At 72.4% G+C, this 459343-nt stretch carries 376 protein-coding genes, 7 tRNA genes, 9 rRNA genes, 1 other RNA gene, 4 pseudogenes and 1 riboswitch (1 of these 398 only partly in view); of the genes and pseudogenes, 143 read left to right on the top strand and 254 right to left on the bottom strand.

Annotated features, from left to right (window positions below; genetic code table 11):
• Positions 1–65: 65 nt before the first annotated feature.
• From ACYP53_RS14545 to eccD, 13 genes are all read right to left on the bottom strand, one after another.
• Positions 66–2663, bottom strand: a complete 2598-nt coding sequence (locus tag ACYP53_RS14545) for an ATP-binding protein (RefSeq protein ID WP_459647615.1) — start codon at positions 2661–2663, stop codon at positions 66–68.
• A 241-nt stretch (positions 2664–2904) separates the two neighbouring features.
• A 5S ribosomal RNA gene (gene rrf, locus ACYP53_RS14540) occupies positions 2905–3021 on the bottom strand.
• 81 nt (positions 3022–3102) lie between these two features.
• A 23S ribosomal RNA gene (locus ACYP53_RS14535) occupies positions 3103–6223 on the bottom strand.
• Positions 6224–6491: 268 nt separating this feature from the next.
• A 16S ribosomal RNA gene (locus ACYP53_RS14530) occupies positions 6492–8015 on the bottom strand.
• Together the 16S, 23S and 5S rRNA genes form the textbook arrangement of a ribosomal RNA operon.
• A 501-nt stretch (positions 8016–8516) precedes the next feature.
• On the bottom strand, positions 8517–10202 hold the full coding sequence (locus tag ACYP53_RS14525; protein ID WP_189924749.1) for a ribonuclease J: 1686 nt from the start codon (positions 10200–10202) through the stop codon (positions 8517–8519).
• A 169-nt stretch (positions 10203–10371) separates the two neighbouring features.
• The gene (dapA, locus tag ACYP53_RS14520; protein WP_189924747.1) at positions 10372–11271 is read right to left on the bottom strand and encodes a 4-hydroxy-tetrahydrodipicolinate synthase; all 900 of its coding nucleotides are present in this window, start codon (positions 11269–11271) and stop codon (positions 10372–10374) included.
• A 227-nt stretch (positions 11272–11498) separates the two neighbouring features.
• A complete protein-coding gene (gene thyX / locus ACYP53_RS14515) occupies positions 11499–12230 on the bottom strand; it encodes an FAD-dependent thymidylate synthase (protein ID WP_189924745.1) in 732 nt (243 codons plus the stop codon).
• Complete coding sequence (locus ACYP53_RS14510) at positions 12227–12685, bottom strand: hypothetical protein (protein ID WP_459647614.1); 459 nt, start codon at positions 12683–12685, stop codon at positions 12227–12229. Before ACYP53_RS14510 ends, thyX begins: the two co-directional genes overlap by 4 nt.
• Positions 12686–12692: 7 nt before the next feature.
• Positions 12693–13439 (bottom strand): 4-hydroxy-tetrahydrodipicolinate reductase, encoded by a 747-nt coding sequence (gene dapB, locus ACYP53_RS14505; protein WP_189924741.1) that lies wholly within the window; start codon positions 13437–13439, stop codon positions 12693–12695.
• Between the two features lie 13 nt (positions 13440–13452).
• Positions 13453–14805, bottom strand: coding sequence for a M16 family metallopeptidase (locus ACYP53_RS14500; protein ID WP_229929167.1), 1353 nt, complete (start codon positions 14803–14805; stop codon positions 13453–13455).
• Between the two features lie 121 nt (positions 14806–14926).
• A complete protein-coding gene (locus tag ACYP53_RS14495) occupies positions 14927–17134 on the bottom strand; it encodes a polyribonucleotide nucleotidyltransferase (RefSeq protein WP_189924739.1) in 2208 nt (735 codons plus the stop codon).
• A gap of 459 nt (positions 17135–17593) precedes the next feature.
• Positions 17594–17884 carry a 30S ribosomal protein S15 gene (rpsO, locus tag ACYP53_RS14490; protein ID WP_189924737.1) on the bottom strand — a complete coding sequence of 97 codons (291 nt, stop codon included), beginning with the start codon at positions 17882–17884 and terminating at the stop codon, positions 17594–17596.
• A 236-nt stretch (positions 17885–18120) separates the two neighbouring features.
• Positions 18121–19632, bottom strand: coding sequence for a type VII secretion integral membrane protein EccD (gene eccD / locus ACYP53_RS14485; RefSeq protein ID WP_189924728.1), 1512 nt, complete (start codon positions 19630–19632; stop codon positions 18121–18123).
• A 343-nt stretch (positions 19633–19975) separates the two neighbouring features.
• On the opposite strand from eccD, the gene eccCa reads away from it, so the two are divergent.
• Positions 19976–23917 carry a type VII secretion protein EccCa gene (eccCa, locus tag ACYP53_RS14480; protein ID WP_459647613.1) on the top strand — a complete coding sequence of 1314 codons (3942 nt, stop codon included), beginning with the start codon at positions 19976–19978 and terminating at the stop codon, positions 23915–23917.
• A gap of 468 nt (positions 23918–24385) precedes the next feature.
• Entirely contained in the window at positions 24386–25789 is a 1404-nt protein-coding gene (locus tag ACYP53_RS14475; RefSeq protein WP_459647612.1) for an APC family permease, read from the top strand.
• 105 nt (positions 25790–25894) lie between these two features.
• Here ACYP53_RS14475 and ACYP53_RS14470 read toward each other — a convergent pair whose 3' ends face one another.
• The 4 genes from ACYP53_RS14470 to ACYP53_RS14455 all read right to left on the bottom strand — a co-directional run bounded on the left by ACYP53_RS14470 (position 25895) and on the right by ACYP53_RS14455 (position 29847).
• A complete protein-coding gene (locus ACYP53_RS14470) occupies positions 25895–27181 on the bottom strand; it encodes a S8 family serine peptidase (protein ID WP_459647611.1) in 1287 nt (428 codons plus the stop codon).
• 85 nt (positions 27182–27266) lie between these two features.
• Entirely contained in the window at positions 27267–27560 is a 294-nt protein-coding gene (locus ACYP53_RS14465; RefSeq protein ID WP_189924720.1) for a WXG100 family type VII secretion target, read from the bottom strand.
• 102 nt (positions 27561–27662) lie between these two features.
• On the bottom strand, positions 27663–27968 hold the full coding sequence (locus tag ACYP53_RS14460; protein ID WP_189924718.1) for a WXG100 family type VII secretion target: 306 nt from the start codon (positions 27966–27968) through the stop codon (positions 27663–27665).
• 184 nt (positions 27969–28152) lie between these two features.
• Entirely contained in the window at positions 28153–29847 is a 1695-nt protein-coding gene (locus ACYP53_RS14455; protein WP_459647610.1) for a type VII secretion protein EccB, read from the bottom strand.
• Between the two features lie 333 nt (positions 29848–30180).
• Between ACYP53_RS14455 and eccE the strand changes: the two genes are divergently transcribed.
• The 3 genes from eccE (at position 30181) to ACYP53_RS14440 (ending at position 34698) form a co-directional block, all read left to right on the top strand.
• Complete coding sequence (gene eccE / locus ACYP53_RS14450) at positions 30181–31440, top strand: type VII secretion protein EccE (protein WP_459647609.1); 1260 nt, start codon at positions 30181–30183, stop codon at positions 31438–31440.
• Positions 31440–32207 carry a hypothetical protein gene (locus ACYP53_RS14445; RefSeq protein WP_459647608.1) on the top strand — a complete coding sequence of 256 codons (768 nt, stop codon included), beginning with the start codon at positions 31440–31442 and terminating at the stop codon, positions 32205–32207. Before eccE ends, ACYP53_RS14445 begins: the two co-directional genes overlap by 1 nt.
• Before the next feature lie 196 nt (positions 32208–32403).
• Positions 32404–34698 (top strand): MinD/ParA family ATP-binding protein, encoded by a 2295-nt coding sequence (locus ACYP53_RS14440; RefSeq protein WP_459647607.1) that lies wholly within the window; start codon positions 32404–32406, stop codon positions 34696–34698.
• A gap of 87 nt (positions 34699–34785) precedes the next feature.
• Here ACYP53_RS14440 and ACYP53_RS14435 read toward each other — a convergent pair whose 3' ends face one another.
• From ACYP53_RS14435 to rimP, 10 genes are all read right to left on the bottom strand, one after another.
• A complete protein-coding gene (locus ACYP53_RS14435) occupies positions 34786–35730 on the bottom strand; it encodes a bifunctional riboflavin kinase/FAD synthetase (RefSeq protein ID WP_189924704.1) in 945 nt (314 codons plus the stop codon).
• 65 nt (positions 35731–35795) lie between these two features.
• Positions 35796–39422, bottom strand: coding sequence for a serine protease (locus ACYP53_RS14430; RefSeq protein ID WP_459647606.1), 3627 nt, complete (start codon positions 39420–39422; stop codon positions 35796–35798).
• A 206-nt stretch (positions 39423–39628) separates the two neighbouring features.
• Positions 39629–40558, bottom strand: coding sequence for a tRNA pseudouridine(55) synthase TruB (gene truB, locus ACYP53_RS14425; protein ID WP_189924700.1), 930 nt, complete (start codon positions 40556–40558; stop codon positions 39629–39631).
• Positions 40559–40618: 60 nt separating this feature from the next.
• A complete protein-coding gene (locus tag ACYP53_RS14420) occupies positions 40619–41722 on the bottom strand; it encodes a DHH family phosphoesterase (RefSeq protein ID WP_189924698.1) in 1104 nt (367 codons plus the stop codon).
• Between the two features lie 2 nt (positions 41723–41724).
• Entirely contained in the window at positions 41725–42165 is a 441-nt protein-coding gene (rbfA, locus tag ACYP53_RS14415) for a 30S ribosome-binding factor RbfA (RefSeq protein WP_189924696.1), read from the bottom strand.
• 153 nt (positions 42166–42318) lie between these two features.
• The gene (locus ACYP53_RS14410; RefSeq protein ID WP_030289887.1) at positions 42319–42615 is read right to left on the bottom strand and encodes a DUF503 domain-containing protein; all 297 of its coding nucleotides are present in this window, start codon (positions 42613–42615) and stop codon (positions 42319–42321) included.
• 156 nt (positions 42616–42771) lie between these two features.
• Entirely contained in the window at positions 42772–45924 is a 3153-nt protein-coding gene (infB, locus tag ACYP53_RS14405) for a translation initiation factor IF-2 (RefSeq protein WP_459647605.1), read from the bottom strand.
• A gap of 228 nt (positions 45925–46152) precedes the next feature.
• Complete coding sequence (locus tag ACYP53_RS14400) at positions 46153–46395, bottom strand: YlxR family protein (RefSeq protein WP_229929164.1); 243 nt, start codon at positions 46393–46395, stop codon at positions 46153–46155.
• Positions 46396–46522: 127 nt separating this feature from the next.
• Positions 46523–47536, bottom strand: coding sequence for a transcription termination factor NusA (gene nusA, locus ACYP53_RS14395; protein WP_189924690.1), 1014 nt, complete (start codon positions 47534–47536; stop codon positions 46523–46525).
• A 55-nt stretch (positions 47537–47591) separates the two neighbouring features.
• Complete coding sequence (gene rimP / locus ACYP53_RS14390; RefSeq protein WP_189924687.1) at positions 47592–48131, bottom strand: ribosome maturation factor RimP; 540 nt, start codon at positions 48129–48131, stop codon at positions 47592–47594.
• A gap of 293 nt (positions 48132–48424) precedes the next feature.
• On the opposite strand from rimP, the gene ACYP53_RS14385 reads away from it, so the two are divergent.
• Together ACYP53_RS14385 and ACYP53_RS14380 are read left to right on the top strand one after the other, a co-directional pair.
• A complete protein-coding gene (locus ACYP53_RS14385) occupies positions 48425–49459 on the top strand; it encodes a ferritin-like domain-containing protein (RefSeq protein WP_459647983.1) in 1035 nt (344 codons plus the stop codon).
• Positions 49460–49533: 74 nt separating this feature from the next.
• Complete coding sequence (locus ACYP53_RS14380) at positions 49534–50457, top strand: aminoglycoside phosphotransferase family protein (RefSeq protein WP_459647604.1); 924 nt, start codon at positions 49534–49536, stop codon at positions 50455–50457.
• Between the two features lie 41 nt (positions 50458–50498).
• Here the strand turns inward: ACYP53_RS14380 and ACYP53_RS14375 are convergent, their stop codons facing one another.
• The 5 genes from ACYP53_RS14375 to dxr form a co-directional block, all read right to left on the bottom strand.
• A complete protein-coding gene (locus tag ACYP53_RS14375) occupies positions 50499–51047 on the bottom strand; it encodes a GNAT family N-acetyltransferase (protein ID WP_459647603.1) in 549 nt (182 codons plus the stop codon).
• Between the two features lie 99 nt (positions 51048–51146).
• On the bottom strand, positions 51147–52022 hold the full coding sequence (locus ACYP53_RS14370) for a GNAT family N-acetyltransferase (RefSeq protein WP_459647982.1): 876 nt from the start codon (positions 52020–52022) through the stop codon (positions 51147–51149).
• A 169-nt stretch (positions 52023–52191) separates the two neighbouring features.
• Complete coding sequence (gene ispG, locus ACYP53_RS14365) at positions 52192–53352, bottom strand: flavodoxin-dependent (E)-4-hydroxy-3-methylbut-2-enyl-diphosphate synthase (RefSeq protein WP_189924679.1); 1161 nt, start codon at positions 53350–53352, stop codon at positions 52192–52194.
• A gap of 144 nt (positions 53353–53496) precedes the next feature.
• A complete protein-coding gene (locus ACYP53_RS14360; protein WP_459647602.1) occupies positions 53497–54801 on the bottom strand; it encodes a M50 family metallopeptidase in 1305 nt (434 codons plus the stop codon).
• Positions 54802–54870: 69 nt separating this feature from the next.
• Entirely contained in the window at positions 54871–56100 is a 1230-nt protein-coding gene (gene dxr / locus ACYP53_RS14355) for a 1-deoxy-D-xylulose-5-phosphate reductoisomerase (protein ID WP_459647601.1), read from the bottom strand.
• 140 nt (positions 56101–56240) lie between these two features.
• On the opposite strand from dxr, the gene ACYP53_RS14350 reads away from it, so the two are divergent.
• On the top strand, positions 56241–56909 hold the full coding sequence (locus tag ACYP53_RS14350; RefSeq protein ID WP_189924673.1) for an NAD(P)H-binding protein: 669 nt from the start codon (positions 56241–56243) through the stop codon (positions 56907–56909).
• Between the two features lie 88 nt (positions 56910–56997).
• On the opposite strand, the gene ACYP53_RS14345 is transcribed toward ACYP53_RS14350, so the two are convergent.
• The 3 genes from ACYP53_RS14345 to ACYP53_RS14335 form a co-directional block, all read right to left on the bottom strand.
• Complete coding sequence (locus ACYP53_RS14345; protein ID WP_459647600.1) at positions 56998–58440, bottom strand: aldehyde dehydrogenase family protein; 1443 nt, start codon at positions 58438–58440, stop codon at positions 56998–57000.
• Positions 58441–58669: 229 nt separating this feature from the next.
• On the bottom strand, positions 58670–60238 hold the full coding sequence (locus tag ACYP53_RS14340) for a PucR family transcriptional regulator (protein ID WP_189924668.1): 1569 nt from the start codon (positions 60236–60238) through the stop codon (positions 58670–58672).
• A 177-nt stretch (positions 60239–60415) separates the two neighbouring features.
• Positions 60416–62491, bottom strand: coding sequence for an ATP-binding protein (locus tag ACYP53_RS14335; RefSeq protein WP_459647599.1), 2076 nt, complete (start codon positions 62489–62491; stop codon positions 60416–60418).
• Positions 62492–62732: 241 nt separating this feature from the next.
• Here ACYP53_RS14335 and gabT point away from each other — a divergent pair, with 241 nt between their 5' ends.
• Positions 62733–64088, top strand: coding sequence for a 4-aminobutyrate--2-oxoglutarate transaminase (gene gabT, locus ACYP53_RS14330; RefSeq protein ID WP_189924666.1), 1356 nt, complete (start codon positions 62733–62735; stop codon positions 64086–64088).
• Positions 64089–64564: 476 nt separating this feature from the next.
• Complete coding sequence (locus ACYP53_RS14325; protein WP_459647598.1) at positions 64565–65227, top strand: phosphatase PAP2 family protein; 663 nt, start codon at positions 64565–64567, stop codon at positions 65225–65227.
• On the opposite strand, the gene ACYP53_RS14320 is transcribed toward ACYP53_RS14325, so the two are convergent.
• Positions 65200–65532 carry a DUF2218 domain-containing protein gene (locus ACYP53_RS14320; protein ID WP_459647597.1) on the bottom strand — a complete coding sequence of 111 codons (333 nt, stop codon included), beginning with the start codon at positions 65530–65532 and terminating at the stop codon, positions 65200–65202. The two genes, ACYP53_RS14325 and ACYP53_RS14320, sit on opposite strands and share 28 nt — an antisense overlap.
• A gap of 166 nt (positions 65533–65698) precedes the next feature.
• On the opposite strand from ACYP53_RS14320, the gene ACYP53_RS14315 reads away from it, so the two are divergent.
• Positions 65699–66280, top strand: coding sequence for a MarR family winged helix-turn-helix transcriptional regulator (locus tag ACYP53_RS14315; protein WP_459647596.1), 582 nt, complete (start codon positions 65699–65701; stop codon positions 66278–66280).
• Here ACYP53_RS14315 and ACYP53_RS14310 read toward each other — a convergent pair.
• Positions 66171–67112 (bottom strand): EamA family transporter, encoded by a 942-nt coding sequence (locus ACYP53_RS14310; RefSeq protein ID WP_459647981.1) that lies wholly within the window; start codon positions 67110–67112, stop codon positions 66171–66173. The genes ACYP53_RS14315 and ACYP53_RS14310 overlap by 110 nt on opposite strands.
• 172 nt (positions 67113–67284) lie before the next feature.
• Here ACYP53_RS14310 and ACYP53_RS14305 point away from each other — a divergent pair, with 172 nt between their 5' ends.
• On the top strand, positions 67285–68184 hold the full coding sequence (locus ACYP53_RS14305; RefSeq protein ID WP_189924660.1) for a LysR family transcriptional regulator: 900 nt from the start codon (positions 67285–67287) through the stop codon (positions 68182–68184).
• A 26-nt stretch (positions 68185–68210) separates the two neighbouring features.
• On the opposite strand, the gene ACYP53_RS14300 is transcribed toward ACYP53_RS14305, so the two are convergent.
• From ACYP53_RS14300 to ACYP53_RS14225, 16 genes are all read right to left on the bottom strand, one after another.
• Positions 68211–68978: a ZIP family metal transporter gene (locus ACYP53_RS14300; RefSeq protein ID WP_189924658.1), complete on the bottom strand. Its 768-nt coding sequence runs from the start codon at positions 68976–68978 to the stop codon at positions 68211–68213.
• A gap of 305 nt (positions 68979–69283) precedes the next feature.
• Complete coding sequence (locus tag ACYP53_RS14295; protein WP_459647595.1) at positions 69284–71110, bottom strand: restriction endonuclease; 1827 nt, start codon at positions 71108–71110, stop codon at positions 69284–69286.
• A gap of 115 nt (positions 71111–71225) precedes the next feature.
• Entirely contained in the window at positions 71226–73082 is a 1857-nt protein-coding gene (locus ACYP53_RS14290; protein ID WP_459647594.1) for a hypothetical protein, read from the bottom strand.
• Positions 73083–73436: 354 nt separating this feature from the next.
• Positions 73437–73751: a cupin domain-containing protein gene (locus ACYP53_RS14285; protein ID WP_189924652.1), complete on the bottom strand. Its 315-nt coding sequence runs from the start codon at positions 73749–73751 to the stop codon at positions 73437–73439.
• Between the two features lie 234 nt (positions 73752–73985).
• Positions 73986–74642, bottom strand: a complete 657-nt coding sequence (locus ACYP53_RS14280) for a YigZ family protein (RefSeq protein WP_459647593.1) — start codon at positions 74640–74642, stop codon at positions 73986–73988.
• Positions 74643–74846: 204 nt separating this feature from the next.
• Positions 74847–76136, bottom strand: coding sequence for a DUF6986 family protein (locus ACYP53_RS14275; RefSeq protein ID WP_189924647.1), 1290 nt, complete (start codon positions 76134–76136; stop codon positions 74847–74849).
• Positions 76137–76265: 129 nt separating this feature from the next.
• Entirely contained in the window at positions 76266–77903 is a 1638-nt protein-coding gene (locus ACYP53_RS14270; RefSeq protein ID WP_459647592.1) for a DUF2637 domain-containing protein, read from the bottom strand.
• A 222-nt stretch (positions 77904–78125) separates the two neighbouring features.
• Positions 78126–78791, bottom strand: a complete 666-nt coding sequence (locus ACYP53_RS14265; RefSeq protein ID WP_189924645.1) for a response regulator transcription factor — start codon at positions 78789–78791, stop codon at positions 78126–78128.
• Positions 78743–80152 carry a sensor histidine kinase gene (locus tag ACYP53_RS14260; RefSeq protein WP_459647591.1) on the bottom strand — a complete coding sequence of 470 codons (1410 nt, stop codon included), beginning with the start codon at positions 80150–80152 and terminating at the stop codon, positions 78743–78745. Before ACYP53_RS14260 ends, ACYP53_RS14265 begins: the two co-directional genes overlap by 49 nt.
• 201 nt (positions 80153–80353) lie before the next feature.
• Positions 80354–80470 (bottom strand): 5S ribosomal RNA (rrf, locus tag ACYP53_RS14255).
• An 81-nt stretch (positions 80471–80551) separates the two neighbouring features.
• A 23S ribosomal RNA gene (locus ACYP53_RS14250) occupies positions 80552–83671 on the bottom strand.
• A 270-nt stretch (positions 83672–83941) separates the two neighbouring features.
• Positions 83942–85465 (bottom strand): 16S ribosomal RNA (locus tag ACYP53_RS14245).
• 540 nt (positions 85466–86005) lie between these two features.
• Positions 86006–86698, bottom strand: coding sequence for a nucleoside/nucleotide kinase family protein (locus tag ACYP53_RS14240; protein ID WP_459647590.1), 693 nt, complete (start codon positions 86696–86698; stop codon positions 86006–86008).
• A 104-nt stretch (positions 86699–86802) separates the two neighbouring features.
• Positions 86803–87762, bottom strand: a complete 960-nt coding sequence (locus ACYP53_RS14235) for a S66 peptidase family protein (protein WP_459647589.1) — start codon at positions 87760–87762, stop codon at positions 86803–86805.
• A gap of 151 nt (positions 87763–87913) precedes the next feature.
• On the bottom strand, positions 87914–88978 hold the full coding sequence (trpS, locus tag ACYP53_RS14230; RefSeq protein ID WP_459647588.1) for a tryptophan--tRNA ligase: 1065 nt from the start codon (positions 88976–88978) through the stop codon (positions 87914–87916).
• A gap of 200 nt (positions 88979–89178) precedes the next feature.
• Positions 89179–90642, bottom strand: a complete 1464-nt coding sequence (locus tag ACYP53_RS14225; RefSeq protein WP_459647587.1) for an APC family permease — start codon at positions 90640–90642, stop codon at positions 89179–89181.
• Positions 90643–91006: 364 nt separating this feature from the next.
• Here ACYP53_RS14225 and ACYP53_RS14220 point away from each other — a divergent pair, with 364 nt between their 5' ends.
• Both ACYP53_RS14220 and ACYP53_RS14215 read left to right on the top strand, forming a co-directional pair.
• Entirely contained in the window at positions 91007–92122 is a 1116-nt protein-coding gene (locus ACYP53_RS14220) for an ABC transporter substrate-binding protein (protein ID WP_459647586.1), read from the top strand.
• 225 nt (positions 92123–92347) lie between these two features.
• On the top strand, positions 92348–93553 hold the full coding sequence (locus ACYP53_RS14215; RefSeq protein WP_459647585.1) for a hypothetical protein: 1206 nt from the start codon (positions 92348–92350) through the stop codon (positions 93551–93553).
• 121 nt (positions 93554–93674) lie between these two features.
• On the opposite strand, the gene ACYP53_RS14210 is transcribed toward ACYP53_RS14215, so the two are convergent.
• Entirely contained in the window at positions 93675–94232 is a 558-nt protein-coding gene (locus ACYP53_RS14210; RefSeq protein WP_459647584.1) for an NUDIX hydrolase, read from the bottom strand.
• A 103-nt stretch (positions 94233–94335) separates the two neighbouring features.
• On the opposite strand from ACYP53_RS14210, the gene ACYP53_RS14205 reads away from it, so the two are divergent.
• Positions 94336–95334, top strand: a complete 999-nt coding sequence (locus ACYP53_RS14205) for an ATP-grasp domain-containing protein (RefSeq protein ID WP_459647583.1) — start codon at positions 94336–94338, stop codon at positions 95332–95334.
• Positions 95335–95424: 90 nt separating this feature from the next.
• Here ACYP53_RS14205 and ACYP53_RS14200 read toward each other — a convergent pair whose 3' ends face one another.
• Both ACYP53_RS14200 and ACYP53_RS14195 read right to left on the bottom strand, forming a co-directional pair.
• A complete protein-coding gene (locus tag ACYP53_RS14200; protein ID WP_459647582.1) occupies positions 95425–99549 on the bottom strand; it encodes an ABC transporter ATP-binding protein in 4125 nt (1374 codons plus the stop codon).
• A gap of 302 nt (positions 99550–99851) precedes the next feature.
• On the bottom strand, positions 99852–100613 hold the full coding sequence (locus tag ACYP53_RS14195) for a TetR/AcrR family transcriptional regulator (RefSeq protein ID WP_189919429.1): 762 nt from the start codon (positions 100611–100613) through the stop codon (positions 99852–99854).
• A 133-nt stretch (positions 100614–100746) separates the two neighbouring features.
• On the opposite strand from ACYP53_RS14195, the gene ACYP53_RS14190 reads away from it, so the two are divergent.
• From ACYP53_RS14190 to ACYP53_RS14175, 4 genes are all read left to right on the top strand, one after another.
• The gene (locus tag ACYP53_RS14190; protein ID WP_229928818.1) at positions 100747–102459 is read left to right on the top strand and encodes a carboxyl transferase domain-containing protein; all 1713 of its coding nucleotides are present in this window, start codon (positions 100747–100749) and stop codon (positions 102457–102459) included.
• A gap of 153 nt (positions 102460–102612) precedes the next feature.
• Positions 102613–104895 carry an acetyl/propionyl/methylcrotonyl-CoA carboxylase subunit alpha gene (locus tag ACYP53_RS14185; protein WP_459647581.1) on the top strand — a complete coding sequence of 761 codons (2283 nt, stop codon included), beginning with the start codon at positions 102613–102615 and terminating at the stop codon, positions 104893–104895.
• Positions 104892–105896: a hydroxymethylglutaryl-CoA lyase gene (locus ACYP53_RS14180; RefSeq protein WP_459647580.1), complete on the top strand. Its 1005-nt coding sequence runs from the start codon at positions 104892–104894 to the stop codon at positions 105894–105896. The genes ACYP53_RS14185 and ACYP53_RS14180 overlap by 4 nt, the downstream gene beginning before the upstream one ends.
• 181 nt (positions 105897–106077) lie before the next feature.
• Positions 106078–107268 carry an acyl-CoA dehydrogenase family protein gene (locus tag ACYP53_RS14175; protein ID WP_189919424.1) on the top strand — a complete coding sequence of 397 codons (1191 nt, stop codon included), beginning with the start codon at positions 106078–106080 and terminating at the stop codon, positions 107266–107268.
• Positions 107269–107455: 187 nt separating this feature from the next.
• Here ACYP53_RS14175 and ACYP53_RS14170 read toward each other — a convergent pair whose 3' ends face one another.
• Positions 107456–107995 (bottom strand): universal stress protein, encoded by a 540-nt coding sequence (locus tag ACYP53_RS14170; RefSeq protein ID WP_373313796.1) that lies wholly within the window; start codon positions 107993–107995, stop codon positions 107456–107458.
• 1085 nt (positions 107996–109080) lie between these two features.
• On the opposite strand from ACYP53_RS14170, the gene ACYP53_RS14165 reads away from it, so the two are divergent.
• Positions 109081–110214 (top strand): HAD family hydrolase, encoded by a 1134-nt coding sequence (locus tag ACYP53_RS14165; RefSeq protein ID WP_229928817.1) that lies wholly within the window; start codon positions 109081–109083, stop codon positions 110212–110214.
• A 369-nt stretch (positions 110215–110583) separates the two neighbouring features.
• Here the strand turns inward: ACYP53_RS14165 and ACYP53_RS14160 are convergent, their stop codons facing one another.
• On the bottom strand, positions 110584–111384 hold the full coding sequence (locus ACYP53_RS14160) for a GNAT family N-acetyltransferase (RefSeq protein WP_459647579.1): 801 nt from the start codon (positions 111382–111384) through the stop codon (positions 110584–110586).
• A gap of 1094 nt (positions 111385–112478) precedes the next feature.
• Here ACYP53_RS14160 and ACYP53_RS14155 point away from each other — a divergent pair.
• From ACYP53_RS14155 to ACYP53_RS14135, 5 genes and pseudogenes are all read left to right on the top strand, one after another.
• Positions 112479–113484, top strand: a pseudogene (locus tag ACYP53_RS14155) (helix-turn-helix domain-containing protein); the annotation flags it as partial.
• Positions 113485–114346: 862 nt separating this feature from the next.
• Positions 114347–114949: an oligoribonuclease gene (gene orn / locus ACYP53_RS14150; protein WP_189919421.1), complete on the top strand. Its 603-nt coding sequence runs from the start codon at positions 114347–114349 to the stop codon at positions 114947–114949.
• Positions 114950–115172: 223 nt separating this feature from the next.
• A tRNA-His gene (locus ACYP53_RS14145) sits at positions 115173–115248 on the top strand.
• A gap of 157 nt (positions 115249–115405) precedes the next feature.
• Positions 115406–115852 carry a DUF4442 domain-containing protein gene (locus ACYP53_RS14140; protein WP_189919419.1) on the top strand — a complete coding sequence of 149 codons (447 nt, stop codon included), beginning with the start codon at positions 115406–115408 and terminating at the stop codon, positions 115850–115852.
• A gap of 109 nt (positions 115853–115961) precedes the next feature.
• Positions 115962–116846: a hypothetical protein gene (locus ACYP53_RS14135; RefSeq protein ID WP_189919417.1), complete on the top strand. Its 885-nt coding sequence runs from the start codon at positions 115962–115964 to the stop codon at positions 116844–116846.
• 117 nt (positions 116847–116963) lie between these two features.
• Here ACYP53_RS14135 and ACYP53_RS14130 read toward each other — a convergent pair whose 3' ends face one another.
• The 3 genes from ACYP53_RS14130 to ACYP53_RS14120 all read right to left on the bottom strand — a co-directional run bounded on the left by ACYP53_RS14130 (position 116964) and on the right by ACYP53_RS14120 (position 119128).
• Entirely contained in the window at positions 116964–117425 is a 462-nt protein-coding gene (locus ACYP53_RS14130) for a GNAT family N-acetyltransferase (RefSeq protein WP_459647578.1), read from the bottom strand.
• 107 nt (positions 117426–117532) lie between these two features.
• On the bottom strand, positions 117533–118441 hold the full coding sequence (locus ACYP53_RS14125) for a spermidine synthase (RefSeq protein ID WP_459647577.1): 909 nt from the start codon (positions 118439–118441) through the stop codon (positions 117533–117535).
• Positions 118442–118615: 174 nt separating this feature from the next.
• Positions 118616–119128, bottom strand: a complete 513-nt coding sequence (locus tag ACYP53_RS14120; protein ID WP_229928815.1) for a hypothetical protein — start codon at positions 119126–119128, stop codon at positions 118616–118618.
• 264 nt (positions 119129–119392) lie between these two features.
• On the opposite strand from ACYP53_RS14120, the gene ACYP53_RS14115 reads away from it, so the two are divergent.
• A complete protein-coding gene (locus ACYP53_RS14115) occupies positions 119393–121015 on the top strand; it encodes a tetratricopeptide repeat protein (RefSeq protein ID WP_189919412.1) in 1623 nt (540 codons plus the stop codon).
• A gap of 51 nt (positions 121016–121066) precedes the next feature.
• On the opposite strand, the gene ACYP53_RS14110 is transcribed toward ACYP53_RS14115, so the two are convergent.
• A complete protein-coding gene (locus ACYP53_RS14110) occupies positions 121067–121723 on the bottom strand; it encodes a histidine phosphatase family protein (protein WP_189919410.1) in 657 nt (218 codons plus the stop codon).
• Between the two features lie 278 nt (positions 121724–122001).
• On the opposite strand from ACYP53_RS14110, the gene ACYP53_RS14105 reads away from it, so the two are divergent.
• The 3 genes from ACYP53_RS14105 (at position 122002) to ACYP53_RS14095 (ending at position 126381) form a co-directional block, all read left to right on the top strand.
• Complete coding sequence (locus tag ACYP53_RS14105; RefSeq protein ID WP_459647576.1) at positions 122002–123231, top strand: hypothetical protein; 1230 nt, start codon at positions 122002–122004, stop codon at positions 123229–123231.
• A 91-nt stretch (positions 123232–123322) separates the two neighbouring features.
• On the top strand, positions 123323–124948 hold the full coding sequence (locus ACYP53_RS14100; RefSeq protein WP_459647575.1) for a hypothetical protein: 1626 nt from the start codon (positions 123323–123325) through the stop codon (positions 124946–124948).
• Positions 124948–126381: an AAA family ATPase gene (locus ACYP53_RS14095; RefSeq protein ID WP_459647574.1), complete on the top strand. Its 1434-nt coding sequence runs from the start codon at positions 124948–124950 to the stop codon at positions 126379–126381. Before ACYP53_RS14100 ends, ACYP53_RS14095 begins: the two co-directional genes overlap by 1 nt.
• 13 nt (positions 126382–126394) lie before the next feature.
• On the opposite strand, the gene ACYP53_RS14090 is transcribed toward ACYP53_RS14095, so the two are convergent.
• Positions 126395–126703: a hypothetical protein gene (locus ACYP53_RS14090; RefSeq protein ID WP_189919403.1), complete on the bottom strand. Its 309-nt coding sequence runs from the start codon at positions 126701–126703 to the stop codon at positions 126395–126397.
• Between the two features lie 258 nt (positions 126704–126961).
• On the opposite strand from ACYP53_RS14090, the gene ACYP53_RS14085 reads away from it, so the two are divergent.
• The 3 genes from ACYP53_RS14085 (at position 126962) to ACYP53_RS14075 (ending at position 128132) form a co-directional block, all read left to right on the top strand.
• The gene (locus ACYP53_RS14085; protein ID WP_189919401.1) at positions 126962–127318 is read left to right on the top strand and encodes a hypothetical protein; all 357 of its coding nucleotides are present in this window, start codon (positions 126962–126964) and stop codon (positions 127316–127318) included.
• Between the two features lie 114 nt (positions 127319–127432).
• Entirely contained in the window at positions 127433–127990 is a 558-nt protein-coding gene (locus tag ACYP53_RS14080) for a bifunctional DNA primase/polymerase (protein WP_373313795.1), read from the top strand.
• Between the two features lie 68 nt (positions 127991–128058).
• A tRNA-Lys gene (locus ACYP53_RS14075) sits at positions 128059–128132 on the top strand.
• A 413-nt stretch (positions 128133–128545) separates the two neighbouring features.
• Here ACYP53_RS14075 and ACYP53_RS14070 read toward each other — a convergent pair.
• Positions 128546–129826, bottom strand: a pseudogene (locus tag ACYP53_RS14070) (tyrosine-type recombinase/integrase); the annotation flags it as partial.
• On the bottom strand, positions 129807–130535 hold the full coding sequence (locus tag ACYP53_RS14065) for a hypothetical protein (protein WP_459647573.1): 729 nt from the start codon (positions 130533–130535) through the stop codon (positions 129807–129809). The gene ACYP53_RS14065 and the pseudogene ACYP53_RS14070, both read right to left, overlap by 20 nt.
• Before the next feature lie 143 nt (positions 130536–130678).
• Here ACYP53_RS14065 and ACYP53_RS14060 point away from each other — a divergent pair, with 143 nt between their 5' ends.
• The 3 genes from ACYP53_RS14060 to ACYP53_RS14050 all read left to right on the top strand — a co-directional run bounded on the left by ACYP53_RS14060 (position 130679) and on the right by ACYP53_RS14050 (position 132255).
• Complete coding sequence (locus ACYP53_RS14060; RefSeq protein WP_459647980.1) at positions 130679–130867, top strand: hypothetical protein; 189 nt, start codon at positions 130679–130681, stop codon at positions 130865–130867.
• Between the two features lie 120 nt (positions 130868–130987).
• Positions 130988–131605, top strand: coding sequence for a hypothetical protein (locus tag ACYP53_RS14055; protein ID WP_459647572.1), 618 nt, complete (start codon positions 130988–130990; stop codon positions 131603–131605).
• Positions 131602–132255 carry a hypothetical protein gene (locus ACYP53_RS14050; RefSeq protein ID WP_459647571.1) on the top strand — a complete coding sequence of 218 codons (654 nt, stop codon included), beginning with the start codon at positions 131602–131604 and terminating at the stop codon, positions 132253–132255. Before ACYP53_RS14055 ends, ACYP53_RS14050 begins: the two co-directional genes overlap by 4 nt.
• A gap of 781 nt (positions 132256–133036) precedes the next feature.
• Here the strand turns inward: ACYP53_RS14050 and ACYP53_RS14045 are convergent.
• Both ACYP53_RS14045 and ACYP53_RS14040 read right to left on the bottom strand, forming a co-directional pair.
• Positions 133037–133777, bottom strand: coding sequence for a RibD family protein (locus tag ACYP53_RS14045; protein ID WP_459647570.1), 741 nt, complete (start codon positions 133775–133777; stop codon positions 133037–133039).
• Positions 133767–135179 (bottom strand): helix-turn-helix transcriptional regulator, encoded by a 1413-nt coding sequence (locus ACYP53_RS14040; RefSeq protein ID WP_459647569.1) that lies wholly within the window; start codon positions 135177–135179, stop codon positions 133767–133769. The genes ACYP53_RS14045 and ACYP53_RS14040 overlap by 11 nt, the downstream gene beginning before the upstream one ends.
• Before the next feature lie 248 nt (positions 135180–135427).
• Between ACYP53_RS14040 and ACYP53_RS14035 the strand changes: the two genes are divergently transcribed.
• The 5 genes from ACYP53_RS14035 to ACYP53_RS14015 all read left to right on the top strand — a co-directional run bounded on the left by ACYP53_RS14035 (position 135428) and on the right by ACYP53_RS14015 (position 139270).
• The gene (locus tag ACYP53_RS14035) at positions 135428–135988 is read left to right on the top strand and encodes an ATP-binding protein (RefSeq protein WP_459647568.1); all 561 of its coding nucleotides are present in this window, start codon (positions 135428–135430) and stop codon (positions 135986–135988) included.
• Between the two features lie 211 nt (positions 135989–136199).
• Positions 136200–136337, top strand: a complete 138-nt coding sequence (locus ACYP53_RS14030; protein ID WP_459647567.1) for a hypothetical protein — start codon at positions 136200–136202, stop codon at positions 136335–136337.
• Between the two features lie 14 nt (positions 136338–136351).
• Complete coding sequence (locus tag ACYP53_RS14025) at positions 136352–137542, top strand: cupin domain-containing protein (RefSeq protein WP_459647566.1); 1191 nt, start codon at positions 136352–136354, stop codon at positions 137540–137542.
• A 29-nt stretch (positions 137543–137571) separates the two neighbouring features.
• A complete protein-coding gene (locus ACYP53_RS14020; protein ID WP_459647565.1) occupies positions 137572–138438 on the top strand; it encodes an aldo/keto reductase in 867 nt (288 codons plus the stop codon).
• Positions 138419–139270 (top strand): hypothetical protein, encoded by an 852-nt coding sequence (locus ACYP53_RS14015; RefSeq protein WP_459647564.1) that lies wholly within the window; start codon positions 138419–138421, stop codon positions 139268–139270. The genes ACYP53_RS14020 and ACYP53_RS14015 overlap by 20 nt, the downstream gene beginning before the upstream one ends.
• Before the next feature lie 150 nt (positions 139271–139420).
• On the opposite strand, the gene ACYP53_RS14010 is transcribed toward ACYP53_RS14015, so the two are convergent.
• The gene (locus tag ACYP53_RS14010) at positions 139421–139759 is read right to left on the bottom strand and encodes a hypothetical protein (RefSeq protein ID WP_459647563.1); all 339 of its coding nucleotides are present in this window, start codon (positions 139757–139759) and stop codon (positions 139421–139423) included.
• A gap of 416 nt (positions 139760–140175) precedes the next feature.
• Here ACYP53_RS14010 and ACYP53_RS14005 point away from each other — a divergent pair, with 416 nt between their 5' ends.
• Complete coding sequence (locus tag ACYP53_RS14005; RefSeq protein ID WP_459647562.1) at positions 140176–140763, top strand: hypothetical protein; 588 nt, start codon at positions 140176–140178, stop codon at positions 140761–140763.
• A 357-nt stretch (positions 140764–141120) separates the two neighbouring features.
• Here ACYP53_RS14005 and ACYP53_RS14000 read toward each other — a convergent pair whose 3' ends face one another.
• The 11 genes from ACYP53_RS14000 to ACYP53_RS13950 all read right to left on the bottom strand — a co-directional run bounded on the left by ACYP53_RS14000 (position 141121) and on the right by ACYP53_RS13950 (position 150568).
• Entirely contained in the window at positions 141121–142692 is a 1572-nt protein-coding gene (locus tag ACYP53_RS14000; RefSeq protein WP_459647561.1) for a recombinase family protein, read from the bottom strand.
• A 106-nt stretch (positions 142693–142798) separates the two neighbouring features.
• Positions 142799–142999, bottom strand: coding sequence for a hypothetical protein (locus ACYP53_RS13995; protein ID WP_459647560.1), 201 nt, complete (start codon positions 142997–142999; stop codon positions 142799–142801).
• Between the two features lie 81 nt (positions 143000–143080).
• Positions 143081–144064: a DUF932 domain-containing protein gene (locus tag ACYP53_RS13990; protein ID WP_459647559.1), complete on the bottom strand. Its 984-nt coding sequence runs from the start codon at positions 144062–144064 to the stop codon at positions 143081–143083.
• 87 nt (positions 144065–144151) lie between these two features.
• Positions 144152–144337, bottom strand: coding sequence for a hypothetical protein (locus ACYP53_RS13985; protein WP_459647558.1), 186 nt, complete (start codon positions 144335–144337; stop codon positions 144152–144154).
• A gap of 81 nt (positions 144338–144418) precedes the next feature.
• Positions 144419–145006 (bottom strand): hypothetical protein, encoded by a 588-nt coding sequence (locus ACYP53_RS13980; RefSeq protein WP_459647557.1) that lies wholly within the window; start codon positions 145004–145006, stop codon positions 144419–144421.
• Positions 145007–145192: 186 nt separating this feature from the next.
• Positions 145193–145462 carry a hypothetical protein gene (locus ACYP53_RS13975; RefSeq protein WP_459647556.1) on the bottom strand — a complete coding sequence of 90 codons (270 nt, stop codon included), beginning with the start codon at positions 145460–145462 and terminating at the stop codon, positions 145193–145195.
• Between the two features lie 120 nt (positions 145463–145582).
• Positions 145583–146470 carry a replication-relaxation family protein gene (locus tag ACYP53_RS13970; protein ID WP_459647555.1) on the bottom strand — a complete coding sequence of 296 codons (888 nt, stop codon included), beginning with the start codon at positions 146468–146470 and terminating at the stop codon, positions 145583–145585.
• A 28-nt stretch (positions 146471–146498) separates the two neighbouring features.
• Positions 146499–147350 carry a replication-relaxation family protein gene (locus ACYP53_RS13965; protein WP_459647554.1) on the bottom strand — a complete coding sequence of 284 codons (852 nt, stop codon included), beginning with the start codon at positions 147348–147350 and terminating at the stop codon, positions 146499–146501.
• Positions 147351–147499: 149 nt separating this feature from the next.
• Positions 147500–149782: a type IV secretory system conjugative DNA transfer family protein gene (locus ACYP53_RS13960; protein WP_459647553.1), complete on the bottom strand. Its 2283-nt coding sequence runs from the start codon at positions 149780–149782 to the stop codon at positions 147500–147502.
• A gap of 361 nt (positions 149783–150143) precedes the next feature.
• Positions 150144–150293 (bottom strand): hypothetical protein, encoded by a 150-nt coding sequence (locus ACYP53_RS13955; RefSeq protein WP_459647552.1) that lies wholly within the window; start codon positions 150291–150293, stop codon positions 150144–150146.
• On the bottom strand, positions 150290–150568 hold the full coding sequence (locus tag ACYP53_RS13950) for a hypothetical protein (RefSeq protein WP_459647551.1): 279 nt from the start codon (positions 150566–150568) through the stop codon (positions 150290–150292). Before ACYP53_RS13950 ends, ACYP53_RS13955 begins: the two co-directional genes overlap by 4 nt.
• A gap of 264 nt (positions 150569–150832) precedes the next feature.
• Here ACYP53_RS13950 and ACYP53_RS13945 point away from each other — a divergent pair, with 264 nt between their 5' ends.
• On the top strand, positions 150833–151588 hold the full coding sequence (locus tag ACYP53_RS13945) for a response regulator transcription factor (protein ID WP_459647550.1): 756 nt from the start codon (positions 150833–150835) through the stop codon (positions 151586–151588).
• A gap of 399 nt (positions 151589–151987) precedes the next feature.
• On the top strand, positions 151988–153520 hold the full coding sequence (locus ACYP53_RS13940; RefSeq protein WP_459647549.1) for a cutinase family protein: 1533 nt from the start codon (positions 151988–151990) through the stop codon (positions 153518–153520).
• Positions 153521–153870: 350 nt separating this feature from the next.
• Here the strand turns inward: ACYP53_RS13940 and ACYP53_RS13935 are convergent, their stop codons facing one another.
• The 3 genes from ACYP53_RS13935 to ACYP53_RS13925 form a co-directional block, all read right to left on the bottom strand.
• Positions 153871–155727, bottom strand: coding sequence for an outer membrane protein assembly factor BamB family protein (locus ACYP53_RS13935; protein WP_459647548.1), 1857 nt, complete (start codon positions 155725–155727; stop codon positions 153871–153873).
• A gap of 363 nt (positions 155728–156090) precedes the next feature.
• Positions 156091–157752, bottom strand: coding sequence for a glucose-6-phosphate isomerase (gene pgi / locus ACYP53_RS13930; protein ID WP_189919397.1), 1662 nt, complete (start codon positions 157750–157752; stop codon positions 156091–156093).
• Positions 157753–157942: 190 nt separating this feature from the next.
• A complete protein-coding gene (locus ACYP53_RS13925) occupies positions 157943–159526 on the bottom strand; it encodes a Na+/H+ antiporter (protein WP_189919395.1) in 1584 nt (527 codons plus the stop codon).
• Positions 159527–159713: 187 nt separating this feature from the next.
• Here ACYP53_RS13925 and ACYP53_RS13920 point away from each other — a divergent pair, with 187 nt between their 5' ends.
• The 3 genes from ACYP53_RS13920 (at position 159714) to ACYP53_RS13910 (ending at position 161624) form a co-directional block, all read left to right on the top strand.
• The gene (locus tag ACYP53_RS13920; protein WP_189919393.1) at positions 159714–160622 is read left to right on the top strand and encodes an NADP-dependent oxidoreductase; all 909 of its coding nucleotides are present in this window, start codon (positions 159714–159716) and stop codon (positions 160620–160622) included.
• A 101-nt stretch (positions 160623–160723) separates the two neighbouring features.
• Positions 160724–160797: transfer RNA gene (locus ACYP53_RS13915), tRNA-Lys, on the top strand.
• A gap of 164 nt (positions 160798–160961) precedes the next feature.
• The gene (locus ACYP53_RS13910) at positions 160962–161624 is read left to right on the top strand and encodes a DJ-1/PfpI family protein (protein WP_459647547.1); all 663 of its coding nucleotides are present in this window, start codon (positions 160962–160964) and stop codon (positions 161622–161624) included.
• A gap of 47 nt (positions 161625–161671) precedes the next feature.
• On the opposite strand, the gene ACYP53_RS13905 is transcribed toward ACYP53_RS13910, so the two are convergent.
• Both ACYP53_RS13905 and ACYP53_RS13900 read right to left on the bottom strand, forming a co-directional pair.
• Positions 161672–162862 carry an MFS transporter gene (locus ACYP53_RS13905; protein WP_459647546.1) on the bottom strand — a complete coding sequence of 397 codons (1191 nt, stop codon included), beginning with the start codon at positions 162860–162862 and terminating at the stop codon, positions 161672–161674.
• A gap of 95 nt (positions 162863–162957) precedes the next feature.
• A complete protein-coding gene (locus tag ACYP53_RS13900; protein ID WP_459647545.1) occupies positions 162958–164637 on the bottom strand; it encodes a chitinase in 1680 nt (559 codons plus the stop codon).
• Between the two features lie 212 nt (positions 164638–164849).
• Here ACYP53_RS13900 and ACYP53_RS13895 point away from each other — a divergent pair, with 212 nt between their 5' ends.
• On the top strand, positions 164850–168119 hold the full coding sequence (locus ACYP53_RS13895) for a S41 family peptidase (RefSeq protein ID WP_459647544.1): 3270 nt from the start codon (positions 164850–164852) through the stop codon (positions 168117–168119).
• A gap of 67 nt (positions 168120–168186) precedes the next feature.
• Here the strand turns inward: ACYP53_RS13895 and ACYP53_RS13890 are convergent, their stop codons facing one another.
• Positions 168187–168417 (bottom strand): hypothetical protein, encoded by a 231-nt coding sequence (locus tag ACYP53_RS13890; protein WP_189919377.1) that lies wholly within the window; start codon positions 168415–168417, stop codon positions 168187–168189.
• 150 nt (positions 168418–168567) lie between these two features.
• Between ACYP53_RS13890 and ACYP53_RS13885 the strand changes: the two genes are divergently transcribed.
• Together ACYP53_RS13885 and ACYP53_RS13880 are read left to right on the top strand one after the other, a co-directional pair.
• Positions 168568–169347 carry a phosphoribosyl-dephospho-CoA transferase MdcG domain-containing protein gene (locus ACYP53_RS13885; protein WP_459647543.1) on the top strand — a complete coding sequence of 260 codons (780 nt, stop codon included), beginning with the start codon at positions 168568–168570 and terminating at the stop codon, positions 169345–169347.
• Positions 169348–169480: 133 nt separating this feature from the next.
• Positions 169481–170125, top strand: coding sequence for a dihydrofolate reductase family protein (locus tag ACYP53_RS13880; RefSeq protein WP_189919373.1), 645 nt, complete (start codon positions 169481–169483; stop codon positions 170123–170125).
• 89 nt (positions 170126–170214) lie between these two features.
• Here ACYP53_RS13880 and ACYP53_RS13875 read toward each other — a convergent pair whose 3' ends face one another.
• The 4 genes from ACYP53_RS13875 to snpA (ACYP53_RS13860) form a co-directional block, all read right to left on the bottom strand.
• Positions 170215–172296, bottom strand: a complete 2082-nt coding sequence (locus ACYP53_RS13875) for a phosphocholine-specific phospholipase C (RefSeq protein ID WP_459647542.1) — start codon at positions 172294–172296, stop codon at positions 170215–170217.
• Between the two features lie 211 nt (positions 172297–172507).
• The gene (locus tag ACYP53_RS13870; RefSeq protein ID WP_189919369.1) at positions 172508–173167 is read right to left on the bottom strand and encodes a pentapeptide repeat-containing protein; all 660 of its coding nucleotides are present in this window, start codon (positions 173165–173167) and stop codon (positions 172508–172510) included.
• Between the two features lie 134 nt (positions 173168–173301).
• Positions 173302–173925, bottom strand: coding sequence for a snapalysin (gene snpA / locus ACYP53_RS13865; protein WP_189919367.1), 624 nt, complete (start codon positions 173923–173925; stop codon positions 173302–173304).
• 365 nt (positions 173926–174290) lie between these two features.
• Complete coding sequence (gene snpA, locus ACYP53_RS13860; RefSeq protein WP_459647541.1) at positions 174291–174941, bottom strand: snapalysin; 651 nt, start codon at positions 174939–174941, stop codon at positions 174291–174293.
• A 225-nt stretch (positions 174942–175166) separates the two neighbouring features.
• Between snpA (ACYP53_RS13860) and ACYP53_RS13855 the strand changes: the two genes are divergently transcribed.
• Entirely contained in the window at positions 175167–176183 is a 1017-nt protein-coding gene (locus ACYP53_RS13855; RefSeq protein WP_189919363.1) for a LysR family transcriptional regulator, read from the top strand.
• Here ACYP53_RS13855 and ACYP53_RS13850 read toward each other — a convergent pair.
• Together ACYP53_RS13850 and ACYP53_RS13845 are read right to left on the bottom strand one after the other, a co-directional pair.
• Positions 176180–177394: a low temperature requirement protein A gene (locus ACYP53_RS13850; protein WP_459647540.1), complete on the bottom strand. Its 1215-nt coding sequence runs from the start codon at positions 177392–177394 to the stop codon at positions 176180–176182. The two genes, ACYP53_RS13855 and ACYP53_RS13850, sit on opposite strands and share 4 nt — an antisense overlap.
• Before the next feature lie 497 nt (positions 177395–177891).
• Positions 177892–179595 carry an ABC transporter family substrate-binding protein gene (locus ACYP53_RS13845; protein WP_459647539.1) on the bottom strand — a complete coding sequence of 568 codons (1704 nt, stop codon included), beginning with the start codon at positions 179593–179595 and terminating at the stop codon, positions 177892–177894.
• A gap of 337 nt (positions 179596–179932) precedes the next feature.
• On the opposite strand from ACYP53_RS13845, the gene ACYP53_RS13840 reads away from it, so the two are divergent.
• The 5 genes from ACYP53_RS13840 (at position 179933) to ACYP53_RS13820 (ending at position 184868) form a co-directional block, all read left to right on the top strand.
• Positions 179933–180913 carry an ABC transporter permease gene (locus ACYP53_RS13840; protein ID WP_189919356.1) on the top strand — a complete coding sequence of 327 codons (981 nt, stop codon included), beginning with the start codon at positions 179933–179935 and terminating at the stop codon, positions 180911–180913.
• A gap of 16 nt (positions 180914–180929) precedes the next feature.
• Positions 180930–181856 carry an ABC transporter permease gene (locus ACYP53_RS13835; RefSeq protein WP_459647538.1) on the top strand — a complete coding sequence of 309 codons (927 nt, stop codon included), beginning with the start codon at positions 180930–180932 and terminating at the stop codon, positions 181854–181856.
• Positions 181853–183997, top strand: coding sequence for a dipeptide ABC transporter ATP-binding protein (locus ACYP53_RS13830; RefSeq protein WP_459647537.1), 2145 nt, complete (start codon positions 181853–181855; stop codon positions 183995–183997). Before ACYP53_RS13835 ends, ACYP53_RS13830 begins: the two co-directional genes overlap by 4 nt.
• A gap of 60 nt (positions 183998–184057) precedes the next feature.
• A tRNA-Lys gene (locus ACYP53_RS13825) sits at positions 184058–184131 on the top strand.
• Positions 184132–184223: 92 nt separating this feature from the next.
• Positions 184224–184868, top strand: a complete 645-nt coding sequence (locus tag ACYP53_RS13820) for a GOLPH3/VPS74 family protein (protein WP_189919343.1) — start codon at positions 184224–184226, stop codon at positions 184866–184868.
• Between the two features lie 31 nt (positions 184869–184899).
• Here ACYP53_RS13820 and ACYP53_RS13815 read toward each other — a convergent pair whose 3' ends face one another.
• Positions 184900–185835, bottom strand: coding sequence for an alpha/beta fold hydrolase (locus ACYP53_RS13815; protein WP_459647536.1), 936 nt, complete (start codon positions 185833–185835; stop codon positions 184900–184902).
• Positions 185832–186650, bottom strand: coding sequence for a DUF998 domain-containing protein (locus ACYP53_RS13810; RefSeq protein ID WP_459647535.1), 819 nt, complete (start codon positions 186648–186650; stop codon positions 185832–185834). The genes ACYP53_RS13815 and ACYP53_RS13810 overlap by 4 nt, the downstream gene beginning before the upstream one ends.
• Before the next feature lie 123 nt (positions 186651–186773).
• Between ACYP53_RS13810 and ACYP53_RS13805 the strand changes: the two genes are divergently transcribed.
• From ACYP53_RS13805 to ACYP53_RS13795, 3 genes are all read left to right on the top strand, one after another.
• Positions 186774–186847: transfer RNA gene (locus ACYP53_RS13805), tRNA-Lys, on the top strand.
• A gap of 226 nt (positions 186848–187073) precedes the next feature.
• Entirely contained in the window at positions 187074–189491 is a 2418-nt protein-coding gene (locus ACYP53_RS13800) for a transglycosylase domain-containing protein (RefSeq protein WP_459647534.1), read from the top strand.
• A gap of 103 nt (positions 189492–189594) precedes the next feature.
• Positions 189595–190611 (top strand): EamA family transporter, encoded by a 1017-nt coding sequence (locus tag ACYP53_RS13795; RefSeq protein WP_459647533.1) that lies wholly within the window; start codon positions 189595–189597, stop codon positions 190609–190611.
• Between the two features lie 70 nt (positions 190612–190681).
• Here the strand turns inward: ACYP53_RS13795 and lepB are convergent, their stop codons facing one another.
• Together lepB and ACYP53_RS13785 are read right to left on the bottom strand one after the other, a co-directional pair.
• Positions 190682–191476 carry a signal peptidase I gene (lepB, locus tag ACYP53_RS13790; RefSeq protein ID WP_189919335.1) on the bottom strand — a complete coding sequence of 265 codons (795 nt, stop codon included), beginning with the start codon at positions 191474–191476 and terminating at the stop codon, positions 190682–190684.
• Between the two features lie 266 nt (positions 191477–191742).
• Positions 191743–192078: a chorismate mutase gene (locus ACYP53_RS13785; RefSeq protein ID WP_189919333.1), complete on the bottom strand. Its 336-nt coding sequence runs from the start codon at positions 192076–192078 to the stop codon at positions 191743–191745.
• 316 nt (positions 192079–192394) lie between these two features.
• On the opposite strand from ACYP53_RS13785, the gene ACYP53_RS13780 reads away from it, so the two are divergent.
• Together ACYP53_RS13780 and ACYP53_RS13775 are read left to right on the top strand one after the other, a co-directional pair.
• On the top strand, positions 192395–192820 hold the full coding sequence (locus ACYP53_RS13780) for an OsmC family protein (protein WP_391554537.1): 426 nt from the start codon (positions 192395–192397) through the stop codon (positions 192818–192820).
• Between the two features lie 647 nt (positions 192821–193467).
• Positions 193468–195354, top strand: coding sequence for a putative bifunctional diguanylate cyclase/phosphodiesterase (locus ACYP53_RS13775; protein ID WP_459647532.1), 1887 nt, complete (start codon positions 193468–193470; stop codon positions 195352–195354).
• A 136-nt stretch (positions 195355–195490) separates the two neighbouring features.
• On the opposite strand, the gene ACYP53_RS13770 is transcribed toward ACYP53_RS13775, so the two are convergent.
• Complete coding sequence (locus tag ACYP53_RS13770; protein WP_189919328.1) at positions 195491–196582, bottom strand: LLM class flavin-dependent oxidoreductase; 1092 nt, start codon at positions 196580–196582, stop codon at positions 195491–195493.
• A 635-nt stretch (positions 196583–197217) separates the two neighbouring features.
• Here ACYP53_RS13770 and ACYP53_RS13765 point away from each other — a divergent pair.
• Positions 197218–197805 carry a DedA family protein gene (locus tag ACYP53_RS13765; protein WP_459647979.1) on the top strand — a complete coding sequence of 196 codons (588 nt, stop codon included), beginning with the start codon at positions 197218–197220 and terminating at the stop codon, positions 197803–197805.
• A 467-nt stretch (positions 197806–198272) separates the two neighbouring features.
• Positions 198273–199556, top strand: a complete 1284-nt coding sequence (locus ACYP53_RS13760) for a polysaccharide deacetylase family protein (protein WP_459647531.1) — start codon at positions 198273–198275, stop codon at positions 199554–199556.
• A 92-nt stretch (positions 199557–199648) separates the two neighbouring features.
• Here ACYP53_RS13760 and ACYP53_RS13755 read toward each other — a convergent pair whose 3' ends face one another.
• The 6 genes from ACYP53_RS13755 to ACYP53_RS13730 all read right to left on the bottom strand — a co-directional run bounded on the left by ACYP53_RS13755 (position 199649) and on the right by ACYP53_RS13730 (position 205733).
• On the bottom strand, positions 199649–200569 hold the full coding sequence (locus tag ACYP53_RS13755) for an alpha/beta fold hydrolase (RefSeq protein WP_459647530.1): 921 nt from the start codon (positions 200567–200569) through the stop codon (positions 199649–199651).
• Complete coding sequence (locus ACYP53_RS13750) at positions 200566–201651, bottom strand: branched-chain amino acid ABC transporter permease (RefSeq protein WP_459647529.1); 1086 nt, start codon at positions 201649–201651, stop codon at positions 200566–200568. Before ACYP53_RS13750 ends, ACYP53_RS13755 begins: the two co-directional genes overlap by 4 nt.
• 248 nt (positions 201652–201899) lie before the next feature.
• Complete coding sequence (locus tag ACYP53_RS13745) at positions 201900–202766, bottom strand: branched-chain amino acid ABC transporter permease (RefSeq protein WP_459647528.1); 867 nt, start codon at positions 202764–202766, stop codon at positions 201900–201902.
• The gene (locus ACYP53_RS13740; RefSeq protein ID WP_459647527.1) at positions 202766–203524 is read right to left on the bottom strand and encodes an ABC transporter ATP-binding protein; all 759 of its coding nucleotides are present in this window, start codon (positions 203522–203524) and stop codon (positions 202766–202768) included. The genes ACYP53_RS13745 and ACYP53_RS13740 overlap by 1 nt, the downstream gene beginning before the upstream one ends.
• Before the next feature lie 95 nt (positions 203525–203619).
• A complete protein-coding gene (locus ACYP53_RS13735; RefSeq protein WP_229928808.1) occupies positions 203620–204360 on the bottom strand; it encodes an ABC transporter ATP-binding protein in 741 nt (246 codons plus the stop codon).
• 101 nt (positions 204361–204461) lie between these two features.
• Complete coding sequence (locus ACYP53_RS13730) at positions 204462–205733, bottom strand: substrate-binding domain-containing protein (RefSeq protein WP_459647526.1); 1272 nt, start codon at positions 205731–205733, stop codon at positions 204462–204464.
• Positions 205734–206158: 425 nt separating this feature from the next.
• On the opposite strand from ACYP53_RS13730, the gene ACYP53_RS13725 reads away from it, so the two are divergent.
• The 4 genes from ACYP53_RS13725 (at position 206159) to glxA (ending at position 212255) form a co-directional block, all read left to right on the top strand.
• Positions 206159–206920, top strand: a complete 762-nt coding sequence (locus ACYP53_RS13725; protein WP_459647525.1) for a CoA transferase subunit A — start codon at positions 206159–206161, stop codon at positions 206918–206920.
• Between the two features lie 4 nt (positions 206921–206924).
• The gene (locus tag ACYP53_RS13720) at positions 206925–207635 is read left to right on the top strand and encodes a 3-oxoacid CoA-transferase subunit B (protein WP_459647524.1); all 711 of its coding nucleotides are present in this window, start codon (positions 206925–206927) and stop codon (positions 207633–207635) included.
• A 476-nt stretch (positions 207636–208111) separates the two neighbouring features.
• Entirely contained in the window at positions 208112–210310 is a 2199-nt protein-coding gene (locus ACYP53_RS13715; RefSeq protein WP_459647523.1) for a glycosyltransferase family 2 protein, read from the top strand.
• Between the two features lie 13 nt (positions 210311–210323).
• Entirely contained in the window at positions 210324–212255 is a 1932-nt protein-coding gene (gene glxA, locus ACYP53_RS13710) for a radical copper oxidase GlxA (RefSeq protein WP_459647522.1), read from the top strand.
• A gap of 94 nt (positions 212256–212349) precedes the next feature.
• Here the strand turns inward: glxA and ACYP53_RS13705 are convergent, their stop codons facing one another.
• The 5 genes from ACYP53_RS13705 to ACYP53_RS13685 all read right to left on the bottom strand — a co-directional run bounded on the left by ACYP53_RS13705 (position 212350) and on the right by ACYP53_RS13685 (position 217459).
• The gene (locus tag ACYP53_RS13705) at positions 212350–213507 is read right to left on the bottom strand and encodes a glycoside hydrolase family 6 protein (protein ID WP_459647521.1); all 1158 of its coding nucleotides are present in this window, start codon (positions 213505–213507) and stop codon (positions 212350–212352) included.
• Positions 213508–213686: 179 nt separating this feature from the next.
• Positions 213687–214415: a uracil-DNA glycosylase gene (locus ACYP53_RS13700; RefSeq protein WP_459647520.1), complete on the bottom strand. Its 729-nt coding sequence runs from the start codon at positions 214413–214415 to the stop codon at positions 213687–213689.
• A gap of 78 nt (positions 214416–214493) precedes the next feature.
• Positions 214494–215792, bottom strand: a complete 1299-nt coding sequence (locus ACYP53_RS13695; RefSeq protein ID WP_459647519.1) for a low temperature requirement protein A — start codon at positions 215790–215792, stop codon at positions 214494–214496.
• A gap of 92 nt (positions 215793–215884) precedes the next feature.
• Positions 215885–216664: an HAD-IIA family hydrolase gene (locus ACYP53_RS13690; protein WP_189919306.1), complete on the bottom strand. Its 780-nt coding sequence runs from the start codon at positions 216662–216664 to the stop codon at positions 215885–215887.
• 177 nt (positions 216665–216841) lie between these two features.
• Entirely contained in the window at positions 216842–217459 is a 618-nt protein-coding gene (locus ACYP53_RS13685) for a carboxymuconolactone decarboxylase family protein (protein WP_459647518.1), read from the bottom strand.
• A 160-nt stretch (positions 217460–217619) separates the two neighbouring features.
• On the opposite strand from ACYP53_RS13685, the gene ACYP53_RS13680 reads away from it, so the two are divergent.
• Positions 217620–218282: a MarR family winged helix-turn-helix transcriptional regulator gene (locus ACYP53_RS13680; protein ID WP_459647517.1), complete on the top strand. Its 663-nt coding sequence runs from the start codon at positions 217620–217622 to the stop codon at positions 218280–218282.
• A 102-nt stretch (positions 218283–218384) separates the two neighbouring features.
• Positions 218385–219473 (top strand): Gfo/Idh/MocA family oxidoreductase, encoded by a 1089-nt coding sequence (locus ACYP53_RS13675; RefSeq protein WP_459647516.1) that lies wholly within the window; start codon positions 218385–218387, stop codon positions 219471–219473.
• 157 nt (positions 219474–219630) lie between these two features.
• On the opposite strand, the gene ACYP53_RS13670 is transcribed toward ACYP53_RS13675, so the two are convergent.
• The gene (locus ACYP53_RS13670) at positions 219631–220053 is read right to left on the bottom strand and encodes a type II toxin-antitoxin system VapC family toxin (RefSeq protein WP_229928803.1); all 423 of its coding nucleotides are present in this window, start codon (positions 220051–220053) and stop codon (positions 219631–219633) included.
• Positions 220046–220330: a type II toxin-antitoxin system Phd/YefM family antitoxin gene (locus ACYP53_RS13665; protein WP_189919298.1), complete on the bottom strand. Its 285-nt coding sequence runs from the start codon at positions 220328–220330 to the stop codon at positions 220046–220048. Before ACYP53_RS13665 ends, ACYP53_RS13670 begins: the two co-directional genes overlap by 8 nt.
• A 169-nt stretch (positions 220331–220499) precedes the next feature.
• Between ACYP53_RS13665 and ACYP53_RS13660 the strand changes: the two genes are divergently transcribed.
• The gene (locus ACYP53_RS13660; RefSeq protein WP_229928802.1) at positions 220500–220793 is read left to right on the top strand and encodes a DUF6412 domain-containing protein; all 294 of its coding nucleotides are present in this window, start codon (positions 220500–220502) and stop codon (positions 220791–220793) included.
• Between the two features lie 108 nt (positions 220794–220901).
• Complete coding sequence (locus ACYP53_RS13655; protein WP_189919296.1) at positions 220902–221594, top strand: YidC/Oxa1 family membrane protein insertase; 693 nt, start codon at positions 220902–220904, stop codon at positions 221592–221594.
• 7 nt (positions 221595–221601) lie between these two features.
• Here ACYP53_RS13655 and ACYP53_RS13650 read toward each other — a convergent pair whose 3' ends face one another.
• Together ACYP53_RS13650 and ACYP53_RS13645 are read right to left on the bottom strand one after the other, a co-directional pair.
• Positions 221602–222285 (bottom strand): HAD family hydrolase, encoded by a 684-nt coding sequence (locus ACYP53_RS13650; protein WP_189919294.1) that lies wholly within the window; start codon positions 222283–222285, stop codon positions 221602–221604.
• Between the two features lie 57 nt (positions 222286–222342).
• A complete protein-coding gene (locus tag ACYP53_RS13645) occupies positions 222343–222918 on the bottom strand; it encodes an NUDIX hydrolase (protein WP_189919292.1) in 576 nt (191 codons plus the stop codon).
• A gap of 316 nt (positions 222919–223234) precedes the next feature.
• On the opposite strand from ACYP53_RS13645, the gene ACYP53_RS13640 reads away from it, so the two are divergent.
• Both ACYP53_RS13640 and ACYP53_RS13635 read left to right on the top strand, forming a co-directional pair.
• Positions 223235–224002 (top strand): CDP-alcohol phosphatidyltransferase family protein, encoded by a 768-nt coding sequence (locus ACYP53_RS13640; protein ID WP_459647515.1) that lies wholly within the window; start codon positions 223235–223237, stop codon positions 224000–224002.
• A 521-nt stretch (positions 224003–224523) separates the two neighbouring features.
• On the top strand, positions 224524–228507 hold the full coding sequence (locus ACYP53_RS13635; RefSeq protein WP_459647514.1) for a hypothetical protein: 3984 nt from the start codon (positions 224524–224526) through the stop codon (positions 228505–228507).
• A 61-nt stretch (positions 228508–228568) separates the two neighbouring features.
• Here ACYP53_RS13635 and ACYP53_RS13630 read toward each other — a convergent pair whose 3' ends face one another.
• A complete protein-coding gene (locus tag ACYP53_RS13630; protein ID WP_459647513.1) occupies positions 228569–229009 on the bottom strand; it encodes an ArsR/SmtB family transcription factor in 441 nt (146 codons plus the stop codon).
• A gap of 109 nt (positions 229010–229118) precedes the next feature.
• Here ACYP53_RS13630 and ACYP53_RS13625 point away from each other — a divergent pair, with 109 nt between their 5' ends.
• Complete coding sequence (locus ACYP53_RS13625) at positions 229119–230102, top strand: quinone oxidoreductase family protein (protein ID WP_459647512.1); 984 nt, start codon at positions 229119–229121, stop codon at positions 230100–230102.
• A 30-nt stretch (positions 230103–230132) separates the two neighbouring features.
• Here ACYP53_RS13625 and ACYP53_RS13620 read toward each other — a convergent pair whose 3' ends face one another.
• Complete coding sequence (locus tag ACYP53_RS13620; RefSeq protein ID WP_459647511.1) at positions 230133–230903, bottom strand: MBL fold metallo-hydrolase; 771 nt, start codon at positions 230901–230903, stop codon at positions 230133–230135.
• Positions 230904–231007: 104 nt separating this feature from the next.
• Between ACYP53_RS13620 and ACYP53_RS13615 the strand changes: the two genes are divergently transcribed.
• Together ACYP53_RS13615 and ACYP53_RS13610 are read left to right on the top strand one after the other, a co-directional pair.
• The gene (locus ACYP53_RS13615) at positions 231008–231595 is read left to right on the top strand and encodes a hypothetical protein (protein ID WP_459647510.1); all 588 of its coding nucleotides are present in this window, start codon (positions 231008–231010) and stop codon (positions 231593–231595) included.
• A gap of 95 nt (positions 231596–231690) precedes the next feature.
• Complete coding sequence (locus ACYP53_RS13610; RefSeq protein WP_459647509.1) at positions 231691–232527, top strand: SDR family oxidoreductase; 837 nt, start codon at positions 231691–231693, stop codon at positions 232525–232527.
• A gap of 232 nt (positions 232528–232759) precedes the next feature.
• On the opposite strand, the gene ACYP53_RS13605 is transcribed toward ACYP53_RS13610, so the two are convergent.
• Entirely contained in the window at positions 232760–233359 is a 600-nt protein-coding gene (locus tag ACYP53_RS13605; RefSeq protein WP_459647508.1) for a TetR/AcrR family transcriptional regulator, read from the bottom strand.
• Between the two features lie 85 nt (positions 233360–233444).
• Here ACYP53_RS13605 and ACYP53_RS13600 point away from each other — a divergent pair, with 85 nt between their 5' ends.
• The 3 genes from ACYP53_RS13600 (at position 233445) to ACYP53_RS13590 (ending at position 235789) form a co-directional block, all read left to right on the top strand.
• Entirely contained in the window at positions 233445–234290 is an 846-nt protein-coding gene (locus ACYP53_RS13600; protein WP_459647507.1) for an SDR family oxidoreductase, read from the top strand.
• Between the two features lie 137 nt (positions 234291–234427).
• Positions 234428–235264 carry an NAD(P)H-binding protein gene (locus tag ACYP53_RS13595; RefSeq protein WP_459647506.1) on the top strand — a complete coding sequence of 279 codons (837 nt, stop codon included), beginning with the start codon at positions 234428–234430 and terminating at the stop codon, positions 235262–235264.
• Between the two features lie 144 nt (positions 235265–235408).
• The gene (locus ACYP53_RS13590) at positions 235409–235789 is read left to right on the top strand and encodes a DUF4260 family protein (protein ID WP_459647505.1); all 381 of its coding nucleotides are present in this window, start codon (positions 235409–235411) and stop codon (positions 235787–235789) included.
• Between the two features lie 69 nt (positions 235790–235858).
• Here ACYP53_RS13590 and ACYP53_RS13585 read toward each other — a convergent pair.
• Both ACYP53_RS13585 and ACYP53_RS13580 read right to left on the bottom strand, forming a co-directional pair.
• Positions 235859–236014, bottom strand: a pseudogene (locus ACYP53_RS13585) (IS5/IS1182 family transposase); the annotation flags it as partial.
• Positions 236015–236489: 475 nt separating this feature from the next.
• Positions 236490–236852, bottom strand: coding sequence for an ATP-binding protein (locus ACYP53_RS13580; RefSeq protein WP_459647504.1), 363 nt, complete (start codon positions 236850–236852; stop codon positions 236490–236492).
• Positions 236853–237081: 229 nt separating this feature from the next.
• On the opposite strand from ACYP53_RS13580, the gene ACYP53_RS13575 reads away from it, so the two are divergent.
• A complete protein-coding gene (locus ACYP53_RS13575) occupies positions 237082–237927 on the top strand; it encodes a helix-turn-helix domain-containing protein (RefSeq protein ID WP_459647503.1) in 846 nt (281 codons plus the stop codon).
• A gap of 11 nt (positions 237928–237938) precedes the next feature.
• Positions 237939–238124: a DUF397 domain-containing protein gene (locus tag ACYP53_RS13570; RefSeq protein WP_459647502.1), complete on the top strand. Its 186-nt coding sequence runs from the start codon at positions 237939–237941 to the stop codon at positions 238122–238124.
• A gap of 90 nt (positions 238125–238214) precedes the next feature.
• Here the strand turns inward: ACYP53_RS13570 and ACYP53_RS13565 are convergent, their stop codons facing one another.
• Positions 238215–238724, bottom strand: a complete 510-nt coding sequence (locus tag ACYP53_RS13565) for an Imm63 family immunity protein (RefSeq protein WP_459647501.1) — start codon at positions 238722–238724, stop codon at positions 238215–238217.
• 77 nt (positions 238725–238801) lie between these two features.
• Here ACYP53_RS13565 and ACYP53_RS13560 point away from each other — a divergent pair, with 77 nt between their 5' ends.
• Complete coding sequence (locus ACYP53_RS13560) at positions 238802–239194, top strand: PadR family transcriptional regulator (protein WP_189919242.1); 393 nt, start codon at positions 238802–238804, stop codon at positions 239192–239194.
• Positions 239191–239793 (top strand): HAAS signaling domain-containing protein, encoded by a 603-nt coding sequence (locus tag ACYP53_RS13555; protein WP_459647500.1) that lies wholly within the window; start codon positions 239191–239193, stop codon positions 239791–239793. The genes ACYP53_RS13560 and ACYP53_RS13555 overlap by 4 nt, the downstream gene beginning before the upstream one ends.
• Positions 239794–240029: 236 nt before the next feature.
• On the opposite strand, the gene ACYP53_RS13550 is transcribed toward ACYP53_RS13555, so the two are convergent.
• A complete protein-coding gene (locus tag ACYP53_RS13550) occupies positions 240030–240323 on the bottom strand; it encodes a hypothetical protein (RefSeq protein WP_229928798.1) in 294 nt (97 codons plus the stop codon).
• Between the two features lie 26 nt (positions 240324–240349).
• Positions 240350–241093, bottom strand: a complete 744-nt coding sequence (locus ACYP53_RS13545; RefSeq protein WP_459647499.1) for a DUF6193 family natural product biosynthesis protein — start codon at positions 241091–241093, stop codon at positions 240350–240352.
• 192 nt (positions 241094–241285) lie between these two features.
• On the opposite strand from ACYP53_RS13545, the gene ACYP53_RS13540 reads away from it, so the two are divergent.
• Positions 241286–241678 (top strand): hypothetical protein, encoded by a 393-nt coding sequence (locus tag ACYP53_RS13540; RefSeq protein WP_189919237.1) that lies wholly within the window; start codon positions 241286–241288, stop codon positions 241676–241678.
• 73 nt (positions 241679–241751) lie between these two features.
• Here the strand turns inward: ACYP53_RS13540 and ACYP53_RS13535 are convergent, their stop codons facing one another.
• From ACYP53_RS13535 to ACYP53_RS13475, 13 genes are all read right to left on the bottom strand, one after another.
• Positions 241752–242231, bottom strand: coding sequence for a hypothetical protein (locus ACYP53_RS13535; RefSeq protein ID WP_189919235.1), 480 nt, complete (start codon positions 242229–242231; stop codon positions 241752–241754).
• Between the two features lie 38 nt (positions 242232–242269).
• Positions 242270–242857, bottom strand: coding sequence for a hypothetical protein (locus tag ACYP53_RS13530; RefSeq protein ID WP_189919233.1), 588 nt, complete (start codon positions 242855–242857; stop codon positions 242270–242272).
• A gap of 134 nt (positions 242858–242991) precedes the next feature.
• Positions 242992–243774 (bottom strand): ABC transporter permease, encoded by a 783-nt coding sequence (locus ACYP53_RS13525; protein WP_459647498.1) that lies wholly within the window; start codon positions 243772–243774, stop codon positions 242992–242994.
• Positions 243771–244697, bottom strand: coding sequence for an ATP-binding cassette domain-containing protein (locus ACYP53_RS13520; protein ID WP_189919229.1), 927 nt, complete (start codon positions 244695–244697; stop codon positions 243771–243773). Before ACYP53_RS13520 ends, ACYP53_RS13525 begins: the two co-directional genes overlap by 4 nt.
• Positions 244697–245536 carry a DUF4097 family beta strand repeat-containing protein gene (locus ACYP53_RS13515; protein ID WP_459647497.1) on the bottom strand — a complete coding sequence of 280 codons (840 nt, stop codon included), beginning with the start codon at positions 245534–245536 and terminating at the stop codon, positions 244697–244699. The genes ACYP53_RS13520 and ACYP53_RS13515 overlap by 1 nt, the downstream gene beginning before the upstream one ends.
• 130 nt (positions 245537–245666) lie before the next feature.
• Positions 245667–246257 carry a toxin-antitoxin system HicB family antitoxin gene (locus tag ACYP53_RS13510; RefSeq protein WP_189919220.1) on the bottom strand — a complete coding sequence of 197 codons (591 nt, stop codon included), beginning with the start codon at positions 246255–246257 and terminating at the stop codon, positions 245667–245669.
• A 167-nt stretch (positions 246258–246424) separates the two neighbouring features.
• The gene (locus tag ACYP53_RS13505) at positions 246425–247582 is read right to left on the bottom strand and encodes an adenosine deaminase (protein WP_459647496.1); all 1158 of its coding nucleotides are present in this window, start codon (positions 247580–247582) and stop codon (positions 246425–246427) included.
• Between the two features lie 15 nt (positions 247583–247597).
• Positions 247598–248893 (bottom strand): DUF445 domain-containing protein, encoded by a 1296-nt coding sequence (locus tag ACYP53_RS13500; protein WP_229928797.1) that lies wholly within the window; start codon positions 248891–248893, stop codon positions 247598–247600.
• A 140-nt stretch (positions 248894–249033) separates the two neighbouring features.
• A complete protein-coding gene (locus tag ACYP53_RS13495) occupies positions 249034–250335 on the bottom strand; it encodes a nucleotide sugar dehydrogenase (RefSeq protein ID WP_459647495.1) in 1302 nt (433 codons plus the stop codon).
• Complete coding sequence (locus ACYP53_RS13490) at positions 250332–251576, bottom strand: glycosyltransferase family 2 protein (RefSeq protein ID WP_459647494.1); 1245 nt, start codon at positions 251574–251576, stop codon at positions 250332–250334. Before ACYP53_RS13490 ends, ACYP53_RS13495 begins: the two co-directional genes overlap by 4 nt.
• Before the next feature lie 186 nt (positions 251577–251762).
• The gene (locus ACYP53_RS13485; RefSeq protein ID WP_459647493.1) at positions 251763–252722 is read right to left on the bottom strand and encodes an ABC transporter ATP-binding protein; all 960 of its coding nucleotides are present in this window, start codon (positions 252720–252722) and stop codon (positions 251763–251765) included.
• A 67-nt stretch (positions 252723–252789) separates the two neighbouring features.
• Positions 252790–253701, bottom strand: coding sequence for an ABC transporter permease (locus tag ACYP53_RS13480; RefSeq protein ID WP_459647492.1), 912 nt, complete (start codon positions 253699–253701; stop codon positions 252790–252792).
• On the bottom strand, positions 253694–254557 hold the full coding sequence (locus tag ACYP53_RS13475; protein WP_459647491.1) for an ABC transporter permease: 864 nt from the start codon (positions 254555–254557) through the stop codon (positions 253694–253696). Before ACYP53_RS13475 ends, ACYP53_RS13480 begins: the two co-directional genes overlap by 8 nt.
• A 343-nt stretch (positions 254558–254900) precedes the next feature.
• Here ACYP53_RS13475 and ACYP53_RS13470 point away from each other — a divergent pair, with 343 nt between their 5' ends.
• A complete protein-coding gene (locus ACYP53_RS13470; RefSeq protein WP_459647490.1) occupies positions 254901–257243 on the top strand; it encodes a transglycosylase domain-containing protein in 2343 nt (780 codons plus the stop codon).
• A gap of 59 nt (positions 257244–257302) precedes the next feature.
• On the opposite strand, the gene ACYP53_RS13465 is transcribed toward ACYP53_RS13470, so the two are convergent.
• On the bottom strand, positions 257303–258484 hold the full coding sequence (locus ACYP53_RS13465) for a winged helix DNA-binding domain-containing protein (protein ID WP_459647489.1): 1182 nt from the start codon (positions 258482–258484) through the stop codon (positions 257303–257305).
• 9 nt (positions 258485–258493) lie between these two features.
• Positions 258494–259498, bottom strand: coding sequence for a LysR family transcriptional regulator (locus ACYP53_RS13460; protein ID WP_459647488.1), 1005 nt, complete (start codon positions 259496–259498; stop codon positions 258494–258496).
• A gap of 201 nt (positions 259499–259699) precedes the next feature.
• Between ACYP53_RS13460 and ACYP53_RS13455 the strand changes: the two genes are divergently transcribed.
• Complete coding sequence (locus tag ACYP53_RS13455; protein ID WP_189919180.1) at positions 259700–260419, top strand: SDR family oxidoreductase; 720 nt, start codon at positions 259700–259702, stop codon at positions 260417–260419.
• A 22-nt stretch (positions 260420–260441) separates the two neighbouring features.
• Here the strand turns inward: ACYP53_RS13455 and ACYP53_RS13450 are convergent, their stop codons facing one another.
• The 3 genes from ACYP53_RS13450 to ACYP53_RS13440 all read right to left on the bottom strand — a co-directional run bounded on the left by ACYP53_RS13450 (position 260442) and on the right by ACYP53_RS13440 (position 261677).
• The gene (locus tag ACYP53_RS13450) at positions 260442–260762 is read right to left on the bottom strand and encodes a hypothetical protein (RefSeq protein ID WP_459647487.1); all 321 of its coding nucleotides are present in this window, start codon (positions 260760–260762) and stop codon (positions 260442–260444) included.
• On the bottom strand, positions 260759–261061 hold the full coding sequence (locus ACYP53_RS13445; RefSeq protein ID WP_079136310.1) for a GroES family chaperonin: 303 nt from the start codon (positions 261059–261061) through the stop codon (positions 260759–260761). The genes ACYP53_RS13450 and ACYP53_RS13445 overlap by 4 nt, the downstream gene beginning before the upstream one ends.
• A gap of 274 nt (positions 261062–261335) precedes the next feature.
• Entirely contained in the window at positions 261336–261677 is a 342-nt protein-coding gene (locus tag ACYP53_RS13440; RefSeq protein ID WP_189919176.1) for a DUF3618 domain-containing protein, read from the bottom strand.
• Positions 261678–261850: 173 nt separating this feature from the next.
• Between ACYP53_RS13440 and bcp the strand changes: the two genes are divergently transcribed.
• Positions 261851–262324, top strand: coding sequence for a thioredoxin-dependent thiol peroxidase (gene bcp / locus ACYP53_RS13435; RefSeq protein WP_391554595.1), 474 nt, complete (start codon positions 261851–261853; stop codon positions 262322–262324).
• Between the two features lie 104 nt (positions 262325–262428).
• Here bcp and ACYP53_RS13430 read toward each other — a convergent pair whose 3' ends face one another.
• Positions 262429–264789, bottom strand: coding sequence for a chitinase C-terminal domain-containing protein (locus ACYP53_RS13430; protein ID WP_229928827.1), 2361 nt, complete (start codon positions 264787–264789; stop codon positions 262429–262431).
• 324 nt (positions 264790–265113) lie between these two features.
• Between ACYP53_RS13430 and ACYP53_RS13425 the strand changes: the two genes are divergently transcribed.
• Positions 265114–265974, top strand: a complete 861-nt coding sequence (locus ACYP53_RS13425) for an HNH endonuclease signature motif containing protein (protein WP_189919170.1) — start codon at positions 265114–265116, stop codon at positions 265972–265974.
• Between the two features lie 63 nt (positions 265975–266037).
• Positions 266038–266112, top strand: a tRNA-Leu gene (locus tag ACYP53_RS13420).
• Between the two features lie 66 nt (positions 266113–266178).
• Here ACYP53_RS13420 and rdgB read toward each other — a convergent pair.
• The 4 genes from rdgB to ACYP53_RS13400 all read right to left on the bottom strand — a co-directional run bounded on the left by rdgB (position 266179) and on the right by ACYP53_RS13400 (position 268561).
• Positions 266179–266784 (bottom strand): RdgB/HAM1 family non-canonical purine NTP pyrophosphatase, encoded by a 606-nt coding sequence (gene rdgB, locus ACYP53_RS13415; protein ID WP_189919167.1) that lies wholly within the window; start codon positions 266782–266784, stop codon positions 266179–266181.
• Between the two features lie 31 nt (positions 266785–266815).
• A complete protein-coding gene (locus ACYP53_RS13410) occupies positions 266816–267205 on the bottom strand; it encodes a hypothetical protein (protein ID WP_189919157.1) in 390 nt (129 codons plus the stop codon).
• Positions 267206–267375: 170 nt separating this feature from the next.
• Complete coding sequence (gene rph, locus ACYP53_RS13405) at positions 267376–268101, bottom strand: ribonuclease PH (RefSeq protein WP_189919155.1); 726 nt, start codon at positions 268099–268101, stop codon at positions 267376–267378.
• A gap of 226 nt (positions 268102–268327) precedes the next feature.
• Positions 268328–268561: a glucose PTS transporter subunit EIIB gene (locus ACYP53_RS13400; RefSeq protein WP_030060521.1), complete on the bottom strand. Its 234-nt coding sequence runs from the start codon at positions 268559–268561 to the stop codon at positions 268328–268330.
• 402 nt (positions 268562–268963) lie between these two features.
• Here ACYP53_RS13400 and ACYP53_RS13395 point away from each other — a divergent pair, with 402 nt between their 5' ends.
• The 4 genes from ACYP53_RS13395 to ACYP53_RS13380 all read left to right on the top strand — a co-directional run bounded on the left by ACYP53_RS13395 (position 268964) and on the right by ACYP53_RS13380 (position 274851).
• A complete protein-coding gene (locus ACYP53_RS13395) occupies positions 268964–270265 on the top strand; it encodes a PTS transporter subunit EIIC (RefSeq protein WP_459647486.1) in 1302 nt (433 codons plus the stop codon).
• 534 nt (positions 270266–270799) lie between these two features.
• Positions 270800–272071, top strand: coding sequence for a PTS transporter subunit EIIC (locus ACYP53_RS13390; protein WP_189919151.1), 1272 nt, complete (start codon positions 270800–270802; stop codon positions 272069–272071).
• A 420-nt stretch (positions 272072–272491) separates the two neighbouring features.
• Positions 272492–273562: an LLM class flavin-dependent oxidoreductase gene (locus tag ACYP53_RS13385; protein WP_459647485.1), complete on the top strand. Its 1071-nt coding sequence runs from the start codon at positions 272492–272494 to the stop codon at positions 273560–273562.
• The gene (locus tag ACYP53_RS13380) at positions 273559–274851 is read left to right on the top strand and encodes an LLM class flavin-dependent oxidoreductase (protein ID WP_189919147.1); all 1293 of its coding nucleotides are present in this window, start codon (positions 273559–273561) and stop codon (positions 274849–274851) included. The genes ACYP53_RS13385 and ACYP53_RS13380 overlap by 4 nt, the downstream gene beginning before the upstream one ends.
• Before the next feature lie 83 nt (positions 274852–274934).
• Here the strand turns inward: ACYP53_RS13380 and ACYP53_RS13375 are convergent, their stop codons facing one another.
• The 3 genes from ACYP53_RS13375 to ACYP53_RS13365 form a co-directional block, all read right to left on the bottom strand.
• Positions 274935–276251 (bottom strand): hypothetical protein, encoded by a 1317-nt coding sequence (locus ACYP53_RS13375; protein WP_459647484.1) that lies wholly within the window; start codon positions 276249–276251, stop codon positions 274935–274937.
• A 215-nt stretch (positions 276252–276466) separates the two neighbouring features.
• Entirely contained in the window at positions 276467–277213 is a 747-nt protein-coding gene (locus tag ACYP53_RS13370; RefSeq protein WP_189919145.1) for an MBL fold metallo-hydrolase, read from the bottom strand.
• A 232-nt stretch (positions 277214–277445) separates the two neighbouring features.
• Entirely contained in the window at positions 277446–277634 is a 189-nt protein-coding gene (locus ACYP53_RS13365; protein ID WP_189919143.1) for a MerR family transcriptional regulator, read from the bottom strand.
• 194 nt (positions 277635–277828) lie between these two features.
• Here ACYP53_RS13365 and ACYP53_RS13360 point away from each other — a divergent pair, with 194 nt between their 5' ends.
• Positions 277829–278278 carry a type II toxin-antitoxin system PemK/MazF family toxin gene (locus ACYP53_RS13360; protein ID WP_189919457.1) on the top strand — a complete coding sequence of 150 codons (450 nt, stop codon included), beginning with the start codon at positions 277829–277831 and terminating at the stop codon, positions 278276–278278.
• Between the two features lie 13 nt (positions 278279–278291).
• Here the strand turns inward: ACYP53_RS13360 and ACYP53_RS13355 are convergent, their stop codons facing one another.
• From ACYP53_RS13355 to clpS, 7 genes are all read right to left on the bottom strand, one after another.
• Positions 278292–279260 carry a PLP-dependent cysteine synthase family protein gene (locus tag ACYP53_RS13355; RefSeq protein ID WP_459647483.1) on the bottom strand — a complete coding sequence of 323 codons (969 nt, stop codon included), beginning with the start codon at positions 279258–279260 and terminating at the stop codon, positions 278292–278294.
• A gap of 110 nt (positions 279261–279370) precedes the next feature.
• The gene (locus ACYP53_RS13350; RefSeq protein ID WP_189919139.1) at positions 279371–279649 is read right to left on the bottom strand and encodes a MoaD/ThiS family protein; all 279 of its coding nucleotides are present in this window, start codon (positions 279647–279649) and stop codon (positions 279371–279373) included.
• 124 nt (positions 279650–279773) lie between these two features.
• On the bottom strand, positions 279774–279893 hold the full coding sequence (locus ACYP53_RS13345) for a putative leader peptide (RefSeq protein WP_380415855.1): 120 nt from the start codon (positions 279891–279893) through the stop codon (positions 279774–279776).
• A 138-nt stretch (positions 279894–280031) separates the two neighbouring features.
• Positions 280032–280463 (bottom strand): M67 family metallopeptidase, encoded by a 432-nt coding sequence (locus ACYP53_RS13340; RefSeq protein ID WP_189919136.1) that lies wholly within the window; start codon positions 280461–280463, stop codon positions 280032–280034.
• Between the two features lie 168 nt (positions 280464–280631).
• Complete coding sequence (locus ACYP53_RS13335; protein WP_189919134.1) at positions 280632–282098, bottom strand: amino acid permease; 1467 nt, start codon at positions 282096–282098, stop codon at positions 280632–280634.
• Between the two features lie 284 nt (positions 282099–282382).
• On the bottom strand, positions 282383–282955 hold the full coding sequence (locus tag ACYP53_RS13330) for a DUF2017 domain-containing protein (protein WP_459647482.1): 573 nt from the start codon (positions 282953–282955) through the stop codon (positions 282383–282385).
• Between the two features lie 55 nt (positions 282956–283010).
• Entirely contained in the window at positions 283011–283304 is a 294-nt protein-coding gene (gene clpS / locus ACYP53_RS13325; RefSeq protein ID WP_189919130.1) for an ATP-dependent Clp protease adapter ClpS, read from the bottom strand.
• 140 nt (positions 283305–283444) lie between these two features.
• Between clpS and ACYP53_RS13320 the strand changes: the two genes are divergently transcribed.
• Positions 283445–284779, top strand: coding sequence for a nicotinate phosphoribosyltransferase (locus ACYP53_RS13320; RefSeq protein ID WP_189919128.1), 1335 nt, complete (start codon positions 283445–283447; stop codon positions 284777–284779).
• 319 nt (positions 284780–285098) lie between these two features.
• On the top strand, positions 285099–285689 hold the full coding sequence (locus tag ACYP53_RS13315) for an isochorismatase family protein (RefSeq protein ID WP_189919118.1): 591 nt from the start codon (positions 285099–285101) through the stop codon (positions 285687–285689).
• Positions 285690–285743: 54 nt separating this feature from the next.
• On the opposite strand, the gene ACYP53_RS13310 is transcribed toward ACYP53_RS13315, so the two are convergent.
• Positions 285744–286748, bottom strand: a complete 1005-nt coding sequence (locus ACYP53_RS13310) for a hypothetical protein (protein ID WP_459647481.1) — start codon at positions 286746–286748, stop codon at positions 285744–285746.
• A gap of 256 nt (positions 286749–287004) precedes the next feature.
• On the opposite strand from ACYP53_RS13310, the gene ACYP53_RS13305 reads away from it, so the two are divergent.
• Positions 287005–287661, top strand: coding sequence for a hypothetical protein (locus ACYP53_RS13305; protein ID WP_459647480.1), 657 nt, complete (start codon positions 287005–287007; stop codon positions 287659–287661).
• An 833-nt stretch (positions 287662–288494) separates the two neighbouring features.
• Positions 288495–288935 (top strand): RNA polymerase sigma factor, encoded by a 441-nt coding sequence (locus tag ACYP53_RS13300; RefSeq protein ID WP_189919106.1) that lies wholly within the window; start codon positions 288495–288497, stop codon positions 288933–288935.
• A gap of 107 nt (positions 288936–289042) precedes the next feature.
• On the opposite strand, the gene ACYP53_RS13295 is transcribed toward ACYP53_RS13300, so the two are convergent.
• The 6 genes from ACYP53_RS13295 to ACYP53_RS13270 form a co-directional block, all read right to left on the bottom strand.
• On the bottom strand, positions 289043–289624 hold the full coding sequence (locus tag ACYP53_RS13295; RefSeq protein WP_189919097.1) for a DinB family protein: 582 nt from the start codon (positions 289622–289624) through the stop codon (positions 289043–289045).
• A 102-nt stretch (positions 289625–289726) separates the two neighbouring features.
• On the bottom strand, positions 289727–290128 hold the full coding sequence (locus ACYP53_RS13290) for a winged helix-turn-helix transcriptional regulator (RefSeq protein ID WP_459647479.1): 402 nt from the start codon (positions 290126–290128) through the stop codon (positions 289727–289729).
• A 258-nt stretch (positions 290129–290386) separates the two neighbouring features.
• The gene (mycP, locus tag ACYP53_RS13285; protein ID WP_459647478.1) at positions 290387–291571 is read right to left on the bottom strand and encodes a type VII secretion-associated serine protease mycosin; all 1185 of its coding nucleotides are present in this window, start codon (positions 291569–291571) and stop codon (positions 290387–290389) included.
• A gap of 103 nt (positions 291572–291674) precedes the next feature.
• On the bottom strand, positions 291675–293105 hold the full coding sequence (locus ACYP53_RS13280; protein WP_459647477.1) for a WXG100 family type VII secretion target: 1431 nt from the start codon (positions 293103–293105) through the stop codon (positions 291675–291677).
• Between the two features lie 44 nt (positions 293106–293149).
• Positions 293150–293614 (bottom strand): hypothetical protein, encoded by a 465-nt coding sequence (locus tag ACYP53_RS13275; RefSeq protein ID WP_189919071.1) that lies wholly within the window; start codon positions 293612–293614, stop codon positions 293150–293152.
• A gap of 93 nt (positions 293615–293707) precedes the next feature.
• Positions 293708–294412, bottom strand: coding sequence for an endonuclease V (locus ACYP53_RS13270; RefSeq protein WP_189919069.1), 705 nt, complete (start codon positions 294410–294412; stop codon positions 293708–293710).
• A gap of 249 nt (positions 294413–294661) precedes the next feature.
• On the opposite strand from ACYP53_RS13270, the gene ACYP53_RS13265 reads away from it, so the two are divergent.
• Positions 294662–294964 carry a hypothetical protein gene (locus tag ACYP53_RS13265; RefSeq protein WP_459647476.1) on the top strand — a complete coding sequence of 101 codons (303 nt, stop codon included), beginning with the start codon at positions 294662–294664 and terminating at the stop codon, positions 294962–294964.
• 36 nt (positions 294965–295000) lie between these two features.
• On the opposite strand, the gene ACYP53_RS13260 is transcribed toward ACYP53_RS13265, so the two are convergent.
• Positions 295001–295765, bottom strand: coding sequence for an RDD family protein (locus ACYP53_RS13260; protein ID WP_459647475.1), 765 nt, complete (start codon positions 295763–295765; stop codon positions 295001–295003).
• Positions 295766–295893: 128 nt separating this feature from the next.
• Positions 295894–296475 carry an RDD family protein gene (locus ACYP53_RS13255; RefSeq protein ID WP_459647978.1) on the bottom strand — a complete coding sequence of 194 codons (582 nt, stop codon included), beginning with the start codon at positions 296473–296475 and terminating at the stop codon, positions 295894–295896.
• Between ACYP53_RS13255 and ACYP53_RS13250 the strand changes: the two genes are divergently transcribed.
• Positions 296465–297292: a hypothetical protein gene (locus tag ACYP53_RS13250; RefSeq protein WP_459647999.1), complete on the top strand. Its 828-nt coding sequence runs from the start codon at positions 296465–296467 to the stop codon at positions 297290–297292. The two genes, ACYP53_RS13255 and ACYP53_RS13250, sit on opposite strands and share 11 nt — an antisense overlap.
• A gap of 35 nt (positions 297293–297327) precedes the next feature.
• Here the strand turns inward: ACYP53_RS13250 and ACYP53_RS13245 are convergent.
• A pseudogene (locus ACYP53_RS13245) lies at positions 297328–297462 on the bottom strand (DUF2510 domain-containing protein); the annotation flags it as partial.
• A gap of 432 nt (positions 297463–297894) precedes the next feature.
• Between ACYP53_RS13245 and ACYP53_RS13240 the strand changes: the two are divergent.
• Positions 297895–298311 carry an SsgA family sporulation/cell division regulator gene (locus ACYP53_RS13240; protein ID WP_189919061.1) on the top strand — a complete coding sequence of 139 codons (417 nt, stop codon included), beginning with the start codon at positions 297895–297897 and terminating at the stop codon, positions 298309–298311.
• Between the two features lie 137 nt (positions 298312–298448).
• Here the strand turns inward: ACYP53_RS13240 and ACYP53_RS13235 are convergent, their stop codons facing one another.
• The 4 genes from ACYP53_RS13235 to ACYP53_RS13220 all read right to left on the bottom strand — a co-directional run bounded on the left by ACYP53_RS13235 (position 298449) and on the right by ACYP53_RS13220 (position 304073).
• Positions 298449–299840, bottom strand: a complete 1392-nt coding sequence (locus tag ACYP53_RS13235) for a glycosyltransferase 87 family protein (RefSeq protein WP_459647474.1) — start codon at positions 299838–299840, stop codon at positions 298449–298451.
• Between the two features lie 173 nt (positions 299841–300013).
• Entirely contained in the window at positions 300014–301594 is a 1581-nt protein-coding gene (locus ACYP53_RS13230) for a glycoside hydrolase family 18 protein (RefSeq protein ID WP_459647473.1), read from the bottom strand.
• A 341-nt stretch (positions 301595–301935) separates the two neighbouring features.
• The gene (locus ACYP53_RS13225; RefSeq protein ID WP_459647977.1) at positions 301936–303351 is read right to left on the bottom strand and encodes a sensor histidine kinase; all 1416 of its coding nucleotides are present in this window, start codon (positions 303349–303351) and stop codon (positions 301936–301938) included.
• Positions 303352–303368: 17 nt separating this feature from the next.
• Positions 303369–304073, bottom strand: coding sequence for a response regulator transcription factor (locus ACYP53_RS13220; protein WP_189919048.1), 705 nt, complete (start codon positions 304071–304073; stop codon positions 303369–303371).
• 157 nt (positions 304074–304230) lie between these two features.
• Here ACYP53_RS13220 and ACYP53_RS13215 point away from each other — a divergent pair, with 157 nt between their 5' ends.
• Positions 304231–304767 carry a hypothetical protein gene (locus tag ACYP53_RS13215; protein ID WP_189919045.1) on the top strand — a complete coding sequence of 179 codons (537 nt, stop codon included), beginning with the start codon at positions 304231–304233 and terminating at the stop codon, positions 304765–304767.
• 64 nt (positions 304768–304831) lie between these two features.
• Here ACYP53_RS13215 and ACYP53_RS13210 read toward each other — a convergent pair whose 3' ends face one another.
• Positions 304832–305374 carry a VOC family protein gene (locus tag ACYP53_RS13210; protein WP_459647472.1) on the bottom strand — a complete coding sequence of 181 codons (543 nt, stop codon included), beginning with the start codon at positions 305372–305374 and terminating at the stop codon, positions 304832–304834.
• A gap of 271 nt (positions 305375–305645) precedes the next feature.
• On the opposite strand from ACYP53_RS13210, the gene ACYP53_RS13205 reads away from it, so the two are divergent.
• Positions 305646–306137 carry an Lrp/AsnC family transcriptional regulator gene (locus ACYP53_RS13205; RefSeq protein ID WP_459647471.1) on the top strand — a complete coding sequence of 164 codons (492 nt, stop codon included), beginning with the start codon at positions 305646–305648 and terminating at the stop codon, positions 306135–306137.
• 40 nt (positions 306138–306177) lie between these two features.
• Here the strand turns inward: ACYP53_RS13205 and ACYP53_RS13200 are convergent, their stop codons facing one another.
• From ACYP53_RS13200 to ACYP53_RS13190, 3 genes are all read right to left on the bottom strand, one after another.
• On the bottom strand, positions 306178–306984 hold the full coding sequence (locus ACYP53_RS13200; protein ID WP_189919041.1) for a S16 family serine protease: 807 nt from the start codon (positions 306982–306984) through the stop codon (positions 306178–306180).
• A gap of 208 nt (positions 306985–307192) precedes the next feature.
• Positions 307193–307843: an IclR family transcriptional regulator gene (locus ACYP53_RS13195; protein ID WP_189919039.1), complete on the bottom strand. Its 651-nt coding sequence runs from the start codon at positions 307841–307843 to the stop codon at positions 307193–307195.
• 394 nt (positions 307844–308237) lie between these two features.
• The gene (locus ACYP53_RS13190) at positions 308238–310070 is read right to left on the bottom strand and encodes a DEAD/DEAH box helicase (RefSeq protein WP_229928823.1); all 1833 of its coding nucleotides are present in this window, start codon (positions 310068–310070) and stop codon (positions 308238–308240) included.
• A 304-nt stretch (positions 310071–310374) separates the two neighbouring features.
• Here ACYP53_RS13190 and ACYP53_RS13185 point away from each other — a divergent pair, with 304 nt between their 5' ends.
• Entirely contained in the window at positions 310375–310800 is a 426-nt protein-coding gene (locus tag ACYP53_RS13185) for an SsgA family sporulation/cell division regulator (RefSeq protein ID WP_459647470.1), read from the top strand.
• Positions 310801–310938: 138 nt separating this feature from the next.
• Here the strand turns inward: ACYP53_RS13185 and ACYP53_RS13180 are convergent, their stop codons facing one another.
• From ACYP53_RS13180 to ACYP53_RS13170, 3 genes are read right to left on the bottom strand one after another with little or no spacing between them, the layout of a single operon-like run.
• Entirely contained in the window at positions 310939–313545 is a 2607-nt protein-coding gene (locus ACYP53_RS13180) for a rhomboid family intramembrane serine protease (RefSeq protein WP_459647469.1), read from the bottom strand.
• Entirely contained in the window at positions 313512–314834 is a 1323-nt protein-coding gene (locus ACYP53_RS13175; protein WP_459647468.1) for an alpha/beta hydrolase, read from the bottom strand. Before ACYP53_RS13175 ends, ACYP53_RS13180 begins: the two co-directional genes overlap by 34 nt.
• Complete coding sequence (locus tag ACYP53_RS13170; protein ID WP_459647467.1) at positions 314831–315475, bottom strand: class F sortase; 645 nt, start codon at positions 315473–315475, stop codon at positions 314831–314833. Before ACYP53_RS13170 ends, ACYP53_RS13175 begins: the two co-directional genes overlap by 4 nt.
• Before the next feature lie 429 nt (positions 315476–315904).
• Here ACYP53_RS13170 and ACYP53_RS13165 point away from each other — a divergent pair, with 429 nt between their 5' ends.
• Positions 315905–317209, top strand: a complete 1305-nt coding sequence (locus ACYP53_RS13165) for a polysaccharide deacetylase family protein (RefSeq protein WP_459647466.1) — start codon at positions 315905–315907, stop codon at positions 317207–317209.
• Positions 317210–317213: 4 nt separating this feature from the next.
• On the opposite strand, the gene ACYP53_RS13160 is transcribed toward ACYP53_RS13165, so the two are convergent.
• On the bottom strand, positions 317214–318653 hold the full coding sequence (locus ACYP53_RS13160; RefSeq protein WP_459647465.1) for an MFS transporter: 1440 nt from the start codon (positions 318651–318653) through the stop codon (positions 317214–317216).
• A gap of 82 nt (positions 318654–318735) precedes the next feature.
• Positions 318736–319050: a DMT family transporter gene (locus ACYP53_RS13155; protein ID WP_189919018.1), complete on the bottom strand. Its 315-nt coding sequence runs from the start codon at positions 319048–319050 to the stop codon at positions 318736–318738.
• Between the two features lie 43 nt (positions 319051–319093).
• Positions 319094–319159, bottom strand: a riboswitch (guanidine-III (ykkC-III) riboswitch).
• A gap of 85 nt (positions 319160–319244) precedes the next feature.
• On the opposite strand from ACYP53_RS13155, the gene ACYP53_RS13150 reads away from it, so the two are divergent.
• Positions 319245–319316 (top strand) — tRNA-Cys (locus ACYP53_RS13150).
• A 67-nt stretch (positions 319317–319383) separates the two neighbouring features.
• Here ACYP53_RS13150 and ACYP53_RS13145 read toward each other — a convergent pair.
• The 6 genes from ACYP53_RS13145 to ACYP53_RS13120 all read right to left on the bottom strand — a co-directional run bounded on the left by ACYP53_RS13145 (position 319384) and on the right by ACYP53_RS13120 (position 326849).
• Complete coding sequence (locus tag ACYP53_RS13145) at positions 319384–321711, bottom strand: xanthine dehydrogenase family protein molybdopterin-binding subunit (RefSeq protein WP_189919016.1); 2328 nt, start codon at positions 321709–321711, stop codon at positions 319384–319386.
• The gene (locus ACYP53_RS13140) at positions 321708–323000 is read right to left on the bottom strand and encodes a (2Fe-2S)-binding protein (RefSeq protein WP_459647464.1); all 1293 of its coding nucleotides are present in this window, start codon (positions 322998–323000) and stop codon (positions 321708–321710) included. The genes ACYP53_RS13145 and ACYP53_RS13140 overlap by 4 nt, the downstream gene beginning before the upstream one ends.
• Positions 322997–323863: an FAD binding domain-containing protein gene (locus ACYP53_RS13135; RefSeq protein WP_229928822.1), complete on the bottom strand. Its 867-nt coding sequence runs from the start codon at positions 323861–323863 to the stop codon at positions 322997–322999. The genes ACYP53_RS13140 and ACYP53_RS13135 overlap by 4 nt, the downstream gene beginning before the upstream one ends.
• Positions 323864–324219: 356 nt before the next feature.
• Positions 324220–325830 (bottom strand): beta-N-acetylhexosaminidase, encoded by a 1611-nt coding sequence (locus tag ACYP53_RS13130; protein WP_189919014.1) that lies wholly within the window; start codon positions 325828–325830, stop codon positions 324220–324222.
• 88 nt (positions 325831–325918) lie between these two features.
• Positions 325919–326194, bottom strand: coding sequence for a DUF3039 domain-containing protein (locus ACYP53_RS13125; protein WP_030242972.1), 276 nt, complete (start codon positions 326192–326194; stop codon positions 325919–325921).
• Between the two features lie 61 nt (positions 326195–326255).
• Entirely contained in the window at positions 326256–326849 is a 594-nt protein-coding gene (locus ACYP53_RS13120; protein ID WP_373313789.1) for a YqgE/AlgH family protein, read from the bottom strand.
• A 293-nt stretch (positions 326850–327142) separates the two neighbouring features.
• Here ACYP53_RS13120 and murA point away from each other — a divergent pair, with 293 nt between their 5' ends.
• Positions 327143–328483, top strand: coding sequence for a UDP-N-acetylglucosamine 1-carboxyvinyltransferase (murA, locus tag ACYP53_RS13115; protein ID WP_189919010.1), 1341 nt, complete (start codon positions 327143–327145; stop codon positions 328481–328483).
• A gap of 72 nt (positions 328484–328555) precedes the next feature.
• Here the strand turns inward: murA and ACYP53_RS13110 are convergent, their stop codons facing one another.
• From ACYP53_RS13110 to ftsE, 8 genes are all read right to left on the bottom strand, one after another.
• A complete protein-coding gene (locus tag ACYP53_RS13110; protein ID WP_030242980.1) occupies positions 328556–328840 on the bottom strand; it encodes an HU family DNA-binding protein in 285 nt (94 codons plus the stop codon).
• A 508-nt stretch (positions 328841–329348) separates the two neighbouring features.
• Positions 329349–330821 carry an NAD-dependent malic enzyme gene (locus ACYP53_RS13105; protein ID WP_189919008.1) on the bottom strand — a complete coding sequence of 491 codons (1473 nt, stop codon included), beginning with the start codon at positions 330819–330821 and terminating at the stop codon, positions 329349–329351.
• Between the two features lie 389 nt (positions 330822–331210).
• Positions 331211–333514 (bottom strand): HelD family protein, encoded by a 2304-nt coding sequence (locus ACYP53_RS13100; RefSeq protein WP_459647463.1) that lies wholly within the window; start codon positions 333512–333514, stop codon positions 331211–331213.
• Positions 333515–333664: 150 nt separating this feature from the next.
• Positions 333665–334046: a transfer-messenger RNA gene (gene ssrA, locus ACYP53_RS13095) on the bottom strand.
• Positions 334047–334132: 86 nt separating this feature from the next.
• On the bottom strand, positions 334133–334609 hold the full coding sequence (smpB, locus tag ACYP53_RS13090; RefSeq protein WP_189919004.1) for an SsrA-binding protein SmpB: 477 nt from the start codon (positions 334607–334609) through the stop codon (positions 334133–334135).
• Positions 334610–334721: 112 nt separating this feature from the next.
• Positions 334722–335861 (bottom strand): S41 family peptidase, encoded by a 1140-nt coding sequence (locus tag ACYP53_RS13085; protein WP_459647462.1) that lies wholly within the window; start codon positions 335859–335861, stop codon positions 334722–334724.
• Positions 335862–335974: 113 nt separating this feature from the next.
• Entirely contained in the window at positions 335975–336886 is a 912-nt protein-coding gene (gene ftsX / locus ACYP53_RS13080) for a permease-like cell division protein FtsX (RefSeq protein ID WP_189918988.1), read from the bottom strand.
• Positions 336887–336962: 76 nt separating this feature from the next.
• Positions 336963–337652 carry a cell division ATP-binding protein FtsE gene (ftsE, locus tag ACYP53_RS13075; RefSeq protein WP_189918986.1) on the bottom strand — a complete coding sequence of 230 codons (690 nt, stop codon included), beginning with the start codon at positions 337650–337652 and terminating at the stop codon, positions 336963–336965.
• A 350-nt stretch (positions 337653–338002) separates the two neighbouring features.
• Here ftsE and ACYP53_RS13070 point away from each other — a divergent pair, with 350 nt between their 5' ends.
• Positions 338003–338197 (top strand): hypothetical protein, encoded by a 195-nt coding sequence (locus tag ACYP53_RS13070; protein WP_030059729.1) that lies wholly within the window; start codon positions 338003–338005, stop codon positions 338195–338197.
• 104 nt (positions 338198–338301) lie between these two features.
• On the opposite strand, the gene prfB is transcribed toward ACYP53_RS13070, so the two are convergent.
• From prfB to ACYP53_RS13055, 3 genes are all read right to left on the bottom strand, one after another.
• On the bottom strand, positions 338302–339414 hold the full coding sequence (gene prfB / locus ACYP53_RS13065) for a peptide chain release factor 2 (RefSeq protein ID WP_189918984.1): 1113 nt from the start codon (positions 339412–339414) through the stop codon (positions 338302–338304).
• A gap of 103 nt (positions 339415–339517) precedes the next feature.
• Positions 339518–340771 carry a serine/threonine-protein kinase gene (locus ACYP53_RS13060; protein WP_189918982.1) on the bottom strand — a complete coding sequence of 418 codons (1254 nt, stop codon included), beginning with the start codon at positions 340769–340771 and terminating at the stop codon, positions 339518–339520.
• Positions 340772–341069: 298 nt separating this feature from the next.
• Positions 341070–342989, bottom strand: coding sequence for a serine/threonine-protein kinase (locus ACYP53_RS13055; RefSeq protein ID WP_459647461.1), 1920 nt, complete (start codon positions 342987–342989; stop codon positions 341070–341072).
• 410 nt (positions 342990–343399) lie between these two features.
• On the opposite strand from ACYP53_RS13055, the gene ACYP53_RS13050 reads away from it, so the two are divergent.
• The gene (locus ACYP53_RS13050; RefSeq protein ID WP_459647460.1) at positions 343400–346261 is read left to right on the top strand and encodes an FtsK/SpoIIIE domain-containing protein; all 2862 of its coding nucleotides are present in this window, start codon (positions 343400–343402) and stop codon (positions 346259–346261) included.
• Between the two features lie 666 nt (positions 346262–346927).
• A complete protein-coding gene (locus ACYP53_RS13045; RefSeq protein WP_459647459.1) occupies positions 346928–348097 on the top strand; it encodes a UDP-N-acetylglucosamine--N-acetylmuramyl-(pentapeptide) pyrophosphoryl-undecaprenol N-acetylglucosamine transferase in 1170 nt (389 codons plus the stop codon).
• Positions 348098–348168: 71 nt separating this feature from the next.
• On the opposite strand, the gene ACYP53_RS13040 is transcribed toward ACYP53_RS13045, so the two are convergent.
• Genes ACYP53_RS13040 through ACYP53_RS13030 form a run of 3 tightly spaced genes read right to left on the bottom strand, consistent with a single transcriptional unit; the run spans position 348169 to position 351543 of the window.
• Entirely contained in the window at positions 348169–349302 is a 1134-nt protein-coding gene (locus ACYP53_RS13040) for a DegT/DnrJ/EryC1/StrS family aminotransferase (RefSeq protein ID WP_459647458.1), read from the bottom strand.
• Positions 349299–350528, bottom strand: a complete 1230-nt coding sequence (locus tag ACYP53_RS13035) for an ATP-grasp domain-containing protein (protein WP_459647457.1) — start codon at positions 350526–350528, stop codon at positions 349299–349301. The genes ACYP53_RS13040 and ACYP53_RS13035 overlap by 4 nt, the downstream gene beginning before the upstream one ends.
• Positions 350518–351543, bottom strand: a complete 1026-nt coding sequence (locus tag ACYP53_RS13030; RefSeq protein ID WP_459647456.1) for a dTDP-glucose 4,6-dehydratase — start codon at positions 351541–351543, stop codon at positions 350518–350520. The genes ACYP53_RS13035 and ACYP53_RS13030 overlap by 11 nt, the downstream gene beginning before the upstream one ends.
• Before the next feature lie 194 nt (positions 351544–351737).
• Here ACYP53_RS13030 and ACYP53_RS13025 point away from each other — a divergent pair, with 194 nt between their 5' ends.
• Both ACYP53_RS13025 and ACYP53_RS13020 read left to right on the top strand, forming a co-directional pair.
• A complete protein-coding gene (locus ACYP53_RS13025) occupies positions 351738–353120 on the top strand; it encodes a sporulation protein (RefSeq protein ID WP_459647455.1) in 1383 nt (460 codons plus the stop codon).
• A 435-nt stretch (positions 353121–353555) separates the two neighbouring features.
• Positions 353556–354269 carry a hypothetical protein gene (locus ACYP53_RS13020; RefSeq protein WP_459647454.1) on the top strand — a complete coding sequence of 238 codons (714 nt, stop codon included), beginning with the start codon at positions 353556–353558 and terminating at the stop codon, positions 354267–354269.
• 101 nt (positions 354270–354370) lie between these two features.
• Here the strand turns inward: ACYP53_RS13020 and ACYP53_RS13015 are convergent, their stop codons facing one another.
• The 6 genes from ACYP53_RS13015 to ACYP53_RS12990 form a co-directional block, all read right to left on the bottom strand.
• Positions 354371–355216: a hypothetical protein gene (locus tag ACYP53_RS13015; protein WP_459647453.1), complete on the bottom strand. Its 846-nt coding sequence runs from the start codon at positions 355214–355216 to the stop codon at positions 354371–354373.
• A gap of 146 nt (positions 355217–355362) precedes the next feature.
• Positions 355363–360309, bottom strand: coding sequence for an NAD-glutamate dehydrogenase (locus tag ACYP53_RS13010; protein ID WP_189926439.1), 4947 nt, complete (start codon positions 360307–360309; stop codon positions 355363–355365).
• Positions 360310–360595: 286 nt separating this feature from the next.
• Positions 360596–362221 carry an L-glutamate gamma-semialdehyde dehydrogenase gene (pruA, locus tag ACYP53_RS13005; RefSeq protein WP_459647976.1) on the bottom strand — a complete coding sequence of 542 codons (1626 nt, stop codon included), beginning with the start codon at positions 362219–362221 and terminating at the stop codon, positions 360596–360598.
• A 186-nt stretch (positions 362222–362407) separates the two neighbouring features.
• Positions 362408–363064, bottom strand: a complete 657-nt coding sequence (locus ACYP53_RS13000) for an HAD family hydrolase (protein WP_268256669.1) — start codon at positions 363062–363064, stop codon at positions 362408–362410.
• Positions 363065–363166: 102 nt separating this feature from the next.
• A complete protein-coding gene (locus ACYP53_RS12995) occupies positions 363167–363676 on the bottom strand; it encodes a DUF6912 family protein (protein ID WP_189926437.1) in 510 nt (169 codons plus the stop codon).
• A gap of 118 nt (positions 363677–363794) precedes the next feature.
• Positions 363795–364991: a patatin-like phospholipase family protein gene (locus ACYP53_RS12990; protein WP_459647452.1), complete on the bottom strand. Its 1197-nt coding sequence runs from the start codon at positions 364989–364991 to the stop codon at positions 363795–363797.
• A 343-nt stretch (positions 364992–365334) separates the two neighbouring features.
• Between ACYP53_RS12990 and ACYP53_RS12985 the strand changes: the two genes are divergently transcribed.
• The gene (locus ACYP53_RS12985) at positions 365335–365814 is read left to right on the top strand and encodes an Rv3235 family protein (RefSeq protein ID WP_459647451.1); all 480 of its coding nucleotides are present in this window, start codon (positions 365335–365337) and stop codon (positions 365812–365814) included.
• 185 nt (positions 365815–365999) lie between these two features.
• Here the strand turns inward: ACYP53_RS12985 and secA are convergent, their stop codons facing one another.
• Entirely contained in the window at positions 366000–368762 is a 2763-nt protein-coding gene (gene secA, locus ACYP53_RS12980; RefSeq protein WP_189926431.1) for a preprotein translocase subunit SecA, read from the bottom strand.
• Positions 368763–369004: 242 nt separating this feature from the next.
• Between secA and ACYP53_RS12975 the strand changes: the two genes are divergently transcribed.
• Entirely contained in the window at positions 369005–369562 is a 558-nt protein-coding gene (locus ACYP53_RS12975) for a GNAT family N-acetyltransferase (protein ID WP_459647450.1), read from the top strand.
• Between the two features lie 117 nt (positions 369563–369679).
• Positions 369680–370873 (top strand): winged helix-turn-helix domain-containing protein, encoded by a 1194-nt coding sequence (locus ACYP53_RS12970; RefSeq protein ID WP_459647449.1) that lies wholly within the window; start codon positions 369680–369682, stop codon positions 370871–370873.
• A gap of 50 nt (positions 370874–370923) precedes the next feature.
• Here ACYP53_RS12970 and ACYP53_RS12965 read toward each other — a convergent pair whose 3' ends face one another.
• Complete coding sequence (locus ACYP53_RS12965; protein ID WP_229929286.1) at positions 370924–371676, bottom strand: response regulator; 753 nt, start codon at positions 371674–371676, stop codon at positions 370924–370926.
• Between the two features lie 274 nt (positions 371677–371950).
• Positions 371951–372646, bottom strand: a complete 696-nt coding sequence (gene hpf / locus ACYP53_RS12960; RefSeq protein ID WP_459647448.1) for a ribosome hibernation-promoting factor, HPF/YfiA family — start codon at positions 372644–372646, stop codon at positions 371951–371953.
• Between the two features lie 368 nt (positions 372647–373014).
• Here hpf and ACYP53_RS12955 point away from each other — a divergent pair, with 368 nt between their 5' ends.
• Entirely contained in the window at positions 373015–373749 is a 735-nt protein-coding gene (locus ACYP53_RS12955; protein WP_459647447.1) for a ComF family protein, read from the top strand.
• Positions 373750–373879: 130 nt separating this feature from the next.
• Here ACYP53_RS12955 and ACYP53_RS12950 read toward each other — a convergent pair whose 3' ends face one another.
• Genes ACYP53_RS12950 through mtrA form a run of 3 tightly spaced genes read right to left on the bottom strand, consistent with a single transcriptional unit; the run spans position 373880 to position 378537 of the window.
• Positions 373880–375775 carry an LpqB family beta-propeller domain-containing protein gene (locus tag ACYP53_RS12950; RefSeq protein WP_189926417.1) on the bottom strand — a complete coding sequence of 632 codons (1896 nt, stop codon included), beginning with the start codon at positions 375773–375775 and terminating at the stop codon, positions 373880–373882.
• Positions 375750–377858 (bottom strand): MtrAB system histidine kinase MtrB, encoded by a 2109-nt coding sequence (mtrB, locus tag ACYP53_RS12945; RefSeq protein WP_189926416.1) that lies wholly within the window; start codon positions 377856–377858, stop codon positions 375750–375752. The genes ACYP53_RS12950 and mtrB overlap by 26 nt, the downstream gene beginning before the upstream one ends.
• Before the next feature lies 1 nt (position 377859).
• Entirely contained in the window at positions 377860–378537 is a 678-nt protein-coding gene (mtrA, locus tag ACYP53_RS12940; RefSeq protein ID WP_030061806.1) for an MtrAB system response regulator MtrA, read from the bottom strand.
• A gap of 286 nt (positions 378538–378823) precedes the next feature.
• On the opposite strand from mtrA, the gene ACYP53_RS12935 reads away from it, so the two are divergent.
• The 5 genes from ACYP53_RS12935 (at position 378824) to ACYP53_RS12915 (ending at position 384377) form a co-directional block, all read left to right on the top strand.
• Positions 378824–379987 carry a hypothetical protein gene (locus ACYP53_RS12935; protein ID WP_459647446.1) on the top strand — a complete coding sequence of 388 codons (1164 nt, stop codon included), beginning with the start codon at positions 378824–378826 and terminating at the stop codon, positions 379985–379987.
• A gap of 5 nt (positions 379988–379992) precedes the next feature.
• Positions 379993–380733 carry a DUF4129 domain-containing protein gene (locus ACYP53_RS12930; RefSeq protein WP_459647445.1) on the top strand — a complete coding sequence of 247 codons (741 nt, stop codon included), beginning with the start codon at positions 379993–379995 and terminating at the stop codon, positions 380731–380733.
• The gene (locus tag ACYP53_RS12925; RefSeq protein WP_459647444.1) at positions 380730–381950 is read left to right on the top strand and encodes a DUF4350 domain-containing protein; all 1221 of its coding nucleotides are present in this window, start codon (positions 380730–380732) and stop codon (positions 381948–381950) included. Before ACYP53_RS12930 ends, ACYP53_RS12925 begins: the two co-directional genes overlap by 4 nt.
• Before the next feature lie 83 nt (positions 381951–382033).
• The gene (locus tag ACYP53_RS12920) at positions 382034–382963 is read left to right on the top strand and encodes an AAA family ATPase (RefSeq protein ID WP_229929289.1); all 930 of its coding nucleotides are present in this window, start codon (positions 382034–382036) and stop codon (positions 382961–382963) included.
• Between the two features lie 103 nt (positions 382964–383066).
• Complete coding sequence (locus ACYP53_RS12915; protein ID WP_189926408.1) at positions 383067–384377, top strand: DUF58 domain-containing protein; 1311 nt, start codon at positions 383067–383069, stop codon at positions 384375–384377.
• Between the two features lie 15 nt (positions 384378–384392).
• Here ACYP53_RS12915 and ACYP53_RS12910 read toward each other — a convergent pair whose 3' ends face one another.
• The 6 genes from ACYP53_RS12910 to ACYP53_RS12885 all read right to left on the bottom strand — a co-directional run bounded on the left by ACYP53_RS12910 (position 384393) and on the right by ACYP53_RS12885 (position 392833).
• Positions 384393–385550, bottom strand: coding sequence for an RNA polymerase sigma factor (locus ACYP53_RS12910; protein ID WP_459647975.1), 1158 nt, complete (start codon positions 385548–385550; stop codon positions 384393–384395).
• A gap of 8 nt (positions 385551–385558) precedes the next feature.
• Positions 385559–385966 carry a YciI family protein gene (locus ACYP53_RS12905; RefSeq protein ID WP_189926406.1) on the bottom strand — a complete coding sequence of 136 codons (408 nt, stop codon included), beginning with the start codon at positions 385964–385966 and terminating at the stop codon, positions 385559–385561.
• Positions 385967–386146: 180 nt separating this feature from the next.
• Positions 386147–386263, bottom strand: a 5S ribosomal RNA gene (rrf, locus tag ACYP53_RS12900).
• A gap of 82 nt (positions 386264–386345) precedes the next feature.
• Positions 386346–389460, bottom strand: a 23S ribosomal RNA gene (locus ACYP53_RS12895).
• 270 nt (positions 389461–389730) lie between these two features.
• Positions 389731–391254: ribosomal RNA gene (locus tag ACYP53_RS12890) — 16S ribosomal RNA — on the bottom strand.
• 574 nt (positions 391255–391828) lie between these two features.
• Positions 391829–392833: a stage II sporulation protein M gene (locus tag ACYP53_RS12885; protein ID WP_189926224.1), complete on the bottom strand. Its 1005-nt coding sequence runs from the start codon at positions 392831–392833 to the stop codon at positions 391829–391831.
• Between the two features lie 292 nt (positions 392834–393125).
• Here ACYP53_RS12885 and ACYP53_RS12880 point away from each other — a divergent pair, with 292 nt between their 5' ends.
• Entirely contained in the window at positions 393126–394181 is a 1056-nt protein-coding gene (locus ACYP53_RS12880; protein ID WP_459647443.1) for an RDD family protein, read from the top strand.
• A gap of 23 nt (positions 394182–394204) precedes the next feature.
• On the opposite strand, the gene ACYP53_RS12875 is transcribed toward ACYP53_RS12880, so the two are convergent.
• A complete protein-coding gene (locus tag ACYP53_RS12875) occupies positions 394205–394840 on the bottom strand; it encodes a hypothetical protein (RefSeq protein WP_189926220.1) in 636 nt (211 codons plus the stop codon).
• 109 nt (positions 394841–394949) lie between these two features.
• Here ACYP53_RS12875 and ACYP53_RS12870 point away from each other — a divergent pair, with 109 nt between their 5' ends.
• Entirely contained in the window at positions 394950–395462 is a 513-nt protein-coding gene (locus ACYP53_RS12870; RefSeq protein ID WP_459647442.1) for a SigE family RNA polymerase sigma factor, read from the top strand.
• Positions 395459–396505 carry a hypothetical protein gene (locus ACYP53_RS12865; protein WP_459647441.1) on the top strand — a complete coding sequence of 349 codons (1047 nt, stop codon included), beginning with the start codon at positions 395459–395461 and terminating at the stop codon, positions 396503–396505. The genes ACYP53_RS12870 and ACYP53_RS12865 overlap by 4 nt, the downstream gene beginning before the upstream one ends.
• Positions 396506–396586: 81 nt before the next feature.
• Here the strand turns inward: ACYP53_RS12865 and ahcY are convergent, their stop codons facing one another.
• The 6 genes from ahcY to ACYP53_RS12835 form a co-directional block, all read right to left on the bottom strand.
• On the bottom strand, positions 396587–398035 hold the full coding sequence (gene ahcY / locus ACYP53_RS12860; protein WP_189926214.1) for an adenosylhomocysteinase: 1449 nt from the start codon (positions 398033–398035) through the stop codon (positions 396587–396589).
• 356 nt (positions 398036–398391) lie between these two features.
• Positions 398392–399369 (bottom strand): cation diffusion facilitator family transporter, encoded by a 978-nt coding sequence (locus tag ACYP53_RS12855; RefSeq protein ID WP_189926212.1) that lies wholly within the window; start codon positions 399367–399369, stop codon positions 398392–398394.
• Between the two features lie 80 nt (positions 399370–399449).
• Positions 399450–400694 carry an SIS domain-containing protein gene (locus ACYP53_RS12850; RefSeq protein WP_459647440.1) on the bottom strand — a complete coding sequence of 415 codons (1245 nt, stop codon included), beginning with the start codon at positions 400692–400694 and terminating at the stop codon, positions 399450–399452.
• Between the two features lie 111 nt (positions 400695–400805).
• Complete coding sequence (locus ACYP53_RS12845; protein WP_189926208.1) at positions 400806–400988, bottom strand: Trm112 family protein; 183 nt, start codon at positions 400986–400988, stop codon at positions 400806–400808.
• Positions 400989–401141: 153 nt separating this feature from the next.
• Positions 401142–402527: a phosphomannomutase/phosphoglucomutase gene (locus tag ACYP53_RS12840; RefSeq protein WP_459647439.1), complete on the bottom strand. Its 1386-nt coding sequence runs from the start codon at positions 402525–402527 to the stop codon at positions 401142–401144.
• A 128-nt stretch (positions 402528–402655) separates the two neighbouring features.
• On the bottom strand, positions 402656–403021 hold the full coding sequence (locus ACYP53_RS12835) for a DUF3499 domain-containing protein (RefSeq protein WP_229929271.1): 366 nt from the start codon (positions 403019–403021) through the stop codon (positions 402656–402658).
• Positions 403022–403185: 164 nt separating this feature from the next.
• Between ACYP53_RS12835 and ACYP53_RS12830 the strand changes: the two genes are divergently transcribed.
• Positions 403186–403638, top strand: coding sequence for a metallopeptidase family protein (locus ACYP53_RS12830; RefSeq protein ID WP_189926204.1), 453 nt, complete (start codon positions 403186–403188; stop codon positions 403636–403638).
• 113 nt (positions 403639–403751) lie between these two features.
• Here the strand turns inward: ACYP53_RS12830 and ACYP53_RS12825 are convergent, their stop codons facing one another.
• The 3 genes from ACYP53_RS12825 to ACYP53_RS12815 all read right to left on the bottom strand — a co-directional run bounded on the left by ACYP53_RS12825 (position 403752) and on the right by ACYP53_RS12815 (position 409964).
• Positions 403752–405485 carry a DUF5719 family protein gene (locus tag ACYP53_RS12825; RefSeq protein WP_459647438.1) on the bottom strand — a complete coding sequence of 578 codons (1734 nt, stop codon included), beginning with the start codon at positions 405483–405485 and terminating at the stop codon, positions 403752–403754.
• A 6-nt stretch (positions 405486–405491) separates the two neighbouring features.
• Entirely contained in the window at positions 405492–409385 is a 3894-nt protein-coding gene (locus tag ACYP53_RS12820; protein ID WP_459647437.1) for a glycosyltransferase family 2 protein, read from the bottom strand.
• A gap of 306 nt (positions 409386–409691) precedes the next feature.
• Positions 409692–409964 (bottom strand): WhiB family transcriptional regulator, encoded by a 273-nt coding sequence (locus ACYP53_RS12815; protein ID WP_063349134.1) that lies wholly within the window; start codon positions 409962–409964, stop codon positions 409692–409694.
• Positions 409965–410588: 624 nt separating this feature from the next.
• Between ACYP53_RS12815 and ACYP53_RS12810 the strand changes: the two genes are divergently transcribed.
• The 3 genes from ACYP53_RS12810 to ACYP53_RS12800 are packed head-to-tail and all read left to right on the top strand — an operon-like array spanning position 410589 to position 413517.
• Positions 410589–411227, top strand: coding sequence for a cysteine dioxygenase (locus tag ACYP53_RS12810; RefSeq protein ID WP_229929269.1), 639 nt, complete (start codon positions 410589–410591; stop codon positions 411225–411227).
• Between the two features lie 41 nt (positions 411228–411268).
• Positions 411269–412228 carry a 2-phospho-L-lactate transferase gene (cofD, locus tag ACYP53_RS12805; protein ID WP_189926192.1) on the top strand — a complete coding sequence of 320 codons (960 nt, stop codon included), beginning with the start codon at positions 411269–411271 and terminating at the stop codon, positions 412226–412228.
• Positions 412225–413517, top strand: a complete 1293-nt coding sequence (locus tag ACYP53_RS12800) for a coenzyme F420-0:L-glutamate ligase (RefSeq protein ID WP_459647436.1) — start codon at positions 412225–412227, stop codon at positions 413515–413517. Before cofD ends, ACYP53_RS12800 begins: the two co-directional genes overlap by 4 nt.
• A gap of 29 nt (positions 413518–413546) precedes the next feature.
• On the opposite strand, the gene ACYP53_RS12795 is transcribed toward ACYP53_RS12800, so the two are convergent.
• The gene (locus ACYP53_RS12795) at positions 413547–414485 is read right to left on the bottom strand and encodes a DNA-3-methyladenine glycosylase family protein (protein WP_459647435.1); all 939 of its coding nucleotides are present in this window, start codon (positions 414483–414485) and stop codon (positions 413547–413549) included.
• A 40-nt stretch (positions 414486–414525) separates the two neighbouring features.
• Here ACYP53_RS12795 and ACYP53_RS12790 point away from each other — a divergent pair, with 40 nt between their 5' ends.
• Complete coding sequence (locus tag ACYP53_RS12790) at positions 414526–415026, top strand: SgcJ/EcaC family oxidoreductase (protein WP_189926186.1); 501 nt, start codon at positions 414526–414528, stop codon at positions 415024–415026.
• Between the two features lie 69 nt (positions 415027–415095).
• On the opposite strand, the gene ACYP53_RS12785 is transcribed toward ACYP53_RS12790, so the two are convergent.
• Positions 415096–416253: a peptidoglycan recognition protein family protein gene (locus ACYP53_RS12785; protein ID WP_459647434.1), complete on the bottom strand. Its 1158-nt coding sequence runs from the start codon at positions 416251–416253 to the stop codon at positions 415096–415098.
• Positions 416254–416357: 104 nt separating this feature from the next.
• On the opposite strand from ACYP53_RS12785, the gene ACYP53_RS12780 reads away from it, so the two are divergent.
• The 3 genes from ACYP53_RS12780 (at position 416358) to ACYP53_RS12770 (ending at position 420230) form a co-directional block, all read left to right on the top strand.
• On the top strand, positions 416358–417149 hold the full coding sequence (locus tag ACYP53_RS12780) for a TIGR03089 family protein (protein WP_189926176.1): 792 nt from the start codon (positions 416358–416360) through the stop codon (positions 417147–417149).
• 37 nt (positions 417150–417186) lie between these two features.
• The gene (locus ACYP53_RS12775; protein ID WP_459647433.1) at positions 417187–418437 is read left to right on the top strand and encodes an LCP family protein; all 1251 of its coding nucleotides are present in this window, start codon (positions 417187–417189) and stop codon (positions 418435–418437) included.
• Positions 418438–418643: 206 nt separating this feature from the next.
• A complete protein-coding gene (locus ACYP53_RS12770; protein ID WP_459647432.1) occupies positions 418644–420230 on the top strand; it encodes an LCP family protein in 1587 nt (528 codons plus the stop codon).
• A gap of 47 nt (positions 420231–420277) precedes the next feature.
• On the opposite strand, the gene ACYP53_RS12765 is transcribed toward ACYP53_RS12770, so the two are convergent.
• The 6 genes from ACYP53_RS12765 to ssuE form a co-directional block, all read right to left on the bottom strand.
• Positions 420278–420883 carry an acyltransferase gene (locus tag ACYP53_RS12765; RefSeq protein ID WP_189926170.1) on the bottom strand — a complete coding sequence of 202 codons (606 nt, stop codon included), beginning with the start codon at positions 420881–420883 and terminating at the stop codon, positions 420278–420280.
• A gap of 31 nt (positions 420884–420914) precedes the next feature.
• On the bottom strand, positions 420915–421955 hold the full coding sequence (locus ACYP53_RS12760) for a glycosyltransferase family 2 protein (RefSeq protein WP_459647431.1): 1041 nt from the start codon (positions 421953–421955) through the stop codon (positions 420915–420917).
• 161 nt (positions 421956–422116) lie between these two features.
• Positions 422117–424150, bottom strand: a complete 2034-nt coding sequence (locus ACYP53_RS12755) for a hypothetical protein (protein WP_459647430.1) — start codon at positions 424148–424150, stop codon at positions 422117–422119.
• 205 nt (positions 424151–424355) lie between these two features.
• Entirely contained in the window at positions 424356–426926 is a 2571-nt protein-coding gene (locus tag ACYP53_RS12750) for an ABC transporter permease (protein ID WP_189926232.1), read from the bottom strand.
• A 16-nt stretch (positions 426927–426942) separates the two neighbouring features.
• A complete protein-coding gene (locus ACYP53_RS12745) occupies positions 426943–427710 on the bottom strand; it encodes an ABC transporter ATP-binding protein (protein WP_189926230.1) in 768 nt (255 codons plus the stop codon).
• Positions 427711–428063: 353 nt separating this feature from the next.
• Positions 428064–428621, bottom strand: a complete 558-nt coding sequence (gene ssuE / locus ACYP53_RS12740; protein WP_189926164.1) for an NADPH-dependent FMN reductase — start codon at positions 428619–428621, stop codon at positions 428064–428066.
• 437 nt (positions 428622–429058) lie between these two features.
• Here ssuE and ACYP53_RS12735 point away from each other — a divergent pair, with 437 nt between their 5' ends.
• A complete protein-coding gene (locus tag ACYP53_RS12735) occupies positions 429059–430402 on the top strand; it encodes an LCP family protein (protein ID WP_459647429.1) in 1344 nt (447 codons plus the stop codon).
• Between the two features lie 38 nt (positions 430403–430440).
• On the top strand, positions 430441–430968 hold the full coding sequence (locus tag ACYP53_RS12730) for an LbetaH domain-containing protein (protein WP_189926160.1): 528 nt from the start codon (positions 430441–430443) through the stop codon (positions 430966–430968).
• Here the strand turns inward: ACYP53_RS12730 and ACYP53_RS12725 are convergent.
• From ACYP53_RS12725 to ACYP53_RS12710, 4 genes are all read right to left on the bottom strand, one after another.
• Positions 430950–431588 (bottom strand): hypothetical protein, encoded by a 639-nt coding sequence (locus ACYP53_RS12725; RefSeq protein WP_459647428.1) that lies wholly within the window; start codon positions 431586–431588, stop codon positions 430950–430952. The two genes, ACYP53_RS12730 and ACYP53_RS12725, sit on opposite strands and share 19 nt — an antisense overlap.
• Before the next feature lie 142 nt (positions 431589–431730).
• On the bottom strand, positions 431731–432642 hold the full coding sequence (locus ACYP53_RS12720; protein WP_459647427.1) for an arylamine N-acetyltransferase family protein: 912 nt from the start codon (positions 432640–432642) through the stop codon (positions 431731–431733).
• A gap of 143 nt (positions 432643–432785) precedes the next feature.
• A complete protein-coding gene (locus ACYP53_RS12715; RefSeq protein WP_189926155.1) occupies positions 432786–433280 on the bottom strand; it encodes a peptidylprolyl isomerase in 495 nt (164 codons plus the stop codon).
• A 71-nt stretch (positions 433281–433351) separates the two neighbouring features.
• A complete protein-coding gene (locus ACYP53_RS12710; RefSeq protein ID WP_459647426.1) occupies positions 433352–434473 on the bottom strand; it encodes an alkene reductase in 1122 nt (373 codons plus the stop codon).
• Between the two features lie 112 nt (positions 434474–434585).
• On the opposite strand from ACYP53_RS12710, the gene ACYP53_RS12705 reads away from it, so the two are divergent.
• A complete protein-coding gene (locus ACYP53_RS12705) occupies positions 434586–434972 on the top strand; it encodes a MerR family transcriptional regulator (RefSeq protein WP_459647974.1) in 387 nt (128 codons plus the stop codon).
• Here ACYP53_RS12705 and ACYP53_RS12700 read toward each other — a convergent pair.
• Positions 434969–435646: a class I SAM-dependent methyltransferase gene (locus ACYP53_RS12700; RefSeq protein WP_189926151.1), complete on the bottom strand. Its 678-nt coding sequence runs from the start codon at positions 435644–435646 to the stop codon at positions 434969–434971. The genes ACYP53_RS12705 and ACYP53_RS12700 overlap by 4 nt on opposite strands.
• Positions 435647–435716: 70 nt before the next feature.
• Here ACYP53_RS12700 and ACYP53_RS12695 point away from each other — a divergent pair, with 70 nt between their 5' ends.
• A complete protein-coding gene (locus tag ACYP53_RS12695) occupies positions 435717–436313 on the top strand; it encodes an NAD(P)H-dependent oxidoreductase (RefSeq protein ID WP_189926150.1) in 597 nt (198 codons plus the stop codon).
• Between the two features lie 25 nt (positions 436314–436338).
• On the opposite strand, the gene ACYP53_RS12690 is transcribed toward ACYP53_RS12695, so the two are convergent.
• From ACYP53_RS12690 to ACYP53_RS12680, 3 genes are all read right to left on the bottom strand, one after another.
• Positions 436339–436800: a GNAT family N-acetyltransferase gene (locus ACYP53_RS12690; protein ID WP_189926148.1), complete on the bottom strand. Its 462-nt coding sequence runs from the start codon at positions 436798–436800 to the stop codon at positions 436339–436341.
• 136 nt (positions 436801–436936) lie between these two features.
• Positions 436937–437803 (bottom strand): oxidoreductase, encoded by an 867-nt coding sequence (locus tag ACYP53_RS12685; RefSeq protein ID WP_459647425.1) that lies wholly within the window; start codon positions 437801–437803, stop codon positions 436937–436939.
• Between the two features lie 198 nt (positions 437804–438001).
• Complete coding sequence (locus tag ACYP53_RS12680) at positions 438002–439168, bottom strand: acyl-CoA dehydrogenase family protein (RefSeq protein WP_459647424.1); 1167 nt, start codon at positions 439166–439168, stop codon at positions 438002–438004.
• 258 nt (positions 439169–439426) lie between these two features.
• Here ACYP53_RS12680 and ACYP53_RS12675 point away from each other — a divergent pair, with 258 nt between their 5' ends.
• Both ACYP53_RS12675 and ACYP53_RS12670 read left to right on the top strand, forming a co-directional pair.
• On the top strand, positions 439427–440797 hold the full coding sequence (locus ACYP53_RS12675) for a UDP-glucose dehydrogenase family protein (protein ID WP_459647423.1): 1371 nt from the start codon (positions 439427–439429) through the stop codon (positions 440795–440797).
• A gap of 127 nt (positions 440798–440924) precedes the next feature.
• Positions 440925–441338 (top strand): CoA-binding protein, encoded by a 414-nt coding sequence (locus ACYP53_RS12670; protein ID WP_189916209.1) that lies wholly within the window; start codon positions 440925–440927, stop codon positions 441336–441338.
• Positions 441339–441512: 174 nt separating this feature from the next.
• On the opposite strand, the gene ACYP53_RS12665 is transcribed toward ACYP53_RS12670, so the two are convergent.
• The 3 genes from ACYP53_RS12665 to ACYP53_RS12655 form a co-directional block, all read right to left on the bottom strand.
• On the bottom strand, positions 441513–442727 hold the full coding sequence (locus tag ACYP53_RS12665) for a dipeptidase (protein WP_189916208.1): 1215 nt from the start codon (positions 442725–442727) through the stop codon (positions 441513–441515).
• A 74-nt stretch (positions 442728–442801) separates the two neighbouring features.
• Entirely contained in the window at positions 442802–443329 is a 528-nt protein-coding gene (purE, locus tag ACYP53_RS12660; RefSeq protein WP_189916207.1) for a 5-(carboxyamino)imidazole ribonucleotide mutase, read from the bottom strand.
• Positions 443326–444465: a 5-(carboxyamino)imidazole ribonucleotide synthase gene (locus tag ACYP53_RS12655; RefSeq protein WP_459647422.1), complete on the bottom strand. Its 1140-nt coding sequence runs from the start codon at positions 444463–444465 to the stop codon at positions 443326–443328. The genes purE and ACYP53_RS12655 overlap by 4 nt, the downstream gene beginning before the upstream one ends.
• 258 nt (positions 444466–444723) lie before the next feature.
• Here ACYP53_RS12655 and ACYP53_RS12650 point away from each other — a divergent pair, with 258 nt between their 5' ends.
• Together ACYP53_RS12650 and ACYP53_RS12645 are read left to right on the top strand one after the other, a co-directional pair.
• Entirely contained in the window at positions 444724–445293 is a 570-nt protein-coding gene (locus ACYP53_RS12650; RefSeq protein WP_189916206.1) for a GtrA family protein, read from the top strand.
• 102 nt (positions 445294–445395) lie between these two features.
• A complete protein-coding gene (locus tag ACYP53_RS12645; protein ID WP_189916205.1) occupies positions 445396–446091 on the top strand; it encodes an ester cyclase in 696 nt (231 codons plus the stop codon).
• A 45-nt stretch (positions 446092–446136) separates the two neighbouring features.
• On the opposite strand, the gene ACYP53_RS12640 is transcribed toward ACYP53_RS12645, so the two are convergent.
• The gene (locus ACYP53_RS12640) at positions 446137–447384 is read right to left on the bottom strand and encodes an ATP-binding protein (RefSeq protein WP_189916204.1); all 1248 of its coding nucleotides are present in this window, start codon (positions 447382–447384) and stop codon (positions 446137–446139) included.
• A 60-nt stretch (positions 447385–447444) separates the two neighbouring features.
• The gene (locus ACYP53_RS12635) at positions 447445–448119 is read right to left on the bottom strand and encodes a response regulator transcription factor (RefSeq protein WP_030290974.1); all 675 of its coding nucleotides are present in this window, start codon (positions 448117–448119) and stop codon (positions 447445–447447) included.
• 329 nt (positions 448120–448448) lie between these two features.
• On the opposite strand from ACYP53_RS12635, the gene ACYP53_RS12630 reads away from it, so the two are divergent.
• Both ACYP53_RS12630 and ACYP53_RS12625 read left to right on the top strand, forming a co-directional pair.
• Positions 448449–449972 carry a peptide MFS transporter gene (locus ACYP53_RS12630; RefSeq protein WP_459647421.1) on the top strand — a complete coding sequence of 508 codons (1524 nt, stop codon included), beginning with the start codon at positions 448449–448451 and terminating at the stop codon, positions 449970–449972.
• A gap of 90 nt (positions 449973–450062) precedes the next feature.
• Entirely contained in the window at positions 450063–452081 is a 2019-nt protein-coding gene (locus ACYP53_RS12625) for a S9 family peptidase (protein WP_459647420.1), read from the top strand.
• 133 nt (positions 452082–452214) lie between these two features.
• Here the strand turns inward: ACYP53_RS12625 and ACYP53_RS12620 are convergent, their stop codons facing one another.
• The 7 genes from ACYP53_RS12620 to ACYP53_RS12590 all read right to left on the bottom strand — a co-directional run bounded on the left by ACYP53_RS12620 (position 452215) and on the right by ACYP53_RS12590 (position 456979).
• Complete coding sequence (locus ACYP53_RS12620; protein WP_459647973.1) at positions 452215–452733, bottom strand: DUF6879 family protein; 519 nt, start codon at positions 452731–452733, stop codon at positions 452215–452217.
• A 166-nt stretch (positions 452734–452899) separates the two neighbouring features.
• Positions 452900–454033 (bottom strand): methyltransferase domain-containing protein, encoded by a 1134-nt coding sequence (locus tag ACYP53_RS12615; RefSeq protein ID WP_459647419.1) that lies wholly within the window; start codon positions 454031–454033, stop codon positions 452900–452902.
• Positions 454034–454129: 96 nt separating this feature from the next.
• On the bottom strand, positions 454130–455002 hold the full coding sequence (locus ACYP53_RS12610) for an MvdC/MvdD family ATP grasp protein (protein WP_459647418.1): 873 nt from the start codon (positions 455000–455002) through the stop codon (positions 454130–454132).
• A 1-nt stretch (position 455003) separates the two neighbouring features.
• Entirely contained in the window at positions 455004–455342 is a 339-nt protein-coding gene (locus tag ACYP53_RS12605) for a hypothetical protein (protein ID WP_459647417.1), read from the bottom strand.
• Between the two features lie 110 nt (positions 455343–455452).
• Positions 455453–456271, bottom strand: a complete 819-nt coding sequence (locus tag ACYP53_RS12600; protein ID WP_459647416.1) for a helix-turn-helix domain-containing protein — start codon at positions 456269–456271, stop codon at positions 455453–455455.
• Positions 456268–456789: a DUF6879 family protein gene (locus tag ACYP53_RS12595; RefSeq protein WP_459647415.1), complete on the bottom strand. Its 522-nt coding sequence runs from the start codon at positions 456787–456789 to the stop codon at positions 456268–456270. The genes ACYP53_RS12600 and ACYP53_RS12595 overlap by 4 nt, the downstream gene beginning before the upstream one ends.
• Positions 456773–456979 (bottom strand): hypothetical protein, encoded by a 207-nt coding sequence (locus ACYP53_RS12590; protein ID WP_459647414.1) that lies wholly within the window; start codon positions 456977–456979, stop codon positions 456773–456775. Before ACYP53_RS12590 ends, ACYP53_RS12595 begins: the two co-directional genes overlap by 17 nt.
• A 440-nt stretch (positions 456980–457419) precedes the next feature.
• On the opposite strand from ACYP53_RS12590, the gene ACYP53_RS12585 reads away from it, so the two are divergent.
• Positions 457420–457935: a DUF6879 family protein gene (locus ACYP53_RS12585; RefSeq protein ID WP_459647413.1), complete on the top strand. Its 516-nt coding sequence runs from the start codon at positions 457420–457422 to the stop codon at positions 457933–457935.
• Positions 457936–458088: 153 nt separating this feature from the next.
• Here ACYP53_RS12585 and ACYP53_RS12580 read toward each other — a convergent pair whose 3' ends face one another.
• Genes ACYP53_RS12580 through ACYP53_RS12570 form a run of 3 tightly spaced genes read right to left on the bottom strand, consistent with a single transcriptional unit; the run spans position 458089 to position 458821 of the window.
• On the bottom strand, positions 458089–458220 hold the full coding sequence (locus tag ACYP53_RS12580; RefSeq protein WP_459647412.1) for a hypothetical protein: 132 nt from the start codon (positions 458218–458220) through the stop codon (positions 458089–458091).
• Positions 458208–458459, bottom strand: coding sequence for a hypothetical protein (locus ACYP53_RS12575; protein WP_459647411.1), 252 nt, complete (start codon positions 458457–458459; stop codon positions 458208–458210). Before ACYP53_RS12575 ends, ACYP53_RS12580 begins: the two co-directional genes overlap by 13 nt.
• Entirely contained in the window at positions 458456–458821 is a 366-nt protein-coding gene (locus tag ACYP53_RS12570) for an ATP-binding protein (RefSeq protein WP_459647410.1), read from the bottom strand. Before ACYP53_RS12570 ends, ACYP53_RS12575 begins: the two co-directional genes overlap by 4 nt.
• A gap of 305 nt (positions 458822–459126) precedes the next feature.
• On the opposite strand from ACYP53_RS12570, the gene ACYP53_RS12565 reads away from it, so the two are divergent.
• A protein-coding gene (locus ACYP53_RS12565; RefSeq protein ID WP_189916192.1) for a helix-turn-helix domain-containing protein crosses the window boundary here: on the top strand, positions 459127–459343 show its 5' end (the start). The gene runs 644 nt beyond the window's last position; the window shows 217 of its 861 coding nt (coding positions 1–217); its start codon is at positions 459127–459129; the stop codon falls past the right edge of the window.

The raw sequence follows: 459343 nt of genomic DNA, 5'->3' as shown, positions 1-459343 counted from the left end.
AGGAGTGGCTCTCGGGACGGCGGGCGGCACCGGGGTGACGGGCCCGACCGGTGCGCCGCCGGTTCTCAGGTGATCAGCTCCGGCAGCGGATCACTCCCGTCGCCGTGCGACGCACCCGGTTCCTCCGGCTCGGGCGGCCGTTCGACGGCGGGCAGGCTGACGACCATGGTGAGGCCGCCGCCGGGGGTGTCCTCGGCGGTGACGCTACCGTCCATCGCCTCGACGAAGCCGCGCGCCACCGCGAGCCCGAGGCCCACCCCGGCGCCGCGTGGCGCGTCGCCGTAACGCTGGAACGGGGCGAAGATCCGCTCCTTGGCCTCCTCCGGCACCCCCGGTCCGCGGTCGACGATCCGCAGCTCGACCCGGTCCGGCAGCCCCGGCTGCTCCAGCACATCGGCCTTCACCAGCACCCGGACGCCGTCCGGGCTGTACTTGACGGCGTTCTCGACCAGGTTGGCCAGCGAGCGCTCCAGCAACCCGCCGTCGGCCCGCACCATCGGGAGCGTCTCCGGCACGTCCAGCCGGACGGACTCCAGCGGTACGCCGCCGAGCGCGAACGGCACCACCTCGTCCAGGTCGGTCTCCTGGATCAGCGGGGTGACCGTCCCGGTCTGCAGCCGGCTCATGTCGAGCAGGTTGTTGATCAGGTGGTCCAGCCGGTCGGCCCCGTCCTCGATCCCGGCCAGCAGCTCGGCCTCGTCCTCCGGGGCCCAGTCGACATCCGCCGAACGCAGCGAGCTCACCGAGGCCTTGATGCCCGCCAGCGGGGTGCGCAGGTCGTGCGAGACGGCGGCCAGCAGCGCGGTCCGGATCCGGTTGCCCTCGGCCTCCCGGCGGGCCGCCGCGGCCTCCCGGGCCAGCCGGCGGCGCTCCAGCACCACCGCCGCTTGCGCGGCGAAGGCCCCCAGCAGCCGCCGGTCCGCCCCCGGCAGCACCCGGCCGCGCAGCACCAGCGCCAGGCTCTCGCCGACCGGGACGTCCACGTCGGCCTCCTCCGGCCGCTCCGGCGGCCGCGGCCCGGCGGTGGCCACCGCCACCCACGGGCCGAGCGGATCCGGGCGTTCCAGCAACGCCGCGCTCTCCTGCCCGAAGGTCTCCCGGACCTGCTCCATCAGCGCGGTCAGCACCCCGTCGCCGTTCGGCGCGCCGCGCAGCATCGTGCCGGCCAGCGCGCTGAGCGTCTGCGCCTCGGTCTGGCTGCGGGCCGCCTGGTGGGTGCGCCGGGCCGCCAGGTCCACCACGGAGGCCACCGATATGCCGACGATGGTGAATATCGCCACCGCCATGATGTTCTGCGGCTCGTTGATGGTGAAGGTGTGCAGCGGCGGCGTGAAGTAGTAGTTGAGCACCGAGGAGCCGACCAGCGCCGAACCGATCGCCGGCAGCAGCCCGCCGACCAGCGCCGCGCACACCGTCAGCGACAGGAACAGCAGCATGTCGGTGGAGAGCCCCAGCCCGCCGATCGCGGTCAGCACGATCGCCATCAGCGGCGGACCGCCCAGCCCGATCAGCCAGCCGGCGATCGTCCTGGTCCGGCCCAGGTCGGTGATCCGGCGGACCGGAATCCTGCCGCGCCCGTGCCCCGCGTTCTCGTGGGTGACCATGTGGACGTCGATGTCCCCGGCCTCCCGGGTCACCGTGGTGCCCACGCCCGGGCCGTACAGGTACTGCCAGCCGGGCCGGCGGCTGGTGCCCAGCACGATCTGGGTGGCGTTCACACCCCGGGCGAAGTCCAGCAGGCCGGCGGCCGGGTCGTCGCCCAGCACCGCGTGGAAGGAGCCGCCGAGGCTCTCCACCAGCGCCCGCTGCTCGATCAGCATCTGCGGCGAGCCCGAACCCACGAGGCCGTCCGAGCGGGAGATGTGCACGGCGAGCAGCTCACCGCCCGACACGCGGGCCGCGATCCGGGCGGCCCGCCGGATCAGCGTCGCCCCCTCCGGCCCGCCGGTCAGGCCCACCACGATCCGCTCCCGGGCCTGCCAGGTGCCCTCGATGCCCTGCTCGGCCCGGTACTTCTGCAGGTACTCGTCCACCCGGTCGGCGGTCCACAGCAGCGCGAGTTCGCGCAACGCGGTGAGGTTCCCGGGACGGAAGTAGTTGGCGAGCGCCGCGTCGATCTTCTCCGGCGCGTACACGTTCCCGTGCGCCAGCCGCCGCCGCAGCGCCTGCGGGGACATGTCCACGAGCTCGATCTGATCGGCCCGCCGGACCACCTCGTCCGGGACGGTCTCGCGCTGGCGCACCCCGGTGATGCCCGCGACGGCGTCGCCCAGCGACTCCAGGTGCTGCACGTTGACGGTGGAGATCACGTCGATCCCGGCCGCCAGCAGCTCCTCGACGTCCTGCCAGCGCTTCTCGTTGCGGCACCCCGGGACGTTGGTGTGGGCCAGCTCGTCCACCAGGGCCACCTGCGGCCGGCGGGCGAGGACCGCGTCCAGGTCCATCTCGGAGAACCGCGCGCCCCGGTGCAGCACCTGCTGCCGCAGCACGACGTCCAGCCCGGCGACCATGTCCGCGGTGCGCCTGCGGCCGTGGTCCTCCACGAACGCCACCACGACGTCCGTACCGCGTTCCTGCCGCCGGTGCGCCTCGGCGAGCATGGCGTACGTCTTGCCGACCCCGGGGGCCGCCCCGAGGTAGATGCGCAGCCTGCCTCGTCCCATGAGCACCATTCTTGATCCGGCCGTGTCCGGGAGCCACCCCCGGACACCTGTTCCCCTGCCCTTCGAGACTACGGCGTGAGCAGCGATTTTCCGCGGATCAGTCCGCTGATCAGGCGGTTTTAGCGGCATATTGACGGTGCACCAGCCACTCGGCGGGGGTCACTCGGCAGGGGTCCGGCCCGCTTTCCCGGAAACGCAAAAAGCCCCATCCGGGATCCGGATGAGGCTTTTTGGAATGATTGTTCGGCGGCGTCCTACTCTCCCACAGGGTCCCCCCTGCAGTACCATCGGCGCTGTGAGGCTTAGCTTCCGGGTTCGGAATGTAACCGGGCGTTTCCCTCACGCTATGACCACCGAAACACTATGAAACTGTCAACCGACACCCGAACATTTTCGGGTGGGTCGTTGTTTCAGAACAACACAGTGGACGCGAGCAACTGAGGACAAGCCCTCGGCCTATTAGTACCGGTCAACTCCACCCCTTACAGGGCTTCCATATCCGGCCTATCAACCCAGTCGTCTACTGGGAGCCTTACCCTCTCAAGGAGGTGGGAGTGCTCATCTCGAAGCAGGCTTCCCGCTTAGATGCTTTCAGCGGTTATCCCTCCCGAACGTAGCCAACCAGCCATGCCCTTGGCAGGACAACTGGCACACCAGAGGTTCGTCCGTCCCGGTCCTCTCGTACTAGGGACAGCCCTTCTCAACACTCCTACGCGCACAGCGGATAGGGACCGAACTGTCTCACGACGTTCTAAACCCAGCTCGCGTACCGCTTTAATGGGCGAACAGCCCAACCCTTGGGACCTACTCCAGCCCCAGGATGCGACGAGCCGACATCGAGGTGCCAAACCATCCCGTCGATATGGACTCTTGGGGAAGATCAGCCTGTTATCCCCGGGGTACCTTTTATCCGTTGAGCGACGGCGCTTCCACAAGCCACCGCCGGATCACTAGTCCCTACTTTCGTACCTGCTCGACCCGTCAGTCTCACAGTCAAGCTCCCTTGTGCACTTACACTCAACACCTGATTGCCAACCAGGCTGAGGGAACCTTTGGGCGCCTCCGTTACCCTTTAGGAGGCAACCGCCCCAGTTAAACTACCCACCAGACACTGTCCCTGATCCGGATCACGGACCCAGGTTAGACATCCAGCACGACCAGAGTGGTATTTCAACGGCGACTCCACAACAACTGGCGTTGCTGCTTCAAAGTCTCCCACCTATCCTACACAAGCCGAACCGAACACCAATATCAAGCTATAGTAAAGGTCCCGGGGTCTTTCCGTCCTGCTGCGCGAAACGAGCATCTTTACTCGTAATGCAATTTCACCGGGCCTATGGTTGAGACAGTCGAGAAGTCGTTACGCCATTCGTGCAGGTCGGAACTTACCCGACAAGGAATTTCGCTACCTTAGGATGGTTATAGTTACCACCGCCGTTTACTGGCGCTTAAGTTCTCAGCTTCGCCCCACCGAAATGGAGCTAACCGGTCCCCTTAACGTTCCAGCACCGGGCAGGCGTCAGTCCGTATACATCGCCTTACGGCTTCGCACGGACCTGTGTTTTTAGTAAACAGTCGCTTCTCGCTGGTCTCTGCGGCCACCCCCAGCTCAAGGTGCAAGACCCATCACCAGGAATGGCCCCCCTTCTCCCGAAGTTACGGGGGCATTTTGCCGAGTTCCTTAACCATAGTTCACCCGAACGCCTCGGTATTCTCTACCTGACCACCTGAGTCGGTTTGGGGTACGGGCCGCCATGAAACTCGCTAGAGGCTTTTCTCGACAGCATAGGATCATCCACTTCACCACAATCGGCTCGGCATCAGGTCTCAGCCTCAATGAGTGACGGATTTGCCTATCACTCGGCCTACACCCTTACCCCGGGACTACCACCGCCCGGGCTGGACTACCTTCCTGCGTCACCCCATCGCTCACCTACTACCCTGTTGGGTCACCGGCTCCACCACTTCCCTTTGCCCGAAGGCTCCAGGACGGCTTCACGGGCTTAGCATCAAGAGGTTCAGCGTTGGCGCTTCAAAGCGGGTACGGGAATATCAACCCGTTGTCCATCGACTACGCCTGTCGGCCTCGCCTTAGGTCCCGACTTACCCTGGGCAGATCAGCTTGACCCAGGAACCCTTGGTCAATCGGCGCAAGAGTTTCCCACTCTTGTATCGCTACTCATGCCTGCATTCTCACTCGTATACCGTCCACGACTGGTTTCCACCGCCGCTTCACCCGGCACACGACGCTCCCCTACCCATCACAGCAGGCGTTGGCCCTTCATGCTGCAATGACACGACTTCGGTGATGTGCTTGAGCCCCGCTACATTGTCGGCGCGGAATCACTTGACCAGTGAGCTATTACGCACTCTTTCAAGGGTGGCTGCTTCTAAGCCAACCTCCTGGTTGTCTCTGCGACTCCACATCCTTTCCCACTTAGCACACGCTTAGGGACCTTAGTCGGTGTTCTGGGCTGTTTCCCTCTCGACCATGGAGCTTATCCCCCACAGTCTCACTGCCACGCTCTCACTTACCGGCATTCGGAGTTTGGCTAAGGTCAGTAACCCGATAAGGCCCATCGCCTATCCAGTGCTCTACCTCCGGCAAGAAACACGTGACGCTGCACCTAAATGCATTTCGGGGAGAACCAGCTATCACGGAGTTTGATTGGCCTTTCACCCCTAACCACAGGTCATCCCCCAGGTTTTCAACCCTGGTGGGTTCGGTCCTCCACACGGTCTTACCCGCGCTTCAACCTGCCCATGGCTAGATCACTCCGCTTCGGGTCTTGGGCATGCAACTGTATCGCCCTATTCGGACTCGCTTTCGCTACGGCTACCCCACACGGGTTAACCTCGCTACACACCGCAAACTCGCAGGCTCATTCTTCAAAAGGCACGCAGTCACGGCCCACCAGCAAGCTGATGAACGACGCTCCCACGGCTTGTAGGCACACGGTTTCAGGTACTATTTCACTCCGCTCCCGCGGTACTTTTCACCATTCCCTCACGGTACTATCCGCTATCGGTCACTAGGGAATATTTAGGCTTAGCGGGTGGTCCCGCCAGATTCACACGGGATTTCTCGGGCCCCGTGCTACTTGGGAGTTCTTCAAACGAGCCGTACAGATTTCGTCTACGGGGGTCTTACCCTCTACGCCGGACCTTTCGCATGTCCTTCGACTACCCATACGGTTTCTGACTCGCCGACCGGCCGGCAGACCGATCAAGAAAAATCCCACGACCCCGCATTGGCAACCCCTGCCGGGTCTCACACCAATACGGTTTAGCCTCATCCAGTTTCGCTCGCCACTACTCCCGGAATCACGGTTGTTTTCTCTTCCTGCGGGTACTGAGATGTTTCACTTCCCCGCGTTCCCTCCACACTGCCTATGTGTTCAGCAGCGGGTGACAGCCCATGACGACTGCCGGGTTTCCCCATTCGGACACCCCCGGATCAAAGCTCGGTTGACAGCTCCCCGGGGCCTATCGCGGCCTCCCACGTCCTTCATCGGTTCCTAGTGCCAAGGCATCCACCGTGCGCCCTTAAAAACTTGGCCACAGATGCTCGCGTCCACTGTGCAGTTCTCAAACAACGACCAGTCACACACCCTCAATGATCCGAAGACCACCTCAAGTGAGGCCGGCACTGAGACAACGTTTCCGTTCCCTCAGGACCCAACAACGTGCCCGACACAGTCAATCCCAGATCGCTTTCCACGCCGAAGCAGTACTCACGTCCGATCTCTTCCTGTGCCGAATAGTCAACGTTCCACCCATGAGCGACCGTGCAGAACATTCGCCTGCAAGCGGCCATGTGCTCCTTAGAAAGGAGGTGATCCAGCCGCACCTTCCGGTACGGCTACCTTGTTACGACTTCGTCCCAATCGCTGGTCCCACCTTCGACGGCTCCTCCCCTTACGGGTTAGGCCACCGGCTTCGGGTGTTACCGACTTTCGTGACGTGACGGGCGGTGTGTACAAGGCCCGGGAACGTATTCACCGCAGCATGCTGATCTGCGATTACTAGCAACTCCAACTTCATGGGGTCGAGTTGCAGACCCCAATCCGAACTGAGGCCGGCTTTTTGGGATTCGCTCCGCCTCGCGGCATCGCAGCCCTTTGTACCGACCATTGTAGCACGTGTGCAGCCCAAGACATAAGGGGCATGATGATTTGACGTCGTCCCCACCTTCCTCCGAGTTGACCCCGGCAGTCTCCTGTGAGTCCCCATCACCCCGAAAGGCATGCTGGCAACACAGAACAAGGGTTGCGCTCGTTGCGGGACTTAACCCAACATCTCACGACACGAGCTGACGACAACCATGCACCACCTGTATACCGACCACAAGGGGGCACCTGTCTCCAGGTGTTTCCGGCATATGTCAAGCCTTGGTAAGGTTCTTCGCGTTGCGTCGAATTAAGCCACATGCTCCGCTGCTTGTGCGGGCCCCCGTCAATTCCTTTGAGTTTTAGCCTTGCGGCCGTACTCCCCAGGCGGGGAACTTAATGCGTTAGCTGCGGCACCGACGACGTGGAATGTCGCCAACACCTAGTTCCCAACGTTTACGGCGTGGACTACCAGGGTATCTAATCCTGTTCGCTCCCCACGCTTTCGCTCCTCAGCGTCAGTAATGGCCCAGAGATCCGCCTTCGCCACCGGTGTTCCTCCTGATATCTGCGCATTTCACCGCTACACCAGGAATTCCGATCTCCCCTACCACACTCTAGCCTGCCCGTATCGAATGCAGACCCGGGGTTAAGCCCCGGGCTTTCACATCCGACGCGACAGGCCGCCTACGAGCTCTTTACGCCCAATAATTCCGGACAACGCTCGCACCCTACGTATTACCGCGGCTGCTGGCACGTAGTTAGCCGGTGCTTCTTCTGCAGGTACCGTCACTTGCGCTTCTTCCCTGCTGAAAGAGGTTTACAACCCGAAGGCCGTCATCCCTCACGCGGCGTCGCTGCATCAGGCTTTCGCCCATTGTGCAATATTCCCCACTGCTGCCTCCCGTAGGAGTCTGGGCCGTGTCTCAGTCCCAGTGTGGCCGGTCGCCCTCTCAGGCCGGCTACCCGTCGTCGCCTTGGTAGGCCATTACCCCACCAACAAGCTGATAGGCCGCGGGCTCATCCTGCACCGCCGGAGCTTTACACCAACCCCCATGCGGAGGAAGGTCATATCCGGTATTAGACCCCGTTTCCAGGGCTTGTCCCAGAGTGCAGGGCAGATTGCCCACGTGTTACTCACCCGTTCGCCACTGATCCACCCCGAAGGGCTTCACCGTTCGACTTGCATGTGTTAAGCACGCCGCCAGCGTTCGTCCTGAGCCAGGATCAAACTCTCCGTGAATGTTTACCGGTAATCCGGTCGACACCCGCGTTGAGCGGCACGGCAACCACCGGAATAGGGTGATCCCGCGCACTGCGTCCTCGCTAGTGTTTTACTTCAAAAGGAATCTCCAACCCCGATCAAGTGATCGAGGCCGGGGATGTCAACATATCTGGCGTTGACTTTTGGCACGCTGTTGAGTTCTCAAGGAACGGACGCTTCCTTCGGACTGCCTTCCAGCAGGCCCTCCGGGCTTCGTTCTTTCGTGTTTCCAGCTTATCAGATGTTTTCCGCTCCGTTTTCCGGAGTTTCATTCATCGAATCGGCTTTTGCCTTTCGGCGCTCCCGAACTCTACCAGAGTTTCTCGGGCCGTTTTCCCCGGTAGTTCTCGAATTCAGATTCGAGCCCGTTCCGAGGGGTCGTCCCGTGGGGCAACCCGGAGAACATTACGCACCGGGCCGCCCCACGTCAAACCAGCCTCAGGCCTGCCTCAGCCGGGGACGAACGATCGACGGCGAGCGTCAGACCTCGACCACGACCGGCAGGATCATCGGCCGGCGGCGGTAGTTGTCCGCGACCCACTTGCCGATGGTCCGGCGGACCAGCTGCTGCACCTGGCGCGGCTCGATCACGCCGTCGCTCGCCGAGCGGTCCAGGGCTTCCTGGAGCTTGGCGACCACGGGCGCGAAGGCGTTGTCGTCGATGCCGGAGCCGCGGGCCTGGATGGTCGGGCCGCCGACGATCTTGCCGTTGGCCGAGTCGACCGCGACGAAGACCGAGATGAAGCCCTCCTCGCCGAGGATCCTGCGGTCCTTGAGCGAAGCCTCGGTGATGTCGCCGACCGAGGAGCCGTCCACGTAGACGTACCCGGCCTGGACCTTGCCGACGATCCGGGCGACGCCCTTCTCCAGGTCGACGCAGACGCCGTCCTCGGCGATGACCACCCGGTTGCGCGGCACGCCGGTGGCGATGCCCAGCTCCGCGGCCGCGCGCAGGTGACGCCACTCGCCGTGGACCGGCATCAGGTTGCGCGGCTTGCAGATGTTGAAGAAGTAGAGCAGCTCGCCGGCGGAGGCGTGACCGGAGACGTGCACCTTGGCGTTGCCCTTGTGCACGACCTTGGCGCCCCAGCGGGTCAGGCCGTTGATCACCCGGTAGACGGCGTTCTCGTTGCCGGGGATCAGGGAGGACGCCAGGACGACGGTGTCGCCCTCGACGATGCGGATCTGGTGGTCGCGGTTGGCCATCCGGGACAGCGCGGCCATCGGCTCGCCCTGCGAGCCGGTACAGATCAGCACGACCTCCTTGTCCGGGAGGTCGTCCAGCTGCTTGACGTCCACGACCATGTTGCCGGGGACCTTCAGGTAGCCGAGGTCGCGGGCGATGCCCATGTTGCGGACCATCGAGCGGCCGACGAAGGCGACCTTGCGCTTGTACTCGTGCGCGGCGTCCAGGACCTGCTGGATGCGGTGCACGTGGCTGGCGAAGGAGGCGACGATGATGCGCTTGTCCGCGTTCGCGAAAACGTTTCGCAGCGCCGCCGAGATGTCCCGCTCGTGCGGGATGAAGCCGGGGACCTCGGCGTTGGTGGAGTCCACCAGCAGGAGGTCCATGCCCTCCTCCGCCAGCTTGGCGAAGGTCGGCAGGTCGGTCAGGCGGCCGTCGAGCGGCAGCTGGTCCATCTTGAAGTCACCGGTGGCCACGACCATGCCGGCGGGGGTGCGGACGGCCACGGCGAGGGCGTCCGGGATGGAGTGGTTGACCGCGATGAACTCGCAGTCGAAGGGGCCGATGCGCTCGCGCTCGCCCTCCTTGACCTCCAGCACGTACGGACGGATCCGGTGCTCGGCGAGCTTGGCCTCGATCAGGGCCAGGGTCAGCTTGGAGCCGATCAGCGGGATGTCCGGGTTCTCCCGCAGGAGGAACGGGACGGCGCCGATGTGGTCCTCGTGGCCGTGGGTGAGGACGATGCCGTCGACCTTGTCGAGGCGGTCCCGGATGTAGGTGAAGTCCGGGAGGATCAGGTCCACGCCGGGCTGCTCGTCCTCGGGGAAGAGGACGCCGCAGTCGATGATCAGCATGCGGTCCCCGTATTCGAGGACCGTCATGTTGCGGCCGATCTCGCCGAGGCCGCCGAGCGGAGTGATGCGGAGGGCGCCCTCCTTCAGGGCCGGGGGTGCGCCGAGTTCGGGGTGCGGGTGGCTCAAAAGACTCTCCTCACGACGCACGCCATATGCCCGGGGTCCTCCCCCGGCGACATATGGCGTGCGTACTCAGTGTCGTTTTCCTACTGGGTCTGTGCTTCCGCGCCTTCGGTCCGGTCCAGCGGCGGACCCGGGAGGGTCCGGCGAGCCGGGGCGCGCACGTCCGTGTCTGCTACAGGTGTACCCCGCCGGCGGCGAGATCCTGCTTCAATCGAGCGATCTCCTCGGGCGTCGCGCCGACCAGCGGGAGCCGCAGCGGTCCGGCCGGCAGGCCCTGGAGGTCCAGCGCGGCCTTGGTGAGGATGACGCCCTGCGTGCGGAACATACCGCTGAACACCGGCAGCAGGCGCTGGTGGATGCTGGTGGCCTTGACCACATCGCCGGCCAGGAAGGCGTCGATCATCGCGCGCAGCTCGCCGGCCACGACGTGCCCGACGACGCTGACCACGCCGACGGCTCCGACGGACAGCAGCGGCAGGTTCAGGATGTCGTCGCCGGAGTACCAGGCCAGGTCGGAGCGGGCGATCGCCCAGGCCGCGGCGCCGAGGTCGCCCTTGGCGTCCTTGTTGGCGACGATCCGCGGGTGCTCGCCGAGGCGGACCAACGTCTCGTGGCTCAGCGCGACCCCGCTGCGGCCCGGGATGTCGTACAGCATGACCGGCAGCTCGGTCGCGTCGGCGAGGGCGACGGTGTGCCGGTACAGGCCCTCCTGCGGGGGCTTGCTGTAGTACGGCGTGACGGCCAGCAGGCCGTGCGCCCCGGCGGCCTGCGCCTGCCGGGCGAGCCCGATGCTGTGGTGGGTGTCGTTGGTGCCGACGCCGGCCACCACGTGGGCGCGATCCCCGACCGCCTCCACCACGGCGCGGACCAGCTGGGACTTCTCTTCGTCGCTGGTGGTCGGGGACTCACCGGTGGTGCCGTTGACGACGAGACCGTCGTTGCCGGAGTCGACGAGGTGCGTGGCGAGGCGCTGGGCGCCGTCGAGGTCGATTCCGCCGTCGGCGGTGAACGGGGTGACCATCGCGGTCAGGACCCGGCCGAAGGGCGTCTGGGGGGTGGAGGTCGGAGCCATGTGTCCAAAACTACTCGTAGGCGGTGGGGCGGTATCCACACCGGTCCAGGGTTCGGACGGGGGCAGCGGCGCCGAGCGGTGGAAACAGGCGCTGGGATGGGATCCCGGTGCTGCCCGCTCGGGGGTTCAGGCAGCACCGGGATCCGTGTTCACGAATGTAGGGAGCGGCTAGAAAAGCCGCAATCCAGACATGCCAGACACTCGGTCCATATGCCCGTCGTCCCAGGTCAGGGGGCGACCCGGCCGTGCTTCTCGAAGGCCGCATGGGTGAGCGGCATGAGCCGGGCCCACTGCTCCTCCATCTGCTCGGCGACCATCTCGATCTCGCGCTGCGGGAAGGACGGCACCGCCGAGTTCTCCCGCTTGGTCCGCAGCGAGAGGAAGTGCATCAGCGAGCGCGAGTTGCAGGTCGCGTACATCGACGAGAACAAGCCGACCGGCAGCACCGCGCGGGCCACCTCGCGGGCCACGCCGGCCGCCAGCATCTCCTGGTAGCGGGCGTAGGACTCGCGGTACGAGGCCTCCATCGCCGCGGTGGTGGTCGCGTGCTGCTCGGGCGTGCCCTCGGTGAACTCGTACTTGCCCGGACGGCCCTCCTGGACCAGCTTGCGGTCCTCGGCCGGCACGTAGAAGACCGGGTCCAGCTGGCGGTAGCGGCCGGACTCCTCGTTGTACGACCAGCCGCTGCGGTGTCGGTGGAACTCCCGGAACACGAAGATCGGCGCGCTGATGAAGAAGGTCATCGAGTTGTGCTCGAACGGCGTGCCGTGCCGGTCCCGCATCAGGAAGTTGATCAGGCCCTTGGACTTCTCCGGGTCCTGCGAGAGCGCCTCCAGGGACTGCTCCCCCGCGGTCGAGACGCGGGCCGCCCAGATGACGTCCGAGTCGGAGGCGGCGCTGCGGACCAGCTCCACCGTCACGTCGCTGCGGAAACTGGGGGCCGTCGGTTCGTCGCTCACGCGTTGCTCCTTGCGGGTTCGGTGCTGTGCAGCTTGATGGCGTGCTGCATGGTCTTGCGGGCGCGCGGGGTGTCGCCGGCGTCGGCGTAGGCCACGGCGAGGCGGAAGAAGACCCGCCAGTCGCCCGGCGCCTCCTCGGCCTCGGCCCGGCGGCGGGCGAAGACCTCGTCGGCCGAGGCCCGGTCGATCCGCCCGCCGGTGGTGCGCTTCAGCTCGTCCACCGGCAGGCCGCCCTCGGCCTCCAGCTCACGGGCGAGCCGCTCGCTGTCCCGGCCGAAGCAGACGGTCTGGCGCAGGAACCAGACGCCGATCACCGGGATGACGAAGGCGCACACGCCGATGCCGATGCCGAGCGGCTTGCCGGTCGCGATCAGCTGGACGCCCTCCCCCACGCAGAGCAGGGCGACCAGCAGCAGCACGCCGGACAGGACGAAGAAACCGGTACGGGAGGTCATTCAGGGCTCACAGGTCCAGGAAGTGTTCGAGGCCGAAGGTCAGCCCCGGCGTCTCGACGACCTTGCGCACGCCCAGCAGGATGCCCGGCATGAAGCTGCTGTGGTGCAGCGAGTCGTGCCGGATGGTGAGCGTCTCGCCGGTGTCGCCGAACATCACCTGCTGGTGGGCGAGCAGCCCGCGCAGCCGTACGGCGTGCACCGGCACCCCGTCCACGTCGGCGCCGCGGGCGCCGGGCAGGCTGTGGGTGGTCGGGTCCTGCTGCGCCGGGCGGCCGGCCTCGGCCCGGGCCGCGGCGATCAGCTGCGCGGTCCGGGTGGCGGTGCCACTGGGGGCGTCCGCCTTGCGGTCGTGGTGCAGCTCGACGACCTCGACCGACTCGAAGTACTTCGCCGCGACCTGCGAGAACTTCATGCCGAGGATCGCGCCGATCGAGAAGTTCGGGGCGATCAGCAGGCCGAGCTCCGGGGCCTGCTCCAGCCAGCCGCGGACGGTGGCCAGCCGCTCGTCCGTCCAGCCGGTGGTGCCGGTGACCACGTGGATGCCGTGGTGGAGGCAGTGGTCGAGGTTGCCCATCACCGAGTCCGGGTGGGTCAGCTCGACGGCGACCTGCGCCCCGGCCTCCGTCAGCTCCTCCAGCCTGGAGCCGCGGCCCAGGGCGGCCACCAGCTCCATGTCCGGTGCGGCCTCGACGGCCTTGACCGCCTCCGAGCCGATCCGGCCCCCGGCCCCGATCACGGCGACACGCAGCGTCATTGCGAAAGTCCTCTCACACCAGCAGGTCGGCGAGCTTGGCGGCCCGCTTGTCGTTGATCGGGCCGATCAGCGCCAGCGACGGCCGGTACGCGCCCAGCACATCACGGGCCACCGCGTGGACGTCCTCCAGGGTCACCGCCGCGATCCGGTCCAGCATGTCGTCCACCGACAGGTGGTGGCCGTAGCTGAGCTCGGCCTTGCCGATCCGGTTCATCAGCGAGCCGGTGTCCTCCATGCCGAGCACGGTGGAGCCGGAGATCTGTCCGATCGCGCGGCGCAGCTCCTCCTCGGTGATGCCGTCGGCGACCACCTTGGCCAGCTCCTCGCGGCAGATCCGCAGCACCTCCTCGACCCGCTTGGGCTGGCAGCCGGCGTAGATGCCGAACAGGCCGCTGTCCGCGTAGGACGAGGAGTACGAGTAGACCGAGTACGCCAGGCCGCGCTTCTCCCGGACCTCCTGGAACAGCCGGGAGCTCATCCCGCCGCCCAGGGCCGCGTTGAGCACGCCCATCGCCCAGCGGCGCTCGTCGTGCCGCGGCACGCCGGGCACGCCCAGCACCAGGTGGGCCTGCTCGGTGGACCGGTTGAGCACCTCGACCTTGCCGGCCGTGCGCAGCGCCTTCACGCCGCGGCGGGCCTCGGCGGGGGCCGCCTCCGAGCGGGCCAGGACGGCCGCGAAGGCCCGCTCGACCTGCTTGACGACCTTGCGGTGGTCGAGGTTGCCGGCCGCCGAGACGACCAGGTTCTCGGGCCGGTAGCGGCGGTGGTAGAAGCCGGCGATCTGGTCCCGGGTGAGCGCCTTGATGGTCTCCTGGGTGCCGAGGATCGGACGGCCGAGCGGGCCGCTGCCGTAGATCACCTTGGCGAACAGGTCGTGCACCACGTCGCCCGGGTCGTCCTCGGCCATCGCCATCTCCTCGAGGATGACGCCGCGCTCGGCGTCGACGTCCTCGGGGCGGATCAGCGAGCCGGTGAGCATGTCGCAGACCACGTCGATGGCCAGCGGCAGGTCGGTGTCCAGGACCCGGGCGTAGTAGCAGGTGTTCTCCTTCGCGGTGAAGGCGTTCATCTCGCCGCCGACCGCGTCCAGGGCCGCCGAGATGTCCAGCGCGCTGCGCCGCTCGGTGCCCTTGAAGAGCAGGTGCTCCAGGTAGTGGGTGGCGCCGTTGAGCTGCGGGGTCTCGTCCCGCGAGCCGACGCCGACCCAGATGCCGAAGGTCGCGGAGCGCACCGTCGGCAGGGTCTCGGTGACGACCCGCAGGCCGCCGGGGAGGACGGTGCGGCGCACCGTGCCGGCGCCGTCGACGCCCTTGAGCAGGGTCCGGGTGGTGCCGGGACGCTGCTTTACCGCCGGGGCCTGCGCCACGGGGGGTACCTCCAGAGGATTCGCACGCGGGGTGAGCACACGTGCGGACGAAAGCGTGGACAACGGGGTGCGGCCCGCACGCCGTGAGGCGTACGGGCCGCGGGGGTCAGCTAGCGGCGCTTCACTCGGAAGCGGCCTCGCCGTCCTCTTCGCCCTCGATGACCGGGATCAGGGAGAGCTTGCCGCGCGGGTCGATCTCGGCGATCTCGACCTGGACCTTGGCGCCGACGCCGAGGACGTCCTCGACGTTCTCGACGCGCTTGCCGCCGGCCAGCTTGCGGATCTGCGAGATGTGCAGCAGGCCGTCCTTGCCCGGCATCAGCGACACGAACGCGCCGAACGTCGTGGTCTTGACCACGGTGCCCAGGTAGCGCTCGCCGACCTCCGGCATGGTCGGGTTGGCGATCTGGTTGATCGTGGTGCGGGCGGCCTCGGCGGCCGGGCCGTCGGCGGCACCGATGTAGATGGTGCCGTCGTCCTCGATCGTGATCTCGGCGCCGGTGTCCTCCTGGATCTGGTTGATCATCTTGCCCTTGGGGCCGATGACCTCACCGATCTTGTCCACCGGGATCTTGATGGTGATGATGCGCGGCGCGTTCGGGGACATCTCGTCCGGGGAGTCGATGGCCTCGTTCATCACGTCGAGGATGTGCAGGCGGGCGTCCTTGGCCTGCTTCAGCGCGGCGGCGAGCACCGACGCCGGGATGCCGGTCAGCTTGGTGTCCAGCTGGAGGGCGGTGATGAAGTTGCGGGTACCGGCGACCTTGAAGTCCATGTCGCCGTACGCGTCCTCGGCGCCGAGGATGTCGGTGAGGGTCACGTAGTGGGTCTCACCGTCGATCTCCTGGGAGATCAGGCCCATGGCGATACCGGCGACGGCGGCCTTCAGCGGCACACCGGCGTTCAGCAGCGACATGGTCGAGGCGCAGACCGAGCCCATCGAGGTGGAGCCGTTGGAGCCGAGCGCCTCGGAGACCTGGCGGATGGCGTACGGGAACTCCTCGCGCGTGGGCAGCACGGGCAGGATGGCCCGCTCGGCCAGCGCGCCGTGGCCGATCTCGCGGCGCTTGGGCGAGCCCACGCGGCCGGTCTCGCCGACCGAGTACGGCGGGAAGTTGTAGTTGTGCATGTAGCGGCGACGCGTCTCCGGGGAGAGCGTGTCCAGCTGCTGCTCCATGCGCAGCATGTTCAGCGTGGTGACACCCAGGATCTGGGTCTCGCCGCGCTCGAACAGGGCCGAGCCGTGCACCCGCGGGATGGCCTCGACCTCGGCGGCCAGGGTGCGGATGTCGGTGACACCGCGGCCGTCGATGCGGACCTTGTCCTTGATGACGCGCTCGCGGACGGTCTTCTTGGTCAGCGCGTTGTAGGCGGCGCTGATCTCCTTCTCGCGGCCCTCGAACTCGGGGAGCAGCTTCTCGGCGGCCAGCGCCTTGACGCGGTCCAGCTCGTTGTTGCGCTCCTGCTTGCCCGGGATGGTGAGGGCCTGGGCGAGCTCGTCCTTGACGGCGGCGGTCAGCGCGGCGAGGACGTCGTCCTGGTAGTCCAGGAAGACCGGGAACTCACCGGTGGGCTTGGCGGCCTGGGCGGCCAGCTGGGCCTGCGCGGCGCAGAGGACCTTGATGAACGGCTTGGCGGCCTCGAGGCCGGAGGCCACGACCTCCTCGGTCGGCGCGTCGGCGCCGCCCTCGACCAGCTTGATGGTCTTGTCGGTGGCCTCGGCCTCGACCATCATGATCGCGACGTCGCCGTCCGGCAGGGCGCGACCGGCGACGACCATGTCGAAGACGGCCGACTCCAGCTCGGTGTGGGTCGGGAAGGCCACCCACTGGCCGTTGATCAGCGCGACGCGCACGCCACCGATCGGGCCGGAGAACGGCAGGCCCGCCAGCTGGGTGGAGGCGGAGGCGGCGTTGATCGCGACCACGTCGTACAGGTGGTCGGGGTTGAGCGCCATCACGGTGACGACGACCTGGACCTCGTTGCGCAGGCCCTTGACGAAGGACGGGCGCAGCGGGCGGTCGATCAGGCGGCAGGTGAGGATCGCGTCCTCGGAGGGCCGGCCCTCGCGACGGAAGAACGAGCCGGGGATGCGGCCCGCGGCGTACATCCGCTCCTCGACGTCCACGGTCAGCGGGAAGAAGTCGAAGTGCTCCTTCGGCTGCTTGGACGCGCTGGTGGCCGACAGCACCATGGTGTCGTCGTCCAGGTAGGCCACGGCGGAGCCGCCGGCCTGACGGGCCAGACGGCCGGTCTCGAAGCGGATGGTACGGGTGCCGAAGGAACCGTTGTCGATAACGGCCTCGGCGTAGAACACGTTCTCTTCCACCTGGAAGATCTCCTCTTTCGTACGTCTCCGGGAGAGCGTCCCCGCGTCGTTGCCTGGGGTTGGCCCTGGGCCCTCCCTGCCGGGGAGGACGGGCAGTCGGGCCGGTCTTCGATCGAAGCCTCCGGAGTGCCCCGCTCGGTCTGCGGGGGTTCCGGCGGCCACTACCGAGGACCGGCGCCTCACGGCTGCCGGGCCGGGACGGGCGGTCCGCGTCTGGACGCTCTCTCGGATGCGGGCGGCTTCCGTTTGAAGCCTTCGTCCCGCGGGGGGTTCGGGTCTGTCTGCCCGGGTGGCGCGCTGGTGCGCCATCACCCGGCATGCCCACAACCCTACGGTGCAATCCTCGGGCACCCGGGGAGGTGCGCGCGAGTTGTTATGTCCGGGCGCCGCGGCCCGGGGGTCGCGGCATACGCGCGAAGGGCGGCTCCCCGGTGTGGGGAGCCGCCCCGAGCGGCGGTCTTAGCGGGCGCCACCGGCGGCACCGCGGCGGATGCCCAGGCGGTCGACGAGCGTACGGAAACGCTCGATGTCCTTCTTGGCCAGGTACTGCAGCAGGCGGCGGCGCTGGCCGACGAGGATCAGCAGGCCACGACGCGAGTGGTGGTCGTGCTTGTGCTGCTTGAGGTGCTCGGTCAGGTCCGAGATGCGGCGGGAGAGCATGGCCACCTGGACCTCGGGGGAACCGGTGTCGCCCTCCTTCTGGCCGAACTCGGCGAAGATCTGCTTCTTGACGTCAGAGGCGAGAGCCACTGCAACTCCTTCGGGTGTACCGAGCGGTCCTGGTCGACAACACAGGACTCATCGAGAACTCGGTGTCGCGAGCGCGGCCGGCACTCTGCGGCCCACGGAGGGGCGACGGACACACGGCTGCGCTCGAAGGCCAGCGTACCAGTGCCGCCCACCTCGCCGGTCGGCGGGTGGGCGGCGGGGTGGGCGGCGGGGTGGGCGGCAGGTGGACGACGGGCTGCGCCGCGGGGCCGGACGGGTCAGCCGGTGGCGCCGCGGACCAGCCGGTACACGTCCAGGACGGCGAGCGCCAGCGGGACGAGCGAGATCAGCGTGAGGCTGTCGACCAGGTCCAGGATGCGCCCCCAGAACGGGGAGACGCCGAGCCGGGGCACCACCAGGGCGATCGCGACCAGCAGCGCGGCGCCGAAGGCGATGGAGGCGGCCAGCCAGACGGTGCGCAGGTCGAGCTGGGTGGTGGAGCCGGCCACCCGCAGGAAGAACTGCGGGGTGTGCAGGGACAGCCCGACGATCAGCAGGCACAGGCCGAGCAGGCCGGCCACGGTGAGGCTGAGCACCTGCGCGGTGTAGCGGAACAGCCGGGCGCGCAGCATGGTGGCCAGGCCCAGCGCGAGCGCGAGCAGCTCGGGGAAGGTCTCGTCGGTGAAGCCGAGGACGGCGCAGGCGCCGACCACGACCGCGGCGCAGCCGCCGACCAGGCCGACCAGCACCTCGTGGCCGCGGCGGGCCTGGTGGGCGATCCGCTCGTACTGGACGGCCTCGGCGCGCTCGGCCTCCTCGTCGTAGTCGCGGCTGCGGGTGCGGGTCTGGCCGGGGGCGCTGAAGCCGACCGGCAGCCGGGCGAAGCGGGCCGAGAGGCTGGGCAGGAAGCCGACGGCGGCGACGGCCGCGACCCCGGTGACGGCGGCGATGTGCCCGGCCGGCGTCGCCGGCATCAGGACGGCGGCGAAGGTGGCGAGCGCGCCGGCGGTGGCGACCAGGGCGGCGGCGACGAACACCGCGTCCTTCTCCGGCAGCAGGCCGGTCAGCAGCACGGCGACCACCAGGACGGCGACGCAGCCGGCCAGGAACTGGAGCCGGCCGGGGCCGTCCCACGGGTGGGCGACGGCGATGACGCCGCTGCCGCCGATCATGGCGTGCGGCAGCGCGCCGAGGCCGAGGGCGAGGCCGGCGTGGGCGTCCTGGTAGACCCGGGCCCGGACGCCGGCCAGCGCGGTGAGCACGACCGCGGTGACGCCGGCCAGCACGCCGGGCAGGCCGTGCATGTCGTGGCGCAGGTCGGAGAACCAGAGCGCGAAGCCGAGCAGGGTGAGCAGCACCCCGGCACCGATCAGGCCGAAGCCGCGCATCAGCTCGGCGGTCCAGAACCGGCGGTCGGCCTCGACGGCGCTGGCGATGGCGTCGGCGACGTCGTCGTAGACGGCCGGCGGCAGGGACTCGGCGAAGGGGCGCAGCGCGAGCAGGTCGCCGTCGCGGACCTGCTGGGCGGCCAGCGGCAGGCCGCTGTCGAGGACGGTGCCGTCGCGGCGGACCAGGTGGAAGCCGGTGGGGGTGCCGTCGGGCTGGTTCTGGTTGGCCAGCCGCAGCACCTCGGGGTAGACGTCGGCGAGCGGGACGTCCTCGGGCAGGGCGACGTCGATCCGGCGGTCCGGGGCGACGACCGTCACCCGGCAGTAGCCGGTCGCGGCAGCGGTGTTGCTCACGCTCCCGCCTCGCTTCGCTCGGCAGGCGCTTCGCACAATGCGCGGCATCCGACGACGAGCTCGCTTCGCTCGCCCGTGCCTTCCGCCTCGTTCCTTCGACGCACGTGGCGCTCCCCCTTGTTGACGGTGCCGAGGCACGGCGGCGCTCGGTGTGGCTGTGGAACCGGCCCGACCGGGCCGCGAGTTGGCGCGGCGTTACCCTACCCGTTCGGTTCGTGACCGGGGCCTGGCGGGCGGCGCGGGGGCGACCGTTAGGATCGGCGCCTGCGCGAAGGTCACGGGGGCTGCGCCGTGTGGGGCGTCCTCGGCCGCCGGATTCCCGTACGACCGTGCGCAGTCGCGTGAGGGCTGATGCCGAAGTGATCGATCGACGCCACGGGGTGGATGACACATGGGTGTGATCACGGTCAAGCGACCGGCAAGGGCCTATCCGCCCACCGTGCCGGACGAGCCGGTGGAGCTGGTGAGCCCGCCCGAACTGCCCCGGCAGGGCGGCGAGGACTGGCTGATGAGCATCCTGCCGATGCTCGGCATGGGCGGGTCGGCGGTGTTCTTCTTCGCGCCCGGCGCGGCCGCCCCGATGAAGGTCATGGGCGGTCTGATGATCGTCTCGACGGTCGGCATGGCGCTGGCCCAGATCGTGCGGGCCCGGAAGGGCGGCTCGACCGCGATGGCGGACGAGCGGCGCGACTACCTCAAGTACCTGCAGCAGACCCGCCGCCAGGTGCGCCGCACCGCGGAGCGCCAGCGCGGCGCGCTGCTCTTCCTGAACCCGGCGCCGGACCAGCTGTGGTCGATCGTCGAGGACGGCCGGCGGCTGTGGGAGCGGCGCACCGGGGACGGCGACTTCGCGCAGATCCGGGTGGGCCTGGGGCCGGTGCAGCTGTCCACCCCGCTGGTCGCGCCGCAGACCGCGCCGATGGACGAGCTGGAGCCGATGTCGGCGGCCGCGATGCACTCCTTCCTGAAGGCGCACGGCACGCTGCAGGACCTGCCGCTGGCGGTGTCGCTGCGGGCCTTCTACCACATCACGGTCTGCGGGGACCCCGACTCGGTGTACGGCAACGTGCGCGCGATGATCGCCCAGCTGACCACCCTGCACTCGCCGGACGACCTGATGGTCGCCGTCGCGGCGGCGCCCGGCGCGGCCGAGGAGTGGGAGTGGACCAAGTGGCTCCCGCACAACCAGCACCGCAAGGAGGCCGACGGCGCGGGCTCGCGCCGGCTGTTCGCCACCGACCTGGGTGACCTGGAGTACCTGCTGCAGGACGAGCTGGCCGGGCGCCAGCGCTTCATCCGGGACGCGTCGCCGGCGGCGGACCAGCCGCACCTGGTGATCGTCATGGACGGCGCCGGGGTGCCGCACGACTCGCTGCTGGCGAGCCCCGAGGGCGTGCAGGGCGTGACCGTCATCGAGGTCGTCCCGGGTGAGGTGGACGAGCCCAGCGGGCACCTGATGGTGACGGTCAACTCCGAGGAACTGGTGTTGCGTTCGGCCTCCGGCGCGACGTACACCGGCACCCCGGACCTGCTCTCGGTGTGGCAGTCCGAGGCGCTGGCGCGGCAGCTGGCGCCGTACCGGGTCTCGGCCGGCGGGGACGACGAGCCGCTGCTGTCCAACCTGGACTTCACCGACATGATGAGCTCGGGCGACCCGGGCTCCTTCGACGCCAACCGCAGCTGGCGCCAGCGCGCCCAGCACGAGCGGATGCGGGTGCCGATCGGTGTCGGGGCCAACGGCGAGCACGTCTACCTGGACATCAAGGAGGCCGCGCTGGAGGGCATGGGCCCGCACGGCCTGTGCGTGGGCGCGACCGGCTCCGGCAAGTCCGAGCTGCTGCGCACCCTGGTGCTGGCGCTGGCGATGACCCACTCCTCGGAGATCCTCAACTTCGTCCTCGCCGACTTCAAGGGCGGCGCGACCTTCTCCGGCATGGCCGACATGCCGCACACCTCCGCGGTGATCACCAACCTGGAGGGCGAGCTCACCCTGGTCGACCGCATGCGCGACGCGATCGAGGGCGAGCTGCACCGCCGCCAGGAACTGCTGCGCTCGGCGGGCAACTACGCCAACATCCACGAGTACGAGCGGGCCCGGGCGGCCGGCGCGGCGCTGGACCCGCTGCCCTCGCTGGTGCTGATCATCGACGAGTTCTCCGAGCTGCTCACCGCCAAGCCGGACTTCATCGAGATGTTCATCCAGATCGGCCGGATCGGCCGCTCGCTGGGCGTGCACCTGCTGCTCGCCTCGCAGCGCCTGGAGGAGGGCAAGCTGCGCGGCCTGGACACCTACCTCTCCTACCGGATCGGTCTGCGCACCTTCTCGGCGGCGGAGTCGCGGGCGGCGATCGGCGTGCCGGACGCCTACCACCTGCCGCCGGTGCCGGGCGTCGGCTACCTCAAGTTCGGCGAGGACGTGATGGACCGGTTCAAGGCCGCCTACGTCTCGGGGCCGTACCGGGCGCCGGGGCAGCAGCGGTCGACCGGCGGGCGGCGGGTCGACGCGCGGCCGGTGGAGTTCACCGCGGCCTACGTGGAGCTGCCGGACCCGGTGCAGGAGGAGGCGCCGCCGGTCCCGGAGACGGACGACGCGCTGGTGGACACCGTGCTGGACGTGTTCGTCCAGCGGATGGTCGGCCAGGGCCCGGCCGCGCACCAGGTGTGGCTGCCGCCGCTGGAGGAGGCACCGAGCATGGACCACCTGCTGCCGCCGCTGCAGGTGGTGGCGGAGCGCGGGCTGACCGCGCCCGGCTACCCGGTGGGCCGGCTGCGGGCGCCGATCGGCATCGTGGACAAGCCGCGCGAGCAGAAGACGGACATCCTGGAGGTCGACTACGCGGGGGCGGCCGGCCACGGCCTGATCGTGGGCGGTCCGCGCTCGGGCAAGTCGACCGTGGTGCGCACCACGGTGGCCTCGTTCGCGCTCACCCACACCCCGCTCGAGGTGCAGTTCTACCTGCTGGACTTCGGTGCGGGCAGCTTCCAGTCGGTGACCGGGCTGCCGCACGTCGGCGGGGTGGCCGGGCGCCTGGACGTGGACAAGGTGCGCCGGATGGTCTCCGAGGTGCACGGGGTGATGAACCGGCGCGAGGAGCTGTTCCGGGTCGCCGGGATCGACACCATCGGCACCTACCGGGCCCGCCGGGCGGCCGGCGGGCTGCCGGACGAGGCCTTCGGCGACGTGTTCCTGGTGATCGACGGCTGGAACACCTTCAAGCAGGAGTTCGAGGGCCTGGAGCCGGTGATCGGCGACATCGCCCAGCGCGGCCTCGGCTACGGCGTCCACCTGATCATCACCGCGGCCCGGTACGCCGAGGTCCGTCCGGCGCTGAAGGACCTGCTGCAGAACCGCACGGAGCTGAAGCTCGGCGACGCGATGGAGTCCGAGGTGGACCGCCGGGTGGCGCAGAACGTCCCACCGCTGGCCGGGCGCGGCGTCACCCCGGAGCGGCTGCACTTCCTGTCCGGGCTGCCGCGCCTGGACGGCTCCTCCGGCGTCGACGACCTGCAGGACGGCGTGTCCGGGCTGGTCGGCGCGATCGACGGGGCCTGGGCCGGGCCGCGCGCCCCGCAGGTGCGGATGCTGCCGGCCGTCCTGGACGGGACCTCGCTGCCGAAGGGGTTCGAGCACCCGGAGCGCGGTGTGTCCTTCGGTGTGGACGAGGCGGAGCTGGCACCGGTCTTCGTGAACTTCGAGACCGACCCGCTGTTCATCGTCTTCGGCGACACCGAGTCCGGGAAGTCCGCGGTGCTGCGGATGCTGATCAAGCAGATCACCGAGCGTTACACCCCGGAGCAGGCGGGCATCGTGGTCGGCGACTACCGGCGCGCGCTGCTGGGCACGGTGCCCCCGGAGTACCTGGTCGAGTACGCGGCCGCGCAACCGGCCATGTCAGCCGTGGTGGAGATGCTGCGCGGGGCCTGTTCCCGCCGCCTGCCGGGCCCGGACGTGACCGCCGAGCAGCTGCGCAACCGCAGCTGGTACAGCGGCAAGGACATGTTCGTGATCGTCGACGACTACGAGCTGGTCGCGACGAGCTCGGGCAACCCGCTGGCGCCGCTGGCCGAGTTCCTGCCGTTCGCCCGGGACATCGGCCTGCGGGTGATCGTGGCCCGCAGCGCCGGCGGCGCGGGGCGCTCGCTGTACGAGCCGGTGCTGCAGCGGATGCGCGAGCTGGGCGGCCAGGGCGTGATCCTCTCCGGCAACCGGGACGAGGGCGCGCTGCTGGGGACGGTCCGGCCGCAGGCGCTGCCGCCCGGCCGCGGGGTGTTCGTGTCACGCCGCGCGACCAACGGGCAGATGGTCCAGACGGGCTGGCTGCCGGTGGTGTAGCCGCGCCGCCCGTCACGGACGGTGATCGAAGGGGTCGGACCCGCCGGGGTCCGGCCCCTTCGGCGTCCCAGGTTCTGAAACGTTACCTAGATCTTTCCGGCCGGGTGCTGCGGTTCCCGTACCCGCCCGGGGAGTGGTCGGGCCCTTCGGAGCCGCCTGGGCGTACCGCTGTACAGCGCCACACCAGCCTTTGAATCTCCGGCCGCAATGTTCCGTTCACCTTTGATTCAAGTGCAATGTGCCCAAGGTAACAAGTCGGACATAGCGCACAATGACCGAACGTGATCATCGGATCGCATGTTTATGCCGTGCGCCGCAACGGATTCCGAAGCAGTTCCGACGTTGACGCAGTCAATACGCCCAAGGTTCCATTGCGGCCCGGGAGCGACTGGACCAGAACCGAGCGACCAGCCAGCGGAGGCGATACCGCTCCCACTCCAGGACCGCACAGAGCCGATCGGAAGCCACATGACCGACACGCTTCGCCCGCCACAGAACGTAGCCGCCACGGCGGCAACGGCGGCAGCGCCCCAGCAGCTCAAGCGCTCGATCGGCGTCGTGGGCGGCACACTGCTCACGCTGTCCTGCGTCACCCCGGCGTCGACGCTCTTCGTGATCGTGCCGGAGCTGTTCTCCAGCATCGGCAGCGCCACCGCCCTGGCCATCGCCATCGGCACCGTGCTCTGCGTCGCGGTCGCGTTCTGCTACTCCGAGCTCGGCACCCTGATCCCCAGCGCCGGCGGCGAGTACGCGATGGTCGGCACCCTCGCCGGACGGCTGATGGGCTGGCTGGTCTTCGTGCTCTCCCTGATCGTGGTGATGATCGTCCCCTCGGTCATCGCCCTCGGCACCGCCGACTACCTCGCCCCCGTGCTCCACCTCGACAAGGCCATGACCGGCGCCGCCGTGATGCTCGCCGCCACCCTGGCCGGCCTGCTCGACCTGCGCGCCAACGCCTGGATCACCGGCGTCTTCCTGGTGCTGGAGGTCATCGCGGCCGGCGTGGTCTCGGTGCTCGGCTTCTCGCACGCCAACGGCAACGCCCCCAGCCTGCTGCACGGCGTGGTCGCCGGGGACGGCGGCGCCACCACCACGGTGGGCGTGGGCGCGATCGTCGGCGCGCTCGGCATCGCCCTCTTCATCACCCAGGGCTTCTCCACCGCCGTCTACCTGTCCGAGGAGCTGGAGAACCCCCGCCGCAACGTCTCCCGCACCGTGCTGTGGACGCTCGGCATCTCCGCCGCCGTCATCCTGATCCCGGTCGTCGCCATCACCGTGGGCGCCCCCGACCTGCAGACCCTGACCTCCGGCGACATCTCCGGCATGGTCACCGCCTGGAGCAACTCCGCGGTCGGCACCTTCATCAGCCTCTGCGTCGCGCTGGCCATCATCAACGCCGGCATCGTCATGGTCATCCAGAACTCCCGGGTGCTGTTCGCCTCCGCCCGCGACAAGGCCTGGCCGGAGCCGGTCAACAAGGCCTTCGCCACCCTCGGCCGCTTCGGCTCCCCGTGGATCGCCACCCTGGCCGTCGGCCTGCCCGGCGCCGCGCTCTGCTTCGTCAAGGGCGAGCTGCTGAGCAACATCACCGGCGTCGCCGTCACCGGGATGTACCTGCTGGTCGCGATCGCCGCGCTGCTCTCCCGCCGCGGCCACCACAAGCACGCCGCCGCCTGGCGGATGCCGCTGTGGCCGGCCGTCCCGGTCGTGCTGATCGCCGTCCTGGTCTACGTGATGACCCAGCTGGACGCCGAGCCGCTGCTGTGGACCGGCGGCATCACCGCCGCCGCCACCCTCTACTGGCTGTTCTACCTGCGCCCCCGGCAGGACACCCGCTGGGTGATCAGCCTCCCCGAGGACCAGCAGGACTGACCCCGGCAGGACCGACCCCAGCAGGAGCGACCCCCACCCTCCCCCACACCGCGGTGCCCCGGGCTTCCCCAGCCCGGGGCACCGCCGTGTGCACGGGCGTCCGGGTCAGTCGGCGGACTTGCGCCGGTGGTCGCGCAGCACCACGCCGCCGCCGATCAGCAGGGCGACCAGCAGCGCGCCGACGCCGAGGACGTACGTCGCGGTGCGGCCGTCGCGGTCGGCCTGGGTCTCACCGAGGCCGACCGGCCGCGGCACGATCGGCGCGGAGGCGAGCTGCACCGGGGCGTCCGGGACGGCGGCCGTCGGCGCGACGTCCGGGGCCTTGGTGACGGCCTTGACCGGGTCCACCACGCCCCAGCCGACGAAGACGTCCGGGTCGCGCTTGGTGCGCTGGGCGGTCTGCTCGATCCAGGCCCGCACCTGGGCGGGCTTCCAGGCCGGGTGGGCGCCGACCAGCAGCGCGGCGAGCCCGGAGACGTACGGGGCGGCGAAGCTGGTGCCGTTGTCCACGCACTGGCCGCTCCCGGGCACGGTGGACAGCATGTCGACACCGGGCGCGGCGACCTTCACGAAACTGCCGTACTGGGAGAACGGGGCGCGCTCGTTGTTGCGGTCGGAGGCGCCGACGGCCAGCACGGTCGGGAACGCACCCGGATAGGTGTCGCCTTCCTTGCCGTCGTTGCCGGTGGAGGCGACCACCACGACGCCGGCGTCCTCGGCGGCCTGGATCTCGGCCTTCAGCTCCGGGTAACCGCCGAAGTGGGCGTCGCCCGCGCCGCGCACGTCCTGGGAGATGTTGATGACCTTGGCCTTGGCGGCGACCGCCTCGTGGATCGCCCTCACCAGGGTCGAGACGTCGCCGTTGCCGTCGCTGTCGTTCTGCCGGATCGACAGGATCTGGGCGTCGGGGGCCAGCCCGACGAAGCCGGTCCGCTCGCTCCGGCGGGCCGCGATGATCCCGGCCACCTTGGTGCCGTGACCGACCGGGTCCTCGGTGGACTTGCCGGGGACCGGTTCCTTGGTCTCCCGGTTGACCAGCAGGTTGGAGCCCTCCTGGACCTTGTCGACCAGCTGCGGGCCCGCGTCGCCGGCCACGACCTGACCGGCCAGCTGCAGGTTGTTCCGGTCGACCCCGGTGTCGATGACCGCGACCTTCACGCCCTTGCCGGTGGTCCGTCCGCCCTGCCACAGCTCGTCCAGCAGCAGGCGCTGCAGCGACCACGGCACGGTCTGCACGTCGGGCGCGTTCTTGGGGCAGTCGCCCGCGGCGGCCAGCCCGGGCCCGCCGTCGGCGTACGCCGGGGCGGCGAGCGGGCCGCCCAGCACCGCGAGCGCGGCCAGTGCCGCGGCCGTCTTCCGGTACCCGCGTCCGGACACCCTGCCACCCCTCATGTCGTCCACCCGTGCCGCGCGCCGAGGGGCGGGTGCCCGGTCGCCGGGTACCCGCCCCTTGTCGTTCCCCTCGGGGAACCCGTCGTCAGTGCGCCCAGAGCTTGGCGTTGCTGTCCTCGGTGGTGCGGTAGCTCTGCGCGGCGTTCTCCAGCGAGGTCGCGATCTGCGTGGTGGTGGTGTGCAGGTCGGCGGCCGCGGAGTCCCACTTGGCCTGCTGGACGTTGTAGCCCTCCTGGGCCTTGCCCTGCCAGCTCTGGGCGATCCGGGTGACGTCCTTCTTGAGGTCGCTCAGCATGCTCTCGATGCGGCCGGCCGAGGCCTTGACCTCCTCGGCGGCGTTGTGAACGGTCTCGAAGTTGACGAGGATGTGGTCGGACACGTTGTCTCCCTTGACGAGGGTGCGGGGCGCCCCGCGGTCAGTGGCGGACTCCCCGCCGAGCGGCGGTTCGGAACAGAGAGGTGATCAGCGCGGGTACGGCGATCAGCCCTGGGCGTTGGAGAACATCGCCTTCTGCTCTTCCTCGGTGCTCGAGTAGTGCTTGGTGGTCTGCTCGATCGCGTGCTTGATCGCCGACAGCGACTCCTTGAGCTTCGCGATGTCGTCGTTGACGTGGTTCTGCAGATTCGTGTAGGCCGTCGCCGCCTGACCCTGCCAGCCATTGGTGATGCCCGAGACCGTGCTGATGAGCTTGACCCGCTCAGCCTCGATCTTGCCGATGGCCTGCTCGATCTTGTTGGCGAAAGCCAGCATCTCCTGAGCAGTCATCGTGAACTGACCCTGAGCCATGCTCCACCGTCCCCCATGAGACAAACAATTGCGTGCACGGAGGGCCCCGGAGGGCCCCACCGCTGCATCACCTGTGTGATGCCCAGCAGCACTGTAGTCGGCACACGCAGCTCGCCCAACATCGATCACCGAGTAGTTACCAGACCATGACACTGCGGCCAATTCCGTTGCCGCGCTTGGCCGCTCAGGCGTTCTGCGGCTGGGCGGCGCTCTTCGCGGTCAGCGGCGGTCCGGCCGGCACCAGGTCCGACCACTCGTGCGGCACCGGCAGCGGCTGGAGCCCCTGGTAGCCCAACCGGGCCTGGTTGCCGCCGGTTTCGTCCGGCTTCTCGCCGGGCTGCTGGCCTGCCTGCTGACCCTGCTGCTGGCCGGACTGCTGGTCGGGCGCCCCCGGCTTCGGGGCGCCGCTCTGCCCGGGCTGCCCGCCCGGCGCGGGGGTGGCACCGCGGCCGCCGTCGCCGTTGGCCGGGACGGCGTAGCGCAGCCCCGTCTCGGTGATCAGGAAGTCGGTGCCGGAGCCGCCGGCGGCGTTGTCCAGCGCCCGGTAGAACAGCCCGTGACCGGGGGTCACGTACCCGGCGCCGGCCCCGTTGTTGTACTGCGCGGGATACGAAGTCCCGGCCCAGACACTGCGCTTGGGCGTACGGCCGTCCTCGGCGACACCGTCGAAGGTGCTGCACACGACCGACCGGGCGTCCTGCGGGTCCTTCCAGTTGTTCACCGGCGCGCCGGCCTTCAACGGCCAGTCGGCCGCGGTGCCCGGCAGCCGGGTCTCGCTGTCGAACTGGGAGTGGTCGAGCGGGGTCATCCCGTCGCTGCGCGGGTTCTTGTCCTGGTCGTACTTGTAGAGCATCTGGTACGCCGGGTTCTGCCGGATGAGCTCCGCCTGGAACGGGGTGACCAGGTAGAGCCGGTCCTTGCCGACCACGTAGTGGCGGTCCTGGTAGTGCACCAGCCGGCCGACCCGGCGGTCGGCGGCGTTCCCCAGCCCCACCGAGGAGTTGGGGCCCTGGCTGTCCGCCACCCCGTCGATCTGCGGGAAGGTGATCGGGGAGCCGTTCACCAGGGTGTCCAGCCACTCCCGCTTGACCCGCTGCGCCGCCGCGTTGGGCCCGAAGACCGCGGTGATCAGCGACCTGCGCTCCTTGTCGTCCGACTGCGGGGAGCCGATCTCGTGCTTGCGGCCCTGGGCGTCGACCAGGTACGTCTTCGCACCCCCGGCGGCCTGCTGACCGGGCACCGGCGCGGCCGACACCTGCTGGTCGTCCGCCTGCTGCACCAGCATCAGCTGGTCCGGGCCGAGCATCCGGTCCTTGGCCGCCAGCGCCGCCGCGTCCTGGCCGGCCGCCACGAACACCGCCTGGTTGACGGTCTCGCGCTTCTCGTCCGAGCCCGGACGGTCGCAGACCGCCCACTTCATCGACTGGCTCGCGTTGTCCTTGCTCGGCAGCTTGTCCGGCGCGTACGGGATGCCGATGGTCGGACCGTGGTTCGGGTACCGGTCCAGCACCCCGTCGTCGACCACCACGACCTTGGCGTCGACCGGCAGCACCAGCCGCGCCGAGGACATGTTCAGCACCTGGTGCAGCCGCTTGGTCTTGCCGTCCGGATCCGTCAGCACCACGTACCGGGTGGTCGACTGCTTGCCCTGGATGACGTTCTTGCCGTCGTCCCACTTCAGCGGGGCACTGGGCTTGAACACCCCCCAGAGCCCGAACCCGGCCACCACCACCGCGCCGGCCAGGATGCTCGGCAGCACCGCCTTCACCGGACGCGGCGCGTCCTCGTCACTGCCGCCGCCCGCGGGCAGCAGGAACGCCCCCACCGTGCGCTTGCGGGCGAAGGTGTACGCGTTGAGCTCGTCCCGGCGCGAAGCCATCCTCGTCGTCCCCCTTGTCAGACGTTGTCGGACGTTGTCAGACCGACCTGCCCCTGGTCCACCCGCCGGGCGCGAACCGGCACGAACCCTCTACGATGCGGCAGCAGACGGTGAGTACGGTACGGGTACGGTCCGCGAACCAGCCAGCCGGGCCGCGACAACGGATCAAGAGAGGGCCATCGGGGGATGCCAAGCCAGACCGCTCCAGGACGCCGCCGCACCACGGGTGCCGGGAGGCCGCGCCGGTCCGGCCGGGCTCAGCACGGCGGCCCGGCCGCCGAGCCGGGGCCCGTCCCGCCGCCGAGCAACCCTGGCCGCGGCGGCGCCGTCCAGGTGCGCGTCAACCCCCGGCCCGGGCTGCTCGGCGGCCGGTTGAAGCTCCAACAGCTCGTGCTGATCGAGGTCGCGGCGGCACTGGTCGCGGTCGGCTGGACGATCAGCCGCCCGGTCGCGGCCGGCTTCGGCGCGGTCGCGCTGGTGCTGGTCGTCCTCGCCGTCGTGCCCCTGCGCGGCCGGACCGTCCCCGAGCTGCTGCGGGTGCGCTCCGCCCTCAAGTCCCGCCGCAAGCAGGCCCGTACGCTGCTGCCGCCGGCCGGCACCGACCCGGCGCTGGCACCCGCGCTGGAACTCGAACCGGGGCTGCGCACCTGCACCCACGCCACCGAGGCCGAGTTCGGCGGCCGGCCGGTCCGCCGGGAGACCGGCATGGTCGGCGACGGCACCTTCCTCACCTCGCTGCTGCTCGTCCAGGCCAAGGACCAGCCGCTGCGCCCGGTGCGCACCGCGCTGCCGCTGCCGCTGGACGTCGTCTGCTCGGCGCTCACGGTGGACGACATCACCCTGGAGTCGGTGCAGCTGGTCCAGCACACCCAGCCCGCCCCGGCCCCGCACCTGCCCGAGCAGTCGCTGGCCGCCCGTGCCTACCGCGAGCTGCCGGACGGCACCTCCACCCCCGGGCTGCGGCTGACCTGGGTCGCCCTCAAGCTCGACCCGGAGCGCGCGGCGACCGCCGTCCGGGCCCGCGGCGGCGGCGAGGAGGGCGCCCGCAAGGCGCTGCAGCGGGTGACCGACCAGCTGGCCGGACGGCTCAACAGCGCCGGGTTCAACGCGACCGTGCTGGACGAGCGCGAACTGATCGCCGCCCTGGCCATCTCCGCCTGCGCCAACCCGATCGCGGTGGCCGGCCGCCAGGGCACCGGCAGCGGCGGCGGCACCACCCGCCGCACCCAGGAGGGCAACCGGTTCTGGCGGATCGACGACCGCTGGCACAGCACCTACTGGATCTCCCGCTGGCCCCAGCTGAGCCGCCCCGGCGGCGCCCCCGGCCGGATCGCCGCCCCGGACCTGGTCAACCTGATCACCGGCTCCCCGGCCCTGGCCAGCACCTTCAGCCTGACCGCCGGGCACGGCACCGGCGACTCGGTGACCGTCAGCGGCCACCTGCGGGTGACCGGGCGCAGCGAGAGCGAGGTCGGCCAGGTCGGCCGCCAGGTGGAGACCCGGGCGCAGAGCGCCGGCCTCGGCCTCGTCCGGCTCGACCTGGAGCAGGCCCCCGGCATGCTCGCCACCCTGCCGCTGGGAGGAACGTCCTGATGGCGTACCAGAGCTATCCCGCCCTCGGCCCGCAGCCCGGCGCCGAACAGCGCCGGACCCGGCCGCGGATCCTGCCCGGCTTCGGCCTGCGCGGCCCGCGCCGGGAGAAGCACGTCCTCGAACCGGCCGACCTCGCCGCGCTGGCCTTCCCGGTCGGCGACGACGGCGTGGTCATCGGCGTCGACCCGCAGGGACTGCCCGCGGTGCTCGGCCTCTTCCGCCCCAGCGCGTACGACCTGGTGCTGATCGGCGGCATGTGGACGGCCCAGGTCATCGCACTGCGGGCGGCCGCGATCGGCGCCCGGGTCGTGGTGGAGACCGCCCGCGGACAGCTGTGGGGCCCGATGGCCCAGGCCGCCGGCGGCGGCCAGCCCTGCGTGACGGTCCACCAGGTCGGCCGGCTCGGCCCGCAGGGCGCCTCGGTCGCCTCGCCGGTCCTGGTGGTGCGCGACCTCGGCGCCCGCCCGCCGCGCAGCCGGCTCTCCGCCGCACCCTGGCAGACCACCCTGACGCTGCTCCCGTACCTGGGCCCGAACGCCGCCCGGGTGCTCAACGCGGCCGACCTGGTCGGCGTGCAGCGGATCTCCCCCCAGGAGGCGGAGCTGACCGGCCGGGTGCTGTCGCTCCCGCCGGAGGACGTGGCCACCCTGCCCACCCTCGGCGACGACCTCACCCTGTGGGCGACCCGGGTGCGGCGCCAGTACGTACGGACGGTGGCCGGACAGGCCGAGCAGCAGGTCCTCGGCGGCCCGCGCCGGATGGACTGACCGGACGGACTCTCCGGACGGGCTGCGCGGACGGCCTGAACGGACGGTCCGGGCGGACGGTCCGAGCGGCGGCTCGCCGCACCCGGCGGGGCGCCGCGGAACCGAAGCCGCCTTCAACAGGGGTTGCCGTACGGCCTAGTCTGGGATGCGGCAACGGCACCGCTGAACAAGCGGCGGCGAACACGAGGGAGCCAGAGTGAGCAGCGATCGGGACGGCGTCTACGTCGGCGACAACGCGGCGGAGGACGACGACGACTGGTCGGACGCGCCTGACTACACTCCCCCGTCCTGGTACGTGCAGACGGAGACGCCGGCGGCTTCGGCGACCCCGGCGGCTCCGCAGGCTTCGGCAGCGGCTCCGGTGGGCGCGCCCGCCGGGCCTGCCGACGCGCAGCCCGCCGCGCCCGCGCCCGTCGCGGCGGCGGTGCCTCCGGTGGCCCCGGTGGCCCCGGTTCAGGTGGCGCAGGCTCAGGCTCCGGTCCCGCAGCAGGCCCAGCCTCCGCTGGCCGCGCCGGCCCCTGCCCCCGCGCCGCTTCCCGTCCCGACTCCGGCTCCGGCCCCGGCCCCCGTGCCGCAGGCAGAGGCGGTGCCCGCCCCCGTCCCGGCCCCCGCGCCCGTGGCACCGGTGCCGCCGGCGCCGCCCGTCCAGGCCGAGGCCCAGCACGTCCCGTTCCCGGTGGCGGCCCCCGTGCCCCCCGTGCCCCCGATGCCCTCCCCCACCGCCGAGCAGCCGCAGCCCGCCGCCGCGGCCTGGCCGACGGCCGAGGCCCTGGCGCAGCCGCCCGCGCCCCAGCCGTACCCGGCGGCCCCGGTGGCGCCGCAGCCCGGGCCGCCCGCCCCGCCGCAGTCCTACGCGCAGCCGCCCGCCCAGCCGGTCCCGCCGCAGCACCCGCTGGGCCCGCAGTACCCCCAGAACCCGCAGGACCAGCCGGCCGCCTGGGACCCGCAGGCCGCGTGGGCGGCCCAGCAGGCGGCGGCCCCGGCCCAGCAGCCGCCCGTCGCTGCGCAGCCGCAGCCCGCGCCGGTCCCGCAGCCCGGCCCGGTGGACCCGCGCCAGGGCGGCTGGCCGCAGCCCGCCGCCTACCCGCCGCCGGCGCAGCCCCAGCCCGGCCAGCCCCTGCCCGGCCAGCCGCAGCCGGGCCAGCCCGCCCAGCCGCAGCAGGCGCAGCAGCCCGCCCCCGCGCAGCCCTGGCAGCAGCAGCCGGCCCCGCAGCCCGCCGCGTTCCAGCAGGCCGCCGCCCCGCAGCAGACCGCGCACGGCGCGCCGCTCGGCTACACCGCGGCCGTCGAGCTGTCCTCGGACCGGCTGCTGCGCAGCCAGCCCAAGCAGCAGCGCCAGCAGCCGCGGTTCCAGTTCGGCGGCAAGGCCGCGGCGGCCGAGAAGTCCCGCAAGCTGGAGATCATCCGCACCCCGGTGCTGAGCTGCTACCGGATCGCCGTGATCAGCCTCAAGGGCGGGGTCGGCAAGACCACGACCACCACCGCGCTCGGCGCGACCCTGGCCAGCGAGCGCCAGGACAAGGTGATCGCGATCGACGCCAACCCGGACGCCGGCACCCTGGGCCGCCGGGTCAAGCGCCAGACCGGCGCGACCATCCGCGACCTGGTGACGGCCATCCCGCACCTGCGCAGCTACATGGACATCCGTCAGTTCACCTCGCAGGACCTGAACTCGGGCCTGGAGATCCTGGCGAACGACGTCGACCCGGCGGTGTCCACCACGTTCAACGACTCGGACTACCGCCAGGTCATCGACGTGCTGGGCCGCCAGTACCCGATCATCCTGACCGACTCCGGCACCGGCCTGCTCTACAGCGCCATGCGCGGGGTGCTGGACCTGGCCGACCAGCTGATCATCGTCTCCACCCCCAGCGTGGACGGCGCCTCCAGCGCCTCGACCACCCTGGACTGGCTCTCCGCGCACGGCTACGCCGACCTGGTGCAGCGCAGCATCACGGTGGTCTCCGGGGTGCGCGAGACCAGCAAGATGATCAAGGTCGAGGACATCGTCGCGCACTTCCAGACCCGCTGCCGCGGCGTGGTCGTGGTGCCCTTCGACGAGAGCCTGGCGGCCGGCGCCGAGGTCAACCTCGACATGATGCGGCCCAAGGTCCGCGAGGCGTACTTCGAGCTGGCCACCCTGGTCGGCGAGGACATCGCCCGGGCCCAGCAGGCCGCCGCCCAGCAGGCCTCCTGGCAGCAGCAGCCGGCCCCGCAGCCGCAGCCCTACCCGGGCCAGGCGCAGGCCCCGCAGCCCGCCCCGGGAGCGCCGTGGGCGCCGCAGCCCGGCCAGACCCCGCCGCCCCCGGCCGGGTACGGCTACCCGCAGCAGCAGCCCTGGCCGCCGCAGCAGGGCGCCCCGCAGCAGCCCGGCTACGGCTACCCGGGCGCCCAGGGCCAGCCGCCGGTGCCCGCCCCGCCCGCCGAGCCGGACGGCTACCAGCCCCCGCCGCCCGGCTACGGCTACCCGCCGCAGGCGCCCCCGCGGTGACGAGCCGGTGAGAGCCGGTGAGAGCACGGGAAGGGCCCGCCGACACAGGTCGGCGGGCCCTTCCGGCGTTCTCGGGGCGGGCCCCGATCAGAGCCCGTCGGTCAGCTCGCGGGCGCGCTTGACGTCGTCGGCCATCCGGTCCAGCAGCGCGTCGATGGAGTCGAACTTCTCCATCCCGCGCAGGTAGGCCAGGAAGTCCACCGCGACGTGCAGCCCGTACAGGTCCAGGCCGACCCGGTCGATGGCGTACGCCTCCACGGTGCGGGCGGTGCCGTCGAAGGTCGGGTTGGTGCCGACCGAGATCGCCGCCGGCATCCGCTCGCCGTCGGCGGTCAGCCAGCCCGCGTACACGCCGTCGGCCGGGACGGCGCTGTGCGGCACGGTCTCGACGTTGGCGGTCGGGAAGCCCAGCTCGCGGCCACGCTGCGCGCCGCGCACCACCTCGCCCTCGACCCGGTGCGGGCGGCCCAGCACCTCGTTGGCGCCGGCCATGTCCCCGGCCTCGACCAGCCGGCGGGTCAGGCTGGAGGAGAACGGCTCGCCGTCCCCCGCCGTGCCGCACACCTGCAGGTCGACCACCTCGACCTCGAAGTCGTCCGCCCCGCCGAGCTCGGTGAGCAGCGCGACGTCCCCGGCCGCCCGGTGCCCGAAGCGGAAGTTGGGGCCCTCGATGACGACCCGCGCGCGCAGCGCGTCCACCAGGACCTGCCGGACGAAGGTCTCCGGGGACTCCTGCGAGAACTCCGTGGTGAACGGCAGCACCAGGACCGCGTCCACGCCGAGCTCGGCGATCAGCTCGGCCCGCCGCGGGTGCGGCGCGAGCAGCGGCGGGTGGCTGCCCGGGCGGATCACCTCGCGCGGGTGCGGGTCGAAGGTCACCACGACCGACGGGAGGCCGAGCTCGCGGGCGCGCTCGACCGCCTGCCCGATGATCAGCTGATGCCCGCGGTGCACCCCGTCGAACGAGCCGATGGTGACGACGCTGCGTCCCCAGTCACCGGGGATCTCCTCCAGGCCACGCCAGCGCTGCACCTGACCGCTCCTTGTTCCGTACGGCGCGTACCCTCTGTACGCTCAAACGCTCAAAACCCGAACCCCTATAGCGTGCCATGCGCCTGCCCCGGCTCAGGCACCGGAATGCGGGTTGAGCGCACCGGCTGCCGTACGGGCCGGTCGGGCGCGGTCCGTTCCGCCTCCGCGGCGGCGTACTGCGGGTCCCGGCCGACCGCCGCCAGGGCCCGCATCCGGGCCAGCCGGGGGCCGTCCGGCGCGGCCGGGGCGACGTCCCGCGGCCACCGGACCAGCAGCCGGGCGAAGGCCGCGGAGCGTCCGGCGCAGCGCACCAGCAGCTCGTCGGCGCCCGGCAGCGCGGGCGTGGTCCTGGCCAGCACCGCGCGCGCCCGGGCGGGCCGCTCGGCCGCGCAGTGCTCGGCCAGCCGCTCCACGACGGCGGTCAGCACCACCGGGTCGGTCTCGGCGGCGAGCAGGGTGTCCAGCAGCTCGCAGCGGAGCGCGTCCGCCGCCGGGTCGGCCACCGGGACGGACAGCACCTCGGCGAACGGCCGCCGCACGGCCGCCGTCCGGGCGCCCAGCGCGGCACCGAGCACCACCCGCAGCTCCAGCCGGTCGGCCGGGCCGACGGCCGCGGCGCGCGCCAGCCGGCGGCCCAGGTAGTCGACGGCGACCGGGCCGGCCAGCCCGGGGTGCGCCCGCAGCAGCCGGGCGGCCAGTTCCGCGCCCCGCCGTACGGCCACCGGCGCGACGGCGTCGGCCAGCACCCGCAGCGTCTCGGCGGTGGCCGGGCCGGGTGCCGCCACGTGCTCGGCGAGCACGGCCAGGACGGGCTCCGGGTCGCTCTCCAGGGCCGGGGCGAGCGCGCTCGGGGTGAGGAAGGCGTCGCCGCCCGCCCGGTGCAGGGCGAGCGCGGCCGGGAGGTGCTCGGCCCGGGCCGCCGGGTCGCCGACCAGCAGGGCCAGCGCCGCGCCGTGCAGGCCCGGTTCGTCCTCGCGGGCGAGCAGGGTCAGCGCGGTGAACCGCAGCAGTTCGGCGCCGGCCCCGGTCGCGTAGGGCGCCGTCCGCAGCGCGTGCACGGCGGCCGCGACGTGCCGTTCGGGCCGCCGGTCGTGGCTCCAGCGGTCCACCGCGCGGCAGAGCGCGGACGGCTCCTCCGCGGCGAGCACGGTGAGCAGCGCGTCCGCCCTCGGGTGCGCGGCCGCGGCCAGGGCGTCGGCCAACTCGTCCAGGGCGAGCCGCCGGTGGGCGTGCAGCAGGTCGTGGGCGAGGTCGGCGACGGTGCTGCCGGGGCGGCCCGGCAGGCCGCGCGGATCCTCGAACCAGGCGCAGAGCAGCGGGAACACCGTGACCGGGTCGGCCCGCAGCCGCTCGGCCACCGTCCCGAGGAAGCGCTGCCCGGGGCCGTCGGCGGGCACCAGCCGGCGCAGCAGGTCGAGTTCGGCCTCGGCCGGCAGCCCGAGGCCGGTCCAGAACGCCGGTCCGAAGCGGCCGAGCCCGGCCGGGAGCGTCGCCGCCCCGCCCGTCGCGGCCGCCCGCTCGGCGATCCGACCGGCCAACTGGTCGAGCAGCGCCCGGTGTTCGGACCGGTCCGGGCTGGCGGCCAGCCCGCTGGTGAGCAACCGGGCCGCCCACCAGGCGGGTTCGCTGCCGGGCGGGCGCAGGTCCAGCGCGCGCCAGATCCGGTGCAGCCACGGGTCCAGGGCGGGCGCGCCCCAGGTCTCGGCGACCCGGCGCAGCGCGGCGGCGACCGGGCCGATCCGGTGCCGGGGCACCCGGTTCACTCCGGCGGGCCGCCGGGGACCGTCGGTGCCGTCCCCGGACCCGGGCGGCGTGTCCGCGGCCTCGCCGAGCAGCAGCCGCAGCGCCGCGTCCAGGTCCAGGTGCAGGCCCTGCAGCCAGTCGGCGAACTCCCCGTGGGCGAACCGGAATCCGGGCCCGGCGGGGACGAACAGGCCCTCGGCGAGCACCGCCGTGGCCCAGCCGCCGTCGACCGGGAACAGCTCCTCGAAGACCGTCCGGTCCAGCCCGCCCGGCTCGCTGCCGAGCATCCGCCGGGCCGCCTCGTGGACCCGGCCCGCCACCGCCGCCGCGAGCCGGCGCACCCGCCCGTGGCGCGGGCCGCCGGGCCGGGCGGCGCCCCGGCGGTGGGCGCCCGGGCGGCGCGGCCGGCCGTCCTCGGCCAACCGCTGGGCCACCCGCAGGCAGCGCAGGTCCAGGAAGGCGCCGAACAGCTCGCCCCGGTGCACCGGCGCGTCCCGCGGCCCCTCGTCCCGCAGCCCCTCGGCCCACAGCTCCCCGGCCAGCCGTACGGCCAGCGGGTGCCGGGCGTCCTCGGCGGCGGCCGGCCGGCCGGGCGGCAGCCCGTACCGGCGGCGCACCCGCTCGGCGGCCTCGGCCGGCAGCGGGCCCAGCCGGTGCCCGGCCAGGCTCGGGCCGCCCGGGCGGCCGCCGTCCATCCGGACGGTGGGCGCACTGCTCAGGTCCCCGGCCGGGTGCGGCTCCTCCGCCCGGTGCGGGCCGCCGGCGCCGTCGCCCCAGTCCTCGTCCGCCAGACGCTCCCAGAGCTCCTCGCCGCAGGCGGTCAGCAGCCGCGCCCCGCAGCCGGTCAGCCACTGCCCGGCGCCGCGCAGCCAGCGCGCGTCCAGCCGGGCCGGGGCCTCCTCCGGGCCGTCCAGGACGACCAGCAGCGGCCGGCCGGCGGCCGCGCACAGCGCCGCCACCGGCTCCGGCGCGGGTGCCGGGGTGCCCAGTTCGGCCGCCGCCGCGGCCAGCGCCCGCTCCACCGGTTCGGCCAGCGAGCGGTCCCCGGCGCGCAGGTCGGCGCCGCGCAGCCAGAGGGTGGGCAGCGGGTGGGCGCCGCCGGTGCGGCGGACGGCCAGCGCGGCCAGTTCGGTGGAGCGCCCGCTGCCGGGTGCGCCGACCAGCGCGCTGACGGTCGCGGCCGGCTCGTCCCCGGCCAGGCCGTCCGGCCGGTCCACCCGGTCCGCGGCCAGCCCGGCCACCCGCCCGGGCCCGGCCCCGGCGGCCGCCAGCTGGGCGGCGGTCAGCCGCAGCACGCCGGCCAGGTTGAGCGCCGGCCCGTACGCGGGCACGCCCGCCGCGTTGCGCGCCAGCACCCCCGCCAGCGCCTCGGCGACCTCCAAGGCCCCACCACCGACCGCCACCGCCGCCAGCTCCCCGCCGTGCCACGGCCCCCGGACGGCGGGCGCGGCCAGCGCCACCACGGCGCCGCTGCGGGCGTCCAGCACCGGCGAGCCGGCCGGCACCGAGACCCCGCCGACCACCGGGACGTCCAGCAGCAGCACCCCGCCCAGCGGGTGCCCGCCGTACCCGGCGCCGGTGACCCCGAGCAGCCCGCAGCGCAGCGCGACCACCCGCCCGTCCTCGCCCGCCAGCGCGGGCAGCAGCACCTCGTGCCCGGCCCCGACGGCGGCCACCGGCAGCGGCGGCACCGGCAGCCCGCCGACCGCGTCGGTGCGCAGCAGCGCGAGCCCGTGCTCGGGCAGCGGCAGGACGGCGTCCGGGCCGAGCACCCGGGTCTGTCCGCCGGGGGTGTGCAGGACGACCCGGTCCAGTCCGGCCACGCTCTCGTGCGCGGTGAGCACCGCGCCCTGCGGGTCGGCGACGAACCCTAAGCCGTGCAGCCGCCCGTTGAGGTCGCGGATCCGCAGCAGGTGCCGCTCCGGATCGCCTTCCAGAAACCCCGGCATGAGTGCCCCCTCGACCGTCGCTCGCCCGCCACCGGGAGCCTTCCCGCCGGGGCGGCGCTCCGACCGCGCCCGCGCCGCTCACCACGGGCGTTCACCTCGTGCGCTCCCTCGCGCGGGTGACCTTTCCCGTTCGGGTGAAAGGGGCCCCCGGGAACGCGAAACCCCCGTCGGGAGGACTCCCGACGGGGGTGACGATTGGCGGGCGATCAGCCGACGAAGACCGCGACCGGCTTGGCCTGCCCGTCCCGCTCCTCGACCAGCGCGAGGAAGCGCCCGTCCGGCCCGAACACCGCGATCGGCCCGTCCACGCCCAGCCCGGGCGCCTTCAGCCGGGAGCCGTGCGACAGCTTCTGCGCCGACGCCTCGTCCAGGTCCCAGCGCGGGAAGGCGGCCGCCGCGGCCTGCGCGATCGGCAGCACCTGCAGCCCCTCGGCGGGCTCGCCGGTGACCGCGGCCTCCAGCTGCTCCAGGGTGTGCGCCGACTCCACCCCGTACGGCCCGACCTTGGTGCGCCGCAGCGCGGTCAGGTGCCCGCCGACGCCCAGCCCGGCGCCCAGGTCCCGGGCCAGCGCCCGGATGTAGGTGCCGGAGGAGCACTCGACGGTGACGTCCAGGTCGATCACCGGGGTGCCGTCCTCGGCGACCGCCGCGCGCTGCTCGTGCACGGTGAAGGAGTGGATCGTGGTCGGCCGGGCGGCGAGCTCGAAGTCCTCGCCCTCGCGCACCCGGGCGTACGAGCGCTTGCCGTCGATCTTGATCGCGCTGACCTTGGACGGCACCTGCATGATCTCGCCGGTGAGCGCCGCGATCCCGGCGTCGATCGCCTCCCGGGTGACGGCGTCGGCCGGGGCCGAGGCGGTGACCTCGCCCTCCCGGTCGTCGGTGACGGTGGTCTGGCCGAGCCGGATGGTCGCCTCGTACGTCTTGGCGGTGAGCATCAGGTGGCCGAGCAGCCGGGTGGCCCGTTCGACGCCGATCACCAGCACGCCGGTGGCCATCGGGTCCAGCGTGCCGGCGTGCCCGACCTTGCGGGTCCCGGCCAGCCACCGCAACTTGGCGACGACCCCGTGGGAGGTGATGCCCTCGGGCTTGTCGACGATCACCAGGCCGTCCGGGCCGGTGCCTTTGCGCTTCATCGGGTTCTTTCTCTGGAGACTTCGGACAACCTGCAAACTTCGGAGGACGTCAGCGGACGGTCAACGTACCGGCCGCAGCGCGTTCCGGAACCGCTCGACCACCGCGGCCACGTCCTCCCGGACGCTGAATCCGGCCGCGTAGACGTGGCCCCCGCCGCCCAGTTCGGCACAGGCCGCGGCGACGTCCACCCCGCCCTTGGAGCGCGAGGAGCCGCGCAGCGTGCCGTCCGGGTCCTGCTTGAGCACCAGCGCCACCTCGGCCTCGGCCGGGCGGCGCAGGATGTCGATCAGCCCCTCGATCTCCTCGACCGTGACGCTGAACAGCACCAGGTCCTGGTACGGCACCCAGGTCCACACCAGGCCGAGGCCGTCGGCCGCCTCCGGCTCGTAGACGGCCCGGTCGAGCGCGCCCGCGAGCACCTTGAGGTAGCCGAACGAGGAGGTGTCCCACAGCCGCCGCGAGATCAGGTCGTGCCGGATGCCGGTGGCCAGCAGCCGGCCGGCGAGCTCGTGGGTGGCGGGCGTGGTGGCCCGGTACCGGAACGAGCCGGTGTCGGTGGCGACGCCGGTGTAGAGGCAGGTGGCCAGGTCCCGGTCGAGCTCCACGCCGAGCCGGCGCAGCAGTTCGTCGACCAGGACGGCGGTGGCCGGCGCGGTCGGGTCGATCAGCTGGTGGGTGCCGAAGCCCGGATTGGAGGCGTGGTGGTCGAACACCACCAGGACGGGCGCGGCGAAGGCCTTCTCGTGCAGCAGGCCGAGCCGGCTCTCCGCGGCCACGTCGAAGCAGAGCACCAGTTCGGGCTCGTCCGGCACCTCGGCGGCCGGCACGATCAGCTCCTGGCCGGGCAGGAAGGTCAGCGACTCCGGCACGATCTGCGGGTCGTCGCCGAAGGAGACCCGCACCTGCTTGCCGAGCGCGCGCAGCGCCAGCGCGGCGGCCAGCGAGGACCCCAGCGCGTCACCGTCCGGGCAGATGTGGCAGATCAGGTCGATCGAACGGGCCCGCCCGATCTCCGCCACCACCTGCTGCCAGACCAGCTCGAACCCGCTCTCCTCGGCGCGCGGGCCCGGGAGCGCCGCGAGGGCACCCTCCACCGTGCTGGTGGAGGACGCCCCCGTGGTCGATCCGGCTCGCGAGGCGGCCTGCGCCGGCTCACCCGCCATGACTACTCGTCCTCGTCGTCACGCTCGGACGCCGGGACCCGGTACGGGTCCGCGTCGCCGGCGTAGCTCGCCCCGGCGGCCTGCGTGCGCACCTCGGCGTCGGAGTGCCGGGCCCGGTCGAGCAGGTCGTCGATGTTCCGGGCGTTGTCCGGCAGCGCGTCCGCGACGAAGGTCAGCGTCGGGGTGAAGCGCACCCCGATCTTGCCGACCTCGGAGCGGATCACGCCCTTGGCGCTCTCCAGCGCGGCCGCGGTGGCCTCGCGCTCGGTCTCGTCACCGAAGACGGTGTAGAAGACGGTGGCCTCGCGCAGGTCGCCGGTCACCCGGGTGTCGGTGATGGTCACGAACCCCAGTCGCGGGTCCTTGATCCGCCGTTCCAGGGTCTGGGCGACGACCACCTGGATGCGGTCGGCGAGCTTGCGCGCCCTTGCGGTGTCGGTCACGTTGCCTCCTCGTGCAATGGGCCAGGTACCCGGGCGAGTTGCGCACCCGACGGGGCCCACGCCCCAAAGTACCGGCCCGCGCCCGGCCTTGCGGGCGCTCTCGGTCCTGATCTGTGTGAGAACGGCGACTTCCGCCGAGCGGCTCCACAGCTCTCATTCGTCGTCGTCGTTGTGGTACCTCCTCCTCGCGGAGAGGAGCTGTACCTCGGGGCGGCCGGCGACCAACCGCTCACAGCTGTCCAGGACCTCGGTGACGTACCCGGCTTCGCCGGAGACCACCGCCAGGCCGATCTCGGCCCTGCGGTGCAGGTCCTGGTTCCCGGTCTCGGCAGCGCACACGCTGTACTTGCGCTGCAGTTCGGCCACGATGGGCCGCACGATCGAACGCTTCTCCTTGAGCGAGTGGACGTCGCCCAGCAGCAGGTCGAAAGTGAGTGTTCCCACGAACATGTATGACAGGTCTCGCCGACCTGGAAGGCCTCGGGGACGTTACGGCCCGGAAGAACCGGACCGCCGCCGTGACCGGCGGGTACCCGGACCCTACACAGCGAGACCGGGGCCGGTCGACGGAAATACCACCCGTCGACCGGCCCCGGCTGACACCGACTAGGCGCGCGGCTTCTCGCGCATCTCGTAGGTCTCGATGATGTCGTCGACCTTGATGTCGTTGAACGACCCCAGGGTGACACCGGCCTCGAAGCCCTCGCGGACCTCGGTCGCGTCGTCCTTGAAGCGGCGCAGACCCTCGATGGTGAGGCTCTCCGCCACGACCTTGCCGTCGCGCAGCAGGCGGGCCTTGGTGTTGCGGCGGATGATGCCGTCGCGGACCAGGACACCGGCGATGTTGCCGAACTTGGAGGAGCGGAAGACCTCGCGGATCTCCGCGGCGCCGAGGCGCACCTCCTCGTACTCCGGCTTGAGCTTGCCCTTGAGGGCGTTCTCGATCTCCTCGATCGCCTGGTAGATGACCGAGTAGTACCGGACGTCCACGCCTTCCTTGTCGGCCGCGGTGCGCGCACGGCCTTCGGCGCGCACGTTGAAGCCGATGATGATGGCGTCCGAGCCCATCGCCAGGTCCACGTCGGACTCGGTGATGGCACCCACACCGCGGTGCAGGACCCGGAGCTCGACCTCCTCGCCCACGTCCAGCTTGACGAGGGCGTCCTCGAGGGCTTCCACCGAACCGGAGACGTCACCCTTGATGATGAGGTTGAGCTGCTCGATGGAGCCGGCGGCGATGGCCTTGTCCAGGTCCTCCAGGGACACCCGGACCCGACGCTGCGCGAAGGCGGCGTTGCGGTCGCGGGCCGAGCGCTTCTCGGCGATCTGACGGGCGGTGCGGTCCTCGTCGACGACGATGAAGCTGTCGCCGGCGCGGGGCACCGAGGTCAGACCGAGCAGCAGCACCGGACGGGACGGGCCGGCCTCGGCGAGGTTGTTGCCGTTCTCGTCCAGCATCGCGCGGACGCGGCCGTAGGCGTCGCCCACGACGATCGAGTCGCCGACGCGGAGGGTACCGCGCTGGACGAGGACGGTCGCCATGGCACCGCGGCCCTTGTCGAGGTGGGCCTCGATGGCAATACCCTGCGCGTCCTGCTCGGGGTTGGCCCGCAGGTCCAGCGAGGCGTCCGCGGTCAGGACCACGGCCTCCAGCAGCTGGTCGATGTGCAGGCCCTGGCGCGCGGAGATGTCGACGAACATGGTGTCGCCGCCGTACTCCTCGGCCACCAGACCGAACTCGGTCAGCTGACCGCGGACCTTCGTCGGGTCGGCGCCCTCGACGTCGATCTTGTTGACGGCGACCACGATCGGCACACCGGCGGCCTTGGCGTGGTTGAGCGCCTCGACCGTCTGCGGCATGACACCGTCGTTGGCCGCGACCACCAGGATCGCGATGTCGGTGGACTTGGCACCACGGGCACGCATGGCGGAGAACGCCTCGTGACCCGGGGTGTCGAGGAAGGTGATCGGGCGCTGCTCGCCGTTCACCTCGGTGACGACCTGGTAGGCACCGATGTGCTGGGTGATGCCACCGGCCTCGCCGGCCACCACGTTGGACTTGCGGATCGCGTCCAGCAGGCGGGTCTTACCGTGGTCGACGTGACCCATGACGGTGACGACCGGCGGGCGCGGGGCCAGCTGGTCCTCGTCGCCCTCGTTGGCACCGAAGTCGATGTCGAACGACTCCAGCAGCTCGCGGTCCTCGTCGTCCCGGCTGACGATCTCCAGCTGGAAGCCCATCTCGCCGGCCAGCAGCTCGAGGGTCGCGTCGGAGACCGACTGGGTCGCGGTGACCATCTCACCGAGGTTGAACATGACGGAGACGAGCGCGGCCGGGTTGGCGTTGATCTTCTCCGCGAAGTCCATCAGCGAGGCGCCGCTCGACAGGCGAACGGTCTGGCCGTTGCCGCGAGGGAGCATCACACCGCCGACGGACGGGGCCTGCATGGCCTCGTACTCCTGGCGCTTCGCCCGCTTCGACTTGCGACCGCGCGCCGGGCGACCGCCCGGGCCACGACCGAAGGCACCCTGCGTGCCACCACGGGCACCCGGGCCACCGGGACGACCGCCGAAGCCGCCGGGACGGGGGCCGAAGCCGCCGCCACCACCGGGGGCACCGCCACCCGGACGCGGACCGCCGAAGCCGCCGCCACCGGCCGGACGCGAGCCCGGACCGGCCGGACGACCCTGGAAGCCCGGACGGGCGCCACCGGCACCCGGACCACCCGGACGGCCACCGGGGCCACCCGGACCACGGCCGCCGGGGCCCGGACGCGGGCCCGGAGCCGGACGCTGCGGCATCATGCCCGGGTTCGGGCGCGGCATGCCGGACGGGGACGGCGCGCCGGGGCGCGGACCGGCCGGACGCGGCATGCCGTCGGGGCGCGGAGCGCCACCGGGACGCGGCGCACCGGCACCCGGGGCACCGGCGGGACGCGGACGGTCACCACCGGGACGCGGGGCGCCACGGTCGGCACCCGGAGCGCCACCCGGACGCGGACGGTCACCGCCGGGACGCGGGGCGCCACGGTCGGCACCGGGGGCACCGGCGGGACGCGGACGGTCGCCACCGGGACGCGGACGGTCGCCGCCCTGCGCACCCGGAGCACCCGGACGGGCACCCGGCGCGCCCGGACGGCGGTCGCCGGGGCGGGCCATGCCGGTCGCACTGCCCGAGGTGAACGGGTTGTTGCCCGGACGCGGGCCGGCCGGACGCGGGCCCGGACGGGCGCCGCCGGAGGCCTGGCCGCTCGGCCGCTGGGCCTGGGTGGCCGGACGCGGGGCGTCGGCACCGGCCGGAGCCGGCGAGGAGAACTCGGCCGCGGGCGCGGCCGGGGCCGCCGGAGCGGCGGGACGCGCGGCCGGGCGCGGGCCCGGAGTCGGCGCACCCGGACGCGAGGCGGCGGGGGCGGCCGGAGCCGCGGGGGCGGCCGGGGCGGCGGGAGCCGCGGCGGCCGGGGTGGGACGGGGACCCGGGGTCGCGGCAGGCCGCGGTCCCGGGGTGGGGGCGCCCGGCTTGGGCGCACCCGCGGCACCTGCCGCGGGCTGGGGCGCCGCGGGCTTCCGCGGGCCCGGCTTGGCAGCGCCACCACCGGTGGGGGCCACACCAAGCGCGTCAGTCAACTTGCGTACGACCGGCGCCTCGATCGTCGAGGACGCCGAACGGACGAACTCACCGAGCTCGGTGAGCTTGGCCATGACGGCCTTGCTCTCCAAGCCAAGCTCCTTGGCGAGTTCATAAACCCGGACCTTAGCCACTTCACTCCTGTCTTGAGTCCGGGGGTCTCGTCCGCCGGACTGTCGCTACTTCATGGGCGTACCCATCGCGTACTCATCGCGTACTCATCGAGAGCTCATCGCAATCTCGACCTACTTCCACATCGCGAGGTACCTGACTGGTGGCACGGCGCGCGGCTGCCCGAACGCTGTGCTTGTTGCGGTGGTTCTCCGCCGCGTGGAGCGGCGGCCGTCGCGTGAGGCGGCCTTCTACGAGGCTCCGCCCGCCCGCTCCCCGATGAACCCGCGGAGCCGCTCGGTGTCGAGCGCGCCCTGGAGCCGGAAGGCCCGGGGGAACGCCCGACGGCGGACCGCGAGGTCGAGGCAGGCCGGATCGGGGTGCAGGTGAGCGCCCCGGCCCGGCAGTGCGCCACGGGGATCGGGGACGCACTCGCCCTCGACCGCCGTGACACGCAACAGCTGGTGCTTGGCCGCGCGCTTGCGGCAGCCCACGCAGGTGCGTTCCGGGCGTGCTCGGACATGCGTCCGGCCAGACGAAGGCAAGTCTACCCCTCCGAAGCGACATGGCGCCGCCCCGTAGATCCCAGGGGACCCACGGGGACGACTACGACAACACCGACTACTGGTCGTCCGATTCCCGGCCGCGGTCCTCGGACTGCCCCTCGGTGTCCGGTCGGATGTCGATCCGCCACCCGGTGAGACGGGCGGCCAGGCGGGCGTTCTGGCCCTCCTTGCCGATCGCCAGCGACAGCTGGTAGTCCGGCACGATCACCCGGGCGGAGCGCTGCGCGGCGTCCACGATCTCCACGCTGGTCACCCGCGCGGGGGACAGCGCGGCGGCGACCATCTCGCGGGGGTCCTCCGACCAGTCCACGATGTCGATCTTCTCGCCGTGCAGCTCGCCCATCACGGCGCGCACCCGGGAGCCCATCGGGCCGATGCAGGCGCCCTTGGCGTTCAGCCCGGCCCGGCGCGACCAGACCGCGATCTTGGTGCGGTGGCCGGCCTCACGGGCGATGGCGGCGATCTCCACGCTGCCGTCCGCGATCTCCGGGACCTCCAGCGCGAACAGCTTCTTCACCAGGCTGGGGTGGGTGCGCGACAGCGTCACCGAGGCCCCGCGGACACCGCGGCGGACCGCCACCACGTAGCACTTCAGCCGGGTGCCGTGCCGGTAGTCCTCGCCCGGGACCTGCTCCTGCGGGGGCAGGATGGCCTCCAGCTTGCCGATGTCGACCAGCACGTTCTTCGGGTCGTTGCCCTGCTGGACGACACCGGTGACGATGTCGCCCTCCTTGCCCGCGTACTCGCCGAAGGTCTGGTCGTCGGCGGCGTCGCGCAGGCGCTGCATCATCACCTGGATGCCGATGCTGGACGCGATCCGGCCGAAGCCGCTCGGGGTGTCGTCGAACTCCTTCGGCTCGACGCCCTCGTCCAGCTCCGTCGGGTCCTCCACGGCCCACACGGTGACGTGGCCGCTCTTGCGGTCCAGGTGCACCCGGGCCCGGCGGCGCGAGCCCTCGGTGCGGTGGTACGCGGTGAGGAGGGCGGACTCGATGGACTCGACCAGCAGGTCGAAGGGGATGTTCTTCTCGTTGACCAGCGTGCGCAGGGCACTCATGTCGATGTCCACGGCTACGCCTCCTCGTCTTTCGTCACGTTCGTCATGGTCGTACGGCAGCCCGGGGTCACTCGGCGCCGTCGTCCCCCTCGTCGAAGTCGGCGGCCTCGTCCAGGAGGTTCTCGTCTTCCTTGCGGTTGAACTCCACCTGGACCCGCGCCCGGGCCACCTCGCCGTACTCCAGACGGCGCTCCTTCGGACGGCCGCGACCCTTCACCGGCTGCACCTCGACCAGCGCGCCGTCCTCGTCCGCCTCCAGCACCCGGGCGACGACCTCCCCGCCGTCCGCCAGGTGGATCTTGGCCAGCCGGCCCTCGGCCCGCTGCCAGTGCCGGGGCAGCACCAGCGGACGCTCCGCACCGGGCGAGCCGACCTCCAGGAGGTAGGCCTCGTCACCCATCAGGTCCGAAGCGTCCAGCGCCTCGCCGACCACCCGGCTGAACTCGGCGATGGCGTCCATGTCCACACCGCCGTCGGTGTCGACGTCGATCTGCACCTGACGGCGGTTGCCCGCCTTGGTGACCCTGACGTCCTCCAGGTCCAGTCCGGCCTGCACGGCCAGCGGCTCCAGCAACGCTCGCAGCCGGTCGGTGTGGGTGGTGCTCATCCGGGTGGACTCCTCGGCCGCGTCTGCTGTTGTCAGAAGGTCGCCCCGCGCCCCCGGCGCCACACCGGGTCACGGCAGCTCGGCCCAAAGCCTATCCGGTGAAGTACCCAACCACCGATTCCGGACCATCCGCGACGGCTCGCACACCACCCACTGCGAGCAAGGTCACACCCGCCCGTCCGGGGCCCCGTCGGCCCGATCCGGGCCCGGGAACGTGGGGATTCTGTAATCATTCACGCCAACGAGGGCAGGCGGGGAGGCCGTCCTCCCGTACACGCCCCGGAGTGACCCCGATGCAGCCGCCCAGCCGACGGACCTTCCTGGCCCTCGGACTGTTCACCCTCACCGCCTGCACCGCCGACCGCACCGGCCCGACCGCCGGCGGCCCCGGCCTCCGCCCCGATCCGGACGTCCCCGTCCGGCTCCGCGCGATCGCCGCCGTCGACGCCCTCCTCGCCGGGTACGACGCCCTGACCCCGCCCGACGCCCGCACCGCCGAGCCGCGCGCCGAGCACGTCCGCCACCGCGCCGCCCTCGCCGAGGGCCTGCCCTCCTCGACCCCGTCACCGTCCGTGACCACCACCGGCACCGGCACCGGAACCGGCGCGGGAACCGGCACCCCGACCGCCACCGGGACGCCGACCACCCCCGCCACCCCCGCCGCCGGCGGACCGGCCGCGCTGGAACTGCGGACCGCCGACTCCCTCCTCGCCGACCTCGACGCGGCGAGCCCGTCCCTGGCCCGACTGCTGGCCGCCGTCGCCGCCGCCGACACCCGCCACGCCCTGGTCCTGGGCACCCCCGTCCCGCCGGCCCCCGTCCAGCCCGCCACCACCCCCTCGGCCCCGCCCACGGCCACCCCGACCCGCGGCCCGTCCGCCGAGGCCGTCACCGCCCTCCAGAACGCGCTCGGCGCCGAGCACGCCGCCGTCTACGGCTACGGCGTCGTCGGCGCCCACCTGCCCGAGGACCCCCAGCGGGCCGACGCCCGCACCGCCCACGCCGCCCACCAGGCCCAGCGCGACGGCTGGCAGCGCCTGCTCACCTCCCTCGGCGTCTCCCCCGCCCCCGCCGCCGGGGGCTACCAGCTGCCCTTCCCGGTCGGCTCCCCGGCCGACGCCGCCAGGCTCGCCGCCCACCTGGAGACCCGGCTGACCACCGTCTACGCCGACCTGGTCGCCGCCGTCCCCGTCCCGCACCGCCGCGCCGCCGCCCTCGCGCTGCGCGACTGCACCCTGCGCGCCCACCGCTGGGGCGCCCCCGGCCGGCCCTTCCCCGGCATCGCCGACCCGGCCCCCTCGCCCACCGCCACGCCCTCCGCGGGCTGAGCCGGGGGCGTCCGGGCGCACCGACGGGCGCGCCTGGCACGGCCGGCCCCCCGCCGACCACCGACAATGGACCCATGTCGGGAGCCGAAACCACCATCACCGTGCCCACCTGGCTGACGAACGCCGTCACCGCCGCCCACGGCGAGACCGGCCGCGCGTGGCTCGCCGCCCTCCCCCACGGGGTGGCCGCCCACCTCGCCGGCTGGGACCTCACCCTGGAACGCGTCCTCGACCCGGGCGGCAGCCTCAGCCTGGTCGCCTACGTCCACCGCGACGACCTGTCCCCCGCCGTCCTCAAGGCGGGCCTGCTCACCCCCGAGACGGCCCACGAGCACGCCGCGCTCACCCACTGGGCCGGCCGGGGCGCCGTCCTGCTCCTCGCCGCCGACCCCGCCGAGGGCGTCCTCCTCCTGGAACGCCTCCACGGCGAGATCCCGCTGCGCTCCCTCGCCGAGCCCAAGGCGATGCTGGAGGCCACCAGCCTGCTGCACCGGCTCTGGGTGGAGCCGCCCGACGGGCACCCCTTCCCCGTCCTCGCCGAGCGGGTCGCCGCCACCGCGGACCGCGTCGGGGAGCAGCGCTCGCACCCCGCGGCCGCCGAGGCGCAGGCCCTGGTCACCGAGGCCCTGGACACCGCCCGGGACCTGGCCGGCTCGGCCGGCGAGTCCTTCCTGCTGCACGGAGACTTCCACCACGGCAACGTCCTCGCCGCCGACCGCGCGCCCTGGCTGGCCATCGACCCGCGCCCGGTGGTCGGCGAGCGCGCCTACGACCTGGCCCGCCTCGCCATGGACCGCGCCGACACCCTGCTCGGCTCCCCCGGCGTGCCCGCCGCCCTCCGCCGCCGGCTGCACCAGCTCTCCGAGGCCCTCGACGTCGACCGGGACCGCCTCCGCGGCTGGACCCTCTTCCGCGCCGTCGACCTGGCGCTGCGCGCGCTCGCCGCGGACCGCCGCGAGGACGCCGAACTCCACCTGGAACTCGCCGGCTCGCTCTGAGCCCTCAGTAGGACCTCGTTGGACCTCGGTAGCCCTCGGTCTCAGGCTCCCGTCCTCCGCAGCGGCAGCCGGGCGCCCATCACCGCGTACAGCCGGTCCGTCGCCGGGAACCGCACGGCCCGCGCCAGGTCCTGGTAACCCAGTGCCCGGTACAGCCGTCGCGCCGGCGTCTCCGCGTCGATCGCCGAGAGGATGCTCCGGTCCAGCCCCGAGCGCTCGCACAGGGTCCTGATGATCCGCGAGCCGACCCCCTGCCCCTGGAACTCCGGCAGCACGTGCAGCTCGGTGACGGCGAACACCCCGTCCAGCCAGTCCCCGTGGCCGCGGGCGGTCAGGTACGGCTCGATCACCGTGCTCCACCAGTGCTCCCGCTGGTTGGGCATCCCGTACCCGAAGCCGACCAGCCGCCCCCCGCTCATCGCGCCGAGGGCGATCACCCCCGGCTGCTGGGCGTGCCGCCCGACGATGTGCAGCCGTACCGCGACCTCCTCGGGCGTGAGGCCGAACGCCACCGCCTGGACCTCCAGCGCCTGCGGCGCCCAGGCCGCAAGGTCGATGGCCTCGATCGTCACCCCGGTCAGCTGATCCATGCTCCGGACGTTACTACCAGCGGCCCCCGGACGCGGCCGAAGATCCGAACCCGGCCGCCCGCCGCCGTCGGCGCCCTCGGAACAGCACGCCCACGGCCCTCAGAAGAGAACGCTCATGAACGCCCCGACCTCCTGGAAGCCCACCCGCCGGTAGGCCGCCCTGGCCCGCAGGTTGAAGTCGTTGACGTAGAGCGACACCACCGGCGCAACCTCCCGCAGCGCGATCGCCAGGACCGCCGCCATGCCCGTCTCGGACAGGCCCCGGCCCCGGTGCTCCGGGGCGACCCAGACCCCCTGGATCTGGCAGGCGCCCTCCGTCACGGCCCCGACCTCGGCCTTGAAGACGACCTGTCCGTCCTCCCCGAACCGCGCGAACGACCGTCCGGTGGAGACGAGTTCGGCCACCCGGGCCTGGTAGAGGAGCCCGCCGTCGCCCGCCAGCGGCGACACCCCGACCTCCTCGGTGAACATCGCCACGCAGGCCGGCATCAGCGTCTCGACCTCGTCGCGCCGCACCCGGCGCACCAGCGGATCCGGGGCGATCTCCGCCGAGGGCACCGAGGTCGCCATCAGCGGCTGGTGGCCCCGCACGTCCCGGGGCGGGCCCCAACTTCGTTCCAGCAGCGCCCAGAAGGCCGCGGTGGCCGCGGCCGGTCCGACGATCGAGGAGCAGCGCCGGCCCTGCCGACGGGCCCGCTCGGCGAACGCGGCGACCGCCTCCGGCCCGGCGTTGACCAGGACGAGGTTCGCACCGGCGTAGCAGAGGGCGTCCAGGACGCCGTCCCCGTCGTACCAGCCCCACAGCTCTCCGCCGAGGCGCCACGGGTCCAGCCCGACGGCCTCGACCCGGGTCGCGACGAAGGCGTTGGAGACCGGGTCACGGTGGAGGATCTCCAGGGCGTCCGCGAGGTCGGGCGGCTCCAGCACCCGGGTGGTGGCCAGGGCCCGGGCGGCCTGGAAAGAGCTCGGGAGCATCACACCTCGATCGAGCATCGAGACAGCACCTCACTGAGACGACTCTGGCCGCACCCTACTCCGTGGCCCCACCCGGCTACGGCTGCGGGGCCGTCCGCGAACGGACGGCCCCGCTTCCGGAAAACTTCACGCGGGCTTCCCCGCGTCATCAGGACACGCTACGCGGGGGTCACTCCCCCGCGACGACGGTCGGGGCCCCCGACTCGACGCCGGCCGCCTGCATCTGCTCGGCGAGCTTGAGCGCCTCCTCGATCAGGGTCTCGACGATCTTCGACTCGGGCACGGTCTTGATGACCTCGCCCTTGACGAAGATCTGGCCCTTGCCGTTGCCGGAGGCGACGCCCAGGTCGGCCTCGCGCGCCTCGCCCGGGCCGTTCACGACGCAACCCATGACGGCCACCCGCAGCGGCACCTCCATGCCCTCCAGGCCGGCGGTGACCTCCTCGGCGAGCTTGTAGACGTCCACCTGGGCACGGCCGCAGGACGGGCAGGAGACGATCTCCAGGCCGCGCTCGCGCAGCCCGAGCGACTCCAGGATCTGGTTGCCGACCTTGATCTCCTCGGCCGGCGGGGCGGACAGCGAGACCCGGATGGTGTCGCCGATGCCCTCGGCCAGCAGCGCGCCGAAGGCGACCGCCGACTTGATGGTGCCCTGGAAGGCCGGCCCGGCCTCGGTCACGCCGAGGTGCAGCGGGTAGTCGCAGGCGGCGGCGAGCTGGCGGTAGGCGTTGATCATCACGACCGGGTCGTTGTGCTTGACCGAGATCTTGATGTCGCGGAAGTCGTGCTCCTCGAACAGCGAGCACTCCCACAGCGCGGACTCGACCAGCGCCTCCGGGGTGGCCCGGCCGTACTTCTCCAGCAGGCGCTTGTCGAGCGAGCCGGCGTTGACGCCGATCCGGATCGGGATGCCGGCGTCCTTGGCCGCCTTGGCGATCTCGCCGACCTTGTCGTCGAAGGCCTTGATGTTGCCCGGGTTGACGCGCACCGCGGCACAGCCGGCGTCGATCGCGGCGAAGACGTACTTCGGCTGGAAGTGGATGTCCGCGATGACCGGGATCTTCGACTTCTTCGCGATGATCGGCAGCGCGTCGGCGTCGTCCTGCGACGGGCAGGCGACCCGGACGATCTGGCAGCCGGACGCGGTGAGCTCCGCGATCTGCTGCAGCGTGGCGTTGATGTCCGCGGTCACGGTGGTGGTCATCGACTGCACCGAGACGGGCGCGTCGCCGCCGACCGGCACGTTGCCGACCATGATCTGCCGGGAGTACCGACGCTTGGCGAGCGGCTTGAGCGGCAGGGACGGAATACCGAGCGAGATCGCGGTCATGTGCGCAGGGTTCCCCGGGGTAGAGGTGTGGTCGACCGCCCGGCCGTTGGAACGGACGGGGCCGGGCGCGCTGACGATCGCGCACCCGGCCTCCACGGTACGGCACGGCGACGGACCCCAGCACACCCGCCGTACCCGAACGTCCTAGCTGATCTTCACCGGGTTCACCAGGTCGGCGACCATCACCAGCAGGGTGAAGCCGATGAAGATGCTGGCCACCACGTACGCCACCGGCATCAGCTTGGCGACGTCGAACGGGCCCGGGTCGGGCCGCTTGAACAGGCGTGCGAGCCGGCGCCGGACCGACTCCCAGACGGCGCCGGCGATGTGCCCGCCGTCCAGCGGGAGCAGCGGCAGCATGTTGAAGAGGAAGAGCGACAGATTGATGCCGGCCAGCAGGTTCACGAAGAACGCGATCCGCTGGGTGCCGGGGATGTCGAGCGAGAACACCTCGCCGCTCACCCGGGCGGCGCCGACCATGCCGATCGGCGAGTCCGGGTCGCGCGGGGCGTCGCCGACGACGGCGTTCCACAGCCCGGGGATCTTGCCGGGCAGGGCGATCAGCGACTTCACCCCGTTCTCGGTCATGTCGTACATCCGGTCGAGCGACTGCCCGAAGCCCAGCCGGACGACACCACTCGCGGGGGTGAATCCAAGGAACCCGGCCTTGACGGTCTGGCCCTTGAGCGGGACGTTGTTGCCGTCGTACTTCTGGACGTCGTTGACCGCGATGGTCGGGTTGAGGGTGAGCTGCTGCCCCTCCCGCTCGACCACCACCGGGACGGTCCGGCCCGCCGAGCGGCGGATGTCCGCCTGCAGCTGGTCGTAGGTGCGGATCCGGTCGCCGTCGAAGGAGACGATCCGGTCCCCGGCCTTCAGCCCGGCCTGGGCGGCCGGGGTCTGCGGGGCGTCCGCCGGGCAGTTGTCGGTGGGCTGGCCCGCCTTGACCACGCACTGGGCGACGGTGCTGACCGTCGGCACGTTCATCGAGACGCCGAAGCCCATCATGACGGTCAGGAAGAGCCCGAACGCCAGGACCAGGTTCATGAACGGCCCGGCGAACATGACGATGACGCGCTTCCACGGCTTGCGGGTGTAGAAGAGCCGGTGCTCGTCACCCTCCTGGAGCTCCTCGTAGGAGGCCTCGCGGGCGTCCTCGATCATGGTCCGCCAGGGCGAGCTGCTGCGCTTGGTGATCCGGCCGTCCTCGCCCGGCGGGAACATCCCGATCATCCGGATGTACCCGCCGAACGGGATCCCCTTGATGCCGTACTCGGTCTCGCCCTTCCGGCGCGACCAGAGGGTCGGGCCGAACCCGACCATGTACTGCGGCACCCGGATGCCGAACAGCTTGGCCGTGGAGAGGTGGCCGAGTTCGTGCCAGGCGATCGAGACGAGCAACCCGATGACGAAGACCAGGATGCCGACCACCGTCAAAACCGTTGCCACCGCTGGTCCTCCGTCATGCCGCTCCGCTCATCGTCCGGTCCTACCGCGATCGAGGCCATCGGCCCGCCGTCAGCCCGCCGCCAGCTCGCGGGCCCGGGCGCGCGCCCAGTCCTCCGCGTGCAGGACGTCCTCCACCGTCAGGGAAGTTCCCGACGCGGGCACGCCGTGCTCGGCCACGACCTTGGCAACAGTGTCCACGATCCCGGTGAAGGCGAGGCCGCCCCTCAGGAAAGCGTCCACGCACTCCTCGTTCGCCGCATTGAACACCGCCGGGGCCGTTCCGCCCAGGGTGCCCACCTCGCGGGCCAGCTCGACCGCCGGGAAGGCCTCGTCGTCCAGCGGGAAGAACTCCCAGGTGGCGGCCTTCGTCCAGTCGCAGGCGGGGGCGGAGTCCGGCACCCGGTCCGGCCAGCCCATGCCCAGCGCGATCGGCATCCGCATGTCCGGCGGGCTCGCCTGCGCCAGGGTCGAACCGTCGGTGAACTCCACCATGGAATGCACCACCGACTGCGGGTGGACCACGACCTCGATCCGGTCGAACGGCACGTCGTACAGCAGGTGCGCCTCGATCACCTCCAGGCCCTTGTTGACCAGGGTGGCCGAGTTGATCGTGACCACCGGGCCCATCGCCCAGGTCGGGTGCGCCAGCGCCTCCTGCGGGGTCACCCCGGCCAGCTGCTCACGGGTGCGGTTACGGAACGGACCGCCGCTGGCGGTGACCACCAGCTTGCGCACCTCCGCGCGGGTCCCGCCCGCCAGCGCCTGGAACAACGCCGCGTGCTCGGAGTCCACCGGCACGATCTGGCCCGGCTTCGCCACCGCCTTCACCAGCGGGCCGCCCACGATCAGCGACTCCTTGTTGGCCAGCACCAGCACCCGGCCCGCCGCCAGCGCCGCCAGCGTCGGCCGCAGCCCGATCGAGCCGGTGATCCCGTTCAGCACCGAGTGGCACTCCATCGCGGCCAGCTCCGTCGCCGCGTCCGGACCGACCAGCACGGCCGGCAGCGCCCGGCCCGCCGCCTTGGCGGCCAGCGCCTCGCGCAACGCCGGCTCCGCCGCCGGATCGGCCACCGCCACGGTGTGCACACCCAGCCGCAGCGCCTGCTCGGCCAGCAGCTCCACCCGGCCGCCGGCCGCCGACAGGGCGACCACCCGGAACCGGTCCGGATTGCGGAGCACCACGTCGATGGCCTGGGTCCCGATCGAACCGGTGGACCCGAGGATTACCAGCTCCCGGGGGCCGGAAGGGTCCGCCACGGTGGGCGTGAAGCGCAGCTGCGGGTGGGCGAGCGAAGTCATGCGCCCATTGTGTCCTGTCCGCGACCGCGCCCAGCACCTCCCCGGGCACGATCACCCCTCGGGGGGCTTCCCCCCGGCTCCCCCGGCTTCCCCGGGCTTCCCCAGGACGAGCCGGCGCCCCTCGGGCTACCGTCGGAGCCATGCGTACCGTCATCGCCGGAGGCCACGGACAGATCGCGCTGAGACTGGAACGGCTGCTCGCCGACCGCGGCGAGCGCCCCGCCGGGATCATCCGCCGCCCCGAACAGGCCCAGGACCTGATCGACGCCGGAGCCGAGCCGCTGCTGCTCGACCTGGAGGCCGCCACCGCGGCACAGCTCGCCGACCTGCTCACCGGCGCCGACGCGGTGGTCTTCGCCGCCGGCGCCGGACCGGGCAGCGGCGCCGCCCGCAAGAACACCGTCGACCGCGACGCCGCCGTCCTGCTCGCCGACGCCGCCGAACTCGCCGGCGTCCGCCGCTACCTGATCGTCTCCTCGATGGGCGCCGACGCCGACGCCCACCACCCCGCCGACGAGGTCTTCGAGACCTACCTGCGCGCCAAGGGCGCCGCCGACGACGCCGTACGGGCCCGCACCGCGCTCGACTGGACGGTCCTGCGCCCCGGACGGCTCACCGACGGCCCCGGCACCGGCCTGGTCCGCCTCGCCCCCTCCGTCGCGCGCGGCGCCGTGGACCGGGCCGACGTGGCCGCCGTCCTCGCCGCCCTGCTGCGCGAACCCGGCACGGCCGGGCAGACCCTCGAACTGGTCGCCGGGAACGCCACCGTCGACGAGGCGGTCGCCGCCGCGGCCGGACACGACGGCTGACCGGGCTCAGCACCCGGGGGGCAAGCGCAGCCCCGGGAACGCGCGAAGGGCCCGGTTCACGGAACCGGGCTCTTCGTCAACGGGTCGATCAGAGGTCGAGGCCGGTCAGGACCAGCACCTTCTCGACCGTGTAGTCGTCCATCGCGTACTTGACGCCCTCACGGCCGACACCGGAGTCCTTGACGCCGCCGTACGGCATCTGGTCGGCGCGGTACGACGGCGCGTCGCCGATGATCACACCGCCGACCTCCAGCTCCCGGTGGGCGCGGAAGGCGGTCTGCAGGTCGTGCGTGAACACGCCCGCCTGCAGGCCGAAGGCCGAGTCGTTGACGGCCGCGAAGGCCTCGTCCACGCCGTCCACCTTGTGCAGCGACAGGACCGGGCCGAACACCTCGGCCGTGGCCAGGATCGCGTCCCCGGGCAGCTCGGCCAGCACGGTCGGGGCGTAGGTCGCGCCCTCCCGGGTGCCGCCGGTCAGGACCTTGGCGCCCTTGGCGATCGCGTCCTCCACCCAGGACTCCACCCGCTTGGCGGCGTTCTCGTCGACCAGCGGGCCGACGTCCGTCGCCGAGTCGTTCGGGTCACCGGTGACCTGGGCCTTCACCTTGGCCACGACCTTCTCCACCAGCGCGTCGTACACCGACGCGTCGGCGATCACCCGCTGCACCGAGATGCAGGACTGGCCGCCCTGGTAGTTGGCGAACATCGCGATCCGGGTGGCCGCCCAGTCCAGGTCGGCCTCCGAGGACCAGTCCGCGAGCACCACGGCCGCGGCGTTGCCGCCCAGCTCCAGGGTGGTGTGCTTGCGCGGCACCGAGTCCATGATCTGGTAGCCGACCTTGTCCGAACCGGTGAACGAGATCACCGGCAGGCGCTCGTCCCGCACCAGCGCCGGCATCCGGTCGTTCGGCACGGTCAGGATCGACCAGGAGCCGACCGGCAGGTCGGTCTCGGCCAGGATCTCGCCCAGCACCATCGCCGACAGCGGGGTCGCCGGAGCCGGCTTCAGGATGATCGGGGCGCCGACCGCGATCGCCGGGGCGACCTTGTGCGCGACCAGGTTCAGCGGGAAGTTGAACGGGGCGATGCCCAGCACCACACCGCGCGGGAACTTGCGCACCACCGCGAAACGGCCCACGCCGCCCGGGTCGGTGTCCAGCCGCATCGTCTCGCCGTTGGTGCGGCGCGCCTCCTCGGCGGCCCAGCGGAAGACCGACACCGCGCGGCCGACCTCGCCACGGGCCCACTTGATCGGCTTGCCGTTCTCGGCCGTGATCAGCTGGGCGAGCTCCTCGGTGCGCTCGGCCAGCCGCTTGGCCACGTGGTCCAGGGCGGCGGCACGCTGGTGCGCCGGCGTGGCGGCGAACACCGGCAGCGCGGCGACCGCGGCGTCCAGCGCCTCCTCGACCTGGGCCTCGGTCGGGATGCTCACCTTGCCGACCAGACGGCCGTCCCAGCTGTTGTGCACCTCGAAGTCGGCGTCACCGCTCGCCCGGCGGCCGGCGAGCCAGAATTCGTACGTGGTGGTCACCGTGGTACCGGCCCTCTCCTCGTCGTCGTACGGCCCGCACGGACGTGGGACCAGAACCCGAGGGTAGGTGGGCCGACGCGCCGACCGGATTGGCCGAGCAGGAGTGTTCGGCTCCGGGGCCACTCCACCGCGTCCAGCCGGGGGTTCCGCGGCTGTCCCTGGGGCGCGCCTGGGCCAGGCCTCGGTCGGGCCAGGGCCAGGCCTCGGTCGGGCCGGGGTCACTCCGCGGTCACTCCTCGCCGGAGCGCAGCGCCAGCCACAGCTCCATGCGCACGTCCGTGTCGTCCAGCGAACGCCCCAGCAGCTCCTCGACCCGCCGCATCCGGTAGCGCAGCGTGTGCCGGTGCACACCCAGGTCCGCCGCCGCCGCGTCCCACTGGCCGTGCCGGGACAGCCACGCCCGCAGCGAGGCCACCAGGTCACCGCGCGCCGTCCGGTCGTGCTCGCGCAACGGCCGCAACAGCCCCTCCGCGAACGCCGTCACCGCGTCCTCCCCGAGCAGCGGCAGCAACGAACCCGCACCGACCTCCTCGTGGTCCACCGACCGGCGGCCACCGCGCAGCGCCACCGCCAACGCCCGCTCGGCCTGCGCGTGCGCCGTCCCGGCCTCCTCCAGCGCGGCCGGCGCCGACACGCCCAGCGACAGGCCCTCGTGCTCCTCCACCGCGCCCAGGCACGCCCGGTGCACCGCGCCGTTGTCCAGCGCCAGCACCATCAGCCGCGGCCCGTGCGCGCCGTCCTCCCGCGCCACCAGCATCTTCTCGCCCACCCGGGAACCCGCCTGCTCCGCGCGGTCGCCCAGCTCCCCCAGCGCCTCCGCGGCATCCGCGTTCGCCGGCCCGGCCCCCGCCACCAGGACCCGTATCGTCCCCTCCGGCAGCCCCCCGAACAGCCCCACCGCCACCTGCCGCGCCGTCGCCACCTCACCGGCCAGCACCATCCGCAGCAGCGCCGCGCCCATCCGCTCCTCCGCCTGCCGCAACTCCCGCGAGCGCTCCAGGGTGAGGGTCAGCAGCGCCACCGCCGCGTTCAGCACGTACCGCTCGGTCGGCGTGATCCGGTCCTCGGTCCCGACCGCCAGGAAACCCCGGGCCCGCCGGTCCGCCCCCAGCGACTGGACCACCACGTAGTCCTCGTCCGCCGTGTCTATCCCCGGCGCGCGCCCCTGCAACGCGGCACTCGACGGCGCCGGCCGCCGGCGCAACCGGTCCACCTCCGCGGCCAGCCGCCCCGCCCGGCGCGCCGCCCAGTCCGGCGCCACCACCGACAGCGCCCCCGAACCGTCGTACAGCGCAGCCCAACCACCCAGCCGGGCCGCCAGCCGGCGCACCACGGCCGTCGTGCCGTCCTTGCCCAGCGCGGCCCGGGTCAGCTCCTCCTGCGCCTCGAAGCTCGTCGTCACCGCCTCGTACTGCTCCGCGGCCAGCGCCGCCGACACCACCTTGCTGATCGCGATGAACGGCGTCGGCTCCGGCACCCGCAGCAACGGCAGCCCCCGCTGCTGCGCCGCGTCCACCAACGGCTGCGGCACCTCGGTGTGCGACAACCCCACCCCGAGCCCCAGCCCCACCACCCCGGCATCGGCCAGCCGGTGCACGTACGCCTGCAACTGCGCCGCCGTACGGCCCAGCTTGATACCGGTGGTGAGCAGCAGCTCGCCACCCTCCAGGAACGGCGTCGGGTCATCCAGCTCACTGGTGTGCACCCAACGGACCGGCCGCTCCAGATGGTCCGCACCGGCGAGAACCGTCAGATGGAGCGAGCTGTTGCGGACGACGGAGGCGAGTGTGGGGGGCATGGCACCTTCGGGGGATCGACCTGACCGCGCCGTTGCGGCCGGGCGAGGAGAGGGACGTGGGACTGGTGAGGGTCTCTCCCCTTCATTATGGACGCCCCGGACAACCGGCACTGCCGAATCCACCTCGAAGGCGACTTCGGCCCCGGCCCCGGACCCGTCCCCCGGCTCACCCCCGGATCACCCCCGCAGATCCACCAGCAACGGCGGCACCTGCTCCCCCGACACCGCCGTCAACGACACCACCGCGTGCCCCGCCGGCAACGCGTGCGCCAGGTCCGACGGCGACCACCGCAACCGCTCCACGTCCCGCGTCGTCACCGACTCCGTCTGCGCCGTCGTCCCCGACAACGCCTTCCGCCCGACCCGCCCGGCCCGCCGTATCACCCCACCGGAGGTGTCGGGGGTGTGGGTAACGGCGGTCTCCTGCACCAGGTGCGTCCCCCAGGCCTCCGAGAACAGCCGCCCGTCCCACGGAGCGATCCCCGGGAACGCCATCCGACAGCCGACCGCGCCGAACAGCGGCGCCCGCAGCGCCTCCGGCAGGTCCACCAGCGACCGCAGCAGCAGCACCGCGCCCGCGTTCGCGCCGCGCATCCGCTGCAGCCCGCGCACCGCGGTGCCGTCCAGCGCCGCCGAGGCGTCGTCCACCACCAGGCCCGCGAACAACGAGCGGTCCTCGCGCGCCCCGGCCGCCTGCACGAACTGACCCACCACCAGCCGGGACAGCATCCGGGCCGCCTCCGGGTGGCTGCGCTCGGGCAGCTTCACCCGCACCCGCAGCGGATGGTCCAGCACCCGCATCGCGAACGGCGGCCGACCGGTGCCGTCGGTCGCGAAGGCCCCCTCGAAGGCCGGCCGGTCCAGCAGCGCCAGCCGGTCCGCCAACAGCGCCCCGGGGTCGTCCGCCCGGTCGCGCTGGCGCTCGCGGAACTCCAGGTCCCGCTCGTGGAGGGCCAGCCGGCCGGCCGTGCCGAGCGCCTTCACCAGGGCCGCCAGCGCGTCCGGCTCGCCACCCAGCAGCGCCCGCAGCTCCCGCACCCCCGGGTAGCGGGCGTACGCGGCGTGGAACGGGCCCACCACCTGCTGCAACGCGGTACGGGCGTTCTCCGCGCGGGCGGTCAGCTCGTCCGGCAGCAGCGCCTCGGCCAGCCGGGCGGCCGCCTCGTCGGGGTCCTGCGCGGCACCGTAGAGGTCCAGCCCGTACACCGAGGACGGGTCGCCGGGCGCGATCACCACGTCGTACCAGGCGTCCGGGCCGAGATCGGCGTCGGCCGCCCCGACCACCACCGCGCAGGCGGTTCCGGCCAGCGCCTGCAGGCACAGCGCCTCCGCCACCGGCCGGGCGAGCCGCGTGGTCTTCCCCGTCCCGGCCGGGCCCACCGCCAGCACCGAGGTGCCCAACACCGCCGGGTCGAGCGCGAAACCGGCCGACCGGTGGCTCAACGGGTTCTTCGGCACGTCCTGCGCCGTGCCGAGCCGGACCTGACCGAGCAGCAGATCGTGCTGCTCGACCCGACCGGGCAGCTCGCGCGCCTCCGAGGGGTGGGCGAAGGCCGCCGCACCACGAGCGGCCACCTGCTCGGTGAAGGCCGGCACGAACACCGGGTCCGCCTGCGCGGACTCCCACGCACGCCGGATCCGCACGTAGTCGACGTCCCCCAGGGCCTCGGCGTCGAGCCGCGCCGCCGCCTCCGCCGCACCGCCGTGCCGCAGGCCGTCCCACGGATCCCGCTCCCGCGCCGCCTCCGCCACCGCCGGGGCGCCCTCCGCGGCCCGCTCCTCCTCCGTCACCGTCCGCGACAGCAGCGGCGCGGCGTAGCGGCGCCACACCTCGGGCCAGCGGCCCATCCGGCCGAAGACCTTGATGACAGCTGCCGCCACCACGAGGTTCACGGACAGTCCGACGACGGTCACCAGCGTCCCGGATGGGTGTTCGACCCAGACGGTCATCACGATCAGGTGGAGCATCAGCTGAGTGCCGTAGACGAAGGCCAGCCACGCCACCACCGCGTTGAGCCCCGCCCGGAGCAGCAGGGGCCAGGCCGCGACCTTGGCCGCTTCGGCCCGCTCCGGGTCGATCGGGCGGTAGCCGATCCGGTAGACGCCCGGTTCGGCTTCGGGGCGCGGGGCGCAGGCCCAGCCGGGGAGGTCGAAGGATCCGTCAGCGGACGTGCCGGGCCGTTGGTGGGGCAGGGGGGTCGGGGGTCTGGTGGTGGTGCGCTCGCCGTGGTGGTGTGACCCGTCCTGTGCCATGTACGGTCCCGCTCCCTCGCCCGCCCGGCCCGACCGCCGTCGGTGCCGCCATACCCATGCCGCCGTACCGACGACACGCCCGCGCTCAGGGTAGTGGAGCGGGGTCTGCGGGTAGTCGCGCCACTCGCGCTGGCCGTGCCGGACAAGTCGGAAGGCGCACTGCTACCGAGTGGCGCATGCCTGGGCGGGGAGGGCGGCCGTAGCCTGCGAACCACCGAGCCGAGAAGTCTGGAGAAACCCCATGAGCGCCGCAACGCCGCTCCCGCAGGAGCGCCGCCTGGTCACCGCGATCCCCGGTCCGAAGTCGCAGGAGCTGCAGGCCCGCAAGCTGGGTGCGGTGGCGGCCGGCGTCGGCACCACCCTGCCGGTGTACGTGTCCCGTGCCAACGGCGGTGTGCTGGAGGACGTGGACGGCAACTCGCTGATCGACTTCGGCTCCGGCATCGCCGTGGTCAACGTCGGCAACAGCGCCGAGGCCGTGGTGGCCAAGGCGAGTGAGCAGCTGGCCGCCTTCACCCACACCTGTTTCATGGTGACCCCGTACGAGGGTTACGTGGCCGTCGCCGAGCAGCTGAACGAGCTGACCCCGGGTGACCACGACAAGCGCACCGCGCTGTTCAACTCGGGCGCCGAGGCGGTCGAGAACGCGGTGAAGATCGCCCGTGCCTACACCAAGCGCACCGCCGTCGTGGTGTTCGACCACGGTTACCACGGCCGCACCAACCTCACCATGGGCCTGACGGCGAAGAACATGCCGTACAAGCAGGGCTTCGGCCCGTTCGCCCCGGAGATCTATCGGGTGCCGGTGGCCTACCCCTACCGCTGGCTGACCGGTGCGGAGAACTGTGCCGCCGAGGCCGCCGCGCAGGCGATCGACATGATCAACAAGCAGATCGGCGCGGAGAACGTCGCCGCGATCATCATCGAGCCGATCCAGGGCGAGGGCGGTTTCATCGAGCCGGCCAAGGGCTTCCTGCCGGCGATCGTGGAGTACGCGAAGGCGAACGGCATCGTGTTCGTCGCGGACGAGATCCAGACCGGTTTCTGCCGCACCGGCCAGTGGTTCGCCTGTGACGACGAGGGTGTCGTCCCGGATCTGATCACCACCGCCAAGGGCATCGCCGGCGGTCTGCCGCTGGCCGCGGTGACGGGTCGCGCCGAGATCATGGACGCCGCGCACGCGGGTGGCCTGGGCGGCACCTACGGTGGCAACCCGGTGGCCTGCGCGGCCGCGCTGGGCGCCATCGAGACGATGAAGGAGCAGGACCTCAACGGCAAGGCGCAGCGGATCGGCGAGATCATGCTGGGCCGCCTGCGGGCACTGCAGGAGAAGTTCGAGGTGATCGGCGAGGTCCGCGGTCGCGGCGCGATGATCGCGATCGAGCTGGTGAAGCCGGGTTCCAAGGAGCCGAACCCGGAGCTCACCGCGGCCGTGGCGAAGGCCTGCCACGCCGAGGGCCTGGTGGTGCTGACCGCCGGCACCTACGGCAACGTGCTGCGCTTCCTGCCGCCGCTGGTGATCCCGGAGCACCTGCTCGAGGAGGGCCTGGACATCATCGAGGGCGCCTTCGCCCTGCAGGGTGTGACCGCCGCCTGATCCAGGCGCCGCCTGCCCGCCGGAGGGTTGTCCGGACAGCGCTGAACGGCCCGTGGGGACCTCTGGTCCGCACGGGCCGTTCGGTTTCGCGCGGGGCCGGGCACGCGGTCGGGCATGATCGTCGGGAGGCCCCGGAGGTTGCCCGGCCCGGGGTGAAGATGATGTGCGGAATCGCTGAAGGCGCTCGGCGCGGAAGGGCTGTTGACGTAGTGTCATCGCAGATGGACAGCGAGCCTCAGCCATTGGCGGAGCCGTCCGCGGAGCCCCCCTCGGGGACGGTTCCGCGGGTGCCCCGCGAGGACAACCAGGCCGCCCCGGGAGGGGTGGCGCATACCGAAGGCCGATCGACCGACCGTCCGACCCACACCCCCCGGGGCGCACGGAACGGCGATCATCAGAGCCGCCCCGGAGCTCTCCCCCCTGCTCCGGGGCGGCTGTCCGCTGTCCCGGCGCGACTGTCCCGGGCGGCCCGGTCGGTGGCCGTGCCGGCGGTGGCGGTGGTGGTGCTGCTGGCGGTGTCCTGGCAGGTGGCGGTGGACGGGCCGCTGCTCGGGCTGGACCGCTGGGTCCGCCGGGCCGTGCACACGGCGCGCCATGACCTCCCGAGCGCGTTGCCCGACCGCCTCGGCCACCTGCTGTCGGACCTGGGCAGCAGTGTCCCGGCGATTCCGGTGCTGCTGCTGGCCGGTGCGCTGGCCGCCTGGCGGTGGCGCCGGTCCGGGTCGGGCCGCTGGTGGCTGCCGCTGCCGGTGGCGGCGTTGACGGCCGGTCTGATCCCGTTGCTGGTGGTCCCGGCGAAGTCGGCCTTCGCCCGGCCGGGCCCGCTCGGGGAGGCGCTGACGCCGGGGCAGTGGGGCTGGTACCCGTCCGGGCACACCGCGACGGCGGCGATCTCGTACGGGGTGGCGGCGCTGCTGCTGGCCCGGGTGTCGGGGCCGCGCGCCGCACGGGTGGCGACGGCGGTCGCGGCGCTGTCGGCGGCGGGGGTGGGCGCGGGGCTGGTGTGGAGCGATTTCCACTGGCTGCTGGACGTGGTGGCCAGTTGGTGCCTGGCCGTCCTGGTGCTGTGGCCGTTCGACCGGTGGCTGCCCCGGCCCGGCGCCGGGGGGCGTCAGGCCTCGGGGTCCTCGTTGCGGTGAACCAGGCCGGCTTCGCCGTTGTCGCGCTGCCACTCGACGACGAGTTCGTCGCGGGCGCCGAAGCGGACGAGGTGGCGGCCGACGACGTCCTCCAGGCCGGGCAGCTTGTCGCGCTCGCCCTCGACGGTGAGCAGCAGGGCGTCCGGCCGGGCTTCCAGGGTGGCGGTGCCGGCGCTGAACACCAGGGTGCCGCGGCCGGTCTCCTCGGAGTAGGTGGCCTCGATCTTGCGGCCCATGTGGGCGGCGAGCTGCTTGGCGTAGCGGCCGGGGCGGTCGGTGGAGACGTGTGCGGTGGAAACGGGCATGGGCCCTCCAGGGTAGGGGAGGGAACTTAGGGTCCCCTCACTCGGATCTACGCTAACGCAGATACTGAGCTAAGCTCAACATATTTCCGCGACCGTCGTCGGCCGACCACCGAGAGCTCCGGACCGGTCGCTACGCTTGGCCGGACACCAGCCGAGGAGACCGCCGATGACCACCACGCCGACCGACGACCCGGCGGACTCCCCCGGCACTCCTCGCGCCTCCGCATCCGCCACCGTCGGCGTCCCGGGCGTCCCCGGCGCGGTCGGCGGCGCCGCCGAGCTGGCGGACGCGATGACCAGGGCGATCAAGCGGATCCGCCGCCAGACCGGCTGGCGGCTGGAGCCCTACGGCATCACCCCCGGCCAGGCCCGGGCGCTGCGCACGCTCGCCCACGTGCCGGGCTGCGAGACGCCGGACCACGCGATGCGGCTCAGCGACCTCGCCGACAAGCTGCACATCGCCCCGCGCTCGGCCACCACCGTGGTCGACGCGCTGGAGGACGCCGGCCTGGTCGAGCGCAGTCCCGACCCGGCGGACCGGCGGGCCGTACGGATCCTGCTGACCGAGGCCGGCCGCGCGGCGGTGGAGCGGATCGGGCAGGTCCGGGACGAGGTGGCGCAGGAGTACTTCGGCGAGGTCAGCCCCGCGGACGAGGAGGTGCTGCTGCGGGTGCTGCGCTCGGCCGAGGCCCGCTTCCTCGCAGCCGGGCCGCCACGGCGCTCGGCGTCCCCGGACTCAGCGCGGTGATCCCGATCCCGGCGACCACCAGCAGCGCGGCCCCGGCGGCGGCCGGGCTGACCCGTTCGCCGAGCAGCAGCCAGGCCGAGGACATCCCGAACACCGGCACCAGCAGCGAGTACGGCGCCACGGCGGTCGCGTCGTAGGTGCGCAGCAGGAAGCTCCAGGCGACGAAGCCCAGCAGGGTGGAGACCAGCCCGACGTAGCCGATCGCGCCGAGCCCGGCGGGGGTGATGTCGCGCAGCGCGCGCAGGTCCGCCGCGGGCCCCTCGACCAGCAGGGACAGTCCCAGCAGCGGCAGCGGCGGGACGGCGCTGACCCAGACCATCCAGCGCAGCGCGTCCGGCGGCGCCGCCCTACGGGTCAGCACGTTGGCCAGGCCCCAGGCGACAGCGGCCAGGACGACCAGCACGAAGGCGCCCAGCGGACCGCCGGCGCCCTGGTCGTAGGCGCTCAGCCCGATGCCCGCGAAGGCGATCGCCAGGCCCAGCAGCCGCTGCCGGCCGGGGCGTTCGCGCAACAGCACGGCGGCGAACAGCGCGGTGAACCCGGCCTGCCCCTGGAGCACCAGGGAGGAGAGGCCGGCCGGCATCCCGGCGTGCATGCCGAGGAAGAGCAGCCCGAACTTGACGACCCCGAGCACCACGCCGACCGCCACCACCCAGCGCCAGGCCACCTTGGGCGGGCCGACGAAGAACACCGCCGGCACGGCGACGACGGCGAACCGCAGGGCGCAGAAGAGCAGCGGCGGGAAGTTCTGGAGGCCGACGTGGATGAGGACGAAGTTGAGCCCCCAGACGGCGGCGACCAGGACGGCCAGCGCGATGTGCGGCGCGCTCATGCTCGCGCCGCCCGTACCGGCCGTGCCGGCCGTGCTGCTCGTCCTACTCGTCCTACTCGTGCTGCTCGTGCCGCTCACGGCGGCGGGTGTCGCGGTCATGGGTCGAGCATGGTGGCGCGGGACCGTGTAGCACCAGCGATGAATACTGAAGGAGACACTTTAGGATCGCTGCATGATGGATCTGGGGCGCCTGCGGGCGCTGCACGCGGTGGCGGTGCACGGCTCGGTCGGCGGGGCGGCGGCCGCGCTCGGGTTCACGCCCTCGGCGGTCTCGCAGCAGATCGCCAAGCTGGAGCGGGAGACCCGGACGGTGCTGCTGGAGCGGCAGGGCCGGGGCGTGGTGCTGACCGACGCGGCGCGCGAACTGGCCGCCACCGCGCAGACCGTGCTGGGCCTCGTGGAGCGGGCCGAGGTGCGGCTGGAGGAGCAGCGCGGCCAGGCGGTCGGACGGCTGCTGGTCGCCGCCTTCGCCTCCGGCGCGCGCGGGCTGATGCCCGCGGTGCTGGCCGATCTGCGGCGGCGCTGCCCCGAGCTGGACGTCCGGCTGCTGGAGCGCGACCCGTACCCGGCGGCCGAGCTGGTGGCCCGCGGCGAGGTGGACCTGGCACTGGTGCAGGACTGGCCGACGGTGCCGCTGCCGGTGCAGGACGGGGTCACCCGGCTGGACCTCGGGACGGACCCGGTCGACCTGCTGCTGCCCGCCGACGACGAGCTGGCCGCGCTCGACCCGGTGCCGGTGGAGCGGCTGCGCGGGCAGCGCTGGATCAGCGTGCCGCCGGGCAACATCTGCCACGACTGGCTGGTCCGCACCCTGCGCGAGGTCGGCGAGGAGCCGGACGTGCGCTACCAGGTCGGCGAGTTCGAGACGCAGATCGCACTGGTCGCGGCCGGTCTCGGGATGGGCCTGGTGCCGAAGCTCGGGCGGGGGCCGCTGCCGCCCGGGGTGGCGGCCCGCCGGGTGACGCCGGAGCCGAGCCGGCGGGTCTTCGCGCTCTGGCGCTCCCAGGCCTCCCGTCGGCCGGCCATCACCGAGGCGCTGGCGTCGATGCGGGAGTGCTGGGGGCGGCTCTAGGAGGTTTCGTCAGGCGGGCAGCGGGCTCACTTGGCGAAGCCGATCACCAGCCACATGAAGCCGACCCCGGCGACGGTGCAGAGCAGGGTGCTGCGCGAGGGGTGCGGGCTGTGGGCCTCGGGGAGGATGTCGGCGGTCGCCAGGTAGAGCAGGAAGCCGGAGAAGAAGCCCAGGTAGAGGCCGAGCAGGTGCTCCGGGATGGTGAACGCCAGGGTGATCGCGGCGCCGGACACCGGGGCCAGCGCGTCCGCCGCGAGCAGGGTCAGCGCCCGCCGCCGGTTGTTCCCGTAGAGCCGGGTGATCGTGTACGTGTTGAAGCCGTCGGCGAAGTCGTGCGCGACGACCGCGATGGCCACCACGGTGCCGACCGTGCTGCCCGCCTGGAACGCGGCGCCGATCGCGAAGCCGTCCATCACGCTGTGCCCGACCAGGGCGAGCGCGGCGGTCAGCCCGACGCCCTGGTGCCCGGTGCTGTGGGAGTGCCCGTGGTGGTGGCCGCCGTGGGTGTGCTCGGCGTACTCGCCCTCGTGGCCGCGGTGGATGGCGACCGCGCGCTCGACCACGTGGATGGTGAGGAAGCCGGCCGCGAACATCAGCAGCGCCTGCGGCACGCCGTGCACCTCGCCCGGCGCCTGGTGGATGGCCTCGGGCAGCAGGTCGAAGGCGACCACGCCCAGCATCAGGCCGGCCGCGAAGCCGAGCACCAGGTGGCGGCGGTCGCGGGTGCGCTGGGCGACGAAGCCGCCGATCAGCGTCATCAGGAAGGCCCCGGCGGCGACCAGGACGGCGGTCATCGGGCCGCCTCCGCCGCGGGTGCGGCCGGGTTGCCGGTGCCGCCGTGTGGTCTGCCGAGCGCTCTGCCCATTCCTCTCCCCCTGGGGTCCGCCCGTGGCCGGGCCGACCGCCGACCGTACCGGACCGAGGTTCGACGGCTGTCGACCGGGGTGCCGGGCGAGGCCGGGGCCCGTTCCCCAGCGTCGGTCCGGGGGTGGCGGGGCGCCCGCCGGATGGGCCGTCGGGGTGACCCCGCAGGTGGGGCGTGCAGCGGGCTGGGGCAGGGGTGGAGGAGCCGCGGAGGCGAGCAGCAGGCGGCACGCGGTCAGCGGTCGGCGGCGAGCGGCAGGCCGAGGTGGGTGCGGGCGAGTTCGCGGACCCCGTCGCCGTCGATCAGGTGGATGTGCCGGTGGCTCTCCTCCGCGGTGAGGTCCAGGGCCTCGTCGGCGAAACGGCCGGTGGTCAGCCGCAGGCCGCGCTCGGCGGACTCCTCCTGGACGGCGTCGGCCAGGGTGGCGATCTGCTCGGCGGGGACCGGCTCGGTGCCCCGGGAGGCCCAGACCACCCAGCGGCCGGGCAGCGCGCTGCCGGGCGCGCCCTCGCCGGTGGCGACCAGCCCGGCCGGGCCGCGCAGCCGGACGCTCCACTCGGCGAGCCCACCCCGGGTGAGCAGGTCGCGCACCAGCTGGACGAACTCGTTGGCGGACAGATCGGTCGCGGCCGGCACGGCGGCCCCGGCCTGGGCGGCCGGCTGGACACCCGACCGGTCGTACGGATCCGGGGTGACCGCGGCGCCCAGCTGGCGCAGCCGGACCAGGGCCTCGTCCTGCTCGGCGTCGGCGTAGACGCCCTCGTCGTCGCGCTCCTCGTACGGGGTCTCCGGCGGCAGCAGCCGGGTGCGGGCCAGCGCGTCACGGTCGGCGTCCACGCTGACCAGGCAGAGCGGCTCGGCGGTGCCGGGCTCGCGCAGCCAGCCGTTGAGGACGACGCCGGCGAGTATCTCGTCGGTGTCCACCGCGTCGGCGGCCTGCAGGGCGCGCAGCGCGAGCCGGGCGACCAGCCTCAGGTAGTCGGTGGCCCGGTCGGCCGGCGGACGCGGTACCGGGACGATGTCGCCGTCCGGGGCGAGCCGGTAGCCGGCGAGCGAGGGCACCAGGTCGAGCGGCGGCAGGTCGAGGTCCAGCACGGCGGTGCGGGTGAGCGGGCGGAACACCGCCCGGCAGGGGGCGGGCAGGTCCTGGGTGGCCGTCTCGGCGGCGGCCAGCGCCCGCTCCATCAGCGACTCCACGGCGGCCGGCTCGGCCAGACGGTAGGCCCGCCGGCACTCCTCCAGGCTCTCGTTGTACTCGCGCACGGCGCGGGCCCTGGCCTCCTCGGCCGCCTCGTGGACCCGCCGGGACTCGTCGGCGGCCGGGCTGCCGGCCTCGGCCCGGCGGGTGCGCCACTCGCGCAGGGCGCGCTGGTGGGTGAGCCGGGCCTGGGCCAGTTCGCGCTGGTAGCCGGAGTCGAGCAGGCGGCTGGACGGACCGCTCCCGGGGCCGGTCACGGCCGGCTCGGCGGGCGCGAAGTCCGCCCAGCGCGGCTCCGCCCCGTCGGCGGTTCCGGCACCGGGGCCGTCGGCCGGGTAGGGGCGGGGCTCGTAGTGGCGCAGCTGGCTCTCGAAGTCCATGGCCGAGACGGGCAGGGCGGCCCGTCGCAGCAGGTCGGCGAGCCGGTCGTGCTCGGCCTGGACGGTGACGGTGCGGTGGTGGGTGAGGGCGGCAGCCCGGGCGTGCGCCGCGACGGCCTCCTCCGGGTCGACCGGGCCGGACCCGGTGCCGCCCGGGCCGCCGCCGTCCCGGTCGGCTTCCGGCTGTTCGGCCCGGTCGGCCCGGTCAGCCGGGGCCGCCCGGTCGGCCGGATCGGTCTCGGCGTGGTCGGCGGCGGTCCGGGCGGTGCCGGCGGCGCCGAAGCCGCCCTCGTCGACGGGGCCGGCGGGGCCCGGGACGGACGGACCGTCACCCGCCGCCCCGACGGCGGCGCGGCCGGTGACGGCCTCCGGCTCCGGGGCCCCGTCGACGCCGAGGTCGCGGAAGACCGAGGCGAGGAAGCCCGGTTGGGGGATCCGAACGGTGGCGGTGCCGTCGGGCCGGCCGTCTGCTGAGTGCTGCATCGGTCGTCGTTCCCCCATGCTCGTCCGGCGGCTGCCAGGGGGCGGTCGACGAACCCGCGGACCCACCCCTGCCGGACATTGTCCACCGAACGGGCGCAACGGTCAGCCAAGCCGGTCAGTTGGTCCTGGTGTTGGTCAGGTGCAGACCGATGTAACCGACGTAGATCCGGCCACTGCCCGAGCAGTCGTCCAGGTAGTGCAGCCGGGGCGCGGTGCGGCCGCCGCCGATCCGCAGGTGCGCCCCCATGAACGCCCGACGGGAGGCGTCCACGCATTCCGGCACCGGCAGCATCCGTTCGCGCTTCCACTTGGTGTGGCTGAACACCGTTCTGGACTCCCCGCGCACGGCCTTGCGGGGCGGGAAGCGGTGACAGCCCTCCGGGGTGTGCTCGCACCACTGCTTGAAGTCCCCACCGGCCGTACCGCGGACGGCGGCCTCGGCGTACTCCTGAAGGGCGGTCAGACCGTCCCAGGCAAGCCGGGCCCAGCCGGCGCCGGTGCGCTGGAGCTCGTCCAGGGCGAGCGTGGCCTTCTGGTCCCCGGTGAAGGTCAGCAGCGGGAACTCGCCCAACCGGGAGATGAGTTCGGTGAAGTTCCCGGGCTTGCCGAAGCCGTCGACGGGCGGGGCGACGGGGTGCTGCCCGACGGCCGGTCCGGTGCCCGAGGTGATGCAGTGGCGGCCGGTCAGAGCGCGGCCCCCGGTGCGCGGGCGTGCCTCGCGGGCCTCCCGGCCGTCGTGGCCCTCCCGGCCCTGGCCCCGGTCACGGCGGTCGTGGCGCTCCAGCCGCAGGGTGCGCCGGACCTGCTCCAGCTCGTCGGCCCTGGCCTGCTGCTCGGCGCGGTCCTGCTGCTCCTCGCGGGCGAGTTCGGCCAGCTCGGTCAGGTCGGCCGGCGCGGCCGGGGTGGCCGGCGCCCTCAGGCTGTCCGGCGCGGCCGGGGTGGCCGACGCGGCCGAGCGGGCCGGGGTGGCCCGCGTGGCCGGTTCGACCGGCCCGGCCGGGTCGGCGGCCCGGCGGAGCTGTGGCGCCGGGACCCGCAGGACCGGGACGGCCGCCAGCGGCGGCGGCAGCGGCTGGTCGGCGGCGAGCCGGCGCGGCTCACGGGCGAGCAGTCCGGCGGCCCGGCGCAGGTCCTGCTCTATTCGGCCCCGGGCGAGCACCGGATGTCGGGCGGAGTCCTGCCGGGAGGCCGGGTCGACCTCGGGCAGATAGGTGCGCACCGCCCCGCCGTAGACGGTGTGGTACTCCAGCGCGACGTTGAACCCGGTGCGGGCGCCCGGGTCCAGGACGTAGGCGGTCGCGAGGCCGGGCAGCTGGTGGCAGAGCGGGCCGACGACGTCCTCGACCCAGTGCTCGAGCGGGAGGTTCACCGGGACGCTGGCGACCACGGTGGGCAGACGGCGCTCCGGATCGCACAGCTCGTCGATCAGGGCGTCCACCTCGTCGGCCGTGATCACCCGGGGTGCGGTGCGGACGGCGGTCGGACCGTCGGTGGCGTCGAGCAGCGGCAGGAGCGAGCGGGCGAGCTCGGGCACCGGCACCCGGCACGGGGTGCGCACGCCGCTGCCGGTGCTGTGCGTCTCGGCCTCCAGCCGCAGCCAGGTGGGGCCGCCGGCGGCGGTGGCCACGGTGAGCGTGAGCTGCTGGGTGCCGTGCGCGGCCGGGGTCCTCAGCCGGCGACGGTCGTAGCGGCCGGCGCCAGCGCCGCCGCGCAGCGGGCCGTGGTCACGGTCGAGCAGGACCCGGTCGCCCAGGCGGAGGCGCTCGGCGAGGCCGGGGGCGGAGGCGGGAGCGGTCGAGGGGGTCGACGGGTCGGGCGGCGCTCCGGGGGCCGGTGCGGCGAAGGGCTGCCCGGTGGGGACGCGGACGGTCGGCGGGGGCTCGTCGCAGCCCTCCTGCTTCAGCCAGGAGGCGAGCTGTTCGTCGGCCAGCGCGACGGCGTCGGCGTGCGGGAGGGCCGTGGTGACGGTCATCCGGTAAGGAGTCGCGGGGCCGCGGGGGCCGGGGAGATCGGCACCGACGTGCGAACGGACGTGGTTCGAGGTCGGGCGATTCGAGGCTGAACGGTCTGGAGTCGAACGGTCTGAGGCCATGCGCATACCTCCGTGGTGCGGGGTGGGGTCCTGTGTCCTCCATCGATGGGTTTCGTCCGGTTCCGCCGGATCCTTGCCCAGGAAACGCCACGGCCCGGAGCGGAAGTTCCAACTCCGGGCCATGACCCTACGTTCGGGTGAATATGTTCAAGCCGTCTTCCGCGTGGCGCGGGGCCTGGGCTACGGAGAACGGCCTGCCGCGGGCGGCACGGGCGACCTCGGCGCCAGGGTCCGTCAGACCCCTGCGGGCCCGGTGGGACTGCGGTTCCAGGCGGGTTCCGCGACCGGCACGGCCAACGGGTGGCCCGCCGGGGCGGCGTAGTTCGCGATCAGTACCACGGGTTCGGCCCCGAGGTTGCGGCCGACGTGGATGTGGACCGGCCCCGCCTCCTCGACCAGGGTGTCCCCCGCGCGACTGACCTCGACCCGGCCGTCGTGCAGGGTCCGGGTCAGCGTCCCGGAGAGCACCACCACGTCGACCCGGCCCGGGTGGTAGTGCCAGCCGGTGCCCGCACCCGGAGGCAGGGTGATGGTCCGGACGACGGGCATCGCGACGGCTTCCTGGCGAGGCGTCCTGGGCGGGCCGGACGGTTCCCGGCTGCTGGGCGGACGGGCATCGACGGCCGGTTCAGGCTAGGCAGGCCCCCGGGAGACCGAAACGGGCCGGGGGCGTTGTGGCCGAATCTCTGTCCGGAACCCAGCGGCCCGACGATGGCAGGACGACGCCGGCAGGACGACGCCGGCGGGGCGACGGCGGCGGGCGGCCGGGGGTGGCGCCTCGGCTCAGACCGGCACCTCGACGTAGGTACGACCGGCCGGGACCGCCACCGAGCCGCCCCCGGTCGCCTCGGCCAGCCAGGTGTGGAAGGCCGCCGCCTCGGGCTCCGGCACCCCCACCTCGATCCGCACCCCGGTCGCCTCGTAGGCGAGGTCGCTGACCGCGTACCCGGCCGCCCGCAGGTCGTTCTCCACCCGCCCGGCCCGGACGTGGTCCACCGTCACCGCGAGCAGCGCGACCGGCCGCCGCTCCAGCAGACCGATCTCGTCCACGGCCTCCGAGACCGCGTTCCCGTACGCCCGCACCAGGCCGCCGGCGCCGAGCTTGATCCCGCCGAAGTACCTGGTGACCACGGCGACGGTGTCGGTCAGGCCGCGTCGGCGCAGCACCTCCAGCATCGGCACCCCGGCCGTGCCGCCGGGTTCGCCGTCGTCGCTGGAGCGCTCGCGGCGCTGCTCGTCGCCGACCACGAAGGCGGTGCAGTTGTGCCGGGCGTCCCAGTACTGCTTGCGGATGCCGGCGATGAAGGCCTGCGCCTCCTCCTCGTCGGCGACCCGGGCGAGGTGGCAGATGAACCGGGACTTCTTGATCTCGATCTCGTGGCTGCCGGCCCGCCGGATGGTGAGGTACGGCCTGGCGGTGGGCTCCGGCGTGGCGGACATGGCGCGGTGGTTCTCCCGGGAACGGCGAAAGGCTGGCGGCGCGCACCCCGGGGACCCGGGGCGGCACCGCCAGCCTAGTTGGCGCGCGGGCGGGGCATCAGCGGCCGGCGGGGACCACCGGCCGGGGGGTCGGCTCACCGGGGGCCAAGGGCCGGACCGCAGGGGAGCAGGCTGCGACGGGCCGGGGCTTCGGAGGGCCGGGCCTCAGCGGCCGGCGAGGGTGTCCAGCCGCTCGCGGTCCAGGCCGGTCAGCGCGGTGACCTCGGCGAGGTCGACGGCGCCGCAGTCCAGGCCGCGCAGCAGGTAGCCGCTGAGCGCCCGGGCGGTGGCCGGCTCGTCCATCACGTCGCCGCCCGCCTTGGCGACGTACGCGGCCAGCCGGGCGGCGGCGGCCGCCAGGCCCTCGCGGTAGAAGGAGTACACCGCGACGTAGCGGGTCGGCAGGTGCGCCGGGTGCATGTCCCAGCCCTGGTAGTAGGCGCGGGCGAGCGAGCGGCGGACCAGGTCGTGGTGGAGCTTCCAGGCCGCGTGCACCTGCTCGGTGGAGCCGGTCGGGATGACGTTGGTCGAACCGTCCGAGAGCCGGACCCCGGTGCCGGCCGCGGCCACCTGCATGACCGCCTTGGCGTGGTCGGCGGCCGGGTGGTCCATGCTCTGGTGGGCCGCGCTGACGCCGCAGGCCGCGCTGTAGTCGAAGGTGCCGTAGTGCAGACCGGTGGCGCGGCCCTCGGCGGCCTCGATCATCCGGGCGACGGTGGCCCGGCCGTCCGGGCCGAGGATGGCCTGGGTGGTCTCGATCTGGATCTCGAAGCCGATCCGGCCGGCGGGCAGCCCGGCCCGGCGCTCGAAGTCCTCCAGCAGCCGGACCAGCGCGGTGACCTGCTCGGCGTAGGTCACCTTGGGCAGGGTCAGGACCAGCCCCTCCGGCAGGCCGCCACCGGCCAGCAGGGTCGCCAGGAACAGCTCCAGGGTGCGGATGCCCCGGGCGCGGACCGGCGCCTCCATGCACTTGATCCGGATGCCGACGTACGGCGGGGCACTGCCCTCGGCCACGGCCGCGGTGATCAGCTCGGCGGCCCGGACCGCGGCCGCGTCCTCCTCGGCGTCGGGGCGGGGGCCGTAGCCGTCCTCGAAGTCGATCCGCAGGTCCTCGACCGGCTCGCGCTCCAGCTTGGCACGGACCCGGGCGTGCACGTCGGCGAGCAGTTCGTCGTCGGCGACGCCGAGGGCGCGGGCCAGCTCGGCGGTCGTGCCGGCGTGGGTGTCGAAGGCCGCCAGGGCCTGACGGCCCCACTCCCGTACGGTGTCGGCGGCGAAGGCGTCGGCGGGGACGTAGACGGTGTGCACCGGCTGCCTGGTCCCGGACTCGCCGGGGTAGCGGCGCGCCAGGTCGGCGTCGACCGGGGCGAGCAGCGCCTCCACGGCGGCCCGGGCGGCGCTGGAGAAGGAGGCCCCCTCAGTCGGCCCGTTACCGTCGACCTCGACCTGCGACATCCGCACTCCTCCATGCCGAACCAGCGCCCGCGCCGAACCGGCGCTTCAACAATTTGTTGAGGCGAAGGTAACTCCGGCGGGATCGGGCGTCAATGGCCCGACCGAGCGCTGGACGGGTGGCGGCCCCGCTCAGTCCCTCCCGGCGGCCTCGTAGCGGTCGCGCAGCTCCGGGTACAACTCGGCGACCTCCTTCGGGTGGACCGAACCGTCGAGCCCCTTGCCGGTGACGCCGTACTCCCTGGTCAGCCAGTCGGCGAGGCGCTGCGGGTCGGGCTGGTGGTTGTGGTTGTCCATGTAGGTGACGAGCGCCTCGTAGGCGAGGTCCGGGTCGAGGCGCGACGGGGCCTGGTGGGACTCGGGCAGGTCGGCTGGGGCGGGCTCCTCGGCCGGGACCGGCTGCTCGGCCCCCACGGGCTGCGCCTGCTGCTGGGCCGGCTGCCGGGCGGGCCCGGGCTGCGGCTCGACGGGCTGCTCGGACTGCTGCGGGCCGGCCGGGTGCTGGGCCTGCGTCCGGGACCCGGAGGCGGTGGGCGCCGGACCGGCGGTGGGGACCGGGACGGGCGCGGCGACCGGAGCGGCGGCGGCGACCGAATCAGCGGGCTCCTCGGCGACCGGGCGCGGGGGCTTGAACCAGGGCGAGGCCTGGCCGGGCACCCGTCCGCCGGGGGCCGCGTCGGTCGGGTGGCCGGTGGTGCGGACCGGACGCTCGGTCCAGACGTTCAGCTCCTCACGGTGCGGCTGCGGGACGACGTCCGCCGCCTCCTCCGGCTCCTGCGCGGCCCGCAGCCGGACGGCCGCCAGCTTCGCCAGCATGGGCGCGGCCACCTCGGCGGGCAACGGCGCGGGAGCGGCGGCTTCGGCCTGGGCGACCTGGGCGACCTGGGCCGCCTGAGCGGTCGCCGGCTGCGGCTGCTGGGCCTGCGGCGCCTGCTGCGGGAGCTGCTGCGGGTGCGTGAGCTGCTGCGGCGGACCGGCCTGGGCCGACGAGCCGGCGGCCGCCGGGGCGAGGGCGGCGGCGCGGCCCTCCTGGCCCGGGAGCGCCTGCGGCTCCTGCCCCGCCGGGACCTCCGAGGCCTCGCGCTCGCGGGCCTGGTCGTCCAGCCGGTCGAGCAGCGCGGGGTCCAGCGGCACGCCGAACTTGGCCAGCTTGAGCGGCAGCAGCGCCTGGATCGGCGCCGAGCGGCGCCAGCCGCGACCGTAGCGGAAGCGCAGCTGCGCCCGGTAGACGAGGCGGTTCTGCTCCAGCCGGATGACCTCGTCGTAGGAGCGGAGCTCCCAGAGCTTCATCCGCCGCCAGAGCCGGAAGGTCGGCACCGGGGACAGGATCCAGCGCATCACCCGGACCGATTCCATGTGGCGGTCCGCGGTGATCGCCGCGATCCGGCCGACCGCATGACGGGAGGCCTCGACCACGACGACGAAGAGCACCGGGATGACGGCGTGCATCCCCATGCCGAGCGGGTCGCCCCAGGAGGCGGCGGCGTTGAAGGCGATGGTGGCGACGGTCAGCACCCAGGCGGTCTGCCGCAGCATCGGGAAGGGGATCCGCAGCCAGGTCAGCACCAGGTCGAGCGCCAGGAGCACGACGATGCCCGCGTCGACGCCGATCGGGAAGGCGTAGGAGAAGGCGCCGAAACCTTTCTCCTGGGCCAGCTCGCGCACCGCGTTGTACGAACCCGCGAACCCGATGCCCGAGATGATGAAGGCGCCGGCCGCGACCAGGCCGAGCAGGCCCCGATGGGCCTTGGTGAGCGTTGGGCGTGCCATTACGTCTATCAACCCCTGGATGTCGGCTGCGGCCGTACGCTGCCTCGACTGCCCGGTCCCGCTGTTCGGGCCGCCGGACGGTCGAGCGACCTCCGGGCTCGGCCCACCGGAGTTTACTCGTACACCTGTTTAAGCGTTCCCGCAGCCTGGGGTGTCACGGGTTCGCGGTGCGGCGGCGGCCCGCGGAGCCGGACGGCCCGCCCGGAGCGACCGGCCGGACCGTCAGCTGCTCTGCCCCGCCGTGCCGTTGAGGTAGGTCAGCACGGCCAGCACCCGGCGGTTGGCGTCCTCGTCCGGGGCGAGTTCGAGCTTGGTGAAGATGTTGGCGATGTGCTTGGCCACCGCGCCGTCGCTCACCGAAAGCCGGGCGGCGATCGCCGAGTTGGAACAGCCCTCGGCCATCAGCTCCAGCACCTCCCGCTCCCGCGGGGACAGCCGCAGCAGCGGGCCCGGCCGGCGCGAGGTGGTCTGCATCAGCTTGGCGATCACGTCCGGGTCCATCGCCGTCCCGCCCGCCGCCACCCGGCGGACCGCGTCGATGAACTGCCCCGCGTTGAACACCCGGTCCTTCAGCAGGTAGCCGATGCCGCCCGTGCCGTCGGCCAGCAGCTCCCGCGCGTACAGCTGCTGGACGTGCTGTGACAGCACCAGGACCGGCAGGCCCTGGATCTCCCGGCGGGCCTTGAGCGCCGCCTGCAACCCCTCGTCGGTGAGCGTCGGGGGCAGCCGGACGTCGACCACGGCCACGTCCGGGCGGTGGGTGAGCAGCGCCTCCAGCAGCTCGGGCCCCGTCTCCACCGCCGCGACGACGGTGAACCCGTGCGCTTCCAGCAGCCTGATCAGGCCTTCGCGAAGGAGGTAGAGGTCCTCGGCGAGGACAACTCGCACGGCAACTCCAAGGTGATGGTGGTCGGACCGCCCGACGTGCTGTCGATGGCGAGGACACCGTCGAAGGTACCCAACCGCTTCTCGATGCCGCGCAGTCCGGTCCCCCGGGAGGGATCGGCCACGCCCACGCCGTCGTCCGTCACCGTGACCCGCAGGAAGCCGGCCCGGTACAGGATGTCCACCCATACCTGTTCCGCCCCGGAGTGCTTGGCCGCGTTGGCCAGCAGCTCGCAGATGCTGAAGTACACGGCGGCCTCCACCGGCGCCGGCGGCCGGTCCGGCAGGCTGACGAACACCTCGGTCGGCAGCGCGTTGTCCAGTGCCAGCGCCCGGACGGCGTCGCCCAGCCCGCGCTCGGCGAGCACCGGCGGGTGGATGCCGCGGACCAGGTCCCGCAGCTCCTGTAGGGCCCGCGCCGAGGACTGCCGGGCCTCGGCCAGCAACTCCCGCGCGGCCGCCTGGTCGGTGTCCATCAGGTGCTCGATCGTGCCCAGCGTCATCCCTATCGCGACCAGCCGGGCCTGAGCGCCGTCGTGCAGGTCCCGTTCGATCCGCCGCAGCTCGGCCGCCTGGTTGCCCGCCGCGTCCGCCCGCGTCTCGGTCAACTCGGCCACCCGCCTGGTCAGCTGGGCGTGCGACGCCCGGCCGTCCTGGTCCAGCACCCGGCGGGCCACCTCCGCGTACGCGCGCAGCGCGAACGGTGCCACGAGTATCCCGGCGGCGACCATGGCGGCCCCGATCCCGAGGCTCAGCAGCACCGACATCATCCGCGAGCTGAACGGCCCGAGCCCGTCCGGCATGACCGGCCCCGCCAGGGCGTAGGCCGTCCCCAGCACGAGCAGGGCGGCCACCGGCCCGGCCAGGACCAGCGTGAGGAAGGGGTTCACCGCGAGCCAGGCCAGCTCACCGCGGGTGGTGCTGTCCCGCAGCCCCCAGTGGACCAGCTGCGCGTACTTCGCCACCGTCTGCGAGCGGTGGTACGAGTACCCCGTCCACCAGTGCCCGCGGTCGTCCAACTCCAGCCCCGGCCGGTGCCCGTACACCGCCGGCAGCCGGACCCCGTACCAGCGCGTCAGCTGCCCGCGCGTCCGGCTCGCGGTGTGGCGGATGTTGGCCGCGGCCACCACGATGCCGACGGCCGCCCCGACCACCAGGGCGAAGAAGGCCTCCAGGTCGTACGACTGCGTCAACTCGGCGGTGACCACGCCCGCGAAGATCGCGGCGCCCACCGGCAGCACCGCCCCCGGCACCGCCGCGCACACCACCAGGGCAAGCCGTGCCAGCCCCTCACCGCCGGCCACGAAGGCCGCCTGGGTCTGAGCACGTACGGACGTGCCGTTCGTACGACTCGCTGTTGTCACGGGAAGCTCCTGATGCCAGTACCGATCGTCCTCCATCAGTGTTCACGAACCGGCGGCCACCCACACTGGCCATGGCACCCCAAAACCGGGGTGGACCTAGGACCACCTGCTGGTGGTTGCAGCAACACCGGGCCGGTGGGCTGATCCGGAAATGCGAAAAGCCCCTGATCCGAGTGGATCAGGGGCTTTTCAGCAATGATTGTTCGGCGGCGTCCTACTCTCCCACAGGGTCCCCCCTGCAGTACCATCGGCGCTGTGAGGCTTAGCTTCCGGGTTCGGAATGTAACCGGGCGTTTCCCTCACGCTATGACCACCGAAACACTATGAAACTGTCAACCGACACCCGAACATTTTCGGGTGGGTCGTTGTTTCAGAACAACACAGTGGACGCGAGCAACTGAGGACAAGCCCTCGGCCTATTAGTACCGGTCAACTCCACCCCTTACAGGGCTTCCATATCCGGCCTATCAACCCAGTCGTCTACTGGGAGCCTTACCCTCTCAAGGAGGTGGGAGTGCTCATCTCGAAGCAGGCTTCCCGCTTAGATGCTTTCAGCGGTTATCCCTCCCGAACGTAGCCAACCAGCCATGCCCTTGGCAGGACAACTGGCACACCAGAGGTTCGTCCGTCCCGGTCCTCTCGTACTAGGGACAGCCCTTCTCAACACTCCTACGCGCACAGCGGATAGGGACCGAACTGTCTCACGACGTTCTAAACCCAGCTCGCGTACCGCTTTAATGGGCGAACAGCCCAACCCTTGGGACCTACTCCAGCCCCAGGATGCGACGAGCCGACATCGAGGTGCCAAACCATCCCGTCGATATGGACTCTTGGGGAAGATCAGCCTGTTATCCCCGGGGTACCTTTTATCCGTTGAGCGACGGCGCTTCCACAAGCCACCGCCGGATCACTAGTCCCTACTTTCGTACCTGCTCGACCCGTCAGTCTCACAGTCAAGCTCCCTTGTGCACTTACACTCAACACCTGATTGCCAACCAGGCTGAGGGAACCTTTGGGCGCCTCCGTTACCCTTTAGGAGGCAACCGCCCCAGTTAAACTACCCACCAGACACTGTCCCTGATCCGGATCACGGACCCAGGTTAGACATCCAGCACGACCAGAGTGGTATTTCAACGGCGACTCCACAACAACTGGCGTTGCTGCTTCAAAGTCTCCCACCTATCCTACACAAGCCGAACCGAACACCAATATCAAGCTATAGTAAAGGTCCCGGGGTCTTTCCGTCCTGCTGCGCGAAACGAGCATCTTTACTCGTAATGCAATTTCACCGGGCCTATGGTTGAGACAGTCGAGAAGTCGTTACGCCATTCGTGCAGGTCGGAACTTACCCGACAAGGAATTTCGCTACCTTAGGATGGTTATAGTTACCACCGCCGTTTACTGGCGCTTAAGTTCTCAGCTTCGCCCCACCGAAATGGAGCTAACCGGTCCCCTTAACGTTCCAGCACCGGGCAGGCGTCAGTCCGTATACATCGCCTTACGGCTTCGCACGGACCTGTGTTTTTAGTAAACAGTCGCTTCTCGCTGGTCTCTGCGGCCACCCCCAGCTCAAGGTGCAAGACCCATCACCAGGAATGGCCCCCCTTCTCCCGAAGTTACGGGGGCATTTTGCCGAGTTCCTTAACCATAGTTCACCCGAACGCCTCGGTATTCTCTACCTGACCACCTGAGTCGGTTTGGGGTACGGGCCGCCATGAAACTCGCTAGAGGCTTTTCTCGACAGCATAGGATCATCCACTTCACCACAATCGGCTCGGCATCAGGTCTCAGCCTCAATGAGTGACGGATTTGCCTATCACTCGGCCTACACCCTTACCCCGGGACTACCACCGCCCGGGCTGGACTACCTTCCTGCGTCACCCCATCGCTCACCTACTACCCGTTGGGTCACCGGCTCCACCACTTCCCTTTGCCCGAAGGCTCCAGGACGGCTTCACGGGCTTAGCATCAAGAGGTTCGACGTTGGCGCTTCAAAGCGGGTACGGGAATATCAACCCGTTGTCCATCGACTACGCCTGTCGGCCTCGCCTTAGGTCCCGACTTACCCTGGGCAGATCAGCTTGACCCAGGAACCCTTGGTCAATCGGCGCAAGAGTTTCCCACTCTTGTATCGCTACTCATGCCTGCATTCTCACTCGTATACCGTCCACGACTGGTTTCCACCGCCGCTTCACCCGGCACACGACGCTCCCCTACCCATCCACACAGCCGTTAGGCCTTCGCATGTGAATGACACGACTTCGGTGATGTGCTTGAGCCCCGCTACATTGTCGGCGCGGAATCACTTGACCAGTGAGCTATTACGCACTCTTTCAAGGGTGGCTGCTTCTAAGCCAACCTCCTGGTTGTCTCTGCGACTCCACATCCTTTCCCACTTAGCACACGCTTAGGGACCTTAGTCGGTGTTCTGGGCTGTTTCCCTCTCGACCATGGAGCTTATCCCCCACAGTCTCACTGCCACGCTCTCACTTACCGGCATTCGGAGTTTGGCTAAGGTCAGTAACCCGGTAAGGCCCATCGCCTATCCAGTGCTCTACCTCCGGCAAGAAACACGTGACGCTGCACCTAAATGCATTTCGGGGAGAACCAGCTATCACGGAGTTTGATTGGCCTTTCACCCCTAACCACAGGTCATCCCCCAGGTTTTCAACCCTGGTGGGTTCGGTCCTCCACACGGTCTTACCCGCGCTTCAACCTGCCCATGGCTAGATCACTCCGCTTCGGGTCTTGGGCATGCAACTGGGTCGCCCTATTCGGACTCGCTTTCGCTACGGCTACCCCACACGGGTTAACCTCGCTACACACCGCAAACTCGCAGGCTCATTCTTCAAAAGGCACGCAGTCACGGCCCACCAGCAAGCTGATGAACGACGCTCCCACGGCTTGTAGGCACACGGTTTCAGGTACTATTTCACTCCGCTCCCGCGGTACTTTTCACCATTCCCTCACGGTACTATCCGCTATCGGTCACTAGGGAATATTTAGGCTTAGCGGGTGGTCCCGCCAGATTCACACGGGATTTCTCGGGCCCCGTGCTACTTGGGAGTTCTTCAAACGAGCCGTACAGATTTCGTCTACGGGGGTCTTACCCTCTACGCCGGACCTTTCGCATGTCCTTCGACTACCCATACGGTTTCTGACTCGCCGACCGGCCGGCAGACCGATCAAGAAAAATCCCACGACCCCGCATTGGCAACCCCTGCCGGGTCTCACACCAATACGGTTTAGCCTCATCCAGTTTCGCTCGCCACTACTCCCGGAATCACGGTTGTTTTCTCTTCCTGCGGGTACTGAGATGTTTCACTTCCCCGCGTTCCCTCCACACTGCCTATGTGTTCAGCAGCGGGTGACAGCCCATGACGACTGCCGGGTTTCCCCATTCGGACACCCCCGGATCAAAGCTCGGTTGACAGCTCCCCGGGGCCTATCGCGGCCTCCCACGTCCTTCATCGGTTCCTAGTGCCAAGGCATCCACCGTGCGCCCTTAAAAACTTGGCCACAGATGCTCGCGTCCACTGTGCAGTTCTCAAACAACGACCAGTCACACACCCTCGATGATCCGAAGACCACCTCAAGTGAGGCCGGCACTGAGACAACGGAAACCGTTCCCTCAGGACCCAACAACGTGCCCGACACAACCAGACCTGATGCTCTCTTCCACGCCGAAGCAGTACTAGGAGAACAAGCCTTGCTGTGCCGAATAGTCAACGTTCCACCCATGAGCGACCGTGCAGAACATTCGCCTGCAAGCGGCCATGTGCTCCTTAGAAAGGAGGTGATCCAGCCGCACCTTCCGGTACGGCTACCTTGTTACGACTTCGTCCCAATCGCTGGTCCCACCTTCGACGGCTCCTCCCCTTACGGGTTAGGCCACCGGCTTCGGGTGTTACCGACTTTCGTGACGTGACGGGCGGTGTGTACAAGGCCCGGGAACGTATTCACCGCAGCATGCTGATCTGCGATTACTAGCAACTCCAACTTCATGGGGTCGAGTTGCAGACCCCAATCCGAACTGAGGCCGGCTTTTTGGGATTCGCTCCGCCTCGCGGCATCGCAGCCCTTTGTACCGACCATTGTAGCACGTGTGCAGCCCAAGACATAAGGGGCATGATGATTTGACGTCGTCCCCACCTTCCTCCGAGTTGACCCCGGCAGTCTCCTGTGAGTCCCCATCACCCCGAAAGGCATGCTGGCAACACAGAACAAGGGTTGCGCTCGTTGCGGGACTTAACCCAACATCTCACGACACGAGCTGACGACAACCATGCACCACCTGTATACCGACCACAAGGGGGCACCTGTCTCCAGGTGTTTCCGGCATATGTCAAGCCTTGGTAAGGTTCTTCGCGTTGCGTCGAATTAAGCCACATGCTCCGCTGCTTGTGCGGGCCCCCGTCAATTCCTTTGAGTTTTAGCCTTGCGGCCGTACTCCCCAGGCGGGGAACTTAATGCGTTAGCTGCGGCACCGACGACGTGGAATGTCGCCAACACCTAGTTCCCAACGTTTACGGCGTGGACTACCAGGGTATCTAATCCTGTTCGCTCCCCACGCTTTCGCTCCTCAGCGTCAGTAATGGCCCAGAGATCCGCCTTCGCCACCGGTGTTCCTCCTGATATCTGCGCATTTCACCGCTACACCAGGAATTCCGATCTCCCCTACCACACTCTAGCCTGCCCGTATCGAATGCAGACCCGGGGTTAAGCCCCGGGCTTTCACATCCGACGCGACAGGCCGCCTACGAGCTCTTTACGCCCAATAATTCCGGACAACGCTCGCACCCTACGTATTACCGCGGCTGCTGGCACGTAGTTAGCCGGTGCTTCTTCTGCAGGTACCGTCACTTGCGCTTCTTCCCTGCTGAAAGAGGTTTACAACCCGAAGGCCGTCATCCCTCACGCGGCGTCGCTGCATCAGGCTTTCGCCCATTGTGCAATATTCCCCACTGCTGCCTCCCGTAGGAGTCTGGGCCGTGTCTCAGTCCCAGTGTGGCCGGTCGCCCTCTCAGGCCGGCTACCCGTCGTCGCCTTGGTAGGCCATTACCCCACCAACAAGCTGATAGGCCGCGGGCTCATCCTGCACCGCCGGAGCTTTACACCAACCCCCATGCGGAGGAAGGTCATATCCGGTATTAGACCCCGTTTCCAGGGCTTGTCCCAGAGTGCAGGGCAGATTGCCCACGTGTTACTCACCCGTTCGCCACTGATCCACCCCGAAGGGCTTCACCGTTCGACTTGCATGTGTTAAGCACGCCGCCAGCGTTCGTCCTGAGCCAGGATCAAACTCTCCGTGAATGTATACCCGTAATCGGGTCGACACCCGCGTTGAGCGGCACGGCAACCACCGGAATAGGGTGATCCCGCGCACTGCGTCCTCGCTAGTGTTTTACTTCAAAAGGAATCTCCAACCCCAGAACAATCTGAGGCCGGGGATGTCAACATATCTGGCGTTGACTTTTGGCACGCTGTTGAGTTCTCAAGGAACGGACGCTTCCTTCGGACTGCCTTCCAGCAGGCCCTCCGGGCTTCGTTCTTTCGTGTTTCCAGCTTACCAGATGTTTTCCGCGCCGTTTCCGGGCTTCCTCATCCAACTCGCCGGTGTCTTCTGCGGCTTGATGCCCCGTCCGACGTTTCAAACTCTAGCCGATCCCCGCTCCGAAAAGCGAATCGACCGCAACCCATTAAAACGAGCACGCCGAATAAGAACCGAGCCACGACGCGGAAATGCGAACGCGACCCAGCCCGAACTGGGAAGTGGTGTTTCAGAGGATTGGCCGCCCCGGAACCGTCCGCGCCGATGCGTGTCCGGTGCTCCTGTCGAGCGACTAGGAAACACTACCCCTGTCCGGTGCCGGAGGCAACCCGGTCGAGCCCGCCGGTCCCGGGGACGGTCCGGGTGCAGAGCGCCCGGCCGGGCTTCACGTACTCGCCGTTGGGGTGGTCGTTGCCGGTGACCCAGTGGCGGGCGGTTGCCTCGTCGCGCCCGCCGTCGCGGTGGCGGCCGAGCAGGCGTTCCTCGCGGACCTGGTCGTCGGTGTGGACGTACCAGAGTTCGCGCAGCAGCCGGCGGGCGTCGGGCCAGGGCGTGTCGCTGGAGGCGAGGTAGTTGCCCTCGGTGATGACGAGGCGGGTGTGCGGGCGGACCACGTGGCGGGCGGCGACCGGTTCGTCCAGGGTGCGGTCGAAGTCCGGTGCGTAGATGTCCTGGAATCGGTCGGCGGCGATGCGGCGCAGCAGGGCGACGTAGCCGTGGGCGTCGAAGGTGGCCGGGGCGCCCTTGCAGTGGGCCAGGCCGAGGCGGTCGAGCTGGGCGCCGGAGAGGTGGAATCCGTCGAGCGGGACGTAGGCGGCGGTGCCCGGCCCCTCGGCCCGCTCGACCTCGGCCACCAGGTGGCGGGCCAGGGTGGACTTGCCGGCGCCGGGCGGGCCGGCAAGTCCCAGGATCGTGCGGGCGTTGCTGCCCGGGCCCCGGAGGAAGCCGAGGGCGAGCGAGGTGAGGGCGGGTGAGGTGAGGCGGTCCTCGTTCATGGCCGCACCCTACTCACCCGGGGTCCGCGGAACCGGGCCTTCAGTCGCCCCCCTGATCAGCCCCCTGCCCCCTGCCGCTGCTGCCCCTGCTGCCACCGCGGCCACTACCGCCGCTCGGCCAGCGCGGGCAGGTCCAGGGTGAGCGTGCCGGCGTCGGCGTCGAGGACGGCGGGGACGCCCAGCGGAACGGTGAGGGTGGACGGGGAGTGTCCGAAGCCCAGCTCCCAGAGCACCGGTATGCCGAGCCCTCCGAGCCGGTCGAGCATCACCTCGCGGACCCGCTCGGGACGTCCGCAGCCCTCCCAGGAGCCGAGGGCGATGCCGGCCACCCCGTCGAGGGCGCCGGAGCGCCGGAACTGGGTGAGGATCCGGTCGAGCTGGTACGGGTGCTCGTTCACGTCCTCCAGCACGAGGATGCTGCCCGCGTACGAGGACCGGGCGGCGGGGGTGCCGCGCTCCGCGACGAGGACGTGGGTGCACCCGCCGGCGGTGACGCCGTGGGCCCGGCCGGGGACGAGCGGGGTGGCGGTGGCGGAGGTGAGGACGGTGGTGGCGGCGGGGTCGAACAGGGTGCGGCGCAGGTGCTCGGCGGTGGGGGCGTCGGAGATGAAGGAGGAGGCGGCGGCCATCGGCCCGTACAGGGTGGCGAGGCCGAGTCGCTGGGCGAAGGCCTCTTGCAGGGAGCTCACGTCGCTGAAGCCGATGAAGGGCTTGGGTGCGGCGGCGCGCATCGCCGTCCAGTCGAGCAGGTCGACCATGCGGTGCACGCCGTAGCCGCCACGGGCGCAGATGACGGCGTCCACGGTGGGGTCGAGCCAGGCGGTCTGGAGGTCGGCGGCGCGGTCGGCGTCGGTGCCGGCGAGGTAGCCGAGGGCGGGGTGGGTGTCGAGGACGTGCGGGGCGACGGTGACGCGCAGCCCCCAGGAGCGGAGGATCGCGCAGCCCGCGGTGAGGCGTTCGGGGTCGATCGGGCCGCTGGGGGCGACGACGACGATGTGGTCGCCGGGGCGCAGGTGTGGCGGACGGGTCAGCCCCTGGCCGGGTGTGGTCGGGTGCTGGTCCATGGGCCGGGCCGCCTTTCGGGCGCGGGAGCGGGGTACGGCGGCCGCGCTGTGGCGCGGCCGCCCGGTGACGATATGCCCCCGCCCGGCCCGGCGGATGTCTGCGGGGTCCTATGGGCCTCGGTGTGAGGTCGGTGAGGTCGGTGAGGACGCTTCAGATCACGGCGCCCATCACCTCCCGGACTTCGGCGAGGGTGGCGTCGGCGACGGCGTTGGCGCGTTCGGCGCCGTCGCGCAGCACCTGCCGCAGGTGGCCGCGGTCGGCGGCGAGTGCGGCGCGGCGGGCGCGCAGCGGGCGGAGGTGCTCGTTGACGGACTCGGTGACGACGCGCTTGAGGACGGCGGCTCCGCCGTCGCCGACCTCCTCGGCCACGGCCTCGGGGGCGCGGTCCTGGCAGAGCGCGGCGAGCAGGACGAGGCTGGACACCTCGGGGCGGCCGGCCGGGTCGTAGCCGATGCGACGGTCGGCGTCCGTCCTGGCGCCGCGGATGATCCGGGCGGTCTCGTCGGCGGTGGCGCCGAGGGCGACGGCGTTGCCGCGGCTCTTGCTCATCTTCCCGCCGTCGGTGCCGAGCAGCATCGGGGCATCGGAGAGCAGGGCCTGCGGGCGGGGGAAGACGCCGCTGCCGTCGGTGTGCGGGTAGCGCTCGTTGAAGCGGCGGGCGACGGTGCGGGCGACTTCGAGGTGGGGCAGCTGGTCCTGGCCGACCGGGACGAGGTCGGCCTTGCAGAAGAGGATGTCGGCGGCCTGGTGGACGGGGTAGGTGAACATCAGCCCGCTGACGGCGGACTGGCTGGAGTGGGCGATCTCGTCCTTGACGGTGGGGTTGCGGTTGAGTTCGGCGACGCTGACCAGGCTGAGGAAGGGCAGCAGCAGCTGGTTGAGGGCGGGTACGGCGCTGTGCGCGAAGATCGTGGCCCGCTCGGGGTCCAGGCCGGCCGCGAGGTAGTCCAGGACGAGGTTCTCGGTGTGCTCGGCGAGCCGGTCGGCGAGGTCGCGGTCGGTGATGACCTGGTAGTCGGCGACCACGACGAACATCTCGACGCCCTGGTCCTGCAGTCGGACGCGGTTGCGCAGGGTGCCGAAGTAGTGGCCGAGGTGGAGCGGGCCGGTCGGGCGGTCCCCGGTGAGGACGCGGTGGGAGGTCGGGTCGTCGACGGTGGTGGTCGCGGTGGCAGCAGCGGCGGTGGCGGTGGCAACGGCGGTGGCGGTGTTCACGGGTACTCCTCGGTTCGGTACGGCGGCGGTGGCGGTGGTGGTCGCGGCCGTCCGGGGCGAGGGGCCCGTCCCGCTGGAGAGCGGGGAAACGCGACAGGGCCGTCCATCCCGGACGGCCCTGGTCAGGCGAGTGCTGGTGGCCGTCCTAGGACGGCCACCAGTTCAGGCCCACGAAGCGCTTCATGCGATCAAGCGTAGCGTCAGTCCTCCACCACCAGCGCGGGAGTTTCCCGGCGAAGCGTCTCGCCGCGGAAGAACTCCGGCCGCACCAGGCCGTAGCAGGTCATCAGCGCGGCGCCGAGCAGCAGGATGCCGACGCCGATGACGAACACCGAGCCGATGCCGAGGACGGCGCCGCTGCCGTAGTCCGGGGACCAGGCGTCGGTGAGGGTCTGCAGGAAGACCGCGCTCAGCAGCACGCCGCCGAGCAGCGGGGCGACGCCCTTGAGCAGCAGGTCGCGCGGACCGGTGCGCAGCGAGCGGCGGAAGTACCAGACGCAGGCGAACGCGGTCAGCGCGTAGTAGAAGCAGATCATCAGACCGAGCGCCAGGATGGTGTCCTGGACGACGTCCTCGCTGATCAGGCTCATGCCGACGTAGAAGACCGCGGTGGCGACGCCGGCCGCGACGGTCGCGTAGCCGGGCGTGCGGAAGCGCGGGTGGACGGTGCCGAAGCGCGGCGGCACGGCCCGGTAGGCGCTCATCGCGAGCAGGGTGCGGGCCACCGGGATGAAGGTGGTCTGCAGGCTGGCGGCGGCGCTGGCGACGACGGCCAGGAAGAGCAGGACACTCCACGGCGAGCCGAGCACCGGGCGGGCGAGCGCGGCGAAGACGTTGTCGGCGGTCTCCGGGTTGCCGAGGCCGGTGCCGGCGGTGCCGACGCCCGCGAACATCTGGGCGGCGACCGCGACCAGCAGGTACGAGCCGACCAGGGTGACCATGGTGAGCATCGCGGCGCGGCCGGGGGTCCTGGCGCCGCCGAGGGTCTCCTCGTTCATGGTCAGGCAGGTGTCCCAGCCCCAGTACATGAAGATCGACAGCGACAGTCCGGCGGTGAACGCGCTGAAGGAGCTGACCTGGAGCGGGTCCAGCCAGGAGAAGGAGAAGCCGATCGAGTCGGGCAGCTCGCCGGTGGCGGCCTTGCCGACGGCGATCGCCGCGAAGAGCAGCAGCACGGCCAGCTGGAGCCCGACCAGGCCGTACTGGAACCACTTGGTGGCGGTCATCCCCCGGTAGCTCATCGCAGTGGCGCCGGCGATCAGCAGGACCACGGTGAGCAGGTGGACGGCCTGGTTCCCGTCGAGGTCGGCGATCCGGTCGCTGCCGGTCATCTCACCGAGCATCAGGTAGAGGAAGTCGGTCGCGACCCCGGCCAGGTTGGAGAGCACGATGATGGTCGCGACGGTCAGTCCCCAGCCGGCCATCCAGCCGATCCGGGGGCCGAAGGCCTTGGCCGTCCAGGTGAAGGACGTTCCGCAGTCCGGGAAGTCCTTGTTCAGCTCCTTGTACGCGAACGCGACGAGCAGCATCGGCAGGAAGCCCACCAGGAACACCGCGGGCATCTGGACGCCGACCGCGGTGACGGTCGGACCGAGCGTCGCGGTCAGGCAGTAGACCGGGGCGACCGTCGAGACGCCCAGCACCACGCTGCCCAGCAGGCCCACGGAACCGCCCCGTAGACCCTTGTCCCCCGCTCCCCCGGCCGTCCCCGGCTCGGGGACTCCACCACTGGTGCCACTGACCGGGGCACCCTTCGGAGCGTCGGGCGCCGTTGCCCGGCCGCTGCTCGTGTGCTCTGAGAGCTGCTGATCAAACACCAGCGCACTCTAAGTGCGGACACGGAAGGTTGAATAGACCAACTCTTGGTGATTTTATGCACTTCGATGACCTTTGCCTCCCTCTGCCCGCCCCTGGCGGGAGTGTCCGGCGCCGGTCCCGGCCCCGGCCCCCGGCGGAGCGTCCGGTCCGTATCGAGATAGGTTTGCCTCACCTAAGTTCGATCGGTCCCGACCCGTGAAGGAGCGTCGCGTGGCCCCCACCTCCGACGACCTGGCCCTCGTCCCCCGCACCCCCAGCCGCCGCAGGTTCCTCACCGCCGGGATCGCCGGCGGGGCGGTCCTCGGCCTCGGCGGGCTGCTCACCGCCTGCGGCAGCTCCGGCGGATCGGGCGGCTCCGGCGGCTCCGGCGGATCGGCCCCCGGTGGCGGCGGAGCCACGCCTGACCAGAAGTCGGTCAAGCAGGGCGGCGACGACTACGCCACCGTGATCGAGAAGATGAAGGGCTTCGGCACCGACGCCGCCCCCGGTGTCTACCCGCGCACCGTCCGGCACGCCATGGGCGAGACCGTCATCCCGGCCAAGCCCGTCCGGGTCGTGGTGCTGGACACCGGCGAACTCGACAACGTCGTCTCGCTCGGCCTCCAGCCGGTCGGCGTCGTCCACACCGACGGCTCCAAGACCATGCCGTCCTACCTCAAGGACAAGGCCGGCAGCCCGGCCGCCGTCGGCACCATCAACAGCCTCAACCTGGAGGCCATCGCCGCGCTCAAGCCGGACCTGATCCTCGGCAGCCAGCTGCGCGCCCAGGACCAGTACGCGCAGCTGTCCAAGATCGCGCCGACCGTCTTCTCGCTGCGCCCCGGCTACCCCTGGAAGCAGAACTTCCTGCTCAACGCCAGCGCGTTCGGTCTGCAGGCCGAGGCCCAGGCGCAGCTCGACGCGTACCGGGCAGCGGCCACCGCGATCGGCGCCGGGCTCGGCGACAAGCGGCCCACCATCACACCGCTGCGCTTCATGCCGGGCCGCACCCGGCTCTACGCCGAGCTCTCCTTCATCGGCACCATCCTCACCGACGTGCCGCTGCCGCAGCCCAAGATCGAGCAGGTCAAGGAACTCGCGGTGGAGGTCAGCCCGGAGCAGATCGACAAGGCCGACGCCGACTGGGTCTTCTACGGCGTGTACGGCAGCCCCAGCTCGACCAACCAGGACGCGGTGCTGGGCGGCGCGCTCTGGAAGACCCTCGGGGCGGTCAAGTCCGGTCAGGCCCGGCCGGTTTCGGACGAGACCTGGTTCCTCGGGCTCGGCGTCATGGCGGCGAACGCGGTGCTCGCCGACCTCAAGGGCTTCGTGGCGCCCGGCAGTTGAGCCGGAGCCGCCGGTCGGGGCGGGCGGGGGCCGGCGCGGCCGGGACGGTGATCGGCCGGTGATCGGCCGGTGGTCCCGCGGGGCCCCAGGGGGCGGCCTCGCGGGCGCCGCGCGGTGGTCCTGCGGTCTTCCCCCGGTGGTCGCCCGCACGGCATCGGGTTCGACGCTTGGAGCTGGTCGCGCGGTGCGGGAGGATCGTCGGGACCATCCCCCGAAGGGCCGCCGATGACCTCGCTCCATCCCACCGCAACCGACCCGTCCCTGCCCGACCCGCCCGGCCCGCACGGCGCACCCGGGCAGCCCGCCGCGGCCGTCCCGATGTGCTCGATCGCGACGGCCGCCGAGGCCGTCACCACCACGTCCGGTACCGCCGACGGGGTGATCCGCCACGACTCGGTGCCGCAGCCGCGCAGCCGGGACGACGCGCGGGCGTACACCCTCCCCGCGGCGGCTCCGGCCCCGGCTCCCGTCACGGCCCCCGGCGGGGAGCCCGGCGCGGAGCCCGTCCCCGCGGACGGCGGTCCGGCCGCGGCGAGCCTGCGGGCGGCGTTCGCCGAGCGGCTGCGGGCCGCACGTGCGCAGGGCCGTTCGATCACCGAGCTGGCCGAGGCGTGCCGGCGACCGGTCGACGAAGTGCGGGCGCTGCTCGGCGAAAGCGAAGACGTAGGCGTAGGCGTGGGCGTGGGCGAAGCGGGCGTGGGCGTGGCCACGCCGCCTGCCGACGCCGGTGAACGCTTCGGTGAACACGGCGAAGCGCACGGCGACGAGCAGGGCGACGGGACCGCGGTCGGTGCCGGGTCCGAGGCCGGGTTCGTCCGGTTCCCGTCGGCGTCCGCGCCGGCGCGGCGTGCGGCGCGCGAAGAGCCGCGGATCCTCGGGTCCCGGCGGCCGTCGCCCTCGCGCCGACTGCGCCGGATGCACCCCCAGTCCGCTCCGAGCGGGCAGGAGGCGACCGCACGGGAGACGGCCGCGCCCGGCCCGGCCGGGGTCGGCTTCCCTGGTGCCGCCGAGTGGACGGGTGAACCCGCCGGTCCGACGGGAACGGTGACGGACCGGGTGCCGGACGCCCCGGCCGCGTTCGACGGGGCGTCTCCCGGCGAAGCTCCGCTCGGCATCCTGATCGGTGGCAGCCCCGGCCAGTCCGAGGCCCTCGGCCGACCGGAGGAGCGAGCACCCGTCCGGGTGGCGGCCGAGGTGATCCGGGCCGGACGCGGCACCAGTCTGGTGGTGCTGCCCTCCTGGCGCCCCGCCATCGCCGTCTCGGTGCCGACCGACCAACTGCTGTCCGCGACCGGGCTCGGCTCCGGGCGACTCGTCGGCGCCCGGCTGACGGTGCTGATGAACCCCGGCGCGCTGCACGACCGGGAGCTGGAGCTGCACGGCTGGGAGGCCGGTCCGGCCCCCCGGCCCCGGCGCGGCGGGCGGCCCTAGCCGGTCCGCGCGGCGCCCCGCCGTCCGACGGCTTCCCCCCGGGGGCGGCCGCCGATCGGTCGTCGGAGCCCCGGCCGCCGGGGCTCCGCCCGTCGGAGCTTCGGCTGTGGGTGTTCGGTGGTCAGCCGGTCGCCGGGGTGTTCGGGATGTACCCGAGGTCGACGGGCACCGGGGGCTGCCGGTCGGCGGCCCAGCTCTCGCGTACGGCGTCCAGCAGGTCCGGCAGCCTGGGCGGCCAGAGCGCGTCGGCGTTCTCGTCGGCGAGGTCGGCCGTGGTCCACCAGCGCCAGTCGAGGATCCGGTCGACGGCGTGCACCGCGCTGACGTCGCCGACCGGGCCGCGGTGCGGTCCGTCGGTGAGGTAGATGTGCTCGTGCTGGCGGACCGGGGTGCCGTGCCAGGTGAAGTCGTGTTCCCAGGTGCAGAGCAGCGGGCCGGGTTCGAGGTCGCTCCAGCCGGTCTCCTCCCACAACTCGCGTCGGGCGCCCTCCCACGGGGACTCGCCCGGCTCCAGCCCGCCGCCCGGCATGGTCCAGTGGACGCCCACCTCGTCGTTGTCCGAACGGAGCAGGAACACCGAGCCGTTCTCGTCCAGGACCACCGTGCGGGCGGCCTGCCGGGGCACCCGCCTGCCGGGCCGCAGCAGCTTGCGCATCGGGTTTCGCAGGGGATTTCGCATCGGATCACTCTCGCAGCGGCCGTTCGGGGCGTCGAGCCGATTCACCGTCCCGGGCCGGTGTCCTCGGGGTCGGCACCGGGTCTCGGGCCGTACCCTGACGGCCATGCCCGTACCCGCGATCTTGTTCCCCGCCGATCCGCTCAACCCGCGCCGACCCGATCCGCACTTCGCCTGGGAGGCCAGACTGCTGCGGGAGTCGGGCGGCGAACACCATCTGGTCGACCACGACGCGCTGCTCGCCGGGCAGGCCGAGGAGGCGGTCCGGCGGGTGCCGAGGGACAGCGGCCCGCTCTGGTACCGGGGTTGGATGCTCCCCTCGGCCCGGTACCGCGGCTTCGGCGCCGCGCTCACCGCCCGCGGCGGCAACCTGCTGACCAGCCCGCCCGGTTACGCGGCGGCCCACGAACTGCCCGGCTGGTACGGCGTGTTCGAGGGGGCGACCCCGGCCAGTGCGTGGATCCCCTCCGCCGGACCGGTGGCGCCCGGCCCGGCGGAGCTGGCCGCGGCCGCGGCCCGGCTGGGCGGGAGCGGCCCGGCGATCGTCAAGGACTACGTGAAGTCGCGCAAGCACGAGTGGCACGAGGCCTGCTACGTACCGGACTTGGCCGACCTCCCGGCCGTCGGCCGGGTGGTGGCGCGGTTCGTCGAACTGCAGGGCGAGTTCCTGGCCGGTGGCGTGGTGCTGCGGCGGTACGAGGAGTTCGAGCGCGCCGGTGGCGGCCCGGAGAGCGCCGACCGCGGCACCGGCGACAGGGGCTCCGGGCGCACGGGGGACGCTGCGGGCGCCCGGAGCACCGGGGACGCTGCGGGCGGCGGGCCGGGCGCGGGCGGGCGGGCCGTGGAGGCGCGGGTGTGGTGGCTGGACGGTCGGCCGGTCCTGGTCGGACCGCACCCGGACGCCCCGCACCAGAGCGTCGAACCCGACCTCACCGAGGTCCGGGCACTGGTCCGGACGCTCGGCTGCCGCTTCGTCACCACCGACCTCGCCAGCCGGGCCGACGGCTCCGGCTGGCGGGTGGTCGAGGTCGGGGACGGACAGGTGAGCGACCTGCCGCGCGGGATCGACCCCTCGGGGCTGCTCACCGCGCTGATCGCCGCCTGACAGCAGGCAGAGCAGCCGTCACCTCCGCCCGGCCGAAGGGTTTCCGAGGGCTCCCGGCCCGGCGGCCGATCCGGCTCCCGACCCGGCGGCCTACCCGGCGGTGACGGTCTCGGCCGCCGGGTGGCCGTCCGCGATGAACGCCTGCCAGAGCCGGGCGTACGTGCCGCCCCGGGCGAGCAGGTCGGCGTGGGTGCCGTCCTCGACCACCCGGCCGTGGTCCAGCACGATCACCCGGTCGGCGCGCTCCGCGGTGGTCAGGCGGTGGGCGATCACCAGGGTGGTGCGACCGCCGCTGAGCCGGTCCGCGGCATGGTTGACCGCCGCCTCGGTGGCCAGGTCGAGTGCCGCGGTGGCCTCGTCGAGCAACAGGATGTCCGGGTCGACCAGTTCGGCCCGGGCCAGCGCGATCAGCTGGCGCTGCCCCGCCGAGAGGTTGCGGCCGCGGCCGGCCACCTCGTGGTCGTAGCCGCCCGACAGCCGGACGATCATGTCGTGCGCGCCGACCGCCCGGGCCGCCGCCTCCACCTCGGCCGCCGAGGCGTCCGGCCTGCCGTAGGCGATCGCCTCACGGACCGTGCCCGCGAACAGGTAGGCCTCCTGCGGCACCACGCCCAGGCGGTGGCGGTACTGCGCCAGGTCGTAGCGGGTGAGGTCGACCCCGTCCACCCGGACGGTGCCCTCGGTCGCGTCGTAGAAGCGGGCGACCAGCTTCACCAGCGTCGACTTCCCGGCGCCGGTCTCCCCGACCAGGGCCACCGTCTGCCCGGCCGGGATGTGCAGGTCCACGCCGGACAGCACGTCCGGGGCGCCGTCCGCGCCGCCGTTGTAGGCGAAGCCGACCCCCTCGAAGGTGATCTCGCCGCGCAGCCCCTTGGACACCGGGACCGGTTCGGCCGCCTCCGCCGTGGTGGTCGGGGTGCGCAGCAGCTCGCGGATCCGGCCGAGGCCGACCGAGGCCTGCTGGTAGCCGTCGAAGACCTGGGACAGCTGGTTGACCGGGGCGAAGAACAGGTCGATGTAGAGCAGGTAGGCGACCAGCGCGCCGACCGTCAGCGTCTGGGACTCGACCCGGGAGGCACCCACGATCAGCACCAGCGCGGCGGCCACGCTGGAGAGGAACTGGACGAACGGGAAGTACAGCGAGATGTACAGCTGCGCGCGGACCCGGGCCTCGCGGTAGGCGATGCCGCGCGCCACGAAGCGGTCGGTGTTGGTGTCCAGGCGGCGGAAGGCCTGGACGATCCGCATGCCGGCCACGTTCTCCTGCAGGTCCGCGTTGACGGTGCTGATCAGGTCGCGGGAACGCTCGTACTGGTCCTTGGACTTCCGGCGGAACACCAGGGTCGCGATCACCAGCAGCGGCAGCACGGCGAAGACCACCAGGGCCAGGCCCGCGTCGATGATCAGCAGGGCCGCGAAGATCCCGGCGAAGGTCAGCAGGCTGACCACGGCGGTGACCATGCCGGTCTGCAGGAAGGACGTCAGCGAGTCCAGGTCGGTGGTCATCCGGGTCATGATCCGGCCGGTCAGCTCGCGCTCGTAGTAGTCCAGGCCCAGCCGGTTGAGGTGGGCGAAGATCTTGAGCCGGAGCGTGTAGAGGACGCGCTCGCCGGTACGGCCGCTGATCCGGTTCTCGGCGCCCTGCACCAGCCAGTCCAGCAGGACCACGACCAGCGCGGTGAGCGCGGCCACCGCGACACCGGACATCAGGCCCTTGCGGACGCCCTCGTCGATGCCGTGCCGGATCAGCACCGGCAGGACCAGGCCGGCCCCCGCGTCCAGGGCGACCAGCAGGAGCGCGATCAGCAGCGGGGTGCGGAAGGGGCGCAGCAGGCGGCCCAGGGAGAAGTCGGGGTCACCGGCCTCGGCCTCGGCCCGGGGGACGTCCGGGCTGTCGGCGGCGGGCGGCAGCGCGGCGACCTTGGCCAGCAGGTCGGGGTCGGCGGCGCGGGCGGCCTTCGCCAGGGCGGGGGTGGGGAGCGCGGGGATGGGGAGTGCGGGGGTGGACGGCTGTTCGACGGGCGGGGGGCCGGCGGGGGTGTCGGCCTTGGTGACCGTCGGGGCGTCGGCCTGGGCTTCCGTCGACGTGCCGGTCGGCCCTTCGGCCGGTGTGCCGGCGGCGGGGTGCTGGGTGGCGCGGCCCGCCTCGGGGTCGGTGATCAAGGCCCGGTACTGGGGACATCGGGCTTCGAGTTCCTCGTGCGTGCCGATGTCCAGCAGCCGGCCGCGTTCCAGGACGGCGATCCGGTCGGCGAGCTGGAGGGTCGAGCGGCGGTGGGCGATCAGCAGCGTGGTGCGGCCGGCCATCACCGAGCGCAGCGCGTCGTGGATCTCCGCCTCGACCTGCGGGTCCACCGCCGAGGTGGCGTCGTCCAGCAGCAGGATCCGGGGGTCGGTGAGGATCGCCCGGGCCAGCGCGATGCGCTGGCGCTGGCCGCCGGAGAGGGTCAGACCCTGCTCGCCGACCTTGGTCTCGTAGCCGTCCGGCAGCGCGCGGACGAACTCGTCGGCCTGGGCGGCGCGGGCGGCCGCGACGATCTGCTCGTCCGTGGCGTCCGGGCGGCCGTAGGCGATGTTGGTGCGGACCGACTCGGAGAAGAGGAAGCTCTCCTCGGGGACTATGCCGACCGTCGCGCGGACCGAGTCCAGGGTGAGGTCGCGCAGGTCGTGGCCGTAGAGGCGGACGGCACCCTCGGACGGGTCGTAGAAGCGCGACACCAGTTGGGCGACCGTCGACTTGCCGGAGCCGGAGGCGCCGACCAGGGCGAGGGTCTCGCCGGGGGCCAGCTCCAGGCTGAGGCCGTGCAGGACGGGGGCGGGGTGCTCGGGGTCGTACCGGAACTCGACCCGGTCGAACTCCAGGGCGACGTCGGAGGTCCGGGGGCCGACGGCCGTGCCGTGCGGGGTAGCGCCGTGCGAGGTCGTCCCGTGCGGGGTGGCGCCGTGCGAGGTCGTCCCGTGCGGGGTGGCGGCATCCTGGGTGAGGTCCAGGGTGAGCGCTTCCGGGCGCTCCTGGACCAGCGGGCGCTCGTCGATCAGCTGCAGGACGCGTTCCACGCCGGCCCGGGCCTGCTGGCCGACGGTGATGATCATGGTCAGCATCCGGACCGGGCCGGTCATCTGCGCGACGTAGGTCGAGAAGGCGACGAAGGTCCCGAGCGAGACCCGGCCGTCGACGGCCAGCCAGCCGCCGAAGGCCAGGACGGCGACCTGGGCGAGCGCGGGGATCGCCTGCATCGCCGGGTTGTAGCGGGCGTTGAGCCGGATCGAACGGAGCCGGGCCGCGAACAGGTTGTGGGAGGCCTGCTCCAGCTTGTCCAGCTCCTGCGCCTCCTGGCCGAAGCCCTTGACCACCCGGACGCCGCCGATCGCACCGTCCACCACGCCGGCGACGGCGGCCGCCTCCTGCTGGGCCGCCCAAGTCGCGGGGAACAGGCGCTTGCGGCTGAACGCGGAGACCCACCACAGCGCGGGCGCCATGACGAGGGCGACCAGGGTGAGCGGCGGGGACAGCCAGATCATCACGGCCAGCGACATGACGAACATCAGCAGGAAGCCGGTCATCATCGGCACCATCGAGAGCAGGCCGTTGACCAGCTGGAGGTCCGAGGTCGCGCGCCCGACCACCTGGCCGGTGTCGAGCCGGTCCTGGCGGTGGCCGTCGAGCCGGCCGAGCGAGCGGAACAGGTCGCTGCGCAGGTCGTGCTGGACGTCGAGGGCGAGCTGACCGCCGTAGTAGCGGCGGACCTGGGTGCAGCCGAAGACCACGACGGCGGCCAGCAGCAGCACCACCGCCCAGGGGGTCAGCGAGCGGGTGCGGGCGACGATGACGTCGTCGATGATCAGCTTGGTGACCAGCGGCACCAGCGCGGTGACGGCCATGCCGAGGAGCGAGGCACCGAAGGCGAGCAGCAGGCTGCGACGGGACCGCCAGCTGTACCCGACCAGACGGCGCAGCCAGCCGGCGGGCTCGGCGCGCCCGGTGCCGGTGTCCGCTCCGGTGGTGTCCGCTCGGGCGGTGTCCGCTCCGGTGGTGTCCGCTCGGGCGGTGTCCGTTCCGACGGCGTCCGCTCGGGCGGTGTCGGCTCCGGTGGCGTCCGCTCGCGCGGTGTCCGAACGGGCGGTGCGCTCGTCGACGAGGGCCTCCGGGGCAGGGCCCGGGGCCGGTGAGCCGCTCGGGGATGGCTCCACCGTGGATCCGTGAGTCTCAGGCATATTTAGGGATGCTAACCATTTCGTCGGGTGGCCGCCACGGCGTTTCCGCCCCGGTGGGGTCGGGCGGGCCGGAGCAGCCCGGATCGTCCGGTCCGGCGGACTGGGCAACAGCCGGCGGCCGACGGAGATTCCCGATCGAACGCCCGCACGGCCGGCCTCGACGGCCGCCCGCCTCCAGGGTCGCCCCATCGTCCGCCGAACGCCCAGCGACCGGGGGCGGTCGGCCACCCTCCTTTGGGCCTAGGCCTCTCGGCGGGGCGTTCGGGCGAGGACCCGGCGGGAGAAGTCGCCGGGCGGAGGGGTCAGTCCTGTGCGGGGGCGTCGCCGCCCGAGGGCGACCCGTCGACGGCGGCCGAGCCCGTGGTGGCGGCGTTCGCGGCGGCGGCGAACGCGCCGTGGGCGAGGGTGTGCAGCAGGGCGGCCATGCCGTCCCGCTGGAGACCGGAGCGCTCACCCTGACCGGAGCGCTCACCCTGGCCGACGCGCTCGACGGAGCCGGGGTTCGGGCCGGAGCCCGAGCCCGGATTCGACCCCGGGTTCGAGCCGAGGCTGTGCGGGGTCGAGTTGATCAGGCCGAAGACGGCGTGCACGGTGGCCCGCGCCACCGGCTCGGCGGCGGGGTCGGCCAGCGGCGGGTAGGCCTGCCGGACCACGTCCACCCACAGTTCGACGTAGCCGCGCTGGAGCCGGCGGACGGTGCGGCGGTCCTCCTCCTTGAGGTTCAGCAGCTCGCGGTCGTGCAGGGTGATCAGGTCGCGGTCGTCCAGGGCGAAGTCGACGTGGCCGCCGATCAGCGCGTCCAGCGCGGCCGCCGGACCGTCGCCGCCGCCCGCCCGGCGGCGCCCCTCCTCCAGCAGGCGCTCGCTGATGCCGATCAGCAGGTCGGCGAGCATCGCGTCCTTGCCGGCGAAGTGGCGGTAGAGCCCGGGGCCGCTGATCCCGACGGCCTTGCCGATCTCGTCCACGCCCACGCCGAGGAAGCCCCGGGCGGCGAACAGTCGCGCGGCCTCCCGGCGGATCTGGTCGCGACGTGGGAGCGCGGAGGTTGCGGGGACGTTCGGCATGCCGTCCATCGTAGACAGTCGGGTTATCCGTCGTTAACCTGGGCGGCGTAAGTTAACGTTAATTAACGTCGGACTTCGAGGGCGCACGGCATCCGGCGCCCACCTGGTGCCGAGGGCAAGGGAGCTCTTGGGAATGGTCATCTCAACCGCCGGCACACCCACCGGCCTCCAGATCAGCGCAGCGAACGGCACCGCGACATCGCCGGTCCCCGTACCGCCCGGAGCCGCCGCCCCGGCACCCCGGCTCGGCACCTCGGTCGACCCGGGCTCCGCGGCCTACCGCGCGAACACCGAGGCGCACCAGGAGCTGGTCGCCGAACTGCGCGCGAAGCTCGACGCGGCCGCTCTGGGCGGCGGCGCCAAGGCCCGCGCCCGGCACACCGCGCGCGGCAAGCTCCTCCCGCGCGACCGGGTGGACACCCTGCTCGACCCCGCCTCCCCCTTCCTCGAACTGGCCCCGCTGGCCGCCGACGGGATGTACGACGGGGCGGCGCCCGCGGCCGGGGTGATCGCCGGCATCGGCCGGGTCGCCGGACGCGAGGTGGTGGTGGTCGCCAACGACGCCACCGTCAAGGGCGGCACCTACTACCCGATGACGGTGAAGAAGCACCTGCGCGCCCAGGAGGTCGCGCTGGAGAACCGGCTCCCCTGCCTCTACCTGGTGGACTCCGGCGGCGCCTTCCTCCCGATGCAGGACGAGGTCTTCCCGGACCGCGACCACTTCGGCCGGATCTTCTACAACCAGGCCAGGCTCTCCGCCGCGGGCATCCCGCAGATCGCCGCCGTGCTCGGCTCCTGCACGGCCGGCGGCGCGTACGTCCCGGCGATGAGCGACCAGGCCGTGATCGTCCGCAACCAGGGCACGATCTTCCTGGGCGGCCCGCCGCTGGTGAAGGCCGCCACCGGCGAGGTGGTCACCGCCGAGGAGCTGGGCGGCGGCGAGCTGCACTCCCGCACCTCGGGCGTGACGGACCACCTGGCCGAGGACGACGCCCACGCCCTCTCGATCGTCCGCACGATCGTCGCCGGGCTCGGCCCGCGCACGGCCCGGCCCTGGCCGCTCACCCCGGTCGAGCCGCCGGCCGTCGACCCGGCGGGCCTGTACGGCGCCGTCCCGGTCGACCCGCGCACGCCCTACGACGTCCGCGAGGTGATCGCCCGGCTGGTGGACGGCAGCCGCTTCGCCGAGTTCAAGGCCGAGTACGGCGCGACCCTGGTCACCGGCTTCGCCCGGATCCACGGCCACCCCGTCGGCATCGTCGCCAACAACGGCGTGCTGTTCTCCGAGTCGGCCGTCAAGGGCGCCCACTTCATCGAGTTGTGCGACCAGCGCGGCATCCCCCTCCTCTTCCTGCAGAACATCACCGGCTTCATGGTCGGTCGGCAGTACGAGGCGGGCGGCATCGCCAAGCACGGCGCCAAGATGGTCAACGCCGTCGCCTGCACCCGCGTCCCGAAGCTGACCGTGGTGATCGGCGGCTCGTACGGAGCCGGCAACTACTCGATGTGCGGCCGGGCCTACTCACCCCGCTTCCTGTGGATGTGGCCGGGTTCCAAGATCTCCGTGATGGGCGGCGAGCAGGCGGCCTCCGTGCTGGCCACCGTCCGCCGCGACCAGCTGGAGGCGCACGGCGAGCAGTGGCCGGCCGAGGCGGAGGAGGAGTTCAAGCGCCCGGTCCGCGAGCAGTACGAGCGGCAGGGCAGCGCCTACTACGCCTCCGCCCGGCTCTGGGACGACGGTGTGATCGACCCGATGGACACCCGCACCGTCGTGGGCCTGGCGCTCACCGCCTGCGCCAACGCCCCGCTGGCGCCGCCCGCCCCGTACGGCGTCTTCCGCATGTGACCGCCGGGCCGCCCCCGCGGTCATGACCCCTTCGTCGTGACCCCTTCCTTCCGGGTGCGACGTCCGCGGCGCCGGTCCGGCCCCGGGCCGGCGCCCGACTTCCCACCGACACCTCCTTCGTACGGCTCCCCTCGACCCGGAGGAACGCCTCCCATGTTCGACACAGTTCTGGTCGCCAACCGCGGTGAGATCGCCCTCCGGGTGATCCGCACCCTGCGGCGGCTCGGCGTCCGCTCGGTCGCCGTGTTCAGCGACGCGGACGCCGACGCCCCGCACGTCCGCGAGGCGGACGTCGCGGTCCGGCTCGGCCCGGCCGACCGCAGCGACAGCTCGGCCGCCGAGACCTACCTGCGGACCGACCAGATCCTCGCCGCCGCCCGCCGCACCGGCGCCCAGGCCGTCCACCCCGGCTACGGCTTCCTCGCGGAGAACCCCGGCTTCGCCCGCGCCTGCGCCGACGCCGGCCTCGTCTTCATCGGACCGCCGCCCGGCGCGGTCGAGCTGATGGGCGACAAGATCAACGCCAAGGAGGCCGTCCGGGCCGCCGGCGTCCCGGTGGTCCCCGGCAGCCAGGCCACCGCGCCCACCGACGAGGAACTCGTCGCCGCCGCCGAGGAGATCGGCTACCCGGTGCTGCTCAAGCCGTCCGCCGGCGGCGGCGGCAAGGGCATGCGCCTCGTCCGGGACCCGGCCGAGCTGCCCACCGAGATCGCCGCCGCCCGACGCGTCGCCCGTACGGCCTTCGGTGACGACACCCTGCTGCTGGAGCGCTGGGTCGACCGGCCGCGCCACATCGAGGTGCAGGTGCTGGCCGACGCCCACGGCACCACCGTCCACCTCGGCGAGCGCGAGTGCAGCCTGCAGCGCCGCCACCAGAAGCTGATCGAAGAGGCTCCCTCCGTTCTCCTCAATGCCGAGACCCGCGCCGCGATGGGCGCCGCGGCCGTCCGCGCCGCGGAGTCCTGCGGCTACACCGGCGCCGGCACCGTGGAGTTCATCGTCCCCGGCATCGACCCGGACGCCCCCTCCGCCTCCGCCGCCGAGGGGGTGCGGGACTTCTTCTTCATGGAGATGAACACCCGTCTCCAGGTGGAACACCCCGTCACCGAGCTCGCCGTCGCCGTCGGGCCCGACGCGACCCGGCTCGACCTGGTCGAGTGGCAGCTGCGCGTCGCCGCCGGCGAACCGCTCACCTTCACCCAGTCCGACATCTCCTTCCTGGGCCACGCCATCGAGGCCCGCATCTGCGCCGAGGACCCGGAACGGGACTTCCTGCCCACCGGCGGCCGCATCCTCACCCTGGACGAGCCCCGGGGCGAGGGCATCCGCGTCGACTCCGGGGTCGCCCCCGGAACCGTCATCACCAGCGCCTACGACCCGATGCTCGCCAAGGTCATCGCGTACGGTCCCGACCGACCGACCGCGCTGCGCCGGCTCCGCGCCGCGCTGGCCGACACCCGCATCCTGGGCGTCACCACCAACACCGGCTTCCTGCGCCGGCTCCTCGCACACCCCGAGGTCGTCGCCGGCCGACTGGACACCGGCCTGGTGGAGCAGACCGCCCAGCAGCAGCCGGCCCTGCTCACCGCGCCGTACTCCCCCGTCAACGCGACCGACCCGGCCGGGACCACGACGCCCGCCCACCCCGGGACCGGGGCCGACGCCGCAGCGACCGGATCACCGTCGCCCGCTCACCTCCTCTACTACGCGGCCGCGCTGGCACGGCACCTGGCACTCACCCCGGCCGCCACCCCCGACGGCTGGGCCGACCCGTTCTCCCTTCCCTCCGGCTGGCGCCTGGGCGGCACCCCCGCCTGGACCACCCACCGACTCCGTACCCCCGGCCAGGACCCGGTGTCGGTGCGCATCCGTTCGATCACTGCGGGCAACGTAACCGATGCCACTGACAATCCCGCCGGGCCCACCCGCGAGGTGGAGCTCCGGCTCGGCGACGGGCCGTCGCACCGCGCCCGCGCGACCCTGGCGGGCGACCGGCTGCACCTGACCGTCGACGGCCTGCAGACCGCGTTCTCGCTGGCCACCGACGCCACCCCCGGCCTCGCCGCCGGGCCGGTGACCTGGCTCGGCATCGAGGGCGACGCCTGGCCGCTGCACGCCCACGACCCGGTCGGCGAGGCCGCCGCCGGGGCCGGCGCGCACCACGGCGCCCTCACCGCGCCGATGCCCGGCACCGTCACCGTCGTCAAGACCACGGCGGGCGAGACCGTCCGCAAGGGCCAGCCCCTGCTCGTGCTGGAGGCCATGAAGATGGAGCACGTGATCGCCGCGCCGCACGACGGCGTGGTGGCCGAACTACGGGCCACCGCCGGTGCCACCGTCGCGATGGAGGACCTGCTGGTCGTGGTCACCCCGGCCGAGGAGGCCACGACCGGAACGGTCACTGCCCCCGCCGAGCCCGCGGAGGTGCGGTCGTGACCACCCCCGCCCACGAGCCCGCTTCCGCCCACGAGCCCGACGCCCTCGACCTGGGCCTGCCCGACCCGGTCCGCGCCCCCGGCCTGCCCGAGGAGGTCCGGATCCACGAGGTCGGACCGCGCGACGGCCTGCAGAACGAGGGCTCCCTGGTCCCGGTCGAGGTCAAGGCCGAGTTCATCGCCCGGCTCGCGGCGGCCGGCCTGCGCACCGTCGAGGCCACCAGCTTCGTCCACCCGAAGTGGGTGCCGCAGCTGGCCGACGCCGAGGAGCTGATGCCCAGGCTCGCCGGCCTGCCGGAGCGCCACCCCGGCCTGCGGCTGCCGGTCCTGGTGCCCAACGAGCGCGGCCTGGACCGCGCGCTCGCCCACCGGGCCGGCGACGTCGCGGTGTTCGCCAGTGCCACCGAGACCTTCGCCCGCCGCAACCTCAACCGCTCCGCGGACGAGGCCATGGCGATGTTCCGCCCGGTCGTGACCCGGGCGGCCGAGGCCGGGATCGCGGTCCGCGGCTACCTGTCGATGTGCTTCGGCGACCCGTGGGAGGGCCCCGTCCCGGTCCCCCAGGTGGTCCGGTACGGCGTGCAGCTGCTGGAGATGGGCTGCTCGGAGCTGAGCCTCGGCGACACCATCGGCGTCGCCACCCCGGGCCAGGTCGGCGCCCTGCTGGCCGGCTTCGCCCGGGCCGGGGTGGCCGCCGACCGGCTCGCCGTGCACTTCCACGACACCTACGGCCAGGCGCTCAGCAACACCCTGGCGGCGCTGCGCGAGGGCGTCACCACCGTGGACGCCTCGGCGGGCGGCCTGGGCGGCTGCCCGTACGCGAAGAGCGCCACCGGGAACCTGGCCACCGAGGACCTGGTCTGGATGCTGCACGGCCTCGGCATCCGCACCGGCGTCGACCTGCGCGCCCTGGTCGCCACCAGCGGCTGGATGGCCGAGCGCCTCGGCCGCCCGAGCCCCTCCCGCACCGTCCAGGCGCTGCTCGGCGCCGCCCGGGGCTGACCCGGCCCCGCCACCCGCTCCGGCGCCGGCCGCGCCCCCTTCGGTCCGGCCGGCGCCACGCACCACGTCCGTCCCGGACCGCCCATCCCTCAACCGCACCGCGCGACCGTCGGACCGCACGACGGCGCCGGTCGTCCCGCCCACGCCCGCGGCCACCCGGCCGGGCACCAGGAGGATCACCATGCTCGACCACCGACTCAGCAGCGAGTACGAGGAACTGCGGCGCACCGTCGCCGAGTTCGCCCAGGACGTGGTGGCGCCGAAGATCGGCGAGCTCTACGAGCGGGAGGAGTTCCCCTACGAGATCGTCCGCGAGATGGGGCGGATGGGCCTCTTCGGCCTGCCCTTCCCGGAGGAGTACGGCGGCATGGGCGGCGACTACTTCGCCCTCGGCCTCGTCCTGGAGGAGCTCGCCCGCGTCGACTCCTCCGTCGCGATCACGCTGGAGGCCGCCGTCTCGCTCGGCGCGATGCCGATCCACCGCTTCGGCACGGAGGAGCAGAAGCGCGAGTGGCTGCCCCGGCTGACCTCGGGCGAACTCCTCGGCGCCTTCGGCCTGACCGAGCCGGAGGGCGGCTCTGACGCCGGGGCCACCCGCACCACCGCGCGGTACGACGAGGCCACCGACGAGTGGGTCATCAACGGCACCAAGTGCTTCATCACCAACTCCGGCACCGACATCACCGGTCTGGTCACCGTCACCGCGCTCACCGAACCGATCGCTCGTTCGAGTGAAGAAGGCGAATTCCGCTCGCCCACGCGGGAGATCTCCTCCATCATCGTGCCCACCGGGACCCCGGGATTCCAGGTCTCGAAGAAGTACTCGAAGGTCGGGTGGAACGCATCCGACACCCGCGAACTGTCCTTTACCGACTGCCGCGTCCCCGCGGCCAACCTGCTGGGCGAGCGTGGCCGAGGCTACGCCCAGTTCCTGCGGATCCTCGACGAGGGCCGCATCGCGATCGCGGCCCTGGCCACCGGCCTGGCCCAGGGCTGCGTCGACGAGTCCGTGAAGTACGCCGGTGAGCGCCGGGCCTTCGGCCGGCCGATCGGCGCCAACCAGGCCGTCCAGTTCAAGCTCGCCGACATGGAGATGCGCGCCCACACCTCCCGCCTGGCCTGGCGGGACGCCGCCTCCCGGATGCTGCACGGTGAACCGTTCAAGAAGGAGGCCGCGATCGCGAAGCTGTACTCGTCCGAGGCCGCCGTCGACAACGCCCGCGAGGCGACCCAGATCCACGGCGGGTACGGCTTCATGAACGAATTCCCCGTCGCCCGTTTCTGGCGCGACAGCAAGATCCTGGAAATCGGCGAGGGCACCTCCGAGGTCCAGCGGATGCTCATCGCCCGGGAGCTCGGCATCACCTCGTGACCGCACGTCACCTCGTGACCGCACGTCGGTGAACCACGCGGTCGTGGCGGCGACTTCGCAGCCGCCACGGTCGCGGAGGTCACGTCCTGAGCCGAGTCCCCCGGATCGGCACGGTGCTCCGCAACCGGCGTCGAGGAGCGAGCCCACGGTGGAGGAGGCAACAGGAGGAGACGAACCGAACGGTCCCTCAGGGGATCACGATCACCGGGCGGTTGGCCCGCCGCGCCAGCCGGCCGGACACCGAGCCGAAGATCTTGCCGAGCAGGCCGTGCGTCGTGCCGACGACGATCGCGTCGGCGGCGTACTCGCGGCCGACCTCCTCGATCTCGTGGCAGATGTCGCCGCCGCGCTCGACCAGGATCCACGGCACCCCGGCGAGGAAGTCCGCGCAGGCGAGCTCCAGGCCGAGGACCTCGGTCCGGTGGTCGGGCAGGTCGACGAACACAGGCGGCTCACAGCCGGCCCAGACCGTCGCGGGCAGGCGGTTGGCGACGTGCACGATCACCAGGCCGCACTGCGACCGGCGCGCCATGCCGACCGCGTAGGCGAGGGCGCGCTCGCTCGACAGCGAGCCGTCGAAACCCACCACCACACCGTGCTGGAAGGTCGGGTCGAGGGACGGCGCGGGGTTGTCCTGTGCCGACGGCTCGGTGCGGCCGCCGAAGGCGCTGGCTGCGCCCGAGGCCGCCTCCGGGCGCTCGGCGCCCGGGCCGAGGCGGCCCGTCACCGGAGGCCCCGCAGGGTCGGCCGGGGGCTCGCCACGCCGCTGGCGGGAGCCTGAACGGTCACGGCGGGCGAGGTTGCCGCGACGGGCGAGGCCGCGCAGAGCGCGCGCGAGGCCTTGGGGGCCGTCATGCCCGTCGTCCGGCTCCGCCCGCTCCGCGAGGTCACCCGGTCCACCGGGTCCGCCTGGTCCACCGGGTTCGTCCGGCTGGGCCGCAGCGGCGGCACCGGTCCGCTCACGGCCGATCGACTCGCTGCCGGTCCGCTCGCTGCCGGTCCGACCGGACGGGACGCGCCCTGGGGCCTCCGCAGGTGCGCCGGCCCACACGTCTGCGTGCCCGTCGTCGTTCCCACTGGCGTGCGCGCCCCCGAGGCCGCCCTCAGCACGGCCGAGAGCACCGTCGAGGCGCTCCGCGGCGTGGCCGTCGACCGGGCCGGGGTTCGTACGGGCGCCGTCTCCCCCGGTCGCTGCGCCCGCGCCGCGGGGCGTGTCCGGTTCAACCGGTCGGGGAGGCTCAAAACCAGCCATGGCTCACGGCTCTTCGATGGAGAGGGGCCGACAGGAGAGGACAACGCTGCCCGTGCGGCAGGCCCGCCCACGGGATGACGTCGGTCTGCGCCGCGCAGCACCGTATGTGACCTGTTCCTTTCAGAGTACGACGGGCAGGGGGCCCAGCCCAGTGGCGAAGCCCCGGAGCGACGTTGTTCCCGCGAAAGGGGGATGCGCCCGCCGTGGCAGTGCGCCCCGCCCGCAGGCCATCGCGCCCCCTCCGAGAAGGAGGTTCTCTGGAGCTTGACTGAGCGGACCGGGCGGCGCAACAGCCCCGCGGGACACCGTGACCGGACTGTCATGGATCGGCGACGATCCGTTGCGGCACGTCGCGAACCGTTACGCCCCGCCCGTCGCGAACCACCACGTCCCACGGCTCTCCGGCCGCCCCGCGGGCCCGCCCGCGCACCGCCCGTACCCGGCCCGCGCAGGATCCGTACGTCAGCCGTCGGAGCCCGAATCAGCCACTTCGTACGGCTTCGCGACGTGCTCTGGCATTTGCCACGTGCATAGGCGCGGGCGCTGGCACCATGCTCGGCATGCCCCTGCTCCTGTTCGACCTCGACAACACGCTGCTCCCCCGGGACGCCGCCTTCCGGGCGTGGGCGCAGGACTTCCTGTCCGACCACGGTCTGCCGCCCGGTGACCTCGACTGGTTCGTCACCCTCGACGGGGGCGGCTACGTACCGCGCAGCACCGTACTGTCCGCGGTCCGGCGCCGCTACGGCCTGGACGTGTCCACCGACTTCCTGCTCGCCCACTACCGACGCGGCATCAACTCCCACATCCACTGCCCGCCCCGGCACATCGAGGCGTTGCGGGCCGCGCGGGCGGCGGGGTGGACGCTCGGGATCGTCAGCAACGGCGGCACCGGGCCGCAGTTGGAGAAGATCCGCCGGACCGGGCTGGGGCCGCTGGTCGACGGCTGGGTCATCTCCGAGGAGGCCGACTGCCTCAAGCCGGACCCGCGGATCTTCGAGATCGCCGCCCAGCGTTGCGGTGTCGCGCCCAGCGGGGACTGGGCCGCGCGGACCTGGATGATCGGGGACCACGCGCCCGCGGACATCGCCGGGGCCGAACTGACCGGGCTGCGCAGCGTCTGGCTGCACCACGGCCGCCCGTGGGCGGAGATCGGCTACCGGCCGACGCTGAAGGCGGCCGGACTGCCGGAGGCCGTCGGCCAGGTGCTGGCCGCGCGCAGCGCGCCCTCGCCCCGGCCGGGGATCCGGGCCGGCGGGGCGTCCCGCCGGGGCGCGACCGGGGTGCCGGTGCGGGCGACGGCGCTTCTCGGCGCGCGGTCCGGCGCACGCCTGACGGCGGCCGCCCCGCAGGGCGCGAGTGCGCCCGTTCCCGCGAACGCCGGGACGGGCCGCGACCCGGGCGTAGCAGCCGGCTCGGGTGTCCGAAACCGGTCAGGCGGGTTTGCCGTGATCGCCGACGCCCGCACCGACGCGGGGGCGCTCTCCGGGGCAGGGGCGGAGGCCGGGCTCGGCGGGGGCGCAGACGACCTCGGGCGCGCGCCGGTCGTGCGCCCGGCGCCCCTCCGTACGGCACCTCTCCAGGCGGCGACCGACGGGCGGCCGGCAACCGCCCGGACCGTCTTCGCCGTGGCGCCCGGCGCGGCAGCCTCCCCGGGGTCGGCCCCGGCACCCGCGACGGCCGCCGCCGGATAGCAGCCCTTCGGCCCCACCGGCCCTACCAGTCCCAGGGGCCCCACCCACACCGGTGACCCCACCAGCCTCAGGGCCCCCGGGTCCCGCTTCGAACCCCCCGTCGTCCGCTCCGAGGGCGGGGCGGGGCGGGGTCGGGGCACCCGCGTCGCCAGGCGGGGGTTCGGAGACGGCTCCAGGGGCCCCGGCAGCGCTTGGCGGCCCCGGGGGGCCCAGGGGCCCACCACCAGCCGTGATGGCGCTCGGCCACCGACCGGCCACGGACCAGCCATGGACCGGCCACCGCTCGACAGTCCACCGGTCACGGACCACCGACCCGACCACTGACGACCGGCCACCGACCACCGCCCGGCCACTCCTCCGGCCCCCCGGTCAGCCCGCCGACGAGGTGCGGCTCCACCAGCAGGTGCGGGCCTGCTCGGTGAACCCGAGCTTGCGGTAGAGCGGTTCGCCGAGCGAGGTGGCGACCAGGGTGGCCGGGCGGTCCGGGTGCGCGTGGACCAGGGCGGTCTGCAGGACGACCTTGGCGACCCCCCGGCCGCGCCAGGCGGGCAGGGTGGCGACCCAGTACACGCCGGTGGCCCGGCCGTCGTCGTAGGTGAGGCAGGTACCGGCCACGGCGCCGTCGACCCGGCCGAGCCACGCCCGCCAGCCGGGTTCGGCCAGCAGCCGTTCCGGGAGCGCCTCGCCACGGACCCAGGGCTGGCGGGCGGGCAGCGGGAATCCCTCCACGATCGCCCGTTCGACCTGCGCGAAGCTGTCCCCGTCGACGGCCTCATCGACCGTCAGGGAGCCGCCCCCGTGCGCCTCGAAGACCGCGGGCAGCACGTCCGGCACCCCTTCGACCGGCGCCGGGTCACGGACCATCACCGGCATGACCGACGTCCGGTCGGCCCCGAAGCGGGTGAGGTCGAGCCCGCCGTACGGGTCCTCCAGGGTGAGGGATATGGTCGACCACTCGTCCAGCAGGTCAGCCAACTCCCGTTCCACCAAGCCTGGTTCGGCGTACGGGCGGGTGACCACGAAGCGGTGCGGGTCGCCCGGGGTCCGGGCGCAGCGGATCGCCGTCAGCCCTGGGAGGACACGGGTTCGCCAGCCGTGCGCACGGGCCTGGGCGAGCCAGAAGGCGGCGGCGTTGTCGTTGGCCCGTTCGAGCCGGCTGTCGGTGGTCACGGCAGGACCGTAACCCGACGGTCCGGATAGCGGTTCCACCCCGCCAGGCTTGGCCGGATGAAGCCTGGGAGGCGCACGACTCATCTCCGTGCGCCCTCTCGTGCACCGCCGATTTTCGGTCAATTTCGCGCCACTCTCTCCCGCTTGGGCAAATCCGCAGCCCAGACCCGCCGATCGGGCGCACGGGGGCCGGACGTCCCAGGAACGGCCCCGCGACAACCAGCCACCGTTGCCACGGCCCTCTTCCCAGAAGGGTCGACGGGTGCCACGCTTCGTGATCGAATGCATCACGCCAAATTGCCATGTCGACATAGCGTCGGATGGTGAACTTGTCACAACGGCAACGGTCCACCCGATAGATTTCGATCTTGGCCAGCAGTGCCGCACCACCCACACCACACCACCGAGGGGGCTTGAGCGCCTTGAGCAGGGTGAGCAGGAGCGACGCGGGTCCTGACAGCGGCCAGGCGACGGCCGGCACCGCGGGTCGGGCCGCGAGAAGCACCGGCACCTCCGCGATCGCCGCCACCACCCGCGCCTCCGGCATCCCGGGCCCCTCGGGCGCCGCCCCGCACCCCTCGTACCCCGCAGCGCACTCGCCCGCCGGCGGCCCGGGCGCGGTCCCGGCCCCCGCCGAGCACGGTACGGCGGCGAGCGGGAACCACCAGCCCTACGGGGGCCAACCGGCGTTCGGCGGACACCCCACCGGCGGGCACACCGCCAACGGACACCCCACCGGCGGGCACACCGCCAACGGACACCCCACCGGCGGGCACACCGCCAACGGGCATCCCACCGGCGGGCACACCGTCAACGGCGGACAGCCCGTCAGCCGAGGCCTCGTCAGCCACGCCCCGGCCTACGGCGGCGAGTACCCGGGCTACCCCGGCTACTCCGGCCATCCCGCCTACCCCGGCGGCGCTCCGGGCCAGAACGGCGCCTCCGGTGCCGTCGGCGGGGGCCCGCTCGGCAGCGGAGGCCCGCTCGGCGGCCTGGCGCTCGGCACCGCCCCCGGCCACGGTCCGCTGGGCCACGGCGGCCACGGCAGCCACAGCGGTCACGGCGGCCCCGGGGCGAACGGTGCCTCGGCGACGGTGACCTCGGCCGCCCCGCGCAAGCTGTCCGGCCGGCGCCGCCGGGAGACCGTCGCCGTGCTGATCTTCGGCGGCGCGCCGATCTTCGAGAGCTCCATCCCGCTCTCGGTCTTCGGCGTGGACCGCCAGGACGCCGGGGTGCCCCGCTACCGCCTGCTGGTCTGCGCCGGTGAGGAGGGCCCGCTGGCCACCACCGGCGGCCTGACCCTCTCCGCCCCGTACGGTCTGGAGGCCCTCGCCCGGGCCGGCACGATCGTCGTACCGGCCTGGCGCTCGATCTCCCAGCCCCCGCCGGTCGAGGCGATCACCGCCCTGCGCAAGGCCCACCACGAGGGCGCGCGGATCATCGGCCTCTGCACCGGCGCCTTCGTCCTGGCCGCCGCCGGTCTGCTCGACGGCCGCCCGGCGACCACCCACTGGATGTACGCGCCGACGCTGGCCAAACGCTACCCACGGGTCCACGTCGACCCGCGCGAGCTGTTCGTCGACGACGGCGACGTGCTCACCTCGGCCGGCACCGCCGCCGGCATCGACCTGTGCCTGCACGTGGTGCGCAGCGACCACGGCGCCGAGGCCGCCAACGCGCTGGCCCGCCGCCTGGTGGTGCCCAGCCGTCGCGGCGGCGGAGGACAGGCCCAGTACATCGATCAGTCTTTACCGGAGGAGATCGGCAACGACCCGTTGGCCGAGGTGGTCACCTGGGCGCTGGAGAACCTCAACCAGCAGTTCGACGTCGAGGTGCTGGCGGCTCGTGCCTACATGAGCCGGCGCACCTTCGACCGGCGGTTCCGCACGCTCACCGGCAGTGCGCCGTTGCAGTGGCTGATCACCCAGCGGGTGCTCCAGGCGCAGCGGCTGCTGGAGACCTCGGAGCTGTCGGTGGACGACGTCGCGCGCCGGTGCGGGTTCCGTTCGCCGGTGGCACTGCGCGGGCACTTCCGGCGCCAGCTCGGGGTCTCCCCGGCCGCGTACCGGACCAGCTACCGGGCGCGCCGCCCTGGGCAGCAGCCGCCGACGGCGGCCGGTGCGCACGGCGGCGACCTGCGGCTGCCCGGCGCGCTGCAGCACGCGGCGGCCGGGGCGGCGGCGGGCGGTCAGCTGTTCGGCGGGGCGCACGGCGGGCAGTCGATGCAGCCGTTCCCGGCCGGTCCGGGGATGCCGGTGCCGGCCGGTGCCCACGGGCAGCCGGTGCCGCACGGTCAGCCGGTCGGCCACGGCCAGCCGGGAGCGCACGGCCAGACGCCCGGGTTCGGCCCGGGGCAGGCCGTGACGCCGGCCGCCCAGGCCTTCCACGCCCGGGCCGGTCAGCCCTACCCGCAGTCCGCGCAGCAGCCGCACCCCGGGCAGCAGGGTGCGGCGGGGCGCGGTCCGGCGCGGCCGCCGCTGGTGCCGCCGCAGGCCGGTGCGGGGACGGGACGTCCGCCGCGCACCGCCGAGCACGCGGCGGCCGAGGACGGCCTCCCCCAGCCGGGGGCGCGCGGCCAGGGCCAGGGGCACCGCAGCGCGGTCGAGCGTCCCGCGGACGAGCCGGGTGCGGCCGGACGCGGGCACGGCGCGGCCGGCGGCCGGATGCCCGCTCCCGGTGGGCAGCCGGCGCCCGGGTCGGGCGAGCTCCGCGGCCGTCAGGCGCGGGCGCCGCAGGTCCGCACCCAGGGCGGCCGACCCGCCGCCGAGGGTGCCCGGCCGGCGCGCGAGACCCGTACCGGACGGGACGGCCACCCGGTCCGCACCGGCCGGGAGGGTGAGCACCCGGACGGCCACGGCGCGCACGGCGGGGCGGAGGAGCACCAGGCCGAGGCCTGCGCTCCGGCACCCCGCTCGGCTCCACCGGTCCCCGCGGCGCGTGATCGCGCCGTAGGGTGAGTTGCGTGAATGACCGTTTGGTATGGATCGACTGTGAAATGACCGGCCTCGACCTCGACCGGGACGCCCTGGTCGAGGTCGCGGTGCTGGTGACGGACTCCGAGCTGAACGTCCTCGGCGAGGGCGTGGACGTCATCGTCCGCCCGCCGGCGGAGGCGCTGGCGAACATGCCCGAGGTGGTGCGCGCGATGCACACCGCCTCCGGCCTGCTGGACGAGCTGGAGCAGGGCGTGACCCTGGCCGAGGCGGAGGCGCTGGTGCTCGCGTACGTGCGCGAGCACGCGCCGGAGGCCGGGAAGACGCCCCTGTGCGGCAACTCGGTGGCCACCGACCGCGGCTTCCTGGCCCGGGACATGCCGGCCCTGGAGAAGCACCTGCACTACCGGATCGTGGACGTGTCCTCGATCAAGGAGCTGGCCCGCCGCTGGTACCCGAAGGCGTACTACAACAGCCCGCAGAAGGGCGGCAACCACCGGGCGCTCGCCGACATCCGGGAGAGCATCGACGAACTGCGGTACTACCGCGAGGCCGTGTTCGTCCCCCAGCCCGGCCCGGACGCCGACACCGCGCGCGCCATCGCCGGGAAGTACCAGGCCTCGGCCGACTGATCCCGGAACACCCGGGCGGGTCCCGTCGCGGGTCCAGTCGCGGGTCCCCCGTCAGGGGGCCCGTCACAGGGCCCGCCGCAGGACCGGTCGCAGACCCGCCGCAGGACCCTCCGGGGTGCCCGCGTCCGCCGGAACGAAACCGTGGCGCGAGCACCCTCTCCGATCCTGTAGAGTTCTCTCTGTCGGCACGGGAACGCGAGAGCGGGAACGGACCGGACAGATGGTGGGTATAGCTCAGTTGGTAGAGCACCTGGTTGTGGTCCAGGTGGCCGCGGGTTCGAGTCCCGTTACTCACCCCAGAGCCCGAGGGGCCGATCTCTTCAAGAGGTCGGCCCCTCGGGCGTTTTCGCATGCCCGCGTCCGGCGCGGCTTCAACTGCCCCCGCCGGCCCGGCTTTTCCGGTCGACCTCGGCCGACCCCTGCCGCCGGAAGCTACCGGCTAGTAACATCGTCGCCATGACCACACCTACGATCGGCCAGATGCTCGACTCCACCGTGCCGATGGCGCACACCCTGAAGCTCGAGTACCTGGAGACCACCCCCGAGCGCGCCGTGCTCCGGCTGCCCGACCAGCCCGCGTACCACAACCACGTCGGCGGCCCGCACGCCGGCGCGATGTTCACGCTCGCCGAGTCCGCCAGCGGCTGCATCGTGCTCGCCGCCTTCGGCGACCAGCTCTCCCGGGCCGTGCCGCTCGCCGTGAACGCCGAGATCGCGTACAAGAAGCTCGCCATGGGCGAGGTCACCGCCACCGCCGTGCTCGGCCGCCCGGCCGCCGAGGTCGTCGCCGAGCTGGACGCCGGCGGCCGCCCGGAGTTCCCGGTCACCGTCGAGATCACCCGCGCCGACGGCGCCGTCACCGGTGTGATGACCGTCACCTGGACCCTGCGCCCCAACTCCTGACCGCCGCGCGGTCCTCGGCCCCGGGAACACCAGCCCGGGGCCGCTCGCGCGATGACTGTCCGTGACGGCGGGCGTGACCTCACCCCCCGTCCGCTCGTTCTCAACTCACGTGCGAGCCAATCACGCGACCAAGCCCCGGGCACCCGCCCCCCACGGCATCACCGGAGCCCGGCGCGGGCCCACCCGGTGGCTGCGCCGCCCCCGCGCCCTCGCGGCCGGCTGGGCCCTGCTCGCGCAACTCTGGGGGCTCGGCGCCGCCGGCGCGTACGCGGCCTCCGCCGAACCGCTGCCCGACCCCGCCCAGCCCGCCGTCCGCCGTGCCCTGCACGGCGCACCGGCGCTCGACGGACCCGCGCTCGACGGGTCGTCAACCGGACGCCCCGCCGGACCGGGGCAGTCCGCCACCGACCCGGCGGGCCGCTCCCCGGGGCTCGTCGGGGAGCTGACCGGCGACGGTCCGGCCGAAGGGGCCACCGGGGCGGTCCGCGACACCCTCCAGGACCGGATCCGGGCCGGCGGACTGCCCCTGCCCGGCCAACGGGCGGCCCTCCCCGACGCCTTCGCGATCGCCTCCGGCCTGCTCGACACCGTCCCCGCCCAGGCCAGGCCCGCCGAGACCCGTGCCTCCCGCGAGGGCGAACCCACCGGACCGCCCGCCGGCCGGCCGCGCCCCGGCACCGACCGGGCCGCCGTGCCGAGGCAGCGCGAGGTCGCGGAGGCCGCCACGGAACCGCAGGCCGCCGCGGCGACCGTCACCACGCCCGGGGCCGCGGCCGACCGCGACGGAACGGCGCCCACCACCGCCCCCGCCGGCCCGGGCGACGCCGGGACGCCGGGAACACCCGAGACGCTCGCCATCGCCGACACCGCCACGGTGACCGCCGTGGACGACGGCTCCGCCACCGCGACCGCCGTCCTCGCCCCCATCGCCGCCGGACTCCTGCTCACCGGGGCGGCCATGTGCAAGCACCGCGGGCTGCCGCGCGGGCACTGAACGGGCCGGCGCCCAACGCACGGGCAGCAGGTCCGAGAGCGTGTCCGACGACGCGCGGCGGATCAGCGCGCGGCGCCGGGGTACGGGCGGTGCGAGGCGGCGGGTAGGGGCGCCGCCCTAAGCCCCGGACACCGGTTCCAGCGCCAGCAGCGGGAGTTCACGCCCGGGGATCGAAGCGGACGGGGTGCTGCCGATCCGGACCGCCCCCATGGCCCGGTAGAACGGCTCGGCGTGCGGGTCGGAGTCGATGGTGAGCCGACGCAGCCCGAGCGCCGTCGCCCGCTCGCGGACGTGTCCGAACAGGGCCCGGCCGACGCCCCGGCCGATCGCCCCGGGCTCGACGAAGAGCATCTCCAGCGACCCGCTCGGCGGCCCGCCGGACAGCAGGGCGAACCCCAGCACCCGGCCGTCCTCCTCGGCCACCGCCGTGAACGACCCCTCGATCGCGGCGGCGTCGACGGTCAGCTCCTCCCGGCAGGCGGCCATGAAGGCCTCGTCGTACCCCCAGTACGCCTTGGACCGCAGCGCGATGCCGGTGAGCAGCGCGGCCTCGTCCGGTCTGGCCGGTCTGATCTGCACGGGGCAACCCCTTCGGTCGGCGACGACACGGACGGGGCCATTGTCGGCGGCGGTCCGGTCGCCTGCCAACGGTTTCGGTCCGCCGGCGGGCGGCGAGCGCGCAGCCGTCAGCGGAAGACGCCCGGGGGCGGTTCCGGGGACGGGGCGGCGGTGGCGTCCGTGGCCGGGGCGGCCCCGGCGGCGAAGTCGGTGAGGGCGCGGCCGTGTTCGACGCGGGCGTGGGCGGGGTCGGAGGCGGCGCGGCGGGTGAGGTCGGCGATCGGCAGCGGGGTGTGGGCGGCGGCCAGGACGAGGTTGCCGAAGCGCTTGCCGCGCAGCACGGCGGGGTCCGCGATGAGGCAGAGCTCGGGGAACACCGCGCCGAGGGTGGCGACCTGGGAGCGGGCGAAGGGCAGGGCCCCGCCGTCGGCGATGTTCGCGGCGTACCAGCCGCCGGGGGCGAGGGCCCGGGCGGCGAGGGTGGTGAACTCGACGGTGGTGCAGTGGGCCGGTGTACGGGCGCCGGAGAAGACGTCGGTGATGACCAGGTCGACGGTGCCCTCGGGGGTGCGCTCCAGCACGCTGCGGGCGTCCCCGCCGCGCACCTTGATCTGCCAGCTCCGGTCCAACGGCAGTTCGGCGCGGACGAGTTCGGTGAGCGCGGTGTCGATCTCGGCGACCTGCTGGCGGGAGCGCGGCCGGGTGGCGGCGGCGTAGCGGGCCAGGGTGAGGGCGCCGCCGCCCAGGTGCAGGACGGTCAGCGGGCGGCCGGGCGGGGCGACCAGGTCGATCAGGTGGCCGAGCCGGCGCTGGTACTCGAAGCCGAGGTGGGTGGGGTCGGCGAGGTCGACCAGGGACTGCGGGGCGCCGTCGATCAGCAGCGACCAGGCGGCGGGGCGGTCGCGGTCGGGCCGGAGTTCGGCCAGGCCGGAGCCGACGGGACGGGAGAGCGGGCCCTGGGCGTGGGTACGCCCGCCCGCGCCGGTGGCGGCCGCCGTCTCGCCGCCGCGCGCGGCCTTGCTGCTGCTTCGTCCCATGACGGCCATTATCGCCGCCGGGGCCGGGAACCCCTGGTCGGGCCAGGGCCAGGGCCAGGGCCAGGGCCAGGTCCGGCCGGGAACCCCTGGTCGGGCCGGAACCGCCGCTCCCCCGGTCGGGCCGGGACCGGCCACCCGCGCGGTCGCCGCCCCCGCCGCGGGAGCGCGCGTCGGCTAGAACGGGCCGAGGCCGCCCGCGGTGAGCGTGCAGGCGGCCTCGCAGAGGGCGGAGCGGAGCACCCAGGCGTCGGTGGGGCGCGCGGTGCAGCCGGCGCCGGCGGGCGGGATCACCCAGCGCGGGTCGGTGGCGGCGGGCACGAGGGCGCCCGCCGTACAGGAACTGCCGGGCAGGTGCCAGGTCTCCCAGGTGCCGGCCGGGACGAGGAAGGCGACCGTGCTGCCGTTGCGGCTCTGCAGCACGACCCCGCAGGCGCGGCGCAGCCTCAGGATGTCGACGGCTTCCAGGCCGTGCCGCAGGGCGACCGTCACGGTGTCGCAGCCGGTGACGAGGGTGCTCTCCTCGGGGACGGCGCGCTCGCGCCGGTGGCCGCCGCAGGGGGCGCGTCCGCCCTCGACCGGTCCCCGGCCGGGGATCCGGTCGTCGGCGGGGTCGGGCAGCAGGGCGGGGGCTGCGCCGGCGAGCACGCCCCCGGCAACGGGTCGGTACTGCGGCAGTCCGGTGGCCATCACGGGCCCTCCTGTACCTCGTCGGATCCGGAAGCCCAGCCGCCCGGAGGGGCCACCGGGCTGGGGACGGACCGGGGCGACGGCCTGGGCTTCCACGTATCAGGACAACGCGGCGGACGCACCCCAGGCCACGGGGCGCATTACAGCAAGGCATGGCATTTCATGGCGGATATCCCGCAACATCGCCCGTTTTGCCCGGTATTGTCAGCAGATCTCCCGCGAACCCCATGTGTCCACTCGGTAACTCCGAGTACTCTCAGCGCCATGGCAGCCACCCCACCGGCCGAGCCGAACCGACCGTCCCCCAACACCGTGATGCGCGCGCTGCGCGGCGACCGTTCGCCCGGAGAGTTCGCCATGGCGGTGCGCCGGGCCGCCCGTGAGATCGGCGAGCACGTCTCCTGCGACGCCCGCTACGTCGGGCGGGTCGAGTCCGGTGAGATCCGCTGCCCCAACTACGCCTACGAGCGGGTCTTCCGGCACATGTGGCCGGACCGCACGCTCAGCGACCTCGGCTTCGCCTCCCGGACCGACGTCCGCCGCCGCTCGGCGGACGTCGGCACCGGGCGGGCCGAACCGTCCCCGCTCCACCCGCCGTTCCCGCCCCTGCCCGCCCCGCGCTCACCACTCTCCACTCAACTCCCGTACGCTGCCTCGCCGTACGTGGATCCAGCCGCACCGGTCGGCCCCCCGTGGCCGAGCCCCGGCGCGGTGCCCCGGGGGCCCGATGGATCGCCCTATCTCGACGAGGAGAACGACGACGTGCGTCGCCGTACGTTCCTGGCCGGCGGCACCACCGCGCTGGCCGCCGTGATCGGCATCGACCGGTCGGCCGCGGCCGCCGGTCGACCGGCCGGTGCCGACGGCGCCTCCGGTGTGCTCACCGGACAAGGCGCCCTTCCCGGTACGGAGTTCGCCGTGCCGTCGCTGCTTCCGGCCGACCCCCCGGTGCCCGGCCGGCCCGGGCCGGTGCCGCCGCCGCGCCGGGTCGGCGCCGCCGAGGTGCTCGGGGTCGAACAGGCCGTCCGGGACATCCGGTTGGCCGACGACGCGCACGGCGCCGACGCCCTGTACGAATTCGCGGGGCAGTCGCTGCGCACCGCGTACGTCCTGCTCAACGAGGGCGAGTACAGCGCCGAGACGGAACGCCGGCTGCAGGCCGGAGCAGGTGAACTCGCCATCTCGGTCGGCTGGTTGGCCCACGACTCGAACCGGCTCGCGGACGCCCGCTCGTTCTACTCCGAGGCGCTGGCCACCGCCCGGATGGCCGCGGACCCGGCCCTGGAGGCGCACGTCTTCTGCAACAGCGCCTTCCTCGCCCGGGACGCCGGCCGCCCCCGCGAGGCGCTGCGCGCCGCCCAGGCCGGACAGGTCGCCGCCCGGGAGCTGGGCTCCGACCGGCTGCTCGCCCTGCTGGCCATGCGCGAGGCCGGCGCCTGGGCTCTGCTGCAGGACCGCGCCTCCTGCGAACGCGCGCTCGGCCGGGCGTACGGGCTGTTCGACCGCGGCCCCGCCGAGGCCGACCCGGAGTGGATGTCCTTCTTCGGCGAGGCCGAGATCGCCGGCCTCCAGTCGCAGTGCTGGTCCGCGCTCGGCGACTGGGACCGCGCCAGCGAGCAGGCCGGGCTGGCCATAACGCTGCAGGAGCCGCACTTCGTCCGCAACCGGGTCCTCTACACCGCCGAACTGGCCCACGACCGGCTCGGCCGGGGGGACGTGGCGGGCGCGGCCCACCACGGCTCCGCCGCCGTCGCGCTGTTCGGCGACGTCCGCTCGGCCCGGATCCGGAGCATGCTCGCGGACACCGCCGGGCGGCTGCGCCCGCACGTCGCGGTGCCCGAGGTGCGGCGGTTCCTGACCGCGTACGACCGGGTGGCGGCCGCCTGACACCGCCGGACCGGACGCGGGCGGCCGCCCGTCGGTGCCCACCAGCGCCGGTCAGTGCCCGGCGGTCAGCCCCTCCAGGTGGGAGAGGTCGTTCCAGATCTCCACGGCCGGGGCGCCGTACTCCCAGGACAGCACGCACAGCGCCGCCGTGCCGAGCTTGAAGCGCTGGGCGTACTCGGGCGGCAGGCCCAGCCAGCGGGCGGCCAGGATGCGCAGCAGGTGGCCGTGCGCGAACAGGACGACGTCCCGGTCGGCGCAGTGCATCACGGTGGTGTCCGGCTCCGGGACGCCGTGCTCCTGGTTGAGGCCGGCGAGGAAGGCGTCCACCCGGGCGGCCACCTCGGAGAGCTTCTCGCCACCGGGCACGCCGTCCCGCCAGATCAGCCAGCCGGGGTGGTCGGTGGCCCGGATGTCCACGCCGGTGCGGCCCTCGTAGCGGCCGTAGTCCCACTCCATCAGCTCCGGCCGGTCCACCGCGCGGTCGCCGAAGCCGGCCAGGGCGCAGGTCTCCTTGGCGCGGCCGAGCGGGCTGGTGTAGACGAGCGCGTCCGGCATCCCGTTCCAGGGGGCCTTGGCGAGGCGGGCGCCGAGGGCCCGGGCCATCGCGCGGCCCTCCTCGGTCAGCGGGATGTCGGTGCGGCCGGTGTGACGGCCGGTGGCGGACCACTCGGTCTCGCCGTGGCGGACCAGCACGATTCGGGCGGGCATGGGGGGCTCCTCGCAACGGGGCGGCGGCAACGGTCGGTCTCACCCTTGAGCACCGGGTTCCATGATCCCCCACCCGGACGGCGGACACGATCGCGGGCCGGTGCGGACGGCGTCCGGTCGGCCCGCGACCGATCGGCGGCCCGCCCGCGAACGATCGGCGGACGCCCCGCCGACGACGCGCCGACAACGCGCCGACGGCCGGATCCGACCGCCCGCGTGCCCTCCGGCGGCCCGTCCGCACCGGGTTGTCGGACCCGGATGCGACACTGGGCCGCACCATGAACGTCTCGACGAACGTCCCGCCCGGCGGGTCCGCTGAGCCGCTCGCCCAGCGGCTCGCCGAGCTGCGCGGACCGGCCCCGCAGCGCAGTCTGAACGCCCGCTCCCTCGCCGCGCTGGCCGCCAATCCGGGCTGCCACCGCCGCGCGGTGCTCGACGCGGCCGGGGTCGACAAGTCGGCGCTGGCCGCCCGGCTCGGCCGCCCCGCCCCCTTCGGCCAGTCCCCCTTCGCGATCGCCCGCGGCGTGATCTTCGAGTCCCGGCTGAAGGCGGACGACTACGCCGCGCTGCTGGAGCCGCTCCGCCACCACCTCGGCGTCCCGGCGGACGGCCACGCCCCGCTGGAGGTGCCGGACCTGCTGCAGCGCTCCGGCCCCGCCGTCCGCGCCGACCGGACGGCCCAGGCGCTGGCCCGGGCCGCCGCCGACCCGGACGCCTGGACGCTGCTGGACCACCCCCTGCTGCGGCTGGACGTGGCCGGCGGCACCTCCTACCTGGAGCCGGACGCGCTCGTGGTGCACGGCGGGCGGTGCACGGTGGTCGAGATCAAGTCCTTCCCGGTGCTCGACGGCAGCGCGGACCCGGCCAAGGTCGGCGCCGCCGCCCGCCAGGCCGCCGTGTACGTGCTGGCGCTCCAGCGGGCCGCCGCCGCGGCGGCCGGGGTGCCCCTGAGCGACGACCCGTACACCGAGCAGCGGCTGCCGGGCAGCCCCCGGACCAGCGTGCTGCTGGTCTGCCCGAAGGACTTCGGCAACCGGCCGACGGCGGTCGCCGTCGACGTCCGCCGCGAACTGGCCACCACCCGCCGCCAGCTGAGCCGGATGACCGGCATCGGCCGGCTGCTGGAGGCGCTGCCCCCGGACGCGGGCTTCGACCTGGCCTGCGACGAGGCGGGCGCGCCGGCCCGGACGGCCGAGCAGCTGACCGCCTCGGTCGAGGCGGTGCCCGCCGCGTACAGCCCGGACTGCCTCTCCACCTGCGAGCTCGGCTTCCACTGCCGCGCCCGGGCCCGCCGCGACGACCGGGTCGAGCAGCTCGGCCGGGGCGTGCGCGGCGAGCTGGGCAGCATCCGGACGGTCGCCGAGGCGCTGGCCGCGGCCGGCACCAAGGCCGAGGACCTGGCCGGCACCGACGACGACACCGACGGCGGCGCCGACGACGCCGCCGAACGCCTGGCCTACGCGGCCGCCCTGCGCGCGGAAGCCCTGGCGGCGGGAGCGACGGCATGAGCGGGAGCGACGGCATGACCGGGCGCGACGTGGGGATCGTCGAGGGGCGCGCGCGGACGCACGCCCCGGCCGGGCGCCGGGGGGCGGGCGCATGAGCCTCCTGACCACCCTGGCCCGGCTGGAGGCCGTCCGCAGCGGCCGGGCCGAGCCGCTGGCCACCGTCCGGCACCGGCACCTGTCCGACCGCCCGATGGTGCTGGTCCCGCTGACCGCGGCCGGCGAGTCCGGCGCGCCGCTGGCGGTGCTGCTGGGCACCGACCGGGAGGCGCCCCGGCTGCACCTGGTGCCGCAGCCGCTCAACCGCACCCTGCGGTCCGACTTCCTGGCCGGGCTGGCCGCCGACCTGCTGCCCTACCTGGAGTCCTTCGCCGAGGACGTGGAGCAGATCGAGGGCTCCGAGAAGGACCCGGAGACCGGCGAGAAGACCCAGGTGTTCCGCGAGCTGTGCGCGGACGCCCCGCAGCTGATCGTGCCGAACGGCGCCGGTGTGCGGCACCTCGCCCTGATCGGCCGCTCGACCCGTTTCCGCCGCACCGCCGAGGACGCGGACCCGGGCCCCTACCCGGCGCCGGTCCGGGTGCCGCTGCTCGGCCGCTGGCTGACGCACTTCACCGACCGCGCCCAGGTGCCCGGCTCCAGCCTGCTGCTGCCGATGACCAGCCTGCTGGCCCGGCACTGGGCCACCGGTCAGAGCCACCTGGAGGACCAGCACCTGGCGGCCCGGCTGGCCTGGCACCGCCCGCCGCCCGGCCTGACCGGTGCCGAGGCGGCCGAGCTGGCCGAGTCCGCCCGGGACGACGCCGGACAGCTGCTGCACCCGCCGGCCGGCCCGGCCACCGACCCCCGCTTCGACGAGGCGGTGCTCGCCCCGGCGATCACCCGCTACGACTCCGCCGCGGGCGCCCTGCGGCACGCCGCCGAGCAGGGCGACGAGGCCGCCGCCGAGCGCGCCCGGGCGGCCGTGCGGGCCGCGGTCGGGCAGCTGGAGGAAGCGCTGACGGCCGTCCTGCTGCCGACCTGGCGGGACGTCTGGTACGGCCTGGACCTGCTGCGCGCCCTGCCGCCGGCCGGGCACCTGGCGGAGCGCTGGACCGGCGACCGCTGGTCCTTCACCGGCCACCGGGACCGCCTGGCGGCCGGTGAGCCCCCGCAGCCCCGGCAGGACGACGCCGTCACCGCCGCCCGCAAGCTCGCCCAGCGCGAGCGCGAGCAGGCCCGGCTGGACGTCCAGGAGGCGCTGGACGACCCGCTGGCGATGGCCGAGCACCGGCTGGCCGGCGAGGCGTTCAGCGGGGTGGTGACCGAGGTGGTGCCGGACTGGGACACCACCGGCCGCTCCCCCAAGCCCCGCCCGCTGGTCACCCTGCGCACCACCGACCGTCCGCACGCGGACCTCGGCCGGGAGGCGCACCGGGTCTGGGGGTCTCCGCGGCCGGAGGGCGGCGCCGGCCCGTCGGCGCAGAAGGCCGAGATCGTCGCGGTCGACCCGGCCGGGGGCACCGTCACGCTGCGGGTGCTGTCCGGCATGGGCCGCCGGAAGGAGCCGGAGCCGGGCAGCCTGCCCGAGCCCGGCGAGGCGGTCACCTTCACCCTGTTCGAGTTGACGGTCCGCCAGTCCGCGCCGCTGCCCGAGCCGGACGACACCCCGTGGACGCACGGCGGCCCGCCCGGCGCCGCGCCCGTACCTGCCCCGTCCACCTCCGAGGAGTGGGAGTGATGGCCACCCCGCCCCCTGTGCCGACCCCTGCGCAGTCCCCCGAGCGGTCGCCCGCGCCGACCCCTGCGCCGACCCCCGAGCCGGCCGCCCGGCAGGCCCCGGGCGCGGCCGCCGACGCCGCCGTGGCCGGGATCCTGGCGGCGACGGTCCGCCCGCCGGCCGGCGCCCCGCGCGGCGTGGTGGTGGACTCCCCGCCCGGCGCCGGGAAGTCGACGCTGGTGGTCCGGGCCGCCCGCGAGCTGGTCGAGGCCGGCGAGCGGCTGATGATCGTCGCCCAGACCAACGGCCAGGTGGACGACCTGGTCGGCCGACTGGCCGAGAAGGCGCCGGGCCTGACGATCGGCCGGCTGCACGCCGCCGACTCCAGGCCGGGCCCGGAGGTGCTGAAGCACGCCAATGTGACGCCCTCCGACAAGGTCGGCGAGCTGGCCGGACACGACGTGGTGATCTCCACCGCGGCCAAGTGGCAGTGGGTGCGGGCCGAGGCGCCGTGGCGGCACGCGATCGTCGACGAGGCGTACCAGATGCGCTCGGACGCCCTGCTCGCGGTGGCCCGGCTGTTCGAGCGGGCGCTGTTCGTCGGCGACCCGGGCCAGCTGGACCCGTTCACCGTGGTCGGCACCGAGCAGTGGGCCGGGCTGTCGTACGACCCGTCCGGCAGCGCCGTGGTCACCATGCTGGCGCACAACCCGCAGATCGAGCCGCACCGGCTGCCGGTCTCCTGGCGGCTGCCCGCCAGCGCGGCGCCACTGATCTCCCGGGCGTTCTACCCGTACACGCCGTTCCGCTCCGGCACCGGTCCGGACGACCGTCTCCTGACCGCCGCCGTCCGCCCCGACGGCTCGGCGCTGGACGCGGCGATCGACCGGGCCGCCGAGCACGGCTGGGCCCTGCTGGAGCTGCCCGCCCGGCACACCGTGCGGACCGACCCGCAGGCGGTGGCTGCGGTCGCGGCCACCGTGCGCCGGCTGCTGGACCGCGGGCTCACGGCGCACTCCGAGCAGGGCCGGACGCCGCTCACCGCGGACCGGGTCGCCGTCGGCACCGCCCACCGCGACCAGGCGGCGGCGGTGCGCGCGGCCCTGCTGAAGCTGGGCGTCCCGGTGGACGGCGCGGCCGGGCCGGCCGTCACGGTGGACACCGCCAACCGGCTGCAGGGCCGCGAGTACGACGTCACCGTGGTGCTGCACCCGCTCTCCGGCCGCCCGGACGCGACCGCCTTCCACCTGGAGACCGGCCGGCTCTGTGTGCTCGCCTCCCGTCACCGGCACGCCTGCATCGTGGTGGCCCGGGCCGGGATCGCCGGGCTGCTGGACGAGCACCCGGCCACCGAGCCGGTGCAGTTGGGGGTCCCGGTGGCCTTTCCGGACGGCTGGGAGGCCAACCATCAGGTGCTGGACCACCTGAGCGGCCACCGGGTCCGCCTGCGGTAGGGACCGGTAGGCGTCAGTCCTCGGTCTCGCAGACCGCGAAGGCCTTGACGGCCGTGTGGTCGGCCCGCGCGTACCAGCTCTTCGCGTCGACGGACGGGCCGTTGTAGGTGACGGTGTCGTGCGCCCCGGGCGGCAGCTGGTACCCGCCGCCGGTCAGGTGGGTGCCGCTCGGGCAGGTCGCCTGCGACAGGCCGCCGGGCGGGCTCGGCTCGCCCTGCACCACCAGCGCCGTCTCGGCGGCGAAGGCCGGAGTCGCCGTGGCCGGTCCGAGGGCCGGGGTGATCAGCAGGAGGCCGGCCGCGAGGCCCTTCCGTACGCGCATGGGGTTCTCCGTGGGGTTGTGGGCGACCGGAACGCCCGGACGGCTGGACGCCGGGAACACCCGGACAACCGATTCGCATGCGATCAGGTCACCCCGCGCCCGTTGCGCGCCCCGGGGCGCACGCCGGGGAATAGCGCCCGCACGCGCACCGTTCCGTTACCGGCCTTCGCCGCGAGACAATGGACGACGGCCACAACCCGGGCGGCGCAGCCCGGTGCAGCTCTGCCCGCCCCATCGAGACCCCGGAGGTGTCCGTCCATGCCCGACTCCCCTGCTGAGTCGACCGAGCCGACCAGGCGCAGGCGTCCGGTGCAGCTGCTGTTCGAGCCGCAGTCCGCCGAACCGGAGCCGGAACGATTCTTCGACCTGGAGTCGATCGCGGACCCGGCGGAGCTGCTGCGCCGCTCCACCGAGCTGGCCCTGGCCTTCCGGGCGGCGGCCGAGCGGGCCACCGACTTCCAGGCCGTCGCCGCCGCCCAGCTCGCCGACCCGCGCCGGTTCGACGCGCTCTCGGACGCCGACATCGCCGTACGGGCGGACTGGACCCCGGACTACGCCGCCAAGATGATCGAGTACGGCCGCACCCTGCTCGAACCGCGCCGCCACGAGGACTGACCGCCGGCCCGTTGGCATATGCCAGTGGCGGAGGGTACGCGATGCCCCGCCGCCCTGTCCGGCGAACACCGCTTTCCACCGTTCCCGGGGCGCGCACGGCGCACGCTGCTGTGCGTGGACATCTGGACCTATCAGTCGGTGGAGTACGTCAGCGCGGCCGGGGAGGCCTGGCTCGCCTCCGCCAGCGAGTACCCGCGCAGCATGCGCGCCCTCTGGGAGACCCGCCCGTGGGCGCCCTCGGTGCTGCCCTGCGGGCGCGCCTTCGACGTGATCAGCATGCCGGCGCTGTTCGGCCGCCGGGTGCTGGACGAACTGTGGGCCTCCGGGCCCGGCTGCGGGCCGGTGGCGAGCCACCGGGGCCGGACCCTGCTGTTCGTCCAGCCGGGCGCGGCGCCCCGGCTGCGCCGGCTGCTGGCCTGGGAGGAGTGGGCCCGGGACGTGCCGCCGCTGCTGTGCCACGGCAAGGGCGACGCGGTGACCGTGCCGCCGCTGCAGCGGATGCTGAACAGCCCGGACTCCCCAGGCCGGGGCGCCGGGCGGTGGATCGTCGCCCCGGACGAGCGGGAGCCCTGGCTGCCCGGCGCCTCGGTGCTGCTGTGGGCCTGCGTCCGGGCGGCGCGCGAGCCGGGCGCGCCGGTGCCCGCCGGGGCGGCCGTCGTGTCCGGCGGGTGAACGCGGGACGGCCGGTATTCGATTTTGGCCCGGACGCACGGCGCTGCTAGAGTCTTCTCTGTCAGCAGGCGCCGCTAGCTCAGTTGGTTAGAGCAGCTGACTCTTAATCAGCGGGTCCGGGGTTCGAGTCCCTGGCGGCGCACAGCGAGGCAATCGCCTGACCTGGGCGTCCTTCCTTCGGGAAGGACGCCCATTGGCGTTTCTGGGCCTGGGTGCTAGCGAACGGCTAACCACGCCGTCGTCCGGCCGCGCGGGCTTCGGTTGGGGTACCAGCTGCGCAGCCGCCTCGGCGTTCTGCTGGGCAACTTCCGGCAACACCGACGTGTAGGTGTCGGCCGTGATCTGGATGGTCGAGTGCCGCAGCATCGCCGAGATGACCTTCATGTCTCCTCCAGCGGCCAGCGCCAGCGTGGCCGCGCTGTGCCGCAGGTCGTGCAGCCGGATGGGCGGCAAGTAGCCCGGGTGCGGGTACGGCCGCAGCGGCTCGTCCGGCGTCAGCAAGTACCAGGTGTGCGGGTCGACGATGCCGTTGGCCACCAGCCCGCGCTCGCGCTGGAAGTCGCGCACTGCCCGGCGCAGCTCGTCACCAAAGCGGCCGGATTCAGTGAAGCCAAGCGCCCGCTGCACGTCGGCCACGGCCGGGCCTTGGTCGCCGACGCGCAGGGTGTTGGCCCGCTTGACCATCCGGATGAAGTGCCGGCTGACATAGTCCGGGTGCAGCGGCTTGCCGTCTTCGGTGGTGAAGACGTGGACCGTGTCGCTCCAGGCCGGCCCCAGCGCCAGCCGTTCAGCCGCCTGCCGAGCCCGGTGCGCCCGGAGGACCTCGACCGTCACCGAGTCGAGCGCCACCACGCCGCCACTGTCATCCTTGGGCCGGGTGACGGCCGTGGCCCAGCCAACCTGAATGATCTGCCACTCCACGGCCAGGGCTCCGGCGTCCAGGTCCACATCAGCCCACGGCAGGCCGATGCCCTCACCCCGGCGCAGGCCGCGGAAGACGAGCAGGTGGTAGTAGGCATAGAGCCGGTCGGTGGCGACCAGGACGAGAAACGCCCCGATCTGCTCCGGCCGCCAGACCGCCACCCGGGGCCGGCGACCGGTGGCCATCCACGCGATAACGCGGTGCTCGGTCCACAGCACGGGCTTCGGCCGCGGCGCGGTTTCGATCTCCACGAATAGGGCCGGGTTGTCCACGATGCGGAGTTGACGCTTGGCGTCGTTCAGCGCCGCCCGGAGCGTGGCGTGGATGCGGGCCAGGGTGGCCGGACCAACCGGCCGAGCGGTGCCCGCCGTGGTCGCCAGGATGGCGTCGTAGGCGGTGCGGATATGACCGGGGCGAAGCTTCTCCAGATCGAGGTCGCCCAGGTACGGCTTGAGCCGACGCTCGATGTGGCCCTCGTAGCTGCGCCGGGTATTGGCGGCCAGCTTGCGCTTAGCGCTCAGCCACTCGTCCAGCCATTCGCCGACGGTCTGCCGCAGCGACAGCGACAGCCCTGCGCCGAACCGGCGCTTCGTCTCGGCGTAGTCCGGCAGCTGCTGAAACTGGCGGTAGTGCGCTCGGACGGCGGTCAGGATGTCGAGTCGACCGGCATCGTCGCCGAGCTCCGGGATGGCCAGCAGCCGAATGGCCTGGTGGAGTTCATCGGTGGCCTCGCGCTGGGTGGCGAAGCCGCCCCGGGTCAGCTGCTGGCGACCGTGCTCCTTCCGGCCGACGTCCGTCAGCGGGATATCGACCACGTAGGACCAGGTGCCGTGCTTCTTGCTGCACGCCAGCCGCTTGCCCGCCTCGTTGTAGCGCGGTGGGCACTTGCAGCGCTTATACGTCGTGCCTTTCATGCCTTGCCTTGCTTTCGGGCTCCGCTGAGCCCTGGCTCGCCCCCGCCTTGAGATCGTCTTCCAGTTCGGTCAACAGCTCCCGGGTGATGTGCCCCCTGAGTGCCTGGAGTTGACGCGGCGTGGCCTCGCCCACCCGGCCAGCCAGCCGCCGGTCGCGCTCTTCCGACCAGGTCCGCTCCCAGCGCGCCAGCGCCACCAGGTTGACCCACTCCGGTGATGTGCCGACCTTACGGGCCACGTGCCGCTCCGCATCGCTGACGGCCGCGATAGCCCGCTCGACCAGGGCTGGGTCAGCCGGCCCCGACCGCCGGGCTTCCTTCAGCAGCTCGGCAGAGCTCACCATGACAGTCGGCTTGTCCACAGGCTGTGGAGTCAGTCTGCGCGCGGCCTGCTGGTCGCCCGACAGCAGCGCCCGCAGGGCGGCAGCCGCCAGGTGGGCACCCGGAGCCAGCTCGATGAGCTGGTCGTCCGGTCCAGTGATGAAGTCGGCCGGGGCGGCGTCCAGGGCCAAAGCGAGCAGCAACAGTTCCTCGACGGAAAATCGCCGCGCCCCGACTTCGGCCTGAGCCACGGTGCCCCGAATCCACGAGGTGAGGCCCTGCTGCCGGATTCGAGCAGCCACTTCCTCCTGGCGCAGACCACGAGCCTGCCGGAGGGCCTTCAGGCCGGCCGCCAGCACCTCACGCAGGGGCACCGCCGTGGACTCCATGGACCACCTCTCTCGACCGCACTGGAGCCATCTACGGTACGCCTTCATCCGCTCGCATGACAGAGCGTTTCATTTGTTACAAGTTGGGGCATCATGCGCTCGCAAACCAGAGCACACCACGACGAGGTGAAGCCATGGGCGGCATGACCCGAGAAGAGCTGCTGCGACTGCCGGTCATCACGGACCTGGTCACGGCCGGCCGAGCGCTGGGCATCGGGCGGACGAGGGCATTCGAGCTGGCGAGGCGCGGCGAGTTCCCGGTACCGGTGCTGCGGGTGGGGGTGACCTGGCGGGTGCCGACTGCGCCACTGCTGCAGCTACTCGGCCTCTAGCGTCGTTCCCGATCAGGCTGGAAGAGCTGCCAATTCGACACTCAGACAGCGCTCCCGAGATGCGCACCTGCGCGAGCGCGAGCAGCGTGGGATCAACTGCACCGAGCGCAAAGGCCGACGATGAACATCCTGGGAAAACACAACTTTCAAGACCCCAATGATGTTGTGCACGTCATTGGAGGAAAGCGCTCTATGACCCTGTCTGACTTGATGGGCCTCCTCGACTGTCAATTGGAATCCAACCTTGATAAGAGTGAACCAGACAATGGGTTCCTGCCAGGCGAGGAGAGCGACCTATCGCGCGCCAGGCTCTCTACATTTGCAAGTGAATCTTTCTACGAGGTCACACCGGAAGACACCCCTGACGACTTCTCCCCGGACTGGTGGCTTGAAGCAAGGTATATCGATTCCGAGAAAAAAGAGCTTGTAGCCTACCCAAACGACAAGAGTGACACCCCGCGCCTCATGGCGTATGCCGTCACCACCGAAGCAGATGGCACAGAAACACTTGAGATCGTCATCCTTGAACTTCGCCCGGCATCCGGCCTCGAAAGAGTCAAATGGGTAGTACATCGCATTTTGCGTCGTCGAGAGCGATGCAGGTCAAAGGACGGCACGAATGCTTGCTTGGGGAAATGTCCGCCCGGTAAACTCTGCCGCACAATCCGCCTTCGCGGAAGCGTAATGGGTGACGATATGACCTGCCGCTGCAAGGTGCCGAAGCCTCTGACGCCATGACGATCCTTCAGCCCACCACCCCAATCCCAAGTCCACCATATCCGGTCAAGGTCTTGGATACCCCTTCAGAGGCACTCTCTGTATGGACAGATGTGGCTCTGATCATTGGAGCCTTTGGCGGCTTGGCGGCAGCAGCAATCGCCATCTTCATCTACTACGCATCCGGGCCGAAGGTCAAAATGCGAGCAGACTACGATGGGCAGACAATTCGAGTAATTGTTGCCAACAGGGGGAGAACTCCAGAAAAGATTAGCAAGGTTAGGCTGGGGACTGTAGAGAACAAGCTCAAATGGCGACACCTTTTCTCCAGGCGGCTGAGGCCGTTCTACCTAGATCCGCCAATTGAGGCAATAGACCTCCCCCCATTCACTCTGCAGCCCGGGGAATACCGGACTGTACGCATGCAGTGGCCGCCACCCGACGAGCCCGTCACCGCCTACAAGGAACACTTTTGGGGGAATGGAGAAAAGGAGTACACGCTAAAAAATGGTTTGAAGTCATGGCGACTTCGAGCAGTAGCAACTCACTATAACGGCTACATCTCGACTCGACTAAGCGACTCAAGCGAGCGGGGCGGAGTCTTCTTTGCCGAGGAAGACGCGGAGCCTTCTGCCCCTGAACTTCCAACTCTCGGGTCGACAGATACCTAAAAACCCGAGCTTCCACAACAAATGACGTTGCAAATGAAACTCGGGGCAAAGGTCCCTATAGGCAAGTCTTACGCCACCGGCTGGCACCTGCTACCCATAGGGGCTATGGTTTTCTGCTGCCTTGAACAACGAGCGCAGCGGCGAAACCATCTATATAGTGGTCGACGGACTCCAAGGAGGCCATATCCAGTAACATCCTGGTACGTGGCAATATCTCCTGACTCCCATATTGTCCACGCGTGACGCCATAGACACTTTGAGATCCTCACAGGCAAACCCCTTGCGCTACATTTTGCCAAGTGAGGACGGCTTCGATAAGGCGCGACCCCAAAATGGCTCGAATAACATCTCACCATTCAAGTAGGCGGTCAACCCCTTTCCTTGTCCTTAATGGAAATCCTGACCAATCCATAGGCATCGGCAGATCACTCGGACAACTAAGGCTCGAGGATCACTAGATTCATGTACCGCTGCGCCGGCTTATCCAGCCCAGCCCGTACTGCACGCATGTTGAAATATCCGGTGGCTGCGCCCACTGCCACCTCGCAGATGAAGCCGACCGTCCTAGGGTGATGTGCATGGCCACAATGTGGGCTTCCTGGGTCACATCGCCGATTCATCATGAACCACCCAGCAAGGTGACGATATCCGCCCAAAGTGCCGACCTGGCCCACCTTTGGGCGTAGGACCGTGGTCCGAACCCAGTCCTGTCATCCACTGCCAGGGTCGTAACCGGCCTGAACGATGACGGCTTCCGTCACGGCGGCTTGGTCGCTACTGCTCAGGCCGAGACCGCCTTCGGCGCATAGCGCAGCAGCACCACGTCGCCCACCGTCTCGGCCCCCAGCAGCTTCATCCGGTGGGTGCTGCCGCCGGGGAACTCGGCCGGGTAGACGAATCGCGGTGCGCCGGCCTCACCGACCAGCAGCGGGGCCACGGCCAAGTGGATCTCATCGGCCAGGCCGAGGCTGAGGAACTGGGTATGGATCTGGCCGCCGCCCTCGACCATCAGGCGGTTCACGCCGCGGGTCGCCAGGTCTCCGAGCATGGCACCAAAGTCCACCGTGTCGCCGGTTGCGACCACGTCGGCCAGGCCATCCAGAGTGTCGCGCAGCTTCAGCGCGCCGGCGTCGGTCGTGTAGACGACCTTCTTGTCCCCGAAGTGCCAGAACTTGAGGTCCCGGTCGAGGTCGCCGCTGGCCGTAATCGTGACCTTCAGCGGGTACTCGGGCTTGCCGGCCGCGACCCGAGCGGCCCGGCGCTCGTCGCTGTTGACCAGCAGGCGCGGGTTGTCGCTTCGCAGGGTGTTGCCGCCGATGAGGATGGCGTCCGACTCGGCCCGCACCTGGTCCACCCGGTCGAAGTCGTCGGCGTTCGACAACAGCAGTCGCTGCGGCGAGGTGTCGTCGATGTACCCGTCGATCGAGGTGGCAACGCTCAGCAGGACGAAGGGGCGCTCAGCCATCATGGCTCCGTTCTTCGCGGGTGTGGTGTCAAAAGTCTTGGGGAGATCACACTTCATGGAGCATGACGCTGTCGAGAGCCTGGCGGAACTGCATCACCTCGGCCACGTTTGCCCAGCGCTGCAACTGGCGGTCGAGTGAAGCCAGTTCACCGAAGATCCGACCGGAACCGGTGGCCACGGCCACTGACAGGGCTTCAGCACCAGTCAAGGCGGCCTGCTCGGGACCAACGGCGCGCAGCTGGGCTCCCGCCGACCGGGCCAGGTAGACGCCACGGTCCCGGCGGAACGAAGCCGGCAGTGCTCGGATGGCCTGGTCGAACCCACTGGCCGCCGCCTGGTAGTGGCCAAGGACGGCCAGGGAACGCGCCCGCTGGGCTTCGACGTAGGCGGCGTCCAACCAGCGGCCCCGACTCACTGGCGTTTCGTTCGGGCTCGACACGATCTTCAGGGCCTCGTCGTACGCCCGTTGGCAGGCCAGCTCGTCGCCCGCCAGCGCGTGGCCGTGTGCGGCATAGACCCGCGCCATGGCGACCAGCCGACTGCCCGGTGGGGCAATCCGCTGGGCCGACTCCGCCAGGTCGATGGCGTCGAGCGACTCCTTCATGTCGCCGGCCAGCTGGGCCTTGCGGGCCGTGATGTAGACGGCCAAGTCGTGGTCGCCGGCCGAGTTGGACCAGTCGAGCGCCCGATCCGCCCAGTACTGCGCCGCCCGGTGATCACCACTGTCCTGGAGCAGCCAGCTGCAAAATTCGGCGTACTCGGCCTGGACCTGCATCAGGCCCTGGCGGTCACGGCCGGCGGCATCACGCCGCAGCTGCTGGATCAGGCGCAGATGGTCCTGGACGCTGGCGATGACGTCGCGTGGCCCCAGCACGTTGTCGCACTCGACCAGCGACTTACGCAGCTGGCGCAGGTTCTCGACCGGGTGCACGTCGGGCGACAGCAGCGGCTGGGCCGTGGGGCCGGCGAAGGCGGACACCATCGCTGTGCCGGCGGCGGCCGTGGCGGTGCGCAGTAAGGCGCGGCGCGGCATGGTCACGAAGATGATCCTTCCGTCCGAGGTGCGGCAGCCGACTCTGACCTCATCGCCCATCAGGGTCATGGAGGAGCCGACCGCACCAGCCCCCGGCGGCGCAGCGCCTGAGCCCAGCTGATCGGTTCCAGCGTCCCCGAGGCCGAGCGGCTCCGTCAGGGCAGGTGGATCTTCGGCTCGTGGTCGCGGCACTGGCCGGGTGGCAACTGCCGGCTGATCCGGCGTGGAGAACAGCGCCCTCAGCTCGGCGGTGCTGATCTTCAGCAGCCGGGCCAGCTTGACCCACATCCACGGTTGCGGCTCGCCCTGGCCGCGCTCCCACCGCACCACCGTCGAACGGTGGACTCCCAACGCGTCGGCCAGCGTCTCCTGGGTGTGGCCAGCATCCTTGCGCCGCTCGGCGAGCCGTGCCCGCTTGACCGCCATCGGCTCCTGCCCTCTGCTTCGCCAAATCGTCTGTCCTGACAACGCGCCAGGTCACGCCCAGGTATGCGTCTTGGATGCGACATCAATGCGCCAATTCTGCTCTGGTTCCCGCTGGTTGGAGGCGGTTTGGTTGAGACCTGCCGGACGAAGTTGGCCCGGCAGCGACTCTGACCGCAGTTGGGTTCGGTTGGCCACTCCCCTCGTGCGGGCGTAGTCACTGAGACACGCCTGGTGAAAGGTCTGCATCCATGTCCGCGATCAACCACCCCGAGCCCGCGAGCGGGGACTGCCTGCCCGTCGCCTCTGGCGACGACGGTGTGGTGCTCCCGGCCCCGGACCGGTTCCACGTCGTGGCCGGCGAGCTGGCCGTGTATGCCGCCCGGGAGCGGATCGTGGCGGTTGCCACCAGGTGGGGCGTGCCGCTGAGCCGGGCTGCCCTGGGGGACGTGAAGCTCTGCGCCTCCGAGATCATCACCAACGCCCTGACCCACGCGGGCGGAGAATGCTGGGTCACGACCGCGTGGACGGGCCGGCACCTGCGGGTTGAAGTGGCTGACCGCTCGCTGCGGCTGCCGGTGACGGGCGCAGCTGGCCTGGGCGACCAGAGCGGTCGTGGACTGGCCCTGGTGGGCGCCTTCGCCTACTCCTGGGGCTGGGAGCCGAAGCAGCTCGGCAAGGTCGTCCACTTCCTGGTGGCCGCTGACACCATCCTGACCGGCGACCAGCGGCTAGCCGTCCTGGTTCGGACCGCCCACGGTCGCGCGCAGCCCGACGAGTCGCCGACTGCCTTGGTCGGAGCCACGCCGTAATCACGCCGAAGCGGCCAGCCGCTGCCCAAGACGGGCCAACCGGCTACTGATCGTCCACCCCCGCAGGACTCCCTCTCGAACGCGTCCAGGCACACCGGTCGGGAGGGATCTGGGTGCTGGCCAGGCTTCCTCCTAGGTCTGGCCAGCACCCCACCACCAAAGTCTTCCCACCGGAACCCCGGCGGGAGTGTCCACATAGAAGGGAAAGATCATGGTGCCCAACAGCACCCCGGCGGCCCCGGCCGCCAAGGGCGGTCTCGTCATCGCGGCGCGGCAGATCGCGGCGGCGCGGGCTCGCACCGAGCAGCCGTCCGACGTCAGCAGCGGCCGTTCCGACGGCAACGACTGATCCGGCCGCCCACGATGCGTGATGCTGCTTCGTGGGCGGCGCGTCTGGGCGGGGACTCGTTCCTCGCCCAGACGCTCAACCGCTCCTACGCCGTCATCCCCGGGCAGGCCGCCGATGTCGCCGGCCTGCTCTCCTGGGACGACCTCAACGCCATCCTCGCCACCCAGCGGCTGGAGCCCCCGCGGCTGCGGCTATCGCTGGACGGCGAGATGCTGCCGCTGCACCGGTACGCCCTGCCGGTGACCACCCGCCGGTCGGTGACCTGGCACCGCGTCCAGCCGGCCGAGCTGCACGCTCGCCTGGCCGAGGGCGCTTCGCTCGTCCTCGACTCCATCGAGAAGATCCACCCGCCCATCGGGGCGGCAGCTGAAGGACTGGAGCGCTTCCTCGGCACGCTGGTGCAGGTCAACGCCTACGCCTCGTGGACCGAGAAGGAAGGCTTCGGCACGCATTGGGACGACCACGACGTGGTGGTGGTCCAGATGTACGGAGCTAAGCGCTGGCGACTCTACGGTCCCACCCGTGAGGCGCCGACGTTCCGAGACGTCGAAAGCCCGGACACACCCGAGGGCGAGCCGGTCGCCGACATCGTCCTGACGGCCGGCGACATGCTCTACCTGCCGCGTGGCTGGTGGCACGCGGTTTCGGCCGACCAGGGCTCGGAGTCGCTGCACCTCACGTTCGGTCTGGTCACCACCACCGGAGCCGACCTCCTGACCTGGGTGGTCGACCAGCTGCGGTCGCGTACCGCCCTGCGCCGGGACGTGCCGCGGTTCGCTTCGCCGCCGGAGCAGGCCATCTACGTCGACCAGCTGCGCGCCGAGGTGCTGAGCGAGCTGACCGACCCCTACCTGGTCAACCGTTGGGCCGAGTCGGTGGACACCACCCACTACGGTCGGGCGGTCACCTCGTTGCCGTACATCGAGGGCCTGCCCGCCCGGGCCGAGGTCACGGTCCGCCTGACCACCCCGCGGGCCAGGCTGACGGAAAACGTGTCGGAGGGCATCGTCACCCTGGCCGCGGCGGGGACGGCCTGGGACTTCGCTGGTCAGGCCACCCCGCTGCTCCAGCAACTGCTCACCGGGGAGCCGGCCACGCTGGGGGCGCTGGCCGAGCTCGCCGACCTGGAGGTAGGGGACGTGGCCGCCCTGGTGTCGGTGCTCATCGAGGGCCAGGCGGCGGCAGTTGTTGGGACGGCGCTGTGACGGCCAGGTTGGGGCTGGGGACCTACCGGGTGCGCGTCGTCGGTGAAGCGGCGCGCACCGCCCTCGCGGCGGGCGCGGCCTGGGTCGATACCGCCCCGAACTATGCAGATGGCTTCGCTCAGCAGCAGCTGGCTCAGGTGGTGGGCGACTTCCCGGGCGTTCGCTTGTCGACCAAGACCGGTTTTTATACGGCGGCCCAGGGCCAGACCGCGGTCGCCGCCGGCGTGCTGACCACGGGCGAGGCCGCGGGCGGCCACAACCTCGCGCCGGCCTTTATCCGGTGGCAGACGAAGGCCGCGTTGCGCTTGCTCGGCCGCGCCAATCTGGTGTTCGTCCACAACCCCGAGCGGGTCGGCCACGATCGTACCCAGGTGCAGGCCGAGCTCCGGGCAGCCTTCGCGGTGCTGGAGGAGTTCGCCCACAACGGCCAGATCGGCGGGTACGGCGTCGCCACCTGGTCGGGCCTGAGTGCGGGTGCGTTCACGGTGCCCGACTTGCTCGGCCTGGCCCATGAGGCCGCCGGCTCGGCCTCGCACCACTTCACGGGCCTCCAGCTGCCGGTCAGCCTGGTCATGGCCGACCCCATCGACCAGGCGCTCGGTGGCGGTGGGCCGCTCGTCCAGGCGCAGGAGGCCGGCGTCATCACCTTCGCCTCTGCGCCGCTGCACGGCGGCGAGTTGCCCAGCCTGATGACCCCCGAACTGGTGGAGTTCATTCGGCCCGGTCTGTCGGCTGCCGCGGCTGCACTCCTGGCGGTTGCGTCCTGCCCCGGCCTTGATGTGGTCCTCGTGTCAGCCAGCACCCCGGAACACTGGAACGATGCGGCGAAGGCCGTGACCGTTCCCCTGACACCTGAACGTCTGAGGAGCATCCTTGATGAACTTGCCGCCGGATGAGGCGACCCAGACCCGCATGGCGGCCGCCCACCACACCGGTGCCCTGCTGCTGGGCCTGATCTGTACCGGCCCCGCGGCCTGGGGTTTCCAGGGCCGAACCATGGGTCGACGAGCCGGAGACCGGTGGCTGCGGGTCAACTGCACGACCAAGGCCAACGCGCAGCGCAGGCCGGGCGAAGGCATCGTCGGCGCGTCCACCCTGATCCCGGATGATGTCCCCCGGCCGCAGCTGCACGACCTGATCGACTGGCCGGAGGACGAGTACGTCTACCAGGCCGAGGTCACCGACTACGTGACCCACCCGGTCATCTCGCCGGACCGAGCTGACCTTGCCCACGACCCGAGCCTGCCGGACGAGTGGTGGAGCAGTCTGCACCGTGCCCTCGGCCGGCTCGGCCAGGCGGCGGGCGTTCGCACCACCATCCGGCCGGAGTGGATCGAGCGGGCCTTCCCGCAGTTCCTCGGCATCCCCGCACCGGAGAAGGTCGAGCGAGTCACCGGCCATGCTGATCTGCATTGGGGCAACCTGACGGCCCCGCTCACCCTGCTCGATTGGGAGCGTTGGGGGCTGGTGCCGGTCGGCTACGACCCAGGCCTGCTCCACGCCAACAGCCTGCTCGTCCCGGCGGTGGCTACCCGTCTCCGGTTGGAGTTCGCGTCGGTTCTGGACACTCCTGCCGGCCGGATCGGGGAGCTGGTCGCCCTGGCCGAGATGCTGCAAGCCGTTGCCCGCGGTTGGTACCCCGACCTGGCCCCTTTGCTGGCCGACCGCGCAGCCGAGCTGACCGGCGTCCGGCCGCCCACCAGCGCGAACCCCGTGCTCACTGGCTGACTGCGGCCTGAGCCCACGAAACACCCAAGCCCTCGGCGGGAGAACCTGCCGAGGGCTTGTGGTTGCGGGCACGAAGGCAAAAGGTCGTCCACATGGAGACACGCACCCGACGTAGCCGACTCACTCCGGTGGAGCCAGCTCAGCACTAGCCTATCCCGCCGCGTCGAGCTCGTACTTCTCCTTTAGCTCCCTGGCGAACTGATGTGCCCCCTGATCGAGCGACTCGTCAAGGTACTCAACAACGACCTCCACCTTGCGCTTATCTTCACGGGCCAAATAGTGGAGCGCCTCGACGAGAAGCGTCAGATGAAGACTGGCTATTTGGATTCTCCCGGCGGGACTGTCTAGCTGCTTCGAACGAGGTAGGCCCTGCCGCTCCTGGGCATCGGTAAGCATCCTTCGCGTGCCCAAGTAGAGCGCGGCGATGCTTCGCGGCGGCAGCAAATGCAAGTCGTCGAGCAGCTTGCCCGGATGTGGTAAATCACTCATATGTAGCCATGATTATGAATCACCTGACCACGATGGTCAATCATGAGCTGAATGACTTGGCGACTAGAAATCGTCCTCCTCTTCCAAGGATCTGAACTCAGCTTCGAGCTCCCTAAGCTCGTCCCGACACTCAGTTAGAAACTTGTGCCCCAGCTCGCGCCAGGGGGCCATCCTAGACATGCCAAGGTCTGCCAGAATCACCGTTCCCTCAGGCCCATGAGAGCAACTGGCGAGTAACAAGGAGTCGAGCTTGATCCTTAATGGATCAAGCCTGGTCAGGGGCTGCAGGTTAAGCCTGATTGACACCCTGACTGCCTATCAGTAGCCTGCTCGGCAACCTGCCGGGGGAAGTACATGGGCCAGCGAGCACAAACTCGCGTGACTTCGAGCCTTCCGGACGTTTCAGAATAGGTAACATGCCACGAATCCTCCTCGCCGGAATTGCCCTATTCGTGCTCTGGAAGTTTCAGCATACGCCGATAGGCCTGGGGAGCTTCCCGGCTTACGTGATTGCGCTGCTTATCGAGGAACGAGCCGTCGCTCAGTTCAGGCTCCATCAACGAGCTCCGAGCAGGCGGACGGCTATTTCTGACATTGACGGCTATTGGGAACCATCTCCACGCACACCAGAGCAGCTCCCCGCAAGCAACTTCGCAACTCTGTTCATTGCGGTATTTACCATGATGGTAATGGCTGACTCGTTCTTCATGACGAATTGGCTCGACCTGCCCGAGGCTTCGAACCCGTCTCACGGGAACGGATTTCTGACCTTGCTAAAGGGCATAACGTCGCTGCTGTGTCTGGCGACTGCCCTTATTGGGCCGGTAGTCCTCGGCGTGTTTACTTACATAGATTCGGCATCTCGGCAGGACAGCCGATCCCAGCTGCCGGCTGGCGGTATAGCTCCCTTCTTTTCCGCAGCCCTGGTTACTGTCCTCACGTACGGACACTTCTACGTGGCTCACCAGTTTTATGACGCGCTCGGGGCTCTTCGACCGTCATAGACAATCGCAGTCCAGCCAAGAAAGGCATAGCATGGCTACCCAGCGCCTCGTCGTGTGGAGCCTTCGGGACTTCGGGGGAACAAAGACGACCCAGCCGTTCGTCGTAGATTTGGAGTACAGCTCGCTCGTAACAAGGTATCCCGAGTTGGCAAGGGCTCTCGGGCAGGGGCGTATCACCTCGCATTCGATTGTGTACTGGGGTGTAGAGGGGCCGCTGATTACCTTCATTGTGGATGAGGACTAGTTCGAAGCACTTCCTTCGGCGTGCTGATCCTATTGTTCGAGCACTCGGGCTACACCATCTCCAGGCGGGGAAACTGGAGAGGTGCAGCCCGAAGGGCTAATTAGCCATTGACATTACTGGTCGAACAGAGTACGAATACTGTTAGCGATCTCCCGCCAAGACGAATGAGAAGCCCTGCGAGGGGCTTTTTTCGTCTTCACAGAGCAGAAATCGCCTCGTTCGAATGTATCGTTTCCGGACCCCACTTTCGGCAAGATTTCGGTCAGAATCCAGGTGGCACGAGGGTTGTACTGCGGCTGAAGCAGCTCTCCGTCCAGCGAGAGCTTGTCGAACAACTCAGTCATCAACTCTCGCTTCCGCTCGCCGTCCGTGGAGTGCGTGAACTCATCGGCTGCCCGCTGGGTCATCTCCACGAAGCTGAAGGCGGTGTCGAGGTATGACGTGTCCTCGGCTTCAAGCGACTTGAGCTGTCGGGCGAGGTCAGCCTGCTGGGCGTGCAGCGACACCGCTTTCAGGTCGTACTCACCAGCGTTGATGCGGCCTTCAAGGCGGTCGTCGTACAGGACGGTCAGCTTGCTCCTGATGCGGTCTTCTTCCTGCTTGAGACCTTCGGCGGCAGCCTCTTGCAGTGAGAGCTGGGACCGTAGGCCGGCCTCAAGCTCGTTCTTGAGCCAGGCCGTCAGGCGAGGCCGCGGTGCCTGGAGACGTCCCAGGGCACAAGCCACCTGCTGCTCGACCACTTCCTGCCGGACGAAGCGCCGCCGGCTGCATGCCCGCGGCTTCGGGCACTTGCCGTACCAGTAGCCCTTCTGGCTCTCCCAGACCAGCAACCCCTGGCAGGCCGAGCAGGTCACGAGGCCCTGGAACAGTGGGTGGTGCATCCGGTAGCGCTGGATCTCATGGGTACTGCGGGACAGCACCCGCTGCACCTGCTCGAACAGCTCCACCGAGACGATCGGCTCATGGCTGCCGGGGTACTGCTTGCCGTTCCAGCGGATGACGCCGACGTAGTACGGGTTGTGCAGCATCCGGAAGACCCGGTCACCCTTGATCGGCTTGCCGTCGATCAGCAGCCCGCGTTTGGTCATCTCCCGCGCTAAGGACTTCACCGTGAAGCGCTTCGTCTTGGCGAGCTTGAACATTTCAACCACGAGTGGCGCAACACCGGGCACGACCCGCTGTACTCGCTTGCCGCCATCCAGCACGTTCTCGTAGCCGGGTGGCGGGGCCGCCGGAAACCAGCCCTGGCGCAGCTTCTCCAACTGCCCTTTGCGCACTTCCTCACTCAGGTTGTCGGTGTAGTTTTTGGCCACCACCACGTGCATGCCCCAGACGAACTTGTCCTGGGAAGACGAGTTCTTGTGCAGCACGAGCGAGTTCTTGGGGCAGTGCAGCCGGCGGGTGTCGTCGCCCTCCAGCCACTCCTCCACCATGACCGTGTCCTTGAAGTTCCGCAGCAGGCGGTCGACCTTCTCGCAGACGAAGTGCAAGATCTGGTGCTTCTTTAGGTAAACCATGGTCTCGTTGAAGGTCTTACGCTGATCGACCTTCGATGCCGTCTCGGAAATATGGAACGGCTTAACAGCTTTCAGGCCAGATCGCTCGCAGTAGTCACGCAGGAAGCGCTCCTGAGCTTGCAGCGAGTAGCCCTCTTGTTCTTGCTCTTTGCTCGACACTCTGACCAAGATGACGGCTCGTTTTAAATTCTTACTCGTAGAACCTCCTTCTCCGGCATTGCCGGATAGTTAATGGGTTCCCCGCCCCGCTATTATGCGATCTTCCTGGGGTTAGTCAAGAGTTATCAGCCTTAGCGGCCTCATGCTCAGCTACTCGACGTTGCACACCAAGCTTGATTAAGGCGGTGTAGAACCTCTTTAGCCAGTCGGCGATTTCCGCAACCTCGGCCAACTCAAAATCTTGGCCGTAGTCTTCACGCAGGATCGACCGGAGTTCGTCCAGTCGCTGAGCCTGAGTCCGTACATTGGTGGTCATGACAAAAACCCTCGATTATTAGATGAGAAGACCCGGACCGGCAGAAGCCGACCCGGGCCAGATTTGAGCGTCAAAAGACGATCAGAGGAGCACCACCTCCCGCACCAGCCCCAGCGCCCGGGCCTTCAGCGGCTCCGGCTTGATGAGCGTCCGGTTGAGCTTGGTCTCCCAGCTCTTGGTCCGGCGGACGTGGTCCAGGTACTCGCCAGCGGCCTGTACGAGGCCGTAGGCCGTGTGCGCCACCGGCGCCGTGGTCGGCGACGCCAGAACGGCTCGGATGGCCTCACGGGCCTCCTCGACGTTCCGGGCGACCCGGTCCGTCACCAGCCCGTCCGGCGGCATCGGGATGAACTCCCGGACGAACAGCTCGCGCTGATGCGAGGTGACCGAGATGCCCAGCAACTCCGTGGCCAGCTCTTCGTAGGCTCGCATCTCCTGGCGAGCCCCAGTCACCGCCTCCCGGGCCTGGGCGACGCGGTTGCGCCAGCCCGGCTTGTGGATGAAGGAGAACGTGGTGCCCGTCCAGTCGCCTTCCAGTTCGGCGGCTCGGAAGGTGTTGGCGCAGACGATGCGCACCGCGGTGGCCCGCAGCGTGCAGCCGCCCGGTTGGCCGTGCCGGTTCGTGATGGCCAGGTACGGCAGCGTCAGGGACGTGTCGCCCGGCAGCACGATGGGCTCGTCCAGCAGGGCCAGGCACCAGACCGACCGGCCTTCGTCCAGCGAGCCAGCCGTTTCCCACGAGACGCCCGGCTGGGCCAGGACCGCCTCGACGATCTCGCCCATCTCGCCGTGGTCGATGACCGTGTAGGACTCCCGGTTGATCCACAGCGTGGCGTTCGTGTCGGACCGGGCGATGCGCTGCCAGCCTGCCACGGGCTGGTACACCGGCTGGCCCTGCTCATCCACCCCAACCAGCTCGTAGACCGGTTCGGTGACCGGATTCCAAGTGAGGCCGGCCAACTTGCGGGCCTCGTCCCAGGTCGTCGGGTGCTGGTCCAGCACCAGCCCCTCGCGGTGCCAGGGCATCTGGCGGACCGAGAACATCGATTCGACGTTGGCAGACATGGCTGCCGTCCTCTCTGCCTAAACGGCATGAGAAAGGGAGCCCACCTGGTGGTGGACTCCCAGAACTGCGGCTTGAGAAGGTGCGATCTACTCGGCGTCGACGTACTCCAGCGCCGTGATCTGGAACGTGCTGGCCGGGTGGATGACGTCGGCGTAGCCGGCGATCTTCAGGCCGGTGAAGAACTGGATTTGCTCAGCCAGCCATTGGCGGGCCAGCTCGATGTCCAGCTCCGGGCAGCCAGAGGCGAACGTGATGCGCAGGATGAGGTCCATGACGGTCCTCCGGGGGGACGTGGGAGAGGGGTTGCCAGACAGCAGACGGGCTGCTGCCTGGCGTGGGGCCGCAGACGGCCGTCAGATCGCGGTGACGTCGACGATGGTGACGTCGTAGGTCGACGATTCGTCGACCACGTCGTCCAGGCTCGACAGCTCGGGCTGGAGGTAGCCCTGGGCGTCTTCCTCGGCGAAGGTGGCGTCGTGGCCTTCCACCTCGTAGGAACCCGAGATCGTGTAGTCGACCCGCACCCGGGTGACGTACGGCTCGAACTCGAACTCCTCCAGGAAGCGGTCCAGCCCTTCGCGGCAGATGCTGCCGTCCTCGTGCCGGGCAATGGCGTACTGGCGGATGTCGGCCAGCGTCTGGGCGTGGCCCTCGCGCTGCTCGGCGTGGGCTTCGAAGGCGACCCGCCGGCAGATGGTCAGGGCCTCGACGGCTTCCGTCATGGCCGCGGCCTGAGCGGCCGGGTCGGCGACGGGTTCGAACTCCAGGGCCGCCACAGCCACGTGGGTGATCTGGGCGGCGTGGTACAGCTCGACGTGGGCAGCGTCGACCTGGCGCAGGATGACACCAGTGCGGTCGCCCAGCTGGACGGCGGTCGGCAGCATCGCTGCCAGGTCCTGCGGGGCAAGCTCGCACAGGATCTGAACTGTCAGGTCAGTCATGACTGACCCTCCTTCTCATGAAGGTGCAAGCGCTGATTCCGGATTGAGGCTCAGCACTCAGTAGCCCCGGGCAGACGCCCGCCCGACCGGCCGAACCCACAACGGCCGGTCGGGGGGACGCCTGCCCTCCCGTTGGCGAAGGAGGAGGGGCAGGCTGGTCGGGACGGAGCGCGGCCTCATCTCTGCTCACAGGCGTTCGTGGCAGCGGGAGCAGCGCTCGTTGTCTATCCGCTCCCAATCGGGCATCACCTTGGGGAAGCGGTAGGTGCTGTAGCTGTTTTCGTCCCAGCGGTTAATGCCCCAGCGCTTCGCGGTGAGGTCGAGCGACTGCTCGGTGGACGGCCACTCATCCGCGAATAGGTCAATGCTCTCGGGAACAAATACTTCTCTCAGGCAGTCGGGGCAATAGACTTGCTCCCCGTAGTAGTAAGCGGACACGTCGTTGTTTTGGGCCATGGCTGACCTCCTTGCCGGGGGCGGCGTTACGTTGATGGATCTGGGCTTTGGCACAAGCCAAGACAGCCTCCTTTCTCGTAAGTTGCAAGGTGGGTTTGGTTGAGTTATCGAAGATGTGGGCTAGACGGACGAATCAAGCACTGATACAGCGTCGTCCATAGTGCAGACGGTGAACAATTTTCTTACGCGTTCCGGCTGTCGATCAACGACTCGCTGGATGTGGTCGGCGTGGTCGTAGGTCTCAGCCACCAGGAGCACCCGGGACGGGATCGTCTCCTCGCGCTCCACCTGAAAGCGAGCAAAGTTGAAGTACTCATTGCAGGCGGTCGTGATTCGGGCATCCGTCTCAGAGCCGTCGTAGAAGGTCACGAGCCAGGACTCGACGGAGTCGGGAGTAAGCAGGCGGAAGGCTGCGTCAGGCCGGATGACGTACTTGTCATCCCGCTCGTCGTCTTTATCGATCAGGCCGATGAAACTGCGCCAGCCGTCGGGAAAGGCCCGAAACCGGTGCGGCCGTGACCCGCCATCCCGGTAGTGTTCAACCAGGCGGACGTAGAGCTCAGTGACTTTCAGGCGGTGCTGTAAGGCGACGCCGTACGGGATGCCAATGGGCGGCAAGGCGACCGGCTGGTCTTTCTCGACCCCGCTCAGCCAACTAAGGTTCTCGGTGAGCATGAGGGCTTGGCCCTGAACGCCAGGCCGGTTGTGTCGGGCGATTAAGCGATACCGTGCCAGCCGCTCGGCGTAGAGCCGCGCCTTGCGCTCCCTGGTGGCTGGAGAGCTATCAGGGAAGAGGTACCGACCCAATTGAGTAGTGGTCGCGACATAGACCCTGGCGAGCAGCCGGAGGGCATCGTGCTCCGCGGCTGACAACCCGACGGCGCGGCCACCCCTGAAGGGCACCAGCAACCGCTTGGTGGCCTCTATCGGGTTGACGGCCTCACCCCGCTTGCGGAGTTCGGCAGCCTGCTTGGCTATGTCGTAGTTTCTGGTGATGAATTTGAGCATGGGATAAGTTCCTTTCTTACGTGTTGGATCAAGACGATTCGGGAGCGGCTGCTTCGAGGCGACGGTGGAGGGCCTCGACAGCCTCTGACTCGATCGCCACCACGAACAGTCCTCGGGCATCAGCTGACTGCCCTGCGATCACCCGCCGGATGACGACGGCGCGGGCCTCATCGGGGACGACGAACATGACGCCGGGGAACACGTGGTGCTTCTGCTGTTCCAGGTCCGTCAGCTCGTAGGCGCGGTACACCCGGCACTTCTCGGCAAGCCGCTTCGGCGACTCGGTGCCGCGGTCGATCTCGATGAACCAGTTGAGACGGGGCTGCTGGCCGACGCGCAGCCGCACCAGGGCATCCGGTCGGCAGTACTCCTGCCGGTAGGTCATCGGGTCGCGGTAGGTCCGCCAGGCGTCAGTCTCGGCCTTGAACTCAAGCAGTTCGGAGGTGCCATCTCGTGCCCGCTCGACTAGCCGCACGTACAGCTCGGTGATCGCCAGCCGGTGGGTCAAGAAGGCATCGGCCGGCTGCCAGCCCTGTGCTCGGTTAGAGCCCGACGCGGCCGGGCCGACGAGCTTCGCCCCCGCGGTCGTCAGCATGTGCACGTAGCCCGGTTTGCCCGGCCAACGCTGGCGTGACAGGTCCCGGTATCGCCGCACCAGGCCGCAGTCGATCAGCCGGCGGAGGTTCCGGTGGGCCAGCGAGTGGGCGCTGGTCTGCTGGTAGTCGCCGAAGTCGGCCCGGGCCACTTGCAGCGCGGTGGCCAGATGCACCGTCGCCAGCGTCCGCAGAACGGCCCGCTCCCTGGGGGTCAGGGTGTCGGCCAGGAGGGCCAGACGGGATGAAGTGACGCGCCGCCGAGGCGGCTTGGGAACGTGAGGCATAAGGAGTTCTCCAGTGAGCTAAAGATGATGAAGCGAGGGGGAGAGAGTCGGACGGCTTACACCGCCGAATCACGGGCTTGACCAGGAAGGACAGCAAGCGGAAGCGGCACGACCTTTTGACAGGGTTTTGAACAGGCATCGTTGGCCCGCTAGCCGCTGCCACGTTGGCCGCCTGCCGCGCCGGCTGGACGTGATTGCCGCCGCTCGGCGATCTCCTGCTCGACCTGGTCACGGTCGCGGCCGAACACCTGCCGCGAGAAGGCGCGGGCTTCGGCACCGAAGCCGGTCGTGGGTGGCGGTGGGTTGGTGGCGATGGTGACGGGTGGGCTGACCCGACCGTTGGTGACAACGGCGGCCACGGCGGTCCGCGGCTCCAGGGTCAACAGGTCATCGGGCTTGACCAGGGGGCCGAGCGACCGGGCCAGGGTGGTGGCGTCATCCGCACCGGGCTGGAGCACGACCTTGGTACGGGCCTCGCTCAGTAGCGCAGCCCGCAGCTGCGGTGGCACCTGGGTGATGTGCTGGAGAGCGGCGATGATGCCGAGGACGTGGCCCCGAGCACGGGCCAGCATGTCGGTCAGGTCAGCGCCGCTGCGCAAGAAGCGGGCGGCCTCGTCGATGTACAGGAACGTCGGCCGGCGCTGGTCACGGGTGACGGCTGCCCGACGCATGACGGCGTTCCAGACCATGCCGACCAGGAGGCCGCCGAGCAGGTCCACGGCGTAGGAGCCAGCCAGGCCGGACGGCAGGGCCACGAGCAGGATCTTGCAGCGGTCGATGACCTGCTGCATGGTCCAGGCCGGTTTGGCTTGGCCGAGCATGGCCCGCAGCTGGCGGCGGTCGGTCAGGGGCGACACCTTGTTGATGACCGCGCTGACCGCTTGGCCCCGTTCGCCTTCGCTCCAGGCGTTGAAGCGGGCGAAGAACGCTCCCACGGTCGGGGCGAAGGCGGGATCGAGGCGGGCCAGGAGCCGGGCGCGGAAGGCGTCGTCGGTCAGGACGGGTTGCAGCTCGACCAGCGTCATGCCGGGCGTAGCGGCCAGCAGCACCAAGGACGCTTTGAGCACCTCCTCCAGCCGCGGCCCCCAGCTGTCGGCGTTGGCCCGGATCAGCTCCATGACCTGGTCGGCCACCAGCTCGGCGTCGTCCTTGGCGCAGGCCAACGGGTTGACGCCCACCGGCCGGTCGTCGGCCGCGTCGAGGTAGATCAGGTCGTGGACCCGGTGCTCGGGGATGCGGTCGGCCACATCCCGGGCCAGGTCGCCGCCCGGGTCGAGCAGGATGACACCGCGGCCGGCCTGAACGTCTTGGGTCAGCTGGTTGAGCAACAGCGTCGACTTACCCGAGCCGGTCGGGCCGGTGACGAGCTGGTGCATCAGGCCATCGACGGTGGTGACCGCGATGGGCCGCTGCATCCCCTCGTACGTCGCCGTCCCGAGGACGCGGCCCTGTGAGGCCAGCTCGGCAACCGGCGGAAACACCCGGCCACCGCTCAAGCTCAGTCCGGGCATGGTCGGCCCGTTCAAGGGCCAGCCCAGCATGGTGGCGGCTTCACGGGCGTTGACGTGGACCGGGGCCGCAGATATCCCCGTGGCGGCGCCACCCAGCCAGGCAGCGGCTCGCCGCGGCAACCAGCGCGGCACAAGCGATGCACCGTTCTGGTCGAGCTGGTGCAGCGTGGCCATGAGCCGGCCGACCAGGAAGTGAGCACGGGCCTGGTTTCCGGCTGCCGCCCCAACGGTGCCGACGACGGCGAACCAGGGCTCGGCGGTCTTGGCGGCAAAGTCGGCCAGGGCCTGCTTGTCGGGCTTGGCCGGCGGTGTCCCGGTCAGCAGCCGGACGGCGTGTTGCAGCCAGGGCGGCAGCAGCTGTCCTTCCGCCCGGTGGCGGGCCAAGGGAGCTGTGGGTGTCCGCACGGGATACATGACGAGCTGGTACAGCAGCGTCTCGTCCCGGCCGATGGGTTGGAAGGTGCTGAGCAGACTGGTGGCGAATACCTCCGGCGCGTCCGTCCGCAGTGGGCGGGCGGTCGTCGTCAGGTGAATGCGCCGCAGCCAACGGGCCGCCGGCAAGGCCGGGGCGTCGAGCTGCGTGGACCGCAGGCCCGGCACGATGCCGCGCAGCTGGCGCAGCAGGACGTCGGCCTGGTGCTCCGGCAAGCGCAGCCGGTGCTCGATGCGGCCGGCCAGGCCCACGACCTCGAACACGGCACTGTCGCGGCCAAACAGCCAGCCTCGTTCGGGGCGCAGCCGCGTGAGGGCGTGCAGAAAGGCCGTGACCTGCTCACGGGAGAGGTCACGCGGAAAGTCGAGCCGGTAGGTCAACCGGCGGGCGTCTCGGGCTTGTTGGTCGCGCAGGCGCAGAATCAGAATAAGTGCGATGGTGGCGCTAAAGAGCGCGGCGCTGGCGACGAGCGTTGTGGTGTCGCTCATGGACGGCCTCCATGACGGGGAGACCGCGGATGAGTAACGCCTGAGCCCGAGACGCTGCAAGTCGGCAACGTCTCACGTGGCATACACCCCCCAAAGCCACAAAAATCCGCCGAGGCGAAAATCGTGGCGGTTATGTAGATTGATTGTTGCTTCTTCAACCTACATCTATATCTTAGCATGGAAATGCCCCAATTGTCAATACTTTTAGGGCTTGGCGAAGCCTTTATATCTGTTAGCAGAGAATGTCGAGACGCTAATTCTGGATGGCTCATCCGCCATTTCTTGGCTGATGAGCCAGGCAGGCGGCGACGCTATGTTCGGGCTGAAAAGCCGAACACTTCCCCGCTTCCCAGATGGAGGCTTACCGTCGTCCGACAAACCGGCTGATGATGGCCCAGACCACCAGTCCGGCGATGAGGTAGCCGATGACGTGCTGGAGCAGCTGGCCGGCGAGGATGACAGCGATCGCCAGCGCTACGCCGCGCCACAGCGAGCCGTAGCGCGGTGTCACGGCTGGTCCGTGGTGCCGAAGTCAGCCAGCTCGCCGGCCAGGGCACAGGCGACGGCCAGGATCTCGCTGATCTGGGCGTAGGCCGCTTCCAGCAGCTCGCTGGCCTCGGGGGAGATCATCTGCTTGGTCACGATCACGGCCCGCAGACGGCAGCCGACCGTGATGATGGCGGAGGTGTCGGCGTGGGCCGACTCCCGCAGCGCGTCGTACGCCGCGATGGTCGCCTTGAGGCTGGCGACATCAGTGCCGGCGGCGGAATGAAGATGGTCCTGCATGGTGTTTCAGCGTCCTTGAGGCATGACGGGTCGACTCCACGGGGTGGAGGACCACACGTCAGGGTCGGGTCATGGCGCATGCAGTCGCTTGCGCCGCTGCCGGGCCGAGCCAGTCGAAGCGCGGGTTGGGCGTCTTTCGTGGCCTGAAGCTCGTAGCCACCAGCCTGTCGCTGCGGCACAGGGCGTTCAAGGACAAGATCTGCCAGTTCGCCCGGCTGGCCGCAAGAACATGCGGGGCGGATGCCGGACCGGCAAGATCTTGCTATGGAGGCTCTGCGCATCCTGATCGCCTCAGCCCTCGGCCAGGTCATCGCTCCCGTCTTGGAGCAGGAGATCGCCGGGGCCTCAGTGGTGACTGCCACTCAGGAAGCCGACATCCGCCGGGCCGTGATCCACCAAGTCCGGTTCGACGCCGCGGTGATTGACCTGACGTGGAACGACTACCGGATCGAGCACGACTTCGACGGGCTGGACGTGTTAGCCCTCCTCCGCACTGCCGACCGCACCGCACCCGTCATCTTCGCTGCCCAGGGCCACGGAGCCGAGCGCGAGCACGTCCAGGAGGCCATCCTCCAGCCCGAGGTCGCCTGCATCGTCCAGAAGGCCGACGGCACGGGGCCGCTCATCCGATCCGTCCAGGCCGTCGCCTACCGGCACCCGCCGCCAGCAGCCACAGCCGTGGAGCGGTTCAAACCCGACCCCTACTCCATCCATGCCTACTTCAGCTGGCCTCGCAGTGGTGCAACAGCGGCCCGCATCGCCGGGGCCATCGCCGCCGGCCAGGCCACCGACGCAGAGTCCTTGGCCGCTGCCACCGGCCTGCCTCTCAACACGGTCAACAAGCTCGTGCAGGTGCTCGGCCCGCTCATCCAAGCCCGCGGCGAGCACGACCCCGACCTGCGGCTGAACGCTCAGGTCATCTACCGGTGGTGTGGCCAGCACTCGTGCTACATCGGGAGCTGGTGCCGGCGGCATTGCGAGCCTCGACGCCCGCCAGCTGATGGCCGCAGTTACGTTTAGTAGCCATCCACCGCGCGCCGTCCACTTCTTTAGCCTATGTTCTAGCCCAGGGTATGCGATTTTTTGGCACGCCCCTCCCCGCCAGCGGAACGATCGCTGTTCAGCAGCGAATCCGTGAGCCATTAGAGCTACGCGTTGCAGGCGACACCTGTCGCGCAATCGAGCAACCGATGCGGGAGTTTAACCACTGGAAGGAAACGTGTGAGTTGGTGCCATAAGCGTTGGCGAGCTGCGTTGTCGATCGTGGCCGCAGGGCTACTAGTTGCTAGCTGTAAATCGGATGGGGACTCTGGATCGACAGCGAGCTCTAGCAAAAGTCACAGCCCAACTTCATCCGTAGCGCCGGTATCGAATCCGTCAAGCGGTGTTGGCTCTGCCAGCGCCATGTGCCCTCCTGACATGGCCTACTCGGTACTGGTAAATCAATCTGATCCAGTCAAGCTGTTCACGCGCACCGACTGCGGTAGGACCGTCAAGCCGATTACGTCCCCCCTCAACCAGGCGATTGATCCTGCCATATCGCCCAATGGCCAACAGCTAGCGGTCAGCGAGACCGGGCCAAATTCCAATCGCGTGATTACCGTCATCGACTTGGCATCCGGCACGCCTCTCAGGTTGGACACTGGTCCAGACGACGCCCGCCAGCCAGCTTGGTCGCCAGACGGCTCTAAACTTGCCTTTGTGGCTAACGACTACGTAGGCAAAACCAGCAGCATTAAAGTTGTCAGCCCTGCTGGAGGCCCTGTCACGTCGCTATCAGATGGAACCGCTGATAAGCCGGTGCGCCAGCCAGCCTGGGCGCCCACTGGCGATATCGTCACGTATGCAGTAGGACAGCCAGACGGGCCGGCAAGACTCGAATCAGTCTCTGTAACCGGGGGAAGCCAATCGACGCTATTCGATGCAGGAATCGATGGTGCGTTTGGCCCATCCTATAGCCCCGATGGGCAGTACCTAATTTTTAGCCGCCACCACGGAGGCAGTTGGCAGATCTGGTCGAGGACACTCGCCACGGGGGCGCTCAACCAGCTCACTCTCGCCACATATGATGTGCTCCGAGCCGCGCTCGGGACTGACTGGACGCTCTACTACAGCGTAGGCGCTGGGCGTGAGGAGCCAGCCCCTTCTAAGCTCCAAAAACAGTTTGGCCTCCATGCTCTCAATCTGAACTCTAACGTGGAGACGATCCTCGCGGCCGATAATATCCAAGGATTTGGTACGGCCCGCGGCGGCCATACCACCAACCTTGCGCCGGACGCGTTCACTAGATGCCCCTCGCTAGAACTGGTAGGCGCACGTGGATCTCGCGCAAATGCCCAAGACACAAATGACTGGGATCAAATCATCGGCCCCATGAAAGCGTCACTGGAAAAGGCAGTTCCAGGGCTTCGCTCCTATCCGATCCACTATGCAGCAATCCCACTAGAGATCCTAAATCCCGTTTATAGTCCGGCATACGTCACAAGCATTGAAGGCGGACAGAGTCAGCTTGCCAAATATTTGGATGATTTTACCACTGCGTGCCCATCAACCTACATTGCGATAATCGCCTGGAGCCAGGGAGCCCATGTGGCGACCAACACGATCCCGGTTCTGAGCATCAAAATCCGAAGCCACATTGCCGCAATGGTCCTTTTGGGAGATCCGAAATTCATCCCCAGTCTAAGCCCAATCGACCGCGGCGATTACGACCCTGCGCTGAAAGGAGTATTTGCGGGAATCTTGGCGGCACCAAAGCTAGTGCCGGACGACATGACCAGTCGCGTCCGCGACTACTGCTCGCAAGGTGATCCGATATGCAATTTCAGCATCGATAACGCACTGCATTGCGGCCCCTCCTGTCCGCATTTCTTGTACGCAGATCGAGGATGGACGGATGGGGCGGCTGACTGGATCATCGGGCAGTGGCGTGGCTCTGCCCCTTTGGATTGACGCCATTCCAGTCGACCACTGTTCCCTTGATTGCCATTCAATGGTAATTTAAACTAATGAGGGTAGTAATTGCAAAAGCAACGGCATGTCTCGGCGTAGCACTTTTCCTGTATGGGCTGCTCTATGGAATTAGTATTCGAATTACAGACAATCCGCACGCCTACCAAGACTCCTCGCCCATTCTTGCAAGCGCAATTATTATTGGGCCGGCTCTTTTCGTTACATCGCTGCTGATTTTGCGGGACTTCAAGGCCGCTGCTATTGCGTTCACCATCATTGCTCTCGCTGCTGTGTGGCTCGCGTTGCTCTAAGGAGCGGGCCCATTGCCGTCTTCTCTGCCCGGCACCTACTCACCGCCGCAGCGCCACCACACTCCCGTCCGCCCCAATGACGAAGACGCGCTGCTCATCGGCCGCCGCGAAGATCGGCTCCAGCGCTGGTGTGGCGCTCCAGACCGTTCGGCCCGTGAGGCTGTCGACTGCCCACAGCCCCGCGTTGCCTGACTCATCCGCCCAGTGCAGCAAGGTGCTGCCGACCAGCGACTCTGCCGGCGGCCGGTCGATCTCCCACCAGGCCGCGGTGGACGTCCACAGCTGCCGGCCCGTGGCCGCGTCGTAGGCGACCTCCTGCTGCGGGGTGCCGTCAGTGCAACCGCCCAGACAAACGTGGGCGAGGAAGATCTGGTCAGAGACTATTGGCCACAGGTTGAGGTGCCCGACCAACGGCACCTGCCACACCACCTGGCCCGTCGCGAGCGACCGCGCCTCAATGCCGTCGCTCGTGCCGAGGAGCGCCCGCCCCCCAGCTATGCCCGCCAGCTGCACCTCGCCACCCAGCTGCCCCAGGTCCTGCATCCACAGGATTCGCCCTGTCGCCAGGTCCAGCGCTTGTGCGGCCCCGTCTTCCATCGCCACCAACGCGTGGCCATCGGCAGCAAGGGACTGGACCGGGCTGGAGCGGGCAAGAGCCGTGCTCCACACCGACGCACCCGTATCGGCGCGGAAGGCGTGGAGCCGCCCATGGAGGCCGTCAGCGACGACCACCAGGCCGCTCGCCACCACAGGCTTGACCGAGCTGGCCAGGCCGCCCGGCCAGGACTGGTCCCACTTCACCTGGCCGCTCTCAGCATCCAGACCGAAGAACCCGGTACTGCTCTCGCTGACCACGACGCCAGCGGTCACGTCCGGTGCGGCCGCCCAGCTGGCCTGCGGCGGACCAGCAGCGTGAGCGCTCTGCCACAGCGCCCGACCACTCTCCAGGTCCACAGCCCGGATGACGGTGCGCCCATCAGAAGAACCGGCCGCCTCGTACAGCCGGTGGCCCGTGACCGTCACCCGCGGTGGGGGCACGGGCGAGGTGTTCTCGACCAACGGTCCGACCTGCCACACCACCGGATTCGGCGCAGCCGCTGGGCTACCCGAAGCCTGGCTGCCTGTCGCAGCGGGCCGGGGCGCAGCCGAATGGTGTGGCCAGGCCAGACCAAGCAGCTTGGTCCCGCCCACGGCCAGCACCACCACGGCCAGGATCACCAGGACGCCCACCAGCCACCGAACCGGGTGGCGGTACCAGTCACCCGCCTTCGGGTCGGTCGCCGGGGCTGGCGGTGGCGGGGTTGGTTGGGGTGCGGGCTCGACAATCGTGACGGTCAGATCCAGCGTCGCCGTGACCTCATCCAGCTGGACGCGCAGCTGGTCAGTGGCAGGTCCCACCGGCGCATCCGGTGGTATCCGCTGGCTGTAGAGGTGAAGTGTCACCTCCGGTATGTCCCGGAACTCAGCCGGCCCGACGAACCAGAACAGCCCCGACTCATCCAGCACGATGGCTCGGCGGATCATGGCGCCGTCCGCGAACCGGATCGTCACGGCGCGCTCGGCCGACCGCTGGCCCCCGGCAACCTCGCCGAAGTCGATGACCGGGGGTGTCCAGATCACGGACCGTGGTGGCGGAGGTGGTGGCTCCTGACGTGGTGCACGGGCCGACGACCGGCGGCTGGCGTCGTAGGTCGCCCGCTTGCCCGGATCACTCAGGATCTCGAACGCCAGGTTGATTCGGGCCATGTCCTCATGCGCCCGAGCTGCTTCGGCGGCGGGCCGCCGGTCGGGGTGAGCGTGGCGGACGCAGACCCGGTACGCCCGGCGGATGGTCGCCAGATCGGCGTCGGGCCGGATGCCGAGCACGGCGTAGTGGTCGGTGGCCGCCGTCCTCATGGCCGCCGCCTCACGGCGAGGGCCAGCACCAACGGGCGCAGCCGGGCTAGCGCGGGGCTAACGGCCGCGCCGGACCACCCCACTCCAGCCCGGTAGCACGCGGTACGGTCTGACACCGGCTGACCTGCGAAAACGGTTCGAGGCGACATCACTCGTCACCGTCCGACTCGTCCTCCGTCGGACTCTTAATCAGCGGGTCCGGGGTTCGAGTCCCTGGCGGCGCACAGACAGCCGGAAGGCCCCTTGCGAAAGCAGGGGCCTTCCGGCGTTTTCGGCTTCCTGTTCCCGGAACACGGGACGGCCGGAGCACGGGACGGCCGCGCAACCGGACCGCCCGCCGGAGCGGACGGCCCGGCCGGGGGCTCAGCGGCCGCGCAGCGCCCGGTAGCGGGCGACCAGCTCGGCGGTGGAGCTGTCCAGCTGCTCGGCGCCCTCGCCGGTGAGCAGCACCGGCTCGATCCGCTTGGCGAGTACCTTGCCCAGCTCGACGCCCCACTGGTCGAAGGAGTCGATGTTCCAGATCGCGCCCTGGACGAACACCTTGTGCTCGTAGAGCGCGACCAGCTGGCCGAGCACCGACGGGGTCAGCTCGCCGGCCAGGATCGTGGTGGTCGGGTGGTTGCCCTTGAAGGTCTTGTGCGGGACGAGCTCGGCGGGCACGCCCTCGGCCGCGACCTCCTCCGGGGTCTTGCCGAAGGCCAGCGCCTGGGTCTGCGCGAAGAAGTTGGCCAGCAGCAGGTCGTGCTGGGCGACCAGGCCCGGGAGCAGGTCGGCGACCGGCCGCGCGAAGCCGATGAAGTCGGCCGGGATCACCTTGGTGCCCTGGTGCAGCAGCTGGTAGTAGGCGTGCTGGCCGTTGGTGCCGGGGGTGCCCCAGACCACCGGGCCGGTCTGCCAGTCCACCGGGGTGCCGTCGCGGGTCACCGACTTGCCGTTGGACTCCATGTCCAGCTGCTGCAGGTAGGCGGTGAACTTGGACAGGTAGTGCGAGTACGGCAGCACCGCGTGCGCCTGGGCGTCGAAGAACGCGCCGTACCAGACGCCCAGCAGGCCGAGCAGCAGCGGGACGTTCTGCTCCGCCGGGGCGGTGCGGAAGTGCTCGTCGACCAGGTGGAAGCCGTCCAGCATCTCGCGGAAGGCGTCCGGGCCGATGGCGATCATCAGCGAGAGGCCGATCGCCGAGTCGTAGGAGTAGCGGCCGCCGACCCAGTCCCAGAACTCGAACATGTTGGCGGTGTCGATGCCGAAGTCCTGCACGCCCCGGGCGTTGGTGGACAGCGCGACGAAGTGCTTGGCCACCGCCTCGGTGCCGGCGCCCAGGCCGTCGAGCAGCCAGTCGCGGGCGGAGACCGCGTTGGTGATGGTCTCGATCGTGGTGAAGGTCTTCGAGGCGACGATGAACAGCGTCTCGGCCGGGTCGAGGTCGCGGACGGCCTCGTGCAGGTCGGCGCCGTCCACGTTGGAGACGAAGCGGACCTCCAGGTCGCGCCGGGTGAACGAGCGCAGCACCTCGTAGGCCATCGCCGGGCCGAGGTCGGAGCCGCCGATGCCGATGTTGACGACGGTGCGGATCCGCTTGCCGGTGTGGCCCGTCCACTCGCCACCGCGGACGCGCTCGGCGAAGGCCGCCATCTTGTCGAGGACGGCGTGCACGGCGGGCACCACGTTCTCGCCGTCGACCTCGATCACGGCGTCGCGCGGGGCGCGCAGCGCGGTGTGCAGGACGGCGCGGTGCTCGGTGTTGTTGATCTTCTCGCCGCGGAACATCGCGTCCCGCAGCTCGGCGACGCCGGTGGCGGCGGCGAGTTCGCGCAGCAGCGCCAGCGTCTCGTCGGTGACCAGGTGCTTGGCGTAGTCGACGTGCAGGTCGCCGACCCGCAGGGTGAGGCGGCGGCCGCGCTCCGGGTCGGCGGCGAACAGCTCGCGCAGGTGGGTGTCGCCCAGCTCGGCCCGGTGCTTGGCCAGGGCGGCCCACTGCGGGGTGCGGTCCAGCGGGGTGCGGGCGTCGGCGCGGGTCTCCGACATCGGTGGGTCCTCGATTCATCTGGGTGCAGGAACCGGCAGGGCCAGGCGTGAGCCCTGGGAAAGGCGAGGGTCTCTGTGCGAGGTCGTGCGGGTACTGGTGGTGCGCCGACTCCGTTGACGGCCTGCCCGGGTTCAGCCTATGCAACCCCGGGGGCGGTCGCGCACATTCCGCCCGCGGGCGGACGACTCGTCACTTCCGCTCCGAGCGCAGGTCGAGGCCGCGCAGCACCTGGTCGACCAGTTCCGGGTCGGCGCCGAGCTCGCTGCGGGCGGCGAGCATCTCGCGGCGGGAGGCGGCGATCATCTCCTGCTCGACGTCCCGGGCGGCCCGCCACTGGGACAGCCGCAGCTTGGCCTCGGCGGCCTCCTCCTCGGCGTAGTTCTCCGGGCAGAGCCGGGCCAGCCGGTCGTGCTGACGGTCCCGCAGCCGGTCGGCGACCTCGACGGGCAGCCGGTCCTGCTCCTCCAGCTCGCCGAGCCGCTTGAGCCCGGCCTTCGCGGCCCGCCACCAGAGCTGGCGGACGGCCTGCTCGTGGCGGTCCTGGTCGATGTCCAGCCGGAGCCGCTTGGCCAGCCAGGGCAGGGTCAGGCCCTGGACCAGCAGGGTGAAGAGCACCACGCTGAAGGCGATGAAGACCAGCCGGCCGCGCTCGGGGAAGTCCTCGCCGGAGTGCAGGGTGAGCGGGATGGCGAGCGCCAGGGCGACGGTGGCCACCCCGCGCATGCCGGACCACCAGAGGACCACGCTCTCCTTCCAGCTGAACGGGGTGTCCTCGTCGTCGCCGCTGCGCAGCTTGCGCGACACCCAGCCGGCCGGCAGCAGCCAGAGCAGCCGGACCCCCACGACCACCACGATCACCACGGCGGCGTCGCCGATGAACCCGGTCCAGCCGCTGCCGGCCTCCTTGAGCACGGTGGCCAGCTCCAGGCCGATCAGGCCGAAGGCGACGCCGGTGATCAGGATCTCGACCACCTCCCAGAAGGCGTTGCCGACCAGCCGGTAGGAGACGGCGTCGGCGTCGGTGGCCCGCTCGGCCAGGTAGAGCGCGCAGACCACGACGGCGAGCACGCCCGAGCCGTGGATCTCCTCGGCGACGGTGTAGGCGGCGAAGGGCACCAGCAGGTTGAGCGCGACCTGCTGGGTCGGGTCGTCCAGCCGCTCGGCGAGCTTGGCGTTGACCCAGCCGAGCACCACCCCGACGACCACGGCCAGCACCGCCGACAGGACGAAGCGCAGCACCGCGTGGCCGACCGAGAAGTCGCCGCTGACCACGGCCTCGATCGCCAGCGAGTAGATGACGATCGCGGTGACGTCGTTGAACAGGCCCTCGCTCTCCAGGATCGCCACCAGGCGGCGGGGCAGGCCGACACTGCCGGCCACCGCCACGGCGGCGACCGGGTCGGGCGGGGAGACCAGCGCGCCGACCGCGATGGCCGCGGCGAGCGGCAGGGCGGGCAGCAGCCAGTGCACCGTACTGGCCACCGCGACGGTGGTGACCACCACCAGGGCGACGGCCAGCAGCAGGATCGAGCGGACGTTGGCCTTGAAGTAGCGCACCGAGGAGCGCCGGGCGACCGCGAAGATCAGCGGCGGCAGGACCAGCGGGAGGATCAGCTCGGGTTCGATGCTGACGTCCGGGATCTGCGGGACGAGCGCCATGACGATGCCGAGCAGGGTCATCAGGACCGGCTGCGGCACTCCCGTCTTGCGTCCGAGCGGCATGGTGACCACGGAGGCGAGCAGCACCAGGAAGAACAGGGGCAGCTGGCCCACGGGGAGGTTCCTCTCGACGACGGACGGCTGAGCGCCGTCCAGGATAAATCTGACAATGCGCCCATCGGTGAAGACGCGCCGAACAAGGACTTGACCTCAAGTGGACTTCACGTCCGAGGATGGGGCCGGTCGACGGGAGCTGTCGGGCAGTCGAGCGGTCCAACGGTCGAGAGGGCGGGGAGCAGACATGAAGGCGGTCACGGTGACGGGGTCCGGCGGTCCGGAGGTCCTGCGGGTCACCGAGGTGCCCGATCCGGAGCCCGGCCCGGGCGAGGTGCGGGTGCGGGTGTACGCGGCCGGGGTGCAGCCGGTGGACCTCGCGATCCGGGAGGGGTTCCGGCCGCCGGGGCTGACCGTCGAGCCGCCCTTCGTCCTCGGCAACGAGTTCGCCGGGGTGGTGGACCGGCTGGGACCGGACAGCGGGGACTGGAAGGTCGGCGACGAGGTGATCGGCTTCCGGCTGCTGGACAGCCACGCCGAGCTGGTCACGACGGACGCCGCCCAGCTGGTGGCCAAGCCCGCCGGGATGCCCTGGGAGCAGGCCGGCTCGCTCTCCGCCTCCGGCCAGACCGCGCACACCGCGCTCGACCTGCTCGGGGTCGGCCCCGGCGACACCGTCCTGGTGCACGGCGCCTCGGGCGGGGTCGGCACGGTCGCCGTCCAGCTGGCCCGGGCCCTGGGCGCCACCGTGGTCGGCACCGCGAGCGAGCGCAACCACGCGTACCTGCGCGAGCTGGGCGCCGTCCCGGTCGCGTACGGGGAGGGGCTGGCCGAGCGGGTCCGGGCGGCCGCGCCGCAGGGGGTGACCGCGGCCTTCGACGCCGCCGGGCGGGGCGCGCTGGAGGCCTCCGTCGAGCTGGTCGCCGACCGGGAGCGGATCGCCACCGTGGTCGACTTCGAGGGCGCCGCACGACTGGGCGTACGGGCCGTCCGCACCCTGCGCACCGCCGCCCGGCTGACCGAACTGGTCCGGCTGTGGGAGGCGGGCGGGCTGCGGCTGGAGATCGCCGAGGCCCTCCCGCTGGAGCGGGCCGCCGAGGCCCACCGGCTGGTCGGCACCGGGCACGTCCGGGGCAAGGTGGTGCTGACCATGTGAGCCCCGGGGCCGGACCGCGCGATCGGCCCGGAGGAACGGGGGACCTCCGGGCCGATTGTGTGTTTCGGCCGCTGACCAGGTAATGTTCTCCACGTCAGCAGGCGCCGCTAGCTCAGTTGGTTAGAGCAGCTGACTCTTAATCAGCGGGTCCGGGGTTCGAGTCCCTGGCGGCGCACAGACAGCCGGAAGGCCCCTTGCGAAAGCGAGGGGCCTTCCGGCGTTTCGGCGTACCCGCGCGGCGGTTGGCGTACGGTCCACGCGGCGCACCGCCCCAGCGGTGGCAGGAAAGGTGGGCCACAGGTCATTGCTGCCACCCCGGCCCGCTGACAGGCTGGCCGCATGGGAGCACGCACCGTGCTGGTCGTCCTCTACGAGGGCGTGCAGAGCCTCGACGTGACCGGCCCCGTGGAGGTGTTCACAGGCGCCGGCAACGCCTCCGGGCGACCGGGGGCGTACCGGGTGGTCACCGCCTCGCCGGGCGGCCGCCCGGTGCGCTGCACCAGCGGGCTGCGGCTGCTGCCGGACACCGGCCTCGACGCGGTCGGGCCGGTGGACACCCTGCTGGTCCCCGGCGGGCCGGGCACCCGGGCGCGGCTCTCGGACGGGCCGGTGCTGGAGTGGCTGCGGGCCGTGGACGCGACCACCGCCTGGACCACCTCGGTCTGCTCCGGTTCGCTGGTGCTGGCCGCCGCCGGGCTGCTGGCCGGCCGGCGGGCCACCTCGCACTGGGCCTGCCTGGAGGAGCTGGGCAAGCTCGGGGCCGAGCCCACCGGCACCGAGCGGGTCGTGGTGGACGGCAAGTACGCGACCGCGGCCGGGGTCTCGGCCGGGATCGACCTGGCCCTGTCGCTGACCGGCCGGCTGGCCGGGGACCCGGTCGCGCAGTCGATCCAGCTGCTCATCGAGTACGACCCGCGGCCGCCGTACTCGGCGGGCTCCACCGCGAGCGCCCCGGCCGAGCTGGTCGCCCGGATGCGGGCGAACGGGCTGGCGATCGGCTGACGATCGGCTGACGACCGGCTGACGGAGGCGAACGGGCGGGCGCACGGCTAGCCGCGGACCGGGGGGAAGGCGTGGCGGCGGGCGCCGGCGACCACCGCGAGGACGGGCAGCATCAGCGCGAGGACCGTCCAGGGCAGGGCGCCGGCGCCGAGCCGGCTCAGGACGACGCCGCCGGCCACCCCGCCGCCCGCCATCGCGGCGTTCCACAGGGTCACCAGCACGGCCTGGGCGGCGTCCGCCTGCTCGCCTCCCGCGTCTCCGAGGGCGGTCTGCAGCAGGGTCGGGGCGCCGCCCCAGCCCAGGCCCCAGAACGCCGCCGCCAGGTACACCAGCGGCGCGTCGCCGGAGCGCACCGCGAGGACGCCCGCCGCCACCGCGACCAGCAGCGCGCCGCCGATCGTCAGCCGCCGCAGCCGGCGGTGGATGTGGGCGCCGGTGAGCCAGATGCTCGCCAGCGAGGCCAGGCCGAAGACCAGCAGCACGGTGCCGGTGGCGCCGCCGAGGCCGGCCCGGTCGAGCAGGGGTGCGATGTAGGTGAACAGGATGGTGTGCGCGAGCACGAAGAGCACGGTCACGGTGAGCACCGGCCGCACGCCGGGCACGGTGAGCGCGCGCCGGACCGGGGCCCGCTCGCCGTCCGGCTGCCCGGGCTGCTCGGGCAGCATCGCCGCGATCCAGCCGATCACGACGACCGCCAGTGCCGTCATGGCCAGGAAGGGCACCCACCAGGCGAGGATCCGGCCGAGGAAGGTGCCGACCGGCACTCCCAGCGACAGCGCCACCGGCACCCCCGCCATCGCCACGGCCATCGCCCGGCCCTGCTGCTCGACCGGCACCAGCCGGCGGGCGTACCCGGCCAGCAGGGCCCAGGCGAGGCCGGCCGCCACGCCCGCGAGGAAGCGGGCGGCCATCGTGAGCGGGTAGTCGCCGGAGACCGCGGTCACCGTGTTGGCCACCGCGAAGCCGCCCATCGCGGTGAGCAGCAGCCGCTTGCGGTTCCAGCCGGCGGTGGCCGCGGTGAGCGGGATCGCGGTGACCGCGGTCCCGATCGCGTAGACCGTGACGGTCTGCCCGGCGGCCGACTCGCTGACGCCGAGGGACTCGCCGATGCCGGGCAGCACCCCGGCGGGCAGGGTCTCGGTGAGCGCGGTGACGAAGACCGCGGTGGCCAGGGCGAGCAGGGCGGGGAGCGGAAAGGGCTTGCGGGGTACCGGAGTCGGGAGCTGTGTGGTCGCCATGGGGACCATGCTTGGACCTCACACCGGTGTCAGGTTCAAGCACGGCGTCAGGTTCAAGCACGGCCCCGTGGACGTTCCGGCCGGCGGGTGCCGGGTCAGCGGCCGAAGTAGCCGTCGAAGTTCCTGGAGAACTCCTGGCCGCCGAACCGGTCCCAGTTGATCGACCAGGTCATCAGCCCGCGCAGGTTCGGCTGGGCGCCCGAACGCGGCACGTACGTCCCGCAGTTGGTGAGCTTGGTGAGGCAGTCCAGCGCCTTGTCCACCTCGGCGGGGGCGATGTAGCCGTTGCCCGCGTTGGTGGTGGCCGGCATGCCGATGGCGACCTTGGCGGCGGGCAGCGCCGGGAACACGTTGTTCGCGTTGCCCGCCACCGGGAAGCCCTTGAGCAGCATGTCGGTCATCGCGACGTGGAAGTCGGCGCCGCCCATCGAGTGGTACTGGTTGTCCAGGCCCATGACGGAGCCGGAGTTGTAGTCCTGGACGTGCAGCAGGGTGAGGTCGTCGCGCAGCGCGTGGATGACCGGCAGGTACGCCCCGGCCCGCGGGTCCTGGCCGCCCCAGGGGCCGGATCCGTAGTACTGGTAGCCGAGTTGGACGAAGAAGGTCTCCGGCGCCATGGTCAGCACGAAGCCCGCGCCGTACTTGGCCTTGAGGGTCTTCAGCGCGGAGATCAGGTTGACCACGACCGGGCTGGTCGGGTTCTTGAAGTCGGTGTCGCCCGTGTTGAGGGAGAGCGAGTGGCCCTCGAAGTCGATGTCCAGGCCGTCCAGACCCCACTTGTCGATGATCGCCGAGACCGAGCTGACGAAGGCGTCCCGGGCGGCGGTGCTGGTCAGCTGGACCTGGCCGTTCTGGCCGCCGATCGAGATCAGCACCTTCTTGCCCCGGGCGCGCTTGGCCGCGATGGCGGCCTTGAAGTCGGCGTCCGACTCGACGGTCGGGCACTCGGTGACCGGACAGCGGTTGAAGCGGATGTCGCCGGAGGTGACGGAGGTGGGTTCGCCGAAGGACAGGTCGATGAAGTCCCAGGAGTCCGGGACGTCGGCCATCCGGGTGTAGCCGGAGCCGTTGGCGAAGCTCGCGTGCAGGTAGCCGACCAGGGCGTGACTGCCGGCGGGCGGGCTGGTCGGGGTGCCGGTGGGCGTGCCCGTGGGGGTGCCCGTCGGAGTACCGGTGGGCGTGCCCGTGGGCGTCGCGGTCGGCGAGGTGGTCACGGTGGGCGTGGGCGTGGGCGTCGGGCTGGGGGCGCCCGGGCCGTCCAGCGAGACGTCGTCCGCGTAGTAGGTCCCCTGGCCGTACCAGCCGTGGGTGTAGACGGTGGCGCTGGTCTGGTTGGCGCCGGTGGTGAAGCTGACGCTGAGCTTCTGGTACGAGCCGCCGGTGCCGGGCGTCCAGGTGCTGGGGCCGCCGTCGACGCCCAGGTAGACGTAGGAGCCGTTGACGTACGCGCTGAGCGTGTACGTGGTGCCGGGGGCGACGGTGACGGTCTGGCCGCACTGGGCGGTGTCGCCCGACGAGGCCGCGGCGGCGAGCGCCCGGCTGCCGCCGTGCACCGGGCTGGTGACGACGCTGCCGGAGCCGCCGGTGCAGCTCCAGGGGCCGAGCGAGCCGGATTCGAAGCCGCCGTTGACCAGGAACTCGCCGGCCGAGGCGGCGGGGGCCAGGCCCAGGGTGACGCCGACCAGGGTGGCCGCGGCGACGGCGGAGGCCGTGCCGGCGGCGAGCGCGGCACGGCGGTGGGCCCGGCGAACGGGCGAGTAGCGGGGTCTGCGCATGCGGGTGCTCCTGCGATGGCGCGGTCGTGGGGGACGTCCGAGGGCACGCCGGAGCACGCGCCAGTGGGGGGAACGGCCCGGCCTGGCACCCTAGTTGGACTAGACCACTGAAGTGGATCCGGCTGTACGGTGTCAATGGTCCAGACCGGTTCGGGGCCTCCTCGCCCGCCGTTCCGGTTGCCGGGTGTGACACCCCGTCGAAGGATGGAGGGGTGACCCCGCCCGGCTACCTCCGCCACCCCCACCTGCACGGCGGCCTGCTCACCTTCACCGCCGAGGACGACGTCTGGATCGCCCCGCTGGACACCGGGGGCACCGTCACCGGACGGGCCTGGCGGGTCACCTGCGACCGCACCCGGGTCAGCCACCCCCGCTTCTCCCCCGACGGCACCACCCTCGCCTGGACCGGCTGGCTGAGCCTCACCCCCGAGGTCTGGGCCGCACCCGTCGACGGCGGCGAGGCGCACCGGCTCAGCTTCTGGGGCAGCCAGGACACCCGGGTGCGCGGCTGGCTGCCGGACGGCGAGGTGCTGGCCGTCACCTCCTTCCACGAGCCCTTCGGCCACTACACCTGGGCGCACGCCCTGCCGCCGGACGGCTCCCCCGGCCGCCGGATGCCCTGGGGGCCGGTCGGCGACGCCCAGATGAGCCGGGAGCGCACCGTCCTGCTCACCGGCGCCGCCCCGCACGAACCGGCCGCCTGGAAGCGCTACCGGGGCGGCGCCGTCGGCCGGCTCTGGGCGGACGGCGAGCGGATCCTGCCCGACCACACCGGCCACCTCGCCTCCCCGATGCCGGTCGGCGGGCGGATCGCCTTCCTCTCCGACCACGAGGGCGTCGGCAACCTCTACTCCTGCCGCCCGGACGGCACCGACCTGCGCCGGCACACCGACCACGCCTCCTACTACGCCCGCGAGGCCGCCACCGACGGCACCCGGATCGTCTACCAGCACGCCGGCGACCTCTGGCTGCTGGACGGCCTGGACGCCCCCGCCCCGCACCGGCTGCACGTCCCGCTCGGCGGCGCCCGGGCCGGCCGCCGCCCGTACCAGGTCGGCGCCGCGACCCAGGTCAAGGACCTCGCCTGCGACCGGACCGGCCGGGCCGGGGTGATCACCGTGCGCGGCAGCCAGTACTGGCTCACCCACAAGGACGGCCCGGCCCGCGCGCTCGCCGACACCCCGGGGGTGCGGACCCGGCTGCCGGTCATGCTCGGGCACACCGGCGAGGCGGCCTGGATCACCGACGCCGAGGGCGCCGACGCGATCGAGGTGCTGCCACTGCCCGGCCACGAGGCCGCCCCCGAGCACGGGCACGAACACGAACACGGTCACGCCGGCACGGCCACCCACGCGGGCGGGGACCGCCACCGCCACCGGGTGCTCGCCGCCGGCCGGCTCGGCCGGGTCCTGGAGCTCACCGCCTCCCCCGACGGCAGCCGCCTCGCCGTCTGCGCCTCGGACGGGCGGCTGCTGCTGGTCTCCGCCGCCGACGGCGAGGTCCGCGAGCTGGCCTCCTCCGCGTACGGCCCGGTCTCCAGCGCCCGGTTCTCCCCCGACTCGCACTGGATCGCCTGGTCCCAGCCGGTCGCCGGACGCTCGCTGCGCCGGATCCGGCTCACCCGCACCGGGGCGCCCGCGCCGATCACCGAGGTCACCGACGGCCGGTTCGAGGACGAGCAGCCGGTGTTCACCCGGGACGGCCGCTACCTGGCCTTCCTGTCCTGGCGCGGCTTCGACCCGGTCCACGACGTGCACACCGGCGACCTCTCCTTCCCGCTCGGCTGCCGCCCGTACCTCGTCCCGCTCACCGCCGACACGCCCTCGCCGTTCTCCGCGCCCGCCGAGGAGCCCGCCCCGCGCGGGGACGGCGGCGGCGACGGCACCGTCCTGGTCGAGCCGGAGGGCATCGGCGAGCGGCTGCTGCAGTTCCCGGTGATCGCCTCCAAGTACTCGGCCACCGACGCGGTGCGCGGCGGCCTGGTCTGGCTGCGCTGGCCGATCTCCGGCACCCTCGGGCAGACCTTCGCCAGCCCCGAGGACACCTCGGGCCGCCCCTCGCTGGAGTACTTCGACCTGGCCCGGGGCACCCGCAGCACGCTGGTGGACAAGCTGGACGGCTACGCGGTCTCCGGGGACGGCGGCTCGGTCGCCGTCTACTCGGCCGGGACGCTCCGGGTGGTCCCGGTCTCCGCGCCCTCCGCCGGCACCGGCGTCGACCTGCGCCGGATCACCCACACCGTGCACCCGGCCGCCGAATGGCGCCAGGCCTACCACGAGGCGGCCCGGATCGTCCGGGACCAGTTCTGGGACGCGCGGATGTCCGGCCTGGACTGGCCCGCCCTGGTCGCCCAGTACGAACCGTTGCTGGAACGCGTCTGCTCACCCGACGACTTCGCCGACCTGCTGCGCGAACTCCTCGGCGAGCTGGGCACCTCGCACGCCTACGTCACCACCTCCCGGCGCGCCGAGGGCCCGTCGCTCGCCCAGCAGCCACTCGGCCTGCTCGGCGCCAACGCCCGCCGCTCCCCCGACGGGCGCTGGCTGGTCGAGCGGGTGCTGCCCGGGGAGTCCTCCGACCCGCGCGCCCGCGCCCCGCTCGCCGCCCAGGGCGTCCGGGACGGCGACGAGCTGCTCGCGGTCGGCGGCCGCCCGGTGGACCCGGTGCGCGGACCGCTGCCCCTGCTGGCCGGCACCGGCGGCACCACCGTCGAACTGGCCCTGCGCACCGGACCGGACGGCCCGGTGCGGCGGATCGCGGTCACCCCGCTGACCGATGAACGGCCCATCCGCTACCAGGACTGGGTGACCAAACGCCGCGCCCTGGTACGGGAGTTCAGCGACGGGCGGTGCGGCTACCTGCACATCCCGGACCTCGGTGGCTCCGGCTGGGCGCAGTTCAACCGGGACCTGCGGCGCGAGCTGGACAAGCCCGCACTGGTCCTGGACGTCCGCGGCAACGCCGGCGGCAACGTCTCCGAGCTGGTCCTGGAGAAACTCACCCGGCACGTCCTGGCCTGGGACTTCACCCGGGACCGCCAGCCCGTCCGCTGGCCCCGGCACGCGCTGCGCGGCCCGCTGGTGGCCCTCGCGGACGAGGCCACCAGCTCGGACGGGGACGTGATCATCGCGGCCATCAAGCTGCTCGGGCTCGGACCGGTGATCGGCAACCGCACCTGGGGCGGGGTGGTCGGGATGTCCGGACGGCACACCCTCGGCGACGGCACCCAGATCTCGGTGCCGAAGAACGCCTCCTGGTTCAGCGGCGGGCTCGGCTGGTCGGTGGAGAACCGCGGCGTCGAACCGGACGTGCACGTGCTGCGCACCCCGCGGGACTGGGCCCGCGGGCGCCACCCCGAGCTGGTCACCGCCGTCCAGCTCGCCCTGGAACTACTGGAGGACGCGCCGGCCGCGGAGCCCCCGCCGGAGTCCACGCCCCGGCCGGACCTGCGGCGCCCGCCGCTGCCGCCGCGGGCGCGGTGACCAGCCGGGCCGGGTCCGCTCCTGCGGCGCCCGGCCCGGCTCAACCCCGGGGCTCAGTCCCAGGGCATCAGTCCCAGGGATCGCCCTCGGCGGTCATGTTCTCGGCGGCCCGCCGGTCGGCCTCCTCCTGGGAGAGGCGCTCCCGGGAGAGCCGGTCCTCGCTCTGGCGGGCGCGCTCGACGTCGTCGCCGAACGCGTCGGCGGCCTCGTCGTGGGCGAGGGCCGCCCGCTGCATGGCGTCCTCACCGGTGGCCTCGTGCTGCGGCGGCCGGTGGAACAGCCTGTCGAAGATGCCCATGACTCCTCCTCCTACGGACGGAATGTCGGAACTCCGGGCTGTCCCCCACTCTCACACCGGGCGCTCACGGACGCACGTTGAGCCTTTGGTCCCGGTGGAACGCGTCGAAGGGCCGTAGTCGGGGGCGCGGAGCGGGCGGAGGGTGGCGGTGTGAGGAACCCGATCGAGGAACTGCACAACGGACCGCGCCGCCGGGTCGGCCCGCTGGCCGCGCTGGACGGCCGGCTGCCCGGCGCGCACGACCTGCTGCTGATGCAGTGCCCCGGCTCGCTGCGGCCCCTCACCGGCGGCGAGCTGCCGGACTGGGCGCGCGCGGTGCTGCGGGCACACCCCTGGGTGACGGTCGGCCGGGCGCCCGCGGTGGTCGGCCACCCGGTGGACCCGCCGCACCCGCGGCAGTGCGCCCGGGACCCGGAGGCGGCGCCCGAGCTCTGGTCCCCGGTGACCGTGCGCGGCCCGCGCCCCGGACAGCGGCTGGACGCGCTGGCCCCCTGGGCGGCGGTGGCCCGGACGCTGCGCCCCGAGCAGCTGGTCGAACGGCGCGCCCGCCTGGCCCCCGAGCGGCTCACCACGATCCCGGCGCTGGCCCTGCTGCCGGAGGTCGGCCGGCTGGTGGCGGACCACCGGCTGCCCTGGGGCCCGATCGGCGCGGCCGGCTACGAACTGGGCAGCGGGGTGCCGGTCACCGGACCGCTCAGCCCGCTGCGGCTGGTGCTGCGCGCCCCGCAGCCGGTCAGTCGGCGCGACGCGCTGCAGCTGCGGCGGGCGCTGAGCAAGCTGCCGCTGCCGGTGCAGGCCGAACTGGAGACCCGGCACGGCTCGGTGCAGCTGGCGGAGTACGCGGCCGGGCAGCCCGCCCTCACCCTGCTGACGCCGTACGGGCCCCGGGAGGTCCACGATCCGTGGTTCCCCCGGGGCCCGTACCTGTGAGCGATGACGCCGGCTCCGCCCCCCGGTCGGAAAATGGTCCGGGGCCGATGTCAATCCGGCCGGGTCCGCTCCGACGTCATGGCGTGCGGCGCCCCGCCGCGCGACGACACGGACGGACCGGACGAGGGAACCCATGGATCAACTGCTCAGAGTCATGAACTTCAACGTCTCCAGGGACGGCATCGGCGCCGGTGAGCACCAGACCTTCGAGCGGCCGTTCGGCCAGGACCGCCCCGAGCGGCTGTTCGGCTGGGCCGGAGCCACGGCGAGCTGGCCCATGCGCACGGATGCCGGGGGGAGCCGTGGTCTCGACGACTACTTCACCCGGGACTTCGCCCGCAACATCGGTGCCGAGATCATGGGCCGCAACAAGTTCGGGCCGCAGCGCGGGCCGTGGCAGGACCACGAGTGGCGCGGCTGGTGGGGTGACGAGCCCCCGTTCCGCACCCCGGTGTTCGTCATGACCCACCACGAGCGCCCGTCGTTCACGCTCTCCGACACCACGTTCCACTTCGTCGACGCCGACCCGGCCACCGTCCTCGCCCGGGCGCGGGAAGCCGCCGGGGGCAAGGACGTGCGACTCGGCGGCGGGGTCACCACCATCCGGCGGTTCCTCGACGCCGACCTCGTCGACACCCTGCACGTGGCGGTCTCGCCGGTGGAGCTCGGGTCCGGCCTGCGGCTCTGGGAGTCCCCCGACGAGCTCCTCGACCGCTTCCACTCGGAGGTCGTGCCCAGCCCGAGCGGCGTCACGCACCACCTGTTCTGGCGGAGGTGACGACCTGGCCCGGCGGAGGTGACGCGAGGCCCCTGGAAACCGCCCTGCCGGGTGGTGGGGCCTCGCGTTCCGCGCGGTGCGGGCGGCCGTCAGCCGCTGACGCTGGGGGTGCCGGTCTCCAGGTGGCCGGTGAACCGCTGCGACCAGCTGCTGTCCGCGTCCACCGTCACGGTGAGGTCGTACCAGCCGTCGGTGTAGGCCACCACGTTGAAGAAGTCGCTGACGCTGCCGCCGGCCGGCACCTGGTACGTCCAGGGGCCGTCCGTCCGGTAGTTGTTCGACGCGATGGTGAAGGTCATCGGCGTGCCGCCGTTGTTGGCCAGCTTGAAGTAGACGGCGAGCTTGCCGGTACCCGGCTCGACCGCGTACGAGGCGGTGACGGCCGCGTTCTTGCCCGCCTTGGTGGCGTCGCCCTTGAAACGGCGCAGGAAGCGGTTGGGGCCGACCACCGTGAGGTCGTACGGGCCGCCGCCGAAGCCGGTGCCACAGTTGAAGAAGTCGCTGGTGCTGCCGCCCGGGTCGACGGTGTACTGCCAGGGGCCGCCGCTGCGGTAGGCGTTGGCGTAGGCGGCGAAGTGCGCGGACTTGGCGGCCGCGGCGCCCTGGTTGGCCATCGCGATCCAGACCTTCATCACCCCGCCGGAGCCGAACTCCAGGTGGTCCAGGTTGGCGTTCGGCTGGTACGGCAGGGCGCGGGCCGGGCGGGTGCCGGACTCCTGCACCGGGAGCTGGTTGTTCACCGGCGCCGGGTTGGGCAGCGGGCCGCAGGCGGACAGGCCGATGGTCTGCGAGGTGTCGGGCAGCGCGGGCAGGCCGTACACCGGGTTGGCGAAGTCGAACACGCTGGTGAGGTCGCCGCAGACCCGGCGGCGCCAGTCGCTGATGTTGGGGCTGGTGGCCGGCGTGCCGAGGGCGGCCGTCCAGACCTCCAGGAAGCGCAGCACCGAGGTGTGGTCGAAGGTCTCGGAGTTGACCCAGCCGCCGCGGGTCCAGGGCGAGATCGCGAGCATCGGGACGCGGAAGCCGAGCCCGATGTTGGTGCCGCTGTAGAACTCGCCCGGGGTGCCGGCCGGGGCGACCGGCGGCGGGACGTGGTCGAAGAAGCCGTCGTTCTCGTCGTAGTTGACGAACAGCACGGAGGAGTCGAAGACGGCCGGGTCCGCGTTGAGCGCGTCGATCACCATGTGGACGAAGTGCGCGCCGTCGGCCGGGGTGGCGTACGGGTGCTCGGAGGAGGCCTGGTCCGGGACGATCCAGGAGACCTGCGGGAGGGTGCCGGCCAGCACGTCGGCCTTGATCGCGGCGGCGATGTCGTCCGGGGTCCGGCCGGTGACCTTGGGCACCGAGCCCATGCCCTTGACGGCCAGCGGGCTGCCGGCCGGGGCGCCCGAGAACTGGCTGAAGTAGGCGAGGGCGTTGTCGCCGTAGTTGTCGGCGGCGTTCTGGTAGACCTTCCAGCTGACGCCGGCGGCCTCCAGGGCCTCGGCGTAGGTCTGCCAGCGCAGGCCCTTCTCGTCGCCGCCGTCGTAGGCCGGGCCGCCGGCGGTGCCGGCCGGGTCGATCTGGCCGGACCAGTGGTAGGTGCGGTTGGGACCGGTCGCGCTCAGCACCGAGCAGTGGTAGGCGTCGCAGACGGTCCAGTTCTCGGCCAGCGCGTAGTGGAACGGGATGTCCTGGCGGGTGAGGAAGCCGAGCGTGCGCACATTGCCCTTGGCGGCGACCCAGGAGTCCATCTTGCCGCCGTTCCACGCCTTGTGCTGGTCGCTCCAGCCGTGGCTGAGGTCACCGTTGCACTGGGCGAGGCGCTCGGGGTCGGCGCCGCCGGCCGGCTTGGTCTGGCTGAACTGCCACGGGTACTGGCGGGAGAGCAGGCCGTTGGGCTGGTTGAAGACGCTGTAGCCGCCGGAGATCTGGATCGCGCTGCGGTCGGCGAAGCCGCGTACCCCGCGCAGCGTGCCGAAGTAGTGGTCGAAGCTGCGGTTCTCCTGCATCAGGATCACCACGTGCTTGGCGTCGGCGATGGTGCCGGTGGTGGCGAGCGCGGTGCCGACGGCGGGCGCGGTGCCCGCGGCGCCGGGGGCGGCCCCCGCCGCACCGGTGCCGGCCACCGCGAGACCGGCCGCGGCGGCACCGGACAGCGTGACGAACTTCCTACGACTCAGCTCGGCCATCAGCCCGGCCCGTCCCTTCGCTGGCGATGTTGTTCACACAACTCGGCTCACTCGATCGCGGAGCAGTCTCCCCCTCCGGCGGAGCGGACCACCAGAGGCGTGCGGCAGGTTTGGCGGACTGTTCGTCCGGGGGTCACCGAGCGACGCGGGGCTGAACGCACGACGGAATCGCCGGGGAGGGCCGGCGGACTGGGGCGGCGGGCAGGGGCGGTCAGCGGTCCTGCACGTCGATGCCCAGTGCCTGGGCGAACTGCGGTGCCAGCTCCAGCAGTTGGGTGGAGCTGATGACCGCGCCACGCAGCCCCTGGTGGCCGTCGGCCAGCCCGAGCCGGACGGCGCCGCGCAGATCGGTCCCGCTCAGCGTCGCACCGCGCAGCCGGACCTCCTCCAGCGTCGAGCCGGGGAAGGACACCCCGGTCAGCTTCGCCTCGCCGAAGTCCACGTCGCGCAGCAGGCAGTCCTCGAAGACCACGTCCCGCAGGACGGCGGAGCGCAGGTTGACCGCCTCCAGCTTGCAGCCGCGGAACACCACCCGGCGCAGCGCCGAACCGTACCCGGCGACCCCGGCCAGCACCCCGCCGACGAAGGCGCTGTCCTGCCACTCGGTGTCGCTGAGGTCGCAGGCCACCCAGCGGCCGGCCTGCACCCAGACCTCGTTGAACCGGGCCTGGCGCAGCTTGACCCCGCTGAGCGCGACACCGGTGAAGGCGCACTCCAGGAAGGCCGCCCCGGCGCCCGACTCGTCGGTGTGCTCGCCACCGTCGAAGTGCGCGGTGTCGTACCGCTCGTCGCTGCGCAGCGGCCCGGTGTGCGGGCGCAGCAGCTCGGCGTACGGGAGGTCGGTGAGCTGGTCGGGGACGGTACGGGCCATGGCGGCACACCTCGCGGTCGGGGGCGGACTGGTCTCGCCCGCATGCTCGCACGCGGCACCGACAGCGCCGCTTCGGCCACGCACGCCGGCCCGGCCGCAGCGGTGTGCGGCCGGGCCGGGGCTCAGCGGTGGGGTCAGCCGCGCGCCCAGAGGGAGTTGACGCGGCTGCGCTCGGTGCTGTTCGGGTAGGGGTTGGTGCAGGAGGTGCCGGGGCCGCCGCCCGACATCAGCTCGCTGCACGGGCCGGAGTAGTGGTCCGGCAGGCCGAGCACGTGCCCGGTCTCGTGGGCGGTCACCCGCACCGAGTTGTACTGCCGGTTCTGCTGGTAGTCGAGGAAGATGTAGCCGCGCCCGTGCCCGTCGGTGCTCGCGTACGAGCCGCGGCTGTCGTTGCCCTCGTAGTACTTGAAGTCGGCGGCCGAACCGGAGCGCAGCTGGACGTTGGCGACCGAACCGTTCCAGATCTGCGCGGCCTGGGATATCTGGTTGCGGAAGGTCGGGGCCGAACTGGCGTCGTAGGTGACCACGACGGTGGCCAGGCCGGGGTTGGCGGCCTGCTTGGCCTTCGCGGAGGCCATCACCGCCTGGAAGAACGCCTGGTTGTCCGCGGTCTCAACGGCCGAGCCGGCGTACGTCGAGGCGGTGTAGCCCTGCGCGGCCGGGGCGGCCGGGGCGGCGGCCGCGGCCGTGGCCGGCAGCACGGCGAGGCCGGCCGCGAGCGCGAGGCCGAGGGCGGCGGACAGCATGGATCGCTTCATGGTGGGGGCTCCGATTCCTGTGGTGCCGTGGCCGGATTGGGGGCCGGCCCTGGGGGACACCTGGTCAACGGGTGATGTCCCCAGAGCTTCGGGCAGCCCGGCGGGCGGGCGGATGATGTCAATCCGCGATAGCTCCGTGCAATACCCCTGCGTCGGCCAGGAATTGACGCGTCTTTTCCGTACCTTGACCCAACCGTGCCCCTGGCATTCCGTTCCGGCGGGGGCTAGGCTCCGAAGCGGGGAAGTACCCGAGCGGCGGGCCGCTTGATTCCGGCCGAGCGGCCCGCCGCGCCCGGCCCCGCCCAGCGGACGGGGCCGGTTGCACCGCCGCGGGGCGGTCGGCGCGGGTCACCGTCCCGGCGGGGTCAGTGGACCGCCGCGAGACCGTTCGCCCAGAGGTAGTCGACCTGGCTCCGCTCGTCGGCGTCGGGGTAGGGGTTGGTGCAGGAGGGGCCGGGGCCGCCGCCCGACATCAGCTCGCTGCACGGGCCGGAGTAGTCGTCGGGCAGGCCGAGCACGTGCCCGGTCTCGTGGGTGGTGACGCGCACCGAGTCGTACTCCTGGTTCTGCTGGTAGTCGAGGAACACGTAGCCGTGGCCGTGGCCGTCGGTGCTCGCGTAGGAGCCCTGGCTGTCGCTGCCCTCGTAGTACGAGAAGTCGCCCTGGCCGCCGGTCTCCTGGAGCCGCACGTTGCGCACGGAGCTGTTCCAGATCCGCGCGGCGGTGGCTATCTGACTCGCGAAGGAGGGCGCGTTGCCGGTGTCGTAGGTGACGGTGACGGACCGCAGCCACGGGTCGGCGGCCCGCTTGGCCTTGACCGAGGCCACCACGGCCCGGAAGAAGGCCTGGTTGTCGGCGGCCTCCGCGGCTCGCGCGGCGGCACCGGCGTGTGCCGCCGGGGTGTAGCCCTGGACGGCCGCGGGCGCGGCCGGCGCGGCGACTGCGGTGGTGGGCAGGGCGGCGAGGCCGGCCGCGAGGGCGAGGCCCAGGGCGGCGGACAGCACGGATCGCTTCATGTGGGGGCTCCGGATTCGCGGTGCGCCGCCTCGCCGGAGCCGGTGGGGGCCGGGTACGGCGGTGGCGCACGGTGGGGGCCGCCCCGGTCGGCGGCCGGGGCGGGTTGCTGCCCCCGAGCTTCGACCCGCCCGGGCCCGCCACGGATGATGTCAACCGGCGATAGCCCCGTCGCATACCGGTGGGGTCCGCCGTGGCTTGTCCCGGCTCAGACTTGATTGACTGTCATGTCCTTGGCGAGGAGGCTCGATGGCGTCTATGCTCCCGACGTGGAGCTCGACGTGAGACACCTCCGGGTGCTGTGCGCGATCGCCGACAGCGGCAGCCTCCGCAAGGCCGCGCTCCAGCTCGGCATGACCCAGCCCTCCCTCACCACCCAGCTGCACCGCATCGAACGGTCCATCGGCGGCACCCTGTTCACCCGCGAGCAGACCGGCAGCCGGCCCACCGCGCTCGGCCACTCGGTGCTCTCCCGGGCCCGGCCGGTGATCACCGAGATGGCCGCGCTGGTCGCCGCCGCCCGCCAGGAGGCCCGCGACGCGAGCGGGCCCGGCCGGCAGCGCCGGCTGCGCATCGGCAGCGTCGGCAGCCGCGCGGTCGCGGCCTGGCTGCGCCGGGTGCACGACCGGCTGCCGGACACCGACACCACCATCCACGTCGACGTCTCCGCCAGCGCGCTGCTGCGGATGGTCGCCGCCGACCAGCTGGACGTGGCCTTCGTGCACGAGAGCGAGGGCTTCCCGCTACGGGTGCCGCCGGACGCCGAACAGCGGGTGCTGATGGCCCGCGAGCCGCAGTACGTCGAGCTCGCCGCCGGGCACCCGGCCGCCACCCGCCCGGTCGTCCGGCTCACCGACCTCGCCGAGGACACCTGGATGGTCGACCCGACCGCCGACCACGAGTACGCGGCGATGCGCCGGGTGTTCAGCGAGGCCGGGCTCAACCCCCGGGTGCTGCAGGTGCGGGACAACGCCACCGCCGCCGAGCTGGTCGCCTCCGGCGAGGCCGTCCGCCCCTGCCAGCCCACCTCCCCGCCCGGCCCCGGCACGGTCGTCCGCCCGGTGGACGGGGACCCGCTGGCCGTCCGGCTGCTGTTCACCTGGCGACCGCGCGCGCTCAGCCCGCCCGCCCTGGACGCGCTCTACGGCGAGCTGCGCGCCGCCTACCTGGACCTGGCCAAGGTCAACCCGGCCTACCTGGCCTGGCTGACCCGGCACGAACCCGTCCTGCTCGGGCGGGGCTAGAGCCGGGCCCCGGCCCGGCTCTCCCGGCCGTGGACCAGCACGCCCGCCGCCACCATCAGCGCGCAGACCAGGCCCGCCGCGAGCACCCCGGAGCCGCCGAAGGCGGTGCAGGCCAGCACCAGCGCGGCCCCGGCCGGCGCCAAGGCCTGGGCGAGCGCGCCGCGCTTGGTGTGCCGGGAGTGCAGGAACCAGACCGTGACCAGGTAGACCGCGGTCGGCACGGTGACCGTCGCGGTGGCGGCGGTCTCGGAGATCTCCGCCTTGTGCACCGCCGACTCCACCGCCACCTCCAGCCCGGCGCCGATCGCCGCCGCCGAGCCGAACACCAGGTAGTGCCCGTACCCCCAGGCGAAGGCCTGCCGGTTGGAGCGCAGGTGCTCGTGGACGGGCCGGGCGAAGTAGATCCACCAGGCGGCGAAGCAGATCAGCAGGCCGCCGACGGCCACCGGCACCAGCCTGCCCAGCTCCTCGTGCTCGTCGACCGCGGACTGCACCGCGACGGTCGCCGCCGCCACCGTCTCGCCGAGCACGATCAGGGTGAACAGCCCGTACCGCTCGGAGATGTGGTGCGGGTGCCAGGAGGTCTGCATCCGCAGCTCCGCGATCACCGGCACGGCCAGCTCGCACAGCACCCCGACCGGGATGACGTACGGGCGGGCGCCGTGCGGCAGGAGCAGCAGCACCACCCAGCCGAGCTGGCAGACCGTGATCCCCACCGCGTACCGCACCGCGACCCGGCGGGCCTCGCCCTGCTCGCCGGCCGCCGCGCGCAGCCACTGGGTCACCATCGCGAGGCGCATCACCACGTACCCGGTGATCGCCAGCGCCAGGTCCTGGGTGGCGAACAGCCGGGGCACCCCGGCGGCGAGGATCAGCACCCCGGCGATCTGCACCAGCGTGGTGATCCGGTACGGCACGTCGTCGCAGTCGTACGCGGAGGCGAACCAGGTGAAGTTCATCCAGGCCCACCAGATCGCGAAGAAGGCCAGCGCGTAGCCGCGCAGCCCCTCCCCGTAGTGCCCGGCCGCGAGGGAGTGGGCGAGTTCGCGCCCGGCCTGGCCGACGGCGACGACGAAGCAGAGGTCGAAGAACAGTTCCAGCGGGGTGGCGACCCGGTGCGGCTCGTCGCGGTCGCGCGGGATCATCGGGCGCACCGGCGGCGGGTCGACGTGCTGGGCGCGGGGTGCCGCGGCGGCGGGGTCACTGGCCATCGGGGCTGCTCCGGGGTCGGGAGGGCGGGTCGTCCCGCGCATCCTGGCAGCGCCCCGGGCCCGGCGCACGCACCGGCGCGGCGCGCGCGCCGGGCAATGCGCCGGTCGGGGGCCGGTCGGGGACCTGGGGCCGCGCCGACGGGGCCCCGGGGCAGCCCCGCCTCAATGACCCCGTATGTCCCTTTTTTCCTTGCCGTCAGCCGTAGTTGACGCTCCGGTGCGCGAACCGGGTGACAGCGCGGCGGGTTTCCGGGCGCGCCCCGCGCGCTGCGCCGCGAGGGGCCCCGGCGCCGCTAGATTCATCCCGGTCGGAAGGACGCGGGCCCTGCGGGGCCCCATGACACGGGCGGCCTGCGGGCAACGCGGAAGGTCAAGGCGGGTGGCGGGACAGCGGGGGCGGCGGAGCCGACCTTCCCGTGTCCGCGCCACCGGCCTCGTGATCACCGCGCTGCTCGCCAGCGCCTGCCGTGCGGCCCGGCCCGCCGCGTGCGCGGCGGTTACTTCTCCCAGCCGACCTTGGAGTAGTCCACGCCGGCCAGACCGAACGCGCCGTAGTTGGCCAGGCCCTTGCGGGCCGCCACCACGGTCGGCCGCTGGTAGAGCTCGACGGTGTGGCCGAGCTCCCAGATCTTCGCGTCGGCCTGGTTGTAGAGCTTCGCGGCCTCCGCCGGGTCGAGCGTGCCGGCCGCCTTCTTCAGCAGCGCGTCGATCTCCGGCGTGCCGAGCTTCGAGAAGTTGCCGAAGACGTTCTCCCCCACCGGCAGGCGGAAGTTGAGGAGGGAGCTGGAGAGCGGGAACGAGTCGGTGTTCCGCCAGCTGGCGATCTCGAACTTGCCCGGGTTCACGTACTTGGTGAAGAAGTCGTTGGAGGGGACCTTGTCGAGGTCGACCTTGACCCCGGCCGTCAGCCACATCGCGGCGGCGGCGGTGGCCAGGTCCAACTGCGCCTGCGGGGTGGCGTCGTTGACGACCCAGTGCAGCTCCAGCTGCTTCCCGTCCTTGGTGCGCGGCTGACCGCTGCCCGCCTCCTTCCAGCCCGCCTCGTCGAGCAGCTTCTTGGCCGCGCCCAGGTCGAACTTCGCCCAGTCGCCGGAGTTGTCCTGGTAGCCGGTCTGGTTGGGCATGATGATGTGGTTGCCGAGCGGCTTGAACTCCACCGGGACGCCGTTGTTCGCGATCTTGATCAGCGCCGAGCGGTCCAGCGCCCTCCCGAGCGCCTGGCGGACCTTCTGGTCCGCCAGCGCGCCGCCCTGGCCGAACGAGATGTGCACCTCGTCCCACGGACTGGCGGTGCGGATCACGGCGTCCTTGGAGTCCTTGAGCTGCCCGTACGCGGCGGCGGTGCCGGCCGTGGCGTAGTCGATCTCGTTGTTGAGGAACGCCTGGGTGGTCGCCGACTGGGACATCACCCGGAAGGTGATCCGCTCGGCCTTGGGCTTCGTCCCCCACCAGGCCGGGTCCGGGACCAGGGTCAGGGTCTGCGCGGTCTTGTCCGCGGTCCCGACCTTCAGCGGGCCCGCGGTGATCGGGATCTTCTCCACCCAGCCCTGGTTGAAGTCGTCCGGGGTCCCGATGCCCGCCGCCGGGATCAGCGGGCGGAACAGGTTCTGCCAGTCGGCGTACGGCTCGGAGAAGGTCACCTTGACCTCGGTCGGGTCCGCTCCCTGCTCGACGGCGGAGATCAGCTCGTAGCCGGCGGAGTCGGCGATGTTGTAGCCGTCCTTCTTGCCGTTGCTGGCCTCCCAGTCCGCCTTGAAGTCCAGGTAGCTCAGCTGCTTGCCGTCCGACCACTTCGCCTTGGGGTTGAGCTTGTAGGTGATCACCTGCGGGGAGGTCGAGGTGACCTTGGCCTCCTGCAGGTAGTCGGTGACCGGCTGGAAGTTGCCGGCGGCGTCGGTGGTGAAGAGGTCCGGCTCCAGCGTGCGCATGATCTCGACGGCGTCGCCGTACCGGCCGTCCACCTGGAACGGGTTCCACTGGGTGATCCACTGGTACAGCGGGAAGCGCACCTCACCGCCGTCCTTGACCTGGTCCAGCGGCTTGGCGTTGATGTCCTGGGAGTCCTGTCTCGGCGGCTCGCTCTTGGCCACGCCGTCTCCGGATCCGCCCCCGCCCGAGGTGCACGCGGTGACCGCCAGCGCGGCGGCGACGGCGAGGGCGGTGGCCCGGCCGAGGCGGCGAGCCGTGGTGGAAGCGTCCATGAGGGTCCCCCTGGTGAGGTCTGCGGAACAGGAGTTGCGGCGCGACAGGCATGACCCGGCTTGAGCGTGGGCACTCAATCCGGCATCGAGCCAGAGGAACGTAACAGCGGATCAGACCGGCCACCAGGGGGAGGAGCGCACACCTGATCCAAACGTCACCTGCGGCAACGCTGCCGCAACACGCCCGCTGTCCCCGGGTGCTTCACTCTGACCTGCGCTTTCCCGACTCCCCTGCCACCTCCGCCACCTGACGCCCGATCCGGGCCCCGACCGAAGGCCACCACCCGATGCCCACCAGACGCGTCGGCCCCGCCCCCGCCACCCCGGGCGGCCGCTGATGCTCCGCTACCTGGCGAAGCGCCTGGGCTACTACACGGCGCTGCTGATCGCCGCCGTGTTCCTGGCGTACGCGATATCCGCGACCGCCCTGCAGCCGCGCACCTACTTCGACGCCAAGGTCCCGCGCCCGGCCGCCGAATCGGTCGAGCACCAGCTCACCGCGCTCAACCTGAACGACCACACCCCGGTCGTCGAGCGCTTCGGCCACTGGGCCGGCGGGCTGCTCCACGGCGACCTCGGCCGGACCATCCACGACACCCCGGTCTCCGACGACTTCGGCCGCCGGGTCTGGGTCTCGCTGCGGCTGCTGCTGCTCGGCAGCCTGCTCGGCATGGTCCTCGGCGTCGCCGCCGGGGCCTGGAGCGCCGTGCGCCAGTACCGGTTCTCCGACCGGCTGCTCACCGTGCTGTCCTTCGTCCTGCTCTCCACCCCGGTCTTCCTGGTCGCGCTGTTCCTCAAGAACGGCGCCATCGCCGCCAAGGACGCGGCCGGCCACGACGTGATCCCGTTCACCGGCTACGAGACCCCCGGACTCACCGGCGGCCTCGGCACCCACCTGGCCGACTGGGCGCTGCACCTGCTGCTGCCGACCATCTCGCTGGCCCTCGGCGGCCTCGCCACCTACAGCCGCTACCAGCGCGGCACCATGCTCGACGTGCTCGGCTCCGACTACCTGCGCACCGCCGAGGCCAAGGGCCTCACCCGCCGGCAGGCGCTGCTGAGGCACGGGCTGCGGACCGCCGTGATCCCGATGTCGACCATGTTCGCCTACAGCTTCCTGGGCATCTTCACCGGCGCGATCTTCACCGAGACGATCTTCGGCTGGCACGGCATGGGCGAGTGGCTGATCCAGTCGATCAACGAACAGGACGTCAACTCCGTCGTGGCCGTCAACCTGTTCACCGCCGTCGTCGTCCTCGCCTCCGGCTTCCTCGCCGACACCCTGCACGCCGCCCTCGACCCGCGCGTGCGGTCCTGACCGGAGGTGACCTGAGATGACCACCACCGTCGCCGAGCCCTCCGCCTCGGCCACCGCACCCCGGTCCACCGGCCGGGGACGGCTCGTCCTCGCCCGGCTGCTCACCGCCCGCGGCGCCGTCACCGGGACCGTCGTCGTCCTGCTGCTGTTCGCGCTCGCCTTCGGCGGCCCGTACCTCACGCCCTGGGACTACGCCGCCCCGGACTTCTCCGCTCTGCACCAACCCCCGTCCGCCGACCACTGGTTCGGCACCAACGGGGTCGGCCAGGACGTGTTCGCGCAGACCGTCCGCGGGCTGCAGAAGTCGCTGGTCATCGGCCTGCTGGTGGCGCTGTTCTCCACCGTGCTGGCCTCCGTGGTGGGCGCCTGCGCCGGCTACTTCGGCGGCTGGGCCGACCGGGCGCTGATGTTCCTGGTGGACCTGATGCTGGTCTTCCCCAGCTTCCTGATCATCACCATCGTCTCGTCCCGGCTGAAGAGCGCCGGCTGGATCGCCTTCGTGCTGCTCCTCGCGCTGTTCAACTGGATGATCACCGCCCGGGTGGTCCGCTCGATGACCATCTCCCTGCGCGAGCGCGAATTCGTCCGCGCCGCGCGGTTCATGGGCGTGCGGCCGCTGCGGATCATCAGCCGGCACATCCTGCCGAACGTCGCCTCCTTCCTCATCATCGACGCCACCATCGCCGTCGGCGGCGCGGTGATGAGCGAGACCGCGCTCTCCTACTTCGGCTTCGGGGTCAAGGCGCCGGACGTCTCGCTCGGCACCCTGCTCGCCGCCGGGACCAGCGAGGCCCCGGTCTTCCCCTGGCTGTTCTACTTCGCCGCCGGCCTGCTGGTGGTCTTCGTCCTCGCCGTCAACCTGATCGGGGACGGGCTGCGCGACGCGCTCGACCCCACCTCCGGGGCCGCGCCCCGCCGTCGCCCCCGTAGGAAGCGCCCGTGACCACCGCCCTCGACACCACCACCGTCGACACCCCGCTGCTCGCCGTCCGGGACCTTCGGGTGGACTTCGCCGGGCCGCACGGCCCGGTCCCCGCCGTCCGCGGGGTGGACCTCACCCTGCGGCGCGGCGAGACCCTCGGCATCGTCGGGGAGTCCGGCTCCGGGAAGTCCGTCACCGCGCTCTCCGTGCTCGGACTGCTGCCCGGGACGGCGCGGGTCAGCGGGTCGGTGCGGCTGGACGGCCGGGAGCTGGTGGGGCTGCCGGGCAAGGAGCTCGCGGCGATCCGCGGCCGCCGGGTCGCCATGGTCTTCCAGGACCCGCTCTCCGCGTTCACCCCGGTCTACCGGATCGGCGACCAGATAGCCGAGGCGGTCCGGATCCACCAGCGGGTGGACAAGGCCACCGCGCGGCGCCGGGCCGCCGAACTCCTCGACCTGGTCGGCATCCCCGCGCCCGACCGGGCCCTGGACAGCTTCCCGCACGAGTTCTCCGGCGGCATGCGCCAGCGCGCGATGATCGCCATGGCCGTCGCCAACGAGCCCGACATCCTGCTCGCCGACGAGCCCACCACCGCGCTCGACGTCACCATCCAGGCCCAGGTGCTGGACGTGCTGCGCACCGCCCGCCGGGAGACCGGCGCCGCGCTCGTCCTGGTCAGCCACGACCTCGGGGTGATCGCCGGGACGGCCGACCGGGTCGCGGTGATGTACGCCGGACGGGTGGTCGAGACGGCCGGCGTGGACGAGCTGTTCGAGGCCCCGCACCACCCGTACGCGCTCGGGCTGATCGGCGCGCTGCCCCGGCTGGACGGGCACGGCGGTCCGCTCGTACCGATCCCCGGCGCCCCGGCGCCGATGGCCGAGCTGCCGCCGGGCTGCCCGTTCGCGCCGCGCTGCCCGCTGGCGCAGGACCGCTGCTCGACGGCGGAGCCGGTGCTGGAGCCCGCTTCGGAGGGGGCGGGTGACCACCTGTCGGCGTGCGTGCGGTCGGCGGAGCTCGCCGGCCGCCGGCCCGCGCCGGCCGAGGTGTACCCCGTGCCCGAGCTGCCCGTGCCTTCCGGCGGCTTCGACCGCTCCGATGGCGCTGATGGCTCCGACGGCGGCGACCGCTCCGGGCGGGCGCCGGTGCTGGCGGTCAGCGGCCTTGGCAAAACGTTTCCGCTCCTCAAGGGCACGGTGTTCAAGCGCAAGGTCGGCGAGGTGTACGCGGTCGACGGCGTCGACCTGGACCTGCGGGAGGGCGAGACCCTCGGCCTGGTCGGCGAGTCCGGCTCCGGCAAGTCCACCACGCTGTTCGAACTGCTGCGGCTCGGCGCCCCGGAGAGCGGCCGGATCGAACTGCTCGGCCACGACACCGCCCGGCTCACCCGGGCCGAGGCCCACCGGCTGCGCGCCGAACTGCAGATCGTCTTCCAGGACCCGATGGCCAGCCTCGACCCCCGGATGCCGATCGGCGACATCGTCGCGGAACCCCTGCTCACCCAGCGCGCCCCCCGCGTGGAGATCGCCCGCCGGGTGCCCGAGCTGCTGCGCCAGGTCGGCCTCGACCCGGAGCACGCCGTCCGCTACCCCCACCAGTTCTCCGGCGGCCAGCGCCAGCGCATCTCCATCGCCCGCGCCCTCGCCGTCCGCCCCAAGCTGCTGGTGCTGGACGAACCGGTCTCCGCGCTGGACGTCTCCATCCAGGCCGGGGTGCTCAACCTGCTGCAGGCGCTCAAGGCGGAGCTCGGACTCTCCTACCTGTTCGTCTCGCACGACCTCTCGGTGATCCGGCACCTCGCCGACCGGGTCAGCGTGATGTACCTCGGCCGGACGGTCGAGCAGGGCGAGGTCTCCGCCGTCTTCGACCGCCCCCGGCACCCGTACACCCGCGCCCTGCTCTCCGCCGTCCCGCTGCCCGACCCCGCCGCCGAACGCGCCCGGGACCGCGTCCTGCTCGCCGGCGACCCGCCCTCCCCCACCGAGCGCCGCGCCGGCTGCCCCTTCCGCACCCGCTGCCCCCGCTACGCCGGGCTCACCACCCCGGCCGACCGGACCCGCTGCGAGCAGGAACGACCGGCGCTGACCGGCGATCCCGGGGCCGACCACCAGGCGGCCTGCCACCACCCGGAGCCGCCGCCCGCCGACGCTCACGGCGGGTGACCGCCCGCGTACGATTCGGTGGATCGGGCCCGCGCCGTGTAATGTCTTCGACGTCAGCAGGCGCCGCTAGCTCAGTTGGTTAGAGCAGCTGACTCTTAATCAGCGGGTCCGGGGTTCGAGTCCCTGGCGGCGCACATGGCAAGGTCTCAGGCCGTCCACTCCGGTGGGCGGCCTGAGTCGTTCCCGGACGTTCCCAGACGTTCCGGGACGGGTAGACCTGGGCTCCGTGAGCCTCTCCGACGTCCTTCCCCTCCCCGAGGAACTGCTGCTGCTCTGCGCCCATCCCGCCCACGGGCGCTTCCGGGTGCCGGCCAGCCAGTTCCACCACGTGGTCGCCGGTGCCGTCCTCGCCGAACTCGTGCTGGGCGGCGCGGTCACCGTCGAGAAGCACCGCATCACCGGCTACCAGCCCTTCGGCGCGCGGGACGAGGTCGCGGCCGGGGTGCTGGCCCGACTGGAGGCGAGGGGCAAGAGCCGCTTCCGCCCCGGGCTCGACCAGGCGCTCGCCCAGGTCCCCGACCCGCCCGGGCACCGGTTCCACCTCGACCGGCTGACCGCGGCGGGGTACTACGCCGTGGAGGAGAAACGCTTCCTCGGTCTGCCCTGGCGCACCCACCGGCTGCTGCGGCCCGACCTCAGGGAAGAGACGGCCGCACGGGTCGCCGCCACCCTGCTGGCCCCCGACGGCGGAGCCGGCCGGCCGACGGCCGAACGGGACCGGCAACTGGCCGCCCTGATCCACGTCGCCTCCCTGGACCACCGCCTCTACCCCGGCCGGCCCGGCGCCCCGGTCCGGCGCGCCGCGCGGAAGCTGGCCGGGGAGCTGCCCGTCCCGCGGGCCGTCCAGCGGATCAGGTCCAGCAGCGACTGAGGGTGTGCTCAGCGGGTGTCGAGCACGGTGCTCAGCGGGTGTCGAGCACCGCCGAGGCCACCGCGTCCGGACGGTCGAACATCACCAGGTGCCCGGCCGGAGCCGTCGTACGGAAGTCCGCGCGGAGCAGGGCCGCGAGCTCCCGCTGCTCGGCCAGCCAGGTCTCGGTCCGGCGGGTCCGGCAGCCGTCGTCGGCGGCCAGCACGGTGACCGGCAGGTCCTCGGGCAGCGGCCGGGTGCGCCGCAGCTCCGCCAGTTCGGCCGCCACGTCGAGGTAGCGCGCGTTCTCCCGCAGCAGCGCGCGCAGCGCCCGACCGGTGCGGTAGCAGTGCCGGACCAGCGGCGCCGGGGCGAGGTCCTCGCGGCGGACGGTGGACAGCCGGGCCGTCGTCCGGCGCGCGGTCGGGCCGAGCAGGTAGGGCACGGCGAGGGCGGAGGCGACACCGGCCACCGCCCGGGCCGCCAGGTCCCGCGCCCCGGGTGCCGGGTACGGCCGGGCCGCCGGTTCGACACTGCCGTCGACCAGGACCAGCCCGGCGGTCCGCTCCGGGTGCAGCCGGGCGAAGGCCTCCACGTGGAAGCCGGCCAGCGAGTGGCCGACCACCGTGCAGGGCCCGCGCAGCCCCAGGCCGTCCAGCACCGCCAGGATCCGCCCGGCCTCGCCCACCGCCGTCGGGGCGGGCCGCCCGGTGGCCGGCTCGGCGGCGCTCAGCCCGTAACCGGGCCGGTCGAAGCGGACCACGGTGCGGTAGGGCGTGAGGAACGGGACGACGAGGTCCCAGTCGAACCAGCTGCTGCCGAGACCACCGCTGAGCAGGCAGACCGGGCCGCTGCCCTCGGTGCGGACGTGCAGCGGGACGCCGTCGACGCGCAGGAAGCGCGCGTGGGTGCGGGGGTCGCGGGAGGTGGCGGGGGTGCCGGGGGTGCCGGGGTCGCCGGGGTCGCCGGGGTCGCCGGGGGTGGTCATGCCGGCCTCCGTTCCGGGGACGGCTCGGCCGGGCGGCGCGGCTCCGGTCCGCCGTCCTGGTCCTGCTGGTGCTCCCGGTCCCGTCGGTCCTCCCGGTCGGAGCGGGCGACGCCCAGGGCCAGGACGGCCAGCCAGAGTGCGACCAGCAGCACCTGCAGCCGCTGCCCGGCCCCGAGCGCCCAGTGGCCGTGCCCGGCCTGGAAGGCGGCGATCGCGGCGAGGCTCCATCCGGTGGCAAGCAGTTCGGCGCCCAGCAGCCAGGGCCCGAACCGGCGCACCGGCGGCCACCGGCCGTAGCGGCGGGCGGCGACGGTGAGGGCGACCAGTGCGGTGAGGGCGCCGGCCATCGCGAGGCTGCTGGTGACGGCGTGCGCGGTGTGGGTCGCGGGGACGAGCCCGGCGGTCTCCCGGGCGGCGCACATCTCGTCGCTGGTGGGGGTGCAGCTGAGCGGGAGCCGGGAGTCGGCGGCGGTCGCGGCGCCGAACAGGGCGAGGGCGGACCAGCCGACGAGTGCCCAGCGGCGGTGCCGGAGGCGGTCGGCCCACCCGGCGGCGGGGCCGGTGCCGAGGCCGGTGCCGAGGGCCGCGCCGGCGGCGGCGAGCAGGCAGAGCCCGGCGACCAGGTCGGTGGCCCGGAAGAGGCCGCCCAGTGGTTGGTCCTCGGCGGCGAGTTCGCTGATGTACGCCTGCACCGGGTCGAGCCCGGTGCTCAGCACGACCTCCAGCACCCAGGCGGTGTACGCCACGGCGCTGAGCAGCAGCAGCGCGGCGACCGTCGTCCGCCCGGTGCGGCGTCCTGGCTGGGGGCTGGGCACGGTTCCACCCTAACCAGCGGCGAACTCCGGCCCAACCGGAAGGAAAGGGACGGATCGGGCGGGGGTGACCGGGGCCGGTTCGAGGCACCCCTCGGGACCGTGTATTGTTTTCCAGGTCAGCAGGCGCCGCTAGCTCAGTTGGTTAGAGCAGCTGACTCTTAATCAGCGGGTCCGGGGTTCGAGTCCCTGGCGGCGCACAGACATTGGGGAGCCTCTCGCAGCAGCGAGGGGCTCCCCGATTTTTTGGCCCTCGAAGTCCGATTTGTGTGTGATGTCGGTCTCGATTGGCGATCCGGCGGAGCCATCCGGCCCGCCCCGCTCGTCCAGGGCAGTACAACCGGAAACCGGGGCAAAGGTCCCGAACCACCGATGTCCCCCCGCCCGTGCAGGCTGCTTCGTCCCGCTTGCAGGAAAGGCCGCGCTTTGCCCAGGAATGCCCAGAGCGGCCCTCGCACGCCGTCGATCAGTCTCCGCCCGGTCAAGCGGTTCAAGCGCCCCGCCGGCGGGTCCGGTGCGGCCGGTTCGTCCAGCGGTTCCGGCGGGCCCGGCGGCAAGAAGGCGCGCCGTCCGAAGCGGACCGGCTGGCGCCGGCTGATACCCACCTGGCGGATGACCCTGCTCGGCTTCGCCTCGGCGCTGCTGCTCGGCGTCGGCCTGTTCGCGCTGGGGATCGCCCTGGTGAAGGTCCCGGACGCGCACGCCGCCGCGACCGCGCAGAGCAACACCTGGCTCTACTCGGACGGTTCGGTGATCACCCGCACCGGCCAGACCAACCGGCAGAACGTCACCCTGGACAAGGTCTCCCCCGCCGCCCAGCACGCGGCGCTGGCCGCCGAGGACCGCAACTTCTACAACGAGGGCGCGGTCAACGTCCAGGGCCTGCTCCGGGCCGCGGTCAACACCGCCAAGGGCGAAGGCACCCAGGGCGGCTCCACCATCACCCAGCAGTACGTGAAGAACACGTACCTGAACCAGAAGCAGTCGGTCACCCGCAAGGTGAAGGAACTCTTCATCGCGATCAAGGTGGACGCCACCGAGAGCAAGGACGAGATCCTCTCCGGCTACCTGAACACCTCCTACTACGGCCGCGGCGCCTACGGCATCCAGGCCGCCGCCCAGGCGTACTTCGGCATCGACGCCTCGGCGCTCAACGCCGCCCAGGGCGCCTACCTGGCCACCCTGCTGAACGCGCCGAGCGCCTACGACGTCGCCACCGCGACCGCGGCCGGCAAGCAGAACGCCGTCAACCGCTGGAACTACGTGCTCGACGGCATGGTCAAGGAGGGCTGGCTCCCCGCCGAGGAGCGGGCCGCCACCACCTTCCCCGACGTCCGCGACCCGCAGCCCAACCCGGGCCTGTCCGGCCAGGCCGGCTACCTGGTGAACGCGGCCACCCAGTACCTGACCTCGACCGGGGTCATCAGCGAGACCGAGCTGGCCAAGGGCGGCTACACGGTCAAGCTGAGCATCGACCCGGGCCGCCAGCAGGCCCTCCAGGACTCCGTCCAGACCCAGCTGCACGACACCCTGAACCCGGACAAGCGGAAGAAGGACGCGGCCGCCCAGGCCGGCGCCGTCTCCGTGGACCCGAAGAGCGGCGCGATCGTCGCCCTGTACGGCGGCGTCGACTACGTGAAGCACTACGTGGACAACGCCACCCGGCGCGACTACCAGGCCGGGTCGACCTTCAAGGCGATCGCCCTGGCCGCCGCCCTGGAGAACGACGCCAAGACCCAGGACGGCCGCACCGTCACCCCGCGCACGGTCTACGACGGCACCAGCGGCCGGAAGGTCCGCGGCGGCAAGGGCACCGCGTACGCGCCGCCGAACGAGGGCGACAAGAGCTACGGCCAGATCACCCTGCAGCAGGCCACCGACTGGTCGGTCAACTCGGCGTTCGCCCAGCTCGCGCAGGACACCGGGCTGCAGAAGGTCAAGGACACCGGCATCGCGCTGGGCCTGCCCGGCAACACCCCGGGGCTCGACCCGCTGCCGTCCATCCCGCTGGGCACCGCCACCCCGAGCGTGCTCGACATGGCCGGCGTGTACGCCACGCTGGACAACGGCGGCAAGCAGATCACCCCGTGGCTGGTGCAGTCCGTGGACCGCGAGGGCGAGAGCGTGCCGCTGCCCGCGCACAAGACCACCCAGGCGATCAGCGCGGACACCGCCAACGAGGTCACCTCGATGCTCCAGGGCGTGGTGAGCGACCCCGGCGGCACCGGCTGGCGGGCGAAGGCGCTCGGCCGCCCGGCGGCGGGCAAGACCGGCACCACCGACGACCAGAAGTCGGTCTGGTTCGTCGGCTACACCCCCGAGCTGGTCACCTCCGTCGCCCTGTTCGGCCAGGACCCGGGCACCGGCGCCCAGGTCAGCCTGAGCGGCGTCGGCGGGATCGACGGCGCGGCGGGCGGCCAGTACCCGGCGCAGATCTGGACCGGCTACATGAAGACCGCGCTCAAGGGCCAGCCGGTGACCGACTTCCCGACCCCGGCCGACGACGACCCCTCCGGCGCCACCGACCTGCCGACCGCCCCGAGCACGCCGAGCGGCACCCCGTCGACGGGCGCCCCCACCGGCGGCCCGAGCACCGGCGCCACCCCGCCGGGCGGCTCCGGTCAGAGCACCCCGACGGGCGGCACCGACGGCGGACCCACCACCACACCGACGGCCCCCGCGACCGACCAGCCGACCAGCACGCCCACCTCCCGGCCGACCGTGCGGCCCACCCCCAAGCCGACACCCACCACCCAGCCGACCCCGACACCGACCACCCAGCCGACCGTCCAGCCCCCGGTCGGGGCGGACTCGCTCACGGGGGCGGGGTCGGCGGGCGGGTGATGGGGTGGCCCGGGTGATTGTGCCGCTGCGCACAGTTCTGTGCAGGACCAAATGACGAAATGGCGCCTTACCGAAGCATCGGTATGACTGTCACAATGCGTCGGTGCACAGATCAACGGCCTCGCCCACCCTCCCTTCGGGCAGAACCCTCGGCCTCAGCCTCGCCCTGGTCTCCGCCCTCGCTTTCGGCGGCTCCGGCACCGCGGCCAAGCCGCTGATCGAGGCCGGGCTCTCCCCGCTGCACGTGGTGTGGCTGCGGGTCGCCGGCGCCGCCGTCGCCCTCCTCCCGATCGCCTACCGGCACCGGGACGCCGTCCTGCACCGTCCCGGCCTGCTGCTCGGCTTCGGCCTGCTCGCCGTGGCCGGGGTCCAGGCCTGCTACTTCGCGGCGATCTCCCGCATCCCGGTCGGCGTCGCCCTGCTGATCGAGTACCTCGGGCCGCCGCTGCTGATCGGCTACGTCAAGTTCGTGCAGCGCAAGCCGATCAGCCGGGGCGCGGCCATCGGCGCCGGCGTCGCGGTGACCGGGCTGGCCTGCGTGGTCGAGGTCTGGAACGGCCTGAGCTTCGACGCGCTGGGCGTGCTCTTCGCCCTCGGCGCGGCCTTCTGCCAGGTCGGCTACTTCCTGCTCGCCGACGCCGGCCGCCGGGGCGAGCGCCCGGTCGACCCGCTGGCCGTCAGCGCCTACGGGCTGCTCATCGGCGCCGTCCTGCTCACCGCCTTCACCCGCCCCTGGCAGGCCGACTGGAGCCTGCTCGGCGGCGACGTGGTGATGAACGGGCACAGCCTCCCCGCGTACGTCCCGGCCCTGTGGATGGTCCTGATCGCGACCGTGCTCGCCTACCTGACCGGCGTGATCTCGGTCGGCTACCTCTCCCCGCCGATCGCCGGGGTGGTGGCCAACCTGGAGGCAGTCGTCGCCACCGTGCTGGCCTGGGTGCTGCTCGGCGAACACCTCGGGCTGCCGCAGATCGCGGGCGGCCTGCTGGTGCTGGCCGGGGCCTTCGCGGCACAGGCGAGCAAGCCGGCGGACGTACCCGAGGCAGCTGCGGTCACGGCTCCTGTCGCGGCTGCGGAGCCGGCACCGGGGCCGGCTCCGGCCTCAGCTCCGGTTCCCTAGACCCGGGGCGGATCCGCCGGGGTCGGCGACGGGCCGGGCCCGCGCGAGCGGGTGACCGCCGAGCGCCGGGTCAGCGGCCGGTCCAGCCGAACCAGTCGAGGTGATCGAGCGGCCACACGACGCCCGACACCGGGCCGACCACGTTGCCCACCGGCACGGCGCCGCCACCGGGGCCGTGCTGGTGGAAGCGGGAGTCCGCGGAGTCACTGCGGTGGTCGCCCTCCACCCAGACGTAGCCGGCGGGCACCTTCACCGGGCCGAAGTCCAGGCCCGCGCAGGAGTCGTCCCCCGGGTGCAGGTACGGCTCGTCGACCTTCCGCCCGTCGACGCTCAGGGTGCTGCCCTCGCACTGGACGGTCTGGCCGCCGGTCGCGATGACCCGCTTGACCAGGTAGTTGTCGTCCTTCGGCGGCACCAGCCCGACGAAGCTGAGCGCCGAGCTCACCGCGTTGGTGAACGGGTTCGGGTCGGCGGGCTGCGGCGGCAGCCAGCCCCCCGGGTCCTTGAACACCACCGGCTGCCCCGGCTCCGGCTCCCAGCCGGTCAGCGGCGCCAGCTTGTTCACGCCGACCCGGTCGCCGATCCGCAGCGTGTTCTCCATCGAACCGGACGGGATGGAGAAGACCTGGAACAGACAGGTCTTGATCAGCAGCGCGACCACCAGACCGACCGCGGCCATCACCGGCAGCTCGATCCACCACGGCCGGGGACGACGGCCGGAGCGGCCCTTCCCGTCCGGGCGGGCGGCTCTGCGGCCGCGCGAACCGCGGGCCCGGCGGCGGGCCTCGGCGCGGCCGCCGGACACCTCCTGGACGGCGGAATCGCTGGGGGCTCCGCTGGGCGTTTCGGGCAGGTTCACCGCCATCGTCGCTGCTCCACCTCTCCGGCTGGGGAAACCCGCACGCTACGCCAACCGTGGAGCCTGACGAAATCGGTCATTTAGTCGCCACCGACATCGCCGGGAGCGCCCGCCGCCCGCTGTGAACGTCGCGGCGGCGTTCCGTGAAGGCTCCCGCGGTGCTCCGGGCGTGCGCCGGACGTCCCTCGGGCTCGCTCCGGGCGGGCGCCGGACGCCCCTCGGGCTCGCTCCGGGCGTGGGCGGGACTCCCGTCAGCCGACGCGGTCGCCCCTTCAGGCGCGGGCGATGGCCTCGTGGTGGCGGATCACCTCGGCGATGATGAAGTTCAGGAACTTCTCGGCGAAGACCGGGTCCAGCTTCGCCCCGGCGGCCAGCTCCCGGAGCCGCTTGATCTGGTCCCGCTCGCGCGCCGGGTCGGCCGGCGGCAGCTTGTGCTCGGCCTTGAGCCGGCCGACCCGCTGGGTCGCCTTGAAGCGCTCGGCCAGCATGTGGACCACCGCGGCGTCGATGTTGTCGATGCTCTCGCGCAGGCTGGTCAGCTCGGCCCGTACGGCGTCGTCGATCCCCTCGGTCACGCCGGCGTCGGGGGTCGTGGGGTGGTCCGTCATCGGGTCGGCTCCCGGTGTCTGAGTGGGCGCCCGACCGTACGGCGGCCGGGCTCGGGCCCGGGCAAATCTAACAGGGCGCCCGCTGCGGGCCCGCACCGCTGGACGGATCCGTCCACGATCCGGACAGCCGCCCGGACCTCCGGCGCCCCGCCGGAAACCCTCGCGCCACCAGGCCCACGGCACGGCGTGACACGCCGGGCCGGCGGCGGGGCTGCCCGTAGGCTGGTGCGTGCATGACCGGAAGTGACCGCTGAGCAGTCCCCCTGAAGGCCCCCGCATGGCCCCATGCGTGGCCCCGGCAATGGAGGTACCGATCGTGGCAACCACCCGCACCGCCCGTACGGCCTGGGAGGGCGACCTCGTCCACGGGCAGGGCCAGACGACCTTCGTCTCCTCCGGGATCGGCACCTACCCGGTGTCCTGGCCCGCCCGCACCGAGCAGCCCAACGGCAAGACCAGCCCGGAGGAGCTGATCGCCGCCGCCCACGCGTCCTGCTTCTCGATGGCCCTCTCGCACGGCCTGGCCGGCGCCGGCACCCCGCCCCGCACGCTGGACACCCAGGCCGACGTCACCTTCCAGCCGGGTGAGGGCATCACCGGCGTCCACCTGACCGTCACCGGCGACGTCCCCGGCCTGGACGAGGCGGGCTTCGCCAAGGCGGCCCAGGACGCCAAGGCCAACTGCCCGGTCAGCCAGGCCCTGACCGGCACCACCATCACCCTCACCGCCCGGCTGGCCTGACGCAGCCCCGGCGCGGCCCGGCTCGGTTCGGCTGGGCTCGGCCGCGCCGTAGTCCGCTCTTCCTCCGCTACCGCCCCGCCCCGGCGCGCAACCGGCGCCCGAGGGCGCGGCTTCGGCGCGCACGCCCCTGGCGCACATCATGTGATGTGTACCGGGGGCGTCTGCACGTACCGCCATCCATGATCACAAAGAGGGCGAATCACCCTGGCGGCGGTCACCGCGCGTTGCCGTCGCGGCCTATGATCGGCCGAAGCGCCCTGTTCCTTCACGCGGGTCCCCGCGCGACAACGCCCCGCGGCGGGCGTCCCGCAGCGGACCGACCCCGAGGACCGCGACAGAGCGCGGAGCCGGCCGCCGGGAGCCCGAATGACCGGCCGGAATCATCGTCAAGCGTCAGCAGCGGACGGGAGCATGCCGTGCCGGGCCAGAACGAGGGGGCCGACGCACACCACCCGGGCGTGCGGCACGAGGAATCACCGCACCACCGCCACCTCGCCGCGCCGGTCCTCGACCCGGCCGCCGGTTCCGCTGCCGCCGGTTCCGCTGCTACCGGTTCCGCTGCCGCCAGTCCCGTTGCCGTCGGCCCCGGTGTCGCAGGTTCCGTCGCCGTCGGCCCCGGCGCCTGCGGGACCTTGGAGGAGCCCGAGGTGCTGCTCTGCCCCACCTGCTCGGCCCCGCTCGCCGACGGCATCCACCGGGGCGCCGCCGCGGGAGCCGGCCGGGCGGACGGCGGCGGGGCCGACCGGCTGCTGGCCGCCCTGCGGGCCAGCGAGTCCCGGTTCCGGGCCGCCTTCTGCGACGCGGTCATCGGCATGGCGCTGATCGACCCCGAGGACCGGATCATCGAGGTCAACCCCGCCTTCGCCAGCCTGATCGGACGGAGCGTCGGCGAACTCGTCCGCACCCACCTGCACGAGATCATCGACCCGGAGGGCATGCCGGACCGGCTGTTCTCCGAACTCGTGCGCGGGGAGCGGGAACGGTTCCGCGTGGAGAAGCAGCTCAAGCACCGCGAGGGCCACGAGGTCTGGAGCAAGGTCACCGTCTCGCTGATCCGGGACGGCGCCGGACGCCCCCTCTACACGCTCGCGCTGGTGGAGGACATCACCGAGCAGCGGCGGCTCGGCGACCGCCTGGAGTACCAGGCCCTGCACGACCCGCTGACCCGACTGCCCAACCGCACCTACTTCTTCGAACGGCTGGACGCCGCCTGCCTCTCGGTGGCCGGGGAGCCCACCCCGGCCCCGGCCCTCGGCGACGCCCGCCGGGTCGGCGTCTGCTACCTGGACCTCGACGGCTTCGCGGCGATCAACGAGGCCCTCGGCCACCACATCGGCGACCAGCTGCTGATCGCCGTCGCCACCCGGCTGCGGCGTGGGTTCGACGGGCACGACACCCACCTGGTGGCCCGGATGGGCGGCGACGAGTTCGCCGTCCTGGTCACCGACAGCCTGGGCAGCGAGCAGCTGACCGAGCTGGCCGGCCGGATCCTGGAGGCGCTGGAACGCCCCTTCGACATCGCCGGGCACCGTCTGGTGATCACCGCCAGCGTGGGCGTGGTCGAGCGGTCCGTGCACGAGACCACCCCGACCGACCTGGTCAAGGACGCCGACGCCACGCTCTACTGGTCCAAGGCCGACGGCCGCGCCCGCTGGACCCTCTACGACCCGGACCGCGGCGCCCACCAGCTCACCCGCCAGCTGCTCGCCACCGCACTGCGGCCGGCCCTGGAGCGCGGCGAGTTCACCATCGAGTACCAGCCGCTGGTCGGCCTGGCCGACGGCGCCGTGCACGGGGCCGAGGCTCTGGTCCGCTGGCGCCACCCCCGCTACGGGACGCTCTCCCCCGACCGCTTCATCCCGCTCGCCGAGGAGTCCGGCGCGATCGTGCCGCTCGGGAAGTGGGTGCTGGAGGAGTCCTGCCGCCAGGCCCGGCAGTGGCTCACCGAGTTCCCGGACACCGAGACCTTCGTGAGCGTCAACCTGGCCGCCCGTCAGATCTGGGACTCCGACATCGTCGCCGACGTCGCCCGCGCCCTCGAGCTCACCGCCCTGCCGGCCCGGCTGCTCCAGCTGGAGATCACCGAGAGCGCCCTGCTGGGCCCCGGCGGACGCCCGCTGCAGGCCCTGCAGGCGCTCGCCGACATGGGCGTGCGGATCGCGATCGACGACTTCGGCACCGGCTACTCCAACCTGGCCTACCTCTCCCGGCTCCCGGTGCACGTGCTGAAGCTCGACGGCACCTTCATCGAGGGCTTCCGCGACCCGGCCCCCGCCGCCGACCGCCCCGGCCTCCCCCGGCTCGGCTCCCGCCGCAGCGACGCCGACGAACAGATCGTCGGCGCGATGGTGCAGCTCGCCCACACCCTCGGCCTGACCGTCACCGCCGAGGGCATCGAGAGCGCCGCCCAGGCCGAACGGCTGCGGCTCACCGGCTGCGACACCGCCCAGGGCTGGTACTTCGCCCGGCCGGGCGAAGCCGCGCTGGTCGCGGCCATACTCCGCGAGGGCCGCCCCGCCCTGGACGGACGGTAGCGGCGGGCGGGAGGCGTCGGGCTGCCAGGGCGCGGGCGTCGGGCCGTGGGTCTCGCGGTACGCCTCGGCGGTGGGCGTCGGGCCTTGGACTGCCGGGGCCCCGGGTTGTCGAGCCCCGGGTCGCCGGCGTCGGCCGTCAGGCGTCGGCGGTGAGGCCGTACGCCTCGGCGATCAGGCCGTAGGAGCGGAGACGTGCCTCGTGGCCGTGGATGTGCGAGGTGACCATCAGCTCGTCCACCCCGGTCCGCTTGCGCAGGGCCTCCAGTCCGTCGGCGACCCGGCCCGGGTCGCCGAGGACGACGTTGTCGAGCCAGCTGTCGACGAAGTCCGCCTCGGCCGGGCTGTACGGGTACTGCTCGGCCTCCTCCGGGGTGGGGATCGCGCCGGGGTTGCCTCGGCGCAGCCGGAGCATGCCGAGGGCCGCGGAGCGGGCGAGCCGGCGGGCCGAGGGCTCGTCGTCGGCCGCGACCGCGCTGACCCCGATCAGCGCGTACGGCTCGGCGAGCACCGCGGAGGGGCGGAAGGACGACCGGTAGAGGTCCAGGGCCGGGAGGGTGTTCGCGCTGCTGAAGTGGTGGGCGAAGGCGAACGGGAGGCCGAGGCGGCCGGCGAGCTGGGCGCTGAAGCCGGAGGAGCCGAGCAGCCAGATCGGCGGGCGGCCCTCGCCCTTGGGGACGGCGGTCAGCCGGGCGTAGGGGTGACCGGAGGGGAAGTCGCCGTCGAGGAAGTGGGTCAGCTCGGCGAGTTCCTGCGGGAAGTCGTCCGCGCCCTCGGCGTGGCCGCGGCGCAGCGCGCGGGCGGTGGCCGGGTCGGTGCCGGGGGCCCGGCCGAGCCCGAGGTCGATCCGGCCGGGGTGCAGGGCCTCCAGCAGGCCGAACTGCTCGGCGATGGCGAGCGGGGCGTGGTTGGGGAGCATCACCCCGCCCGAACCGAGTCGGAGCGTCGTGGTGTTCGCCCCGAGGTGGGCGAGCAGGACGGCTGGGGTCGAGCTGGCCACCCCGGGCATGCCGTGGTGCTCGGCCACCCAGAAGCGGTGGTAGCCCCACTGCTCGGCCTTGCGGGCCAGCGTGGTGGTGGCGGCCAGGGCCTCGGCGGGCGTGTAGCCGACGCCGACGGTGGCCAGGTCGAGGATGGAGAGCGGAGCGGGTGCCGTACCTCGGGCGGTGCCCCGGACCGCCGCGCCGACCGTCGGCGCGGTCCCGTGCTCCTGCTGGTCCTCGCTGGTCATGCCGTCCGCCCTTCTGGCCGTCCTTGAGCCGGCCTTCGTGTGGCGGCCGCGCGGGCCCGGACGGCCCGGCGGTCGCTGCTGCCGACCGGGGTCAACCACGGCCGGGGGCCGACTGTTCCCGTCCGTGGGGTACCGGTCGTTCCAGGTCCGGGTACGTTTCGGCCATTCCTCTCCGTACTGCCGACCGCCCGTCCGCCTGACGGAGAGCCAGTGGACGGACACGGTGAGCGACTTCGCACCGGTGTCGGGGCCTCCGGCGCCGAGGCTCGCGACGGGGGCCGGTGCGCGGCGGGCCGGCGACCAGGAGGGGACCGTACGGCCGGATCCCCGCGCCACCAGCAAGATCGTCGGGCCAGGACAGCTCCGAACGATCACTGCGAGCCCTCGGGGCGACACGTGCCCAGGGGGCTCGTCCGCCGTCCGGCGGCGCCCCGCCCCGCGGACGCCCCCTGTCCCATCCCTCCACCGCCGGTCCGCGCCCGCGCCCCGGCAGTCCGGCGGACGGCCGGAACCTGCGGTCGTGACCTGCGGCATACCGGGGTGCTTCAGGGCATGAAAAGTCGAGGCGCTAGCGTTGACCCCTACAGCCACCTGCTCGCTCGGGCGGCGTGGAGGGAGTAAGGGCCTTGAACTTCGTGGCGGCGATCGGATCCTCGTGGATCTGCGCCCTGGCTCTCGTTGCCGTACTCGGCGACGCCCTCCTCCCCTTCATCCCCAGCGGAACGCTGGTCATCCTGGCCGTGCTCAAGACGGCGCAGATCAACGGCGCCCCGCTGATGCTCGGCCTGGGCGTGGCGGTCGCCTCCTTCCTGGGCGACGTCCTGCTGCTCCACCTGGCACGGCGCGGCGCCCCGGTGCTGCACCGCAGACTCGCCCGGCGCCCCAAACTGGCGGCCAGCGTGGCCCGGGTCCAGGAGGCCCTGGTCGAACGCCCGCACGGCACGGCCGCCGCGATGGTGGTGATCGCGCGGTTCGTCCCCGCCGGGCGAACCGTCCTCGACGTGGCCATCGGCCACTCCCCCGCCCATCCGCACCGATTCCTGCACTGGTCGGCACTGGCGGCGCTGGTCTGGGCCGCCTACATCGTGACGCTGGGCTGGCTGAACAGCCACTGGTTCAACACCGCCTGGCTCAGCCTGGTGGTCTCCTGCGCCGCAGCCACCGCGATCAGTACCGCAATCGCGCGGATCGTGCGCCGCAACCGCCGGCTCGTCGCCCTCTGACCGACCCGGCCGGCCCCGGCCGGGTCGGCCCGCCCTGGCCGCCCGCGCAGTTCCTCGTCCCCTCCCTCTTCCCCCTCTCCCTTCCCTCCCCTCTTCCCCCTGCCTCGTCGCTCTCGCGCGCCTTTACCGCGCTTCGGGCCGCCCGGCCCATCAAGGGGCAAAAGTTTTCCCAAAAGGGCGATCAACCCGGCCGAACGCTGACGAACTGCCCCTGGAACCGGGCAGACCGCCGGTACCGTACTGCCCGGGCGACGAGGAGTGCGAAGCGTCACAGGACGGCAACAGACCCCGGATCCTTGCAGCCCAGCCGGACATACCCGGCGTGTTGAGAGTCGTCGGAGCTCGGCGACCTTGGTGGCCGCCGTAGCGACATGACATGCTAACGGCGGAATACTCATCAATTGCCCGATTTGACCGGTGCGGCTGCGGGCCGCCCCCACCACCGGCATCGGCACCCAGGGGAGACCATGACCAGCATCTCGCGCAGGACGGTGCTCAGTGCGACCGCTGCGACCGCGGCCCTCGGCGCGGTCGCGGCCTGCTCCAGCGGCGGATCCGGTTCGGGCCAGGGCTCCACCTCTCCGAGCTCCGGCGGCGGCGCGAGTTCCGCTCCGGGCGGCAGCACCGGCGATCCGACCCAGGCCGTGGTCCCCAAGGGCACCCCGATCGGTGACGGCTCCAACGCGGACACCGGCCCGCAGCCGAACCAGCCCAAGCCCGAGAAGCTCAAGCCCGGCGAGAAGCCGCCGCAGTTCGTGGTGTTCTCCTGGGACGGCGCGGGCGGCACCGACGACGGCCAGTTCCCCCGCTTCCTGAAGCTGGCGGAGCAGTACAAGGCCACGATGACCTTCTTCCTCTCGGGGATCTACGCCCTGCCCAAGGGCAAGGCCGACCTGTACCACCCGCCGAAGCACTCGGTCGGCGCCTCCGACATCCCGTACCTGTCGGACGGCGCGGTCAAGAGCACCATCAAGCTCATCAGCCAGGCCTGGCTGGCCGGGCACGAGATCGGCACCCACTTCAACGGCCACTTCTGCTCCAGCCGCCCGGACAAGAACGGGGTCAACATGTGGACCCCGGAGGACTGGCAGAGCGAGATCGACCAGGCCATCGGCTTCGTCACCCAGTGGCGGACCAACACCGGCTTCACCGACGTCGACCCGCTCCCCTTCGACTACAAGAAGGAGCTCATCGGCGGCCGCACCCCGTGTCTGGAGGGGCAGAAGGCGCTGCTGCCGACCATCGCCAAGCTCGGCTGGAAGTACGACGCCAGTTCCTCGGGCGGCCTCCAGATATGGCCGCAGAAGGTGCAGGACGGCAAGGTCTGGGACTTCCCGCTGCAGTCCATCCCGTTCCCCGGGCACACCTTCCAGGTGCTGTCGATGGACTACAACATCCTGGCCAACCAGTCCAACGGCAGCACCAAGGGCGACCCGTCCAAGTACAACGACTGGCGCACCCAGGCCACCAACTCCTACCTGGCCGGCTTCGAGCGCGCGTACAACAGCAACCGGGCGCCGTTCTTCGTCGGCAACCACTTCGAGCAGTGGAACGGCGGCATCTACATGGACGCCGTCGAGCAGACGCTCAAGGCCGTCGCGAGCAAGCCCGACGTCCGGCTGGTCTCCTTCAAGCAGCTGGTCGAGTGGCTGGAAGTGCAGGACCAGTCCACCCTGCGCAAGCTGCGCTCGCTCAACGTCGGCCAGGCCCCGGCGGGCGGCTGGGAGACCTTCCTCGGCACGGCCGGCTGACCTGTCGGGAGCGGTACGGCCGGCGGGGTGTCCGCACCCCACCGGCCGCCGTCGTCCCGGCCCCGCCGTCCCGTGCCGGCCGATCGGGCCGGCTATCCCGCGGCGGGGGCGTCCGCGAGCAGGCTGCGGACGATGCGGTCGGCCCCGGCCCCGCCCCAGAGGATCGAGTAGTGGTTGGTGTCCGGCACCGGTGAGGCCGGAACCCGTTCCGGGTCCAGCCGGGCCAGCCCGATCCGCCCGTGGTCGTAGAGGCCCTGCGGCTCGTCGAGCAGGCCGCGCTCCGCCCAGAGCAGTTCGGCCGGGCAGGGCAGTCGGTGCACCGCGGTGGCCGCCTCCTGGTCCAGGAGGACCTGGGCGCCGTCGGTCCGGACGGCCTCCAGTACGCAGGAGGAGCGCAGTTCGGGCGCCGAGCCGACGAGGTCGCGCTGCGTGTAGGCGTCGATCCCCTCGGACCACGCACCGGCGAAGGCCGGGTGCTTGCGCCAGAACTCCCGGTAGGCGTCACGGTCCGGGAAGGTCATGGACAACCGGGCCAGCGCGGGGCCGAGCACCGCCGCCAGGGCGTCCTCCTCCTGGACGGCCTCGGGCAGCGGGAACGTCACCGCACCGTCCACCAGCAGCACCCGGCGGACGAGTCCGGGGTGCCGGACGGCGGCCAGGGCGGTGACCCAGGCCCCCATCGAGTGGCCGACGAGCACGACGGGCCCCACGCCCAGGGCGGTGATCAGCGCGGCCACGTCGTCGGCGTGCCGGGCCAGCCCGTACGGTCCGGTGACCGAGCGACTGGCGCCGCGCCCCCGGAGGTCGGGGGCGATCAGGGTGACCCGCCCGGCGAGCCGGCGGGCGACCTCGTACCAGGCGAGGCCGTTGGCGGTGATGCCGTGCACCGCCACGACCGTCGGGGCCCCCGGCTCCTCGGCGGGCCAGCGCAGGACGGCCAGGTCCCCACCGGGCACGGGGACGGTCAACTCCTCCGGCTTCAACTCCTCCGGCTTCAACGGCGACTGGCTCACGCGGGAGTACCTCCGGTGGGACGGGCGGTCCGCACGCCGGCCGACGCGCGGACCGTGCGGGCGGATCGGGCGACGCGGACGCGGGCAGGCAGTCTAGCCAGGCCGCCGGGCAGCAGGTAGACCACGGCGACGAACAACGCGCCCAGCAGGAAGAGGGGTTGGGAGAGCGGCACGCGCAGCGCCGCGGGCAGGTCCGCGACGGCCGTCGAGTTGGCGAGGTCGCCGAGGCGGTGGCCCGCCCAGGTGTAGAGGACGCCGCCGAGCAGCGGCCCCCAGCGGGTACCGGACCCGCCGAGGACGACCATGACCAGGAGCGCGAGCGTGGCGTCCGAGGTGGCGGCCTGCGGGGTGGCGCCGCCGGTCAGCAGCAGGTAGACCACCCCGCCCAGCCCGGCGAGCGCGCCGGACAGCACGAAGGCGACCACCTTGTAGCCGTAGGGGCGCAGTCCGAGCACCTCGACCCGGCGCTCGTTCTCCTTGATGCCCTCCCAGACCCGGCCGATCGGCGAGTTGACGGCCCAGTGGACCGTGGCGACCGTCAGCACCAGGTAGCCGACGGCGATCCAGTAGAGGTTGGCCGTGTTCTCGATCCCGAGCAGGCCGGAGGGAAGCAGGTCGGCCGGGGCCGAGCGCCCCTCCTCGCCGCCGGTGACACCACCGGGGTTGCGCTGGACGAGGATCGAGCCGGCCTGGGCGAAGGCGAGGGTGACCATGGAGAAGCCGATCCCGGTGACGCGCAGGCTCACCGAGCCGAGCAGCAGGGCCAGCAGCACGGTGCAGGAGACGCCGAACACCGCGGCGGCGGCGAACGGCAGTCGCAGCTCCAGCATGCCGAGGTCCGTGGCGTAGAGGCCGGCCGCGAAGTAGAGCGCGTGGCCGAAGGAGAGCAGTCCGGTACGGCCTAGCAGGAGGTCGTAGCCGGTGGCGAGGGCCCCGTAGAGCAGGCACAGGGCGAGCAGTTGGAGACTTCCGGGGCTGCCGAGCGGGCCGTCGAGCAGTCCCGGGACGGGAAGCGCACTGTATGGGGCGACAAGGAGCGTGATCAGCAGGGCGATCGGCCACCAGCGTAGCGCTCTGTGCATCACTGTCCAGCGATTAGTGACTGATTCACCTGTTCGAGGGATGGCGCCAGGCTCGCGTGTGTGTTCACAATGGGTCTCGGCAAGGCTGGTGTCAGTCCCCCTTGCCACAGTGGCGGTGTCGGCGGAGCTGGTGTCAGTCCCCTCCGCGGACACGGTGGTCACGGCAGGGCCGGTGTCAGTCCCCCCTGTCGAGGCGGCGCCGCGGTCGGCCACGGGGCCACCGGTGCTCGTGATCGGCGTTTCGGCGCTCACGCGAGCCTCCCGGTGAGTCCACGGGGTCGGACCAGAAGCAGCACGGCGAGCAGGACGACGACCGAGAGGTCGCCGAGCCCGGCCCCGGTGTAGTAGTTGGCGAACTGCTGGACGAGGCCGACGCCCACCGAGGCGGCGGCGGCCCCGGTCACGGAGCCCATGCCTCCCATCACGACGACGACGAAGGCGAAGATGAGCAGGCCGGTCCCCTGGCCGGGATTGACCGAACCGAAGTAGAGGCCGCCGAGGGCGCCGCCGAGCGCGGCGGCCGCCCCGCCGAGGGCGAAGACGAGGGTGAACGCCCTCCGGACGTCGATGCCGAGCGCCGTGACCATCGCCCGGTCCTCGACGCCGGCCCGGACGATCAACCCGTAGCGGGTGCGGGCGAGGAACAACCGAAGAGTGACCAACAACAGCACAGCGGCAGCCACCAGCACGAAGCGGTTGACCGGGACGGTCGCACCGAACACGTGCCAGGTGCCGGACAGCAGGGCCGGCTGCGGGAAGGGGCGGGCGTCGGCACCCCAGATCCCCATGAGCAGGGCGGGTACGGCGAGCCCGACCCCGACGGTGGCGAGGATCTGGTCGCGTGGGCGGCTGTAGAGCGGCCGGATCAGGAAGAGCTCCAGCAGGACGGCGGCGACCGTCCCGACCAGGGTGCCGAACGGCACCGCGAGCCAGAAGGAGAGGCCGGCCTCGGCGCCGGCCCACCAGGTGGCGTACGCGCCGATGGAGAGCAGGGCGCCGTGCGCGAAGTTGAGCACGTCCATCAGACCGAAGATCAGCGACAGACCGGAGGCGACCAGGAAGTACAGCGCACCGAGACCGAGACCGGTACAGAAGAGGAGGACGACGGTGTCCATCAGGGCTTCACCTCCGTGGTGACGACAGGGGTGGCCGGGGAGGCGGCGGGCCGGGGCCCGCCGGCGAGCGGGTGACGGGAGCCGACGCCGAGCAGGCGGCGGGCGGCCTCCTCGTCGGCCAACAGCTCGGCGGTGTCCCCGCGGTGGGCGGTGCGGCCGTCGGCCAGGACGGCGCAGGTGCCGGCCAGCCGACGGACCAGGGCGAGGTTCTGCTCGACGAGGAGGACGGGCACGGCCTCGGCCGCACGCGCCAGCACCTCGGCCACCTCGGAGACGATCTTCGGTGCCAGGCCCTTGGTGGGCTCGTCGGCGATGATCAGCCGGTTGCGGTTGAGCAGCGTCCGACCGATCGCCACCATCTGCTGCTGGCCGCCGGAGAGCGTCCCGGCCAACTGTCCGGCCCGCTGCTTCAGTTCGGGGAAGAGCTCGTGGACGAGCGTGTAGTCCGGCTCGCCGCCCTCCTCCCCGCCACGGGCACCGCGCTCGGCGAGGCGGAGGTTCTCGGCGACCGTCAGGCCGGCGAAGATCCCCCGGTCCTCCGGCGCGTACCCGATGCCATGACGAACGACCAGATGCGTGGGAAGGGAGGAGAGTTCGGCACCTGCCAAGCGGACGGAACCGGTGCGCGGCACCAGGCCCATGACGGCCTTGACGGTGGTGGTCTTGCCCGCACCGTTGCGGCCGAGGAGCGCGGTGACCCCGGCGGGGGCCACGTCGAGGTCGACACCGTGCAGGATGTGCAGCCCGTCGATGACCACCCGCAGATCACGGACGGAGAGGAGGGGTTCGAGAGCCGACGACGTCGAGGCGGCCGCCCGCGGCGAGGAGGACGGAGAGAAGGAAGGAGAAGAGGTCACAGCGCCTCGCCCAGGTAGGCCTGCTGCACGGTCGGGTCGGCCATCACGGCCTCGGGGGTGTCCAGGGCGAGCAGGGTGCCGTGGTGCATCACCGCGAGCCGGTCGGCCAGGCCGAGCAGGACGTCCATGTGGTGTTCGACCATCAGGACGGTCCGGCCCAGGTCGCGGTGCACGGAGCGGATCAGCTCGGTGAGGGCGGGCACCTCCTCCGCGCTGACGCCGGCCATCGGCTCGTCCAGCAGGATCAGCCGGGGGTCGGAGACCAGCAGGACGGCCAGCTCCAGCTTGCGCTTCTCCCCGTGCGAGAGCGCACCGGCCGGGGCGTCCGCACGGTGGGTGAGGTCGGTGCGGTGCAGGGTGTCGGCCAGCTGCTCCTCGTAGCGGTCGGCGCGGCGCCAGAGCCGGTACGAGGCTCGCGGACCGGCCGCCGCCTGGGCGGCCAGGCGTACGTGGTCGGCGACCGTCATCCCCGGCCAGAGGGAGGAGGTCTGGAAGGTGCGGCCGAGCCCCCGGCGGGCCCTGGCGTGCACCGTCTCGGTGGTGACGTCGGCACCGTCGAGCTGGAGGCGGCCGCGCGTCGCCGGGTAGATGCCGGAGATCAGGTTGAAGAGGGAGGTCTTGCCGGCGCCGTTGGGCCCGATGAAGGCGATGAACTCGCCCTCGCCGACGGAGAAGGAGACGTCCTCGACGATCGGCACACCGCGGACGGACCAGCCGAGCCCGTCCAGACTCAGCACCGGGGAGGAGGAACGCGAGGAGGACGCGACAGAAGACCCATCGGGAGACAGGGCAGGAGACACGGCAGGAGTGGAGGCGGTGCGGGCGGTGGGCATCGGGATCAGCCCGCCATCGGGGTGACCGGGGGCGCCACCTCGTCCGCGGTCAGGGTCTTCTCCACCGAGGGCTTGGCCGCGGCCGCGGTACCGGTCAGCCGGACCTGGAACATCGGCTGGAGGAGGGCGTGGTCCTCGGGACGGACCGTGGTCCTCCCCTTCACCCCGTCGAAGCTCCAGCCCTCCAGGGCCTTGACCAGGGCCGAGGTGTCGTCGGCGGAGCCGTGGCCGGCCTCGACGGCGTGCACGATCATCTGGGCGGCGGTGAAACCGTCCGGGGTGAAGATGTCGGGCTTCCCTCCGGCGGCCGTGACGGCCTCGACCATGGCCTTCTCGACCGGGGTGCCCGCGGCGCCGCCGAAGTAGTGGTTCAGGAAGGAGATCTTCTCGCCGGCCGGTCCGAACAGCGGGTAGGAGGCGGCCAGGTCCAGGCCGGTGACGACCTTGGTGTCGGTGAAGACGTCCTGCTGGTTGAGCGCCGTCCACAGGGCCGAGGCGGTGTCGCCGGCCCAGGCGACGAACAGCAGGTCGGGTTTGGCGGTCTTGGCCTGGGTGGCGAAGGGGGTGAGGTCGGTGGCGCTCGGCGGGGCGAGCACCTGGTCGACCGTCGCCCCCTCGGCGCCCAGCACGGCCTTGACGGCGGCCACGTTGGCCTGCCCGAAGGCGTTGTCCTGAGCGAGCACGGTGACCTTCTTGCCCTTGGCGTCACCGACGAACGAGGCCGCGGTCCTGATGTCCTGGTAGGACTGGCGGCCGGAACGGAAGGTGTACGTGTTCAGACCGGTGACCTTGTCCGCGGCGGCCGGACCGCTGATGAAGAGCACCTTGTTCTGCGCGGCGATCGGGCCGACCTGGAGGGCCACGCCGGAGGCCGTGGAACCCGCCAGGACCTTGTAGCCCTTGCCGATCAGGTCCTTGGCGGCGGACACCGCCTTGGCCGGGTCGCCCGCGTCGTCCTGCTCCTCGACCTCGATCTTGTGCCCGTCGACCGCGCCGGTGCCCTTGGTCGCGTAGCTCAGGCCGGCCTTGAAGCCGTCCAGGTACTGCTTGCCGTAGGCGGCCAGCGGTCCGGTCTTGGAGTACACCAGGCCGACCTTGACCGGGCCCTTGCCACCGCCGTCCGCCGCACTCGTCCCGGCGGTGCCGGCCTTGGCGCAGCCTGCCGCGAGCAGCGCGCACGCCGCGAGCGCGGCGAGCTTCCGGGCCGGACCGCCGGTCAGGGACTCGCCCGGGCGGGCGCCGGAGGCGGTCCTGGTGGGGGCTGTCGAGCTGCGCATGGTGACCGACTCCTGAGGTGCGGCGGGGTGGATGCCGGAACCGTAGGTGTGCGGTGGGAACGGCGACATGTGGCCGGACGACGCATCAGCCCGATGTGTTGTGGCCCCGGCCGACATACCACCGCTCCGGCACCGCCTTCCGGCCGGTCGGGTGTGGGTCGCCGCCATGGGTCCGCGCCGGCCCATGGCGGAGGCCGCCATGGCTGGGACGGCCCGCGCCCGGTGACCGTGGAGGCAGTGCACCGGTGGCCTCGGACGGACCCCCGGGCCGCGGGCCGGGCATGCCCTGCCACCGCGCACGCTCACCGCCCTTCCACCCGCCTGCCCTCCCGTCCTCCCGTACTCCCGCCCGTCCGTCCGTCCGTCCGTCCTCCCACCGCCCGCTCCCCTTCCCCCTTCCCTTCACTCCCTCACGAGGTGATCCCTTGGACAAGGTCCTGGACTCCCCCGCCGATGCCGTCGGGGACATCCCCGACGGCGCGGTGCTGGCCGTCGGCGGCTTCGGCCTCTGCGGCATCCCGAGCACACTGATCGGTGCCCTGGTGGACGCCGGTACCACCGGGCTGCGCGTGGTCTCGAACAACTGCGGGGTGGACGACTGGGGGCTGGACCTGCTGCTACGGGCGGGCCGGATCGCCCGGATGACCTCCTCGTACGTCGGGGAGAACAAGGAGTTCGCCCGGCAGTACCTCGCCGGTGAGCTGGAGGTCGAGCTGACCCCGCAGGGCACGCTGGCCGAACGGCTGCGGGCGGGCGGTGCCGGCATCCCGGCGTTCTTCACCCCGGCCGGGGTCGGCACCCAGGTCGAGGAGGGCGGGCTGCCCTGGCGCTACGCGGCCGACGGCTCGGTGGAGCTGGCCTCTCCGCCCAAGGAGGTCCGGGAGTTCGGCGGTCGGCGGTACCTGCTGGAGGAGGCGATCACGGCGGACTTCGCGCTGGTCCGGGCCGAAGTGGCGGACCGGCACGGCAACTGCGTGTTCCACGCGGCCGCCCGCAACCTCAACCCGCTCTGCGCGACGGCGGGCCGGATCACCCTGGTCGAGGCGGACAGGATCGTCGAGCCGGGCGAGCTCCCGCCGGACGCCGTGCACCTGCCCGGGGTGTACGTCGACCGGGTGGTGGCCGCCGACCCCGAGGACCGTCGCATCGAGCGCCGGACCGTCCGCCCCGCACGCCAGGAGTCCTGAACCGATGCCCACGTCCGCAGCCGTACCCGCCCCCGCGCCTGCCCCCGCACCGACCGGCCCCACCCCCGAAGCCTCCGAAGCCCTCGACCCGCGCAACGCCCTGGCCGCCCGCGCCGCACGGGAGTTGCGCGACGGGCAGTACGTGAACCTGGGGATCGGCCTGCCCACCCTGATCCCCAACCACCTCCCACCCGGCGTCGAGGTGGTGCTGCACTCGGAGAACGGCATCCTCGGCGTCGGCCCCTACCCCGAGGAGGGCGCCGAGCACGCCGACCTGATCAACGCCGGGAAGGAGACGGTGACGGTCGCCCCCGGCGCCTCGTACTTCGACTCGGCCTTCTCCTTCGGCATGGTCAGGGCCGGCCGGATCGACGTCTCGGTGCTCGGCGCGATGCAGGTGTCGGTCGCCGGGGACCTCGCGAACTGGACGGTCCCCGGCAGGACGGTCAAGGGCATGGGCGGTGCGATGGACCTCGTGCACGGTGCCCGCCGGCTGATCGTCGTGATGGAGCACACCGCCCGGGACGGCTCGCCGAAGATCGTCGAGGAGCTGTCGCTTCCCGCGACGGGCCGGCGGGTGGTGGCCCGGATCGTCACCGATCTGGCCGTGGTCGACGTGACCCCCGAAGGGCTGCGCGTGGTGGAGACGGCGCCGGGAGTGGGGTTCGCCGAGGTCCAGGCGGCGACCGGCGCCACCCTGCTGCCGCCGCGCTGAACCCAGCCGGAACCACCGGAGCCAGCGCACGGAACCACCGGTCGGAACCAACGGTCGGATCGCCCTTCGGGATTGGTCCGGCCGTTCTCCATGCCGAATTCGCCGCAATAGCATCAGTGCCCGCCATATTGGCCGAGAACCGCGTCACCGTCACACTCAGGCGGTGATCATTGCCCGCAACGGTTGCCATCGCCGTTACGCTCCGGGAGAGTTGAGGTTGCAAAGGGTCCCGCGCACCCGGAGGGGAAGACTGGAAGTGCGCCGGGGTCCCGCATTCGAGACCGCCGCACGGGCGCACGACCAGACGGGTCGTACACACTGGATGTGCGGGACAACAGCCCCGGAAACTGCCGGAGAACCGCAGTTCAGGGGGCGGTGTTCCACCCGGACGGCGCCAGGTCCGGCCCTGCGGAGCGAAGCGGGGCCGGGCAGAGCCGAGCAAGCGAAGCAAGGCGCGAATTCCGGGGGGAGCACTCATGACCATGCCGTTCGCACGACGCAAGGGCGTCGGAACGGCCCGCGGGCGAGGTACCGGGCGACTCGACGAGAGCGCCCTGAGCGAGTTACCCATACCCGAAGCCCCGTACGACTACGGCCACTTCAGCCGCCTCGCCGGTCCGGCGCACGACCCGGACGAGGACGACGACCTCGGCGGCGGGGTCTACCGCCCCGAGCCGGCCACCCACCACCCCGCGCCGGACACCGGCCCCACCCCGGGCACCCACCCCACCGCCCAAGCGCCCTGGCCACAAGCACCCGGGGCCCTGGCTCCCCTGACACAAGCTCCCCGGCCCCGGCCCGAGTCCCAGCCCGAGCCCCCGGCGCCCCGGCCCGACCTCCCGGTGCCCCTGCCCGACCTCCCGGCGGAGCCCTACCGCGTCCGGTACCGCAGCCTGTTGCGCCGCGAGCCGCACCGGATCCGCGCCGCCCTGCTGATGCTGGCCGCCCCCGTCGTGGAGGCGGTGCTGCTGATCTGGCTGCTGCTGCCGGAGCACTGGCCGGAGCGGCTGGACGAGACGAACGTCCTGGTACTGCTCGGCGACAAGGTGATGATCGGGATCATCGCGGTGGTCGAGCTGTTCCGGCTGGTCAACGTGGTCTCCAACACCCATGCGACGCTGGTCGCCCGCGACCCGGTCCCGGTGACTCCGCAGCCGGGCACCCGGGTCGCCTTCCTCACCACCTGCGTGCCGGGCAAGGAGCCGCCGGAGATGGTCCGGGCCACGCTGGCCGCGGCCCGCGCGGTGCGGCACGAAGGACCGTACGACGTCTGGCTGCTGGACGAGGGAAACGATTCTGCAATGCGGGCGCTCTGCGCCGAGCTGGGCGTCCGCCACTTCACCCGCGCGGGCCGTCCGCACTGGAACCGCCCCGAAGGCCGCTTCCGGGCCGGGAGCAAGCACGGCAACTACAACGCGTGGCTCCAGGAGCACGGCGACGAGTACGACTTCTGGGTCTCCGTCGACACCGACCACGTCCCGCTGCCGGACTTCTGCGAGCGCATGCTCGGCTACTTCCGCGACCCCGACGTGGCATTCGTGGTCGGCCCCCAGGTGTACGGGAACTACCGCAGCTCGGGTTCGGCCGTCACCAAATTCGCCGAGAGCCAGCAGTACCTCTTCCACGCCCTCATCCAGCGTGCCGGAAACCGTTACGGCGCGCCCATGTTCGTCGGCACCAACAACGCCGTCAGAATCCGCGCGCTCCAGTCGATCGGCGGGTTGTACGACTCCATCACCGAGGACATGGCGACCGGCCTGGAGTTCCACCGGAGCCGAAACCCGGAGAGCGGAGAACGCTGGAAGTCCGTGTACACCCCGGACGTGCTCGCGGTCGGCGAAGGCCCGTCCTCCTGGACCGACTTCTTCTCCCAGCAACTGCGCTGGAGCCGGGGCACCTACGAGACCCTGCTCACCCGGTACTGGCGGGTGCTCTGGCAGCTGTCGCCGGGCCGGCTGCTCAACTACTCGCTGATGGTGCTCTTCTACCCGATGGCCGCGCTCACCTGGCTGCTCGGCGGTGTGTCCAGCGTGCTCTACCTGGGCTTCGGCGCCTCGGGCGTCCACGTCTCGTCCGAGCTCTGGATGATGCTCTACAGCGACGCCGCCGCGCTCCAACTCCTGCTCTACACCTGGAACCGCAAGCACAACGTGAGCCCGCACGAGCCGGCCGGCTCCTCCGGGGTGGCCGGGATGATGATGTCGGCCCTCTGCGGCCCGATCTACGCGGCCTCGCTGCTGCAGGCGCTGGTGCGCCGCCGCAGCCGCTTCGAGGTGACGCCGAAGGGCCGCTCGGCCAGCACCGACCGGCTCTCCACCTTCCGCTTCCACCTGTTCTGGACCCTGGTCCTCGGCGGGGCGATCGCCGCCTCCTACGTCACCGGCTACGACCACGTGGCGATGCGGGCCTGGGCCTGGATCGCCCTGGCGCTGACCCTCCTGCCGCTCCTGATCTCGGCCGGTGACGCCGTACGCCACCGCCGGACCCGGCCCACCGCCACCCTCACCGTCACCGGCGGCCCGGCGGCTCCGGGGGTCCTCCTGGAGAAGCGCCGCCCGCGCCACGCCCGCGACCCCCGGGCCCCGCACCACACCCCGCACACCCCGCAAGCCCAACGGGCCCCACAGACCCTCCCCGAACCCGACCGGGCCGAGAGCGGCACCCCCATCCACTGAGGGAGCAACCACCGTGAGGATCCACAAGACCGGCCGGACCAAGCGCTTCGCCCTCGGCAGCACCGTCGCGCTCACCGTGGCCGGGATGAACGCGCCGGCCGTCCTCGGCTTCGCGTCCGAGCAGTACCACCACTACGTGATCAACCGCCCCGAGTACAAGGCGCAGTACGGCCACTGGGAGACGCTGACGCTGCCCGCCGAGTTCCGGGTCAACGCCGTCCACGCGACCCTGCTGCGCACAGGCAAGGTCCTGATCGTGGCCGGCTCCGGCAACGACGAGAAGCAGTTCGGCGCGGGCACCTTCAAGAGCCTGCTGTGGGATCCGGCCCGGAACACCTACAAGCTGGTCCCCACCCCGGCCGACATGTTCTGCGGCGGTCACACCTCGCTGCCCGACGGCCGGGTCCTGGTGGCCGGCGGCACCCAGCGGTACGAGAAGCTGGCCGGCGCGGTGAAGCGGGCGGCCGGCGTGATGCGGGTGCGCAACGAGAGCCCCGAGCGGGCCCGGACCTTCCCGAAGGGCACCGTCTTCGTCGCCGCGAACGGCCGCGAGTACGCCACCACCGTCCCGGTGACCGTCCCGGCCGCGACGAAGACCGGCTCCGGCCAGCAGACCGTCGTCGCCGCCGGCGAGCAGCACGTGTTCGTGGAGGCGGTCGGCACCGGTCCCGAGTACGTCGCCGCCTCCTCCGCCCAGTACCGGATCAAGGGCCTGAGCGGGACCGACGCCCACAACCTGTACGGGCAGAGCGACAAGCTGACCCTGGACAAGCAGGAGTACCAGGGCATCCGCGCCGCCTTCGAGTTCAACCCGGACACCGAGCTGTACGAGCCGGTCACCGACATGACGTACGCCCGCTGGTACCCGACGCTGACCGGGCTCGGCGACGGCCGGGTGGTCACCGTCTCCGGGCTGGACGACACCGGGGAGATCCTCGACGGCAACGACAACGAGGTCTACGACCCGAGGACCAAGTCCTGGGCGAAGGCGCCCGACCGCTACTTCCCGACCTACCCGGCGATCTTCCTGACCGCCTCCGGCAAGCTCTTCTACTCGGGCTCCAACGGCGGCTACGGCCCCGCCGACAAGGGCCGCGAACCCGGCGTCTGGGACCTGTCCACCAACGCCTTCCAGCCCGTCCCCGGTCTGCGCGACCCGGGCCTGACCGAGACCTCCTCCTCCGTGCTGCTGCCGCCCGCGCAGGCCCAGAAGGTGATGGTCCTCGGTGGCGGGGGCGTCGGCGAGTCGCCGCTGTCCACGGCCCGCACCGACATCGCCGACCTGGCGGCCGCCGTACCCGCCTTCACCCCGGGGCCGGACCTGCCGGCCGGCGGCACCCGCTACCTCAACAGCGTGATCCTCCCGGACGACACCGTCTTCACCACCGGCGGTTCCAGCGGCTACCGCGGCCGCGGCGACAGCGACCTGCTCAAGGCGCAGGTGTACCACCCGGACACCAACGGCTTCACCCCCGTCGCCGAACCGACCGTCGGCCGCGACTACCACTCGGAGGCGCTGCTGCTGCCGGACGGGCGGGTCGCCGTGCTCGGCTCCAACCCGCTCTTCGCCGACAAGGCCGAGACCCAGCCGGGCGGCTTCGAGCAGCGCATCGAGATCTACACCCCGCCCTACCTCTACCGCGGCGACCGCCCGCGGGTGGACGCCGCCCCGCAGGCGGCGAAGCTCGGCGGCACCGTCCGGGTCGGCACCTCCCGGCCGGACGCGGTCGCCACCGCCAAGCTGATCCGGCCCAGTTCGGTCACCCACGTCACGGACGTCGAGCAGCGCTCGGTGGCCCTGGACATCACCGGGCGGACGGCGGACGGGGTCTCGCTCGCCCTCCCCGCCAACCCCAACCTGCTGCCGCCGGGCTGGTACATGCTGTTCCTGACGGACGCCGCCGGCACCCCGTCCGTCGCCCGCTGGATCCAGGTCACCGGCTGAGGACCGGCCGCCGCGAGGTCGACCCCGGCGCCAGACACCAGACACCAGACACCCGACACCCGGCCCCGGCGGCGGGCGCGGGCCCGGGGCGGCGTCAGCGCGCCGCCTGCGCCAGCCCCAGCGCGTACGGCAGCCAGAACTCGCCCGCCCGGGGCTCGCCGCGGCCGCAGTCGCCGTCCGACTCCCCCGGGTTCTTGATCCACAGGTAGGCGTCCACCCCGGGCCGGCCCGTCTCGGCGGTCGGCCGCTCGCCGAGCGCGCGCCCGGGCGGGTTGCACCAGGAGTCTCCGCCCAGCGCGCCGTTGCCGCTGCGGCTGGTGTCGATCACGAAGCGCTTCCCGCCCAGTGCGGCGGAGAGCCGGGCCCCGTACGCCACGTTCCGGTCGGTGTCGTAGAAGTTGGCGACGTTCACGGCGAAACCGTCCGCGGCGGCGATGCCCGACTTGCGCAGGGCGCCGGCCAGCTCCTCCGGGTCCTGCGACCAGCCCGGGTTGCCCGCGTCCAGGTAGACCCGGACGTTCGGACGCTTCTTCAACTCCTGGACGGCGAAAGCCAGCAGGCCGTACCGCTCGGCCGCCAGGTCGCCCTTGACGCCGCAGGTGTCCAGGGTGTGCGCGACGGCGTCCGGCTCCAGCACCACCCAGGCCTTGCGGTCGCCCAGGGCCTGCGCGACGTCGGTGATCCAGGCCCGGTAGGCGGCGGCGTCGGAGGCACCGCCGGCCGAGTACTGGCCGCAGTCCCGGTGCGGGATGTCGTACGCGACGAAGACCGCCGTCCGGCCCGCCTCGGCGGCCCGGCGGCTCACCTGCTCGGCGATCTGCCGGGCGCCCTGCTCGCCGAGCCACTGCGAGGAGGGCTGGGCGGCGATCCGCAGCAGCGTGTCGGCCTCCGCCGTGCGGCCCTGGCCGCGCAGCGCGGTCACCTGCCGGGCGGCGTTGGTCTGGTCGGAGACGTAGAAGGCCTGCCCGGGCAGCTGGGCGAGACCACCGGGCCCGGTGGCCGGGCCCGCTCCGTCGCCCCCGCTGCCGGCAGCAGAGCCGGACCCGGTACCGGAGCTGGAGCCGGTACCGGCTCCAGCAGCCGTGGCGGCGGCCGAGGAGCCCGGTCCCGGGCCCTTGCCGCCCCCGTCGGCGCCCCCGTCCGCGCCGCCGCACCCGGACACCGCCACCAGCACCCCGGCCAGCGCCGCCCCCACGGCCCAGCGCGGGGCCCCCGCCCACCGAAACGTCCTCGTCCGCCCCAGCCCGTGCACGTACCGCCCCTCCCAGGACCGGTCCGGCGACCGGTCGGCACCAGCTAAGCACACCCGGCACCGGCCGCCGGCAGCCGACGGTGAACGGCAAGTGGCCGTGGGCGAACGGGAGATCGACCCCGTCCGGCCCACGGCCACCCGGCGCTCCGGCCCCGCTCGCGGCGGGACCGGAGCGGCCCTCAGCCCTGCTTCAGGTCGGGCACCCGCCAGTCGATCGGCTCACCGCCGAAGCCGTCCAGCGCGGTGTTGATCTGCGAGAACGGACGGCTGCCGAAGAACAGCTTCGCGGACAGCGGCGACGGGTGCGCGCCCTGCACCACCACGTGCTTCTCGGTGTCGATCAGCGGCAGCTTCTTCTTCGCGTAGTTGCCCCACAGCACGAAGACCACCGGCTCCTCGCGCTCGCTCACCGCCTTGATCACCGCGTCGGTGAACTTCTCCCAGCCCTTCGCCTTGTGCGAGTTGGCCTCGTGGGCGCGGACCGTGAGCACTGCGTTGAGCAGCAGCACGCCCTGCTCGGCCCAGTGCATCAGGTAGCCGTTGTCCGGGGCCGGGATGCCCAGGTCGGCGTCCAGCTCCTTGAAGATGTTGCGCAGCGACGGCGGCGTCCTGGTGCCCGGCAGCACCGAGAAGCTCATGCCGTGGGCCTGGCCGTTGTCGTGGTACGGGTCCTGCCCGAGCACGAGCACCCGGACCTTCTCGTACGGCGTCGCCTCCAGCGCGGCGAACTCCTGGCCGCTCGGCGGGAAGACCTCGTGCTCCGCGCGCTGGGCCGCCACGAAGGCCGCCAGCTCGGCGAAGTACGGCTTCTCGACCTCGGCGCCCAGCACCCCGCGCCAGGACTCGGGCAGCTCCAGCCCGCCGCCCGCGCCGCCCTCGACCACGCCCGCCTCGACCGTGTCCGTCACGACATCTACCTCCCACACCGCGGCTGCTGCGCCGCACGCCCTCTTTCACCCCGAACGCTACACAGGCCCACCGACAACTCACTCCCCCGGAGCGGCAGCGGCCTCCGGAGCGGGAACCCGAGCGGCGGCCTCCGGCACGGGGGCCCGGGCGGCGGACCGGGCGGCGGACCGGGCGGCGGACCGGGCGGCGGACCGGGCGGCGGACCGGGCGGCGCGCTCCACCCGGAGGTGCTCCAGCACGTTGAGCGCCACCAGCAGTACGGCCAGAACCACCAGCACCACCAGCGCCGGCAGCCGCACCATCGCGGGCAGCAGCGCCAGCACCACCGCCGCCGCCGCGATCCGGGTCGTCGCGACCTGGCGGAACATCATCCAGCGGGTGTACCCGAAGGTCAGCAGGTACAGCCCGCACCCGCCGTACAGCAGCGTCACCGAGCCCGGGCCGAGCGCCTGACCCGGGTCCGCGACCGTCTCCCCGAAGCCGACCGCCACCCCGATCACCCCGGCGACCAGCGCCAGGTGCCCGTACTGGAAGACCCGCCGGACCATGTCCCGGCGCGAGTCGGCGATCACCACCGCGTGCCGCATGGCGTCCGCCGCGAACACGAAGTACTGCCACCACAGGCCCGCCGAGATGGTGAACGCGACCGCCACGGCGGCGAGTTCGGCCGCGTCCAGCCGGGCGGAGGCCGCCGTGCCGCCGATCCCGACGATCGACTCCCCGAGCGCCACCAGCAGGAACAGCGCGAACCGCTCCGGCATGTGCGCCGGGTGGTAGGCCACCTTCGCGAGCCGGCGCCGGAACACCAGCGGCGCGCCCAGGTCGCAGAGCGAGGCCGCCGCCCACAGGGCCAGCCGCGGCCCCTCCGGCAGCAGCCCGCCGGCCACCAGCAGCGGCCCGCTGACCAGCACGCCCACCCCGTACGGGCCGCGCCAGACGCCCGGGATCCGGACCAGCAGGAGCAGCAGCACCACCCGGGCCAGCCAGTACGCGGCACCGAGCAGCACGCCCCGCCCGCCGTACGCGCCCGGGACGGCGAGGGCCATGAACAGGCCGGTCAGGCCGACCAGCAGGATGCCCAGGCGGTCCCGCAGGTTGTCCACGTCCCGGATGTTGGCCTGCACGGTGGTGCCCACCCAGCACCAGTACACCGGCACGAAGACCACCAGCGCCCGGACCAGTCCGGCCGCGTCGTGGTGGTGGTGCAGCAGGCCGGAGACCTGGGTGATGGCGAAGACGAAGACCAGGTCGAAGTAGAGCTCCGCCCAGGTGACCCGCTTCTCCTCCGGGCCCTCCGACTCCGGACTCACCCGTTCCGGGCCCCCCGACTCCAGGCCCGTCACCTCCAGGCCCGGTGACTCCCCCGTCGTGCTCATCCGCGTCTTGCCTCCCCGCAAGCCGAAAACGTACGAATCGGGCCCCGCCCCGGCGAACGGCCGGAACGGGGCCCACGACAGCACCGCAGAGGCTAGACCAGCTCGACCAGGTCCGCGATCGACTTCACCACGCGGGTCGGCCGGTACGGGAAGCGCTCCACGTCGGCGGCGGCGGTCAGGCCGGTGAGCACCAGGATCGTCTCCATGCCGGCCTCCATGCCCGCGACGATGTCGGTGTCCATCCGGTCGCCGATCATCACGGCGGTCTCGGAGTGGGCGCCGGCGGTGTTCAGCGCCTCGCGCATCATCAGCGGGTTGGGCTTGCCGACGAAGTACGGCTCGACGCCGGTCGCCTTGGTGATCAGCGCCGCGACCGAGCCGGTGGCCGGCAGCACGCCCTCGGTGGAGGGGCCGGTCTCGTCCGGGTTGGTGCAGATGAACCGGGCGCCCTGGTTGATCAGCCGGATCGCCTTGGTGAGCGCCTCGAAGGAGTAGGTGCGGGTCTCACCGAGGACCACGTAGTCGGGGTTGTTGTCGGTCAGGACGTAGCCGGCCTGGTAGAGCGCGGTGGTCAGCCCGGCCTCGCCGATCACGTAGGCGGTGCCGTTCGGGCGCTGGCCCTTGAGGAACTTCGCGGTGGCCAGGGCGGAGGTCCAGATGCACTCCTCCGGCACCTCCAGGCCCATGCCGGCCAGGCGGGCGCTGAGGTCGCGCGGGGTGTAGATCGAGTTGTTGGTGAGGACCAGGAAGGGCTTGCCGGACTCCCGCAGCCTGCGCAGGAACTCCTCCGCCCCGGGGATCGGCGTGCCCTCGTGGATGAGGACCCCGTCCATGTCGGTCAGCCAGGACTCAATGGGCTTGCGGTCTGCCACGTGCGTGTCTCCCGGAATGTTGCAGCGTCTTGCGTCGTGCGAGGGCCCTGACGCGGCACAGCCTAATCCGCACACCTGGCCGACGGCAGTACGTCCCGCCCACCGGAACGGTGCCGGTGCCCCTCCCGCCGCGGTCGGCAGGGGCACCGGCACCGGGCGCGGGCCGGAACCGGCCGCCTAGCCGCGAACCGGGGCGGGCCCGGACGCGGGCGCGGGCGCGGGCCCGGGCGCGGGCGCGGGCGCGGGCGCGGGCGCGGGCGCGGGCAGCGGGACGGCCGGGAAGTCGATCTCGGTCCGGCCGACCGAGTTGAACCAGTTGGTGAACGAGTTCAGCGCGACCGCGCCCACGATCTCGCCGATCTCGCCGTCCCCGTAGCCGGCCGCGCGCACCTCGGCGAGGTCCTCGTCGGAGACGAAGCCCTTGCTGCGCAGGACGGCCCGGGCGAACCGCAGGGCCGCGGCCTCCTTCGGGTCGGCGGCCCCGGCGTGGCCGCCGGCCGCGAGGTCGGACGGGCTGACGCCCGCCTTGGCGCCCAGCACGTGGTGGGCGGCGTAGCAGTAGTCGCAGGCGTTCTCGACGGCGGTGACCAGGGCGATCTGCTCCCGCAGGCCGGCGCCGAGACGCCCCTTGGCCAGGGCGCCGCCGAAGGCCAGGTAGGCCTCCAGGACGGCGGGCGAGGAGGCCATGGCGCGCATCATGTTGGGCGTCACGCCGAGGGCCCGCTCGACCTTGTCGAGGAGGGCCTTGGCGGCGGGTTCGGCGGTCGCGGGGTCGACCGTGCCGAGTCGGGGCATGGCTGTGCTCCGTTCGCTTCGTTGGCAGTGCCAAGCGATTGTTGGCAGGGCCAAATATAGTTGGCACTGCCTAGAATGCAAGGGCGTCGAAGGACGTACGGCCCGCGGGCCGACCGAGGAAGCCGACCAGGGAAACCACCCAGAGGAGAGGACCGGACACATGGCCGACCCACTGCCCGGACTCTCCCCCGGCGAACAGCTGCTCCTCGGACTCACCCGGCTCGGCCAGGCCGTCCGCCTCAGCACCTGGCACAACACCGGCCCGGCCCGGCTCACCCCGCTCCAGGCCGACATCCTGCTGTTCCTGGCCGGCGACCGGCGGCCCCGCCGCCAGGGCGAGATCGTCACCGCGCTCGCCTCCACCGCGCCCACCGTCAGCGACGCCGTCCGCACCCTCGCCGGCAAGGAGCTGGTGGACCGTCAACGCGACCGCGCCGACTCCCGCGCCGTCACCCTGACCCTCACCGACGCCGGCCGGGCCGAGGCCGAGCGCCTCGCCCAGGTCCCGCCGCCGCTCGGCGAGGCGCTCGCCGCCCTCGACCCGGACACCGTGGCCGCGATGCTGCGCGGCACCACCACGATGATCCGCACGCTCCAGCGCCACGGCGCCGTCCCGGTCTCCCGCACCTGCGTCACCTGCCGCTTCTACCGGCCCGACGCCCACCCCGAGGACCCGGACGCACCGCACCACTGCGACTTCGTCGACGCGCCCTTCGGCGACGGCAGGCTGCGGGTGGACTGCCCGGACCACGAGCCGGCGGTCTTCCCCGAGGCCTCGGGCGACCCGACCGACCCCGCCGACCCCGCCGACGCCTGCGGCTGACCCGGCGGCCTTCGCCCTACCCCCGCCCTGCCCCCGCCCCGCCCCCTCCGGGCCGACGCCGAAACCGGGAGCAACCGGGCGCCTCGTGATTGAGTGGGCCGCATGAACCCGCAGACCTCCCACCGCCCGCTCGACCGGCCGCTGCGCGTCGGCCTGATCGGCTACGGCCTGGCCGGCTCGGCCTTCCACGCACCGCTGATCGCCACCACGCCGGGGCTGCGGCTGGACGCCGTGGTCACCGCCAACCCCGAGCGGCGCGAGCAGTTGCGGCGCGAGCACCCCGACGCCCGTGCCGTGGACACCCCCGAGCAGCTGCTCGCCGACCCGGACGCGCTCGACCTGGTCGTCATCGCCTCGCCGAACCGCACCCACGCCCCGCTCGCCGGCGCCGCCCTGCGGGCCGGCCTGGCCACCGTGGTGGACAAGCCGCTGGCGGGCACCGCCGCCGAGGCGCAGGAGCTGTGCCGGCTGGCCGAGGAGCAGGGCGTGCTGCTCTCGGTGTTCCAGAACCGGCGCTGGGACGGTGACTTCCTCACCGCCGGCCGGCTGGTGCGCGGCGGCGCGCTGGGCCGGGTGCACCGCTTCGAGTCCCGTTTCGAGCGGTTCCGGCCGAAGCCCAAGCCGGGCTGGCGCGAGCTGGCCGACCCGGCCGAGGTCGGCGGCACGCTGTACGACCTGGGCAGCCACCTGGTGGACCAGGCGCTCACGCTGTTCGGCCCGGTCGAGACGGTGTACGCGGAGATCGACGTGCGGCGCGACGGCGCGGTCGTGGACGACGACGCCTTCCTCGCCCTCACCCACGCCTCCGGCACCCGCTCGCACCTGTGGACCAGCGCCGTCACCCCGCTGATCGGCCCCCGACTGCGGGTCCTCGGCGACACCGCCGGCTACGTCAAGGCGGGCATGGACCCGCAGGAGGCCGACCTGCGGGCCGGCCTGCGCCCCGACGGCACCCGCCCCTGGGGGGCCGACGAGCCCGCGCACTACGGCACCCTCGGGACCGACGAGTCGGCGATCACCCTGCCGACCGACCCGGGCGACTACCCCGCCTTCTACGCGGGCATCGCCGCCGCCCTCACCGACCCGGGCACCCCGCCCCCGGTCGACCCGCGCGACGCGGTGGCCACCCTCACCGTCCTGGAGGCCGCCCGCACCTCCGCCGCGACCGGGACGGCGGTCCGCCTGGCCTGACAGGCCGTCGCACGGCCCGTCGCTCCCCTCCCCCGACCCCACCGGGCCGGACGGCGCGCCCGTACGGATCGCGGTGGTGTGGCTCGGGCGGTCCCGGGCCACACCACCAGACCCCTGAACGACGACGACCCGGTCGGACAGGACGGCACCGCCGCCCTCACACCCCGATGACCTCCACCGCCGAGCCCAGCCCCCGGAAGTCCGCCACGTTGCGGGTGTACAGCGGCAGCCCGTGGGCGGAGGCCACGGCGGCGATCATCAGGTCGATCCGCCGCGGCCGCGGCTGCCGTCCGGCGGCGATGGTGAGGGTGACCAGCGTCCCGTAGCGGGCGGCGGCGGCCGCGTCGAAGGGCAGCGGGTCGAAGTCGGCCATCGCCGCGCCCAGCACCTCCAGCCGGGCCGCCCGGCTGGCCGGGTCGCGGGCCATCGACACGCCCTGCTGCAGCTCCGCGAAGGTGATCGCGGTCAGCTCCGGCACGGCCGGCAGGTCCGTCGGATTGAGCAGCGCCAGGTCGATGTAGACACAGGTGTCCAGCACCCCGGCGGGCCGCCGCCGGGACGCCCTCCGGCGCTCAGCCACGTCGGCGCTCGAACGGGTCGTCGCGCTCGTCGCCCGCCAGCTCCTCGGGCCCGAAGTCCTCCTCGGCCTCCTTGCGCATCTGCTGGTAGTCCACCCGCGGCAGCTTCACGTGCCGCGCCACCAGCTCCTCCGCCGTGAGCCGCCGCCGCCCGGACACCGGCCGCAACTCCGCGACCTCGACCCCGTTCCTGGTGATGTGGAAGGTCTCCCCCGCCTCCACGGCGTCCATCACCGCGGCGGAGTTGTTCCGGAACTCCCGCTGGGAAATCGTCTTCATCCTCCCAAGGTAGCCCCGCGTAGCACCGATGGCTACACCCCTGCAAGGCCCCGCACGGTCCGGCAGTTCCGTAGGGGATTTCCCTGATGGAGGTGGGAACCCGGCGGGCCGTAGGATCGTCCTGCTTGTACGTCCGGTAGCCGGCGAGACACCGAGGGGGGGAGTGGCCGTGACCGTTGTCGCGATGGTGCTGGGGCTGCTCCGGGTGTTGACCGGGGATCTGGTGGGCGGCGACGGGACTTGGGCCTCCGTGGCCGCCGTCGCGGCCGTGGCGCTGGTGGCCGGGGCGGTCGCCGGGGCGTTGGCGGGGGCTCGGCTCCTGGGTGCGCGGGCGCCGGCGGCGGTGCGCAGCGGGGTGCTGCGACGTCGGGCGTTCCGTACGGCGTTCCTTCCGCAGCGTGATCCGGATGCCCGGGGCCGGCGACGCCCCAGGGCGCCGGGGGCGGCCCTGGCGGCCGCGTAAGCCTTCGCAGTTCCGTACGAGCAATCCCCGTACGGCTGTTCCGTACCTCTTCGCGGCCGTCCTCCGCCGATCACTCATGTTCTGAGACCCCGGAGGGCTCGCTTCACCATGTCCGTTCTCGCCGTTCTCGATCCCGCGGTCGCCGTCGCGCACACTGTCGTCGCCGCCATCGCCCACGTCCTTCCGACCGCCCTCGCGATCGTCCTGTTCACCGTGGCCGTTCGGCTCGCGCTGCATCCGCTGGCGCGGGCGGCGGCGCGGGGGGAGAAGGCGCGGGCCGTGCTCGCGCCGAAGGTCACCGCGCTGCGGAAGAAGTACGAGAAGCGTCCGGAGAAGTTGCAGGAGGCGCTGGCGGAGATGTACCGGAAGGAGCAGGTGTCGCCGTTCGCGGGGTGTCTGCCGCTGCTGGTGCAGATCCCGTTCTTCTCGGTGATGTACCGGTTGTTCACCACGCCGAACGACCTGCTCGACCACACCCTGTTCGGGGTGCCGCTGGGTCTGCACGTGGGCGGGGCGCAGGGTGCCGGGCAGGTGGCGGTGTTCGGGGTGCTGTACGCGGGGCTGGCGGCGGTCGGGTTCGTCAACTACCGCCGGGCCCGGCGGGCGGCCGCGGCGCAGCCCGCCCCGCAGCCGGGGGCGGGACTGCTGCCGTACCTGTCGTTCGGGTCGGTGCTGTTCGCGCTGCTGGTGCCGGTGGCCGCCGCGCTCTATCTGCTGACGACGAGCGCGTGGTCGGCGGCCGAGCGGGCCTGGCTGTACCGGGACGGGGCTCCGGTGTCGGCGGCCGCGCTGGTCGGCTGAGCGCCGGTCAGAAGTGGCGCAGCAGTTCGGTGAAGGCGCCGAGCTGCAGCGTCGCCTCGTCGGGGCCGAGTTCCTCGTGCTCCAGCACCCAGGTGTGCTCGTGCGGGATGTAGACGGTGCGCAGGCCGGCCCGGCGGGCGGGGGCGATGTCGGACTTGGGCGAGTTGCCGATCATCCAGGTCCGGTCCGGGTCGAGGTCGAGGTCGGCGGTCAGCTGCCGGTAGGTGTCGACGGACTTCTCGGCCACGATGTGGACGCCCCGGAAGTGGTGGTCGACGGTGGACACCGTCACCTTGCGCTGCTGCTCCTCCTGGTCGCCCTTGGTGAGCAGGAGGAGGTGGTGGCGGTCGGCGAGCGCGGCGAGGGTGTCGGCGACCCCGGGGATCAGCTCGACCTCCCGCCGGTTCAGCGGGGTGAGCAGTTCGTCGATCCGGGCGAGCTCGGCCGTGCTGGGGGTGCGGTCGTTCAGCCGCTGGAGGCAGTCGGCAAGGCTCTGCCGGAAGACGGTGGCGCCGTAGCCGAGGGCGGCGGAGTTGGCGGCCTCGATGCCGTCCAGGAGGGAGCGGGTGGCGGCCCGCTCGGCCGGGGTGGCGACCCAGTCCAGGAAGCCGTCGATGACCCGCTCGAAGAGGACGTTGTTCTCCCAGAGCGTGTCGTCGGCGTCGAAGATGAGGATCTGGTCGGTGTGCATCCGGTGGTCTCCAGGGGGAGGTGCGTCGGGCGGGAGGTACGTGGGGCGGGAGGCGCGTCAGGCGGGCGGGAGCAGGCGGGCGGCGCGGGCGAGGGTCTCGCGGAGGTTGTCCTCGGTGGTCCGCAGCGCGGCCTCCTCGACGGTGAGCCACTCCAGCGGGGAGGCCGGGTTCTCCGGCCGGGCCAGCTCCGGGGTGTCGGTGGCGAGGAGGAAGCGCAGGTCCGCGTGGACGTGGGCGGGTTCGACGGCCGAGGCGGGCACGGGGACGGCGACCAGGTGGACGAGGGCCGCGTCGGGCCACGGGGTGAGGTCGTCCAGGCCGGTCTCCTCCCGGCCTTCGCGCAGGGCGATGTCGAGCGGCCGGGTCTCCCCCGGGTCGCCGTGGCCGCCGATCTGCAGCCAGGCCTGCTGGCGGACGTGCCAGCGCAGCAGGACGCGGCGGGTCGGCGGGTGGACGATCAGCGCGGAGGCGGTGAAGTGGAGCGGGAAGGTGCCCCGGTTCCAGGGGTCGTCGGCGTCGAGGAGGCGGCGGGCCCGCTCGTGGTCGGCGGTCTCCACCGGGCCTTGCGGACGGTGGCCGTCCAGCAGTCGGGCCAGGTCGGGGCGGTGTGGCGCGGCGCCCGTGGTGTCCATGGGTCTGGCAACTCCTCGTTCCGGTCCGGGGCCGTTCCCCGGTCGCTCCGCGGCCGTTCCCCGGTCGTCCCGCGGCCGTTCCCCGGTCGTCGCGGTGCACGTCAACGGGCTTGCGGGGCAAGGGTGGTCGGGCCCGGTGCTTCCGGTTCCGGCGAACCCGCGCAGCCTAGCCCGGGGCCCGTCGGCGGGCCCACCGGTTTTCGCCCGGCCGCACCGGCGGCGGACGGGGCCGCGGGAGCCGTACCGGCTGGTCGGGGCGCTCCGTGCAGGCCGTAGCCTGTGGTGATCGTTACGGGACAGGTGGAGGGATGTCGTCATGGTGGCTGCTCCGGCGCTCGCCGAGCTTCGCGAGGTGTGCCAGCCGCAGGCCAAGCTGCAGAGCCGCAACGGTGAGCACTGGGCGGGTCGGCTGTACATGCGGCGGATCTCGCTGCGGACCACGCGGCAGCTGGTTCGCACCTCGGTGTCCCCGAACACCCTCACCTGGGTGATGGTGGTGTGCGGGGTCGGCGGCGGCGCCGCCCTGCTGATCCCGGGCCTGACCGGCGCGGTGCTGGCGGCGGTGCTGTTCCAGCTGTTCCTGCTCTTCGACTGCGTGGACGGCGAAGTGGCGCGCTGGAAGCGCCAGTTCAGCATCGCCGGGGTGTACGTGGACCGGCTCGGCGCCTACCTGGCGGACGCGGCGCTGATGATCGGCGCGGGCGTACGGGCCGCGCGCGGCGGCTCGGAGCTGTGGGTGTCGGTGGGCCTGGCGGCCGCGCTGGGCGTGGTGCTGCTCAAGGCCTCGACGGACCTGGTGGACGTGGCCCGGGCGCGCAGCGGGCAGCCGCCGGCGGACGAGGAGTCGACGCAGCCGCGTTCGCAGGGCATCGCGACGGCCCGCCGGCTGGCCTCGGTGTTCAAGATCCACCGGGTGACCAACGGCATCGAGGCCTCGCTGGTGCTGCTGGCGGCGGCCGCGGTGGACGCCGGACTGGGCAACCTGGACGCGACCCGGGCGACGCTCGCCGGGATCACGGTGATCACCTGGGGCATGGTGGTCGCGCACCTGGCGTCGATCCTGTCCTCCTCGCGCCTGCGCTGAGCACGGGCGGGGGCGCTCCGGCGGCGGGCGTTCCCGGCGGCAGGCGTCCCCCGGTGTTCCCCGACGGCGGACTGAGGCATCCCTCCCCCGCGCGGTGGTCCTGGCGGCCTCGCTCGGCGCGGCGGGGCTGGCCCTGCTCTGGACGCCCTTCGCCGGGTGGTGGGCGATGCCGGGGACGGACATGACCCCGGCGGGCCACTTCCTGGTGGGCTTCCTCTACCTGCCCACCGTGGCCTGGGCCCCGCTGCTGGCCGCCGTCACGGTCTCGTACCACCGCCGCCACCGGGCAGCCCTGCCGATTCCCCCGGCCGACCGGCCGATTCGTCGTTCCCGGAGCGGCGCTGCGCCCGCAGGGTCAAGAGCTGCTCAAAATCTCATCGCGCTCGAAGCGGCCCCCGTGGAACCCTCGCGCGGGGCCGAGGGCGCTTCCGTACTTGTCGTTCGCGCTCGCTAGACTCCGCCCGCCTACGAACTCCTGTGACGGTCACGGGAGTCAGGCGTTTCCGACATGGGGGGAAAGTGTGACGTTCCTGTCCACCGACAGGCGAACACGACACAGGGGGAGGAGAGCCTCACTCGCGGCTCCCGGCGCCCTGCTGCTCGCCGTCCTGGCCACCTTCGTGGGCCAGGCCAACCCGGCTGCCGCCGCCGCGCCGCCCGCAGCCACGTCATCCGCTAGCCCGGCCGCCGCGCCGCCCGTCACCCCGTCCCCGGCCGCCGCGCCCACCGCCGGACCGACGGCCGCGCCGACCCCGGACCCCAAGGCCGCGCAGGAGAAGGCGGCCCGCGAAGTCCAGCAGGCCGACCCGACCAACCCCTGCCCGGCCACCCTGGCCCCGGGCGTGGTGGCCAGTTGCTCGGTCGACCCGAACAAGTCGGCCACCTTCTCGCTCACCCTTCCGCAGCAGAACGACCTGGTCTTCGTCCAGGCGGTCGCGGCCAATTCCTCGGTCTACCCGGCGCTCACCGCACCGGACGGCTCCGCGGTGGCCTGCAGCACCTCGTACACCATGCTCCGCTGCGTCACCACCCAGCAGGGCACGTACAAGCTGGAGGTGCGGAACAGCTCCTACCAGGCGAACGGCATCTCGGTCTCGTACCTCCCGGTGCTCTCCGGCCCCACCTGCAAGACGGTGGACCCCGCCGACCGCACCCTCGGTGCTCCGAAGACCATCCACGGCACCTCGGCGACCGGCTGGGCGGGCGACTGCTACACGCTCGACCTGGCCGCCGGTGACATGCTCCGCAGCTACGCCGGGTACCTCACCCAGTACGTCTTCGACGCCACCGGCAAGGAACTGTGCAGCACGAACAGCGGTTCCGGCAGCGAGGTGCTCTGCCGCCTCGCGGGGACCGCGCCGTTCCGCGTCGTCGTCCAGCAGTCCTACGGCAACGCTCAGCCCTACGACCTCACGGTGGAACGCCTCTCCTCGCCCGAGGGCTGCCCGATCCTCCAGCCGCAGGCCTTCGGCACCGCCCCGGACCTGACCGGGACGGCACGCTGCCGGATCCTCCGGGTTGCCGACGCCGGCTCCTACACCTTCGGCTCCGTCAGGTCCGACAACACCTCCGTGTACGGCGTGCTGTACAGGTCCGACGGCGGTGACGTCGCCAAGTGCGGTCCGTCCAGCCCTAGCTGTGACCTGGCGCCCGGTGACTACACCTGGGTGGTGGGCGCCACGGTCGGACAGGCGGGAGCCTTCGGCACGTTCTTCCGCTCGACCGCGGAGACCCGGGGCTGCACCGCGACGGCCGACGACGGTCTGGCGTCCGGCCCGGCGACCGGCACCTTCGGCACCGTGGGGCAGGCGGCCTGCCTGACCCTGCCGACCGCCACCGGGACGGGCGTCTACCTGCTCAACCGGGTGCCCAAGGACGGCGTCAACGCCAACGCCGTCGTCTACGACGCGGCCGGCACCAAGCAGTGTGACAACGGCTCCGGCTACGCCTCCGCCGTCTGCAAGCTGACCGGGACGGCCCCGTTCCGTGTCGTCCTCAGCGGCACGCCGAACAAGGCGTACGCACTGGCGATCCACCGGACCGGCGAGACCACGGGCTGCGCCGCGTGGCCGCGGAGCGGGTTCGACGGCACGTGGGGCGCGGAGGCCACACTGTCCGTCGACGTGAAGCAGGCCTGCTTCGGCCTGCCCGCCGACCAGCACTCCACCGCGGAGCAGGTCGACTACACCAACACGGCGAACCAGCTCAACGCTTCGCTGCAGGTCGTCGACCCGCAGGGCAACGTGGCGTGCTCGACCTTCCTCAGCACCGCCTTCACCTGCGCCCTCACGGCCGGCGCCCCGTACACCGCACTGCTGACCAACTCGAACTGGGGCGACAGCTACAAGCTGGTCCGGCGGGACATCTCGCCCACCGCGAACTGCCTCACGCCGAACTCGACCGCCGTCGGCGGCCAGTCCGTCCAGCTGGACCTGGGCTCGGCCCTCGACGCCCGCTGCGTGCGGGTCACCGCCGCGGCCACGGACAAGTTCTGGCTCAGCGTGCGGACGGCCAAAGTCGGCAACGGGGCCCAGGGCGCGGCGACGCCGCTGGTGATCGACGCGAACGGCAAGAGCCTCTGCGGCGCCAACGGCCTCTACTGCAAGGTCACCGGCTCGACCTCCTACACCATGGCGGTGCTCGCCTCCGGGTACCGGGGCCAGAACATCCACGCCGCCGTGGACACCTGGAAGGTCGGCACGCCCGACGGCTGGGCGCCGGAGTGCACCGCCAACCCGATCTCGGTGCAGGGTTTCCCGCTCCGCAGCGGACTGCTCACGGAGTCCTCGACCGGCTACTGCGCCGTCGTCGACATGAAGCCCCGGCAGTCCTTCAACGTCGTCGGCACCAGCAGCTCCACCACCCTCGAGCAGCCGCTGCTGACCTTCCTGACCCCGGCCACCTGGAACGACAACGACTACTCGTACCAGTGCAGCGGGAACTGGGGCCAGTTCGGCGGCCGCTGCCAGGCCACCGACACCGCAGTTCCCGGAAAAGCCGTCCTGCTGCTCAGCGCGGGCAGCACGGCCACACCGGTGGAGTACAGCATGCAATCCGTGTGCGAGTACCCCACCTGCACCGGCCAGAACGGACCGTCCCTCACCGCGATCAACGGGACGACCGGCGCGGCCGGGACCCAGACCCAGATCGAGATCCGGGGCACGAACCTCACCCTGGGGACCAAGGTGAAGTTCGGCGGCTCCACGTACCCGATGTGGCCGGTCTCCGTCAGCCCCGACGGCACCTCACTCCACGTCATGGCCGACACCAACGGGATGCTGCCGGGCACCTACGACGTGGTGCTCGACGGGATCGGCTACACCACCGGCGTGCCCTCCCCGAACTACTTCCCGAAGGCCTTCACGGTGACCCCCGCCGCGACGGCCGCCAAGGGCAGGCTCGTCCCGCTCACCCCGAACCGCATCCTCAACACCGTCTCCGGTGTCGGCGCGCCCGCCGGGCGTCTCGGCCAGGGCGGGGTGGTGTCGCTCCAGGTCGCCGGGGTCGGCGGCGTCCCGACGACCGGCGTCACGTCCGTCGTCATGAACGTCACGGCCGTCAACCCCTCCCGCACCAGCGCCGTCTCGGTGTACCCGAGCGGACAGAAGGTCCCCGACCTGCCGACCGTCAGCTTCGCCGCCGGGCAGACCGTCACCAACCTGGTGACCGTCCCGCTCGCCGACGGCAAGGTCGACATCCGCAACGCCTGGGGCGACGTCGACCTCGGCGTCGACGTCCTGGGCTACTACACCGACGGCGGCGCCGGCTCCCTGCTGCGCCCGGTCACCCCGTCGCGCATCCTGAACACCGTCATGGGCGTCGGCGCCCCGGCCGGGCGGGTCGGGGCCGGTGGAGTCGTCCCGCTCAAGGTCACGGGCGTGGGCGGCGTGCCGGAGACCGGCGTCACCGCCGTCGTGATGAGCGTGACGGCCGTCAACCCGTCGCGGACCAGCTACCTCACCGTGTACCCGGACGGCCAGCCGGCGCCCGACGCCTCGGCGGTCAACTTCGCCGCCGGGCAGAACGTGACCAACCTGGTCACCGTCCCGGTCGTCAACGGCGTGGTGGACATCCGCAACGCCTGGGGCGACGTCGACCTCGGCGTCGACATCACCGGTTACTACACCGACTCGGGCTCCACCTACACCGCGTCCCCGCTGGTGCGGCTGATGGACACCCGTGACGGCGAGGGCGTCCGCGTCGGCTCCCTGGGCGGCGCGAACGACCTGGTCAGCCTGCGGGTGGCCGGCGTCGAGGGCATGCCCAGGACCGGGGTCACCGCCGTCGTCATGAACGTGACGGCGGTCTGGCCGACGGACACCAGCTTCCTGACGGTCTTCCCGCACGGGACGGCCCGCCCGGACGCGTCGAGCATCAACTACCGGCCGGGGCAGGTCGTCTCCGCGCTGGTGGTGGCCCCCGTGGTGGACGGCCGGGTGTCGTTCGTCAACCAGTGGGGGTCGACGGACGTGGTCGCCGATCTGGTCGGCTACTTCTCGTCCTGATCCACCTGTTGGGAGAGCCGGTGGGCCCGACGTCACGGACGTCGGGCCCACCGGCCTTTTCTCACTCGGTGTTCTCGGCCGCGCTGCGGAACCCCTCCTCGCCGCCCTCGACCCGCGCACCCGCCCCCGACCCGGCCCCCGGTCCGGACTCCGACTCGGACACCGCCCCGGACGCGGTGCGGTCGTGGGCGGCGAGGACGGTGTCCAGGAGGCCGGGGAAGCGGTGCTCCAGGTCGGCCGCGCGCAGTGCGGAGAAGCGGCGGTTGGCCTCCTCGCGCTGGCTGATCAGGCCGGACTCGCGCAGCACCTTGAAGTGGTGGCTGAGGGTCGAGGGCGCCACGTCCACCGGGAAGGTGCCGCAGGCCCGTTCCGGCTCCGCACGCAGAACACGCACGATGGTCATCCGGGTGGGGTCGGAGAGCGCATGCAGGACGTCGAAGAGGTCGATCTCCTCGGTCGCGGGGTGCGCGAGCGCCGGTCGGCGGCGGGTGCTGCGGGGCACGGCGGGACCTCCCTGATCTGCGATGTTCGACATCCATCGAAGCGACGTGGTACCACTGTCCCGCGTCAATTTCGTAGTTCGTCGAACATCGTAGTCGAGGGGGACCGACATGCGCGCACTGGTGATGACCGCACCCGGTGGGGCCGAGAACTCGCAGATCCGGGAGATCGAGGCGCCCAGGCCCGGGCCCGGACAGGTGACGATCGACGTCGCCTACGCCGGACTGAACTTCGTCGACGTGATGACCCGCCGCGGCGACGCCGCGTACGCCGCCGACTGGCCGTACCGGCCCGGCAAGGAGGTGTCCGGCACCGTCCGGGAGCTCGGCGAGGGCGTCACCGGGCTGGCCGTGGGCGACCGGGTGGTCGCCGCACCCGTCGGCGCCGGGCTCGCGGAGGTCGTGACCGCCGAGGCGGTGCTCACCGTGCCGCTCCCGGACGGGGTGGGGCTGCGCGAGGCCGCCGCCGTCCCCCTGGGCCTGGCCACCGCGATGCTGCTGCTGACCGACGCCGGCCGCTTCACCGCCGGGGACACCGTCCTGGTGCACTCGGCGGGCGGCGGGATCGGCCACGCCCTCGCCCAGCTCGTCCCGCTGCTCGGCGGCGGCCGGCTGATCGGCACCGTCGGCCGCCCCGAGAAGGCCGCCGCCGCGCTCGCCACCGGCTACCACCACGCCTTCGCCCGCGACGAGGCACTGGCCGAGGCGATCCGGACCGCCACCGACGGCCGGGGCGTCGACCTCGTGCTCGACCCGTTGGGCACCGAGGCCCTGGAACTCGACCTCGCCGTGGCGGCACCCGGCGCCCGGATCGTCCTGTTCGGCAACGCGGGCGGCGGCGCCGTCGCCGACCTGCCCCCGCTCGGCCGTCTGATGGCGGGCAACCTGAGCGTCACCGGCTTCAGCCACCGCGGCTTCGCGGCCACCGCCCCGGAGCGGCTCGCCCGGGCCATCCGCCGGGTCGTCGACCTCCTCGCCGACGGCGGCCTGGAGCTGCCCGTCACCGAACTGCCCGACCTGGCCGCCGTCCCGGCCGCGCACGACGCGATGGAGGAACGGCGGGCGACCGGCAAGTACGTGGTGCGGGTCGGCTGAGCCCCGGGCTCCGGCCCCGGCCCCCGGCCGTCAGACGGTGAAGGTCGCGCCCGGGTCCGCGTGCGCGACCGGGCCGGCGAAGTGGGCCTCCGCACGGCCGACGGCCTCGGCCGGGGTCATGGCGCGGCCCACGTGGGTGACCACCAGCCGGGCGGCGCGGGCCGCCGCGGCGGTGGCACCGGCCTGCTCGGGGGTGTGGTGCAGCCCGGCGCCGGCGTCCGGCTCGGGCTCGGCGCTCTCCGCCTCGCAGAGCAACAGGTCGCAGTCCCGGGCCAGTTCGGTGAGGGCGGGGCACGGGGCGGTGTCGCCGGAGTAGACCAGCGACCGGCCGCCGGCCGCCACCCGGAGGGCGAACGCCGGCATGCCGTGCTCCACGGACCGGCTGGTCAGCGTGAGCGGGCCGACCTCCACCCGGTGGCCGTCGGTCAACTCGGCGACGGCGAAGGCGGATTCGACCGGGCTGCGGCGCGCCGTGTTGGTCAGGAAGTCCGCCAGCCGGTCGGCGGTGCCGGGCGGGGCGTAGAGCGGGATCGGCGCGGCGAGCCGGAGGTCCGCGTAGAGGGCGCCGTAGTAGGCGGTGAGCAGGTCGGCGCAGTGGTCCGCGTGCAGGTGGGAGATCCAGATCGCGTCCAGCTCGTCCAGCCGGACGTGGCGCTGCAGCGGGCCCAGGGTGCCGGTGCCGGCGTCCACCCAGACCCGGGCGCCACCGCCGGACACCAGGTAGCCGGAGCAGGGGTTGTCGGCGCTCGGGTAGGGCGTCGCACTTCCCAGGACGGCGAGCCGCAGGTGTTCGTCGGGCATCCGGCGAGCCTAGCGCCCGGGGCCACAGGGCCCGCCCCGGTCTACAGGGCCGGCCCCGGCTTATTCGGGTGATCCGGCGCTCCCGGGCTGTTTGACTCCTCGCCATGAGCACCTCCCGAGCCCTTCCGGTCCTGCGGACGCCGGACCTGCGGGCCGCCCACGACGCCGCCCGGCGGCTGCTGGCGCTCGCCGTACCGATGGACGGCTTCCTGGTCGAGGGCGAGACCACCGCCCGGACGCCGGCCGAGGCGCGCCGCCTGTTCGCGGCCTTCCCGACCGGCCGGGGCGCCACCCCCTGGCCGAACCACCCCCGTCTCGGATACGAGGAGGTCCGGGGCCTGTTCGACGCCGGGGATCCCTGGTTCGACGGGCTGGGCCCGCTCGAGTTCCAGGCGAGGGCGGAGCCGCCCGGCGGGTTCGAGGAGCTGTTCCTGGACGTCGTCGGGAGCGGCCCCGGCTCGCTGTCCTGGACGCACTTCTTCTGGCCCGCCGTGCCGGAACTGGGCCTGGAGCCGCGCGCCAAGGACACCCATCTGCAGATCGCGGTCAACAGTCGCAACGTCGACTTCGACCGCCCCTCCGACGACCACACGCTGTTCGTCCACTTCCGTGGCGGCGACCTCGAACGGGCCCGATGGCTGGCCCGCCAGGTCGGCCTGGAGCCGGTCGGCCCGGAGGAGTGCGGCTGGTAGGCGACCGGGCGCAGCAGCTCGGACACGGCGCTCGGGCACAGCGCTCGGGCACAGCGCTCGGGCATAGCCCCCGGCCATCCGGTGTTGGGCCGGGCATGACCAAGATTCTGGTGATCGGCGCGAACGGCAGTGTGGGCAGGCACGTCGTGGCCTCGCTGGCCGAAGGCGGCCACGAGGTACGGGCGTTGGTGCGGGACAGCGCGAAGGCTTCGCTGCCCGCGGGGGTGGAGGCCGTACGCGGCGACCTGACGGACCCGGAGAGCCTGGAGCCGGCCCTGGCCGACGGGGTGTCGGCGGTCTACCTGATGTGGCCCGGGCTGCCGGTGGAGCCCCGGGTCGTCGAGCTGATCGCCCGGCACGCCGAGCGGGTCGTCTACCTGTCGGCGGACGTGGCCGACCTCGCGGACGACGAGCCGGCCGCGGTCTTCCACCAGGAGATCGAGCGGCTGATCCGGAATTCGGGCCTGGAGTGGACCTTCGTCCGGGCGATCGACTTCGCCGGCAACCTGCTCGCCTGGGCCGGCCAGGTGCGCGAGGGCGTGGTCCGCTGGCCGTACGGGCGGGCGCGCCGCTCGCTGGTGCACGAGCGGGACATCGCGGACGTCGCGGTGCGGGCGCTCACCGAGGACGGGCACGCGGGCGCCCGGTACGTCGTCACCGGGCCGGAGTCGCTCGCGCACGCCGACCTGGCGGCGATCATCGGCGAGGAGCTGGCCGTCGACCTGCGGTGGGAGGAGCTGGCGCCGGAGACGGCCCGCGAACAGCTGACGGCGGCCTGGGGGAACGCGGCGTTCGTGGACTCCCGGCTGCGGGCCTGGGAGTCGTTCACCCATGAGCCGGAGCGGGTGACCGACACCGTGGAGCGGGTGCTCGGGCGGCCGCCGCGCGACGTCCGCTCGTGGGTCCGGGACCACGCGGCGGACTTCCGGTAGGCAGCCGCCCGTCGTACGGCCGGGGCGCTGGGCCCACTCGGCCCAGCGCCCCGGCCTTCAGGAACCGGCTTCAGGGACCGGCGTCAGGAGCCGGCGGTCAGCACCGCCTTGCCGTGCAGCCGCCCGCCGAGCAGGGCGTCTCCCCCGAGCGCGTCGAGGCGGCGCTCCACCTCCTCGCCCACCGGCTGCTCGACTCCTGAACCCCGAGCCCCTCAGCCGCTGAGGCGTCCGCTCAACCTCCCGCCGGAACCTCCAGCGAGTCGAGCCAGCGCAGCAGTCGGGTGCCCTCCCGGGTCATGACGCCCGGGTCGCGCAGGGCGTTGGCCAGCAGCGACATGCCCTGGTAGCCGGCGACCAGGGTGAGCGCCAGGTCGTCCGGGTCGGGCAGGCCCAGCTCGCGGAACTGTCCGCCGGCCCAGTCCAGCAGGCGCCGGATCACCGCGCCGGCCTCCGCGTCGAGGACCCCGTCGGCCCGTTTGTCGAGCTCGACGGCCAGGGTGCCGGTCGGGCAGCCGAACCGGGCGGCGGTGTCGCGCTGCTCGACCCAGGCCTCGACCAGGGCCTTGAGGCGGTCCCGCGGGTCGGCCAACCGGCCCAGCTCCTCGGCGAGTTCGTCCAGGTACGCGCCGTGCTCGGACAGCGCGGCGCGGACCAGCTCGTCCTTGGTCTTGAAGTAGTAGTAGACGTTCCCGACCGGGACGTCCGCCTCGCGCGCGATGTCGGCGAGCGTCGTGCGCTCGACGCCCTGCTCATGGAGGACCCGGGCCGCGGCGGCCGTGAGCCGCCGGCGCTTCTGCGACGCCGCTACGCGCCGATTCACTGAGTCAGTCACCCAACTCACTATAGACAGCCGCCGGTGGGCACGTGCTACGGTCTTTCTAAGTCAGCCGACTAACTCACAACGGGAGGGGATCTCGATGATCACAGTGACGGGCGCCACCGGCAACATCGGACGGACGCTGGTGGAGCTGCTGGCCGGAGCGGGCGAAGAGGTCGTGGCCGTGTCGCGGGAGGCCCAGCCCGCACACCACTCGGACGGCGTCCGGTGGGCGCAGGGCACCGTCGGCGACGCCGCGAGCCTGCGGCCCGTCCTCGAAGGATCCCGGGCACTGTTCCTCGTGCTGGGCGGGGAGCTCAACAGCCGGGGCGAGAGCCCGGACACCCTGCTGTCCGCCGCCGCGGACGCCGGGATCGAGCGGGTCGTCCTGGTCTCCTCGCAGGTCAGCGCCACCCGCCCGGAGGCGGCCTCGCACGCCCGGCTGCGGGAGTTCGAGGCCGCTGTACGCACCTCCGGGCTCGACTTCACCGTCCTGCGCCCCGGCGGCTTCGCCTCCAACGCCTTCGCCTGGGCGGAGACGGTCCGCGCCGACCGCAGGGTCTTCGCCCCGTTCGGCGACGTGGCGCTGCCCGTCGTCGACCCGGCCGACATCGCGGCGGTCGCCGCGGCCGCACTGCGCGAGGACGGGCACGCCGGCCGGACGTACGAACTCACCGGCCCCGCGCCCATCAGCCCGCGCGAGCAGGCCGCGGCGCTGGCCGGGGCCCTCGGCGAGGAGGTGACCTTCGTCGAGCTCTCCCGCGAGCAGGCCCACGCCCACCTGGCGCGGTTCATGCCGGAGCAGGTCATCCCCGGCACCCTGGACGTCCTCGGCGTCCCGCTCCCCGCCGAACTGACGGTCAGCCCCGACGTGGCGGACGTCCTGGGCCGCCCGGCCGCGCCGTTCGGCGCATGGGCCGCGCGCAACCTGCCCGCGTTCCGGTAGCGAGTGAGGGCGTGCGCAGGAAGTCGGCCGGGCCGACTTCCTGCGCGGCCGCCGGCCCCGGGACCGCCTTGACCTGAAGTGAGCTTGAGGTTCTAGCGTGATCTCCAGTTGATCATCCGAACACCGGGGGGACACTCATGATTCTCGTTACGGGAGCCACGGGGAACATCGGACGCGCACTGCTCAAGGAACTGCGGGCACACAGCGCCGGGCCGCTCAGGGGCCTCACCCGCGACGCCGCGCGGGCCGGATTCCCCGACGGGGTCGAGGCCGTCGAGGGCAGCCTCGCGGACCCGGCCTCGCTGGAGCCCGCGCTGAGCGGGGTGCGTTCACTGTTCCTGGTGTCGCGCCTCGGCCCGGACGCCGACATCCTGGCGGCCGCCCGGGAGGCGGGGGTGGAGCACGTGCTGCTGGTGTCGTCCATCACCGTCCAGACCCACCCCCACCTCGGCCCCGCAGCGGAGAACCTGGCGGTCGAGCAGGCCGTCAAGGGCAGCGGCATGGACTGGACGATCCTGCGGCCGACCCAGTTCGCCTCGAACTCCCTGATGTGGGCGGCGTCGATCCGCGCGCACGAGACGGTCCACGCGCCGTACGCGGACGCCGCGCTCCCCACGATCCACCCCGCGGACATCGCGGCGGTGGCGCGGGTGGCGCTGACCGAGCCCGGCCACCACGGGCGGACGTACGCCCTGACCGGCCCGGAACCGGTGACCGCCCGGCAGCAGACCGAGGCCATCGCGGCGGCCCTGGGCCGGGAGGTGCCGTTCGCCGAGATCAGCCAGCAGGAGGCCCACGCCCGGATGGCCGCCGTCTTCGGGGAGGAGGCCGCGGACGCGGTGCTCGACGTCACCGGCGGAGACCTCAACGACGCGATACGGGCGGTGCGCGACACCGTTGAACAGGTCACCGGCTCCCCGGCCAGGCCGTTCCGGCAGTGGGCGGCGGAGAACGCCGCCGCCTTCCGCTCATGACCTTGCTCGCCCCAGCGCGGTCGCTGCCGTCGAGGCCGACGAAACCCAGGTCGGCGATCGCACCGAGGCCGGCCGCGCGCAGATGAGCGGTGCTGGTTTCCGCGGTCCTCTGTCTGTTGACGTGTTGTCATCTATGATCTAAATGTGACCGTCAAACCCCTGGGCACCGCCGGACCGTCACGCAACTCCGCTGCGGACGGCGCTGGTTGGCCTGTACGAACCGCCTGGGGTGCTCTCACGCTGCTGCTGGCCGCGTTCGCCGTTTTCGAGAGCCAGAAGTACGGCCTGCCGACCACGGCCGCGGCACTGGCGTTCCTCGTACTGCCCGACCTGGCGCGGCTCGTCGGCATCCGCCCGCCCAGCGTGCTCTACCGGACCATCAACCGTGGCTGGATCCCACTCGTGATACTCGTCGGCTACTCCGTCGGGCCGATCGTGTGGCCACCGCTCTTCACGGCCGGCCTCGGCTGGCTCACCCGCATCGCCTTCGACAGGACGCGTGGGCGCGGGCCCGCCTCGGCCTGACCGGCCTTCCCGATGGCCTGGTCGGTGCCCATCTCCTTGCGGGCGGGGTACTTCGGTGAAGATCGTCGGTCAGCGGGCGACTTCGCGGTTCGTCGGGACTGACAGGGCCTGCACCAGCGCGGTCGCCCACTTCGGGTCGGTACGGACCTTGCCGAGGACGCGCCAGTTCTTCAGGTGCGCGAAGCCGTGCTCGACCGGTGCCCGGACCGCGGCCGACGCCTTGTTGGGACAGCTTCTCGATTCGCCGTCGCCGCTCAACGAACTTGCTGGAACTTGCTCGATCCAGCCGCACTGGACATCAGGGCTCCCGGCACGGGCCGTGCCCCGAGATCTTCGGGGCGCGGCCCGTCTGTGCGGTCAGGCAAGGGCGGCTCGGACGATGTGGGCCCGGGCTTCGCAGAGAGCCCCAAGAAGGGCAGCCAGGAGGTTGAAGGTCAGGAGTCCGAGCATCGGGGGTGGGCGTCCCGGTGGCGCTTGTACTCGCGCATGAGCGCGAGGAGGTTGATCACGGTGCTCGCCGGAATGTTGCCGAGGTTGATCAGGCGACGGCCGTGGAGGTTGGTCTCGCCCGGGGCGGCGGAGGGCCAGAGGAGGCCGAACTCGCGGCCCTCGGTGCGGAGTTAGACGATCAACTCGGAGAGTTGACGGGAGGTTAGGTGGAGCAGGGCCGGGTCGGCGGGGTGGATGGGGTGGTGGGCGCTCACGCGGCACCGTCCAGCTCGAACCAGATCGTCTTGCCCAGCTGCTGGGGGTCGACGCCCCACCGGTGGGTGAGGCCGGCGACGAGCTGGAGGCCCCGGCCGGACTCGGCGAGGAGGGAGAGGGGCTTCTCCTCGGGGAGGCTCGGGCTGCGGTCGGAGACCGTGACCCGGAGGGTGTTGGGGAGGAAGAGGATGAGGACGACCGGGGAGGTCGTGTCCGCGTGGCGCCAGGCATTGACGATGAGTTCGACCATGGCGAGCTCGGCGTCCGCGATGGAGGAGGGCGGCCAGCCCGCGCGGGTCATGCCGTCCCGGAGGGCGTCGCGGGAGAGCGTGAGGGAGGGGGAGTTGAGGTTGCGCACAGGGGTCTCCCGAAGGGGAAAGGGTGAGACCGGCGGATGCGTCGCCGTGAACGAGCCCATTGGGCATGGGTGTTCTTCGGTGCCCGAGCGGCGTTTCTGACGATCCGTCCGGTGATCGGTGCATCACAGACTGTAGGGCAGATCTTGGCACCTGTGCCATACGGTTGGGAACATGTCCCCAAAAAGAGTGGCTGGACTCGCACCACTGCCGCGTTAGATGCTGGGTCCCATGCCCCACACCCCGAGCGCACGCAAGCAGCGGATCGGTATCGAGCTGCGGAAGATGCGCGATGCAGCCGGCAAGACCACTGCCGAAGCCGCCGCCGTCCTAGGGTTGAACCGCACCAAGATCACACTCATCGAGCAAGGGATGTACGCGATCACCCCTGATCGGGTGATCGCCCTCGCGTCCGAGTACGAGGAAGGCGATTCCGAGTACGTCGATGCCCTGGCAGCGATGGCTGGAGACAAGTCCAAGGGCTGGTGGGAGGACCACCGCGGCCTCGTCTCCAACGGTCTGCTTGATATCTCAGAGGTCGAACACCATGCATACGGCCTCTCGACCTATCAGATCTGCCATGTGCCCGGTCTGATGCAGACCGAGGACACCGCTCGGGAGATATTCCGCGAGGTCTATCCGCCATTGAGGCCACTGAACATCGAGGCGCGAGTAGAGAACCGCATGCGCCGAGCACAGCTCCTCACTCGCGAGGAGCCCATGCCCTACGAAGCGATCGTTCACGAGGCTGCCCTCCGAATGATGTTCGGCGGGGCAGCCGTGGCCCAAGCCCAGCTCGAACATCTACTGACGTTGTCAGAGCTGCCCAACGTGACGCTGCGCGTGGTGGAGTTCCGGGCTGGTGGATTCAAGGGAGCAGGCCAAGCAGTCATGTACGCACGCGGCCCAGTCGCCCGACTGGACACCGTGCAGCTCGACTCCATCGGATCACCGGCATTCCTGACCGATGTGAACCAGCTCAAGAACTACCAGAACGTTATTGCGGCGATGAGAGATCGAGCTCTCGGCCCCAACGAGTCAAGCGATCTCATCTCCCGCATAGTGAAGACCCTGTGAGAGGAACCATCATGGATGAACTCGCCTGGCGGAGGCCGGCTGCGTGCGGAGACGGAAACAACTGCCCAGAGGTAGCTGTCACTTCCCACGCTGTCTATGTCCGCAGCACTCTTCTGCCCGACGCCATTGCCCAACTCACCACTGACGAATGGCGTGACCTCGTTTCCGCCATCCGCGCCGGGGAGTTCGACGCCTGATCCTCACGGGCGGGCCGTTCGTCGAACGGCCCGCCCGGCCCACCGAGACGTGCCCGCACCGGCGTCAGCTGCGGCAGGCCACCGAATCCGTCAACCGCCCGACCGGCGCCACGCGGTGGACCACCTGCCCGGGGGGCGGGTGAGCGGGTCGCCCGTCCCGTCCGGCCAGGTGAGGGGGTGGGCGTCCACGTCCTCCAGTCGAACTCCCGGGCACTGGACGGGGATGCCCGCGCGGAACCGCTCGGCCCATGCGGGGTCGAGGCGGCGGAGCAGGTCGACCTGCTTGGCCAGCCAGCCGATTCGGCTGTCCCGGCCTTCGGGGAACCGGTGCCGCTGCCCCAGCTCCCAGCGCGTGGCCATCGAGCGGGTGGCATTGAGGGCGACCCAGTGCAGGGCCTCGTCGAGGTCGCCGGTGCTCCGGTGCTGGAGCACCTGGCCCCGCTCCTCCACGACCCAGTGGATGACCCCGTCCTGAACGAAGAGGTAGGGGTGGGCGCCGTCCTGGTGGCTGAACGCGGCCAGATCGCCCGTCGTCACGCCGTCGAGCTTGGCGGCCATGGACCGCACGGCGGCCTGCAGCCTCTTCATCGTTATCGTCACATAGACGATTATCGCCCGCGACTCTCCCCGCGCAAGGTCCATCGCACTACCTTGCTCCACCTGCTACCTTGTGATGCATGGTACCTGGCATCGCAAACCCCGACGGCCCCGGCGAGGCCTCCACCGAGCCCTCCGACGGGCCGGTGGCGACCCAGCTGCGCAAGGGCGTACTGGAGTACTGCGTGCTGGCACTGCTCCGGGACGGCCCTCGGTACGGGGTCGAACTGCTCCAGGAACTCGGCCGCTTCCCGATGCTCGCCACCAGCCAGGGCACGATCTACCCGCTGCTGTCCCGGCTGCGCCGCGCCGGACTCGCCGACACCTTCCTGCGGGACTCGGCCAGCGGACCGTCCCGCCGCTACTACACGCTCACCGACGCCGGCCGCGAGGCACTGCGGGAGTTCACCGCACTGTGGCCCGCCTTCCGCGAAACCGTCGACCACGTCCTCGCCCCGGGAGAGAACCCGTGAACAACCCCACCGAGCACCCCCTGGTCCGCGCCCACCTCGACGCGGTCGACCGCTACACCGCCCCGCTGCCCGACGAGCGCCGCCGCGAACTCCTCGCCGACCTGCGCGAACACGTCGAGGTCTCGCTCGCCGACCACGACCCGGCCGACGAGGCCGCCGTCCGACGCGTACTGGAGCAGCTGGGCAGCCCCCGGCGGATCGCCGACGCCGCGCTCGCCGAGGACGGCCTCACCCGGCCCGAACCCGAGGGCTCCGGCCGCACCAACCTGACCCTGCTGTTCGCCGTCCTCCCGTACCCGCTGCTGCTCGTCCCGGCCGTCGGGCCCGCGCTCGCCCTGGCGGCCGCCGTCATCGCCGCCACCCGGGTCGCCAGGTCCCAGGTGTGGACGCGCCGGCAGAAGAAGCAGGCGGCCGCCCTCCTGCTCGCCCCCGTCCTGACCACCCCGCTGGCCGCCGCCCTCTTCGCCGCCACCCCGCCCGGGCTGACCCCGGTCAACCTGCTCGCCGCCTGCGCGGTGGGCTTCAGCCCGGTCCTGGTCGCGGCGGCACTGCTGTCCCGCTCCGCCGCCCGCCTCCGCGGCGCCGCCACCACGGCCTGACCCTGGGGCCCGGCTTCGAACCCCGTCGTCCGCCCGCCAGGCGCGGGCGGGGCGGCGTTGGGGTGCGCGCATCACAAGGCGAAGGATGGGGGCACCTCCCGACCGCCAGGCTGGGGGACATCGGCGACCGACGGCAACGCCGCGAGGCGCGCTTGTGCCCCGGGGCTACCTCCCGGCCGAAAGCCGGGGAAGCGTCGGCCCGCAGGCGGAGGGTCGAAGACGCGCCCCTGGGGCCGTCAGCGTCGGCGCCTGAACTCCGCCAGCCACTCCCGTACCTGCGCCTCATCGTGCAGGTACGGACCCCCCGGCCCGTCCGGCCCGTCCGGCCCGGCCGGCAGGTCGATGCCGTGCAGCAGGTCCAGCGCCCACAGGGACAGCTCGTCCCACCACAGTTCGTCGTCGTGGAGCCACCGGCCGGCCCAGCGGTCGGCCGCGTCCCGGCTCACCCGGCCGTCCGCCACGGCGGCGAACCACCACTCGATCTCCTCCGGGCCCGGCTGCCCGGCCCCCTCCGCAGGGTCGCCGTTCACAGGGCCGCCGTACGAGGAACCGCCGTTCACAGGTCGTCGGGCCCGGCGACGGCCGGACCGAGGTCCGCGGGGACGTGCGCCGCAGCGAGGGCTGCCGCCTCTTCCGCCGTCCCGGCCTCGCCGATCAGGTACTCGTCGCGCCAGTCCTCCCCGCCCTGGAAGGCGAGGTTGCGCTGCACGCGGTACGGGCGGGTGGCGTCGCCCGGGATGACGACGACCGCCGGCGGATGCCCGTTGCCGAGGCCGGCCCGGAAGCCGACCCGCCACATGCTGGAGAACGGGAACAGCTGCCGCAGCCTCGGCTCGGCCCGCGTCGCCTCCACCAGCGCCCCGAACTCCGGGAACTCGGGCGCCTCCGCCGCCTGCTCCCCGAGCCGGCGCCAGGCCACCTCGACCGCGTCGGCCGGGCCGCGCTCGGCCGCCCGCGCGAACTCGCCGGACGCCAGCCACGGCAGCAGCTCGCCCAGCTCCCCCAGGCTCTTCCCGCTGCCCCAGGCCACGCCCGCCCGGACGACGTCCCCGAGGTCCGTGGTGCCGCCCGCGACCATCTCGATCCCCCGGCTCCAGCCGGTGACACCGAACCAGCGCCGCTCGGCACCGATGTGGACGGTGAGCGGCTTGCGCCCGTCGGCCGAGGCGGCGATGCCCGCCGTCACGTCCGAGTGCCCCGGCACCACCGTGATGTCCAGGGCCAGCTCGGCGGCCGTCCGCTCCAGCAGGGCACCCAGGCTTCCGGCGGCGACGAGGTCGGGGTAGAGATCGGCATCCATCCGGCCAGTATGGCGATACGACTTCCCCACTCCGAGAAAACGGCTTGATCGCATCGTTCCCGAACTCCCCGAGCGGAACGCGGTTTTCCGTCGCGGACCACCGGGGTAGTGGCCGAGGCGTTCGCACCCGTACGGATGACAAATCCGCTGCGGCCACTACTCCCTGACATTGTTTCAGCGAAAGGAACCCGCATGGACAGGCTCCTCCGGAACGCCCTCGCGATCGTCGTGACCGCCGGTGCCCTCGGCGCCGCCGCAGCACCCGCCGCCCTCGCCGCCGAACAGCCGGTGGCCGGGGTGCAGGCACAGGTCCGCAACCCCAAGACGGTCAAGGCCGACGCCTACAACCAGGCCCGCAGCATCCTCGCCAACGCGGGCAGCCAGACCGCGGCCAAGTCACACCCGATCCACGGAAAGAACGACGTCCCGGTCTCCTACGGCACCGGCCTGCTCGCCTCCGCCCGGGACGAATTCCGGACCGCGGACAAGAACCTGCCCGCGGGCCAGAAGAAGTCCGACATGTCGATCCCGCACTACAACGCCATCCACAACGCGGCGAAGGTCATGGGCATCGACCGCTGGTGACAGCCAGACGGGCCCCGGCCCCGGCCCCGGCCCCGACCCCGACCCCCGCGTGGCGGCTCCGTCGCGCGGGGGCCTACCCCTCCTGGAAGCGGAAACCCAGGGCGTGGACGAGGTCGAGCACCAAGCTCTCGGCGACCGGATCGGTGTCACGCTCCAGCACGGCGCGCACCTCGGCCTCGTCCGGCCGCAGCCCCGCGGCCTCGGCCCACCCGGTCGCGCGGGGCGCGACCTCCCCGGGCTCGCCGATCCACTTCTCGGGGACCTCGTAGTCCAGCGCCATGTCCGCGGGGAAGGCACAGTGCCAGCTCCGGCCGCCGGGGACGAACGCCCGCGCGAACACGACGTCGCTGTCGAGGACCTGGAACACGAGCGCCGGAGCCCCGGTCTCCGCCGCGAGTTCGACACCCGCCTCGACCGGCCCGGCCGTCTGCAGGATCCGCCAGTCACCGTCCTCGGCCTGCCACAGCGGCTGCGCCGCCTCCGCCCGCACCACCGACAGTTCGGCCAACGACCGCGGGGAGCGCGCCACCACGAAAGATCCGGAGAAACCCATGACCGGTGACGCTAGCGCCACCCACCGACAGGCGCCCCCTACCGCCGGGTGACCTCGGGCTCGCCCAGCCGGCCGTCGTCGCTGACGGTGTAGACCCTGGTCTCGTGCTCCGCCGTCACCGTGATCCGGCCCGGCCCGGACCACTCGGCCTTACGGAAGCCGTCGCCCTCGTTCCAGGTGCCCAGGTCCCAGTGGCGGGCCGTCCAGCCGCTGCCGGTCAGCAGCTCGACCCGGTAGATAGGGTCGATGGAGAAGGCGACGTCGGTGATGGTCAGGACGTGGTCGGGGCGGCTCGGGTCGGGTTTGCGGTCGACCAGCCGGCCGTCGTCACCGAAGAGGAACATCAGGCCCCCGATCCCCGCCGCGGCCACGATCAGCGGCGACAGGACGGCGGCACAGCCGAGCTGCGCCCACCTGGTCCGGAACTCGAACTGGACCACCATCGAGACCACCAGGAGCACCACCGCGGCCCCGAGCAGCAGCACCGGGTGGTTCAGCCAGCGTGCGACCTCCACCAGCCCGCCCGAGTGGGAGGCCTGGTAGCCCGGGAGGTACGTCAGGAACGCCACCAGCGCGGCGCCCCTGAACCACCACTCGATCCGTCTGTGCCACGCGGCGGCCGCCATGTACTCCCCCTGGGTGAACTTTTGCCCGGACTTTACTACGGGCACGCCCAGGGGTCCGACGTCGAAGACAGGCCCATTGGCCCGGGCGACGGTGGTTCCGTCGCCCGGGCCGCCGTCCACCGGCCGTACCCCCGTCACCGCCGGTGGAAGACGCTCCGCGACCAGAAGTAGCCGAGCAGCGTCAGCCCGGTGCACCAGGCGAGGGCGCTCCAGGCGCTGGTGCCGATCTCGGTGCCCATCAACAGGCCGCGCAGGGTCTCGATGATGGGTGTGAAGGGCTGGTACTCGGCGAACCAGCGCAGGACCGTCGGCATGGAGTCCGGCGGGACGATGGCGCTGCCGAGGAAGGGCAGGAAGGTCAGCGGCAGCGGCGTGTTGCTGGCGCTCTCCGGGGTCTTGGACACCAGCCCGATGCCCGCCGATATCCAGGTCAGCGCGAGCGTGACGAACATCAGCAGCCCGGCCGCCGCCAGCCACTCCACCGGCCCGGCGTTGGACCGGAAGCCCATCGCGAAGGCCGCACCCGTCACCATCACCAGCGCGATCACCGTCTGGATCACACTGCCGACCACGTGCCCGGCGAGGAACGCTGACCGCGATATCGACATCGTCCGGAAGCGGTTGACGATGCCCTCGGTCATGTCGACGCAGACCCCGACCGCCGTGGCCACCGCGCCCGAGGTCGCCGTCATCAGGACGATGCCCGGCGTGACGTAGTCGATGTAGCTGCCGCCGCCGATCCCCGCGCCCAGCGCTCCGCCGAAGGCGTAGTTGAACAGCGCCAGCATCATCACCGGCATCACCACGACCGAGAAGGTCATCGCCGGGTACCGCTGCGCGCGCTTGAGGTTGCGCCGCAGCATGGTCAGCGAGTCGCTGACCACGTAGCTCGTCGTCGCGCTCGTCGTCGCGCTCATCGCGCACCCTCCCCTGTCAGCGTGAGGAACACGTCGTCCAGATCGGCCGTCTCCACGACCAGCGACTCGGCCCGTACGGAGGCGTTGTCGAGCGCGTCCAGCACGGCCTTCACCGTGAGGACGGAGTTGTCCCCGGGGATGTCCAGCCGCAGTGCCTCCGTGTCGGCGGCGGCGTAGTCGAACAGCCCGGCGGCGGCGCCCAGTTGGGCGGCGTCGGCGAACTGGAGCCGGATCCGGCCGCCGGGGACGATCCGCTTCAGCTCCTCGGCGGTGCCTTCGGCGACGATCCGGCCGCCGTCCAGGACGGCTATCCGGTCGGCGAGTTCGTCGGCCTCGTCCAGGTACTGGGTGGTGAGGAAGATCGTCACCCCGTGGTCGGCGACCAGGCCCCGGATGATCTCCCACATGGTGCGCCGGCTGCGCGGGTCCAGACCGGTGGTCGGCTCGTCGAGGAAGATCACCTTCGGGTCTCCGACCAGCGTCATCGCCAGGTCGAGCTTGCGCCGCATGCCGCCGGAGAAGGTGCTGACGGGCTTGCGCGCGGCCTCGGTGAGGTCGAAGCGGCGCAGCAGCTCCTCGGCCCGCCTCCGCCCCTCCCGACGGCGGAGGTGGTTGAGGTCGGCCATCAGCATCAGGTTCTCTTCGGCGGTGAGCAGGTTGTCCACGGCCGAGAACTGGCCGGTCACCCCGATCGCCTTGCGCACCCCGTCGGGCTCGCGGTCCACGTCGTGCCCGGCCACCCGGGCCGTGCCGCCGTCCGCCGGGATCAGGGTGGAGAGGATCTGCACGGTGGTGGTCTTGCCCGCGCCGTTCGGCCCGAGCAGGGCGAACACGCTGCCGGCCGGGATCTGCAGGTCGATGCCCCTGAGCACCGCCTTGTCCCCGTAGGACTTGGTGAGCCCGGTGGTCGAGATCGCGGTCATCAGGCCCTCCGGACGATGATGTTGCCGACCTGGGTGCTGGCGCGGACCTCGACGGTCTCCCGGGCGTCGCCCGGGCCCTCCGTCTCGCCGAGGGAGTTGCGGACGCCGCCGAACTTGCTGTGCACGTCGAGCCAGGCCGCCGTGCCCTCGGCGACGCCGATCTCCACGTCCCCGACGCTGGTGTGCAGGCTGACCTTGCCCCGGACGACCCGGCCGACCCGGAGGTGGCCGTTCGCCGACTTGGCGTCCACGCCCGCCCCGGCGAGGCCGACGTGGATCCGGCCGTTGGAGGCGTTGGCGGTGAGCTCGCCGTGCACCTCGTCGATCTCGGTGTCCCCGTTGCTGTTCTTGACCGTCAGCGCGCCGCCGACGGTGCCGATCTCGATCCGGCCGGAGCCGGACGCCTCGGCGCCCCCGGTGACGGCGCCGACCCGGATGTCCCCCATGTCGGTCTTGAGCCGGGCGCTGTCGGCCCGGTCGACCTGGATCCGGCCCATGGAGGTCTTCAGCCGGCAGTCGCCGAGCAGGCCCTCGGTGACGAAGTCCGCCATCGGGGAGTCGGCGTGCACGTCGGAGCCGGCCGGCAGCTCGACCAGGACCTCGATCGAGCCCTTCTTGCTGGAGAACACGGTGCGCTGCTTGGGGCCCTTGAGGGTGAGCCGACCGCCGGAGAAGTCGACCTGGGTCAGCTCGGCGGCCTTGACGTCCGCCTCCCGGGCGGCGTTGGCGGGCCGGACCTCGACCACCGCGTCGGCGCGCTTGCCGGCGGTGATCCACAACGAGCCGATCTCGAACTCGAAGGTGGCGGAGATCGGTCCGTCGGTCTCGTACGTAGGCATGGGTGTCCCGTCCTCTTGGCTCGTGTGGGTGTTCCCGCTGGTCGGAGCGGGGGTGACGTCGAAGGGGTGCGAGGGGTGCGAAGGCTGTGGAGGGGTGTGGAAGGGTGCGGAAGCTACGGGCTCGTCGGTGTCAGTGGACCCAGCCGGTGAACCCCTGGCCGCCGACGGTGCGCGTGGTGCGGGTGCCGAGCCCGGCGGCCGGCCGGGCGGACGGCTGGCCACCCTCCAGCGCACCCGCGACAGCCCGGACCAGCCAGGCGTTGAGGGAGAGGCCCTCCTGTCCGGCGGCCTCCTCCGCCCTGGCCTTGAGGTTCGCGGGCAGGCGCAGGTTGATCCGGGCGGTGCCGCTCTCGTCGGACTCCGACACCGGCGGCACCACCGGCGGCACCACGAGCGGCGCGGATGGCGCCATCGGAACCACCGGCGGCATCATCGGCGGCACCACGATCGGCGCGTCGCCGTGGAAAGCGTCGGTGCCGGGCGGCGCCGTCACCACGAACTCCGGATCGAGCCCGCGCAGTCGCACGTCGACCGACCCGGGGGCGAGGTCGCGGGTGACCTCGCCCATGGCGGCCGAGAGCGCGTTGAGCAGGGTGAGCCGCACGGCCGACTCCAGCGGGAGCGTCAGCCGGTCGGCCAGTGCGCGGGCTTCGTCGCCGCCCGCGGCGGCCGCCACCGCGAGCTCGTTCCGGAGGTTTTCGACGTACGGCGTGAGGTCCATGGCTTCAGCATGGCACAGCGATGGTGCCATGTCGAGGCCTTTCTGGCACCACAGTGGCACCATCACCCGAACGGAGGTGCCATCGAACGCGAACCGCCCCGCCGACCGAGGTCGACGGGGCGGTGCACCGGGGGCGCGGGGCGCCGGCCCGGGGAGGGAACGAGGGGTCAGCGCCGCCAGCCCGCCAGGTGGGCGTCGATCTCGGCGACCAGCCGCTTCTTGCCCGCCGGGTCCAGGAAGGAGGCCTCGACCGCGTTGCGGGCCAGCGCCGCCACCCCGGCCTCGTCCAGCTCCAGCAGCCGCGCCGCCACCGCGTACTCGGTGTTGAGGTCGGTGCCGAACATCGGCGGGTCGTCGCTGTTGACCGTCACCAGCAGGCCCGCGTCCACCATCCGCTTGATCGGGTGGTCCTCGATCCGCTCGACGGCCCGGGTGGCGATGTTGGAGGTCGGGCAGACCTCCAGCGGGATCCGGTGCTCACCGAGGTGGTCGAGCAGCGCCGGGTCCTTGACCGCCTGGGTGCCGTGCCCGATGCGCTCGGCGCCAAGCACCCGGATCGCGTCCCAGACCGTCTCCGGCCCGGTGGTCTCGCCCGCGTGCGGGACGCTGCGCAGGCCGGCCGCCCGCGCCCGGTCGAAGTACGGCTTGAACTGCGGGCGCGGCACGCCGATCTCCGGGCCGCCCAGGCCGAAGCTGACCAGGCCCTCGGGGCCCAGCTCGGTGGCCAGCCGGGCGGTCACCTCGGCCGACTCCAGACCGGCCTCGCCCGGGATGTCGAAGCACCAGCGCAGCACGACGCCGAGCTCCTTCTCGGCGCGCAGCCGGGCGTCCTCGATGGCCTCCATGAAGGCGACCTCGGGGATGCCCCGCTTGACCGAGGAGTACGGGGTGATGGTCAGCTCGGCGTACCGGATGTTCTGGCGCGCCATGTCCTCGGCCACGCCGTAGGTGAGAGCCCGGACGTCCTCGGCGTCCCGGACCAGGTCCACGACGCTCAGGTAGACCTCGATGAAGTGCGCGAAGTCGGTGAAGGTGAAGTACTCGGCGAGCGCCGCCGGGTCGGTCGGCACCTTGGAGTTCCCGGCGTGCCGGGCGGCCAGTTCGGCGACGACGCGCGGCGAGGCCGAGCCGACGTGGTGGACGTGCAGCTCCGCCTTGGGCATCGCGGCGATGAACGCCTCGATGCCGGCGCCGCCGCCGCTGGCACCGGTGTCACCGGCGCTTCCGGTGGGGTTTCCGATCCGACTTCCGTCCGGCTGGACCACGGCGGTGCCCTTCTTCCTTCTCCGCGCTTCTACGCGCGTTCCGACAGTGCTGGCAAGCATAGGCCCGGGCCCGGCTCATCCGCCGAGCGCGACCGCCGCGGTGTGGATCAGGAGTCCGGCCAGGGCGCCGACCACGGTGCCGTTGATCCGGATGAACTGCAGGTCGCGGCCGACGTTGGCCTCGATCTTGCGGGAGGCCTCGTCGGCGTCCCAGCCGGCCACCGTGTCGGAGATCAGCGAGGTGATCTCGGTCCGGTAGGTGTCGACCAGGTACTGCGCGGCGTCCTGCAGCCAGCCGTCCACCTTGGCCTGCAGCTTGGCGTCGGTGGCCAGGCGCTCGCCGAAGCGGCGCACGCCCTCGCGGATGCGCCGGCGCAGCTCGCTGTCCTCGTCCTCGGCCGCGCCCATCACCAGGGTGCGCACGGCCGCCCAGGTGGAGTTGATCAGGTCCTGCACCTCGGGGCGGGCCAGCAGTTCGCCCTTGGCCCGCTCGACCCGGGCGATGGTCTCCGGGTCGGTCTGCAGCTCGGCCGCGAAGTCGACCAGGAAGTTGTCGATAGCACCGCGGGCCGGGTGGTCGGGATCGTCCCGGATGTCGGTGACGAAGCGCAGCAGCTCCTTGTAGACCCGCTCGCCGACCTGGTGGTCGAGGAACTTGGGCGTCCAGCCCGGGGTCTTCTGGGTGACCTTGCGCACCACGTCCTCGTGGTTCTCGGTCAGCCAGTCGTGCGCCCGGACGGCGACCAGGTCCACCACGCCGTGGTGCCCGCCGTCGGCGACCACCTTGCCGAGCATCCGGCCCATCGGCTCGGCCACCGAGGTGGCGGCCGCCCGCCGGGTCACCGCCTCGGCGACGACCGCCCGCACGTCGTCGTCGCGCAGCACGGCGAGCAGGCCGCGCAGCGCCGCCGAGGCCTCCTTGGTGACCCGTTCGGCGCTGCCCGGCGCGGCCAGCCACTCCCCCAGCCGGCGGCCGATGCCGAGCCCCGCGAGGCGTTCGCGCACCACGTGGCCGGCCAGGAAGTTCTCGCCGACGAAGTCGCCGAGCGAGCGGCCGAAGGCGTCCTTCTTGGTCGGGATGATCGCGGTGTGCGGGATCGGCAGGCCGAAGGGGCGGCGGAACAGCGCGGTCACCGCGAACCAGTCGGCCAGCGCGCCGACCATGCCCGCCTCGGCCGCGGCCGCCACGTACCCGGCCCAGGCGCCGGCACCGGCCGCCTTCGCCCAGGTGGACAGGGCGAAGACCAGGGTCGCGAAGGCCAGCAGGCCGGTCGCGATGGACTTCATCCGGCGGACGCCACGGCTCTTCCGCTCGTCGGCCGCGGTGAACCGGACCCCGGGGCCGGTCCCGTTGAAGGCTTCGTCACTCACCCCGCCAGTCTGCCCGGTGCCCGGCGCATCCGGGGGCGTGCCCCGCGATCACACGCCCTCGGTCCGCGATCCGCTCCCCGGGCAGGCCACCGCACGCCCTCTCTCACGCCCCGCCCGAGGGCACCACATCCCCGGCGGCGTCACGCCCCGCCCAGCACGATCCGCCGCACCCCCTCGACCGCCCACCGCGCCGGATCCGTGCACCGGCGCCCGTCCAGCAGCACCCGCACCCCCGGCAGGTCCTCCGGCGTCAGATCCCGGTACTCCGGGTGGTCCGCCTGCAGCACCGCCGCCACCACCGGCTCCCCGGCCCACGGCGGCAGTCCGAGCGCCGTCAGCTCGCGGCCCCCGTACAGCGGGTCGGCGACGTACGGCCGCGCCCCCGCCGCGGCCAGCTCCGCCGCCAGCGGGAACACCCCGGAGTACGCCGTCTCCTTGACCCCGCCCCGGTAGGCCGCGCCGAGCACCAGCACGCCCTGCCCGGCGATCCCGCCCGGCACCGCGCCGGCCAGCACGCCCACCGCGTAGCCGGGCACCGCCAGGTTGGCCTCCCGGGCGGCCCGGACGACCGTCGCCGCCGGGTCGTTCCACAGGTACAGCCGCGGGTAGACCGGGATGCAGTGCCCGCCGACCGCGATGCCCGGCCGGTGCAGGTGGCTGTACGGCTGCGAGTTGCAGGCGTCGGCGATCTCCGCGAAGTCCACCCCGACCCGGTCCGCGTACCGGGCGAACTGGTTGGCCAGCGCGATGTTGACGTCCCGGTAGGTGGTCTCGGCGAGCTTGCTGAACTCCGCCGCCTCCACCGAGGCCAGCTCCCACACCCCGTTGGGCCGGGCCAGGTCGGGGCGCGGGTCGAAGTCCAGCACCGCCCGGTAGAACTCGGCACCGCGCCGGGTGGAGGCCGCGTCGACCCCGCCGACCAGCTTGGGGTAGCGCCGCAGGTCGGCGAAGACCCGGCCGGTGCGCACCCGTTCGGGGCTGAACACCAGCGCGAAGTCCGCCCCGGCGGCGAGGCCCGAGCCGGCCGCCAGCCGGGGTGCCCAGCGGTCCCGGGTGGTGCCGACCGGCAGGGTGGTCTCGTAGCTGACCAGGGTGCCCCGGCGCAGTCCGGCCGCGACGGCGTCGGTGGCGGCGTCGAGCAGGGCGAAGTCCGGGGTGCCGTCGGCGGCGGTGACCAGCGGGACGACCAGCACGACGGCCTCGCAGGCGGCGACGGCGGCCGTGGTGTCGGTGGTGGCCCGCAGCCGGCCCTCGGCGACCACCCGCTTGAGCGCCTCGTCCAAACCCTCCTCCCGGGGGAACGGCGGTACGCCCCGGTTGACGCTCGCCACCACCCGGGGGGCGATGTCCGCGCCGGTCACCCGGTGGCCCTTCAGCGCGAACTGCACCGCCAGCGGCAGGCCCAGCTTGCCCAGCCCGACCACGCACACGTCGAGGCTCATCCCCGCCCTCCGTTCACCGAGTTGGCCAGCCGGCGCCAGGCCGGGTGGCGGCGCAGCCCGCGCCGCACCTGCGCCGGCACGGCGCCGCGCCACAGGTGCTGGGCGAGGTTGAGCGGCGGTACCGGGTCGAGCGGCGGGACGGCCCCGGCCGCCGGCTCCTCGCGCAGCAGGAACAGCCCGTCGGGCAGCCCGAGCCCCCGGTCCCGGAACGCCGGGAAGCCCGCGTAGTGCCGCCGCCCGTCCACCACCTCCGGCGGCTCGCCGTGCGCGGCCTCGTAGCGGATCTGGTCGCGCAGCGCCTCCGGCCGTACGGCGGCGGCGAGTTCGAGCCGTACCCGGGCGGACACCGGCAGCCGGTGGTACACCTCGCGGGCGCCGAACCGCTCGACCAGCCGGGCGGTTTGGGCGCAGACCCGCCGCTGTGTCGCGTCGTCCAGCAGCAGGAAGCCGTCCTGCAGCAGGCGCGGCACGTCCCAGGCGAAGGAGCGGGCCCGCAGGGCGTCCAACTCCTCTCCGGGCGCCGCGAGTTCTGCGGCGACCTGCTGGAGCGCGGCGATCCCGCGCAGCCGGTCCAGCACCCCGGCCCGCTCGGTGACGTTGCCCCGGTCCTCGCGCAGCACCAGGAAGTAGCAGTCGTAGTCGGCGAGGACGGACACCCTCCCCGCCCGCAGGCAGGCCTCCAGGGTGAACGGCTGGTCCGAGAAGACCTTCAAGGTCTCGTCGCGGCGCAAGCCGTGGCGCCGGACGAGGTCGAGCCGGAACAGCTTGGTGTCGGCCAGCGCCCAGGCCAGCGCGGAGTCGGCGAAGCCCACGGACTCGGCGTTCGCGTGGAAGATCCCCTGCGGCACCAGCCGTCCGTTCACCCCGACCTGCTTGGGCACCACCACGTCCGAGCCCCAGGCGTCGGCGGCCGCGACCAGCCGCTCCAGCGCCTCCGGGCCGAGCCAGTCGTCCGCGCCGAGGAACAGCGCGTAGCGGCCGCGGGCCAGCTCCAGACCGCGGTTGGTCGGGCCCGCCGGGCCACCCGAGTTGGACTGGTGCACCACCCGGAACAGCCCGGGGTGGCGGGCCGCGTACTCGTCCAGCAGCTCCCCGCCGCCGTCCGTGGAGCCGTCGTCCACGGCCACCACCTCCAGCCGCCCCGGCGCCAGGGACTGCCCGACCAGCGAGTCCAGGCAGGCGGTGAGGTACGGCATGGTGTTGTAGACCGCGACCACCACGGTCACATCGGGTACGGTCACGGGCGGCGGGCCTCCGGTCCTGGTCTGGGTGCGTGACGACCGGTCAACTCGGCGCGAAAGGCCGGGGTCACGACCCTCACCCGCACCGGCGACGGGGAACAGAACACGCTCCCGGCCGCCGTACGCGTGCACGCACGCACGACGGCCGGGAACCGTACGGGGACGCCTCAGCCGTACGGAGAGGCCTCAGCCGATCGCGACCTCCGCGTACATCCGGGCGATCACGTCCTCGATGGCCGGCTCGCGCACCGACAGGTCCACCAGCGGGTACCGCTCCGCGACCGCCGACACGATCGGCGCGGCGCTCTGCCGCGACGGGAAGGCGAGCCACTGGCGCGGCCCCTCGACCTTGACCACCCGGGCCCCGGCCACCTCGATCGGGGGCCGGGCCTCGGCGAGGTCCACCACCAGGGTCCGCTCGCTGCGCCCGGTGGCGTGCAAGCCGTCCAGCCCGCCGTCGTACACCACCCGGCCGTGGTCGATCACCATGACCCGGTCGCAGAGCTGCTCGATGTCGGTCAGGTCGTGCGTGGTGAGCAGCACGGTGGTGCCCCGGTCGCGGTTGACCTCGCGCAGGAACTCGCGGACCTTGCCCTTGCTGACCACGTCCAGGCCGATGGTCGGCTCGTCCAGGTAGAGCACCCGGGGGTCGTGTAGCAGCGCGGCCGCGAGGTCGCCGCGCATCCGCTGGCCGAGCGAGAGCTGGCGGACCGGGGTGTCCAGCAGCTCGCCCAGGTCGAGCAGTTCGACGCAGCGGTCGAGGTTCTCGCGGTACCGGTGGTCGGGGATCCGGTAGATCCGGCGGGCGAGTTCGAAGGAGTCGCGCAGCGGGAGGTCCCACCAGAGGGTGGTGCGCTGGCCGAAGACGACGCCGATCCGGCGGGCCAGCGCGACGCGTTCGCGGGCCGGGTCGACCCCGGCGACGCGCAGCCGTCCGGAGCTGGGGACGAGGATGCCGGTGAGCATCTTGACGGTGGTGGACTTGCCGGCGCCGTTGGGCCCGATGTAGCCGACGCACTCACCGGCCTCGACGTCGAAGCTGAGCCCGTCCACCGCGCGCACCTCGCGCTTGGTACGGCTGAACCGGCCGGCGCGGGCCCGTACGGTGAAGGTGCGCCGGACGTCCCGGAGTTCGATCAGTGCCATGGAAGCTCCTTGACTTGAGGGCGAGAGGGGTTCGACAGTCGCCTCGACTGCCGGTTCAGCGGCCCGCTCAGCTGCCGGTGCCGCGGTAGGCGCGCAGCCCGGCCCGCCAGGCGAACCCGGCGGCTGCGACGCAGAGGGCGGCGGCGACCGGCGAGGCGTACTGGAAGGCGGTGGGCAGGCCGAGCGGGTCAGGCCGGCCGAGGACGCGCAGGGCGGGCAGCCAGTTGACGAAGGCCAGCGGGACGCCGAAGACCACGCCGAGCACGAGGTCCTTGGCGAAGACCGTCGGCGGGTACTGCAGCATCAGGCCGCCGCCGTAGGTGAAGGAGTTCTGGAGCTCCTCGGCCTCGCCCCACCAGAACTGCAGGCAGGCGAAGCCCACCCAGATCGCGCCGAAGATGGCCGTGCCGCAGAGCAGCAGGACGGGCACCAGCAGGACCCGGTCCCAGGTCCAGCGCACGTCCAGCGCGGCGAGCGACCAGGCCAGCACCGCCGCCGCCTGGACCGGGCGGCCGATCCGGCGCAGCGAGAAGCGTTCGGCGCAGAGCTGGGCCAGGGCCGGGGCGGGCCGGAGCAGCATCACGTCCAGGGTCCCGGTCCGGATCCGCTCGCCGAGCGCGTCGACGCTGCCGATCAGCAGGTTGGCCATGCCGAGCGCGAACCCGGAGGTGCCGTAGAGGAAGCCGAGTTCGGGCAGGTTCCAGCCGCCGAGCGTGTCGGTGTGCCGGAACATCAGGATGATCACGGCGAAGTCGAGGAAGGCGATCACCAGGTTGGCCACGAGCATCATCGCGAACGAGGCCCGGTAGGACATGGTCGAGCGGGTCCACATGGCGGCGCACAGCCACCAGGAGCGCGCGGCCCAGCGGGCGCGGGCCACTCCGGAACGGACGCCGGCCCACCCGGGGCCGGTACGGGCGAAGCCGGTACGGGCGGAGCCGGGACCCGAGGGGGCGGGCACGAGGCCGGGGTCAGCCACCCTGGACCACCACCTTGCGGGTCGCGAGCGCCTGCACGCCGCGCCCGGCGCCGATCAGCGCCGCGGCCCAGCCGAGCTGGAGGCCGAGCGGGCCGAGCACCGCCGGGCCGGTCGCGTGCTCCAGGAACAGGTCGGCGGGCACCTGGGCCAGCGCCGCCCAGGGCAGCACCCGGGCGAGTTCGCCGAGCCACCCGGGGAAGAGCGTGAGCGGCAGCAGCATCCCGGAGAGGAACATCGCCACCACCAGGGTCACCGAGCGCACCCCGTCGGAGTCGTGCAGCCAGAAGCCGGTGAGCGCGACCAGGAACCGCAGTCCGAAGCTGACGACCTCGGCGAGCAGCACGGAGAGCAGGAAGACCAGCCAGGTCAGCGGCCGTTCGGGCAGTCGGAAGTGGAAGAGCAGCGAACCGGCCAGCAGCGGCGCGCCGCCGCGGACCAGCAGGTGGTAGCCGGCCCGGCCGAGGTCACCGGCCAGCCACCAGCCCTGGAAGTCGACGGGCCGGTAGAGGTCCACGGCGATGTCGCCGCTGCGGAACCGCGTCTGGACGTCGTTCTCGAACCCGCCGCCGAAGATCGCGGTGGTGGGCATCAGGGCCTGGCAGACCCAGATGAAGGTGACGGCCTGGTCCAGGTCGTAGCCGCCGAGGTCGGGGCGGGCCCGCCAGAGCGCGACGAAGGTGTAGGCGAGGATGCAGCCGAAGACGGTGTTGGTGACGGTGCCGGCCAGGGTGGCGGCCCGGTAGGTGGAGTAGCGGCGGAAGGCGCCGCGGGCGACGCTCGCGTACAGCCCGAGGGAGGCGGTCAGGTCCGCCCGGGGATCGGGAGGCCTCGTCTCGGCGGGGGCAGCGTTCAGCATATTGTCTCCTTGTCGACAAATGCGGGCAGAGGTGTGCCCGCACGCGTCCGCGCACGCCCCAGTGGCTCCGACCGGCCGTACCCGGGGGTGCCGGGCCGGACAGGCGGAGCTGACGAAGTGGGCGCGCTATGAAGTTCGCATCTTTCACCGTACCTCCGGCCCCCACGGCCCGCACCCGCTTTTCCTGCACACCCCGACACCGCACCCCGACACCGCACCCCGACACCGCATCCCGACACCGCGCCCCGACACCGCACCCCGAGACGGCGCTCGATGCGCACAACGGCGCACGTCAGCCCCCCACACGCCCTTGATCGGACGTCAAATAGCACATAATCGCGGCATGACCTTGAGCACCCGACGCCAGGCCAAACGGGCCGCCCGCCGCGATGCCCGCCGCGCCCTCCCGCTCTGGCGCCGGCTCCTGCCCACCTGGCGGGTCACCCTCGGCACCCTCACCGCGCTCTTCCTGCTCGCCGTGGGCGGCTTCGCCGTGCTCTACGTCATCGTCCCGGTGCCCGACCCCAACGCCCACGCCGTCGCCCAGAACAACATCTACCTCTACGCCGACGGCACCACCGAGATCGCCCGCACCGGCGCCGTCAACCGCACCGACGTCACCATCGACCAGATCCCCCTGCAGACCCAGCAGGCCGTCGTCTCCGCCGAGGACCGCACCTTCTACCAGAACCGCGGCGTCGACCTCACCGGCATGGTCCGGGCCGGCTGGAACACCCTCCTCGGCAAGGGCATGCAGGGCGGCTCCACCATCACCCAGCAGTACGTCAAGAACTACTACCTGACCCAGGACCAGACCATCGAGCGCAAGGGCCGCGAACTCCTCATCGCCCTCAAGGTCGACCAGCAGCGCGACAAGAAGGACATCCTGGCCGGGTACCTCAACAGCAGCTACTTCGGCCGCGGCGCCTACGGCATCCAGAGCGCCGCCCACGCCTACTACGGCGTCGACGTCTCCCAGCTCACCCTCGGCCAGGGCGCCTACCTCGCCTCACTGCTCCAGGCCCCCAGCCTCTACGACGTCAAGACCGCCACCCCCGCCAACCGCGAGAAGGCCGTCGCCCGCTGGAACTACGCCCTCGACGGCATGGTCCAGCTCGGCTTCCTCACCACCGCCGACCGCGCCGCCGCCACCTTCCCCGAACCCGTCGACCCCCAGCCCGCCACCGGCCTGGCCGGCCAGGCCGGCTACCTGGTCGGCGTCGCCGACGACTACCTGATCTCCTCCGGCACCATCGACGCCGCCACCCTCAAGGCCGGCGGCTGGCGCATCACCACCACCTTCGACAAGCCTCGGCAGGACGCCTTCGTCAAGGCCGTCCAGGACGAACTCACCGACGAGCTCGACCCCAAGTCCCGCCCCACCACCGACACCGACGTCCGGGTCGCCGGCGCCTCCGTCGAACCCGCCACCGGCCGCGTCGTCGCCGTCTACGGCGGCCCCGACTACGCCAAGCAGCCCTACAACGACGCGCTCCGCCAGGACAACCAGATCGGCTCCACCTTCAAGCCGATCGACCTCGCCGCCGGCCTCACCGCCCAGCACACCCTCGACGGCCACCCGATCACCACCGAGACCCGCTACGACGGCACCAGCGAACGCCCCGTCACCGGCGGCCCCACCCCGTACGCGCCGCCCAACGAGGACGACGTCGACTACGGCAACATCACCCTGCGCTACGCCATGGTGAAGTCCGTCAACTCCGTGTACGCGCAGGAGGGCGTCGACGCCGGACTCGCCCGCGTCCGGGACACCGCCGTGAAACTCGGCATCCCCGACAGCGTCCGCGGCATGGACCCGGCCAACACCTCGATGACCCTCGGCACCGCCACCCCCAGCGCCCTCGACCTGGCCGGCGCCTACGCCACCCTCGCCAACCACGGCCAGGCCCACACCCCGTGGTCCGTCCTCAAGCTCGAACGCGTCAACCCCGGCGGCGCCATCGACGTCCCCAAGATGCCCCGGCACGACCCCACCGACGCCCTCAGCCGCGGCGTCGCCGACTCCGTCACCGACGTCCTGCGCGACGTCGTCAGCCCCCGCGGCACCGGCGCCGCCGCCCTCGACCTCGGCCGCCCCGCCGCAGGCAAGACCGGCACCACCGACTCCAACCTCTCCGCCTGGTTCGCCGGCTACACCCCCGAACTCACCACCACCGTCGGCCTGTTCCGGGAGAACCCGAAGACCCACGCCAAGGAACCGCTGGCCGGCACCGCCGGACTCGCCCGGATCAACGGCGGCGCCATCCCCACCAAGATCTGGACCGCCTACACCGCCGCCGCCCTCGACGGCACCCCCACCCAGCAGTTCGACCTGCAGACCGGCCGCGACTCCCACGACAGCGACACCTCGCCCACCGACACCGGCAGCACGCCCCCGAGCCCCGGCAGCACCCCGGCCACCGTCCCCACCGCGCCAGGCGCCACCATCCCCGGACTCATCACGGTCCCCACCCACGCCCCCAGCACACCCCCCGCCACCACCGGCGACCCCGCACCCGGCCCGACCGTGCCCAGCCCGCCGGCCCCCCAGCCCACGGCCACCCACGAACAGCCCAGCCCCACCGCCCGGCCCACCCCGACCAAGCCGCCCAAGCCCACCGAGCAGCCCACCCCCACCGCCACCGGCGGACCCGCCACCCACCCGGCCGCGACGCCCACCCCCTGAGCACCCGGCCGCCCGGCCGCCCGGCCGTCCCGGTGGCGCGGGTCATCGGGCGCCGCGGGCTACCGCCGCGCCACCAGCCCCCGCTCCACCGGCGTCCGGAACCGCGGCGTCACCCGCACCTCCCCCAGCCACCCCGCCAACCGCTCCGCCTCCGCCGCGACCGCCCGCTCCGCCTCCGCCCCGACGTCCCGGAACAGCCGCCACACCAACTCCCCGTCGGCCCGCTGCGCCCAGCCGCCCACCACCTCGCCGCACCACCACACCGTCGGCCCGGCGTTGCCCGCCCGGTCGAACAGCGACGGCACGTCCTCCGGCCGCAGGTACCAGTCCCGCCCGCGCCAGCCCATCACCGCCGGGTCCAGCGCCGGCAGCAGAGCCGCCCACGGCTCCGGCTCCGGCACCGGCGCGTCGTCGCCCGGCAGCACCAGGGCGGCCGCACCGCCCGCCAGCTCCACGTCCCGCGCGCCGAGGTCCGCCAGGGCCTTGCGGACGTCCCCCAGCGTCCAGCCCGTCCACCACTTCACGTCCTCGACCGTCGCCGGGCCGTACCCGGCCAGCCAGCGGCGCACCACCTCCGCCTTCGCCTCCCGCACCGGCACGTCCGGCCACTGCGGCACCAGCGCCCACGGGTAGCTGCTGCTCAGCCACGAGCCGCGCGGACGGCAGCGGCGCACGTGCCCGTCCGAGGCCAGCAGCCGCAGCAGCCGACTGCCCACGCTCTGCTTCGCCTCGTACGGCTTGCCCGCCGACATCAGCATGGTCTCGCGCAACTGCGGGACGTCGTCGCCGAGTTCCTTGGTCGTCGCCTCGCCGCGCCGGTCCAGCGCGGCCAGCACCTCCCGCTCGGTCGCGGCCAGCCGCCGCTCGTCCCAGCCCTCGGCGTGGTCGCGCAGGTGCTTCAGCAGCGTCGCCCGCTCCTTGACCGCGATCGGCCGCGCCGCCGCGGCACTCACGTACGGGGCGAAGCCCTCCGTCACCGCGAAGATCGTCCGCCGCATCGACAGCAGCTTCACCAGCGAGACGTCCTCGTACAGCGCCCGGTCCACCTCCGCCGCCGAGGGCCCGGCCAGCCGGGCGCACGCCGACAGGTACACCGTGGCCGCGTCCGTCGCGTGCAGCCCGACCACGGCGTCGGCCACGTCCTCCACCCGGGCGGCCCGCGCCGAGGGCGCCAACAGCTGCCGCCGGCCCAGCCGGGCCCGCCGCTCCCCATCACCGATCACCGGCACACGCCTCGTCATGCCCGGACCCTAGCGGCTGCCACCGACAGTTCCGGCCACCGACAGCTCCGGGCCCGCGCCCGCACCACCCGCACCGCTCACCGACAACTCCGGCCCGGCGCCCGCACCGCCCGCACCGCTCACCGACAACTCCGGCCCGGCGCCCGCACCGCCCGCCGCGAGTTCCGTCGCGAGCTCCGCGAACTCCGCCAGCAGCGGCGAGGTCCGGCCCGCCGCCCACGCCAGGCAGACCCGGTTGGGCGCGATGTCGGAGATCGGCACGTGCACCACGTCCGACCGGGTGTAGAACGCCGCCACCGACAGCGGCAGCACCACCATCCCCTCGTGCGCCGCCACGTACTCCAGCTTCTCCTCCACGGTGTCCGCGCTCGGCCGGGCCCGCTCCGGCCGCCGCCCGGCCGGCACCGGCAGGTCCCGCCACTCCGGCACCGCGTCCGGATCCTGCAACAGCCGCTCCCCGCCCAACTCGGCCATCACCACCGACGGTTCACCCGCCAGCCGGTGCCCGGCCGGCAGCGCCACCACCCGCGGCTCGGCGAACAGCGGACGCAGCGCCAGCCCCCGCTGGTCGACCGGCAGCCGTACGAAGGACACGTCCACCCGCCCGTCCAGCACCACCTGCGCCTGGTCCGCCCAGGACGTCCGGACCACCTCCACCGCCAGCCCCGGATGCCGCCCGCACATCGCCCGCGCGACGGCCGTCACCGTGATCCCCGGCATGAACCCCACCACGAACCGCGTCCGGTCGTCCGCCGACCGCTCCACCCGGCGCCGCAACGCCTCCGCCGCCGCCAGCAACTGCGGCGCGTCCTCCAGCAACTGCCGCCCCGCACAGGTCAGTTCCGTGGACCGGCGGTCCCGCCGGAACAGCTGCGCACCGAACTCCGCCTCCAAGGCCCGGATCTGCCGGGACAGCACCGGCTGCGCGATGTGCAACTCGGCCGCCGCCCGCCCGAAATGCAGCTGTCGAGCCACCGCGACGAAGTACCGCAGCTTCCGCAGATCGACGTCCATCGCCCGCCCTCCGGGTTCCCCACCTCGACTGATACCCCGAGGGTATGACAGCGGACGGAACAGGTCTTGGACGCCCGCGCCCCGCGCGACCCAGGATCGACACACCCCCCCGGAACACACCCCGGAACACCCCCGGCACACCCCCCGAAGCACCCCCCGAAGCACCCCCCGAACCGCTCCCCCGGCCCGAAAGGCACCACCGTGTCCCTCACCGACCAGCACGCCGTCGTCCTCGGCGGCACCTCCGGCCTCGGCCTCGCCACCGCCGGCCTCGCCGCCCGCCGCGGCGCCCGCGTCACCGTCGTCTCCAGCCGTGCCGACAGCGCCGAACGCGCCCTCGCCACCCTGCCCACCGGCACCACCGCCGAGGTCGTCGACCTCACCGACAGCGCCCTGGTCACCGCCCTGTTCGACCGCCTCGGCCCCGTCGACCACCTGGTCTTCACCGCCGGCGAGCCGCTCGCCCTGACCCCGCTCGCCGACCTGGACCTCGACGCCGCCCGCCGCCTCTTCACCCTGCGCTACTTCGGCGCCCTCGACGCCGTCCGCGCCGCCGCGCCCCGGCTGCGCCCCGGCGGCTCGGTCACCCTCACCTCCGGCACCGCGGGCCTGCGGCCGGGACCGGGCTGGAGCGTCGCCGCGAGCATCTGCGGCGCCGTCGAGTCCCTGGTCAGGGCCCTGGCCGTCGAGCTCGCCCCGATCCGGGTCAACGCCGTCCGGGCCGGCGTGATCCGCACCCCGCTCTGGTCCGGCCTGCCGGACGCCGACCGCGAGCAGCTCTACGCCGCCACCGCCGCCGGCCTCCCCCTCGGCCGGATCGGCGAACCCGAGGACGCCGCCGAGGCGTACGCCTACCTGATGGAGCAGCGCTTCGCCACCGGCACGGTGGTCACCGTGGACGGCGGCACACTGCTGGCCTGAGCGCCACCGGGGCGGCGACCGCTCACCTGGGCGGCCGCAGCCGGTCCACGACCGTCCACTCCGGGCCGAGCTCCCCGCGCAGCGCCTCCAGGGCGGCCCGGGCGGCGGCCTCGAAGCGGACCCCCTCGTCCCGCGACCACGGCGAGGGGCCGCCCGGGTCGTCCCAGTCGAGCGAGGACTGGAACCAGGAGGACAGCCGGTCCAGCTCGGCCGCGAGCGCGGCACTGATCGGCAGGAGGTCGAGCTCGGCCGGGTAGCCGTACGGGCTCTCCACGTCGTCCGGCCACAGCGCCGTGCCGACCACCCCGGCCTCGAAGAAGTACCGCAGACGCCGCGCGGTCACAGGTACAGCCCGGTCGACCCCTCGGTGTCACCGAAGCGGGTCGCGGCCACCGCGTGCAGGTCACGCTCACGCAGCAGCACGTAGGTGGCGCCGCGGACCTCGACCTCCAGCTTGTCCTCGGGGTCGTACAGCACCCGGTCGCCCGGCTCCACCGAGCGCACGCTCTGGCCCACCGCGACGGCCTCGGCCCACGTGCAGCGCTTGGACAGCTCCGCCGTCGCCGGGATCAGGATGCCGCCGGTGGAGCGGCGTTCACCCTCGCTGCCCTCGATCCGCACCAGCACGCGGTCGTGCAGCATCCGGATCGGCAGCTTCTCACCCAGCCGGTCGTGGCGGGTGGCATCGTGCCCGTGGTCGGAGTGGGTCTCGTCGTTCGTACTCACGGTCCCGAAGGTACCGCCCCCGGGCGCGGAGCGTGACGCTGGCCCGGCATGCGGAAGGCCGGGCGCGCGCCGAAGGCCGGGCGCGCGGAAGGCCGGGCGCGCGGAAGGCCGGGCGCGCGGAAGGCCGGGCGCGCACCGGCGCCCGGCCCTTGCCCTCTCCCGCGGTCGCGCCCGCTGTCGCGGTCGCGGGTCAGTCCTTGCGGCGCCGGCGGGAGGAGGCGACCAGCAGCACCAGGCCCACGCCGACCAGCGCGGCCGGCACGATCCGCTCCCGCCGCGGCTGCCCCTTCTCGTCCACGAACTGCGCCTTGACCTTCTCCACCATGCCACTGGCGGCCACGTACGCCCGGGCCGTCTTCTCCTCGACGGCGGCCGCGGCCTTGGCCTTGACCTGGGCGGAGATCGTGCTCGGGTGGACGCGGACGGCCAGCTCGTCCAGGGTCGACGCCAACCGGTCGCGCGCGCTCGCGATGTCCGCCTCGATCTGGGCGGTCGTCCGCGCCGACTTGTCCTGCGTGCTCGCCTCGCCCACTCGGGCCACCCCATTCACTTGCCGATGTTGTTCCGTGCGTTCCGTTGCGCACGGTGCGACGGCCCCAGTGTGTCAGCTGCCGCACTCGGCCGCGCGGCCCCACCCACCATCAGGGGTAAGTTTGCCGTGGTACGACCGCCCGTCCCAGCAGCACGCACCAGGAGAGTCCACCCATGACTGAGCGTCTCCAGCCCGGTGACACCGCGCCCGCCTTCAGCCTGTCCGACGCCGACGGAAACCAGGTGTCCCTCGCCGACCACGCGGGCCGCAAGGTCATCGTCTACTTCTACCCCAAGGCGCTCACCCCGGGGTGCACCAAGCAGGCCTGCGACTTCACCGACAACCTGGCGGTCTTCGCCGGCGCCGGCTACGACGTCATCGGCATCTCGCCCGACCAGCCGGAGAAGCTCGGCAAGTTCCGCGAGACCGAGAACCTCAAGGTCACCCTGCTCTCCGACCCGGACAACAAGGTCCTGGAGGCGTACGGCGCCTACGGCGAGAAGCAGAACTACGGCCGCACCTACCAGGGCGTGATCCGCTCCACGGTCATCGTCGACGAGCAGGGCAAGGTCGAGCGCGCGCTCTACAACGTCAAGGCCACCGGCCATGTCGCCAAGCTGCTGCGCGACCTCAAGATCGAGGCCTGACCCCTTCCTCACCGGCGTCCCGCCGGAAACGGAGCGGTGGCGGCACACCCCCCGACCGGGTGCACCGCCACCGCCGTCCCTCACCTCAGTGGGCCGCCGTCAGTTCAGCAGGCCCCGAGGTCGCTCCAGACCCCCCACGCGCCGCTCGCCGTGGGGTCGTCGCCCTTGGTCCACCACTTGTTCTGGTAGTAGTGGCCCTTCCACGAGACCTTGGTGGTGCTCGCGTAGGTGGTACCCGCGTCCCAGCCCGGCGCACCCGCGCAACCGGCCGGCGTGGTCGGCGGGGTGGTGGGCGGAGTGGTCGGCGGGGTGGTGGGAGGCGTCGTGGGCGGGGTGGTCGGCGGGGTGGTCGGCGGCGTCGTCGGAGGCGTCGTCGGAGGCGTGGTCGGCGGGGTCGTACCGCCGTCCGTCGCACCCCGGGTCAGGTCGCCCTTGATCCCGTACAGCGTGCCGCCCACGTTGACCGTCCAGTTCGACGGTGTGGACACCGGCAGGTAGTAGACGAAGTCCATGTCCACCGAGGCGCCCGGCGCCAGCGACTGCCAGCCCGGCAGCTTGACCGACACCCGGTTGTAGGTGCCCTTCAGGCCGCCCACGTTGCCCGGGCCCGGGTTGTCCTGCCTGATGACCTGCAGCCCGAAGCCGGACTGGTCCTTGGCGTTGCCCGGGGCCGAGTTGCCGTAGTCGAACTGGAACTCGGTGCCGCCCGGCAGGGTCAGCGTCGAGTTGTTGACGATGTGCAGCTTCGGGTTGATCGGGTAGTTCGAGTCGCCCAGCGCGAAGTTGGTGAACGACACGTCGACCGGCAGGGTCTGCTGCGGCAGCGCGGTCGTGGCACGGGTCGCGCCGTACGGGGCCGCCGACTTGAACTTGTCGTACATCAGCGAGGTCAGCGTCGAGCCGGGGACGTACTCGCCCTTGCCGCCGTTCGCGGCGGCGTCCCACTTGTAGTCGCCCGCGAGCTCCCAGATCATCGCGCCGCCCGCGCCCTGGTTGACGATGTAGTCGGCCTTGGCGCCCACCGACTGCTCGTCCTCGGTGGAGAGGAACACCTTCTTGGCGTCGTTCCACAGCCACGGCGCCACCAGGGAGGAGCTGTAGTTGCGGGCGTAGCTGCCCTGCAGCGCGGTGTCCGTCACGCCGTACTTGGCCAGGTAGTCGGGCAGGATGCCCTTCTCCAGGTTCTTGGCGTGCCACATCGGGTTCGACCCGGCCGGGGACTCCTTGCCCGCGTCGTCCTTGTCGTTCCAGATGTTGTCGATGCCGACCGCGCCGTCACCGCAGGCGGTCAGGCCGGAGCCCACCGGGCAGGTGGTCGCGGAGGCCGTGCCCCAGAGGCCGTTGGTGCCGCCCTGGACGTTCTTGAAACCGCGGGTGTAGTACGGCAGGCCGACGTTGATCCGGCCGCCGGGCATCGAGCCGCGGAAGTAGTGGTACGACCAGTCGGCGTTCAGGTAGCCGATGCCGCCGTACTGGCCGGTGCCGTAGACGTTGGCCGCCGCCAGCTCGCCGTCCTTGCCGTCGTCGAACAGCGAGGCGTTCGGGCCGACGTACTTGTTCCAGGCACCGTGCAGGTCGTACGACATGATGTTGACGTAGTCCAGGTACTTCGCCACCTGGAAGGTCTCCATGCCGCGCAGCAGGTAGCCGGAGGACGGGGCCGCGACCGACAGCAGGTAGTGCTTGCCGTCGGCGGCGCCCGCCTTGTCCAGACCCTCCCGCAGCGACTTCATCAGCGCCGCGTAGCCCTTGGCCAGCGAGCCGCGCTTGGAGTTGGCCAGCTGCCAGTCCAGCGGGTTGCCGGCGTCCTTCATCGAGGTCGGGTACTCGTAGTCGATGTCGACGCCGTTGAACCCGTACTTGCGGATGAAGTCGACCGACGAGGCGGCGAAGGTGTCGATGCCGGCCTGGTTGACACTGCCGTCCGGATTGACGGTCATCGAGTAGAAGCCGCCGGTGTTGACGCGCTTGCCGTCGTCCCCGAAGTAGCCGCCGGTCTCGGTCCAACCACCCACCGAGATCATGGTCTTGACGTTCGGGTACTGCTTCTTGTACTTCGTCAGCAGATTGAAATGGCCCTTGTAGGGCAGCGTCGGGTCGAGCTCGGCCCCGGGCACGCCCGGGAAGGAGATCCCGGTGGCCTCGTTGGTCGGGCCGTCCGCGCCGACGGACAGCTTGTTGTCGCCGCCGACGTGCCCGAAGGCGTAGTTGAGGTGGGTGACCTTGTCCCAGGGCACGTCACTCACCAGGTACGGCTGGTCGCCGTTCTTGCCGGTGCGCCAGCCGGTGAAGTAGCCGATGATGCGGCGCTGGTGGTCCGCGCCCATCTTCTCGCGCCCGCCGGTGTCGTAGACGGAGCAGTACGGGACGTCCACCCCGGGGGTCTGGTACAGCCCGTCCGGGCGACAGGCCGCGTTGTCGACGGCCGCCGACGCCTGCGAGGGCGCCGCACCCAGCGTCGCCATCAGCAGCCCGGCCAGCGACGCCGCCGCCAACGAGGCCACACCCGCCCGGGCGCTCTTACGGCGGTGCGCAGCGGTGGGACGCCGCTCCGCCGTGGATCGGATCAACACTCGGTCCTCCAGGAGAGAGTGCCTGCGCGTACCTGTGGGGGAGCACGCACGTGGGGGATTGCAATTGGCGCCGAAGCTATGTGGTCTGAACCACATAGGTCAATAGGTCTGTACCAATTGGTAATCAACAGCCAAACATCCGGGAGACCGTAACCAATCGACCCGCCGCTCGTTCGCACACCGGGGAAGGGGTTCCACCAGCCCACAGGGGGACCCGTGCAGGTCAAGTACACCCGCGAACTGCTGGCCGCACTCGCCGCCGAGTCCGGCAGCGTCAACGAGATGATGCGCAAGCTCGGCGTGCCGATGGCGGGCGGCACGCACAGCTACCTGAGCAAGCGGCTCCGCCACTACGGCATCGACACCTCGCACTTCAACCAGGGGCGACCCGACTACGGTCGCCGCCGCTACTCGCGCGAGGCACTGGCCGATGCCGCGGCGCACAGCTACAGCATCAACGAGGTGATGGCCCACCTGGGCGTCACCCCGTACGACAGCCTCTACTCGTACCTGAAGAAGCGGCTGGCCGAACTCGGCATCGACACCGGACACTTCAGGCTCAGGAGTGATGGCCGAAGCAGGGTCGAGGCCATCCCCAAGGACACCCTGGCCCGGGCCGTGGCCGCGCACCGAAGCGTGCGCGGCGTGATCCTCGCTCTCGGGATGACCGATTGCGGCAACTCGCGGACGCTGGTGCGGGAGGCCATCGACTTCCACCAGCTCGACACCGGCCACTTCACCGGACAGGCGCACAACAAGGGGCGGAAGACCGGTCCACGGCGCACTGCCGAGGAGTTGCTCGTGCAGCGCCCGCCGGGCAGCCAGCGAGTCCCCGGCGATCGGCTTCGCACCATGCTCGTGCACATCGGGCACCCCGACCTCTGCGAGTCGTGCGGCACCCCTCCGATCTGGCTCGGGCAGCCGATGACCCTGGAGGTCGACCACATCAACGGCGACTGGCTCGACAACCGGCGCGAGAACCTCCGCCTCCTGTGCCCCAACTGCCACTCCATCACACCGACCTACTGCGGCCGCAACAAGAACCGCACCGACCCCCGGACGGACATCGCCGCATAGCTGATCCGATTCCGAGAAAGCGGCCGCGACGGGATCCGTCTACCGGTACGCTTGCTTTGACGTGCGCCCGTACTCCAGCTGGCTAGAGAGATGCGGTTTAGGTCCGCAGTGTCGTGGGTTCGAGTCCCACCGGGCGTACTGAGCGAAATGGCCCGCTTCCCTTCGAATCGAAGGGAAGCGGGCCATCGTCGTTCCTGCGAAGCGTCAGCCGATGAGGGCCTTGACGACCGGGGCCAGGGCGCGGAAGGCCTGGCCGCGGTGGCTGATGGCGTTCTTCTCGGCGGCGGTGAGTTCGGCGCAGGTGCGGGTCTCGCCGAGGGGCTGGAGGATCGGGTCGTAGCCGAAGCCGCCGTCGCCGGCCGGGGTGGTGCGGAGGGTGCCGAGGAGGCGGCCCTCGACGACGCGTTCGGTGCCATCGGGGAGGGCCAGGGCGGCGGCGCAGAAGAAGTGGGCGCCGCGGTGGGGTTCGGCGATGTCGGAGAGCTGGGCGAGCAGCAGGTCGAGGTTGGCGCGGTCGTCGCCGTGCTTTCCGGCCCAGCGGGCGGAGAAGATGCCGGGCGCGCCGTTGAGCACGTCCACGCAGAGGCCGGAGTCGTCGGCGACGGCGGGCAGGCCGGTGGCGCGGGCCAGGGCGTGGGCCTTGAGCAGGGCGTTCTCGGCGAAGGTGACGCCGGTCTCGGGGACGTCCGGGATCTCGGGGTAGGCGTCGGCGCCGACGAGTTCGACGTCCAGGCCGGCGTCGGTGAGGATGGCGCGCAGCTCGGCGACCTTGTGCTGGTTGCGGGTGGCGAGGATCAGACGGGTGGACATATCGCCCACCCTATCCAGGAACCGGGGGCGGTCAGCCGGTGCAGGCCGAGGTGAGGTTGCCGGCGGCGCTGCCGAGTGGCTTGAGGTCGGGGACCTCGTTCTTGTCGGCGGCCCGCTGCACGTTCTCGACCTGCTTCTGCAGGTCCGTCACGGCCTTGGCGACGTCGGTGCTCTTGGAGTTCTTGCCGACCTGGTCGAGGTCGGTCTTGAGCTTCTGCAGCGCCTTCCCGGCGGCCGCGGAGTCGTTGCTCGCGTTGTCGTAGGCCTTGGTGACGTCGGCGATGTCGCCGGTGATCTTCACGGCGGTGTTGCCGCAGTCGATCGCCTTCTGTGCGGCGGAGCAACTCACCATGCTGAGCGGGAGGATCGCGATCAGTCCGGCCACGGCGAGGGCGGCGGGGCGGGCGATGCTGGACGGCATCCGGTCCTCCTGTGGGGCGCGGGTTCCGTGGTGGGGGACGCGCGCCGGGGGGTGCGCGGTTCCCGCAGCGGGGGTGCTGCGGGAACCGTACGGTCTCCGGGCCCGGCCTGTACAGCAGACGGCGCGGCGGGGCGTCCGTCCGGAGTCACGGTTGCGGGGCCCGCGCGGGTTCAGGCCTCCAGGGCCTTGCGCTGGATCTCGTCCAGCTCCGCGCAGCCGAGGGTGCCGAGGTCGAGCAGCCGGTCGAGCAGGGCACGGTCGAAGGGTGCGCCTTCGGCGGTGCCCTGGACCTCGACGAAGCGGCCGTCGGAGGTGCAGACGATGTTCATGTCGGTCTCGGCGCGCACGTCCTCCTCGTAGCGGAGGTCGAGCATCGGGGTGCCGTCGATGATGCCGACGCTGACGGCGCTGACGCCGCCGGTGATGGGCTGGCCCTTGGCGCGCAGGAGCTTCTTGTCGCGGGCCCAGGCGACGGCGTCGACGAGGGCGACGTAGGCGCCGGTGATGGCGGCGGTGCGGGTGCCGCCGTCGGCCTGGAGGACGTCGCAGTCGAGGACGATGGTGTTCTCGGCGAGGGCCCGGTGGTCCACGACGGCGCGCAGCGAGCGGCCGATGAGCCGGCTGATCTCGTGGGTGCGGCCGCCGATGCGGCCCTTGACGGACTCGCGGTCGCCGCGGGTGTTGGTGGCGCGCGGGAGCATGGAGTACTCGGCGGTGACCCAGCCTTCGCCGCTGCCCTTGCGCCAGCGGGGGACGCCCTCGGTGACGCTGGCGGTGCACAGCACCTTGGTGTCGCCGTAGGAGATCAGGACGGAGCCTTCGGCGTGCTTGCTCCAGCCCCGCTCGATGGTGATCGGGCGGAGCTGTTCGGGGGTGCGGCCGTCGATGCGTGACATAGGCATTGAGCGTAGTGGTTCCGGACGGCGGTTCGGATACGGCTCGGCCCTGCGCGCGGAGGCCCTGCATGCGGAGGCCCGCCGCGACGGGCCCTGACGGGCCGCGGGTGCGGGGACCGCGGCTGCGGGGGCCGCGGGTGCGCCGCGGCCCGCCGTCCCCTGGGCGGGGCGGCGGGCCGGGGCGGGTGAGCCTGGGCGGCTCGGTGGGTGAGCCCGGTGGCTCAGCTCACATCATGTCCTCGATGTCGGCGGCGATCGGGTCGGCGTCGGTGCCGATGACGACCTGGATCGCGGTGCCCATCTTGACGACGCCGTGGGCGCCGGCGGCCTTGAGGGCGGCCTCGTCGACCAGGGAGGCGTCCTTGACCTCGGTGCGCAGGCGGGTGATGCAGCCCTCGACCTCTTCGATGTTGTCGATGCCGCCCAGACCGGCGACGATCTTCTCAGCCTTGCTGGCCATTGGTTTCTCCCTCTGTCTCGGCCCGCCGGCCGCTCTGCCGGGTGCCGTCGTGCGCTGTGCTGTGGGGGTCGTCCCTCGGCCTGAGCGGCGAGGTCCGGGTCGGTGACTGACGCGGGTTCAGCTGTGGTCGCGCTGCCGGGCAGCGCGACCAGCATCACCCGCACAGGACCGGTTTGCCACGTTAGTCCACTTTTGGCCCAGCCCGGCGGGCAGGCTCCGGATCGTCGCCCGAGGATGACGATCAGCGGGGCCGGCGCCCCGGAGTGCGGCCTGCGTCCCAAAGTGGTCTACACCAATATATGTGTACTCCGATGAACGCAGAAAGGACCCCGGGGGTTCCTGACCCCGCCCGAGGGTCCCGCAGGGGGCCAGCGGCCGGCAACTGCTCCCGGAGGTCGAAGGATGAGTTCGGCAGGCGCCACGGCCCCGCAGACCACGTGGTGGCACACCTTCTACGGCGGCCTCCAGAAGATGGGCCGTTCGCTGCAGCTGCCGGTGGCGGTGCTCCCGGCGGCCGGCATCCTCAACCGGCTCGGCCAGCCGGACGTGTTCGGCAAGGACGGCCTGGGCTGGAACAACGTCGCCAAGGTCTTCGCCGCGGCCGGCGGCGCGCTGCTCGACTCCTCCCTCGGCCTGCCGATGCTGTTCTGCATCGGCGTGGCGATCGGCATGGCCAAGAAGGCGGACGGGTCGACGGCGCTGGCGGCGGTGGTCGGCTTCCTCGTCTACTACAAGGTCCTGCACGCCTTCCCGGAGAGCTGCAAGAACGGGACCGTCCTGGTCCCCGACGCCTGGACCGGCCAGTGCGTGGACTACACCTCGGCGAAGGCCGCGGCCGCGACGTACCAGAACCCGGGGGTGCTCGGCGGCATCCTGATCGGCCTGATGTCGGCCTGGCTGTGGGTACGGTTCCACCGCACCAGGCTGGTGGACTGGCTGGGCTTCTTCAACGGCCGCCGCCTGGTGCCGATGATCACCGCCCTGGTGGGCCTGGTGGTCGCCGTCCTCGCGCTCTGGGTCTGGCCGCCGATCGGCCGCGGCCTCAACGACTTCTCGCAGAACCTGGCCGATCTCGGCGCGGGCGGCGCCGGCATCTTCGGCCTGTTCAACCGCGCGCTGCTGCTGATCGGGATGCACCAGCTGCTGAACACCTTCGTCTGGTTCCAGTTCGGCGAGTTCACCAAGGCCGACGGCACGATCGTGCACGGCGACATCCCGCGTTTCCTGGCGGGCGACCCGACGGCCGGCCAGTTCCTGTCCGGCTTCTTCCCCATCATGATGTTCGCGCTGCCGGCCGCGGCGCTCGCGATCGCGCACGCCGCCAAGCCGCACCGCCGCAAGGAGATCTACGGCCTGATGCTCTCGGTCGGCCTGACGTCCCTCGTCACCGGCGTGACCGAGCCGATCGAGTACTCCTTCGCCTACATCGCCCCGGCCCTGTACGCCGTGCACGCGCTGCTGACCGGCGCCTCGATGGCGGTGACCTGGGGGCTCGGGGTGCACGACGGCTTCAGCTTCTCGGCGGGCCTGATCGACTACGTGATCAACTGGGGGCTGGCCACCAAGCCGTGGCTGATCCTGATCATCGGCCCCTGCTTCGCCGTGGTGTACTACGCGCTCTTCCGGTTCATCATCGTCAAATTCGACCTGAAAACCCCGGGGCGGGAGGACGAGGGCGAGGTCGAGGACGTCACCAAGGCCTGAGGCGGGACGCCGCCGCCCTTTCCTCCGCAATGGCCTCCGGACCCGCCGGCCCGGGGGCCTTCGGCATTTCCGGAAAGGACCGAATTCCCTACCGGATACCCGGTCCACGGTAATTCGGCCGCGATCCGGCGAGCCGCGGCGTCACCGAGCGCGACCGGCCGCGCGCGGAACACCACGGTCGTCCGGATCCGCGACGTCACGGTCACTCTCGGCACTCGCCGCACCGTGCGCACCCGTCCGGCGCGCCGCCCGCGCCGCCCCTCCGTCCGCCGCCGACCGGACCGCGGCCGGCGGACCGGCTCTTTTTGTTGCGCAAATAGCCAAAATCGCAATCCCTACGCTAATCATGATCGTCGTTCCGCACGTAGGTTTCGATTTCATAGCGCTTCCGTGCGTCAGCGCTTTCCAGGGTTCCCCGCCTTCTCCACCCGTGCTACAAAACTGGTCTACACCACACGTGGTGTAGACCAGTTCGCGGTTCGGCCCCCTGTGCCTTCCCCCGACCGACCGCCATGCCGTTAGGAACCCACCCCCATGAGTCAGTCTGCGCAGGCACCGGCGCCCGCCACGGCTCCGGCCCAGCCAAGCCCCGCCAAGAAGATCGGCCAGAACGTCCTCCAGGGCCTGCAGAAGATCGGCCGGAGCCTCCAGCTGCCGGTCGCCGTCCTGCCGGCCGCAGGCATCCTGCTCCGGCTCGGCCAGCCCGACGTCTTCGGCAAGGACGGACTCGGCTGGGGAAAGGTCGCCGAGGTCTTCGCCACCGCCGGTGACGCCGTGTTCAGCAACCTGGCGCTGCTGTTCTGCGTCGGTGTCGCCATCGGCTTCGCCAAGAAGGCCGACGGCTCGACCGCACTGGCCGCCCTGGTCGGCTACCTGGTCTTCAAGCAGGTGCTCACCGTCTTCCCGATGGACGGCACCGTCACCGAGGCGCTGCCGAAGGGCAAGCCACAGGACCCGGGCGTCTTCGGCGGCATCGTGGTCGGTCTGCTGAGCGCGATGATCTGGCAGCGGTTCCACCGCAAGAAGCTGGTCGACTGGCTCGGCTTCTTCAACGGCCGCCGCCTGGTCCCGATCATCATGGCCTTCGTGGGCACCCTGCTCGGCGTCGTCATGGGCCTGCTCTGGGGCCCGATCGGCACCGGCCTGACCCACGCCAGCGACTGGCTCACCGGCCTCGGCGCCGCCGGCTCCGGCATCTACGGCGTCGCCAACCGCGCGCTGATCCCGGTCGGCATGCACCAGTTCCTGAACACCTTCTTCCAGCAGCAGGTCGGCAGCTTCACCGACGCCTCCGGCCACGTCTGGACCGGCGACATCCCGCGCTTCTTCCACAACGACCCGACCGCCGGCCAGTTCATGTCGGGCTTCTTCCCGATCATGATGTTCGGCCTCCCGGCCGCCGCCCTGGCGATCGCCCACGCCGCGCGCCCCGAGCGCCGCAAGGCCGTCCTCGGCATGATGGTCTCCGTCGCGCTGACCAGCTTCGTGACCGGTGTCACCGAGCCGATCGAGTTCTCGTTCATGTTCATCGCGCCGGTGCTCTACCTGATCCACGCGCTGCTCACCGGCCTCTCGATGGCCGTCACCTGGGGCCTGGGCGTGCACGACGGCTTCGGCTTCTCGGCCGGTCTGATCGACTTCGGCCTGAACTGGAACCTGGCCACCAAGCCGTGGCTGATCATCCCGATCGGCCTGGTCTTCGGCGCCCTGTACTACTTCCTCTTCCGCTTCGCGATCACCAAGTTCGACCTCAAGACCCCCGGTCGCGAGGACGACGACGAGATCGAGGACGTCACCAAGGCCTGACGCCCGCGCCACCCCGCCCGAAGGCCCCGCCCCGCCGCCGCTCCCCCAGCGGCGGGGCGGGGCCTTCGGCGTGTCCGGACCGCCCCGGACTGCTCCGGACTGCTCCGGACCGCCGGAAACGCAGGTTGACGAACCGCCGGAAGCCCTGGTCAACTGAAGCGGTGAACGCCTCGTGCCCGCTGGTCACCCGCAGCCACATCGACTTCGGTCGCGTGTGGTCCGCGGCGTGTCGCGGCTGACCTGACCGTTCCCCCGCCGCCGCCCGGCTGACGTCCCGCCCGGCGCGCCCCTCCCCCCTCCCCGCCCGTACCGGCTCGCGCCCACGGGCCGTCACCGCGCACCCGCGTACCCACGCACACCCCGGCCCCGTACGGACCGGCGGTGCGCGCACGCGTCCGCACGAGGAAAGTCAGGCCGACCATGCCCCGCCAGCTCCACCTGTCCGCCGCCCTCGACAGCCCCGACAGCCCGGGCCGCTTCGACGCCGGGCGCTACACCGCCCTCGCCGGCCTCGCCGAGCGGGCCACCCTGGACTTCGTCACCCTCGACGACTCCTTCGACCCCGAGCCCGGCCGCCCGGACGCGCTCGCCGCCCTCGCCCGGATCGCCCCGCTGACCGGCCGGGTCGGACTGGTGCCGACCGTCACCACCACCCACACCGAGCCCTTCCACACCTCCATCTCCGTCAACACCCTGGACTGGGTCAGCAAGGGCCGGGCCGGCTGGCTGGTCGGCGTCTCCACCACCGAGGCCGAGGCGAGGGCCTTCGGCCGCCGGCCGGTCGCCCCCGCCGACGAGCTGTGGGCCGAGGCCGCCGACGCCGTCGAGGTCGCCGCCCGGCTCTGGGACAGCTGGGAGGACGACGCGGAGATCCGCGACACCGCCACCGGGCGGTTCATCGACCGCGACAAGCTGCACTACATCGACTTCGAGGGCCGGCACTTCTCGGTCCGCGGCCCGTCGATCACCCCGCGCCCGCCGCAGGGCCGCCCGGTGGTCGCGGTACCGGTGGCCGCGGCCGACCTCGCCCCGGACGCCTCCCCCGGCGGACGCGCCCGGGTCGCCGCCGCGATCCGGCACGCCGACGTCGTCCTGCTCGACGCCCCCGACCGGGACGCCCGGCTGACCGCCGCCACCGAGCTGCGGCTGCGCGCCGGCGAGCACCTGCGGATCCTCGCCCGGCTCGACACCGCCCGCTCCGCCCTGCCCGACCGGGCCGCCGAGGAACGCCTGCTCGCCGAGCTCACCGCGACCGGCACCGGCGTCGACGGGTTCCACCTCGTCCCCGCCGACCCGGTCCGCGACCTCACCGCCCTGGCCGACCGGATCGCCCCCGCCCTGCGCGCCGCCGGACTGCTGCGCACCGGCTACACCGGCCGCACCCTGCGCGACCACCTCGGCCTGGCCCGCCCGGCCGGCCGCTACACCGCCCCGCCCGCCGCCGCCGCGACCGCCGCCCCCGCTCTCGCACTCGCCGAGGTGACCCGATGACGGACCGCCCGCTCAAGCAGATCCACCTCGCCGCGCACTTCCCCGGCGTCAACAACACCACGGTGTGGAGCGACCCGGCCTCCGGCAGCCACATCGAGTTCGACTCCTTCCGCCACCTCGCGCAGACCGCCGAGCGCGGGAAGTTCGACTTCTTCTTCCTCGCCGAGGGCCTGCGGCTGCGCGAGCACAAGGGCCGCATCCACGACCTGGACGTGGTCGGCCGCCCCGAGTCGATCACCGTGCTGAACGCGCTGGCCGCCGTCACCGAGCGGATCGGGCTGGCCGCCACCGTCAACGCGACCTTCAACGAGCCGTACGAACTGGCCCGCCGCTTCGCCTCGCTGGACCACCTCTCCGCAGGACGCGCGGCCTGGAACGTGGTCACCTCCTCGGACGCCTTCACCGGGGAGAACTTCCGCCGCGGCGGCTACCTGGACCGCGCCGACCGCTACACCCGGGCCGCCGAATCCGTGCAGCTGGCCAGGGAGTTCTGGGACGCCGGGGAGGAGGGCGTCCGGCACCGCGGCCCGCACTTCGAGGTCGAGGGCCGGCTCTCGCTGCCCCGCCCGCCGCAGGGCCACCCGGTGGTGATCCAGGCCGGGGACTCCGACGAGGGCCGGGAGTTCGCCGCCGCCACCGCCGACGTGGTGTTCACCGTGCACTCCACCCTCGCCGCCGGCCAGGCCTTCCACGCGGACGTCAAGCGCCGGCTCGCCGCGTACGGGCGCGGGCCGGAGGAGCTGAAGATCATGCCCGGGGCCACCTTCGTCCTCGGCGACACCGACGCCGAGGCGGCCGAACGCGCGACCGAGGTCCGCCGGGCCCAGGTCGGGCCGCGGACGGCGATCTCCTTCCTGGAACAGGTCTGGGGCGTCGACCTGTCCGACCACGACCCGGACGGGCCGCTGCCGGAGACCGACCCCGACCCGGACAGCGCCCTCGCCCAGGGCCGGGTCCGGTTCGGCGACCCGCTGGCCGTCGCCGAACGCTGGCGGGCGATCGCCGCGGAGAAGCGGCTCACCACCCGCGAGCTGGTGATCGAGGTGACCGGCCGGCAGTCCTTCATCGGCTCCCCCGCCACCGTCGCCGGGCAGATCGACCACTTCGTGCAGAACGACGCGGCCGACGGCTTCATCCTCGTCCCGCACCTCACCCCGGGCGGCCTGGACGAGTTCGTCGACAAGGTGGTCCCGCTGCTCCAGGAGCGCGGGGTGTTCCGCACCGACTACACCGGCCCGACCCTGCGGGACCACCTCGGCCTCCCGGTGCCGGTGCCCGGCAGGGGTTAGATCCAGCCCCGCCGAGCGGCGGGCACGCCGGCCCGGAAGCGGCTCTCCGCACCCAGGCCGGCGGTCGGTCGGGCCGGGGGCCGTCAGTTGGCGCGGCGGCGGCGGAACAGGGCGACCGTGGCGACACCCGCGCCGAGCAGCAGCGCGGCGACGCCCGAGATGAGACCGGTCCGGTCACCATCGGCTCCGGTGGCGGCGAGCCGGCCGTCCGGGGCCGCGGCGGCGACCGCGCCGCCGGTGGTGGTGGGCACGAGCACGTCGGTGGCCGCCGAGGCGATGGCGGCAGGCTGTGTGACGGGGCCGGCGGGGGCGCTGGTGATCTGGCCGGCCGGCTTCACGACGGGCGCGCCGCCGGGGTGGGACACGGCCGAGGTCTTCGCCGGAGCCGGGGTGGTGGGCTGCGCCGTGGGGGCCGCGGTGATCTCGACGTCGGCGCCCGAGGAGCAGAAGTAGGTGCCCCGGATCTGCCCGTTGTCGTCCGCCGGCTCGTTGACGGTGACGCAGGGCTGCAACTGCGCCTGGTCCGTCGTGGTGCCGGCGGCGTAGCCGACCCGGACGCGCTTGGTCTCCGTGCTGCCAGGAGCGGCAGAGGAGTTGTGGCCGTCCAGGTGGAAGCTCCCGGTCGAACTGTCCAGGAACACGACCGGGGAGAGGGTGGTCCAGGAGCCGTCGGCGCCCCGGACCTCCACCTTGGCGCGCTTGTCCGTGATCAGCAGGCTGTCGAGGTTCGTGTAGGCGGACGGGGTCGGGTTCTTGAGCGCCACGTCGAACTCGATCGGCTCCCCACCGGCGACGGCCTTGGCGGGCACGCCGGCGAGGCTGTTGGAAACGGCACCGACCTTGATCTCACGACTGTCCTGCACCGCCGGCTCGACCGGGAGGTCCTGCCACCAACCCTTGACCTCCGAGCGGAGGTTGACGGTCGGGATCATGCCGCGGTTCGGGGTGCCGTCGTGTGGCGTACCCATCGGGGCACCGATCCGCAGGTGGACCTCCTTCTTCTCCCCCGCCGGCACGATGATCTTGCCCGCGACGGTCTCGAACACAGCCTTGCCGCCCTCCGCGTGGTACGTGAGCGGAAGCGCGTCCCACTGACCGTTGAGCTCGTTCTGCCACTCCAGGCTCATGAACTCCGGCGAGCTGCCGAAGCTGGTCTCGGCGGTGAGCCGCAGGGCCACTGCCCAGCCCTCCTTGTCCTGGTTGCTGATGGTCTCGGTGAACTCCACCGGACCGCCCGCGGCGCCGATCGAGGACGGCGGCTGGACGGTGAGGCTGAGCGGCGCGGTCCCGGCGACGGCCGGGGCAGCGGTCATCGCGCCGCCGGCGACCAGGCCGGCGGTGAGCACGACGACCGGAACGACGCCGCGGGCCTGGCGCAGGGCACGGTTGATCTGACGCATGGGAATCCCCCCTGGATTTCCTGCCTGGTCGGCGAAACCGCTTCCGGGCAGCATCAAGTAAGCCTGGTACGTAACGTGATGGCGGCCACGCCCGACGGGGCTGGCCGTGTCGAGCGGCTTCCCCCCGCTCACTCACATAGACGTGCGGGGGCCGCGAGGGTTGCAGGTGTTTCCGAAGTTTTTTCCGGAGCCTCGTGAACCGCCGGCCGCCCAGGTCAGAGCTCGTACACCGCGCCCGCGCGGGCGATCTCGACCGGCCCGGCGTAGGCGGCGGCCGCGTCGCGGCGGTTGTGCTCGGCGTCGGTCCACGGGGGGATGTGGGTGAGGACGAGCCGGCGGGCGCCGGCGGCGGTGGCGTGCTCGCCGGCCTCGCGGCCGTTGAGGTGGACGGCCTGGTAGGTGTCGCGGCCGTCGATGTACGCGGCCTCGCAGAGGAAGAGGTCGGCGTCGCGGGCGAGTTCGACGAGCTCGGCGCTCTCGCCGGTGTCGCCGCTGTAGACCAGTGCCCGGCCGCCGTGTTCGAGCCGGAAGGCGAAGGCGTCGACGGGGTGGTTGACCTGGGCGACCTCGACCCGGAACGGGCCGAGCCGGAAGCTGCCGGGGGTGAGGGTGCGGAACTCGAACACCTCCTTCATGCCGGGGTTCTCCGGCATGTCGTAGGCGCGGGCGAGCCGCTCGGCGGTGCCGGCCGGTCCGTACACGGGCAGCAGCTCGGGGCAGCCCTCGGCGCGGTAGTTGCGGGCCACCCAGTAGGCGCAGAGGTCGACGCAGTGGTCGGCGTGCAGGTGGCTGAGCAGGACGGCGTCGACGTCGTAGAGGCCGGTGTACTTCTGCAGGGCGCCGAGGGCTCCGTTGCCGAGGTCGAGGACGACGCGGTAGCCCTCGGCCTCGACCAGGTAGCTGGAGCAGGGCGAGTCGGCGGACGGGAAGCTCCCCGAGCACCCCACCACGGTCAGTTTCATCCGAGCCCCTCCGCCCCGACACGTCCTGGCTGCTGCTGGAAAACGGCATGGAAAACAGCATGGAAAACGGCAGGCCGGGCCGGTGGACCGGCCGGTAGCACTGCGTTGGTGTGTCGAGGGTAAGGGCGGAGGGGCACTTTGCCCCCGTCCCCGTGCCGGGCTGTGGCTGGAATCACCAGAACGCCGGGGACGCGGGCGGGGCGGTGGCCGGGGGTCCCCGAGGGGGTGGGGATCAGCGGTGGCGGGGGCGGTTGCGGGCCCAGGCGCGGATGGTGTCGGGGTACCAGCGGGGGTGGCCGTTGTCGTCGGTCAGGTCCGGGTCGGGCAGCAGGCCGTGCCGCCGGTAGTTGCGGACGGTCTCGGGCTGGACGTTGATGTGGCGGGCGATCTCGGCGTAGGACCAGAGCGTGCTTCTCGTCACGCGGTACCTCCGGGACGGGGGCGGACGTTCGTGACGCAGCCTCCCCGGGGGCGGGCGGGGCCTCGGGTACGGAACGGGCACGGTGGCCGTTCCGTGACGAACCGGGAGCAACACGCGGACAAATACTCAACTGTCACAGCCGTCACGGTGGTGGCGTCCACCCCCGGCCCGGTACGGTTCGCCGCATGAACGGCATGACTGCTACCTGGGTCGTCCTGGCACTGGCCGGCATCGCGCTGGTGGCGGCCGTCGCGGCGGTGCTGGCGCGGCGCACCCGCCCGGCCCCGCGCCCGGCCGGGCCGACCGGCCCGCGGCCGCGCCCGGGCACCAAGGCCGGCCCGGAGCCGCAGGAGATCTGGTGGGCGGAGGTGCCGTTCGAGGACGGCCCCGGCGCCAAGGACCGTCCCTGCCTGGTGCTGCGGGTGCACGGGCGGACCGCCACCGTCGCGAAGATCACCAGCAAGCACCACACCGAGCGCCCCGGCGTGCTGCCGCTGCCGCCCGGTTCGGTGGGCGACCGGCAGGGCCGGTCCAGCTGGCTGGAGACCGACGAGCTGCGCGAGGTGCCGCTGTCGGCGTTCCGCCGCCGGGCCGGCACGGTGGACCGGCAGGTGTGGGCCCGGGCCCGTCAGGTGCTGGGCTGACCGTCGGCGCGGGTCAGGCCCAGAGCTGGCCCTGCAGCGCCTCGACCGCGGCCTCGGTGGACTCGGCGGTGTAGATGCCGGTGGACAGGTACTTCCAGCCGCCGTCGGCGACCACGAAGACGATGTCCGCGCGCTCCCCCGCGGCCGCCGCCTTGCGGCCGACGCCGATCGCGGCGTGCAGGATGGCGCCGGTGGAGACGCCCGCGAAGATGCCCTCCTGCTGGAGGAGTTCGCGGGTGCGGCGGACGGCGTCCGCGGAGCCGACGGAGAAGCGGGTGGTGAGCACCTCGGCGTCGTACAGCTCGGGGACGAAGCCCTCGTCCAGGTTGCGCAGCCCGTAGACCAGGTCGTCGTAGCGCGGTTCGGCGGCGACGATCTTCACGCCGGGGACCTTCTCGCGCAGGTAGCGGCCGACGCCCATCAGGGTGCCGGTGGTGCCGAGGCCGGCCACGAAGTGGGTGACGGTGGGCAGGTCGGCGAGGATCTCGGGGCCGGTGCCGGTGTAGTGGGCGCCCGCGTTGTCGGGGTTGCCGTACTGGTAGAGCATCACCCAGTCGGGGTGCTCGGCGGCGATCTCCTTGGCGATCCGGACGGCGGTGTTGGAGCCGCCCGCGGCCGGGGAGGGGATGATCTCGGCGCCCCACATGCGGAGCAGCTCGCGCCGTTCCTCGCTGGTGTTCTCGGGCATCACGCAGACCATCCGGTAGCCCTTGAGCTTGGCGGCCATGGCGAGCGAGATGCCGGTGTTGCCGCTGGTGGGCTCCAGGATCGTGCAGCCCGGGGTGAGCCGGCCGTCGGCCTCGGCGCGCTCGATCATGTGCAGCGCCGGACGGTCCTTGATCGAGCCGGTCGGGTTGCGGTCCTCCAGCTTGGCCCAGAGGTTGACCAGGCCCTCGGTGTTGCCGGGGACGGCGGCGGACAGCCGCGGCAGGCGGACCAGCGGGGTGTTGCCGACGGCTTCGAGCGGGCTGTCGTAACGCAAGGGAGGCCTCCGGCCACGGCGGTGAGGGTCACACGGCGTTGGGGGTCACGGGGTGGTTCCCCCGCCGGCGGCGGCGGGGGAACCAGGAGGTCAGCGGGCGGACCGGCAGGTCAGCGGGAGCCGCCGGCCACGGCGGGCAGGATGGTGACGCTGTCGCCGTCGGCCAGGGCGGTGGAGATGCCCTCCAGGAACCGGACGTCCTCGTCGTTCAGGTACACGTTGACGAAGCGGCGCAGCTCGCCGCCCTCGAGCAGGCGGGCGGCGATGCCCGGGTGCCGGGCGTCGAGGTCGGTGAAGAGTTCCCCGATGTTGCTGCCGTTGCCCTCGACGGCCTTGGCGCCGTCGGTGTAGGTGCGGAGGATGGTCGGGATGCGGACCTCGATGGCCATGGGTGCGGCGCTCCTGTGCGAGTCGTGGAGTGGGTGGGCCGCGAGGGGCGCGGCAGGGCGGACGGTGCCCGGGGCTCGGCGCCGCCGGTAGGGGCGGCGGGGCCCGGGTGGGGCGAGGCGGCTCTCAGCGCGAGCGCGCGGGCGTGCCGGGACAGATCGCGCCGGCGTGCCGGCACAGGTCGACGTGCAGGCGCGCCACGAGGCGGGTGCCCGGGGCCTGGTTGCTCACATCGACGGAACGCATGGACTCATCGTATAGATTCCCGGCCCCGCTCCGACATGCCCGTCTCGGGATCCGGATGTTCCCGTTCCCAGTACTGAGACGGCACGGCCCGCCGACCGGGCGCGAGCGGTCGGCGGGCCTCGTCCGGGTGGGTGCCGGTCAGGCCTCGTGGGCCTCGACGACCTGGACGTCTTCCTCTGTGATCTCGCCGTCCACGATGCGGAACGAGCGGAACTGGTACGGGTCGTCCTCGCCGTTGCCGTCGGCGGTGGAGACCAGGACGTAGTGGGCGAACGGCTCGGACGCGTAGCTCACGTCGGTGCGCGAGGGGTAGGCCTCGGTGGCGGTGTGCGAGTGGTAGACGATCACCGGCTCCTCGTCGAGGTCGTCCATCTCGCGGTAGAGCTTCAGCAGGTCGCCCGAGTCGAACTCGTAGAAGGTGGGCGAGCGGGCGGCGTTGAGCATCGGGATGAACCGCTCGGGCCGTCCGCTGCCGGCCGGTCCGGCGACCACGCCGCAGGCCTCGTCCGGGTGGTCGGCGCGGGCGTGGGCCACGATCCGGTCGCGGATTTCTCGGGTGATGGTCAGCATGTGGTCAGGATAGACACGCCCCGGCGAGTGATCGCCGGGGCGTCCGAAGCGCGGTCGGCCGGTGTCCGCGAGGCGGTCGGCCGGTGTGCGCGCGGCGGTCCCGGTGTCCGCGTTGCGGTCGGCCGGTGTCCGCGTTGCGGTCGGCCGGTGTCCGCGTGGCGGCCGGGTTCAGCCCTCGTCGGCCGTCTGCAGGTCGCCCCGGGCGGACCCGGCGGCCGGCTCGGCGGCGGGGCCGGTGACGGCCTGCGGGTTGCGGCTCCGCAGGACGCGGTAGCCGATCACCAGCAGCAGCGCCCAGCCGGGGAAGACGTACAGCGAGATCCGGCTGTCCTCGTCCAGGCCGATCAGCACCACGACCAGGGCGAGGAAGGCGAGCGCGGCCCAGCTGACCCAGGCGCCGCCGGGCGCCTTGAAGGAGGGGGCCGGCAGCCGGCCGTCCTGCCAGGCCCGGCGGTAGCGGATCTGGGAGATCAGGATCATCGCCCAGGTCCACAGGCCGCAGACCGTGGCGACCGAGGTGATGTACTCGAACGCCCGTGCCGGGACGAGGTAGTTGAGCACCACGCCGACGCCCATCAGCAGGCTGGAGAGGGTGATCGCGAAGGCCGGGGTGCGGCGGGAGTTGAGCTTGGTGAGCTGCCCCGGGGCCTGGCCGCGCAGCGCGAGGTCGCGCAGCATGCGGCCGGTGGAGTACATCCCGGAGTTGCAGGAGGAGAGCGCCGCGGTGAGCACCACGAAGTTGATGATGCCGGCCGCCGCCGGGATGCCGATCTTGCCGAAGGCGGCGACGAACGGGCTGACGCCGGGCTGGAACTCGGTCCACGGGACCAGCGAGAGGATGACGACCAGGGCGCCGATGTAGAACAGCGCGATGCGCCAGGGCAGGGTGTTGATCGCCCGCGGCAGGGTCTTCTCGGGGTCCTCGCTCTCGCCCGCGGTGACGCCGACGAGCTCGACGCCGAGGTAGGCGAACATGACGATCTGAAGGGTCATCACGGTGGCGCCGATGCCCTTGGGGAAGAAGCCGCCGCCCTCCCACAGGTGGGTGATCGACGCGGTGTCACCGGCCTTGCTGAAGCCGAGGGTGAGCACCCCGACGCCGATCAGGATCATGCCGATGATGGCGGTGACCTTGACCATGGAGAACCAGAACTCGATCTCGCCGAACAGCTTCACCGAGATCAGGTTGGCCGCGTAGAGGACGACCAGGAAGGTCAGCGCGCTGGCCCACTGGGGGATGTCGGGCGCCCAGAACTTCACGTACACGGCGGCGGCGGTGGTCTCCGCCATGCCGGTGACGACCCAGAACAGCCAGTACGTCCAGCCGGTCACGTAGCCGGCGAAGGGGCCGAGGAACTCCCGGGCGTACTCGGCGAAGCTGCCGGACACCGGGCGGTAGGTGAGGAGTTCGCCGAGGGCGCGCATGATCACGAAGATCACCAGGCCGGCGACGGCGTAGGACAGGATCAGGCTCGGGCCGGACTTGGAGATCGCGGTGCCGGCCCCGAGGAAGAGGCCGGTGCCGATGGCTCCGCCGATCGCGATCATCTGGATCTGGCGGCTGCCGAGTCCCCGCTCGTAGCCCTCCTCTTCCGGTGGGGTGTCGACCACGTGGTCGTACGACTTCTCGGCCATGGGTACACCGTCCTGGTCGGTCTCGGGGGTGGAGAAGTCGTACCACGCACCATCCGGACAGCGGTGTTCATCTGAGCGATATTTGAGCATGACCTGATAGGGCTTGCCCCGTTTTGGACGGGAAAGCCCCGGCAGACCGTCCACATGCTGGACGAAACCGCCGGGGCCTGCCCGAAAGCGGGCACGCTTGCCCCGCAAACGCGAACGGGAGCGGCCACGGCCGCTCCACGTCCACCCGGAGTTCCTTCCCGGTTCACCCCGCGTTCACCCGCGCGGGGACGGGCTCAGCCGGCCATCGCCTCCAGCAGCGACTCCTGCATCGCCCCCAGCCACAGGTAGGCCATCACCAGCGGCTTGCGCTCGTCGCCGTCCGGCAGGTCGTAGAGGCCCTCCTCGTCGTCCTCGGTGACCTCCAGCCGGACACCGAGGGCCAGCCGCAGGTCGTTCAGGGCGCCCAGCCAGCGCTGGCAGTCGGAGGTGGTCGGCTTGAGCACCCCCGCGCCGCCGAGGCCGTCCAGTGCCCGGATGACGAACAGCGCGTCGTCCCGTTTGCGGGCCCGCAGGTCCAGCTCGGTGAAACGGCGGAACTCCCCGGACGCGGCCACCGCCTCGTCGTCGGCCGGCTTCTCCGGGTCGCGGTAGGCGTCCGGGAAGAACCGGGCCAGCACCGGGTCGGCGGGCGCCTCGGTGGGACCCTCGGCGAACAGCGCGGCCAGCGGGTCGCCGCCCTCCCCGCCCGGACCGGGGCCGATCAGCTCCAGCAACTGCACTTCCAGCGAGCGCAGGATGGAGACCTCCCACTCGTCCAGCGCGATCGCCGCGCCGCCACCGCCGGTGCTCTCGAACAACCCAGCCATCTGTATCGGTCAGCCCGTCTTCGTCGTCTTCGGTCGTACGGCCGGTGGGCCGGCGTCAGTCGTGCTGCAGCGTCGCCCAGAGGCCGTAGCCGTGCATCGCCTGGACGTCGCGCTCCATCTCCTCGCGGGATCCGCTGGAGACCACCGCCCGCCCCTTGGTGTGGACGTCCATCATCAGCTCCCTGGCCTTGTCCTTCGGGTAGCCGAAGTAGGCCTGGAACACGTGCTGGACGTAGCTCATCAGGTTGACCGGGTCGTTGTGCACGATGGTCACCCAGGGGGTGTCCGGCTCTGCCACCGGCAGCCCCTCGACCTCGGGGCGCTCGATCTCCGCGGGCGCGACACTCACGCCGGGTCCTCCTCACTGCACGCTCGTCCGTTGCCCATCAAGCCCCATGCTGCCATCCGGGGGACCCCCGGGCGATTCCGGCCCGGCCGACCCGAAAAGAAATCGTCAATCTGACGCTAAGTGGTAGTAGCATCATCCTCATGGACGCCACTTCAGTGCGCGCGGCCGGCTCGACCGCGCTTCTCACCGACCGCTACGAGCTCACCATGCTGCAGGCCGCCCTGCGCAGCGGGGCGGCGCACCGCCACTCCGTCTTCGAGGTGTTCACCCGCCGCCTGCCGGGCGGCCGCCGCTACGGCGTCATGGCCGGCACCGGCCGGGTGCTCGACGCCGTCGAGAACTTCCGGTTCACCACCGCCCAGCTGGACTGGCTGTCCGACCAGGACGTGGTCGACGAGGAGACCCTGCGCTTCCTCGCCGACTACCGCTTCCGCGGCGACATCCAGGGCTACCCGGAGGGCGAGGTCTACTTCCCCGGCTCGCCGCTGCTCACCGTCGAGGGCAGCTTCGCCGAGGCGGTGATCCTGGAGACGGTGATCCTCTCGATCCTCAACCACGACTCGGCGATCGCGGCCGCCGCCTCCCGGATGACCGCCGCCGCCGGCGGCCGCCCGGTCATCGAGATGGGCGCCCGCCGCGCCCACGAGCAAGCCGCCGTCGCAGCCGCCCGGGCCGCCTACGTGGCCGGGTTCGCCGCCACCTCCGACCTGGAGGCCGGCTTCACCCACGGCATCCCCACCACCGGCACCGCCGCGCACGCCTTCACCCTGGTGCACGACAGCGAGCGGGACGCCTTCCGCGCCCAGATCGCCTCGATGGGCAAGGGCACCACGCTGCTGGTCGACACCTTCGACCTGCGCGAGGCCGTGCGCACCGCGGTCGAGGTGGCCGGCCCCGAACTGGGCGCCGTCCGGATCGACTCCGGCGACCTCACCCTGCTGGCCCACCGGGTCCGCCGCCAGCTGGACGAACTCGGCGCCGCGGACACCCGGATCATCGTCACCTCGGACCTGGACGAGTACGCGATCGCCGCCCTGGCCGCCGCCCCGGTGGACGGCTACGGCGTCGGCACCAGCCTGGTCACCGGCAGCGGGCACCCGACCTGCGCCATGGTCTACAAGCTGGTCGCCCGGGCCGGGGCCGACGGCGGCCCCCTGGTCTCGGTCGCCAAGCGCTCGGCGGGCGGCAAGACCAGCACCGGCGGCCGCAAGTGGGCGGCCCGCCGGCCCGACGCCGACGGCGTCGCCGAGGCCGAGGTGGTCGGCACCGGGCCCGTCCCGGAGGAGCTGCGGCCGCACCTGCTGCAGGTGCCGCTGGTACGGGCCGGCGAGACCGTCGGCCGGGAACCGCTGACCGCCGCCCGCGAACGGCACGTCCGCGCCCGGGCCGCGCTGCCGCTGTCGGCCACCCAGCTCTCCAAGGGCGACCCGGTGCTGCCGACCGAGCTGCTCCTGCCCGCCGACGTGGTGCTCTGAGCCACGCCCGGCCGGCGGGTGGTTCGGGTCCGCCCCGGCCGCCGACCGGCGGGTCACCGTCCGACCTGTCACCGTCCGACCGGGGTCCCGTCACCCTCCGGACGGCGGGCGGACGCCCCGGGCCCGGCCGCCGCACCGGCTGCCGGACCGGCCCCGGGGCTTCCGCCCCCGCGCGGCACTCCCTAGAGTCAGCCGTAGAGTTCCCCGGAGCTCCCCCGAGAACCCCCGAGCCCCGCACAGCCGGGCCGAGTACTCCCGAGGGCTCCCCCACACCGGGGCGCCGCCTCCCGCGGGCCCCCGACATCCGAGGATGCGAGCCATGCACCGGGCACTGATCGTCGTCGACGTTCAGAACGACTTCTGCGAGGGCGGCAGCCTGGCCGTCGCCGGCGGCGCCGAGGTGGCCGCCGCCATCACCGATCTGATCGCCGAATCCTCCCCCGGCTACCAGCACATCCTCGCCACCCGCGACCACCACATCGACCCGGGTGCGCACTTCTCCGCCGAGCCGGACTACGTCGACAGCTGGCCGCCGCACTGCGTGGCCGGCACCGAGGGCGTGGGCTTCCACCCCAACTTCGCGCCCGCCGTGATCTCCGGCGCGGTCGAGGCGGTCTTCGACAAGGGCGCCCACTCGGCGGCGTACAGCGGCTTCGAGGGGCTGGACGAGAACGGACGCGGTCCGGTGGCCTGGCTGCGCGAGCGGCAGGTCGACGAGGTCGACGTGGTGGGCATCGCCACCGACCACTGCGTCCGGGCGACCGCGCTGGACGCCGCCCGGGCGGGCTTCGCCACCCGCGTCCTGCTGGACCTCACCGCCGGGGTGGCCCCGGAGACCACCGCCGCCGCGCTGGAGGAGCTGCGGGCGGCCGGGGTCGAACTGGTCGGCACGCCGCTGGTCCGCTCCTGACGGCCGGGGTCGAACCGGTCGGCACGCCGCTGGTCCGCTCCTGACGGCTCCGGCTCAGACCACCAGCAGCTCCACCACGTCGGTTCCGCCGACCCGGAACGCCTCGCGCAGCTCGCCGCCGACCGCGTCCGGGTCGGCGGCCAGCCGGTCACCGCAGACGTACACCACCCGGATGCCCAGGTACTCCATCCGGTGCTGGCCGCCGCGCACCCAGGCGGCCTCGCCCTCGCTGACGCAGCGCAGGTCCGAGTCCACCTCCACCGCGACACCGCGCTCCGGCCAGTAGAGGTCCGGGACGCCGATGTAGGTGCCGCCGCGCATCCGCAGCTCGGGGGCGTTCAGCGGGACCGGCAGCAGCCACTCGTCCACCAGGTGGCCGACCCGCTCCAGCACCGAGTCCCGCTCGGCGGCCAGGAGTTCGTCCAGCGCGGCCCGCACCCGGGGCTCGCCGGTCAGCCCGGACTCGATCAGCTCGGCGGCCAACTCCCGCACCGAGCAGCCGTTCTCGGGACGGGAGACGGCCTCCCGCAGCACCTCGCGCACCGGCGCCGGCTGCCCGGGGTCCGCCGTCCACTCGCCGAGCGCGTCCGCGACCGCCCGGGCCACCGGCGCGCAGGCCAGACCGTGCACCGAGCGGGCCACCAACTCCCGCTCCGTACGCCGGATCCGCACCTCGCCGACGTCCTTCAGCCGGCGCTGACGGGGCACCAGGACGTCCACCCCGGTCACCGCGGGCAGCCGGGGCACGGCCGCGAAGCCGTACAGCGCCAGCGCGGCCGCTCCGGTGATCACCGCACCCTCGCGGCGGCCCTCCTCGCGGCCGTTCTGCGCGGCGTACAGCAGCGCGGCCCACATCCGCTGCTCCGGGGTGGGCTCGTCGGACTGCAGCAGGTAGACCCGGGGCAGCAGCCGCTGCCAGGGCCCGCCCCGGCGGCAGTGCCCGGTGACGACGCGGGCCGGCACGCCCCGGGCCCGCAGCTGACTCGCGGTGACGACGTTCTGCTGACGCTTCGCCAGCTCCTCCAGCGACGGCGGAGGCGAGGGAATCCGGTAGCTCATGCCGACACCATCCCCAACCGTCCGGACCCGCGACCGGGAGCCTGACGCACTGTTACTCAACCGTCGCGAAACCGGGACCAGCCCGCACTAAAGTCCTCATACCCTCACTCATTTGGAGTAATTGACGCTCATCCGGTTGTCATACCTGATCGAAAACGATCGCCGACCTGGTCGTCTGACCCAGAGTGATCAAAGGCATACGGCGAGGGACCCTCCGAGCGTCAATCCCGCCCCCGGGATTGCCTAGGCTTACGTCATGTCACGTGACGAGACCGCCGGCCTCCGCGCGGCCCAGCTCCGCCTCGGCCGCCTGCCCGGATACGTCCGCCGCCCGGACCCCGCCCGCCGCAGCGGCGAGAAGGGCCATACGTACAAGAAGGGCTGGGAGGTCCGCTTCACCGCCCGCAGTGAAGCCGAGATAGCAGAGATCCGCGACCTCGTGGTCGCCGCCGGGTTCGCCCCGGCCAGACCGTTCTTCAAAGGCCACCAGCTCATCCAGCCGGTCTACGGCATGGCGGCGGTGCAGGCCTACCTGGCGGCTAGACAGGCGGCCGAGGAACACGCCGCCCGGACCGCGGGCGGCCGGCGGCGGCGCGCGGGGCACGGCGCTGCGGGGCACGGCACCGGGGGGCACGGCACCGGGGGCGGGCACGCTCCCGGGCACTCGGCGGGCCCGCACGCGGCCGGTACCCATGCCTCCGGTGCGCATTCCTCCGGTGCCAACTCCTCCGGGGCGACGCACCGGTGCGAGCGCGAGGAGGCCGCCGCCGGAGCGGCCGCGGCGGCTGCGGCGGCTGCGGCCGTGGCCGCGCAGGCGGCCCGACGGCGGGCCGTCGAGTCCTTCCCCACCCAGATCGAACGGGACACCGCCGCGGACCGCATCTCCCCGTCGGAGGCCCGCACGACCACCTGACGGCAACCCCCGACGGGCAACCGCACGGCCCGTCCCCACGCCCCGGCCGCCGAGGCCGATTCCAGGCCGCCGGGGCACGGTCGAGCCGCACGGTGACCGCCGACGGGCACGGACCGCCCGGACCGGCGCCGGATCCGCGGGCCCGGAGCGACGGCGCGCGACCGCCCCTGTGCGCGCGCCGCTCACCACCACGTCCGCCCCGGCGCGCAGCATGTGCCCGACCCAGCGCATCCGCCGCGCGCTCACCCCGCCGCCACCCCGGCACCCACCGCTGCGCGCACACCCCCGCGCACACCGGGCCCGCAGGACCCGGCTTCCGAGAATGTGCGGCGCAATGTTCACCGTCCCGCGCACACCGGGCCCACGGGCCCCGGTACCGCCATGCGTGTGGTCGTGACACCCCCCGATCGCGCCCCGCCCCCGCGACCGGCGCGACCGCCACGGGGATCGCGAGCACGGTTGCGCGGGTGGTTGTGCGGGCCCGGCTTCGCGCCGTGGGCGTGGACGCCAGCCGCCCCAGGGCCTACGGTGGCACATCAACCGCCTTGCGGCGACAGCCGTCCTACACCCTCTGACCAGCTGCGACGCGCTCGCAACTACGCCTCCCCCGCCACTGCGCAGCACCACCCCGCCGGCCCCGCGCCGGCCACCCGCCAGCCCCTGCCCGGCCCGCTCCACCGCCGTGCCGCACCCGGTCCTCACCGGAACCGGCCGGGCGGCGGCGGGTTCCGGGCATTCCATCGGATTGGTCACCCAGCGCACCGAGGGCCTACCGTAGAGTGAGCACAGATGATCGACCGTCAGAAACCCATCTCCCTTTCCGAGAAGACGAGATGACCAACCGTCACACGCGTTCCGCCGAGCCACCCCCGGGGCCCGGCGAGCCGGAGGACGCACCACTGGAGTTCACCGCGTTCTGCGAGCTCCACCGCCCCCGGTACCTCAGCTATGCCCGGGTCTGGCTGACCGAGCACAGCGACGCGGCCACGGCCGTCCAACAGGCGTTCGCCGAAATCGCGGTGCACTGGCGCGAGTTGATGGGGAGCTCCAACCCGACCGCGCACGCCTGGGAGATCCTGCGCGGCACCGTCGCCGCACACACCCGCCGGGAATCGCCCGACCCGGACCGCCACCCGGCCGACGACGACCTGGCGATCCTGCACTACGTCGTCGGCCTCGCCGCCCCCGAGATCGCCGACGTCATCGGCACCGACGCCGCCAGCGTCGCCGGACGACTGCGCCGCACCATGCTGCGCGAGGCCTCCGGCTGGTGACCGCGCGCCCCGCGTGCGCCCCCTGAACGCCTCGCGCGCCGCCGCGCCCGCCGGGCCGGGCCGTCCGTCGTGTCCGGCTGGCCCGTCGCGTCCGGTCCGGGACGGCCTCAGACCCGCTCGCCCGTCACATCGACCAGGTGGTGCACCGGGTCGTGGATCAGGTACCGGGCGAACGACTCGACCGTGAACCGCGCCCCGTCACTACGGTTCCCCGTACGCCGCCACTGCTCGCCGGCCACCCGCTCGAAGGCCCCGGCCAGCGCCTCCGCGGCCTCCGCCAGCTCCCCGGCCACCACCCCCGGCAGCTGCTCCCCGTAACGCTCGGCGACAGCCGTCTCGTCCTGGTCCCAGTTCGGGAACAGCGGGTCCTCCCCGTCCAGCATGAGGTTCAGCCGGACCAGGAACAGCCGGAAGACGTCCCGGACGTGGCACGCGTACTCCAGGTCCGACCAGACGCCCGGCTCCGGCCTGCGCCGCAGCCCCTCCTCGTCCCCGGCCAGCACCGTCAGCCAGCCCTCGGCGTTGACCCGGATCATCCCCGCCACGTCCTCCCGCACCACCCCCGGCGTGTCCAAGCCGCAGTCGGAGCACGGGCGTTCGAGCACCCAGGTCCAGTCCTTGGTGTCGGGGACGATCTCCCCCGCGGCGGCTGCGTCGGCGGGGTTCGCGGCATTCTCGGAAGCACTCATGGGCCCCAGCATGGCCGCCACCGGGGCCACCCCACCAGCGGCAGGAACGCCAGCGGCCGCCGAAATGCGGCCACCTCCGCCACCCGCCCGCCACCCGCCCCCTCAGTGCCCGCGCTCGTACTCCGCCCGCGCCGCCAGCAGGCCGCCCAGGTTCTCCCGGCTCCACGCGCACACCGCGTCCATCGGCCCCAGCAGCGTCCGGCCCAACGGCGTCAGCGCGTACTCGACCCGCGGCGGGTTCTCCGCGAACTCGGTGCGCTCCACCGCACCGTCCCGCTCCATCGACCGCAGCGACTCCGCCAACACCTTGGCGGTCACACCCACCAGCGGCACCCGCAACTCCGAGAAACGGCGCGGACCGCCCTCCAGACACCGCAGGATCTTCCACGCCCACTTCCGGCTGCCCAGCACCGGCACGGCCTGCACCGGACAGTCCGGGAAGAAGTCCGCCGTCAGCGGCGCCAGTACCGTTGAAGTAACCGGCACCCCCCGGTCTACCGTCACCGCACCGGCGGGCACCGACACCCGCCCCCCAACGGACGGGAGACCCCCTTGAACACCACCAGCACCGACGGCACCACCGGCCCGCACCGCGCCGACCTCATCGTCTACGGCGCCGGCGGCCAGATCGGCCGAGCCCTCGTCACCGAAGCCCTCCGACGCGGACTCACCGTCACCGCCGCAGTCCGCGCCCCCCGACGCCACGCCGACCTCGCCCGCCCCGCACCACCGGCAGCAGATCGCCGTCGCCGCATGACCCCCTCAGCCCCGCCCCCGCCGCCGCGCCCGCACCACGAGCGCGACCACCAACGCACCCAAGAGCACCACCCCACCGGCCGCCACCCCCACGACGACCCCCATCCCGTTCCCGCTGCTCCCCCCACCGTCCGCCCCGGGCGCGACAGCCACATCCGAAGCCTCATCCGTCGGATCATCCGCCGGCGGCGCCCCCCGCGACTCCGCCCGCTTCACCAGCGGGTTCTCCCGAGACCCGCCGTCCACCGCCGGATTCGCCTCCAACGCCTTCGCCGGCGCGAGGATCCCGTAGCCGTAGTGGCTGTTGGGCACCACCGTGCCATCGGCCGGCGGCGTGGCCGACTTGATCATCCGATTGATGACCTGCCCGGCCGACAGGTTCGGGTACTTGGAACGGATCAGCGCGGCAGTGGCGGAGACGTAGGCGGTGGAGTCGGAGGTGCCGTCCGCGACCCCGTAGCTCGTGGGCGACTTCGCCGTGGCTCGGTAGATCCCCACGCCGGGCGCGATGAGCGTGGTCTCAGGGCCCGGCGTGGAACTGTCCCAGACGACTCCCTTGGAGTCCACGGCCCCCACCGCCATCACCCCGGGGAAAGCGGCCGGATAGTTGACGCCCAGGTCCGAACCGCTGTTGCCCGATCCGGCGACCAGCACGACATCCTTCGACACCGCGTACGCAACAGCCTTCCGCACCTGTGATTCGAAGCGCGAGGACCCCGCGATGGACATGTTGATGACCGTCGCTCCATGATCCGCCGCAAAACGGATCGCCTCCGCGAGATCGTTCTGCTCAGGAATGGGGCCGCCGTCGCTCGTCCGCACCTTTACCGGAAGGATCTTCGCTTTCGGAGCCAGGCCCATCACCCCGGCTTGAGCTCCGTGCCCATGCCCCGCGATCAAGCTCGCCATGCCGGTGCCGTGGCCGTCGGTGTCGATACGACCGTCCGACTGGGTACCGGAGAAGTCGGCCCCCGGAAGTACCTGGCCGGTCAGGTCCTGATGCTCCGAATTCACCCCGCTGTCGATCACCGCGACGACGACTCCGTCACCCTGGCTGACCGGCCAGATCTTCGTCTCGGCCTCGAGGCTCTTCAAAACCCACTGCTGATCCCTGATCTGATCGGCCGAGGCCGCCGGCACGACGACGCTCCAGGCCAACGTTCCCGCGGCAAGGGCCGCCGTGCCGCGCACCAACCGACGGCTCGCCAAATCCGCTCACCCCACTCAACGAGGCATCCCGCAGATCACCGATCTGCGGGATGCGATCAGATCGCCTGTCCGTCCAGGGACCGGCTCATTCCACCACGTTCGGGTTGGCCGGCTTGTCCGACGCCCAGGTCTCCTCGTCCTCGACCAGGTAGTCCGGCCGCTTGCCGCCCTTCTCCCGATCCTTCTTCCGCCCCTGTACCCCGCTCAGCGGAACACCGGGCGCCATGCCGTTCGAACCCCCGACAACCGGCTCGGTCCTGGGCCGGTTCCGTCCCCCCAGGCCGGAGCCGCCTTCCGTGAACGCCTGCTTGCCTCGTGGCCCGGCCACGGGCGGGAGTGTCTCGCGGCCGGCGGATCGCGCCGGAGACCCACCGACCTGCCTGGATCCGGACGCCCCACGGCTCCCCGTTCCGATACCGGGAATGACCTCGCTGCCACCACCGGTGCCGACGGCCCGGCCTCCACGCGGGCTCTTCGCCTCTACCGGCGTTTCGCCGCTCCCCACGAGTCCGGCTTTCCTCTCGCCGAGCCCTGGTAGGCCGGACGGATTCTGCGCGGGCGCCCCCGCAGGGCTCGTGATCGTCTGACCAGGTCCGCCGGGGGCCGGCCCGCTCACGGGGCCTGCGACGGGCGCGCCGTTCAATCCGGAGGTCTGGGTCCCGGAGGTCGGGGTGCTCGGCACGCTGCCGCCCGGCCGAGACAAGGGAGTGCCGGAAATACCCGAATCGGAGCCACGGCTCGTCGCGTTCGAGGGTTTCGTCGGTGCCTGCGCCGTTCCTCCCTTGATACCGGCGTCGGTCGGCACGGCCGCGCTCTTGGCCTTGGATCCGGCCACCATAGGAGTCTGCGGGGGCTTCGGCCGCTGCGGTGCAGGAACCGCTGTCGACCGAGGCGCGGTTCCCCCGGCTCCGAATGAGGTACCCGAAACCATTGCGGCGGCCGCTGCGGCGGCGCCACTCGCGTCGGGCTGCGGTCCTACGTCATGGACGTCATCGTTCGGCGGCCGCAGATTGAGCGGCGGAGCCTTCAACGCCGGGGTCGCGATGCGGTAGTGCATGGCGAGGGTTTGCATGATGGCGGCGGCTTCGGCCTTCTTGCGGTCGGCGATGGGGATGTGGTCGTCGTCGCCGTCGCCGAAGACGGCGGAGACGCCGTCGCCGACGGTGTCCTTGAACTTGTCCCAGTTGCCGGGTTCTTCGGGCATCTCGCGTTTGGCCTTGGCCATGGCCTCGGAGACGCTGTGGAGGATGTTGGCCGCGTCGTTGGCGTAGGCGGCGGCGTTGTTGATGCTGGCGGCGAGGTTGAGCATGCGGGTGTGGAAGGCGTCGCTGGTGGTGCCTTCCCAGGTGGTGGCGGCTTCGGTGCTGGCTTTGGTGAGGGTGAGGCGGATCTGCTTGAGGGTGTCGGAGGCGGTGCGCCAGGGGTCTCCGGCGGCCATGACCGCGCCGGGGTCGAGGGCCTGCGCCATGGTGCGGAGTTGGGCGTGGCTGTATTTGGTGAAGTCGGTGTAGACCACGGGCGGTCGGCCTCCGTTCGGGTGCGGGTGGGTGGGTGTGCGGGTCAGAGGGTGGCGTTGCCGCGGTTGGACGGGGTGAGGTTCTTCTCGTACGCGGCTTGGCTGGTCGCGGAGGGTTTGTCGACGGACCAGCCGTCGGCGGCGAGTTTGAGTTTCTGCGCGGTGTGCTGGTCGTGTTCCTCGTAGTTGGTGGCGGTGAGGTCGGCCTTCTGCTGGGCTTCGTTCACGGCTTCCTGGAGTTGGTTGAGGACGTCGCGCAGTGCGTCCCGCATGGTGCTGTAGCGGCCGTGGATCTCGGTGGCTTCGGCGAAGGTGCCGAAGGCGTTCTTGCCGACGCCGCTGCGTCCGTGGGTGCCGGTGCCGTCGGCGTGTTTCTGGAAGTCGGCGAGCAGGAGCCGTACTTGGCCGGCGAAGGCGCGGAGTTGTTCGACCTCGACGCGGTATCCCTGTCCGGCTCCGCCGGTGGTGCCGGTGCCGGCGCTGTTGTTCTTGCCCGTGCCTGATCCCATTGCGGCGCCCCCGTGCGTCCGTCCTCGATGGTCGGGGCCGGGCCCCGGTGTCTCATGTCTAACACACCGGGCCCGGGCCCGTTCGGGGCTTGGTCAGTTCGCGGTCGTCCGGTCGTTGAGGGCTTCGGTGAGGGCGCGGCGGCAGAGGGAGTCGGCGTGTCGGGTGGTTTCGGGGAGGCGGTACCGGCGGGCGAGGTCGAGGGTGGTGCGGACGGCGGTGTCGAGGCCGATCCGGTGGCCGACGGAGACGAAGACGGGTTTGACGCCGGGGCGGGTCCGGAGGGCGCGGCCGACTTCTTCTCCGGTGGCGGGGTCGGTGAGCGGGGTGGTGGAGCCGCGGGGCGCGTCGGGTTCGCGGTGGTCGAAGGTGAAGGGGGTTTTGGCGACGCCGAGGGTGCGCAGTCCGGTGAGGACGCCGAGGTGGCTGGCGAGGCCGAGGCGGCGGGGGTGGGCGAGGCCGTAGCCGTCGCAGACGACGGTGTCGGGGGTGCGGGTGAGGGCGGCGAGTGCGTCGAGGACGGCGGGGAGTTCGCGGAAGGCGAGCAGTCCGGGGACGTAGGGGAAGGCGATCCGGCCGACGGCGGTGGCTTGTTCGACGACGTCGAGGGTGTCGCGGTGGAGCAGGACGGCTGCGGCGACGACGAGGTCGTGGTCGTCGTCGTAGGCGACGTCGACGCCGGCGACGAGGGGGCCGACGGGTTCGTCGTGGTCGTCGTGGGCCTGGACGAGCGGGCGGAGCCGCTGTTGTTCGGCGAGTGCCTCGGCCTCGGTGGTGGGCCAGTCGGCGGGAATGGGCACGGTCGGTTCCCCCGGTGTGTGGTGGCGTGCGGTGGTGCGGTGGTGCGCGGTGCGTGGTGGTCGCACCGCGGCGGGCTGGTCCGGTTCACCGTACCGACCGGGCCGGACGACCCCGGGGTGAGCCCGTGCGCCCCCCGTGCCCCCGGCGGCGGGGGTTAGCCTGGAGGTTCTGAACTGCCTTGCCGGGTAGGACTCCTGGAACCGGCACCATTCCCGCCCGTTTCCCCCGACGTGCGAAGGACCCCCGCCATGCCGCGTCCCTCCGCTGCCCAGGTCTGCCTCGGCTCGTTCACCGTCGTCGCCACCGCGGTGGCACTGCTGGCCGTTTCGGGCGCCGAGGGCGTCCTGGCGGTGACGGTGCTGGTGGCGGTCGCGCTGGCTCTCGGCACCGTGGCCACGGTGCTCGCGCTCTCCTCGTCGTCCGCCGCCGCCGCGGGGCCGGGCACGGCCGAGGCCCCCGGCGTGGCCCAGGCCGGCCCCGCCGCTCCGACCGACCCCGCCGCTCCGGTCTCCCCCACCGGCCCCGAGCGCGCGTACGCCCGGCAGCGCTGATCCGCCGCCGGGCGCGGGCGCGTTCCGCGCCGTCGCTCAGACCTCCGTGGTGACCACCACGGTCTTCGCCGCCTTGTCGTGGACGCACTGCCGGTACGGCTTGTCGAAGACACCGAAGAGGCCGTCGACGACCCACCAGATCGCGGCGCAGCAGAGCACGGCCGGGAGGATGAAGACGGCCGAGCGGGTCCAGGCGGCGGACTGGGTGGGGGTGCTCCCGTCGATGAGCATGGCGACGCGGATCTTCATCGCCTTCTTGCCGAGGGTCTGGCCGTCCCGGCTGAGCATCAGGGCCTCGTAGATGAGGTAGAGGGCGCAGCCGAGCCAGAACGCCTCGGCGGAGCCGTTGCGTTCACTGAGGTCGGCGAACGGCCCGACCACGACGACGCCGATGATCTGCATGAGGAGGTAGTCGATCAGCCGGGCGAGGATGCGCTTGGGCCAGGTGCCGATCGGCGGCATGCCGGGGACGGGTCCGGCGCCGGGGGTCCCGTACGCGCCGGGGCCGTAGCCGGTGCCGTGGCCGGGCGGGGTGCGGTCGTACGGGTTCTGGCCGTAGGGGTCCTGACCGCGGGTCGGGCCGCCGTACGTGGTTCCGCCGTAGGTGCCCTGGTAGGCGCCGGGGCCGCCGGCCACACCCTCGGACGGGCCTTCCGGCGTGCCTTCCGACGGGCTGTGGGACGGGGTCGGGCCTGACGGCTCGCCTTCCGGCGTGCCGCCGCCCGGCTGCGGGGACTGCTTGTCGAAGGAGGGCTTGCCGCCCCCCTCCGGCTGGGGGCCTGAGGGGTCGTGGGTGCTCATGCCCCGAGTAGAACATCACACATTCTCAAGGTTTGGGATATTCTGCCCGTTTTGCCATCGCGGACACGAGCACGGGCGCGGAGGCGAGCACGGACGCAGGCACGGACGCGGACGCAGCCCCACCCCGCTCAGGCCCGCACCACCCGGGTCCGGGCCGCACGGTCCTGCCAGCCGCGCCGGGCCGGACGGTCGAACACCGGCCAGACCAACCCCAGCAGCAGCACCGTGCCCGTCTGCCGGACAGTCCACCGGATCAGCGAGCGGCCGAGGCTCAGCCTGCCCTTGGAGGTGGGGGCGGCGGCGTCCACCACCCGGATCCGGGCCAGCCGCTTGCCGAAGGTCTGGCCGGTACGGGCGATCGGCAGCACCTCGTAGAGCAGGCTGACGAACAGCAGGATGCCGATCAGCACGGCGATCTTGCCCACCACCACGTCGTCCACCAGCCAGACCTGGACCTGGCGGCGGGTGAGGGCGCTGGCCATCCGGGCCTGGTCGAGCTTCTGCTGGATGTGGTCGGACACCGAGCTGCCGAGCGGGATCCCGGCGGCGACGGCGACGACGAGCAGGACGGCGGTGTCGATGGCGCGGGCCGCCAGTCGCCGCCCCAGTCCGGCCGGTACGGCGGCAGGGGCGGAGCGGCGGCGGACGGCGCCCTGCCGGGCGGGACGCACCGCAGGCAGCGGTGTGGTGCGGACGGCCGTGGTGGGCACCGCACGCCCCTTCGGCCTGACCGACCCGGCCGACCCGGCCGCCTTCACGGACGCCGCCGATGCCACGGACGCCGCGGACGCGAGCGGACCCGACGTGGAGGACACCTCCCCCGCCTCCCCCGGCGCCTCGACCACCGGCACCGCGCCCGAGGCGTCGACGGACGGTGCCGGTGCCTCCCGCACGGCCACCGCCAGGGCAGGCGCGACGGCGGTGACCGGCTCCACGGCAACAGGAGCACGCTCCTGTTCCGCGCGCCCCTCATCCGCCTCGGACGCCCCCGGAAGCACCCCCCAGGAGACCCAGGGCGAGGGGTCGCCCGTGTCCATCAACCCCCGCTGCGCCAGCGGATCGACATGCCACCCGGACTCCCCCGGCACCGCAGCCGCCACCTCAGCCACCGGCTCGTCGACCCCTCCCGCCGGACCCCGCACCCCGGCCGGAATCCCGGCGCCCACCGGCACCCCCACCGGCACCCCCACCGGCACCCCCGTCGACCCCTCCACCGAAGACCCCGCCGAAGACCCCGCCGAAGCCCCCGGCGCCGCACCGCCCCCGCCGCCCGGCTCCGACGCCGGCCCGACCGTACGGAACACCGGCCCGCCGATCACCTCCGCCACCCGCGGCCCCAACACGAAGGACGCCCCGCCCGAGGTCTGGTCGAAGTACACCGGCCCGGTGTCGCCCCCACCGGCGGGCGGCTCGCCCTCCGGCGCCGGGGCGGGGACGGGGGCGGGCGCCGCGGCCGCCGGCACCACCGGTGGCGGCACCGCCCGGGCCGGCGGGACGAGGTCCGGGACCGGGCGCCGGGTCGCGTAGCGGGGCGGTTCGAGCACCTCGCCCTCGGCGGGCGCGGGCCGGCTGGTGCCGGGCACCCAGGCCGAGCCGCCCCAGTACCGGACGAAACCGGGGATGGACGGGTCGGGGTAGTAGCCCGGCCCGGGTGCGACGGCCGGGTCGCCGCCGGCGGCGAATGAGCGGTCCGTCATGGGGGTCTTCTTTCCTGGCAGGTCCTGACGAGGGCAAGGAAGGACGGTGGACGGCGGTACGGGCCGCGGGCGTGGCCGGTGCGGGCCGCCCGGGGCCGACGGCGCGGTGGTGCCGGTGACGCCGGTCCCGGCGCTCGGCGCGCGTGCGGGCACCACCGGTGGGCGGACAGTCGCCGGGCAATCACAAAGGGTAGTACCTCGCCGGAGCCACGACGGGAAGTTCGCGAATCCCCGGACGGCGGAGGGCCCGTCGCGGTAAAGAACCAGGCGCGCGGAGGTCACTCGCGCGCCGCGCGACCGCCCGTTCACCACCCCTGGCCGAACTTCCCGAAGAAATCCCGGAAACGTGTGTAAGAACCGGTGCGGACCGCCCTCTCAAAGGTCACAGGGCCCGGAACCGGGCACGAACCGAAGGCAGAGAGGAAGACGATCATGGAGCGCCCCGTCGGCGTCGTCGAGCACGAACTGGAGCTCAACCTGGTGCTCTCGCCGGAGCACACCGTCCCCGTCCCGGCGCGGCTGTCCTACGGCAGCCACGACCCGTACGCCGTCTACATCACCTTCCACCTGGACACCGGCTCCCCGGTGACCTGGGTGTTCGCCCGCGAGCTGCTGGTCGAGGGCACCTTCCGCCCCTGCGGCCAGGGCGACGTGCGGATCTGGCCGACCCGCTCGGGCCGGCGCAGCGTGCTCTGCATGGCGCTGAGCTCGCCCGCCGGGGACGCGCTGCTGGAGGCGCCGCTGCCGGCCGTCGCGGCCTGGCTGGAGCGGGCGCACCGGCTGGTCCCGCCGGGCAGCGAGATGGCCGCGCTGGACATGGACGGCTCGCTCGCCGAGCTGCTCGCCTAGGCGTGCGTTCCGGCGTGCACGAGCACGTACCCCAGAACCAGCACGTACCCGAGAACGCGTACGTACCCGGGAGCGAGCACGCCCCCGAGGGCGAGCACGCACTCGAGCGAGGTGGCAGGAGCGGCGCCCCCGCCGGCTCAGCGGGCCGCGGGGGCCTGCTGACGACCGCGGGCGGCGTCCGGGCCGCCGCCGTCGCGCTGTCCGGGCAGCCGGACGAGCGGCGCGCCGGCCGAGCGGCGGCGCGCCCTTATCCGGACGGCGGCGGCGAGCAGGAAGCAGAGCCCGACCCACGGGTAGACCGAGGTCGGCAGCTGCCGCCACGGTGACAGGTGGAGGACGGCCGCGCCGACCGGCTTCGCCGCCCACATCGCGAAGGAGAGGAAGGCCACCAGCGTGGCCCAGAAGACCGCCCGCCAGCGCAGCCGGCGGACACCGGCCGGGCGGGCGTGCTCGACGGAGGCCTCGGCGGCGAGCAGGACGAGCAGCGGCACACACCAGACCCAGTGGTGGGTCCAGCTGATCGGCGAGATCAGCACGGCGGTGACGGCCGCGCAGCAGACGCCCCAGGCCTCGGCCCGGGGCAGCCAGCGGCTGCTGCGGGCGGCCCAGGCGGCGACGGCGAGGCCGGCCAGGGCGACCAGGCCTGCGCCCAGGGTGGCGACGGTGCCGGGCTCGGCGGAGTGCAGCAGGCGGGCGAAGGCGCCGCGCAGCGACTGGTTGTCGACGATCCAGGTCTTGCCGACCCGGGAGGAGTCGTAGAGGTACTTGGTCCAGAAGCCCCAGGTGGCGTCGGGCAGGACGAGGGCGCCGAGCAGGAAGGTGCCGAGGAAGGTGAGGCCGGCCACGAAGGCGGCCCGGATCCGGCCGGTGATCAGCAGGTAGACGGCGAACAGGCCGGGGGTGAGCTTGATGCCGGCGGCGATGCCGATGGCCACGCCCTTGCTGCGCCGCCCGTCCGGACGGGTGAGGTCCCAGAGGATCAGGCAGGCCAGCGCGAGGTTGATCTGGCCGTAGCGGAGCGTGGTGAAGACGGGCTCCAGCCAGACGCCGAGGCCGGTCACCAGGATCACGCCGATCGGCCGCAGCTCGCGGCGCGGCCAGCCGACCAGCTTGAAGGACAGGTGGGTCAGCAGGGCGAGCAGCCCGAGGTTGCCGAGAGTGATCGCCACCCGGAGGAAGGGGATCGGGAACCAGGTGGTCGGGACGAACAGCATCGCCGCGAACGGGGGGTAGGTCGCCGGCAGGTTCCACTCGGTGACGCGCAGCCCGTACAGGTCGGCGCCGTCGGCGACGGCCGCTCCCTCGGCCCGGTAGACGACCATGTCCACCATCGAGGTGTGGACGAAGTGGCGCACCACGGCGTACACGACCAGGGAGAACAGCGCCAGCGCGGAGGCGGCCAGCAGCGGGCGGCGGGGCGCCTCGCGCACGGCCCGGACGGGGGCGCCGAGGGCCCGGCGGAGCCGGTCCGACAGGGGGCCGGGCGAGGGGTCGGGTGCGGTCCGCACCGGGCTTCGCTCGTCTTGCACCGCTGTCACTGTCCACTCCGTCCACCGCTCGGCCAACCAGCGACGATACCGGATGCCACCCGAACGGAGCTGGACACGATCGACTACGCACAGTGACAAAGGTGCCCCGACCGGCCACGCTGGGCTGCGGACTCAGCGTGGACGGCCGGGGCCGACGGGGAACCCGGCGGGCCTCAGCCCGTGTACGCCCCGAGGGCCCGGGTGAAGTCCAGCGGCTGCTGGACGATGCTGCTGCAGCTCGCGTCGGCGTACGCCTTGGCGCCGCCCTCGCAGGCCTTGTCCCGGGTGCCGGACCACATGGCCAGCCAGGCGAGGTGCTTGGCGGAGGCGAAGTCGGCGAGCTGCTTGGCGTCGGCCACGGTGAAGACCTCGCTGGCCACGTCGTTGACGCCGATCATCGGGGTGACCGCGACCTTGCGCCAGGCGGCCGCGTCGTCCAGCCCCAGCACGCTCTTGACCTGGGCCTGGGTGGCGGTGGCCGCGGCGATCGCGTACTGGCCCATCCGGCCTTGCGGGTTGGGGGCGACCCCGTCGCCGAAGTCCATCGCCATGATGTTGACGGCGCCGATCGCGACGCCGGCGGCCTTGGCGCCGACCACCAGGTTGACGCCCTCCTGGGTCAGGCCGGAGGGCAGGGCGGGCAGGGTGAAGGAGACGTCCAGCGCCTTGCCCTTGGCGGCGGCGGTCTTCTGCAGCTGGGCGACGGCCTGGGCCCGCCGGGTGTTGGCGGCCGCGTCGGCGATCGCCCCGCCCTCGACGTCGAAGTCCAGCCTGGTCGCGCCGTACGCGTCCACGACCTTCTGGTACGCGGCCGTGAGGTCGGCGGTGGAGCCGCAGGCGAGGGCCAGTTCGCTGCCGTTGGCACCGCCGAAGGAGATCCGGACGTCGCCGCCGGCCGCCCGCAGCGCGCCGATCTGGGCGGCCACCGCGTCGGCGGCGAGATCGCTGACACCGCCCCACTTGGGCGCGCAGCCGCCGCCGGACACCACGAAGGCGAGGGTGAAGTTCTTCACGCCGCTCGCCTTGGCGGTGGCCACCAGGTCGTACGGCGGGTAGAGCGAGGTGTCGACGTAGGGGGCGAAGCCGGCCCCGGCGCCGGCCGGGGGAACGGGCACACCGGTCGTCGTGGGGGTGACGGTCGGGGTGGCGGTCGGGGTGGCGGTCGGCGCCGGGGTGGTCGGCTTCGCCGTGGGGCTGGGCTTCGCGGTCGGCGAGGCGGAGGCCGTCGGGGAGACGGAAGGGGTGACGGACGCGGAAGCGGTAGCGGTCGGACGCCCCGAGGGGGTGGGCGCGGTCCCGTCGCCCGCCTTGCAGGAGGCGTTGTTGATCAGGCAGTTGGCCGGCTCGGCCTGAGCCGCGCCCGCGCCCTGGGCGACGAAGCCGACCACCACGCTCCTGCCCGGCTCCAGCCGCTTGCTCCAGGCCTCCGGCTTGACCATCACGTGCTGCCCCGCGGCGGTGAAGGTGGCGTTCCAGAGCGAGTCGATCTTCGCCCCGGCCGGCAGGTCGAAGCTGAGCGTCCAGTCCTCGATCGGGCTGCTGTCCGGGTTGGTGACCAGGTACTGGCCGGTGTAGCCGGCGTCCCAGCTGCTGGTCCGGCTGTACACGGCGCCGAGCGAGGCGGCACTGGCCGAGGATGCGAGGACGACGGTCCCGCCCGCGACCAGGGCGGCGGCGACCGCGGCGGCGCCGACGATCGCACCCTTGCGGCCGCGCCTGCGGTGGCCGGAGCGGCGGGTGGGCTGGGTGGTCATGGCGCGTTACCTCCGCGGGTGCCTACGGTCGGCCGCCGTCCGGGCACGGGGTGCCTGCGGACCTCGGGGCGGCCGGCCCGGCTCGGTCGGGTGACCGGCGCGACCGACGCTAGCGGCGCGCCGGGGGCCGGACCGGCGGGCTGAGCGAGGGGTAGAACTCCCTTAGGCCGCCGTTAAGGAAGACGCCCTCCCGGACGCCGTCCCACCACCGACACCGCACCTCCGGCACACCACTTCACCGCCGCACCACCGCACGTCCTCGCCACCACACGTCGTCACCACAGCGCTGCGCCACCGCACCCCTGAGCCGCACCTCCGCACCGCCTCACCGCCGCACCGCCTCACCGCTGGAAGAGCGCACCCCGGCTCCGCCGCCGCCCGGCCCGCGCGGGCTCCGCCCCCTCCGGCCGGGTGCGCAGCCGCAGCCGGGTCTCGGCGCCGCCGAGGACGGCGGAGCGGCCGAGCGCGAGGTCCCCGCCGGTGGACTCGGCGAGCTTGCGGACGATGTCCAGGCCGAGGCCGGTCGAGCCCTCCCCGCCGTGGCCCTGGCCTCGCTTGAGGGCGGCGGCCGGGTCGCTGTACCCGGGGCCGGCGTCGCCGACCAGCACGATCACCGAGCTCCCGGTGGCCAGCACGTCCACCGAGAAGGCGGTGCCGACGGCGGTGTGCCGGAAGACGTTGCCGAGCAGCGCGTCGACGACGGCCGCCAGGTCGCCGCGCTGGACGGGGACGGGCGCCGCCCGTTCGGCGCCGGCCAGTTGCCAGCGGCGCCCCTCGTCCTCGGCCAGCGCGGACCAGAACTCGACCCGTTCGCGGATCACCTCGGCGGCGTCGCAGCCGACCGCGACGGCGGGCGCGTCCTCGGGGGCGCGGCGGGCCGAGCGGATGATCTGGTCGACCTCGCGCTCCAGTTGGGCGACCGCGTGCCGGGTGGCGTCGGCCGCGTCGCCGTTGCCGAGCGAGGCCGCGTTGAGCCGCAGCACGGTCAGCGGGGTGCGCAGCCGGTGGGACAGGTCGGCGGCCAGTTCCCGTTCGGCGGCGAGGAGTTGGACCACCCGGTCGGCCATGGTGTTGAACGCGTGGCCGGCCTCGCGCAGTTCTTCGGGGCTGCCGTCGACCTGCTTGCCCGCCACCGGGACCCGGACGGCGAGGTCGCCGGCGCCGAGCGAACGGGCGGCCGCGGCGAGGCGTCTGGCGGAGGCGACGATCCGGTTGCCCATCCGGTCGGCGACCAGCACGGCGATGGTGACCAGGCCGAGCGCGACGGCGGAGAGCACCAGCCAGGCGGTGGAGACGCCCCGGGTGAGGTCGCTCTCGGCCACGAACACCTCGACGACGGCGGTGCGGCCGGTGTCCACCGCGACCGGCTGGAGCAGCGCGTAGCCGCCGGGCACCTGCACGGTGAAGGAGCGGCCCTGCCCGCCGGCCGTGGCCACGTCGCCGTCGGCGGCCCGGGCCTCGCCCAGCGTCGGTCCCGCCGGGCCGCCGGTGCCGGGGGCCTCGGGCTGCCCCGCCGCGGGCAGGTGGACCGCCATCCGTCCCTGTCCGCCGGCGTCGGTGCTGGCCAGGGCGCGGGTGACGGCGTCCTGGTCGGTGGTGATCGCCAGGGCCGGTCCGAGCGCCGCGGCCTGCCGCTCGGCGGCGGTGAACGCCCGGTCGCGCGCGGTCTGCTGGACCATCAGGCCGAGCGGGATGAGGAAGGCGAGCGCGACCATGGTGGTCCCGGCCACGGCGGCCTTGATCATGGCCCAGCGCAGCGAGCGCCCGAACCTCCTCATGTCCGGTGCTCCGCCGCGCCCCCGGCGGCCTCCAGCCGGACCCCGACGCCCCGGACGGTGTGCAGGTAGTACGGGTTGGAGGCGGTCTCGCCGAGCTTGCGGCGCAGCCAGGAGAGGTGGACGTCGATGGTCTGGTCGCCGCCGTAGGTCTGCTGCCAGACCTCGGCGAGGATCTCCTTGCGCGGCACCACCACGCCGGGCCGGGCGGCCAGGAAGGCCAGCAGGTCGAATTCACGGCGGGTCAGGTCGAGCCGGCGGCCGTCCAGGGAGGCCTCGCGCCGCTGGAGGTCGATGGCCAGTCCGCCGACCCGCAGCACCTGGGCGACGGGGGCGGCGCCGCTGCCGAACCGGCGCAGCACGGCAGCCATCCGGGCGCTCAGGTGTTCCCCGGAGAAAGGTTTCACCAGGTAGTCGTCAGCGCCGTCGTTGAGCAGTCGGACGATCTCGGCCTCGTCGTCCCGGGCGGTGGAGATGATCACCGGCACGTCGGTCAGGCCCCGGATCATCTTGAGCGCCTCGCTGCCGTCCAGGTCCGGCAGGCCAAGGTCGAGGATCACCAGGTCACAACCGACCTGGGCGACCTCCCGCAGCGCCTCGAGTGCGGTGCCCACGCTGCGGACCGCGTGACCGGTGTCGGTCAGGTGGCGGATGAGGGCGGAGCGTACGAAGGGGTCGTCCTCGACCACGAGCACTGTTGCCATGGCCCTGCACGGTACGCCATCGGCCCGCAGTGGTCTGTACCTCGGGGCCCGGTCCGGACATTGTGCAAGCCCCCTGAGGAATGGGGAGTTGCCGGACGCCCCGGGGCACGGGTGCCCGGTCCCGGCCGGGGTGGAAATGCGGCAGGATGTGCGGACGATGCGGAACGGACTGGTACAGCTCGGCGCCTGGGCGGCGGCCACCGGGGCGGCGGTGGCGCTGTCCTGGTTCGGCGTGCACGCGGTGCTGACCGGCGCCGCGTTCGAGCAGCCCACGGCGCTGCCGCTGCCCTCCCCGAAGGCGGGCGGCACGCCGTCCCCGGCGACCACCGCCCCCGAGCAGCCGCGCTCGGCCGCGCAGTCCGCGCCCCCGGCCCAGCCCGCCTCCCCGGCCGCCGCCACGACCCACGGGCCGACGCCGGTCGCACCCGTCCCGCCGCCGACCCGCCGGCCCACGCCGACGGCCGGGGCGACGTCCACGGTGAAGAGCTACCCGATCCCGGGCGGCAAGGTCGCGCTGGACTTGAAGCCCGACCACGCCTCGCTGGTCTCCGCCACCCCGGACCCGGGCTGGCAGATGCAGGTCTGGAACGGCGACCAGTGGATGCGGATCGACTTCACCAAGGACAACCAGGCCAACTCGGTCTTCGTCTACTGGAACGGGCACCCGCCGGTCGTGGAGACGGCCGTCCGCTGAAGCCCCGCCCGGCCCCGCCGCGCACCGCCCCGCCACACACCACCCCGCCGCGCACCGCCGCCCGTCAGAACCCGGCGTGCGGCACGAACCCCGGCAGGTACGGCCCCGCGTAGCCGGCCCGGTCGACCAGCGTGTGCCTGGTCCCGCCGGGCACCCCGATGGCGGCCAGCACCACCGAGCCGTACGCGTCCCGGGTCTCGTACGGCTCGGCCAGCGACAGCGCGCCCCGGTCGACCGCGTAGTCGTAGGCGTAGTAGACGTCCGGCACGCTGACCGCGACGTCCAGCACCCCGTCCCCGTACCGCTCCAGGTACGCGGCCAGCTCCCGGCCGCGCGGGCCGATCGCCCGCACCAGCGAGGTGAGCACGATCCGCGTCCCCGGCGCGGCGAGCACGTACGAGACGGTCTCCGGCTCACCGGTCTCCGGCCCCGCGTACGCGGTGCAGCGCAGCCCGAGCGCGGCGCAGTAGCGGCGGGCGGCCCGCTCGGCGTCGCCGACCGCGAAGACCACCGCGTCCGCACGGCCCACCGGCAGCGCTCCCGGGTCGCCGTCGTCCGGTGCGAGGCCGGCCGCGAGCAGGACGGGTTCGGCGGCGGTGTCGGTCATGACGGCCCTCCCGGTAAGGCGTACGGACCACGCTGGGGCCCCGGCACCGGGGCGGGGGCCCGGAGCACAGGGGTGTGGCTGGAGGGTGGCGCCGGGCCGACTTACGCGCAACTGTTCCGTTTCCTCCTGGTCAAGCTGTGCCCCGGGGCGGGAGAATCGGCCGCACCGCTGTACAGAATGCCCACCGGAGGACGGTGCCGCGATGCCCCCCGCCCACTCCCCGAGCTCCCCCGGCTCGCCCAACTCCGCTGCCCCGCAAGGGACTTCCATCGTGGGCAGTACGAACAGTACGAACGACACGATCGACACCCTGGACGGCCGGCTGATCCGGCTGCTCGCCGAGGAGCCCCGGATCGGGGTGCTGGAGTGCTCGCGCCGGCTGCAGGTCGCCCGGGGCACCGTGCAGGCCCGGCTGGACCGGCTCCAGGCCAAGGGGGTGATCGGCGGCTTCGGCCCGGAGGTGGACCCGGCGGCGATCGGCTACCCGGTGACGGCCTTCGCCACCCTGGAGATCTCCCAGGGCCAGGGCTCCGACGTGCGGGCGCACCTGGCGGGCGTGCCGGAGGTGCTGGAACTGCACACCATCACCGGCATCGGGGACATGATGGTGCGGATCGTGGCCCGTTCCAACGCCGATCTGCAGCGGGTGATCGACCGGGTGGTGGGCTTCGACGGGATCGTCCGCTCGTCCACCGCGATCGTGCTGGAGAACCCGGTGCCGTACCGCATCCTGCCGCTGGTGGACCAGGCCGCCGCCGAGTAGCACGGTCCGCCCGGCGCGGGGCGGCTCCCGGTCCGCCCGGTCAGCAGGCGGGGACGCTGCCGCCGCTCCTGAGCGCCTGCAGCGCCGAGACCGACTCGGTGAGCGTGCCGACCGGCACCAGCCGCAGCGTCTTCGGCAGGTTCACCTTGGCGTCCGTGCACTCGTCCTTGGGCAGCAGGAACACCGTCGCGCCGTCCCGGGCGGCCGCCTGCGTCTTCAGCGGGACGCCGCCCACCGGGCCGACGGTGCCGTCCTTGTCGATGGTGCCGGTGCCCGCGATCGTGAGGCCACCGGTGAGGTCGCCGCCCTTGCCGTCGCCGGCGAGCTTGTCGATGATGCCCAGCGCCAGCATCTGGCCGGCACTGGGGCCGCCGACGTCGCCCAGGTCGACCTTGACCTTCACCTGGTCCGGCGACAGGTGGAGGTAGTTCAGCGCGGCCGCGGAGGCGCTGTCCTGCGACTCGGCCATCTGCTGGGCGATCACCTCGTTGGCCTTCGCCGGGTTGCTCTCCGCGTAGACGGTGTCCGTCGGGCGGACCGCCTCCTTCGGGTCGAACCAGGCCTGCATCGACCGCAGGAAGGTGTTCCGCTGGTCGGCGTTGGTCGCCGTGATGGTGACCATCCGCAGCTCGCCCTGGGTGGTGCGCAGCGGCGCCCCGGTGATGGTGAGCACCGGCTTGTCCTGGTAGGTGCCCAGGACGTCCGCGGTCGACCCCGGCCAGGTGATGGTGTACGGCAGCGGGACGAAGGCGGTCACCCCGAACAGCGCGGTGACCAGCGCCCCGCACAGCGCGAGCGCGCGGGTCCGCGGGGAGCTGAGGGCCTTGGAGAGCTTGGTGTCGGACACAAAAGGAATCCAAACACACCCTGTTGGTCGCCCGCTCGCCTCCGGGCCGCTCTGACCCGGTGCCGACGGTCGGCGCTCCAAGGCCCTCGTCCCTCGGACCTCCTCGCTTCTCCCTTTCGGCACCGGCGCAGCCCTTCGGCTCGGGGCGGGTCGCCGGCCCGCTCATGCCATCGCCCGGGGCGGGCCCGGCGTCCGGGCCCGCGACCGGCTACCTCAGGGCGTCGGCCACCTCGGTCGCCGCCTCCACCACCCGGGGGCCCACCCGCTCCGGTACCAGGCCGTTGAGCATCACCACGCCGACGCTGCCCTCGATGCCGCTCAGTCCGAGCAGCGCCGCGGCGGCCCCGCACGCCCCGGACTGTTCCTCCGCCCGGGTGATGACGAAGCCCTGTTCGGGCCGGCGCTGGCTGGGGAAGGCGCGCGCCTCCAGGATCGCCCGGCCGGCCGCGCTCTCGGTGAGCGGGTGGCGCAGCCCGGTCCGGTAGGCGACGTGGAAGTCGGTCCAGCTCGGCTCGACCACGGCGACGGCCAGTGCCTCGTTGCCGTCGACCAGGGTCAGGTGGGCGGTGGCGCCGAGGTCCTCGGCGAGGCTGCGCAGGGCGGGCAGCGCGGCCTCGCGCAGCAGCGGGTGCACCCGGTGCGCAAGCCGCAGCACGCCGAGGCCGACCCGGGCGCGGCCGCCGATGTCCCGGCGGACCAGGCCGTGCTGTTCCAGGGTGGCCAGCAGGCGGTAGACGACCGTGCGGTTGACGGCCAGCCTGGCGGCGAGCTCGGTGACGGTCAGCCCCCGCTCGGAGTCGGCGAGGAGTTTGAGGACCCGGACGCCGCGGTCCAGGGTCTGGGAGGTCTCTGCTGTCACGACGGGCGATCCTTTCCGCGGCGCTCGCGGGGCGGGCGACGCCGGTCCAAGGGCGGTGTCGCGCGCAGGTGGGGGTGGCCGCGCTCGGGCCGCACGCTGTCGACACTGACGGCCGTGCGGTCCTGCGGAGCCCGTCCCTCGGGGGTTGCCCGGCGGAAGAGCGTGGGGGAAAGGTAGTGAAGGAAATGTCGCGGCGGAAGTGGTTGTCCAAAATTCGGGCGTGATCGACTTCAACGGCGTCGCGAAACCGGGACGAAACCACCCGATCCGCCGCGCGTTTCAGGGCATGAGTTCGATCCCGCTCCGAAGTCCGGACACCCGGGGACGCGAGCCCCCCTCCCGGCGGAGGGGGGAGCGAGGGAGGAGGGCGGGCCGGTGCCGGCCTGCCGGACCGTTACTTCGCCCACTCCCGGATCTTGGCGATCCGCGCCTTGAGCTGGTTGGCGGTGGCCTGCGCGGTCAGCGGCCCGCCGCACTGGCGGCGCAGCTCGTTGTGGACGGTGCCGTGCGGCTGGTTGGTGCGGTGGTGCCAGGCGGCCACCAGCGCGTTCAGTTCCTTGCGCAGCTCGCGGAGCTCCTGGTGGGTGACGACCGGCCGCTGCTCGGCCGGCAGCTCCAGCAGGTCGGCCTCCTCGGCGGGCTTGGTCTTGCTGCGCTGGATCTGCCGGTGCTGGCGCTTCTGCAGCAGCATCTGCACCTGGTCCGGCTCCAGCAGGCCCGGGATGCCGAGGTAGTCCTCCTCCTCCTCGCTCCCCGGGTGGGCCTGCATGCCGAACTCCATGGCGTTGTACAGCACCCGGTCGAAGACCGCCTCGGAGCCCAGCGCCTCGTAGGAGAACTCCTCGCCGCCCGCGCCGTCCGGCCCGTCGTTGGCGCGCTCGGCCTCGGCGAGCAGCCGGTCCTCCTCGTCGAAGAGGCCGTCGCCCTCCTTCTTCGGCCGGTCCAGCACGTGGTCGCGCTGGAGCTCCATCTCGTTGGCGAAGCCCAGCAGCATCGGGATGGTCGGCAGGAACACCGAGGCCGTCTCGCCGCGCTTGCGGGCGCGCACGAAGCGGCCGACGGCCTGGGCGAAGAACAGCGGGGTGGAGATCGAGGTGGCGTACACCCCGACGCACAGCCGGGGCACGTCGACGCCCTCGGACACCATGCGGACGGCGACCATCCAGCGCGAGGTGCCCTCCGCGTAGTCGGAGATCCGCTTCGAGGCCTCGGTCTCGTCGGAGAGCACCAGGGTGACCTTCTCGCCGCTGATCTCGCGCAGCATCTTGGCGTAGGCGCGGGCCACGTTCTGGTCGGTGGCGATCACCAGTCCGCCGGCGTCCGGGATCGCCTTGCGCACCTCGGTGAGCCGCCGGTCGGCGGCCTGGAGGACGGACGGGATCCACTCGCCCTGCGGGGACAGCGCGGTGCGCCAGGCCTGGGCGATCAGGTCCTTGGTCATCGGCTCGCCGAGCCGGGCCTCCAGCTCGTCGCCGGACTTGGTGCGCCAGCGCATGTTGCCGCTGTAGCTGAGGAAGATCACCGGGCGGACGACGTGGTCGGCGAGCGCGTGCCCGTAGCCGTAGGTGTAGTCGGCGATGGACTTGCGGATGCCGTCGCTGCCCGCGTCGTAGGCCACGAAGGGGATCGGGTTGGTGTCCGAGCGGAACGGCGTACCGGTCAGCGCCAGCCGGCGGGTGGCCGGCTCGAAGGCCTCGAAGCAGGCCTCGCCCCAGGACTTGGAGTCACCGGCGTGGTGGATCTCGTCCATGATCACGAGGGTCTTGCGGGCCTCGGTCCGGTTGCGGTGCAGCATCGGGTTGACCCCGACGCCCGCGTAGGTGACCACGATGCCGTGGTAGTCCCGGGACAGCGGCCCGGAGGAGTACGCCGGGTCCAGCCGGATGCCTATCCGCGCGGCGGCCTCGGCCCACTGCTTCTTCAGGTGCTCGGTCGGCGCCACCACGGTGACCTGCTGCACCAGGTGGTTGTGCAGCAGGTACGAGGCCAGGGTGAGCGCGAAGGTGGTCTTGCCTGCGCCCGGGGTCGCGACCGCGAGGAAGTCGCGCGGCTGCGTCTCGATGTACTTGTCCAGGGCGCCCTGCTGCCAGGCCCGCAGCTTGCCCGCGGTGCCCCAGGGGGCTCGGCCGGGGAAGGCCGGGGACAGGTGGTGCGAGCCGGCGGGCGCGGCATGCCCGACGGACCGGACGGGAGCCTGGCTCTCCTGGGCGTCGGAGAACAGCGGCATCGAGGAGGCGGCGGCAGTACTCACGGTCTCCGAGGGGGATCATCGCAGGTCAGAGGCGGTCTAGCGGCCCCGTCCCGCGGTCGGGCGGCGATCGGACAACCCGCCCAGCCTACCGGGCCGACGCCGTTCGGGCCTCCAGGCGAGCCTCCGCGCCGGGCCCACACGGCCGGAAATCGATGTGACGCGGATCACATCCGGTCGTCCTCGAAACCCGGTAATCACGGGAGTCACCGGGACTCTCACCAGGGTGAGGCCGCACCACCCCTGCCCCGGCGCGGCCCCGCTGAACCGAAGGGACCCATCCGTGCGCACCGTCGAAGAGACCGTCCAGGCCTGCCTGATCCTCTCCCCCCACCGCTCCGTCCGGCTGCGGGTCGTCCTGTCCTACCTCCGGGAGGACCCGCTCGCCGTCCGGATGGCCTTCCCCGCCGAGTTCTCGCTGGACGAGGCGGAGGAGCACCCGGACGGCGAGGACATCGTCTGGGTCTTCGCCCGCCAGCTGCTCTCGGCCGGGATCGAGCTGCCGGCCGGCGTCGGCGACGTCCACGTCCGGCCCGCCCCCGGCCGGAGCACCATGGTCGAGCTGCGCACCCCGGAGGGCACCGCGCTGCTCCGGTTCGACACCGGCGACCTGCGCCGCTTCCTGTGGCGCAGCCGGCTCCTCGTCCCCGAGGGCGAGGAGCACCTGCACCTGGACTCCGACCGCGCCCTCGCCCAGCTGCTCGGCTGAGGGGGGCTGTGATTCGCCCGCTCGCCTCCGGGGCGCTCGGACCCGGTGCCGACGGTCGGCGCTCCCCTTCGGCTCGGGGCGGGTGACTCGCCCGCCCCTCAGCCGAACAGCTCGCGCATCAGCCGGACGGCCCGCCCCTCAGCCCGACAGCTTGCGCATCAGCCGGACGCCCTGCGCCGCCGTCAGGTGCGGCAGGTACGCCTTGCCGATCGCCCTGGTGATGCCGGGCAGCGCGGCCGGGTCGGGGTAGGCCATGTACATCGGCCGGTACTCCGGCTGGAACTTCGCCTTGAACGCGAGCAGCGAGCGGAAGCCGTACACCGGCTCCAGCACCTTGCCCATCCAGTCCAGCATCCGCTGCAGCCCGGTGGGCTCCCCCTCCTGCCCGGTGCGGGCCAGCGGGGCGCCCGACAGGGAGAGGAAGCGCGCGCCCTCCTCCTTGAAGCCGAGCGCGGCCGAGGCGATCAGGAACTCGCTGACGCCGCGGAAGCCGTCCGAGCGCCGGCGCATGAAGTCCAGCGTCCAGCCGACCGGCACGCCGTCCTCGTACACCGGCATCCAGCTGGTCAGCCCGTGCACGACCCGCTGCTCGTCCACCGCGACCAGCACCCGGACGTCCGGGTCGTCCAGCTCCTCCAGTCCGCCGAGCGTGAAGCCCATCTCCGGCAGGCCCTTCTCGGAGACCCACTCCTCGGAGATCGCCCGGATCTGGTCCTTCAGCGCCAGCGGAGCCTCGTGGTAGGCCCACCACTCGGCGGTGATGCCCTGCTTGCCGGCCTTGTTGAGGGCGGTGCGGATGTCCTGCCACTTCTTGCCGGTGAAGGCCAGCTCGGGCAGCGCGACCACGGTGTCCTCGGCGACCTGCACCGAACGCCAGCCGAGCCCCGTGGCGGCGTCCCTGGTCTGCCCGCAGACGCTGTAGAAGCACGGGGTCCAGCCGCGCGCGTCGCAGAAGCGGGCGAAGCCGGCCACCGCCCGGGCCCGCTCCTCCGGCGCGCCGAACGGGTCGCCGGTGGTCAGCGCGACGGTGCCGACCACCCGGTAAGCGACGGCGGCCCGGCCCTGCTCGTCGAACCAGTAGTGGTTGCCGTCCCAGGTGGTGATGAAGGACAGCGTCCCGCCGCCGTGCTCGGTCAGCAGCGCCCTGGCCCGGGCGACCGCCTCGGCATCGGTGTGCAGCACCGGCCGGCGGAAGGCGGACAGCAGCACGGCCAGCGCCACCACCCAGAAGGCCAGCCCGCAGTACGTCTCCAGGAAGCGCGCCAGCGGCCCGACCGCGATCGGGTAGTCCGGTGTCAGGTCGTTGTACGCGGGCGGCAGGAACTGCGCCGGCAGCCCGTGCAGCAGCCGGCGGACGGTCGCCCCCGGCTCGAACTGGCCGGCCGCCAGCCGCCCGAGGCCGACGTACGCGGCCGAGGTGACGAACAGGGCGCCGCCGACCACCACGGCCAGCCGGCGCACCGAGCGGGCGGCCAGCCGCAGCCGGAAGCGCTTGCGGGTGGCCAGCAGCAGGGCGGTGGTCAGCAGCGGCAGCAGCATCGCCTCGACGAAGTACTGCACCACGTCCCGGCTGACCGGGCCGGCGTCCAGGTACAGCCAGCCCAGCAGCGCCGCCCAGAGCAGTTCGGTGGCGATGGTGACCAGCCAGGCGAACCGCAGCCCCCGGCGCAGCCCCTCGGCGAGCACCAGCAGCAGGGCCGGGAACAGCGCGGCCATCAGCCGGGCGGGGGTGTCGAAGATCCGGACGACGGCGTGCGCCCGGGCGCAGTCGTGCGCCGACAGCGAGCAGAGGTCGGCGATCTCGTCGGGGCTGAGCCGGTGCGAGAGGTACAGCTCGGAGAAGGTGTTGAACGGCCCGGTGGCGTTGTCGTACAGCGAGGCGAGCAGCGGCCCGACGGCGGCGGCGACCAGGCAGAGCGCGACCAGCACCCGGGTCTCGGAGTGCGAGGAGCGGTGCGAGCGCAGGTACGGGCGGCCGCGGCTGAGCAGCGCGCCCAGACCGAGTCCGGCCAGCGCCGCGGCGCACCGCTGGACGCTCTGCAGGTGGCCGACGTACAGCGTCATGACCAGCGGGAGGAGCAGCACCAGCAGGTGCAGCCGGCGGCGCCAGAGCACGGTGAGCCGGTAGCCGACCACGCCGGCGAGCGCGAACAGGGAGACGCCGGGGCCGACGGATATCTGGTCGGCCACCGAGGCGGTCCACTGTTCCCCGGCGGCGTTGCCGAACGCGACCAGCCCGGTGCCCAGCAGGGTGCCGGCGATCTGCCCGCCGACCAGCACCCCGAGGGTGCGCAGCCGGCCGAGCCGGTGCTCGGCGGCCGGGCCGACCAGGAGCAGCATCAGGCTGGTGAACACGTACGAGCCGGTGCCGGAGCACCAGAACATCGAGGTGAACGGGGTCCACCAGTGGCCCTCGGTGAGCGTGGGCAGGCCGACGCCGACCCGCTCCAGCAGCCGGTCCGGCGGCCCGTGGCGCAGGCTGCCGGTGGCCGCGCCGAGCAGCCAGAGCCCGGCCAGCAGGGTGAGCGTCAGCGGCGCGGCGCGCAGCCGGGAGCCGAGCGCCCGGGCCGCCCGCCGGACGCGCTGCGGGCGCGGCTCCGGTGTCCGGGTGACCGGCGCGCGGTCCGCGGACCGCTCGGAGCCGCGCTGCGCGACCACCGGCTCCGGCTTCTGCTCGCGTTCGCCGGTGGCGACCGTCGTGCCCGCCCGGGTCACCGGGTCAGCCCGGTCTGCTGGGCGAGCCACGGGACCTGCTGGGCGATGCCGGGGCGGAACACGACCCAACCGTGGCCGCCCGGCATCAGTTCGAGCTTCGCCTTCATCCCGGCCCCCTGAGCAGCCTGGTAGACCTTCTCCATCTGCGGCCTGAACTCCTCGTCCGTCTCGCCGACGACGAACGCCACGTTGGTGTCCGGGAACTTCTTCCGGGCCATCACCTGCACGGGGTCGACGGCGTCGAACTTCTTCCCGTCGCCGCCGAAGGCGGCCTTGACGGTCTGTTCCCGGGTGCCCAGGGTCGGCTCCTCCTGCCCGGACATGTCCAGGACGGTGCCGTACACGTCGGGCGCGTTGACGCCGAGCTGGAGGGCGCAGGTGCCGCCCATCGAGGCGCCGCCGACCGCCCAGGCCTTCCGGCCGGTGGCGGTCTGCAGGTTCTGGTGGATCCAGTCGGGGACGTCCACCGCCAGGTAGGTGTGCGCCTTGGCGATCTTGGAGTCCAGGCAGAGCGTGTTGGCCCAGGTCGAACCGAGCTGATCGGGCATCACCACGATCGGCGCGAGGCCTCCGTGCGCCGCCGCGAACGCGTCCAGCGACTCGTTCACCTGCCCGCCGAGCACCCAGTCCCCCGGGTTGCCGGGCTGGCCGGTGATCATCACGACCACCGGCAGCAGCGGCCGCGGGTTGGCCTGGTAGGCGGGCGGCAGGTAGACGTACGCGTCACGGGCCTTGAAGCCCGACCGGAGGCCCGGGATTGGCACCACCGAGACGGTGCCCTTCTCGGGGAGGTCCGCCGGGGGCTGCCAGACCTCGTCGAGCACCTTGCCCGTCGGGGCGGCCAGGGTCTGCCCGACCTTGGGGACCAGCCCGTCGGTCTTGGTGAGCCACGGCGCCAGCATCACCCGCCCGCTCGGGAACTGTCCGAAGCCGATGTTGATCTCGGAGGCGGCCATCAGCAGCACCAGCCCGCTGAGGCCGAACGCGATGCCCCGGCGGCGCCAGGCGAGCCGGCGGAACCGGTAGCCGAACAGACAGAACCCGAGCAGGGCGATGGATATCCACCAGCCGACGTACTCGGGGGTGCCCTCCGGGAAGGGGTGCCACCAGCCGTCGACGACGGCGTCGAGCAGCAGGCTGAGGGCGGCCGCGGTGAACAGCGCGGCGGGCAGGCGGAACCGCCACCAGCTCCGGTCACGGCCGACGGCGAGCGCGAACAGCGCCGCCCAGCCGGCCACGGTCACGGCGTGCGGGATCGGGCCCTCGGTGAGCGGCCAGTCGATCGGGTTCCAGCGGGTGGCGAGAGTGATCGTGGTCATGCGGCTTTGCCCGGCGGGGTGGTGTCGGCCAGGAAACCGTAAGCGACGACGTTTCCCTCGTAGCCGTGTTCCGCACTGTACGAACCGCCGCAGGTGATCACCCGCAGCTGAGCGTCAGTGGCCTGACGGTAGACCCGATCGTCCGGGAAGTCCTTTCGGTCGTGCACTTCGATGGCGTACAGCTGGTAGACGGCGATGGCGCCGTCCGCCCTGGCGATCTCGATCCGGTCCCCCCGACGGAGCGCTCCCAGATGGTAGAAGACGGCCGGACCGGACGTGATGTCGACGTGCCCCGCGAGGATCGCGGTGCCGCGCTGGCCGGGGCTGGCGCCGCCCCGGTACCAGCCCGCCAGGTTCCGGTCCGTCGCGGGCGGGACCTGCAGGTGGCCGGTGGCGTCCAGCCCGAGCGCGGTGACCGGGGCGTCCAGCCGGACGGCCGGGATGCGGATCCTGGTCGGCGTGGACGGTCCCAGCGGGGGGACGACGGAGACCGGCGCGATGCCGGCCTGGGCCTGCCCCGAGCCCGGGGCGGGCGGAAGCTCCGGCGAGCCGCCGTCGCGCAGCAGCCAGGCCCCGAGCACCAGCGCGGCTCCCGCCGCCAGGGTGCCCGGCCATGGGCTCCTGCTCTGCCGGACGCCCACGGGCACTCCCCTCTGCCGACGGAATCCCGGTTCCTGGGAGTTTCCTGGGAACCATTGAACCGGATCGGACTGTATGACACGTCCATACGACGGTCGTATCGACACCCCCCGATCGGCAGGGCTGCCGACCGCGATCCTGCGCCGTGTGGGCGCCCGGTCGCGGAGCGCGACGAACGCCTCCCACCAGCGATCATCGCGGGACCGAGCCCGCCACGACCTACCGACGGTTCTACGGCCGGGTTCGGTTGCGTCGTTCGAGGGATCGATCTCGACCGTTCGCTGCGCCTCTTCGACCGGTTCCGCCCGCGTGCCATGCTGTCGCGGTCACGGGTTCGATCCCCGTCCGCCCGGCCGGGCCGGCTCCCCTCGCACGCCCCCGATCGGGCCGCACTCCCGCACGCCGCCGCACGCCTCTTGAACGGAGTGACCATGGACGCTCTCTCCCGCCGCACGCTGCTGACGGCCGGCGCCGCCACCGCCGCCGCGCTCGCGGCCGGCTGCGGCAACGACCACGCCACGGGCGGGGAGCGGACGCCCGGGTCCGTCGCCCCCACCGGCGCGGGCGACGGGCAGGGCGCCTCCCCCACCCCCGCCCCGGTCCCCAAGCCGCAGGCCGTGCTGATCGGCGACGGCTCCACCTCCGACACCGGCGAGCAGCCGCACCAGCCCGTCCCCGAGCGGCTGCGGCCCGGACAGCGCCCGCCGCAGTTCGTGGTCTTCTCCTGGGACGGCGCCGGCGAGCTCGACAACGGCCTGTTCGCCCGCTTCCGCCGGCTGGCCCAGGAGCACGACGCGAAGATGACCTTCTTCCTCAGCGGCCTCTACCTGCTGCCCGAGTCCAAGAAGGACCTGTACCGCCCGCCGCAGCACAAGGTCGGCGCCTCCGACATCGGCTACCTGAGCGACCAGCACATCCGCGACACCCTGGAGAACCTGCACGCGGCCTGGCTGGAGGGCCACGAGATCGGCACCCACTTCAACGGCCACTTCTGCGGCGCCACCGGCGTCGGCAAGTGGTCCCCCGAGGAGTGGGACAGCGAGATCCAGCAGGCGATGGACTTCGTGACGAACTGGCGCACCAACACCGGCTTCACCGACCTGCCCGCGCTGCCCTTCGACTACCGCAAGGAGCTGATCGGTAGCCGCACCCCGTGCCTGGAGGGCCAGCGCAACCTGCTGCCCACCGCGGTCAAGCGCGGCTGGCGCTACGACAGCAGCGGCAACGGCACCCAGGTGTGGCCGCAGAAGATCCAGGGCGGCGCCCTGTGGGACCTCCCGCTGCAGTCCATCCCCTTCCCCGGGCACACCTTCCAGGTGCTCTCGATGGACTACAACATCATGTACAACCAGTGCGGCCCCAACACCAAGGCCGACCCGGCCCTCCACCCCGGCTTCCAGACCCAGGCCCGCGACGCCTACCTGATGGGCTTCGAGCGCACCTACAACGGCAACCGGGCGCCGTACGTCATCGGCAACCACTTCGAGGAGTGGAACGGCGGCATCTACATGAACGCCGTCGAGGACGTGCTCAGGGCGATCGCGGGCAAGCCGGAGGTCCGGCTGGTCTCCTTCCGCCAGCTGGTCGACTGGCTGGACGCCCAGGAGCCGGCGGTGCTGCGCAAGCTGCAGACCCTCGCCCCGGGGCAGGCCCCGGCGGGCGGCTGGGAGGCCTTCCTCGGCGTCCCGGCGGCGGCGCCGGCCCCCGCCGCCACCACCGCCGCCGCCACCGGCTGACCGGTCAGGACCGGGTGCGGACCCGGCCGGAGAGCAGCGCTCCCAGGAGCGCCACCCCGGCCATCACCAGCAGGATCACCGCGAAGGCGCCGGGCGGACCGGCGCCTTCGGCCGTTCCGTGGGCCGCCGCCAGGGCGCCGCCGCCCAGCGCCGCGAACAGCACCCCGGCCAGACCGGTCAGCAGCACGTTGCCCAGCGCGTCGCTCATCTGCAGCGCCGCCGAGTTGGCCCCGGCGTCCTCGGGCGCGGAGAGCTTCATCATCAGCACGCTGACGCTCGCGACGGCCAGGCCCATCCCGACGCCGCCGATCCCCCAGGCCACCGAGGCCGCCCAGGCCGGCACCCCCGGGACCAGCACCAGCGCCGCGCCCGCGATCGCCAGCGCGGTCAGCACGAAGCCGCCCCGGATCATCGCCTCGCGGTAGCGCTGGGCCCCCGGCCGGCCCTGCAGCCAGGAGCCCAGCGCCCAGGAGAGCCCGCCGCTGGTCAGGGTGAGCCCGGCCAGCGTCGGCGAGAGGCCGCGCTGGGTGGTCATCATCAGCGGGATGAAGGCCTCGGCGGCGAAGAACGCCCCCGCCGCCACCCCGCGCAGCAGGATCACCGTCGGCAGTCCGCGCCCGGCCCGCAGCGTCCCCTTCGGCAGCAGTCCGAGCACGGCCGGCACCAGCAGCGCCGCCCCGGCGACCCCGGGGAGCAGCCCGACCAGGTCACGGCGCTGGCCCGCGTACTGCAGCAGCGCGGCGCCGAGGGCCGCCATCGCGGCCAGCAGGGTGCGCCGGCGGTCGAAGTCCGCGCCCCTGGCCACCGGGTGCTCGCGCTCGGAGCGGGCCAGGGCCGGGCCCATCACGGCCAGCGGCAGCAGGATCAGCACCGGGACGGCCAGGAACACCCAGCGCCAGCCGAGGTGCTGGGTGACCGCCCCGGCGACCAGCGGCCCGACGATCGAGGGCAGCACCCAGGCCGAGGAGAAGGCCGCGAACACCGACGGCCGCAGCCGCTCCGGATAGGCCCGGCCGACCACCACGTACAGCGCGACGATCACCAGCCCGCCGCCCAGGCCCTGGACCGCCCGTCCGGCCACGAACACCCACATCCCGGGCGCCGTCCCGGCCACCAGCAGTCCGACGCCGAACACCGCGATGCCGGCGAACAGCGGCTGCAGCGGCCCGCGCCGGTCGCACCACTGGCCGGAGACGACCAGGGCGAACAGCGTGGTGGTGAAGTAGCCGGAGAAGGCGAAGGCGTACAGCCCGAGGCCGTCCAGCTGGCGGGCCGCGGTCGGCATCGCGGTGTTGACGGCGGTCGCCTCGAAGGCGATCACCAGGACCACTGAGACGATCCCCAGCGTCAGCGCGCGGTAGCGCCCGCCGAGCACCCCGCCGCCGGGGTCGTCGTCCAGGGGTATCGGTACGGGGTCGACCGAGGTGGGGGAGGCAGTGGTCATACGTAACATCGTAAGGGCCGTCCGCCCCGATGACCCCTGACCGGAGTCGGTGATCGACTAGGCCCCGAGACCTAGGACGCGGTCAGTGCAGCACCTTGAGGCCCACCACGCCGGAGACGATCAGCAGCAGGCAGCCGATCCGGGCCATGGTCACCGCGTCGCCCAGGACGGCCATGCCGTAGACCGCGGTGCCGACCGCACCGATGCCGACCCAGACCGCGTACCCGGTGCCGATCGGAATGGTGCGCATCGCGTACGCCAGGCCGCCCATGCTGAACAGCAGTGCGACGCCGAAGACGAGGGTGGGAACGAGCCGGGAGAAGCCCTTGGACGATTCCAGGGCGACCGCCCAGACGGTCTCCAGGAGACCCGAGACGATCAGAACGAGCCAGGCCATGACGGCGTACCTCCGCAGTCCACAGCGGCCGGATTGCCGCTGAACTGCGCCGTCTTGTCGTCACCGGGTACGACGCGCTCGTCCGGGGTGGCGGAATTGCCGCCACCTGTCTTCGACGGTAGCACACATTGCCATACAGAATTTACAAAACTTCATTGACCGGCCGAGTCGTGATCCGCCACCATGAATTCACTGGCCGTGTGCCCGAGTGGCTGAGGGGACCGTCTGCAAAGCGGTGTACGCGGGTTCAATTCCCGCCACGGCCTCACCGGAAAAGGAATTGCCGGTCGACTCCGAGAAGTCGACCGGCAATTCCTTTTCGCTTTTCCCGGTTCAGGCCGTGACGGCGTCCTCCGCGCGGATCGGCAGCCGGCCGACCGGCAGGCCGGTGGCGGCGCGCACGGCCGCGGCGACGGCCGCCGGGGCGACCACCGCGGGCGCCGCGCCGACCGCCTTGGCCCCGAAGGGGGCGACCACGTCGCGCTCCTCCAGCAGCGCCGCGATCCGCACCTCGGGCGTGTCCAGCGCCGTGGGCAGCCGGTAGCCGGTGAGCGAGGGGTTCTGCAGCACGCCGCCCTCGGTGCGCAGGTCCTCCAGCAGCGCCAGGCCGACGCCCTGGGCCACGCCCGCCTCGATCCGGTCCTCGATCTGCCGCGGGTTCAGCGCCCGGCCGACGTCCTGGGCGACCGTCATCTCGACCACCCGCACGGCGCCCAGCTCGATGTCCACGTCCACCACCGCGCGCATCGCGCAGAACGAGATGGAGACGAAGGCGTCGCCCTGCCCGGCCTCGTCCAGCGGCTCGGTGGGGTGCGGGCGGCACTGCGCGGTGGCCCAGAGCTCCTTGCCCTCCAGGGCCTCGGCGACCGGCATGCCGAGCACCCCGTCGTACGAGGTGATCTTGCCGTCGGCGATCTGCAGCAGCTCCGACGACATCCCGAAGTTGGCCGCGATCGGCTGCAGCAGCTGGTGGCGGACCATCAGCGCGGCCCGCTCGACGGCCCCGCCGGAGACCCAGGTGTGCCGGCCGCGGGCGGAGGGCCCGGCGATCGACTGGTCGCTGTCGGCCGGCGCGATGTAGACCTCGCTGACGCCCAGCACGGTCTGCACGATCTGCCGGGCCAGCGTGGCGAAGCCCTGCCCGGCGTCGACCGCCGCGCAGATCACCGTGGCGTGGTCCCCGCTGACCCGGACGGTCGCGGTGGACACCTCGTCCTCGCCCTCGGCGCCCAGCATGTGCACCATGCCGACGGCGTAGCCGATGCCGCGCCGCACCGCCGCCGGGTCGCCCGCACCGCCGGGGCCGCCGGGCAGCAGCCACTCGGCGTCCGGGTCGTCCACCGGCAGGGCCGGCAGCGGCTCGTCCGCGACGGCGTCCAGCAGCGCGCGCACCGGCGCCGGGCAGGTGACCGCCTGTCCGGTGGGCAGCGGGTCGCCGGTGGACATCGCGTTGCGCCGGCGGATCTCCACCGGGTCCACGCCCACCCGGGCGGCGAGCTGGTCCAGCTGCGACTCGTACGCGAAGCAGGCCTGCAGCGCGCCCTCGCCGCGCATCCGCCCGGCCGGCGGGTTGTTGGTGCGCACCGCCCAGGCGTCCACGAAGACGTTCGGGCAGACGTACGGGCCGGCCGAGAACGCCGTCGCGGCGGCCAGCGCCTCGGCGGAGACGTCCGCGTAGGCGCCGCCGTCCAGCAGGATCTGCGCCTCGACCTTCACCAGCGTGCCGTCGGCGTCGGCGTGGTGGCGGTAGCGCAGCAGCGCGGGGTGGCGCGAGGTGTGGGTCTGGAAGGACTCCTCGCGGGTGAGGGTCATCTTCACCGGACGGCCGGTGCGCAGCGCCAGCAGCGCCAGGGTGACCTGGAAGGAGAGGTCCTCGCGGTCGGTGGTGGCGCCGGGCACGCCGGTGACCACCAGCCGGACCCGGTCGGGCTCCAGGCCGAGGCAGGCGGCGGTGCGGTCGCGGTCGCCGTGCGGGTCGGTGGAGGACAGGTGCAGCTCAACGCCGCCGTCCGGGCGCGGCACGGCCAGCCCGGCCTCGGCCCCGAGCGGCGCCGGGTCCTGCCGGCCGACCTGGTAGAGGCCCTCGACGACGATCTCGCCGACCGCGTCCGGGTCCCCGGTGCGCAGCGGCAGGTGGCGGAAGAGGTTGCCGTCCGGGTGCAGCGCCGGCGCGGTGAAGGCCTGCTCGGGGTCGGTCACGGCCTCCAGGGGCTCGTAGTCGACCACGATCAGACCGACCGCCAGCCGGGCGGTGTCCGGGTGGTCGGCCGCCACCGCGGCGATCGGCTCGCCGTGGTGGCGCACCACGCCGGCGGCCAGCACCGGCCGGTCGGCGACGACCGGACCGGCCGGGGCGCCGTCGGGGGTGCCGTCCGGGCCGGGCGGCAGGTCGGCGGCGGTGACCACGGCGTGCACGCCGGGCAGCGCCAGCGCGGCCGAGGTGTCGATGCCGCGGATCCGGGCGTGCGGGTGCGGCGAGCGCAGCACCGCGCCCCACAGCAGCCCCTCGGCCCACAGGTCGGCCGCGTACGGGTAGATGCCGAGCGCCTTGGGCAGCGCGTCGCTGCGCAGCGGGGAGCTGCCCAGTCCGAACGGCTCCGGTGCGCCGCCCTCGCCACCGTCCTGCTGGGGTGCTGCGCCGATGTCGGTAGGCGACGTCATGATGCGTGGTCGTCCTCGGGGAGCCGGATGCCGTGGGCGGGGGTGGCACCGTACGGGACGCCGGCCGGGGCACCGCCCTCGACCGGGGCGCCGTGCGGGTGCTGGGCGGCGTACGGGGTGCCGTGCGGCGGCGTGCCGTCGAAGGCCGTGCCGTCGAAGGCGGCGCCGGGCAGCGGGGTGCCGTGCGCGGGGGTCGGCTCGTACACCGGGGCGTCGTACCCGGTGTCGTAGCCGTTCTGCTGCTGGTGGCCGTCCGGGTAGGGCAGGTAGGTGCCGTGGGCGGGGGTGCCCTGGTACGGCTGCTCGGGGTAGCCCTGCGGCGGGTAGTAGACCTGGTCGCCGCCGGCCTGGGCGGGGATGCCGGCGTGCGGCGGGACCGGCCCGGCGGTCTCGTACACGCCGGTGTCGTAGCCGCCCGAGCCGTCGCCGTACGGCGCCCCGGCCAGGACGTGGGCCTGCTCCGCGGGGTGCGGCAGCACGGACTGCGGCATGCCGGGGTGGGCGGCCCCGGGCTGCGGCTGCGGCTCCACGGACTGCTGCGGCACGGAATGCTGCGGGACGTGCTGCTGCGGGACGTGCTCGATCCAGGCGTCGGCGTCGGTGTAGACCGGCGGCTCGACCACGGACTCGGGCTCGACGGCGGCGCCCGCCGCCCCGGCGACCGCCTCGACGGGCCGGTCCGCGGCCTCCGGGCCGGGGGCGGCCTCGACGGGCGCCGCGGCCTCCTCCGGCTCCTCGGCCTCCAGCGCTCGGGCGTCCGCGACGGTCTGGACGGCGGCCAGCACGCCCTTGTAGCCGGTGCAGCGGCAGAGGTTGCCGCACAGCGCCTGCCGGGCCTCGACCTCGGTGGGCCGGTGGTTGCGCTGGAGCAGGTCGTGCACGGCCATCGCCATGCCGGGGGTGCAGTAGCCGCACTGGACGGCGCCGGAGGCGGCCAGCGCCTGCTGGACGTCGCTCGCGCCACCGGCGGCCGACAGGCCCTCGACGGTGTTGATCTCGCTGTCCGCGGCCAGCGCGGCGGGCACCAGGCAGCCGGCCACCAGCTGGCCGTCCACCTGCACCGAGCAGGCCCCGCACTCGCCCTGCTCGCAGCCGTCCTTGGCGCCGGCCAGGCCGAGCCGCTCGCGCAGCACGTAGAGCAGGCTCTCGCCGATCCAGGCGTCGGTGACGGGCCGTTCGAAACCGTTGACCCGCAGCGTGTAGGAGGCGCACGGGCGCAGCTCGCGGCTGACCTGCGGGGAGAGGCCGAGCGGGTCGGCGTCGAGGGTCTCGATGGGGTCTGTGGTCACTTCAGCGCCCTTCCCAGTGCCCGTCGGGCCAGCACCGCCACCGTACGCCGCAGCCGGACGGCCGCCGCGGTCGGCCCCTCGGTCACGGCCTCCCAGGCGCCCTCGGCCCCGTAGTTGTCGGGGACGCAGGCGGTGGCGACGTACTCGCCGAAGGCGGCGTTCGCCGCCGGGTCGATCTCCCGGCTGCCGTCCCAGTCGATGCAGCCCGCCACCCAGGCCTCGGCCTCCAGCGGGCGCAGCGGCACCGGGGCGACGGCGCCGACCGCGCAGCGCACCGAGCGCCGGGCCGGGTCGAGGACGAGCGCGACGGAGGCGGTGGCGCGGGCCGGGCCGCTGCGGCCGGTGGCCTTGAGGAAGACCTGCGGGGCGTGCAGCAGCGGGACGCGCACCCAGGTGAGCAGTTCGCCGGGGCGTACCGGGTCGAGGCCGGTGAGCAGGTGGCTGACCGGCACCTCGCGGCTGGCGCCGGCCCGGGCCAGGGTGACGGTGGCCTCCAGCGCGGTGAGCACCGGGAGGGTGTCGCCGGCCGGGGCGGCGGTGACGATGTTGCCGCCGAGGGTGCCGACGTTGCGGACCTGCGGCGGGCCGGCGGTGCGGGCGGCGTCGGCGAGCGCGGGGATGAGCGCGGCGAAGTCGGGGCGGTCCATCCGGGCGTGGGTGAGTCCGGCGCCGAGGACGGCGGTGCCGCCGTCCTCGTAGCGCCAGCCGCGCAGTTCGGTGATCCGGCCGAGGCCGACCAGGGCGGCGGGGCGCAGCCGGCCGGCGTTGACGGCCTCCATGAGGTCGGTGGCTCCGGCCACCGGTACCGCGGCCGGGGCGGCGGCCAGCGCGTCGACGGCCTCGTCGAGCGAGGCCGGCAGCATGATCGTCCGGTTCACCTGGGTCCCACCGTGCTCCACTTGCTCATCGATCGCCTGCCGCCCGCGGCCTTGGGCCGTGGTGTCCGCGTCAGCAGTCCGGCCTGGCCCGTAGGGTACGGGCGATCGGGCCGGGTTGGGCAACTCTGGCACACAATGCTCGATGATCATTTCGGGGCCGGTGAACGGGACTGCCCGATTGGGACGGATACCGGGCGGTATCTGCCCCGACCTGTTCCGGGCCTGGGCAGATGTTCATCTGTTCTTGACGTCCGACGACCACTCAGAAGTTCCCGGCCGCTCTCCGGGCCGACCGGCGCGGCGCCGGGTCCGGGCGCCCGGAGCGCCCCCGGCGGCTGCGATCAGCGCACCGGCGGCGGGCCCTCGATCGGCCGGCCCGCCACCCCGGGCCACCGCTGCCAGGGCAGCGGCCCGTCGGCCGGGCGGTACTCGACGCCGAGCGCGTCCAGCGCCTTCAGGTGCGTCGCGAGCCGGCGCTCGAAGCCGGCGAAGTCGCGCTCGGCCGGCTCGGCGGGCAGTGCGGACCAGGCGACCTCGGCGAAGGCGACCAGCCGGGGGAAGGCCCGGTAGTCGATGTCCCGGGCGCTGTCCGTGAACTCGCTCCACAGGTTGGCCTGGGTGCCGATCACGTGCCGGGCCTCGGTTCCGTCCAGCTGCGCCGGCACCGGCTCGAAGCGGTAGACGTCCTCCAGCGTGCGCACGAAGCCGACCGGGATCGGCTCGTCCGGCCCGTCCGCCTGCCGGTGGTCGAAGTAGACGTGCTGCTCGGGGCACATCACCACGTCGTGGCCGGCCTTCGCGGCCGCGATCCCGCCCCCGAAGCCGCGCCAGGAGGAGACCGCGGCACCCGGGGCGAGTCCGCCCTCCAGGATCTCGTCCCAGCCGATCAGCCGGCGGCCGCGCTCGGCCAGCCAGCGGTCGAAGTGCCGGATCAGGTGGCTCTGCAGCTCGTCCTCGTTGGCCAGGCCCAGCTCGCGGATCCGGGCCTGGGCGGCGGCGCTGTCCTTCCACTGCTCCTTGGGGCACTCGTCGCCGCCGAGGTGGACGAACTCGGACGGGAAGAGCTCCAGGACCTCTTCCAGCACCCCCTCGAAGAAGCGCAGGGTCTCCTCGGAGGCGTTGAGCACGTTGTGGCTCACCCCCCAGTCCGTCCAGACGCCGAGCGCGGCGGTGTCCACCACGTCGGTGTTGCCCAGCTCGGGGTAGGCGCAGATCGCGGCCTGGGTGTGGCCGGGCAGGTCGATCTCCGGGACGACGGTCACGCCGCGCGCGGCCGCGTACCCGACGATCTCGCGCAGGTCGTCCTGGGTGTAGTAGCCGCCGTGCGGCCGGTCGTCCCGGCGGCCGCCGGAGCGGTAGCCGACCATGGAGCGCTCCCGCCAGGCGCCGCGTTCGGTCAGCCCCGGGTAGCGCTTGATCTCGACCCGCCAGCCCTGGTCGTCGGTGAGGTGCAGGTGCAGCACGTTGAGCTTGTGCGCGGCCAGCAGGTCGACGAAGCGCAGCACGTCCGACTTGGGCAGGAAGTGCCGGGCGACGTCGAGCAGCGCGCCGCGCCAGCCGAACCGGGGGGCGTCCTCGATGTCCGCGCCGGGCAGCACCCAGCCCTCGCGGCGCAGCGGCGAGCGGCGGTAGGCGTCCGGCCCGAGCAGCTGCCGCAGGGTCTGCGCCCCCCACAGCGCGCCGGCCGGGCCGCCCGCGGCGAGCAGCGCGCGGCCGGGGCGCACCGTGATCCGGTACGCCTCGGCGGCGAGCGCCTCGTCCTGGACCAGTTCGATGCCCGCGCCCGGCCGGCCCGGGCCGAACGGCAGCCCGGTGGCCGCGGACAGCGTGGTGCGCAGCCAGCGCTCGGCGTCGGCCAGCGCGGGCGGTGCGGTCAGCGTGGTGGCGGCGTCGAGCGGGAAGTCCCCGTCCGGGCGGCGGACGGCACTCGAAGGTGCGGGAATGAGGTCCATTCCGACATCCTGCCCACGCCCGGAACGATTGGCATAGACCACCTCGGGATCGCGGTGCTATGCAAAACGGCACCGCGCGACCCGGGGACTACTTGTCGCCGTCGCCGTCCTGCGGCTTGCCGATGCCGTCGTAGATCTCCTTGCACATCGGGCAGACCGGGTACTTCTTCGGGTCGCGGCCGGGCACCCACACCTTGCCGCAGAGCGCCACCACGGGAGACCCGGAGAGCGCGCTCTCCATGATCTTGTCCTTCTGGACGTAGTGCGCGAAGCGCTCGTGGTCGCCGTCCCCGTGGGACACCTGCGGGACGGGCTCGACCAGGGTTCCGGTGCCGAGGCCGCGCTCGGGTTCAAGAGTGCTCATGGGTGACAAGTCTATGGGGGCCCCGGGAAACCGGGCCAGTGTCGCGCGGCGGGCCCGCCGCTCAGTTCATCGTCGGGTCGTCCGGGTAGGTCGCCAGCAGGGCCAGCGGACCGCGCTGGCGGCGCAGCACGGCCCGCCACAGCCGCTCCGGCTCGGGGCTGGAGACGTCCCCCGGCTCGCAGTCCACCAGGTACCAGGCACCGCTCTCCAGCTCGGCCTCCAGCTGTCCCGGCGACCAGCCGGCGTACCCGGCGAAGATCCGCAGGCTGCCCAGTTCGCCGGCCAGCACCTCGGGCGGCGCCTCCAGGTCCACCAGGCCGATCGCGCCGTGCACCCGCCGCCAGCCCAGCGGCTCGCCGGTGCCCGGCTCGCCCGGCGCCACCGCGAGGCCGAGCGCCGAGTCCAGCGCCACCGGTCCGCCCTGGAAGACCACCGCCGGCTGTCCGACGAGTCTTCCCCAGCCGTCCAGCACGCTGCCCACCTCGACCGGCGTCGGCCGGTTGAGGACCACACCGAGCGCCCCCTCGGCGTCGTGGTCGAGGAGGAGCACCACCGCCCGCGCGAAGTTCGGGTCGGTGAGCATGGGCGTCGCGACGAGCAGACGGCCGGTGTGGGACCGGCCTCCGTGCGAATGGGCCGCCGTCATGCCACACATGATCCCGCAGAACGGCACCCGCCGGACACCGCAACGCCCGAAACCCCGCCACGCCGGACGAACACCCGTACGGCCGCACCGGCGGGCGCCCCGGGGACCGGAGAGAGCACCATCACGGGAGAGGCTCACGGGAACCAACGGCACTCCCATTACCATCTACGTCTGGTGGACGCCCTTCTACGGTGCCGACTCGGTTACGCCGGGGGCCCGAACGCGCCCGTACGACCGGTCCACCACCGGCTCTCTCCCGGAGCCCTCCGAAAACTCCTCTGGCACCCCGGATTGCGAGAACGATGACCGACGACGTCCTGCTGGTCCACGGCGGAAACCCGCTCGAAGGCGAGATCCGCGTCCGCGGCGCGAAGAACCTGGTCCCCAAGGCCATGGTCGCGGCCCTCCTCGGCCAGGGCCCCAGCAGACTGCGCAACGTCCCGGACATCCGCGACGTCAAGGTGGTCCGCGGCCTGCTGCAGCTGCACGGCGTGACCGTGCGCACCGGTGACGAGGACGGCGAGCTGATCCTCGACCCCTCGCACGTCGAGAGCGCCAACGTGGCCGACATCGACGCCCACGCCGGCTCTTCGCGGATCCCGATCCTGTTCTGCGGCCCGCTGCTGCACCGCCTCGGCCACGCCTTCATCCCGGGCCTGGGCGGCTGCGACATCGGCGGCCGCCCGGTCGACTTCCACTTCGAGGTGCTGCGCCAGTTCGGCGCCAGCATCGAGAAGCACCCGCAGGGCACCTACCTGGTGGCCCCGCAGCGCCTGCGCGGCACCAAGATCGAGCTGCCCTACCCCTCGGTCGGCGCGACCGAGCAGGTCCTGCTCACCGCCGTCCTCGCCGAGGGCGTCACCGAGCTGCGCAACGCGGCCATCGAGCCGGAGATCGTCGACCTGATCTGCGTCCTGCAGAAGATGGGCGCGATCATCACGCTGGGCACCGACCGCACCATCCTGATCACCGGCGTGGACGAGCTGAACGGCTACAACCACCGCGCGCTGCCGGACCGCCTGGAGGCCGCCTCCTGGGCCTGCGCGGCGCTCGCCACCAAGGGCGACATCTACGTCCGCGGCGCCCGCCAGCTGGAGATGATGACCTTCCTCAACACCTTCCGGAAGGTCGGCGGCGCCTTCGAGGTGGACGACGAGGGCATCCGCTTCTGGCACCCGGGCGGCGAGCTCAAGGCGATCGCCCTGGAGACCGACGTGCACCCGGGCTTCCAGACCGACTGGCAGCAGCCGCTGGTCGTCGCGCTGACCCAGGCCACCGGCCTGTCCATCGTCCACGAGACGGTGTACGAGTCGCGGCTGGGCTTCACCGGCGCGCTGAACCAGATGGGCGCGCACATCCAGCTCTACCGCGAGTGCCTGGGCGGCACCCCGTGCCGCTTCGGCGCCCGCAACTTCCTGCACTCCGCGGTCGTCTCCGGCCCGTCCAAGCTGATCGGCTCCGAGCTGGTCATCCCGGACCTGCGCGGCGGCTTCTCGTACCTGATCGCGGCGCTGGCGGCCGAGGGCACCTCGACCGTGCACGGCATCGACCTGATCAACCGCGGCTACGAGAACTTCATGGAGAAGCTGCGCGACCTGGGCGCCCACGTCGAGCTGCCCAGCGAGCAGCTGGTCGACGCGTAACGACCGCGCACACGGCGAGAGGCCGGGCTCCCCACACGGGGAGCCCGGCCTCTCGGGCGTTCAAGGGGTGGCTCAGGCAGCGCCCTTGGCGGCTTCCTTCAGCTTGGAGCCGGCGCTCACCTTGGCGCTGTAGCCCGCGGCGATCTGGATCGGCTCACCGGTCTGCGGGTTGCGGGCGGTGCGGGCCGCGCGGTGGGTGCGCTCGAAGGTCAGGAAACCGGGGATGGTGACCTTCTCGTCGCCCTTGGCGACGACCTCGCCGACGATCTCGGCGAAGGCGGCCAGAACGGCGTCGGCGTCCTTGCGGGTCACCTCGGCGCGCTCGGACAGCGCGGCCACCAGCTCACTGCGGTTCATGTGTACTCCTGTGGTCTGTTCGCTTGCGGTGTGCGGGGGCCCATCGGTGCTCCCACCGGGGGGCACCCGGATAGGCCGCAGGTCCGCACACTGTGCTCATGCAGGCAATGCGTGGTCGCAGGCCGGGTCCGTACCCGATGCCGCGCGCCGGAGCCTTCGAAGGCCCGCCCGCCTGCCTGGATACGAATCCTGCCCCGACCGGCCCCGAGAAAGCCAATCGGGCCCCGGCGGAACCACCCGAACATCGCCCGCCCGTTGGAGGTGTGACGCTCCGTCGGCTCCGGCGGACCGGGCGCGGACGGCGGTCGGGACGACTCGCCGGAAGACCAGGGGGACGTTCCGTACTTGTCGGACACGCCTGCCCCGTGCAGGGCTACCGTACGCCCTAGGACTGACAAGCCCAAACACGCCCCTCGCCCTTGTGTCGCAAGGGTTCGGGGCGGGCTGGGCGGGTATGACCCCTATTCGCACATTTGAGCGACCGACGGCACGCCCGCGCGTGCGTCCGTCAGAGCTTGACGGTGGGGAAGGCGGAGGTGTCCAGGGTGCCGACGATGCCCGGGGTCGGACGGGACGGCACGGGGGCCTCCTGGGCGCCGGCCAGGGCCGCCTCGCGCACGGCGGCGGCGACGGTCTTGGCGACGTCCTTGTGGAAGACGCTCGGGATGATGTAGTTCGCGTTCAGCTCGTCGTCGGCGACGGTGGTGGCCAGCGCCCGCGCGGCGGCGATCATCATCTCGGTGTTGACCGTACGGCTCTGGGCGTCCAGCAGGCCGCGGAAGACCCCCGGGAAGACCAGCACGTTGTTGATCTGGTTCGGGAAGTCGCTGCGGCCGGTGGCGACCACGGCGGCGGTCTGCCGGGCGACGGCCGGGTCGACCTCCGGGTCCGGGTTGGCCAGCGCGAAGATGATCGCGTCCTCGGCCATGGTGGCCAGGTCGTCGCCGTCCAGGACGTTCGGGGCCGACACGCCGATGAAGACGTCCGCGCCCGCCACGGCCTCCTTGAGGGTGCCGGTGCGGCCCGAGCGGTTGGTGTGCTCGGCGATCCAGCGCAGGTTCTCGTTGAGGTCCCCGCGGCCCCGGTGGACCACGCCCTGCACGTCCGCCACGGTGGCGTGCTCGACCCCGGCCGCCATCAGCAGCTTGAGGATCGCGGTGCCGGCGGCGCCGGCGCCCGACATCACCACCCGGATGTCGGAGATCTCCTTGCCGACCACCTTCAGCGCGTTGGTGAGGGCGGCCAGCACCACGATCGCGGTGCCGTGCTGGTCGTCGTGGAAGACCGGGATGTCCAGGGCCTCGCGCAGCCGGGCCTCGATCTCGAAGCAGCGCGGCGCCGAGATGTCCTCCAGGTTGATCCCGGCGAAGCCCGGGGCGATCGCCTTGACGATGGCGACGATCTCGTCGGTGTCCTGGGTGTCCAGGCAGATCGGCCAGGCGTCGATGCCCGCGAAGCGCTTGAACAGGGCCGCCTTGCCCTCCATGACCGGCAGCGCGGCCTCCGGGCCGATGTTGCCCAGGCCCAGCACCGCCGAGCCGTCGGTGACCACGGCGACGCTGTTGCGCTTGATGGTGAGGCGGCGGGCGTCTTCGGGGTTCTCGGCGATCGCCATGCAGACCCGGGCGACACCCGGGGTGTAGATCATGCTCAGGTCGTCACGGTTGCGGATCGGCAGCTTGGACGACATCTCGATCTTGCCGCCGAGGTGCATCAGGAAGGTGCGGTCCGAGACCTTGCCGATCGCCACGCCGTCGATCGCCCGGAGCTTCTCGACGATCTCCTCGCCGTGCGCGACCGAGGAGGCCGCCACGGTGACGTCGATCCGCAGCGCCTCCAGGCCGGAGGCGGTGACGTCGAGACCGGTCACCGATCCGCCGGAGGACTCCACGGCCGTGGTGATCGCGCTGACGGCGTTGCCCCGGGCCGGGACCTCCAGCCGTACCGTGATCGAGTTGGAGACACTGGGCACCGTCGCCATCGACGCTTCCTTCTTCCGTCTGTCCCGCAGGCTCAACATTTTGTTGAAGGCATCGCCTGCGCATGCTAGACCTCGATCGTCGCACCTTCCAAGGGATAGCCAGAAATATCGTTCATTGAGTGTGTGGATCCGACAATCCGTTTCACCTCCACCGAACGCCCGCGGCTCACTCCTTGCCTCTCCGGGCCGATGCGTTACATTGGACGGGACACCGGCTCGATCCAAGCCCCCGGGCCCAACCTTCGTCCCTTCGAGGGACCACTTGCCGCGAGGCGAGCATGGCGGGTCGGTGTCGTAAACGTCTGAAGGCCCCTCACCACTCGGTGGGGGGCCTTCTTCCGTCGGTACCCGTGGGTACCCTCCGGCACCCGTCGGCACCGGAGGGTCCGTCAGCCGTGCAGCAGCGCGGGCACGCCGGCCGCGTCCGGCAGGTCGTCCGGGCCGGACAGCACGGTCAGCCGCTGGGTCGCCCGGGTCAGCGCGACGTACAGCACCCGCAGACCGGCCTCCGACTCGCCGGCGATGCCGGTCGGGTCGGCCACCACGGTCGCGTCGTACTCCAGGCCCTTGGCCTCCAGGCTGCCCAGCACCACCACCCGCTCGCCCAGGCCCCCGGTCCACCCGGCCGCCTCGGCCCGGCGGTCCATCGGCACCACGATCGCCACGGTGCCGTCCACCTCGGCCAGCAGCCGCTCCAGCTCCGCCCTGGCGCCCTTGCCGAAGGCCTCCGGCGAGGGGTCGGTGACGGCCGCGAAGCGCGGCTCCACACCGACGTGGCGCACCGCGGTCGGCGAGGGCGTGCCCGGCGCGGCCAGCGCCAGCACCTTCGCCGCGACCTCGGCGATCTCGGCCGGGTTGCGGTAGTTCACCGTCAGGGTGAAGCGCCGGCGCGGCTTGCCGGCCAGCACCTCGTCCAGCGCGGACTGCGCCTCCTGCGGGAACGGCCAGGAGGACTGCGCCGGGTCGCCGACGATCGTCCAGGTGGCCATCCGGGACCGGCGGCCGATCATCCGCCACTGCATCGGGGTGAGGTCCTGCGCCTCGTCCACGATCACGTGGGCGTACTCCTTGCGCTCCACCGGCTGGCGGTCGCGCCGGGAGGTGGAGCGGTCGGCGAAGGTGGTGACCTCCTCCAGGCCGGTCAGCAGGTCCACCGCGTCCACCTCGCGGAACTTCGGCCGGGCCGGCTCGCCGAGCAGCACCTGGAGCTCGTCCAGCAGCGCCACGTCGTGCGCGGACAGCGCACCCTGGCCCTCCGGGGACAGGTGGCGCCAGGAGGCCGCCAGCAGCCTCGCCTCGTCCGGGGAGACGACCCGGCGGGCGATCCGGTTGGTGTGGCGGTGCTGCTTGAGCGTGGCCAGCACCCGGCGCGGGGTCAGCGGCGGCCACCAGGCGTCCAGGAAGTCCAGGAACGGCGCCTCGTCCGAGACGTACTCGTCGAAGCTCTCCTTCTCCTCCTGGCGCTGCTCCCGGGCGTAGTGGTCGGTGGGCTTCGGCAGGTCCTTGACCGCCTCCTGCCACAGGGCGTCCAGCAGCAGCCTGCGGGCGCGCGGGCGCAGCAGGTTCAGCGGGGTGCCGCCGGAGCCCACCACGTTGCCGCGGACGGCCTTCAGGCGGCCCGCGTCCAGCTTCAGCACCTCGCCGCGGGCGACCACCTTCAGCTCCTGCGGAGCGCGCAGCTCCAGCGCCGCCCGGGCGGCCCGGCGCAGCAGCTGCACCATCCGGGCCGAGCCCTTGACCCGGGCCGCCTCGGGGGTGTCGTAGGTGTCGGCCTCGATGCCGTCCACCAGCGAGCCGATCGCCCGGATGGCGACCTGGCCCTCCTCGCCGAGCGCGGGCAGCACGCCCTCGGTGTAGGAGACCAGCAGCGCGGTCGGCGAGACCACCAGGATGCCCCCGGCGTAGCGGCGGCGGTCCTGGTAGAGCAGGTACGCGGCGCGGTGCAGGGCGACGGCGGTCTTGCCGGTGCCCGGGCCGCCGGTGACCAGGGTGGCTCCCGCGGCGGCCGCCCGGATGACCTCGTCCTGCTCCTTCTGGATCGAGGAGACGATGTCGCGCATCGAGTGGCTGCGGGCGCGGCCCAGCGAGGCCATCAGCGCGCCGTCGCCGACCACGGCCAGCTCCTCGCCGTCCAGGGTCGGGGTGAGGTCGGGGCGCAGCAGGTCGTCCTCGACGCCGACCACCTTGCGGCCCTTGGAGCGGATCACCCGGCGGCGGATGACCCGGCCCGGCTCGACCGGGGTGGCGCGGTAGAACGGCGCGGCGGCGGGCGCTCGCCAGTCGATCACCAGCGGGCCGTACTCGGCGTCCAGCACGCCCAGGCGGCCGATGTGGAGGGTCTCGGCGACGGCCGGGTCGGCCGGGTCGAGCGGGGTGTTCGAGGGGATGCCGTGCTCCTCCGGGGCGTCCGCCCGCTGGAGGTCGATCCGGCCGAAGAGGAAGTCCTCGAACTCGTTGTTCAGTCGCTGGAGGTGCGCGCCGGCCCGGTAGACCTGGGCGTCGCGCTCGGCGAGCGCGCCGGGAGTACCGACCTGGACCCGCTTGGCGGCGTCCTCCAGGATGTACTCCGCCTCGGCGAGCTTCTCCTCCAACCGGTGGTAGACGGTGTCGAGGTGCTGCTGCTCACCGGCGATCTCGCGCGCGCGGACGGTCTCGTGATCGGCGGTGGGGGTGGTGTCCGTGTTGCTCTGCATGGCCTCGGTGGTTGCGGCGGAATCCCGCTCCGGAAAACGAGCGGACGGATGATCCTACGCCGCGACCCCCCGGCCGCGCTGCTCCGGAACGTACAAAAATCAGAAGGCCGCCCACCGCGGAGCGGTGGGCGGCCTTCTGTCAACATGGGGTGGTGGAGATGCCGGGAATCGAACCCGGGTCCAGTGGAGTTAATTCAGGGCTTCTCCGAGCGCAGTCCGCTGTGATTTTCTCGGCCCTGGCGGTCACGCGGACAAGCCGCCAACAGGCCCAGCTGCTGTTTGATTTCCCATCCACCCTCGCAGCCCGGGCGGACGGTTGAGTTCCCTAGATTATGCCAGGGTCCGGGTCGGGAACTCCCCGGTCTGACACCCAAGCGCTATCGGTGCTTATTAGGCAGCGAGAGCGAACTGCTGGGAATCGCGCTTAGAGTTGGCGATTATTTTTTTGCGACACGTGGTTTACGAGATCATTGCCGCGTTCCTCGGCTCGCTTCCCCTGTTTCAACATCCCCTGTCGAAACCGATCATCCCCATGTTTTGTTGAGAAACAGCTCGGACGATGACCGTCCGTGTTGCTTGCGCCATAGTACGCGAGGCGACGGGCGAGGGTCCAGCGGATTAACCCTGGCGTCGCCGGGCCGCCGCCACCGCGCGCGCCGTCTCGCGGGTGTCCTGCTTCTCGCGGAGCGTCTGGCGCTTGTCGTACAGCTTCTTGCCGACGGCCAGCGCCAGTTCCAGCTTGACCCGGCCGTCCTTGAAGTACAGCGAGAGCGGGACCAGGGTGTGGCCCGCGTCGCGGACCTTGCTCTCGATCTTGTGGATCTCCAGCCGGTGCAGCAGCAGCTTGCGCTTGCGCCGGGCCGCGTGGTTGGTCCACGTCCCCTGGGTGTACTCGGGGATGAAGACGTTGTCGATCCACGCCTCGTGGTTCTGGATGTAGGCGTACCCGTCGACCAGGTTGGCCCGCCCCTCGCGCAGTGACTTGACCTCGGTGCCGGTGAGCACGAGACCGCACTCGTAGGTGTCGAGGATCGTGTACTCGTGCCGCGCCTTCTTGTTCTGCGCGATCAGCTTGTGTCCGGTTTCCTTTGCCATAGCGCGGCCATTCTCGCACTTCGGGGCGCGATCGGGCAGCGGTTTTGAGGGCGGGCCGCCGCTCCGGGCGCGGCGGGCGCCTCAGGCCCGGGCGCTTCGGGGCCCGGCCGCCTCAGGCCCGGGTGCCCAGCCCGGCCAGCACCCGCAGGGCGAGCGCGTCGGCGTCCTCCCCGCCGGCGGCCGGGACGTCGGGGGCGAGGCCGGTGCCCTCCGGGGAGCGGCCGGCCGGGGTGAAGTAGCGGCCGACGGTCATCTCCAGCACCGCGCCGTCGGCGAGCCGGCTGGGCCGCTGGACGGTGCCCTTGCCGAAGGTCCGGGCGCCCACCACCACGGCGCGGCTGCGGTCCTGGAGGGCGCCGGCGAGCAGTTCGGCGGCGCTCATCGTGCCGCCGTCCACCAGCACCACCAGCGGGGTGCGCTGGTCGCCGCCGCGCGGGGCGGTCAACTCCCGGGTCTCGCCGCGCTCCTGGTACGAGCCGACCGGGCCGCCGTCCAGGAAGATCCCGGCGGTGCCGGCCGCCTCGTCCACCAGTCCCCCGGAGTTGCCGCGCAGATCGAGCACCACACCGGCGTGCGGGGCGCGCAGCGCGGCGCGCACCCGGTCGGTCACGCCGCTGGTGAAGGCCCGTACGGCGATCCGCAGCACGCCCCCGTCCAGGTGCTCCGCGGCGACCTGCTGGCTGTCCAGCAGCGCGCGCCGCAGCCGCAGTTCGCGCACGTCCCCCTCGCCGCGCCGGACCTCCAGGGTGACCTCGGAGCCGGCCCTGCGCTCGTCGCCCTGGCCGCGCAGCCGCGCGACCACCTCGGTGACCGGCAGGTGGTCGGCCTGGTCCTGGCCGACCCGCAGCAGCCGGTCGCCGGCGGCGATCCCGGCCGCGGCGGCCGGGCCGCCAGCCACGACCTGGGAGACCTCGGTGACGCCGTCCTCGCCGCGGCCGACCGAGAGGCCGACGCCCAGGTAGCGGCCGTCCAGGCCCTGGCTGAACTCGGCGTACTCCTGCGCGCTGTAGTAGGCGCCCCAGCGGTCGCCGTTGGCCCCGAGCAGGTGCTCGGCCTGCTGCTCGGACAGGGCACTGCCGGCCGGGTCCCCCGGGAGCCCGCCGCCGACGGCCCGGGCGGCGTCGGCGGAGGGGCGCGGCGGCAGGTCGCTCGGGTCGCCCCACGCACCGGTCGCCGCGCCAGCCAGCAGGACGGCACCGAACACCAGGCTGAGGGCGGCCACCTGACGTGCCCTGCGCGGAGTTTGCAGCATGCCAACGGAGTGTAGACACCGCTCCGCGCGCGCCGGGCCGGAACGAGGGAGCGCGGAACGGCGGCGGCCCCGGACGGCGCAGTGCCGTCCGGGGCCGCCGAGGCGTCCGGGGATCAGACCTTGAGGTACTTGCGCAGCGTGAAGAACGCCGCGATGCCGGCCATGCCCATACCCACCACGATCAGCAGCGGTATCACCGCGAGCACCGATCCGAGGCCGATGAAGTGGATGAACTGCACCCGGTCGGCCAGCCAGTTCTGGACGAAGAAGTGCCCGCCGATCAGCAGTCCGGAGGCCATCGCCGCACCGAGCAGCGCGGAGAACGCGGCCTCGGCGATGAAGGGCATCTGGACGTAGAAGTTCGAGGCACCGACCAGGCGCATGATGCCGGTCTCGCGCCGCCTGCTGTACGCCGACACCCGGACGGTGTTGACGATCAGCAGCAGGGCGACGAAGAGCATCAGCACCATGATCACGAACGCCGCCGTCTGCAGACCGTTCAGCAGGCCGAAGAGGTTCTGCAGGATCTTCCGCTGGTCCTCGACCGACTTCACGCCGGGCTTGCCGGCGAAGGCGCTCTGGATGACGTCGTACTTGGTCGGGTCGTTGAGCTTGACCCGCCAGGACTGCGGCATCGCGTCCGGGCCCAGGACGGGGATGAGCGGGTTGTCCGGGTTCATCTCCTTCCAGTGCTTGTACGCGTCGGCGGAGCTCTCGTACGTCGAGGTCTGGACCACCGAGGTCATCTTGTCCAGCTGGTCCTTGATGTCCTGGACCTGCTGGTCGGTGGCCGAGCCCTTGTCGCACTGGGGCGAGTTGCGGGCGTCCGCCTTGGTGCAGAAGTAGATGCTCACCTCGACCTTGTCGTACCAGTACCCCTTCATGGAGTTCACCTGGTCGCGGACCAGGAGCGAGGAACCGGCGAGGGCGAGGGAGAGCGCGACGCTGACCACGACCGCGATGGTCATCGTCAGGTTGCGTCGGAGACCCACACCGATCTCCGACAGGACGAACTGGGCACGCATGCGGGAAACAACTCCAGGGTCGGTACTGCTCGGTCGGACGGTTCGGGCCGGCGGCCCTACGGTTCAGCGCTGGCGGTCAGTGCTGGTACCCGTAGACGCCGCGGGCCTGGTCGCGGACGAGGAGTCCCTTGTCGAGCTCGATGACGCGCTTGCGCATCTGGTCGACGATCGCCTGGTCGTGGGTGGCCATCAGCACCGTGGTGCCGGTGCGGTTGATGCGGTCGAGCAGCTTCATGATGCCGACCGAGTTCTGCGGGTCGAGGTTGCCCGTGGGCTCGTCCGCGATCAGCAGCATCGGCCGGTTCACGAAGGCGCGGGCGATCGCCACGCGCTGCTGCTCACCACCGGAGAGCTCGCCCGGCATGCGGTCCTCCTTGCCGCCGAGGCCGACCAGCTCCAGCACCTCGGGCACCACCTTGGCGATGGCGCTCTTGGGCTTGCCGATCACCTCGAGGGCGAACGCGACGTTCTGCGCGACCGTCTTGTTCGGGAGCAGGCGGAAGTCCTGGAAGACGGTGCCCAGCTGGCGGCGCATGTGCGGCACCTTCCAGTTGGACAGCTTGCCGAGGTCCTTGCCCAGGACGTGCACCGCGCCCGTGCTGGGGCGCTCCTCGCGCAGGCACAGGCGCAGGAAGGTGGACTTCCCCGAGCCGGACGAGCCGACCAGGAAGACGAACTCACCCTTCTCGATCTCCAGCGAGACGTTGTCCAGGGCGGGACGGTTCTGCTTGGGATAGGTCTTGGAGACGTTGTCGAATCTGATCACGGCTGCATCACGGAGGCCATCCTAGGCGGCGCCAGTCCTCGGTCGGTCCGCCCCGGAGGCCCGGCCCGGGGGCGGGCGAAAGGAGCGCAGAGGGCCGCTCCCGGTCTGGGACCATACGCGAATCGGCGACCGGCCCGCAGGGGCGGCCCGTGACAGCTCCCGCACTCTGGGGGAGAATGTCTGCTTATGCCCCGAATATTGCGAGGCATCTCACAGCCCGGGAGCCGGAACCGCCGGAACCTGGCAGAGTGGGAGGTGGCGACCGCGTCCGGCCGCTCCCCCGTACAGGGCAAGAACGGGAACCAAAGCCCCGTCCGGCGCGTTGGCAGTAGCAGCGAGGAGGAGATCGCATGACCTGCGACCATCTGGTGTGCGCCAACTGCAACGGCCGCGTCAGCGACGGGCGTTGCCCGGTGTGCCGCGCCAACCGGGCCCGGCTGCAGGAGCAGCAGGGGCCGTTCGCCGCGCTCTCCCCCGCGATGCTGCTGGCCCTGCTGGCCGGACTGCTCGCGGTGGCGCTGATCGCCCGGCAGGCACTGGCCTGAACCCCTGATCCACGACCGGCGCCGCCCGGCCGACCGGACGACGAAGGGCCCCGACCGCAGCGGTCGGGGCCCTTCGCCCTGTCGTCTCGCTCTGTCGTCCGCCGTTACTCGGCGCTGGTCTCGCGCTGCTTGCGCCACCGGATGCCGGCCTCGATGAAGCCGTCGATGTCGCCGTCCAGCACGGCCTGCGGGTTGCCGGCCTCGAACGCGGTCCGGACGTCCTTCACCATCTGGTACGGGTGCAGGACGTACGAGCGCATCTGGTTGCCCCAGGAGCTGCCGCTGTCCTTGAGCGCGTCCATCATCGCCTTCTCCTCCTGGCGGCGCCGCTCCAGCAGCTTGGCCTGGAGGACGTTCATCGCGGACGCCTTGTTCTGGATCTGCGAGCGCTCGTTCTGGCAGGAGACCACGATGCCGGTCGGGAGGTGCGTGATGCGCACCGCCGAGTCGGTCGTGTTGACGCCCTGGCCGCCCGGGCCGGAGGCGCGGTACACGTCGACCCGCAGCTCGCCCTCGTCGATGTCGACGTGGTCGGACTGCTCGACGACCGGCAGGACCTCGACACCGGCGAAGGAGGTCTGCCGGCGGCCCTGGTTGTCGAACGGCGAGATGCGGACCAGGCGGTGGGTGCCCTGCTCGACCGAGAGGGTGCCGTAGGCGTACGGCGCCTTCACGGTGAAGGTCGCGGACTTGATGCCGGCCTCTTCGGCGTACGAGGTGTCGTACACCTCGGTGGGGTACCCGTGCCGCTCGGCCCAGCGCAGGTACATGCGCATCAGCTGCTCGGCGAAGTCGGCGGCGTCCACGCCACCGGCCTCGGCACGGATGTTGATCAGCGCCTCGCGGGCGTCGTACTCGCCGGAGAGGAGGGTGCGGACCTCCAGCTCCTCGACGGCCTTCTGGAGCGAGACCAGTTCGGCCTCGGCCTCGGTGCGGGTGTCCGCGTCGTCCTCGGCCTCGGCGAGCTCGAACAGCACGCCCAGGTCGTCGATGCGGCTGCGCAGGCCCTCGACCCGGCGCAGTTCGCCCTGGAGGAAGGAGAGCCGGCTGGTCACCTTCTGCGCGTTCGCGACGTCGTCCCACAGGGTGGGGGCGGCTGCCTCCTCCTCCAGGACCGCGATGTCGGCCCGGATCTTGTCCAGGTCGAGGACGGCCTCGATCGACCCCATGGTCGTATCGAGGTTCTTGAGCTCTTCGGAAGGATCGACGGCTGCCACGCCCCCAGCGTAATGGTTCCGGGGGTGGTCATGACGACACCCCCGCTCCTGGGCCCGGCCGTCCGCCCGCGACGGGAGGCCCGGACGGACCCCGGGGCACGCCCTACGGCGCCCGCGGCGCGGTGCCGTGCACGGCCGGGCGGGCCGGGTGGCCGGCGTCCGGGGCGGTGGCCGCGAAGGCCGTCCAGGCCGCGGCGGCGCCCGCCAGCAGCAGGACGGTGGCCAGCAGGACCGCCAGCAGCCGGCGGCGGCGCAGCAGGGCCTGGCGGTCCCGGCGGTGGCCCGGGGCGGTGCGCTGGGCGCGGGACTCGGCGGCGTACGCGGCCAGCTCGTCGGCGGACGGGCGGCGCAGGCTGGTGTGGGTGTCCCGGGTGGAGTCCGGGGCGGTGCCGGGCACCAGCGGGACGGCCGGGCCGCGGCGGCGCTTGTGCAGCCCGGGGCCGGCGTCGACCTCGGCGTAGACGGCCTCGCCGGGGGTCAGCTGCTCCTCGGCCGGGGCGCGGCCCTGGGTGGGCACCACGAGCACCGGCAGGCCGGCCAGCGAGGGCAGCTGCTCGCGCAGCCGGGCGGCCAGCTCGGCGGCGCGCAGCCGGGAGGCGGGGGCCTTGGCCAGGCACTCGGAGATGATCCGCCACAGCCCGTCCGGCAGGCCGGGGATCGGCGGCACCTGCTCGGTGACGTGCCGGCGCAGCACCGCGCCGGTGTGGCCGCCGCCGAAGGGGGTGAAGCCGGCCAGCAGCTCGTACAGGACGGTGGCGAGGGCGTAGATGTCGACGGCGGCGCGCGGCTCCAGGCCCTCGATGATCTCGGGGGCGAGGTAGTCGGGGGTGCCGATGATCCGGGTGGCCCGGGTCCGGCGCGGGGCGTCGACCAGGCGGGCCACGCCGAAGTCGGTGAGCTTGGCGCGCGGGGCGCCGCCGGGGCCGGGGGCGGCGGCCAGGTCGAGCAGGACGTTCTCCGGCTTGACGTCGCGGTGCACGATCCCGGCCGCGTGGGCGGCGGCCAGGCCGTCGGCGACGTCCGCGATGATCGAGGCGGCGGTCTGCGGCGGCAGCGCGCCGTCCCGCTCCAGCCGGGAGCGCAGGTCGGTGCCCTGGACCAGCTCCATCACCAGGGCGAGGTCGCTGCCGTCCACGACCATGTCGCGCACGCCGACCACCCGGGGGTGGTCGAGGCTGGTCAGCGCGGTGCGCTCCTGGACGAAACGGCCGACGAGCACCTGGTCGGAGGCGAGGTCCTCACGCAGCAGCTTGACCGCCACCGGGCCGTCGGGCCCCTCACCGAGCCAGACCGTCCCGGCCGAACCCCGGCCGATCACCTGGTGGACGGTGTACCGGCTGCCGATCTTGCGTGCCAATGCTGCTCCGTGGGCGGCGCGGGAGCGCTCCGGGGGTCCGGTGCGCTCGGTGGGGCGGGACAACAGCGACCAACCTACGCGCCCGGAGGCCCCGCGGGGGCCGCCTGAGGGGCCAGGAGCGGGAGTCTACGGCGAGAAATCTCGTGGATTGTCGACAAAGCGTCAATCTCGCCGTCCGGGCCCCGGATCGGCCCCCGCGGACCCGGCACCGGCCCCGTACAGACCCGGCACCGGCCCCGCGCCGACCCGCTTCGGACGGGTCGGCGCGGGCTCCGGGCCGGGCCGGGCCGCCGGGGCGCTACTTGCCGAAGACGCTGTTCACCCAGTCGCGCGCCGAGTCGAACCAGCCCACGACGTTGTCCCAGTAGTGCGGCAGCGGCGTGAAGTTCCACGCCGCCAGCGCGGCCACGGCCAGCACCAGCAGCACCATCAGGCAGCCCTTGAGGCAGCCGAGGCCCGGGATGTACATCCGGTTGCGGCTGCGCCGACGCGGCTCGCGGGCCGGCGCGGGCTCACGGCGGGACTGCTCGCGCGGCGGCTCCTCGCGACGCGGCGGGGCCTCCCGGTACTGCGGCGCGGGCGGCTCGGCCCGGCGCGGCGCCGGGGCCGGGGCCGGGGCGGGCGGGGGCGGCGGGTAGCCGCCCTGCTGCCGGCCGTACCCGGCCGGGGCCTGCCGGTAGCCGCCGGGCGGCTGCGGACGGCCGCCCTGACCGCCCTGGCCGCCCTGGGGGCCGTAACCGGCCTGGCCTCCCTGGCCGCCCGGTCCGCCCTGGTACGGCGGCGGGGCCACCGGCGGGCGCTGGGCATAGCCGGGCGGCGGCGGGGCCTGCCGGTAGCCGGCCGGCGGCTGCGGCTGGTACCCGGGCCGGCCGCCCGGTGCGCCCTGGCCGCCCTGGCCAGCGGGCCCGGCCTGGTAGGGCGGCGGCGCGACCTGCGGATCGCCGTAGTCCTCGTAGTCCTCCGGCCCGAAGTAGCCGACCTGGGTCTGCTGGTTGCGGTCCCGGGCCGCGCGCAGCTGGGTCTGCCACGGGTGCGGCGCCTCCTCCTTGGGCCCGGGCGGACCGGGCGGCGCGGCGGGCGGGGGCGGCGGCACGGCGGTGGGCGGCATGACCTGGGTGCGGTCCGCGGCGCCGTACGGGGGCGCGGGCGGCGGCTGGGTGCCCATCACCCGGGTCGCCGCGGCCGGGTCGTACTCCGGGGCGCCCGGGGCGCCGGGGACGACCGGGGGCAGCAGCCGGGTGCGGTCCTCGGTGCCGGCCGGCGCGCCCGGGACGGCCTGGACGGTGCCGGGGACGGCGGTGGGCTGCGGGTCCGGCTGCAGCAGGGCCGCGACCGCCAGCGCCTCGTCCACCGCCGCCGGGGAGGCGTGCACGCCGACCCCGGCCGCGACCACCCGCAGGGCGCGGGCCAGCGAGGTGGCGCTGGGCCGCTGGGCCGGGTCCTTGCGCAGGCAGCGCTCGATCACCGTCCAGAGCGGCTCGGGCATGGTGCTGGGCCGCTGCGGCTCCTGCGCCAGGTGGGCCTGGAGGACGGCGAGCGCGCCGTCGCCCTGGAACGGCTGACGGCCGGTGACCAGCTCGTACAGCATGATCCCGGCGCCGTACACGTCCACCGCGGAGGTCTGCGGCCGGCCCTCGGCGGACTCCGGCGCGACGTAGGCGGGGGTGCCGACGAACTCGTGGGTGCGGGTGACGCCCGGGGAGTCGGCGAGGCGGGCGATGCCGAAGTCGGTCAGCAGCGGGTGCATCCGCTCGACGCCGTCCACCATGGTGGAGGCGAGCAGCACGTTGGCCGGCTTGAGGTCGCGGTGGACGATCCCGTCCGCGTGGCTGGCCGCCAGCGCGTCGGCGACCTGGGCCATCAGCAGGGCGCCGGCGATCGGGCTGAACGGGCCGTTGGCGCGCAGGTAGCGGGCCAGGTCGGGGCCCTCCACCAGGTCCATCACCAGGGCCAGCAGCTCGCCCTCGACGACCAGGTCGCGGACCCGGACGATGTTGGGGTGGGTCAGCCGCAGCAGCAGCGAGCGCTCGCGCAGGAAGCGCATCACGACGTCGGGGTCGGCGGCCAGCTCCTCGCGCAGCACCTTGATCGCCACCAGCTGGCCGGGCTCGCTGCCCGGCACCTGGACGTCCTCGCGCACCACGCCGCGCCAGACGGTGCCGGTCGCACCCCGTCCGAGGGTCTCATCCAGCAGATACTTGCTGCCGACTGGCCGCACCTGTCGCACTCCTCGCCGTGCCGCCCGCGCGGGGCGCTCCTCCGCCGGTGCGGTGAGCCTGCCGGGCCCGTGTCTGCGGCCACTCTAACGGTGTCCGTTCAGGTTTTCGGGGTGACCGGCGGGGCATCCGAGCAGGGTCGGGGACATCCCCTAGGGGAGCCCCCGGAGCGGTCGGCGGGCCTGCTCAGGGGACCCGCGGGGAGGCGGTTGACCTGACCCACCGTCGCCTCCACCATGGCGATGATCGCAAGATCGTCAAATCCGGTACCGTGCGCGGACCGTCCGTGCCGGATGGCAGGATGGACACTCGCCACTCGTGTGGCCCAATGGGGTCGCCGCGGCCGCCCGGTGCGTCCGCGACGGCGCCGGGGTACCAGGCTTCACACCAGCAGAAGGGACCCGCGGGCGAGATGCAGATCCGGCTGACCGTCCTCCGACCGCGCAGCGGCCCGGCCGCCGCCGGCTCCGCCATCCCCTACGTGGACGTGCTGGTCACCGCGCCCGTCGGCACCGCGCTCGGCGCCATCGCGGGCGCCCTCGCGGGCGCCGTGGGCGTGCGCGGGCCGCGGGCCGCCACCCATGTGCACCTGTACGCCGGGGCGCACCGGGTGGACGAGCACACCCTGCTCGGCCACCCCCCGCTGCTCGACGGAGCCGTCCTCAGTCTCAACGAGCCCGACCCGACCGCCGACGACCCCGACGACGCCCCGGCCGCCGCCGAACTGCGCGTGGTCGGCGGCCCGGACGCCGGCGGCGTGCACCGGCTGCACGGCCGGGAGATCCGGATCGGCCGTTCCGGCGAGGCCGACGTCCCGCTCGACGACCCGGACGTCTCCCGGCTCCACCTCGTCCTGCACCTCGCCGAGGACGGCCGGGTCTCCGTCCGCGACCTCGGCTCCACCAACGGCACCACCCTGGACGGCCGGCTCGTCCCGCCCGGCCCGCCCGAGGCCGCCGTCCCGCTGGAGCCCGGCGCCCTGCTCCGGATCGGCGAGTCCACCCTCCAGGTGACCGCCCCCGGCCCGGCCGAGACCACCGGAGCGGCCCGCGCCGCCCTGCCCGACGGCCACGGCCACCTCCAGCTCGCCGCCCCCGGCCCGGCCCGGCCCGCACCGCCGGTGGCCGAGCCGCCCACCGCCCCCGAGCCCGCCCCCGGGCGCGGCCGCGGCCTGTTCTCCCTGCTGCCCGGCCGCGCCGCCGAACCCCCCGGCCAGGAGAGCGCCGACCGCCACCACGCCGCGGTACGGCTGCGCCAGGCCGCCGCCCAGCGCGAGCGCTGGCCCGACCTCGCCACCCTGCTGCTCAGCGCCGTCGGGCCCGGCCCCCGGCTCTGGGAGCGCGGCCCCGGCCACCCCGACGCGCTCACCCTGCGCCTGGGCACCGCCGACCGCCCCGGCGGCCCCGGCACCACGCCCGGCACGATGCTGCCCGCCGTCCCGGTCACCCTCGACCTGCAGACCGCCGGCAGCCTCGGACTGTGCGGCCCGCGCGAACGCCTGGACGCGCTCACCCGCGCCGTCGTCGCCCAGCTCGCCGCCCTGCACCCGCCGACCGGCCTGAGCCTGGTCGTGGTCGACGCCGACCCGGCCCGCGCCACCGAGGACCGCAGCGACACCTGGGCCTGGGCCCTGTGGCTGCCCCACCTGCGCCCGGTCGACGGCCAGGACTGCCGGCTGCTGATCGGCCTGGACGACGAGCAGGCCACCGCCCGGCTCACCGAGCTCACCGCCCGGCTCAGCGGCCCGAGCGGCCTCGGCGGCCACCCCGCCACCGTGGTCGTGGTGGACGGCCGACCGGCCACCGAGACCGCCCGGCAGGCGCTCGACCTGCTGCTGCGCCAGGGCCCGGCGGTCGGCATCTTCCCGATCTGCCTCGCCGAGCAGCCCGAGCTGCTCCCCCGGGGCCTCGGCGCCACCGCCCTCATCACCGGCGAGGTCGGCACCCAGCTCTCGCTGGACCGCCCGGTCGCGCGCGGCCGCGAGACCCTGCACGAGGTCTCGCTGGACGCCGTCTCGGACGCCTGGGCCGAGCGGCTGGCCCGCGTCCTCGCCCCGCTGCGCGAGGCCGCCCCGGCCGCCCGCGGCCCGCTGCCGGACGCCCTGCGCCTGCTCGACCTGCTGCAGCTCGACACCGTCACCCCGGCCAAGCTGTCCGCCCGCTGGGCCGCCCATGCGGGCGGCATCGGCGCGGCCACCGCACTGCTCGGCACCACCCGGGACGAACTGTGCACGCTCGACCTGGCCGACCCCGAACTCGCCCTCCCCTCCCCCGACCCCGGCGGCCCGCACCTGCTGATCGGCGGCGCCCGCGGCTCCGGCAAGACCGAACTGCTGCGCACCCTGATCGCCTCGCTCGCCGTCTCCGAGCGCCCCGAGCGGCTGGCCGTCACCGTCATCGAGGGCCGGGCCACCGAGGACGGCCTGGACGGCTGCACCGAACTGCCGCACGTCACCGGCCTGGTGAACGCCGCCGGCGACCCGCGCGCCGCACTGCTCGCGGCCGAGCGCCTGGAGGACGAACTCGCCCTGCGAGAACGGCTGTTCGACGGACTGGACTTCGCCTCCTGGCACGCCGCCCGGATCCTGGACAGCCGGCACGAGCTGGACGGCCAGGCCGACCGGCAGGAGGCGTCCGACCACCCGCAGGTGCCGGTGCCGGCCACCGTCGGAGCCGGGTCCGCCGCCACGCCCCGGATCATCCAGCCGCGCAGCGCGGAGGGCCCCCGGCCCACCGCCGCCCCCGCGGCGCCGGCGCCCGCCCCACCCGTCCCCGCCCGACTGGTCGTCGTCGTGGACGACTACGACGCCCTGCTCTCCCCCACCTCCCCGGCCGGCCGCCCGCTCGCCCGCGCGCTCGCCGACATCGCCCGCCGCGGCGGCCCGCTCGGCATCCACCTCGCGGTCGCCACCGGCCGCCCGGAGGAGAGCGCCGGCACCGAGGTCGACGAGGCCGCCCTGCTGCGGATCGCCCTGCGCACCGACGACCCGGCCGACTCCGACCTGCTGATCCACCTCGGCGACGCGGCCGCCCTCCCCGAGGACACCCCCGGCCGCGGCTACCTGCGGCTGCCGGACGGCGGCGTCACCGCCTTCCAGACCGCCCGGATCAGCGGCCGCATCCCGCGCACCGCCACCCTCCGCCCGACCGTGGTCGCGATAGACCCGCTCCAGCTCGGCGCCCCACCCGCCCGCCGCCCCGTCCGCGAACTCGGCAACGGCCCCACCGACCTCGCCCTCCTCGCCAGCGCCCTCCAACGCGCCGCCGCCCGCTGACCCCGAGCCTTCCCCTTGATCGCCCCGTTCATCTCACCGCCCCGCCGCGATAGCGATCGCGGCGGGGCGGGGCGGTGCGGTGCGGTGCGAGGCGGAACACACCGCTGGGCCGCCTCGGAACGGATGAGAACCCCACCCGCCCGTCGCCGCTTCGGCGACGGTACTGCCCGAGCTCTTCTGCGTAGGAAGTCGGCCAGACCGACTTCCTACGCAGAACAAAGGGAGAACGGCGGCGATGTTGGACGCTGTCGGGATTGATCCAGTTTCTGCATCACCACGAAGAATCGAGCGCTGAAACATGGTGCTGGCCTTCGAGATGATCTCGAAGGCCAGCACACGAGATGACGGAACGATTCAACCGACGAGGAACAAGAACCGCCGAATTCAGACGCTGCGAGATCCGCCGGAAACAGGGCGACCAGCAAAGCCCTACCGTCGGCGACGGCCTTCAAGGCGGCTTCCTGAGCCCGCCGCGAGCAGGTAGAGGGCGTGCCCGGTCTCACCGTGCAGCCTGTGCTCGGTGAAGTACCACGTCCAGGGCGGCCCGGACCGGCAACCGCGCAAGCGCACCGGGACGTCTCCCCCTCGGGTGTGACGGTCCAACTGGGCTCTCCAGACAGGCGCTAGCGTGGACCGGACGACGTCCGCGAACAGAGGAAGCGCCCCGTGACGCAGCACAGCAGCGAGCCGTTCCGGCTGATCGTGACCGGAGGCGGCACCGGCGGTCACACGTACCCCGCCCTGACCGCGGTCCGGACCCTCCAGGCTCGGCTCGCCGCGACGGGCCGCTCGCTGGAGGTGCTGTGGGTCGGCGTCGACGGTGGCTTGGAGAACCGCGTCGCCGCCGGCGAGGGCATCCCCTTCCGCGCGGTCGCGACGGGCAAGGTTCGGCGCTCCTCCAACCCCCTCAAACTCGTGTCGCCCGCGAACGTGCGCGACATGAGCCGCGTTCCGCTCGGCGTGGCCCAGGCCCGCGCGATCGTCGCCGACTTCCGGCCGGACGTCGTCCTCGCCACCGGCGGGTACGTGGCGGTGCCGGTCGGTCTGGCGGCGAAGGTGTGCCGCAGGCCGCTGGTCGTTCACGAGCAGACTGTGCGGCTCGGGCTGGCGAATCGGTCGCTCGCGCGCGCGGCCACCAGGTTCGCGGTCTCCTCGGAAGCCACCCTCGAACTCCTGCCGGAGTCGGTGCGCGGCACCACGGTGGTGACGGGCAACCCGGTCCGGCCCGAGGTGCTGGCCGGCCACGCCCGGAAGGCGGTCGACGCGCTCGGCCTGCACGCCTTCGCCTCCGGGCTGCCGACCGTGTACGTCACCGGCGGCGCCCAGGGCTCGCAGCAGATCAACGAACTCGTACGGGACACCCTTCCGTGGCTCCTCTCGCGGGCGAACGTGATCCATCAGTGCGGGCCCGCGAACCTCGACGCCCTCAGCGCGACGGTGCACACCCTGTCTCCGGACCTGGCCGCCCGCTACCACCTGACCGGCTACGTCGGCCCCGAGCTCCCCGACGTGCTGGCGCTGGCCGACGTCGTCCTGTCCCGCAGCGGCGCCGGAACGATCGCCGAGCTCACCGCCCTGGGCAAGGCCGCCGTACTCGTGCCGCTCGCGACGTCGGCCGGCAACGAGCAGGCCCAGAACGCGATGCACCTGCAGCGGCGACGCGCAGCGGTGGCGCTGACCGGAGAGGTCGACACCACCATGCTGCAAGACGCGATCGAGCCGCTCCTCGCCGACCCCGGACTGCGGGGCCAGATCGCCGACCAGGCCCGGCAGATGGGCCGCCCCGACGCCGCCGAGCGACTGGTCGACGTGCTGCTGTCCGCCGCCTCCGCCTGATCAGCAGGCCTGGGGCGTCGGCGTCCGATGTGCAGGGCTGTTGCCAAGGCATGCGGTCAGGGTCTTGCGCATCACGGTCCTCCTGCCGATGTGAGGGCCTGTTCGAGGGAGTTCACCACGCGGTCGATGTCGGTTTCGGTGAGGTGCTGGTGGAACGGCAGGCTCAGGATCTCCTCGCTGACCTTCTCGGTGACCGGCAGCGGCCGGTGCCAGGGTTTGAAGGCTGCCTGGAGGTGGTTGGGCGGGTAGTGGACGCCCACCGCGATGCCCCGGGTCCTCATCAGCCGGAACACGTCCTCGCGGTGCGGCACCCGGACCACGCACAGGTGCGGCACCGTGCGGGTCACGTCCACGTCCACCAGCTCCACCGCCGGGATGCCGCACAGCGCGTCGCGGTAGGCGACCCACAGCTCCCGCCGGGTCTTCTCCGTCTCGGCGAAGCGGCGCAGCTGCGCGAGGCCGATGGCGGCGTTGATGGAAGACATCTGGTAGCGCAGCCCGAAACCCTCCACGCTGTAGCTGGTGATGGCCTGGCGTTCGGCCTGGGACTGCACTACACCGAGCATCCGCACGCCGCGTAGGAAGTCGGCCTCACCGGGGTTGCGCGGGATGACCATGCCGCCCTGACCACAGGTGAGGTTCTTGATGGGCCCGAACGAGAAGCACGTCAGGGCTCCGGTCGCACCGACGCGCCGGTGGTTCAGGTGCGAGCCGAAGGCGTGCGCCGCGTCCTCGATCACGGCGATGCCGCGCTCGTGGAGGGTGTCGTAGGCCGCGCCCAGATCCACGGCCCGGCCGCCGTACAGCACCGGCAGCACCGCATGAGTGCGGTCGGTCACGGCGGCCATGACCGTGGCGGCCTCCGCGCACAGGGTGTCGGGGTTGACTTCAACGAAGCGGGGGACCGCGTCCACGGCGCGGATGGCCTGGACAGTGGCGCAGAACGTCATGGACGGCACGATCACCTCGTCCCCCGCGCCGACCCCGGCGGCCAGCAGGGCACAGTGCAGGGCGGCCGTGCCGGAGGCGGTGGCCACAGCGTCCGGGACACCGAGGAACCGGGCGACGTCCTGCTCGAACTGCTCGGTGACGGCGGTGTGCCCGTACTGGCCGTCAGCCAGGACGCGCCCCACGGCCTCCAGTTCCGTCCCGTACAGGTACGGGCTGGCGTTGCGTGCGGCGTCGGGCCGTGACGGGGTGATCACGATACCTCCCGGGTCGGTCGGATGATCGGTCGGAGCAGTGAGACGGCCTTGTCCAGGGCCGCGGACACATCTGCGGGCGACGGTCCGGCGGCGGTGATCATGCCGATCTTGTGGCCGGACTGGTCATGCGGGTGCACAGGGTCTCCGGGCTGGGCGTACAGCTCGATACCGGTGACACCGGGGACGTTGCGGGCTTCGGCGACCCCCTCCCAAGTGGCGAGTTCGCCTTCCACGTCGAGGGGGGAGCCGAGCAGTTCCACCCCCGCGTGCGCGTTGCGCGTCGGCCTCAGATAGGCGTCGAACGGCTCACCGAGCGCGAGTGCGATGAGCGCGCCCACGACATTGACGCCGTAGGCGGCCTCGTGCAGGCGCGGGATGCTGTCCCCGCTCAGGCGCGGGTTGGCTTCGACGATGCGGCCCTGGCCGTCCTCGCCAAGGACGAGGTCGAAGTTCGCGGGCCCGTTGACGATGCCCAGCGCGGCGCACAGCCGGACGGCGATGTCCTCAAGGTGGCAGTGCTCCTGCGGGGAGAGCTGCGCCGTTCTGATGCGCCGGACGACGCTTCTGCCGGCCACGAGGTGTTGGTCCTTGATGCAGGTCATGGCCGGCGTGCCGTCGCGGAGGAAGAGGTCAATGGTCAGCTGGCGGCCGTGGACGTACTCCTCGGCGATCACGGTCCGGGAGGTGGAGTAGGTGCGTGCGTGGGCGATGGCGGCGGGGAGGCCGTCCGGGTGGGTGAGGCGCGTGATGCCCTTGCTGCCCGATCCGTCCACCGGCTTGACCATGAGCGGGAACCGCAGCTCTGCCGCCTTCCCGGCGATCTCGGCCGGGTCGTCCGACGCGGCCCACCCGTACCCGGCGACGCCGCAGGACGCGGCGATCCTATGGAAGGCGGCCTTGTCGAGACCCGCCAAGGCCGCCTCCGGGTACACGTAGGTCATGCCGTAGCGCAGGCCCAGGACCCGCCAGGTGAGCAGCGCGGCGTCGCTCGCACCGACCACGATCCCGGCGGGCCGCGTGTCGCCCAGGGCTTCGGCGATGGCACCCGCGTCCCGGGTGGAGACCTTCATGGCCGCATCGGCGAAGGGGAACGCGGGGGCGTCCGACCGCATGTCGACAGCGATGGTCGGGATTCCTCGCCGTCCCGCCTCCTGGTACAGAGGGATGTGCTCCTCCGATGCGCCGAGCACGAGCAGCGCGTTCTGTGGCAACTGGTCACCGGGCACGGTCACGCTCCGGGCTCGGGGCCGTGGTGTGGACGGCGGGTACCGGGAGCTGCGGGTTGCGGGCCTGCGGGGCCCAGCGGTCCGGGTGGTGCTGGTACCAGGCGACGGTCTCGGCGAGACCGTCATCGAGAGAGCGGCACGGCCGGTAGCCGAGCTGCTCGGCCTTGGCGCAGTCCATCGCGTACCGCAGGTCGTTCGCGGTCCGATCCGGGACGTACACCACGCGGCTCCAGTCCGCGCCGCAGGCGCGCAGCAGCAGCGCCGTCAGCTCCCGGTTCGTCAGATCCGCCCCGAGGCCGAGGTTGTAGGCCTCGCCGGGCATGCCGTCGCGCAGCACGAGCTCGACGCCGGCGCAGTTGTCCTCGACGTGCAGCCAGTTCCGCACGTGCTGACCCTGTCCGTGAACGGTGACCTTGTCGCCCCGCATCAGGGCGGAGATGAACCGGGGGACGACCTTCTCCGGGTGCTGGCCGGGCCCGTAGTTGTTCGAGGAGCGGGTGACGCACACCGGCAGCCCGAACGTGACCGCGTACGACAGGGCGACCAGGTCCGACGCGGCCTTGCTCGCGGCGTAGGGGACCGTCGGGCGCAGCGGCGCGTCCTCAGTCGCGGCACCGTCCAGGAGCGGTCCGTAGACCTCGTCGGTGGACACGTGGACGAACTTGGACACCTCGGCCTTGGCCGCGGCCTCCAGGATCCGCTGGGTGCCCAGCACGTTCGTCGCCGCGAACGCCCCGGCGTCGGCGAAACTGTGGTCGACGTGGGACTCGGCGGCGAAGTGCACGACCGCGGTGTGCCGGGCGATCAGGTCGGTGACGAGCGTGGTGTCGAGGATGTTGCCGTGGACGAACGTGAGCTTCGGCGAGTCGAGCGCCGAACCCAGGTTGTCCAGGTTGCCCGCGTACGTGAGGGCGTCGAGGACGGTGATCCGCTCGACATCGTCGGCGGCAAGCATCCGCTTGGCGAAGTGGGATCCGATGAAACCGGCGCCGCCGGTGACGAGCAGCTGGCGCATGCGCGCCTCCATTCCGGGGGACGGCCACCCCTGCCCTGTCGCGAGGAGCGGTCCGACCGGCTTCCAGAACACTCCCGGGAGGGTGGCGTCCGGCAGGCACACAGAGGGGGCCCACAAATCACGGGAGCGGTAACGGTGTTGGTTCCTGCGGGCCTACCCTCGAAGCCCGGCCACCGGCAGGCAGGAGACCCTTCATGGCGCCGGCACCACGCAGGACCCGCGAACCGAACCACCGCCTCGGCGCGCTCCTTGCCGCGAGCGGCCGCAGCCGCAAGGGCCTCGCGCAGCGGGTGAACGAGCTCTCCGCGCGACGCGGTCAGTCGCGCGCGTACACCCATACGAGTGTCGGCAACTGGGTGGACAAGGGCATGATCCCCGACGCCCCTGCGCCCGAGCTCATCGCCGTTGCGCTGGGAGAACGCCTCGGACGGCCTGTCACCCTTACGGAGATGGGCATGGTCGGCCTCCCCGCTGACCCGGCCGCGATGGGGTTGGATTTCCCCAGAGACCCCGGCGACGCCGTGCGCAACGCCGCGAACTTCTGGAGCACCGTGCACCGACGCGACTTCATCGGCGGCGCGTTCGCCGTCGCTGCCTACACCACCCCGGTCACCCGCTGGCTGGTCCGACCCTCCGCGCCGCTCCCTGGGCACCGTGGCAGCCTCCAGGTCGGCCGCGCGGACGTGGAGGAGCTCTGGCAGGCCGCGAGCGAGGCTCGCTCCTGGGACTCGAAGTACGGCGGCGGCAGCTGGCGCTCCAGCAGCGTCGCGGACTGCCTCCGGCACCGCGCGAGCCCGCTGCTGGTCGGCACCTACCCGGAGAAGATCGGCGCCGAGCTGTACCGCGTGACGGCCGAGCTCGCCCGGGTCGTCGGCTGGACCGAGCTGGACATGGGCCAGCACGACGCCGCGCAGCGGCACTTCATCCAGGCCCTCGCGCTCGCCCGCGCGGCCGGCGACACCGAGGTCGGCAGCCACGTGATGTCCACGATGGCGCTGCAGGCCATGCTGCGCGGCTACCCGAGCGAGGCCATCGACATGGTCCAGGGCGGCTACGAGCGCGCGAAGGGGTCGTCGAGCCCGCGGGTGCTGGCGTTTGCGAAGATGGTCGAGGCCCGGGCACACGGCCGGTCGCGCGACCCGCGGGCGGCGTCGCGCGCCCTGTCGGAGGCGGAGACGCTCCTCGGCCGCACACGGCCCGGCGACGATCCGGAGTGGATCAGCTACATGAGCCACACCCGCCTCGCATCGGATGCGGTCGAGGTGTGGCGGGACCTCGGCAACCCGAAGGCGGCGTTCACGTGGAACCGGCACGCCGACGCGATGCCTGAGGGCTCGTTCGCCCGCTCGGTCGGGCTGCGCCTCACGGTGCTCGGGACGGTGCACCTGCAGGGCGGCAGCCTCGAGGAAGGCGTCGCGATGGGGCACCGGGCGGTCGACATCCTCGCGCGGGTGCAGTCGACGCGGGCGCGGGACTACGTGCGGGACTACACGACGGAGTTGCGGCGCTGGCCGAAGGAGCCGGCAGTTCGGGACCTACTGCAGCGGGCACGCGCGGAGCTGGCCATGGCCAGCTGAGCGGCCAGGCGACGACCGCTTCCGCGCGATGCTCGCCGCAACTCGACCCCACCGCCGCAACTCCCACGGGCGCGAACTCCTCGAACGTGCCCACCCCCTGGCTACCGGCCACCGGATCTGACCAGCAGGCAGACCGCGCCGTACGCCCGGCCTCTCCGGCTGCGAAACCAGTGAACGCTTGGCACTCCGCGTAGTTGATGTGCTACTTTCCGCATCATCAACAGAACATAGAAGACCCCGGCGGTGTTAGAGCACCCCGGGGTCTGGCACCAGGAGCAGCAACTCCCCATGCACATTCATCGTAGCGCTCACGCGCGCTGTTTCACCGTACTTCCGAACGGCCTTCTCCAGGACCGTCGCCTCAGCTACACCGCCCGAGGCCTCCTCGCTGACCTCCTCTCCCGTCCCGACGGCTGGCGCGAGGACGGGCGGCACATGGCCGACACCAGCCCGCAGGGGCGGGGCGCCGTTCGCCGGGCGCTCAACGAGCTCAAGGAAGCCGGGTACTACCGGGTCGAGACGGTCCGGCTGCCCGACGGCACGCTCCGTACCGATGTGCACGTGTACGACACTCCGCAGCGGCCGGAGTCACCGAGTGACCGGCCCTCGGACCCCGGTGAGCCCGAGACCGGTCCTCCTGACAGCCAAGTAGTAAAGAACCCGGGAGAAGTACCCACCCTCCCCGCCCAGTTGACGCGAGCGGACGAGCAGACCCGCAGGGCGGTGGCCATACTCTTCCGTGCGATCCGGCCCGAACCCCGCCTGCGCCTCGGCGAGGCCGAGGCCCTGCGACTGGCACCCCTCGTCGCCCAGTGGCTGGAACGCGGCAGCACGGCAACCGAGCTGGCCCACGCCCTGCTCCCCGGCCTGCCCTCGCCCCTCCACTCCCCCGTGGCGATCCTCCGCGACCGCCTCCAACGCAAGATGCCGCCCGTGCCGTCGGCCCCGCCACCCCGGCCGGCCTCCTCCCCCGAGTGCGCCGAGTGCCACGACCCGGTGCCTCGCCCCGGCATCTGCCGCCCGTGTGCGGGCCTCGGCGCCAGAACCGTCGCGGTCGGCACCGGTGCGGCCGCCACTCCCCGCGGTGTCGCCCGCGCCCGTGCGGGGCTGCGCGGGCGCGGTCCCCTCACCGTGGCGCCCGGCTTCTGAGGCGGCGGATCACGGTGGAGGGCCCCGACGGACCGCGTGGTTCGTCGGGGCCCTCCACCGGCCGGTCCGTCGGCCGGTCGGTCAGCCGGTCGGTCAGCCGGTCAGACGCACTTGAGGTCGCGGTTGACCACGGCCATCCCGGCGACCTTGCCGCCGTCCATGGTGAACTCGTACTGCCAGCCCTGCTGACCGTCCACCGGGAACACGTACTTGCCGCTCTTCGCCAGCTGGAGGCCCTTGGCGCCGTAGGCCTGCTGCAGGGCCTCCAGGGTGGCGCCGGCACCGATGCCCTCGGCGGTCTTCGCCTCCGCCGGGGCGACCAGCTCGCGCAGGCCGGCGGCGGCGAAGGAGACCCGGCCGGTGGCCAGGTACGCCTTCTCCTTGGTCTCCCGGGCCACCATCTGGTCGACCAGCGACTGTGTGGCGTCCGCGATCAGCTTGGCGTTGGCGGCCGAGTTCGCCGCCGCGGCGGCCGAGCCGGCGGCGGCGTCCGCAGCGCCCTTCGCGGAGGTGTTCGGCCCCACCGAGCCCGCCGGGGCGGGCGCCTTGCCGGTGGCCGCGTCCGCCTTGGCGTTGAGGTCCTTGTAGCGGGCCTCGGTGGCCGCCTCGGCCGTCATCCGGGCCTGGTCGGGTGCCGGGCCGCCCTTGTAGACGAAGTCGGTGCAGCCGTCGAGCAGCGAGACCGGCGCGGTCTCCAGCGCGCCGGTGGCCAGGCCCGCGTCCTTCGCCATGCCCGGCTTGAGGCCGCGGTAGCCGGCCGCCGCGAAGGCCTCCGGCCCCTTCGTCGTGGGCGCCGCGGAGGGCGCGCCCGTCTGGGCCGCCGCCGCGGTGTCGCCCTTCGCCGTGTCCTTCTTGTCGTCCGACGTGCAGGCCGCCGCCCCGGCGACCAGCAGTGCCACCGAGATGCCCACGCCCACCGCGCGGACCGAGGCTCGGTTCTTCCCCATGTCCTAAACCCCCACTTGATCGTTCGAGGGTCACCGTAGCGAACGCCCGCTCACGACCCACAATCCATTTCCGGAGCCGGGAACAGCCGGGCACGCGGAAGGGCCCGCGTCCGGCGGGGACGCGGGCCCTTCCGTGCGGCTGTCCGTCAGCGCATCGAGCCGGTGCGCAGCAGCGTGCGGATGACGCGCATCGCGACCGAGAGGCTGGACAGCTCGTAGTTGTCCGAACCCCTTATGTCGTCGAGGGTGCTCTTGGCGCGGTTCAGCAGGGTGCCGTTGAGCTCCGCCCAGGCGGTGTAGCGCTCCTCCGGGGTGGCGCCCTCGGGGCCGCAGGCCAGGATGTCGTTGGTCAGCGCCGCGTGCGCCGCGAAGAGGTCCTCGCGGATCGAGGCCCGGGCCATCGACGACCAGCGGTCGGTGCGGGGCAGTTCGATGATGCGGTCGAGCAGGTGCGAGATCTGGAGCCGGTCGCCCAGGTCGTAGTAGAGCTCGGCGACCTCGGCGACGTCCTTGCCGGAGCGGTCCGCGACCTCGGTGATGTCCAGGGTCGGGAAGACCGAGGAGAGGCCGGCGATCCGGGTGGCCAGCTCTTCCGGCACACCGGCCGAGGCGAGCTCGTTGTACACCGACTCGTACCAGGTCAGGTCCTCGCCGCGGAGCGGCTTGGGCAGCGAGCCCCAGACCTGGTTGACCCGGTCGTGGAAGAACTCGATGGTGCCGGCGATGTCGAGCGGCTGGCGGCGGTTGTTGAGCATCCACCGGGTGGCGCGCTCGACCAGGCGGCGCGAGTGCAGGCGCATCTTGGTCTGCACCCGGGCCGGGACCTGGTTGTCCAGGCCCTCGATCTCGCCCCAGATCGTCTCCAGGCCGAAGACGGCCCGCGCGGCGGTGTGCGTCCGGGCGATCTCCTCGTAGGTCGCGCCGGTCTCCTCCTTCAGGCGGAAGGCGAAGGTGCAGCCACCGCGGTTGATCGTGTCGTTGACGATCAGCGTGGTGATGATCTCGCGGCGCAGCGCGTGGCCGTCGATCGCGTCGGCGAACCGGGCCCGCAGCGCGCTGGGGAAGTAGTCGTGCAGCGCGGCGCGGAAGTACGGGTCGTCGGGGAGGTCGGTGGCGAGCAGCTCGTCGGCCAGGATGATCTTGGTGTAGGCGAGCAGCACGGACATCTCGGGCTGGGAGAGCCCGCGGCCGTTCTGCTGGCGCTCGCGGATCTGGCGGTCGGTGGGCAGGAACTCCAGCGCCCGGTCGAGGCGGCCGGCCGCCTCGAAGCGGTTGATCATCCGGGCGTGGACGTTGACCATGCTGTGCGCCTGGGCGACGGCGTTGGCCAGCACCACGTTCTGCGCGTAGTTGTTGCGCAGCACCAGGTGGCCGACCTCGTCGGTCATCTCGGCCAGCAGGACGTTGCGCTGCTTGACCGTCATGTCGCCCTCGGCGACGACCTGGTTGAGCAGGATCTTGATGTTGACCTCGTGGTCCGAGGTGTCCACACCGGCCGAGTTGTCGATCGCGTCGGTGTTGATCCAGCCGCCGGTGCCCTCCGGGCCGCCGGTGGCCGCGTACTCGATGCGGCCGAGCTGGGTGCAGCCGAGGTTGCCGCCCTCGCCGATGACCCGGGCCCGGACCTGCTCGCCGTTGACGCGGATCGCGTCGTTGGACTTGTCGCCGACCTCGGCGTTGGTCTCGGCGGAGGCCTTGACGTAGGTGCCGATGCCGCCGTTCCAGAACAGGTCGACGGGCGCCTGCAGGATCGCCTTCATCAGCTCGGCCGGGGTGAGCCGGCTCTCCGTGATGCCGAGGGCGGTCCGGACCTGCGAGGTCAGCTGGATCGACTTGGCGCTGCGCGGGAAGACCCCGCCGCCGGCGGAGATCAGCGACTTGTCGTAGTCGTCCCAGGAGCTGCGCGGCAGGTCGAACAGGCGGCGGCGCTCGGCGTACGAGGCGGCCGCCTCCGGGTTCGGGTCGAGGAAGATGTGGCGGTGGTCGAAGGCGGCGACCAGGCGGATGTGCTCGCTGAGCAGCATGCCGTTGCCGAAGACGTCGCCGGACATGTCGCCGATGCCGACGACGGTGAAGTCCTCGGACTGGGTGTCGACGCCGAGCTCGCGGAAGTTGCGCTTGACCGACTCCCAGGCGCCGCGGGCGGTGATGCCCATGCCCTTGTGGTCGTAGCCGGCCGAGCCGCCGGAGGCGAACGCGTCGCCCAGCCAGAAGCCGTACGACTCCGCGACGCCGTTGGCGATGTCGGAGAAGGTCGCGGTGCCCTTGTCGGCGGCGACGACGAGGTAGGTGTCGTCCTCGTCGTGGCGGACCACGTCGGCGGGGTGCACGACCTCGCCGCCGACCAGGTTGTCGGTGATGTCCAGCAGCGCCGAGATGAAGGTCTTGTACGAGGAGACGCCCTCGGCCAGCCAGGCGTCGCGGTCCACCGACGGGTCCGGCAGCTGCTTGGCGACGAAGCCGCCCTTGGCGCCGACCGGCACGATCACGGTGTTCTTGACCATCTGGGCCTTGACCAGGCCGAGGATCTCGGTGCGGAAGTCCTCGCGCCGGTCGGACCAGCGCAGACCGCCGCGGGCGACCTTGCCGAAGCGCAGGTGCACGCCCTCGACCTGCGGCGAGTAGACCCAGATCTCGAACGCCGGGCGCGGGGCCGGCAGGTCCGGGACGGCCTTCGGGTCGAACTTCATCGACACGTAGGAGTGCCACTCGCCGTCACCGGCGTGCTGGAAGAAGTTGGTCCGCAGGGTGGCCTTGATGAGGTTCAGGAAGGAGCGCAGGATGCGGTCCTCGTCCAGCGAGACGACCTCGTCGAGCGCGCCGGACAGCTCCTCCAGGATGCCCTCGGTCAGCTCCAGGGCGCCCGAGCGGTGGCTGGGGCTCAGCCGGGCCTCGAACAGGTTGACCAGCAGCCGGGTGGTGTGGGTGTTGTTGCGGAGCGCGTCCTCCATGTAGTCCTGGGAGAACGTGGAGCCCGCCTGGCGCAGGTACTTGGCGTACGCGCGGAGCATCATCGCCTGGCGCCAGGTCAGCCCGGCGGTCAGCACCAGCTCGTTGAAGCCGTCGTTCTCGGCCTTGCCGGTCCAGGTGGCGGCGAAGGTCTCCTGGAAGCGCTCGCGGGCCTCGTCGTTGAGCTCGGTGGCCTCGCGCAGCTTCAGGCCGAAGTCGTAGACCCACGCGGTGGTGGCGTCGGAGCGGCGCAGCGCGTACGGGTGCTCGTCGAGCACCTCGACGCCCAGGCGCTGGAGCACCGGCAGGACCTCGGTGAGCGAGATCGGGCCGCCGACCCGGTAGATCTTGAAGCGGCGCTCGTCGTCGCCGGCGCCGACCGGCTGGTACAGGTTCAGGCGGAAGTCGCCCTCGCCGTGCAGCGACTCGATCTGCTTGATGTCGGCGACGGCGGTGCGCGGCGGGAAGTCGGCGCGGTAGCCGTCGGGGAAGGCGTTGGCGTACTTGTGGCCGAGTTCGGCGGCCCGCTCCTCGCCCAGTTCGACGTGCAGCTGGTCGTGGAAGCCGTCCATCCAGAACCGGGCGGCCTCGGCCAGCCGGTTCTCGATCCGCTCGATGTCGGAATCGCTGAGCCGGGGCAGCTCGGTGCCCGGGGCGACCCGGACCACGAAGTGCAGACGGGTCAGCACCGACTCGGTGGCGTACACCGTGTAGTCGATGGTGGCGCCGTTCAGCTCTTCCTTGAGGATGTCGGTGAGCAGCAGCCGGATCCGCGTGGTGTAGCGGTCGCGCGGCAGGTAGATGAACGCGGAGAAGTAGCGCCCGTACTCGTCCTGGCGCAGGAAGAGGCGCAGCTTACGGCGCTCCTGCAGGTAGAGCACGCTGGTGGCGATGGAGAGCAGCTCGGAGGCCGGGGTCTGGAAGATCTCGTCCCGCGGGAAGGTCTCCATGATCTGCAGCAGGTCGCGGCCGTCGTGGCTCTCGCCGGAGAAGCCGGACTCGTCCAGCACCGCCTGGACCTTGCGGCGCACGACCGGGATGCGGGTGACCGACTCGGTGTAGGCGGCGGAGGAGAACAGGCCGAGGAAGCGGCGCTCGCCGATCGGCTCGCCGGCGGCGTTGAACTTCTTCACGCCGACGTAGTCCAGGTAGGCCGGGCGGTGCACGGTGGCACGGCTGTTGGCCTTGGTGAGGACGAGCAGCTTCTTCTCGTGGGCCTTGGCGCGCACCGGGGCGGAGAGCCGGCCGAAGGCCTCGCTGACGGCGTGGTGGCGGTCGTCGTGGCTGTGCGGGTCGGAGCGCAGGATGCCCAAGCCCGTCCCGGCGACGGCCTTGAGGACCTCTTCGCCCTCGTGCTCGACCAGGTCGTACTCGCGGTAGCCGAGGAAGGTGAAGTGGTCGTCGGCGAGCCAGCGCATCAGCTCCCAGGCCTCGCCGACCTCCTGCTCGGGCAGGCCGGCCGGGGGCTGCTCGGCCAGCTCGTCGGCCAGGCGCAGGGCGCTCTCGCGCATCTTGCCCCAGTCCTCGACGACCTCGCGGACGTCGCCGAGCACGCGGCGCAGGTCGGACTCGATGGCGCGCAGGTCGTCGCGGTCGGTCTCGCGGTCGATCTCGATGTGCATCCACGACTCGACGGTCGCGTCGGCCGGCCACTCGGTGCCGGCGGCCTGGCTGCGGGAGCAGGCGTCGACGTCCAGGATCTCCAGCAGCTTGCCGGTGATGTCACGGCGGACGACCAGCTGGGGGTGGATCACGATGTGGATGCCGCGGTCCTGGCGGGACAGCTCGTTGGTGACGGAGTCGACCAGGAAGGACATGTCGTCGGTGACGACCTCGACGACCGTGTGGCCGCAGGACCAGCCGTTCTCCTCCACCGAGGGGGTGTGGACCCGCACCTCGGCGGTGCCCTGCGGGCGCTTGAGGCCCAGCCGGTAGTGGGAGGCCGCCGCCCCGTAGACGTCGACCGGGTCGCGGTCGACCAGGTCCTCGGGAGCGGTGTGGAGGTAGTAGTGGTGCAGGTACGCGGTCAGAGCGCCGTTGCTCAGACCTTCCCCGGGCGCCGCTCCCCCCACCTGGCTGTTCTCAGCGGCTGCGGCTGCCTTCTTGAGCAGTTCGGCCTTGGCTGCGTCCAGCTTGGTCTGCATGACTTCTTGGCTCCTGTCGCGCGCCGTTGCGTGACTCGGTGGTGTGTGGATGTACACCGCCGGGTCAGCCGCAATCCTGCCGCACTATCCGACTGAAAGGGGCTCATGGCGCGCATGAAACGTCCTCCCAGTGGGTAGGACGACACGTTCGTCCTGCAAGCCACCCGACGACGCCAGCCAGCCTAACCGGATCAATCGAAGGTGCACAGGGACGGGGAGGCGCAAAGCTGCAGGATGTCGGGTCCGTCCTGGACAGCATGTCCAAACCGGAGGCTGATGTTCACTCTCAGCCCATGTGCGGGTATCGGTGGTGGATCGGCGGCACGAAGGTCTCCTTGATCGAGCGCGCCGAGGTCCAGCGCAGGAGGTTCTGGGCGGCGCCGGCCTTGTCGTTGGTGCCCGAGGCCCGGCCCCCGCCGAAGGGCTGCTGGCCGACCACGGCACCGGTCGGTTTGTCGTTGATGTAGAAGTTCCCGGCGGTGAAGCGCAGCTCCTCCACGGCCTGGGCGATGGCGTAACGATCCTGCGCGATCACCGCGCCGGTCAGCCCGTACGGGGCGCCGCCGTCGACCCGGCGCAGCACGTCGTCCCAGCGGGAGTCCTCGTAGACGTGGACGGCGAGGATCGGGCCGAAGTACTCGGTCCGGAAGATCTCGCCCCGGTGGTCGGAGGAGACCAGGACGGTGGGCCGGACGAACCAGCCGATCGCGTCGTCGTACTGGCCGCCGGCCGCCAGCTCGATCGTCGGGTCCGCCTTGGCCCGCTCGATGGCGTCCCGGTTCTTCTCGAAGGCGCGCCGGTCGATCAGGGCGCCCATGAAGTTGGACAGGTCGGTCACGTCGCCCACCGCGAGCGCGTCCACCTCGGCCAGGAAGTCGTCCTTGATCCGCTGCCAGAGGCTGCGCGGCAGGTAGGCGCGGGAGAGCGCGGAGCACTTCTGGCCCTGGTACTCGAAGGCGCCGCGGATCAGCGCGGTCCGCAGGATCTCCGGATCGGCGGAGCGGTGCGCCAGCAGGAAGTCCTTGCCGCCGGTCTCACCGACGATCCTCGGGTACGTGCGGTAGCCGCCGATGTTGGCGCCGATGCTCTGCCACAGCGACTGGAAGGTGGCGGTGGAGCCGGTGAAGTGCAGCCCGGCGAGGGCCGGGTCGGCCAGCGCGACCGCGGAGACCTGCAGGCCGTCGCCGGTCACCAGGTTGATCACCCCGGGCGGCAGACCGGCCGCCTCCAGCAGCCGCATCAGGTGGTGGGCGGCCAGGGTCTGGGTCGGCGCGGGCTTCCAGACCACGGTGTTGCCCATCAGCGCGGGGGCGGTGGGCAGGTTGCCGGCGATCGCGGTGAAGTTGAACGGGGTGATCGCGTAGACGAAACCTTCCAGCGGACGGTGGTCGGTGCGGTTCCACACGCCGGGCGAGGAGATCGGCTGATCCGCCAGGATCTGCCGGGCGAACCCGACGTTGAACCGCCAGAAGTCGATCAGCTCGCAGGCCGAGTCGATCTCGGCCTGCTGCGCGGTCTTGGACTGGCCGAGCATGGTGGCCGCGTTGAGCGTCTCCCGCCAGGGCCCGGCCAGCAGGTCGGCGGCGCGCAGGAAGACCGCCGCGCGGTCGTCGAAGGAGAGCGAGCGCCACTGCCGGCCGGCGGCCAGCGCCGCGTCCACCGCCGCGCGGGCGTCCTCCCGGGTGGCGTTGCCGAGCACGCCCAGCTTGGCCGCGTGGTGGTGCGGCTGGACGACCTCGATCCGCTCCCCGCCGCCGAAGCGCTGCTCACCGCCGATGGTCATCGGCAGCGGGACCTGCTCGGCCGCCAGCTCGTCCAGCCGCCGGACCAGCCGGTCCCGCTCCGGGCTGCCCGGCGCGTACGCCCGCACCGGCTCGTTGACCGGGATCGGCACCTCGGTGACTGCGTCGATGGGCATGGCGGCTCCGTCCGGCTGGCTGATCGGGTGACGGGCCCTACCCGACCCACGGGACGGGCCCTGGTCCAGCCTGACCAGCGGCGGCCCGATCCGCCCGCTCAGACACGCGGACGGCGGACGTGGCGCCCGCCACTGCGGGCCGCCGGCCGGGTCGCCCTTCGGCCCGCTCCGGAAGCTCGCTCAGCCGGCCAGCCGGCCCGCCAGCTCGACCGCCTCGGCCAGGCTGTCCACCACCGGGACGCCGACCGGCTCCAGCTTCTCCCGGGTGTGCGAGCCGCCGGTGTACAGCACCGCGTGCGCGCCCACGCTCAGCGCCGCCAGGGCGTCGTCCGCGGCGTCGCCGATCAGCACCGTACGGGCCGGGTCCACCTGCTCGCCGAGCGCGGCCAGGTGGCGGACCAGGTGCTCCGCCTTCTGCCCGCCGGCCGGGCCGCTACGGCCGTCCACCCGCAGGAAGTGGCCGGTCAGACCGAAGGTGTCGACCAGCGGCACCAGCTTCTCGTGCACGTACAGCGACAGCAGCGACTGGCTGTGCCCGGCCGCCCGCCAGCCGTCCATCAGCTCGCGCGCGCCCTCGGTCAGCCCGCAGGCCTCGCTCAGCTCGCGGTAGCGGTCGTGGAAGGCCTCGTCCAGCTTCAGCCACTCCTCCTGGGAGGGCGCGCGGCCCAGCAGCCGCTGGTAGAACCGCGGGATCGGGATCTCGTACTGCTCGCGGTACTCCCGCAGGCTCATCGGCCCGACGCCGATGGTCTCGAAAGCGGCGTTGCTCGCCCCGAGCACCGCTTCCATGTCGTGGAAGAGAGTGCCGTTCCAGTCCCAAACGATGTGAGTGCGCACGGGGGACAACGGTAACGCCGGGCGTCGGCGGACCGGTAGGGCGGAGCTCACGCGGGGGCCCCGCCCAGGGCCGCGCTCGGGCGCCGCGCTCAGGCGCCGCGCTCAGGCGAGCAGCGAGGGGATCTCCTGGGTCGCGAACCAGAGCAGGTCGTGGTCCTCGGCGCCGTCCACGGTGAACTGGGCGTCCTGGTCGCCCGCGTCGGCCGCGGCCACCGCCGCCACCGCTGCCGCGACGTCCGTGACCACCTCGTCGTCGGCCACGTCGGCGTGCACCGCGGCCGCCTTGGCCAGCCGCACCGGGCCGGCCAGCACCACCCGGCCGAGCGAGGCCTGGTCCTGGTACTCGTCGCCCGGGAAGGGCCGTACGGACGCGTCGGCCACGTCCAGCGCCACCACGACCCGGCGGCGCGGGGCGTCCGGGTCGGCGGCCAGCAGCCGCAGGGAGGACTGGGCGGCCCGGTTCAGCGCCGCGTACTCCAGCTCCTCGAGGTCGTCGCTGACGTACCACTCGCGCAGCGCGGGCGTCACGGCGTACGCCGCGGACTGGTCCAGGGCACCGCCCTCGTGCGCCGCCGCCAGGCCGGACAGGGTGGTGGGCAGGTACACGCGCATCGGTGGCACTCTCCGGTTCGGTCCAGCGGTCCCGGTCCAGCGGAACGGATTCCCCAGCGCCCCAAGAATAAGCGCCGCGGGGCTCCCGTGATCACCTCCGGTCCGGGATCCCGACCGATCACCGGGCGGCCCGCAGCGCCTCCCGGCTGGTGCGCAGGGCGCTCTCCAGGACGGCGCCGCGGCGGGCCGGGTCCATCATGTTCGGGCCCGCCACCGCGAGGTCGGCCAGGGTCGGCGCGAGCAGCCGCACCCGGACGCCCTCGGCCCGCAGCAGCGCGGCCTCGCGCAGCAGCTGCCGGGTGACGGCACGGCGGTAGCGGCTGACCAGCTGGGCCAGCACGCCGCGCGGGCGGTCCCGGGCGCGCCACTCGCGCAGCGCGGCCAGGGTGTCGCGCCCGCGGTCGAGCGGCCCGGAACCCTCGCGCCCGGCCCCCTCGGCGCGCCCGGGCCGCTCGGGCCTGGGGTCCAGCCGCAGGGCCATCGGGGCCAGCACGTACACCTCGTCCAGGCCGCGGCCGAGCAGCAGGTCGGCGTTGGTGGCCGACCAGCAGCCGCCGTCCACGTACGCCGAGCCGTCCAGGCGCACCGGCGCGAACCAGCCGGGGATCGCGCAGGAGGCCATCACCGCGTCGGCGACCGGGACCGCCGGGGCGTCCGGGTCGCCGAAGACCACCCGGTGGCCGCTGCGGTAGTCCACGGCGGCCACCCGCAGCGCCGCGCCCGGGACCGTACTCGCCGCCGGGCCCACCGCCTCCGAGTCCGCGCCCGGGCCCACCGCCTCCGAGTCCGCGCCCGGGGCCGGCCAGCCGCCCGGGCCGAGCAGGCCGCGCACCAGTTCGCCGACCGGCGCCAGCGAGCCCCGGCCGTGCGGCGCCATCGCCGAGACCATGGTCAGCAGCGGGTACTCGCGCGGGTGCCGGACGGCGTCGCGCAGCAGGCCGGGCGAGCCGATGCCGGCCCGGGGACGGGGCGGCAGCGCGCCGCCGACGGCGGTGTCGTAGTCGAAGACCACCCCGGCCAGCGGGCCTTCGGTGATCGGCAGGCCCCGCTGGTGGTCGCGCAGCTGCTCGGGGCGCACGCCGCCGGACAGCAGCGCGGCGAGGATGGCGCCGGCCGAGGTTCCGAGCAGGAGGTCGGCGTCGCCCGGCGGCTGCCCGGTGGCCTCCTCGACGGCGCACAGCGCACCGACCGTCCAGGCCGCGCCGAGCATCCCGCCGCCGCCCAGCACCAGGCCCCGCCGGGGTGCGCCCCCGGTGGGCGGGGCGGTGCCCGCGGCCACCGGGGCCGGCACCGTTGCTGCTACCCGTGTCGTCATACCGGCCGCCCGTCGTCGTCGGGGGCGGCTGTCCCACTCCCCGCGGTTCCCGGTCAGGCTCCGATGGTGCGCGCCGGTCCGGGGCGGCGCAACGCGGCGGTGGCGCGCCGACCCCCGGTGCGGCCCGGCCGGAACGTCCCCTTTCGAGCCGTACGGCGCGCTCCGTCACGTCAACCGAGCGCCTCGGGGCCGCCTCACCGGCCCTTCGCCGCACTGGCCCGTTCACCCGGATAGGTGACACCGGAGCCCGGCTCGGGGCGCCCCGGAAAGCCGTTGCCGCCGCACCTGGGGCACCACCAGCCTGGACCCGTCCGTACCCGCACCACCCCGTCGAGGAGCCGTCGTGACCGCCCACCTCCCCGCCCACCTCCCCGCCCGCCTCCCCGCCCGCCTCCCCGCCCGTCCGCACCGCCGCCCGCGCACCGTCGACGGCGGCTGCGACCCGGCCGGACGCCGTCCCCGGCACCCCCGCGCCGCTTGCGCCGGCGACCCCGGGCACGACCCCCGCGCGCTGGCCTCCCGGTTCGCCCACCAGCTGGTCGAGGTGCTCACCGGCGCCCGGCCCTCCGGTCAGCTGATGCGGCACACCAGCCTGGACGGCTACGGGCAGCTCGCCTCGCTGGTGCGGATCGGCGCGCTGCGCCGCGGCGGGGCCGCCGACCGGCCCCGGCTCGGCCCGGTCCACGACCGCTCGCCCTCGCCCGACGCGGTCGAGGCCTGCGTCCGGGTCGACCTCGGCCGGCGGCACCACATGGTCGCCTTCCGGCTGGAGCAGCGCGGCCCGGCCGGGCAGTGGCAGTGCACCGCCGTGGAGGCCCGGTGACGGCGCCCGGCCGCACGGCGGCCCGGGGAACGGCGGCCCGGGGAACGGCGCAGGGCGCCACCCCCGTACGGGAGCGGCGCCCTGCTCGGCGTCCTGCCTGCGGTCCCACGGCCACCGGCCGGGCGGCCGGTCCGGCCCTTGCGACCAGTCCAGCCCTTGCGGCCGGTTCAGGCCCTGCGACCGGTTCAGCCCTTGCGGCGGCGGCCCTTGGCCGACTTGGCGGCCTTGCGGCGCTCGGCGCGGGTCATCCCGTCGCCCTCGTCCTCCGGCGCGAGGTCCTCGAAGTCGCCCTCGACCACACCGCCGCCGACCTCCTCCGAGGGGGCCGTGTAGTGCAGCCGCTGCGGCTTCGGGGCCTCCAGGCCCTTGGCCTTGATCTCGGGGCGGGCGGCGTCCTTCTCCAGCTTGTCGAGCACCACCTGGGCGTCCTCGACCGGGACCTCCTCGACCTGCTGCTCGACCTGGACCTCCAGGTTGAACAGGTAGCCGACGGACTCCTCCTTGATGCCCTCCATCATCGCGGTGAACATGTCGAAGCCCTCGCGCTGGTACTCGACCAGCGGGTCGCGCTGCGCCATGGCCCGCAGGCCGATGCCCTCCTGGAGGTAGTCCATCTCGTAGAGGTGCTCGCGCCAGCGGCGGTCCAGCACCGACAGCACGACCCGGCGCTCCAGCTCGCGCATGATCTCCGCACCGAGCTGGTCCTCGCGGGCGCCGTACTGCGCCTGGATGTCCTCCTGGACGACCTTGACCAGGAACTCGGAGGTCAGGCCGGCCGAACCGCCGGCCTCCTCCTCCAGGTCCTCCAGGTCCAGGGTGACCGGGTAGAGCTGCTTGAGCGCGGTCCAGAGCTTGTCCAGGTCCCAGTCGTCCTCGAAGCCCTCGCCGGTGGCCGCCTTGACGTAGGCCTCGACGGTGTCGTCCATGAAGTGGCCGACCTGCTCCTGCAGGTCCTCGCCCTCCAGCACGCGGCGGCGCTCGCCGTAGATGACCTCGCGCTGGCGGTTGAGCACCTCGTCGTACTTGAGGACGTTCTTGCGGATCTCGAAGTTCTGCTGCTCGACCTGGGTCTGCGCGGAGGCGATCGCCCGGGTGACCATCTTGGACTCGATCGGCACGTCCTCGGGCACGTTGGCCATCGAGAGCACGCGCTCGACCATGCCGGCCTTGAACAGGCGCATCAGGTCGTCGCCCAGCGACAGGTAGAAGCGGGACTCGCCCGGGTCGCCCTGACGGCCGGAGCGGCCGCGCAGCTGGTTGTCGATCCGGCGGGACTCGTGCCGCTCGGTGCCGAGGACGTAGAGGCCGCCGGCCTCCTTGACCTCGTCCTGCTCGGCCTTGACCGAGGCCTTGGCCTTCTCCAGCGCGGCCGGGAAGGCGGCCTCGTACTCGTCCGGGGTGTCGGTCGGGGTGATCCCGCGCTGCGCCAGCTCGGCGGCGGCCAGGTGGTCGGCGTTGCCGCCCAGCATGATGTCGGTGCCGCGGCCGGCCATGTTGGTGGCGACGGTGACGGCGCCCTTGCGGCCGGCCTGCGCGACGATCTGCGCCTCGCGCTCGTGGTGCTTGGCGTTCAGCACCTCGTGCGGGATGCCGCGCTTGCGCAGCTCCTGCGACAGGTACTCGGACTTCTCGACCGACACGGTGCCGACCAGCACCGGCTGGCCCTTCTCGTGCTTCTCGGCGATGTCCTCGACCACGGCGGCGAACTTGGCCGGCTCCGACTTGTAGATCAGGTCGGGCTGGTCGATGCGCAGCGGCGACTTGTTGGTCGGGATCGGCACCACGCCGAGCTTGTAGATCTGGTGGAACTCGGCGGCCTCGGTGGTGCCGGTACCGGTCATGCCCGCGAGCTTGTCGTACAGGCGGAAGAAGTTCTGCAGGGTGATGGTGGCCAGGGTCTGGTTCTCGTTCTGGACCTCCACCCCCTCCTTGGCCTCGATCGCCTGGTGCATGCCCTCGTTGTAGCGGCGGCCGGCCAGGATGCGGCCGGTGTGCTCGTCGACGATCATGACTTCGCCGTTCATGACGACGTAGTCCTTGTCCGCCTTGTACAGCTCCTTGGCCTTGATGGCGTTGTTCAGGAAGCCGACCAGCGGGGTGTTCACCGACTCGTAGAGGTTGTCGATGCCCAGGTAGTCCTCGACCCGGGTGACGCCCTCCTCCAGGATGCCGACGGTGCGCTTCTTCTCGTCGACCTCGTAGTCGCGGTCGATCTTCAGGCGCTGCACCAGCTTGGCGAAGTCGGCGTACCACTTGGTCGCCTGGTCGGCCGGGCCGGAGATGATCAGCGGGGTACGGGCCTCGTCGATGAGGATCGAGTCGACCTCGTCGACGACCGCGTAGTTGTGGCCGCGCTGGACGAGCTCGTCCTTCGACCAGGCCATGTTGTCGCGCAGGTAGTCGAAGCCGAACTCGTTGTTGGTGCCGTACGTGATGTCCATCGCGTACTGCTGCTTGCGCTCGGCGGGCGTCATGTTGCCCAGGATCACGCCGACCTCGAGGCCGAGGAAGCGGTGCACCCGGCCCATCCACTCCGAGTCGCGCTCGGCGAGGTAGTCGTTGACGGTGATCAGGTGGACGCCCTTGCCGGTCAGCGCGTTCAGGTACGTCGGCAGGGTGCCGACGAGGGTCTTGCCCTCACCGGTGCGCATCTCGGCGACGTACCCGTAGTGCAGCGCCGCACCGCCCATGAGCTGCACGTCGTAGTGCCGCTGCCCGAGCACGCGCTTGGCGGCCTCACGGACGGTGGCGAACGCCTCGGGGAGGATGTCGTCCAGGCTCTCGCCGTCCGCGAGCCGCTGCTTGTACTCGTCGGTCAGTGCGCGCAGCTCGGCGTCGGTGAGGTTGACGAAGTCCTCTTCGATGGAGTTGACCTGGGCAGCAATCCGCTGCAGCTTGCGAAGGATCTTGCCCTCGCCGGCGCGCAGGATCTTGTCGAAGACGGACACTTGAGCGGGCTCCTTGCCTGTATTGGCACTGGACGACTGCACGGGGGGTCCACCCCACCGCACGGGCCATCGTATGCGAGGAGTCCAATGCCCCGGGAGGTGCGTCAGCACGGTATTCCCGTGTCACCCGCGCGAGCACATGGCCCGATAGCACCGTCCACCGGGACAAAACGGTCGGCGGGCAAGGTAATCGGGCGGATAATCGGATGCCCGCCCTCCTTATCGGGCGGAATAATCCGTGCATGGACGAACCCCGCACCGAACCGGCCACCCTCACCACCGAGCGCCTGGTCCTGCGCGCCCCGCGGGAGTCGGACGTCGACGCCGTGTTCACCGCCTGCCAGGACGCGGAGATCCAGCGCTGGACGGTGGTTCCCTCCCCCTACCGGCGTGAGGACGCGGAGTACTTCGTGCGCGATCTCGCCGTCAACGGCTGGCTCACCGGCGCGAACCGGGTCTGGTGCGTGTTCGAGCGCGAATCCGGCGCCCTGGTGGGCGCCCAGGGACTCGTCCTGCGCGACCACGACCCGCGCTGCGCCGAGATCGGCTGGTGGGCCGTGAAGGAGTTCCGCGGCCGCGGCTACACGACCGAGGCCGCCCGGGCCGTCTCCCACTACGGCCTGCGCGAGCTCGGCCTGCGCCGCCTGGAGTGGCAGGCCTACGTCGGCAACGCGGGCTCCCGTGCGATCGCCGAGAAGGTCGGCTACCGCTTCGAGGGCACCCTGCGCTCCTACGCCGAGCAGCGCGGCGTCTTCCACGACGCCTGGGTCGGCTCCCTGTTGGCCTCCGACCTGGACTGACCCGGACCGACCCGGCCTGCCCCGGACCGACCCGGCCGCCCCCGGCCGCCCCCGGCCGCCCGCAGCCTCCGTCGGCGCCCCCGCCCGTTGTCGGTGCCCGGAGTTAGGCTCCCCGGCATGACCGCCGCAGCCCCGCACAGCGCCCCCGTCACCGTCCTGAGCGCCGAGGAAGCCCGCCGGATCGCCCTGCGCGCCCAGGGGCTGCTCGGCGCGCCCGACCGCCGGTCCGGGGTGCGCGGGGTGCTGCGGCACCTCGGCGCCGTCCAGCTGGACACCATCTCGGTGCTCGCCCGCTCGCACGAGCTGGTCCCGTACGCCCGCCTCGGCGCGGTCGGCCGCCCGGCCGTCGAGGCGGCCTACTGGGGCGGCGGCACGAGCTTCGAGTACTGGTCGCACGCGGCCTGCGTCCTGCCGGTCGAGGAGTGGCCGCTGTTCGCCTTCCGGCGCCGCCGCTACCGCGACCGCGGGCACCTCTGGGGCCACCAGGTCACGCCCGAGGCCTACCGGCTGGTGCTGGACAAGCTGCGCGCCGAGGGGCCGTTGACCTCCACCGAGCTGGGCGGCGCCAAGAAGACCGCGGAGTGGTGGGACTGGTCCGACACCAAGATCGCGGTCGAGCGGGCGCTGGCCTTCGGCGACGTGGTCTGCACCGAGCGCCGGAGCTGGAAGCGCGTCTACGCGCTGGCCGAACAGGCCATCCCGGACGCGCTGTTCGGGCAGGAGCGGTCGGACGAGGAGTGCGTGCGCACCCTGGTCGCCCAGGCCGGCGCCGCGCTCGGCGTGGCCACCCGGGCCGACCTGCAGGACTACCACCGGCTGCGCGCCGAGCAGTTGGACCGGGCACTGCCGGACAGCGGGCTCGTCCCGGTCGAGGTGGCCGGCTGGGGCCCGGACGGCACCGCGGCCCAGGCCTGGGCCGACCCGGCCGCCCTCACCACCGCCCCGCGCGGCCGCCACCGCACCACGCTGCTCTCGCCGTTCGACTCGCTGGTCTGGGACCGCCCGCGCACCGAGCGGATCTTCGGCATGACGCACCGGCTGGAGGCCTACACCCCCAAGCACAAGCGGGTGCACGGCTACTTCGCGATGCCGCTGCTGACCGGCGGCCGGCTGGTCGGCCGGGTCGACCCGGCCCGCGAGGGCCGCACCCTGGTCGCCCGGCAGCTCTCGCTGGACTCCGCGAAGCACGTCGAGGCGCTGGCGACGGCGCTGCGCGAGGCCGCCTCCTGGGTCGGCTGCGACACCGTACGGGTCGAGGCGCTGCACGACGAACGGCTGCGCCCGGCCCTGGAGAAGCTGCTGGCGGACTGAGGCCGCCAAAGGACCGAAGCCGCCCGGCGTGCCGGGCGGCCCGTCCCGGCTCAGCCTATTTCGAGGATCTTCTCCCGCATCGCGTACACCACCGCCTCCATCCTGGAATGCAGTTGGAGCTTCTCCAGGATGTTGCGCACGTGGTTCTTCACGGTGTTCTCGCTGATGAACAGCTCCTTGGCGATCTCCCGGTTGTTCATCCCGGTCGCCACCAGCTTGAGCACCTCCAGCTCCCGGTCGGTGAGCCGGGGCGCGGGCACCAGGTCCCGGTCGTCGGAGCGGCGCTGGATCATCGACTTGAACTCGGTGAGCAGCTTGGAGGCCATCGAGGGGCTGATCTGCGACTGCCCGTCGGCGACCGCCCGGATCGCGGTGGCGACCTCGTCGGTGGAGATCTCCTTGAGCAGGTAGCCGGTGGCCCCCGCCTTGATCGCCTCGTAGAGGTCGGCCTCCTCGTCGCTTATCGTCAGCATGATGATCTTGGTGCTGGGCGCCACGTCCTTGATCGCCGTGCAGGCCTCGATCCCGCTGCGCCTGGGCATCCGGACGTCCATCAGGATGATGTCGGGCAGCAGGTCGGCGGCCTTCAGCACGGCCTCGGCGCCGTCCCCCGCCTCGCCGACGACCTTGATGTCCGGCTCCTCGGCGAGGACGATCTCCAGCCCCCGCCGGAACAGGGCGTGGTCGTCCACCACCAGCACACGGATCGGCTCACCCCGGTGCGGCGCGTACGCGGGTTCCTCCTCCGGCCCCAACGGCAGCCCGGATCCAGCCGCGGGCCCCAGCCCGAAGTGATCCCCCATCCGCTCCTCCCCCTTCGCGGGTCGTCGTGCGCCAATCATTCCACGCCCGACCGTCGCCAAGGTCACCCTCCGGCGCCGATTCCCCCGCATCGGGTGACCCCCGCCCCGACAGCGCCCCCACACCGCCCCCACACCGCCCCGGCACGCCCCTGTCACCCGCACCGACAGCCGCGCCGGCACCCGGCCGCGTCCGAACCACCCGGCCCCGGAACGCCGGTGACCCCGGCGGCCGCGGCCACCGGGGTCACCCCTCCATCACTCACTGCTCGGACGGTCAGTCCTCGTCGTCGACCCCGCCGATCGCTCCGCCCGCGCCACTGCCCGACCCGGCCTGCAGGTCTGTCTGCAGGTGGATGACACCGTAGTGGTAGCCGTGTCGGCGGTAGACGACGCTGGGCAGGCCGCTGTCCTTCTCCACGAAGAGGTAGAAGTCGTGGCCGACCAGCTCCATCTCGTAGAGCGCCTGGTCGAGCGCCATCGGGGCGGCCGGGTGCGTCTTCTCCCGGACCACCAGCGGGCCTTCGCCCTCCACTTCCAGGGATCCCATCATGGTCTTGCGGACGGCGCCGTTCGTCCCGGCCTCCGGCGCCGTGGTGGCGGGCAGCGCGGCCAGGGCCGCGGTCGCCTCTGCGACGCTGATGGGGGTGCGGCCGTTCGCGCCGCCCTTGTGCACCCGGCGCCGGTCTGCGGACTTGCGCAGCTGCGCGTCGAGCTTCGCCGAAGCCAGGTCGAGCGCCGCGTACGGGTCGCCGGCGGCGGCTTCGGCCCGGATCACCGGCCCGCGGGTACGGAGAGTGATCTCCACCCGCTCGGACCGGTCGGCCTGCCGCGGGTTGTGCTCCTTGGACACCTCGACGTCGAGGCTGATCACCTTGCCGTCGAACTTCTGGACCTTCTCCAGCTTCTCGGCCACGTGCTCGCGGAACCTCTTGGGCACCTCGGTCTTGCGGCCCTTGACGACGATGTCCACGCAGAACTCCGATCCCTCGTGCTGACGCCGATCCGGGTGCTACCGGACCGGACTGAGACCCAGCTGGACCAGCCCATCCACTGCCGGCCGCCCGCCCCCCGCCACCGGCGGGAAACGACTGGCCCTCACCTCACTTCCTCCCCACCAGGGACGGTTGAAACCCCCTGGAGCCTTATCGAACACCTCACGCGGGGTTTTCGCCTCCCCGGGCGGGAAAGTGGGTATGACCCGATACTGCGAGCGGGCGGTCAAGCTGTTGCACCCTGTCTACCCTCCTGCGAGTGAAGTAACGGTAAATACCTGGACAACGCCCCCCATACGGCGGATCCTTTGCTCACTCCCCGTGCCTGCCGCCGCCAGGAGCAGCCGTGCCGCCGTGTTCCTCCCCCACCTGTCCGCCGTCCGCCCACGGACCGTTCGGCCACGCACTGGCCGGGCTGCTGGACGTCCTGCTCCCCGCGAACTGCGCGGGCTGCGGCGCCGAGCGCACCCAGCTCTGCCCGGCCTGCCGCGAGGTCCTCGCCACCGCCCGGCCCGCCCCCACCCTGCTGCCCTGGGCGCACGCCGCCGCCCCCTACACCGACCCGGTCCGGCAGCTGCTGCTCGCGCACAAGGAGCGCGGCGCGCTGCGGCTGGCCGGGCCGCTCGGCGAGGCCCTCGGCCGGGCGGTGCGCTCCGCCCTGGGGTCACGGGCCGGGGCCGCGCCGCTGCTGCTGGTACCGATGCCCTCGGCCCGCGCGGCCGTCCGCGCCCGCGGCCACGACCCGACACTGCGGCTGGCCGGGGCCGCCGCCCGCTCGCTGCGCCGGGCCGGCCTGGACGCCCGGGCCGCCGCGCTGCTGCGGCACGCCCGTCCGGTCGCCGACCAGACCGGGCTGAACGCGGCGGAGCGCCGCCGCAACCTGCACGGCGCGCTCACCGTACTGCCGCGCGCCGGGGCGGGCCTGGCGGGCCGCCACCCCGTCCTGGTGGACGACCTGGTGACGACCGGGGCCAGCCTCGTCGAGGCCGCCCGGGCGCTGGCCGACGCCGGCCTGCCCGCCCGGGCCGCCGCCACCGTCGCGGCCACGGTCTCCGCCTCCGCGGCGCGCCCGGCGGACTGAGGCTCCGCCGGAGGCCGGCCGGCCCGCCCGGCCGCGCCGTCAGCGCACGGACGGACCGGAAGCCGACCGGTCGTCAGCGCACAGGCCGACCGTTCGTCAGCGCACGGTCCGATCGGAAGCCGACCGCCCGTCACCCCGCGTAGAAGTACGACCGGGGCTTGTCGATCAGCGGGACTTCCCGCCACTGGTTGTTGACCAGCCGGTAGGCCTTGACCTCGCTCGGCTTGCCGTCCGCCTGCTTGACCTCCGCCATCGCGAGCACCGGCGGCGCCTGGGTCAGGCTGTCCCCCCGGGACTCGGAGGCCGCGACGGTCATCATGCTGTCGGCGCTCTGCAGCTGGGTGTCGGTGCTCCGCGAGCCGTCGGTGCTGATGAAGTACAGCTGCTGGGTCCGGTCGGTCTCCTTGCCGAGCACCAGCAGCTGGTCGGTCTCCGCCCAGGACACCGAGGCGACGTCGGTCAGCGTGGGGGCGGCCCGGCGCAGTCCGGTGATCTTCACGGTCGGCGCCTGCGGGGTGCCGCCGTGCACCACCAGCCCGAACATCAGCGAGCGGATGGCCACGCCCGGGGTCTTGACCACCAGGGCGGCCCGGACGCCGTCCGAGGAGATCTTCAGCGCCTGCACGGTCTGCCCGGCCAGCCCCTCGACCGGCACGGTGTACGGCTTGTTGCCGCGCACCATCACCACCCGCTGGCCCTGCTGGTTGCGGTCCACCACCCAGAGGTCGCCGCGGCCGTCCCAGCTGGGCGAGGCGAAGCCGTCCTCCTTGTCACCGGACTTCGCCGCCGAGCTGAGCACCGGGTCGCCCAGGTTCACCGTGTTGTCCGTCAGCTGCACCGAGTAGACCTGGTGGCCGTCCTCGCTGATCGCGGCGGCCTGGAAGCCGCCCCGGCTGACCGCGACGGCGCCGAGCGGCGGCTTGGAGTTCGACTGCGGCTTGCCGAGGACGCCGCGGACCGGGTCGCCGGCGCGCCCCTCCTCGGTCGCCACCAGGGCGCCGTCGGCGCGCTGGTAGTACTGGATCGCGGGCGTCGGCCCGGCCAGGGCGCCGGGTCCGGTGGCCGGCTCGTCGGCGCGGCTGGCGGTGCAGGAGCCGCGCTGGCCCTTCAGTTCGAGCCGCTCGACCTGGCCCTTGCCCTGGTCGGCGAGGGTGTAGAAGAGCTGGGTCGCCATCCGCCGGCAGCCCATCGGCTCGCTGAGGTCGGCCGAGCCGAGCTGCACGTGGGCGACCTTGCTGTCGTCGATGGTCACCCGGTCGACCTTGGCACCGTTCGGGAAGGCCGTCCGGACCACGGGCGAGAGCCAGGTCGAGGGCCCGTCGGCGACCGCCTGGGCGGCCGAGGCCAGCGGGTCTATTCGGCGCCGCAGGTAGATCGGGTCGGCGACCAGCACCTCGTGGCCGGAGTTCCCGGCGGCCACCGCGGACGGGTCCGGCGCGGTGTAGAAGAACCGCTCGACCTGCCGGAAGCTGTTCCGGAAGTTGGTCTCGTTCATGATCACGCCGGACGGCAGCTTGTCGATCCGCCACTCGTCCTTCTCCCGGACGAAGGTGAAGTCGGACGAGACGTTGTTGTTCTGCCCGGCCACCAGCAGGTACGAGTGCTTCTCGTCGACGCTGGCGACCAGCTGGCCGCTCACCGTGACCGTCACCGGGGCCTGGGCGTCCGCGTCGGTGACGTCCGCGCCGCCGGGGATGGTCGTGGACGAGAGCACCCGGATCCCGGCCTCCGGCTTCCAGGCCGCGGCGGCGCCCTCGGTGAGGTACTTGCGGGCGGTCTCGTACCCCTCGTCGGCGGTCACCGCGTCCAGGAACCCGGTCAGCAGCTCGTGCGGCTTGGCGCCCTTGCCGGGCGCCATCGGGTAGACCCTGGCCTGCAGGTTCTTGTCCGCCGAGCCCTGGGACAGCTCCACCCTGGTGATGCCGCCGGAGTCCGGCATGGCCGCGCAGCCGCTCGCCGTCAGGGCGAGCAGCACGCCGGCCACCGCGAGGAGCCGCGGCTCAGTCCTCTTGCTCGTCCCTCGCACGCTGCGACCCCTCCACGTCCGTCCCACCCGTCACGTCCGGCTCCGCCGTCCGCTGTGCCACCGACGGCCGTCCGGGCGTCGGGTCCACCATGACCTGGGCGCCGGTCGCCCCGTAACCGGCGCCCGCCGTCCGCACGTCCGAGGGGTCCGCGCGCGGGCCCTCGGGCAGTCGGTTCCGGCCGAGGCCGGGGCCGATGTTCAGTACCCCGCCGAGGCCGCTGCCGAGGCCGCCCATGCCCTCCGGCGCCTCCGTCGGCTCCTCGGCGACGGTCATCGCCGTCGAGCCGACCGGGCTGATCGCCCGCCGGTACGGCGTTCCGTACGCGCCCAGGCCCCGGTTGTTGCGGGAGTCCTCGGGCTCCAGCCGGAACGGCGCCCGGGAGATCTCGCCGCCGCGGGTGCGCGGCAGGGTGAGCCGGAAGTGCGAGCCGCCGCCGGGCTCGCCCCAGGCCTGGAGCCAGCCGCCGTGCAGATGGGCGTCCTCGACGGCGATGGACAGGCCGAGGCCGGTGCCGCCGGTGGTCCGCACCCGGGACGGGTCGGCCCGCCAGAACCGGTGGAACACCCGGGACGCCTCGCCCGGCTTGAGGCCGATGCCGTAGTCGCGGACGCCGACGGCGACCGCGCCGTCCGCGGAGCCCAGCCGGACCACCACGTCGCGGCCCTCGCCGTGCTCCAGCGCGTTGACCACCAGGTTGCGCAGGATGCGCTCGATCCGGCGGGAGTCCACCTCGGCCAGCACGGGCTCGCCGTCACCGCGGATCACGACGGCGCTGCCCTTGGCCTCGGCCAGCGGTTCGGCGGCCTCCACCACGCGGCCGACGATCTCCCGCAGGTCGACCGGCTCGGCGTCCAGGATCGCGGCGCCGGCGTCGAAGCGGCTGATCTCCAGCAGGTCGGCGAGCAGCGACTCGAAGCGGTCCAGCTGGCCCTGCAGCAGCTCCGCCGAGCGGGCCGCCATCGGGTCGAGGTCCTCACGGCTGTCGTAGATGAGGTCGGCGGCCATCCGGACGGTGGTCAGCGGGGTGCGCAGCTCGTGCGAAACGTCCGAGACGAAGCGCCGCTGCACCCGGGACAGCTCCTCCAGCTGGCGGATCTGCGCCTGCAGGGCGTTGGCCATCCGGTTGAACGATTCCCCGAGGCGGGCGATGTCGTCCGTCCCGGTCACCTTCATCCGCTCTTCCAGGTGCCCGTCGGCGAGCCGCTCGGAGATCCCGGCGGCCATCCGGACCGGGGTGACCACCTGGCGCACCACGACCCAGGCGATGCCGCCCATGAGGATCACCACGAACACGCCGGCGGTCGCCAGGGTGCCGGTGACCAGGTTGAGGGTGTCGGTCTCCTGGCCGAAGGAGAACACGTAGAACATCTGGTAGCTGTTGCCGCCCGCGCCCGGGCCGGCGAACTGCATGCCGAGGGCCAGCCCGGGCTCGGACTTCCCGCCGCTCTCGGGCGAGCGGTGGATCCGGGTCGGCTGGTCGAACATCTGGGCGGGCTCGGCGACGAGCTTGGCCCGCAGGGCGTCCGGGATGCTGCTGGGCTGGATGTCGCCCGAGTAGCGCGGCGCGAAGCCGCCGCCGTCGGGGACGACGGCGTCGCTGCCGGGGGCCATCGCGATCACCGAGTAGACGGTCTGCCCGCTGCCGGCCAGGTCGTTGACCTGCCGCAGCAGCCAGGTGCCGGGGTCGTCGACGGTCGGGTCGGCGGTGCCCCGCAGCTTCTGGTCCTTGGCCTCGTCGATCTTCTTCTGCTCGACCTGGAAGCCGATCCTGGCCTGGGCCCGGGCGGCGTCCATCTTGGTGTCGAGCAGGCCGGTGCGCACCTGCGCCACCACGACCACGCCGAGCACCAGGACCACCGCGATGGAGGCCAGCAGCGACACCGCGACCACGCGCAGCTGGATCGACCGCCGGTACAGCGCGGACGCCCGGTGGGCGGGTCGGCGCAGCTGACGCTTCACCAGCCCGACGATGCCGAAGCGGCCGCGTCGGTGGCGGGTGGTCGAACTCAGCACGTCCCCGCGCACGGCCCCGGCCCCGTCGGTCGCGGTACCCGACGGGGTCTCGTCAGCCCGGTCCGTCACGTCAGCTGGGTCCGGCCTTGTAGCCGACGCCGCGGACGGTCACCACGATCTCGGGACGCTCCGGGTCCTTCTCGATCTTGGAGCGGAGGCGCTGCACATGGACGTTGACCAGCCGGGTGTCCGCCGCGTGGCGGTAGCCCCAGACCTGCTCCAGCAGCACCTCGCGGGTGAACACCTGCCAGGGCTTGCGGGCCAGCGCGACCAGCAGGTCGAACTCCAGCGGGGTCAGCGGGATGCCCCGGCCGTCCCGCTTCACCGAGTGGCCGGCCACGTCGATCACCAGATCGCCTATGGTCAGCTGCTCCGGCGTCGGCTCCTCGGCACGGCGCAGCCGGGCGCGGACCCGGGCCACCAGCTCCTTGGGCTTGAACGGCTTGGTGACGTAGTCGTCGGCACCCGACTCCAGGCCCACCACGACGTCGACCGTGTCGGTCTTCGCGGTCAGCATGACGATCGGGATGCCGGACTCGGCCCGGATCTGCCGGCACACGTCGATGCCGTCCCGGCCGGGCAGCATCAGATCGAGCAGCACCAGATCGGGCTTGGTCTCCCGGAACGCGGCTAGCGCCTTGTCCCCATCCGCGACGAAAAACGGCTCAAAACCCTCACCACGCAACACGATGCCGAGCATCTCGGCCAGTGCGGAGTCGTCATCAACGACGAGGACGCGTCCCTTCATGGCTCCATCTTCTCATTACCGGATTGTGACCTGCCGCACAGCAGTGCCATTGCTCCAGAACGGCCAACTCGCCCGCCGGTGCATTCCGGCCATACCGGGCGAATGACCCCGGCCGGAGCACCTCCGAACCGCCCGCGGCCCGCCGCCCGACCCGCGGTGACCACCCGTTGACGATCAGCGACCGGATCCCCCTGAGGCCGCCCCCGGCCCCATGGCACGATGGGCGCTGCGCGCGGACGGAAGATCGTTCGGAGCCGCACCCACGACGCCCCTCCGAGGAGCAGTGATGACCGACACTCCGGGCTGGGCCTCGCCCGGCTCGTCCGAGCCGTCCCGCGACGGCGCCCGGCCCCCGGCCGACGCGCCCGCCGCCGTGCCCGGGCCGTCGGCACCACCGCAGGCCACCCCCGGCCCGCACACCCGGCCCGGCCGGCCGCAGTGGGGGCAGCAACCCTCCGGCGGCCACAGCCCGTACGGCTGGGGCGTGCCGCAGAGCCCCAAGCCGGGCGTCATCCCGCTGCGCCCGCTCCTCGTCGGCGAGCTCCTCGACGGCGCCGTCGGCACCGTCCGCCGGCAGTGGCGGACCGTCCTCGCCCTCTCCCTCGGCATCGCCGTGGTCGCCCAGGGCGGGGCCGTCCTGGTGGACCTGCTGGTCAAGGGCAAGACCGGCGCCGCCACCCAGACCCTGCGGCTGGTCGCCGCCATGCCGCTGCAACTGCTGCTCGACGTGCTCGCCGCCGCGCTGCTCACCATCGTGGTCAGCCGCGCCGTCCTCGGCCGGTCCGCCACCGCGGGCGAGGCCTGGCGGGACGCCCGACCGCGGCTCCTGCAGCTGTTCGGGCTCACCCTGCTCACCGTCCTGATGGGCCCCGGGGTGGCACTGCTCGGCTTCGCACCGCTGATCGGCTACAGCGTCAGCGGCGCCAACGAGCCCGCGACCACCGGGCTGCTGTTCATCGTCGGCGTGCTGGCCCTGCCGGTCGCCGCCTGGCTGTGGGTCCGCTACAGCCTCGCCGCCCCCGCGCTGATGCTGGAGAAGCAGGGCGTGGCCACGGCGCTGTCGCGCTCGCGGCGGCTGGTCCGCGGCTCCTGGTGGCGGGTCTTCGGCATCACCCTGCTGAGCAAGGTGCTGTCGCTGGTCGTCGCGGTGGTCATCGCCGTCCCGTTCCGCTTCATCGGCCTGCTGCTCGGCATCGACAGCCTCGACGACCGGGGCCTGGGCGGCGCGACCCAGCAGGGCGTCTGGATGGTGGTCGTCATGGCCGTCGCCGGGATCATCGCCGGCACCCTGACCACCCCGTTCATGGCCGCCGTCGGCGTGCTGGTCTACGTCGACCAGCGGATCCGCCGCGAGGCCCTCGACATCGAGCTCGCCCGCGCCGCCGGTCTGCCCGAGTACGGCGGCACCGGCTGGGGCGAGCAGGCCGGCCCGACTCCGGCGAGGCGCTGAACCGGATGTCCGACTGGGGGGACAGGCTCCTCGCCGCGGGCGGTGCCCCGGTCACCGTCCCGCGCGATCCCGCGCGCGACGCCGCCCGGGACGAGCTGCTCAACGCCGAGTACCACAAGCACGACCCGTCGCTCCTGCAGCGGGCCACGGACTGGATCTGGGAGCACATCGCCGGCGCGCTCGACAGCATCTCCGGCGACGGCGCGGACGGCACCACCGGCCTGGTGCTGTTCCTGGTCGTCGCGGTGCTGATCGGCGCCGCGCTCTGGTGGCGCCTCGGCGCACCCCGGCGCGCCGCCCGCACCACCGGCGACGTGTACGGCGTCGAGGGCCCGCGCAGCGCCGCGCAGTACCGGGCGGACGCGGCCGGGCACGCCGCCGCCGGACGCTGGGCCGAGGCCGTCCGCGACCAGATGCGCGCCCTCGTCCGGGGCCTGGAGGAGCGGACCCTGCTCGACTCCCGCCCGGGCCGCACCGCCGACGAGGCCGCCGCCGAGGCCGGCCGGGCGCTGCCCGAGCACGCCGCCGCGCTGGCCGCGGCCGCCCGGAGCTTCGACGACATCGCGTACGGCGAGCGCACCGCCGACGAGGCCGCGTACCGGGTGCTGCACGAGCTCGACCGGACGCTGGAACGCGCCCGGCCGGTGCTCGCCCCGGACGGCGCCGCGACCGCTCCGGCCCCGGCCGCAGGCCCGGCCGCCGCTTCGTCCGCCGCTTCGTCCGAGGCTTCAGGAGGAGCGGCATGACCGACACCGTCCTCGCACCCCCGTCCGGGACCGGGACGCCCAGCACCGCCCCGACCAGCCTCGCGCCCACCCCGCGCGGCCTGTGGCGGCGGGCCCGCTGGTACCTGGCCTTCCTCGTCGCCCTGCTGATCGGCGCCGTCGCCGTGACCGCCCTCGGCCAGGACCACAGCTACCCGCCGCTCGACCCCCGCTCGTACGACCGCGACGGCGCCCACGCCGTCGTCGCACTGCTCGAACACCAGGGCGTCACGGCCGAGTTCACCGCCGACCCGACCGGCAGCCCGGCCGGACCGGACACCCTGGTGCTGCCCGAACCCGACCTGCTCAGCCCCGCCCAGCTGCGGGCCGTCGCGGCCGCCCGGCACCGGCGGCTGGTCCTGATCGCCCCGGGCCCGGCCGCGCTCACCGCGCTCGCCCCCGGCATCCGGCTGTCCGACGAGGACGGCGGCCTGCCGTACGCCTCCGTCCACAGCACTCCGGCCGACTGCCCGGTCATCGAGGCGGCCCGGGCCGGCAGCGCCCAGCTGGGCGGCATGCTCTACACCAGCGGCAGCCGCGGCGAGGGCTGCTACCCGCGCGGCCACGGCTACTCGCTGGTCAGCACCCCGGGCGCCGGCGGCGACGTCATCGTGCTCGGCACCGGCGCCTTCCTGCACAACGAGCAGCTGCCCAAGGACGGCGACGCCTCCCTCGCGCTCGGCCTGCTCGGCTCGCAGCCCCGCCTCACCTGGCACCTGCCCGACTACTCCGCCCCGCTCCCCGACGGCGTCCGCGCCCGGAAGACCTTCGGCGACTACATCCCGAACGGCTGGCACTGGGCCTACTACCAGCTGGTCGTCGCCGCCGTGCTCGCCGCCCTGTGGCGCGGCCGCCGGCTCGGCCCGGTGGTCAGCGAGGACCTGCCCGTGGTGGTCCGAGCCTCCGAGACCACCGAGGGCCGCGCCCGCCTCTACCGGCGTGCCAAGGCCCGCGGCCGCGCCGCCGAGGCCCTGCGCCGCGCCGCCGGCCACCGCCTCGCCCCGGCCCTGGGCGTCCCGCTCCAGGCCGGCGCACCCGACCCCGACGCCCTCTGCGCGGCCGCGGCCGCCCGTCTCCCCGACCGGCCCGTCGGGGACGTCCGGGCCCTGCTGTACGGCCCGCCCCCGACCGACGACACCGCGCTGCTGCGGCTCGCCGACGACCTCGACACCCTCGAAAGGCAGGTACGGAACCCGTGACCGACCAGGCAACCGCCCAGCTCCGCGCCGTCCCCGGCCCGGCGACCGCGACCCCGGGCGCCACCACCGACCCGCGGGCGGCGCTGACCGCCCTGCGCGCCGAGATCGGCAAGGCCGTGGTCGGCCAGGACGCCGCCGTCACCGGACTGGTGGTCGCGCTCCTCTGCGGCGGCCACGTGCTGCTGGAGGGCGTCCCCGGCGTCGCCAAGACCCTGCTGGTCCGCACCCTCTCCACCGCGCTCAGCCTGGAGACCAAGCGCATCCAGTTCACCCCCGACCTGATGCCCGGCGACGTCACCGGCTCGCTCGTCTACGACGCCCGTACCGCCGAGTTCTCCTTCCAGCCCGGCCCGGTCTTCACCAACCTGCTGCTCGCCGACGAGATCAACCGCACCCCGCCGAAGACCCAGGCCGCCCTGCTGGAGGCCATGGAGGAGCACCAGGTCACCGTGGACGGCGAGCCGCGTGCGCTGCCCGTCCCGTTCCTGGTCGCCGCAACACAAAATCCGGTCGAGTACGAGGGCACCTACCCGCTGCCCGAGGCCCAGCTGGACCGCTTCCTGCTCAAGCTGGTCCTGCCGCTGCCCGACCGCGACCAGGAGTTCCAGGTCCTCTCCCGGCACGCCGCCGGCTTCGACCCCCGCGACCTCGCCGCGGCCGGCGTCCGCCCGGTCGCCGGGCCCGAGCACGTCGCCGCCGCCCGCGAGCAGATCGCCAAGCTGACCGTCGCCCCCGAGGTCCTCGCCTACATCGTCGACCTCTGCCGGGCCACCCGGCAGTCCCCGTCGCTGTCCATCGGCGTCTCCCCGCGCGGCGCCACCGCCCTGCTCGCCGCCTCGCGCGCCTGGGCCTGGCTGGCCGGCCGCGACTACGTCACCCCGGACGACGTCAAGGCACTCGCCCTGCCCACCCTGCGGCACCGCGTCGCGCTGCGCGCCGAGGCCGAGATGGAGGGCGTCACCGCCGACTCCGTCATCCAGGCCGTCCTCACCCAGACGCCCGCACCCCGCTGACCCACCGCCCGCCGATCCACCGCCTGTTGATCCACCACCCGTCGGCCGTCGCCCGCAACCGTCGCGGGCCCCCGGACGACGGGTCTCCGAAGGAGCGCACCGCATGGCCCTCACCGGGCGAACCGCCCTGCTCGCCGCACTCGGCGCGCTCGTCGTGGGCCTGCTGCTGCCGTCGGCCGCCGGGATCTGGCTGGTCACCGGCGCGGTCCTGCTCGCCGTCGCGGTCGACCTGGTGCTCGCCGCCCCCGTCCGCGACCTGCGGTTCGGACGGGGCGGCACCACCACCGTCCGGCTCGGCGAGCCCGCCACGGTCGAACTGACCGTCACCAACCCGTCCGGGCGCCCGCTCCGGGCCCTGCTGCGCGACGCCTGGGCACCGTCCGCCTGGCGGCCCGGCACCGCCGGGACCGCCTCCCGGCACGCCCTGACCGTCCCCGGCGGCGAACGGCGCCGGGCCGTCACCGTGCTCACCCCGAGCCGCCGCGGCGACCACCACGCCCACCGGGTGACGGTCCGCTCCTTCGGCCCGCTCGGCCTGGCCGCCCGCCAGGGCTCGCACCTCGTCCCCTGGACGGTCCGCGCGCTCCCCCCGTTCGCCAGCCGCAAGCACCTGCCCTCCCGGCTCGCCCGGCTGCGCGAACTCGACGGCCGCACCTCGGTGTTGACCCGCGGCCAGGGCACCGAGTTCGACTCCCTGCGCGAGTACCTGCCCGGCGACGACGTCCGCTCCATCGACTGGCGCGCCAGCGCCCGCCGCAACACCGTCGCCGTCCGCACCTGGCGCCCCGAACGCGACCGGCACATCCTCGTCGTCCTCGACACCGGCCGCACCTCCGCCGGGCGAGTCGGCGACGCCCCCCGACTGGACGCCGCCCTCGACGCCGCCCTGCTGCTGACCGCCCTCGCCACCCGCGCCGGCGACCGCGTCGACCTGCTCGCCCACGACCTCCACAAGCGCGCCGCCGTGGCCGGCTGCTCCGCCCACGAGGTCCTGCCCGCCTTCACCAACGCGATGGCCGGCCTGGAGCCCGCGCTGCACGAGACGGACCTGCGCGCACTGGTCTCCACGGCCCTCAAGATGGCCCCCCAGCGGTCGCTGATCGTCCTGCTCACCGGCCTCGACGCGGCGCCCGTCGAGGACGGCCTGCGCCCCCTGCTGCCGCTGCTCACCAAGCGCCACGAGGTCGTCCTGGCCTCCGTCGCCGACCCCCGGCTGGACGTCCTCGCCGCCGGCCGCGGCACCGTCGAAGCCGTCTACGGCGCGGCCGCCGCCGAGCAAACCCGCGCCGACCGCCGCGCCACCGCCGACCGGCTCACCCGTCACGGCGTCACCGTCCTCGACGCCCCGCCGGCCCAGATCGCCCCCGTCCTGGCCGACGCCTACCTGGCACTGAAGGCCGCCGGCCGGCTCTGACCCGCCCGCCCTGCTTCAGCGGGGCCGGCGGTCGTTCGACTCCGCGTTGATCCGGGCCGCCTGACGCGTCAGGTGGTCCCGCTCCGCCAGGTTGGACGCCCGGTGCGCCGCCTCGACGTACAACCGCGCCGCCCTCTCCAGGTCCCCGTCCCGCTCGTGCAGGTACGCTGCCACCGCTGTGTACCTGGGCAGCGATTCGTCCAGCTGGGCGAGCGCCGCCAGCCCGGCCCTCGGCCCGTCCGCCTCACCGACGGCCACCGCACGGTTGAGCCGGACCACCGGACTGTCCGTCAGCCGCACCAACTCGTCGTACCACTCGACGATCTGCACCCAGTCGGTCTCCGCCGCGGTCGGCGCGTCGGCGTGCAGGGCCGCGACGGCGGCCTGCGCCTGGAACTCGCCCAGCCGGTCCCGGGCCAGCGCCGCCTGCAGGATCCCCACCCCCTCGGCGATCAACCCGGTGTCCCAGGTGCCGCGGTCCTGCTCCGCCAGCGGCACCAGGCTGCCGTCCGGCGCCGTCCGCCCGGCCCGCCGGGCGTGGTGCAGCAGCATCAGGGCCAGCAGTCCCGCCACTTCGGGGTCGTCGACCGCCGCCGCGAGCTGCCGGGTGAGCCGGATGGCCTCGGCGGCGAGGTCGACGTCCCCGGAGTAGCCCTCGTTGAACACCAGGTACAGGACGCGCAGGACGGTGGACAGGTCACCGGCCCGGTCGAACCGCACATCCGAGACGGTCCGCTTGGCCCGGCTGATGCGCTGGGCCATGGTCGCCTCGGGCACCAGGTAGGCCCGGGCGATCTGCCGGGTGGTCAGACCGCCCACGGCCCGCAGCGTGAGCGCGACCGCCGAAGACGGCGTCAACGACGGGTGGGCGCACAGGAAGTAGAGCCGGAGCGTGTCGTCCGCCTCCGCCGCAGGACCCGGCTCCGGCTCCTGGTCGACCAGCTCCTCACGCCGCCGACGGGCCGTCTCCGACCGGGCCGCGTCGAGGAACTTGCGCCAGGCCACCGTGACCAGCCAGCCCTTCGGATCCCGCGGCCGGTCGGTCGGCCATAGCCGAACCGCCTCGACCAGGGCCTCCTGCACGGCGTCCTCGGCCGCCGCGAAGTCTGCTCCGCGGCGGACGAGGATCCCGAGCACGCTCGGCGTGAGGCTCCGGATCAGGGCCTCGTTCATCGGAGAGGTCACTCCGTGATGGTCGGCGGCTCGGCCAGGAACGGCCGCAGCTCCAGCCACTCGTGGATCGGCTCCCCGCCGGCCCCGGGCGCGGCCGACAGCTCCCCGGCCAGCTCGACCGCCCGCTCGTAACTGTCGACGTCGATCACCATCCAGCCGGCGATCAGGTCCTTGGTCTCCGCGAACGGCCCGTCGGTCACCGGCGGACGGCCCGCACCGTCGGAGCGCACCCACGTCCCCTCGGGTGCGAGCGCCTGACCGTCGACGAACTCGCCGGTCTTCTCCAGCCGGGCCGCGAAGTCCTGCATGTACCGGATGTGCGCGGAGATCTCCTCCGGCGTCCACCGGTCCATCGGCACGCAGTTGACCGCCTCCGGGGCGCCTCGGTAGTGCTTGAGCAGCAGGTACTTGGCCATCGTGCTTCTCCCTCGGTGCTGGTGCGACCCATTGTGGCCGCGTCCACCCCGGGGACGAAGCCGGCCACGGCTTCTCGACACCATCGACCAAGATTTTTTCCAGCACCTTCCGGCTCCGTCCGGCCCGGAAACGCGAAGAACCCCCATCCGGGATCCGGATGGGGGTTCTTCTGAATGATTGTTCGGCGGCGTCCTACTCTCCCACAGGGTCCCCCCTGCAGTACCATCGGCGCTGTGAGGCTTAGCTTCCGGGTTCGGAATGTAACCGGGCGTTTCCCTCACGCTATGACCACCGAAACACTATGAAACTGTCAACCGACACCCGACCAAGAATCGGGTGGGTCGTTGTTTCAGAACAACACAGTGGACGCGAGCAACTGAGGACAAGCCCTCGGCCTATTAGTACCGGTCAACTCCACCCCTTACAGGGCTTCCATATCCGGCCTATCAACCCAGTCGTCTACTGGGAGCCTTACCCTCTCAAGGAGGTGGGAGTGCTCATCTCGAAGCAGGCTTCCCGCTTAGATGCTTTCAGCGGTTATCCCTCCCGAACGTAGCCAACCAGCCATGCCCTTGGCAGGACAACTGGCACACCAGAGGTTCGTCCGTCCCGGTCCTCTCGTACTAGGGACAGCCCTTCTCAACACTCCTACGCGCACAGCGGATAGGGACCGAACTGTCTCACGACGTTCTAAACCCAGCTCGCGTACCGCTTTAATGGGCGAACAGCCCAACCCTTGGGACCTACTCCAGCCCCAGGATGCGACGAGCCGACATCGAGGTGCCAAACCATCCCGTCGATATGGACTCTTGGGGAAGATCAGCCTGTTATCCCCGGGGTACCTTTTATCCGTTGAGCGACGGCGCTTCCACAAGCCACCGCCGGATCACTAGTCCCTACTTTCGTACCTGCTCGACCCGTCAGTCTCACAGTCAAGCTCCCTTGTGCACTTACACTCAACACCTGATTGCCAACCAGGCTGAGGGAACCTTTGGGCGCCTCCGTTACCCTTTAGGAGGCAACCGCCCCAGTTAAACTACCCACCAGACACTGTCCCTGATCCGGATCACGGACCCAGGTTAGACATCCAGCACGACCAGAGTGGTATTTCAACGGCGACTCCACAACAACTGGCGTTGCTGCTTCAAAGTCTCCCACCTATCCTACACAAGCCGAACCGAACACCAATATCAAGCTATAGTAAAGGTCCCGGGGTCTTTCCGTCCTGCTGCGCGAAACGAGCATCTTTACTCGTAATGCAATTTCACCGGGCCTATGGTTGAGACAGTCGAGAAGTCGTTACGCCATTCGTGCAGGTCGGAACTTACCCGACAAGGAATTTCGCTACCTTAGGATGGTTATAGTTACCACCGCCGTTTACTGGCGCTTAAGTTCTCAGCTTCGCCCCACCGAAATGGAGCTAACCGGTCCCCTTAACGTTCCAGCACCGGGCAGGCGTCAGTCCGTATACATCGCCTTACGGCTTCGCACGGACCTGTGTTTTTAGTAAACAGTCGCTTCTCGCTGGTCTCTGCGGCCACCCCCAGCTCAAGGTGCAAGACCCATCACCAGGAATGGCCCCCCTTCTCCCGAAGTTACGGGGGCATTTTGCCGAGTTCCTTAACCATAGTTCACCCGAACGCCTCGGTATTCTCTACCTGACCACCTGAGTCGGTTTGGGGTACGGGCCGCCATGAAACTCGCTAGAGGCTTTTCTCGACAGCATAGGATCATCCACTTCACCACAATCGGCTCGGCATCAGGTCTCAGCCTTAATGAGTGACGGATTTGCCTATCACTCGGCCTACACCCTTACCCCGGGACTACCACCGCCCGGGCTGGACTACCTTCCTGCGTCACCCCATCGCTCACCTACTACAGACTTGGACCGGCTCCACCACTTCCCTTTGCCCGAAGGCTCCGGGACGGCTTCACGGGCTTAGCATCAGGTTCGACGTTGGCGCTTCAAAGCGGGTACGGGAATATCAACCCGTTGTCCATCGACTACGCCTGTCGGCCTCGCCTTAGGTCCCGACTTACCCTGGGCAGATCAGCTTGACCCAGGAACCCTTGGTCAATCGGCGCAAGAGTTTCCCACTCTTGTATCGCTACTCATGCCTGCATTCTCACTCGTATACCGTCCACGACTGGTTTCCACCGCCGCTTCACCCGGCACACGACGCTCCCCTACCCATCACAGCAGGCGTTGGCCCTATATGCTGCAATGACACGACTTCGGTGATGTGCTTGAGCCCCGCTACATTGTCGGCGCGGAATCACTTGACCAGTGAGCTATTACGCACTCTTTCAAGGGTGGCTGCTTCTAAGCCAACCTCCTGGTTGTCTCTGCGACTCCACATCCTTTCCCACTTAGCACACGCTTAGGGACCTTAGTCGGTGTTCTGGGCTGTTTCCCTCTCGACCATGGAGCTTATCCCCCACAGTCTCACTGCCACGCTCTCACTTACCGGCATTCGGAGTTTGGCTAAGGTCAGTAACCCGGTAAGGCCCATCGCCTATCCAGTGCTCTACCTCCGGCAAGAAACACGTGACGCTGCACCTAAATGCATTTCGGGGAGAACCAGCTATCACGGAGTTTGATTGGCCTTTCACCCCTAACCACAGGTCATCCCCCAGGTTTTCAACCCTGGTGGGTTCGGTCCTCCACACGGTCTTACCCGCGCTTCAACCTGCCCATGGCTAGATCACTCCGCTTCGGGTCTTGGGCATGCAACTGGGTCGCCCTATTCGGACTCGCTTTCGCTACGGCTACCCCACACGGGTTAACCTCGCTACACACCGCAAACTCGCAGGCTCATTCTTCAAAAGGCACGCAGTCACGGCCCACCAGCAAGCTGATGAACGACGCTCCCACGGCTTGTAGGCACACGGTTTCAGGTACTATTTCACTCCGCTCCCGCGGTACTTTTCACCATTCCCTCACGGTACTATCCGCTATCGGTCACTAGGGAATATTTAGGCTTAGCGGGTGGTCCCGCCAGATTCACACGGGATTTCTCGGGCCCCGTGCTACTTGGGAGTTCTTCAAGCGAGCCGTACAGATTTCGTCTACGGGGGTCTTACCCTCTACGCCGGACCTTTCGCATGTCCTTCGACTACCCATACGGTTTCTGACTCGCCGACCGGCCGGCAGACCGATCAAGAAAAATCCCACGACCCCGCATTGGCAACCCCTGCCGGGTCTCACACCAATACGGTTTAGCCTCATCCAGTTTCGCTCGCCACTACTCCCGGAATCACGGTTGTTTTCTCTTCCTGCGGGTACTGAGATGTTTCACTTCCCCGCGTTCCCTCCACACTGCCTATGTGTTCAGCAGCGGGTGACAGCCCATGACGACTGCCGGGTTTCCCCATTCGGACACCCCCGGATCAAAGCTCGGTTGACAGCTCCCCGGGGCCTATCGCGGCCTCCCACGTCCTTCATCGGTTCCTAGTGCCAAGGCATCCACCGTGCGCCCTTAAAAACTTGGCCACAGATGCTCGCGTCCACTGTGCAGTTCTCAAACAACGACCAGTCACACACCCTCAACACTCCGAAGAGTGCCTCGAGTGAGGCCGGCACTGAGACAACGGTTACCCGTTCCCTCAGGACCCAACAACGTGCCCGACACACCCCGCAGTGCTCTGTTTTCCACGCCGAAGCAGTACTAACAGGCCCTTACGAGCTGTGCCGAATAGTCAACGTTCCACCCATGAGCGACCGTGCAGAACATTCGCCTGCAAGCGGCCATGTGCTCCTTAGAAAGGAGGTGATCCAGCCGCACCTTCCGGTACGGCTACCTTGTTACGACTTCGTCCCAATCGCTGGTCCCACCTTCGACGGCTCCTCCCCTTACGGGTTAGGCCACCGGCTTCGGGTGTTACCGACTTTCGTGACGTGACGGGCGGTGTGTACAAGGCCCGGGAACGTATTCACCGCAGCATGCTGATCTGCGATTACTAGCAACTCCAACTTCATGGGGTCGAGTTGCAGACCCCAATCCGAACTGAGGCCGGCTTTTTGGGATTCGCTCCGCCTCGCGGCATCGCAGCCCTTTGTACCGACCATTGTAGCACGTGTGCAGCCCAAGACATAAGGGGCATGATGATTTGACGTCGTCCCCACCTTCCTCCGAGTTGACCCCGGCAGTCTCCTGTGAGTCCCCATCACCCCGAAAGGCATGCTGGCAACACAGAACAAGGGTTGCGCTCGTTGCGGGACTTAACCCAACATCTCACGACACGAGCTGACGACAACCATGCACCACCTGTATACCGACCACAAGGGGGCACCCATCTCTGGATGTTTCCGGCATATGTCAAGCCTTGGTAAGGTTCTTCGCGTTGCGTCGAATTAAGCCACATGCTCCGCTGCTTGTGCGGGCCCCCGTCAATTCCTTTGAGTTTTAGCCTTGCGGCCGTACTCCCCAGGCGGGGAACTTAATGCGTTAGCTGCGGCACCGACGACGTGGAATGTCGCCAACACCTAGTTCCCAACGTTTACGGCGTGGACTACCAGGGTATCTAATCCTGTTCGCTCCCCACGCTTTCGCTCCTCAGCGTCAGTAATGGCCCAGAGATCCGCCTTCGCCACCGGTGTTCCTCCTGATATCTGCGCATTTCACCGCTACACCAGGAATTCCGATCTCCCCTACCACACTCTAGCCTGCCCGTATCGAATGCAGACCCGGGGTTAAGCCCCGGGCTTTCACATCCGACGCGACAGGCCGCCTACGAGCTCTTTACGCCCAATAATTCCGGACAACGCTCGCACCCTACGTATTACCGCGGCTGCTGGCACGTAGTTAGCCGGTGCTTCTTCTGCAGGTACCGTCACTTGCGCTTCTTCCCTGCTGAAAGAGGTTTACAACCCGAAGGCCGTCATCCCTCACGCGGCGTCGCTGCATCAGGCTTTCGCCCATTGTGCAATATTCCCCACTGCTGCCTCCCGTAGGAGTCTGGGCCGTGTCTCAGTCCCAGTGTGGCCGGTCGCCCTCTCAGGCCGGCTACCCGTCGTCGCCTTGGTAGGCCATTACCCCACCAACAAGCTGATAGGCCGCGGGCTCATCCTGCACCGCCGGAGCTTTACACCAACCCCCATGCGGAGGAAGGTCATATCCGGTATTAGACCCCGTTTCCAGGGCTTGTCCCAGAGTGCAGGGCAGATTGCCCACGTGTTACTCACCCGTTCGCCACTGATCCACCCCGAAGGGCTTCACCGTTCGACTTGCATGTGTTAAGCACGCCGCCAGCGTTCGTCCTGAGCCAGGATCAAACTCTCCGTGAATGTATACCCGTAATCGGGTCGACACCCGCGTTGAGCGGCACGGCAACCACCGGAATAGGGCGGCCCCGCGCACTGCGTCCTCGCTAGTGTTTTACTTCAAAAGGAATCTCCAACCCCAGAGCAATCTGAGGCCGGGGATGTCAACATATCTGGCGTTGACTTTTGGCACGCTGTTGAGTTCTCAAGGAACGGACGCTTCCTTCAGGCCGCCTTCCAGCAGGCCCTCCGGGCTTCGTTCTTTCGTGTTTCCAGCTTACCAGATGTTTTCCGCTCCGTTTACCCGGAGTTTCATTCATCCGATTCCCGTTGGGGGGATTTCCTGCAAACTTCGCTACGAAGCTTATCAAAGCTTCGGATGTGCTCAGTTCGCGGGATTTGCTTCGTCGGAGGGCGCGCATTTCGTGAAACGCGCTCGCCTCGATTTCGGCGGTGTCGTAGACACTAACGCCCGGGCCCGACCGTTGTCCAGTCAGTCCCAACCGTTCAAACCTACTAGCCCACCCTCACCACGTCAATGGTTCGGCCGGGGTGAGAAGAAGACTAGCAGGTCAGAGGGAGTGTCGATCACATCGCCTCAGGCCGCGACGGGCTGCAGGTCCGCCCGGTCGGCCGCGTCGACGTCGCCGGACTCGCCGTCCTCCGCCGCCTTCCGGCCGAGCACCAGGGCGTAGAGCAGGAACGCGATCTCGGCCAGCACGCCGATGGCGATCCGGGCCCAGGTCGGCAGGCCGGACGGGGTCACGAAGGCTTCGAGGACACCGGAGACCGCCAGGACGGTCGCGAGCCCCATCGACATTCCGATGATCGAGCGCCCCTCTTCCGCCAGCGCCACCCCGCGCGTCCGCGGGCCGGGGTCGATGACGGTCCAGCCGAGGCGCAGGCCGAGGCCGCCGGCCACGAAGACCGCGGTCAGTTCCAGCAGGCCGTGCGGGATGAGCAGGCCGAGGAAGACGTCGAGCCGTCCGGCGGAGGCCATCAGCCCGACGCCGAGGCCGAGGTTCACCACGTTGGTCCACATCACGTAGATCACCGGGATGCCCAGCGCGATCCCGAACAGCAGGCACTGCACGGCGATCCAGGCGTTGTTCGTCCAGACCTGTGCGGCGAAGGAGCTGGCCGGCCGGTCCGAGTAGTACGCCTCGTACTGTCCGCCGGGGCGGGTCAGCTCCTGGAGGTGTTCGGGGGTGAGGAGGCCGTTGCGGACCTCCGGGTGGGTAGCCATCCACCACGCGATCAGGGCGGTGCCGATCAGCGAGACGACCGCGACCGGCCCCCACCAGCGGCGCGCGCGGTAGAGCGCGGCCGGGAAGCTGACCGTGTAGTAGCGGGCGACGTCCTGCCAGCCGTTGGTGCGGGCGCCGGTGACGGCGCTGCGGGAGCGCGAGACCAGGCTGGTGAGCCGGCTGAGCAGCGCCGGGTCCGGGGCTGCGGCCTGGACCTTGGCGAGGTGGCCGGTGGTGCGCTGGTAGAGGGTGACCAGTTCGTCGGCCTCCTCGCCGCTGAGTCGGCGCCTGCGGGCGAGGGCGTCCAGCCGGGCCCACTCCCCCTGGTGGGTGGCGACGAAGACGTCCAGGTCCATTCGGCGGCTCCATGATCGGCGGTGGGCGCGGACGCGCGTGCGCGGGCGGGCGGGCAGGTGCGGACAACCGCGGCCCAGCATGCCAGCAGCGGGCCCGGGGACGGCCCTCGGGATCTCACTTCCCGTGCGCCCACCGGGCCCCGTATGTTTGCGGCTGCGGATCAGACTGCGGAGAGCGGGTCGTGGGGGGCCGATCCGGGACGATCCCCTCCCCGGCGCTGCCGCTTCCCGGCGGTCCCGGATCTCCATGGACGAGCCGTACGGGCTCCAAGAGCGTGAACGGACAGGTGTCTTGAGCGACCTGGTGACGGGTGAGGCGGTCGTCCTCGGCCTGCAGACGGCGAAGCTTCCGAGCCGGGCACTGGCGATCGTGCTCGATCTGCTCGTGGAGTTCGCCGCCCTGTTGGTGGTCACCCTGCTGTTGAGCGTCGCCCTGGTCGGCCTCGACGGCGCGGCGCTGGCGGCCACGATGATCGGCCTGACGGTGTTCTTCCTGGTCGCCGTTCCGGTGATGGTCGAGACCCTCACCCACGGCCGCTCGCTCGGCAAGGCCGCGCTCGGCCTGCGGGTGGTGCGCACCGACGGCGGACCGGTGCGGTTCCGGCACTCCCTGGTGCGCGGGCTGGTCGGCTTCTTCGAACTGATCGCGCTGTCCGGCTCCCCGGCCTTGATCACGTCGGCGGTGAGCGTGGAGGGCAAGCGGCTCGGCGACATCTTCGCCGGGACGGTGGTCGTCCGCGAGCGCACCCCGGGTGCGGGCGGCTCCGGCACCCCGCTGCCGCCGGTGCACCCGCACCTGCTGCAGACGATGGGCCATGACCTGGTCGCGATGGACTTCTCCGCCGTTCCGGAGCCGCTCTGGCTCGCCGTCCGCCAGCTGCTGGGCCGGATCGGCCAGTTGGACCCGGCGGTGATGCACCGGATGACGGCCGGGCTGGCCGAGGACCTGTCGGCCCGGATCGGCCGGCCGATACCCGCGGGGCTGCACCCGGCGGCGTACCTGGGTGCGGTGCTCACCGAGCGCCAGCGCCGGGAGTGGACGCGCGTCCAGGAGCAGCTGTGGGCGGCCGGGCGGATGCCCGCGCAGATGTCCGCTCCCGGACCGGCCGCCGGCCCGGCGCCCACCCCGGCCGACGGACGGCCTCTGCGGGTGCTCGGCGTCCCGGCCGCGCCCGCACCGACCACGCCCTTCCCCCAGGCCGCCCCCGTCACCCCGGCGGCACCCGCCCCGGTCGCACCGGCGCCCGTCGCATCAGCGGCCCCGGCAGCACCGGCAGCTCCGGCCGCACCGCCGGCCCCGTCCTTCGAGAAGCACGCCGCCGGCACCGGCTTCGCCCCGCCCTCCTGACGGCCCGGGGCCCGGGCGGCCGGCTACTCCTCGCTCCCCACCCGCCAGGCGTTCGGCGCCGACTCCAGCTCCTCCAGCTCGACCCCGTCCGCCGACAGCACCACGTCCCCGGCCAGGTGCACGACCTGCTGCTCCCCCGTCTCCAGGTCCGCGACCTGGTAACGCTCGACCAGCAGCGGCCCCGAGTCCGTCGCGTGGGTGTCGACGCCCTCCAGCAGCCACCCCTGGTCGAGGGTGCGCGGCGCCAGGACCGGCTCGGTGAACGCCACCAGCCGCACCCGCGCGCTCGCCCCCTCCCGCAGGCGCAGCAGCCGGGCGGTGGCGACCAGGAAGCCCGGCGAGCGGCCGGTGAAGGCGTGCGCCCGGTCGTGCCCCTCCACCGTGTGCTCGCCGCCCGGGTCCGCCGCGGCGGTCCGGACCCAGGCGACCCCGTCCACCGCCCCGCCGCGCACCTGCCAGCCCCCGGCCCGCAGTTCCATCCGCAGCGGCCGGGCCCGCGAGTCCAGCGTGAGGTCGACACCGCCGATCACCCGGCCGTCCGGCGCGTAGGTCTTGGAGACGTACCGCCAGCCGGCCGCCCCGGGGGCGCAGCTGAAGCGCTCCTCGCCGAGCAGGACGTGGTCGTGCGTGTCGTGGAGCGAGTACCGGCCATTGGGCATGCCCGAAAGCCTACGTGCGCACTCGCATGCAACATTCGCCGGTGGTGCGCGCATTAGGGGGGTGGACGGCACCGGACGGGTGCCGCCGCCACGACGAGAGGGGGTGCGGATGGCGAAGCAGACGCGCGACGAGGAGTTCACGGAGTACGTGGCCTCCCGGAGCGGCTGGCTGCGGAAGGTCGCCTATCTGCTGTGCGGGGACTGGCACCGGGCCGACGACCTGGTCCAGGAGACGATCACCAAGCTGTACGTGAACTGGGCGAGAGCCGCACGGCTGGAGAACCGGGACGGCTACGCCCGCCGGGTGCTGGTGAACACCTTCCTGGGCGAGCAGCGCACCGCGTGGTGGCGCCGCACCGTGCGGACCGACAGCGACCCGGACACCGCCGCCGTGGGGGTCGACCTGGACGCCGCCCTCGACCTGCGCCGGGCCCTGGCCGCCCTGCCGCCGCGCCAGCGGGCCACGGTCGTCCTGCGGTACTACTGCGATCTCTCGATCGATCAGGCCGCCGAGGCCATGGACTGTTCGCCGGGCAACGTGAAGAGCCAGAGCTCCCGCGCGCTCGAAGCCCTGCGCAGGACCGTCGTTCCCCACCCCTCCGTCGCAGAGAGGACGTCATGACCATCGGACCGGACGAGCTGACCGACCGCCTGACGGCCCTGGCCGAGGAACCGGCCCCGCCGCCCACCTTCGACCCGACCGCGTCCATCGTCCGCGGGCGGTCCCGGCTGCGCCGGCGCCGTGCGGCCGTGTTCGGCACGGTGGCCGCGGTCACGGCCGCCGTGGTCACCACCACCCTGCTGCTGCCCTCCGGCGGCAACGCACCGGGCACCACCCGGCTCGTGCCGGCGGGCCAGGGCGAGGCGGGCATGCCGGCCCCCTCCGCCCCGCCCGCGACGCCGGTCGGCGACGACACCGACCCGCTGGTCAGCGGTGGCACCTTCGGCTGGCTCCCGGACTGGCTGGACCGTCAGCACGCCATCGGCTACCAGGCCGGCGGGGGCCTCGTGATCACCCGGGCGGGCCAGGCCGGCCCGTCCGGGCGGCAGCTCGAACTCATCGTCCATCCGGACGGCGCCGAGCCCCCGCTGGTCCGGACGTCACAGCAGCAGGAGGAGAAGGTCCCGGCCCCGGCGGTCAACGGCCGGACGGCGTACTGGGTGACCAGCCCCGCGCAGCCGACGTTCGACAGCGGGCGGCGCACCCTGCGCTGGCAGACCCCTTCGGGCCAGTGGGCGCAACTGGTGTCGAACCGCCCGCAGGGCGCCGAAGTCCCCGACGATGTGCTGCTCCGGGTCGCGGCCGACGTCAAGGTCGGCGCGACGCCCGTCCCCCTGCCGTTCCGGCTGTCCGGACTGCCGGACGGTCTCCGGCCGACCTTTGCCGAACTGCGCCGGGCCGACAACGGGCAGCCCTGGTCCGTCACCCTCGGCTTCTCGGTCGACGAGATGGGCGTCGGGATCATCGTGGCCCCGGCGGGCGGCCCCGCTCTCGGGAAGAGCCTGACCAGCTGCCGGACGGAGCAGGACCTGCAGATCTGTGCGACCGCCGAGTCCGACAGCCTGGCGCTGGTCGAGCGGTTCGGGGGCCTGGCGGCCGTGACCGCCCTGGTGCGTCCGGTCGGCGCGGACGAGCGCGCCTGGACCACGAACGTCCTGCGCTGACCCGACGGCCCGGACATGCCGGTGGCCGGCACCCCGTGCGGGGGTGCCGGCCACCGGCGTTCGTACCTCAGCGGCGCCGCATCAGTAGCGGTACTGCTCCGGCTTGTACGGGCCCTCGACCGGGACGCCGATGTAGTCGGCCTGCTCCTGGCTCAGGGTGGTCAGCTTCACGCCCAGCGCGTCGAGGTGCAGGCGGGCGACCTTCTCGTCCAGGTGCTTCGGCAGCACGTAGACGCCGATCGGGTACTCCTCGGTCTTCGTGAACAGCTCGATCTGGGCGATCGTCTGGTTGGCGAAGGAGTTGGACATCACGAAGGACGGGTGGCCGGTCGCGTTGCCCAGGTTCAGCAGGCGGCCCTCGGACAGCATGATGATGGTGTGGCCGTCGGCGAAGCGCCACTCGTGGACCTGCGGCTTGACCTCGGTCTTCACGATGCCCGGCAGCTTCGCCAGGCCCGCGATGTCGATCTCGTTGTCGAAGTGGCCGATGTTGCCGACGATCGCCTGGTGCTTCATCTTCTCCATGTGCGAGGCAAGGATGATGTCCTTGTTGCCCGTGGTGGTGATGAAGATGTCCGCGATCGAGACGACGTCCTCCAGGGTGGTGACCTGGTAGCCGTCCATCGCCGCCTGCAGCGCGCAGATCGGGTCGATCTCGGTGATGATCACGCGGGCGCCCTGGCCGCGCAGCGACTCGGCGCAGCCCTTGCCCACGTCGCCGTAGCCGGCGACGACGGCGACCTTGCCGCCGATCAGCACGTCGGTGGCGCGGTTGATGCCGTCGATCAGCGAGTGGCGGCAGCCGTACTTGTTGTCGAACTTCGACTTGGTGACGGCGTCGTTGACGTTGATGGCCGGGAACAGCAGCTGGCCGTCACGGTGCATCTCGTACAGGCGGTGGACACCGGTGGTGGTCTCCTCGGTCACGCCCTTGATGGTGGCGGCGACCTCGGTCCACTTGTTCGGGGTGTCCTTGAGGGTGCGGTTGAGCAGCTCCAGGATGATCCGGAACTCGTCGTTGTCCGCGGTGGACGGGTCCGGCGCGGCACCGGCCTTCTCGAACTCGACGCCCTTGTGGATCAGCAGGGTGGCGTCGCCGCCGTCGTCGAGGATCATGTTCGGGGTCTTGCCCTCGGGCCAGGTCAGGGCCTGCTCGGTGCACCACCAGTACTCGTCCAGGGTCTCGCCCTTCCAGGCGAAGACCGGCACGCCCTGCGGGTTCTCCGGGGTGCCCTCCGGACCGACCGCGATGGCGGCGGCCGCGTGGTCCTGGGTCGAGAAGATGTTGCAGGAGCACCAGCGGACCTCGGCACCGAGCGCCGTCAGGGTCTCGATCAGCACGGCGGTCTGGATCGTCATGTGCAGCGAGCCGGTGATGCGGGCGCCGGCCAGCGGCTTCGACTCGGCGTACTCGGCGCGGATGGCCATCAGGCCGGGCATCTCGTGCTCGGCCAGCTGGATCTCCTTGCGGCCGAACGGCGCCAGGGAAAGGTCGGCGACCTTGAAGTCACCGGTGATGTCGGTCGACATGCGTCTGCTCCTCGCTGATGGGGTGGGGCCAAAGGTCCGGTCGTGTGTCGCGCGCGGCCGGCCGTACGGGTGCACGGCCGCACCGGGGCCACCGGATCCCCGCGGTGGCGGACCGGCTCCCTTGCGCAGCACAAACCGTCGGAGGACCTCTCTCCCTCGACCGGCGCACACCCTACGGGTGCGGACCGCCGATCGACCGCCATCAGCAGCGACGTTCTGGCTCTGGTGACGAATCTACACCGATGGCCCCGCCGGCCGTCCGGCGATGACCGATTTCGGTCCCCGGCCCGACCGGTCCTCAAGCGGTGTCACTCGCCCGCTCGCCTCCGGGGCGCTCCGACCCGGCGCCCGGACCGTCAGTGCGCGGCGTCGGGGCCCGGGCCGCCGGGCGTGGCGGCCGGGTCCTCGCCCGCCGCGGCCTTCTCGGCGCTGTAGACGTCGGGCTCCAGGTAGATCGACCGGGCGATCGGGACCACGGCCCGGACCCGCTCCTCGGCGGCGTCGATGGCCTCCGCCACCCGGGCGGCGCTGTCCTCCGCGTTGACGGCGATCTTGGCGGCCACCAGCAGCTCCTCGGGGCCGAGGTGCATGGTCCGCATGTGGATCACCCCGGTGACGGACCGGCCGTCGACCAGCGCCTCGCGGATCCGCCGCACCGACTCCTTGTTTGCGGACTCGCCGAGCAGCAGCGACTTGGTCTCCAGGGCGAGCACCACGGCGATCACCACCAGCAGGACGCCGATGCTCAGGGTGCCGATGCCGTCCCACACGCCGTCACCGGTGATCACGGTGAGCCCGACGCCGAACAGCGCGAGCACCAGGCCGACCAGCGCGCCGGTGTCCTCCAGCAGGACGACCGGCAGCTCCGGGGCCTTGGCGGTACGGATGAACTGCGTCCAGCTCTGGCCGCCCTTGACCTTCGCCGACTCGCGCACCGCCGTGAGGAAGGACCAGCCCTCCATCGCGATCGCGAAGACCAGCACGCCGACCGCCCAGCCCCAGGAGTCCAGCGCCTCCGGGTGGTTGACCTTGTGCCAGCCCTCGTAGATCGCGAACAGGCCGCCGACGCTGAACAGCACGATGGCCACCAGGAAGCCGTACACGTAGCGCTCGCGGCCGTACCCGAACGGGTGCTCCTCGTCCGCCGCCCGGCGGGCCCGCTTGCCGCCGACCAGCAGCAGCACCTGGTTGCCGGAGTCGGCCACCGAGTGCACGCCCTCGGCCAGCATCGAGGAGGAGCCGGTGAAGCCGAAGGCGGTGAACTTGGCCGCCGCGATCGCCAGATTCGCGGACAGCGCCGCCACCAGTGCCTTGGTGCCGCCTTCGGTGCTCATGCCTACAAGTCCTCACGGGTCGGGTCAGCGTCGTCGAGCGCCTACCGTACCGGCCGGGCGGCCGGGTCCGTCCGAAGGTCTCAGGACTGCGCGGCGGCGAGGCCCAGGTAGACGGCGGCGAAGTCGGTCAGCGCGACCAGGTCGGCCAGCGCGTGCAGCGCCTCCGGCCGGGTGCTCGCGTACTCGGTGAGCCGGACGTCGTGCGCGGCGGCCAGCCGGTGCGCCCGGGCGACGCCGAAGCTGCGCGGGCCGGCGTCCTCCTCCGGCACCTCGGCCGGGCCGTCCTGCTCCTCCGTCGCTCCGGCCGGGCCGGGGGCCTGCCGCAGCAGCAGGACCTGCAGGTGCAGCGGGTCGGGCTCCTCGACCCGGTCGCGGAAGAAGTCGTCCGGGTCCGCGCCCGCGCCCAACTGCCCGGTGAACATGCCGCGGTGGGCGGTGAGCACCTGCGGCAGCGCGCCGGCCAGCGCGGGCCGTCCGGCCCGGTCGGCCAGCTGGGCGGCGAAGCGGGCGGCGGCGGCCCCGGCGACCGGGCCCTCGGCCCACAGCAGCGGGACCGTCCCGGCCAGCCGGGCGGCCAGGCTCTTCGCCGGGTTGGTGTACGCGGCGGCGTCGGGGCGGCAGCGCACGGCGGTGGCGTCCAGCAGGTCGGCGACACCGGGCAGCGCGTCGTACGGCAGCTGGGTCAGGCCGATCTTCTGGGCGAGCGCCAGCAGCGGGGTGAGGTGGGACCAGAGCGCGGCCGGGTCCTCGGCCGGCAGGTCCGGCTCGGCGGCCGCGGCGGGCGGGCCGTCCTCGGGCAGCACCGAGGTCACGTACGGCAGCGGCAGCGCGCGCACCTGCAGGGCCGCCGCTGCCAGCGGGCTGCCCTCGGGGGCGGTGACGACGATGGCGCAGCCGCGCGCGTAGGCCTGCTCGGCGAGCGCGACCAGGCCCTGCTCGCCGCCGTCGGCGGAGCTGATCGCCAGCAGGTCGAGCGGTCCGGCCCAGCCGGGCAGCTGCCAGCCGAGCCCGGCGGTGAACGCGGGCGGGGCACCCGCCCGGTCGGCGCGCGGGGCGGCCGCCTCGGTCGGCGGCAGCGGGACGACCAGGCTGGCGGTGCCGGCCAGCGCGGCCAGCATCTCGGCCGCGGTCAGCGCGCTGCCGTGCCCGGCGACCAGGACGGCGCGCGGGCGGCCGTCGGGGCGCAGCCGTTCGAGGCCGGCCGCGTCGGCCTGCCGCAGCGCGGTGCGGACCCGGGCGCCGGCGCCGGCCAGCGCCAGCAGGGCGCGGTCCTGGTCGGCGCGCTGGAGGGCGGCCGGATCGTCGAGCAGGGTGTCGTCGAGCATGCGGCGGGCCTCCGGCTGCGCTCCTGGACGGCTGGCGGGCTGGCGGGGTGGGGCTTCGCGGGACGGGACTCAGCGGGGTGGGGCTCGGCGGTGCGGGCTTCGCCCCCAGGATCAGGCCGGGCGGCGGGCCTCGTCCACCAGGAGCACCGGAATGCCGTCGCGAACCGGGTAGATGAGGCCGCACTCGGCGCCGGTGCAGACCAGTTCGGGCTGCTCCTCGGTGCCGCCCTCGACGAGGCCGGCCCGGCACTGCGGGCAGACCAGGATCTCCAGGAGGAAGGATTCGAGCTTCATGGGGCTCTCCAAAGATCGGTGACGGCACGGAGGTGCCCCGGCCGATAGGCAACCCTACCGGCCGGGGCACCGCCCGCTGAGGTCAGGCGCGTCCGCTCGACGGCGTCCGCTCAGGCGCGGCCGCTCACGTGCGTCCGCTCAGGCTCCGTCGGCTCAGCCGCGGACGACGGCGAGCACGCCGTCGCGCAGCTCGGCCATCTTCGCCGGGTCCTTGGCCTCGACGTTCAGGCGCAGCAGCGGCTCGGTGTTGGAGGCGCGCAGGTTGAACCACCAGTCCGGGCCGGCCACGGTGAGGCCGTCCAGCTCGTCGACGCTGGTGCCCTCCAGGCCGGCGTAGGCGGCGCGGACGGCGGCGGTGCTGGCGGCCTGGTCGGCGACGGTGCTGTTGATCTCGCCGGAGGCGGCGTAGCGGTCGTACTCGGCGGTGAGCGCGGACAGCGTGCCCGGCTGCCCGCCGAGCGCGGCCAGCACGTGCAGGGCGGCCAGCATGCCGGTGTCGGCGCGCCAGAAGTCGCGGAAGTAGTAGTGCGCGGAGTGCTCACCGCCGAAGACGGCGTCGGTGACGGCCATCTCCTGCTTGATGAAGGAGTGGCCGACCCGGGTGCGGACCGGCTTGGCGCCCAGCTCGCGGACCACCTCGGGGACGGTCCAGGAGGTGATCAGGTTGTGGATGACGGTCGGCTCGGCCTCGCCGGCGGCCTGGGCGCGGGCGATCTCGCGGGCGGCGACCAGGGCGGTGATCGCGGACGGGGAGACCGGCTCGCCGCGCTCGTCGACGACGAAGCAGCGGTCGGCGTCGCCGTCGAAGGCCAGGCCCACGTCGGCACCGACCTCGCGGACCTTGGCCTGCAGGTCGACCAGGTTCTTCGGGTCGAGCGGGTTGGCCTCGTGGTTCGGGAAGGTGCCGTCCAGCTCGAAGTACATCGGGACGAGCTCGATCGGCAGGCCGTCGAAGACGGTCGGCACGGTGTGGCCGCCCATGCCGTTGCCGGCGTCCACGGCGACCTTGAGCGGGCGGATCGCGGTGAGGTCGACCAGGCCCAGCAGGTGGTCGGCGTAGCCGCGCAGGGTCTCCTGCTCGGAGAGCGCGCCGGGCTTCACGTCCTTGGCCGGGACCGTGACGGTGTCGTCCTCGGCCGTCCAGGACTCGACCAGCTCGCGGATCTCGGACAGGCCGGTGTCCTGGCCGACCGGGGCGGCGCCGGCCCGGCACAGCTTGATGCCGTTGTACTGGGCCGGGTTGTGGCTGGCGGTGAACATCGCGCCGGGCAGGTCGAGCTTGCCGCTGGCGTAGTAGAGCTGGTCGGTCGAGCAGAGCCCGATCCGCACCACGTCGGCGCCGTAGGCCGCGGCGCCCTCGGCGAAGGCCAGGCTGAGTGCCGGGGAGGAGGGGCGCATGTCGTGGCCGACCACGATCGCGGTCGCGCCGGTGACCTGCACGAACGCGGCACCGAAGGCCCGGGACAGGCTCTCGTCCCACTGGTCCGGGACGACGCCTCGGACGTCGTACGCCTTCACGAGCTGCTTGAGGTCGCGCACTGCGGCTCCACCCTGGTCTCTGTACTGGTCGGTCACGGTACGGCCACCGCCCGTCCGGTCGACGGGCGCGGTGGCGGTAGACCGGCAGCGTACCCGGGCCGGACGAACGTCCCGTGCCGGGAGAGTCCTCAGTTGTCGGGCGAGCGCAGCACCCGGAGGTGGCCGCGGCGGCTGCCCTCGGTGGACTCGCCCTCGGGCGCGCGGCCCTGACGGGGGGTCTGCGGGCGGGCGGCCTCGCGCACGGCGTTGGCGAGGGCCTCCAGGTCGTCGCTGCTGCGGCGCAGCGGCCCCGGCGAGAGGGCGAGCCGGACGACCTCCCAGCCGCGCGGGGCGGTGAGGCGCTCGGCGTGCTCGGCGCACAGGTCGTAGCAGTGCGGCTCGGCGTAGGTCGCGAGCGGGCCGAGGACGGCCGTCGAGTCCGCGTAGACGTACGTCAGCGTTGCGACGGCCGGCCGGCCGCACGCGGTCCGCGAACAACGACGTACAGAGCTCACGAGGGTGGACGGTACCGCACTCCCCGCCGGGGAGCGAAGACCGCCTGCCCGGAGGGTGTGCCGTGTCGCCCTCCGAGCGCCGGGGCCGCGTATCGGCCGCCCCGGGCGATTCCCCGCCGGAGTGGTCCACTTCCGACCGTCCAAGGACTACTCTCGGCAGTGATATGGACAGCTCCGCACCGCAGTCATCGACAGGCCCAGCGCGCCGCCCCCGGCACCGCGACCGGCACGGCAGGGGGCTGCGCGGGCCGCTGGCGCCGCCGCAGGTGCCGATCTCGCTCACCCGCTCCGAACTGTTCGACGACTACGTGCGCGAGTCGGTGGAGCGGCTGGAGCGGCGTTGGCCGCAGCTGATCGAGGTGGAGTTCGCCGTCCAGGAGGTGCCGCTGCGCGATCCGGACGGCGCCGACGCCGAGGACGGCGTGCCGCTGGGGCGGGTGTCGCCGGGCAAGCAGGGCCGCAAGAGCCAGATCGTGGTGTACCGGCGGCCGGTGGAGATCCGGGCGAAGACCCGGGAGGACCGCGCGGCCCTGGTGCACGAGATCCTGATCGAGCAGGTCGCCGAGCTGCTGGGGCTCTCGCCGGACGCGATCGACCCGCGCTACGACGAGGAGTGAGCTGACGGAGGGGGGTGGCACCCGCGGGTGCCACCCCCCTCCGTCAGCCGTCCGTCGGCTCAGCGCAGGACGTCGGATCAGCGCAGGAGGACCGCTCAGCGCAGGACGACCGCTCAGCGCAGGACGACGCCCGGGTCCTGGGCGGCCTGCGGGACCTTGACGGTGCTGTGGTCGTCGCGCAGCGCCTGGACGGTGAACATCGGCACGTCCTTGGCCGGGATGGAGAGCATCCGGGCCGCGACCACCGGGCCGCCGGAGAGGGTCTCCACGGTGAGCGCGAAGACGCCGTTCAGCCCGGCGGGCTCGGGCGCCGGGAGCGCGACGGTGCCGCCGGCCGGGACCTGGACCTCCTTGGTGGCCGGGGTGCCGCCGCCGCTGCCGGCCGAGGCGGTGACCCGGACGGTGGCGGCGTCGCCGGCGGAGGTCAGGAAGAGCGTCGAAGCGCCGGCCCGGTTGTCGGCGACGGTGGCGCGGGCACCGACCGGGTTGCTGCCGGTGAGCCAGGCCGCGTCGCTCTTGCCGTTGCCCGCCGCCCGGTCCACCCGCAGCCCGGCCACGATCGGGGTGGGGTGCTTGTCGTCGCTGGGCGACAGCCGCAGCCCGGCGACCTCGTCACGGGTGACCTTGCCGAGGTCGACGGCGGCCACCATGCCCGCCTTGACGTGGATCGACTCGTTGCCGGCGGGGGTGAACCAGCCGTTCTTGCCGGACAGCTGGATCTTCAGGTCGGCGTCGTCCTCCGGCGGAGCCCAGACCACCAGGCGGGCGCTCGAGGTGTCCGCGGGCAGGCCGGGCAGCACCTGGGTGGCGGCCGGGGCGGCCGAGGCCGGGATCCAGTCGGCGCCCTTGTTGCCGTCGGCGGCGTGCAGCGCGGCGCCGATCCGGCCGGAGCGGACCACCACGTGCACGGCGAGGTCGGTGACGGCGCCCTTGCTGAGGGTCGACAGCAGGACGGACTGGGAGCTGCCGGGGGCGACGGTGAGGCCGTTGGCCGCGTCGTTCTCGATCAGGCCCTTGTCGCCGTACAGCTTGATGTCGACGACGGCGGCGGAGGACTCGGTGTTGACCAGGCTGAGGTAGTCGACCCGGTCGCCGGCCGTGCTGGCCCCGGCGAACCAGAAGCCGGTCCCGGCCGGGGTGCAGGTGAGGCCGGACAGGCCGAGGCCGCGCTGCTCGGTGACCACGGTGGTCTGGGTGACGGTGAAGCCCGGGGCGAGGACGCCGCTGCCGACCGCCCCGGTGCCGGACGCGGTGTCGCCGTTGGCCGCCGGCCCGCTGGCCGGGGTGCCGGGCTTGGCCAGGGTCAGCCGGGCGTCCGCGGGCGCGGCGTTCTTGTCCGGGACCGGCGCGGCCGGGGCGCCCGAGCCGGTCGCGGCCGGGGTGGCGGGCGCGGTGGGCGTCGGGGTGGCCGCCGCCGAGGGGGTGCCGGAGGGCTGCGCGGCGGGTACGGCGGGCGCGGCCGCGTCGGCGAGCCAGCCGGCGCCGCCGGTGGCCGGTCCTGTCCCGGGCGGGGTGTACGCGGTGAGCGTGGTCGAGCCGGTCAGGCCCTGCAGCGGCTGCGGGCAGACCGCCGCCGTCCGCTCGACCTGCGCGGTGCTCGGGGCCGCGGCCGCGTCCGCCCGGGCCGGGGCGGCCGGCGGGCGCACCTGGGCGATCCCGAACACCGCCGCGAGCACCACGGCGGCGGCGAGCAGGGACGGGGTGGTCCTCGTCCCGCCGGCCTTCCCGGCGAACCGGCTCGCCCCGGCGGCCGGGGCGGCCTCGGCCGGCTCCGCCGGGCGGGAGCTCCCGACGGGCTCAGGGGCCTCGTCGGGGCCGGACTTCTTCCTGAATGCGGGCTTCTTCATCGCGGGTCAGCTCCCCGATCCGGGCTGGTGCGGGTACCGGCCGGTGCCGTTGGGGTCGTTCGGGTCGTAGTACGGGTCGGCCTGCTGCTGCCCCGGCACCCAGGGCTGCTGGTGCTCCGGCTGCTGGTACGGGTCGTAGCCGTAGGGCTGCTGCTCCGGCTGGTACGGCTGCTCGAAGCCCTGCTGCTCGTAGCCCTGGTCGTAGCCCTGCTGGGGGTGGCCCTGCTGGGGGTGGCCCTGCTCGGGGTAGGCCTGCTGCTGGGGTGCCCCCCAGTCGCCCTGGCCGCCGTACGGCGCGGTCACCGGCTGCTGGGCCGCGTACTGGTCGTAGCTGTACGGGTCGGCCTGCTGGTACGTCTGGTACGGGTCGGTGTACGGCTCGGCCTCCTGGACGGCGGCGGCCGCCTGGACCGCCCCGGTCACCGGTTCGCCGGCCGGCTGCGCCGGGACGGCGCCGGGCCTGCCCTCGTACACCCCGGACTCGTCGGTGCCGGGCTCGCCGCCCTCGCCGCGCTCCGCCATCCGGCGGGCCCGGCGGCTGCCGGGGGCGGGCGCCTGCGCCTGGGCGGCGGCGGCCAGCGCGGCGGCGGCCACCACCTCCTCGGGCAGGTCGTCGTCGTTGTGGTTGCGGCGGCCGGGCAGGGCCAGCACCAGCACGGTCAGGCCGAGCAGCACCTGGGCCCAGATCCAGCCGGTGTGGGCGAGGCCGCCCTCCCGGGTGACGGCGAGCTTGCCGCCGCCGGCCGGGAGCTTGAAGCCCTGCGCCCAGCCGTCGACCGTGGTGGGCTCCAGCGCGGTGCCGTCCAGGGTGGCCTTCCACTCCGGGGCCGCGGACTCGGCGAGCCGCAGCACCCGGCCGTCCGGGCCGGCCGGGACGGTGGCCGCGAGGTCGCGGGTGCCGGACGGGACGACCACCGGCTTGCCGCCCGGGGTGGTGATCACCGCGCGGACCGCGGGGACGCCGCTGACCTGCCAGAGCGCGGCACCGTTGTCCTGGTTGGCCTTGACCAGGCCGGGCGTGGTGTCCAGGACGTCCTTGAAGACGTCGATCACCGGCTGCCGGACCAGCACGTAGGCGATGCCGTAGCCGGCCAGCGCACTGGCCTGGTCGGCGCCGGACCCGGCCAGCAGGCTGCCGACCGTCTTGTTCAGGCCGTCCTGGGTGCCGGTCGCCGGGTCCACCGTGGACTCGGCCTGGCCGAGCGTCAGGCCGGCGCCGCGCAGCACGGTGTAGCGGACGGAGCCGCCGGTCTTCTCCCCGGTGACGACCAGGGTGCGGGCCCGGTCGGTGGTGCCGGCCTCCTCGGCGATGAAGGCGGGCACCTGGCCGGCCTCGCCGCGGTCCAGCGGCTTGCCGGGGCCGGTCAGCGCCCACCACAGGCCGGTGCCCAGCGGGGCCAGCACGGCCGCGGCCACCACCAGGGCGGCCACCGGCTGGCGCCAGCCGAAGGCGATCCCGGCGACGCGGGCGTTGGCGCCGTCGGCGCCGATCGCGGCCGCGGCCAGCAGGGCGATCCCGGCGATCAGGGTGGCCGGGCCGGCCCAGGCGGGCACCGCCGGGCCGCCGGAGGCCGGGGTGACGGAGGTGCCCGCCACCACGACCGAGAAGACCAGGCCGGCGCCGGCCGCGCCCCAGGCGGCGAGCACCGCGCGGCGGCGGTCGGCGCGCAGCAGCGCGGCGAGCGCGGCGAGCACGACGCCCGCCGACAGCCAGACCGGCGGCACGCCGGCGCCGCCCGGGTTGACCAGCAGCAGGCCGGCCGCGCTCGCGCCGGCGCCGTTCAGGCCGGGCAGCCCGGCCTCCAGCAGCAGCCACTGCGGGTGCGACAGCACGCTGAGCGACCACGGGGCCAGCACGCCGACCGGGACCGCGAGGATCACCAGGACGCGCAGGCCGAGCAGCCGCAGCGCCGTACCGCCGGAACCGAACGCGCCGCCGCGGACCACCGCGACGACCAGCATCGCCAGGCAGAGCGGCACCGCGAGCGCCCAGGTCAGCGGGACGAAGGCGGTGGCCAGGGTGAGCAGCAGGACGGCCATCCAGACCGGCCGCCAGCCCGGGCGGGCGCCCTTGGCGGCGCTCTCGTCCCGGATGCCGAGGCCGGCCGCGATCGCCGCGGCGCGGGCCAGCGGCGGCAGCAGCACGGCGAGGACGGCGGTGCCGATCCGGCCCTGGGCGAGCGCGCCGGTCGCGGCGGGCAGCAGCGCGTAGGTGGCGCTGGCCCAGGCGCGGACGAGCTTGGAGTCCAGCAGCGGCCGGGACACCAGGTAGGCGCTGACCGCGGCCAGCGGGACGGTGAGCACCACGAGCACGGTGAGCGCGAGGTCGGCGTGGCCGAAGAACAGCCAGGAGAGCACCGCGAGCACGCCGAGGTACGGCGGCGCGGCGGAGGTGGAGCCGGTGCCGACCGGGTGCCAGGCGTCCGCGTACATCGACCAGAGGCCGCCGGCGCCGTCGGAGGCGGGCAGCAGCGCGCCGCCGAACAGCGCGCCGCTGCCGAACAGGCCCCGGCAGGCGACCAGGGCGAACACCAGCAGGGCCGCGAACAGCACCGGCGCCGGGCGCCGGGCGAGCTTCTTGACCAGCGCGAACTGCTCGACGACCAGGTCCTCGGAGTCCTCGTCGCCGCCGGCCTCGGCCGAGCCGTGCCGGCCGCCGGTGTCGTCGCCGCCCCCTATCCCGAGCGAGCCGATGACGCCCTCGACGGCGAGCCGGGTGGTGGCGCCGGGCGCCGGGAAGAGCGTGCGGTCGTCCAGGGCGTCCGCCGCCCTGGTCCGGGCGCGCCGTTTGCGGGCGGCCAGCAGCCTCGGCAGCCGGACGAGTTCGTGGCCGAGGCCGGCGAGCTCGTCGAAGGCCTGCCGCGGGTCCTTGCCGAGCAGGTTGGTGACGGCCCGCACCAGCGTGCCGAGCACCAGCCGCAGCAGGACGTAGGGGAACAGCGCTCCCCGGCAGTTGGCGAGCAGGGTGTAGACGGCGCCCGCCTTGTCCACCCGGTGCGGGTGGCCGCCGCCGCAGTCGATGGCGCGGCGCTCGCGGCTGGCCGCCTCGGCGTGCCGCAGCACGGCGTCCGGGGCGATGACGACGCGGTGGCCGGCGGCGTTGACCCGCCAGCAGAAGTCGGTGTCGTCCCGCATCAGCGGGAGGGCCTTGTCGAAGCCGCCGAGCTCCTCGAAGACGTCCCGGCGCACCAGCATGCCGGCGCTGGAGACGGCGAGCACCGGGCGGACCTGGTCGTGCTGGCCCTGGTCCTGCTCCCGGCGGTCGAGGCCGGTCCAGCGCCGCCCGGAGCGGGCGATCGTCACGCCGACCTCCAGGAGCTGGCGGCGGTCGTACCAGCTGCGCAGCTTGGGGCCGACCACCGCGGCGCTGGGGGTGGAGTCGGCGACCTGGAGCAGGCGGCGCAGCGCGTCGGTCTGCGGCTCGCAGTCGTCGTGCAGCAGCCAGAGCCACTCGACCGGCTCGGTCTCGCGCGGGCCGCCGCGGCCGAGGTCGTCCTCCTGGGCGAGCGGGTCGCCGAAGTCGTCCCAGCCGCCGGTGACCGGGTCGTAGCCGGAGGGGTCGAGCCGGTACGGCAGGTCCTCCGGGCGCAGCGGCGGGCTGTTGAAGACGGCCTCGGCGACGGCGGTGCCGAAGCCGGCCCGGCGGCCGAGGACGAGCGGGCCGCTGTCCGGCAGCCAGTCGGCGAGGGTGTCCGCGAGCAGCTGCGGGGAGTTGTCGGTGGAGCCGGTGTCGACCGCGAGGACGCGCTGGACCTGGCGGTCCTGGCCGAGCAGGCCGGCCATCGCCTGCGGGAGCCAGCGGGCTCCGTCGTGCGAGACGATCACCGCGGTGACCAGGTGGCGCGGATAGGCGGGTGGCCTGGAAGCGGTGAAGCCGCTCTGGTGGCTGTAGACGGTCATCGAGTGCGCGGGCCCCAGTTCTCGGTGGACACAGCCGGTGAACGGCAACCGGATGGCGCACCACACTAACGGCTCCCGGTGGACGGTTCGTCCGGGAGCCGGTGCGGGGACGGTGAAGGCGGGGGCCGGGCGGCGGCGGGAGCGGGGGCCGGGAGAGGGCCGGGAGGGGACGGCGGCGGGGCTACCGGGAGCCGGTGGGACCGGGCCGGGAACACGAAAGCGCCCCACCACCGCGGTGAGGCGCCCGTACGGCTGTGCGGTTGTCCGTCGTTGTCGAGGGATCAGCGGGAGCCGGGGCCCGCCCGCTCAGACCGCGCTCTTCTTGAGCCGCCGGCGCTCGCGCTCGGAGAGGCCGCCCCAGATGCCGAACCGCTCGTCATTGGCGAGGGCGTACTCCAGGCACTCGGACCGGACCTCGCAGGCGAGGCAGACCTTCTTGGCCTCGCGGGTTGAGCCGCCCTTCTCGGGGAAGAAGGACTCCGGGTCGGTCTGGGCGCACAACGCGCGCTCCTGCCAACCGAGTTCCTCTTCCTCCTCCGCGATGCCGTCCCCGATCAACAGCTCAAAGAGCTCGCTCATGTGGCGCGCCTCCTCTGCCCCTACTTGGCGTCCCCGTGGTTGCCGTTGCCTCGTGCGGCTGACGACACGAGTGAAATTACAGTTGCGTCACTCTGGCTCAGTCAAGCCGAGCTCTGGTATTGGAGCCAGGATTCACTCCCCGGCACCAAGCCGTTACGAATAGTGTACATATTCGGACACAACGGACCTTCTGCTTCAAGGTCCTGAACAGCGCCGAACCGTCCGCAACCATTCGCCAGGTGACGCCCGGTCACCACCACAGGCCGGTCATCGGCCTGCCTTCCCGGCGATCTTCCCATCGAAACATAGACAGTGATGAATCACCCCATCAGGGCAAGATCCGGATCGAACCCACTCGAATGCCGCATCGATCGGTTTGACACCGGCCCTGCGGATGCGGTGTCCTTTTCCCTATGTCAGAGTTCGCCAGCCCCCGGAGCGGTTCCACGCTTCGCCGTGCCGTGAACTCTTGTTGTCGCCTCTGTTCCTGCTGTATCTAGGCGCCCGCGTCCCACCGCGCGCCGCCCCCAGGAAGCACAGAGGCCGCCCGCGATTCCCGCCCCAGGACATCCCGGACCCGGCTGATCCCGACGAATCCAGCCGACTCCTCCGAGGACGACTCCCGTGCGCATGATCCGCATCCGCAGGCGGAACCGCGACCGCAACAAGCTCGCCCGCCTTGGCCTCTCCCCCGCCCGCACCGGCCGCCCCGCCGACGGACGCCGCTGGGCGGACGGCCTCAGCGACGTCTCCATCGCCGGCGACCCGCTCGCCTTCCCCCACCTCGCCCGCACCGACCTGCCGGCCCACCCCACCACCGTGGCCGAGTACGCCAGGCTGGTCCGCGAGATCGCCGCCGACCGCGCCCGCTGGGAGCCGCTGGTCCGCTACGACGCGCTGACCCGCTGGTACGCCCGGCTGGAGACCGGCCCCGGCTACGAGGTCTGGCTGCTCAGCTGGCTGCCCGGCCAGAGCAGCGGCTTCCACGACCACGGCGAGTCCTCCGGCGTGATGACCGTCGTCCGGGGCGAGCTCATCGAGCGCTCCCTCACGCACGCCGGCGAGGGCGCCCGCACGCTCAGGCCCGGCGGCCACCGGGTCTTCTCCTCCGGCTACCTGCACGAGGTGGTCAACGGCGCCCTCGAACCCGCCGTCTCCATCCACCTCTACACCCCGGGCCTCACCGAGATGAACCAGTACGGCACCCACGCCGTCCCCGAGCAGCACCCGGAGCCGCTGCGGGCGCCGTCCGAGAGCCACTGAGCCCGCGCTGACGGAGGGTCGGGCCGTGGCAGGATGACCCCATGCGCATCGTGGCACTGGCAGGCGGGATCGGCGGGGCGCGCTTCCTGCGCGGACTCCTCGCGGCGGTCGGACCGCAGGACGAGATCACCGTCATCGGAAACACCGGCGACGACATCCACCTCTACGGGCTCAAGGTCTGCCCCGACCTCGACACCGTGATGTACACCCTCGGCGGCGGCATCCACGAGGAACAGGGCTGGGGCCGGACCGACGAGACCTGGTCGATCAAGGCCGAGATGAAGGAGTACGGCGTCGGCCCCGAGTGGTTCGGGCTCGGCGACCGGGACTTCGCCACCCACCTCGTCCGCAGCCAGATGCTCACCGCCGGGTACAGCCTCAGTCAGGTCACCGAGGCGCTCTGCGTGCGCTGGAAGCCCGGCGTGCGGCTGCTGCCGATGAGCGACGACCGGGTCGAGACCCATGTGCGGATCACCGACGAGCAGGGCACCCGGGCCGTCCACTTCCAGGAGTACTGGGTCCGGCTGCACGCCGCCGTGGACGCCGAGGCGATCGTCCCGGTCGGCGCCGACACCGCCAAGCCCGCACCCGGCGTGCTGGAGGCGATCGCCGCCGCCGACGTCATCCTCTTCCCGCCGTCCAACCCGGTCGTCTCGATCGGCACCATCCTCGCCGTCCCCGGCATCCGGGAGGCCGTCGCCGCCGCCCCGGCGCCGGTCGTCGGCCTCTCCCCGATCATCGGCGGGGCGCCGGTGCGCGGCATGGCCGACAAGGTGCTCGCCGCCGTCGGCGTCGAGGCCACCGCGGAGGCCGTCGCGCTGAACTACGGCTCCGCGCTGATCGACGGCTGGCTGGTCGACACCGCCGACGAGGCCTCGGTGGCCGCGGTCGAGGAGGCCGGGATCGCCTGCCGGGCCGTCCCGCTGCTGATGACCGACGTCGAGGCCACCGCCGAGATGGCCCGGGCCGCGCTGGCGCTGGCCGAGCAGGTCCGCCGGTGACGCTGGAGATCCTGGGCGTCGACGGCATCCCCGAGGTCGACGCGGGGGCCGACCTCGGCGCCCTGATCGCCAAGGCCGGGACCTTCGAGGACGGCGACATCCTGCTCGTCACCTCGAAGATCGTCAGCAAGGCCGAGGGCCGGCTGCTGCACGCCGCCGACCGCGAGGCCGCGATAGACGCCGAGACCGTCCGGGTCGTCGCCCGGCGCGGACCGGTCCGGATCGTCGAGAACCGCAACGGCTTCGTCATGGCCGCCGCCGGGGTCGACGCCTCCAACACCGCCCCCGGCACCGTGCTGCTGCTCCCCGAGGACCCGGACGCCTCGGCCCGCGCCCTGCGGGCCCGGCTGCAGGGACTCACCGGCCGCCGGCTCGCGGTCGTCGTCACCGACACCTTCGGACGGCCCTGGCGCAACGGGCTCACCGACGTCGCGATCGGCGCCGCCGGGCTCTCCGCCCTGGAGGACCACCGGGGCCGCGTCGACAGCCACGGCAACGAGCTGGCGATGACCGTCACCGCGACCGCCGACGAGCTCGCCGCCGCCGCCGACCTGGTCAAGGGCAAGGCCACCGGCGTCCCGGTGGCGGTCGTGCGCGGGCTCGGGCACCTGGTCACCGCCGAGGACGGCGCCGGCGCCCGGCCGCTGGTCCGGCCCGCCGCGGACGACATGTTCCGCATCGGCACCTCCGAAGCCCTGCGGGAGGCCGTCACCCTGCGGCGCACCGTCCGCTCCTTCACCGCCGAACCGGTCGACCCGGCCGCCGTCCGCCGCGCCGTCGCGGCCGCCGTCACCGCGCCCGCCCCGCACCACACCACCCCGTGGCGGTTCGTGCTGCTGGAGTCGCCCGACACCCGCACCCGGCTGCTCGACGCGATGCTCGCCGCCTGGCAGCGGGACCTGCGCGAACTCGACGGCTGGGACGAGGCCAGGATCGCCCGCCGCACCGCCCGCGGCGACGTCCTGCGCGACGCGCCGTACCTGGTGGTGCCCTGCCTGGTGACCGACGGCTCGCACGACTACCCCGACGCCCGGCGCGCCGCCGCCGAACGGGAGATGTTCACCGTCGCCGCCGGCGCCGCCGTGCAGAACCTGCTGGTCGCCCTCACCGGCGAGGGCTACGGCTCCGCCTGGGTCTCCTCCACCATGTTCTGCCGCGACACCGTCCGGGCCGCCCTCGACCTGCCGGACGGCTGGGACCCGATGGGCGCCGTCGCGGTCGGCCGCCCGGCCGAACCCCCGCGCGACCGCCCGGCCCGCGCCGCCGACACCTTCATCGAGGTGCGGTAGCCGCTGCCCCGGGCCCGCACCGCCGCTGCTCAGCGGCGGCGGTGGTCGTTGGGCGTGAGGCGGGGGCCGTAGCGGGGGGCGTGGACGGCGGTGGCCGCCAGCAGGCGGCAGACGCGGTGGCGGTGCGGACGGTAGGGCTCCAGCAGGGCGAGCATCTGGGCGTCGTCGCTGCGGGGGCGGCCGGCCAACGCCCAGCCGACCAGGTTGGGCAGGTGGAAGTCGCCGACCGAGACCGCGTCCGGGTCCCCGTTGCTGCGCTGCAGGGTCTCGGCCGCCGTCCAGACGCCGATGCCCGGGACGGCGGTGAGGCGGGCGAAGGCCTCCTCGTGACCCATCGCGGACGCCTCCTCCAACCGGGGCGCCAGCCGGACCGCGCGCATCACCGTCGCGGACCGCTTCGGGTCCACGCCCGCCCGGTGCCACTCCCAACTCGGGATCAGCGCCCACTCCCGGGCCGACGGCGGCACCCGCATCCCCTCGGCCGGGCCCGGCGCCGGGGTGCCGAAGTCCCGCAGCAGGGTGCGCCAGGCACGGTAGGCCTCGTCGGTGGTGACCTTCTGCTCCAGGACCGCCGGGACCAGCGACTCCAGCACCAGGCCGGTGCGGGTCAGCCGCACCCCGGCGGTACGGCGCTGGGCGTCCCGCAGCGGACCGGGCGGCAGCACCAGCGCCTCCGGTTCGTCCTGCGCGCCCAGCAGGACGGGGAGCCGGTTCAGCAGCCACTCCGCGCCCGGGCCCCAGGCGGTCGCCTCGACCTCGCCCGCGGCGGGGCGCGCCAGCACCCGCAGGGTGCCGATGCCCCCCGGGGTGCGGGAGGCGCGCCAGACGGCGCCGTCGCCGGTGGTGCGGTACGACGGGTCGGCGGGGCCGCGGCGCAGCGGCAGCAGGGTCCGGGCCGCGTCCAGCGGGAAGCCCGGCCGCCAGCGCCGCGCCGAGCCGCCGCCCGTACCGTCCGCCCCGCCCGTCACTGCCGTCGCCTCCTTCGCCGCCGTCGCCGACCATGGGGATATGAACGATACGCGGCTGCCGGAGCTGCCCTCCGGGGACGAGATCGCGGTGCGGGGGCTGTACCGCCGGATGCTGGACGGGTGGAACCGGCGGGACGGCGCGGCCTTCGCCGGGCCGTTCGCGGAGGACGGCGAGGTGATCGGCTACGACGGGAGCGGGCACCGGGGCCGGTCGGCGATCGCCGCCGAGCTGGGGCGGGTCTTCGCGGACCACCCGACGCCCCGTTACGTGGCGGCCGTCCGCCGGGTGCGGGCGCTGGGGGCGGGGGTGGCGCAGTTGGAGGCCGTCGTGGGCATGGTGCCGGCCGGCGCGCGGGAGCTCGACCCGGGGCTCAACGCGGTGCAGACGGTGATCGCGGTGAACGCGGGGGCGGGGTGGCGGATCGCGCTGCTGCAGAACACCCCGGCGCGGTACGACCTCCGGCCGGACCTGGGGACGGTGCTGACGGAGGAGCTGCGGGAGCTGGTACGGCGGTGGGGCGCCGTGGAGAGCGCCGGCTGAGCGCCGGGGCCGGCACGTTCCCCGCGCCCCCGGACGGGGCGCGGGGAGGGGAGCCCGGGAGCGCCGCGGTCAGGGCGTCGGCGGGACCGGCGGGGTCTGCAGCCGGGCCGCGGCCGTGCGCAGGGCGGGGAGCCGGTCGTACAGGGCGTTGCCGGGGCATTCGGTGTTGAAGGCGTCGCGGTGCCCGGAGACGGCGTCGAAGTCGACGACGGTGCCCTTGGGGTAGCGGCTGGCGTCGGAGGTCGAGGTGAGCGGGGTGCGGCCCTCGGCGGGTTGGCCGGTGAGGCCGAGCTTCCAGGCGGCGACGGCGGCGAGGCCGTCGAGGAGGGGCTGGGGCGGCTGGTCGCCGACGTAGGTGCCGATCGCGGCGACGCCGGAGGAGTCGGTGTTGAAGCCGAGGGTGTGGGCGCCGTGGACGGGCAGCTCGACCCCGCCGGCGCGGCCCTCGTAGACCGTGCCGCAGCGGTCGACCAGGAAGTTGTAGCCGATGTCCCGCCAGCCGCTGGTCTTGACGTGGTACTGGTAGATCGCCCGGATCACCCGGGGGGCGTCGCCGCAGGCGTAGTCGGTCGCGGTGGCGGTGTGGTGGACGAAGACCTCGCGGACCGGGCCGGTGTACTCGAAGGCCTGGTCGCGCAGCGACTCGTCGGCGCCCCAGCCGGCCCGGGTGACGATGGCCGGACGCGGGACCTGGCCGGCGTCGGCGGGCCGGGCGGGCTCGGCGGGCAGGGTCCGGGCGGCCGCCGCGGCAGTGCCCCGGCCGGGGTCGACCAGTTCGAGGCGCAGACCGGGCGGCGGTCCGCCGGGGCCGGGCCGGACGTCGACCTCGACGCCGTCGCTGCGGCCGGTCCACAGGGGAGCGGTGGCTCCGTGCGGCGCGTGGTCCGGGCCATCCTCGGCGTCGGTCTCCAGCGGGTGCCAGCCGCCCCATTCCCCGCTCTCCGCGTCCCGGGTGCGGACCCGGATCCCGGTGCCGGCCAGCGCGTCCGGCGGGCCGTCCCAGCCGACCCCGAGGAGTTCGAACGGCGGGGTGTCGCGCGCGGCGAGGCCGTGGCCGGCGGGGAGCGGGATCGAGGTGGTCGAGGCGCCGGCGGCGAAGTCGCGGCGCCGGGGGCCCGAGGGGTCGGCGGAGGCGGCGGAGGCGGGCTGGAGGAGCAGGGCGGCGGTGCAGCCGGCGAGCAGAGCGGCCGGCAGTGCGAGGTGCGCGGCCTTGGTCGAGAGAGGCATAAACCGGATCGTCGCCGCAAAACGGACCACTCGCCACGCCGCCCCGCGGCCGTTCGGCCACCCCTCCCGGCCTGCCACTCGAAGGCCTTAGGCTGGGGCGCACCATGACTGCGCCTTTCGCTGCCGATGCCCGCACCCCCGTCGAGCTGCTGCACGCATTCCTGCGCGGCGGCACCCCTTCGGTCGATCCCGCGGCCCCGCTGGTCACCTTCTACGACGACGCCACCGGCGAACGGGTGGAGCTGTCCGCCCGGACCTTCGACAACTGGGTGGCCAAGACCGCCAACCTCCTCCAGGACGAGCTGAACGCCGGCCCGGACGACCGGGCCGCGCTGCTGCTGCCCGCCCACTGGCAGAGCGCCGTCTGGCTGCTCGCCTGCTGGTCGGTCGGGGTGACGGCGGCGCCCGCCGGGGACCCGTCCACCGCCGACCTGGTGGTCAGCGGCCCGGACGGGCTGGAGGCCGCCCACGCCTGCGAGGGCGAGCGGGTCGCGCTCGCCCTGCGCCCGCTCGGCGGCCGCTTCCCGCAGCGCCCGGACGGCTTCCTGGACTACGCCGCCGAGGTGCCCGGCCAGGGCGACCGCTTCGCGCCGTACTCCCCCGTCGCCCCCGAGGGGCAGGCGCTGGAGACCGCGGTGGACGGGCTGCCGCTGAAGCTGACGGGCGAGCAGACCGTCGCGCTGGCCCGGGAGGGCGCCGAGCGCCTCGGCCTGAAGCCCGGGGACCGCGTGCTGTCCACCCTCTCGTACGACGACTGGACGGGCCTGGAGGCCGGCCTGCTGGCGCCGCTGGCGGCCGGTGCCTCGGTGGTGCTCTGCCGCAACTCGGGGTCGCTCAGCGCCGAGCAGTGGGAGAAGCGGATCGAATCCGAACGGGTGACACTGCGCCTCGGGTGACCCCCGGGCCCGGCCCCGGCGGGTAGGGATTCCCGCCATGGCCGAGGACGACACCGAACACCCCCCGACCGACACTCCCCCGACGGACGCCCCCGAGGGCCGGACCGGACGCCCGCGCAAGCGCCGGCGGTGGCTGATGATCACCGCCGGCGCCGTCGCGTTCCTGCTGGTCGCCTGCGGGGTGCTGCTCTGGATCGCCTACCGCAAGCTGGACGGCAACATCCGGACCGACTCGGCCACCGACCGGCTGCTCGCCAAGCTGGAGGCCGAGCGGCCGAGCCGCAGCGCCGGCGCGCGCGGCGCGGAGAACCTCCTGCTGATCGGCAGCGACGACCGCTCCGGCGCGAACGGCTCCTACGGCGCCGACGCGGGCACCCAGCGCTCGGACACCACGATCCTGCTGCACCTGTCGGCCGACCGCCGGCACGCGACGGCGGTCTCCGTCCCGCGCGACGTCATGGTCTCCGTCCCCGCCTGCGAGAAGCCGGACGGCACCCGCAGCAGGCCGGCCCTGATGCAGTTCAACTGGGCGTTCGAGACGGGCGGCCCGGCCTGCTCGATCCGCACCGTCGAGCAGCTGAGCGGGATCCGGATCGACCACTACGTGATCCTCGACTTCAGCGGGTTCAAGACGATCGTGGACGCCATCGGCGGGGTCGACGTGTGCGTGCCGCAGCCGATCCACGACAAGGACGCCAAGCTCGACCTGCCCGCCGGCCGGCAGACCCTGCACGGCGAGCAGGCGCTCGGCTACGTCCGGGCCCGGGAGTCCCTGGGGGACGGCAGCGACACCCAGCGGATGGGCCGTCAGCAGCAGTTCCTCGCCTCGCTGATCCGCAAGGTGGAGTCGCAGGGGGTGCTGCTGAACCCGGCCCGGCTCTGGCCGGTGCTGGACGCGGCGACCTCCTCCGTCCGGGCGGACGGCGGGCTGTCCTCGCTCGGGGCGCTGTACGACCTCACCCAGGACCTGCGCTCCGTCCCCACCGCGAACGTCGTCTTCCTGACCGCGCCGCGCCGCCCGTACCGCTACGACTCGGACCGGGACGAGTTCGTGCAGCCGCAGACCGGGCAGCTGTTCGCGGCGCTGCGGGACGACGGGTCGGTCGCCGTGCGGCCGCCCGGGCCGACGCCGTCGGCGGGCGCGGACCCGGGCGCCGGGGCCAGCCCGGGTGCGGGGCCGGGCGCGGACTCCGCCGGGGCGGCGTTCGCGGCGGCGTCACCCTCGGCGGGTGCCTCACCCACGTTCGAGGGACGCACCGCCGACGTGGACGCCTGCGCCCAGCACTGAGCCGAGCGACGGGCGCGGCCGCGCCGCAGGTCGGCGCGGGTGTTCCGGCAATTGCTCGGCGATTAACGGAATTTACCCCTTCTTTGTTCAAACATGATGCAGATCACAGCGGGGACGTTTCCTTCATTTCACTCGTCTAATGTGTCCGGATCGGCTTGTCGGAATGGCGGGCCGCGGCAGTGACCGGTCGAACGTAGGGAACCCCCGTGCACGAGGAGCAACCGGAAAGCGGCCGGTACCGGGTGGACCCGGCTCCCGGTGTCCCCCGGCAGCGCCGCCGCCGGGCCGCCGAAGCGCCCGAGGCTCCGGCCGGGGAGGGCCGCCGGGACAGCCGGCGGCGGGCGGCCGCCGCCGCCAAGCGGACCCGGCGCCGGCGGGTGCTCAAGTGGACGGCCGGGACCGGCGCCCTGGTGCTGGTCGCGGGCTGCGGCGGGGCGTACTACCTGTACCGGCACTTCAACGACAACCTGACCTCGGTCAAGGTCGAGCTGGGCGACGAGGCGGAGCGGCCCAAGGCCGCCGGTGAGGCGCTGAACATCCTGGTGATCGGCACCGACAGCCGGGAGGGCCTCGGGCGCGAGTACGGCGACGAGGGCAGCGCCGGGCACGCCGACACCACGCTGCTGTTCCACATCTCCAAGGACCGCTCCAACGCGACGGTGATCAGCCTCCCGCGCGACCTGATGGTGCCGATCCCGGAGTGCCAGAACGCCCAGGGGAAGAAGATCCCGGGCTCGCCGCGGGACGAGTTCAACATCAGCCTCGGCCAGGGCGGACGGGACGCGGGCTGCACCTGGAAGACCGTCGAGAAGAACACCGGGATCCGGGTCGACCACTTCGTGCAGGTCAACTTCCAGGCGGTGAAGACCCTCTCCACCGCCGTCGGCGGGGTCGAGGTCTGCGCGGCCAAGGACATCAACGACTCGGACTCCCACCTGAAGATGACCAAGGGCCGGCACGTGGTCCAGGGCGAGGAGGCGCTGGCCTTCGTCCGCACCCGGCACGCGGTGGGCTTCGGCGGCGACCTCAGCCGGATCCCGCTGCAACAGCAGTTCATCAGCTCGATGATCCGCAAGATCAAGAGCGACGACACCCTGACCAGCCCGACCAAGCTCTTCAAGCTCGCGGACGCCGCCACCAAGGCGCTCACCGTGGACTCCGGCATCGGCAGCGTGGACAAGCTCAAGGACCTCGCGCTGGACATCAGCAAGGTCGACACCAAGAACATCACCTTCGCCACCGTTCCCGTCCTGGAGGACCCCCAGAACAAGAACCGGGTGATCTTCAAGCAGCCGGACGCCAAGCAGCTGTTCGCGATGGTCGCCGGCGACCGCTCGCTGACCGAGACCGCTACCCCGCCCCCGGCCGCGGACCCGGCCGCCACCCCGGCCGCCACCACCCCGGCCGCCGCCCCCGCGGTGGACACCAAGGACGTCCAGCTGACGGTGCGCAACGGCAGCGGCAAGCGCGGACAGTCCGGGCCGACCGTCGACAAGCTCCAGGCGAAGGGCTTCGCCAAGGCCGCGGTCGGCAGCGACGCGCCCGTCACCGCGACCACCACGGTCACCTACCAGGCCGGCCAGGAGGCCGCGGCCAACGCCCTGGCCGCCGCCCTCGGGCTGCCGGGCGACGCCGTGAAGCCGGCCGCGAAGGCGGACCCGAAGGCCGGGCTGCTGCTGGTGCTCGGCAAGGACGCCCTGACCGCGCCGGCCGCCCCGGCGGCGGTGCCGACCGAGGCGCCCGAGGACCTCCAGCGGGTGCAGGCCGACGACACCGACGCCTGCGCCAAGTAGCCGGACGCCGAGCAGCCGGGACGCCACAGAGCCGGGACGCCGAGTGGCTACTCCGGCAGGAGGGTTCCGTCCGCCTCGCGGTAGCGCTCGCCGGTCCGGGGGCACCGCCAGCGGCCGTCCCCCTCGTCCCGCAGCGGCTCGCCGGCGCGGCCGACCCAGCCGATCCGGCGGGCCGGGACACCGGCGACCAGGGCGAAGTCCGGCACGTCCCGGTGCACCACGGCACCGGCCGCGACCAGGGCCCAGCGGCCGACCGTCACTCCGGCGACCAGCACCGCGCGGCCGCCGATCGAGCAGCCCTGACGGAGCGTCACCCCGTCGGCGTGCCAGTCGGGTTGGCCCTTCGGCCGGCCGTCCGGGGTGACCGCGCGCGGGTAGCGGTCATTGGTGAGGACGGCGGCCGGGCCGACGAACACCCCGTCCTCGAGCACAGCCGGTTCGTAGACCAGCGCGTGGTTCTGCAGCTTGACCCGGTCCCCGATCCGCACGCCCGGCCCGACGTACGCGCCGCGGCCGATCACGCAGTCCGCGCCGACCACCGCGTCCTCGCGGACCTGGGCGAGGTGCCAGACCGTCGTCCCGGCGCCGATGGCGGCCCGTTCGTCGACGTCCGCGCTCGGCTCGATCCTCGCCGCACCCTCAACCGTCCCCATGCGGAGCGACGATAGCGGGTGCGGCGGGGCGTCAGCCGGTCTTGGAGAGCACGTCCTCGGCGGTCGGACGGACGCTGGCGATCACCCGGCGGGCCAGCGAGCGCGGCGAGGTGAGGAAGCCGAAGCCCCAGCTGAGGTGCATGGTCGCGAAGGCCACCGGCAGCAGCGTCCGCGCCTTGAACGACAGGCCGCGGCCCTCCGTCACGGCGCCGCCGACGATGCCGGCCAGGTACGCGCCGGGCACCGCCAGGAAGGCCGGGTGGACGGCGGCGCCGAGCACCAGCCCGAGGGTGACCGCCAGCAGCGCGGCCGGCGGGGCGAGGTAGCGCAGGTTGACCGAGCCCCGGTGGTAGCGGGTGACCACCCGGCGCCAGCGGCCGTAGTCCTTGTACTGCTTGGCCAGCGCCCACACCGAGGGCCGGGGCCGGTACGTCACCCTGAGCTGCGGGGTGAACCAGACCAGGCCGCCGTCCTGGCGGATCCGGTAGTTCAGCTCCCAGTCCTGGGCGCGGATGAACTCCTCGTTGTACCCGCCGAGCTTCTCCAGCACCTCGCGCCGGAACACGCCCAGGTAGACGGTGTCCGCCGGGCCGGCCAGGCCGCCGGTGTGGAAGGCCGCGTTGCCGACGCCGAGCTTGGAGGTCATCGCGGCGGCGACCGCGTTCTCCCACTCGGTCTCGCCCTCGGCGTGCATGATGCCGCCGACGTTGGCCGCGTCCATCTCGCCGAGCAGCCGGACCGCGGTCGCGACGTAGCCGGGGGTGAGCAGCCCGTGGCCGTCCACGCGCACCACTATCGGGTGGCGGGAGCCGCGGATCGCGGCGTTCAGTCCGGCGGGTGTCCGACCGGTGGGGTTCGCGACCGTCCGCACCCGCGGATCCTCGGCCACCAGCTCGGCGGCGATCTCGTCGGTGCGGTCGCTGGACGGACCGAGGGCGATCACCACCTCCATCGGCCCCGGGTACTCCTGGTCCAGGATGCGCCGGACGGCCGTGCGCAGGTGACGTTCCTCGTTGAGCACCGGCATGATCACGGAAACAGCCGGCAGCTCCTCAGCAGCCTTGGTGTTCATCGGGGCCAACCGTACCGGTGCGGACGCGTCGCCGTCTCGTCCCGGTTCGGGCGAGAGTGGGCACCCGGCGGCGCCACGGCGGCACTGTGATCAAGAACACTGCGCTCCCCGTGGGCGGGCCGCCCCGGCCCGGGTGGGTCCGGTGTGGATCGGGTGCCGATTCAGAGTGCGTAGTGGGCCACGGTGAACACCGCGTAGCCGGCCAGCGCGAGCCGGTTCACCAGGTGCTGCGGGCCGCCCAGCCGGTCCGGGAGGGCCCGGTCCGGGCGCAGGTCCGGGCGGTGCGCGGCGGTGGCCACCGTCCGGGCCAGCGCCACCGGGTCGTACCGGTCGCCGAAGTGGCCGGCCAGCCAGACCGCCGGGCGGCTGGCGAAGGAGAACTCCCCGCCGCCGCGCAGCCGGATGGTGAGCAGGTTGCGGTGCACCGCGGCCGCGCTGATCTCCGCCCAGCGGAAGCTGCGGGTGCGCAGCGCGGTGGCCACCCGCAGGCCGTCGCGGTCGGCCACCACCTGCCAGGAGAGCGTCTGGGCGCAGGCGATGATCGCCGTCGAGCCGATCCAGAGCGGGCGCAACAGGTTCTCCCACCAGCCGTCGTCGTCGAGCAGCACGACGGCCGCGGCGACCACCAGCGCCGCCAGCGGGCCGGCCGCCGCGCGCAGCGGCGTCGGCATCTCCCAGCGGCGGGCGGCCACCGGCTCGGTGCCCGGCCCGGCCTCGGGGGCGGCGGCCAGGGTCTCGGCGGTCAGGACGGCGACGGCGAGTTCGCGCTCGCGGTAGTGCTCGGTGCGGCGGCTGAGCCGCGGGGCCCGGGCGGCGGGCGCGACCACGGCCGCCACCCAGAGCGGGTCGCCGTCCAGCAGGCCGGGGCGGACGAGGACCTGGTGGTCGTCGCCGTCGGGGCCGCGGTAGAGCACGGCGGGCACGCTGCGGCCGGCGTGGGCCAGCCAGGCGACGGCCTCGTCGGGGGTGGCCCGGTCGAGCAGTTCCTCGTGCTCCTCGTACTCCTCGTACTCCTCGTACTCCTCGTACTCCTCGTCCGAGTCTTCGGGGTCGAGGTGGACCGGCGGGTCCGGGTAGTCGGCTTCGTCGCACTCGATCCTCAGGTGCTCGGGCACCCAGGCCGGGCCCTCCCCGTCCGGGGCGCCGTACCGGGCCCAGCGGTAGCGGTCGCGCTCGACCAGGCGCCAGAGCCCGGGGCCGTCCGGCGGGCCGTCCAGCGGCTGGACCAGCAGGTCGCCGCGGGCGTCGGCGCGGACCCGGACGGCGAGCGCGGGGGCGGAGCCCTCGAAGGCCGGCCGCCCGCGGCGGGCGGTGGCGACGGCGGCCGAGCCGAGCAGCACCAGGCCGGGCAGGGCGATCAGGCCGCCGGCGCTCAGCTGGCCGGAGAGGTCGTAGTCGTCGCCCAGGGCGTGCGCGGAGTCGCCGTCCACCAGCAGCGGGACGGGCTCGCCGGGCTGCGGCCGCCGCTGCCACCAGACGTCCAGGGCGGCGGTGCGCTCGGGGCCGCCGCCGGGCGGCTGGAAGCGGACGGTCAGCACCCCGTCCCGGTCGGTCGTGCCGGCGGTGCCGGTGACCCGGACGGCCCGCTCGTCGGCGGCGTCCGCCCGGGCCTGTGCCCAGAGCCCGTACAGCGGGAAGGCCGCGGCGACGAGGAGCAGCAGTGCGCCGAGGGCGCGGCGCAGCACCGGCGGGCCGTCCCCCAGGACGGGCGAGGGCGCGCCGGCGGCCGTCCACGGGAAGGGGACGGGCGGGGCCATCAGCTCGTCCAGCTGCTGGCGGGCGCGGCGGCGGCCGGCTTCGGCGCCGAGCAGGACCGCGGCGAGCAGGACGTGGACCAGCACCGCCGACCAGCGGGCGAGCGGGGTGACCAGTCCCTCCGGGAGGTACCAGAGCAGGGCCAGGACGACGGGCGGGACGAGCGCCCGGATCCGGACCCTGGCTGCCAGCAGGACCACCTCGGCCAGCACCGACCAGCCGGCCAGGGCCGAGCCCCAGGTGTCCCGGCAGACGCCCTGGGCGTTGCACCGGGCGGCGCTCGGCTCCACGGCGGTGGCCAGCACCGCGAACGCGACCGGCAGCAGCGCGAGCCAGCGGCCGTCCAGCCGCCAGGCGGTACGGGCGGTGCGCCAGCGGTGGGCGGCCGCGACGGTGAGGGGCGCGGCGCTGGGCAGCGGCGGGGCGTCCGAGGGGAACATCGGACGATCATCTCAGCCGCCCGGGGGCCGGACACGCGTCAGGGGAGGGGCCCCGAACGCCCCCTGCCGTGGGCCCGCCGCCACTCTCGTGGCCGCACGGCGAAAGGGCCGGGCGCTGCGCGCACCCGGCCCTTGTCCCCGTCTCCCGCTCCGGCCCCCCGGCGCCCCCCGGCGCCGGGTCGGTCCGTCGCCGGTCCGTCGTCGGTCAGTCCGTCGCGATGGCGGAGAGGACGTTCATCCGGCCGGCCCGGAAGGCCGGGACGAGGGCCGCGACCAGGCCGATCACCACCGAGGAGACCAGCGTGACGGCGATCGTGACGGTCGGGACGGACAGCGTCCCGAGGCCCTGGTCCCGCAGGACCCGCTGGACGGTGACGCCCCAGGCGAGGCCCAGCCCCGAGCCGAGGACCGCGCCGAACACCGCGATCACCACGGACTCCAGCCGGATCATCCGGCGCAGCTGGCGGCGGGACAGCCCGATCGCCCGCAGCAGACCGATCTCCCGGGTCCGCTCGACCACCGACAGCGCCAGGGTGTTGACCACGCCGAGCACCGCGACCGTGATCGACAGCGCGACCAGCCCGTAGATCAGGTAGAGCAGGGTGTTGATCTGGGACTGCACCAGCTCCTTGTAGCCGGCCTGGTCCTTGACGACCAGCTGCGGGTACTCCTTGAGCCCGTCCTGCAGGGCGGTCAGCGTCCTGGCGACGTCGGTGCCGGCCGAGGCCTTGGCGAAGAAGGTCCACACCGGCGGCTGCTCGGCGGCCGGGACGACCTGGGCCATGGTGTCCATGGCGACGAACGAGCCGTCACCGAACAGCTCCCCCTTGGCGAAGACCGCGCCGACCGGCAGGGTCTGGGTGCGGCCCCTGCCGTAGTCGACGGTCACCCGGTCGCCGACCTTGAGGTTGTGGTCCTTGGCGAAGACCGCGCCGATCCCGAGCGAGCCCTGCTCGATCGACGCCGCCGTGCCGGAGTCGAGGCTCGGGTGGAAGTCGCTGCCGAAGAAGGCCGGCGGCACGGCGGTCAGCTGGTTCTTCGCCGACTGGCCGTCCGGCAGCCCGAGCTTCGCGGGGAAGAACTTCTGGGTGGTGACGTGGTCGATGCCCGGGGTCCGGCGCACGATGTCCAGCATCTCCGGGGTCACCTCGGTGCGGCCGCCCTGGACGATGTAGTCCACGCCCACCGACTTGTCGATCTGCGCGCTGGCCGAGGTGACCGCCGAGGAGCTGAACACCGAGGAGGCGATCACCAGCGCCAGGCCGATCATCAGCGCGGCGGCGGTGGCACCGGTACGGCGCGGGTTGCGCATCGCGTTGCGCTGGGCGAGCTTGCCGGACGGGCCGAACACCGCCGGCAGCACCGCGCCGAGCACCCGGACGACGGCCGAGGCCAGCAGCGGGCCGAGCACCACGAAGCCGACCAGGGTGAGCACCACGCCCAGGCCCAGGTACTGGCCGCCGGTGGCCGCCTTCTCCGACTGCCCGCCGAGCACCAGCAGGGCGCCGCCGCCCGCCGTCAGCAGCAGGCCCACGACCGTACGGACCAGGTTGGCCTTGGCCTCGGCCGGGGTGCCGTGGTCGCGCAGGGCGGCCATCGGCGAGATCCGGCTCGCCCGGCGGGCCGGGACCCAGGCCGCGACCAGGGTGACCACGATGCCGAGCGCGTAGCCGGCGACGAACACGTCCGGCCCGATCTGCAGGTCGGCGGCCTTGAGGTCCATCCCGATCGCGTTCATCAGCTTGATCAGGCCGACCGCGACGCCCAGGCCGGCCGCGACCCCGAGGGTCGAGCCGAGCACGCCCAGGATCAGTGCCTCGACCAGCACCGAGCGGTTGACCTGCCGGCGGCTGCCGCCGATGGCGCGCAGCAGGCCGATCTCCCGGGTGCGCTGGGCGACCAGCATCGAGAAGGTGTTGATGATCAGGAAGCCGCCGACGATCGCCGAGACGAACGCGAAGCCGAGCATCGCGTACTTCATGAAGTCGAGGCCGCTGCCGATCTGCTTGGTGTTCTCCTCCTTCTGCTCGGCCGCGGTCTTGACCTGGTAGCCGCCGCCGACCTTGGCCACCGTGTCGGCCTTCAGCTGGTCGTTGCCGCGACTGCCGTCGCCGAAGGCCTCGACGGAGGTGTAGGCCGCTTCGCCGAGCAGCACCTGCTGGGCGGTCGGGGTGTCCAGGAAGCCGAGGGCCGCGCCCGGGTTGGTGGTGGTGAAGGTGGCGATGCCGGCGATGGTGAAGTCGTGCTTGCCGCCGGAGTTCTCGACCCGGACCTTGTCGCCGAGGCCGAGCTTGGCCTTCTTCGCGGTGTCCGCGTCCAGCACCAGCTCGCCGGCGCCCTGCGGCGCGTGGCCGGAGGTGATGGTGACCGGGGTGCGCGGGGTCTCGGTCCAGTTGCCGAGCATGGTGGGCGCGCCGCTGGTCGGGCCGACCAGCTTGTTGGTGGCCGGGTTGACCAGGGTGGCGTTCTGGACCATGACCTGGCCGACGGCCTGCTTCACGCCGGGCACCGAGGCGACCTGGCCGGCCACCGCGACCGGGACGGTCGGCGGCCTGACGGCGGCCTGCTGCTCCTCGTCCTCGGCCGGTTTGGGCGGCTGGACGGCGACGTCGGAGGCGGTCGCGGCGAAGAGCTTGTCGAAGGTGCTGGTGGCGGTGTTGGAGAACACCAGGGTGCCGGAGACGAAGGCCACCGACAGCACGACGGCGATGAGCGAGAGCGCCATCCGGCCCTTGTGGGCGAAGAAGCTCCGCAGTGAGGTCTTGAGCAGCATGATCGTGTCGTCCCGTCGCTCAGCTGGTGCGCTTGCCGTCGAAACGGCGCATGCGTTCGAGGACGGAGTCGGCGGTGGGCGCGTGCATCTCGTCGACGATCAGGCCGTCGGCGAGGAAGAGCACGCGGTCCGCGTAGCCGGCGGCGACCGGGTCGTGGGTGACCATCACCATGGTCTGGCCCAGCTCGTCCACCGAGCGGCGCAGGAAGGTCAGCACCTCGGCGCCGGCCCGGGAGTCCAGGTTCCCGGTGGGCTCGTCGCCGAAGATGATCTCGGGGCGGGCGGCCAGCGCCCGGGCCACCGCGACGCGCTGCTGCTGGCCGCCGGAGAGCTGGGTCGGGCGGTGCTTGAGCCGGCCGGCCAGGCCGACGGTCTCCACCACCTGGTCCAGCCAGGCCTGGTCGGGCTTGCGGCCCGCGATGTCCATCGGCAGCGTGATGTTCTCCAGCGCGTTCAGCGTCGGCAGCAGGTTGAACGCCTGGAAGATGAAGCCGATCTTGTCGCGGCGCAGTCTGGTCAGCTGCTTGTCCTTGAGGCCGGTGATCTCGGTGTCGCCGATCCAGATCCGTCCGCCGCTGACCGTGTCGAGCCCGGCCAGGCAGTGCATCAGGGTGGACTTGCCGGAGCCCGAGGGGCCCATGATCGCGGTGAACCGGCCGCGCTGGATGTCGACGTCCACCGCGTCGAGCGCGGTGACCTTGGTCTCGCCCGAACCGTACGCCTTGGTGACCTGACGGGCCGAGGCGGCGACGGCGGAGGCTCCGCCGGGAAGCTGGGGGTCGTACACGGCTGCTGTTGCCGTCGTCACTGGAGTCTCCTATGGAAGATGCGCTCACCCGTCGGCCCCCAGCCTCACGGGCCCGCCCGCCTTCGCGACATGGCGCAAGCGGTAGTCCTCGACCGGGAGTTGTCTCCACCCTCCCGGTGGACCTGGCCACCGGACCCGACCTGATCGGGCCGCTTCCTGGCGGGTGGGGATGTGTGAACCACGTTAGGAGTCGACGGCGGGCCGCTCGTCATCCGACGGAATGAAGCGGTTCAACCAAGGTTCTACGGGGTGCGGCGCGCCGCCCCCTAGGGGTCCTCGCGGCCCGTCTCGGGGACGCCCCGTACGGGCCGCGAGGGCGGTGGCGCCGCCGGTCAGCAGCCGGTCAGCGCCGCGGTGGGCAGCCGCTCCAGCGCCGTGGCGAAGCCCTCGACGACCGGGGTCAGCAGGGTCTCGGTCTCGCGCTCCAGCAGGGTCGAGCCGTCCTCCCGGGCGGTGATGTGACGGTCGAGCACGAACCAGCCCTGGGTGATGTGGCCGGCGCCCATCGAGCTGAGCACCGGGCGCAGCGCGTAGTCCACCGCGAGGACGTGGGCGGGCGAGCCGCCGGTGGCCAGCGGCAGGACGGTCTTGCCCGCGAGCGCGTACTGCGGGAGCACGTCCAGCAGGGCCTTCAGCAGGCCCGAGTAGGCGGCCTTGTAGACGGGGGTGCCGATGACGACGCCGTCCGCGCGGGCGAACAGCTCGGTGACGGCAACGATCTCCGGGTGGTCGAAGTCGCCCGACAGCAGCGCGTGCGCGGGCAGTGAACGCGCCTCGAAGGGGACGACGTGGTGGCCGCGGTCCGCCAGCCGCGCGTCGACGTGGCGCAGCAGGCGGGTGGTGCGGGAGGTGGCGGACGGGGAGCCGGAAACGGACAGGACGACGGCCATGGGTTCACCTCTGGCTGGGAGCGGGGCGGCGCTGCGCAGCGGGGGGAGGCGCTGCGGTGGGGTCACCGGAGTGGGGTCCGGTACCGGGGGCGCCACGTCCGTGGACGTTCGGACGGGGTCCGTCTACGGGTGGACGGTGTCCGTGGACGTGCGGACCGGCGGGAATCTGCGGGCGCGCGTCAGCCGCGACAGAGCGAACAGGCCACACCGCGCCGCAGGTCGACGTGCCGCCGACGCGTGAGTGCCCAACGCTGATCCATGCCTCGAATGCAAACACGCGGCGTTCGAGCCGGTCAAGAAACGTTTCAGCCTCTGGAACGCCGGGTGTCCGGACGTTGCGGCGGAACGATCCGGTACGTGCATCAAAACGGCTACAAGAGGCCCGCGGAGCCCCCCGGGGGGAGTCAGCCCGAGCGGGGTCGGGCATCCTCGACGGCATGAACACGTGGCAGGAGGGCCGCCCGGGGGGCGGCGGGAACCCGTACGGCGGCAACGGCGGAGGCGGCGCGGCGGCCGAGCCGCCGCTGCCCGCGTCGCTGAACCCGCGCGGGCCCGGGGCGTCCGCGCCGCGGCCGCCGGAGCAGCCGCCGGGACCGTCCCGGCTCGGCGGCGTCCCCCAGCAGGGGGCCGGCGCGCCCGCCGGCCACCCCGGTGTCCGCCCCGGCGGCCCGGCCGGTCCCGGACGTCCGGGCGGGCCCGGTGGGCCTGGTGGTCCCGGCGGTCCGGGTGGCCCGGGCGGCCCCGGTCCCGGCGGCCCCGGCAGTACCCGGCCGGCCGACGCCCGTCCCACGTGCTGGCCACGTCGACGGATCGTCAAGTGGTCGGTCTTCGGCCTGCTGATCGCCGTCATGGTGACCTCGGTCTCCACCTGGTTCTGGGCGGACTCCAAGCTCAACCACGAGAACGTGCTCGCCGACTACCCGGGCCGCCCGGCCGCGGGCAAGGGCACCAACTGGCTGATCGTCGGCTCCGACAGCCGCCAGGGCTTGAGTGACTCCGAGCAGGACGACCTGCACACCGGGCACGACACCGAGGGCAAGCGCAGCGACTCGATGATGATCCTGCACGTCGGGGACAGCGGGAACACCCTGATGAGCATCCCGCGCGACTCCTGGGTGCCGATCCCCGAGCACCAGGGCGGCAACGGCAAGCCGGTCAAGGGCACCACCGCGAAGATCAACTCGGCCTTCGGCGCGGGCGGCGGACGCCTGCTCGTCCAGACCGTCGAGCTGAACACCGGCATCCGCATCGACCACTACGCCGAGATCGGCTTCGCCGGCTTCGTCGGCATCGTCGACTCGATCGGCGGCGTCGAGATGAAGATCGACCAGCCGGTCAAGGACAAGGACTCCGGCCTCGACCTCCAGGCCGGCGACCAGACCCTCACCGGCAAGCAGGCCCTGGCCTTCGTCCGCCAGCGCCACCAGATGGCCGACCAGGACCTCGGCCGGATGCGCAACCAGCAGAAGTTCCTCGGCGCCCTCGCCCACCAGGCCGCCTCCCCGGGCAACCTGCTCAACCCGTTCACCTTCTACCCGCTGGTCGACTCCGCGCTCGGCACCCTGATCGTCGACGACGACTGCGGCCTCACCGACCTCGGCTCGATGTTCCTCGCCATGAAGGACGTCAACGGCGGCAGCGGCAAGAGCATGACCGTGCCGATCGGCAACCCGGACTTCCGGACCAAGACCGGCGAGTCCGCGGTGCAGTGGGACGCCAACAAGTCCAAGCAGGTCTTCGACGCCTTCAAGAACGACACCGCCGTGCCCGAGTTCAAGTGATCGGTCACTTCCAGTGACGACAGCACCACAATGAGTGGATGTCACTCGTCACCGCACTGATCTACCGCCGTCGCCACCGCCTCCTGGGCCGCCTGGTCCAGGAGGCGCTCGCGTTCTACGGCATGGAGGTGCCGGCCGCCTGCGAGATCGGGCCCGGACTCACCGTCTTCCACCGCGGCTTCGGCACCGTGCTGCACCCGTACACGACGCTCGGCGCCGACGTGACGCTCTACAACGGCGTCACCATCGGCCGGGCCGACCCGTGGGTGCCGCAGGAGCGCAGCGCGATGCGGCGGGTGGTCGTCGAGGACGGCGCGGTGCTGTGCGCGGGCGCCAAGGTGGTGTGCAAGGACGGCGTGCTGACGGTGGGCGCCGGGACGGTCGTCGGGGCCAACGCCGTGCTCACCCGCTCGACCGGGCCCGGGGAGGTCTGGGCCGGCGTGCCGGCGCGCAAGGTGGGCGTACGGGCGGGCGGCTGGGTGCCGTCACCGGTTCCGACTCATCCCGCCTCGGACTGTCCCGCCGCCCCGGACCATCCCGCCTCGGACTATCCCGCCTCGGCCTGACCGGCGTACGGCAGCAGGCCGGTGCCGCACTCCGGGTGGCGGACCAGCCACTCCCCCTCGCCGCCCTCGGCCTCGGTGGCACCCGAGTAGCCGTAGTGGATCGGCTGCCCGTCCCCGCCCAGCCAGCGGGCGTGCGCCAGCTGCACCGACAGCGCGGCCGGGCGGTGCGGCGCGGCCTGCTCCAGGACCAGCTCGTGCTCGGTCTCGCCGGGCCGGAAGACCACCGCCGTCTCCGTGCTCGGGCGGCGGGAGAAGACCCGCGCCCCGTCCGTCCAGTAGGCGGCGACCGTCACGGCGAGCGTGCCATCCAGGCTGCCGGAGTCCGGCCGGACGTACTCCTCGTCGGCGACCCAGCGCGCGTGGTGGCGGACCTCCTCCTCGTCCCGGCACTCGTCCCAGCGCACCCAGTAGCCCGCCACCCGCTTGACGGTCATGGCCTCGCGGACGACCCGGACCGCGAACCGCGCCGGGCCGACCGGGGCCGGCCCGCCCGGGGCCGGCCGGTCGGCGGACGGCCGGCCCGGAGACGGCCGGCCCGAGACCGGTTCGCAGGAGGTCAGGGAGACCACCGTCACCTGCTCGTACGTCACCTCGCCGTCGTCGGCGCCCTGCTCGATCATCGGTGAACCACCTTGCCGGGAAGTCGGGTTCGGCCGCGCCGGGGTCGGCCCCGGTGCGGCCCTCGTCCGAGGGGAGCGTAGGGCGGCTGCTCCACCGGCCGGAGTGATTGCCCGGTTCCGGCCCGAACGATCGCGGGCCCGGCTACCCTGCCCCGCCGGCCTCGGCCCGGCCGGGCAGCCGGTCTGGCACACGCTCGGGCAGCCGGTCGAGCGTGATGCCGAAGTGCTCCCGGTAGGCAGCGAGCGCCTCCGGGCCGGTGAGCGTCCGCTCGGTGCGGGTGCCGTCGGGCGCGGTGCGGATCAGCCGGGTGCCGCTGAGCGTGGTCCGGCCGCCGTCCCCGGTGAGCACGGAGCAGGTGGTCGAGCGGGTGAAGTGCGACTCCGGCGAGGTGCTCTGCCACCAGCAGGTCGGCCCGAAGTCGGCGAGCGGGTACGGCCGTGGGTCGAGGCGGTACTGCGGGGCGCCGTCCATCAGGACGTCCAGGTCGCCGTGGGCGCCGTACGGGCGGACGGTGAACGTGCCGTGCGGGTCGGACTGCGGACCGCGCTCGTCCAGGCGCAGCGGGAGCCGGCTGAACCGGCCGAAGCCGACGTCGACCAGCCAGGGCTCGTCCAGGTCGACCCGCAGCGCGAGGTGGTCGAACGGCGGCCCGGGGCGCTCCCCGTCGAAGACCCGGCCGCTCAGCAGGCTCACCCGGTAGCCCAGGGAGCGCAGCAACTCGGCGAAGGCGCCGTTCAGTTCGTAGCAGAACCCGCCGCGCCGGCGGTCCACCAGCTTGGCCACCAGGGCCGCCGGGTCCAGCACGACCGGCTCGCCGAGGTGGATGCTCAGGTTCTCGAAGGGGACGGCCCGGAGGTGGGCGTGCTGCAGCCGGGCCAGCGCCGGGGCCGACGGCTCGCCCGGGTCCGGCACGTCGATGTGGGCCAGGTACGCCGTCCGCTCGGCGGGCGTCAGGCCCTCGTACGCCTTGTCGCGATCCATCGCCTCGTCGCGATCCGTCGCCTCGTCGCGATCCATCGCCTCGTCGTGATCCGTCGCCTCGTCGTGATCCATCCGCCCATTCCAGCCGGAGCGGGGGCGCCCGGCCATCGGTCCTTGGGCTTAGGACCTCTCAGCGGACATGCCACCGCCCCGGAGTGGGAGGTCGGCGGAGCCGACTTCTTCCGGGGCGGTACGCGTGTCAGGAATGACGGTGACTACTCGACCACGCCGGACTTGGCGATCTTGATGACGGCCGAGGTGCGGCCGCTCTGCGAGCCGAGCGACTCGATCTTCTTCACCAGGTCCAGGCCCTCGACGACCTCGCCGAAGACGACGTGCTTGCCGTCCAGCCAGTCGGTCACGATGGTGGTGATGAAGAACTGCGAGCCGTTGGTGTTCTTGCCCGCGTTGGCCATGGAGAGCAGGCCCGGGCGGTCGTGCTTCAGCTTGAAGTTCTCGTCCTCGAACTTCGCGCCGTAGATGCTCTTGCCGCCGGTGCCGTTGTGGTTGGTGAAGTCACCGCCCTGCAGCATGAAGGACGGGATCACGCGGTGGAAGCCGGAGCCCTCGTAGCCGAAGCCGTTCTGGCCGGTGGCCAGCTCGCGGAAGTTCTGGGCCGTCTTCGGGACGACCTCGTCGAACAGCTTGAAGACGATGCGGCCGGCCGGCTCGTCGTTGATGGTGATGTCGAAGAAAACGTTGGAACTCATGCAGGGATCATGGCACGAGCGGTCCGCTCCCGCTCGGTACCCCCGGGCGGGAGCGGGTGCGGGGCACCGTGTTATCCGGCCACCAGACCGGCCACCGGACCGTTCAGCGCGGGGTAGTCGGTGTACCCCTCGGCGTCGCCGCGGTACATCAGCCCGTCGCGGACCGGATTGAGCGGAGCGCCGGTGCGCAGGCGCTCCACCAGGTCCGGGTTGGCGAGGAAGCCGCGGCCAAAGGAGATCAGGTCCGCGCCCGCCGCCAGCAGCCGCTCGGCCGCGGCCCGGCCGCCGTCCTCGGGCAGCGGCCCGCCCCAGCCCAGCACCGGGTTGGCGATCAGGGTGCCCGGCCAGGTCTCGCGCAGCTCCCGGAAGACGGCGTCCTCCGGGTCGGCGAAGACCACGTGCAGGTAGCCGAGGCCGTCGTCGGCGAGCTCGCCGACCAGCGCGCGGTAGATCTCCGCGGTGTCCCCCTCGTCCATGCCCTGGCCGGTGAAGCCGGGCGAGACCCGCAGGCCGACCCGCTCCGGGCCGATCTCCGCCGCCACCGCCCGGACCACCTCCACCACGAAGCGGATCCGGTTCGCCACCGGGCCGCCGTACGCGTCGGTGCGCCGGTTGGTGTTCCGGGCGAGGAACTGGTGCAGCAGGTAGCCGTTGGCGCCGTGCACCTCGACCCCGGCGAAGCCCGCCTCGACGGCGTTGCGGGCGGCCGCCGCGAAGTCGGCCACCGTCTGCCGGATCTCCGCCGCGGTGAGCTCCCTCGGGACGACGGCCTCCCGGGGCCCGCCCGGGGTGTGGACGGGCTCCGGGAACGCGATCGGCGAGGGCGCGACCGGGTGCAGCCCGCTGTTCTCCGGGTGGCCGATCCGGCCGCCGTGCTGGAGCTGCAGGAACATCCGGCCGCCGGCCTCGGCGACCGCCCCGGTCACGGTGCGCCAGCCGGCCACGTGCTCGGGGGCGTGGACGGCCGGGATGTTGGCGTACGCCTGGCCGACCCGGTTCGGGGTGGCGGCCTCGGCGACGATCAGCCCGGCCCCGGCACGCTGCGCGTAGTACTCGGCCATGATCGGCCGCGGAAAACCGTCGGCGCCGGCCCGGGTGCGGGTCATCGGGGCCATCACCAGGCGGTTGGGAAGGTGCAGCGGGCCGATCTCGGCGGGCTGGAAGAGGCCGGCGGTTTCCGTGTTCGTCGTCATGCCGGAACCGTAGAAGCTAACATCGATGTCAGGTTCAAGGCCCCGCACGGCTCGACTCTGCACGGCCGGGGGGCGCGAAGCGGACGACGGGGTCGACGACGGGGTGGACGGCATGCGGATCGGCGAACTGGCCCGGCGGACGGGCGTGAGCGAGCGCTCGTTGCGCTACTACGAGCAGCAGGGCCTGCTGGTGGCCCGCCGCACCGACGGCGGCCACCGCGAGTACCCGGAGATGGCGGTCGACCGCGTCGTGCACATCCAGGAGCTCTACGCCGCCGGACTGAACAGCCGCACCATCTACAAGATCCTCCCCTGCATGCGGGACTCCGACGGCGGCCCCAGCGAGAGCGCCACCCCCCAGCTGGTCGAGGAGCTGACCTCGGAGCGCGCGCGGATCGACCGGATGATCACCGACCTGCTGCGCTCGCGCGCCGTGCTGGACGAGGTGATCCTGACCGCCTCCGGGGAGTCGTCGCAGCCGTCCGCCGAGGCCGCTTAGCCGGCCTGGCCCGCCTGGCCGTGGGTGGTCGGCTTGCGGGCCAGCAGATAGGCCTGCGGGACCCGCTCCCCCTCGTCCGGCTCGCGGACCGTACGGGAGGTCATCAGCAGGCCCGCCCCGCGGACCAGCTCCTCGACGCGCTCCGGCCGCAGCCGGCGGAAGTCCAGCGACACCGGGTGGCCGAAGGGCTCCTCCAGGCGCAGCGGCTCGTCGCCGACCTGGAAGGCGACCAGCAGCCGCCCGCCGGGGGCCAGCACCCGGGCGAACTCGGCGAACACCTCCGGGAGGCGCTCCGCCGGGGTGTGGATGATCGAGTACCAGGCCACCGCGCCGGTCAGCTCGCCGTCCCGGAAGGGCAGGTCGAACAGCGAGCCGACCTCGAACGGCACCTCCGGGTAGGCCGCCCTGGCCAGCTCGACCATCCGCGGCGAGAGGTCGATCCCGCGGACGTCCAGGCCGAGCCGGTGCAGGTGGTCCGTCACCCGGCCCGGGCCGCAGCCGAGTTCGGCCGTCCTGGGGTCCGGGCGTTCCGCGCGGACCAGGTCGGCGAAGAGCGCCAGCACCGCCCGGTCCACCGGCATGGTGTCCATCGCGTCCCGGAAGCGGTCGGCGTACTCGGTGGCGATGGCGTCGTAGAACGCCCTGGTCGTGGCGAGGAAGTCCGGCTCGGTCATGGACCGGCACCCTACCCGCCACCCCTGGACGTAGCATCGCCTTGGCCAACCAGCCTGAGGGGGACGGAAGATGGGCACCATCGGGGTCTACCTGGCGCATCCGCGACCGGGCAGCTTCAACCACGCGCTGTACGAGGCCGTGGTGGACGAACTACGGGGGCGCGGCTGCGCGGTGCGGGCCCACGACCTCTACGCGGAGGGCTTCGGGCCGCTGCTGACCGCCGAGGAGACCGGGACGGTGGACCCGGCGGCCCCGTCCGCCGACCCCCTGCTGGCCGCGCACCGCGCCGAAGTGGCCGGCCTGGACGCGCTGGTCCTGATCCACCCCAACTGGTGGGGCATGCCGCCCGCCGTCCTGGCCGGCTGGGCGCAGCGGGTGCTGGCCCCCGGCGTCGCCTACAAGCTCGGCACCGCCGACGGCGAACCGGCCGGGCTGCTGCGGGCCGGGCGGGCCCTGGTGCTCAACACCTCGGACACGCCCGAGGAGCGCGAGCGCGACGAGTTCGGCGACCCGCTGGAGCGGATCTGGGCGGCCTGCGTGCTGCCGTACGTCGGCGTCACCGACGTACGGCGGACGGTGTTCCGCACCGTCTCCGACTCGCCCGCCGGCCTCCGCGCCGAGTGGCTGCGGCAGGCGCGCGAACAGGCGGCGGCGCTGCTCGGCTGAGCCGGGCCGGCGGGTGCCGAGGGCGTCAGAGGTCCAGCTCCGCCACCGCCTGGTCGCCGCTCAGCTCGCCGGTCGGGCGGAAGCCCAGGCGGGCGTAGAACTCCGCCGGGCCCTCGGGGCCGGGCACGTAGGTGACGGTGGCGCGGGTGCCGCCGCGGCGGCGGATCTCGGCGCACACCTGCTCGACGGCGAAGCGGCCGTAGCCGCCGCGCTGCGCGTCGGCGTCGACCAGCAGGCGCCACAGGCCGGAGCGGGGCCGGTCGTCGGGCTGCTGGAAGCGGACGTCGAAGAAGGCCATCACGAAGCCCACCGGCCGCCCGTCGTCCAGGATCAGCCGGGGCCAGGCGGTCTCCCCGTACGCGTAGGCCTCGGCCAGCGACTTCACCACCGGCGCGACCAGGCCCTCCTGGTCGGGGCGCACCCGCAGGGCGAGGGCGGCGTCGATGGTGTCGGGGGTGATGACGGCCAGGCTGAGCGTGGAGGACATGGCGGGCAGCCTAAGGAGCGGGGCTGCCCGCCGTCACCTGCATTTCCCCTCGTCAGGAGGTCTGCGCGGAGGCGCCGCGGAGCCCCCGGGGACCCACCGCGAAGGCGTCAGGGGCTCACCGGGAGGCGCCGGCGGCTCACTCCCCCGCGGGGAAGTCCGTGGCGCGGCCGACCGCCGCCCAGGCCTCGGCCTCCTGCCGCGCCCCGTCCAGGACGCCGAGGACGCCGTCCACGGCGTCGCTGCCGAGCGCGAGCCGCAGCGGGGTGTGCTCGGCGTCCAGGGCGGCCAGGATCGCCGCGGCCGCCTTCACCGGGTCGCCGGGCTGCTTGCCGTCGGAGTCCGGCAGGCCGTTGCGGACCGGGCCGACCACCGCGTCGTAGGCGGCGATCGGAGCAGCGTGGGCGAGCGCGCCGCCGCCCGCGAAGCCCGTCCGGAACGAGCCCGGCTCGACGACCAGCACCTTGATCCCGAACCCGGCGACCTCCTGGGCCAGCGCCTCGGACAGCCCCTCCAGGGCGAACTTGGTGGCCGAGTAGGCCCCGACGCCCGGGAACGAGAAGCGGCCGCCCATGCTGCTCATCTGCACCACCGCGCCCGAGCCCTGGGCCCGCATGTGCGGCAGCACCGCGCGGGTGAGCGCGGCCGGGCCGAAGAAGTGCAGTTCCATCAGGTCCCGCAGTTCGCGGTCGGTGTACTCCTCGACCGCGCCGATCAGGCCGCGTCCGGCGTTGTTCACCAGGACGTCGATCCGCCCGTGGCGCTCGACGGCCTCCGTGACGACGGCGGGGATCCGCTCCGGGTCGGTGACGTCCAGCCGGACCGGGACCAGCCGCTCCGGGTGCGCGGCGGCCAGCTCCGCCAGCGCCTCGGGGCGCCTGGCGGCCGCGACGACGGTGTCGCCGGCCGCCAGGGCGGCCTCGGCGATCGCCTGGCCGAAGCCGGAGTTGGCGCCGGTGATCAGCCAGACCTTGCCGGCGGGGTGCTGCTCGGGGGTGTTGCCCATGATCCGTAATCTCCCGCGATCGTCGTTACGCCGTACGTGAGTTGACGATCATTTATGACATCGGTCAGCTGGATCCGTCCAGGACGGTTCGACGCCGGACGACAACTCGCCGGAACGCGAACGGCCCCCGACCGCGGACGGGCGGTCGGGGGCCGTGCGCCGGACCGTTCAGGTGCGACGGGCTCTGGTTACGGGAGGTTACGGGAGGTTGCGGGCCATCACGATCCGCTGGACCTGGTTGGTGCCCTCGTAGATCTGCGTGATCTTCGCGTCCCGCATCATCCGCTCCACCGGGTAGTCACGCGTGTACCCGTACCCGCCCAGCAACTGCACCGCGTCCGTCGTGATCTCCATCGCCGCGTCCGACGCGAAACACTTCGCCGCCGCCCCGAAGAACGTCAGATCCCCGTCCCCACGCTGCGACTTCGCCGCCGCCGCATACGTCAGCTGACGCGCCGCCTCCAGCTTCATCGCCATGTCCGCCAGCATGAACTGGACCCCCTGGAACTCCGCGATCGCCTTCCCGAACTGCTTGCGCTCCTTCACATACCCCTTCGCGTAGTCCAGCGCCCCCTGCGCGATCCCGATCGCCTGCGCCGCGATCGTCACCCGGGTGTGGTCCAGCGTCTTCATCGCCGTCGCGAAACCCGTCCCCTCCGCACCGATCATCCGGTCCGCAGGAATCCGCACATTGTCGAAGTACACCTCACGCGTCGGCGACCCCTTGATCCCCAGCTTCTTCTCCGGAGCACCGAACGACACACCCTCGTCGCCCTTCTCCACCACGAACGCCGAGATGCCCTTCGACCGCAGCTCCGGGTCGGTCACCGCCATCACCGTGTAGAACTCGGACACACCCGCGTTGGTGATCCAGCGCTTCACACCGTTCAGCACCCAGAAGTCCCCGTCGCGCACCGCCCGGGTCCGCATCCCCGCCGCGTCCGAACCCGCCTCCGGCTCCGACAGGCAGTACGAGAACATCCCCTCACCCCGCGCCAGCGCCCCCAGGTACTTCGCCTTCAGCTCCTCCGAACCCGACAGCTGCACCGGCAGCGACCCCAGCTTGTTCACCGCCGGGATCAACGACGACGACGCGCACACCCGCGCGACCTCCTCGATCACGATCACCGTCGCCAACGCGTCCGCACCCGCACCGCCGTACACCTCCGGCACGTGCACCGCATGCAGATCGTTCCCCTGCAACGCGTCCAACGCCTCCTGCGGGAACCGCCCCTGCTCGTCCACCTCCGCCGCGAACGGAGCGATCTTCGCCTCGGCCAGCGAACGCACCGCCTCACGGAGCATCTCGTGCTCCTCGGAGATACGGAAGAGATCGAAGTCAGCCGCCCCTGCGCTGCCAGCCATGATGCCTGCCTCGTCGTCCAGTGACCGGAGTCCCAGTGACCGAAGTCGGATCCGGTCCGATCGAACCGGTCCGATCGCCGTCGAATCCGGTGTTAACTACCGTTCAGTAGAGATCCTAGGGCTCCCACCTGCGGCTGCCTAGCGTTCCGGGCGTGCGGCCGGTCCCGGTGCGCCCTGGCAGGGCGGATAGCATCAGGGGCATCCGTACCGGTCGGGTCCGCGACCCGGACCGGTCGAGTCCGCCTCCAGGGAGAACCCGTGACCCTCCGCATCTCCGTGATCGGCACCGGCTACCTCGGCGCCACGCATGCCGCCGCGATGGCCGAGTTCGGCTTCGAGGTGCTGGGTCTGGACATCGACCCCGACAAGATCGCCATGCTCACCGCGGGCCGCGTCCCGATGTACGAGCCGGGACTGTCCGAGCTGCTGCTCAAGCACGTGGCCGGGCACGTGGGCCCCTCCTCGCCGAAGGCGGGCAAGGAGGGAGGATCGACCGGGCGACTGCGCTTCACCACCTCCGTCCAGGAGGTCGCCGAGTTCGCCGACGTGCACTTCGTCTGCGTCAACACCCCTCAGCGCAAGGGCGAGTTCGCCGCCGACATGTCCTACGTCGACACCGCGATCGACGAGCTGGCGCCGCACCTGACCCGCCCGGCCCTGGTGGTCGGCAAGTCCACCGTCCCGGTCGGCTCGGCGGCCCGGCTGGCCGAGCGGCTGGCCGCGCTGGCGCCGGTCGGCGAGGGCGCCGAACTCGCCTGGAACCCGGAGTTCCTACGCGAGGGCTTCGCCGTCCAGGACACCCTGCGGCCGGACCGGATCGTGGTCGGCACCCAGAGCGAGCGGGCCGAGCGGCTGCTGCGCGAGGTGTACGCGGAGCCGATCGCGGCCGGGGTGCCGTTCCTGGTCGCCGACTACGCGACCGCCGAGCTGGTCAAGGCGGCCGCCAACTCCTTCCTGGCCACCAAGATCTCCTTCATCAACGCGATGGCCGAGGTCTGCGAGGCGGCCGGCGCGGACGTCACCCTGCTCTCCACCGCGCTCGGCCACGACGAGCGGATCGGCCGCAAGTTCCTCAACTCCGGCCTCGGCTTCGGCGGCGGCTGCCTGCCCAAGGACATCCGCGCGTTCATGGCCAGGGCCGGCGAGCTCGGCGCCGACCAGGCACTGACCTTCCTGCGCGAGGTCGACTCGATCAACATGCGGCGCCGCTCCCGGATGGTCGAGCTGGCCCGCGAACAGTGCGGTGGCGGCTTCCTGGGCCGCCGGGTCGCCGTCCTCGGCGCCGCCTTCAAGCCCAACTCGGACGACATCCGGGACTCCCCCGCCCTCAACGTGGCCGCCCAGATCCAGCTCCAGGGCGCCCAGGTCACCGTCTACGACCCGAAGGCCGTGGACAACGCCCGCAAGATGTTCCCCTCCCTCGCCTACGCCGACTCCGCACTGGAGGCCGCCGAGGGCGCCCACGTCGTCCTCCACCTCACCGAGTGGGCCGAGTTCCGTGAGCTGGACCCGGCCGAACTCGGCGCCGTCGTCGCCGAACGCCGCCTCCTCGACGGCCGCAACGTCCTCGACGCCGACGCCTGGCGCGCCGCCGGCTGGACCTACCGCGCCCTCGGCCGCCCCAGCTGACCTCTGTTCCGAGCGCCCCGCCCCGTACCCGGGGGCGGGCGCTTCCGTGTTCCCCGGTCCGAGGACGAGCCTCCGGCACCTGCCCCCGCCCCGGAATCCCGCACCCGCGCCCGTCGTTGCTACCGGCATGACGAGCTACGGCGACGAAGCGACGGTCCGCGAGATCCTCACCGGCACCGGTGACACCTGGGCCGTGGTCGGCCTCTCCACCAACACCGCCCGGGCCGCCCACGGCGTGGCCCGGGTGCTCCAGCGCTACGGCAAGCGCGTGGTGCCCGTGCACCCGAAGGCCGAGACGGTCCTCGGCGAGCAGGGCTACGCCTCGCTCGCCGAGATCCCGTTCCCGGTCGACGTGGTGGACGTGTTCGTGAACAGCGCGCTGGCCGGGGAGGTGGCCGACCAGGCGGTGGCCGCCGGGGCGAAGGCCGTCTGGTTCCAGCTCGGCGTGATCGACGAGGCCGCGTACGAGCGGACCCGGGAGGCCGGGCTGGCCATGGTGATGGACAAGTGCCCGGCGATCGAGATCCCGCTGCTGGCCTAGGGCGTGTCTGACAATTCCCGCCGGGCGCGCGACGCCGGGGCACGCACCTCGCCGCGTTGTCGTCGGTCGCCGATGCTCCGCATGGCCTCCCTCCTCCGCCTTGCGATGCACGCACCCCAACGCCGCGCGCTGATCCGACGCGAATTGTCAGACACGCCCTAGGGCGCGCCGGCCTCAGGGCTTGGTGCCGTCCAGCTGGGCGATGGTGGCGATGGAGGGGCGGCGGGTGGCGCGCAGGGTGGTGGCGGCGGATTCGGCGTCGCGCAGGACGCGGACGGCGTTGTGCCAGGTGAGCTTGGCGAGGTCGGCCTCCGACCAGTGGCGGCGCAGGAGTTCGGCGACGAGGTTGGGGTAGCCGGCCACCGAGTCCAGGCCGTCCGGGAGGAAGGCGGTGCCGTCGAAGTCGCCGCCGATACCGATGTGGTCGATGCCGGCGACCTCGCGCATGTGGTCGAGGTGGTCGGCGACGGTGGCCGGGGTGGCGATCGGGCGGGGGCGCCCGGCCTCGAAGGCGCGCTGGCGTTCCATGGCCGGCGGGGTGGTGTCCAGCGGGTGGAAGCCGTGGGCGCGCATGTTCTCGTCGGCGGCCAGGGTCCATTCGATGGCCGCGGGCAGGATGAACTTGGGGACGAAGGTGGCCATCGCCACGCCGCCGTTGGCGGGCAGCTGGGCGAGCACGTCGTCCGGGATGTTGCGCGGGTGGTCGCAGACGGCGCGGGCGGAGGAGTGCGAGAAGACGACCGGCGCCTCGGTGACCCGCAGGGCGTCCCGCATGGTGTCGGCGGAGACGTGCGAGAGGTCGACGAGCATGCCGAGCCGGTTCATCTCCCGGACGACCTCCTCGCCGAAGCGGGTCAGCCCGCCGGCCACCGGCTTGTCGGTCGCGGAGTCGGCCCACGGCACGTTGTCGTTGTGGGTGAGCGTCAGGTAGCGCACGCCGAGCTCGTACAGGGCGCGCAGGGTGGCGAGCGAGCAGTCGATGGAGTGGCCGCCCTCGGCGCCCATGAGGGAGGCGATCCGGCCCTCGGCGCGGGCGGCCTCCATGTCGGCGGCGGTGCGGGCCAGGCGGAGCCGGTCGGGGTAGCGCTCGACGAGGGCGTGGACGAAGTCGACCTGTTCCAGGGTGGCGCTCACCGCGTGGTCGCCGGCCAGCGAGGCGGGCACGTAGACGGACCAGAACTGCGCGCCGACCCCGCCCTCCGCGAGGCGGGCGAGGTCGGTGTGGAGGCGGTCGCTCTGGTCGGCGGCGAGGTCGAGCGCGCCGAGGTCGTACCCGGCCTGCTCACGCATCGCCCAGGGGAGGTCGTTGTGGCCGTCCACCACGGGGGCGGTGCGGAGCAGGGCGCGGGCGCGGTCCAGCGGGGTGCGGGGGTCCGGGGCAGAGGTCATGCGAGCTGTTCTACCCCACCCCCGCACGGGGGCGAACCACCTGCCGTACTACTTGCCGAAGCTGAAGGGCCGGACTACTTGCCGAAGCCGAAGGAGGAGGATCCGGCCACCTTGGCCCGGAGCTTCTTGCCCTTCTCGGTGGCCTGGTTGTTCAGCTCGGCCTGGAACTCGGTCATCCGCTCGGTGAGCTCGGGGTCGAAGGCGGCGAGCATCCGCACGGCGAGCAGGCCGGCGTTGCGCGCGCCGGCCACCGAGACGGTCGCGACCGGGACGCCGGCCGGCATCTGGACGATCGACAGCAGGCTGTCCATGCCGTCCAGGTAGCGCAGCGGCACCGGCACGCCGATGACCGGCAGCGGGGTGACGGAGGCCAGCATGCCCGGGAGGTGGGCCGCGCCGCCGGCGCCCGCGATGATCGCCTTCAGGCCGCGCCGGTGGGCGTTCTCGCCGTAGGCGACCATCTCGCGCGGCATCCGGTGGGCGGAGACGACGTCCACCTCGTAGGCGATCTCGAACTCGTCGAGGGCCTGGGCGGCGGCCTCCATGACGGGCCAGTCGGAGTCCGAGCCCATGACGATGCCAACGACAGGGGAGGAGGTCATTCGGTGATCGTTCCTCGCAGGTAGGCGGCCGCGTGGCGGGCGCGCTCGCGGACGTCTTCGAGGTCGTCCCCGAAGACGTTGACGTGGCCGACCTTACGGCCAGGCTTCACGTCCTTCCCGTACATGTGGATCCGCAGCCCGGGGTCGCGGGCCATGCAGTGCAGGAAGGCGTGGTACATGTCCGGGTAGTCGCCGCCGAGGACGTTGACCATGACGGTCCACTTGGCGCGCGGCCGGGGGTCGCCGAGCGGGAGGTCGAGGACGGCCCGCAGGTGGTTCTCGAACTGCGAGGTGACGGCGCCGTCCTGGGTCCAGTGCCCGGAGTTGTGCGGGCGCATGGCCAGTTCGTTGACCAGGATCCGGCCGTCGCGGGTCTGGAACAGTTCGACGGCGAGGTGGCCGGTGATGCCGAGGTCGCCGGCGATCCGCAGGGCGAGCTGCTGGGCCTCGTCGGACAGGGCCGGGTCGAGGGCCGGCGCGGGGGCGGTGACCTCGGCGCAGACGCCGTTCTCCTGGACGCTCTCGACGACCGGGTAGGCGACGGCCTGGCCGCTGGGCGAGCGGACCACGTTGGCGGCCAGTTCGCGGACGAAGTCGACCTTCTCCTCGGCCAGCACGGGGACGCCGGCCAGGAACGGGGCCTGCGCCTCCCGCTCGTCGTCGACGACCCAGACGCCCTTGCCGTCGTAGCCGCCGCGGACGGTCTTGAGGACGACCGGGTATCCGGAGCCCTCCTCGGCGAAGGCGGTGACGTCGGCCGGGTCGGCGACGATCCGGTGGCGGGGGCAGGGCACGCCGATGGAGTCGAGCTTGGCCCGCATCACGCCCTTGTCCTGGGCGTTGACGAGCGCGTCCGGGCCGGGGCGGACGACGATGCCGTCGGCCTCCAGGGCCCGCAGGTGCTCGGTGGGGACGTGCTCGTGGTCGAAGGTGATCACGTCGCAGCCGGCGGCGAAGCGCCGCAGGGTGTCGAGGTCGCGGTAGTCACCGAGGACGACCTCGGAGACGACCTGCGCGGCGGAGTCCTGGGGCGTGTCGGCGAGGAGTTTGAACCTGACCCCGAGCGGGATGCCCGCCTGGTGTGCCATGCGGGCCAGCTGCCCGCCACCGATCATGCCCACCACTGGAAAATTCACATTGCCCGGGGAAGTCACCCGGCCAGGATATCCGGGCCGGTGGGGGGCGGTGGAGCCGCCGGTGGGGCCTCGACGGCGGACGCGCGTAGATGTCAAGCCCGGCCCCTCGGGGCTGAGCCGTTCGGCGGAAGCGGGTAGCCTGGTCCGCTAGGTCCTGGTACGCGCGGTCAGATGATGTGCGCGCACGGAGGACTTCCAGGGGTCAGCCACGCATCCGGTCCGGCCCCCTCGTCGGCAGGCACATGGAGGCAGCCCGGTATGACGACGACCGCCCCATCGAGCACCTCACTGGTCCAGCGGCTGCGCGGGGTCTCCGGCGAGGTCCTCAAGTTCGGCATCGTCGGCCTGGTCGGCGTCTTCGTGAACTTCGGCGTCTCCAACGCCGTCCTGCACCTGACCGGCTGGGCGCCCGTGCGCTGCTCGGTGATCGGGACGGCGGTGGCCATCGCCGCCAACTACCTCGGGTACCGCTACTGGGTCTACCGCGACACGGACGCGGCCTCGCGCCGGCGTGAGATCACGCTCTTCCTGATCTTCAGCGGTGTCGGGATGCTGATCGAGAACGGCACGGTCTGGTTCGCGACCTACACCCTCGGCCTGCACGGGCCGCTCGCCTACAACGTCTCCAAGGCGTTCGGCACCGGCCTCGGCACCCTCTTCCGCTTCTTCTCGTACCGGACCTGGGTGTTCACCGCGCTCCCCGAGCCGGCGGCCGCCGAGCAGCCCGGCAGCGGGCTCGCGACCGCGGAGGAGCCCGGCAGCGGGCTGGCGGCGCAGGCCGAACTGATGCTGGCGGCCGAGGAGATCCGGTACGCCAAGGCCGAGTAGCCCTTCCGCTTGCCGTACCTCTCCCCCCGAGAGGACAGTGGTGACAGAGGGCGAGCACGGCCCGCGGACGATCGTGGCCGAGGGGGGTCCAGGAGGCTCGCCATGACCTTCGTCCAGATCATCGACTGCAAGACCGACCGGCTCGACGACCTCAACCGGCTGATGGACAGCTGGGTCGAGGCTTCCCGGGGCCGGCGGACCGCCTCCCACGCGGTGGTGGGCACCGACCGCTCCGACACCAAGCACGTGGTGGAGATCGTGGAGTTCCCCTCCTACGAGGAGGCGATGAAGAACTCCCACCTGCCGGAGACCGACCGGATCTTCCGCGAGATGGTGGCGCTCTGCGACGTACCGCCGACCTTCACCGACCTCGACGTGGTCCGCGACGCCCGGTTCGACAAGGCCACCGCGAGCCGGGTCCTCGACGGGCTGTCCCGCGGCAACCTCGACGTCATCGACGAGTGCATGACCGCCGACTACCTCGACCACGACTACGGCAGCGAGGGCGACGCGACGGGCATCCGGGCGTTCCGGGAGCGCTGCGCGGGCTACGTGGGCGCCTTCGACTTCACCTTCGAGACCGAGAGCCAGATCGCCGAGGGCAACGAGGTCGCCACCCGGTGGACCTGGCACGCCACCCAGAAGGCCGACTTCATGGGCGTGCCGAACAGCGGCAAGTCCGTGGTCGGACGCGGCACGACCACCTTCCGCTTCCGGGACGGGAAGATCTGCGAGGGCTGGTGGCAGTGGGACGTGATGGGCCTGATGCGCCAGCTCGGCGTCCTGCCGGGCTCCTGAACGGCGCGTCCCCGCACCCGGCCCCCGGGGAGTCGGAGCCGGTCCTCAGCGCGTCTGGCTGCGCCCGAGGAAGATCGCGAACACCGGGGGCTTCAGCGAGAGCAGTTCGAGCCGCCCGCCGTCCGCCTCCGCGAGGTCGCGGGCGACGGCCAGGCCGATGCCGGTGGAGTTGCGGCCGCTGACCGCCCGCTCGAACACCCGGTTGCCGAGGTCCGGCGGCACCCCGGCACCCTGGTCCTGCACCTCGACGACCACCGAGGTGCCGGACGGCCGGACCCGCAGGGTGATCGTCCCGGCGCCGTGCATCAGGGAGTTCTCGATCAGGGTGGCCAGCACCTGGGCGACCGTCCCCGGGGTGCCGACCGCGGTGACCCCGCGCAGCCCCTCCAGGGACAGCACCCGGTTCTTCTCGCGCAGCGTCGGGCCCCACTCCTCCACCTGCTGCTTGATCACGTCGTCCAGGTCGAAGGCGACGGCCGTGGGGCTGCGCGGGTCGCGCTGGGTGGTGAGCAGCCGCTGGACGACGTCGGTGAGCCGCTCGACCTGCTGGAGGGCGATGGTGGCCTCTTCCCGGACGGTCCGCGGGTCCTCGGCGAGGGCGGTGATCTCCTCCAGCCGCATGGAGAGCGCGGTGAGCGGGGTGCGCAGCTGGTGCGAGGCGTCGGCGGCGAGCCGGCGCTCGGCGGTGAGCATCCGGGCGATCCGTTCGGCGCTGGTGTCCAGCACCTCGGCGACCCGGTCGAGTTCCGGCACGCCGTAGCGGCGGTCGCGCGGGCGGGGGTCGCCGGAGCCGAGCCGTTCGGCGGTCTCGGCGAGGTCGGTGAGCGGCCGGGCGAGCCGCTTGGCCTGCCAGACGGCCAGTGCCACGGCGGCCTGGACGGCGAGCAGGGCGACCACGCCGAGCAGCAGCAGGTTGTTGGCGATCTCGTGGTCGACGTCCTCGCGGGACTGCTCGACGGTGACGGTCTCGCCGCTGTTGCCGCGTTCGACGGCCTTCAGCAGGTGGTCGCCGGCCGGGCGTTCGCCGGCCGAGACGACCTGCTGGCCGGGGACCTGCACCTCGACGTAGCTGCCCTCGGTGACCTGGCTCTCGAAGGCCCGCGCCTCGGTGACGGACTCGCCCGCCGCGATCCGGCTCTCGACCAGGGCGAGCACCCGGACGGCGGCGGCGTCCACCCGGTCCTGGGCCGAGCTGACGATGGTGCGCTTCTCGACCAGGGCGAGCGGCACGCAGAACACCACGACCACCACCAGGACGACGCCCAGCAGCGAGTTGATCATCCGGCGTTTCACGCTGCCGCTCCCCGAGGTGTTTCCGCTGACGCGGGCCGTGGGCCCGATCCCCGCAAGGGGCTAGTTCTTCTCGAACCGGAAGCCGACGCCGCGCACGGTGGCGATGTAGCGCGGGTTGGCCGCGTCGTCGCCGAGCTTCTTGCGGAGCCAGGAGATGTGCATGTCCAGGGTCTTGGTGGAGGTCCACCAGGTGGTGTCCCAGACCTGGCGCATGATCTCCTCGCGGGTCACCACCCGGCCGGCGTCCCGGACGAGCACGCGCAGCAGCTCGAACTCCTTGGCGGAGAGGGTGAGCTCCTCCTCGCCGAGCCAGGCGCGGTGGGACTCGATGTCGATCTTCACCCCGTGCGCGCCGGTGGTGAGCTGGTCGACGTTGCCGCGCCGGAGCAGGGCCCGGACCCGGGCGAGCAGTTCGGCCAGGCGGAAGGGCTTGGTGACGTAGTCGTCGGCACCGGCGTCCAGGCCGACCACGGTGTCCACCTCGTCGGCGCGGGCGGTGAGCACCAGGACGGGGCAGCTCTTGCCGTCGGCGCGCAGTCGGCGGCAGACCTCCAGGCCGTCCATCTCGGGCAGGCCGAGGTCCAGGACGACGAGGTCGACCTCCTCCGTGAGGCCGGCGGCGAGCGCGGTCGGACCGTCCTCGCGGACGAGTACCTCATAGCCCTCGCGTCGCAGGGCCCGGGCGAGCGGTTCGGAGATCGCCGGATCGTCCTCGGCAAGCAGCACACAGGTCATGTGGTGATGGTAGTCCGCCGGGGTATGCCCGTACGCCCTGTGAGGTAGTTCACAGAGCGTGATCGTTATACAAGCATCCAACTGGGCCCAACGGGGCGTTGCGGACCGCCGGTTCAGCGAAGAAAACCCTCCCGGATCTTGAATCCGAAGGAAGAAGACCTCGTTTACCATGGATCAACTGGGAAGATCTGTGTATCTCTTTGCCATTCGGATACCTGATTCATGACTTTTGTCAGCTGATAGAGCCAAATATCGCCACGTAGAGTGGTTTCGTCCACGTCCGCCGCCACCCCCCTAGGCGGACGCTGTCAGGCAAGGAACCACTACACATGGCGTCTACCACCCGGGACGCCGGCCTCGCGTCGGCCCCTCCCAGCGGCAAGACCTTCCTCGGCCACCCCCGAGGTCTCGCCACGCTGTTCATGACCGAGATGTGGGAGCGCTTCTCCTACTACGGCATGCGTGCCCTGCTCATCTACTACCTGGTCTCCGGCGGCGCGGATGCGGCCACCGGCAGCCAGGGCGGCGGCCTCGCCATGACGGCGGCGACGGCGACGGCGATCTACTCCGTCTACGTCTCGATGGTCTACCTCATGGCCTACCCCGGAGGCTGGTTCGGCGACCGGGTCTGGGGCGCCCGCAAGACGGTCGCGATCGCCGGCTTCGTGATCATGGGCGGCCACATCGCGCTGGCCGTCCCGGGTCAGGCGGCGTTCTTCCTCGGCCTGCTCCTGGTCGCGCTCGGCTCCGGGCTGCTGAAGGCCAACATCTCCACGATGGTCGGCCACCTGTACAACGGCCCCGAGGACCCGCGCCGCGACGGTGGCTTCACCGTCTTCTACATGAGCATCAACCTCGGTGCCTTCGTCGCGCCGTTCGTCATCGGGACGATCGGCAAGGAGCACAACTGGCACCTGGGCTTCGGCCTGGCCGCGGTCGGCATGGGCCTGGGTCTGATCCAGTTCCTGCTGGGCACCCGCCACCTGAGCCCCAAGAGCAGCCTGGTCCCCAACCCGCTGCAGCCCGCGGAGCGCAAGAGCCTGCTGGTGAAGGCCGGCGCGGTGTTCGCCGCCGCCACCGTCTTCTACGTCGCCATCGTCGCGATGGGCGTCTACACCCTGAACTGGGCCCTCGTCCCGCTGACCCTGGCCGGTCTGCTGATCCCGGTCGCCGTACTGGTCCGGATCAAGCGCGACAAGGATCTGAGCGCCGGCGAGCAGTCCAAGATGTCCGCGTACATCTGGTTCTTCGCCGCGGCCGCCATCTTCTGGATGATCTACGACCAGGGCGGCTCGACCCTCTCGCTGTTCGCGGACAAGAACACCGCGGACTCCGTGTTCGGCTTCGGCTTCTCGGCCACCTGGTACCAGTCGCTGAACCCGCTGTTCGTGATGGCGCTCGCGCCGGTGTTCGCCTTCCTGTGGCTGTGGCTGTCCCGCCGCAACAAGGAGCCCAACACCATCACGAAGTTCGCGATGGGCCTCGTCCTGATCGGCGCCTCGTTCTTCGTCTTCGTCGTCCCGATGAACATGGCGGGCGACGGCGGCAAGGTCTCCCCGATGTGGCTGGTCTCGATCTACATGATCCAGACCATCGGCGAGCTGTGCGTCTCCCCGGTCGGCCTCTCGGTCACCACCAAGATGGCGCCGCAGAAGTACGCCTCCCAGATGATGGGCGTCTGGTTCCTCGCCGTCACCGCCGGTGACTGCACCACCAGCCTCCTCTCGCTGGCCGGCATCAGCCTCGACGGCATCGGGATCATCGCGGCCCAGGCGGCCCTCGCGGCCCTCGCGGGCTTCGCGGTCTACACCTACCGCAAGAAGGTCCAGGCCCTCATGGGCGACGTGCACTGACGCACCGACGACCGGGTCACGACTCCGGGGCCGCCGTGGATTCCTGAGATCCACGGCGGCCCCGGCCGTTTTCTGCCTACCGTGCCCGACATGACGACCGACTCCTTCCCGCGCCGGCTCGCCCGCACCCGCCGGTTCACCCTCGGCGTGCCTGTTCGGCCGGAACCCTCCGCCGACGGCGCCACCGTGCTCTTCCTGCGCAGCCGCGGCAGCACCGACCCGCTCAGCTGCCTCTGGGCGCTGGACACCGCCACCGGCGAGGAGCGGCTGGTCGCCGACCCGGCCGCCCTGGGCTCCTCCGGTGGCATCGCCTCGTACAGCACCGACGCCTCGGGCTCATGGGCCGCCTTCGCGCTGGACGGCGCGCTGTGGCTGGCCGACACCCGTACGGGCTCGGTGCGGGCGGTCCCCTCCGGCGGCCCGGCGGCGGACCCGAGGCTCGACCCGACCGGCCGCCGGATCGCCTACGTCAGCGGCGGAGCGCTGCGGGTGGTCGGCGCGGACGGTACGGGCGACCGGGCGCTCGCCGAGCCCGAGGCCGATGACGTCTCATACGGCCTCGCCGAGTACGTCGCCGCGGCGGAGATGTACCGCGACCGCGGCCACTGGTGGTCCCCCGACGGCCGCGCCCTGCTCGTCGCCCGGGTCGACAACCGCCCGGTCACCCGCTGGTTCCTCGCCGACCCCACCGACCCGCAGCAGCCCCCGCGCGCCATCCGCTACCCGCTGGCCGGCACCGCCAACGCCGACATCACGCTCTGGCTGCTCGGCCTCGACGGCAACTCATACGACGGCCGCACGGAGGTCCGCTGGGACCGCGCCGCCTTCGAGTACGTCACCGCCGCCGGCTGGGACGACCACGGCCCGTACGCCGCCGTGCAGAGCCGCGACCAGCGGACCGTACGGACGTTGGCGATCGGGGCGGACGGCGCCACCCGCGTACTCGCCGAACGGTCCGACCCGCACTGGGTGGAACTGCTCCCCGGGGTGCCGGTCCGGACGGCGGGCGGCGCGCTGGTCGACACCGCCGATCGCGGCGACACCCGGCACCTGACCGTCGACGGCAAGCCGGTCACCCCGGCGGGGCTGCAACTGCGGGCCGTCATCGGGACGGACGGCGAGCGGGTGCTGTTCACCGCCTCCGACGAGCCCACCGAGACCCACCTCTGGACGTACGAACCGGGCACCGGCGTCCGGCAGCTGAGCGACGGACCCGGCGTACACAGCGGCGCCGAGCAAGGCGGCACCCTGGTGCTCACCACCGGCTCCCGCACCACCGTCCTCCGCCAAGGCCGTCCGCCGCTCCCGCTCACCTCCTACGCCGAGCCGCCCGTCCTCGCCGCCCGGCCCGAACTGCTCCACCTCGGCCCGCGCGAGCTGCGCGCCCATCTCTTCCTGCCCACCGGCCACCGTCCGGACGACAGCCCACTGCCCGTGCTGCTCGACCCGTACGCGGGGCCGGCCATGCAGAAGGTCACCACCGGCGGTGCCTGGTACGAGCAGGTGTCCCAGTGGTTCGCCGACCAGGGCTTCGCGGTCCTGGTGGTGGACGGCCGCGGCACCCCGGGGCGCGGGCCGCGCTGGGAGAAGACCATCTGGGGCGACAAGGCCGGGCCGGCCCTGGAGGACCAGATCGAGGGCCTGCGGGAGACCGCCCTGCTGCGGCCGGGGCTGCTCGACCTCGAGCGGGTCGGAATCCGCGGCTGGTCCTACGGCGGGTTCCTCGCGGCGCTCGCGGTGCTCCGGCGCCCGGATATATTCCACGCCGCCTCGGCCGGCGCCGCCCCGACCGACCACCGGCTCTACGACACCCACTGGCAGGAACGCTTCCTCGGCCACCCGGACGAGCACCCCGAGCACTACGACTCCTGCGACCTCGTCAATGAGGCGCCGAAGCTGACCCGCCACCTCCTGCTGATCCAGGGCTTGGCAGATGACAACGTCTTCCCCATCCACACCGTGCGCCTCTCAGCCGCCCTGCTCGCCGCCGGCCGCCCCCACGAGGTCCTGCCGCTACGCGACGCCGGCCACCGCCCGACGGATGAAGCGGTGGTCGAGAACCTCCTCCTACACGAACTGGACTTCCTGCGCCGGTCGTTGCCCAGGTAGAACCTGAACGCGCAGGAAGTCGGCCCGGCCGACTTCCTGCGCCAGGCAACCGGGCCGGCCTGTCTGTGGTCAGGGCCGCCGCAGCGGGCACGGAAGTCCTGGCGGTGGAGATCCGAGACACCTTGGAGATGGGTCAGGTCAGCTTGTAGTCGTCGTGCGGCGTAGCCCGCTCCCACACGGCCTCAAAGGCAGAGCTGACCAGATCCACAACGGCCTGATCCGTCCGCCACTCCCTGTCCACGACCTCCCCGACGCCGGAAAAGTACGTGAACAGCACGGCGGACCTGTCGAACATCCACAGGTCCGTTCCCGGCAGCGCGATGTCGGCAGCCCCCCGTCGGGGCAACCAGCGGACCAGCTCACCCGCTGCGACGTTGGCGAATGTGAGGTCATGCTCGTACCGGATGTAGTCCGTTACCGGCTCCGAGACGATCCGGGCCCGTCGCATGACCACGCCACGCCCGGTTGTGTCGGCTACCAGGTCAGCCCAAGAGCCCCACCAGTCAGGCAGCTTGGCCGGATCATTGTCGTACCGATGGCCGACACGCCAGCGAGCGAACTCCGGATCATCCGGCGTGTAGCTGTCACGCATCTCCAGATGCACGGCGGAGCGGTGCGCCCCAGCCAAGCCCTCACGTACGAGGTACTTCATCATTTCCGACCTCCGGTCGCGGGATGCACTCCAGCATCGCAGCCGGAAGCCGGGTGATCGTCGCTAGATCAAGAACATTCGTACTGTGACCGGGAATTGACCCATCCTCCTGGCGCCCGTTCACCCTCGCCAAGAGCGCCCGAGGAGCAAGGGGCCGCCGCATAGGTCAGAGATTCCAGTGGCGAGACGTGCCGTCCGGAGCCGTGTAGCCCACGAACTGGCCTCCTTCCGGCCCGGCTTCGACCGTGAACCACTCGCGGCGCGGCCGGTTCTCGTCGAGCCAGTGCCGGTGCGCGGCCTCAACGACTTGCCAGAGGTCGCGGGGACCGCCGAGGGCAACGGTGGACGAACCGTCGGGGTGGTCCAGCACACGGGCGACGGACCCGTCCGCGAGGTCGTGGAGCGTACGGCTGTGCCGGATGACGGTGGGCGCGAGATGGAGACCCGCCCAGAAGGAGAATCCGGGATCGTCCAGCTCCCGGGCGCTGATCCTGGTGAGCCGATCACCCGCCTGCCGTTCCGGAAACTCCGGACAGATGTCCTCCCCCGAGCGCAGCGGCATGAAAGCGGCTGGCCGGTGGAGGAAGCGCCCGGCCGCGCGGCCGTCCGGCAACTTGGCCAGCCTGGCCACCGCGCCGCCGACCGGGGCGACGATGAGGCCGCCGGGGACGCACTGGTCGAGCCAGGCCTGGGGGAGGCGGCGGACTCCACAGGTCGCGATGATCCGGTCGTACGGTGTGCCGCCCGGGTGACCGTCCGCCCCATCGGCCCGGACGACGACGGGCTCGAAGCCGACCTCGTGCAGCCGGGCGCGGGCGGCGGCCACCAGCTGCTCTGTACAGTCGATCGTGGTCACGTTCGGCGCTCCGGCCAGGTGGCAGAGCAGCGCGGCGTTGTAGCCCGTCCCGGTCCCGATCTCCAGCACCCGGTTCCCCGGCCGGACATCCAGCGCGTCGAGCATGTCGGCCATCAGGCTCGGAAGCGTGGACGAGGAGGTCGCCACCCCGTGCCGTTCCTCCGGACCCGCGCCATCCGCGTGTACGCCGTCGACCTCGGTGACGAGCACCTGGTTCGCGTAGACCTCCCGAAGCCACGCTCCGCCCGCCGAATCCTCGGCCCGCCACGGCCGGTGGAGGCCGCCGTCCTCCCGGTAGAACGCGGGAACGAACGGATGACGGGGCACGTTCAGGAACGCCTCGACCACCCGCGAGGACAGCACCGCGCTCCCCCGCTCGATCTCCGAGGCCAGCCCGATGCGCGCCCGCAGGAGTTGCGCTTCGTCGTAGTGGACGGTCGTCATGCCCGGTCGGTCCCTTCCAAGTAGTCACAGATGGCGGCGGTGATGGGCAGACCGGTGGCCTGCTCGATGAACCCGTACTGCCCGTTGGGATTCACCTCAAGGAACGTCCAGTCGCCCGGGCGAGACGACGAAGTCGAACGCACCGTAGGGGAGCCCGAGTCGGTCGAGCATGCGATGAATGCCGTTCGCCACGGCCGGCGGCGTCTCGCAGAGCCGGTAGCTCAGGCTGTCGTAGTCGCTCCGCCAATCAACCCTTGCCGCATCGGAGTCGGCGTGGATCTCGGCCGCGAACAGCTGCCGGCCGACGGCGGTGAGCCGCACCTCGTGGGCCTTGGGCACCCACTCCTGGAACAGGTGTGCCGTGGTGGCGATCGACGGATCGCCGATGTCGTCGGCTGCCAACACGCTCGCGTAGACGGCGACCGATCGGCCGTCGAGCGTCCCGCGAATCGGCGTGAAGGGCTTGTACACCACTGGAGTTCCGATGTGAGACGCGAACTCCCTGGCGGATTCCGGGTCGTTGGTGATCAGCGTCCGGGGGACTCGCAGCCCGGCCTCGACCGCCGCTCGGAGCTGCAGCGGCTTGTACTCCGCGTCGGCCGCGCGGCCGGGTGGTGGCAGCCAGCGGCAGGGCAACGCCGACAACAGGCCTCCGAACCCGCGCCGCGCCTCGGCGGCAGCCACATTGCGTGCCTCAACGGACATCGCCTCCGGGAACGCCGGTGCGGTCGGCCGTCGGTAGTAGACCGCGCGCACGGCCGAGAGGTCGAGCGTGCGCCGTGCCGTGGTCAGCGTCCCGCCCCAGCCGGCAGCCCCGTCGAGGCTGGCCGCCAGGGCCAGCCTCGACGGGAACCACGCCGTGTCCGTCCGGAAGACGGGGGTTCCGCGCCGGTTCAGTTCCTCGATCACGAGATCGGCGGTGGGATCGAACGTCCCCGTGAGCACGAGGACGGAATCGGCCTTCGGCATCTCAGTCGTTGCTGCTTCCGGGGTCGTCCGGCGCGTCCATCTGCCCAGTTGGCTGCGTGGGGCCGTACGTCTTGGGCGGGGTGCTGGTCATGTAGACGCCCGGGGGGAGTCCCTCGTAGGTGCAGGTCTGCGTCTCGTCGTCGTAGCCGATGTCGGAGGGCAGGATTCCCCCGGCCCCGGTGACCGGCACCAGGAACCGGAAGGCGAACGGGCTCTCCGGGCCACTCTCGCCGTCCAGTTCGGCCAGGGCGGTCGCCCCGGCCGCCCCCATCGGCAATCGGGACTCCGCCCGGTCGAAAACCGGGACGCCTTGCGGTCGGATCAGAACGGTGGTGGGCATGAGTACCTCCGTGTTGTCGCGCTCCCGTTTACCGGGCAGGCGCCAACATAGACGCAATTCAGGGACATCCGGAAGGAATTTCCTGTTCGCTCAACAATTCACCAAGGTTCCTACTGCCGCAGGAAGTCGTCCCGGATGCCTTCGACCATGCTCCGCATCTCGCGGCCCGTTATAGCTGCCAGCTCGAACGCCTGGAACTTGGCAGCGTACTGATCCACATCCTTCGGCTCGCTTGTCGTGATTTCCGCGTGTGGAATTTCCACGACGACCAAGCGCGAGTCGAACATCACGAACGAGCAGGTCGGAAGATGTGTTTTCGGATCCCCCTGGGGCACCACGCCGACGATGATGTTGGGCAGTCTGGACATGGTCACGAGCTTGTCCAGCTGTGCGGCCATCATGGACGGCGGGAGGATCTCCCACCGCAGCACGGACTCGGTGATCAGGAAATGGAATGCCCTGGCCCGGTCGAAGAGGATCTCCTGGCGACGCAATCGGGCGCCGATCATCTTCTCCAGAACCTCGGGGGTGATTTCGGAGTGCTGCTGTACGGCCCTGATGTACTCCGGAGATTGCAGCAGGCCGGGGATGCAGGAGGGCTGGAAGACGCGAAGAAGCTGCGTTTGGGCCTCTATCGCCCTGATCTCCTCCTGGTGCTTGTGCAAGCCGGCCCGGCGATAGATTCGCCATGCCGTGGCCTCCGTCGCGATGGCGCGGGCGGCCTCGGCAAGTCGGGCTTTGACCTCCTCCGAGACTTCCAAGGCCGTGAGGATGCGCTCCACATCGATAACGCTGGGCGCGAGCCGGCCGTTCTCGATCTTGCTCAGTTTGCTCGGAGACATAGCAGCACTGCGGGCGACCGCTTTGGCCTCCTTCCCACCGGCCAGCCGCAGTTCCCGCAGTGCTCTACCGAGATCTATGCCTCTCACGCGTTTCCGTACCGCTCCCACCAGTCGGCGAACGGCACCGCGTGCCTCAGAGCGGTGTCGCGGTACTTGAGCCACTTCTCGGCGGTCGGCTCCCGGTCGGCACCGAGGAAGGTGCCACCATCGTCGTAGCGCATGGTGACGACCGTCGACTCGTCGAAGGCCCAGAAGTCGGGAACGCCTTCGAGCGGGTTGGGCTGCTCGGTGGTGTCGAGGATGAAGAACTCCTCACCGGCGGTCAGGTTCTTGGTGTACCCCCAGCCAAGTTCGTACCGGAGGTACGGAGTCAGCGGTCGGGCAACGATGTGGACCCGGTACATGCGCTTGCCGCCGCGGGTGTTCGCCCGGACCTCGTCGGCCCAGTCCTGGTTGTAGTCGGCCGGCCGCGGTTCGCCGTCGAGGAACGACCGGAGGTACTCCGGATCCGACGATCCGCTGTAGTCATCCAGCGTTTCGAGCCTGAACGCCTCTCGCCGGAACGTCGAGAACAGGTTCTCGAAGTCTTCACCCGAGATACTCATCGGGCACCCTCCGAATCAGCGCAGCCGGAATGCGAACCGCGGTCTCCCCGGCGGGAAGCCCGATCGTCGCCAGTGCTGCCGGGTCGGCCACGACGTATCCCTGGATGATGAGGTCTTCCGTGCCGTCCACGGCATACACAGCCGGGCAAGTGCCCTTCTCACACTCTCCAGCAAGGCGTGTCAGCTTCATGATTGAGCTCCCTCCTCTACGGCTGGCGTCTCGTTCGATACTCCCGAGGCCGTGACTACAGGGTCAAGGCTCGGCAGTTGAGAGAACGGGAAACCGCTCTAAGGTCACCGAATCGGGTGATCGAACCCTGGCCGATCCCCGAAGGACATCGGACGGTCGGCCCGCACTCCCGGGAACTACGTGACCCGGGCAGCTCTTTGCTCCTCAAACGCGGTTGGCGCATCGCCGGTGATCAGCTGCGGTGAGTGACGCCGGCCTGGCTCGACGGGACGAAGTGACGGAACGATGTGCTCAGGCGTCGGCGATGAAGTGGTCGAACTAGCCTGCCTTTGCGCGCTGAAGGATCGCGACGGACTTGGAGTCGGCCGTGCAGACGATGATGTCGGCGGACGTCCACGACTGGGTGTTCCGGATGATGCCCATCTTCAGGGAGGCATGTGATGCTATCGAGCGTGCCCAACTTCGCGGAACTGCTTGAGCAGTGCGAGCGGTCAGCCGTCCATCTGGAGCTGCGCGACTCCTACGCCCCGACAGAACGCTTCCAGGCATGGCAGCACGGCGAGCGGATCGACTGGGAGGACCGGCAGTCCTGGTGGCACCCCTATGACCAGTTGATCACGGACGCGGTGGCTCGGGGTGTGGTCATCCGTCGAGCTCGGGTCGTCTCCGAGCCCGTGTCCGAGTACATCCGATGGGAGCACTACGTCACCCGCGCCAACGTCACGGCGGGCGAGCAAGTCCGCTGGCTACCACGGCGACACGCCACGAGCATCCCACTGCCGGGGAACGACTTCTGGCTGTTCGATGGTGCCCTGCTCCGGGTTCACCACTTCTCCGGCACCGGCGCAGTAGTCGAGGACGAGATCACGGCAGATCCGAAGACCGTGGAACTGTGCTCCACTGCGTTCGAAGCAGTCTGGGAGCGAGCGATCCCGCATCACCGGTACGAGATCTGACGAATGCCAGATCCATAGCCGAACCGGCTGGTCGTGGCGGCGTCCGCTGTCGCGACGGATCCCGATGGGCGGATCCAGGGCGATCCCGTGTCTCGGCTGACAGAGGGCGCCCGCGAGGCCCTCGCCCGGGGTGGGCGAGGGCCTTCGCATGGTTCAGCGCTGCTCGTCGCGGTCTTCGGGGCGGGGCATCTTGAGGGTCGCGATGGCGCCGAGGGCCACGGTGGCGATCGCGAGGGCGAGGAGGGCGACCAGGACCGCGCCGACGAAGAACCTCACCGGTGCCACGACTCGTCCCGCTCCAGGTCGCGGAGCAGGTGGAGGAGGTTGAGCAGAGTGCTCACCGGCGCGTTGCCGAAGTCGACCAGGATGCGGCCGTCGAGGGTGGTCTCGCCGGCCGCGGCGGAGCCCCAGAGGAGCCCGTGCGGCAGGCCGCGCCGGTGCAACTCGCCGAGAAGCGTGGTGATCTGGGGTTCGGTGTAGTCGCGCGTCCTGGGGTCGTCCGGCGCGATGGGGTCGCGGGTCACGCGAGGGAGTCCAGCTCGTACCAGGTGGTCTTGCCGCGCTTCTGGGGGTCGACGCCCCAGCGGTGGGTGAGGCCCGCCACGAGTTGGAGGCCCCGTCCGTGCTCGGCGAGGTCGGAGGGCCTTCGCGGCTGCGGAAGGGCGTCGCTCTCATCGGAGACGGTGACCCGGAGGGTCGGGCCGAGGATGGAGAACCAGACGACGGGCGCGGGGGTGTCGGCGTGGCGCCACGCGTTGGAGATGAGCTCCATCAGGGCGAGTTCGGCGTTGAAGATGACCTCGGCGTCCCAGCCGCCGCTGCGGGTCATGGCGTCCCGGAGAGCCTGCCGGGAGAGGGTGAGCGAGGGGGTGTTACGGATGCACACGGGAACCTCCGTGAGGCTGTGGTGTGGGGAGAGAAGAGGGAGGGATGACGGTCGTCGCCGTGAGCCAGGCCGGGGCATGGCTGCTCTGCGGCGCGCGAGGGCAGCAGGCGCCTACTGCCCTGAATGCAGGCATTACTGACGATCCGTCGGATCGAGCTGAGGATGACGATAGCCGATCGACTCTTTAATTAAAGCCGGATGGGAGAAGGTTCCTCCCCATGGGGGAACGCGCGCCCCCTGCTCCCAGATGGATCCGCTGGCGACCTGCACGGCACACTGGCCTCAGCACCAGCAGAGAGGACGCCATGGCCCTTCGAATCCCCACCCTTCGCCAGCGACGTCTCGGCGCCGAACTGCGAAGGATGAGAGAGCAGGCCGGCTTCGGCGGCAGCCACCTCGCCAGGCTGCTCGGGGTGACTCCCGCACTGGTGAGTCAGATGGAGATCGGAAAGTCGGCCGTCAGCGTGGCTCGCCTGCACGAGATCGCGGAAGCCTGCATGTGCGCCAACGCGCCTCTGGTCG

It is taken from the genome of Kitasatospora sp. Ki12, assembly GCF_054601375.1.
The sequence above is the reverse complement of the archived record's forward strand: the minus strand, read 5'-3'. Positions and strand labels throughout refer to the sequence as shown.

What these genes read in the sequence shown, in the direction of transcription:
- ACYP53_RS13935 (WP_459647548.1), bottom strand. Translation starts at nt 155,727, where the DNA reads ATGAGGACGGCGGCCACCGACCACTACGCCGTGCTCGGCATCCGGCCC.
- ACYP53_RS13570 (WP_459647502.1), top strand. Translation starts at nt 237,939, where the DNA reads ATGGATGAACTCGCCTGGCGGAGGCCGGCTGCGTGCGGAGACGGAAAC.
- ACYP53_RS14455 (WP_459647610.1), bottom strand. Translation starts at nt 29,847, where the DNA reads ATGGCTTCGCGCCGGGACGAGCTCAACGCGTACACCTTCGCCCGCAAG.
- ACYP53_RS14100 (WP_459647575.1), top strand. Translation starts at nt 123,323, where the DNA reads ATGAGCCTCCTGACCACCCTGGCCCGGCTGGAGGCCGTCCGCAGCGGC.
- ACYP53_RS14120 (WP_229928815.1), bottom strand. Translation starts at nt 119,128, where the DNA reads ATGGCCACCGGACTGCCGCAGTACCGACCCGTTGCCGGGGGCGTGCTC.
- ACYP53_RS13980 (WP_459647557.1), bottom strand. Translation starts at nt 145,006, where the DNA reads ATGACTGACCTGACAGTTCAGATCCTGTGCGAGCTTGCCCCGCAGGAC.
- ACYP53_RS13855 (WP_189919363.1), top strand. Translation starts at nt 175,167, where the DNA reads ATGTCCTTGGCGAGGAGGCTCGATGGCGTCTATGCTCCCGACGTGGAG.
- ACYP53_RS12670 (WP_189916209.1), top strand. Translation starts at nt 440,925, where the DNA reads ATGACGAGCTACGGCGACGAAGCGACGGTCCGCGAGATCCTCACCGGC.
- ACYP53_RS13375 (WP_459647484.1), bottom strand. Translation starts at nt 276,251, where the DNA reads ATGCGTCAGATCAACCGTGCCCTGCGCCAGGCCCGCGGCGTCGTTCCG.
- ACYP53_RS12665 (WP_189916208.1), bottom strand. Translation starts at nt 442,727, where the DNA reads ATGACCTCTGCCCCGGACCCCCGCACCCCGCTGGACCGCGCCCGCGCC.
- ACYP53_RS14085 (WP_189919401.1), top strand. Translation starts at nt 126,962, where the DNA reads ATGCCCGACTCCCCTGCTGAGTCGACCGAGCCGACCAGGCGCAGGCGT.
- ACYP53_RS13125 (WP_030242972.1), bottom strand. Translation starts at nt 326,194, where the DNA reads ATGAGCACTCTTGAACCCGAGCGCGGCCTCGGCACCGGAACCCTGGTC.
- ACYP53_RS13560 (WP_189919242.1), top strand. Translation starts at nt 238,802, where the DNA reads ATGGTACCTGGCATCGCAAACCCCGACGGCCCCGGCGAGGCCTCCACC.
- ACYP53_RS13345 (WP_380415855.1), bottom strand. Translation starts at nt 279,893, where the DNA reads ATGCGTTCCGTCGATGTGAGCAACCAGGCCCCGGGCACCCGCCTCGTG.
- ACYP53_RS13210 (WP_459647472.1), bottom strand. Translation starts at nt 305,374, where the DNA reads ATGACCGACACCGCCGCCGAACCCGTCCTGCTCGCGGCCGGCCTCGCA.
- ACYP53_RS13120 (WP_373313789.1), bottom strand. Translation starts at nt 326,849, where the DNA reads ATGTGTGGCATGACGGCGGCCCATTCGCACGGAGGCCGGTCCCACACC.
- ACYP53_RS13105 (WP_189919008.1), bottom strand. Translation starts at nt 330,821, where the DNA reads ATGGCGACGGTGCCCAGTGTCTCCAACTCGATCACGGTACGGCTGGAG.
- ACYP53_RS12815 (WP_063349134.1), bottom strand. Translation starts at nt 409,964, where the DNA reads ATGAGCGAGCTCTTTGAGCTGTTGATCGGGGACGGCATCGCGGAGGAG.
- ACYP53_RS13155 (WP_189919018.1), bottom strand. Translation starts at nt 319,050, where the DNA reads ATGGCCTGGCTCGTTCTGATCGTCTCGGGTCTCCTGGAGACCGTCTGG.
- ACYP53_RS12925 (WP_459647444.1), top strand. Translation starts at nt 380,730, where the DNA reads ATGACCGACACCGTCCTCGCACCCCCGTCCGGGACCGGGACGCCCAGC.
- ACYP53_RS13335 (WP_189919134.1), bottom strand. Translation starts at nt 282,098, where the DNA reads ATGGCCGAGAAGTCGTACGACCACGTGGTCGACACCCCACCGGAAGAG.
- ACYP53_RS13910 (WP_459647547.1), top strand. Translation starts at nt 160,962, where the DNA reads ATGGGAGCACGCACCGTGCTGGTCGTCCTCTACGAGGGCGTGCAGAGC.
- ACYP53_RS13510 (WP_189919220.1), bottom strand. Translation starts at nt 246,257, where the DNA reads ATGGACCTCACGCCGTACGTCGAAAACCTCCGGAACGAGCTCGCGGTG.
- ACYP53_RS12975 (WP_459647450.1), top strand. Translation starts at nt 369,005, where the DNA reads ATGGACGAACCCCGCACCGAACCGGCCACCCTCACCACCGAGCGCCTG.
- ACYP53_RS13395 (WP_459647486.1), top strand. Translation starts at nt 268,964, where the DNA reads ATGAGTTCGGCAGGCGCCACGGCCCCGCAGACCACGTGGTGGCACACC.
- ACYP53_RS12820 (WP_459647437.1), bottom strand. Translation starts at nt 409,385, where the DNA reads ATGACCGTCTACAGCCACCAGAGCGGCTTCACCGCTTCCAGGCCACCC.
- ACYP53_RS12730 (WP_189926160.1), top strand. Translation starts at nt 430,441, where the DNA reads ATGTCACTCGTCACCGCACTGATCTACCGCCGTCGCCACCGCCTCCTG.
- ACYP53_RS13390 (WP_189919151.1), top strand. Translation starts at nt 270,800, where the DNA reads ATGAGTCAGTCTGCGCAGGCACCGGCGCCCGCCACGGCTCCGGCCCAG.
- ACYP53_RS13645 (WP_189919292.1), bottom strand. Translation starts at nt 222,918, where the DNA reads ATGGACACCACGGGCGCCGCGCCACACCGCCCCGACCTGGCCCGACTG.
- ACYP53_RS14060 (WP_459647980.1), top strand. Translation starts at nt 130,679, where the DNA reads ATGACCCGAGAAGAGCTGCTGCGACTGCCGGTCATCACGGACCTGGTC.
- ACYP53_RS14140 (WP_189919419.1), top strand. Translation starts at nt 115,406, where the DNA reads ATGACCACACCTACGATCGGCCAGATGCTCGACTCCACCGTGCCGATG.
- ACYP53_RS14165 (WP_229928817.1), top strand. Translation starts at nt 109,081, where the DNA reads ATGCCCCTGCTCCTGTTCGACCTCGACAACACGCTGCTCCCCCGGGAC.
- ACYP53_RS12765 (WP_189926170.1), bottom strand. Translation starts at nt 420,883, where the DNA reads ATGGGGACGGTTGAGGGTGCGGCGAGGATCGAGCCGAGCGCGGACGTC.
- ACYP53_RS13680 (WP_459647517.1), top strand. Translation starts at nt 217,620, where the DNA reads ATGGCCGACCCACTGCCCGGACTCTCCCCCGGCGAACAGCTGCTCCTC.
- ACYP53_RS13520 (WP_189919229.1), bottom strand. Translation starts at nt 244,697, where the DNA reads ATGACCGCGATCTCGACCACCGGGCTCACCAAGTCCTACGGGGACAAG.
- ACYP53_RS12710 (WP_459647426.1), bottom strand. Translation starts at nt 434,473, where the DNA reads ATGACGACGAACACGGAAACCGCCGGCCTCTTCCAGCCCGCCGAGATC.
- ACYP53_RS12700 (WP_189926151.1), bottom strand. Translation starts at nt 435,646, where the DNA reads ATGACCGAGCCGGACTTCCTCGCCACGACCAGGGCGTTCTACGACGCC.
- ACYP53_RS12780 (WP_189926176.1), top strand. Translation starts at nt 416,358, where the DNA reads ATGACTGCGCCTTTCGCTGCCGATGCCCGCACCCCCGTCGAGCTGCTG.
- ACYP53_RS13970 (WP_459647555.1), bottom strand. Translation starts at nt 146,470, where the DNA reads ATGCTCAAATTCATCACCAGAAACTACGACATAGCCAAGCAGGCTGCC.
- ACYP53_RS13175 (WP_459647468.1), bottom strand. Translation starts at nt 314,834, where the DNA reads ATGACCACGATCACTCTCGCCACCCGCTGGAACCCGATCGACTGGCCG.
- ACYP53_RS13900 (WP_459647545.1), bottom strand. Translation starts at nt 164,637, where the DNA reads ATGCGCAGACCCCGCTACTCGCCCGTTCGCCGGGCCCACCGCCGTGCC.
- ACYP53_RS13815 (WP_459647536.1), bottom strand. Translation starts at nt 185,835, where the DNA reads ATGACCACCCCCGGCGACCCCGGCGACCCCGGCGACCCCGGCACCCCC.
- ACYP53_RS14215 (WP_459647585.1), top strand. Translation starts at nt 92,348, where the DNA reads ATGACCTCGCTCCATCCCACCGCAACCGACCCGTCCCTGCCCGACCCG.
- ACYP53_RS12585 (WP_459647413.1), top strand. Translation starts at nt 457,420, where the DNA reads ATGCTATCGAGCGTGCCCAACTTCGCGGAACTGCTTGAGCAGTGCGAG.
- ACYP53_RS13215 (WP_189919045.1), top strand. Translation starts at nt 304,231, where the DNA reads ATGCGGAACGGACTGGTACAGCTCGGCGCCTGGGCGGCGGCCACCGGG.
- ACYP53_RS13945 (WP_459647550.1), top strand. Translation starts at nt 150,833, where the DNA reads ATGGAGGCTCTGCGCATCCTGATCGCCTCAGCCCTCGGCCAGGTCATC.
- ACYP53_RS13960 (WP_459647553.1), bottom strand. Translation starts at nt 149,782, where the DNA reads ATGAGCGACACCACAACGCTCGTCGCCAGCGCCGCGCTCTTTAGCGCC.
- ACYP53_RS12715 (WP_189926155.1), bottom strand. Translation starts at nt 433,280, where the DNA reads ATGAGTTCCAACGTTTTCTTCGACATCACCATCAACGACGAGCCGGCC.
- ACYP53_RS13330 (WP_459647482.1), bottom strand. Translation starts at nt 282,955, where the DNA reads ATGGCTGGGTTGTTCGAGAGCACCGGCGGTGGCGGCGCGGCGATCGCG.
- ACYP53_RS13465 (WP_459647489.1), bottom strand. Translation starts at nt 258,484, where the DNA reads ATGACGAGGCGTGTGCCGGTGATCGGTGATGGGGAGCGGCGGGCCCGG.
- ACYP53_RS12995 (WP_189926437.1), bottom strand. Translation starts at nt 363,676, where the DNA reads ATGCGCGTGTACCTGCCCACCACCCTGTCCGGCCTGGCGGCGGCGCAC.
- ACYP53_RS14045 (WP_459647570.1), bottom strand. Translation starts at nt 133,777, where the DNA reads ATGAAGTGTGATCTCCCCAAGACTTTTGACACCACACCCGCGAAGAAC.
- ACYP53_RS14175 (WP_189919424.1), top strand. Translation starts at nt 106,078, where the DNA reads ATGCTCGACCACCGACTCAGCAGCGAGTACGAGGAACTGCGGCGCACC.
- ACYP53_RS13320 (WP_189919128.1), top strand. Translation starts at nt 283,445, where the DNA reads ATGGACGCCACTTCAGTGCGCGCGGCCGGCTCGACCGCGCTTCTCACC.
- ACYP53_RS13920 (WP_189919393.1), top strand. Translation starts at nt 159,714, where the DNA reads ATGAAGGCGGTCACGGTGACGGGGTCCGGCGGTCCGGAGGTCCTGCGG.
- ACYP53_RS12790 (WP_189926186.1), top strand. Translation starts at nt 414,526, where the DNA reads ATGAACGATACGCGGCTGCCGGAGCTGCCCTCCGGGGACGAGATCGCG.
- ACYP53_RS14205 (WP_459647583.1), top strand. Translation starts at nt 94,336, where the DNA reads ATGCCCGTACCCGCGATCTTGTTCCCCGCCGATCCGCTCAACCCGCGC.
- ACYP53_RS12735 (WP_459647429.1), top strand. Translation starts at nt 429,059, where the DNA reads ATGAACACGTGGCAGGAGGGCCGCCCGGGGGGCGGCGGGAACCCGTAC.
- ACYP53_RS14010 (WP_459647563.1), bottom strand. Translation starts at nt 139,759, where the DNA reads ATGAGTGATTTACCACATCCGGGCAAGCTGCTCGACGACTTGCATTTG.
- dxr (WP_459647601.1), bottom strand. Translation starts at nt 56,100, where the DNA reads ATGACTTCGCTCGCCCACCCGCAGCTGCGCTTCACGCCCACCGTGGCG.
- ACYP53_RS12680 (WP_459647424.1), bottom strand. Translation starts at nt 439,168, where the DNA reads ATGGCTGGCAGCGCAGGGGCGGCTGACTTCGATCTCTTCCGTATCTCC.
- ACYP53_RS13545 (WP_459647499.1), bottom strand. Translation starts at nt 241,093, where the DNA reads ATGGATGCCGATCTCTACCCCGACCTCGTCGCCGCCGGAAGCCTGGGT.
- ACYP53_RS13760 (WP_459647531.1), top strand. Translation starts at nt 198,273, where the DNA reads ATGACCAGCATCTCGCGCAGGACGGTGCTCAGTGCGACCGCTGCGACC.
- ACYP53_RS14055 (WP_459647572.1), top strand. Translation starts at nt 130,988, where the DNA reads ATGAACATCCTGGGAAAACACAACTTTCAAGACCCCAATGATGTTGTG.
- gabT (WP_189924666.1), top strand. Translation starts at nt 62,733, where the DNA reads ATGAGCGCCGCAACGCCGCTCCCGCAGGAGCGCCGCCTGGTCACCGCG.
- ACYP53_RS13990 (WP_459647559.1), bottom strand. Translation starts at nt 144,064, where the DNA reads ATGTCTGCCAACGTCGAATCGATGTTCTCGGTCCGCCAGATGCCCTGG.
- ACYP53_RS14235 (WP_459647589.1), bottom strand. Translation starts at nt 87,762, where the DNA reads ATGGACCAGCACCCGACCACACCCGGCCAGGGGCTGACCCGTCCGCCA.
- ACYP53_RS12590 (WP_459647414.1), bottom strand. Translation starts at nt 456,979, where the DNA reads ATGAAGCTGACACGCCTTGCTGGAGAGTGTGAGAAGGGCACTTGCCCG.
- ACYP53_RS12615 (WP_459647419.1), bottom strand. Translation starts at nt 454,033, where the DNA reads ATGACGACCGTCCACTACGACGAAGCGCAACTCCTGCGGGCGCGCATC.
- murA (WP_189919010.1), top strand. Translation starts at nt 327,143, where the DNA reads ATGACCGACGACGTCCTGCTGGTCCACGGCGGAAACCCGCTCGAAGGC.
- ACYP53_RS14375 (WP_459647603.1), bottom strand. Translation starts at nt 51,047, where the DNA reads ATGGATCAGCTGACCGGGGTGACGATCGAGGCCATCGACCTTGCGGCC.
- ACYP53_RS14310 (WP_459647981.1), bottom strand. Translation starts at nt 67,112, where the DNA reads ATGAGCGCGCCGCACATCGCGCTGGCCGTCCTGGTCGCCGCCGTCTGG.
- ACYP53_RS13160 (WP_459647465.1), bottom strand. Translation starts at nt 318,653, where the DNA reads ATGACCACTGCCTCCCCCACCTCGGTCGACCCCGTACCGATACCCCTG.
- ACYP53_RS13575 (WP_459647503.1), top strand. Translation starts at nt 237,082, where the DNA reads ATGCCCCACACCCCGAGCGCACGCAAGCAGCGGATCGGTATCGAGCTG.
- ACYP53_RS13785 (WP_189919333.1), bottom strand. Translation starts at nt 192,078, where the DNA reads ATGACGGACCACCCCACGACCCCCGACGCCGGCGTGACCGAGGGGATC.
- ACYP53_RS14090 (WP_189919403.1), bottom strand. Translation starts at nt 126,703, where the DNA reads ATGCGCGTACGGAAGGGCCTCGCGGCCGGCCTCCTGCTGATCACCCCG.
- ACYP53_RS14410 (WP_030289887.1), bottom strand. Translation starts at nt 42,615, where the DNA reads ATGTTCGTGGGAACACTCACTTTCGACCTGCTGCTGGGCGACGTCCAC.
- ACYP53_RS14475 (WP_459647612.1), top strand. Translation starts at nt 24,386, where the DNA reads ATGACCGACACGCTTCGCCCGCCACAGAACGTAGCCGCCACGGCGGCA.
- ACYP53_RS14005 (WP_459647562.1), top strand. Translation starts at nt 140,176, where the DNA reads ATGCCACGAATCCTCCTCGCCGGAATTGCCCTATTCGTGCTCTGGAAG.
- ACYP53_RS14095 (WP_459647574.1), top strand. Translation starts at nt 124,948, where the DNA reads ATGGCCACCCCGCCCCCTGTGCCGACCCCTGCGCAGTCCCCCGAGCGG.
- purE (WP_189916207.1), bottom strand. Translation starts at nt 443,329, where the DNA reads ATGACCTCCTCCCCTGTCGTTGGCATCGTCATGGGCTCGGACTCCGAC.
- ACYP53_RS12690 (WP_189926148.1), bottom strand. Translation starts at nt 436,800, where the DNA reads ATGTCCTCCACGCTCAGCCTGGCCGTCATCACCCCCGACACCATCGAC.
- ACYP53_RS13595 (WP_459647506.1), top strand. Translation starts at nt 234,428, where the DNA reads ATGATTCTCGTTACGGGAGCCACGGGGAACATCGGACGCGCACTGCTC.
- ACYP53_RS12775 (WP_459647433.1), top strand. Translation starts at nt 417,187, where the DNA reads ATGGCCGAGGACGACACCGAACACCCCCCGACCGACACTCCCCCGACG.
- ACYP53_RS12605 (WP_459647417.1), bottom strand. Translation starts at nt 455,342, where the DNA reads ATGCCCACCACCGTTCTGATCCGACCGCAAGGCGTCCCGGTTTTCGAC.
- ACYP53_RS13525 (WP_459647498.1), bottom strand. Translation starts at nt 243,774, where the DNA reads ATGAGCGCGACGACGAGCGCGACGACGAGCTACGTGGTCAGCGACTCG.
- ACYP53_RS12850 (WP_459647440.1), bottom strand. Translation starts at nt 400,694, where the DNA reads ATGCTCGACGACACCCTGCTCGACGATCCGGCCGCCCTCCAGCGCGCC.
- ACYP53_RS13260 (WP_459647475.1), bottom strand. Translation starts at nt 295,765, where the DNA reads ATGAGCACCCACGACCCCTCAGGCCCCCAGCCGGAGGGGGGCGGCAAG.
- ACYP53_RS13340 (WP_189919136.1), bottom strand. Translation starts at nt 280,463, where the DNA reads ATGCTGACCATCACCCGAGAAATCCGCGACCGGATCGTGGCCCACGCC.
- ACYP53_RS13615 (WP_459647510.1), top strand. Translation starts at nt 231,008, where the DNA reads ATGAGCACCTCCCGAGCCCTTCCGGTCCTGCGGACGCCGGACCTGCGG.
- ACYP53_RS13100 (WP_459647463.1), bottom strand. Translation starts at nt 333,514, where the DNA reads ATGCAGAGCAACACGGACACCACCCCCACCGCCGATCACGAGACCGTC.
- ACYP53_RS14460 (WP_189924718.1), bottom strand. Translation starts at nt 27,968, where the DNA reads ATGGCTCAGGGTCAGTTCACGATGACTGCTCAGGAGATGCTGGCTTTC.
- ACYP53_RS12970 (WP_459647449.1), top strand. Translation starts at nt 369,680, where the DNA reads ATGACCGCCGCAGCCCCGCACAGCGCCCCCGTCACCGTCCTGAGCGCC.
- ACYP53_RS13275 (WP_189919071.1), bottom strand. Translation starts at nt 293,614, where the DNA reads ATGGGATCAGGCACGGGCAAGAACAACAGCGCCGGCACCGGCACCACC.
- ACYP53_RS12830 (WP_189926204.1), top strand. Translation starts at nt 403,186, where the DNA reads ATGGACAGCTCCGCACCGCAGTCATCGACAGGCCCAGCGCGCCGCCCC.
- ACYP53_RS13880 (WP_189919373.1), top strand. Translation starts at nt 169,481, where the DNA reads ATGGATCAACTGCTCAGAGTCATGAACTTCAACGTCTCCAGGGACGGC.
- ACYP53_RS14185 (WP_459647581.1), top strand. Translation starts at nt 102,613, where the DNA reads ATGTTCGACACAGTTCTGGTCGCCAACCGCGGTGAGATCGCCCTCCGG.
- ACYP53_RS14335 (WP_459647599.1), bottom strand. Translation starts at nt 62,491, where the DNA reads ATGGCACAGGACGGGTCACACCACCACGGCGAGCGCACCACCACCAGA.
- ACYP53_RS13950 (WP_459647551.1), bottom strand. Translation starts at nt 150,568, where the DNA reads ATGCAGGACCATCTTCATTCCGCCGCCGGCACTGATGTCGCCAGCCTC.
- ACYP53_RS13475 (WP_459647491.1), bottom strand. Translation starts at nt 254,557, where the DNA reads ATGCTGAACGCTGCCCCCGCCGAGACGAGGCCTCCCGATCCCCGGGCG.
- ACYP53_RS12625 (WP_459647420.1), top strand. Translation starts at nt 450,063, where the DNA reads ATGACGACCGACTCCTTCCCGCGCCGGCTCGCCCGCACCCGCCGGTTC.
- ACYP53_RS14275 (WP_189924647.1), bottom strand. Translation starts at nt 76,136, where the DNA reads ATGTCGCAGGTCGAGGTCGACGGTAACGGGCCGACTGAGGGGGCCTCC.
- ACYP53_RS14025 (WP_459647566.1), top strand. Translation starts at nt 136,352, where the DNA reads ATGCGTGATGCTGCTTCGTGGGCGGCGCGTCTGGGCGGGGACTCGTTC.
- ACYP53_RS13745 (WP_459647528.1), bottom strand. Translation starts at nt 202,766, where the DNA reads ATGGACACCGTCGTCCTCCTCTTCTGTACCGGTCTCGGTCTCGGTGCG.
- ACYP53_RS12870 (WP_459647442.1), top strand. Translation starts at nt 394,950, where the DNA reads ATGGCGAAGCAGACGCGCGACGAGGAGTTCACGGAGTACGTGGCCTCC.
- ACYP53_RS13540 (WP_189919237.1), top strand. Translation starts at nt 241,286, where the DNA reads ATGGACAGGCTCCTCCGGAACGCCCTCGCGATCGTCGTGACCGCCGGT.
- ACYP53_RS12990 (WP_459647452.1), bottom strand. Translation starts at nt 364,991, where the DNA reads ATGACGACACGGGTAGCAGCAACGGTGCCGGCCCCGGTGGCCGCGGGC.
- ACYP53_RS14470 (WP_459647611.1), bottom strand. Translation starts at nt 27,181, where the DNA reads ATGAGGGGTGGCAGGGTGTCCGGACGCGGGTACCGGAAGACGGCCGCG.
- ACYP53_RS12825 (WP_459647438.1), bottom strand. Translation starts at nt 405,485, where the DNA reads ATGAAGAAGCCCGCATTCAGGAAGAAGTCCGGCCCCGACGAGGCCCCT.
- ACYP53_RS13295 (WP_189919097.1), bottom strand. Translation starts at nt 289,624, where the DNA reads ATGAGTGCTTCCGAGAATGCCGCGAACCCCGCCGACGCAGCCGCCGCG.
- smpB (WP_189919004.1), bottom strand. Translation starts at nt 334,609, where the DNA reads ATGGCAAAGGAAACCGGACACAAGCTGATCGCGCAGAACAAGAAGGCG.
- ACYP53_RS13890 (WP_189919377.1), bottom strand. Translation starts at nt 168,417, where the DNA reads ATGGGCATCTTCGACAGGCTGTTCCACCGGCCGCCGCAGCACGAGGCC.
- ACYP53_RS12725 (WP_459647428.1), bottom strand. Translation starts at nt 431,588, where the DNA reads ATGATCGAGCAGGGCGCCGACGACGGCGAGGTGACGTACGAGCAGGTG.
- snpA (WP_189919367.1), bottom strand. Translation starts at nt 173,925, where the DNA reads ATGAAGCGATCCATGCTGTCCGCCGCCCTCGGCCTCGCGCTCGCGGCC.
- ssuE (WP_189926164.1), bottom strand. Translation starts at nt 428,621, where the DNA reads ATGGCCGTCGTCCTGTCCGTTTCCGGCTCCCCGTCCGCCACCTCCCGC.
- ACYP53_RS14380 (WP_459647604.1), top strand. Translation starts at nt 49,534, where the DNA reads ATGTCGGGAGCCGAAACCACCATCACCGTGCCCACCTGGCTGACGAAC.
- ACYP53_RS14270 (WP_459647592.1), bottom strand. Translation starts at nt 77,903, where the DNA reads ATGGCACGCCCAACGCTCACCAAGGCCCATCGGGGCCTGCTCGGCCTG.
- ACYP53_RS13315 (WP_189919118.1), top strand. Translation starts at nt 285,099, where the DNA reads ATGCACCGGGCACTGATCGTCGTCGACGTTCAGAACGACTTCTGCGAG.
- ACYP53_RS14040 (WP_459647569.1), bottom strand. Translation starts at nt 135,179, where the DNA reads ATGGCGGTCAAGCGGGCACGGCTCGCCGAGCGGCGCAAGGATGCTGGC.
- ACYP53_RS13840 (WP_189919356.1), top strand. Translation starts at nt 179,933, where the DNA reads ATGCTCCGCTACCTGGCGAAGCGCCTGGGCTACTACACGGCGCTGCTG.
- bcp (WP_391554595.1), top strand. Translation starts at nt 261,851, where the DNA reads ATGACTGAGCGTCTCCAGCCCGGTGACACCGCGCCCGCCTTCAGCCTG.
- ACYP53_RS14370 (WP_459647982.1), bottom strand. Translation starts at nt 52,022, where the DNA reads ATGCTCCCGAGCTCTTTCCAGGCCGCCCGGGCCCTGGCCACCACCCGG.
- ACYP53_RS13360 (WP_189919457.1), top strand. Translation starts at nt 277,829, where the DNA reads ATGACTGCTACCTGGGTCGTCCTGGCACTGGCCGGCATCGCGCTGGTG.
- ACYP53_RS13730 (WP_459647526.1), bottom strand. Translation starts at nt 205,733, where the DNA reads ATGCGCAGCTCGACAGCCCCCACCAGGACCGCCTCCGGCGCCCGCCCG.
- ispG (WP_189924679.1), bottom strand. Translation starts at nt 53,352, where the DNA reads ATGACCGCGATCTCGCTCGGTATTCCGTCCCTGCCGCTCAAGCCGCTC.
- dapA (WP_189924747.1), bottom strand. Translation starts at nt 11,271, where the DNA reads ATGGCTCCGACCTCCACCCCCCAGACGCCCTTCGGCCGGGTCCTGACC.
- ACYP53_RS13625 (WP_459647512.1), top strand. Translation starts at nt 229,119, where the DNA reads ATGCGCGCACTGGTGATGACCGCACCCGGTGGGGCCGAGAACTCGCAG.
- ACYP53_RS13030 (WP_459647456.1), bottom strand. Translation starts at nt 351,543, where the DNA reads ATGCGCCAGCTGCTCGTCACCGGCGGCGCCGGTTTCATCGGATCCCAC.
- ACYP53_RS12695 (WP_189926150.1), top strand. Translation starts at nt 435,717, where the DNA reads ATGGGCACCATCGGGGTCTACCTGGCGCATCCGCGACCGGGCAGCTTC.
- ACYP53_RS13495 (WP_459647495.1), bottom strand. Translation starts at nt 250,335, where the DNA reads ATGAGCCTCGACGTGTGCGTGGTCGGGCTGGGCAAGCTGGGCCTGCCG.
- ACYP53_RS12905 (WP_189926406.1), bottom strand. Translation starts at nt 385,966, where the DNA reads ATGGCCAAGTACCTGCTGCTCAAGCACTACCGAGGCGCCCCGGAGGCG.
- ACYP53_RS14545 (WP_459647615.1), bottom strand. Translation starts at nt 2,663, where the DNA reads ATGGGACGAGGCAGGCTGCGCATCTACCTCGGGGCGGCCCCCGGGGTC.
- ACYP53_RS12650 (WP_189916206.1), top strand. Translation starts at nt 444,724, where the DNA reads ATGACGACGACCGCCCCATCGAGCACCTCACTGGTCCAGCGGCTGCGC.
- ACYP53_RS13485 (WP_459647493.1), bottom strand. Translation starts at nt 252,722, where the DNA reads ATGGCACTGATCGAACTCCGGGACGTCCGGCGCACCTTCACCGTACGG.
- ACYP53_RS13110 (WP_030242980.1), bottom strand. Translation starts at nt 328,840, where the DNA reads ATGAACCGCAGTGAGCTGGTGGCCGCGCTGTCCGAGCGCGCCGAGGTG.
- pgi (WP_189919397.1), bottom strand. Translation starts at nt 157,752, where the DNA reads ATGTCGGAGACCCGCGCCGACGCCCGCACCCCGCTGGACCGCACCCCG.
- ACYP53_RS14240 (WP_459647590.1), bottom strand. Translation starts at nt 86,698, where the DNA reads ATGAACGAGGACCGCCTCACCTCACCCGCCCTCACCTCGCTCGCCCTC.
- ACYP53_RS13650 (WP_189919294.1), bottom strand. Translation starts at nt 222,285, where the DNA reads ATGCACACCGACCAGATCCTCATCTTCGACGCCGACGACACGCTCTGG.
- ACYP53_RS14030 (WP_459647567.1), top strand. Translation starts at nt 136,200, where the DNA reads ATGGTGCCCAACAGCACCCCGGCGGCCCCGGCCGCCAAGGGCGGTCTC.
- ACYP53_RS14285 (WP_189924652.1), bottom strand. Translation starts at nt 73,751, where the DNA reads ATGCCCGTCGTCCGGACCATCACCCTGCCTCCGGGTGCGGGCACCGGC.
- ACYP53_RS13985 (WP_459647558.1), bottom strand. Translation starts at nt 144,337, where the DNA reads ATGGACCTCATCCTGCGCATCACGTTCGCCTCTGGCTGCCCGGAGCTG.
- ACYP53_RS13070 (WP_030059729.1), top strand. Translation starts at nt 338,003, where the DNA reads ATGACCTGCGACCATCTGGTGTGCGCCAACTGCAACGGCCGCGTCAGC.
- rph (WP_189919155.1), bottom strand. Translation starts at nt 268,101, where the DNA reads ATGTCACGCATCGACGGCCGCACCCCCGAACAGCTCCGCCCGATCACC.
- ACYP53_RS14015 (WP_459647564.1), top strand. Translation starts at nt 138,419, where the DNA reads ATGAACTTGCCGCCGGATGAGGCGACCCAGACCCGCATGGCGGCCGCC.
- ACYP53_RS12965 (WP_229929286.1), bottom strand. Translation starts at nt 371,676, where the DNA reads ATGGGGGATCACTTCGGGCTGGGGCCCGCGGCTGGATCCGGGCTGCCG.
- ACYP53_RS13025 (WP_459647455.1), top strand. Translation starts at nt 351,738, where the DNA reads ATGGCGCCGGCACCACGCAGGACCCGCGAACCGAACCACCGCCTCGGC.
- ACYP53_RS12630 (WP_459647421.1), top strand. Translation starts at nt 448,449, where the DNA reads ATGGCGTCTACCACCCGGGACGCCGGCCTCGCGTCGGCCCCTCCCAGC.
- ACYP53_RS14300 (WP_189924658.1), bottom strand. Translation starts at nt 68,978, where the DNA reads ATGACCGCCGTCCTGGTCGCCGCCGGGGCCTTCCTGATGACGCTGATC.
- ACYP53_RS14350 (WP_189924673.1), top strand. Translation starts at nt 56,241, where the DNA reads ATGCGTACCGTCATCGCCGGAGGCCACGGACAGATCGCGCTGAGACTG.
- ACYP53_RS13965 (WP_459647554.1), bottom strand. Translation starts at nt 147,350, where the DNA reads ATGCCTCACGTTCCCAAGCCGCCTCGGCGGCGCGTCACTTCATCCCGT.
- ACYP53_RS13750 (WP_459647529.1), bottom strand. Translation starts at nt 201,651, where the DNA reads ATGCACAGAGCGCTACGCTGGTGGCCGATCGCCCTGCTGATCACGCTC.
- ACYP53_RS12930 (WP_459647445.1), top strand. Translation starts at nt 379,993, where the DNA reads ATGTCCGACTGGGGGGACAGGCTCCTCGCCGCGGGCGGTGCCCCGGTC.
- ACYP53_RS13410 (WP_189919157.1), bottom strand. Translation starts at nt 267,205, where the DNA reads ATGCCGTCCAGCATCGCCCGCCCCGCCGCCCTCGCCGTGGCCGGACTG.
- rdgB (WP_189919167.1), bottom strand. Translation starts at nt 266,784, where the DNA reads ATGTCCACCCGTCTGATCCTCGCCACCCGCAACCAGCACAAGGTCGCC.
- ACYP53_RS13050 (WP_459647460.1), top strand. Translation starts at nt 343,400, where the DNA reads ATGCAGATCCGGCTGACCGTCCTCCGACCGCGCAGCGGCCCGGCCGCC.
- ACYP53_RS14280 (WP_459647593.1), bottom strand. Translation starts at nt 74,642, where the DNA reads ATGTCCGCCACGCCGGAGCCCACCGCCAGGCCGTACCTCACCATCCGG.
- ACYP53_RS13505 (WP_459647496.1), bottom strand. Translation starts at nt 247,582, where the DNA reads ATGCTTGCCAGCACTGTCGGAACGCGCGTAGAAGCGCGGAGAAGGAAG.
- ACYP53_RS12610 (WP_459647418.1), bottom strand. Translation starts at nt 455,002, where the DNA reads ATGCCGAAGGCCGATTCCGTCCTCGTGCTCACGGGGACGTTCGATCCC.
- ACYP53_RS13190 (WP_229928823.1), bottom strand. Translation starts at nt 310,070, where the DNA reads ATGCCGCTGTTCTCCGACGCCCAGGAGAGCCAGGCTCCCGTCCGGTCC.
- ACYP53_RS12910 (WP_459647975.1), bottom strand. Translation starts at nt 385,550, where the DNA reads ATGAACGAGGCCCTGATCCGGAGCCTCACGCCGAGCGTGCTCGGGATC.
- ACYP53_RS13835 (WP_459647538.1), top strand. Translation starts at nt 180,930, where the DNA reads ATGACCACCACCGTCGCCGAGCCCTCCGCCTCGGCCACCGCACCCCGG.
- ACYP53_RS13300 (WP_189919106.1), top strand. Translation starts at nt 288,495, where the DNA reads ATGACCAACCGTCACACGCGTTCCGCCGAGCCACCCCCGGGGCCCGGC.
- ACYP53_RS13720 (WP_459647524.1), top strand. Translation starts at nt 206,925, where the DNA reads ATGCCCACGTCCGCAGCCGTACCCGCCCCCGCGCCTGCCCCCGCACCG.
- ACYP53_RS13010 (WP_189926439.1), bottom strand. Translation starts at nt 360,309, where the DNA reads ATGCAGACCAAGCTGGACGCAGCCAAGGCCGAACTGCTCAAGAAGGCA.
- ACYP53_RS13385 (WP_459647485.1), top strand. Translation starts at nt 272,492, where the DNA reads ATGCCCCGCCAGCTCCACCTGTCCGCCGCCCTCGACAGCCCCGACAGC.
- eccD (WP_189924728.1), bottom strand. Translation starts at nt 19,632, where the DNA reads ATGCCGCGCATTGTGCGAAGCGCCTGCCGAGCGAAGCGAGGCGGGAGC.
- ACYP53_RS14305 (WP_189924660.1), top strand. Translation starts at nt 67,285, where the DNA reads ATGATGGATCTGGGGCGCCTGCGGGCGCTGCACGCGGTGGCGGTGCAC.
- ACYP53_RS13530 (WP_189919233.1), bottom strand. Translation starts at nt 242,857, where the DNA reads ATGGCGGCCGCCGCGTGGCACAGACGGATCGAGTGGTGGTTCAGGGGC.
- ACYP53_RS13995 (WP_459647560.1), bottom strand. Translation starts at nt 142,999, where the DNA reads ATGACCACCAATGTACGGACTCAGGCTCAGCGACTGGACGAACTCCGG.
- ACYP53_RS13240 (WP_189919061.1), top strand. Translation starts at nt 297,895, where the DNA reads ATGGAGCGCCCCGTCGGCGTCGTCGAGCACGAACTGGAGCTCAACCTG.
- ACYP53_RS13845 (WP_459647539.1), bottom strand. Translation starts at nt 179,595, where the DNA reads ATGGACGCTTCCACCACGGCTCGCCGCCTCGGCCGGGCCACCGCCCTC.
- ACYP53_RS13220 (WP_189919048.1), bottom strand. Translation starts at nt 304,073, where the DNA reads ATGGCAACAGTGCTCGTGGTCGAGGACGACCCCTTCGTACGCTCCGCC.
- mtrA (WP_030061806.1), bottom strand. Translation starts at nt 378,537, where the DNA reads ATGAAGGGACGCGTCCTCGTCGTTGATGACGACTCCGCACTGGCCGAG.
- ACYP53_RS13400 (WP_030060521.1), bottom strand. Translation starts at nt 268,561, where the DNA reads ATGGCCAGCAAGGCTGAGAAGATCGTCGCCGGTCTGGGCGGCATCGAC.
- ACYP53_RS12915 (WP_189926408.1), top strand. Translation starts at nt 383,067, where the DNA reads ATGGCCCTCACCGGGCGAACCGCCCTGCTCGCCGCACTCGGCGCGCTC.
- ACYP53_RS14195 (WP_189919429.1), bottom strand. Translation starts at nt 100,613, where the DNA reads ATGCCGAACGTCCCCGCAACCTCCGCGCTCCCACGTCGCGACCAGATC.
- ACYP53_RS14200 (WP_459647582.1), bottom strand. Translation starts at nt 99,549, where the DNA reads ATGCCTGAGACTCACGGATCCACGGTGGAGCCATCCCCGAGCGGCTCA.
- ACYP53_RS12685 (WP_459647425.1), bottom strand. Translation starts at nt 437,803, where the DNA reads ATGGGCAACACCCCCGAGCAGCACCCCGCCGGCAAGGTCTGGCTGATC.
- ACYP53_RS13145 (WP_189919016.1), bottom strand. Translation starts at nt 321,711, where the DNA reads ATGACGTCGCCTACCGACATCGGCGCAGCACCCCAGCAGGACGGTGGC.
- ACYP53_RS12865 (WP_459647441.1), top strand. Translation starts at nt 395,459, where the DNA reads ATGACCATCGGACCGGACGAGCTGACCGACCGCCTGACGGCCCTGGCC.
- cofD (WP_189926192.1), top strand. Translation starts at nt 411,269, where the DNA reads ATGCGCATCGTGGCACTGGCAGGCGGGATCGGCGGGGCGCGCTTCCTG.
- ACYP53_RS12595 (WP_459647415.1), bottom strand. Translation starts at nt 456,789, where the DNA reads ATGAGTATCTCGGGTGAAGACTTCGAGAACCTGTTCTCGACGTTCCGG.
- ACYP53_RS13020 (WP_459647454.1), top strand. Translation starts at nt 353,556, where the DNA reads ATGGCCGACACCAGCCCGCAGGGGCGGGGCGCCGTTCGCCGGGCGCTC.
- ACYP53_RS12785 (WP_459647434.1), bottom strand. Translation starts at nt 416,253, where the DNA reads ATGCCTCTCTCGACCAAGGCCGCGCACCTCGCACTGCCGGCCGCTCTG.
- ACYP53_RS14320 (WP_459647597.1), bottom strand. Translation starts at nt 65,532, where the DNA reads ATGCCCGTTTCCACCGCACACGTCTCCACCGACCGCCCCGGCCGCTAC.
- ACYP53_RS14115 (WP_189919412.1), top strand. Translation starts at nt 119,393, where the DNA reads ATGGCAGCCACCCCACCGGCCGAGCCGAACCGACCGTCCCCCAACACC.
- ACYP53_RS13695 (WP_459647519.1), bottom strand. Translation starts at nt 215,792, where the DNA reads ATGAGCACGACGGGGGAGTCACCGGGCCTGGAGGTGACGGGCCTGGAG.
- ACYP53_RS13165 (WP_459647466.1), top strand. Translation starts at nt 315,905, where the DNA reads ATGGACGCTCTCTCCCGCCGCACGCTGCTGACGGCCGGCGCCGCCACC.
- ACYP53_RS12885 (WP_189926224.1), bottom strand. Translation starts at nt 392,833, where the DNA reads ATGGACCTGGACGTCTTCGTCGCCACCCACCAGGGGGAGTGGGCCCGG.
- ACYP53_RS14125 (WP_459647577.1), bottom strand. Translation starts at nt 118,441, where the DNA reads ATGGGACGAAGCAGCAGCAAGGCCGCGCGCGGCGGCGAGACGGCGGCC.
- ACYP53_RS13515 (WP_459647497.1), bottom strand. Translation starts at nt 245,536, where the DNA reads ATGCCTACGTACGAGACCGACGGACCGATCTCCGCCACCTTCGAGTTC.
- ACYP53_RS13135 (WP_229928822.1), bottom strand. Translation starts at nt 323,863, where the DNA reads ATGCTGCCGGCCTCGCTCGACGAGGCCGTCGACGCGCTGGCCGCCGCC.
- ACYP53_RS14110 (WP_189919410.1), bottom strand. Translation starts at nt 121,723, where the DNA reads ATGCCCGCCCGAATCGTGCTGGTCCGCCACGGCGAGACCGAGTGGTCC.
- ACYP53_RS13620 (WP_459647511.1), bottom strand. Translation starts at nt 230,903, where the DNA reads ATGCCCGACGAACACCTGCGGCTCGCCGTCCTGGGAAGTGCGACGCCC.
- ACYP53_RS12620 (WP_459647973.1), bottom strand. Translation starts at nt 452,733, where the DNA reads ATGAAGTACCTCGTACGTGAGGGCTTGGCTGGGGCGCACCGCTCCGCC.
- ACYP53_RS14065 (WP_459647573.1), bottom strand. Translation starts at nt 130,535, where the DNA reads ATGGAGTCCACGGCGGTGCCCCTGCGTGAGGTGCTGGCGGCCGGCCTG.
- dapB (WP_189924741.1), bottom strand. Translation starts at nt 13,439, where the DNA reads ATGACGCTGCGTGTCGCCGTGATCGGGGCCGGGGGCCGGATCGGCTCG.
- ACYP53_RS13130 (WP_189919014.1), bottom strand. Translation starts at nt 325,830, where the DNA reads ATGGACCTCATTCCCGCACCTTCGAGTGCCGTCCGCCGCCCGGACGGG.
- ACYP53_RS13655 (WP_189919296.1), top strand. Translation starts at nt 220,902, where the DNA reads ATGTCCGTTCTCGCCGTTCTCGATCCCGCGGTCGCCGTCGCGCACACT.
- ACYP53_RS13305 (WP_459647480.1), top strand. Translation starts at nt 287,005, where the DNA reads ATGTCACGTGACGAGACCGCCGGCCTCCGCGCGGCCCAGCTCCGCCTC.
- ACYP53_RS13850 (WP_459647540.1), bottom strand. Translation starts at nt 177,394, where the DNA reads ATGGCCAGTGACCCCGCCGCCGCGGCACCCCGCGCCCAGCACGTCGAC.
- ACYP53_RS13940 (WP_459647549.1), top strand. Translation starts at nt 151,988, where the DNA reads ATGGCCTACTCGGTACTGGTAAATCAATCTGATCCAGTCAAGCTGTTC.
- ACYP53_RS13640 (WP_459647515.1), top strand. Translation starts at nt 223,235, where the DNA reads ATGGTGGCTGCTCCGGCGCTCGCCGAGCTTCGCGAGGTGTGCCAGCCG.
- ACYP53_RS12875 (WP_189926220.1), bottom strand. Translation starts at nt 394,840, where the DNA reads ATGCCCAATGGCCGGTACTCGCTCCACGACACGCACGACCACGTCCTG.
- ACYP53_RS13370 (WP_189919145.1), bottom strand. Translation starts at nt 277,213, where the DNA reads ATGAAACTGACCGTGGTGGGGTGCTCGGGGAGCTTCCCGTCCGCCGAC.
- ACYP53_RS13610 (WP_459647509.1), top strand. Translation starts at nt 231,691, where the DNA reads ATGACCAAGATTCTGGTGATCGGCGCGAACGGCAGTGTGGGCAGGCAC.
- ACYP53_RS13715 (WP_459647523.1), top strand. Translation starts at nt 208,112, where the DNA reads ATGACCATGCCGTTCGCACGACGCAAGGGCGTCGGAACGGCCCGCGGG.
- ACYP53_RS14315 (WP_459647596.1), top strand. Translation starts at nt 65,699, where the DNA reads ATGACCACCACGCCGACCGACGACCCGGCGGACTCCCCCGGCACTCCT.
- ACYP53_RS13600 (WP_459647507.1), top strand. Translation starts at nt 233,445, where the DNA reads ATGATCACAGTGACGGGCGCCACCGGCAACATCGGACGGACGCTGGTG.
- ACYP53_RS12635 (WP_030290974.1), bottom strand. Translation starts at nt 448,119, where the DNA reads ATGACCTGTGTGCTGCTTGCCGAGGACGATCCGGCGATCTCCGAACCG.
- ACYP53_RS12755 (WP_459647430.1), bottom strand. Translation starts at nt 424,150, where the DNA reads ATGTTCCCCTCGGACGCCCCGCCGCTGCCCAGCGCCGCGCCCCTCACC.
- ACYP53_RS13685 (WP_459647518.1), bottom strand. Translation starts at nt 217,459, where the DNA reads ATGCCCCGACTCGGCACGGTCGACCCCGCGACCGCCGAACCCGCCGCC.
- ACYP53_RS14510 (WP_459647614.1), bottom strand. Translation starts at nt 12,685, where the DNA reads ATGACCTCCCGTACCGGTTTCTTCGTCCTGTCCGGCGTGCTGCTGCTG.
- ACYP53_RS13445 (WP_079136310.1), bottom strand. Translation starts at nt 261,061, where the DNA reads ATGCTGCACGACCGCGTGCTGGTGCGGATCGAGGGCAGCGAGGGTGAA.
- ACYP53_RS13470 (WP_459647490.1), top strand. Translation starts at nt 254,901, where the DNA reads ATGACCTTGAGCACCCGACGCCAGGCCAAACGGGCCGCCCGCCGCGAT.
- ACYP53_RS12705 (WP_459647974.1), top strand. Translation starts at nt 434,586, where the DNA reads ATGCGGATCGGCGAACTGGCCCGGCGGACGGGCGTGAGCGAGCGCTCG.
- ACYP53_RS14035 (WP_459647568.1), top strand. Translation starts at nt 135,428, where the DNA reads ATGTCCGCGATCAACCACCCCGAGCCCGCGAGCGGGGACTGCCTGCCC.
- ACYP53_RS14190 (WP_229928818.1), top strand. Translation starts at nt 100,747, where the DNA reads ATGGTCATCTCAACCGCCGGCACACCCACCGGCCTCCAGATCAGCGCA.
- ACYP53_RS14445 (WP_459647608.1), top strand. Translation starts at nt 31,440, where the DNA reads ATGGCGTACCAGAGCTATCCCGCCCTCGGCCCGCAGCCCGGCGCCGAA.
- ACYP53_RS12645 (WP_189916205.1), top strand. Translation starts at nt 445,396, where the DNA reads ATGACCTTCGTCCAGATCATCGACTGCAAGACCGACCGGCTCGACGAC.
- ACYP53_RS13350 (WP_189919139.1), bottom strand. Translation starts at nt 279,649, where the DNA reads ATGGCCATCGAGGTCCGCATCCCGACCATCCTCCGCACCTACACCGAC.
- ACYP53_RS13870 (WP_189919369.1), bottom strand. Translation starts at nt 173,167, where the DNA reads ATGGCCCGTACCGTCCCCGACCAGCTCACCGACCTCCCGTACGCCGAG.
- ACYP53_RS12855 (WP_189926212.1), bottom strand. Translation starts at nt 399,369, where the DNA reads ATGAGCACCGAAGGCGGCACCAAGGCACTGGTGGCGGCGCTGTCCGCG.
- ACYP53_RS14290 (WP_459647594.1), bottom strand. Translation starts at nt 73,082, where the DNA reads ATGACCGTCACCACGGCCCTCCCGCACGCCGACGCCGTCGCGCTGGCC.
- rimP (WP_189924687.1), bottom strand. Translation starts at nt 48,131, where the DNA reads ATGAGCACCACCCACACCGACCGGCTGCGAGCGTTGCTGGAGCCGCTG.
- ACYP53_RS13430 (WP_229928827.1), bottom strand. Translation starts at nt 264,789, where the DNA reads ATGGCGACGCTGGGTGCGGCGCCCTCGCAGGCGTCGGCGGCCGTCGAC.
- ACYP53_RS12935 (WP_459647446.1), top strand. Translation starts at nt 378,824, where the DNA reads ATGACCGACACTCCGGGCTGGGCCTCGCCCGGCTCGTCCGAGCCGTCC.
- ACYP53_RS13875 (WP_459647542.1), bottom strand. Translation starts at nt 172,296, where the DNA reads ATGGCCGAGCTGAGTCGTAGGAAGTTCGTCACGCTGTCCGGTGCCGCC.
- ACYP53_RS14210 (WP_459647584.1), bottom strand. Translation starts at nt 94,232, where the DNA reads ATGCGAAATCCCCTGCGAAACCCGATGCGCAAGCTGCTGCGGCCCGGC.
- ACYP53_RS13535 (WP_189919235.1), bottom strand. Translation starts at nt 242,231, where the DNA reads ATGGGTTTCTCCGGATCTTTCGTGGTGGCGCGCTCCCCGCGGTCGTTG.
- ACYP53_RS12760 (WP_459647431.1), bottom strand. Translation starts at nt 421,955, where the DNA reads ATGAACACCAAGGCTGCTGAGGAGCTGCCGGCTGTTTCCGTGATCATG.
- ACYP53_RS12720 (WP_459647427.1), bottom strand. Translation starts at nt 432,642, where the DNA reads ATGGATCACGACGAGGCGACGGATCACGACGAGGCGATGGATCGCGAC.
- ACYP53_RS14385 (WP_459647983.1), top strand. Translation starts at nt 48,425, where the DNA reads ATGCAGCCGCCCAGCCGACGGACCTTCCTGGCCCTCGGACTGTTCACC.
- ACYP53_RS13310 (WP_459647481.1), bottom strand. Translation starts at nt 286,748, where the DNA reads ATGAGCTACCGGATTCCCTCGCCTCCGCCGTCGCTGGAGGAGCTGGCG.
- snpA (WP_459647541.1), bottom strand. Translation starts at nt 174,941, where the DNA reads ATGAAGCGATCCGTGCTGTCCGCCGCCCTGGGCCTCGCCCTCGCGGCC.
- lepB (WP_189919335.1), bottom strand. Translation starts at nt 191,476, where the DNA reads ATGGCGGTGAACCTGCCCGAAACGCCCAGCGGAGCCCCCAGCGATTCC.
- ACYP53_RS12845 (WP_189926208.1), bottom strand. Translation starts at nt 400,988, where the DNA reads ATGAAGCTCGAATCCTTCCTCCTGGAGATCCTGGTCTGCCCGCAGTGC.
- eccCa (WP_459647613.1), top strand. Translation starts at nt 19,976, where the DNA reads ATGGGTGTGATCACGGTCAAGCGACCGGCAAGGGCCTATCCGCCCACC.
- ACYP53_RS13380 (WP_189919147.1), top strand. Translation starts at nt 273,559, where the DNA reads ATGACGGACCGCCCGCTCAAGCAGATCCACCTCGCCGCGCACTTCCCC.
- ACYP53_RS13085 (WP_459647462.1), bottom strand. Translation starts at nt 335,861, where the DNA reads ATGCTGCAAACTCCGCGCAGGGCACGTCAGGTGGCCGCCCTCAGCCTG.
- ACYP53_RS13265 (WP_459647476.1), top strand. Translation starts at nt 294,662, where the DNA reads ATGCCGCGTCCCTCCGCTGCCCAGGTCTGCCTCGGCTCGTTCACCGTC.
- ACYP53_RS14430 (WP_459647606.1), bottom strand. Translation starts at nt 39,422, where the DNA reads ATGCCGGGGTTTCTGGAAGGCGATCCGGAGCGGCACCTGCTGCGGATC.
- ahcY (WP_189926214.1), bottom strand. Translation starts at nt 398,035, where the DNA reads ATGTCGACCGACATCACCGGTGACTTCAAGGTCGCCGACCTTTCCCTG.
- ACYP53_RS13230 (WP_459647473.1), bottom strand. Translation starts at nt 301,594, where the DNA reads ATGACCACCCAGCCCACCCGCCGCTCCGGCCACCGCAGGCGCGGCCGC.
- ACYP53_RS13975 (WP_459647556.1), bottom strand. Translation starts at nt 145,462, where the DNA reads ATGGCCCAAAACAACGACGTGTCCGCTTACTACTACGGGGAGCAAGTC.
- truB (WP_189924700.1), bottom strand. Translation starts at nt 40,558, where the DNA reads ATGAAGCGCAAAGGCACCGGCCCGGACGGCCTGGTGATCGTCGACAAG.
- ftsX (WP_189918988.1), bottom strand. Translation starts at nt 336,886, where the DNA reads ATGCGTGCCCAGTTCGTCCTGTCGGAGATCGGTGTGGGTCTCCGACGC.
- ACYP53_RS14295 (WP_459647595.1), bottom strand. Translation starts at nt 71,110, where the DNA reads ATGCAGCACTCAGCAGACGGCCGGCCCGACGGCACCGCCACCGTTCGG.
- ACYP53_RS13460 (WP_459647488.1), bottom strand. Translation starts at nt 259,498, where the DNA reads ATGGACGTCGATCTGCGGAAGCTGCGGTACTTCGTCGCGGTGGCTCGA.
- ACYP53_RS13665 (WP_189919298.1), bottom strand. Translation starts at nt 220,330, where the DNA reads ATGAAGACGATTTCCCAGCGGGAGTTCCGGAACAACTCCGCCGCGGTG.
- ACYP53_RS14340 (WP_189924668.1), bottom strand. Translation starts at nt 60,238, where the DNA reads ATGCCCCCCACACTCGCCTCCGTCGTCCGCAACAGCTCGCTCCATCTG.
- ACYP53_RS13905 (WP_459647546.1), bottom strand. Translation starts at nt 162,862, where the DNA reads ATGGCGACCACACAGCTCCCGACTCCGGTACCCCGCAAGCCCTTTCCG.
- ACYP53_RS13770 (WP_189919328.1), bottom strand. Translation starts at nt 196,582, where the DNA reads ATGACCAGCGAGGACCAGCAGGAGCACGGGACCGCGCCGACGGTCGGC.
- ACYP53_RS13015 (WP_459647453.1), bottom strand. Translation starts at nt 355,216, where the DNA reads ATGGGGAAGAACCGAGCCTCGGTCCGCGCGGTGGGCGTGGGCATCTCG.
- ACYP53_RS14420 (WP_189924698.1), bottom strand. Translation starts at nt 41,722, where the DNA reads ATGGCGGGTGAGCCGGCGCAGGCCGCCTCGCGAGCCGGATCGACCACG.
- ACYP53_RS14050 (WP_459647571.1), top strand. Translation starts at nt 131,602, where the DNA reads ATGACGATCCTTCAGCCCACCACCCCAATCCCAAGTCCACCATATCCG.
- ACYP53_RS14105 (WP_459647576.1), top strand. Translation starts at nt 122,002, where the DNA reads ATGAACGTCTCGACGAACGTCCCGCCCGGCGGGTCCGCTGAGCCGCTC.
- ACYP53_RS13675 (WP_459647516.1), top strand. Translation starts at nt 218,385, where the DNA reads ATGAACCCGCAGACCTCCCACCGCCCGCTCGACCGGCCGCTGCGCGTC.